The organism is Mycoplasmatota bacterium, from assembly GCA_018394295.1.
Taxonomy (GTDB): Bacteria; Bacillota_I; Bacilli_A; order Haloplasmatales; family Haloplasmataceae; genus JAENYC01.
Genome location: CP074573.1, coordinates 1,326,440 through 1,787,812 on the forward strand (window position 1 = coordinate 1,326,440; position 461,373 = coordinate 1,787,812).

Consider the following 461,373-nt stretch of genomic DNA (forward strand, 5'->3'; position numbering starts at 1 on the left):
ATAAATCCCTCATCTATTTGTATTTGATCAAAATAAGCTTTACCAATTCCTACTTTATTTTTTAATACAATAGTTATGTTTGTGTCATCCTTTTCTACCGAAAACTGTAGTTTGTATTTTTCCCATTTACCACTACCTTGTATTTCATATATTGTTCCTTTTGAACTAGCTCCTTCTACATCAATATATGCACCTACCCCTCCGATACTATCATAATCACTATTGATATACCCGGAAACAGTATAAGTTCCTTGATCTAATACTACAGTTTGTCGAAGTTCTAATCGATCTACATTAAGATTACCTAAACCATTTCTGGATAAGACACTGCAAGATGTATTTGGTACTCCATATACAGATTCTGTACTAAATAATCCACAATTATCTTCTGCCTTAACTGTTCCTACGTTGTTTTCAATAACTGTACTCCAATTATCAAGCCCAAACTCAAAACTGTGATTATTAAGAGGATTAACAATATTTTTTTGAGGTGATGATATTTCTTCTATTTTATTATTTAATTTATAATTTCCATTAATATCTTCGTCAAAAATATCAGAATATTTATAATATTGTGCATTTCCATAACTATCTAATATGTTAATTGTATGACCATATGTATCAAAACTATAATATACTTCATTTCCTTTAAAATCAGTAAATTTTGTTCTTTTGAATAAGTAATCAAAAGACATATAACCTAATGAATCTTTACCATTTTTTTCTTCAACTCTAGTAACATTAAGAGATTTATATTGATAATTTAACTGATTTCCAAAGGAATTATAAACATCGGTTATTTGCGATAACGAATCATATACAAACGTAGCTTTAAAATCAGCGACATTGTATTTATCATAAAGTTGAACATAATCAATTTGATTATTAATATAGTTTATTTTATAATAATTTCCATCAGGTAACAATATCTTATCTATTATCCCTGAATTATATTGAAAATCAACTTTATTACCTAATGTATCCATTACATAATCAATTTGGTCTGATGATCCTATGTAGTAAATATCAATATCATTTCCATTAATATCTAGTAGTTTTGCTAATCTACCATAATTATCAAATTTCTTTATTGTACCATCTTTCATGACAATTTCGTGAGAATAGGCACTAGAGTAATATCCAAAAATTGCATAATCAAAAGAACCATCTTCTGATATACCACAACTATCAGCAATACCTGGACTTATTCCAAAATCTGTACAAGAAGTATCAATGAAATACTTTTTAGTTCCATCTCCATCTATATAACGATAATAAATATTTGAATCTCCATCATCAAATTGGTCTTGTCCGATTCTTTCATTTAAATTAGTACGCCAACCATTTCCATACCCAATATTAGTATTAAAATTATTTGAATTATGAACAAACGATATAGTAAATGGTGTTCTTAATGTTGGATTAGTATACAAAGGTAATGTCCAAGTTAAGTCACCAGTCGCATCATTAACATATCCAGTTCCAGCTTCACCTAATGATTGAGAATGATACGTCCAATAATCTTCTAGTCCTGTATTGTCAACATATCCTACATGAAAAATTGGTTTAATTGATGAATTACTATTTTCACTAGATGCAAAATCAACGTATTGATTTGGATTTTCCAACTCTAATTTTATACCATAATAACCACCATTAGCTTCCCAATATTTTACTACATCGGTAATATCAAAAGTAACCATTTTGTTTGTTGACGTGATAAATTGATAATCCGTTATTGTACTGCTTGAACTTGGAGCATTAGAAGCATTTATCCTTGGTGCATACCAGTTACTTGTAATCCTAGAAGCATTTACTTTACAACCTTCAGTAGGACAACCACTACGACTAGTTACATATAAACTTAAATCTGAATAGGTTAACAATTTCCCACTTAAGGTACTAGGGAGATTAAATTTAATAAAACCTTCCATAATTGTCGAGTATGTATCATCAATTCCTAATTTTATATATGAAGAGCCAGCATAATTTGTAAATTCATCTTTAGGATTATTCATATCAAATCTTGTATACGTATCATATATATTTCCTGAAAAAATCTTATAAGTAGGATCTATTATAACTGGATAGGTAGCGTTTTTTAACCATTCATCACTTGGTTTTATTGTTAGTATATATTCCTTCTTCTTGTTCTTTATAATCGACATATCAATGTCATTTGAATAATTACTATTATTATCAAGCATAAACAATTTTTCTATTAAATAGGTTAATTTTCCATCTTTATAAAATTCAATATTACCCTCTTCAGTTACCAACATCTCTACATCTTTTACATCAATCACAAATGACATTTCAAAATTATCAATATAGTCATTTAAAATAATGTTTTCCTTTAATGTATCACCTTGTATTAAGTATTCAATATCAACATTATTCATTATATTAGAATATTTAACCTTACTGCTGTTATTTAATTTAGTGTAATGATTTTTTTCTTCAACACCTAATTCAACAACTTCTAAATCACTACCTTTTATCCCAAGAATATTAAATTTGAGTTTAACTCCATTATTATTTAAAGTTATTGATTTATTTTCTTTAATTTTTTTTGGAAATTTAATATTAAATGAATTTTTCTTATTTTTTTTATAATTTCCTGTTTCATCATCTTGTAATGAATTATCTATTTCTTTCCATACACCATTTTCTTGATAGTGAACTGCATCCTTATACGCTACAAACTCATAAGTACCATCATCTTTTCTAAACACTTTTCCATTTTTTTTACGTTCACTGTTAACCTCATATAATATTTTTCCACTTCTTGGATTTCTTTCTTTTTCTTTATTAAAATGGTTTAGAAAACCTGTAGAACTTGTAGCTCTGGCAAATACGCCGATATCAATCGTAGAAAATACAATTGCTAATACTAATAGAACACATAAAATTTTTTTTCCTTTTAACATAAATTTTCTTATATGATTACAATTTATATACACCCTACTTAACGGTGTCACAAAAATCCCTCCTATTGTTTTATAACCTATTAACTAACTAACTCTAATTGTATAGATTTTTCGATAATGATAAAATACATTTGAATTAACAAATATAGAAACATTAATCATTGTTTTGAATAAAAGAATTTGATGTTAGATGATTTTTTCAAAAACATACCAACTCCTCCTAATTTTAATTCGAAATATAATAACGCATTTATTATATCACAAGAATTAAGATTTTTGGAAATTATTGTCAAATATTGTAGAATATTGTAGAATCAATTATTAATAAGAGTAAATTATTGACTATTTTTATATCTGCTAGACTTAGTCTGTAGACAAGTATATTTGTGAATTATTAAATAGTCTAAGTGTTTTAATGAAAAAGAAGATAATAACAAACACAAAGCAGTAATTTATTAACCTATAGTTGCTGATATTAATCTAATATTTATTCATATTCTTTTTTTTATTAAATTTTGTTATAATATACGCAAATGAGACCAACTATGAATTGTCAAGCGAAAAATAACAAAATTTTATAAAACATTTGTTTAATTAAAATGAATATGCTAAAAGAACCATAAATATGGCGAAAAAATTCACAAGTTAAATTAAGCTAAATTAAAAGAAGAATTAGTAGTTAATATTTTGTAAATTACTCTAACCAATTTATGACCAACATGATCTAACGCATTATAGTGAGATTTACCTTGAGAAATCTTTAAGTCATAGTAATCTTTAAATATTTTATTATTTTTAGATACATTATAAGCTGCATACACTAATGCCCAACGAAGCATTCTATTACCACGTTTAGACATTCTTGTGGTTGAAGCTTTAAAATTACCAGATTGATAGACTCTAGGATCTAATCCTGCATAAGCTAATACTTTACTTGGAGAAGAAAACAGTGTAATATCTTTAATAGAGGAAAGAATAATCGCTGCTTGAATTATCCCCATACCAGGGATAGTCAGGATTGGTGAATTAAGCGATAAGACAATTGTCTCAATGTTGTTTTTAATTTCCTCTATCTGTTTTGAATAAAGTTCGATTTGTTCAATAGCTTGCTGGATTTGAAAGCCTAAAGAGTCTCTTTGGATGCCTACTGTGGTTAAACAAAGTTCCTTAAGCTCTATGGCCTTATCTTTACTATACCGACCGTGAGAAGCCTTGTGTAGTAATTTAGCTAGAGAATCAATTCGGACTTTATTTATTTTAGTGGGTAATGGATATTGTTTTAGAAGCTTATAAGCAATATTTAAATGAAGATTTCCTTTGAAATACTTATGTAATTCAGGAAATGCTTGTTCAAGATAGGCAACGTATTGAATCTTTGTTCTAGTGCGCATTGTCTTAATATTTTGATAAGACCTACATAAGTCTTTTAATTCTAAGAGCCTATTGTTAAATGGAGTGCAGAAATATACAATGCTATATTTAATAATGATTTAGATAGTTTTCTATGTATCATGATTATGACTTTCATTGATTTAATTTATCATACAAATGACCGAAGTACTAGCATCCAATCTACTCAAATTTCAGCTGGTTGGTATCTTAAGAAGAATAAGGATATAGATGATATATTAAATGATCATTTTAAACCCAAAAATAAATCTTAGTGATTATTAAAAAGGTTACCAACCTGATTAAGCTAGTAACCTAATTATACTGAAGACCACAAAAAAGGTGATTACAATCTTAGTTGATCACCTTTTCTTTTGGAATGTATTAATCCTTTACAGGTTTATTCTTTTTTTATAGTCTATTGTCATAAAATAAAAATAGTAAATTTATTATACTCAATGGTAATGTAACAGCAAAATGAATGATATTCATACATGTCTTTTTTTGACCCTTTATTTGTCTGATTTAATTATACAATTTGGGATGAAATAAAAATAATTTAATCAAAATACTTTTTAAATTTTTTTGTATCAAACCATAATTTTTATTCTATATTAGAATATTCATTTATATCAAACTTTATAGCTAAAAACCACTTCAAAATCAAATTACTTAATTTGTATAGAGATAGTACAATAGCTGTATAAAATGAAATATTAATAATAAATGCTCCATATTCTTGTGGTACTTTAGACAAATCCTTAGCTATAAAGTATGCAATATATCCAACTCCTGCAGAAACAAATGGAACAGCCTTATATTCTCTATTTCTTTTATTATAGGCAATATTTCTCATTATAATGATGAAAATAATGTTGATTCCATTAGATATTTCCAAAAACAAGATGTGTTAAGACTGCTATGTTACTAATATTTCGCAATATATATGAAAGCGAAATAGTAGAAACCCCATTTTAATCTAAACCATTTTCTTATTTTTAATTTGTTATAATCTCACCACTATTGGGATTAACTAAATGAATACTTTTACCAATTACCTTAATCGTAATATCATGACATCCAATATTTTCATCTGCATGAATTGCTTCAATTGTAATATCATAAAATCCATTATCTAATTCTGTAGCGTAAATTGAATATATCTCATCATTTGGGAACAATCCTGAAGCATCAAACACAATATTTTTAATATCATTTATTACAATAATACCATTTTCAATATCTTCCTTATTATAAAAATGCCAATTACCATCTATGCTCCTTATTCTTGATATTCGATTTAAATGAATTTCTAATTTATTATTATAAGAATCAATTATTATTTTTTTAATAATTCTATCCCCTAGATAGATTGTTGTTAAAAAATCTACACAATTCAATATTCTCAATCTCCTTTCAATTTAACGAATAATCCAATGTGCTGCTTCACTAAATCAATCAACAACTGTACCCCAAACATCTATAGATTTACCTTGACCGCGCATGAAAAGACCTGTACCTAGTAAATGACCATGTCCGTTTGGTGTAGGATTATTTGGATGTCCGTATGAATCAAGACGATGATAATTTCAACGATTTGGATATCCAGATGGAGCTGGTAATAAAGGTGGTAGTGCATCTTGTTCATTGAGTTCAATAAGCATTGCCCCTGTAACACCTACAACAATTAAACCTGCCGAAATAACTTGCCCAGCACCAGGGAATAATGCAGTATATGCTGCTGCTTCAAAGCATGCAGAAGCAAATAATGTAGCAGATTACTAAACGTACCATGAGGATCAATATAATTTACTGGATTATTCTGAGTATAAGCGTACATATTCTTCCCTAGAATACTAGGATTTAATCGACCATCAGTATTAATAAATCTACTTATTTCAGGGTTATAATATCTACTATTTAAATAATACCAGCCTGTTTCTTCATCAAATCGATATCCTCTATAACGATATGGATTTATTTTTGCTATATCAAGTTCAGTTTTTTCTATTCCATCTGCATTGTAATTTTTTGTTTGAATGATATTACCTCATGCATTGCAACTATATGTTACCACAACTTTCCCTGTTATATCAATAATTTTAACAACATCATTTTGTATATTTCTTATATAAAAGTATTCTTGTCCTTTATAATTAATACTAATTAGTGTTTCATCAACATCATAGGTGTAATAAATATTATCTGTTGATACAATTGTTCTATTAACAACATTGTTTATCTTTTCTGATAATACCATATCTCCATCTAAATAATATATATATTCATCATAATTTAATTAATCTGTTGCTATTTTTTTATAAGTTCTTATTCCATTATCATTATAACGAATCTTTTGTTAATTCTACTTAACAGTAAAAGAAATTGTTGAATATTTACGTTGTGAGATCATGACTGCTTATAAACTCATCTATGAAGGGAGAATAAAAACAGTAAACATCAGAACTTATAAAAAGCCAAAATACAGAATCTTAAAAGAATGGTTTGAAAACTTTTTGAATGGAACTACATAACCATATAGGAGTTTAAGAAGAAATATAACATACACAACAAAAACACTAGCAGAACATTAGGATTGTAGTACAGCAACCATAAGACAATTAATCAAAGATAAACAACTAAAAGCATTCAAAATAGGTACTAAATGGAGAATACCAGAGCAGGAAGTTAAACGTTATGAAGAAAATGCTGATAATGAATAAACTAAAACTAAATAAAAAAAGAAGAGTTGAAGTGAACTCTTTCGTTGACCAGGATAATAAGCACTAATATAAGAGCTTATTATTTTTTTTGTTAATTGAATTCTAATCACAAGTATGTGTAAATAAAAAAAGGCTTAAGCATTCAGCTTAATCCTCATAATTGATTCAATGTCAGTTTATTGGATATTCTCTACCCACACTACTTGACAAAGAGCCGATCAGTTCCCATGACAGGGTTATTTAATGTGTATGCATACATATTATGTGATAATATAACACCTTTTTTTCCAACAATACCATCAGCATTTATAAACCTACCAATCTCAGGATTGTAATATCTTGATTGTAAATAGTCCAACCTGTCTCCACATCCTTGACTTTTTTGTTGTTTTATCTAGTCATTATAAAATATTATATTTAAAAAAATTAAATTGTGACCACTTTAATAAAGTGGTCACAAACATTATTTAATCTGTTGCTTCTCCATAAGAAAGTATATGGAAGTTTAATGATAAACCCAAATCTACTAATTTTTTAAATATTTTATTATTCATTTGAAAGCCAATTTGACCATAATTAGAACGAAGATAACAATCTATTGTAACATTTTTATTATCAAAACTAATTTCTTTTATATATTCGGAATATGGATTTAATAATTCAAGTAAATTTAATAAATCATTAAAAATATTCTTATAATCGATAATATTAATCTCAAATGACCATATGTCATAAGGTGCTTCATAATTTTTTAGTTTTCCAACCATTTGACCATTTTTTATAATTTTAGTAGGTTCAATATGCAAATTATCCTCAATATCTTTAAAATTCAGTTTTTTATCTTTAATACTAAATACAAAACTACCAGAAATATCCATTTTTATTCTACCTACCTTCCTATTGATTTAAGAAGTTCTTTTGCTAAATCTATTAGTTTTTTATATTTAAAATTTTGGTTTGGCTTCATTCCAAGTTCTGCTTTTACCTCGTGAATATATTCACCAAAAAGATCTCTATCAACTCCAACCTCTTTAGCTGCATCATTAACCATTTTCAAATCCCTCTTACTTGCAAAAAACATTAGTCCTGTCAAAGCTGTTGCTGTTGCAACTTGGGCACCACTTATTGTAACCGTTGATGTAACTACATACATTGATCCTGCACCAGTACTAGCTAGAGCCCAGCCTGTTGGAATAGAAATCTGTGCTCCTAATAAACCAGTAATACTTGGTGCAGCATAATAACCTAAAAATCCTCCTGTTACTCCTCCGCCTACAATTCCTAGTGCAGTCCAGCCTGCTAATTCCCATCCTTCAGCACCATTTTCTTTTGCAACGTTATAAGCAACAGTACCCCCAGCAGCTGCTCCAATGATTGTACCAATGATTATACAGGCTAAGATTATGGAATCACCATTAGGATCCACATACATAACTGGATTGTTTTCTGTATAGGCATACATGTTTTTACCTAAAATACCTTCATTTAATTGACCATCTGCATTGATGAAACGACCTATCTCAGGATTATAATAACGACTATTTAAATAATAATACCCTGTTTCTTCATCAAATCGATATCCTCTATAACGATATGGGTTCTTTTCTGATAGATTAAATCCTAATGATGGGTCATTGTACTTATCTACTATGTTTCCCCATGCATCGTACTTGTATTTTACCACAGTGTTACCTGTTATATCAACCAGTTTTATGATATCTCCTTGTAAATTAGTAATATAGAAATATTCATTTCCATTTAGGTTCATACTTAGTAATGTGCCATCAACATCATATGTATAGTAGATTAGGTCGGTTCCATTATCTTCAACTAGAACCCTATTACCATCTAAAACGTATTTTGTTATTATTTCATTTCCTGAACTAGGTTGTACTTTTTTTTCGGTTCTGATACCTTGGTCATTATACTTGTAATATGCTTGATAATTATGTCCTTTTACATAAGTAAGTTGTCTTCCATCCCAATTAAATGTCTTACTATCATAACCATCGATACTTATATCATACAGGTTAGTAGGATTACCACTCTTATCATATTCAAATATATGTGTTTGAAAATAAGTACCATTTTTAAAGTATTGTATAGAACTTATTTGGTCTTTCCATGCATTATCATAGATATATTTCATATGTTTTTGTGGTACATTTGGTGAATCCTCTGGGCTTCCTACCTTAAAAACAATCTTGAACTCGATATTATATAATTTCTCATCAGTTGCAGTATAACTACTATAATAATATCCTTCTTTTGAAATATTTAAATTTGAGTAAGTCTGTGTAGTAGTCATACCGGTAATATACATCTGATTAGTTACATCATAATAAGTAAAAGATAAAGATGGACTTTCTTCAATACTCAGCTTATAAATATCATTGTAATCATGAACATCATTATAATACATTTTTACAGAATTAAGTCCTGTACTTACTTCATAATAAGAAGGTATAGTTGGTTCTTTATAATCTTGTTGTCCATATAGAAAAGTTTTTGCATCTGTGATATTACCTCTTGTATCATAATGGTAATATTTAGTAAAGGAAGTATCACCACTATTTATCCATATATCTTCTCTTACAAGCTGATTAAAACCATCATATTGATAATCATATTGGTCTATTAATGTACCGGTACCTGTTCTAACCTTAATCGACGTTATATTATGATTTGCATCATAATTATAGAAATGATATTCGTCAGCAGTACCATTTTTTTTATAGATTATTGAATATACTCTGTTAGTCGCATTTCCCATTGAAGAATCTACAAGATAGTCATCATAACCAATTTGTTTTGTAAATGTATTTGCTCCAATCAACAGTTCAATATTATCTAGTCTTCTAAGAGAATCCTCTTGGTAATTAATATTTTTTCTAATATCGGTTCCATTAACTTCATAAGTTGTAAAGTCATGTTCTCCAGTTGTGGAATTATAATGGAAAGATACACCTCTATTTATATTTCCGATTTCATATACATATTTACTCACATTTCCATCATTATCATAGATATATTGGATTTCATTATCATCTTTATCAGTTATTACTTCTAATCGACCAGCTAAATCATATGAATAAAAATAGATGTTATTATTGTAGATATCTTTATATATTGACAATCTTGCACTAGAATCATATTCGTACTCATATCTTACATTACCATTAAATTTAATTTTCTTTATTTGATTTTCATCAGTATATTCAAAACTAATGATGTCTCCATTTCCATACGTTTGACTATTTAGAATATCTGTATAATATGTTTTATTGCTATCCTGAATATACTTTTCAACATAATCATACGATATAACCGTAACATCAGCTATTTTAACAGATGTAATTTGATCAATACTATTGTAAGCAAACTCATATACTAACCCATCTCGTATAATCTTCCATAATCTACCATATATATCATACTCATATTTAACATTTATATTAGCACCTGTGTCTATATCTTGAATACTAGAATCTTCAATATTACCATGTTCATCATAAATAAAAGATTTAGAATTTCCTAACGCATCTGTTATGGATGTAATAAGTGATACAGTAGGATCAGTATACATTGTTGTAATATTACCAAATTCATCTTTTACAGAGTTTATATACTGATGGTCAGTAGTATATGTTGTTGATGTTTTAAACCACTTATCTTGTTCATTGATAGATAGATTTATATCATAACCTACTTTAGTATCTGTTAATTGATTTGTATCAAGGTCATATTCAAAGGTGGTATGTACGTTATTTCTTGATATTTCTTCAATTTGATATGATGTATTTCTTTTAAAATTAGTAGTAACATCATTAGATTTTTTCGTTTCAACATTATCGTTTGAATCATATTTATATGATGTAGTTTCACCATTTTTATCGACAACCCTATCTAAATTACCTGTCTTACCGTATGTATATTCTGTTCCTATCTTATCATGGTATAATTGTAAATTATCAAAATAAGCTGTTCCTTCCCCTTGATATGCACCTTTTATTATAACTTTATTAATTTTTCCTGGTAGTTCAAACTCTCGCATTTGATATTGCCAATCTGTGATTGATGGATCAAAGGTCAAATATTTAGTTACCTTTACTTCCCAACCATCTATTTCACAATCCATTATAACCATGAGACCAAAAAATCTACCGTCAGAAACAGTATCATATGTATCAATTATATCATATGGTTCATTATTTATGAAAAATGCTTTATTTGGAACTGCATTGGCTTTTGCCCATCCTCCAACTATAAAAGTTTCTCTTTCAGTTACAAAGTTAGTTATATCTTGTTCAAATGATTTACGTGTGCTACTATCACCAATTATTGATATAACATGACCTCCAAGAATTTCCTCAAATTCACCTGATTCATAAATATCATCATAATTTGCACCATTTAAAGTCCATCCCCCCTTATAAAAATCTTCAAAAGAATTATTTGACACCATATTATAACGAGAATCTACAAAACCTTCAACAATTTGAACATTATCAAAGTAGGCAGTTGACACACTTTCATTAATGAGTTTTATTGTAATAGTTTTACCTGTACCTAATGTAAATATTAATTCATACTTATCCCAACCATCTGTACTATAAACTTTATTAATTTTTCCCTTTATATCAGGTGAAATAACATCTATATATGCTCCTGGAGCTCCTCCAGAATTTTTTATCCAGGCTTCAACTTTATAATTTCCAGCATCTAAATGAAAGTTTTGTGAAGCGTAAGCAGTTGATGTTCCTTTTTCTATTTTAAGTGATTTGTCACCAACTAAAGCTTCAGCAGAAGTTAATCCTACGTTTCCATCACTACCTTCATAAATATTCCAACCAGTAATTTCATCAACAATTCTCAAGTCATATTCAAAGCCATGATTACTTACTGGATTTTGTTGTTGTTTTAAAACATCTGAATTATATAAAAGATGATGATTGTTGTAATAATTCGGTTCTAAGTTTAATAAATTAAATTCGTTTTGTTCGTCATTTTCAACAAGGGTAAATAATCCTGAATATTTGTAAAATGTTGAATTTCCAAAATCATCTAAAATATTAGTTGTATGTCCATAATTATCAAAAGTATAATAAATTGATTTACCTAAGTAATCAGTATATGTAGTCTTATTATAGTCATAAACAATATCAAATTCACTTAATTGTTTATAATTTTCAGAAACTATAACTTTTTTCACTTGGTTATTTGTGGAGTATTGATATTCAATTTTATTTTTTAAAACTAAATTTTTTGATTCGTTGTATGCATTAATTAACTTATGGTCACTGTCAAAGTAATATTGTAATGTATAATCGTACACCATTGAAGTTGAAGTGTTTGTATCTGTTCCGTATCTATACCCTTGCGAAATGTAGTCTAAATTATTATAACAATCAAAAAAATATTTCTTTTCCTCAACAGGTCTATATGTTCCATCAGATTGTTTAAGTTTTAACTCAATTATAATTTTATGGTTAATTGAATCATAAGTAAAATCAATTCTATTATCAGCTTCATCTTTAACATAATCTATTTTTTTTGATGTTGAATCAATATAATAGACCCTTATATAATGGTTTGTTTTAACATTCCTTATATTTTCTAACCTTCCAGTTGAATCAAAATTATATTCTATATCAGATTTAGTTGTAATTTGGAAATCTAGGTTACTACCATTATAAATATTACGCTCCATTAACATCCTTGAACCATCTTCTGAAATCGCATCACAACTATAAGTAGCACTTGATACCTGTTCACAGTTTTCATTCATATAGAAAACTTTGTCGCCATCTGGTTTTAATAAGTAATATTTATTACTAACTGAATCTTTGAGAACTTGCATACTATAACTTGTTCGCCAACCAGCTCCATATCCTATATCTTCATTTCTTGTATAATTACTATAGAAGAAACTGAGTGATAACGACATAAATTCATTATTCAAACTAAAGTCATTTCTAACAAATGTTAAATTTCCAGTATAATCACTAATATAGCTTGTTCCAATCATTCCCATGTCTTGTGATGTGTATGTCCAGTAATCTTTAAGACCTGACGGTTCTTCATATCCAATAGTAATCGTAGGTCTATTAGTTAATGTACTATCACCCATTTGGTATACTGAATTAAATGAACCTAACACTTCATCATCATCCATTTCATCAGCTATTGTAAAACCAGTTGTCCTATTATCACCAGTTGCTTGCCATTCTTTAACTGGTCTAGTGATATCGAATATGTATTTATTATTTGAATCAACAAAATGATAATCAACAACTTGTGTATCATAACTTGGTTCAAGAGTTTCAATCCAAGAATTCCAAGTCACACTCGAACTCGAAAATGTTTTTAAATTTTTATAAAGATTTATTTGACGACCTTCAGTTGCTGTTTTTTTTGTTAGTGTCAAATGAGAATAAGTGATAACCTTATCCATTATACTAGATGGAATATAAAAATATAATAATCCTTTATATTCATCAGCAGAGGATAGACTTGATACCTTCATCTCTGAAGAACTAGAATAGTTTGTACTAGGGTTAGCTTCTGAAATATATGTATCGTAAATCAACATAGATGTAGTATCGCTTTTTAATGTTGGATCAATTACGACTGGATAACTTGCATTTAACATCCAATTATTATCAGGTGTAATAGTTACTAAATAAGCATTATCACCTGTCTTTTTAATATCATAATTTATGTCAAATGAAATATTTTCATTTATGTCAAACATATATAGTTCATCAAAAGTGAAGATAATATCATTATTTTCATTAACGAATAAAACTTGCTCTTCATCATTTTGAATAATTTTTAGGTTACTTAACTTATATTCAAAACTTATACTGAAATCAGAAATATACTCATTAAGAACAATATTTTCTTTTATATTACTTCCATTTACTAAATATTCTATATCTACGTTATTTTGAATATTTCTATATTTTATAGTCTGATTGATATTAGTTAGTTCCCTTTTATCATTTGATTTAATCTTATTATGTTCATACTGTGCATCAGATCCATCAATACCTAGAACTTTCCAATCAATACTATAGTCATCCATTTTTAATTTGATTTTTTTATTATCATCTAATTTTTTAGGAAATTTCAGTTTAAATTTATTTGCTTTAGTTTCTAGTTCATCTTTATTTTCATTTAATCTATTATCAATATCCTCCCATTTTCCATTTTTAAAATAATGTACAGGTTGATTATAGATTGCAACTTCATATGTACCATCTATTTTTCTAAAATATTTTTCATATTCAGTCCTATTTTCAGTAAGTTCAAAATCAATAGGAACTAAACTATTATCCAAATACTCATTTTCAAATATATCTTCTTTATCTATATCTTGATTATTTGATTCTGTTGGAAATTGAATAACAGTATCATCTGCTTTAGTTATAAAAGCATTCCAATTAACTGATGACAAAACCATTGTTAAACCTAAAACTAAACAAATATATTTTGCAAATTTTTTAAATACAAGATATGAATTTGGACATTCTTCTTTCTTTAATTTTAATCGATTCCTTCTAAACATTATAATACCTTGTATGATATTCTTGCACACAAAAAAGTACAAAGATCATACTTCTCCTTTCATAACATAAGTAATTAAATCCATAGTTATTGTATAGTTTCTAAAATCATATACAACTTAGAATAATTATTTTTTTATTTACATCTCACCCCACCTAATTTCATTCTGAAATATAATAACGCATTGATTATATCACAAAAATTAACATTTTTGGAAAATATTGTCATAAATTGTAAAATTTTGTAGAACCAATTATTAATAAGAATAAAATGTTGACAAATTTAATATCTTCTACACTTAGACTGTAGACAAGTTATTAGTGAATTATTAAATAGTCTACGTGTTTTCTGTATGAAAAGAAGCTAATAGCAAACCCAAAGCAATAATTTATTAACCTTTATTCATATTCTTTTTTTATAAAATTCTGTAATAATATAAGTAAATTTAGACATTAGGGTAAAATTTTGCTAAAGACAATTTAGCAAATTGGAAACATAATATGAGGAATGAGGATGGCTTCCATAATAAAAAAAAGAAGTTAAAGTCGTATCTTATCAAGAGAGGTATAAAATAAATGGAAAACAAAAAACCACTTCTTTCACAGCAAGAGATAATTCGAAGTCAGCTGGCGAGAAGTGGAACATAAACCTAAAGGTTATATGAAAAAAATTGAGTCTAAAAAAATTCTTCAGCAAAAAAATATCCTGTTTTTGAAGTTGAGTAATATTCTCTCAGACTCCAAACATCTGATAATTCCATATCTTTTTTTTCAATTTCATTATAGAAGTGAGAAGAAATAACTTTATTTTGTTTCAATTGAAATTCTTATAAACAATTAAATCTACATAATCCCTTTTTAAATTAGAGATTATTATTTCAATGTTCTCCAACCTTGTACCACTCCTTATCTTATTTGGTCAATAGTTTTTTCGGTTGTATAACTTACTTCCTTCAAAAAAATATTTATATCTACTTGTTCAATATTTTTTACTCATAAATAATTTACAACAGAATCAGTAATCCTATAGTAGCTATTTCCTATTGTGCTACTGTTACAGAAACACCACTAATTGCAACTCCCAAATATCGATACTGCTGTAATAACTAGTATTACCTCTGGAACTAATACTAGCACAGCTACCACAACATATTTAGTTTATTTTTGAATTCTTTTCTAAATCATTTATATAATCGATGAAAGATTTATCAATTATACAGCTTGGATTATATCTAGTAACTCTAGAATATATCTGCCTAAATAAACTATTATAATTTATCCATTCTCTACTAAAATTTAACTTCAACCCTGTATTATTAATTAACACTAATTTTTTTCTCTTATATTCAATTCTTGCTATTTCTTTCCATGTAAAAGAATATCTAGTTTTTTTTATAAAAATAGTCGTTTCAATAAAGATCTGTTCTGAATTTAAATACGTTTTTCTAAGTAATGATATACGTAAAACAATTGGAAAAATACAATAACCTACAATCATCATAATATGAGAGAAAGAAAAGTCATCTTCTATAAAATTAACTACGATATTCATTAAAATAAAAGAAAGTAAATATAAACGTTCTTTTCAATTTAAGTGTTGATGATTATGCAAAAATCCCATATCGATATTCATAATAAGCATCTTTTAAAGATATTGGATAATCAAAATTTAACGTATCCTTATTAGATAAATGATGATTGTATTTTAATAAGTTATACATTATATTTGCATGATCTTTTCGATTAGTTCTATAATGTAATTGTTTTTTATATAGGTAAAATGATAAGTAATCTTGTAAATGTCTTATAGATACACCATGACTATTTTTTATAATCTTAGTAATCCCGGTAGCCAATTGATTAATATCACCTAAACTATTACCTAGATTAGTAGTATAACGTTTTTTATTAGCTATCACAGGAACTTTATCATTCTTAACACCTAAATTATTCGCAAATTGTTGAATACATGGTTTACTGTCAGAAATAATTAAAGTTGTATCCATAAATTTATCGGTATATTTAGTGTATTTTTCCATTGATTCCGATCCAACTCCAGCTATCTCAAGCAACATATTATCATTTTCATCGATTGCAGCGACAATACATACTTTGTGATGAGATATACCTGAATATGCAGATGTATTACCTCTCTTTTTACTATGTCTAGGCATATTTGATGGTTTGGTTCCTTTAAGATTTATCTTTGTATAAATACAATCTAATTCAACTTTACTAGATAAAGTTTCTTTCATCTTTAAGTTTCTGATTGCTTTATAAAGCTTATGTCGCATATAAAAACAAGTTGTGATACTTAAATTATTATAATAAGCAGTTTCTTTTAAAGATAATCCTGATATTTCACAATCAATAAATTTTAACCATATATCTTCAGTACATCTACTTCTATAAAGAAGAGTGTTAGATGTATCACAAAATGATTTATTACACTCGCGACAAATGTATCTTTGAATTCCTTTGTTTGTTTTTCCATTTTTAACAAACTCAACTGAACCACAATGTGGACAATTCAAACAAATATCGCTTTTAGATTCTATAGGGTTATTGAAAGACATAATGAAACTAAAAACATCTTCATAATTCTTTATAGATAGTTTATTTAATTCATTAATTAAATCTATTTTATTTATCATTCTAATTACCTCACTTTATAATTTCATTATAAAGTGACTTATTACATCATAGATGTAACAATAAAAAAATATCAACACTTAAATTGAATTTAGCGAATATAAAATACTTTTAAAAATACTAATAGTTAATTTTGGTTTATATATTCTCATTTTATTCACCTCTTCTATTCAATACCAAGTAAATCATATAGGTATTCTTGTCCTTTACTGACTGCATAAGTGCTGCCAGCAATTATACCTCCTCCCACAGCTGCAAGTAAGAATGATGTGCTTGGTATAGTACCAGCTATACCTATACTGATTACTGATGTTCCATATGTACCTATTACCCTATTTGCATAAGTTCCTGCTAATTGAATGGCTATTTTTCCTCTCTTTGACCGTTTGTATTACAACTTTGTTCATTAAACCATGTATTTCATACATCAAGTCCTACAGTTGTACATTCTACAACAGTAGATACTATGTTTATTTTTTTATTATATCTAAACCAGTAATCCATTTCAAATTTATTATCTTTTTTATTATAATTTTTGTTGCTAACTTTAGTTAAATATTAATTGTTTATTTATTTTTTAAATCCCGAATCTTGATGAGATAATAAAATAAACACCTATTTTGCCAACTAAACCTCTTGTAACTGAATCTGTCTCTTAAAATCTAAGGGCTTCCTAACATTGATATCATCAGTTTATTAATTGTTTGATTTACTCAATGTCAGGAAACCCTTTTATATTTGGAATCTTTAAGCTGTTATTTTAACATTCTTAATATCAAAACCACACTGTCGACGTGTGTTATAGGTGATAAACTACTAATATCCCTAGTATTATTTAATATTATTCATAAAGTCTATAAATTGCTTAACGTATGTATAATTTGTCGAAATTTACGGTTGTATTTATCATTAATACAATATACTGCTTTGTAACATTACTGTTCCGATGTCTAAGTACTTGTGAAACAGTTGTTACCAGTACTCATATCTACACTATAAATCAATCTTTTTTAAAATTTTTAAAATCCTTCGTGCCAATTGTCTCTGTTCTTCCCAAAGTGGATGGTTTTTCAATCCATTTAGTGTCCAAAAATTCTCATCATAAAATGAACCATCAATCGACACATCATAGAAATTTTTATTTATTTCTTTATACAAAGTAATCACAGTATCACTTATTAAACTTTGAGTATACATGAGAATTACACCGCTTTTCAAATCATTCCAAATCCAGTCGCTCGCAATATCATTTGTAATATAGTCATCAAGATTACTTAATTGTTTATATTGCTCTTCATAAGTCAAAGCCAATGTTTTTGCCTGTTCAATATAATAATCAACATCTTCCTTTCGTATTTTGTGATTTTCTTTTCTCTCTTTAAACATTTAAACCTCCTTAATAGGGAAATCTTTTTGCCTTATTAAAAGAACTCGTTACTTTCCAATATGGTGCTCCATTGTAATGTCGTAAAGTTCCTGGATGATATTGTATATAACCATAAGATACATTCATCTTGTTAGTTGCAGTGAACCCTCCATATGGATTAGACTTGCTGCGTTGCATAACACCCACTTTGTATTTGGATGACAACCGGGTAGCCATTTTCACTTTTGTTAGCGATTGCCCTTCTATTGCAGATGGATTCGTTACTATATTATTTAAATACCTTGTTGAGAATGTATCCGCAATTTTTCCTCCAGCAATACCACCACCAATACTTCCGATGAATGAGCCAAGTTCATAACTCCCTCCTAGTCCCTCACTTATATACCCACCAGCAAATGATCCTACCCCTGATCCTATCATACTTGCACCAACGGAAGCAAACGGCGTAAATAATAATGCTGTCCCACCGATTATATCAATTCCTGCTGATATCTGACAAGCTAATTTAGAGTCTACTCCAAGAGCGTCCATTGTATTCGAAACCAGACCAGAGGTTCCTCCTACAATAAAACCAACACCAATCACTTGCATTCCTGGCACAAAACATAGAACAGTTCCACCAACAACGGCAGCTCCTGATAATGCCCAATTCCACCAGGCATAACCACTAGGATCTACTCTCATAACTGGATTATTTCCACAATACGAATACATGTTGTGACCTAATATATCACCAATTTCTCCAATTAACCCATCCGAATTAATAAATCTACCAATCTCAGGATTATAATAACGACTGTTAAGATAGTACCAACCTGTCTCTTCATCATATCGATATCCACGATAACAATATGGATTTAATTTAGCTAGATCAATTCCTGAATTGTCATAAGTATCAATTTTATTTCCCCATGCATCATATGTATATTTTACTACTTGAGTACCATTATTGTCCAGTAATGCAATGATATCTCCTTGTAAATTTCGCATATACCAGTATTCTGTTGTTACATTATTTTTGTTGACAATCATACTGAATAATTTTCCATCTACATCGTATGTATACGTAATTTTATCAGTTGAACTTGACCGTTTTATTTCTTCATAAATAACCTTATCACCATTTAATTGATACGTGTATTCACCATAATGGGTTTTCTTGTAGATCCTAATCCCTTGATCATTATACTTATATGTCGCAAATAATGATACCCTATCAAAAACAGCAGTTAACTCCCTTCCCTTCCAATAATAATAATACTCATTGTTATATACAGGATTTCCTTGACCATCATAACTAGATGAATTATATATATCTGATAATACGGTGTCACTACTATCAACATAGGATACTCGTTTTAATTGATCTTTCCATTCACTATCATAAAAATACTTTATAATTGAAATCGGTGTTCCTGAGATTTCAAGCATTGGATCAGTGTAATTATACTCTCTAACATACTGAATATTCCCATGGTTTTCGTACTCATATGATTTAGTAACTTGTTTAGATGGTGTATGGATATCTTCACGAAGTAGTTGATTAAGTGAATCATATTTATAATTATACTGCAGCGTTTGATTCATTGAATTATCTTTGTCAACATATTGTTTAATATTTCCGACTTCATCATAATTATAAGTCATGGTTCTAAATACTAAATCATTTTTTGACAACTCTATTTTCTTAATTCGAGTTGTTGAATTTCCATGAACAACTGATGAATCGTCATATTCGATATCGATATTAATTTTTTGCCCATCTATTGTAATTTGAATTGTTTCTAATCGATTTAAAGCATCTGTTGAATACTGATAATCTTTAACAACTACTCGCCCATTAACTGTTTTAAAAGTTGTTTGATCATAATTTTGAGTGTTTTCATCATATAAAAATTCAGTTGAGATTGTGACACCAAATAGTGATTGTATATATTCATTAACATACCCTAATGTTTCATCATACCCAAATTGTAACACATTTCCTTGTTCATCGAGCACTTTTTCTAAATTATTACTCTTATTATAATAGTAAATAGAGTTTTGACTACTTAATTGTTCAACCACAATTACTTCTTGTCCTAAACTATTGTAAACATATCGATAGTCTTTCTCTAATCTATTTGAGTAATCTTTCATTCCATCCACTACTTGATCATCATTATAACTATAGACAATTGAACTATTATTTCCAAATACCTTTGAAAGTAATTTACCTGTTTGAATAACATAAGGTTCTCCCATTACCATTTTAGTTACTGTCTCATAATTGTTAGTCATTAAAGTGTTGATTAAATTTTCATTACTATCAAATAACTGGACTTTTATGACATTTCCGAAATCATCATAAGTATAATAGTAAATAAAGTCATTTACATAAATCTTTTCAATTAATCCATTATGATACGTATATCGATTAGAAGTAATAGGTGTATCAGTTGCCGGTTCTGGGCTATCATAGCCTTTAACCGTTTCTAAGTAACCAAAATCATCATAATCATATTTAATAGAGCTATTATAATTCTTAACTTCATCTAGTAAACCATTTACCGCATTGTAATCTATATCAACTTCATTTCCAAATTCATCAATATACTTATCAAGATATTGGTTAAATGAATTTTCATCATAATAATTTGTTTGTTCTATGTATTCACCATGTAAATCCCCAATTTGTGTAACGAGTAATTGACCATTCTCATTATAACCAAATGAAGATTGATATGTCTTATTGGTTTTATCTGTAAATGATTGAGTAGTTAATTTATATAAGTCATCGTATGTATAACGAATTTCTAATCCATCTGATGTTTTGACACCTAATACATTATTCAATTCGACCCTATAATAAGACTCATTTCTAATAGCTTGTCTATAATTCTCATAACCTTGTTCTAAAGTTGATGCATATGTGAGGTAATCTGATAAATAAAAACACTCTCCAGAACCTGTTGCCGCATAACAATAATCAGTCATTTTCCCTTTTGGATCAGTAACACCGATTAAGTTTCCAAATTCACTATAATGATATTTATTCCCAAACTCTTCAATATAAAGCTGGATATTATCAAAATATGCATATCCTGTACCTTGGTACACAAGCCGAATTTTTAAATTCACTATGTCGTCAGTTAAAATGACTGAATCTAGCTTTTGTTGCCAATCATCTACTTCACTATTCATATCTATTTTATAAGTGTTTTCATAACCATATACATCAGTTACGATTAACTGTATTTGTAGTTTTCGGTTATAGTTTTCTTTATCAGGTAACATTTTTGCTTCAGCCCAACCACCAAAAACAATATTTGTTCCTCTAGGTATATAATATTGACCATCTTCAGTACGACCCAAATCTATCATATTATTAAAATGATTTATATCAATTGATTGCCATAAAGATAGTTCACTATTAAGCTGACCAGAAATACGAGCTGCACGATCCCCTAAAATTTCATCAAAGACTGTTGCTCTAGCAGCATAAGGAACATTTGAAAAATAACCTACCCAATTTGAACTGTTGTCTTCAAATGAATCATCTAAGATCATATTATTCTCTTCTTCAATATAATTTCGATTGATATGTATGTTATCAAAATTGGCAGATGAAGTTGAATCTTGATTAGAAACAGTAACCTCATTTTGAAGTGCTATAGTTAATGGTGTGTTATTTTGAGTGACTTCAAATTCAATGAAATAATATTGCCATCCTGGCTGATTATAAATTTTTTTAGGCGAGCTTTCAAGTAGTGTTATATATTGGCTATTATAATTTTCTATCGCTAAATAAGCCCCTGTCGTATTATTTGGGTTTTTAATAAGGCCTGATAAGGTATATATTCCTTTATCCAATACTAAATCTTGTCTTAATTCAATATCGCTATTTACAGTGTTTACAATCATAAAGCTACTATTCCCGAATACACCATCATTTGAGTGAATTGTTGTTCCATTTGCTGAACCGTTATATATATACCATCCATTCGGATGTGATAAAAATGTTAGGTCTTCAAAACTGTAATCTTTCACAGGGTTAAACTTATCCTTTTTTGTATTGGATTCGGATATTAATTTATGATTTTGATTGTACATGAATATATCAAAATCATCGTATTTGTAATCATAAATATTTTGATAAGCAAGAAATTTGGCGTTTCCATTACTATCCGCAACATTCACTGTATGACCATAATTATCAAAGGTATATCTTATACTTTTTCCGTAAACATCAGTAAACGTTGTTGCTTTTGTGGCATAGGTTATATCTACCCATTCACCAAGACTTGAACCATTAAATTGTTGAATTGTTTTGACCTGACCTAAGCTGTTATATTGGTAACTTACACCTGGAGTTGTACTATTTTTAGCTTGTGTTAAACCATAATCATTATCATAATCATAATCATTAATCCCCTCAGATGCTGATCCTATATAATAGTGGATAACCTGATCTAAATAAGGTGTACCACTTCCATATTTAAACTCTATCCATTTCAGAAGTGAATATTTATTATCACTCTTTTTTTTAACGATTTGTAATTCAACTAAAAGGTTATTTGAGTATAAATATTTATTATAATTACCTATAGCATCCGTTACACGATCAATTACATAATTTTGTCCATTATTTATTGTCACATGGGTAATTACTAACTCATTTTCATACTTGTCTAAAGTTTTATTATAACTTGTATAATCCCTAACCTTTTTTAATATGTATTCTCTATCGGTATCTTGTCCACCAGAAATTAATTCAAACTCTTTTATGTTATAATTCTTATCAAATAATTTGACTGTATTATAATATAAGACTTCACCGTTACTATCAGTTTGACTATTACTAAGTCGCATAATCGTACCTGTACCATTTTCGGCTAATCCACAAATCCCATCATTTTCTATTTCACTTTGTTCAATTATATTATAGAAGTAAATTCCTCCTGTTCCTCCTATAAAACATGTACAATCTTTTTTTTCATCAAACACATAATATTGCTTAGTTCCATCTCCATCTAAATGATAATATAAGTTATTTTCTTTATCATAAAAAATACGTTGATCAAAATTTACACTCCAACCATATCCGTACCCTTTATTCACATTTCGATTTACATAATTATAAACATGTTGAAGGCTGTAAGAATTCCGCTCTGTACTAGTTTGATAAAGCGTGTTAATAAACGTTAAATTGCCAGTATAATCGTTTACATATCCTATTCCTGCTTCACCTGCATTTTGAGTATGATAGGTCCAATAATCTTCAATTCCAACTTGTTCATTAAATCCGATTTTAACAACTGGTTTAAGTGGAATACTCGTAACACTTGAAGAATTAAAATAGACATAATTACTAGTTAAATTTTCATTATTGTTACGTAATTCTACAGTTCCTTTTGTTTCCTTATTGCTGACCCAAATTTGCATTAACTTGGTAAAATCCCAAAAGTAAGTAGTCTTATTGTTATATGTATCTAATATATCATCATAAACTTTATCACTATTTGATAAATTCTCATAATCAAAAATACGGTAAAAGCCTTCTAAATTTGGTAAATTCGAACCAGTAATATCAGTATAATTTTCAGAGGAACTTACACCATACAAATTAATTTGACATACAGAACTACAACTCTTACTGTAAACATTCAATTCAAGTAATGCATAATTGATAATCTTTGTATCAAGAAATTGACTTAAATCAAATTCTAAATAACTTCTATAAACTGTGCTTGACCTATTCCCAACTTTTAAAAATGAATTATCATATGGATTACTAGAACCTTTAATGACATATTTATCTCTAATAGATGTTGTTGAAGTATGCGACATTTTAATTGTAGGGTCAATTTTGATTGGGAATTGACGTTCACTACTCCTTATCCATTCATCATTAGGAATAATTTTTATTTCGTACTGATGATTACCTTGTTCTGTAATACTTAACTGTACATCTTCACTGATTTCTCCTTTCGCATCAATCATATATAATGAATCAAAATGAAGAATTTCTTTATTCCCATCAACAAAAATTAAATTTCCAGAATCATTATAGGAAATACTTAATCCTTTAATCTTATAATCAAAGGTTAAGCTAAAGTTTTCTATATATTGATTTAAAATAATATTTTCTTTTACTTCTTCACCTTTTAAGATGTACTCTAAGTTAACATTTTCTAATACATTAGAGTACATAATCGATTGATGAATATTTTCTTGATTGCGAGGATCATCACTCTTTATATTTTGTTTTTGAATATCAATATTGCTAACTAAACTATTTCGTAATGACCATTCTATTTTATACCCTTCAAAATCTAATTTAAACCGTTTATTATCTTTGATTTCTTTAGGTAATTTTATCTTATATGCATTATCTTTATTCTCATACTCACTCGTTACCTTGTTCAATGTGAGTGAATTGTTAATATCAACCCATTCATTATTTTTCAAAAAATGAACCGGTTCATCATAAATGACTTTTTCATATGAATAATCATCTTTCAAAAACACTTTCGAATATTGATCGCGTTTTTCCCTTAACTCATAGACAACATCTCGCTCATAATTTTTAATTTTTTCTTTTTTTTCTTTTTTATATAGATTATTATTTGTCTGTCCAACAACTTCAAAAAAATTTTGTATAGGTAGATTTGATAAGAAAAGTGAGAACGCTAAAATGAAAGTCACTATTATTTTCATTTTCTTTTTTGTTTTTCTACTAACATTCTTAAACAATCTAGCTTTCATAATATTTTTAAACATCATAATACCCTTGCACGATATCCTTGTACACTAAAAATACAAGTTCATACTTTTCCTTTCATAACATTAATAATTGAATACATAGTTATTGTATAGTTTCTAAAATCACAATACTTCTTAGAATAATTTTTTTAATTACATATCAACTCCCCCTAATTTTATTTCATAGTATGATAACGCATTCATTATAACATAAAAATGGATTTATTTGGAAAAATATGTCAAATTATGTAAAATTTTGTAGAATAAGTTATAAATAAAAAATTCAATTGAAGCAGCAAGATTTAGCAGATAAACTTAATGTAACAAAACAAACAATTTCTAATTGGGAGACTGATAACAGAACTCCAGATGCAGATACCTTAGAAAAATTATCTATTATCTTTGATGTAACATTAGACTATTTAGTAAAAGGTATTAAATTTCCATATGGTGATATAACTAAATCCATAAGAGAAAATTTAGGGTACACTTTGGACGAAACTACGGAAAAGATAGGTTTAAAAGATTCTTCTTATATTTATTATTTAGAGAAAGGACGTAGAAAAACAAGCCCAGAATTTATCAAAGAATACGTAGAAAAATTAGGGGGGAATTTTGATGATTATCCTTATGATAAAATAGTAAAAAAACATGATGATTTAAAATCAACAAACCTCATATATGGTTTAGATAAAGGTGTTTCGGTATTATATACTCTTAACAGCAATATGACTCCAGAAATACTCAAAACATTAAAAGCAGTATATAAATCATTAACCGATGACAAAGAAGAGGAATGATTTAATAAATATATGATATATAAGAGTAACTAAAGTTTAGCATAAATAATGTATAATGAACTGTAATTAAACTGTCAAAAAACTGCCAAAGTAAAAATAAATCAAAATTTGATAAATTAAGTGTAACACAATATTTTGATTATAAACTCTAATAAAACTCTAATTTACACTACAAAAATGGGAGGAATAATGAACGAAGTATTAACAGTAAAAGAAATTGTTGAGTATTTACGTTGTGATATCATGACTGTTTATAAACTCATCCATGAAGGGAGAATAAAGACAGTAAATATCGGAACTGAAAAAAAGCCAAAATACAGAATTTTAAAAGAATGGTTTGAAAGTTTTTTGAATGGAACGACTGAATAATTTATAACTAGATAGGAGTTTAAGAATAAATATGACATACACAACAAAAACACTAGCAAAACATTGGGATTGCTGTGTCGACAGTATAAGAAGATTAATCAAAAATAAACAACTAAAAGCGTTTAAAATCGGTACTGACTGGAGAATACCAGAACATGAAGTTAAACGTTATGAAGAAAATATTGTTAATGAATAAACTAAAATTACATAAAAAAAAGAAGAGTTGAAGTGAACTCTTCCGTTAATCAGGATAATAAGCACTAAGAGCTTATTATTTTTTTATTATTAATTTTTTAGTTAAATATTAATTGTTTACACAAATCTTGATGAGATTATAAAATAAACATCTATTTTGCCAACTTAACCTCTTGTAACTGAATCTGTCTCTTAAAAACTAAGGGTTTCCTAACATTGATATCATCAGTTTAATAATTGTATGATTTACTCAATGTCGGGAAACCCTTTTATTTGTATTTTAAGCTGTTGTTTGAACATTCTTATTATCAAAACCAAGCTCTCTATGTGTGTATGTACTATAGTGTTGATAATTTTATGTAGAATTACTTAAATGACGTAAAAGTGTTCTCCTTTATTATAATAAGAACTTACTTGAACGATTAATAATTAATTAATAAAAATTAACAAAACTAATTTTTAAGAAATCATTTATTATATCTTATAAGTATGTATGAATCCCAGCTTCTAGTATTATATATGGGATTGATTGAACCCCAATTATAAACTGATTCAGTCGGTGTACCAGTTATGTCATTTACTATTTTACAATCAATTTCATGAATTTTTTTTAGCATTTCTTTACTTATATCATATAGTGACTTTACATGATTATATATATTTTTTGTAAAACGTATTGAGATATCACTAGTATTATCAGTAGTTATCAAATAACTGATTGTGCAAATCCTACTCATAAATTTTACATTTTGAAGAGTAACAAATGTATTACTTTCATGATGTGGATAAATTCTATATAACATTTCCAAATCTTTTTTTTGTATACCTTTAAATGCTAGCAAAATATTATCATCAGAATAAATAGATCCATTTTTTAAGTCTATCATTATTTAAATTCCCCTATCCTATTACATATTCTACAAGTTTTTCCAGAACCTCTTTTGCATTAGGTATATTATTGTCTTAATCCTCCTGAGCCAAAGGTAGTATTATTTGCGACATAACTTGTTGCTACTTGAACCCTATCTATTACAAGATAAAAGCCCATCGAATCACGCATAGGGTAATCAGGATTTCCTGCAATTTGTAACCCATTATATAATTGTGCATTGGATAAACCCAAGTCTAAAAATTCTGTATTAGTATAATAATTACCTTGGCCTGGCAACATACCACAAACAATATCACCAGCTTCTAAAAAAGTAGATTCCCACGAATCAACATTCATACCTATTGATTGTTGTGATTGAATAGCTTGTTGGACTACATCCATACCACTACTTCCAACTGATAATCCTCCACCAGTTAAATCGCCAGCTGTGATAGAAGCTGCTCCTCCTCCAAAGTATGCTATAGCAGCTTCTGCAACTAATCCTACACCGGCACCGATTAAAGCACCACCAGCAACATATCTCCAATCAACGCTACCAGTTGTATAATAAGCATATACTCCTCCTGCTACTGCTCCAACTACAGCACCTACTATAACTAACCCATGCAAATTCACCACTAGGATCAACCATCATCACCGGATTATTCTGCGTATAAGCATACATATTGTGACCTAGAATATCTCCTGTTTCTCCAATCAACCCGTCCGCATTGATGAAACGACCTATCTCAGGGTTATAATATCTAGATTGTAAATAATACCATCCTGTTTCTTCATCAAATCGATACCCTCTATAACGATATGGGTTCTTTTTAGCTAATTCTAAACTACCTGTATTGTCAGTTGTATGGATAATATTTCCCCATGCATCATATATATATGATACCTTAATACTACCATATGAGTCAACTATATTTACAATATCACCTTGAATATTTCTTACATAGAAGTATTCTTAAAAGTGACTACTAAAACAATTAAAATCAATGGTAATACTAAAACAGCGAAAAATAAAGCAGTTAAAGAAATGGAGAAATTTATCAAAGAATTGAAAGCTCAAAAAACCCTTGGAATAGCAAAGGACGAGAGTAGTATGAAATTCAGTGAATATGCTGATATCGTTTTTAAGATAAGAGATAGGAAAGCTTCATTTCAAACCAAAATAAATAGAAAATATTATTTAGTTGTCGTGAAAAAATATTTTGGAAACATCAAATTAAAAGATATTACCGCAACAAAAATAGAAAACTTCTTTACTGAAATGTCAGAGACTAAATCAGATCAAGTACTATCAAAATATAAATAAATAATTAATATAGTGTTAGATTACGCATTTACTAAAGATTTGATTATTGTAAATCCAATGACAAAAGTTAAATTCAAGATATCTCAAGCAAATCTAAAAGAAGTTAAACCAGTTAATTTAGATGATTTTAAAAAATATGTTGATTACGCTAAACAAAACAAAAAATATTACTTTGGGTTGCTATTGATATATTATACAGGTATGCGTATTGGTGAAATACTTGCTATCAAACATAAAGATTTTGATTATGATTCTAATACTTTCGATATTAACAAGTCACAGATAAGAAATGGTAAAATTGGTGACCCTAAAAAGGGAAAAAGCCGTAAAGGAATAATTCATGAGAATTTAGCAGAATTACATTTTGAAATAAGAACCTGGCAAAACCAACATAAAAAAGTATTTAAAGATGAATATAGAGATAATGATTTAATAATTTGTAATGAAGATGGTTCCCCTATTATAAATGTCAAGATAAGAATGTACATTTTTGATCATTTAATAATGTACATTTTTAATTTTCTTCGATAAAGTAATTTTTAAGTCGATAAGATTTACCTGTAATGTTAACTACATGAGCATGATGAAGAACTCGATCAAGAATGGCGTTAGCTATTATAGGGTCTTTAAAAATATCATCCCAATTAGAAAAGTTAATGTTGGTTGTAATTATCGTACTTCGTTTTTCATATCGTCTATCTATTAGCTGAAAGAACAATTTAGAATCTTCTTTGTCGATAGGTAAATAACCTAGTTCGTCAATAATCAATAATTTGTACTTGGTAAAATGCTTGAGCCTATCGTTTAAGCGATTTTCTAACTTAGCTTTCTTTAACTGGGCTATCAAATTATGACATTTTATAAAGTATGTTGATATACGCTTCTTCGCAGCGGATATACCTATTGATGTAGATAAGTGGGTTTTACCAACACCACTCGTTCCCATAAAAACGATGTTCTCGCATTGATGGATGAATCTATGACTCTCAAAATCTAATATTTGTTCTTTGTTTATATTTTCTTGGAAAGAGAAGTCAAAATCCTTCAATTCTTTGTAATGGGGGAACGCGCCTACTTTAACCATAGCTTTGATCATACTAGCCTCTTTATAATCAATTTCATATGTTGTTAACTTAATAAGCCCATCAACGAAAGATAGATTATTTTTATTAATAAAGTTAATAGTATCGTCTAAATGATTTTTCATTTCTTTTAATTTTAAATATTCTAAATTTGAGATTAATTGCTCGTGTGCTGTTGTCATTATTTATAACGTTCTCCTATCTTGTTAAGATTTTCTTTTGCGAATTTTTGAATATCTTCATCATCAAAAGATAGAGTCATTCTGGCAATCTGTATATAGTGCTCCTCTAAATAATTCAACTTTTTACTACTTAACGAGTGTATTGTCACCAAATTTGTGTTAGAATATGTGTGAATTTGATTATCATATACCTGCAGTTGAAGTGTACGGTTCATATATTTAGGTGGTACTGAATATTGATTACCCTTATAACTAATCATTGATGATGAGTTTACTTTCGCTGTTATGGTTTTAATCAAGTATGGATTTCTTATCGTGTCTCGTGGAGGGGACTGTAAGAAATCTTTTTCATTTTGTAGGCCAAATAGTGGAATCATATCATAAGCTCTATGTAACCTACTGTTTTCTCTGTTGTTTATTTCTTGTACCTTTTTTACTAATTGTTCATAATTTAAATCACCACTATATGCTTTTAATTCATCTAAAATTTTCATAGGGGATTCAACCTTTGCTTTTGTATTTGGTCTGCCTGCGATACAGGGTTTAACTTCAAATCCATAATCATTAGCGAATTGTTGAAATTTATTATTTACTTTTCCTTTTGAATATTCAGTTCTTGGTACATCCATTACTGTTTTCATATTATCAGTTAGTATTTCATGAGGTACACCACCAAATGCTTGAAATGCTTCGTCTATGAAGTTAAACAGTATGTCTTGAGATTTAGTTAATGATAATCTATAAACTCTAAACCTTGAGTAACTCAGTAATAAAACGAATATATTGATTGTGATGACTTCTCCTGTATCAAGTACGAAATTCATTGATTCTTTCCAATCTAGCTGTGCTTGGTGACCTTTATCTGTTTCATAACGTATAACTGAAGGTGCTTTGATAGCACTTTTTTTCTTTTGATCAAAGTACTCTTGAAATTCTGGTGTTTTACTTATATATCGCCTAAATGATGATTCAGCACATTTTAGTCCATAATTATCACTAAGATACTGCCAAAGCACTTTTTTATATTCAAAAACTTTTATTTTATCATTGAGTAAATCCTTAATTAAGTCATAATAATCATCTACTATACTTGATCGTTTTCTATTTTTAGACTTCTCATAACCATTAATATACTTACTTATCGTTCTTCTATCAACATTTAACTCTCTTGCTAATCGACTTTTATTTACCTTTAAGTTTGTTGTTTCCATTAAATTCTTTAGTACCTTTAAATCAGTTAATTTCTGTATTTCTATATTAGTATCTATTTCATAGTTTAGTATCATAAGTTGTCCTCCCATTGATTAACTATGAAATTATACTATATTAACTGTACATTTTAAAGTGATCACTTCTGTACATATCTATCTTATCATTTATACCCTATTAGTTATAATGCATTTAGGATGTATTTTAGACGACTTGATGATAAAACAATAAAAGTTAGACCTCACCAAATACGCCATACATTCGCTACAATGCTACAAGGGATGAATCCAAAAGAAATACAACAACTTCTAGGACATAGCGATTTAGAAACAACATTAAATATCTATACTCACTTCAAACCATACCAGGAAAACACCATAGAAAACCTTGAAAAAGAGTTTAAAAAATATAAAATGTAGTAATCGTGTAGTAATGAATATAAATAAAAAAGTTGGGTATCTCTCCCAACTAATTAATTACCATATATTTAAATAAAAATGGTGCTGGTTGTTAATGTCAATATAAATTTCACCAATTTTGATTATGATAGATTCACCAATTATGGTAATTTACTCATAATCATTTTTTATTAGGTTCAATACTTTCTATTTTATCTTTAGTTCTGTATGATCTACCGACAATATTTATCACATGAGAATGGTGAAGTAATCGATCTAGAATGGCGTTAGCTAATACACTATCTCCAAATATTTCTCCCCATTTAGAGAGTGGTTTGTTTGTTGTTATAATTGTAGACTTTTTTTCATACCGTCTAGCGATTAATTGAAATAATAAATTAGATGATTCTGTATCAAGAGGTAAAAATCCAACTTCATCAATTACTAATACCCTGTATTTGGTGAAAAATTTTAATCTTGTTTCTAATCTGTTTTCTAAATGTGCTCGTTTAAGTTGTAAAATTATATCGTTACAACTTATAAAATAAGTACTTTTTCTTGATTTAGCTGCTTCAATTCCTATTGACGTAGCTAAATGAGTTTTACCAACCCCTGGAGATCCGATTAGAAGAATATTTTCATTATTCTCAATGAATTTTAAATATTTGAAATTTAATATTTCGTCTTTATTTATAGATGGTTGAAACCCAAAATCAAAATCATCTAATGTTTTAAGAAAGGGGAAATTAGCGACTTTAACACATGACGTTATTGCACGTTCTCGTTTAAAATTCATTTCATACTCTGTAAGTTCATATAACGAATCTACTATATTCTTTTCGCCTTTTGCGATAAGATTCAAATAAGAGTCGATATTGGCTCTAAAAAGGTTTAAATTTAGGGTTTCTAAGTTATTTAATAATTTATTATAATTATTTAACATCGCGTACTCCTCATCTTTCTACTATTATCGTGTTATTTGATCTAATAATGCTAGATTTTCTTTTGCGATTTGATCAATATCTAAATTATCATTTTTAATGGTGATACCAAGTGCAGCTTTATAATGGCTCTCATTATAATTAAATTTCTTGTTGGATATATTATGTATTATGATTAAATCAGTGTTATAATAGATATAGAGTTTATCATCAATGGGTATCAATTTAACTCTTTTGTTTATAAACTTACTGGGTACAGAATATCCATTTCCTTTATAATTTACAAGCAGTGTTTGCGGCACTGATTGTATATCTACGTTTTCTACGTAGGATTCTAACAGAATTTTGTTAGGTAAAGGATTTAGATATTCTTTTTCTTTTTCAAATAAGACACTCGGTGGTATATTGGTGGTTTGATTATTCTCTAGATTGACCTTGTTGTTTATCTTGTTCAATATATTGATCAGTTCCTCTTCATCTTCAAATTCACCATCATAAGGACGTAACCAAGCCAAGAATCGGTTAGCGGACTCATCTTTACCTTTTGTTTCTGGAGTCCTTGCCTTACATAATCTTATCGAAATTCCAAAATCCCGTTCAAATTGTTTTATTTTAGAATGTTTCTTTTTAGTTCCATTTGTGATGCTAACGACAGCTGACATATTATCCGTTAAAATATGTTTAGGGATACCCCTAGATGATTTAATGTATCGATTACACAACGGATGAAGTCTTCTGTCGTTTTTGTTTTTGAATAAACGAATTTATGATACCTTGAGAATCCTAGAGTAGAAGTTAATACATTAAACTCAAATACTTCTCCGTACTTACTTATTAGTTTCATACTTTCTTTCCAATCTACTTGTAGTTGGTCTCCTGGCCTGGTTTCATATCTAACATGTGGAGTGGTGCTTTTAGGTATGGTAATATGATTATTTTGAGTATAGTGTCTAAAGGTTGAATATGCCGGTATATTTTCATATTTATCTCTTAAATATTCATGAACTGCTTTCTTTGTTACGCCAGATTTATTCATCAAATGTGATATTTCTTCTTTATATTGATCAAATCCACTTTCGCGTTTTCTTGTAATCAATTTCTTTCCTCCATCTTCATAATATTTTTTAATAGTATGTCGGTCTAATCCATAGATTCTTGCTAATTCACTATAATTTGGTTTCATATCATACGTTCTCAATATATCTAACATTCCTAGTACATTTATTTCAGTCACTTTTTTTACCTCGCTTCAGTTCAACTGAAACTATTATACTAAAAAAGATAACCTAATTGATTATGTTATTACCAAAATTGGTAACTTTCTCATAATCAAGATTGGTTATCTTTATATTATCATTAATACTGGTAACAAGAATCGAACTTGTAACCTCTTCCTTACCATGGAATAAACGCCATATAAACGGGTATAAAGCAATGTATAGCAATGTCTATTTATATATAGATAATTTGGCGATTTTAGTAGTTTTTTAATGTTTTTTTAAGTATGGTTAAATGATATTTTTTAAGCATTTTGTTGTAAAAATGTTGTAAAAAATTAAGGTGGTAAATGCAACTTATATATTAATGTGATATAGAAATGTACAATCAAATTTTTGTAATAATGCAAATATAGCAATATATTCAATAAAACGACGAAAACCACTTTTTCAGTGGCTTTCTTTTTAGGTAAAACGAGTTTCAACTCTTTTTTAGATATCACTATCTAATTATAATATATTCAACAAATTAAATTAGATGACGAAAACCACCTAAAAAGGCGGTTTTCTTTTTTAGATATTACGAGCATTAACGCTCTTTTTTAGATATCAGTAATCTACTACGTACATGATATCATTCATATTATGTGCTGTCAAGAAGTTTTTATTAGTTCCATTCATTAATAATAGCTCTAAAGACTTCTCTCATCTTAGAAGATCTGACCCCACCCATTGGAGAATTTAAATCTACTCGATATATACTTATTGGAGTTATTCTAGTTACATTGACATATCTATCTCTTCTAGGCAAATTAAAAACCATATCTATAGTAATTTCAGATGGTCTAGGATTTGTTAAACTACCAGACGTTAAAGGTGCAACAATTAAAACTTCTCCTAAATTTTTTAAAATAATTGCTGGATGCTTACCACCAAACTCACAACCAACATTAAATCCAAACTCTGCCCAAATAACGTTGCCCCGTAAAAATACTAAATTATGCAATAAATCTAAAGAATCGGATATATCTATAGACTTTGAATTTCGTTTATAATCACCATCAATTAAATTATAATATTTATCAATTTTTATTTGAATTGATGGAGAATTTCTATTATAGGCAAATTCTGTTACTTTGTTTGGAAAAATTTTATCAGGGATAGATAAAGGTTTTTTTTCATCATGATATAGTTGCGAATGTTTTGCAATCCATTCCAAATATAAAATACTTCTTTTAACCTCATTTTGAGTATTTGATTTATCTACAATATTAATGATAGACTTATTAGCGTTAAATTGCTTAGTATACATATAATTATCCCCCTCTATTATACAATAATTTACAATATCAAATTAAAATAAACAAGTTTTTATATACTTCTTTTTTCAAAAGAATTGTTTTCTATTTAATTGTTTTATTAGTTGGCGTATATCCAGTTTTTCATGAAGATAAAACATTTTTCAATAATTTGTTTCTTTCAATTATGAAATCCTTGTCTGTTAATGAAGGAAGAGTTTACATCTAGCGAAAAGCATACTTTTATCATTATAGGCATAACCGATATATAAGGGATAATGCTCTTTCTATTCGATAAATGATTACCAAATCTTTATTTTGTTTTAAATAGTTATCCAGTATTCTAAACAAAGTACACACATTTTATTTCGCCCTATAAATTTCAATTTTAATTAATATAAAGTGACTTTTTCAGTCTAAAAATTATATTTCTTCAAGAACACTATTTTTTATTTCAATAGTTTTATACTCATAATCGAATGAATAAATAGACGCGATTATCATCTGATGATTTGAAAATTCATTATAAATGATATTATACATGTCATCTATATGCTTTTTTTTAACCTCACGACCATTAGGAGAATCTAATAGTAAATAACTATGGAGGAGCATTATGACAAAATATCAAATTAAAAAAAATATAGATGATACAAAAACATTTCAATACAGATACCGTAACATTAACGGTAGACAAAAAACCAAATCTTTCAGAGCAAAAAATACGACAAAAAATGCTGAAAAAGCTGCGCTTAAGGAACTTAAAGATTTTGCTAAGGAAATGGAAGCCAATAAGACACTTGGAATAGCTACAGATGAAAGTTCAACTAAATTTAGTGATTAAGCTGAATTAGTATTCAAAATTCATGACCGGGATGCATCAGAACAAACAAAACAAAATCGACAATACTATCTTAGAGTAATCAATAAACATATCGGAAATAAAAAATTAAAAGACTTATCTGCTACTAAAATAGAAAGCTTTCTAGTAGAAATGTCAGAAGTTAAGTCCAATCAAGTTTTGAGTAAATATAAACAAATAATCAATATCGTTATGGACCATGCTTTTTCAAAAGATCTAATTTCTATTAAAACCGTGATATTTTAGTTTATTGGATTTTGTTACCTATACTATTTGACAAAGAGCCGTAATAGAAACCTATAGCCTCAAAACAAACCACCCGTTTTACGGATGGTTATTATTAATTATTTACTGAAAGAATTATACCTTTTCAAATCTACAGCATCACTAAATTTATTATTAAATTTTTGTAGAATATCATTATTGTTGCTAGAGAAAATAGTTAGTGATGAATCAAAACATACAATCTCAACTGAAGCAAGGGGATGTTGTATTTCTGCATAATTAGTCCAAAAAGTAGTATTTCCATCTGCAAAAGGTACTATATCTAGCTTATTTATGTCAATATTAATAGATTTATTGAATCCAGATAAAACTCCCCATATAAATTGTATATTGTTCGTATTTAAAATATTACTTAATTCCTCCCCACTAATCCATATTATTTCTTTATTTTTAAATTCTTTAGGATAATAATTTAATTCAAAATCTGTTATCAACCAATTATAACCTTCTTCTAAACCTTCAAGTGAGCTAAAAATAGCTTTTACATCTGTATGAATAGGCATTTGCCTTGTCTTTTCTAAAATATACATTTATTTCACCTCGTGTATAAAATCTATGACCATAAGTCAATTTTCCAAGGAACATGATCACCACGTTTTAAAGTACCTCCAGTTGGATTAGGTAAAAAGAAATGATCGTGTGGATATGGATGCCCTCTGCCATGAGTAGTCCAGTCGGTTGTTCTTATCGGTTGCCCATTATATCCCCATTCTCTAGTTTGTATATAACCACCGTTTCTACCATTTCTATACCTTATTTGAGTATGTGGATATTTACAACTAGGAACTGGGCTTCCGCCTGCATTTCTAGGTAATTTTACTGGATTACCATTTGCATCTAATGGATAATAAGTTGCCTTAGGACTAACCCTAGGGTTGTAGAAATACTGTAAACCACCAGCACCAATTCCTACTACAGGATTCCATCCCATATAAAAAGAAAGCATTAAATATAATTCATAAGCAAACATACCTAAAGAGTATACAGTTCCAAAAGCAATAAACCCATTTACTGTTGCTCCTAACCAATCTACTTGTCCTGTTTTATTATGTGAGTCAATAGCTGTATAAGTAAATACCCCTGCGCCAGCAACAATAGCAACAATTAGTATAATAGCCTCAATACAGATTTCACCACTAGGATCAGAATACATTACCGGATTATTCTGACAATAAGCATACATATTATGTCCTAATATATCTCCTACTTCTCCTACTAAACCATCAGCATTAATAAATCTTCCCCACTCAGGGTTGTAATATCTAGATTGTAAATAGTACCATCCTGTTTCGACATCCTTGTAAAACGAACCCAAATAAATAAGTCTTATTTGTAAAAAATATATTACGAAAGATCCAACATATATAATTGGATCTTTCTTGTTATTAAAATTCATATTTTCACAATAAGATGACAATTAGTATTTATTCTTTAGTGACCTAAGATTCAGCAATTAAACATGATTTTAATTGTTCTTACATCTTTGTAGTCTCTTATTTCCTTAATTGTAACTTTAAAAGTTTATCTTTGGTCTACTATAATCTATTTTTTCAGCATCTAAACAAATTGCTTTCTTATTATTATTTAAAAGATAAAAATTATTAAGCCAGTATACAAATGCTTCCGCCCTATATGAGCAATACTTTTTTTCACCATCAATTGTTACCCAATATTTATGGATGATTTTTTTATTAAATAACCACTTAAAAAAAGTTGCTTTTATATTTTCAATTTCTTCCCATACTGATTCTGGTATATCAATGACATCAGCATCTTCAAATAGTTCATCGAAGAAAACATTTATTACCATAGTCGGTCTCCTTTATAATTAATTACTTATCAAATTTTATCGTTATATGGTCCACAGGTCCGATATAGATGTGAGGTATATTGCTAGCGGGTCCTGGCCTATTAGGGTGTACTTCTGGTCCATGTTGTGGAATATTAAGTTTATCTGCCCAATCTATAAGTATTTGAGCTTCAGATTCAGTAACCCCAAGTTTTTTTCCCATTTTAGCTAGTTCAATTAATGATTGCTGGTCTGGAGAAAATCTCTTTGAATCATTTTGTGAGAACATATATCCTGTTGATATTCCTTCTCCATTAAAAACCTCGTGTGTAAATCCTGGTAAAGTTGTAGAGAACCCTCCTGGTGTGGAATCTATAGGTGGAGAAGAATAACCTCCTGGTGCTGAATCTATAGGCGGAGAAGAAAATCCTCCTGGTGTTGTATCAATAGAAGGAAAAGAAAATCCTCCTGGTGTGGAGTTTTCAGATACATAAACGGCTACAATAGCAACAACTGCCACTACTGCTACGACTCCAATTATTGTCCATCCAACTGGTCCTATACTTAAACCATACCCTAAACCTAATGCAAGAGCTCCGCCACTATATCCTGTTGGATCTACCATCATTACAGGATTATTTTCACAATATGCATAGAGATTGTTCCCAAGAATACCACCATTTATTTGACCATCCGCATTGATAAAACGTCCAATCTCAGGATTGTAATATCTAGATTGCAGATAATACCAGCCTGTCTCTTCATCATAGCGATAGCCACGGTAACGATATGGATTTACTTTTGCTATATCAAGTTCAGTTTTTTCTGTTCCATCTGCATTGTATTCTTTAGTAAGAATGATAATACCCCATGCATCATACTTATACTTTACCACAGTATTCCCATATATCAACTAGTTTTATAATATCTCCTTGTAAATTAGTAATATAGAAATATTCAGTTCCATTCAGGTTCATACTTAGTAATGTGCCATCAACATCATATGTATAGTAGATTAGGTTTGTCCCATTATCTTCAACTAGAACTTTATCACCAGCAACAACATATTTTGTTGTTGTTTCATTTCCTGAGCTAGGCTGTATTTTTTTTTCAGTTCTGATACCTTGGTCATTATACTTGTAAAATGCTTGATAATTATGTCCTTTTACATAAGTAAGTTGTCTTCCATCCCAATCAAATGTCTTAGTATCATAACCATCGATACTTATATCATATAGGTTAGTCGGATTACCACTATTGTCATATTCAAATATATGTGTTTGAAAATAAGTACCATTTTTAAAGTATTGTATAGAACTTATTTGGTCTTTCCATGCATTATCATAGAAATATTTCATATTTTCTTGTGGTACATTAGCTGTACCTTTTGGGTTTCCTACCTTAAAAACAATTTTAAATTCGATATTATAAAATAGACCATCAGTTGCAGTATATTTTCTATAATAATATCTTTCTTCTGAAGTATTTAAATTTGAGTAAGTCTGTGTAGTAGTCATAATAATTGGCATCTGATTAGCTGCATCAAAATAAGTAAAAGACAAAGATGGACTTTCTCCAACACTCAGATTATAAATATCATTGTATTCATTACCACCATTATAATTCATTTTTACAGGGTAATATCCTTTACTTGCTTGATAAAATGATGGTATAGTTGGTTCTATATATTCTTCTTGTCCATATAGAAAAGTCTTTGCATCTGTGATATTACCTCTTGTATCATAATGGTAATATTTAGTAAAGGACGTATCACCACTATTAATCCATATATCTTCTCTTACAAGCTGATTAAAACCATCATATTGATAATCATATTGATCTACTAATGTACCAGTTCCTGTTCTAACCTTAATCGACGTTATATTATGATTTGCATCATAATTATAGAAATGATATTCGTCAGCAGCACCATTTTTTTTATAGATTATTGAATATACTCTGTTAGTCGCATTTCCCATTGAAGAATCTACAAGATAGTCATCATAACCAATTTGTTTTGTAAATGTATTTGCTCCAATTAATAATTCAATATTATCTAGTCTTCTAAGAGAATCCTCTTGGTAATTAATATTTTTTCTAATATCGGTTCCATTAACTTCATAAGTTGTAAAGTCATGTTCTCCAGTTGTGGAATTATAATGGAAAGATACACCTCTATTTATATTTCCTATCTTATATTCATAACTGCTCACATTTCCACTATCTTAACTATATTTAATTACATTACCATCTTTATCAGTTATATTTTCTAATTGACCAGCTAAATTATATGAATAAAAATAGATGTTATTATTATAGATGTCTTTATATATTGACAACCTTCCACTAGAATCATAATCGTATTCACTTCTAGTAACTCCATTAAATTTAATTACTTTTACTTGATTCTCGTCATTGTATTCAAAACTGACAATATCACCATTACCATAAGTTTGACTATTAATTAAATCAGTATAGTATTTATTCCAATATATATCACCTTCACCATCGGTTTTTTCCAAATAATCGTATGACATAACTACTGTATTTGCAATCTTCACTTCTTCAACTTGATCTAAATCATTGTAAATAAACTCGTATTCTAACCCATCTCTAACAATTTTCCATAACTTACCATCTGAGTTATACTTGTAATTTGAATCAATACCATCACCACTAACAGCATTACTACTTGTAGAATCAAGTCTTCCATACTCATCATAAACAAATGATTGATAATTTCCTATAGCATCTGTAATGGTTTTTAAAAAACCATTCTGTTGATCAATGTCCATATAGTTTATATTACCAAATTCATCTTTTACTGAATTCAGATACTGATTATCAGTAGTGTATGCTATAGATGTTTTAAACCATTTATCCTGTTCATTGATAGGTTTATCTTTATCATATCCAACATAGGTATACTTTAATTGTTTAGTAACATCATCATACTCAAATGTTGTTGTAACATTATTTTTTGTTATTTCTTTAATTAAGTGTGTATTAGAATCTCTCTCAATATTAGTTTTAACACCATTAGTTGTTACTGATTTTACATGATCACTAGAATCATATTCAATAGTTGTCTCACTAGTATTTTTTATTATTTCTAAATTACCACTTTGTGTGTATGTATAATGATTTCCTACATTATCATGGTATAATTGTAAATTGTCAAAATAAGCTGTTCCTTCTCCTTGATATACACCAATTAATGACACATTGTCTGTGAATTGTGGAACTTCAAAACTACGCATTTGATATTGCCAATCTTCATTAGAGGAATCAAAAGGCAACCATTTGATTACTACGTCATCTAGGTATCTACCTTCTATTTTAACAGTTAAACCAAAAAACCTATTATCAGATTCAAATGGACCATCCCAAATATCTTTATTAGGAACTGAATTAGCTTTAGCCCATCCACCAACCATATAAGTTTCTCCTATGGTCACTAGATTAGTTATATCTTGGGTAAAAGTTTTCCTTGTGTTTCCATCGCCATTTATAACGATAGATTTTTCACCTAAGATTTCTTGTAGAATATCTTTTTCTAGATTTATGTATGCTAGACCTGCTCCTTCTACTGTCCATCCTGTTAATCCGCTTTCAAATGAATTATTTGTAATAACATTATATCTAGTATCAACAAATTCATTAACAATATGAACATTATCAAAATAAACAGTAGAAACACTATCATTTATAAGTTTTATTGTAATAGTTTTACTTGAATGTAATCCAAATAATAATTCATACTTATCCCAACCATCTGTACTATGAACTTTATTAATAGTTCCCTTTATATCAGCTGAAATAACATCTATGTAAGCTCCTGGAGCCCCTCCTGAATTTCTTATCCATGCTTCAACCTTATGAGTACCAGCATTTAAACGAAAACTTTGTGAAGCATAAACAGTTGATGTTACTTTTTCCATCTTAAGTGAGTGGTTACCAAGTAAAGCTTCGCCAGTAAGATTAGTTAATTCAACGTTTCCATCACTACCTTCATAAATAGTCCAACCACTAAATCCATTTTCAAACCCATGATTAACTACTGGATTCTGTTGCTTATTTTTTTATTATATCTAAACCAGTAATCCATTTCAAATTTATTATCTTTTTTTATTATAATTTTTGTTACTAACTTTAGTTAAATAATTTTTAAATTGAATCTTGATGAGATAATTAATTAAACATCTATTCTGTCAACTCAAGCCCTTGTTATTTAATCTCTCTCTCAAAAACTAAGGGTTTCCTAACATTGATATAATCAGTTTAATAATTGTATGATTTACTCAATGTCGAGAAACTCTTTTGAATTTGGACATTTTTAAGTTATAAGTTTCTATTTTTACTATCTTGGCATCAATACCACACTCTCGACCTATGTTTTGATGTAGTGTTGCTAGTTGTACGTGTTAAAATTATTCTGTGCAAAAGTGTCCCTCTTTTTAATGAGTACCGTGAATTCATTGGTAAATAACTTTTACGCAAAATATTTTATGATTTTTTCACTTTATTAATTTGAATATTCATTAATATCGAATTTGCATGCAAAGTATAATTTCATAATGTACTCAGCCAAAATATAGTATACAATGATATATACGATATGAAAAACTATTGTTAAAACTACTGTACTATTTTCCTCTGATATATTTACACAATTTTTTACAATAAGGAAAGCTATTCCATATCCGAATGTATATTCATAAATTTTTGATTTATATACTTTATTTTTTTTATTTCTTGCTATGATTTTCATAATCTTAATACAGCTGATTAAAATAATAAATTGAATTAAAATCGAAATGAAAATAAAAAAATTGGAGTATTGTAAGACTGAATAAATTAATATATTCATTATTAGTAGCAAAAACAAGCTAGATATCGAACATAATAAAATGTTTCTTTTAATATTTACTTTTTGAAAAATTAATGAATAAATATTAAATAAAATATACACTACAAACATGTTTATTATGAATAGTTTAAATAATTGATTATTATTCATTAATTGAATAATTAATGCTAAAATTACAATTACAATATTAATAATTATTAACGAATAAATTAATTTATTATCAATTTTTTTTCCTCTATTAATAAAGTTTTGTGCTCTAAATTTATCAATCATTTAACTTCTCCTCTATGTTTCATACCTTTTAACCAAAGAGTGCTTCTTTAAGACGATCATCTACATCTGTATTCTCAATTATTATGTAAGTAGCTATTGAAACTCCCAATCCTACAGGTCCAAGCCATGCAAATCCAAATAACACGCCGGATATTCCTGCATCTACAACAGTGTATCCAAGTTTTTGTCCATTAGATAATTTAGGGATATTATAATTGTTATGTACAGATATACCAATATCTACAGCTAATAACCCAATTCCTACACCCTTAGCGACTTTACTGGCAGTTTTAAATCCATTAGCATATCTGATTTGTTTATTAGAAAGAGTAAGCAATGCTTCTAACATACTACCTCTACTAAAACTATATACAGAATAATCATCAACACCGTTAACAGAAATTAATAATAAACTTTTTTCTGCATTTGCAATAATATCATCTGCAGTATTTCTAAGAAGTTTATTACCAAATTTAAACAGTTCATCTGAAACACCTACAAAATTTGAAACAGTTACAAGATTATCAACTTGTGTAGCCGATGACACGGAACTACCAATATTATCATCACTATTAAAAAACAAACCAGCTACACTCGTTCCATAAACTTGTGCAATTATTTCTGTATTAGCATTTACAGTGACCGGATTATTAACAGAAAATGTATATTGATTAGCTCCAATAATACTTGATGGTAATATCGTAAATATTTTCATCATAATAAAAACCGATTAATGTCCCATCAACATCATAGTTGTAGATCATCTCATAAACACCATTTGTTTCGTAGATTACCTTATCACCTGAAAGTGTATAATTCGTAGTAACATTATATATTGTCTTGCTTGCTCTAAAGAATCAACTTTATCCTAATAAGGGAACATAGTTGATTCTTCTTTTTAATTATTAATCTGTGAATAAGCGGATGCATCAATGAACTAAATTTAGTAAATTACTAAATCAATAAAATTTCTAAACGCTATTCTGTAATTCCTAATTTATTCATATAGTCAATTGTAGTTTGATCAATTTTAACATTTGGGTTATATGTTTTTATGTATTTGTATATATCTATATGTAACATTTTATAATTTTTCCAACCACTATTAATTGTTAATTTAAATCCACTATTATTAATAAGTATTATTTTACGATTTAAATATTTAACTGATGTTATTTCTTCCCATGTAATGCCTCTACTAAAAAAATTAAAAATTTTAAATTTAAAATTATAATATAATCCGTCTCTATTTAGAGATATTTTCATTAAAAATAACGCTGTAATACTATAAATAATTAAAATCCATACAACAAGTAAAATTAATAAATATTCATTGAAATACTCTATTATTAATATATATGTGATTACAATCATAATTAATATATTTAATAAATTAATTGGTATTAATTTAAATTTATTAGGTTTGTAAATTATCATACATTTATACCTCACCATTTTAGTCCATTTCTTTTATATATTGATTGCTCTAATTCATCTATTTTATTCAATGCAATTATCCCCTGCAGCAGATATTATTAAAGAGGCACCAAAGGTTTCAGGTGCTCTTACTAATCCAGCAGAACAACTGAAGCACCTATAAAAACACTCCAATTTTAGCAAAGACTGCTAAAGTATGAATTCCTGTCTTTTGTAATCTTTGCCCAATAGTAAGAGTACTATTTTGACTAAACCAAATATTCCCATAATCTAAAATCATATTCTCCATTGATGAGACAAAACTTATTTTATTTAGTGCTTTAATTGTCTCCCAAAGATTATACCCTTTTTCATATATTTAAATGGGTGTGCTTTTTTCATTAATTCATCTTTTTCTAATAAAGTACTAAGTGTAGCTCCAAATACAGTATCTGAAATATTAGAGAGGAGTGATTTACTAGAAGGTATAGTAAACGAAAATTCTAGAACAGTTTCAAATACTCTTTTATTTCATCATTTGGTTCTGTTATTGCAAGGGTAGTAGCTATTGCCGCAATACATAATAAAGCTAATAATATGCTGTTTCCTTGAACCGCCAACCTCTTCCTTACCATGGAATAAACGCCATATATGTGAGTATAAAGCAGTGTAATACATTGTTAAGATATATATAAGTTATTTCTTTATTTTAGAAATGATTTATGAGTTTTTCTAGCTATACTTTTATGATGTTTTTTTGTTAATTTGTTGTAAAAGTGTTGTAAAAAATATTACTAATTTGAATATTTTTAGTAAATAAATATTTATTTTTTTTGTACTTATCTTCTTAAAATGTAATCTAATTATTCTTAAGATCGAAGGTGTCTTACCTAAATAATGATTTAATTCATTTATAATAGGGTTTACTTTATCGCACTTTACCTATAAAGTAATAATAATTATTAGTATTTCCCATTAAATTAATAGATAATTAATTTTATATATATTCTTAAACAAATTAAATTTATCGCTTCCACCTCTATGATTTTATAGAGTTTTTGGCTATTCTGTTACTTTTAATTCATAAATTTAGGTAATTGAAAATATACAAGTTCAGGATTGCCCAACAAAATATAAAATACTGACTCAGGAAAAATACCTTTTGATTGAATTACAGCATTTATATACTCTTCCATTTTTTCTTCTTTAGCTATTTCCATCAATCTTTCAATACTATCTTCATATATATGTTTTGGCCTCAATTGGACTCCAGATTTGTTCATCATAAATTTCTCTAGTGGCGATTGTCCTCTATTTCTTTGAGTAGCCCATTTCTTTAGTTTCTTAGAGGATTCGATAATTTCCAGGATAGCATTCGTTCCTACAACATGGCACCAAATTCTATCCAGAGTATCAAGTTCAGTTCTTCCATTCATGGCCTCACTTATATATGTAATTAATCTATTCATTAGCAATATATTTTTTTGAACGTGTATCGGGATAAGAGTTCCCATTACACAAATAGCCCCATTTCTAAAGAACAAATCGGATACGTTTATTGCGCCTAGACCTTTTGGACTAACATGGCATGCACTCAATAATACTACTTCCGGCACATGAAAATCATTATCATTTCCAAACCAAAGCTCATCGCCAACAAGAATTCCAGTTATTTTCCTATCAGTATCATAATGACCATGCGCAGAAACAATTAGTATATCAGCATCTTGATTTTTTTTGATAAATTTCTTTAACCTATGTACTGTATTAGTTTCTTCACGAATAATTTCAATCTTCTCATCAATACTCCAGAATTTCTCTATGGCACTCCATCCTTCATCAGAGTAGCTTCTTATACTATCATCTTTCTTTAGACATTCTGCAATAATTATCTTACATTTATCCAAAATAAGTACATCATTCACTCCTGACAATTCACTTTGATAAATTCTTAATAAGGGAGTCAATCCTTTCCCTGAAATTGGAGTATAGCAGTTTAAAGGGGATGTCGTACCAGGAAGAATTGCTAAACCAAAAGGCAGCTCAGAAAAGTAGGAGATTTGCTTTGAATTTCTTAATAATTCAAGTTCAAAACCACTTAATTGAGAAGCCAAAATATCGCCTATTCTTTCCATTGATTTCCAGATGAATTTATTACTAATATTTTCTTTACAATGTTCTTCTAATTTATATATTATATCGAACAACTCTTTTCCCATATAGCCTAACTCTAGGTATGCTGCGCTCCTAGATATTGCTCTATATAACCCTAAATTTTTTATTGAAAGTAATTCGATTTCATAGTTGTCTTCTAACCCATCGCCTCTATACCTTTTAGTTTGGATGTTAGGTATACCAGGTAGAGTTACAACCAATGGTTTGAAATTTACATTTAAGTTTTTTTTCAATTCAGTTTCATAGAGTCTTTTATTAATTGTTTTGTCTTCAGAAAGTTTCTCTTTAATTGCGGACATTGTTTTTATTCTAATGTTGTAATTATCAAGAGTACCAGAAACATATTCCAAAATATGATCAACATCTTGACTTTGTACCATAAACTTTTCAAAATCATCATTCTGGATTGTGTAGAAAAATGCTGGTAATAAATTCAACTCTTTTCCAGAAAGAAATTTATCTAAATTAGGAATATCTATTCTTTCTGAATGCCCATTTTCAAATAAATCTTGCAAATCTGACCATATTTTCATTGGACTACAAGATCTAAATTCACCGAAAGATTTAATGCCAAGGATAGGTCTAAGCTTAGTATCTAGTTTCACAGCTTCATCATAGCAACCTTCCTCATATAGCACCAGTGCACCCTCATAATCAATAATACTTTCCATATTCGAAATAGTGTCTACTAAATATTTAGGTAAAAAAATAATGCTATGAGACATATTATTTAGTTCTGTTAGCAAGTGAAAAGGGATTTTGAATAAATCTGAAGTATGTCTTGGTAACTGAAAAATCTTTGAAAAAATATCTATGGAATTAAATAGCTCCTTTGGGAGTAAGTGAAATGTATTAGCATTTTTCCTTATCTCCTCCAATGTTCCAATAACAATTGGGTTTATATCCTCTAGTTCATCTTCTGACATATAAATAACAAAATATGTAAGTCTATTTCTCCTTAAAGACGTCTTATCGTTCATTGATATTCTCCAGAAGATTAATCACATTTTCAATTGAGTATTCTAATATTTCATCTTTATTATCATTTTTATGTAAAGTGTTGTACCCATATCCTGATAAAGATTCACCAACTTTGTTAAAAGGAATCCTGGTATCAATAAACATTTTAGGTTCTTTGGTGTAACTTGTTGTTCTTGTTCTATTATCAATTAAAAGGTAGCCTCTATCTTGATTATAAATCACATACCAATCATCTTCTCTTTTCCTCTTCATATACTCAAATTCCTCTACCAATTGTGAATTCATTTTCCCATTTAAAATCATCTTAAACCATTCTTCATAGAAAGGCATAATAAACCTGAACATACCAATTTTATCATTTCGAATTGTTCTTCCTTTATATCGCTGTTCTAACCATATTAACATATTACTCCTCCAGAAAAAACAGTCCCAAAAGGACTGTATAGTTTTCCCCTTAGATTTCCCTAATTATATTATACATTATAAATTACATTATTAAAAATAACAATAACAATGCATATAAGAACAATTATAAAAGAAAAGTCCTTATTTAAGAATAGAGCTCTAAATTAATCCATTCATAATATAGTCGATCAATAAAATTTCTCCGACAAATATTACATGTTAATAGAAATTATTTAACTATATGTTATTTAATTAATATGTCTCTATTGAATTTTCTTGAGTAGTTTTCATTTTAAAGAAATTAATAAAGCTTTTACCCCACTCTGATATACTATGGGTCAACTCTATATCATCTAAACTCATTAATTCCCATTGTTTTTCCATCATTGCATAGCGTGCACTATAGGCTAAACTTTCTAAAGCATTTTGTGTTTCTTCATATAAATTATTCCTTAATAAACCTCTAGAAAATAATCTTTCCTTTGAAATCTCATTTATTTTGTATGATTCGTCATTTGCAAAGTTTATCAATTCATCTATATCAATTTTCATTAAATAGTCTAAATCTTTATAGTATTGTATTATTTTATCCAGAGATAACTCATTTTCTATTGATGTAGAAATACCATTAGCACAATATACAATTTTTTCTTCAATATGATTTTCAATAACATTTTCAAATAAAACAAAATTAAATACTTTTTTGAATTCGTTAGAATTTAAATAAGCAACAATTTGGTCATATTTAAATTCCAAGTTTGTTAATCTAGTTTCTAATTCCTTTAAAAATAGCTCTTGATTTCGTTGTGTCTTTTCTTCTTTATACTGTTTATAAATTGAATAAAAGTCATTTACAATAGGAATTTTAGATATTATTAAGTTATCTGTTATAATTCTCATTAAATCTTTCAAATTTTCTTCTCCTATACCAATAGTTATTTATAGACAGATTTCAAACTCAGTATCCATAAAATATTCATCAGGATTATAAGTAAACTCAATAATCCGCATTGCTTTCAATGCATCTAATGCAGAATCTATAGTTTCATAATCATCTTGATACTCTGAAACTTCTTTGTCATGTTTTATTGCAATTAATATTTCTTCGTATGTGACTATAGGTTCTTTCAATCTTAAACTTTCAAAAAATTTTGATAACCAATTATACATAATTTCTTCACTTTTTGTTTCAAACATCATTTTTATACATCTCTCCTTTATATCTCTCCAATTTTACTCAATAAATTATCCATTATCAAATATCCCCCTTTATTCATTCATCATATTATACCATTTTTAGACTATAAATTAAACTATAAAGGAAATAATCTAAAGAAGACCTTATTTTTTTCAAAGCTATTTCCAATTGTTAATTTTATTTGGGCTTTATAAATCAAAGATTAAGATTAAATGATAATTATTCATTAGTATCATTGGTTTTACCTAGTATTTTAACAAAAAATTTTTGATTTATTTGTATGTAGATTTGGGTTCAAATAGTTTTTTATTTAGCTCAACAGATTTAACAAATTAACTTATAATTTCAATTTTATATTTGATATCCACATTGCTATTCTTCAATAGCTTTGACAACATATCAACAAAAACTTTTATATCCTTTTTTATTTAGTTTTCAGTTTTTATATCAATTATATAATATGATTATTTCATTGTTAAACAATAAGAGCATTAGAAAGAATTCACTCTCTAATGCTTGATTTATTTTCTCTAACAGATATGGTTCTTGATAAAATGATCTCATAGGTCTTGAATCACTCTTCTTAAATCGTTCATAGACATATGCTTTTAATTCCTGATGATTAATTGACAAATTACCTACTTTATATTTGTTACCAAAAAACACATCGAATATTTAATCGATATATATATATGTTTTATTTATATGATTATCAAAGTGTTATTTCCACTTTGTTATTGAATCTTTCAATGTCTGATAAGATATTTTCCATTTTTTAATTCACTGACTTCAATATCATTTAAGACATATTCACTTGCTTCTTCTATAGACAATTCTGAGAATATTGAACATATTTTAATTACATCTAATATTTCAATTTTACCCTGACCTTCATTTAATATTGAATATATTCTTTCAAGACCTTCTTCACTAAATTGATCCTCCCTTGAATATCATTCAAATTCATATTTGAAATCATCATAACCTATCCTTTTAACTATCATAACCTATCCTTTAGCACCTTCCATTAAAGTATTTAAATTTACTCTTTAGTAAGTTTAATTGGCGGGGGAGTGAAACAACCAACGCCCCACCTTCGTTGTTCGAGCTTATCTCAGCTCTATGAATTTATTTATTAGATTTGTTGTTTCTATGCAAATAGTGTTGGAATTAATTCTGCTATTACCTATCAACAAATAACCTATAGAGGGTAAGTTTCCTATCCCCGTATTATTTAATTGACTCAACTTAAATTCGTTGACCACTATCTTACACCTGAACTGGAAGCAACTTCTCGCACCAGAACATCTTTCTTTAATTAATTGTTAGTAGAATTTTATTTTATTAAAATTTTTATCTAATCAAACTCTTTACGAGAATTAATATAAGTTATTTTTTCACCCACTATTTCCGGGATATGTATGGTCCCATTCTTTGTTTCAATTGATGCTTGTTGAATTCTTGCTTTAATACCAACTACAGATCCTTCTTTTAGAAAATCTAATGCAGCACCCTCTACCCCCTCCCATAAACTTATAGTAACTAAATCACTGTCATATTCTAATGTATTGGGGTTTTTGAAACTTCTTTTAATATCGAGTGTAATTTTTATTTTATTAACACCAGATTCTATTGTTTCACTAATAGGATTCCCAACTAATCTTCCAACCAATATACACTGATTTAACATTTATTTTTTCCTCCTTTTATTATAATGCTTATTTGTTCTTTGATGAATATTATCAAATTTATATGTAAAGTTATCGTTATTAAAATCCACTACATTGACACTTTCTGTTACAATGACAACCTTATCTTTACTATATGTTTCTGTTCTTCTTGTCGCATTTGTTAAGTTATTTTGATAACCTTTCTTATATCGTCCTCTATTTGTTGCAGCGACAGGTCTTGCAATACTATTATTAGAGCGATTATTTTTATATTTTTTTGTAGGATAATATTTTTGTTTAGCCAATTGTTCACCTCCTACTTGTACAGAACAAGAAATATTTATAAACTAATCTATCTATTTTATACGATTAATTAAGTATTTTTTCTTCTCTCATACTTGAATATTTAATATCTGACTCATCATATTGATTTCCAATAATGATATGATCAAGTAACTCAATTCCTATTAATTCACCTACCTCATTTAGGCGTTTCGTGATGCTTATATCTTGTGGACTTGGTCGAACATCTCCACTTGGATGATTATGTGCCACGATAATACTAGCTGAAGCAGATAGTAATGCAAAGTTAAATACTTCTCTTGGATGTACAATGGATCTATTTAGCAATCCGATAAACACTGTTTTTACTGCAATGATTCTATTCTTGGTATCTAAACAAATTACAATCAAATGTTCTTGCATTTCCCCTTGCAAGTTAAATACATCATAAATTAATTTAGCAATGTTCTCAGGCTTTGTTACTTGAAAATCATCATCTACTTTATAATTCATGCCATTTTCTTTTACTAATACCATTTTGGTTCTATAATAATTAATACGCATTTAATACCACTCTCCCACTCCATGATAATCAGAAAATAATGTTTCATAATTAAAGTAACTTATCTCCTTACCATTATCTATTAAGTCAGTTAAGTATTCTCTAGCACTTTGAGCAACACCAATTAATGTCTCATAATCTTTTTTCAAATAAACTTCAATATATAAATTAATAATTTTCATTTTATCTTCATCATTAATGTCAGTTAACAAATCTTCTAACTCTCTGTATATGACACTCTTTGATAATAGTTCATGTTCTGATAATTGTTTTATAACAGTTAACATAATTATCACCTACCAAATAACTACATCAGAGTTAGTTTCTAAATTCTTAACCATTTGTAAATTACTTTTCAGTAACTCAATGTCTTTTGTGCTGATACCTAATATTTCGCCATTTTCATCACAGTTCCCCATAATTAATACATTACCATAAAGATATTGATTTCTATCATTTAGTAATAATGTCACCTGTGGATCTGCCTTTAATAATCCTTCATCATCAAAGTAAATTGTTTTACCTTGATAACTTACAATGTCAATTAAATCGACATTTAGATGTTTATATATTTGATGTAATTCTGATACATTAGCATGCTTATTAATCTCAATAATACTAATTTCTAAAGATTTCTTGTTATCTTTTCTTTTGATTAACAATCCTTTTTTCATTTATTTCTCCTTTCATAAACAAAAAAGCCTATCTTTACGATAGACCCATTTAATCTTTACGATTTGTTTATCATACAAGCATTTACTGGGACTAATACATACTCCAAAAATGATATCTTAACAAATTTAAATCGTACTGATATTTAGCAAATATCTTCATATATCATCGACCTCCTATAATTCTATCTGTTATCATATTTATAATATATATTAAAAATAACGGTTATGTCGGGTAATTAAAGCTAAATATATAACATTTTATGGAAATAGTAAGGATATTTCCATTTTTATTAGGTTCTGTTCCTATCAATCATTATAGACTCTATATACACCTTTTTGATATTAGGATTAAAATACAAATTTATTTAAAAATATTAATCATCATAGAACAATAAATTAGATAAATTTTAGGCCATACAGCAAGACCTGGGAGAAGTCCCGAACGCAAGAACTAGTACGAGGTAAAACCAGCTATCCTGAAAGATGGGTAAATAATATTCTGTGTAATATGCTGTTATTCCGAGATGGAATGCCCGTTGAAAGCTAGTACCTGGTAGTAAGCAGGGGGCTACCAGCCATCCCCTGCCCAAACTTTGTTAAATCATATATGATAAATATTAATATTAAAATATTGTAAAGTTTATCTAATGATTATTTTATTGTAGATCAAGTAACTAAAGTTGTTGAATATGAAACTGAAATAGAAAATTAATATATTGACAAAAGTATCTATAAAATTGATTTTATTATATTTCCAATAACCTATAGTCTATATCAGCGATTGCAAAAAAATATAGTTTTTTTAAAATTTAGACGCTAATAGTTGATAATTCATTTAGTGATATAGTTCAAAGAATTCAAAAAATTATTATATTAATTGAGCATTTATTCTTTTAAGATACCATATTTTATTAATATTTCTTCTAATATTTTAATTTTCTGATTAAGATAATCAATTTCACTCTCGAATACCTTTGTACTATTATAATTGATTTCTATTTTCTTGTTTGCATTAATAACAGCATTTAAATCATATTTATATGAAATTGCAGTTTCATCGGATTTCTCTGCATTTCTTGATAAAAACTCAAGCATTAGAAAATTAAGATCAGACTTCATATTTTTTAATTCATGTTATTTTTGCTTCCACAATTCTTCTGATTTCCCTTTGAATAATAATTCATTAGATGAATTTCTATACTATAAAAATCTTCCCTCTTCTAATAAATCAATATTTGCAACGTTTATGTTTGCAGTTTTTATGTTTGCTTCTCTAGTATGGACAAGTCCTCATTTTGCTTTAAACCATAACCAAGATAATTACTTCTTGTTAACCCAGCAGTAGTAACAACACGTCCTATTGTATTTACTGAAATGGTTATACCCTCACCGTTTTCATAAATATTTGTTAAAGGAGTTTTAAAACATTAAAATAATACCCTTTTTTTATTTAATATAACAATTAATTTAAATTATTGTGTAAGTAGCTTATGAATTATATCATAAGCCTTTTTTCTATTATACAGACCAAGTTACCTCAAAAAAATAATGCCCTGTACTAATTGTTGTTAAGATTTTATTAAAATAAAAGCTCACTAACAATTGATTAAAGAAATAGTTAGTGAGGTGAAAATATATGATAAATAGCATTATTAAAAGTGGCGGAGGAAATATTAAGGATGGTAAAATCATCGAATATAATGATGGTTATATGGTTGGTTACTCTACTATTGCGATTGAAAGCAAAGAGAAGATGATAGAACATTTTCCAAAATACGTCCAATTATCAAATCAAAAGAACGTCGGTTTCTGGTACAACAATAACGATGGCCTATGGTATGTGGATTTCAGCGAAAACATTGAAAGTTATATAATTGCATTAATACTAGCTATGACACGTGGAGAAAAAGCTATCTGGGACTGCCATAACTTAGCTGAAATAAAAGTGGCTGAATAATTTCTATCCACAAAAATAAAAGCATTAGCCTTGAATAAGGCTAGTGCTTCTTTTCTTAAATAGGAACTTTAATTAATTCCCGTCTTTTTAAATAACCGAATATTTCATACATATCACACCAATTATATCTTTTTTATTAGAACTAAATAACTTATTTATTTAAACATTGTAATTCACACTGGGCATTTTCCCTTATTGTTGGTAAGATTTTAATAAAATAAAATCTTACTAACAAACCATTAACGATAGATTTACATAAATTAATATCAATTTAGAAAAGGTGATTAGAGTGAGTATGTTAACAGTTGATGATGTTGCTAAAAGATGGAGATGTTGTAGATTAACTGTAATATCTTATATAAAAAAAGGAAAATTAAAAAGTTTTAAAATAGGTCCTCAGTATCGGATACGAGAAAAATGGGTTGAAGAATTTGAGAATAATTTTTATCAACCAGATGATAAAAATTAATCAAATTAGAATTAAAATCAAATATATATTATAAAAATAGTAAGGTTATCAAGGAATCTAGTTAAAATAGGTTCCTTTTTTCTTTACTCTAATATCAATTTACTTTTAAAAAATGTCTTAGGAGGAACATTATGAATATAAAATATCAAGTAAGAGAACTAAAAAATAAAATTAAGGTATTTGAATACAGATATCGTGTAAATGGAAGACAAACGACGAAATCTTTCAGAGCAAAAAGCGCAACAAAAACTGCTGAAAAAGCAGCGATTAAAGAACTAGAAAATTTCGCTAAAGAAATAGAGGCTAAAAAAACATTAGGAGTCGCTAAAGATGAGAGTTCAACTAAATTTTCAGAATATTCTGAATTAGTATTTAAAATACATGACCGAAATTTATCAGAACAAACAAAACAAAATAGACAATATTATCTTAGTGTAATCAATGAATATATTGGTAACGTTAAATTAAAAAATTTAACCGCAACTAGAATTGAAAGCTTTCTAGTAAAAATGTCAGAAACTAAATCCGACCAAGTTCTAAGTAAATACAAACAAATTATTAATATTGTAATGGATCATGCTTTTTCAAAAGATCTAATCCCTATTAATCCTATGATGAAGGTTAGAATTAAAATTAGTCAAAAAAATATTAAAGAAGTACAACCAATTGATATTAAAGAACTTGAGAAATATCTTGAAATCGCAAGAGGAAATAAAAAATACTATTTTACTTTACTCTTAATGCTTTATACCGGAATGCGAGTTGGTGAAGCATTAGCATTACAATTTGATGATTGGGATTTTGAAAGAAATATTATCCATATTACAAAAAACCGGAAAAGAAATGGTAAGATTGGTCCAGTTAAGAAAGACCGTCCAAGAACATTTCCTATTCACGAGAAATTAAAAGAATTATATGATGAAGTTAAAACCTGGCACGATTATAATAAAGAAATACTAGAAGATGATTATGAAGACAACAATTTATTTATCGCACACGAAGATGGTCAGTTTATTCCTTACAGTGCTTTTAGACAATATTTAAGAAGACTAGATAAAACTGGCATAAAAATACGCCCCCACCAATTACGCCATACATTTGCGACATTGTTTGACGATATTAATCTTAAGGATTTACAAGCGATGGGTGGTTGGAAAGATGTTGATACATTGATTAATGTCTACCAGGCACATAAAGGATATAAAACTAAGACTATTAAAACGCTTAATGAAAAGTTTAGTAATATAAAAAATGGTAATGAGAGCAAATCAATTTGATTTACCCTCATTATTTTTTTTAATTTAATATATGTTATATTTTTTATTCTACTTATTTTAGCAATAACATTTGACTACTGGCATAAAAAGGTACATCCGTTTACCAAATATACTTTGAGGAAAACTTGTTAATTCGTTAATATTTTCAACTGGAACTAAAACCGTTAGATCAGAATAAAAGACACATGTATCAGACTATTGAGTTTCTTGTTGCATGAAAAATTATTGCTTTTATGTCTTTAAAGTCAACAAATCGTTCAAAATTCTAGCCAAAATAAAATATCTTTCTATGTAGTGATCTGAATTAATAATACCCGATTCATCTAGTACTAATACTTTTATAATCCCCAGAATCTATTAAAGAAATCAACAAGTCTCTGTAATACGTGCTTTTTCTTTTCACTTCTGTTAATACCTTCTGTATTTCCAAACATTGAAATCGGTGGAAGCACTTTAACTATTGATGTTCCTGTTTCTTTAATTTCTCCATTTCTAAAAGCTTCATTAATAAATGATTTTGTTTCTTCAGAATTTAAATTCTCCTCATTTATTATTTTTTCAAGCTCTTCCTTTTTTTTGTTCTCAATATATTCACACCATTCATCTGTAACAGTAGCATCAACTGTTAATGAAGCAATAAAATTTAGAATTAAGTCTTTTTTGTTTCTTAACGATGGAGATGAATCTATTGCTTTTCTGATTTCAATTTCTTTATCTTCAATGTGTTCTCCATGGAATTTATCAACCAGCATCAATATATAGTCAATATTTACTTCAACCGATTTTACAAGTTCAATTTCAAATTCAATCTCTTCATTGATTTGTTCCGCATCAGCTCCACGATTTCTACGATATTTGTCATATAGACTTAAGTAAATACTTTGGTAATCCTGATAATCGAAATCACTTAATATTTCATTACCCTTGAAATCATCAAAACTGACAAGAATGTTCTTTGTCTTCAATATCTGATTAAACAATGAAATAAATGCTTTTTCAGCTCGCTCTCCCATGATTTCATGTCCAAGTGGATACTGGTCCAGTAATTCTTGTACTAAGTTCTTATAACCTTTGAATCCCTCATATCCTTCATAATATTCTTTAAAGGATTTAAGTAAAACTACTCCACCAGCTTCTTTATCTCCAAAGATGCTAATTGCTTTGTTTACTTGTGGTTCTAAGTTTCTAAAACAGATCACATTTCCAAATGTTTTTATTGAGTTCAAAATTCGGTTTGTTCTTGAGAACGCTTGAATCAGCCCATGCATTCTAAGTTTCTTATCGACCCAAATTGTGTTCAAAGTAGTAGCATCAAAACCAGTTAAGAACATATTAACCACAATTAATAGATCTACTTCTTTATTTTTAACTCGCAAACTCAAATCTTTGTAGTAATTTTGAAATTTATCACTAGAAGTATCATAACTTGTTCCGAACATTTCATTATAATCCTGAATGGCTTCTTCTAAGAAATCTCTTGAACTCTGGTCTAGTTTTTCTGTAGACTCGTTATTCTCATCAAAAATACCATCTAGTGATTCATTAGGACTCCAACTAAATATAGTAGCGATTTTTAATCTACTTGCAGGTACATACTCTTCTTGTTGTCGCTTGAATTCAAGGTAATACTTCTTAGCTGCTTTAATACTCGCTACAGCAAAAATAGCATTAAATCCAGTTGTCTTAAGTGATTGTCTATTCTCCACACTTTTTGTAAGTCTTGATTGATATTTACTTTTAGCGACTTCTTCAACATTTAGTAGTTTGCTGAAACTATATGCTTTTTCATTTCTTTTTGTCTTTTGAGCGAAGTGCTCTAACGTATAAGATACATTTACTGCAATTCGTAGATCATCCAGTAAAGCTTCTTCTCGTTTAATATCATATACCTCTTCATTGTCATCAATGTCTTCTGATGCTTTTACCGTATTTAAATAATCAATTCTGAATGGTAAGACGTTACCATCATGAATTGCATTAACAATTGTGTATGTATGTAATTGATGACCGAATGCTTGTTCGGTTGTTTTAAGCGTTGGAAACTTGTTACTAGTGGATGCATTAATCGCAAATATAGGAGTTCCAGTAAATCCAAAGATATAATACTTTTTAAACGCCTTCACAATATCTCGATGCATATCGCCAAATTGTGATCGATGACACTCATCAAAGATAAAAACTATTTCTTTAAAATAGATATCGTGTGTTGGATTTTTCTTTATGAAAATTGCCAGTTTTTGAATAGTAGTAATGATTATTCTAGCATTTAAATCTTCTAGTTGTTTTTTTAGAACGGATGTACTAGTATTTGAATTTGCTGCACCTTTTTCAAACTTATCATACTCTTTCATTGTTTGGTAATCTAAATCTTTTCTATCAACAACAAATAGTACTTTATTAATGTATTCTATTTCTGAAGCAATACGTGCTGTCTTAAATGAAGTTAATGTTTTACCAGAACCTGTCGTATGCCAAACATAACCACCAGCCTCGATTTTTCCATATTTTTTACTATTGTGTGCAATGTTAATTTGATTAATGATTTTTTCTGTAGCAGCAATTTGATATGGTCTCATAACTAGTAATAAATCATCAACTGTAAATACACAAAATTTGGTAAGGACATTTAATAACGTATGTTTTGATAAGAATGTATCTGTAAAATCATATAGTTCTAGAATATTCTTATTATTTGCATCTGCCCAATAACTAGTAAATTCAAATGAGTGACTTGTTTTTTTCTTAGTTGCAATGGAACCCTGATTTTCTTTTGTCGCTAATTCTCTAGTTGTATTTGAGTAATATTTTGTTTCAGTTCCATTTGAAATAACAAAAATCTGTGCATATTGGTACAATCCACTATCTGCCCAGAAACTCTCATTTTCATATCGTCTTATCTGATTAAACGCTTCTTTAATTGATACACCACGACGTTTTAATTCAATGTGAACTAAAGGTAATCCATTAACCAAAATTGTTACATCATAAATATTTTTTCTTTTACCATCGACTACATATTGATGAATTACCTGAAGTTGATTATTGTGAATCTGCTTTTTATCAAGTAAACGAATGTTAATCGATGAGTCATCATCTCTTTTTAGTGTAAATATATAATCTTCTTGAATCTTTCTAGTCTTGTCAACAATTCCATCATTTGGATTATCGATATACTTACTAAAAATCTCTTCCCATTCGTTTTGAGTAAATGTATAGTTGTTTAGGCGTTCTAGTTGATTACGTAAATTAATAACAAAATCTTGATTATTGTGAATATTAACATAAGAATATCCTTGACTTTTTAGTTGCTTTATCAAATTATTCTCAAGATCTGATTCACTTTGATAAGTCTTTTGGCGTTTGAATTTAGACTTATATTCAGCAACAACAGTAGATTCATTTTGTTGAATTATAACTTTATATTCATCCATTAAAACACCCCCTTTAGAATTTTAATAATTTATTTCGATAATACTCATATTGTTTTCTTCTAGCTTCTATCTCAGCAGGTAAACCTTCTTTTATGTCATTAACCAAAATCTCAAATGCATCTAGTATACTTGCAATTTTGATTTGTATTTCTATTGATGGTATTGGAATAATTAGATTTTTGACAATATTAGCATTTAAATTTTTCACTGTCCCTATGTTGGCCCCTGATGACATTTGCTGTTGTATTAGATTTGAGCTTAATAAATGATACAAAAAGTCAGAGTTTAATTCAGTTTCATAATCAGTAATTGCAAGCCATCCATCGTGTATACATCCATCTATTTGTAAAATGTAAGGTCTACCAAAACTCATTGAATTTGATAAGATGAAATCTCCAGGTTTTACGTAGCGTGATTTTGTCGCTCCATCAAGCGTTATTTTCTCTTTGCTTTCTGTAATATATTTAGTACCAGGTTTAGCATCTCCAATTTTTATCCAATTAACACCATTTTCATCTACGGTTACGTAGTCTTTAATTGGTCTTGGTGATGCTCCTCTAATTATGGTTGCCACATCTCCAAATTTAACAAATCTTGTGTTTTCAGTATCAAATGATAATAATGTAAGATTAGCGACAATTTCATCAATTGATTTTCTTAGTGAATCAATTTTCTTAACAATATTCTTTATTTCTAGATTGAGTAAAACATTATCAATTTCTTCATTGTGATTCTCTGTTTCAATATATGTATTGACCGAAAGATTATAATCTCTTTCTACAATTTCATTTATTACTACGTATCTAGAAAAATGATCTTCATCAGTCTTATATCGCACAGACTCTAAAATTCTACTGATATTCTCTTTTGTTAGTTTGTTCTTAGTACCTAATCTAACAAATTCATCACTTGCATCAATAAAGTGAATCTTGTTTTCAGATTTGTTTTTGCGGAGTATCATAATTGCTGTTGATATGGTGTTACCAAAGAATAAATCGGATGGTAGTTGTATAATTGAATCAATGAAATTATTATCGATTAAATACTTTCTAATCTTTTGTTCAGTTCCACCACGATATAAAATACCTGGGAACTCAACAATCGCTGCTGTACCATTTGAGGATAACCAATTTAATATATGCATAACAAAAGCATAGTCTGCTTTTGACTTTGGTGCTAATACACCTGCAGGAGCAAATCTCTCATCATTAATAAATAATGGATTGTCTTTTCCGTCCCAGTTTGTTGAATATGGAGGATTTGATACAATAGCCTCAAATGGTTTGTCATCCCAATGAACTGGATTTTTCAATGTATCACCATATGCTATATCGAATTTTTCAAAATTGATATCATGTAAAAACATATTAATTCTAGCTAAGTTATAAGTAGTTAAATTGATTTCCTGTCCGAAAAATCCTAACTTAACATTATCTTTTCCTAATATCTTAGCAAATTTTAATAGCAATGATCCTGATCCACATGCTGGATCATATACTTTTTCAACCTTCTCTTTATCCGGTATAACTTTATTCCCATTTTTATCAACTGTTTCATTACCAAAATCAATTAATGTTAGTTTTGTTAGTAACTCACTTACTTCTTGTGGAGTAAAAAACTCTCCTCCCGACTTTCCTGCATTTGCTGCATACATTGTCATCAAGAACTCATATGCATCTCCAAATGCATCAATTGTGTTATCCTCATATTTTCCAAGTCTTAGTTTATCAACTGCAGTTATAAGTTTTCTTAACTTGTCATTTTTCTCAATAACCGTTCGACCCAGTTTATTTGAGTTAACATCGATATCATCAAACAAACCTTTTAGGTTGTCTTCAGATTCAGTTCCTTGTGCGGATTTTTCAATATTCTTAAATATGTTTTCTAAAGTTATATTTAGATCTTCATCGTTTTTTGCTTTTTTAGCCACATTTGAGAAAAGTTCACTAGGCAAAATAAAAAAACCCTTCTCATCTACAACTTGCTTACTTGCAGATTCAGCTACTTCATCTGACAAATTCTCATAATTAAATTCTTTATATCCTGAAGCTTTTTCGTTTTTATTTAGGTATGTAACCAGATTCTCTGAAATGAATCTATAGAATAGCATTCCAAGTACATATTGCTTAAAATCCCATCCATCAACAGAACCTCTAAGGTCGTTGGCAATTTGCCATATCGTTTTATGTAATTGTGCTCTTTCGCGTTCTTTTTGATTTGACATAATATCTCTCCTAATTTTAATAATCACAATATCAGCCTAAAGTGCTAATAACATTTTAGCTACTTTTGTCCTAATTATAACATTTATAGGTTCACTTTTAAATGAAATTTTGTCAAGTTGCATTCACTTTAGAGTCTACTCTTCTGAATACTGCTTAATTATCATAAAAATGAAATCATATATTCTAGCCTTTGAATAATTCTTATTGCTATCTAGTATGTAACCATATCCAAATCAAATATGAAAGAATCGAAATGAAGATAGACTTATACCAAAATGAATATTTAGCCCCTATATTAGAAGATGATATTATTAAGGATTTTAAGTTTGAGGATTTACTTAGCCATCTATCTGATATACAACAAAAATATAGCAACAAGAATTAATGTGAAAATCTATAAGATAATTTACATGCTAAGAACTTGTGAATTTATAATATAAAATACATTGTAAATTTAAAAATTGTTGTAAATTTGTTGTAAAAAACAAAATAAAAAAAGTCGGAACTTTCTCCAACTCTAATTTCTTATCTATATTTAAATAAAAATGGTGCTGGTAGACGGACTTGAACCGTCAACCTCTTCCTTACCATGGAAGTACACTACCTTTGTGTTATACCAGCATCAACATTTCCATTAGTAATAATATCAAATTTCACAGATTTAGTCTAGTAATAAGCATACTTTTTTTATAAAAAATAGTTCTTTTTAAAATTAAATAATTATATCAGAAACATTTAATTCACAAGTTAAACAATGGTCTGTTTCATTAAATCCCATTTTTTGATAGTAATTTCTAGCGATTTTATTATCAACTCCAACATAAAGTCTAACTCTCCATAAATCTAACTGCTTAGCAAGTTTAAAAACTTCTTTCATTAATAATTTGGCAACTCCATGTCTTCTATATTCTGGTATTGTCCATAATTCATCGATATATAACAATCCTTTTCTTGGGTCTGGTTTAGGTATTATAATCGCATTAATATATCCAACAAATTGATTATCCATACAAGCTGCATAAATAAAGAAAGTATCAGAATCTAATACATGATATTGTTCCATAAATTGTTTCATATCATTATTATCATAATAAGTTAAATCTTTGCTTTCTTTTTTTGTTCTCCTATGTTCGATTAATTTAGTAAACTCCGAATAATTTTCTTTTGTGATACGTTTAATTGATATCAACATATAATCCACCTTTTTGTCACTCCATGTCGATTAGATATATTAATTTAATTCGACATTTTTTGTTTTAATTTTTTAACTATTTTATTTTACATAAATCTATTATATAATCTATATAAAGAATATTCATGGAGGTATTTTAATGAACAAAATATTATTAACTGGATTCGAACCTTTTGATGGAGAGAACATTAATCCCTCATGGGAATTAGTCAAATCATTTAATCACCAAATAATTAAAAATTATGAGATCATCACAATTCAAATCCCTACTGTTTTTTATGAATCAAAAGAAGTATTAAAAAAAGCTATTAAAGAATATGAACCAAGCATCATCATCTCATTAGGACAAGCTGGTGGTAGTAATAGTATTCGTTTAGAAAGAATTGCGGTGAATTTAAATGATGCTACAATACCTGATAATAAAGGAAATCAACCAATAGATGAAACAATCATATTAGATGGGCCTAATGCTTATTTTACAAAATTACCTGTTAGAAAATTATTAAATGCATTAAATAAAGAAGATATTCCTACATCATTATCACTATCAGCAGGTGCTTATGTATGTAACCATTTATTTTATCATCTCTTAAATACAATAGATAGTAGACGTTCAATCGGTGGGTTTATACATATCCCTTATATAGATAGTCAGGTAACAAATAAGAAAAATACGTTCTCACTAAGTCTTCAAACACTTCAAAAGGCTTTAACTATTATATTAGAAACGACTATTAATACACTTGATTAGAATTACTTGATAATGACTGTAATAACTGGATAATATTTTTCTCCATCTGTCTATTATGAAGCTTTTCTAGTTCTTCTTTTGCCCAACTAGGAAAGTTTTCACCCTTATAAGCTACATATAAAGAAAATAAAGGAGAAAAGACTTCATCAATATCTTTTTCAATTGGATTATACTCTGTATAATGTTTTAAAAATATTTCTTTAGCATCCCCTTCTAAGGATACAGATACATTTCTTATATCACTATACTTAAATCCTTTTCCTAAAAAATTATAATCATACATAATTACTTCTTCTTCATCTTTAGATACAATAAAATTAGTATAATAAAAATCATTATATGTAAAACAAGTTGAGTATTTTCTAATAATAGCTTTTATTTTATCAAACTCTTTTATAAACTCACTCCAATAAGCATATCCATTAGAGTTTGATTTATGAACAATATCTTGAATCACTTCTTTTGTGATCAAGTCATATTCATTATATAATTGATTTAATAATTCAGGATGTTTATCTAAATATAGTGAACTTTGTTTATGAAATATTTTATACCATTTAATAAGTCCTAAAGCTACTTTAGGATTACTTAAATCTTCTTTTGTTCCCAAACGATGCTGTATACTTACATTAATATCTTCTAATATGATTGATGATTCATTATAATAATATAATTTAATTGTTGGAACGTTGAGTTCATTTAACAATTTGTAATAATATATTTCTCTTCTGAATTCTTCCTTTTCAAAATACTTAATCACATAATTATCATCCCAATAAGAAAAACGGAATAAGTAAATTCCATTTTTTACACGTATTTCAGTCAAACTATTAATTTTAGATAAGTCAAAATCATACTTACTTAATTCTTTTAAAATCACATCTTTTTTATTCATTTATATCACCTAATCCTAATTATAACATGATATCTCAATATTTAACATAAATAATAAATCAATTAAGTATTATCAATCAACAACAATTACTAAAAATATACTTAATAGTTTGATTTGAATAAATTAATGAACTGATGATTATTCCTTAATTAGATTAATTAGTATTAATCATATAATAAAGTTAAAATTTATGATATAATTTATTTATTAAAAGTATTGGAGGGAAAATATGGAAAATTTAGAGAATAGGGAAAACATAAGATTTGTGAAAATTAATGGATATTACACAAGTATAATCGTTCTGGTAATACTTTTCATATTATCAGGAATCATATATGGAGTTAAAATAAAGTGGATGAATGAAGCACTTCCTCTAAACGATTTACCTAAATTGATAAAAAGATTAGATTTGTATTTTATAATTTTATTAGTTGGGATATTTGTACATGAGTTCATAAAATTTGTGATTTATAAAATATATGGTGTAGGTTCTATTAAACTTAAATTCAAACAATTATTGGCCTTTCTTTATAGTCCTAATGAGTTAACTATTCTTCAGGCTAGACTCTTATGGATCATACCATTTTTATTTATTGCTGCTTTAACTATTATTTCCATTATATATTTTAATTTTTCTGTGGTTTTTGGATTTAGTATTCTACTTATAACTATAAGTGATGATTTAGTCATGTATCTGAATTTATTAAAATTCAATCGGAATGATGTGTTTATACAAGAAGAAAATTTTTTAGGATTTAAATGTATTCAAAGGAATGAATAATATATGTAAAATAATTATCAATTATATTTTACTTAATAATATACAAAGCAATCTATATCCTTATATTCTAAAATAAATCAACTAAGTATTAATACTTAGTTGATTTTTAATATGATGTATTATGTAGTTCCACATGATTTTTAATTGTATATAGATTAAAAATATATGATAATTTGATATATAATATAATTAAATCAGGTTACCACTTTTTACTATCTAATAAATCATAATTTAATCACACTTGCTTCTTTTTATAATTATAGAAGGATTAAAATCTATACTTACATCATTTTCAATTAAGTATATTAGAGTATTATAAGCGTCAGATCCTTCAGAGATATCAAGTGTTTTAATATCCAAAATTATTTGATAGTCATGTTCTTTTGATGTGAACGCTCCGTTATCAAACATTGTTCTTAAAATATTCAAATTAGATATACTATTATTTTCAATATTTAAAAATGTAAGATTTATCAAATTTTTTAAGGCATTTAAATCACTTATTTGATTATAATGTAAAGATAATTCTCTTAGATTTGTTAAATTACTCAATGCTGTTATATCATTTATTTGATTACGCACTAAATTTAATTCTGTTAGATTTATTAAACCACTTAGTACTGTTAAATCACTTACTTGATTATAACCTAAATTCAAATTTGTTAGATTTGTTAGTTTGTTCAATGCAGTTATATCACTTATTTGATTTTTATCTAAAGTTAATCCAGTTAAATTAATTAAATTACTTAATGCAGATGTATTTTTAATTCGATTACTTCCTAAATTTAATTCTGATAAACTCGTTAAATTACTTAATGGTGTTATATCATTTATTTGATTATGTTATAAATTTAATTTTATTAAATTTGTTAAATTACTTAATGCTGTTATATTACTTATTTCATTAGCCCAAAAACTTAATTTTGTCAGATCTGTCAAATTACTCAATGGTGTTAAATCTCTTATCTCATCTCCATCTAAAGATAATTCTTTAAGATTAGTTAAATTACTGATTGGTGTTAAATCACTTATTTTATCTCCAACTAAAGATAATTTTGTCAGATTTGTCAAATTACTCAATGGTATTAAATCATTTATTTTATAATTATGTAAAACTAATTCTGCATATTAATTGAATCAACAGATGAATTTACCATGATTTCCCATAATAAATTAATTTCTAAAAAAATGTATGAACGTTTCAAATATATATAGATATATTAAAAGTTTTATTTGATATTATAAATAATAAAAACCAACTAAGTATCATTTCTTAGTTGATTTTAAATTTACTAATTATTTTAAATCATCATTCTTTTTAATCTTATTAACTGTTTCTTTTGTTTTATTGACAATATTTTTACCTGTATCATAGATATTTTGTCCTACTTTTTTTATTGACTCAGCTGTATCTGATGCAAATTCTTCTATTTTATCTCTTGTGTTATTGACAATATTTTCACTTTTAATTTTTATTTTATTACCTATATGACTCTTATCCCTTGCGAATTCTTCCATTTTATCACTTGTATTATTGACAAAATTACGACTTCGTTCTTGTATATTTTGTCCGATATCACGCATGTTTTCACTCGTATCACTTGCAAACTCTTCCATTTTATCTCTTGTATTATTGACAAAATTACTACTATCACTCATGTTTTCACTTGTATCACTTGCGAATTCTTCCATTTTGTCTCTCGTATTATTAACAAAATTTTGACTTCTGTTTTTTATGTTTTGACCTACATTACGCAAATTATTATTTACATCTGAAGCAAATTCTTCTAAACCTTCGTTTTTGTTTTGTCTTTTTATTTCTGTATTATCATAATAATTATGATTATTATTATCCATAGTAATTCCTCCTTTTTTATTTATTTTTTGCATATAATCTATGTCTATTATAAGTAATATTTACCTTTTTATCATGAAATAAACAAAATATAAATAACTTATGCTAAGAATACATTAGAGTAGGAAATCAATGGAAATTAATTTAGAGTCAATCCGTGAAGAGATCATTGGTTCTCATACCTTTTTTTAGTTAAAATCATTATAAACATCATGGGCTTGCTTTTTTTGAGTTTGCGTCAAAATCACACAAGATATGTATAAAATAAAAAAAGGCTTAATCAAAACTGCCTAAACCTTGATATTTAGTATATTAGATATTTTGATATTGAGAGATTTATTCAAGAAGGTTATGTCTTAATCATTAACAAACTTTTACGTAGTTTACTAATATTCATTAGATTTTATATTTTATACAAATCATGAAATGATAAAAAAAACCAGCAATAATCTGTGGTGGTTTGCTGGGTATATGTTATATTATTTTAATATTAAAGGAAATTCACCAATATATTTAAATAATTTATATATTATGATTTCACCTTGTTCAAACATATTTTCAGAATATGTAGATATTAATTTATCTCGTATTAAATAATTTTAGTTATTTCTTCTTCTGTTTAAAATAATCCATACTTATTTAACTTTAATTTAGCCATTTCTGAAAACCTATTCACATCATTATATACACATGAATAATAATCGTCTTCTGGATAACCATAATCAAATCCAATAAAAATAAAATTTCTATTAAAAGCTTCTGGATTTATAGTACAAATTGGAGTTGACTTTTTAGTTTCACAAAACAATAGTTCTATATTAAAATCCGCTTTAATACAAGCATCAATATAAGAATTTAAAAATTTGATATCGCAACATGCACCAACTGCATCTTTGTTATAATAAAACTTCATAAAATACTCGTCTAAATAATTACTCAAAATATTAATATCATTTATACTTAATCCTTTCGTATATTTATCGATTGGCCAAGAGTCACCATCAATACCATGATAATTTTTATACTTTTTTGCATCATCTCCATCAATTCTCTTTATAATAAAACCATTTGGGTTATAGTTAACTGCATTAATCATAGGATTACTCCTTTATAAATATGTCTTATTTCCTATTATAAAATTTGTTGATTAAATTACTTATCTAATATAAAGAATATGTTTTCTTCTTATATGTGTATGATCATATCCTTCAGTCCAATGTCCACCACTACCACCCAAACTAACCTAATTATTTATTTAAGTTAGTAATTTTATGATTTTGAGATATTTTTTTATTACAAGCTGAAAATATAAATAACGGTAGAAACCCACAACAAATTTCATAAATTTTGTATCTTTCGAGACTTATTAAGCGTAACATACTAATTTCATGTGTATTAAGAAATTCATTATATTTTTGAATAGTATATATATTTTGAAGAATAATAAATGATAAATAAAAAATAGCAGATATTATAATGACTGATTTTTTAAATGATGATCTAATCATATAATAAATCGCATAGAAATACATGATTAACAGAACTAGATTAAGAATAATCTCTGTTATAAATAATGTATTGTAATCTTCATTATTTATGGAATAAATGGTAAATATGCTATTTATAACACCTATTATGACCAATAAGACTAAAACAACTTTTTTAAACATAAATATAATTCATCTACTTTCTATATAAATAATCAAAATGTTTATTATTTATCCAATAATTTCGTGTAAATAAGATATATGTGTATGATCATATCCTTCAGTCCAATGCTCACCACTACCTTCTCGAATTCCATGATGTTGAGATACTCCGTACTCCTTACACCACTCATCAATAATGAAAGCTTCTTCTTCAGATAACTCCTTTCCCTTTCTATTATAATTTTGTACAATTTCTTTTCCAAGTTGATCTAAAGCTCCTTTGTTTTCATTGTATGAGTTATTATTAATATCTGGAGTGTTTTCAGCTCTCTCACTTTCCATTTATTTGAAACCCAGGAAGTAAAACTCATTATATATAATCCTGTTTTTGCAAGTGCTGAAAATGAATCAGAAACAATATCATCTTTTAATCTATCAGTGCTAGCACAAAATCCCACAGGTTTAAAATTTTACGACTCATAAAGTAGATAATAAATAATTCCAACTACTAAAACTGCTGAAACTAATATACATAATCCTGTAAACAAATCATCAACTAGAGCTATACTTCTACTTGGATCAATATACAAACAGGATTGTTTCCAGCCCTGTTGTGACCAATATTAGTGGTTTGCTTTATTTAAAGATAAATTACTTAAATATTACAATATAGATTTAGAGATCATCTAAATTACTTTTGATATATTCTTCTATATCTTTCCATGCATCTTCAGTCACAAAATATAACTGTGAAGCTGAGTAAATTCCACCATCTTTGGTTCGAAATTTAACCATCCACTGTAGATGTTCATTTCTTATATTTTCGTCTTTATAGTCATCAACATAATAGACAACTTCACCTAATTTAAATTCTCTTGCATACTTCCAATCAAATTCCATTTCATACTCACACGCTACAAAGTTTGAAATAATAATTATTGGGTAATTTTCTAATGATTCGGTTATTACACTCATAATTTTTCTCCTTATCTACCAAAATTATCCTCTCCATGATTAATCCTTCCAGTGTTGTATGTTGGATATTTTCTTACCCACACTATTTGACTAAAGAGCTAGTTAATGTTAATTTTTATTAAAAATTAATTTCTTATAATGTATATAAAACTTATTTATTATTGATATTTATAATTTCTTTTAATTCAGTATTCCAAAAGTGTTTACAATATCATAAATATTCTTTCCACTGTTATTTTTCTCATGTAATTCAGGGTTAAATCTCATACAAAACAATAAAAAATCTTTAAATATAGAAGTATTATTTTTTTTCCTTGCAGCCATTTGACAAAAATATAATACAAATGATAAAACTAAAAACTCTGTAATAATGACATTTCTAAATATTTCGATATTGTTATCCATATTCCCTTACTTATAAGCCAATAATAATCATATCCTATATATACCAAAATTAATTCTAGATGAAATTGAAGCAACTGAAGCACCACCTAGCCAAAAACAATAATTTAAATAATATCATCTTTTAATCTATCAGTTCTAGCACAAAATCCCCCAGGTTAAATATCTTGCGACTTATAAATATGCATCATATATATATGATATCATAGATTTCAATAATCTCAAATATTGTTTGCTCTTTATATTCACACTCAAATTCTTTTAACCTTTCACTTTTTTCAGATTTAAAATTTTCTTGAATATTTTCCATATCAAAAATAGGTTTAATAATTTCTACTTCTTTTTCACATATAATCCATGTCTATTAGAAGTAATATTTACCTTTTTTATCATGATTTAGATTAAATATTAATAACTTATAATAGGAATTTATTCAAGGAGGAAATAAATGGAATTAAATATAGAATCGATACGTAAAGAGATCATTGGTTCTCATACCTTCTTTAATACACCTTATGGAAAAAGGCTTATAACTTATGCTGATTATACAGCGTCCGGTAGAACGTTAACCTTTATTGAAAATTATTTAATTAAACTACAAGAAGTATATGCAAATACCCATACAACCGATAGTTTTACCGGAAAAACAATGACAGGTATTTTACATAAAGCTGAAAAAAACATAAAAAAATATTTAGGAGCTAATGAAAACAATTATATTATTCCAACTGGAACTGGAGCAACAGGAGCAATTGTAAAATTGAGTGAAATATTAGGGTTATATTTAACTCCAGGTTTGAAAATGAATATTGATTATATGCGTAAAAGAATCATACATAAAGAAAGGTATAACCAAGAAATAATTAAAGATATATTTAAACATATGAGTGAAACAAAACCTATTATCTTTGTTAGTTCATTTGAACATCATTCTAATTATTTAATATGGAAAGAAAGCTTCGCAGAAGTCATTGAAATCAGTTTGACCTCGAGTGGTAAGTTTGACTACCTGGACTTAGAAAATAAATGTGATCTTTATAAAGATAGAATTAAAATCGGTTCTTTTTCAGCTGCTTCTAATATTACTGGAATGAAAAATGATGTTTACCTTTTAGCTAAAATCATGCATAAACATCATGGACTCGCTTTTTTTGATTTTGCTGCTAGTGGACCTTATGTAGAAATTAATATGAATAAAGATGAAAACTGTTATTTTGATGCCATCTTTTTATCACCACATAAATTTGTTGGTGGTCCTGGTTCAGCAGGTATTCTTGTCATAAATAAAAATCTATATAGTATACTCTATCCACCTACTGTTGCTGGTGGAGGAACTGTTAGTTTTGTTAGTCCTTATTGTTATGAATTTACAAAAGATGTTGAAGCAAGAGAAAATGCAGGTACACCAGGCATTTTACAAGTGATTAAAGCAGCACTTGCTTTAGAATTTAAACAAAAAATAGGAATTAAAAAAATAGTTCAAATTGAAGAAAATATGATTAAAAAAGCAATCAATGAATTAAAAAATGAACCTAATATAGAAATATTAGGTTCATTAGATCCAGAAAAAAGAGTTAGTATTTTATCATTTATCATAAATCAAAATGATAAATACTTACATTATAAACTAATCGCAAAATTACTAAATGATTTGTTTGGGATACAATCAAGAGCGGGATGTGCTTGTGCAGGACCTTATGCTCACAGATTATTAGGAATTGATGAAGCTGAATCAACATTAATCAAAGAAATTGTTGATGAAGGAATGGAATCCTTAAAACCAGGTTTTGTACGTGTTAATTTTCATTATTTAATGTCAGATGAAGAAGTAGAATTTGTTATAAATGCGATTAAGTTCATCGCACATTATGGTTATTTATTTTTAACACAGTACAAAATGGAAATAAAATCTGGTAATTGGAGTCATAACTATTTAAATGAATACAACTCTATAGTAGATTCATTTGGACTATATGAAAGTTTTAATATTAGTGAACCACAGAATATTTTAATAAATAAAAAATCAGAATTTAATAAATATTTCGATGAAGCAAATAAGACAGTTGAAAATCTTAAAAGAGAATTTCAACCAAACTATAAACAATTTCAGAATAAAAAATATGAAGATTTTAGATGGTTTAATTTTATTCATCATATAAATGATTAACTTTTTCCTTCAAGTCTGTCTTTTCTCGTATCATAAAATAATATATATAATCAAGTAATTGACCTTTCAATATTAGTCATTTATAATAAAATAATACTTATAAATATAAAAATATTATAAAAACCTATTGACTCTTTCCTTAGGGAATACTATATACTTTATTTTGTTTGATAGGAGGAATAGAATGGAAAAACTAAAGAAAATAGGATATTTGTGTTCAGTTTATAACATCACACCAAAGACAATCAGGTTTTATGAAGAAAAAGGACTTATACAAAGTAAAAGAGATCCACAAAGTGGTTATCGATTATTTAACCTTGAGTCAGAAAATAGGTTGAAGCTAATACTGTTACTACGTGAACTCGATGTAACCATTAAAGAAGTACACCAAATACTTAAATATAATTCAGTTCAAAAGACTGTAGAAGTTCTCAATAACAAACTATCTGAAATTGATTCAAATATAATAAATTATAATAAACTAAAAGACAAAGTTCAATTTATTATAGATGCATCATTATCTTTTCAATCAAATATTTTAACAGAATTTGAGAAAAATAGTTTTTTATCTTCCTATTCAAACAAAAATAATAAAAATAAAGGGAGAGAGAAAATGAATCAAAATCAACTTAACAACTTAACTGCCAACGATGTGAAAATCATTAAGTTAAACAAGTCAACTGTAGCATACGTTAACTCAGGACTTGTAATACAACCTGAGGGAAAAGCAGTTACTGAATTAATGAATTGGATTAGAAAAACAAAGTTATATGAAAATTCAAATATTCGTATATTTGGTTATGACAATCCATCACCACAAACCAATGACTTTGACAATGAAGAATATGGTTATGAGATATGTGTTACCTTGCCTGATGGTTTTGATAATACAGAAGGTATAGCTACAAAAGAATTTGAAGGAGGATTATTTGCTACTGTATCATTCTCTTTTGCATCAGGAACCGATACAATCCCAAAAAGATGGAATCAACTGGTAGAATGGGTAAAAAAAAGTGATTACACATTTAGAGATGCACAATACTTCGAAGAATATCTCTGTAGATTTGATGAAGACGGTAATGATGAATACGATAACTTAGAGTTCTATTTACCTATTATGAAAAAATAAATAATTATTTCTCAAATAATGCAAACAAGTATAACAATTTGAAATTTTTAGGCCAAAGCAGTTTTGCTTTGACTTTTTTCTTTTTATACAAATATGATAAGAATATTTTAAATTATCTTTTAAATTTACTATTTAATAAAATCATTTTAAAATTACCCTAATATGTCTAATAAACAGAACTACCTTGTTTTCCATAATGCCATCGGATGATTCTTTATTCTACAAAGGACATCCGAATGTTCAAAAAGCAGTTCCGGTACGTACTTGTTATTTTCAAATTGTTCTAAAAATTCTCCCTCTGAATTTGTTAATACCATTAAATCTTTAATGAATTGTTTTACAACCTTTTTTACTATATCTAAATCAAATTGATCTTTTCTTCTAATAACAGGTAATAAGTCTGTTTTAATTTTATATTTACTTATAGAATCTATAGCTTTGGTATCAAAAGTCTTATTAATCTTCTTTGCTGAAATTGCTGCATAAAAAACCACACACTTTCTCAACAATACCTCTTCACTTTCATCAAACAAACCAAATTTAATCATATTTCCAACATCATATAAATCTCGAGCAGCAGCTCTGCTTAACAAAGCATTAATCTTACTACCAAATATCTCGATGGCAGCTAAAGATTTCACTTTATATTCACTAGAAAAATGCTGTGTCACGATAGGTCGTTCTTCTACTGGAAGTACATGGGCTCTTAATGAATAGTTGATTTCTATTTTTATATTGTCCTTATTGCCTATCAAGTTTATATACTCATAGACCCAGGAATCTAAACTATGTGGAGTCTTCGTTTTTAAACTTTTTGTATATCCTTGAGAAGTCATATATCTGTCGATAACAGAATTAATGGCTTTTCTGTTTTCTAACATGACATCTTTACTGTCTAATTTTATGTAATCTAAATCTATATCTACAGATAACCGTGGTAGATTAAAAATCGTTAGATTGATAGCTGTTCCCCCTTTTAAAGCGAGGCTATCTTTAAGTAAAGGATTTGTGTTAAAATACTCTAAAATATCTGCTAACCGGGTCACTTTTTCTAAAGTATCTCGTATGAATCCTAATTCTTTTGCTTTTTTTCCCATGTACAGGATGTCATAACTAGACAAGTTCATCACCACCTTGATCCATAAATTCAAATAATCCTTCTGGTAACACTAACTTCCATTCACTATTATAATAACCAGCGTTTGTATATTCCTTTAATAAATATCTAGTGCTATTCCCTATTTTACTTCTACAATATTGAATAAAATCTTCAGACAATTGCACATCGAGCATGTAATTTTCTAAAAGAAAACCTGTTTTCTGGTATAGAGCTTGTATAGTATAACACCCAAGATAAGTTTTTAATTTATCTTCATCTAAATACTGTACTCTTTCAAGACATTTCAAAAGTTCTTCGAAACCACCTATTTTTTGAAAATCCTTTATATTATCTATAACAGTTCGCTCCAAATCTGTTACTCGGATTCCTTCGGTATTCTTAGGCTTAATGACCCCTGAGTTTATTTTTGAAGCCACATACTTATAACTCACACCTTCAAATTCAAAATCTCTAAATCGAGTCTCAGAAGATATATATACTTCATAGTAAACTTGATTTGCTAGACCAAAATATTCAAAGGCAGTATGATGAGAAATGTAAGCGGATGGGGTTATTGCGCATGCTATTTGATATCTTGATGCGATTACCTGATTTGTCGCAGGATTCACACATGAATAAACATTGTTTCTTATCTTTTTAACTAACCCTTTCCTCATTAAACGTCCAAGAAGGGAATACGCAGTTTTCTTATTATTTGTTAATTGTTCAACATTAGCAAGAGAAAATACGCTTAGTTTAGCTAATTCAGTATAACCAGTCAACTTAGTCACCTCGTATAATGTAATTACAGTCATAATTTGCTGTAACTACATTTTTTATATTATAATTATATTTAATAACTAGTAGACTATTTTCTGTCACCTTACAGCTTATAAGACTGTTTTAGTGAGTTTATAGCTACAGCTTTATTTAATATGTTAATTAGTTAGTTACAGCGAATAGACTGTTTATCAATAGCGAGGTTACATTTATAAAGTTTGTAGTGACACGCTACTAGTAATAGCTATTTATATGGGAGGATTTATATATCATGATTTATGTAGGTATTGATGTTGCTTCGAAAAAACATGATTGCTTTATTACTGATCACAACGGAGTAGTTCCCTGTGATGTATTTACGATTACTAATGATATTGAGGGTTTTAAAAAACTCTCTAAAGTTATTAATGACTTTAAAGAGTTAGTTAATGATAATTATGTGCGTATAGGATTAGAGTCTACAGGGCATTATTCTAAGAACATACTGAATTATCTTTTTGACCAACAATTTGATGTTTACTTATTTAATCCACTTTTAACCAGTATGGCTAAGAAAGCTTCATCTGTTCGTAAAACTAAAACAGATAAAACCGATGCAAAAGCCATCTGTAAATTTCTACAAGGAAATTGGAAAGACTTCCAACCCTATACAAGAAAATTATACCATGCCGAAGAACTAAAGTCATTAACACGTCACAGAATTAGATTAACTAAAGAGATTTCTCAAACTAAAATTCAATTATCTAATCTAATTGACTATGCTTTTCCAGAATATAAAACTGTATTTAGTAACTTATATATAAATTGTTCATTAGAATTATTAAAAACCTACTCTATTCCTTCTGTAATCAAAAACACACGTATAGATGCGTTATCTAATCTTCTTAAAAAGCATTCTAAGGGCCATCACTATTTAACCACTGCGAAATTAATTAAACAATTAGCGAAAGAATCTATTGGCGATGATGCTTCATATTATGCTTTTGAAATCCGATTAATTGTTGAGAAAATTCAGTTTTTAAATTCACAACTAGATCAATACGATAACTACATAAAAGAAATAATGGATAAACACTTTTCTATAATTCTTTCTATTCCTGGCGTTGGATATACAACAGGAGCAATATTAATTGCCGGTATTGGCGATATTTCATTATTTTCTAGTGAAGATAAACTAGTTGCTTTTATTGGTGCTGAACCATCTATTTATCAATCTGGTGAATTTGAATCTAGTAATTCGAAAATGTCAAAACGAGGCTCAAAATACATGCGTTATGCAATACATCATGTATCTAATAGAATCATTCATTCAGATGAAAAATTCTCTAAATATTATCAAAAAAAGATTAATGAAGGTAAACACCATTTTGTTGCATTAAGCCATGTAGGAAAGAAAGTTATAAGAACCATATATTCTATATTGAAATATAATACAGCTTATGTAACTAAACATTAACATATTAAATTATCAAAGATCTAAAACTCAAAGTTCCTTGAGTTCTTTTTAGCATACTTATTTATTTAGAAAATATTTTTTAAAATTTTTATTAAAAAACACTTGCATTCTAAATAGTTAGCTCACTTTAATATTTGCTAATAATTCTTCACAAACAAAGAATTATGTACTAATTATAAAGTAATAATCTCTATTAATATTCTTAATTAGTCATTTTATATTTATTTTTCTTTAATATTATCACGTTTTTCTTTAAATGTGAAGTATTTCGTTCAATTTTTAAAGATAATACAGAAAAATATAGTTTACCAAAGATTGCTGAAATATAATTATGAAAATTTAATACATATCCTTATTAGATTCAAATAACTAACATCAATTTTCATTATATAGTCACAAAAAACATTTATATAAATATAAAAAAACCTAGAATAAAAATATTCTAGGAAATATTTAGATTTGTCCTAATTAATTGTCAACAAAGAATATAATAAGGTTTTTATTCTGTAAATAACTAAATCTTAATAGTTGTGTTATTAAGAAATTGCCTTATACTTAATAAAAAATAAATTAAGCACCTTTAAATCTTTTTTAGTTTAAAATTGTTATTTTATTTAATAGGCTTTTAGGCAATGAATTAAAATTATCATATTCAATTAAAACACTGGTTGATGGACCAGCGCTTTTATATAAATCAATTGTATCTGAAGTAAATGATTTATCAAATATTCTTTTCCCTTTTTCATATATTCCCTTTGAACCAATACAAACAACTTTAGAAATATTAGAATTGTTAACTAATTGTTTAAATTCTTTTAAAGTAATCACTTGGTGAGGATTATCAATTAGTTCATTTCCAATAAGAGGATATCCCACAACTGCATAATTATTATATCTTGGTCTTTCCTTATCTAGTTTTTCTCCGATAACAGTGACACTAAATGCAGATTGATTCATAGTAAAATTAGTTTCTGTACTACTAATATATGGGATGTTAATTTCAAGTTCTTCTAGTACTTTATTTATTCCACTTACTAATTTATGATGATTTTCATCACCACAAAAATTAGTAAATACTAAGGCTTTAAGAGTTGTATTTTGACTCATATTTTCCATTACCGCATTTCTAACTGTATAATAGGATAATAATTCACAAGAAACTTTAACTTGATCATCCTTTTTCTCACCAATACTACCTGCGTTGTCTACTGTCACTATTAAGTTGCTTGTATCTTTAAGTTCTAAATAATCTTTCATAATATCTTCACTTCGATTCTGTAATATTCTTTAGTTATATAGTTAGTAATAAGTTTATATACTTACCACAAAGGTAAAAAATCATATATTAAAACACCCAAGAATAAGAGCACTTCTGTAATTTCAATGTAAGCTCCAATAATATCACCAGTGATTCCACCAAACTGTTTTAAAGCAAATTTTCTATAAATGAACAGATATATAAGAGCGATTAAAATCATAAATATTGTTATGTATATCTGGTTTATAATAAACCCAAAAGTAACTACTAGGATAAAGTAAAGGATAAAATACACTTGATATTTTTTATTAAGTTTTCCATACATTGAAGCTAATGAATCTTCTTTTGCGAATTTTGTGTTTAATAGTAAAATTGATTGAAATAATCTTGATATAATTGGAATTAATAATATTACAAGTGTTAGTTTATTTTGAATTATTATTTCATTAATGATTACTAATTTACTACAAAGTAATACAAACAAATAGACAGCAGCAAAAGCACCAATATTTGAATCTTTCATTATAAGTAATTTTTTTGGTATATCTCTTCTACTAAAATGAGCATCACATGTATCCATGAATGCATCTAAATGTAATCCCCCTGTAATAAATATGAAAAATACTACAATTAGCATTGAACCAAATAGAGATGAAAAATTTAAATAATCTATTAACAAAATAACAACATATAAAAATAATGCTATTACAACACCAATTAAAGGGATAAATATAGGCATATACTTGTTGTCTTCTTCATTCCATTCTATAAAAGGAACTCTTATTGTAGTAAAAAAGCCAACTGTCATAATAAATCTCTTGAATAGTTTCTTCATAAGCATCTTCCTTTCCACTTCTACCTCACTAAACATAATCTGTTTCTTTAATCTAGTACTTAATATTTCCTTCTAACAAAACAATAAAATTAATACTCCTCATACGAATCAGAAAAAATATTTTTAATTCTTTCATAAACAAGTATCCCAACAAGGATGTTTAAAGTACTAGCTATTGCAATTGGAATAAACGTCGCTATAACTGCTTCTGTTGGTAATAGTAATAATAAAAATGGAGCAGCAAGGAATGTATTTAATAAAACGCCTACAATAAATCCAATCATCTTACTTTTCTTATAGAGAAATCCAAACATATAACAACTACCAAACATTGACGTTGCGATAATAAAATGAATTAATATTCCAAATGGAAACCCTGAAGAATAAGCGGTTGCCAAATGTCCAATAAAACCAATAATCCCCCCAATAAAAGGCACAAATAGGACAGCTGCTAAATAACCAGGTACAGCGTCAAACGATGCTGTTGCAACACCTAATGGTAGTTTTACTAGTGATAGAGGAACACTTAATGCAATTAGTACCGCAATAATAGTTATTTTTTTTGTGTAATTCATAATCTTCTCCTTTATATTTTTTATATTCTTTTAATCAATCTTATGTATTTGAATAAGATTGATTAATAAACTAAAAGTTCAAATAAACTATTTTTTTCATTGAAAGATCTCGTAACCAATAAATTTACCACCTTCATATTCTAATACATAACCTAAACCGTTTGGTATTTCCCATTCAAAGAAGTTTCTAGATTCATCAATCAGTGTTGACATGATGACTCTTATTACACCACCATGAGTCATAAATAATGAATCACTTTTTAATGTTTTTACATAATCTAAGAAGTTTGTGATAACTCTTTTCTTAAAATCTTGATAATTCTCACCATTTATAGGCGTTATATTAAAATGATCATTAATCCAAGATAAGTAATTTTTATTATGCTTAAGATCTTGATAGGTTAATCCTTCAAAATCTCCAAAATTTATTTCATCTAAAAAGGGTAATAACTCTTTGATATTAACATTTTTACCATATATCACTTCTAGTGTTTGCTTAGTCCTATTTAATGAAGAAGCATATAAATCAATATTTTCAGGATAATTAGTATATTTTTTTACTTCTAATATTTCAGATATCCCCTTTTCTGATATATCAATTTCATTTTTACCAGTGTATCTTTTTTCTTCATTTGCTTTTGTTTTGGCATGTCTAAGTAGGTAAATTTTCATCATTAACTCCTTTAGTTATTTAATAACTATTTTACTAATGCTAATCAATTTAAAATGTTTTTTTTAATGTTTACATCAAGCAATTTAAACAAATAAAAAAAGTCATACCCCAAGGAATATGACTTACATACTAAAGTTACCAAGCAAAAAAAACTTGTTTATTATAAATCTCATTACCCAGGAGAATAATTTGTGTAGTGGTAGGTCTACCGGCTTAACTTCATCCTACTTTGCGCCTTCCCGATTTCTCAGTGACTAAATGCATTTCGTCTGTATCACGGTTGCTGGGACAGCTTGAGCTTCAAACTCAATTCCCTGTTATGTCCTTAGGACACCATTACATATATTCAGTTGATTAAATCTTATCATTACTAATAAAAATAGTCAATAACATGTTACCTTATATTGTACTTTTTTACAATTGTCTTTTACTCTTTCTCAACAAAGAAAAGAGTACATTTATTATCAAAATGTACTCTTTAATATTATTCTCACATAATTATTTACCTAAGATATCTTGAAGGTTATAGAAGTCACCTAAATATTTTTCTATAGATAATTTATATCTATCTTGCATTGATAAACAAGTGTGCGAGCAACAAAAAAAATTCTTCTTAATCATTTGTATTTGCTTGTATAGAATTAATAATTCTTTTTATAATAACCAAATTTTAAATAACTCTAACATTAAATTATTTAATTTAAAACATGAACCTAATATGGAAATATTAGGTTCATAATTCTTAAAAAATTATTTATATGATTTTACTAAAATACTTTCTAATTCTTTAATTAATGGGTAGCGAGGATTAGTTGTTGTACATTGATCCTCAAAAGCATTTGTTGCTACTGCTTTTACCTTAGACATATATAGTTTTTCATCAATACCACATTCACTAATAGTAGCTGGACTGTTAATTGATTTTTTAAGATCATTTACCGCTTTAATTAAACTATCAACACCTTCTTGTGTTCTTTTTGCAGGTAATCCTAAATATTTAGCAATTTGACAGTATTTCTTATCAGCAATAAATTTTTCATATTTAGGGAAAGTAGTAAATTTAGTTGGTTTCTGAGAGTTATACTTAATAACCTCTGGAAGTATTATCGCATTAGCACGACCATGAGGGATATGGAATTCTCCACCAAGTTTATGTGCTAATGAATGGTTTACTCCTAAGAATGCATTTGTAAATGCCATTCCAGCGATCGCTGATGCATTATGCATTTTTTCTCTCGCTTCAGCATCATTTAATCCATTATTATAGGCTCTTGGTAAATACTTGAAGACTAATTCAATTGCTTTTATAGCTAATGCATCTGTATAATCACTTGCTAAGATTGAAACATAAGCTTCAATAGCATGAGTTAATACATCAAGTCCTGTATCAGCTGTAATATCTTTTGGCATCGTCATACAGAACTGAGGGTCAATAATCGCTACATCCGGTGTTAATTCATAATCAGCTAGTGGGTATTTAATATTTCCATTTTCCTTATCTGTAATAACACTAAATGCAGTAACTTCGCTTCCTGTTCCTGAAGTTGTAGGAATTGCTACAAATTTTGCTTTTTTACCTAATTTTGGATAAGGGAATGAACGTTTTCTTATATCTAAGAACTTAAGTTTTAATCCACCAAATGATGTTTCTGGATGTTCAAAGAATAACCACATTCCTTTCGCAGCATCAATCGCTGAACCTCCACCCATCGCTAAAATACAGTCAGGATTGAAACGTTTCATTTCTTCTACACCATTTCTAATGGTTTTAAAACTTGGATCTGGTTCAACATTTGAGAATACTTCGATAGCAACACTTGAATGTCTTTTTCTTAAGTAATATAAAGCTTTTTCAACGTATCCTAGTTTCACCATTACTTCATCTGTAACAATGAATACTCTTGAAATATCACGCATTTTTTCAAGATATTGAATTGAATTGTATTCAAAATAAATTCTTGGTGGTACTTTAAACCATTGCATATTCGTACGTCTTTTAGCGATTCTTTTCTTGTTAATTAAGTTTACACTACTTACATTTGATGTTGTTGAGTTTCTACCATATGATCCACATCCTAATGTTAGTGATGGCATATTAGTGTTATAGATATCTCCAATTGCCCCTTGAGAAGATGGTGAATTTACAATAACTCTACCAACTTTCATTGCTTTACCATAAGCTGTACATAAGTCTTCATCAGTTGAATGAATTACTGCTGAATGTCCTAATCCACCAATTTCTAACATTGTTCTAGCTGCTTTAAATCCTTCATCATGATTATTAACAACATAATAAGCAAGAACTGGTGATAATTTTTCTTTTGAAAGTGGTGCCTCATCACCAAACTTAGTTAATTTTGCGATTAATATTTTTGTATCTTCGTTAACCTTAACGCCAGCACTTTTTGCGATATCATAAGCACTTCTACCTACAACACTAGCGTTTAATCTTTGTTCTGGGAACATAAATTCCGTCACTTTTTGTGTTTCTTCTTTAGTTAAGAAATGACAATTATTACTTTTCATAAATTCTTCAAATTGCTTTGAAATTTCTTTATCAACAATAACTGCTTGTTCGCTCGCACAAATCATTCCATTATCAAATGTTTTTGATAACATTAAATCTGTACATGCTCTTTCAACATTCGCAGTTTTTTCAATATAACATGGTACATTTCCAGGTCCTACACCAAGCGCTGGTTTTCCAGCACTATAAGCACTTCTCACCATTCCAGATCCCCCAGTTGCTAGTATTAAAGATATACCTTTGTGATTCATTAACATATTTGTTGCTTCAATAGATGGTGTATGTACCCATTGAATACAATCTTTTGGAGCTCCTGCTTTTACTGCAGCATCTCTTAATACTTTCGCTGAAGCTACAGAACATTTTTGAGATGAAGGATGGAATGCAAAAATAATTGGGTTTCTTGTCTTAGCACTAATTAATGATTTAAACATTGTTGTAGATGTTGGATTTGTAACTGGAGTAACTCCTGCAACAATCCCGATTGGTTCTGCAACCTCAATATAATCTTCTAATGGATTTTGATCAATTACACCTACAGTTTTTTGTTTCTTTATTGAATGCCATATATATTCAGTAGAAAAGATATTCTTGATGACCTTATCTTCAAAAACGCCTCTTCCAGTTTCCTCAATTGCTAATTTTGCTAAGTCCATATGCTTATCAATTCCTGCAAGCGTCATTTCATGCACGATTGAGTCTACTTCTTCCTGACTTAGCAACATATAGTCTTGAAGTGCTTTCTCAGCATTATTTACTAATTCATCAATCATATTTTCAATGTTCACAGTTTTCTTTTCCATTTAAAATACCTCCTTGAATTTAGTTTGTATTTATTTTCACAAGTAGTTTAACACAATTTTTTATCATCTTCAATTGGTTTGACATATGAAAACGTTTTGAATTTGAAAAAAAATTCACAAACTTTAAATTACTTAAATAGCCTCTATAGACTATGAATGTATGTTTAATACATTTTATTTTTTTACACTTTTTAAAATAAATTCCTTTTCATTAGATATTTTTTCATATGCTGAAATTCTAAACCAATATCTGGATTTTTTATTTAAAATCATTACAAAGAACTACTTTAAACCATCAAAAAAGAGCACATAATAAATTCTTATTAATGTGCTCTTTTAATTTATATAAATACATAATAAGACCAAAAACATATCATTTATGAGTCAAGAAAAAATATTGAAAATAATTATTCTTTAACCTAAAATCCAAAATGTCTTCACCGCTAGTTCACTTAAGATTCATCTACTCCTGGTACAATAGTAATTTCTAATTGCTTTAAATATCTTTTATAGAATTGAATTTGAAATTTAACATTTTCCTTAAACCATTCATCTCCAGATTTTGTTTTTAAATGAAAGGTATCATAAAGATTTTGTAAACGTTCTATACGTTTTAGAATACGATCTTTTTCTTGGTTGACTGGAAAACTTCCATTTCTATAATCCCAAGCCATTTGTTGATAGATTCTATAAGCACTAAAACGATCAATATTATCTGCATTAGTTACAATTTCAGCTTCTATTATATCCTCATATTCATAACCAGCTATCCCATCTACATGTACTGCAATTGAATAACAAATATCATCTATTTCTTTTTTGGTTAAATTTAGTGTCTCTAAAAAGCTTCTAGCTACTTTTGCTGATTGTCTTCCATGATCAATATTTTTTTCACAATCATATTTTCCTACATCATGTAATAAGCATCCAAGGGTAACTACCCTTTTATTAGCGCCTTCTCTTTCTGCAAGCTTTATTCCAACATTAGCTACTCTTAAACTATGTTCATACCTATATTTAATTTCTTCAACTGGTATTGGTTTTGCATCTATCGGTAATCTTTCATTTGCTTCATTTAAATACATGTATAAGAACTTCTCTGTCTTTTTAATTATTTCTTTCATTCTTTCACCACCTATGTTAATTATATCTTTTTTGATAGAACCTATTATAGAAATCTATCTAATCAAAATTTCTACTACTATTGATTAATTATGTTACTCTTTATACGTGTGTTTTCTTCATTTTGTTTATTTTTAATCACCGTACCTATCCTTGTTATTTATTAATTACAATAATAATCCCAAAACTCGAAATTTTTTAGATTTGTTAAGTTATCTAGTGGTGTTTTATCCATTTTGGGATTATCATTCAATGATAAATCAGTGAGATTTGTTAAATTACTCAATGCTGTTTTATCACTTATTGGGTTACAATGTAACCATAAAATTTTTAGATTTGTTAAATTACTCAAGGGTGTTATATCCCTAATCCAATTTCCCCCTAAACTTAGATGACTTAGATTTGTTAAATTACTCAAGGCTGTTATATCCTTTATAAAATTACTCCATAAATTTAAATAAGTTAGATTTGTTAAATTACTCAAGGGGGTTATATTCTTTAAGATTTGTTAAATTACTCAAGGGTGTCAAATCATAGATAATATTTTTCGATAAATCTAATTCTGTTAAATTAGTTAATTTACTTAATGGTTTTATATCTTTTATATTATTATTACTTAAATCTAATTTTGTGAGATTTGTAAAATGTTCAATTCCTGATAAATCTATAATATGCTTATTTTTTAAATCTAAATAAACTATACTTTCATATTCTTCTTAAGTAATTAATCCAGTTGGTTTACCTATAGCACTTCTAATTTCTTTTTCAAGATTTGAATCAGCAAATATCTGTTTAGTACTACCGGTTAATGTTAAAATAACTACAAAAATAACAATCCATTTTATTAAATTTTTCATACCTTCCTCCCATATTTTCTGTTCAAAAATTTTCTATAATACTTTTACAATCAAGTTTTGTTTCCTTAGATGTTTAAATAATATGTAATTAATATTTATTTATAAATGATTTATGTAGACATGGTCATTAGGAATAAGAAGCCTTACTTATCATATCTCTTTGAATAGAATTAAACTTGATATATGTCCCCTATTTTGTTCCTATTTGATTATTTTGATTCTCCAAGACAATATATAATAATTGCTTGTTGTATATATAATAAGTCTTTCTTAAAATTGTGTCCAACAAAAAATTTAGATTCTATAACATCCTTACTTACTTCCTCATTTCTGTAAAAAGGCGGGCATGGATTTAATAATGAATTATTTTTTGTTTGCTTCATTCGCTTAAGTGTTATTTGGTATTTACTGATATAATCATTTGTTTTCAAATCTCTTGATATAGGATCTGTTAGTATAATATCACTTTTAGTTAAAATATTATCAAGGTCAATATGAAACATATAATTTTCATCATTTTCTTTTATTCTATTTTCAAGTGTACATACGTGATGAAATTCAAGATTCATCACTCTTGCGATTTCCATCCATGACCTTGAAATATTTCCATTTTCTCCAACGAAAGTATAAGTTAATTCTTTATAATCCTTTCTTAGTTTGCTTATTGAATACAAATCTGAAAGAATCTCACATGGATGATTAAATGAAGTCATTGCGTTAATAATAGGAATCTGTGAATATTTCGCAAGTTCGAAAAGTTTATTAATATCTTTATACCTAACAATAACACAATCTGACCAATTTTCCATATACTTAATAACATCTTCTAATTTCTCTCTTTTGTCAAGAGTTTCTGGTGGAAATAAGATAACTTGACCACCTAAATCATGAATACCTTTTTCAAAGGAAATTCTAGTTCTTATACTCGATTCAGGGAAAAATAATATAAATGTTTTTCCTTCAAGTATGCTCTGATTTCCTTTTGATTTTAGTTTATCTGCCAAATCAAAAATTTTTAATATCTGTTCTTGGTTTAAATCACTTATCCTTAATAAATCCATAGATGTTATCCCCCTCTCTATTTATTACCTATTAACAATATAATTCAATTATTTAGAAAAATCAACCCAATAGGTTTAACATTAGTAATACTGATTGAATTAATTCCATTGAGTAGACTATCAATCTTATTTTTTAAGATATAACAAAATATTAAGAACTATTAGATTCAGTTAACTTTACACATAATTCCCAAACTTTATCAATATTCTCTATCTTATCAGCATATTTAGGGTAAACACTTTTATCAAAAAATTGTTTGATATCATCTATTATACTATTAGAATAAAGTGATGATTGAACAATTTCTCTTTTATCATTAATCAGTTTACCTGTTATATCTTTGAATTCTTCTGATGTACATATATCCAAATAGATATCTGCCATTTCCTCAGGTAACAAACTAAACATATTTTGCATCTTCGCAATCATTCTCCATATTATTTTTAGCTTTTTTCTAGTCTCTTTTGATGTTTTTGTCGCAGGAATTTGAATCGAATTTACTTTAATATTATCTTTTTTTAATGTATCTGCCATTTTAAAAGTGAGCATTAATAAAGCCATTTTGGAATCTCCATACATTTTATAAACATTATATGGTCTACTATCTTTAAATTCTCCTTGGAGATTATCAAAATCTATTTTTCTTTTCGCTTCAAAAAAGTGTCTAATATTTGTGGTACAAGCTGTAAGAATTCTAGCATCATCTGATTTCTTAAGCTCGTCAATTAACATTTGTGTCATTAGAAAAGGACCTATTATATTCGTCGCAAATGTTAATTCAATTCCATCTGAACTTAGTTGATAGTTTTTTTCACCATAATTAAAATAAGCTGCATTATGTATTAAAATGTCTAATTTCTTATACTTATTTTTAAATGTCTTACAAAAACACTTAATTGATTTAAATGATGAAATATCTAATTCTATTAAATCTATATGACTATTTTTTGTCCTTTCAATAATCTCTTTTTGTACCTTTTTACTTTTTTCAATGTTTCTACATGCCATAATTACAGTAGAACCTGCTTCTGCAAACTTAATTGTTGCGGCCCTACCTATCCCAGAATTTGCCCCAGTAATTATCACTACTTTAGAATTCATCCATTCTCCTCCTCGTTTAATACACTTATAAGATAATAATATTAGGAACTTATAAAGAAAATGAACATATTTGTTACATGTCCACTTCTATTTTAAATCACTTAAATTAATTTAAATATGTATGATTATGCATGTAATTTCCTATATAAGGCATTCAAAATAACAATGATCGCATAATTTAATGAATTATTATCAATTTCATGACTATTTATGATTTTTAGAAATTCATAGAAATCATACTTAACCAGTCTTTCAACATCTAATTCTTTAGCGATGTATTCTGATATAAATAGTATAAAATCTTCATAAGTTTCTTTTTTACTTGAACTAACGATTTTAGACAGTATAGGGATTGCTTCTTCAAACAAAATGCGATGATTTAAACACTCTCGATGGATACTAAGTCTTGTTATTGTTTTAATTTCATCTTCTTTCAATGAATTTAAACAATAAAAGATCTCCTTTTCTGATGGTAAATTATAAAAATAATAATTAATTCCTTTTAATTTATCAAAAGCTTTTAATGCATCCAAATAGCCCATTTCCATATTAATTAATGATCTTTCTTTATTAAAATAAAGAAAACTTCCTAGTCTATTTGAAGGATGGATATAAGTAACATCAACACCACAATAACGTTTTAGCCTTTTAGGTTTCAAACTAACGGCGATGATTTCTTTATATCCTTTTTCAATAGCCATCTTAATAGGGAAATTATCATATATTCCACCATCAATAAATCGTTTATTATCCTCTTTATCTGGTGAAAATCCTGGAACAGATGCACTCCCCATTAAATAATATTTTAATTCTCCATAAGGGATATCTTCTAAAAATAATTTTAATGGTTTTCTTTCTGTGATTGAAAAAGTTACAAACCCAAAATCTATATTAGATTTCCTAATTATATCTTCATCTAAAAAATGATCAATCATTTGTCTAAGTGGAGTAATATCTATCCCTCTATCTTTTATGATTTTCTCCAAAGGTTGTTTAATCATTTTTAAATTTAAAGTTGAAAACCCTTCTTCACGAATCTTGTTAATTTCATCTAAAAGGTTCTCATCAAATTCAAAGACATTTTTCATTTTGATATTTGACCACATATTATAAGCTTCTTCATATTGGTTTTGAGCAAAAAAAGCACCATTAAGCGCACCAACACTTGTCCCAACAACCAAAGATACATCAACTTTCAATTCTCTAAGTGCTTTCCAAACCCCAATTTGATAAGATCCTTTGGCTCCACCACCTGATAATACTAATGCATACATTTTTCATCAGTCCTTTATTAAAAACTACTATATTTAAATATCACATTATTTTTTATTTTTATTTTTTCTATAAATACTTAATATATATTCATAACTCTTTGATGGTGTTTTTGGAAATTTTTTAAAGAATCTAGATATATTTTTAGATGTTTTCAATAATTGATTTAATTGTTGTATTTTATGTTCAAGAGATTTACTGGCTTTTTCTTCGTATTTTTCTTTAAAATAATTTAATTCTTTTCCAATTCCATCTTTTTTCCGTTGAATACTTGTATATATGTGTTCAAAGGCAGTATCCGATTTTTCTGATAATTCATTACTAATAAAATGAAGTTTATCAACAATACTACGAAGTTTAAACATATCTCTAAATGTATTTATATTATCTATCATAAATATAAAATAAAAACCATAAAGGATAAAATATAATACATTAGTAGGTAATAAATCATATACATTTTCAACAAATGGATTGACAAACCGCCAAAGGATATATCCACCAATACCAAATAAAATAGTATAGTCTAAAGCAATACGACCATTTAGATTAAATTTATGTTTACTATAATCCCACCATCTTGTTTTAAATATAATCTCTAAGATATATGATGTACAATACTCCCAAACTGCAGATACTAAGCTGATAAATAATATTTGACAAATAATTGTGATAAAACTATTATCGTTCATATTATCAAATATACCCATACTTAATATAATCGTCACACAAGCAAATCCATAGATAGGAATATATGGTCCCCTTAAAAAGCCTCGATTAATATATTTTTTTTCGTTAAATGATACATATGGTGTTTCCCATATCCACCCTATTAATGCATAAATCATAAATAAAAACAATATTTTTACTAACATTATTATTGTCATAAAGTAGTAAAAACTACCTTATTACTTCCTCCCTTACTACGATTGATATCAAATATACAATTACTATTTTATCATGTTTGGAAATAATTTACTATAATGAATTTTTGTTTATAAACCACAGTACTTTTATACTACAAATACACAACGAAGTCATAATATAAATCATGACTTCGTTTTTTTATAATATAGTTATGTATGATATTAATTTTAATTCTTAAAGAAATCACAATTATTTGTTTAATAAATATCAATTGAAACGCCTTTTCTTTTTAAGTACATAATCATCTTATATGCATCTGATCCTTTGGTGATATCAATTGAATTTTTACCTAATATTAAATGATAATTATTATGATCACTTAGACCAGATGTAAATGAACCATTATCAACCATTGATCTTAATATACTGATATCAGAAATATTATTTTGTGAAAGGTCTAAATATTTAAGATTAACTAAATTGCTTATGGGTGTTATACTACTTATTTGATTATACGATAAATCCAATTCTGTTAGATTTGTTAAATTACTCAAAGGGGTTAAATCACTTATTTGATTATACGATAAATCCAATTCTGTTAGATTTGTTAAATTACTCAAAGGGGTTAGATCCTTTATTTGATTATACGATAAAGTTAAATCTGTTAGATTTGTTAAATTACTCAAAGGGGTTAAATCCTCTATTTCGTTATTCCTTAAAGACAAATATGTAAGATTTGCTAAATTGCTCAAAGGGGTTAAATCACTTATTTGATTATTCGACAAATTTAATACTGTTAGACTAGTTAAATGACTCAAAGGGGTTATATCCTTTATTTCATTTTCCCATAAACTTAACAAGGTTAGATTTGTTAAATTTTTCAACGTTGTTAAATCAATTTTTATATTTTTACTTAAATCTAATTCTTTTAAATTTGTTAAATGACTCAAGGGTGTTAGGTCACTTATTGTATTTTCAGTTAAATCTAAATCTCTAAGGTTTGTTAAATTACTCAATGATGTTATATCAGTTATTTGATTATTCGACAAGTTTAATTCTGTTAGACTTGTTAAATTACTTAAAGTGGGTAAAACATTTATTGTATTATTTTTCAAATTTAAATCTTTTAGATTTGTTAAGTTACTCAAATATGATATATCACTTATTCCTGTTCCACCTAAATCCAATAAAGTTAGATTTGTTAAATTGCTCACTGGTGCTAAATCATTGATTTTATTACCCATCAAATATAACTCTGTTAAATTTGTTAAATGACTCAAGGCTGATATATCAGTCATTCCACTTCCCCATATACTTAATAAAGTTAGGTTTGTTAAATGACTCAAGGGAGTAAAATCACTTATTGTATTTCCCCCTAACCATAATTCTTTGAGATTTGTTAAATTGCTTAAAGGTGTTATATCACTTATTTGATTATATGGGGGACACATACAATTCGCCAAATATAATTTCGTTAGATTGGTTAAATTGCTTAAAGGTGTTATATCACTTATTTGATTTCTACATAAGTCTAATGTTTTTAGATTAGTTAAATTACTCAAAGGGGTTAAATCCTCTATTTCGTTATTCCATAAAGACAAGTATGTAAGATTTGTTAAATTGCTCAATGGAGTTAGATCTCTTATTCCATTTGTACCTAAGGACAATTCTGTTAGATTTGTTAAATTACCTAAGGGTGTTATATCCCGTAAAAAATTACTCTTAAAGTATAATACTTTGAGATTTTTTAATTTACTTAAAGGTGTTACATCTCTTATAAAAGTATAAGATAAATCCAATTCTGTAAGATTTGTTAAATGTTCAATACCTGATAAATCTGTTATATACTTATTTTTTAAATCTAGAGAAGTTATACTATCATAATCTTTTTGAGTGATTTTACCAGTTGGTTTACCTATAGTATCCCTTATAGCTTCTTCAATTAAATCCTCAGTCTTATGGCGACAACTTGTTAATGCTACAATAGCTATCAAATATATAGCTACAATCTGTATTACTTTCTTCATATATTTCTCCCCTTTTAAATTGTTATTTTATTTATAGAACTAATGTTTAATTTAATATTTATTATCAGCCATCATTACTATAAATGTTAGAATAATATGATTTTATTCAAAAAAATAATCAATACCTTTTATCAATAATTTATTTAATTTATCGTAGGTAACTAAATTATTTTTGAATAAAGAGACTTCCTGTTCAATCAGTTGAATTTGCTGTTCAATATATACATTTAATAATTCAATACGATTAATTGTCTTTTTCTCATTTGTTTTTATTTTCATATCAAGCAAAGTATTAATAATTGGTTTAAGTTCTCCCTTAAGAAGATCATCAACTAATGTAGAAAAGAGTATTGGAGGTACAGAATTATACTTTAAAATCCAAAGGGCTGCTAATATAGGTCTTAAAACATAAAAATACTTCTTAAAGACAACTTTTTCTTTGTTTCTAATATATTTTTCATAGTTACTAATACCCATATGTAAGTAATGGTATACCACAGATCGTGTAGAAAAATAATCCTTTGAAAGATCTTTTATATCTTTTAAAAAAGGTGTTGAATAATAAACGATAGGTGAATTAATCCACTCAAAAAGAGTTGGATTTGATGAAAACATTAATTTACATGTCTTATCTAAATCCCAACCGTTAATATCTAATTCCTCATTTAACATATACTCAATTACATCACGATTTTTATTAATTTTTAAATATTCATTTTTAGGTCTAACATAAACAAATCTGACATCATAATCACTATCTTCTGATGCAAATCCCCAAGCTCTACTTCCAGATTCAACTGCGAATATAATTTTAACATTTTCTTCTTTTTCAATATCATTAAGACAGTTTAATATTCTTTTTCTCATTATCTCATTCCTTCAATCCTCATCTAATTATTATAATAGTAAATTAAGACTTAATCTAATTATATCACTTATATACTTAAAATAAATAGTCTTCCTCCAAAAAAACGCCAATGTATTTCAATCAATCTATAAGCACTCTTCTAAATATTTCAAGAAACAAAAATATTTATGATTTTTTCTATCTCTTTATATAGGATTTTTGTTTATATACTTGAATAAATATTAAAGTTTGTTATAATGAATGTTGGAGGTTGATATAATGTATATTTGTAATTATAGACCAATAAAAATACGAAATAACTCTTTATAATTAAAAGAAATTATAAGGAGAGATAAAATGAATATTAAAAATAATATTTTAAAAGAAAAATTAAAAAATGTTTATTTCATAGCTGGAACAAATTGTGGCGGGAAGTCTTCAATGGCAAAATCACTAAGTGAAAAATTTGATATGATTTTTTATTGCGCTGATGATAACTATTGGAATCATAGAAAATATAGCACTATTAAAGACCAACCAAATATGAATCGTAAATTTCTTGGTTGGGATGAATTCTTTAATCGAGAAATAGAAGATAAAACAAATTGGCTACTTGAAAGTGAACTAGAAGAAATGGATTTCATTATTATGGATTTAGTTCAATTAGCACAAAAAGAGGATCAGAAAGTAATCGTAGACGTTCATTGTATGCCAGAAATATTAAAGCAAGTTTCTGAGTATAACCGTGTAATTTTTTTACTTGCGGATCCAGAAGTAGTATTTAATGAGTATTTTGAAAGAGATGATAAATTAGATGTATATAACTGTATTTTACAAAATACTACTGATCCAAAACAATCTATATTACATTCTAGAAAAGTCGCCAGAAGAATTGCCTCTATTGAAACAAAAAAAGCACTAAATAGTGGATTCAAATATTTACTTAGAACTGAATCTACTGATTTCTTAGATCGACAAAAATTAGTTATAGAACATTTTGGATTACAGGAAAATAAGTAGATGTTGTAAAATTATATACATATAATAAAAATTAAAGTTAAAAGCAACCACGATTTTATCATGGTTGCTTTTTTATTTTATCATATTCTATAAATCCCTATATAACTATTAATCTAGTGAAATATTAATTGATACTCCATTATCTTTTAAATATTTAATGGTATTATATGCATCAGTACCTTCAGAAATATCAATTGGATTTCTATCTAAATAAATATTATATGGTATAGGTGTTTCGGTAGTAAATGCCCCGTTATCAAACATAGTACGTAAAATATTAATATCAGATATATTATTATTTGAGATATTCAATACATTAAGATTTATTAAATTGCTTAATGGTGTTATATCACTTATTTGGTTATCAAATAAACTTAAATCCTTTAAATTTGTTAAATTACTTATCGGTGTTATATCACTTATTTCATTATTTATTAACTTTAATATTGATAGATTCGTTAAATGACTCAATATTGTTATATCGCTTATTTGATTACTATTTAAATTTAATTCTGTGAGATTTATTAAATCACCTAAAGGTGATATATTGTTTATTTGATTACTACCTAAATATAACTTTATAAGATTTGTTAAATTACTAATCGGTGTTAAATCAGTAATCTCATTACTTCTTAACTTTAACCTTACAAGATTTGTTAATTTACTTAACCCAGTAAGACTACTTACTTGATTTCCAGTTAATAATAAGTCTGTTAAACTAGTTAAGTAACCAAGTGTTGTCACATCACTGATTTGGTTATACTCCAAATATAATGAAGTTAAATTAGTTAAATTATTCAATCCAGTTATGTCACTAATTTGATTAAAAGTAAGATTTAAATAAGATAAATTGGTTAAATTACTTAACGCTGAAATATTACTAATTTGATTATCAAATAAAGATAATTTTTTTAAGTTCGTTAAATTACAAATTTCTGAAATATCACTAATTTGATTATTACTTAAATTTAATTTCTCTAAGTCTGTTAGATATTCAATTCCTGACATATCTACAATATTCATTGAGTTTGCTTCTAACGCTCTAATATTCATCGCCTCCTCTAAATTAATAGGTCCTTCTAGTATGTCTAAGTTATTTCTTATGGCCACTTTTAGATTTTCATCTAGTATGATATTAAGCAAATTCTGTTTGACATGTGTATATCAATAACACCATAAGTATTTAATCCATGCTTGTTCACTTGAGTTAACTTCATATTGAGTAAGAAAATCCTTATTAAATGTAATTTGGGATTTTCATCACAACTAGATAATGCCATAATAAAAAGAACTTATAAAAGGATTAATTTCGAAATAATTTTCAATCTACCCCCTTTACTATTTAATTTCATCATATCCTATTAATTATATTTTACTTAATTCAAGTGTCTATTTTTCGCTACATTTGTCGAAAAGTCTTATATTCTTACTATTTCACAACCTTTTCCCTAATTAAAACATTATAATTTATAAAAAGATAATAAAAAATGAAAGTAGATAGGAAAAAATTTTTCAAAGATATATTAGTTAAAAGTTCTTTAGTTTTGTTTTCATATGATTCTTATTAAGACACTTTGAATTATAATAGTTTACTGACACAATTTAAGTTTTCTAATCACTTGACAAATAAATAAAAATAATATATCATACATGTGAACAATGTTCACATGGAGGTTATATGAGAAAACTAGAAAACCAAAAACAGATTATTTTAGATACCGCAAAGCAGATTTTACAATCTGGTGAATATCAAAATCTTAGTATCAGAAAAATATCAACAGAATGTAAGATTGGTATAGGAACGGTTTATAACTACTACAAGAATAAAACCGACATCCTAATGGATATAATAAAAGATTTTTGGATGAATTACATCTCATCAGTTACTTGTAAAATTAACAATTGTACTTCATTATTAGATAAAATCGATATTTTTTACTATGAGTTAGTTTCATATAGCTCAAGATTTCGTTATGAACTTGTTTCTAAAGAATTAAATTCTTCTATCCTTGATAAAGGACGTGCACTTCATAACGATGCGCAAAGTATCTTGGTTAAACTAATCAAGACAGAAGTAAATAAAGACTATATTATGAGTGAAGAAGAACAGGATGATCTTTCATCATTTATCGCAAATAATCTAGTTGCCCTAATTATTATTAAAACTTACGACTATTCAGTTTTTAGAAACCATTTATCTAAAATAATAACAATATACAAAAGGAGAGAAAATAAATGAATTATTTTGAAGTGATTTTTGACATTGCTTATTTATTATCAGTTATTTCAATATCAATTTTGATTATCAAAAAAGGATTTAACAAACAGGACAAGGCAATCATAATTTTTGGTTTTATGGGATTATTACTAGGTTTTGGTGACTCATTCCATCTAGTACCAAGAATAATTGGGCATTTAACTACAGGACTTGAGGATTATGCCCTTTACCTTGGAGTTGGGAAACTGATTACAGGTATCACAATGACAATCTTTTATTATCTAATTTATCTTGTTTATACAATTAAAACGAACAAGAGGGATAATAAAATTCATCTAGCAATTATTATCCTAATCTTAATTAGATTTATTTTATTAGCATTACCAGGAAATGAATGGACACAAAATAGTAATAATTTATTCTATGGTATCTTAAGAAATATTCCGTTCGCTATACTAGGAGCCCTAATAATCGTATTATTCTATAAAGTTGGAAGTCAAAAAGAATATTCATTATTTAAGCAATTAGGATTTTGGATTATCGTTTCATTTGCATGCTACATCATTGTTGTTGTAGGTAGTGGAGCTGTTCCTCTACTTGGAGCTTTCATGATGCCAAAAACTGTGGCATACTTTTTAATCGTTTACCTAGGATATAAGAAACTATAATTATTTTTTGTTGATTGTATACCGAAATGAGAAACTCATGATTACACTTTAGTGTGTATTCATGAGTTTTTGTTCATTACATGTATGATTTAAAATTTAATTATAATTATATAGTATTTTCATACCAATAATAATTAATTTTCATAATCAACATAATCATAGATGTGTAGAAAAAGTAATGGATGTAATTCTGGTAAATAAGACTACCTCTTGAGTGCTATTTCTAGATGGTTATAAGTTAATTTTTACATAATATGCACTGAACAAACAATTTCAATGATAAGCGGGATAAGGATAATAAAAAAGATAGATTAATTAAATAAATTTATTATACAATGTGTCCAAGAGAGCTTTATAACATCTTTCATTCTTGTTTTATAAGATTGCCAATAAAAAAAGACAAACGATTGTATCGTCTGTCATGAAGATAATCAATCCAAGTCTTTTAATAAGCTTCTATTGTTACAATTTCTTCAATTATGTTTAATTCATTAACAAAATAGTCATATATCTCATTCAGTTTATCAACTGACAAATTCTTCTGCTTTCTCATTTTTTCAATAGGTTCGATAGCTAGGTGTATTTCATTTTCGGTTAAACTTAAGTATATTTTTTTTACATCTAATTTTTCTTTTAATTGTTTCACAACCTGCACATATTTCAATTCAGTGTTAGAAAGCATTTTTTCTTTTTCAAGATATACTTTTATGTCAGTAATATCTTCAATTTTATTATAACTTCCCCCTTTTTTATGCGGTCTTCCTTTTGATCTTACTTGGAGTAATGATGGATTGTGATTTTCAATAACAAAATAGGTTCCATTAAAATGAACTTGTCTATTTTTACCATTATTTGTAATTAACAATAAATCATAGATATCAAAATGTTTTCCACCTCTTAAAGTACCACTTACATGTCTTTTTACTTCAGGACGACAATATCTAGAAAAAATACCTCCATTTTTATTAAAACTATTCTTAATTTTTTCATACGGTATATATGAATAATAGGATCTATTTTCTAAATTAATTTTAGCATATACTTCCTTATATAAGTAGTTAAATGCTGGTTTCTCACTTACACCAAAATAACTCCAAATAATAGTAATTAATAATCCAATAAAGATTAACCCTCCATAGATAGGATAAAGCCATTTCCAGGGCTCACTCGTTATAAAATCGGGAATAAATAATAGCCCAATCATTATTCCTACATATATAATAAATATTGGTGTCCATATAAGTTTGGATTTAGTGCTTCTAGTTTTTACCATATCAAAATATTTTTTTGATATAAATTCATATTCAGATACATTAAACATCCAATCTCTCCTCATCTTTAAATGTTATCAATATGCATCTATTATATCATAAAAAAAGGTGTTGGTGTAAATTCTATAGTCATTAAAGATAACTATATTTATACTGTAGGTTTGTTTAATACGAGCTATGACCTAAATTAACTTAGTGGAAAAAGGCACTACCTTTGGTGTGGTGTGTTTGCGATTATCAATCGAGATAGGGAGAATAGTACGATTAAGGATTTCTTATAAAATAATGACATACTTACTAAATATGAAAAAACATATATTTTGGTATAAAGACCAAAAATATATGTTTTTTTATATTTATAACTAATATCTCTAGCTAAAACAAAATTTTCATTGCCTTTAATCATTATTTCTTGTTCCACTTTAAAATCTTCAGATAGAAGCAACATATAACTCTTTCTTGTACATCTGAGCTTCAACAGCAAACTAAATCAATGTGGCAAATTTGATAAGACAATTTAAAGAAATGGTTAATTCTTAATAAATTACTTTACTTACTCTACGTGGTCTACCTTTAATGTTTCTAGTTTGTAGGTCTTGATAAACCATTTCCCCTTTATTATTCAATATTTCAACAAAGGTTGAAATATCTTGTACATTGATTATTCCGATATCATCAGGAGTAATACCTTCAATATTACAGAGAGTTCCTACAACATCAGCTGGTCTCATCTTTGTTTTTCTACCCGCATTGATATGTAATTTCAAGATTCCTGCATTAAGAGATGCACCCTTCGCCTCTTTTCGAACAGGTTTTGTATTGATTTTTTTATCAAACTCCTCTTGATATTGTTTTACTGTTTCTTGAAGAGGTCTCATTTTCAATTCAATTAATTTATCCAGATAATCTTCTATTTCTTTCATCCATCTTACTTCATTACGAGACACGAAAGAAATCGCTCTACCTTGCGTATTTTTACGTCCTGTTCTTCCAATCCGATGCACATAACTTTCTTGATCTCTTGGAATATCAAAATTAATTACTAGTGATATATTATCAATGTCTATTCCTCTTGATGCTACATCTGTTGCTACTAGATAACGAAAATACCCTTAAAAAGTAAGCAAAATTCCTACTCTTTTAAGGAACTCTGCTTACTTATTTTTTATGAGAATATGCATGATTCAAATAATATGTTTCTAGTAATATAAAGACTAACAACTATGAAACATTACGTTTATCAAATAACCCATATTTTAGTTTCACTCTGTTTAACTTTTCTAAAATAGGGTTTGTTAGAATTAATAAAAAGACTACATTAGATACAGCATACACCAACATAAAAACAAAACTGGAAGCAACATATACTAAATATCTTGAAAGGTTAAATACGCCATCAATTGAAATTGTTGTCCAAATATCCATTAGTAATGAAAACATTACACCGCCTAGTATACCAATTACTATGAGCAAAATGACATTTGGTTTTTCATTTCTTTTAAAAATTAAACCAGCAATTAAACCGATAAAGCCCCACACAAACATTTGAAAGGGTGTCCAAGGTCCTTGTCCATAATACATGTTAGATACTAAAGCCGAAAATGAACCTGTTAAAAAACCGGCTTCTGAACCAAAGGCAATTGCGGTAATTATTACGATTGCGGTAACTGGTTTAAAACCTGGAATTGGAGCAAATATTAACCTTCCAACAACTGAAATTGTTATCATTACTGCTATAACAATAAGTTCTCTTGATTCATATTTATTTTTTTCAAAACGAATAAAAAACGGTATACAAGAAAAAATGGCTATTCCCATGGAAATTATATTATATTTTCTGTCGTTAAATAATATAACGCCAATAGCTATCATTAAAGGTATTATAATAGCATATATAACTAAACTTATAATAAATTTTTTACTTATCTTTTTTTCTTTATCCATAAATTTCACCATTTTCCCTACATAAACGAATCACCATATCGCAAGTGATAGTATTACTATACAACTGTCTTGAAATTCTTGAAGCTGCTGTTGTATAGTAACTGTTCTTTGAAAAGAAGTCGACTGGTGTTTCTACAGAAACGATTTGCCCATCAAAGAACATTGCACATCTATCAGCATGCTCAGCAGCAAATTCGATGTCGTGCGTTACCATTACAATAGTAATTCCTTCTTGTTTTAGTTGTGCTAATATATCCGCTAAAACTTTTTTCGAATAAGCATCAATACCTTTCGTTGGCTCATCAAGTAGTATAATTTTGGGCTTCATCAGTAGTATTTTCGCAAAAGCAGCTTTTTGTTGCTCACCACCACTTAGATCATATGGATGTCTATTATACAAATGCTCAATTTCAAGTTTTTCTGTTATATCTGCTATCATTTCTTTACTTTCTTTTTTATCATATTCCATGATTTTTGTTACTTCAAGCAAATCTTCATAAACCGTACTTTTAACAAAAAGTGTCTGAGGATTTTGTGGTAAAGAAGCTATATTATTTCTATATAGACTATTTTTATTATACTCCTTTATCTTCTTACCCCAAATTCTTAGTTTACCTCTATATAGTCTTTTAAGTCCATTTAAAATCTTTAAAGTGGTTGTTTTTCCCGCACCATTTCCTCCTAAAATACAGATCATTTCGTTTTTGTATACTTTTAAATTTAATCCAGAAAGTACATCCGGTAAATCTCTTTCATATCTAAAATAACCTTCAGCTATCTCTAACGCAATCTCTCTATTTTCGTAGTTTAGTTTATCTATCTTAAGTGATTTTACCTCAGTATTAAAATGTTTATTTAAGAAGTCCTTACCTTCTCTTACAGTTAACGGACACTCATCATCAATATCAAATTGATTAAAAATTCTGATACTTGATGGCATACCTAAATTCATTTTATGACCATTTATGTTTTTTAATTTCTTACCTACTTCACGAGGAGAATCAATTAATAACACCCGTGCTTTATCCATCAAGATAGCTTTGCTTGCAATCGGAAAAACTTCTTCTAGTCGATGTTCAACTAATAAGATGGTAATTCCTAATTCATTATTTATCTTTTTTAAAGTTGCAATAAATTCAGATGCAGCTATCGGGTCTAATTGACTTGTTGGTTCATCTAAAATAATCACTTTTGGTTGCATAACCATGATGGATGCTAGAATTAGAAGTTGTTTTTGTCCGCCACTTAATTCACTCGTTTTCTTTCTATACCAATCACTAATCCCGAAAAAGCCAGATATTTCAGCGACCTTACGCCTTATTACACTAATAGATTCCCCCATGTTTTCTAGTCCAAAAGCAAGTTCATGCCAAACTTTATCTGTTACAATCTGATTATCAGGGTTTTGCATAACAAAACCAATATCAGTAACTGAGATTCGTTCATCTAGAGCTGAAATATCAGTCCCATTATACAATACTTCACCACTCTTTTCTCCATAAGGCGCTAGTTGCTTCTTAAATAATTTAAGAAGCGTTGTTTTCCCGCAGCCTGATTCACCACATAAGACAACAAATTCACCCTCATTAATTTTAAAGTTAACATTGTCTAGTACTTTTTCCTTAGTGGAATTATATTTAAATGTTAGATCTTTGACTTCAAGTACAGCCATAAAATATTCTCCTTAATCTCTAGTATTGTAGTAAGTATCATAAGTAAAAACAACCCAATATATAACACAATAGCTAAGCAGCTAATATTTATTGTACTCATCGTAGGATAAAGCAAATAATCTCCAAAGTCTGCAAACATTAAGCCATATACAAGTATTGTAAGCATTCCTATTATAATCGCTAAAATACTATCTTTACTTGTCCAAATAAAGATTGAATAGCTAGTTCTCCCTTTTAATCCATAACCCCTTGCTCTCATTGAATCCGCTGTTTCTACTGAGTTCTCTAAGCTCCAAGTGATTAAAATAGACAGCACACGCATTTTACTCCTTATTTTATCTACATAACTTTTAGATGCATAAATACCAAGTGCTTTTTGTGAATCATTAATAGCAATAAATTGTTTTTTAAATTTAGGAATGAAACTTAATACCATAGAAAGTAATAATGACAATTTAGGAGCGATTCTACCAAATAAATAAATAAATTTATCACTAGTCATAACCTCATTGTAGCATTTAAACCAATAAAATATAGACATAATCATCATAGCTGCAAATAAACCATAGAGTATTGCCTCTAAGGTTACTGGATTATCATTTAGAAAAAATAATATCGTTTCTCCTTTATGAACAAATAGTGGATTAGTAAGAGCAATGATAATTAGAATTGGTAAACTATATAATAAACTCTTTACGAGCTCTTTAATACCTATCAACATGCCACAGAAAAGAATACTAGAAACAAAAGATATGGTAATTAATACAGGGTTCATTGTAAACATTGTTATAAAAATTACCCCTAAAAAATAAATAAATAATAGTATAGGATGATAGCCCTCAAAGCATTTCATTTACCCCACCTCCCAATCATTACCTACATCTCGTCCTAAATCACAGGTATAAACCCATTCAATAACATCTCCATCTTTTAATACATATTTACTACTTCCATAGTTGGGAAATTCACCATTTACCAGATACATCCACCCTGATAAAGGTCCACAACTAAATTCATACAAGTGGTTTATACCTTGAATATAATTACTACCAAAATTTGTTGAATAAGTGTGTTCCATATGAATACGATTGTGTCTTGTTGCTCGATCTAAAATATCAAAAACTGTATCGCCAGGTCTTAAAACATATTCAGTTTGAGCAAGAATTACACCATCACTTGGCACATATTTTTCAAATTTTAAACTATCATCTAAATCATCCCAATTGTTTAATATAGTCTCACATTTTATAGACAAAAAAACAGTCTCACTTTCTTCTGTTATATCATCAATATGAGTTAAATAGTAGTCTTCAACTGATTGGATTTTTGTTCCGTTAAATAGCAGAACTAATAGAAAAATAACGACACAAATAGCGACCAGATCTTTCTTCATACTATTCCTCACTCTCTGGCATAAATTTTTCTAACCTTTTTTTCTTTCTATGTCTAATATTTAAAACGATATAGACTGAAAGACTGATAGCTACTATTCCTAAAACACTACCTATATACAGAGCAGTTGTTAAATTATCAACTTGAGTTTTTGATTTTAATAAATCTTCATAATGAGTAATCTTCGTTTTATCATAATTTGATAATGCATTATATCTATTAACTAATTCATTTATCGTTTCCTTATCCTTTAGTCCTATATTGTCAAAAGGATGTAATTTATCTTGAATTTCTTCATTTATTCTATCTATTTCTGCTTGAATAGCTAAAATTTCATTATATGTCATATCTAACTTGATTTTGTAAGTTTCTTTACCTTCAAACGCCTCAGAATGTTCCAAAATATAGCGCAAATTAACAACCTCAACATAGTACTTAGTTGTTAAGTCTTCACTTTTTGGCAAGTTATTAGTAGCTATTTTATTACTCTCAGTAAAATAAAGAATTATATCTTCTTCTCCGCTATTATTTCCACTATAATTTAATTTCTCATTTGGCAATTTTAAGTTATATTTCTTTGTATATTTAGATAAAATCCAATAATTAGATATATAAGATCTATCAAGGGTTGGAACTGAATAATACAACTGTAATGCATCTTCAACCTCACTCTTGGTTGAAGTATCATTTAAGTTATTAATTGAATTAATGGTATTATCAAGTACTTGTCTTTCATCTGTTGTAAACTCTGTTCTCATATCATAAAGAGTGCGCATATTGTTACTAAATCTATAAAGAGAAACTAAAGAATATAATGTTTGCTCACTAGCCATCGTATTAGCTTCATCAGGTTTTGATGATGGATTGTCAGGGTCATAGGTAAAGGAATGTAAAAATCCACCATTATCAAGTCTATATTTCATAATACCATCAATTAAGGTGTTACCATTTTTAATAAATCTTGGATCCGTTTCAGGATTAATACCTAAGCTACAAAGTGCAACTAAGACCTGATCCGTACTTTCAACATTTTGCATTCCCCAACTAGAAAAATCACCATCATCAGTTTGTACACTAGATAGCAAAGCAATGCATTCATCGATTACTTGCTTGACAGATTTTTCCATCGTTATATATTGATTATTATCATCTTTTATTTTACTAGAGGTATAAGAGAAAACGATCTCACTATTGTAGTAGGGTGCTAAGGCTTGCATAGCCATTGCGGTTATATCAGGGTCTGATACCTTACCAGATAGTGCAAATCCACCATCTACAAGTTGTGTCTTTAATATTTCAACGATAAAATCTTGTCTTGTATGATAAGCATCCTCTGGCACCTCATATCTACTGCTGTCTAGCGCTATTAAAGACCAAATCCAACCATTGATTCCCTGTCTACCTGGGGATGCAGTTCCCCCTCTATTGTATGTGCCATCAGCAATCAAATCTATTGGATTCCCATTATATTCACCAATAGCAGTAGGGTTTCCACCCATAGCTGTTACCGCAAGTGAAATTCTATGCCACTCAGTAGCTTTTGCTTTATGCAACTTATATGGTGTTTGATATCTTTCATTTATCTTATCAGTTATAACGGCAAGGTAAGCATTATAATCATCAGAATAATTGTATCTACCTAAACCGATTGGATACCAGTCTCCAGGCGTAGTTCCAGCAAACTGTAAGTAAGTACTATTGATTAGATTTTCTTCGTTTGTAGCACCAACATCTGATTTTTTCCAATTTATAAGATCTTCTATTACTTCTTCTAAATCAAAATCTCTTTCCTTAGCAAATGCCGAATTGGCGGAAGGGAAACCCATTCCGCCAATAAGTACAATTGCAATTAGCAGTAATACTAATCGTTTCATTGTATATCATCCTTGTATGCCTCGTAAAGATTTTGGTAAGCTACATCTAAAGCAGCTTGAGTCGTTCCAATTTCCTGAATAGCTACATAAGCATCCGTGTATGCTTGTTCTTGTGGAAGACCTAAGGTATTAATTTGAGCAAGTAAAGCTGTCAACTCAGCTTTATTAACGTCTTCAAAGAAATTTTCTCCCCAGAAACCACCAACACCAATATCACGACCATAACCAAATAATGTAAATTGAACTCTAATTACATCTCCATCTTGTGGATTATAATCAGCAAAACCAACATTAGGGAATACATCATTTACTGAATACATCCAACCAGACATATAAGTATATTCAAATTCACCTAATGTATTATTATCAGATGGTGTATCAATCGAACCACCCTCTTCTTCTATTTTCTGTCTTAATACTTCTGGTGTATTATCTTGATGTGTAAATCCTTCTATCTGTGACAAATAAAAACCACTGTCTAAACTTCCACTAGATTGATAAGTATAACCATTTTCTACCTCTAAAACATAGGCAAGTAAATAAGAACCATTAAGACCTTCTTCCATTCTATCAATATCTATAGAACCAAAGAAATGCTCACTCATTGCACTTAAATAATTATCATCTAATGTAATAACCATAGGCTCAACAAGATAGCCACAACCGATTGTGTGCGCTTCTACTGCCATCGTAACTGTAGTAGGACCTTTTTCATAATAGACCGTATAAGTAACTGTTTTAGAATAACCATTTGCTGTAGCCGTAATAGTAATAATATTTTCGTATTCAACAAACTCTAAACTATAGCTTGTCTTTTCTACATCATCCCAATTCATCAAGACGTTTTCTCCATTGCAGATTATTACGACATCACTACTGTTAATCTTATTTCCAGCTTTGTCTTTTGCCCAAATATCAAAGGTTAGTTTACTGTTAGTGTAAGTTTTTCCCTCTTCAAGATTTGAGACAATAGTAGGTGCATTTTCTAATTCTTCTTGAGTAAGTTCTGCATCAGTTTTAACAAGATCAATGATGGCCTTAGCATCACTTAAAGCATTAGCTATCTCACTAGAACTTATCGCATTGTCAATCGCTAATTTCCCATCAGCAATTAAATTTGTTATCTCTAGTTGTTGTTCATCTCTATAATCATTAAGAGTTACATAGTTTTCTAATTCAGTCTTAGCATCAGTCTTTAATGTGTCATAATTTACTTGAGTTACTGCTAATACATAACCTGAATCATTTTTATAATATAAAACACCGTCTTTACTTGCGATTATGCTTGTAATACAGTATTGTTGTTGTGCTGAATCAGGTATAAATAAATCATAACCATTCGCTTCAGTTTGTCCTGGTTTATCTGTTATTGCATAAATTCCACCTGGATAACCATTATAAGTAGAATAGATATACAATGTATCATCTTCTCCAAGGTACGCTGTAGAAAGAAGTAATGAGTTTTGTGGATAGGCAGACATATCTGCCGTGTAAATTAACTCTAAGTTTTCTGTATCGATTACTGCTAACTTACCACTTGAAAAGCCTTGTCCTAATCCAATATATACTCTTCCATTATACACTACTGGTGTACTTGTACTCTGCCATCCTGATAATACCTCTACAGATTCTAAATTACTAATTTCTCCTGTTGTACTATCTACTGTTGCAGAATATAAATATGCATTCTTACTTGTAAAGTATATCTTATTATTTTCTTCATCATAGGCGATGCTTGAACGTTGATCACCTGTTATATCAAGTGCACTGATGATTTCTCCAGTGATTTTATTAAAAGCGTATAGCTTAGCTGAATCACTATCATAACTAGATGTTCCATCATCTGTTCCAACTATAACTGCATCTCCGATAACTACTGAACCTGCCCAATAGAAACCACCTGCTTGTGTATGTGTCCAACTTGATAATTTTTCTTCATTAGTAGATGTTGTATCCTCATCTGTGATTGATATACAAACAAAGTTTGCATCTTTTGTTTCACTATTCCAAAAGCCTGTATAAATATATCCATCTGAGTAAGTGATTGGAGATAGAGATTGACCAACTAATGCATCGTGGTAAATCCAAAGTGATTCTAATGTTTTGGCATTAAACGCTTGGATTCTACCATTACTTAGTGGCACAAAAATCATTCCTTCTGCATAAGTCGCTGGTGTATAACCCCAGTTTGTTGCAGCTACCATTGTACCTCTTGCAATTTCATCTCCTGTTTCTAAATTATATTTTATTATTGATGTACCTGCCATTACTATCAAACTATCATCAACAATAATTTGGATACTTGGTGCATCAGTCCAACCTGTTGCTACTTTTTTAGCCCAAAGCAATTCTCCTTCTATTGGAGTTAATGCATCTGTAATTCCCATATTGGCATTACTGTTTCTAAAGTTATACCAATCAGATGTTACCGATGTCGGCTGATTACCAACTGGTGCTACTAATGTAATTTCTATTACACCACCATTTACGTCAATCGTACCAGTCTGTGCTACAAAACCTGTCTTAGTTACTTGATAGGTGTATTCATTCATTCCATCTAATAAATAATACCCATCAACAGCGCTAACCAAAGTATTTTCGCTATCAAATACTCTAATAATTGCTTCATCTTCATTAATTTCAAATTTTGCTCGTGCATCTATATTCAGTTCAATGATACCAGATATAGTATTGTAGTTTTCTGTATCAGTTGGTGTAAATATCCATTCACACTCATTTTCTCCTATTTCCATTGTGTAGGTAGAATTTACCCAGGTAAATGTACCTTCTACACTTGCCTCACCTGCATTTAATTGAGGTAAAGCACTTCCGTATAATAAACCTTCATTACTTGCCGTTGGATTTGTGTTTATATTAGGTGTCGCTTTATCAGCAGATAAAACTAAAGTATCTGTCACTATATTATAATTATCTGTATCGTTTGGTGTAAATGTCCATTCACATTCATTTTCACCTATTTCCATTGTATAGGCAGAATTAACCCAAGCAAAAGTACCTTCTACACTAGCTTCACCCGCAGTTATTTGAGGTAAGCTACTTCCATATACCAATTCTTCACTACTTACTACTGGATTTGAAATAATAGTTGGTATCGCTTTTTCAACGACTAGTGGTACAGATATTTTTACTGTTGAATTATCATTATAAGTAAAAATCGCATTATATTCGCCAATATTTACAGTAGGTACAGTAGAAACTGTTTCCCAAGCCCACCCCTCAGGCAGATTAATGTCAGCTAATGTGATATTTGGGTCATAGGTTATGTTATTTAAGTCAGGTGCACTTATTCCTGGATAAGCTGTTACTTGAATACTCACTTCTACTGTATTATAGTTTATTGTATCTTCTGGAGTGAATATCACAAGATAATCATTTACCCCCTCTAATAAAACTGAGTCAGCATTCTTCCATGTCCAACTATCAGGTATATCAATATCATTTAGTGTTTTAGCATCTACATAATCTGTAATTATGTTTGTAGGTTTTTGATAAGTCGGTGTTGTTTTAGATATTGACAATGATAAATTATAGACCTTTTTTGTTCCATCCTCTTTTGTAAAAATAGCTTTGTAGGTAGTTACATCAACCGTTGGAACGATGGTACTATCTTCCCATTCCCATCCTTCTGGTAATTCAACGCTAGCTAGTGTTCTTGTTGAATCATATTCTAATGAGTTCAAGCTTGGAAGTTCTACATTCTTAAAACAACCTGTCAATGCTAGCATAATTGCGAAAACAATCAAAAATATAAATGGTTTCTTTTTCATTTTGGAATCTCCCCTTTCTTATGTGTTAAAAGCATTAATTTTTTTATGTTATGAATTTGCTTTAACCCAATCTTTAATGAAACCTTGTTTAAGAGTGTTTTTTTTGTTCCAAAGAACAAAAAAACCTCCCGACTAATCTCGGAAGGTAAATGAGCATAACTATTAAGCAATCAAAAATTTTTGACAGCAAAAATAAAAAAGCACACACCATTTCCCACCGAAATGTTTGTTCACAAGTAATAAAGCAGGTCTCCTGACTTATGGCATCAAGTACAGCTTTTTGTCTTCCCAAGATTACTCTCAGTGACTTAAGTAAAAAGCTATTAGCCAAATACAGTAGCGGGGGCTGTCACGGGCTCTCACCGTGTTCCCTTTTAATACATATTTCTATGTAACTTATATCACCTATTCAATTCGAACCAATTGTAGCACATCTAAAATCATTATACAAGTGTTTTTATTATTTATTGTTAGAATATTTTTTTAACTAAAATTCTTTTAATAACTTTAAAAAATGAGGAAAAATTAAGTGATTTTAAATAACTAATACTAATTGTATATCCAATAATACAACATAAAACTTTAATAAACCTTAGATTGACTGTACATTTTTAGTCAATTATTATTCAGGAAATATTATGTGAATAGAATTATTTTCAACAAGACCAATTTCATTCAGAAATTTCAAATGATAATAATCATCTTTGTTTAATAATTTTCTATTAACATAAGTAACATTATTTTCCTTTTCATATGTTTCCTTAATAATAACATAATCTGTACTATCACTTAAAACTAATTCATCTATAATATTGTCCTCTTTTATAATCGTTGACTTAATGTATTCATCAGAATCATTGTATTCCTTGACCTCAACTGTTTTCAATACATCAATTGACTCAAAAGTTATTTCAAGTTTGATTGTTGCAATTTCACCAGATTCATACTCACCTGATTCAGTAATGGTTTGTGTTAAAGAAGTAAGCCTAGATAATTGTAATCCACTTAATTTTTTAACTTTAGTCTTAGATCCATCTTCGGTAGTAAAGATAACTTTGGGATAAACAATAATACCATTAAGTTTTTCCCCATAATATACAGTCCCATTAGAACTATATTCAAGCGTTGTATTCTCTAAAATACCATTTTCATAGTTTACATTATTATGGAAAGTGAATGGTCCTGTAAAGCTTTTCCCGTAATTAGAACATGTAACTTTTTTTGATAATGATTCTCCTTCACAATTATAACTCCACGAAATATACTCACTCATATCAGTTGGATTTGAATAATTATTATCAAAAACAAAATCATACTTTACTTTTACTGGTATATAAAATTCTTTCTCATTATTATCATTGATTATATTATCATTATTCACTTTACTTTCTGTTACTAGTTGGCAACCAGACAACAAAATAGTAATCATTACAATAATAACTAAATTTAGTATTTTTTTCATCAAACATCTCTCCTTCATAATAATACTCTCCCCTAGCTTACGGTTAAGGTGTTTACATATTTTATCTAATGTGTCATGATGTTTCTGCTTTCATTCCATCCAAGGTCCAAATGACCTCATCATACTTAGTCCTTTCCAAGAAACATCACTATATCTCTTTTCTATCTCGTTTAACAAACTTAAAACTTATATATTAATTCAAAAAATTAATTCTAATTGATTTTAATCCCCAATCAAAATAATAGTGTATATCTATCCACTTAGACCATTATTACAACATAAACAAAAATAATTTAAAACAATATTGCACTTAAAGTATTTCATAAGTTATATCATGATAATTTAATAGTTTAAATAAACTTTTTTCAAATGATTTTGTTACACCATAAACTCCACTAGACCCAACAATACTTGTTACACAATGAGTTTCCATATTTGTTATTACCATTGAAAGTGAGGCTATACCATTACATCTAAAAAAGTATTTCGCAACTACAATAAAAATAGTATTTTCATTTATTTTTTCTTTATGGATAATATTGTAGCTATAATAATTTAATACTTCTTCAACAAATGTTTCATAATTTTCATTAACAATTACTTTCATAAGCACCTCTCCATTTCTACTTTTATTATATATATAAATAAGTTTTGGTTATCCTGAATATCAATAAGAAAATATTTTTACTATACATTTAATCATTTGTATATCCTTCAAGCCATTCTATCGATGTATTTAGGACGATTTGCCCACGTAGAGAGTCAACATTAGTGTCACTAAAATACATATAACGAATCTTTTTAACTTCATCATTGTAACAAATTACTGCAAAATGATCTTTGTAATCTGTAAACTCATTATCCTCATTGCTTATGATAAATATTTTATAACCATAAAATTCTTGATTATCATAATACTCGTATTTAGATAATAACTCTTCTTTTTTTTCTTCATATATACTATCACTATAATTTACATCTAAATAAAAAATTATAGAAAATTTTTTTAAAGCGAATTTTTTCTGGTATTATCAATATAATTAAAGCTAATGGACTCATAATTTGATAATGTTTCATAATCAGGGAAAAATAAGGCAGCATTATCACCACTATTATAATTAACATAATTTTTTTCTACAAAATCATTTAAATCATGACGTTCTACTCCATCCCAACCCCACCATTGCCACATCGCAAATATGAAATATCCAACATACAAAAACACAAGAACTAATAATATAATTATTGTTATCCCTAAAACTTTTTTCATTGTTACCCCCTCGCTTTAACTATCTTAAGTTTATATATATAATAACATAAATAAAAAGATTTAATCTACTTATACTTATTCATTTTTGAAGATTATATAAAAAAAGACTTCAACAACATATTTTATTGCTTTACCATCATCATTTGAAAAAAAATCCAAAGAATAGACTAATGTCTAACTTTGGATTTTATTTCATCATATAAATATATATTTTCAATAAACTATAATAATAATTTAGATTTTATATTTCCTCTACATTATTTTTTCTATAGAAAAATATCCCTATTAGCATTCCTACAACTGAAATAGTTACATCAATTACAGCACTCTCCTTCGATAAACCTCCATAAACTATTATAAACGAACCAATAAGTGCGAATGTAGGGAATATGAACCTTTTTACAAATCCTAGATTTTTAAATGTTACCATAACCCATATATAAATAAACATATATGCAAAGTATATTAATACTATTGGTAATTCTGATATATCAATAAATTTTCCATTCCACCATCCTTCAAAACTTCCACACCAAACAAGTAAAAACGTTAAAGCAAAGACTAAGCCATACATCACAGAACCTAAAGGCATGTTGGTACGCTTATTAACTTTCGAAAGAAATTTAGGAAATGGTCCTTGACCACGGACCGCAAGTGAATATGGAGTTCTTATAGAAGCTATAGCTAAACCATTTAAGGTACCTAAACAAGAGATAATCACAAAAATAGTAAGAATAGTACCACCAAATTTACCAAAAAGAATATTAGCAGCAATAGATACAGCACCATGTCCTTCAGCTATTATTGTACTAGTAGGTAATATACTAGCTATACCAATAAAATATATTACATAAACAATAAATACTATTATCGTTCCTAATGCTAAAGCTTTTGGTAAATTCTTTTTAGAATCAATTATTTCATCATTAATTGTAGTTGCAACAATCCATCCTTCATAAGCAAATGCAGTTGCTACTACTGCAGTTGTAAATGATCCTATTGAATTAGAAAATGATTTCCCTGCTTCAACAAAATTTTCAACAACCACACCGTTTATTAGTCCATAGAAAGTTCCGACTATCGCAATCAAAACAAGAGGTATTAATTTTATAACTGTAGTAGAGACTTGAATAAATCCTGCTAATTTTGGACCAATGAAATTTATTATAAATGCTACTGTTATATATACTACAGCAATTAACCAATGTTCTATACTATTAACAATTTCATCAGCTGATCTCGTATTTCCATAAATTAATAGAACAGTGTACATAGAACTTACCCATCCTAAAACGGCAGTAAGTGGGAAATAATAAAGTAACCCTTTAAACCAACCCATCATATATCCAGCTAATTTACCATAAGCTTCTTCTGTATAATCAACAATACCATTAACTTTTTCAATTCTATTTGCAACTTCTGCAAAAACCAGTGCTCCAAAGATCATCGCAAAAGCTCCTACAATCCATGCTAATAAACTTAATAATAGATTGCCACCAGATCTTTCTAGTACATCAGGAGCCTTAAAAAACACACCAGACCCTATTACTATACCAACAACCATAGCAACGGCTGTCCAAAAACCATATTTCTTTTTAAGTGTATCCATTTTCTCATCTCCTTGTAAAAAGTATATTTACTATCATATAATAATGGTTTGTCAACAGCAATAACTTTATTTATGAAAACGTTATAAATTAAATAGAAAAATATGTTAATTTTTAAAGATGAAATGTTTATTTCATAAAAAAATACACTCATTTGTACCTAGAGTATTTTTGGGTGTACTTTTCCCCTTTGCTGAGTGCATTATTTACCATACTTGTATTTGCTGGTGGAGATTCCTATGTACCTGAACATTAAAAAAAACCCCATTTTACAGGACTTTTGATAAAATGTACAATTGTACTACATTTTGAGTTCTAATATGTATCGGCACTACAATTATAAGATATATTCACAGGTCTTACAAATTTTTTAAAAGAGTAAACAAATACGGACCATGATTTAGCTTGTGAAATAATTATTGCTTTTTTCTTATACAATTGCAAGGTGTTTGACTATGAAACTAATTTTTGCTACTCTTTTAGTGAACCTGAAGCCAAAACAAATTTTTTTATGAAATTTATATCTTCATTTTCCAAATTAGATATCCAAATCGACAAACAATCCATGCTAACACCCTCTTTCTTAAAGTTGATTTTAATTTTTTCTTTAATAAAATTATTAAAACCTTTAATATTGTTAAAGTCAAGGGTTAATCTTATCAAAAAAACAGGCTACCGAAGTAACCTGCTAACTCTAATCTATTCATTCTTTATGTTTTAAGCGCATCGGAAATTGAATCATTAGCAATTGATTTATATGCTTTATAAGTCACTACCGAAATTAGTAATAACATCAAAGGTACAGACAATATTGACAACTCTTGAAAATTCCAGAAAAAATGAGTATTTTCTTTCATTAAAGAAAGTGTTACTGTTTTTCCTACAAAATATCCTAAAGGAACTCCAATTACTGTACTTGCTAAAACATAAAAGATATTTTCATACATTATAAACTTAAACAATTGCTTATCTGTAGTTCCAATACATCTATATAATGCAATTGTTTTCTTCCTTGTTATTATTGAAGTAAATAAATTGTTTATTATTACTGTTAAACTTAACAATGATATAACAGTTATAAATGCATAAAACCCAAACATTATTAGATACAATTCTTTTTTTACTTCAACTTTTGTTTCATTCACAGTCGAAACATCGATGTCCTTATACTTACTTTTTAGTGATTCTGCTAATTTATCAATTGATCCATTTGTTTTGACTGTAATAGCAACTATATCACCTTCTTGACTTATTGTTTTTGTGGAAGTTATCGCTACAAACTGTTCTTCCTGATGTTCGTAAAAATTAAACATACTATTAAAACTGTGAAATACATTATCTACATTCATCTGAGTTCCATCCACAATTAGTGGAATTTTATCTTGCTTAAAGACTTTCTTTACACCATCTTTTAAGTAGACTAAATCCCTAATAACAATTTGATTTTTATCTAAATCATATCTTTCTATTGCTTCAGTTTTAAAATAATCATCTATAATAAACATATCAATTACTACGTTTCCGTCAACATCACGTGTAATCACATCTTTTACATTTTTATCTTTAATGTTGTTTTCAATATATTCATTTGGAATTTTAATTTTAGTTCTATTTAAAATACCTATTTTTTCAATAAAATCATTAGATTTCATATCATCTAATAATTCTTCCGAAATACTTCCTGTAACTAACAAATCACCAACATGGAGTCTTTCTGATAAAACATCTGCACTCATACTATTAAAGAAACTAGAAAAACCTATAAATAAAGCTATTGAAATTGAAATTAACACTATTGAAAGTATTGTCCTAAGTTTATTATTCACCAAATTAAGATACGATAAATTAACAATTGGATTTTTAAATAACCTGGTTTTATTTTTAGTAATCTTCTTACTTCCAGCAAAATTAGTTGATTCAACTAATGCAACTTTAGTGCTTTTTCTAAAGGCAATAACCACTGACCATCTAATACTTGCATAAACAACTAGTAAGCTAAATAAGAGTCCTATTAATGCTAACTTCAACACATCATCAAGTAAAAATATCTTTATGTTTAATTGTGCTAAAAATGAATTACCTTTCATTTTGGACTGAATCAAAATAAATAGAGCACAAATTAAAGTACTTAAAACCGTTCCAAATCCAACACCTTTTAAGTAAAAATCACCAATTTCCTTATAGAAAATACTTTTTAACTGTTTCTTTGTTGCTCCAACTGATTTTAATAAACCTATGGTTCTTATTCTTTCATATAATGAGTTACTATAAATACTTGTAATTGATGCAACCGCTAATATTACAACCATTACTCCCACAACAAGAAAACCAATCAATGATTCACCTGTAACAGCTAAATTAGATGTAGTACCTAAAGAATAAACATCATAATCAATTAATTTTGCAATCGCAAACATATTTTCCTCATTAGATCTAGTTAACTCAATTAAAATATTAACTCTATCACTAGTATAAAATTCGCTATTTACATAAATGTTACATCTTTCAATTTCAGGAAATTTAGAATCAGTTATAACACCAGTGATTTCCATTTGTTTTATCCCAGTTTCAGTAATTATTTCAATAGTATCTCCTAAACTGTAATCATATTTTTCTAAAAACTTATTATTAACAATAATTTCGTTTTCAGTTGGAAAACTACCTATCTTCATATCTCTATGAAAGGCATCTAGGTATTCGCTATTTATTGCTTCTACTCTTTCTTTTTCAAAAGAGCCAATAACACTAATTTCACTATAATTTTTAGTCAAATCACTGTTTTTCACTATATCACTATCTGATTTATCAAGGTTAAAAAACTCAATATCAAACTTACCATAATATATATCATCATACTTATAGTGATCACTTAACATTGATATCATAAGAAATAAACCAACAATCATCATCGTAATAGCTAAAGAGATAACGGATACAATTAGTCTACCTCTTACTTTATTATGTTCAGAGTATCTTTTTCCTAATTTCTTTGTGATCATGATGTTACCTCAATTAAAACGCCATCTTTCATTTTAAATAGTCTGTCACTTAACTGGCTAATTTCTTCACTATGTGTAATTAAAATCAAAGTTGCTCCAAATTTCAAAACACATTCTTTTAATAAGTGCATCACTTCATCACTATTTGAACTATCTAAATTCCCTGTTGGTTCATCAGCCAAAATAATCGATGGATTTGATGCAACTGCTCTAGCAATTGCTACACGTTGTTGTTGACCACCTGATAAGGCACTTGGCAAATGATTAACTCTATCTTCTAACCTTAAAGCTTTGATAATTTCATTAATACTTTTTTTATCTACTGTTCTTCCATCCAGTTCAATAGGCAACACAATATTTTCCCAAACATTTAATAACGGTACAAGATTGTATTGTTGGAATACATACCCTATTTTTCTTCTACGAAAAATTGTTTTTTTATTTTCTGATAAATTAGTTATATTTTCACCATCAATAATAATATCTCCCTTTGTTTCTTTGTCTACACAACCAATTAAATTTAGAAGTGTTGATTTTCCTGAACCACTCTCACCTACAACAGTAATGAATTCACCTTTATTAACTGTGAACGATACATTATCTACTGCTTTAACTTGAGTATTGTTCTCACCATAATACTTGCATAAATTATTTACTTTTAAAATTTCCATATAATCACCTCGTATAATATAGATATTAATTAAATTAAAACAAATTATAATTTTTCTATAGTTAATCAACCTTATTTAATACATTGATTTTAGTATGAATGGATTAAAAATGGTTGTTTAGCTAACAATCATTTGAGATAATATTCTCGTATAAGATAGAGGTTATATTAACTCACCTGAGACTTAGATCTCGTAATTGAGACTGATACCTCTACTTTATGAGATATTACGAATGAGCTGGATGATGAATAGTTTTACTATTTCATCGATTATCGAACGAGGATGTAACTTATAAAGTAAAGAGGAATGCTCTATCTATAAAATTTAATGAAATTAGGTGGTACTTATGTATTATGTAGGTACTGATATAGGTAAAAGATATCATGAAGCATCAATTGTTGATCATTTAAGTAATCAAGTTAGTAATAAATCATTAAAGTTCCCTAATTCACATACCGGCGGAAATAAACTTATTGAATTTATAAGATTTCATACCAACGATAGTACTGATGTAATTATTGGTATTGAATCAACAGGTCATTATTGGTTAGCACTTCATTCATTTTTGAAAAATTATAATTATTCAATAAACGTTATAAATCCAATACAAACCGATACATTCCGAAATTTCAATATTCGTAAGACAAAGAATGATTCAATAGATTCAGTTCTTATCGCTCAAACCGTTAGATTTGGTAATTTTAAAGAAACTAAATTAGCTGATGAAAAAATCATTGCCTTAAAGAACTTAACTCGCTTTAGATTTGAATTAGTTGATACTATCTCTGATTATAAACGCAAAGTAATTGCCTTATTAGATCAAGTATTTCCAGAATATGAGAAACTTTTCTCAGACATGTTTGGAGTAACTTCTAAACAATTATTGCTTGATTTAACCACCCCAGAAGAATTTTTGAATATAGATATTAAAACATTAACAGACAAGCTCTATTCACTAAGTAGAGGTAGATTAGGTGTTGATAAAGCCTTAAAGATTAAAGATTTCGCTTCAAATTCATTTGGAATTAAATACGCTGTAGACTCATTTACTTTCCAAATAAGATCTTTGGTGGACCAAATAAATCATATGGAAGAAAAGTTGAAAGAATTAGAAGAATATATATCTTCAATCTATAATGAACTTGATTGTCATCTTCACACTATACCAGGAATAGGACAAATTTTAGGAGCATCTATTCTTAGTGAAATAGGAGATATTAATAGATATAATAGTGCTTCCCAAATTGTAGCTTTTGCTGGCATAGACCCTTCTGTCATTCAGTCTGGACAGTTCACAGGAACCAAGAATAGAATGTCTAAACGAAGTTCTCCATACCTGAGAAGAGCTATTTGGTTGGGAGCTACTATGTCATCATTACATGATCCATTAATGTCTAAATATTACAACCAGAAACGTCAAGAAGGTAAAGCACATGGTACCGCAATTGGAGCATGCACAAGAAAACTTACACATATTATTTATGCAGTACTTAGAGATAACACAGCATATATACCTGTTGAAAACTAATATTTCTTTAAATTAAATATTACATTAATTAGATATAAACATATTATTGAAAATATTTGTGAAAATTTTAACAATAATAAAGTATTACTTTTTTAATTGTATTCTCTTGACATTATATAGCTGGTCTCAACTATAGGTTACAGTATTAATCTTTCAATAAGGTTTCAATAACATTACAGTATTGTCATTTTTCATAAAAAATAACTTCAAATGCAGATCCTTTACCTACTTCTGAACTTACCTTGATTGTTCCACCATGCAATCTCATAATCTGCTTTGCAAGATATAACCCAACACCCACACCTTCTGTTTCGTTATCTATTTTATAGAATCGATTAAAAATTTTAGATAAATGTTCTCTATTTATTCCCTTTCCTTCATCAGTAATAATTATTCGTTTATCAAGTGGTGTTACTTTAGTCGAAATAGTAACTGTAGTATTACATTCCGAATACTTTATTGCATTATCTAAAATATTCGTTAACGTTTCATGCAGCCATTTTTTGTCACCATCCATAGCAAAATCATTTACTATCTCACCATATAATTCAATATCTTTTTCAAGATATTTTGTATAAACTGATTCTATAGACTTCCTAATTAATTCTGAAGCTTTAACTCCAGTAAATTTTAGGTTAATCATACCGCATTCAAGTTTGGAAATATCAAACAAAAAATAACTAAGCCATTGTAGACGACTTAACTCATTCTTCATTAATTGATTAACTTCTTTTCTTTTTGATTCATCATTGTCTAACATTAACTCATTCAGAACTTGAAGAGAACCAATTGGAGTCTTCACTTGGTGAGATATTTCAGTAATTAATTTTACAATATTTTCTTTCTCTAATTTTGATTGTTCATACATAAACAAATTACGCTTATGTAAATTATTGATTTGATTTGAGATACTTCCTATTATTCCTTCTTCATAGATCTCACTTTCATTATTTCCATTAATGTTTTCCTCAACATTTTTAGAAATAATTTCCAGCCGTTTTCCAATATGATTTATCGTTAGATATAGAATTAAAATATTAACTGTAGAAGTCATAATCAAAACTACAAAATGTTGTACGTGGAAGAACAATAATAAAAATAATATGTTAACTGTTATCATTGAAAAGAAACAAATATATATTTTTTTATCTTTTAGCATTTTCATCCCCATTCCTCATGAACACGTATCCAAGACCTCTAATTGTTTTAATTTTGTCATCACCAATTTTTTCTCTTAATCTTCTTATATTAACACTCACGGTATTGTCATTTACATATTTACCATCACTATCCCATATTTCAGCTAAAATTTGCTCTCTTGATACTACTTTACTTGCATTCCTAATTAGATATTTAAGTAACTTATATTCAGTCGATGAAAGAATGATTTCATTGTTATTTACAAAAACTTTCATTGAATCGTTATTTATTGTAAGGTTACCAATGGTTATGATTTTAATTTCATTATTTTTATAAAATATTTTGTTTATTCGAGCTATCAATTCACTTACGTAAAATGGTTTAGTAATATAGTCATATGCACCAATATTCAATCCTGTAACTACATTCATTTCATCGTCTAAAGCACTTAAAAATATTACTGGAACTCCATAAACTTTATATAATTCATGCAATTCAAACCCATTGCCATCTGGAAGCATAATATCAAAAACAGCAAGATCTACTTGTTCTGTAAATAATGATTTAGCCTCTTTTACCGAAGATGCTTTAATCACACTAAATCCATTATTTATTAACGCTTTCTCTATTGCATATCTATATGAGTAATCATCTTCTACTAAAAATATTTTTTTCATTTAATCACCTATCCTTGTCTTGTTAGTTGACCTTACATTAATTTTATTAACTTACTTTACAATACTTATTATACAATACTTTAACCGAATAAAAGTGACAATTTTGTAATATTAATAATGCACCCATAAATGGTGATTTGGGTGCATCACTTTTGCTCTTGGGTGCATTTTCACTTGCTTGGGTGCATAAAAATATTTTTGGGTGCATTTTGAAGTCGTTGGGTGCAAACTTTTTATTTTGGGTGCAACTTTTAACGTTTCCCATTAATTGGGTGCACATTTCGCCTGTGTGGGCTTGTTTTGGAATAAACCTATTGCACCTAAAAAAAAAAGCCCTTTGTTTAAGACTTTCTTGTAAAAAGTTAAATTGTATTAACTTGTATGTACTTTTTTGGTGCGAACGGGGGGACTTGAACCCCCACGGTATATACCACATGCCCCTCAAGCATGCGCGTCTACCAATTCCGCCACGTCCGCAAAATAAAAAAATGGTGGAGATTGACGGGCTCGAACCGCCGACCCTCTGCTTGTAAGGCAGATGCTCTCCCAACTGAGCTAAACCTCCATTCATCTTATACAATTAGTATTATAACTATTTTATTAAAATTGTCAATAGAATTCTATTATTTTACGGTTAAATAGTAATTTATGACTCATGATATAAGTAAGGAATAATTTAGGAGGTATATAGTTGATTACTAAGATATTAATAACCCTTGGTATTATATTTATATTGTTTATTTTACTATGTATTTATTCTTGTTTTATTATGAGTGGTCGAATCAGTGAAGCAGAAAGAAGAGCTGAAATAAATAATAAAAATAGTTAAAAAGCTGCATCAATTGATGCAGCCTCTTTTCTTACTTCTTCTTTTCTTTTTTTGCTGATTTAAATTCATATTGTGAATTAATATTTTTCATTACTTGACGCACTTGTTTTTCAGATGGTGTTCTTCCCATTTGAGCCATCATTGTACGTACAATATCCTCTGTTATAGGCGGATTATCTTTTAAGTATTTCATCATATATTTTCTTGCGATAAAGAAACCTAATAAGATCCCTACAACAATCGTTAATACTATGATTAATACAAATAGCCAAATTTGAAATTGTAACATATTGTATATCCTCCTTTATATCATAACTAATAATACTTTATTTTTAATTAAAAATCAATATTTACATTAAACTTTTAAATTGTTTTACCACATTTGGAACTGTAAATCCAAATTTTTCTAAAACTTCATTTGCTTTTCCTGAAGCACCAAATGTTTCTACTCCTAAAACTTTACCATCTAATCCTACATATTTATGCCAACCAAATGGTGTTGCCATTTCTACTGCTAAACGACGTCTAATTTTTTTAGGAAGTATTTGTTCTTTATATAAATCATCTTGAGCATCGAATAATTCCATCGATACAACACTTACCACTCGAACAAAGATATTCTCTTTTTCAAGTTCTTTTTGTGCTTCAATCGCTAAATTAACTTCAGAACCAGATGCTAATATAATACCATCCATCTTATCTTGATTTGCTTCACTAACGACATAAGCACCTTTTTTAACATCTTCATAAACATTTTCAGACACAGTCTCAACATTTTGTCTTGTTAAAACAAAAGCGACTGGTTTATCTTTTGTATTTAAAGCTAAATGATAGCAAGCAGCTGTTTCATTTCCATCACATGGACGTAATACTAACATGTTAGGAATTGATCGTAACATAGCTAATTGTTCTACTGGTTCATGCGTTGGTCCATCTTCTCCAACAGCGATACTATCATGTGTTAAGATATACATAACAGGTAATTTCATTAACGCTGCCATTCTAATTGCAGGTTTAAAGTAATCACTAAATACAAAGAATGTAGAACAAAATACTTTTAATCCACCATGTAAGGCAATCCCATTACAAATGGTTGCCATCGCAAATTCTCTTACTCCAAAGAAGATATTTCTTCCAGTATAATGACCCGGTGCAAAAGCTTCTTCACCCTTAATAATTGCTTTAGTTGATGCTGTTAAATCCGCTGCTCCACCTACTAAATTAGGAATAACTTTAGCTGCTTCATTTAAACATTCATGACTATAATTACGTGTAGCATTTGAATGACCTAATTCATATTTAGGTAAAACTTCAGTTAAATTAACATCTAACTCATTATTCATACACTTTAAAAATTCTTGATAGTCATTATGATATTGTGCTTCATATAATCTTAAATTCTTTTCCCATTCGTTAAACGCTTCAGTACCACGGTTAACAACAGTTTCATTAAAATGTTCATAAACTTCATTAGGAACTTCAAATGGTTTATAATCCCATTTGTAAACATCCTTTGCAGCTCGTCCACTTTCTTCACCTAGTGGTGAACCATGAACTTTATTTGTTCCTTGATTTTTAGCACCATATCCTATCACAGTTTTGATTTCAATAATAGATGGCTTATCTATATTACTTTTAGCACTTTCTATCGCAAGATTTATGGAACTTAAATCATTCCCATCTTCAACTAAATCATAATGCCAACCCATCGCTTCATATTTAGCTTTAATATCTTCATTAAATGATTGTTCTTTCTTTCCATCTAAAGTAATATTATTTGAATCATATAGTACTACTAATTTGCCTAATTTCATATGACCAGCTAAAGAAACTGCTTCATTGGTGACACCTTCCATTAAATCGCCATCACCACAAATGACATAAGTATAATGATCGACTAATGTGATATCTTTTTTATTAAACTTTTCAGAAAAAAACTTTTCAGCTATTGCCATCCCTATTCCCATAGGGATCCCTTGTCCTAATGGACCACTAGTTGCATCCACTCCTGGTGTATGTCTAAATTCAGGGTGACCTGGAGTTAAACTATCTAATTGACGAAATTGTTTTAAATCATCAATTGTTACATCATATCCACTTAAATGTAACATGGCATATTGTAACATAGACCCATGCCCTGCTGCTAAAACAAAACGATCACGATTAAACCATAATGGATCTTTTGAATATACTTCAAGATGCTTTGTCCAAAGCGTGTAAGCCATTGGTGCTGCGCCTAAGACAATACCTGGGTGTCCACTATTTGCTTTATTAATAGCGTCAATACCTAAAACCCTAATTGAATTAATAGATAAATCACTTATCATCGAAAAACCTCCATTAATAGATTACTTTAAAAATTATATAACACTTTAATCCAATTTTAAACAAAATTTACAAATTTTTTTATATGAATTCTTTATTTTATAATATTTTATGGTAAAATAGAGTCGATAGATTCGAAAAGGAGGAGTACGTAATGCCAAGAAAAATTACTGACAATTGTATCGCTTGCGGTTCTTGTGCTGCAGTTTGTCCTGTTGATTGTATATCAGAAGGAGATATCTACGTAATTGATGAGGACGTTTGTATCGACTGTGGTGCTTGCCAAGACGAGTGTCCTACAGATGCTATTGTTGAAGCATAAATTTTCTATAAATAACTTCTGCTAGTAATTAGTAGAAGTTATTTTTTTTGTTAAACAAACGTTTGCTTTTTGTAATTATTTTTTATATAATAGAAACAAGAGGTGATGATCATGAAAACAATATCTCCAAAACAGCAAGAAATTTTAAATTTTATTGATGAATTCATTACAGATAGAGGATATCCACCGACCGTTCGTGAAATTGGAAAAGCTGTGCATTTATCTTCAAGCGCTTCAGTTCATTCACAACTCAATAAATTAGAAGCCAAAGGTTATATTAAAAAGGATGCAACAACATCTAGAGCGATTAATATTGTTAAAGAAGATAAAAATCAATTTATTTCAATTCCTATGGTAGGTTTAGTCACAGCTGGTAATCCCATTGAAGCAATAGAAAATGTAACTGATTATTTTCCTGTTCCAAGTAATTTAATTAAAGGAAATGAAGTTGTATTTGGTTTAGAAATTTCTGGTAATAGTATGAAAAACGCTGGCATTTTAGACCATGACAAAGTTATTATACGTAAAACTGATGTTGCTAGTAATGGTGAAATTGTCGTTGCTTTAACTAATAATAATGAAGCTACAGTAAAAAGGTTTTATAAAGAAAAAGATCATTTTCGCTTACAACCAGAAAACGATGATTTTGAGCCAATTATTTTAAACGATGTTAAAATAATTGGCAAAGTGATTGGTGTTTTTAGAGACTTGAGCTAATAATAATTAGCTCTTTTTTTATACAAAATCATCTTCATCTAGAAACATCATATTTTGAGTACTTCTACTTAAAAATACTTTCATATCATGTTGTCTTATAATACTTTCAATTAAATTACGAATAAATCGACCATTATACTTTAATAGTGGACTATTTTGTGACCCTAACTTATTTAAGTAATTATTAAATCTTTTATCAAATCCCTTACTATATTCATAACCATTCATTTTTATTGTGTATCTAAATATTTGTTTTAATTCATTCATATCATAGTCTTCGAAAAATAATTTAATTGGAAATCGTGAATTTAATCCTTTATTATTATGCAACATAACTTCAATTTTTTCTTTATAACCTGCTAAAATTACAATAAAATCTTCATGATGGTCTTCGACGAATTTTAAAATAATATCAATTGCTTCATTCCCGAAATCTTTGTAATCCTCATTATATAAACTATAGGCTTCGTCAATAAAAAGTACACCACCTTTTGCTTCTTCTAATATTCCTTTTGTTTTTATCGTCGTTTGTCCAATATATTCACCAATTAAATCACTACGATCAATTTCAACCAAATGTCCTTTACTTAAATACTGGATGTCTTTAAACATTTCAGCCACTTTTCGTGCAATTGTTGTTTTTCCTGTTCCAGGATTTCCATAAAAAATCATATTTAAAGCTTGTTTTTTTACCAGCATATTATGATTCTCTTTAATTTTATTCACTTCGTTTAATGCATATATCGCAAATAATTCTTTAATAATATTATCTAATCCAATGATGCCTTGAAAATATTTTTCCTTAAATTTTTTATATTCATAATGATTTGTGATTTCATAAAGATTCATATTATCACACTCACAATACATTATATGCATAAATATAAAAGTTTCTATAAATAATTAATCCAGATAAAAAACTTACTGTAAAACATATTTCTTTAACAAAAAAAACCTCAATTGAGGTTTTTTAGTTTTTATTCATCAACAGTTAATACAGCCATGAAAGCTTCTTGTGGTATTTCAACACTACCCACTGCTTTCATTCTTTTTTTACCTTCTTTTTGCTTTTCAAGTAACTTTTTCTTTCTTGAAATGTCTCCACCATAACACTTAGCTAAAACATTTTTTCTTAATGATTTAATATTCGTTCTAGCGATGACTTTACCGTTAATGGCTGCTTGAATAGGTACTTCAAATTGTTGTCTAGGGATAATCCCTTTTAATTTACTACAAATGACTCTTCCTCTATCATAGGCAAAATCACGATGAACAATTATACTTAAAGCATCAATAATATCATGATTTAACATGACATCCATTTTAACTAGATTAGATGCTTGATATCCATTTAACTCATAATCTAAAGAGGCATAGCCTTTTGTATTTGATTTTAATTTATCAAAGAAATCATAAACAATTTCAGCTAGGGGAATATCATAATGAATGTTCACACGATTTTCTTCAATATATTTCATATCAATGAAGGTTCCCCGTTTTCTTTGACATAACTCCATAATTGGACCTACATAATCACTAGGACTAATAATTGTTGCTCTTACATATGGTTCTTTAATTTGTTTAACTTTCTGAATTTCAGGCATATGAGCTGGATTCTCTAAAGTTATAAATGAACCATCGGTCATCTCTATTTCATATATAACAGATGGCGCAGTTGCGATTAGGTCTAAATCAAACTCACGTTCTAATCGCTCTTGAATAATGTCCATATGTAGTAATCCTAAAAATCCGGTTCTAAAACCAAAACCTAATGCTTGTGAAGTTTCTGGTTCATAAATAAGTGATGAATCAGATAATTGAAGTTTTTCTAAAGCATCTCTAAGGTCATTGTATCTAGCAGCGTCTACTGGATATAAACCACAATAAACCATAGGATTTAATTTTCTATATCCTGGAAGTGGTTCACTCGCAGGATTAGTCATGCTTGTAATAGTATCTCCAACATGAATATCTTTAATCGATTTTATCGATGCGGTAATAAAACCAACATCTCCAACGGTTAAATAATCTCTTTGATCTTCTTTTGGTGTATAGACCCCTACTTCGTTTATTTCATAGGTAGCCCCTGTTGACATTAATTTAATACGATCACCTTTTTTAATCGTTCCACTAACGACACGAATTGTTGGAATAACACCACGATAAGACTCAAAAAAAGAATCGAAAATGAGTGCTTGTAATGGCGCTTCAGGGTCTCCAACAGGTGCTGGGACATTATTAACGATATTTTCTAGTATTTCTTCAATTCCTGTTCCTAATTTTGCACTTCCCATGACTGCTTCACTAGCATCAAGCCCAATGACATCTTCAATTTCATGTTTAACGCGCTCAGTATCAGCACTTGGTAAATCAATTTTATTTAAAAATGTCAGTATCTCTAAGTCATTATCTAAGGCTAAATAAACATTAGCAAGGGTCTGGGCTTCTATTCCTTGTGAAGCGTCAACAACTAGAACAGCTCCTTCACAAGCTGCTAAAGAGCGGCTGACCTCATAGGTAAAATCGACATGTCCTGGAGTATCAATTAAATGAAAGATGTATTCTTCGCCATCTTTCGCTTTATATTTTAACTCAACAGCATTTAATTTTATAGTAATTCCTCTTTCACGTTCTAAATCCATTGAATCAAGCAATTGGTTCATCATATCTCTACTTTCAACTGTATGCGTTGATTCAAGTATTCTATCAGCTAAAGTGGATTTACCATGATCAATATGCGCTATGATTGAAAAATTACGTATCTTTTTTTGACGCTCTCTTAAATTATGATAGTTAATTTGATTCATAGTATCACTCCATTTCAAAGTCTAAGCAAATTTTACAATATTTACGACATTTTTTCAAATCTATTTGAACAAATAATGAAAAAAAAAGCCATAAAGTTTAGAAAAACTTATGGCTACTACATCCCAAATATAAATCGAAAAACATCATCACTTTTATCTAGAACTAAATCTAGACCCTTTTTAATAACATATTCGCCATCTTTGGCAAGTCCTGTAACTAGATTATGTTTAATTTTTGGAGATGAATTATCATTTATATCTGTATTATCACTAGGGTTAACTGGGGTAAAATCATTATTAGGAGTTGTTATTTCAGTCTCATAAGAATCGAGTGTGTCTTGTAAATTTTTAGATCGATTAGTATCTTGATAAGACACCCCCATTGATAAACCAACAAAAAATATAATCCCAATAATTGTATAGCGTAAGAATTTTTTTTCCATAGGTTCCTCCTATTTAAATAATGGATTGATATTATCAAAAAAACTTTTTAAATTATGAATGTCAACATTAAATATTAACTTAATAATTAGTAAAGCGATAAATTCTATTATATTATTTTCTGAATTCATATCATTTAAAAATAAGACCAATGATTGAAGTAATTTAATATTAATTAATCTTAAGTTAGCATAATTAATTAAATACCAAAATATTGATAGAGTTAATATGAATACGATAAATGTTTTAATATAAAGAATTTTTTTGCTTACAATAAATATCAAATCCCTTCATACTACAATTTCATTATCATTATAGTATGAAAGAGGAACAATTTATGTATAATTTAGTCGTCAATTTATATTTTTATGTAAAGCTAAATTAATACCCCTAGATACAATATGTGTTAAGTCTTTAATATTTGTATCAATCTCTTTTGTAGTTACCATATAATTAAGTCCTTGAGGCGTTAAAACTTCAAAAATTAATTGATGTTTTTCCTCATTGGTCATCATCCCTAACTCGCCAAATAAACTTTTTAATATATCTTCACTTGGAAGCTCAACTTTTGATAAATCCTTTTTACCACTCATATGAGCAGGAACTAAATTACCAGAAGGTCTTTTATGTTTCATCGAATAAGCAATATGTTTAATAATCATATCAATCGTATCATTTGTAATTGTTACAGCATCTACAACAGTCGGTATACCAACTGATATCACTGGAATTCCTAATGTATCTATACTAATTTCTTTTCGTTTATTTCCAACACCACTACCTGGACTAATTCCAGCATCTGATATTTGAATGGTTTTATTGACACGATTCAAAGCACGAGCAGCTAATGCATCAATAACAATCACAAATGCAGGTTTAACATCTTGAATAATCGCATTTACAATTTCCGCTGTTTCGATGCCTGTATTTCCCATAACACCAGGTGCTACTGCACAAACAGGTCGAAAACCATTATCAGAAATCTCTTCAGGATGAAGATCAAATATATGTTTTGTCACAAAAATATTTTCAATAACATTTGGTCCTAAAGAGTCAGGGGTAACATTATCATTCCCTAAACCAACAATTAATCCAAGTGCATCTTCTTTAATTTTATATTTTTGAAAAAATAAATCAATTTGAGTTGCGATTTGTTTTTGAATCTTCAGTAATGTTTCATGATCATTTTCTACAATCGCAGTCGTATCAATCGTAATATAAGTTCCACTCTTTTTCCCATAGATTTCTTCTTGTTCTTTTGTGATTAATACCTCAGAGATTTTCATCTCATCTACCATATATTCTTTTAATCTAAGATCATGGGGCTGCACTTGATCTTTCGTAGATTCTAAACTCTCAATTATCAAATCTGTTCTAATTGTTTTATGTTCCATATCATTCACCTCTAAAATATTCATTAATAATATTGAAAAGATTGCAAAAAATATACTTAATTACAAAATATTATTGAAATTTATTGAGTATTTTGATAAAATTGTATAGTCGTAACAAACTATGGAGGTGAAATGATGCCAATTATTAAATCACAAATTAAACGTACAAAAACAAACGAGAAACGCCGTTTACTTAACATTTCTTTTAAATCTTCTATGCGTTCAGCTTTAAAAGATGTTGAAACTGCAATTTCTAATAAAGATTTAGATCAAGCAAAAGCTGCTTATAGTATTGCTTGCAAAAAACTAGATAAAGCTGTTGCAAAAGGAATTGAACATAAAAATTATGCTTCAAGACAAAAATCTCGTTTAGCTAAACAAATAAATGGAATCGCTTAGTGTAAAACCTACTTCATAAGTAGGTTTTATTTTTTTATATACGATTCAATAAAAAAGTTACAATACCATAAAGTAATGTAACTTTCTCTTTACATATTTAATATTAATAATTCAAATCCTAAATATTTATCTATTCTACCTGTTTTAACCATACTATCATATTCACTTAAAGCATGAATATTTTTTATAATATCTTCTTCTTTGGTTCTTTGGGCGATTTGATACAGTTTTTTTAATTGATAAGGATGAATTTTCAATATATTTTTTAATTGATACTCTGTAAAAAATTTCTTTTGATATTGTTTTATAAGATATAAGTTATGAAAATTTTTCCCTAACACACTTGAAAATACAATCGGTTCTTCATTATTCATTAATAGTTGGTGATATATTTTAACTGATTGTTCAATTTTACGTTCAATAAAAAGATTTGTTAAACTAAAAATATTATTTTCTATTGGCTCACAGACTAATAATCTTATATCTTCTAGAGTAATTTCATTTTTATTTTCTAAATAAAAAGATAATTTATTTAATTCTGAATGTAGTTTTAAAGCATCACACTCTGTACGCATAATTAACTCATTTATCGCATCATGGGAAATTTGAACATTTAACTGTTTCATAGATTGACTTATTAGATTTCTCGCTTCTAATTCAGTTAAATTATCATAATTTAAGACTTCTGCTTTATCTAATAATAACTTATTTATTTTTTTCTTTTTATCTAATTTTATATCACTAGCATTAATTATTAGAATCGTAGATTCATTCGGATGTTCTATATAAGAAATTAAACGTTTAATATTATGCTCTAACTTACTTTTTTCAGAAGATAAAAAAATGGGATGATTCATGATAACTAATTTATGATCACTTAAAAAAGGTAGTGTTTCACAATCATTTAAGATTTCATCAATTGTCGTTTCTTCACAATCATATTTTACTAAACTAAGTTCACTTACCTGACTCTTTCCAATTAATTGTTTTATTTTAGCATCAATTTGAAATTTATTTACGCCCGTTAATAAATACAAATTACTCATGATAAACACCTACTTCTAAAAAATTACATAAAAAATAGTATAATAAATCACATATAACCAATTTAATAATCCATGAAAAATAGCCCAAGCGATATGATGATGTTCACCATAAGATATTACCATTGCTAAACAAGAACCAAACATGGTTCCATGTGAAAAAAATTGTGCACTCTTTTTTCTTCTTGCCAATTTAAATACATCTCCTTCCTAATATACTATCTATTTTAACTTAAATCATATAAAAGGTAAATGAAAAAGGACTTATTTAAATAAAATAAGCCCCTTTTCTGATTTATCTATATAAACATTAAACACGAAGTGTTTAATGACCGGAAAACATTTATTAAACATCTATATTATATGGTTGATACAATAATATCATTCTCTTTTTTTTAAGGTAGTATTTAACAGATATCGTTCCATTCCTATCAGTTCTGTAATATATAATCTTCTGTTCATCTAATAATGTGAGTAATTCATTTGAAGGATGATGATAATTATTTTTACCTACGGAAATCATTGCTTGCTTTATCATATGTGATTTTAAAAATTGTTGACTGGTTTGATACTTAGACCCATGATGACTTACCTTTAAAAAATCAATTGTTTTGCCTTTCAGTGGATATATTAAATCACTTGTAGCATCACCCATAAATAAGTAATTTTCCTCATTAAAAATCAAAAATAATACCAATGAATTATCATTAATAGTATTATTTTTTCTAACAGGATTTAAAATGTGGAATGATAAATTCCCGCACGTTACTTTATTATATGCTTTTAGTTTTAAGATGTTAATTTTTTTGGCTCTTGCATCTTTTTCAATCCTTGTTTGTAGTTCACTCGTATCATAGTAATTAAAGACAATTGTTTTTACTTTAAATTGATTGATTATCAAGTGATAATCATTTGCATGATCAATATCTGTATGGGTGATAAACAAAACATCTAATTGCCTTGTCTGAATCGATTTTAAGTAGTTTACAACATTTTCTCCTGGTTTATAATATAAACTACCACCTGTATCAATTAAAGCACTACAATGATTTATATTACTGTGAACAAAGATACTGTCTCCTTGACCAACATCAATAAATGTTACCTCATCTGTTAGTGACAATTGATAATAAAAAAGGATAACAATTATAAGTAGAGATGAAAATAGATAAGAAAATTGTCTTTTTTCTAACTTCTTCATTAATAAATAAAGCAAGAAATAATAGATGATATAACGAGAAACATTAAAACATCCTATATTTATGTCTAAATATGAGAATGATACAAATAGGTTAAGCATTTTTTCAAATAAATAGAAAAAATCCTGTAAGTAATATGAAAAAGGTTTAAAAATCAAGCAAATAATTGTCATCGGAAAAATAATCAAGGTATAATATAAACTTAATAATGGAGTTATTAGAAAAGATATAAAATTATACGAAAAATTAAAATTTGCGATAATTGGTAGTGAAAACAATTGCGCAATGATATTAACTTTAAATAAACTAATTATAAAATGCTTATAATTCATGAATATAGTATGACTTAAAAATAGAATTAGAGTAATCAAATACGACAAAATAAACCCAATATGATTAATAATAAAAGGGTTAATTATTAAATTAATACTTGCGATTAAACTTAATAAATGAATATTTTCTATTGGTAATTTAAATCGGTGCTTCATTTGTAAGCTAATAATTAGAATGACAGCTCGTAAAACTGATATTGAAAAATTATTTAATATTAAAAAAAAGATTAAACCAATCGAAATAATGATTTCACTTGTCTCTTTTGTTAACTTTAAATATTTAAACAAATATTTTAACATAACATATAAACAACCGATATGAAATCCACTTACAACAAATAAATGAGATATATTTAATGTCTGTGTTTTATCAGTAAAATCATCATCAAAAGCATGTTTATTACCAATAATAAAAGACAATAAATAATCACTAATTGGTAAATCTTGGTAATATATAATAATCTGATTGATCCATTTATAATGAATAGTTTCATTATGGCTAATTATTTTTATGTCATTAACCCTATTTTGATAAGCAATATGGGATGCTTTTAAAAATTTCGCGTAATTAAACTGATTAGGTACAGTATTATTTTTTACTAACTCTAATTCGTTACTCATTTTAACTACATCGCCAATTTTTAATTTTTCTTTTGTATCAGTTAAATAAACTAATATATTATTTTTCTCTGATTTACAAGAAAATTTGATATAATCTGGCTTGTACTCTGGAATAGTAGTTATCATACAAGATATAGTAGGTGTGTGTTTAATCTGATATAAGTTTATTGATTGATAATGATAAATCCAATAATAAATTCCCATAAATATGCTTATAAAAAGTAATAATTTAAATGACTTTTTTAATAAAAAACATAAATAGCCTATTATGAGAAACATAATAAGCACATTGTGATTATTTAAATACAACCCAACTAGTGATAAAGCAATCAAAAGATAAATACTATGATTAACAACATATATAATCTTTGATATTCTCATAAGTCTTATCTCCAATTCCAGTCACTAATTGAATTTCTTCAATTGATTTAAAATAACCATATTTATCTCTGAAATGTATGATTGCTTCTGCTTTCACTTCTCCTATCCCGTTTAATGACATTAGTAAGGCCAAATCCGCTGTATTAATATTTATTTTTCCATCTTCCATACTTTGATTGGGATTACTATTATCAATGGTTGGAATAGAAATTTTCATTTCATCACATAGCAAAATCGCTTGATTTACTGCATTTATATTTGCATCTTCTGTAAATCCACCGGCAAATTGAATCAATTGCCTTAATCTTGTTCCTATTTCTACTTCATAAACATCAGGATGATTAATTTCACCTGATATTTGAACAACTATTTTTTCTTGTTCAACAATACCTGTATCCTTTTTATCAAAAAACATATAAAAAGAAAAACTAATAGTTATTATATTTGTGATAATTAAAAAAATTAACCATTTGCTTTTTTTATCGATTTCATCAAACATAAAAATCCCTCCATCAGTATTTACACCTAATGAAGGGATTTTATTATCTAACTATAGTTATTTTTGACATTCAGAGCAATTTTCACAATTTCCACAATCTTCACAATTATCATCAATTAATTCATCATCAGAAAACTCAACATTATAATTTTGTCTTAGGTTTTCTTGATATTTCTTTTTCAATCCCCTAGCATTTACTTCACGTTGTAAACTAGCGTTATCAGGTTGACCTAATGAATACTCTTCATCATATGCTCGATTAGCACTAGTTTCAGTAGCACCTGTATCTGGGGATGAAAATGCACCAGCAACATTAGCGCCACGCGCTAATGGACTATCTTTCGCTGCGGCATTTGCTTCTTGACCAAATTCATAATCATATCTCGATTCATTTTCTTGACCGAATTCATAGTCGTAATCATCTTGGCCTAACTCATAATTATATTCATGCGTATTGGTTTTATTTGCTCTTCTATCTGCATTCGAACGAGTATTTAATTTGTTGTTTGATTTTGATCTGTTATCTTTCATAGCATCCTCCCTATTAGACAGTTTTGAGCGCTCACTAATAGTTTGTACCTAAAGAGATAACTTATGTTAGTCATTTTTTAGCAACTATAATTATTTTATCACAATTGGTTTCATTTTTTGAATTATCAAAATCATAAAGCATTTTTTCAATTTTAAAACCAACTTTTTCTAATATATTAACATAATCTGGTAAAGGAAAAATTACCTGATGATGAAATTCTTCTAATCGTTTATATAAATCATTCGTTTGTTTAATAAAGAAGATTAATTCATGATAGACAGAACTAAAGTTTTCTTCTCTTTCAACATATGAGTTCCATAAATAAGTATAATCATCCATCGTTTCATTATAACAATAACCATCAAACACTTGATGAACTTTATTAAGAGAATGAACATCAAAGATAAAATAGCCCTCATTTTTAATCGCTTTATAGATTCTTGTGAAGGTTTGAAGGATATCTTCATAGGTAGTTAAATAATTAATTGAATCTAAAAAACTAATGATAATATCATAAGCATTTTCAACCATGATATTTCTCATATCATCTTGATATAAATTCGTATGTAACTTTTTATCACTTAATTTTTGTTGCGTCACAAGTAACATTTCATCACTTAAATCAAGTCCATCAACTAAAAAACCTTCTTCAATTAAACGGGTGAGTACACTTCCTGTTCCACAACCCACATCTAAAATAATTTGATCTTTTTTAGCGTATTCTTTTACTAAATGAATATATTTTTCATAGGGCACATCTTCCATAAGAGAATCATAAAATTGATAAAAATGTTGATACGCCATAAAATCCCCCTATATTGACAAATCTTCTAATTTAATTCTTGGGACATCTCCCCAAATTTTTTCTAAACTATATTTAATTCTTTCATCATTTTGAAACACATGACAGACAATATCAAAACAATCAATTAAAACCCAAAGATTACCATCAGCACCTTCAATATGTTTTACTTGATAATTATTTTTTAGCACTTCTTCTTTAATTTTATGTACAATCGCATTAACTTGTCGATCGCTACGACCTGTACAGATTACCATATAATCAACAAGAGGCGATATATCTCTCATATCTAATATTTGTATGTCTAAAGCTTTTAAGTCGTCACATGCCTTTGTAATTGTTTCTAAAAGTGTCATAAACACTTACACCTACTTTCTTTAAAAAACTTTGGTATGTTGCTTCTGCGAGCGGATGAATATCTGGTTGATTTGATTTCTTTAAGTATTCAATTGTTTTATCACAAACTGCTAAGACACCTAAATCTAATGAGATTTTACTTAAAGATCTACAATATTCAACGCTTGGTTGTTTACGATTTTTTTCGGTATAGTCAGCAATATAAACAATTTTAGCGATATCATTCATCTCAGGATGTCCTGTAACATGATATTTAACCGCATTAATAATATCCATATCATCTATTTTTAATTCTTTTTGAATTAAATAAGCGCCTACTACACCATGATAAACAACCGGATTATAATTCAACATGTTAGGATCTAAATAATCACTAATAATCTTTTTCATCGAATCAAGCGATTCATTTTTTGCATAATCATGTAAAATTGCGCTTATTAGAGTTTTATATTCATTGATATGATACAGTTTTGCTAGTTCTTTTGCTTTTTCATATGTTCCTAAAACATGTTGAAATCTCAATTCATTTTTATTTTTAACAATTTCAAGTGCTTTTTCAATCGTCAGTTGCTTCATACTACGGTAGAACTATCTTACTTTCCTTATTTTCTTTCGTAGTAGGACGATAAAATATCAACTGATTTCCAATAATTTGCACTAAATCACTATCTGTTTTTTGACATAATTCTTCACCTAATGCTTCTTTAGGTTCCATACAATTTTGTAATACTGATACTTTAATCAGTTCATGAGTATCAATTGCATCAATAAATGTATGAATAAAATTATCTGTTAATCCAGATTTACCAATTTGCATAACTGGTTGTAAATTATGCGCTAAACTACGTAAATAACGTTTTTGTTTTCCTTTTAACATCTTAAATCCTTTCTAATGATTGATACATGGCTTCTACATTGGCTTTTTGATTAAACCATATTTCAAAACTTTTCGCTGCTTGATATATTAACATATCTAGTCCATTAATAGTTTTTGCATTTAACTTTTTCGCCATGTCTAAAAACAAACTTTTTGATTGGTAATTTATATCAATAAAACAAGCATTTTCTTTAATCTTTATCATTTCAATTGGCGATTCATATGACTTTACACCCACATTTGTACAGTTAACAACAATATCAAAACGTTCTAATTCTTTTGAAATATCTCTTATATCAATAACTTGATCTGTTATTTCATATGCCCTATTTTTCGTTCTGTTTGTCATAAATAGATGACAATTTGTATTTTCTTTAAAACAATAAAAAACTGCTTTCGCAGCACCACCTGCACCAATTATTAATACATTTTGATTGGGTTTTATGAGTTGATGTTTTATTAACAACATATAAAATCCAGATACATCGGTATTAAAGCCAAAAAATCTATTATTAACAACTTTCACACAATTAACTGCTTTTGTATTTTTAGCTGATTCACTTAATTCCTCACATATTAGCGCCATCTCTTCTTTATAAGGAATCGTTACATTAAAACCAGATAATTTTTTTAATTCCTCAACATCTAAGTTATCTACAGTTAATAACTTATAACTGGCATCTATATTTAAGGTTGAAAAATGATGTTGATGAAGAATAGGTGACATTGAATAGTTTATGTTTTGTCCAACAACAGCATAACTTTTCATATCCACCACCTAAAACAAAGAAGGACGAATATAAACCCCAACATTTTTAGGTGCCCAAACAATTATTTGAATATTCGGTTCATGGATACTAATAAAACCTAATCCTGAAATCACAACATCACATTTTTCACGTGGCGTTTTAAATTGATGTTTAACATAAGCTCCCATTGATTGATATTCAGAAACACTTGGTGGACTTAATAATTCACCAATATGTCTTTCAAATAAAGAATCTGCATTTTCTAACTTTGTTCGGTGTATTTTTATCCCATTATTAAAACAACAAACAAATGAGGTTTTTTTACCTTGAAAAAAATCAAACCTTGCTAAACCATCAAAAAATAACGTTTGTTTACTCTCTAATTGATATACTTTCGGTTTAATCTCTTTTTGAGGTAAAATATGTTTTAAATGTTTTTTATTTAAATAAAATGCATATTGATGGGAATTGATAATTCCTGGTGTATCAATGATATCATTGTCTTTATTTAAAGGAATCTCAATTAAACCAAGGGTTGTACCAGGAAATTGAGAAACAGTAATTAAATCATCTACTTTTTCTGTAAATCGTTTAATAATCGCATTAACTAGAGTCGACTTTCCAACATTAGTACAACCAATGATATAAACATCTCGTCCTTTACGATATTGTTCAATCATTTCTAATAAGTCATCAATACCATGTCCTTTTTGAGCACTGACTAAAGCAACATCAACCACTTTATAGCCATAATCTTTAATAATACGTCGCACCCAATTTTTTATTTTATGATCCTTAATTGATTTAGGTAAAATGTCTCTTTTATTTCCTACTAATAAAACCTCATTACTCCCAATAAAGCGATGAATGCTTGAAATAATACTTCCGGAAATATCAAATAAATCAACGACATTAACAACTAATGCATCACGATTTGCGATATCACTTAAGATTTTCACAAATTCATCATTACTTAAATCTACATCAGCTATTTCCCGATAATGTTTTAAACGAAAACATCTTTGACATAAAAGTTCATCAGTCTCTCGATTTAGAAGATTTTTTTTAATGAATCCAGGGTCTTTTTCATTATCTGTTTGAAGTATACTTCCGCATCCCATACATTTTATTTCATTCATTATTTTTCACCTTTAATCTTAAATTTCTTATATAAGACTTTTTCAATAAATCGATTAACTCGTGTTTTTAATTGTTCATTTTTATAGTTTATCACATCAACTAAAATAGTATAATAACCCATTCGATTTCCACCAACAATATCTGTTAAAACTTGATCACCTATAATCACTACCTCCTGGGTAGAAAATCCTAATGATAATTTTTTGTATCCTCTTTTAAAAGGTTTCATCGCATTAGAATGGTATGGAACATCTAATTTTTTCGCAAATAATTGAACTCTTTTTTCTTTGTTGTTAGAAATTATCATTAATTTCATCCCTAATTTTTCACATTTTTCTTTAAATTCAATTATTTCTTTAGTAGGTAGAAAAATGTCGTATCCAACGAGGGTATTGTCTAAATCTGTAAGAATTAATCGTTTTCCTGAATCATATAATTTTACTAAGTCAATATCATGGATTGTTTTATGATATTCATTTGGTATAAATAATTTCATGTTATCACCTGCTTCTAATTTCAAGAATAATATTTTAAAATAATATCCCATATCAAATTTTAAAGATATTATGTAAATAATATCTCAAATCAAATTATACAATAATTTTTTCTAATTGTCATTTATTAGGGGGAAAAAATGATTGAATTATTAGCAACTTTATTAAAAATACTTCCATTCTTAGGAAGTATCAAATCAAAATCTTTTAAAGATGTCTTATCTACAGAAGAAGAAAAAGACTTGCTAATGCGAAAAGATCAAAATGATATCCAAGCTAGAAATAAATTGATTGAACATAATTTACGTTTAGTAGCGCATATCGTTAAAAAATACGAAAACACATTGGATGAAAAAGATGACCTTCTATCCATAGGGACGATAGGACTCATTAAAGCCATTGATACTTATAATGATGATAAGGGTACAAAACTAGCAACCTATGCTGCTAAATGCATAGAAAATGAAATTTTAATGCAATTAAGAAGCAATAAGAAAAAAAGAAGTGAAATCTCATTAAATGATCCTATCGGTTATGATAAAGAAGGAAACAAAATCACTTTAATCGATGTCTTACAAGATGAAAACCGCTCTATAGAAGATCGAGTTGTTTTTAATGATAGTATCGATAAAGTATTGAGTTTATTACCTGAATTATCAGAGCGAGAATTCGAAATCATCACTCGTCGTTTTGGATTAAATAATCGTAAAGCAGAAACACAAAGACAAATCGCTAAATCACTTAATATATCTAGAAGTTATGTTTCAAGAATAGAAAAACGAACGTTAATGAAACTTTATCGATTATTATCTCAAAGGTCGAGCATCTAAATTGAATGATTTTTAGCCATATTCTTTAATACAGATAGATAAGCTTCTTCTATTTCTATTGGTGCTATTTTCATTAAATCATCACCTAAACTAAGCAACCAATTAATAATTTCAATTTTACCTTCCATTGTACCTTTAAAGGTAATTTTTCCATCTTCATGTTCAGTAATAACTTGATCTTTCGCTAAAGATAGTTCAGAAATAATCACCGCTCTAGGCGGTTTTATTTCTAACTCTAAATGAAATGCTTCATCTTTAAAGATAGATGTACTTCCTGTAAAGTCACACAATTGAAATTGTGGGCTTTTTTTATATTTTTCATCTAAGATGATAATTTCATTCATTCTAACTAATTTATATTGATAAGCTTTCTCATATTTTTCATTATAGGTAATTAAATACCAAAATCCTTTATAAAAAAAGAGTTCATAAGGATGCATCGTATAAGTTTTATAGGTTGCATCAATTTTCTTATAAGAAAATGTAATTTTATTACTATTTTTTATCGCTTTTATTAAAGTTTCAAAGTTTTGATTTTCTTTTTCAATTAAACGATTTTCATTAACAGGATGAATGATACTGTAATCTTCACCCCTACTTTGTTTTTTTATTTCATACTTTTGAATAACTGATGAGAAATTTTTATAATGTCTGTCATTTATATTTGTTAATGTCTTTTGAATAAATTTTAACGAATTAAATTCATCATCATTTAAATTTAATACCGAAAACATTAACGAACGATGCTTGTCTAAACGATAACCACCATTTTTACCAGAAATCGTTTCAATATAAAATCCAGCATATACTAAATCATACCTTAATTCTATTAATTTTCTTTCAGTTACTTCTAAATAGTCAGCTAGTTCTTTTTTCTTATACAGAGCACCATTTGATAAACGAATTAGCATCTTTAATGCTAATGTTGTTTTACTAATAATACCACCGCCTTAAAGTTGTTCAATTAGTTTTAATACATAAGTGGATGAATTTAATGCCGATTGTTCTAAATAAGAACTAAATGATACATGTGATTCTTTTCCTGCAATATCAGATAATGATCGTAAAACAATAAATTGTTTTTGATATAAGTAACAAACTTGAGCAATCGCAGCGGCTTCCATTTCCAAAGCAATCACATTAGAAAAATGATTTTTTACTTTTTCGATTTGCGTTTTTTCATGAACAAATGAATCTCCTGATACAATTAATCCTTTATGATATGACATTTTTTCTTCAGTTAATATTTTTTCAGATAATTTAATTAATTTTTCATCAGATTCAAAATATAAAGGACACTTTGGAACTTGTCCATATTCATACTTAAATGCTGTGACATCTACATCGTGATAACAAACTTTATCTGAAATAACAATATCTAATACATTACAATTTTCTTTAACTCCACCAGCTGTTCCAATATTAATGACAAAATCAATTTCATATTGTTCAAATAAAATGGTTGTACTCATTGCCGCATTAACTTTTCCGATACCAGACTGCATTAAAACGACTTCCTTACCACAAATCATTCCTTCATAAAATTTAACTGAATGGTATTGAGATTCTTTTAAATTGTCTATTTTAGTTTTTAGTATAGTAACTTCATCGTCCATGGCACCAATAATACCTATCATCTCATTTCCTCCTTAAAAATAAAATAGTCACTAAGGTAATAAAGAGATACTACCTTGGTGACAGTTAATCCTTAGCTTCGTTTTATAATATCGATAATACTTACTTGATATGACCCACCAGGTGTTGAAACAGCAACAGTTTCACCAGCTTTATGGCCAATTAAAGCTTGTGCTACTGGTGAATTAACAGATATTTTTCCATTGAATGGGTCTGCTTCTTCACTACCAACGACATGATATTTTTCTTCTTCGCCATCTGGTAACACTTTAAAAATCACTTCTTTACCAATTGTTAAACTATCTGTATTATCTCCTTCAATAATTTTTGCATTTTTAATAATATTTTCAAGTTCAACAATTCGGGCTTCAATTTGAGCTTGTTCATCTCTTGCTGCATCATATTCAGCATTTTCTGATAAATCTCCTTGTGCACGTGCTTCTTGAAGTGCTTGAATATTCTCAGGTCGTTTAACCGTCTTTAAATATTCTAATTCTTTTTCAAACTTCTTAAAACCTTCCTTGGTTATTTCATATTTTGATTTAGTCATTTAATACCTCCAAATTTATATACTTTATATTATAATACATAACGTGTCTTATTTACACATTTTTAGTCGAAATTATGTGTTTAATTTTCGATACAATAATATCGATTGCAACTTTATTATTACCACCTTCAGGAATAATTAAATCAGCATAACGTTTATAAGGTTCAACAAATTGATTATGCATTGGTTTTACAGTATTTAAATACTGACTGACCACTGACTCAATTTTACGATTCCGTTCTTTTGTGTCTCGTAATAAACGTCTAATAAACCGGATATCATCATCGATATCAACATATATCTTGATGTCCATTAAATCACGTAATTTAACATCTTCAAAGATTAAAATTCCTTCTAATATTATGATATTAGTGGGCTCAATCAATTCAGTTAATTTCGCTCTTGTATGAACAGTAAAATCATACGTAGGTTTTTGAATTGATTCTCCTTTTAATAAAATACCTAAATGTTGATATAATAATTCATTATCTAAAGAAAATGGATGATCATAATTAGTTTGAAGTCTTTCTTCAAATGTTAAATGACTTTGATCCTTATAGTAGTCATCATGACGAATAACGGAAACATGTTCTTTTTTGAAATTTTCTGCGATATTTTTAGTAACGGTTGTCTTACCCGATGCAGTACCTCCTGCAATCCCTATAATAATCGACTTCATAAATTTCTCCTTCTATCTATTTATTAATTATTATTTGTTTTTTTTCTTGTTTTACGAATAATATCATAAGGATAAACCTTAAAAGGAATCTTTACTTTTAATATTTGTCGAGGATGACGAGCCACCTCTATTTCATTATTATCTTCATCATATATTTTATCAATCGTAAAGTAATCTTTTCTAAAACCAGGTCCATAGACTTCAACAGCATCACCAACGGTAAAGTAATTCCGTTGTTCTATTACTGCGATTTGTGATTTTTCATCATAATCTAAAACGATTGCGATAAATTCTTGGGTTGGTTTTTCTGTTCTCACATTGTATAATTGTTCATTTTCTGTTGGCTTACCTGCTAAAGCACCAACTGAGGTTTGTCTATTCTCAGCTTTACTCATTTCTTCATAATATTTATCATCTAAAACAAAATGATCAGGATCACTACAATAATCATCGATTAATTTTCGATAAGTTCCAACAACTGTTGCGATGTAATGAATTGATTTCATTCTTCCTTCTATTTTTAAACTATTAACAGAAGCTTCAATTAACTCTGGAATAAATGGAATAGCCATAAGATCTTTTGAACTAAGATTATAATGCCCATCTTCAGCTGAAATTAAATCATCTTCCTGGTTGTAAAGACGATAATTCCATCTACAAGAATGTGCACATCCACCACGATTGGCATCACGGTCTGTCATATGATTACTTAAAGTACAACGACCTGAATAAGAGACGCACATTCCTCCATGGATAAATACTTCTATTTCAGCTTTTGTTTTTTGTGATATCTTTTTAATCTCATGAATTGAGAGTTCTCGTGCTAAAACAACGCGTTTTACACCCTCGTCATACCAAAAGTTAATGGCTTCTGAATTAGTTGTTGATTGTTGTGTGCTCAAATGAATTTCCATATTGGGAACGACTTTTTTAGCTGTTTCAATCACAAATGGATCAGCACAAATAATCGCACTAACACCACATTCATATAATTCTTGTAAATATTCTTCTAAATGGTTTAAATTCTCATTATGAGCGATAATATTGGTTGTAACATATACTTTCGCTTGATGAGCTCTCGCAAACAAAACAGCTTCTTTAATATCTTCAATTGAAAAATTACTTGCTCGTGCTCTTAAACTAAATTCTTTTCCGCCAATAAAGACAGCATCAGCTCCATATAATATCGCAATTTTAAGTTTTTCTAAATTACCTGCTGGTGCTAATAATTCTGGTTTATTGATGATTACACGCTTATCGTTCATTTCGTTCATCACCTTTATATATTGTTTTTTTAAATAAGAATCCATCATTAAATGGTCTAATATTTTCTATTTCCTTTAATTGTTTAATATAATCATCTTTTTGTTTCATATACTTGTCTTTATCAATTGAATAATCTTCAATTGCTTTTTTATACAATTGTGTAATTTGATACAATTCATCATCTGTTTTAAATAAACCATTTATTCGAATTGATTTAAGGTTGTTTTCAATTAATACATCAAGGTAATTAATCGTACATAAATCGAAAGAGCTAAATACATGGGTTCCATTTTGATCTTCAATAATTGGATATTTGTCATCTCTAATTTCTTCAATTAAATATAAGTTTTCATTGTGATGTTTCTCAGGTTGATCAGATTTTAAGAATTTATAATAATTTGTGACTAAATCGCGCATTGAATGAAACATGTTAACTGGACCATGTCCTAAAATATCAATTTCTAATAATTGTTTAGAAGCAATTAATTGAATATCTTCTAGGGTAATTTCTTTTGCGATAGAGACTCGTTTTATGCCCTTACCAGCAAAAAAACGAACACTTTCATAATTGGTAATATAAGTTTCAGGATTATAAATCAGTTTATTTTCTAACTTATATTTTTTAGCGATTTGATAAATCGCTAAATCCCCAAAAATAATCCCATCAATATCTAGTAATGATAATTGTTTTATATATTCATCAAACATGTCTAATTCTTCTTCATGTATCATTTTATTACAAGCAATATATATTTTTTGCTTTCTCTTTTTACATAAATTAATTATTTCTAAGATTTCATTATTAGTAAAATAATGGGCTAATCTTAACCCCTTATCTTTTTCTCCAATAATAAAAGCATCACATATATCACATTTTCTAATAAAATCCATACTAGTAGGATTAACAATTAATTCTAACATCATTTCCTCCTATTATGATATCATCTATAAATTAAGTTACTTGTATTAATATAAACAAAAATTACTAAGTTAACCTATATATTATATACTATTTTATTTATTATTTCAAAAGTATTTTTCTAAACATAATAAAAACGCAAAGTTAATAAACAATGCGTAATTATTATATCCTTTAAAACTTTAATCTTTATTTGGTGAATGATACTTCAATATAATTGATTTTACTTTTTATATTTACAGGTTCTAAATTTTCCCTCAATCCAAAAAGTTGCTTCATTTGTCCGAAATCTTAAAACATAACATTTAGGATCTTGAATGCCTTTTTTAAAGAAACGTTTGTCACAATCACTCTCAAACTGACTTTTTTCATCCATATCTTCAATAATCTCAACATTTCCTATAAGTGTTACGGAGTCTCCACCAAGATGATAGCAAACACTAGCCTTTGAATTATTTTCAAAGTGTGTAGCTTTTCCATGTAAATGAGACCTTTTAGATGTCATAAAATAAATTTCTGAAAAGCCATTAGACCTGATTTTAGATATTGTACATATTCTAGGATAGCCATTCTCATTCACAGAAGCAAGAGTTAAAATATTACATTTATCTAATAATATCCTTGCTTTTTCTTCTAATTTCTTAATTCTTTCTTTTTGAATCTCATAAGCGGTTTTCTCCATACTCTTACCTCCTCTATCAATTATATAACTTAACAAGCAATAAATTAAATCTTACTTAAAAATATTTTTACTAATCATCAAGTTATGCTCTCATTATTTATGCCTTAAAATTATAAACTGGTTTTATTATACTTACGATATCAACTGTATCGTGAATATTATTTACTATGTCATCAATATTTTTATATGACATAGGACATTCATCTAATGTAGATTGAGAAACAGATGTTGTATAAATGCCTTTCATTGTTTTTTCAAAATCAGATACATTAAATAGTTCTTTAGCTTTTCCTCGACTATACAATCTTCCTGCACCATGTGGTGCTGTACAATTCCAATCGTTATTACCTTTACCGATTGCGATAATAGAACCATCACGCAGATTAATAGGTATAACTAATTTTTCATCTTTTTGTGCTGACACAGCACCTTTACGTAAAATCATATTATTTAAATCAATATAATTGTGAATAGTATCAAATTTTTCAACAAACTCCCAGTTCATATGTTCAAGAATTACCTCAGCAATAGTAAGCCTATTATAATGAGCATAAGACTGCGCTATCCCCATATCATGTAAATAGTTCTGCATATCTTCACCTTCTAAATATGCTAAATCTTTTTCTTTTTGAGATAATACTTTCTTAACCTTTAACTGTTTTAAAGTATCATTTATTTCTCGTTCTCTGCCTTGAGATTTTAACTGTTTTATTATGTTTTCTTTTTCATTTTGATAATCATTTAAATTTTCGACTGCTAGATTTTGATAATATTTAGCTATTTGATTTCCAAAATAACGACTACCACTATGTATAAGTAAATAGTTATCACCGAAAGAATCTTGTTCTATAGATATAAAATGATTTCCACCACCAAGTGAGCCAACACTTAACTCAGCACGATTTCGATCAAATGGAGCTATCACACTATCAAAAGCAATGTTATTATAGTTTTCATGTCTATTATTACGAACATTAAAACCAGAAGGTACATTTTTGCGAATGATATCATCAGGTTTTATGAAATCAATGTCCTTATCTTTTAATTTAATACATAAAACACCACACCCAATATCAACGCCTATAAGATTAGGTACTATTTTTTTAGAAATTGTCATAGATAATCCAATTACACAACCTGCACCAGCATGAACATCTGGCATAATACGAATTTTACTTTCTTTAAAAATCTCTAAATTTAATAAATTAATTATTTGCGATATATATTATCTACTATATCAGTAAAAACCTTTGCACTATTATATTTACCATTTAAAATAATCATAATATCCACCCTTCCTTTTCAAAAAAATAATTATAAGTTAAGTTCATTTCACATCAAAATTAGGATATTAATTCAGTATTGTATAATGTTTTACTTATCAATTTAATAATATTCAGAACATTTTTGATTATATCAATAATTCATGAATAATAGCATATTCATTATACTACAAATAATAACACATTTGTAAAAATTTGTAAAAAAATGTAGAATTGGATCCTAAGATAAATAACTTGGTACTAATTTACAGATTGTTATTTGGATTGAATAAACATCAATCTAGATTTATCACCTAATTCTGTTTCTGTTAAAATTATAAAGATTATTAGATGTTATTTAATTTAAGTATTTTGTATTTTTCTTAACAACTAATACAAAAAAAGCGATTAAACTATCTCTAATCGCTTTTTTTGTTATATATATAATATCATTTTAAACACTAATGAATATATCATCTCTAATATAAATACCTTAAGTACCTAATTAATATTCCATCTAAATAGAGGGTTAAATTAACCTGACTAAAGTACGGATGTATTGTATATTCAATATATATCTGTTATCTTTCCAAGTTTGATGCAATTTTGAAAGAGTATGTACAGTTCGAATCCCCTCGCCTTCACTGGGCTGTCATTATGGAGTTTATGTCAATTTCACTACTGTCATTATGGAGTTACATTTATAAGCAATAAAAAAAGTGTTTCTTAATCTAGAAACACTTTTCTGATACTATTTTATAAGTCATCAGGATTGGTGTAAGTTCTTTCTCCATTCACTTCAGTAAATTCAATTACAACTTCTTCTACTTCTGTTGAAGTCGTCAATAATGTCACTCCATTTGTGTTTGACAGAAACATTGTACTAGTAGACATTGTTTCATTACCACCTTCTAATAAACCTGTTGACATATAGACAGATGTTGCTAATTGTGTCCCAATTTAATTTTGATCTAACTCTTGATTTTCTGAACTTCCTCCACAAGCTACTGATCCCAATACAAGCACTACTATGATTACTAAACTACTAATTTTTTTCATTACATTCATTCTTTCTTTAATCTTCTGTTTCTTCTTCGTCGTCCAGTTCATCATCTTCATTATCGTCATCATCAAAGTTGAAACCTTCTTCATCCATTGAGTTTGTGTAGATTTCTCCTGTGGATGCATCTATTTCTAGTTCGTATTCTTCTCCATTGTATTCAAACTCTACTTCGTAATATGCAACGCCGTTATCTACTTCTTGTTCAATTTCTAATTCGGTGATTAATGATGTGTCTAATCCTAATTCAGTTGCGATTACATTTAACACTTCTTGTTCTGTTAATGCGTCTACTGGGAAATCATCATCATCATTATCATTATCTTCGTCTTCATCTAAATCAACGAATACTGTTCCTTCTTTGGCGTCAATTAAGATTTCATATTCTTCTGTGTCTGTTTCAATTTCTACTTCATATACCATTACGCCATCTTCTTGCCCTAGTTCGATTTCAAATTCAACCACTGTTAATTCATCAATTTCTAATTCAGTTAATGCTGCTTGGTAAGCTTCTTTAACTGTGATAATTCCCAGTTCACTAGCTGACCCTATTTTTTCTACGTTATCTAGTGTGATGTTTTTCGCTTCTAATAATAGATTTAGATCATTAATTGATAGTTTAGCCAGTTCTTCAACTGTCATTCTTGGATCTGCTTCAATAATATCTAGGATCAATTCTGCTTTTGCTTCTGAGATTCCTAATAATTCTGCTAATTCTTCTGCGTCTTCTTCAAACTCTAAATCTTGTACGATTACTGATCCATCAATTTGGTTTCCGGTTAATACATCATTTACCACCTGTGATAATTCTGCCATTAATTCATCTTCGCGTACTTCATTATCACTTGAGATTGATAATAATACTGAGTTAGTTAACTCACTAATGTATCCATTTGCGACCATTGATCCGATTAATGCATTGATTGCAACATTGTAATCTACTCCGATTATATCCATATCTCCTACGATTATTTCAGCATCTTTGTTATTTAAAATAACATTGATTACTTTGTCATCTTCATCTAATTCCAATACTAAACTTGGGTTTACATCAATTGCGATTGTAGAAAATGCGTGTGATGTAGTTGTATTCCCTAGCCCAAACATAATAAATACTAATACTAGCACTAAACTCAAAGATGCAAACGAATATGAGAATCGTTTAGTTGAGATTACATTTTTTACTTTACTTAATAAAGATTCTTGATTTCTAGGATTCTTCATTTTTGGACATTGTTCTAAAATCTTGTCAAAAATTTCGGGTTTTCTTTGATTAAATTGCTCATATATCACTTTTTCAAGTTTATTATTATCTTTCATATTCGTTCACCTCCATCTCTCTTCGTAATTTTTCAAGAGATCTTTTATACTTAGATAGCACTGTGGATAACGGCATTCCCATTATTCTTGCTATTTCCTTATGCTTTATGTTCGACATAGCGTGCATTACAACAATTTGTCTTTCGTCTTCACTTAATATATTTAATAATACATCAACGAGTTGCTCCTTATGTAACTCCTCTTCAATATTGTTTCCTGTTCCAATATCATATAAATCATCTAAATCAATATGTGATCTTTTATTTCTATCTCGGATTTTCATTAGTGCATGGTTTCTAGCAATAGTAAATATCCATGCCATAGCTTTTCCTTTTCCTTTATATGTTTTTGCCTTATTGTAAACACTGATGTATGTTTTTTGTACAACATCCTCAGCATCGGTTTGATTTGCCAAGATTGACATAGCTAATCCAAAAACTGCTCCACTTGTTTCATTGTATAACTGCTCAAACGCCAGTGAATCATACTTAGCTATTTTCTTAATTAATTTATCTTCCACTACTAATAATTTTCTATCATACTTGGACATCATAGAACACCTCTTTTCACAGCATCTAAGTTCTAGTACAATTATAACACATTTCAAAGGTGTTACTATATCGTTATTTTAATCTAAGAACTGAAGCTGATATCATAATGATATCGGCATATTGTTCTGTAGAGGATATCTATAAATTATTCTGTTTCTTCTTCTGTTTCTTCTTCTGTTTCTTCTTCGTCGTCTAGTTCATCATCTTCATCATCTTCATCATCAAAGTCGAAGCCTTCTTCATCCATTGAGTTTGTGTAAATTTCTCCTGAAGATGCATCTATTTCTATTTCGTATTCTTCTCCATTGTATTCAAACTCTACTTCGTAATATGCTACGCCATTATCTACTTCTTGTTCAATTTCTAATTCCGTGATTAATAATATGTCTAATCCTAATTCAGTTGCGATTACATTTAACACTTCTTGTTCTGTTAATGCGTCTACTGGGAAATCATCATCATCCTCATCATCATCTTCGTCTTCATCTAAATCAACGAATACTGTTCCTTCTTTGGCGTCAATTAAGATTTCATATTCTTCTGTGTCTGTTTCAATTTCTACTTCATATACCATTACGCCATCTTCTTGCTCTAGTTCGATTTCAAGTTCAACCACTGTTAATTCATCAATTTCTAATTCAGTTAATGCTGCTTGGTAAGCTTCTTCAACTGTGATAATTCCCAGTTCACTAGCTGACCCTATTTTTTCTACGTTATCTAGTGCGATGTTTTTCGCTTCTAATAATAGATTTAGATCATTAATTGATAGTTCAGCCAGTTCTTCAACTGTCATTCTTGGATCTGCTTCAATAATATCTAGGATCAATTCTGCTTTTGCTTCTGAGATTCCTAATAATTCTGCTAGTTCTTCTGCATCTTCTTCAAACTCTAAATCTTGTACGATCACTGATCCATCAATTTGGTTTCCGGTTAATACATCATTTACCGCCTGTGATAATTCTGCCATTAATTCATCTTCACGTACTTCATTATCACTTGAGATTGATAATAATACTGAGTTAGTTAACTCATTAATGTATCCATTTGCGACCATTGATCCGATTAATGCATTGATTGCAATATTGTAATCTACTCTGATTAAATCCATATCTCCTACGATAATTTCAGCATCTTTGTTATTTAAAATAACATCGATTACTTTGTCATCTTCATCTAATTCCAACACTACACTTGGATTTACATCAATTGCGATTGTTGATGCAGCTATTTTTGTTGCTCCTGTACATGCAGTTAGTGTAATGAATACCACTACTGCTAATCCTATACTAATAATTTTTTTCATTTGTTTCATCCTTTCGTTTTTTGATTTTCACTATACTAATGCACAAGAAACTTAAAATATTGCATAAAACTAAAAAAACATTAATATTTTCTCAAGACGAATACTCATGTATTCATGATGAACAAAAAAAAAAGACTCATTTCGAGTCCTTAAGTTCATATGGGCTGTCATTAAAGAGCTATATTGAATAATTGCCTAATGTTTCAATAACTAATTATATAGTTTGTTTTCCGACTAGCAAAAATTTCATTCAAAAAGTTTTTCATGATGAAATATCTAAAATGGCTAAATTATTTTTTACAGTTACACAATTCAACTAATAATTTTTTTATTTGAAAATATTTCTCATTTTTGCTTATATTAGGAAAAAATTCAATTTTTGAAAAACCATACTTATTTAAAAGTTCTTTTATATTTATTATTATTTCATGAATGCAGGAGTTACACTCCATTCTCTCTTATTTATATTATTTCTTTCAAGAACTTCATACATATTTTTGCTTATTACAACATTCTTATTCTGTCTTCTTTTGCTGTCCCCTCCAAACCATTCTTTAGTATAAGTCATATCTTCATTATGATTTTTTTCTCCATTAAAATACATAACTGATTTTATTAGTTGAGTATTATATCTTTTACACTTATCACAATATCCAGATTGAACTAATATAGTAGGTTCAATAAGTTCCATTTCTGTTTCTGGTATTTTTAAATGATAATAACCGTCAATTATATTACCTTTATTTTTATAATATATTGGATCATATGAAACACAATTAATATTCTCTAGTTCGAAAATATTTTTTAACTTTTCAGAAACAATTATTTCTTCCATTCCTAAATAGTGAGTAAAAATATCATACTTTGTTTTTATTATTCTATTTAGAATAATTGATTCATTTTGCATATTAATCATTTTATTACATTTATCACATTTAATTCTATCTGTCTTATAATCAAAATAATTTTCAACACTTCTATATAAATGAAATTTTAATATTTGTGCATTAGTAATATCTTTTTTAGTAAATTTATATTCTCTTTCAACATCGTATTTAATATTATTAGTTTTTAAATATTTTACTAGTTCCGAATTCAAGTTATCGGTTTCTTCGAACCTGTATATAACTTTAAATTTGTTTTCATAATTTTTATTTGATTCCCAGTTACTTAAGTCAATTTCATATTTTTTAGGGACATATACATCTACATAACATTTCATATTTTCACCTGCCTGTATATCTAACAGCTCTCAAAAAATCTCCTATTTCTCCTAGTTGACCGTCCGCATTGATGAAACGACCTATCTCAGGATTATAATAACGACTGTTCAGATAGTACCATCCTGTCTCTTCATCATAGCGATAGCCACGATAACGATATGGGTTTATTTTTGCTATATCAAGTTCAGTTTTTTCTGTTTCATCAGCATTATATTCTTTAGTACTTATAATATTACCCCAAGCGTCATAACTATATTCTACAACAATATTCCCATTTTCATCAACTATTATTGATATATTTCCTTGTAAATCTTTTATGTAGAAATATTCATTTCCATCTTTTTTCACTGTAATGTCATTATCATAATAAAAACTAATTAATGTCCCGTCAACATCATACGTGTATATTATTTCATATTCACCATTAGTTTCATATATAACCTTATCACCCGAAAGTGTGTAATTAGTAGTAACTCCATTTATTGTTTTACTAGTTCATCTTTTCGAGTTACATTACCATGTTGCTACTATTGTCATACCCATGTTGTTTCAAATTTAATGGTGTTTTTAATAGTTGAACACACCCTACCATTGTTGTGTCGTCATTACCAAGTTGATACATTTTTTACATTGTCATATCCAAGTTGATACAACTGTCATACTCATGTTTATACAATTTTGTTGGTGTTTTTAATAGTTCAACACACCCTATCCTTGTTGTGTCGTCATTACCAACTAGATACATTTTTTCGAGTTACATTACCATGTTGCTACTATTGTCATACCCATGTTGATACATTAAAATTAGTTAATTACCCAAGCTGCTACTTATGTCATATTCAAATTGTAACAATATATATTACACCTTACCAAAACAAATTTAATTTGTTCGAGAATAGGAGTGTGTAGAAATTGATTAATCAGTTATTATTTAACGATATCTTTTTATACTTCACAAAAAGTACATTTTTATGATTTTTTATGCAACAGAATCTTATTTTTCAAGTTTATCAATTAATTCTTTTATATATTTATTTATTTTCGGAATTATTTGCTGAATACTACCACTACTAAACCACGCATACTGAGAAAATACAGATCTACTCACCTTAATTTCCATATATGTTTTTATTAACGTATTTCTACCTATATCTTCATAGTTAATTCTATTATGTAACAAATCAGATAAAACTTTAAAACAAATTACTTCTTTACCATCTACTCTCATATCTTCTATTAACTCAGAATAAGCATCTATTTCTTCAATTTCTTCATTATTAAAAACTATTTCTTCTTTACTCATTACTCACCTCAAATTAATTATATAATCAATTACATGACCTGGATTAGCTGAAGAGGAATTTAATGCTCTTTCTCCTTTTATAATTAGAGTGTCAAACCCTTCATTTTTTGCTAAATCAGATACATGATTAATCCATTGGTACCACAATGTTTTTTCAGAATATAATTGTTTTTTGATTATTGTCATAACGCCCCCCCTATTACAAATATAGTAAATACAATTTTCTTAAAGTTATTTTATATTATATAGTAATTTTTTTATATCTACTTAAAATATTTTTAAGTTTTAATCTTTTTATTACAAAACTTTATTCACTTAATAAAGAAACGATTTCTTGATTATTACGCGCTATTGCTATATCTAGTGCTGTTTCTCCATCTTCATTTTTTAATTCTATATTTGCATCATTTTGTAGTAAATATTCTATAGTTTCTTTGCAATTGGTTCTACTAGCAAACATTAATGACGTGTAACCAAAAGAATTTTGAAAATTAATATCAGCTAAATTATGTTCGACTAAATACTCAACGACAAGGACATTATTAGTTGCAGCGGCTTTAAAAATCAAGTTCCCATATTTACCTGAATTATCAACATCAACACCTTTGTCAATTAATCAAACAACGAAGTCATATTGTGCTTTAGCTACATCTTCATTATATGGATTTGTATTTAAGCGTAGTGAAGCATTTACAGGGGTGTACCCCTGTAAATTCATATAAGAAATGTCAGCCCCTTTGTTAATTAAATATTTGGCAACTTCTATTCCATTTGAATTATGTGTTCTTAAAGCTGCTATTAAAGGACTTGTGTTATTCGTTGCATTAACGTTGTTGACATCTGCTCCGTTTTCTACTAATAATTTAACAGCTTCAAAATTTCCTAATTTACAAGCCATATGTAAAGGTGGATAGTTAGTACAATCTAAGCAAACAACATTTGGTTTTGCATCAATATCTCCTCTTTTTTTTAGTAATTTTTCAAATTTATCTATATCGTTTTCTTCGATCGCAGAGATTAAATTCTGTGCATTTAACTGATTAGATGAATATGAAAAGAGTAGATAAAATCCTCCTATTATAATGACGATTAGTATTATTATTGAAATAATTTTTTTCATAAATCATTCTCCTATCTATAAAAGCTTAGTTTTCTTTAAAATAGATTGAGTAATGGAAATTATAAATTATTAAATATCCATTCAACTGATGTAATTAATAATAACTAAAGGATATAACTATTAGAAATCAGTAAAAAGTTTATCATTTTATATAAAAACTGATATATATATATTTGTTTCTTATTTATATAATATCATCTAACGTGTTTCTTGTATAGAAAATAATCTGATATATTTAAGTAATTTAGATATTAATTTAACCTTGGTTTATCATACTTCATTTAACATATTTTCCATAGTTTTTATTAATACCGAAAAAAGCGATTAAACATTTGTCTAATCGCTCATAGTATCAAAAACATCAATTTAACTACTTTTTAATACTAATGGATATGCCATCTCCAATAGAAAAAAATTGAGTATCAAATAAATCATTATTTTTTAACCATTCATTATATTTTTTAATTTTACTAACAAGTTGTTTAGTGTTTCGATTTTTGATATCATCATCAAAAATCATATCATGAAACACTAGATTATCTGTAACAACAATTCCTCCTGTTTTTAAACATTTTGTGTATTTTTCAAAAAACTTCTGATACTGACTTTTGGCTGCATCAATGAATAATAAATCATAATTATTAGATAAATTAGATTCATCAACTAATAAAGCATCTTGAGAAATAAGTTCAATCCGGTTAGTCAAATTAAATTCCTGAATATTCTTTTTTGCTTGTTCAATCATTTCTTCATCTCGTTCAATCGTTGTCACTGAGATAGCTTCATTAATTCTTGCGAAATTGATCGCAGAATATCCAATTGCGGTTCCAATTTCTAAAATCTTTTTCGCTTGACTTACTTTTATAATCATTGAAACAAATTCTAAACCTGATTCTTGAATTATAGGAACATGATGTGACTTAGCATATGTTTCTAATTCATTTAACTTTTCATCATTCGGTTTTTCATTTAAATAATCAAAATATTGTTCTTTATTCATGTTATCACCGTTATTAATTATAATTAATCTTTCCTCAATATACAATAAATTTTATAAAAGAGAATTAAAAAATCTTGGTTATTTCTCCATCCTAAATATTGCCCAAATACAACAATGGATCGATGGTTCATTTTCTATTAACCATTTTTGTATTATCTTCGCTTTATGATAATCTTCAATTAACCCATATTTAGAAACCTCTTTTGAAAAAAATGGATCATATAAACCACAACAATTTGTTAGAACACTTCTTCTAGAACAATCTTCTAGTAAATCATATCCATAAAATTTGAAATGATTTAAACTTACGTGCCCACAATCTTGAGTAGGTTCTTTTATTACTGCTAAAACCTGTTTTCCATCAAAATTATCTATTTTGCTTAATAAATAATCTAAATTATTAAAAATATCAAAATCACAAAAATCACCAGAACGAAAGATATACTTAGCATCTTCATCATTAAAAGTATGAATACAACTTGAGCATAATAGGTAGTCTAAGGAAATTATTTCTTCAATTTGATTCATCCCACTTATTTCTTTGTAATCTTTTTGAGGATAAAATTTCTCAACAACTGCATAACCAATATTCATATGAAACACCTCTAGTCAAACGCACTACTTTTACTTTATTATAACATAAAAGAGTGATAATAAATCACTCTTTTAACGTATTAATCTTCTTCTTCACTACCATCTGATCTAATTTCTGGTGTTGGAACATCGATACCATATTGTCCAAATCCATATTTAAACATGTTTAAATGGTCTACCCAATCATTTGGATCATTTAAGGTAACTGCGATTAAACTAATCCCATTTTCTTTAGCATAACTAGCAAGTGTACGACCTGCAGCTTTAGTAAAACCCGTTTTACCTGCTGTTACATAATCTACTTGATTAACTAATCGATGTTTGTGCGCCCATTTATATGGAATACCTAATGCTGATGTTGTTTCATAAATTTTAGTTCCAGCAATTTTTCTAAATTCAGGATTTTCCATCGCATAGCGCAATAATTTAGCAACATCACTTGCTGTAGATATATTTTCTCTTGGGTCAGGAAGTCCTGATGGATTTGAAAAATTAGTATCATTCATCCCTAATGCTTTTGCTTTATCATTCATTAATCGAACAAAATCATCAACATTCCCAGCTACATACTCAGCAATCGCATAAGCAGCATCATTACCTGAGCGTAATATTAAACCATATAATAAATCTTCAAGGGTTAGTTTATCACCAGGTGTAAGATTTATTGATGATGGGGGTTGATTAGCTGCCTCTTCTGAAATGGTTACCTCATCACTTAAATTAGCATTTTCTAGTGCTAGTATTGCTGTCATGATTTTGGTTAAACTAGCTATTGGTAGTTTCTCATTTGGATTTTGAGTAAACATAAATTCTCCTGTATCAGCATTCATTAAAGCAGCCGCTTTTGCACTAACTGATACTTGTGCATTTGTTTTATTTACTTTAAAAGGAATACAGAAAAGCAAAAACAAAGACATAATAAATATAGTTTTTTTCTTCATAATTCACCACCTATTTTTATATTATATCTTTATTTTTTTGCATTAATAGAACAAATATACAAGAGATGACGTGCTAATATATTCCTAACAAAAATGATTAATAAGAATACAAATATGTCAAAGAAAATATAAAATAATTATAAATTGACTAAAATTACAAAAAAAAACTATTTAAATCATTTCTAAAATGAAAATAGTTTTTTTTGTGATTTTTAATTTTTTTTATTTTCATAAAAGATTACTTCATTTGAAGAAGGTAAATCCTCAACAATTAATTTTTTATTTAGAAAACTTTTTAATGTTTGAAGTCCATTAAGAATAGTATCTATTTCTTCATTACTTATATTACTAAAAGTATCATTGAAAAAGTTTTTTATAATAACCTTGTGCTCATCAACTATTTCTTCGCCTTTACTAGAAAGTTCAATATAAACGATACGTCTATCTTCTTCACTGCGAATTCTTCTTACTATATCCTGTTTTTCAAGTCTATCAATAATTCCTGAAACGGTACTATTAACAAGACTCATCTCTTTGCTAATTTCACTAACTTTTAAACGATTATGATTAAAAAGCAATTTGATAACCATAATCTGTGGTACCGTTAATCCAGTCTCTTTTAATTCATTTTTAATACTACTATTTAATTTAGAGTTTATTTCTCTTATAAGTGAAGCAATTTGATATCCATTTGAAATATTAGACATTTTACCCTTCCTTTCATACCTTTAGTATTATAATCGTATCTTAACACAAAATACCAAGATAAAATACTATTTTTTATTTAAACATCCCTATAATAAATGGTATTAACCATATTGTCCATACAAATAAACTGAGTTTATGAAAACTTACTATTAAATCCTTTTTATTTTTTACTAGTAAGTAATTCCATGAATATCAAATGTGAATTGTTCACTCATAAGTTAAAATAATGTTGTTCCTTTTGTATAAAATAAAAAACCTATCAAAAAAAAATCAAATTATGTTTATTTAATCTTCTAGATATTTTCACCCTAAACGCCAATTCAATAGCATTGATGCTGTTAAAACTTGAATATCCAAAAACATAAACTTATTATTCTTCCTTATATTCAGGTGAATAGTTTTGTACTGTATTTACGATTAACATGACGATAATACATAGTGTTAAAAGTGCAAAAACAGTAATATTTTTATTAATTCCCCATAAAATACCTGTTAAAGAACCACCTAAAAAAGATCCTATAAATTGAACAGTATTAAAAGCACCTGTGACAGCACCTTTCGCATTTTTAGGTGAAAACTTCGTAATAGTTGCGGGGAATAAAGACACTAAGCACATATAACCAATAAAATATAAAATTAATCCAATCGCTATAATGTAAATATTTTCTGTAAAAAGACAAATGATTGAAATAACAATTACAAAGAATGATAATTTTACAATATTTTTTTCATATCCTTTGTCAGCTAATTTAGCAGAAATTCTCATAGCGATTATTCCTAATATCGTTCCTGGTATAAAAAACTTCCACATTTCACTTATACCAACCAATTTATCTACTATTTGTGGAACGATAATAAAAACACTTACCATAGAGAAATAAACAAAAAAACCTCCACACATTAACTTAATCATATCTTTGGTTATCATTTCTGCTTTTAATTTTTCTTTTTTCACAATATTTTTCACTTTATTTTCTTTGACAAAAATAGTGATATATAACCCTGTAATAAATGTGAATATAGCACATATTAAAAATATTTGTGAAACTGTAAGTACCTTATTTAATAGCGTCGCTCCAATAAATCCTGCTGTACCTGCTATACCAAAGGAAATACCTACAATACTCATTGCTTGATTTCGTTTGGATTCTGGTATTACATCACCTATCCAAGAATAAGCAACTGCCATAATCGCACCACTACCTTGAATCGCTCTAGCAAGAATTAAAACATAAATGTTATTAGCAATACTAGCTAATAATAGCCCTACAGAAAGTTGAAGGATACCAAATAGAATGATTGGCTTTCTACCTACTTTATCGCTTAAAACACCATATGGCACTTGAAGTATTGCTTGTAATAATCCATAAATTCCAATCGCAAACCCAACTAATGCTGATGAAGAATTTTGAAGACTATTTCCATAAATAGCAAGTAAAGGCATTGCTAGAATAAGTGAAAATTGTCTTAACCCTAAAGTAGATGCGATTCCAACTATAAAATTTACTTCTGATTTACTATATGTTTTGCTCAATTTTATATCAACCTACCTTATTTTATTTCGTGTGCTAATATTTCGTATACGAATCATTTGTATTATAATCTTTTTCTATGAAAAAAGCAATAAAAAAATTGGTTATAAATTTTTTTCATAAATCGTTTGTATTATCTTCTTCAAGTATTCATTTTTATTCTGTTATTATTATACCTTTTTTACTTACTAAATCTTTATCCTAATATTACCTTAGTTATAACCTGTTACATAATTGTTATCATCAAATAATAACTATAGTGTTAATTGTATTACCATTGTTTGTAACCTTAAACTGTGGTCTTTTTTGCAGAATATATTTTAATAATTTAATAAATAAAAACTTTATAGAAAACAATCTTTATCCCTTAAATGATACATGGTATAATGGGTGTGACAATATTTTACAGTTATTAACAATTTTTTATATTTTATGTAGTAACAGAATGTTTTAGGAAAAGAGAATAAAATTAATTATAAAAATTATCATTTTTTTATTTATAAACCTAAAAAATTAGGCTTTCTACCTTATGCTACTTTAACTCATTGTGAAATATTTCAGTTCAATCTTAACTAATCAATTTACTTAATTTGTAAGGGGAAATAAAATGAAATTAACTGTCGGACAATTTAATGATTCCTATCCACCTGTTATGGATGGGGTTGGAAATACTGTTAAAAACTATGCTTATTGGATAAATAAAAAATATGGAGAAAGTTACGTTATTACTCCTAAATTCCCTCGTTATACTGATAATGAAGATTTTCAAGTGATTCGATATGCTTCAACACATCTACCACGTAGAAAACCTTATCGTCTTGGAATTCCATCTATTGCTTTTGATTCAAAAAGGAAATTAAATCAAATTGATTTTGATATTCTTCATGTACACTGTCCTTTTAGTTCAGGACAACTCGCTCTTAAATTAGCACAAAAAAAGCAAATTCCAATTGTGGCATCCTTTCATTCAAAATTTTATGATGATTTTAAACAAGCTTTAAAAAATGATTTTCTAGCTAAATTAGCTGTTAAGCGTATTGTTTCATTTTATGAAAAAGTTGATTATGTTTGGACAGTTAATGAAAGTACTGCCGAAACATTAAAAAGTTATGGTTTTAATAAAAAAATTGAAATTATGCCAAATGGAACTGATTTTAAAGCCAATATTGATATAAATGAAAACAAAAAATATATGAACGAATTATACCATATTCAAAACAATGAATTAGTATTTCTTTTTGTTGGGCAACATATTTGGCAAAAAAATATTAAATTAATTGTAGAAGCACTTAAGCAATTAAAACAAAGTAATCTTCCATTTAAAATGTTTTTTATTGGTGAGGGTTACGCTAAAAATGATTTAATGTCATTAGTTAATCAATATAGTTTAACCAATCATGTTCAGTTTATGGGAAAAATAACAAATAGAGAATTATTGAAGCGATTCTTTGCAAGAGCTGATTTATTTATTTTTCCATCTGTATATGATAATGCACCGATTGTTGTTAGAGAAGCAGCTGCATTAAATACACCTTCAATTGTCATTGATGGGTCAAATGCACAAGAAGGAATAATAGATGGTGTCAATGGATTTACTTGTTTAGAAAATGTGACGTCATTAGCAAATAAAATTAATTTAATTTCTCAAGATAAAGATAAATTAAAGGAAATTGGCAATAACGCTAAAGAAACAGTTGCTCGTTCATGGGAAAGTATTGTCGATCAAGTAGCAGAAAAATATCAAGATATAATCTATTCTTACCAAATGAATAAATAAAAAGCAAAAAAGGACTTTCGTCCTTTTTTCTTTACTATTTTTCTTCTTTTTCATCACACATGCATTGATGGTTTTCATTATCATGATCATGACCACAACAGCAGTGATCATCTTCTTCATCTTCTTCATCCATATTACTTACATAAGTGTTGAATACCTCTTCAATCATTTCCCATTCAGCATCATCCTCTATTGGGAATAATTCTCCAATAGAATCATCTTCATTTGGGACAAAAGAAGAACATAGCACTTCAACATCTTCATCTTCTTCGTTCGTTTCAACAGGTACATAGTACACATAGGATTTTTCATAGTCTTCTGAATCAAATGTAAATAAAATTTCACATAAAACCTCATTTTCATTCTCATCTACTATAGTTAAATAGTTTTCATCCATTTCTTTCACCTCTTTTTATATACTATTTAAATAGCTTTGCAGTATTACTACTGCTGCCATTTTATCAATAATTTTCTTTCTTTTTTGTCGAGACATGTTAGCATTAATTAATATTTTTTCTGCTTCCATCGTTGTCATTCGTTCATCCCACAAAATAACTTTGATTTGAAGAGCATCCCTTATTTTTTGGGCAAATTCTTCACTAATTTTACCACGAGGGCCAATCGTTCCATTCATATTTTTAGGATAACCTAAAACAATTCTTTCAACTTTTTCTTTTTTGACGAATTCAACTACTCTATCTAGTGCTAACTGATAATTATTATCTGTAAAGACAAAGGTTTCTATACCTTGAGCAGTTAAACCTAAAGCATCACTTAGGGCTATTCCTAATGTTTTACTACCTAAATCTAATCCTAATATTTTCATGTTAAACTTCCTTTTTAATACTACGTCTCATGTTTATTATACCATTTATTGGTTGAAATAAATATCTTTTTATTTATTTTTTAAATATTCAGATACATATTCTAATGCGGTTTGAACATTCTCGACATTTTTAGCGCCTGCTTGAGCAAAATCAGGACGCCCGCCTCCATTACCACCGCATATTTTAGCCATTTCTATTACTAAATTACCTGCATGGATACCTTTAGAAATATAATCTTTTGTGACACCACTCATAAATATAACTTTATCTCCAGTCACATTCGCTAAAACAACAATTACATCTTTTAACTGATCTTTAAAATTATCAATCATATTTCTTAATGCACTAGTTTCAATATTTTTAACTACAGCTGTTAAAACTGTGTACCCATTTACTTCTCTTTTTTGGTTGCCAAGGTCATTTGCTTCAATATTAGCAATCTTTTGATTTAAACTATCTAGTTCTTTTGATAAACTTCTATTTTCATCTACTAAAGAAGTGACTTTTGATACAACCTCTTGTGGTGTTGTTTTAAGAAGACCAGCAATTTCTGAAATTGAATTAATAAAAGATTGAGTATACTCAATTGCTTTTTCACTCGTTAGGGCTTCAATTCTTCTAATACCAGCACCGATTCCAGATTCAGAAACAATCTTGAATAGACCAATTTCTGATGTATTATTTACATGACTTCCACCACATAATTCAATACTAAAAGTTCCTGCACTAACAACACGAACAATGTCTCCATACTTCTCACTAAAAAGAGCCATTGCACCTAATTTTATTGCTTCTTTAATTGGCATTTCTTGACAAGTCACCTTTAGGTTTTCAAATATTCTCTCATTAACGATTCTTTCTACTTCAACTAATTGTTTCTTCGATACAGCTTCAAAATGATTAAAATCAAAGCGTAAACGTTCAGAAGACACATAAGAACCTGATTGAGCAATATTATCACCTAAAACCATTTTTAAGGCTTTATGTAAAAGATGCGTTGCTGTATGATTACGAGTGATTAAATCGCGTGAAAAATGGTTAACTTTTAACATCATTTCATCGCCAACATGAATCTTTCCTGATAAGACAGAACAGAAATGTAAATGTTGTTTATTTGGTGCTTTAACAACATTATTAACAACAATTCGTGCCTCGTTACTAAGAACAAATCCAGTATCAGCAACTTGTCCACCAGAAAGGGCATAGAATGGTGTTTGATCAAAGATTAATTGAACTTCATCCCCTTCATTAGCCTCTGTTAATAATTCGTCTTTGTTAATAATATATAAGATTTTCCCTTTTACTTCTAACTTGTCATAACCTACAAATAATGATTCATCTTTTATATCCATCAATGTTTTATTCTGTATCTGCATTGAATCCATATCTTCTCTTGCTTCACGTGCTCTTTTACGTTGCATTTCTAGTTGCTTTTTAAACTCTTTTGTGTCAACTGTAAAACCAGCTTCTTGTGCATATTCAATGGTTAATTCAATTGGGAATCCATAGGTGTCATATAATTTAAACGCTGTATGTCCGTCAATTTCTTTATTTTTCGCATTTTTTATAAATTCATTTAATATCATCAAGCCATCTTGAAGGGTTTCGTGGAAACGTACTTCTTCTTTTTCTAGTAGGGTTTGAATATATGACATTTTCGCTTTTATTTCTGGATAAAAATCTTCATTGATATTAGCTACAATTGGGACTAATTGTTTCATAAAAGGTTTTTCAATGTCTAATTTACGTGCATATTTAACTGCTCGTCTAATTAAACGTCTAATAACATACCCTCTACCTTCATTTGAAGGTAACGCACCATCTGAGATTGCGAAACAACAAGTACGAATATGGTCAGATATCACTCGGAAACTTTCATCTTTAATACTTGACTCTAAATATTTTTGCTTAGATATTTTTTCAATTTCACGAATTATTGGCATAAATAGATCAGTGTCAAAATTGGTATCCACATCTTGAATGATTGATGTCATCCGTTCTAATCCCATACCTGTATCAATATTTTTACTTGGTAATTCTTTATAATCTTCTCTATTTACTCCTGGGATTGCATTATATTGCGAAAATACAAGATTCCAAATCTCTAAATATCTTTCATTTTCTCCACCTGGAAATAATTCTTCTTTAGGGGTATTATAATTATATTTTTCACCACGGTCATAAAAAATTTCTGTATTAGGACCGGATGGACCTTCACCAATTTCCCAAAAATTATCTTCTAATTTAACAATGTGACTTGGGTCCATTCCTATTTTCACCCATAGATCAAATGCTTCTTGATCATTCGGATAAATGGTTACATATAATTTATCTTTATTAAAAGCGAACCACTCATCACTTGTTAGTAATTCCCAAGCATATGAAATTGCTTCCTCTTTAAAATAATCACCAATCGAAAAATTACCTAACATTTCAAAAAATGTATGATGTCTTGCTGTTTTACCAACATTCTCGATATCATTTGTCCGTATTGATTTTTGTGAACTTGTAATACGAGGATTTTCAGGAACTAAACGTCCATCAAAATATTTTTTTAAGGTTGCTACACCAGAATTAATCCATAATAATGTCGGATCATCAACAGGTACTAATGATTGACTTGGATAAATTTGATGATTTTTTGATTTAAAAAAGTTAAGAAACATACTTCTTACTTGTGAACCAGTTAATTTTTTCATATTTATTCCTCCTTCAATATAAATAAAAAAATCCCTTGCTTTAAAAGCAAGGGACGATTATGTCGCGGTACCACCCTAATTCTGAAAAATAATAAACTTTTCAGCACTTGTAAGTTTTAACGGCCTTACCGGTAGTTATTAACTACACTCTAGAGTAGCTTCAATTATCCTATTCAAAAATTTCTTCCAGCCAAGGAAATTTCTCTCTATTATGACTTTAGATAATTTACTCTTCTCTATCATCGTATTATTTTATTCTTTTATATTATATACGATAATAATTCTATTATCAAGAACTATTAATAAAAAGTCTTTTTTAATTTCTACAACGTCGTAACCGTAAATATATTCTGATATATTTGATAAATAACATTATAATAGCGAGTAATGGAATCGCAAATATCATTCCTAAAATCCCAAAATATTTTCCAAAGATGATAAAAGCAAGTAAAATTAAAAGCGGATGACAATCAATTGATTTACTTTGAACATAAGGAGTTACGATATTTGATTCAACTAACTGTACAACGACAATAATGACTAAGGTTAATATAGCGAGTTTCCATGATTTTGTTAATGCGAAAATAACTGCAGGAACTCCTCCAATATAATTTCCAATAATTGGGATGGCATTAGTATAACCAACGATAAAACCAAATAACATAGGATATTGTAATCCTATAAAAAAGAATCCTATTCCAGAGACAATTGCCATTAAGTTCATGATAAGAATTAAGCCTCTAAAGTATTGACCAACCTCTTCATCTGCTTCTCTTATAAAATGATATATAAACCTCATTTTATGTCTAATCAAAAACTTTTTAAGTTTAATTTTAATATGATTATAATCATATAAAAAATAGAAAATGATGATTGGTGTTAGAACTATAATATTAAAAGATTCTAATAAACTCGACATATGAGCAGTTGAAAAACGAATATTTAAGAGATTATTCATTGTCCAATTCTCAATATCATCCATTCCAAAATGATACTTTTCTGGAATAAAATCAAATCGAATCCAAAAGTCATTAATAAAAGATTCCACTGAACGATATATTTGAGGGATTTGTTCTTCAAGATCACTAATTTGCGAAAATACGATCGGAATCAAACTAGATATTAAATAAGCTGCGATGATAATAAAAGTACAAAAGACTAATAAAACAGATAATAACCGATTAATTCCTTGCTCTTCAATTTTATCAACGATTGTATGTAGTAAAAATGCAAAGAAAAACCCAATAATAAAAGGGCTTAATAAATAAATTAAACTCATTAAATAACGATATAAAATTGGTAATGCCATGTTACTTAAAATGATAATAACATAAATAGAAAATATAAGAAGTAAGACATAAAAAATTTTAAACTCTTTTTTATATTTCATTAAAATCACCCATCTGCTATCACTATTATATGCATATTTTAACGAAAATATATAATATATAAATGGAAACTGCATCAATCTAATGATTGATGCAGTTTAATAATTAGAAGATCTCTCTAATTTTTCTAATTGCTTTCGAATTATTTTTCATCATTTTTCGCATTTCTCTCGACAACATTGGTTGGTGTTCAGTTACTTTTTGATATGCTATTGTACCTATTATTCCTAACATTAGATAAGAAAAAGTTCTCATTAATATCACCTCATATAGAGAGATCTGTGTGCTTAGCACATTTATATTTTTGTCTAATATTAGAAAAAAATAAGGGACAATTTTTTCCATATCAATTTAGAAAATCATAAACAGTCACATTTTTAACCGGATTATATTGAAATTCAAAGCCATCAATTGTGATCGTGCTTGTATTATCTAATGCTAATAACCTATCTTTTAAAGAAGTCTGACGAGCGGTTTCTCTGGTATTAAAAACAGCTAATTTATAAGCTTCAACATCTCCTAACATAATTAAAAACTTTTTGGCACGAGTAATGGCAGTATATATTAATTTTTTTCGTAACATTATACTATAACTTTTCGATAAAACTAAAACTACAATATCAAATTCACTACCTTGTGATTTATGAATTGATATACAATAAGCAAGTGATAATTCACTTAAATCAGTCTCAGAAAAACTGGCTTCATTACCATCAAAATCAACAATTAACCTCGTATCATTCTCACTTTCATCTTCTGTAAAAACATGTTTAATATACCCAATATCGCCATTCATAATATTTTTTTCTGGCTTATTCACTAATTGAATCACTTTATCGCCTAAACGATAGATTTTATTGAAATAGTTTATTTCTTTTTTTTCTTCAGTTTTTTGATTTATGCAATTTTGTAAAAATTGATTAATATTATCAATTCCAATAATTCCTTTATACATTGGTGCTAATACTTGAATATGGTCAATCGAATATTTTTTATCTAATGCATTGGTCATAATATATTTTAAATTCTCTAATATTGATTCATTATTTGAGGAAATAAAATTTCTATCGACTTGTTTTACTAATAAGTCTGAAGTAATTATTTGAGAATTAATATCATGAGCTAATGAGATAATTGTTGACTCCTCTTTTTGCCTATGAATTTTCTCTAATTTAACTGTTGATATCATATTTGAAGTTATAAGATCCTTTAAAACATCTCCAGGACCAACAGAAGGTAATTGATTAATATCCCCTACAAAAACGATTGTAACATCGTTTTTTAAAGCTTTTAGTAAATTAGACAATAACCTAACATCAATCATAGAACTTTCATCTATGACAATTAATTTGCATTCTAGACGGTTATTTTCATCATATGTGAATTCACCTGTCATTTGATAACCTAAAAGACGATGGATCGTTTGGGCATTAATACCTGTTGTTTCATTCATTCGCTTAGCAGCACGACCGGTTGGTGCAACTAAGGCCATGTGAGATGAAATATCTTCTTTTGCAAGTTTATTTAATTTTATATAAGCTTTTAAAAAACCATTTATTATCGTTGTTTTCCCTGTACCTGGACCACCTGTTAATATGGTAATTTTATTTTGAAGTGCTTGTTTAATCGCTAAATGTTGTTTTTTAGAATATTGAATATGAACTTCATCTTGAATTTTAAGTATAGTGTCATTAATTTCTTTATCATTAAAATCATTTTCTATGTCTGAAGATAATAAATCATGAATTTTTTCAACAATTGTCATTTCAGCATGATACAAAATAGGTAAGTAATATTTCTTATTATCTAAAATAATTTGATTCTTGTTAATTAATTGAGAAATATTATCACTAATTTCTTCATCCGTTAAAGATATCCTATTTTCATTTAGGAATAACTTTGCTTTATTTAATAATTGTTCATACGTGATATAAGTAAACCCTTGATTAAAACAATAGACTTCAAATATATATTTTATCGCTGCTTGAATACGATAAGGACTCTTTAAATCAAATTGCAAAGAGATACCTAATGCATCTGCTTTTTTGAATCCAATCCCCTCAATTTCATCAATTAAGCGATATGGATTCTCTTCTAAAAAATGAATAGTATTTTCTTTATACTTATTAAATACTTTTTTAGATAAACGATTTCCAAACCCGTTTTTTAATAAGAAGCGCATAATCTTCTCTGCTTCATAATTAATTAATAACACGTCATAAATAGTATTTATTTTATTTTGATTTAAACCAGAAATACCAGCTAAAACAGATTTATCTTTAATTATTTTATCAATCGCATTTTCTCCTAATGTTGAAACAATCTTTTTGGCAGTTTTTTTACCAATGCCCTTAAATAAATCACTCGATAAAAATAAGATTAAACTATCTTCATCTTTTTTTTCTTCCATCTTATGAAGATGAACAGAAAATTGCATCCCATAATTATTTTGAATAAACTCCCCATGAAAATGATATAATTCATCTTTAAGTAACTTAGGCATATATCCAACAATTGGGATATATCCATCTTTTTCATATTGTTTAATTATTTTAGAATTGATATCAGATTTTTGAACCTGAATTTTGCCAACATGATAATCATTTTCTTCATTATAAAAAATTTCTTTTTTATACCAACCCGTTATGACACTACTCATATTTACGCTCCAATTTTTAGTATTGTCGTTTTTCACCTTCAAAATAGGCACTGTCAATAAATCCTCCACCTAAACAAATTTCACCATCGTAAAAGACAGCTGCTTGTCCAGGGGTCACTGCACGAACTAATTGATCAAATTCAACAAGCAATGTATTTTCATCTTGCCATTTGATTTTAACGTCAACATCTTTTTGACGATAGCGGAATTTAGCACTACATTTCATTTCATTCTTAAATTTATTAGGTGAAATCCAATTAACATCCTTTACAATGCATGAATCAGTATAGAGATAATGGTAATCAAATCCTTGTCCAACATATAAAATATTTTCTTTTAGATTTTTACCTACAACAAACCAAGGATTTCCTTTTCCACCAATCCCTAGTCCTTTACGTTGACCAATCGTATAATACATTAACCCACTATGCTCTCCAATAATTTCACCATCTAATGACATCATTTTTCCAGATTGTGCAGGTAAATAATTCTGTAAGAAACCTTTAAAATTGCGTTCACCAATAAAACAAACACCGGTTGAATCTTTTTTTGTCGCTGTTGCTAAATCTAATTTTTTAGCGATTTCTCGTACCTCTGGTTTATGTAAATGACCAATTGGAAATAGTGATTTCTGTAACTGTTTTTGATTTAATTGACACAAAAAGTAAGTTTGATCTTTATTATCATCAATTCCTCTTAATAATTGTGCTTCACCAAATTCATGTTTAACTTGTGCATAATGCCCCATCGCAATATAATCACAATTAAGTTTTTCTGCATACTCAAAAAATGCTTTAAATTTAATTTCTTTATTACATAAAATATCTGGATTAGGTGTTCGCCCTTTTTTATATTCACTTAAAAAATAAGAAAATACCTTGTCCCAATATTCTTTAACAAAGTTTACTTTGTGTATTTTAATTTCCAACTTATCAGCTACTCTTTTCGCATCTTGAAAATCTACTTCTTGTGGGCAAATTTCATCAAGTGCTGTTGGGTTACCTAATATATCATTATTTAGGGCAGAGTCCCAATTACGCATAAATACTGCTTCTACATCATAACCTTGTTCTAATAATAAATACGCTGCAACTGATGAATCTACTCCACCACTCAATCCTAAAATTACTTTTTTTGTCATAATATCACCTTTAATAGTTTTTATCCTAATTATTATATCATACAAACTATAAAAAATAATCAAAATTGCTTATCAATTAAATTTTAAATTTTCTTAAAAATTTGTTACAATGGATTTAGTAATAGAAAAAAAGGTGATAAAATGCAACCACTTGCTTATAGAATTAGACCTAAAAAAATTGAAGAAGTAGTTGGTCAACAACATTTGATTGGTGAAGGGAAACTAATAAATAACTTGATTGAAAATAATAAAATGTTTTCATTAATATTTTTTGGTCCTCCTGGTGTTGGTAAAACAACGATCGCTAAAGTTTTAGCTGAAGCACTTAATATTCCTTATGCTGAATTTAACGCTGCAACTGATAATAAAGAACGATTAAAGCAGTTAATTAAAACTGCCCAATTATCTACCGATTACATCATAATTATTGATGAAATTCATCGACTAAAAAAGGATATTCAAGATTTATTACTACCATATTTAGAAGATGGTACGACAAATCTCATTGGATTAACCACAAATAATCCCTATTTTAGTGTAAATCCTGCGATACGTTCACGATGTCATTTATTAGAGTTAAAACCATTATCTAATGATGACATTAAATATAAACTAATTGAGATAACAAAAAGTGAAGAAATTATTAAAAACAAAAGTATCCATGATGAAGCAATAAATTCTATCATTGAAATGGCTAATGGAGATTTACGAAGTGCAATCAATTTGTTAGAGTTAACCGTACTATCCTCTAAAGATAAGGAAATTAAAAAAGAACAAGTAAATTTATTACATTCACAAACCTCATTTACAATTGATAAAAATTCTGATGGTCATTATGATACTTTAAGTGCCTTTCAAAAATCAATTCGTGGTAGTGATGTGAATGCAGCACTGCATTATTTAGCTCGTTTAATTGTAGCGAATGATTTAGAAAGCATATGTCGAAGACTAGCAATCATTAGTTTTGAGGATATTGGCTTAGCTAATCCTTTAGCTTCTATACACACGATGTCAGCCATTGAAGCAGCAAGACAAGTAGGGTTACCGGAAGCTAGATTACCCCTATCAAACGCTGTGATTGAGCTTGCTTTATCGCCTAAATCAATGTCTGGTCACGAAGCGATTGATTTAGCAATTGCAGATATAAAAAAAGGAGTAATTGGTGACATACCAGAATTTATAAAGTATCGTCCGATTAATCCACCATTTAAATACAGTGCAAAAGACCCTAATAAGTATAAATATCAATATTTACCTGATAATTTAAAAGATATAGAATATTATAGACCTAAAGAAAATCCTAATACCTATGAATTCAACTTAATACAAAATTATAAATTACTTAAAAGTAAAAAGATTAAAGGATAATCCCTTAATCTTTTTTAAGTTAAATGTCTTTTACGATAACCAATAAATCCTGTTCCAATCAAAGAAAGTCCAATCCCACCTACGATATAAAATATTGAGTAATCATTTTTATCTTCTTGAATTGGTTGTCCTTCAATTACCACAATTAAATTAAAGGTTACTTCTGAAACATTACCGCTAGAATCACTTGCCTCTATAGTTATTATATAAGTCCCTTCTTTACTAGTATCATAAAACCCTTTTACAGTAGCTAAAGATGTAATATCACCATCATAGTTATCTATTACACTCAATCCACTTAATAAATACGTTTCATCTATTTCTTGATTTAAATTAATTGTCAAATCTTGATAACCTGTTATCTGTGGTGCAGTTGTGTCAACAATCGTGACAATAGCGTATGTTTCTTCAATATTTCCGCTTGTATCAGATACAAAATATTTTATTTGATAGGTTCCTAATTCATCAAAATTAATTTGGTCTAAATCTACATCAACTGAACTTGTAATGTCTCCATCATTATTATCAAAAGCTGTTACTTGTGTTAAGAAATATGCTTTTGTTAACTCAGATCTAACTTCAATAATTAAATCTGTTACACCAGTAATAACAGGATTTTCTTCGTCATATACAATAACATTTACTTGTTTTATATCATAATTTCCACTTGAATCATAAACAATATACGTTAATGGATACGTTCCAATTTCATTTAAGTTGACTAAATCATCATATACAATAATTTGATCAGTTAAACATCCATCTGTTACATCTTGACAAGAAATATTTTCTAAATAATCGATGCTTTCCGTATTAAGTGGAACTCTTATATCACCTGTATTTAGAATCTGTGGTTTATCCTCATCTAATACAGTAACATAAATAATTTTTTCTGTATAATTTCCACTTGAATCAGAGACAAAATATAAAACAGGGTATACACCAGGTTTATTAGGATTAATTAAATGGTAATCAACCCTTAGATGATATATAGAAATAACTCCATCATAATTATCTTCTATGGTAATATTTTGAGTAAATATAGATTTTTCTATTGATGTATTCACCAATATCGATAAATTTGAAATATTTTTCAAGACTGGTTTCTTAGTATCAATCACTTGCACTTGAATTGGTACTCTTCTCTCATTATTTGATTCATCTATTGCGATATATTCAATTTCATATACACCAATCTTCCCAATTTTAAGATTATCTAAATTAAGTGTTTGTGTCACCTGCTGTAAACTATTATCTGAAATATTAATTCCATTCCAAAAATCATAATTATCTATATCCGTATTTACTTCTAATATTAGATTTTTATAATTTTTTATAACTGGTTTTGTCGTATCTCGAATATGCACCTGAACAGTTTTAACGGTTTCATTACCTAAATGATCTTGTACTGAATAAATTAAATCATAAGTACCAACTTTTGTATAATCAATATTTGAGGAATCGACTTCAATTGATGCAGTTAAATCATTATCATTAAACACATCTCTAGCAGTGACTCCAATTAAATAATCTACTTCTTCTGAATTAACTTCAATATAAAAATCCTCTAATCCCTTGATAACAGGTATATCTTCGAAAACGTAAACTTTTGCAGTAACAACTGTCTCTAAAGCATAGTATATGAGTGTGTATACCCCCTCTTCGTCATAATTAACAAGATTAACATTAACAGATTCATTAGTTATAAGAACAGGATTACCACAAATATCTGTAACAGTGATTTTTTCAATATAATTTGGGGTAGGTTGTCCTATTTCATAATAAAAATCACTCACGTTTTCAAAGGTTGGATGATTATCAGGAACACATGCATCATCCGCTTTAGCCTTATCAAAATGGACTAAAAACATTAGCAAAATAAAAACAAATATAACCTTTTTCATTTCCTCACCATCTCATCAATTTATTTAACCATATTATATATTTTATTTTTTATGAAATAGTGATTTCACTGAAAATCTTACAATTTTTTTAGTCGAAAATTATTTTGTTTAGCTATTTTATTAAATTATACTTGTATTTAAACAAAGAATTGTCGAATATTATATGAATATCATATAAGGAAAACTATTTAAATTGATATACATTTATTGCTTATTACTACTTGGTATAATTTGTGGTTTATTTTGTGAGTTCTGTGAGGAACTTAAGACATCGAAATCATCAAAACTTATATAGTAAAAATATTTTATAAGACATATCTATTTGATGATGATTGCTATACAATATTCAATTTCTCATAAAAAGAATGTTATTATATGGTCTTATTTTGAAAATACAACATTAAAGATTGTATATAAGTATTGATATATAATATTCATTAATGTATAATAAACTTACACGATACAAAGGATTATTGAGGATCGGAAAGGTTCCCGACACGCTATAATTAATTTATAGTTACCAGGTATGCAAGAGTGCCGACTTGCCAAGAATCCTTTTATAATTAAAAGCACGGTAAATTGAATACCGTGTTTTTTAATTAGTCTAAAATTTTATAATTTAAGTTTATATCACTGTCTCTTAATTTAATGATATAACTAAAAAAAAGAGTTAATAACCTTCAACTCTTTTAATCTTATAAACCTAATACACTTATATAATTTTCAGTAGTTAATTTCTCTTTAATCCAAAATACAATATTTTCATAATAATTAATTAATATTAGGGTATCCACATTAATATCTTTTGTATAATTTTTATTCTTTAATTGATTAATAAAATTATTAATATCATTTAATATGTTCAACCAAGTCTTTTTATCAATTAAATTATTATCATAAATACTAAAATTAATACAATGTTTTCTTATTACATTACTAAGGTATTTAATAGAATCATCACTCATATATAAAGATTCTTTATTCCAATGTTTATCTTTATATTTCCCAGGATAAAATTCTAAGTAATCAGTACTATTTATTTCATTAAGACTATAAATTAATTTGATAATAGTTCCACCTCAATTCTTAGTAATAATTATTATAACTTTATTCCTTTTATTATTTCATCACCAGATTATATTGGTATAAATCCTTCAGAACCAAATAGTATAGAAATAATTAAGCATTATGAAAATGATGTATTAATCGCAATTAAATGGGGTAAAAACAGAAATTTGAAAATTTCATCTATGTATAGTTTGGCTGTAGGTAAAGTATCAAAAAGATTAAAGAGTGGTAGAATAATAAGCATAAAATAATACCATTGAACAGTAAGCGTACAATATAGCACACATTTAATTTATGAAAATAATATGAGATAATCCTCTTAGCTAATATGTTAGGAGGATTTTAAAATGAATTATAATAAGTTAAGATCTGAATGGAAAGAAAGAATTGAAGAATATCAAAAAAGTGGATTATCAAAATCAAAATGGTGTAGGGAAAATGGGTATAAATTACATCAACTTCTATATTGGATTAAAAAGAATAATCAAAATGAAAAACAAGCACAAGAAATTAATTGGGTACCCATTCCTATTAATCATGAAATGGTTGAAATGAATGAAGAAAAATGTATTACGATTAAAATAGGAAAATGCAATATAAAGGTTGAACCAGGGTTCAATGGGAATCATTTAAAAGATGTGGTAAAGGTGTTATCAGAATTATGATTAAACTCAAGGATGTAAAAACAGTTTATTTCGCGACAGGATATACTGATTTAAGAAAATCAATTGATGGACTATCTCTTATTGTAAAAAAACAGTTTGATTTAGATCCATTTTCAAATAACTTATTTGTTTTCTGTAATAAAAGTAGACAAATTTTAAAAATTTTACATTGGGATTATAATGGTTTTTGGATATATAAAAAACGATTAGAAAGTGGTAAATTTAATTGGCCTAAAAGTGAACAGGAGATTACAAGTTCGTCTTTAAAAGAATTTTATTGGTTTTTAGATGGTTATGAAATACGTAATGGAAAGGCCTTTAAAGAGGTAAAACAAAGGGGGATTGTATAGTTTCCTTTTCTTTATATAATTAGACTTTTTTCTAATTTTATGGTAAAATAAAGTATCAAAAAAAGGTGAGAAAAGCAATGAAAAAAGTAGACTTAAATAAACTAACTAAAGAAGAATTAATTGAATATATCTCATCACAAGATTCTAAAATAGTAGAACTTCAAAATAAAGTGAAAAAATATGAAGAGTTCTTTAAATTATATCAACAAAAGCGTTTTGGATCTTCTAGCGAGAAAATTGATCCTAATCAACAAAGTCTAGAATTATTTAATGAAGCTGAAAAGGAATCAAATTTAAATCGCGAAGAACCTAAACTTGAAAAAATTACCTACACCAGAAATAAAAAAGGACGAAAAAAAGTACTGATTATTTAAAAACTCTTCCTGTTGAAGAAATACATTATTATCCTGAAGAAAAAGATTGTCCACAATGTGGTTTTCTACTTCATGAAATGAGTACTGAAGAAAGAACTGAAATTGTAGTTATTCCGCCTAAAGTAAAAATCAAGAAACATATCCGTCATATAGTATCCTGTCGATTATGTGAGAAAAGTGAAATTAGAACGCCTATAATAAAAGCTAATATGCCTTATCCTGCAATACCAGGAAGCTTAGCTTCATCATCTTTAATTGCGTATATAATGGATCAAAAATATACAAATGGGTTACCTCTTTACAGACAAGAGAAACAATTTGAAAGATTGGGAATATTTTTACCGCGACAAAATCTTTCTAACTGGGTAATTAAAGGTGCTGCTTGGTTGGAAATCTTATATAATCGTATGCATAAATTATTACTTCAAAAAGATATCCTACATGCAGATGAGACAACTACCCAAGTATTGAAGGAAAACGGGAGAGAAGCAAAATCAAAGTCCTACATGTGGCTTTATCGAACAGGTTCAGAGGGGAAAGCAATTGTTTTATATAATTATCAGACGACAAGAGCAGGTAAACATCCCGAAGAGTTTCTTGAAGGATTTAAAGGATATCTTCAGGTGGATGCATATACTGGATATCATAATATTCCTAATGTAATACTTGTTGGGTGCTGGGCACATGCGAGGAGAGGATTTGCCGAAATAGTAAAAGCTCTATCGAGTGATGATGTGTCCATTGCGAAAGAGGGATTAACTTTCTGTAATCAGTTATACTCAATTGAGCATAAAATAATGGACTTAACACCTGAAGAAAAGTATGAAATAAGAAATAATGACAGTCGAGAGATTTTGGATGATTTTTTAGTATGGCTTAAAAATCAAGCAGAAGAAATTTTACCTAATTGTAAACTTGGTAAAGCTATTAAATATTGTCTCAATCAATGGGATAATCTTGGAAGATACCTACTTGATGGGAGATTAGAAATTGATAATAATAGAGCTGAAAGATCAATTAAACCTTTCGTGATTGGAAGAAAAAACTGGTTATTCTCTAATACTCCTAAAGGAGCAAAATCAAGTGCCATCATATATAGTGTTATTGAAACCGCGAAGGAGAATAATATAAAACCAATTGAATATCTAACCTATTTATTTGATAGATTACCAAATGTAGATTTGAATGATGAACAAATTCTAGACACATTATTACCTTGGTCAGATGAACTCCCTGAAAATTGTAAATTGAACACATAAAAAAATCCCTCATTTTAGTAAATGAGGATTTTTTATGTGTGTTATATTTGACGGTTCTTTCCAAAGTTATTGGATTTATAGTAAAAATTAATAGTAGACTTTATTTGCCTACTTTACTTAAATCTATCATTTTAATGATTCCAATAATAATACTTTAGACCTCAGTAGATCAAATTTATTTCTGCCATACATAATCCTTTTTATAGATTTTAGTTTATTAACACTTCCTTCTGCTAAACCGTTATTATAACTATACTTTATGGCATTTTCTACGGCATCTTGGTCATTTTGTATACCATTAATGAAACTATCAATTTCCTGAATTTCAGATTCTCTTGCCCGTTTAATCCATTTACTTAAACTGTCTTCTGTATCTTCAAGTAACAAAAGTCTGAATTCTTTTAGTCTTTCAAAGAGTACTTTTATGTCTGGATATTTTTTGAAAAATTCATTCAATTGATTCTCCGTGATCCCTTTTACCTTTTCAAGTGGTTTATATAATAATTTATTGATCAAACGTTTGTCTAAAAATTCTGTAGGTTCTTTTGTAGATGAGGTGTCTTTAGCTAAACGCTTTTCTTTTGAGATAAAAAATCTCAATCCATCTACAGTTCCTGTGTATCCTTTTTCCCTTATATGTTCTGTAATCTTCTTATATGTTATCCCATTAGCACGCATATCAATAACTTCATCTCTAAATGGCATTAGTTTACCATTTCGGCCTGTTCCATATTGTCCGTGCACAGGATTGAATTCACCTTTGAGATAAGTATCAATGCTTGTAGTGCTATATCCTGTTTTCTTTGATATGTCTCTTTTTGTATACCCTTTATTCCATAATTCTAGCACCTTATTTCTTTTCTGTTCCACTTTCGAAATGGCGTTGATGTGCTCTTTTCCACGTACAGTTATTTTCTCTTTAGGTATATCTTCTTCCCTCATTTTTATATATTTAGCAACTGTTGTTGGTGAAACACCTAACTTATTTCCAATCGTATCATAGCTATTTCCTTCCTTTGCATATAAACGCCTGGCTTCAATAATTTTTTCTCTACGGCTTAAACCACAAAGATAATCATAACGTTTCTTTCCATCTTGTGATATGAGTGGTATTTCAATGCGACCTGTAATTATTCGTTTCATATACTTTGATATGGATTTCACTAAATTTTTAACTAAATGAAAACGATCACTTACCTGAGTGGCTTTAGGATGAGCGTCTGCAATAGCCGAGCGATAAGTTGTTGAGCCGTCACGTGAGACGAGTTTAATATTTGGAAACGTAGTAAGCCATTCCGTAACTTTCATACTATCTCTTGATTCTAATAAGTCTATAATACATTTAGTTTCAATATCTACCATAATTGTTCCATATGATTTTCTCTTTTTTATCGCAAAGTCATCTATACAGACATATTTAACTTCACTCTTGTTTATGACTAGAGTTTTTTTTTAGGTAATTACAAATTGAGCTTTTCTTGATTTCAACGGTCGTATCTGAAAGGTATTTTGCCGCCGATATAGAACTTTGTGTCAAAGAAACTCGTATAATTTCATCAATTAATCTTTTCGTTTTCTTGCCTTTTTGATCAATAAAACCAAAGCTTTCTGAGAATGTATACTTCTTACAATTTGGATTTGTACAGAACATATTTTTATTTTTTAGTGCAATAACAACTTTTTTCCCCTGTAATGGCAAGTCCTGAAAGCTTTTATTGTATCTAGAATGTACTTTTGTACTTTCCTCTCCGCATAGAGGACATGGGAGTGACTCCTTATTTGATTTTACATTAATGTATAAAGTATCATCAATTAACTCATGTGATATGTAATCAAGACTTTCGTCAAGCATTTTAATTATTTCGTCCATAAGGTACCTCCACTTTTGATACCTTTATTATAACATATTTTTACATAAAATTCCAATAACTTTGGAAAGAACCTATTTGACGCTTACATTGAACAATTTCTAATAAATATAAAAAAACTTCTCAGAATCTATCAGAGAAGTTTTTTTTCATGTTCTTATTTACGATAATATTATACAAATAATTATACTTTACCACCATTAATATTTAGCATCACTTGGCATTCTCCAATCACTTCGTGGAGATAAAGAGATATCTAATATTTTCGGGCCATCTGGTAATGTAGAACGTTTAAATTGTTGACTAAAAAATCTTTGATAGAAAGTTTTAATATATTTTTGTCTATCATCCTTAGTTAATTGATCTTCAAATGTTTTTTCAAGTAAATAATCTATCCGTTTTTCATCATCACCACAGAAGAGCATACGGTATAAAATAAAATCATTTATTTCATATTTTCCAATAATTGCTTCTGTTTTTTGATCTAAACCAGTTAATTCTGGAGAGATTGGTGTTTCTAATATATCAAGCAATGTTTTATACAACAATTCATTGTCTTTATGCTCATATAAAGCAAAGCATTGAACCATAAATTTTATTAAAGTTTTTGGTAATCCACTATTAATACTATAATTGGACATGTGATCCCCATTATATGTACACCAACCTAGTGCTAACTCTGACATATCACCAGTCCCCAAAACAAATCCATTCAACTGATTCGCTTTGTTAAATAAAAGACTTGTTCTTGTTCTTGCTTGTGTATTTTCATAAGTAATATCAGTGGTCTTTGCATTATGATGCATCATATTAAATTGTTCTAACACAGAGTTTTTAATATCTATTCGTTCACATTCAATATTTAAAGCTTTCGCTAAATTTATCGCATTATTCAAGGTTCTATCCCCAGTACCTAATCCAGGCATTGTAATGGTTTTAATTCCTTTTTTATCTCTATTTAAATATTCAAAGGTTTTATTTAAAACTAAAAACGCTAAGGTAGAATCTAGTCCACCTGATAAACCTAATAGAACCGTTTCAGCATTAATATGGGTGATTCTTTTCGCTAATCCGGCCACTTGTATCGCTAAAATTTTTCTGAATGCACTTTCATGATTAGTAGTTGGTATAAATGGGGTCTTTGAGAATGGTTTTATAAACTGATAATTTGAATCATCGAAATTACAGTTAGTATTAACCGTTGAAAAATTATTTATATAAATTCTTAAAGATTCGCGATTTGTCGCATTTTTTCTTTTCAAATATTTCAAAAAACCTAAATCAATATCCCCTAATAATACTGTACTATCATTATTTAATAATTTTGTTTCAGCTTTAATTTTACCGTTTTCTAAAATCAAACAATGATTTGAAAAAACCGTATCCTGAGAAGATTCATATCGACCAGATGAAGCATATACATAGGCACAATTATTCCTTTTTGAAAAACTTTTAATCATATAACGTCTTACTTCATCTTTATCTAATACTTCATTACTAGCTGACACATTAAAAATAATTTCAGCTCCACTAATTGTTTGATAAGAAGCAGGTGGAATAGGTGCCCACATATCCTCACATACTTCAATACCAAATTTAATATCTTTACTTTTCTCATGGAATAATTGTGATCCAAATGTGGTATCAAAATCTTCAACATAAATGACTTGATTATTTAGTACGGTTCCATGAGCAAAATAACGTGTTTCATAAAATTCATCACGATTTGGTAAATACATTTTCGGAATGATTCCTAGTACATTATTTTCTTGAATTACATAAGCACAATTAAATATATCGTTTTTATAAATATATAAAGCACCAAATATAATGATTCCTTTAAAAGTATTATGTTTTAATAAATGGCGTATCGCTTTATTATTCTCCTCTATTAAATAGCTTTGAAAAAATAAATCTCCACAAGTATAACCTGTTACAGCTAATTCTGGAAAAACAATAAAATGAGGATTGTCATTTTTGATTTTATCTATTTCTTCCAAAAATTGTTCAATGTTATACATTGGCTTTCCTACCTCTAATTTAGGAGCAATCGTAGCCACTTTTACAAAATTATTATTTCTCATACTTTTTCACCTCTTGTGTAAAGTTGATGTTTATAAATATAATCATTTATTTCATTTAAAACCACCGCATCACTAGTTAAATTGCGATATTGTGATGATGATAGGTTCATCTGTTTGAAGTCATTTTCAATGATAAAACTATTTTTGAATTTATTAAGTCCATCATTTCTTTCAAAAATGTCTTTTATATCTAAACCATCACGATTTAGTACAATAAATTTAAAAGAAGATAATAAAGTCTGATAATTTATCCATTTAGTGATCGATAATAAATTATCAGCACCTATCACATAAAATAAGGGTTCATCTTTAAAGATAGATTGAAAATGATTTAACGTTTGTATGGTTCCCTCAAAATTTTCTTTATTCTCATATTCCGATACAACTGTATTATTTAATTTACTTGCTAATATTTGGAGCATTTGGTATCGATAGATAAAAGGTATTAAATTAGCTTTGTTGTAGTTATTACCAACAGGTATAAAAATAAAACGATGTGGCTGGTATTTATTAATTAAATATTTAGAGATTTCAAAATGAGCAATGGTTGGCGGATTAAAGCTACCACCATATAAAATAATCATCTATTCACCATTATATTTTAAAACGCAAACTAATATCTAATGCACTATAAGAATGGGTAAGCGCACCTACAGAAATAATATCAACACCACACTTAGCAACTTCTTCTACTCTATCTAATGTCATATTACCCGAAGCTTCCAATATGGCTTGATGTTGATTGATATTAACAGCTTCTATCATCAAATCTGTGCTCATATTATCTAACATTATTATATCTGCTTTTACTGCCAATGCTTCCTTTAACATCTCTAAATTTTCAACTTCAACTTCAATTTTAGTTGTGTGAGATATTTTCTTTCGTAAACTCGTAACTGCTTCCTTAATTCCACCCTTGGCTTCAATATGATTATCTTTTATCATAACTGCATCTGATAAACTAAAACGATGGTTGTATCCTCCCCCTAATAATACCGCATCTTTTTCAAAAATCCGAAAATTAGGTGTTGTTTTTCTGGTATCAACAATTTTAGCATCTGTCCCTTTTACTCTTTCAACAAATTGACGGGTTAATGTTGCTACACCAGACATTCTTTGCATAATGTTTAGTGCAAGTCTTTCACCCTTTAATATTGATTTTGTCTTTCCTTCAATTTCAAGAATAATGTCACCTTTATTAATATTAGTACCATCTTGAAAATGTTCTATAAATTGAATGGATGGATCAATGTATAAAAAAACTTGTTTCAAATATTTTATTCCAGCGATAACACCTTTTTGTTTAGCGACAAAATAACCTTTTGATACGTTGTTATCAGTAATTAAATAATCTGTTGTCACATCTCCAGAAGGCATATCCTCAATCAGAGCTTGTTTTATCAATTGTTCAACTAATAATTCTTTCATTATTATTAACTCCTTTCTCTAATTAATACGGTAATGACAGCCCACGCTTTCTTTTCTATCTAAAGCAGAGTAGATAATTAATGAAGCAACAGTTGCCATATTATGTACCTCATAATAAGTTTTACATATTATTTGATTTTTTTCTAAATTACTAATAATTTGGGCAATCTTTTCTTTCGCAAATACCAAATTCTTTTCTTTACGAACAATTCCCACATTACGTTCCATAATTTCTTTGATTTGATTTCTAATATCCTGATAATTAAAATAAGATATTTTAATGGTTTTTTCATCTTTCTTCATAATGGTCTTGTTATTTTCTATCTCATTTATATTCTTAGCAATTCTTTCACCGAATACAACACATTCAAGTAATGAATTACTTGCTAGACGATTAGCGCCATGTACACCACTATCACAACATTCACCATTTGCATATAGATTATGAATGGTTGTCCGGCCATTTAAATCAACTGAAATTCCTCCAACTGAAAAATGCTCAACTGGTGCAACAGGTATATAATCTTTTGTCATATCAATCCCATAATCTAGGCATTTTTGGTAAATAGTTGGAAATCTTTTTTTAATGAACTCAGCATCCAAATGGGTTACATCTAAATAAACATGATCACTCCAAGTATCATACATTTCACGATAAATACTTTGAGAAACAACATCACGTGGTGCTAGTTCTAATAAATGATGGTATTTATGCATGAAACGTTTTCCTTCAATATTTCGTATATACCCACCTTCACCACGAACTGCTTCAGAAATTAAAAATCTAGAACCAGTTGTTTTAATAAAGAAAGCCGTAGGATGAAACTGAATAAATTCCATATTGTTAATATTAGCACCAGCTCTATAAGCCATCGCAATTCCATCACCAGTAGCTACTGCAGGATTCGTACTATTTTTATATATTTCACCCAATCCTCCTGTACATAATGCTGTTGATGTTGAATATATATTAAAGTATTTATCATCTACTAACACAGAAACACCTAAACAGGTATTATTGTCTATGATTAAATCAATAGCCATAGTATTCTCTAATACTGTGATATTATCTTTATGAAGAACTAGGCTTATGAGTGCATTGATTATTTCTTTACCAGTAGCATCTCCTCCTGCATGAAGGATTCTTCTTTCTGAGTGTCCACCTTCTCTTGTAAGCAATAGATTACCTTCATCATCTCGATCAAAATTAACACCATAGTGAATTAACTTATTTAAATTATGACTTGATTCATAAACCAAAGTTTCTAATGCATCTCGATTATTCAAATAAGCCCCAGCTAACAATGTATCTTCAATATGTTTTTGATAAGCAATATCATCATTTTGTATTTCCCCAGCTATCCCTCCTTGAGCAAGAGAAGAATTACTAATACGAATTTCATCCTTAGATATTAATAAAACCTTTTTTTCACTTGTCACATTTAACGCTGTATATATTCCTGCTAGTCCACTTCCGATTACAATTAAATCATAATATTCTTGGATATCAATCATTTTATCACCTTATCTATCTGTATATTCAAACATTTTTTCTAATGATTTTAATGCTTTATGTCGAATTGATTCTTCTACTTCTATTTTAGTTTCTTCATTTAATAACGCATAATACACATCTCTTAATGTAGTTAATTTCATATCGTAGCAAGCTAAATTCTCAGTTAATAAATAAAATTTCTTTCCAGGACAACTAAGTTCCATTTGATGAATGATCCCTTTTTCTGTCCCAACGATAAATTCTTGACAGTCACTATTTTTAACATATTCCAGTAACCCTTTTGTACTTCCAACATAATCAGCCATTTTAACAATATCTAACTGACATTCAGGATGAACAATAAATTGAGCATTTGGATGCATTTTTTTCGCTTTTAGGACCTCTTCATTTGTTACATCATTATGAATACAACAGAATCCTTTCCAAACATCCATATCTAACTCAAATTTTTCTTTTAAATAAGTTCCTAAATTCTTATCAGGTACATATAATAATTTCTCACCTTTATAATGTGAAATGACTTTTTCAGAATTACTACTTGTCACACATACATCACTCAATGCCTTAACTTTCGCAGTAGAGTTAACATAACATACCACTTTGACATCAGGGTTTTCTTCCTTATATTTTTTCAAACGTAAATCAGTGACCATCTCAGCCATAGGACAACCTGCTTCTTTAACAGGAAGAAGAACCATTTTATCTGGCGATAAGATTTTAGCTGTCTCAGCCATAAAATGAACACCACAAAAAACTATAATATCAGCATCTGTTTCCGCAGCAATTCGACTTAAGGCTAATGAATCGCCTAAATAATCAGCAATATCTTGAACTTCAGATCTTTGATAATAATGTGCTAATATAACAGCATTTTTCTCTTTTTTTAATCTATTAATTTCACTGACGTAATCAATTTGATTATTCATTCAAATTCCTCCATTTTTTCTTTGTACCATTATGATTATAACACAAAAATAATAAGAAGGTAATACCATTTATAAAAGAAAAAGACACATGATTTTCACATGTGCCTATAAGTTTCTCTTTATATTAACGTTTACCTGTATCATATGGTTCTCCAAGCGCTTTTGGAGCATTAGAATTTCTAGAAAAAACTAGTAAGGCAATAATTGTAGCGATAAATGGAATTATGTTGAAAGCTTCTCTTGGTAATTGAAGTGATTTAATGGTTTCATTAACTTGAGAGAATGTAGCAAGTGTAGACATACCACCAAAGAATAATGTCGCACCTAATACATTAAATGGTCTCCATTTTCCAAATATTAGAGAAGCTAACGCTAAGAATCCTAATCCATTAACTAGTCCATTAAATTCTAATGGATAAGTTAAAACAAAGATAGCCCCACCAATTCCAGCAAGAACTCCGGAAATAAACACCGCTTGATAACGCATTCTAACGACATTAACTCCCATAGAATCAGCAGCGTGAGGATTTTCTCCACATGCTCGTAATCTTAATCCATAAGAAGTTTTAAATATAATGAACCAAGCTAATATTACAATTAGTAACACAAAATAGATTGACAAGTTCACTGAAGTGAAGAATAATTCACCTATAAAAGGAATCTTACTTAGTAAAGGAATACCATTATCATATCTTTTTAGTCCTACTGGTAAAGTAATATTTTGTGTACCAATCAGTCCTTCAGCTAGAAATAGAGTGATAGCTGGAGCAAGAAGATTAATTGCTGTCCCAGAAATAACTTGGTCAGCTTTCAAAGAGACAGATGCATACGCATGAAGTAAAGAAAATAATCCTCCTACTAGAGCGGCTAATAAAATACTGACCCACACCATGTATTGTGGCATTACTCCTAAAACTGAAACCATGGATTTAACAAATATCGCAGAGGTAAAGGTTCCTACTACCATCAATCCTTCTAACCCGATATTAACAACCCCACTTCGTTCAGAGAACAATCCACCAGTTGCAGTAATTAAAATAGGTGCAGTAAAACCTAAGATATAGGGCATTATTTCTTGTATAAAATGATAGAATTCCATTATTTCACCTCTTTTTCTAATTCAATTGATTGATTACGATATCTTTTTGATAGTTTGTGTAAAAAAGAACGAATTAATAATGAAGCTGCAGCAAAATAGATAATTAATGAAACTAATATATCAACAAACTGTTTTGGCATATTGTATAGGGCATTAATATAATCTCCACCATTTCTTAATAAACCAAATAAGCCAGCAGATAATAAAACACCAAAAGGAGTATTCAATCCTAATAAAGATACTGCAATTCCATCAAATCCTAAAGTAGGAAGAACACCGATTTGAATATGGTCTACAAATCCAATATAATAACTAGCACCAGCTAAACCAGCGATACCACCGGAAATAACAAATGATAATAAAATATTTTTATTTACTTTCATCCCTGCATACTTAGCTGCGTTATGATTAAAACCAACGGCTTTTAATTCATATCCAAAAGTTGTTCTTTCTAATATATACCATACTAAAATTGCACAAATAATGGCTAAAAATAATGATAAATTAACAACGGATCCATCAAAAATTTTAGACATCCAATCAACTCTTAATGATGCATTGTATCCAACACGTTTTGATTCAGTATCAAAATTACTTAAAATATTCGTCCGTACTAAGTAATGAACAATCCAGACAGCACAATAATTCATCATGATACACACAACAACTTCATTGATTCGATAAGAAGCTTTTAATATCCCTGGAACTAATGCCCATAGAGCACCACCCAAAATTGCAACTAATATACAAATTGTCATTAATAATGGTTTAGGTAGTGTATGTAACTGTACACCAACAAACACTGCCAAAAATCCACCGAATAACATTTGTCCACTAACACCTATATTGAATAAACCTGTCTTAAATGCAAAAGCAACAGCAAGTCCTGTCAAAATTAAAGTAGTAATTCTTAACAAAGTATCGCCCAAACGAGACAAATCACCTTGAAATAATCCACGGAAAATACTACCTTTTATAATGTCTATATAAACAGATATAGGATTTTCACCCATCATTATAATTAAAATAGCACCAATAAGAAAACCAACGATGACAGAAATAAATGGAGCTGCTGTATTTACATGTCTTTCATCTTTGAAATAATTCGCAATGTAATAAGAAAATTTTTTCTTTTGTTTTACTTTATTCTCCACTTTGTTTACCTCCAGACATTAGTAAACCAATTTGATTTTCATTCGTGTTTTTAGCATCCAGTATATCAACAATCTCACCTTCATACATAACTGCTATACGATCACTAATATTCAGGATTTCATCAAGTTCTAAAGAAACTAATAACACAGCATCATTTTTATCTCTTGCTTGAATTAATTCTTTATGAATAAACTCAACTGCACCTGCATCAAGACCACGTGTAGGTTGGGTTGCAACAAGCAATTTAGGATTACGGGAGATTTCCCTACCAACTATCGCTTTTTGTTGATTTCCTCCAGACATCGACCTTGTTATTGTCTCACTACCTTTTCCACTTCTAACATCAAATCGATCAATTAAATTCAGTGCATTTTTTCTAATCGAACCTCTTTGCAACACACCGTTTTTACTAAATTTATTTGTATAATATTCTTGTAATATAAAGTTATCTTCTAAAGAATACTCAAGAACTAGCCCGTGTTTATGACGATCCTCAGGAATATGTCCAATCCCTAATTCAGTTCTTTTTCTAATAGGAAACCCAGTAATATCTTGACGATTAAAAATAATATGTCCTGCTGTTGGTTTCCTTAGTCCAGTTAATAACTGAACAAATTCACTTTGTCCATTCCCTTCGATACCAGCAATCCCTAATATCTCTCCCTCATGGACGGTGAGATTATCAACATGCAATTTATTTTTATTTTTTTCTTCATCAAATAGGGTTAAATTATTAATTGCTAAAATTGCTTTTCCTTTCTTTTTATCAGCTTTGTCTACCTTAAAGCTAATGTCTCGTCCAACCATCATTTTCGCTAATTCTTGCTCATTTACTTCATTAACATTAACTGTATCTATATATTTTCCTTTACGTAATATTGTACAACGATCTGCTACCTTTTTAATTTCCTTTAATTTATGAGTTATTAAGATAATGGATTTTCCTTCTTTAGAGAAATTTTTCATAATGTCCATCAATTCATCGATTTCTTGTGGTGTTAAAACAGCTGTAGGTTCATCAAATATTAATATTTCTGCATCACGATATAACATTTTTAATATTTCAACACGTTGTTGCATCCCTACTGTAATATCTTCAATTAAAGCATTAGGATCAACTTTCAAATTATATAAATTTGATAATTCTTGTACTTTTTCAGTTGCTTGTTCTAAGTTAATTCTACCAAAAGTTTTTTTAGGTTCATCGCCTAAAACGATATTTTGAGTAACTGAAAAATTGTGGACTAATTTAAAATGTTGATGAACCATACCAATTTTTAAATCATTTGCTACATTAGGATCAGTTATCCTTACTTCTTTCCCTCGTACTTTTATTACTCCATTATCAGGTTGATATAAACCAAATAAAATACTCATTAATGTTGATTTACCTGCTCCATTTTCTCCTAATAAAGCATGTATTTCCCCTTTTTTCAACTTAAGAGTAACATTATCATTTGCTAATATACCAGGAAACTGTTTTGTTATATTTAACATCTCAATGACGTATTCCATTCACATCACTCTTTCTTTATGATATTCATTATATTATTAGATAGAGGTTATAATTAAAAACTGTTTATAAAAGAAAAGGCTGCTAACAAAGTTAGCAGCGCTATATAATTGCTAGTACTCAACACCAGATGGTGTAGTATAATTATTCTCTGATAGGTAAGTTATTAAATCTTCTTTAGTGTCTGGTACTGTAATCTTACCATCTTTTAAATCTTTTGCAGCCTCATCACATTTATCTTGTGTTGCATCAGATAAGTTAGGATTATCGATTGGTAATCCAACAGCATTATCAGTAATATCTAAGTTTAATACTTTTCCACCAAAGTCAGACCATTTATCTGTAGCTAATTTGGCAATACTATCATAAGCTGCTACGTCAACGCGTTTTAATGCTGATGTTAATGTAACAGATTTACTTAAATCACCGTATTTACCTAAATCATATTGGTCAGAGTCAACACCAACAACCCAAACTTTATCTCCAGAATCTGCACGGTTCTTAGCTTCTGTAAATACACCTACACCTACACCACCAGCAGCAGTGAAGATGACGTCAATTCCCTTGTCATACATACCAGCTGCTAAAGATTGTCCTGCAGCAGTATCCTTAAATGTACCTTGGTATACATAGTCAATAACTTCTGCATTTGTATCAAAGTTTTCATTAGCATACGCTACACCAGCAACAAATCCCCAACCAAATTTTTGTACAGCAGGAATTTCCATACCACCAATGAATCCTAATTTGTTAGTCTCAGTTGATAATGCTGCAGCAACACCTGCTAAGAATCCAGCTTGTTGTTCTGCAAAATAAATTGATACTGTATTATCAGATACTTTTTCAACTCTTGTTTCATCAAATGCACCATTATTAGGGATTCCATCAATTAATACAAATTTAACATTTTCATATGTATCTTGAGCTTCTAAAATTGCTGTTTCAAATTTATAACCAGGTGTAATGATAATATCATGTCCAGCATCTACTAAGTTCTTGATAGAACTTAAATAAGTCACTTTTTCTTCACCAGAAGGTTGAACATATTTTTCTTCACCAGGATTTTTTGAAACATAACATTTGATACCATCCCAAGTACCTTGGTTAAATGATTTGTCGGTAATAGTTCCTGAGTCAGTTACCATTCCGATTTTAAGACTTTTAGCGTTTTCTACTTTAGCTAACTCATCGCAATAGGTTTTATTTTCTTTTTCTTTACCACAAGCTGCCATAAGAATCGCTAATGTAAGAACAGAAATTATTGTGAAAAGCTTTTTCATTAATGTTTTCCTCCATCTCATTTTTATTTGGTCGTTTTAATCATACCAAATTATTAAAAAAATGTAAATAAATTTAAGTATTATAACATAAATTCTTTAATATTCGTCTAAATTCGTCAAGTTTACAACTTGAACCCTTGTACTTAAATTATCAGAACGGGAATAGATTATACAATCTCCATTTTTTAATAATTTTGTTGTATCATCTTCTAAGTACTTAAACGATATTTCTTTATTATTAATCATAAAGGAAATGATTCCATCAAACTGTGCCCTTAAATTATTTGTTAAGATTTTTTCATCCATATTATTAGTTGAGAAAATGGTGTAAATAGAAACTTTTCCTCCATAGACTAAAATATAATTTAAATATTTTAAATAATCATTATTATTCATATAAAAGTCAACAAAATCATTTAGTACTAGAAGTATTGGTTTAAAACTTTTTTTATTTTCGTTTAACTTAGTGAGTCTCTGTTCTACTTCTGTATATATTTTTATAAGCATCGGTTTCATACTTTGGAAATCATGTATAAATGGATAAAATAAATGCGGGATGTATTCAAATGAATTTAGTTCAAATTTCGTTGAATCACATAATATTAGTTGAAATTCATCCGGCCTATATTTATAAACGATTACATTAATAATTGTCTTTAACAAATCTATTTTCGAATTAATGTCATTGCCTATCACTAATATATTTGGCATTTTATTAAAATTTATGCAATGTAACTTACCACAGTAATTTCTTCCAATTGGTATCATTTGTTTATCTTCATCTTCTTCTAAAATTTCTCTTAAACTAACTAAATAACGGTACTCATTTGGTACTTCTATGATTAAACTTTGTTTATTTTCATATTTTTCATACATCCGTATATTATCTGTATCTAATCGAACAAATAAATCATTTTTATAATTTAATATTTTTTTACTCTTAATACTATTTTCTACTTCAATAATATAGGTTGATATTGTAGGACCGATATATACCTCATCAATTGTAAGGTTTAGATTAAAAGCTTTTAAAAAATCATTAATTATTTTGGCGTTTTGTAAAGTAATCTCTTTTTGGTTTTCTAATATTTCTTTATTATCATGATACTTCAACATTTTTAAATTGGGTTTGTTATATTTCTTATGTTTAACCTCTATTTTTTCATTTTTAGTTAATGTAATATTATCAAATTTTTGATTACTCGGACTTTTCAACTGTACTTTATCTATGACAACTTCTTTATTTTGAGTTTTATTATATTTGGACACTTCATACATTTTATCAAAAGTATTTTTCACTATTTTTTTACTTTTTTGATACAACTTAATGATTCCAAAATAAATATCATCAATGAAGTCATAAATTGTTTTCTCAAACAAATAAGCAACTCCTGAGATAAGCAATATAATCGCAATTATTTTGGTCCCAATAGAACCTAACAAAACATAACTTGTCCAAAACAAAAATGCACCTAACAATCCTCCTCCAAAAGTAGCGTTACTTGATTGCCTATCAATATAACCTAAAAACAAATTATAGGATTCAGTTACAATATTAGAATGATTTGATTTGATTTGACTCTCTAAGGCATTGTAAATTGGAAAATGACTATAAATCAATAGTCCAGCACTAATAAAAATAAAACCTTTTATTTTTATTGAAGAATAGGTGATAAATTCATGGTAAATAATCATCATCGTTCCATAATAAAACATAAAAATGAGAATGAGCCAATACCAATCACCAAAAATCATTTTAACTAATGTATTAAGTGTTTTTCCTACAGGACCTAATTCAGAAATTAAGATGAGTGAAAATAAAATGAATAAAATCCCCCAAATTTCGAAGTAGACTAAACCTTCTTTATTATTATCATCTACAACTTTTCTCTTTTTATCTTTAGACAATTTATCACCTACTTTCACACCTTACTGTCATTTTATTAAATTTCTTTCTCAAAAAATGACGAATATTATCAGGTGTATCACACAAAGCAAAAAATTACTTCAATGCTAAGTATTAATCAAATAAAAAAGCACTATCAAATAGTGCTTTAACATATAAATTATAACTCATTAACTATTAACATAATGATTGGTTTACGTTTTGTTTCTTTATATAAATAGCGTCCAATTTTTTCTCTCATCTCATTTTTCATTTTAATCATATCAGTATTTCTAGGATTAGATGAGTGTTCATTAACTAGATTAATTAACGTTTGTTGAACATGATTAATTATTTCTTCATTATCTTTCACATAGATAAAACCACGAGAAACAATTTCAGGTCCAGCGATTATTTTTTTCGTCTTTACATCGAGAGTAAGAATGGCGAGTAATATTCCATCTTGAGATAACATCACACGGTCTTTTAACACCACATTACTAATTTCTCCAACACTTAACCCATCGACCATAATTTGATCAACTTCAATGTCATTAGAAATATTGACTAAGTCACCTTGATCAAGTTCAACAACCATCCCATTATCTAATAAGATAATTTTTTCTGAATCATAACCCATTTGTTCGGCGATTTTAGCTTGTGCATATTGATGACGATATTCCCCTATCACTGGAATAATATATTTAGGTTTTAATAAATTAATCATTAATTTGATATCTTCAGCACTTGCATGAGAAGATGGTAAATAATTTTTATTGATTGTAATAACACTAGCACCTGTCCGATAAACGATATCAATTGTCCGAGCAGCCTTAATTTCAGTTCCTGGGATTGGTGGTGAAGCAATTAAGATGGTATCTGTTGCTTCTATATGAATAAGACGGTCTAATTTTCTTGACATTCTAATCATAGCGTCAAAAGGTTCTTGGCGTTCACCAGTTGCTAATACAACTAAATTAGGTAAATTATTATCATTTGCCTCATCAATAAATTTTAAATTCACTAGCATTCCTGGGGTAGGAAACTTTAAATAGCCCATTTTAACCGCGATATCTACAATTCGTTGCATCTTGCGACCAATAATCGCAATTTTACGTTGATGTTCATTCGCAACATTTATAATCTTTTGTATTCTTTGTAAGTCCGAAGAAAAAACAGAAACAATAACTCTTCCAGGAGCTTGTGAAATTGCTTCACTTAATTCATAGACAAATCGAGCTTCTCCAGTCGTATGTCCAACCTTATCAGCTGATAAACTCTCAGATAATAACGCTAAAACACCTTTGCGAGAGATATCAGAAATTTGATCATAGCTTGTCTGATATCTGTTTTCAACATTTTGTTCAAATGTATAATCGGATGTATAAACAATAGCTCCATCAGTTGTATTTAAACAAATTCCTACTGAATCAGGAATACTATGGGTCGTACTAAAAAAAGAAATTTGTACATCATTGAATGTTAAAACATTTGTACTCTTTATTTTCTTTAATTGATAATCATCGATATTTTCCCCATCATCACGCATCGCATCTTCAACTAGAGCCATGGTAAGACGTGTACCATAAACAGGAATATTAATATTTTTTAAAAGATTTGGAACTGCTCCCATATGATCATCATGAGCATGTGTTAAAAATAGACCTACGATTCGATTTTTATTTTCTACCAAATATTTAAAATCAGGGATAACTGCATCAACCCCCAATAAATCTTCACCAGGATACTTTAAACCAGCGTCTAATATGAAAATTTTCGAATTGACTTCAATGACATACATATTTTTTCCATTTTCACCTAGTCCACCTAAGGCAAAAATCTTAATTCTTGAATGTTTTATATTGTTCACAAATTTCATCCGTACTAACGTACGGATTTCACCTTCCTTTCTATATCTATTTATAATCAATTTTTCTTTAAAACTAATTTTTAGTTCCAGTAAAAAAAAAGAACGATATGTCTGTATATAGTATGATTCACCTTTCCGTTACTTATCTTATTATATATCAATTTTTTAAAAAAATAAACAAAAAGGATATAACTTCTTTAATAGTTATATCCTTAATTTGCTTATATCCTAAGAATACTATATAATTCATTTTTAATTTCTTCACTCATATCTACTAATGGTAACCTGACACTTCCTACATTAAAACCTAAATGATTTAACGCTGCTTTTAACGGAACTGGGTTTGGTTTTATAAATAAAGCTTCAAATTTTGGATAATAGATGTTAAAAATAGCTAATGCATCATTATACTGCTTCGTTCTCATTAACTGTATAATATGATGAATGCTTTTACCATAAATATGGCTCGCTACAGAGACAATTCCATCTACATGGTGCTTTAACGCATCATAAAGTAATGTATCATCACCAACATAAGCTTTAAAATCTTTTATTTCTTCTTTAATTTTTTTGATTTTATCAACATTTTTATTTGATTCTTTTATCCCTACGATATTACTTATTTTAGCTAATTTTTTAATTGTTTTATATTCCATATCAACCCCTGTTCTTGAAGGTATATTATAAATAATGATAGGCTTTTTTGTATTTTGAGCAATTGTTTTAAAATGTTGATACATGCCTTCTTGATCTGGTTTATTATAATAAGGGACGACAACTAAATACCCTGATAGTGGTAAATACTCCACTTTTTTTATAAAATCAATGGTCTTTTTCGTTGAATTTGTTCCAATTCCTGCAATTACAGGGATTCTATTATCAACATATTCTAGTGTTTTTTCAAATAAAACAATTTTTTCAATGTCTGTTAATGTAGGAGATTCACCAGTTGTTCCACTTAATAAAATACAACTAGTATTATTTTTTATTAAATGCTCCACTAACTTTTTTAACGTATCTAAATTAATATTATCATCCATATCAAATGGAGTTACCATTGCTGTAATAATCTTCCCAAACACTATCCTCACCCCGTTTCAAATAATTTTTGATGTAACTCACATAACTTCTGATTAACATCTTTTGTTTCTACAAAAATATACTGCTCTGATTTTACCTTATCATATTTGATGATTGTGATTTTACTATATCCTTTAGTTCTTTCATAAGTTTTATTTTGTTCATTCAATTTATTTTTCCATAATTCTTCATCATCTGAATGAATATAATAATTATTATCTATTTCAAATACGTTTTTATCACTAATATTTGCTTCAATGTCGTATTTTATATAATCATTCTGATAAGATAAATTTGTTAATAATACATTTTCATCTTCTACTTCTGTATAACAATTAAAATCATCTATCGCAACAAAACGTAAATTAACTTTATTATACTTGGCTAATAATGCCCCTTTTGCATGTAATACTTTTGAACCATTTTTAGTCATATCTACTAATACATCAAAATTTAATTTAGGAATTTTAATAGCTTCTTTTACAATACGGGGGTCTGCAGTAAAAACCCCTTCAACATCTGAGATTATTTCTACATATAATGCATCTAGGGCAATCCCTAAAGCAATTGCGGTTGTATCACTCCCACCTCTTCCTAAGGTTGTGACCTCACCATTTAATGTTTGACCTTGAAACCCAGGAATAACTAATACATCAAATTTAGATAATTTATTCAATATATCTAAATCATTAATCTTAATAATATCAGCATTAGTAAAATTATTATTTGTTATTATCCCTATTTCTTTAGTAGATAAGGCAATCGCATTGATATCATTTTCAATTAAATAATCAGTGAATACGATACTTGAAATAATCTCTCCAATTGACATTAATCTATCTTGTTCTTTCTTAGAAACATGAAAATTAATTAAATTTTTTAAGGTATCGGTTGCGTAAGGGTCCTTTTTTCTCCCCATAGCCGATACCACACAAATCACTTTATGATTTAATTTTAACTCCTTTTGAATATGAATAATGGATTTTTTAAATTGATCCTTGTTACATATAGAAGTCCCACCAAATTTTTGAACAACTATGTTCATACTATCACCAACCGTATATCTTTTCTTCAAAACATTTTTCTGCAATTTGTAAAGCATTAGCTGCAGCACCTTTTAATAAATTATCAGCGACATTCCAAAAATGTAATATATGATCATCATAATAATCTTTTCTGATTCTTCCTACAAATACCTCACTTTTATCACGACAATGTTGAGCAAGTGGGTAAACTTGATTTTCGATATCATCCATCACAATTATATTTTCTGATTCCCATAAATTATGAAATACTTGTGTTAAATTAACTTTATTTATAAAAGCCACCGTCACACTCTCAGAATGTCCATTAATAATCGGTACACGGACTGCTGTACAACTTATAGAAAAGTTTTTCTTAAGTATTTTTTGAGATTCCTTAATAACCTTTAATTCCTCTTTTGAATATCCACTATCATCAAATAAATCAATTTGTGGGATTACATTATTTAAAATTGAATAGTGTTTTTCTAACCCTTTGACAGGAAGAATTCTTGCTTCTTTCACACCTCTTCTATAATGAATGATTTGGTCTTCTAATTCATTAATAGCCCCTTTACCAGCACCTGATACTGCTTGATAAGTTGAAACATCAACTCTTTTTATCTCATTATCTTTAGATAAAGCATTCAAGATGACAACTAATTGAATGGTTGAACAATTTGGATTGGCAATAATTCGGTCTGTTTTTTTAATCTCATTAAAGTTAACTTCTGGTACAACTAAGGGAATTTCATCAATCATCCTATATACACTTGAATTATCTATGACAACACAGCCTTTATTGACAGCGACTTTAACATATTTTTTCGCAATATCATTTGTTGCCATAAAAAATACCAGATCAAGATTTTCAAATACTTTATCTGATATCGGTCTTACTTTAATTGTTTCTTTACTAAATACAACCTTCTTACCGGTTGATCTTTCTGATGCGATAAGTCTTAATTCATCTATAGGTAAAATTGTTTTATTTAACAACTGTATCAGTTTATCACCAACTACACCAGTTGCACCAACGACTCCGATTTTCATCTTGTATCAACTCGCTTATTTTTAACAATAATAATCGGTTGAATTTGTTTATCCATTAAAGCATAGCGAATTGTATCTTCAGTTTTATTAAAATCAGACACCAAACTATTTGGTTTCTCTTCAGGATTATCTTGACCAAATGGGATAAAATATATATTTTTCATGACTAATAATTTCATTAAATTAGACCCATTCATTCCTAATGCATCATTACTTGATACGCCTATTATTACAGGACGACAGTTTCTTAATGTTGATTTAGCAGCCATGATTACCGCATTATCAGTTAAAGCATTCGCTAATTTACTTAATGAATTGCCTGAACAAGGAGCAATCAACATACAATCAAAGAATTTACTTGGTCCGAATGGTTCTGCATCTTCAATCGTATAGATGACTTTATCATTGACTAATTCCTCTATTTCTTTCACATATTCAGGATGTTGTTTAATCGATGTAGTCCCAAACAATTTAATTGTATATTTTTTTAGTAACATATTTTTTATAATAGGTACTAAATCATTTATTTTACCATATGATCCTGTTATACCTATCGCAATTTTAAGTGCTTTATTACCTTCCATCACGATTCACCCCTAACAATATCATGATAGATGAATTGTCCAATAAGTTCGCCAGTTGTTTTAGGTGCAATTTTACCAGGAATTCCTGGTAATAATAAAGTACTAATTCCTTGATTTTTTGCATATTCATGATCAAGTCCATAAGGTTTACTGGCTACATCAATTATTAAGACATCTTTATTTTGTAATTTTTTAATCATTGTAAAGTCTATTATTTTAAATGGAATCGTATTTATAATAAAATCAAATTGGTCTATCTGCTTGATTATTTCTGAGTGAACAATTACATTAAAATCATTTATTTTGGCATGGATTATATCTTTTTTATGACGACAAGATATTGTGATATCAGCTTTTAATGTTTTCAATACCTTAGCACAAATTTGTCCTAATCTTCCATATCCTATCACTAATACACGACTATTAAAAATCGCTTTTTCATCATTATTTACGATTGAAGAAATAATTCCTTCTGTTGTAATATAATTATTTTTAATTGCTAGATCATCTGTTAAATAAGTTTTTAGTTGTATCTTATTTTCTTCACATTTATTTTTTAACTCATCTGAAATTAATCCAATATAAATTGTTTTATCTCTTAACATTTTAATATAATTATCAGTTAGATGAATATCTGTACCATCAATTAAAAAATCTTTATCAACACCTCTAACTGGTAATATTACATAATCACAATTCTTTTTCTCTATACCATAAAATAAATGAAGTTCATCTGAAATTTCTGAAATATCAATGCGACTTTTCAAGTAATTCTGTATGTACTTCATTCTTTCATCTTTATTTTTCACTATAAGAACTCTAGACATTATAAATCACCTTCTATATTTCTTTCATATTATTTTATGAGATGTTATATCTTATGGTGACATTATAATTTATTAATGATAATTGTATTTTTTTGTCTCTACTAAATCTAAATTAAACGCCTAGATATTAAAAAAGGTGTGTACTTTTTACTCAATTATTAGTTAATATTTCACTATATTTTTGAATATAAACGCTTCTTTAAAGGTGTAAAAAGCTAAAGTACACATCAACAATTAATCCACCAAAGAAATATCTCAAGATAAATATATTATTATACTATTGGTGGGTTAATCCTTTTATGTTTGAAATCATTATGTTTTTATTAAAATCTTTCAATAAAAAAATGATAATACCTTATAAAAAGCATTATCACTATTAATTAATATTTTATTTTTTTCTTATTTTTTTTATTTTTCTTATCTTCTTCTTCTTGTTTTATTTCAGCCATAAGATTTTCATAACAAGTTTCATGAGTATAGTATTCAATTTCTGTCACTGTTACCTTTTTATCAGAATAGTCTTGCCCGCATATGAAACAAAATTTACCCAAAGAAATTTTATAATCTCTTAGAAATTGAGTGATTGAATGTAGTATATACTCAATTTTTTCAATTTTTATCGTACGATTAGGTTCTCTCACTTTAAATACTAACACTGTATTATCAAAAGAAAATTTTTTTAATCCAAAATCTACTTTATGTTGTTTTAAATAATCTAAAACTTGTTCTTTATCTTGGGTTCTAATACCAGTTAAAGGTAAAATAAATAATATATATCTTTTACCTTGATACAAAGTTACAAGGTAATCATTTTCTTTTCCATGAGCAATATTATTCACTCTAACCCAATTTCTTTTTTCAACAAAAGATATAAATAAATTGTTAAGCATACTTTCACTCCTTATAAATAATAACTATATATAATTATATCATGTATTATTTTAGGTATAAAGGATATTTATTCTTTAAGTATAAACTTCTAACAGGATTCTATCCTTTTATTAGATTATTTTATTCTTTAGAAACAAAGGATTGAAAACTATTTTCTAATGGATATATTATTGCAGTCAAAGGTACTAAAGACTTCAAGTTAGTAGAAATTAAATAACCTAGAGGGATGTTTTAAAATATGCTAAGCAGTATATTATTTTAATAAATTATCAATTGTTTATCAATTGATAATTTTTGTCTAGTAAAATGTTTTTCAGCAAATCTCATCTGAATTATAGATGTCGTGAAAAAGTTTTCCAAATTTTTGAATTAGAACTATTAATAAGATTCATGTATAACTACTAATACATAAAGTATAGCTAATATAATCAAATTGATTAATTAGCTTTTTCTATTGTAAAAAAATATTACTTATAAACTCTTGGTTTTTTTGGAACAGAAACTTTTATTGTATATTTCATTATCTGAATTTTACTATTTTATATGTAATTCATCTTATAATTACCTTCTAATAAAAGATCTTTTATAGTAAAAAAAAGAATAGAAAACAAAATTATATTTGAATTAAGATTTTGTTTATTACATAATAAAAAAGTTTACTTATCTTCAGAAATAAACTTAATCTACTTAACTTTTGTTGTTGTATCATTCATATGTTTCGATAATCAAAATGTGTTTGAGATGTTATCATTCTAGTTTTATATGAAAATATTTTTGTGAAAAGGTATACTCTCTCCTTGTTAAAGGAGCGTAAATGGCAAATGAACTTTTACACAATTTATTATTTAATATCAGAACAATATTCAGATATTATCATTATTAATGTTTAAAATGTATGGAATTCTACATTAACAATATCAATTATACTGACTTCATATAATCTAGAAAAGATTCATCTACAATAGATTCTTTACCATGAAGTTTAATTTGCTCATATATATCATAATAAAGAGATTTATAATCTACTATATTATATTGATAATATAATTTCTGCCCATCATTTCCATATAAAATAATCTTCTTATTTATTTTAAATTCTAATTTAATTAGGTCTTCCCATCTTATTACAATTTTCCCAAATATTGAATCATTAGATATTTCTTTATTATTAATCACTATTTTCAAAAAATATTGTGTAATAGATAAAATACTTGCTAATAAAAAGGGAAGAAATGTAAGAACTATGAAATTGTTATTGTCTGAAGGATTTATATTAAATAATGCAGCGATTAAAAATATAATTAATATTGGTAGGATAATTCCACCAATAATAATTTGTATGGTCAAATATATTTTATTCATTTTATATATCTTCATATTCTATCTCCTTTTTACTCAATATCCAATATCTTCGCATAAACACACATATTATAACTAATATATTACTACTTTTACCTATTAAACTATCATCATTCTTCCTATATCAGGATTTAAAGAATTAAATACTGTTTCTCCATCGTAACGATAACCTGGGTAGCAATATGGGTTTATTTAACATAACTCAATATAAACACCATCAACATGTATGATATTCCCCATGCATCATAGCTACATTCTACCATTATTATCAACTTTTTTGTAATATCTCCTTGCATATTATTGAAAAATAGATAAAAAATTCACAAAGCCTTATAAATTTAAGAATTTGTGAAATAAAATTCTATCCTATCATAAAATACTTTATTGAAGGTGAAGAACATCCAAACTTAGATAAGAAATGTAACCCTATTAACTAATATAAGTTAATTTACTTATAGTTTAGAATATATTATTTTAATAATTTCTTATTAATTTTATAGATAATCATAAAAATTAAAATATAAACAAGAAGTATTTGATCAAATATTCGAAAAATAAATAAAAACCTTTCATTAAACAGAAATAAATGAAAGAAAATTGAAATTCTATTTAATACATCAATAAAAGATAGTATACCTATGATAGCTGCTGAATATCCAAGAAATCTCTTCATATTTTCCCACCTCTATTCTAGAATAGATAAAATATTCATGTATTTATTATCATAAAACATTAGCTAACAATATAAATCCATTATTATAGACCTTTTATGGTTTTTTTGTCTACTAATATTGTTACATTTGTTCCAGGGGTTAAACACTTTCCTAGTATATTTAAACTACGTTTATAAGATCGATCTATTAGCCAATAAGAATAAGTTATTTTACCACGATTATAAAAATCATTTTGAATAATAAACCCCTTTATCGGTATTCCAGTTTTAAATAATGTTTTTATATACATTATCCTATACAAAAACATTGAAGCTGATAGTAGCCAAATAATAATAAACATTTTATATAAACCATTTTCTGAATTATTAATAGGTTCATTTTGAATAATTAATAGTTGTACTAAAGCTATTGTTGCAATAATTAACGAAAAAAATGCTATTGATATATAAGTATCAACAAACATCTTCAATAATTTTGGCTTTCTTACCATAATATCACTCCCCATAGTATTGAGTTCTTATATAATATATTAATTCAGTTGATAATAAAAAAAATATTTTAATAAACATCTCCAACTCATTACCTTGTCAAGTATTTCATCAATATTATTGTACTATGGTAATTACATCAGATTCACTACTATCAGTAATTAAATGTACTCCCATATTCTGAGTGACCCCTTGACTTTACATAACTGGTCTTAGGTGCCATACTCCTTGCAGGAATTATCTCAGCAGCTGCATATATAATCTAGCTTTATATTTCACTTAACTCAATATATAATGATATTTCCCGTGCACCATAGCTATATTGTACCACTATTTTCCAATAATCATCAACAATTTTGTAATATCTCCTTGCAAATTACGAATATAAAAGAACACCGTACCAAGATAACTGTAATAGTAAAAATTATCTATGATATTTTAACTCAAATTCTATCCAATACATTTGAATAACCTACTTTTTATATGTTAGTAGTAGTTGGTAACCACATTTAAATGATATCAAAAATGTTTATTAATCTACTAACTCTTTTTTTAAAATCAACAAAAAAAGCATATGGATTCATATGCTTAATCATTTATTATAGCTGCTTTTCTAGATAAATTAATTCGATTCTTCTCATCAATATCTGTTACTTTTACGATGATTTCATCCCCTACACTAACAACATCTTCAACCTTACCAACTCTTTCTTTATCAAGTTGAGAGATATGAACTAACCCTTCAGCTCCAGGGAAAACTTCTACGAAACAACCGAATTTTTCAACACGTGTAACTTTACCAGTATAAATAGCACCAACAACTACTTCACGAACGATATCTTCAATAATTTGAATTGTTTTATTAATATTTTCGTAATCTTGATGCATGATAAAGACACGACCGTCTTGCTCAATATCAATTTTAACGTCTGTTTGTTCAATTATCGCATTAATTTGTTTACCATTTGGTCCAATAACATCTCGAATCTTTTCTGGTTTAATACGCATCATTTTAACTTTAGGTGCATATTTTGATAACTCAGGACGAGCTTCAGAGATTGTACCTGACATATGATTTAAAATTTCCATTCTTCCTGCGCGTGCTTGAACAAGCGCTTCATGTAAAATATCTTTATTAAGTCCTGCAATTTTGATATCCATTTGAATTGCGGTAACACCTTTTTTAGTTCCTGCTACTTTAAAGTCCATGTCACCTAAATGATCTTCTAATCCTTGAATATCAGTTAATACCGTATAATATTCACCTTTTTTTACTAGACCCATGGCAATACCAGCAACTGGTTCTTTAATTGGTACACCTGCAGCCATCATAGCCATAGATGATGCACAAATAGAAGCTTGAGATGTTGAACCATTTGATTCTAATACCTCAGAAACAAGGCGAATTGTATATGGAAAATCATCTTCACTTGGTAAAACTTGTCTTAATGCTCTTTCTCCTAATGCACCATGACCAATTTCACGTCTACCTGGTCCACCATATCTTCCTGTTTCACCAACAGAAAATGGTGGGAAATTATAATGATGCATGAAACGTTTTGTTACTTCTTCTTCTAAACCGTCTAATTTTTGATATTCACTTATTGCACCTAATGTACAAGATGATAAGACTTGTGTTTGTCCACGAGTAAATAATCCTGATCCATGAACACGTGGTAAAACATCAATATGACTTGATAATGGTCTAATCTCATTAACTCTTCTTCCATCAGGTCTGATTTTATCTTCTGTAATTAAGCGTCTTACTTCTTCTTTAACGATATCATGAATTACTTCATTCACTTTTTTAATTACATCTTGATCTGCTTCTTCTTCTTCATAAATCGCAATAATCTTTTCAGAAATAGCATTAATATTTTCTTGACGTTCTTGTTTATCAAATGTTTTAACTGCTTCAATCAAATCTTTTTCTGCTAAACTTCTAACTCTATCGTTAATTTCTTGCGGTACTTCATAAAGCTTGATTTCAATTTTTTCTTTTCCAACTTCTTCAACAATTTCCTTTTGAAATTGAATTAATTTCTGTAACTCTTGATGTCCATAAATAATTGCATCTAACATATCTTCTTCACGAACTTCTTGAGCAGCAGCTTCAACCATATTAACAGCTTCACTTGTTCCAGAAACAGCCAAATCAATATCTGAATTTTCTTTTTGACTTACCGTTGGGTTAATCACAAACTCATTATTAACTCTTCCAACATAAACCCCAGCAATTGGTCCATTAAAAGGTATATCAGATATCATTAAAGCAAGTGATGAACCAAACATTGCTGTCATTTCTGGAGTACAATCATGTTCTACAGACATTATATAATTAATTACTTGAACTTCATTGCGGAAACCATCAGGAAATAACGGGCGGATTGGTCTATCTATTAAACGACCAGATAAAACTGCATGTTCTGTGGGTCTACCTTCACGCTTAATAAAACCACCAGGTACTTTACCTACGGCATATAAACGTTCTTCATACCCCACTTGTAATGGAAAGAAATCTAAATCTTTCGGTTTTTTAGATGCCGTAACAGTTGATAAAACAACTGTCTCACCATAACGTACAAGAACGGCACCATTCGCTTGTTTAGCTAATTCTCCTTGTTCAACGATTAATTTTCTTCCCGCAAATTCCAATTCGAAAATCTTTTTTTCACTCATGTTTTAACTCCTTTAACCAAAACTTTCCTTATTAATAATACCATAAATAAGTTCTTTTTTTTATAGTTTGAGACATTTTTTTAAAAAATATTTCATTTTTTACAAATCAATAAAAAAGCTATATACAAAGTATATAGCTTTTACTATTAGTGACGAAGTCCTAATTTAGAAATAACATTACGATAACTTTCAATATTGTTTTCTTTTAAATAAACTAATAAATGTTTACGTCTACCAACTTTTTTTAATAATCCACGACGTGTATGGTGATCTTTCTTATGTTCTTTTAAATGTTCATTAATACGTTTAATTTCTGTTGTTAAAATCGCAATTTGAACTTCAACAGAACCTGTATCACCTTCATGAATCGCAAATTCTTTAATAATTTGTTCTTTTTCTTGTTTTAATAAAGCCATTTTAAATCCTCCTATATTATTTTGTCGCCTCAATCAAAGCTTACGTCGGAGCGTCGATAAGCTTAGATAAAAGTCTTTATTATTTTACACGAAATCAATACAATAATCAAGCGTTATTAATAAATTTAAATGCTTTTTCTTTATCTTCATTTAATTGAGCAATTAAATTCTCAACACAATCAAACTTCTTTTCATCGCGTATTTTTTTTATCCATGTAATAGTAATCTTTTCATTATAAATATATTTATCAAAATTAAGAATATGAACCTCAACACTTTTATTATTATTTTCTCTAAAAGTAGGATTATGTCCAATATTACAAATTCCATAGTATTCTTGTTGGAATACTTTAACTTTTACTATGTAAACACCATTTTGAGGAATTAAATAATTATTAATCGTTGAAATATTTGCGGTTGGATACCCCATTTCTCTTCCTCGTTTAAATCCATGGATGACAATTCCTTCTGTTGTATATAATCTTCCTAAATAAGGTTTTACTTCATCAACTTGTCCATTTACAATTAACTCTCTTATTCTACTACTACTAATTTTAACTCCATTTATTTTTTGTTCGTCAATCATGGTTATTCCAAAGAGTTTTTTTCCATCTTCAAAAAGTGTATTTATATTACCTTTTCCTTTATAACCATATAAAAAATCAAACCCAGTCACAACATGCTTCGTATCAAGTGCTAAAATAAATTTTTCGACAAACTGTCTTGGAGACAATTTAGCGATGGATAAATCAAATTTAACCACAAATAAATAGTCTACTCCCATTTTATCAAGTAAATTTATTTTCATATGATGAGGGGTTAATAAACTTTCAATTTTTTGCTTTCCTAATAAATATTTTGGATTTGGTTGAAAAGTCATTAATCCACTACGATAATGATTCTCTTTTGCAGTTTCTAATGTTTTTTTAATTAAACTCTGATGAGCTATATGCAAGCCATCAAAGTAACCTAAAGCTAACACTAACCCATTTTTTATCGGTAATATTTTACTATTTGTATTCAAATAAACGACTTTCACACTTTACACTTCCTATTCACCTATCAATACACGGACTGGTCTAATCATATGTGGATCTTTTGCATCCCTTTCATATACAGCTAAAACCTGTTTAAATATATCACAAAACACAATTGTTGTAAATTGTTTTATCTCATATGTTAATTTTTGACCATGAGTAATTTTTTTTCTAAGTATATCATCAACTTCAACCATATGATAACTCTTTAATGCATCATAAATAGAAATCAGTTCATAATTACCACTTTTGATTTCATCAAAAGAATAACATTGATTTAAATGAAAATTACCTGATTTAATACGTATTAAATCACTCATGTGAGAAGGATATCCTAATTTTTTTCCTATATCAACTGCTAAAGTCCTGATATAAGTCCCTTTACTACAATGAATGCGAACATTAAATGAAACCTCTTTTCCTGTAAAATTGTCCTCTTGGGATAATAATTCAATATCATAAACCTCAATCGTTCTTTTTGGACGCTCAACTTCAATATTTTGTCTCGCATATTCATACAATTTTTTACCATTAACTTTAACTGATGAAATCATTGGTGGAATTTGAATTTGCTTTCCCAAAAAAGAATTTAACACATCAAGTAATTGTTCACGAGAAATACTTTTTAAATCATCATTCTTTTCTACTATTTCTCCACTTGAATCTTCACTGGTTGTGCTATAGCCAATTGTAACCTCAGCTATATATTCTTTATTTGATTTATCTAAAAATTGGATGATTTTCGTTGCATCATTAATACATAAAGGTAAAACCCCTGTAACATTAGGATCTAAAGTTCCTAAATGACCTACTTTTTTAGTATGAAAGATTTTCCTTACCTGATTAACACAATCATGACTTGTCATCTTTTTGGGTTTATTTAATAATAATATTCCATTCATAACATCACCTATATTCCATATGCTGCACAATATTCAATAAATGCTTCACTCATTAAAGTTAGTTCTGTATATTTATCTAATAATTCATAATAAAGATTTAGATACTTATCAAGTTCAAATTCATTGATAACAACATTTGGTACAATATTTTCTTCAAAAAACTCTAACGATTGATCAATGCGTTTTAAATCATATGATTTTTCCTCTTCATCAATCTCTTGATTTTTCTCAATCTCTAACTTCAATTCTTCTAAATCAAATACTATTTTGATATATAAAGACATTTTATCTAATAATGTATAATCATTATTTAATTGTCGTAAATAGAGTTTAATTTCCTCTAAATTTTCAAACATATAATTTAATCCATATTCAAATAGCTCTTGAACATCTTTTGAGGGTTCTTCTTCCTCCGCTTTCATTATCAACATCAAATAACTGAGCGATTTAATGATAGGAGTAATAAATTCATTTAATAAAGACTGTTCATTTTCTAAATGAGAAATTAACTGTCCATTTTCATTCACATAATTTTCAAAATCTGAGTATAGTGTATTATCCATTATAACAAGTCACTATAAACTAGTGACTTCCCTCCTTTCTATCTACTGTCAATCTTTAAATTGATAAGTTAATATCATTATATCAATTTTTCCTAAAAATAAAACATATTTATTTAAATTTATCCTACCTTCTTATTTTAAATAGCCATCATTTATATATACAAGGATTTATAGATGAAAAAAGGGATTAAATCCATTTTACAATGAACAAATCCCTTTAGTTTTACTTATTTTTATTAATCCATGTTGTTAGCATTTCTTTTGATTGAAATCCCATTGTTTGAGCAACATTTTCACCATCTTTAAAAAGAATTAGCGTTGGTATACTCATTACTTGGTATTGTTGTGCTACTTGTGGAACATTATCAACATTCACTTTAACAATTTTCACATCAGTCATCTCTGTAGATAATTGATCTAAAACGGGGGCAATCATTTTACATGGGCCACACCAATCAGCGTAAAAATCAACTAAAACAAGACCAGTTGAAATATTATCCTTAAAATTATTAGCATCAGCATAGATAACAGCCATAATCTAATACCTCCTATCGTATTTTACATCCATATTATACGTGTTAAATTGGTTATTTACAACAATTTTGCTTTAAAAAAGGTAAATTAATTAAAAGACACGACCGTAACACCAAGTCCACCTTCACCATCGCCACCAAAACGAAAACTTTTTACATAAGGACATTTTTTTAAATAACTTTGTACACCTTTTCTTAAAGCACCTGTACCATGACCATGAATGATTGAGACTTGATGGTAATTACCAAGCATTGCAGAATCAATAAATTTATCCAACTTAATGAGTGCATCCTCATATCGTAATCCTCTTAAGTCTAATTCTAATAGACACTTTGATTGCTTAACAACGCTAACTTTATTTTGTGAATTTTTAGCTTTTTTATTATTGTTACCTTTTCCCTCAATTAATTCTAAGTTCTTTTCATGAATACGTGAAGATAAAATTCCAATTTGGACTAACCATTCAGTCTCATTAACTTTTTCAAGCAGTTCACCAGTTCTATTCAACGTTAATACCTTCACTAAATTACCTGGTTGTAAACTTTTATAAGTAGTAGAAACCTTTTTATCCTCTTTATAATATTGATTTGTGTTTAATTTACTTTTAATATCAATGACTTCATGTTCTTTGTAGTTCGCTTTTTTTGTTTTTTTAAGCTCCTTTAGTTCATCGATAATTGTCTCCACATCTTGTTGTGCTTTTTTTACGATTAATTGTGCTTCTTGTTGTGCTTTACTCTTAAGTTGGGCTTTATATTGATTAAATTCATTATTTTGTTGTTCAACTTGCTTCTTTTCATTTAATAAATCTGTTTTAATCATTTCATTTTCATTAATCAGCTTATCTAAATACAGCCCTTGATTCTCTAATTGGATAATTAATTTATTAACATCTGTTTTTTCAGTTTCTAATTGTTCAGTCGCTTTTGTGATAATATCATTATTTAATCCCAAACGACGTGATATATCAAGCGCATTACTACGACCTGGTATTCCAATCAGTAATTTATAAGTTGGACGGAGTGTCTCAACATCGAATTCAACAGAAGCATTAATAATATTATCTGAATTATAAGCATATGTTTTTAATTCAGAATAATGAGTTGTAGCGATAATTCTAGAACCTCTTTCATTTAAATAATCTAATATACTTACAGCAAGTGCTGCCCCTTCTTTTGGGTCTGTTCCTGCCCCTAATTCATCAAGTAATACTAAACTATTAATGGTTATATCACTAGTAATATGAATGATGTTTTTCATATGGGATGAAAATGTTGACAAGGACTGTTCTATACTTTGTTCATCACCAATATCAGCAAACACATTATCAAATACAGCCAGTTCTGTTTGATAATTTGCTGGCACTAATAAACCAGCTTGCATCATTAAAGTAAATAACCCTACGGTTTTTAAAGTGACTGTTTTTCCTCCCGTATTAGGTCCTGTTATAATAATTGTTTGATATTCTTCACCTAAAAAAATATCATTTGGAACTACTTCATCTTGATCTATTAAAGGATGACGTCCTTTAAAGATTTTTATAATTCCTTCACTATTAATAATTGGTTTCACCGCATTCATATCACGTGCAAATTTAGCTTTAGCGAAAATAAAATCAAGACTTTTTACAATAGCACTATTTTCAAGCAAGGCTCCATCATTTTCTGCGACAAGTTCAGTTAATCGACGTAATATTTTTTGTATTTCTTCCTTTTCTTCATGAATTAAGGCATTGACTTTATTGTTCATCTCAACAATTGCTTTCGGTTCAATATAGACGGTATTACCACTTTGAGACATATCATGAATGATCCCTTGAAAAGAGTTTTTATATTCAACTTTTACAGGCAGTACATATCGATCATTTCTAATAGTGATGATTGAATCCGTTAAGTATTCTTTTTTGGTACTTAAAATACGATTGATTTTCTCTTTGGTTCTACTTTCCATCACTTTAATTTGTGTTCTAATTTCTTTTAATCGTGGTGTAGCATTATCTACAATATGTCCATGGATATCAATACATAATTCAATTTCTTTTCGTAAAGAATTTAAATTAACTAATTGATTAATATAGTCACCAATCAAATCACAACTAATTTTTTGATTTTCTAGTTTATCTAGATACAATTTCATTTGATAGACACCATAAATAAAATCTGTGATTTGAACTAAATCTGAAATCGCTAAAACGCCACCAATTTTCGCTCTTTTTACAAACGCCCTAATATCTGAAATTCCTCCCAAAGGAATTTCACCCATTCTATATAATAAATGTAGCGCTTCGTCTGTTTCATTTAATAAAGATTGAATTAAATCAATGTCGTTAGAGATTTCAATTTCTTCTATAGCTTCTTGACCTAAACTACAACTCGTATAAGGACCCAATTTTTTTAAAATCTTATCAATTTCCAATGTTTTATAACTTGTATTCATCTTAAAACCTCCAGACATGTTTTATTTTACCAAAAAATTTGCTAAAATAATAGTATTAATTGATGAGGTGAACAAAAAAAATGAAAAGTATATCAATAATAGTTAATGAGAATACATTAAATAAGATAAAAAGTTTTTATGAGGATCATTTAATTCCTAATAATAATAAGAATGCCCTATTTATCGCAAAAATTGATGGTTGTACAATTACTGCATATCATACAAAAAAAGTCCTGTTCCAAGGAAAGAATTCAGAAACTGAAGCAGCAATGTGGGAAGGAATTAAAAATGATAAAAAGAGCGTCTCAACTAATCAAAATCAACATTCATATTATTTAGATTGTATCGGAAGCGATGAAGTAGGGACTGGTGATTATTTTGGTCCCGTTGTTGTTGTAAGTGCATTTTTAGATAAAGATAAATTACCATTAATTAAAACATTAAATATCGATGATTCAAAAAAATTAACCGACAATGACATAATGAAAATAGCGCCTACTCTATTTAAAAATATTCCATATTCCTTGCTGGTTGTCCATAATGAAAAATATAATGAAGTTATGAAACAAAAAGATATGAACTTAAATAAATTAAAAGCAGTTCTTCATAAACAAGCTATCTCAAATCTATTAAATAAAATAAAACAACAACCACCCATTATTATTGACCAATTTTGCTCAATTGAACATTTTAATAAATATATTAACGAAAGAAATTTTACTAAAGGTATTCACTTTCATACCAAAGCAGAAAGCAAATATGCTTCTGTTGCTTGCGCTTCGATGATGGCACGCTATATTTTCCTACAAGAAATGAAAAAGTTGTCAGAATCCCTTAAAACAACGTTAAACAAAGGTGCTTCTAACCAAGTTGACATTCAAGGAAAAGAATTAGTCCAAAAATATGGACCAGATATCTTAAATAAGGTAGCTAAACATCATTTTAAGAACACAGAAAAGATTAAAGCGCTCATCGATTAAAAACTATTATTTAAAAGGGATTTATTACTATATGATATGTAATAAATCCCTTATACAAATATATGTAGTCTATATAATCTTATAAAATTTAATTTTATACTATAAAAAAAACGTTGCCATCTGACAACGTTTATTTTCATTAGAATGATTTTTTTCCTTTAGCCTTAGCCTTCATTTTTTTAGTGACACTTGGTTTTAAGTAATATTGACGTTTGCGGGCCTCAGATAGGGTACCAGCACGTGCAACATCGTTCTTAAAACGACGTAAAGCATCTTCTAATGATTCGTTATTTCTAATTATAGTTTTTGCCATGATTTTTTATTCCCTCCTTCCGCACACAAACAAATACAAAAAAATTATACCTCAAATTCAGTAAATAGTAAATATTTTTTTCAATATTTGTTATATTAATTCACCAAAAGCAAGTGATTGTGTCGTATTTTTTATTAAAACTTTAACTTCTTTCCCAATATTTGACTCATTACCAATGGCTTTAACTTTTACATAATTTGAAGCATGACCTAAAATATATTGTGAATCTTGTTGACATCTTTCTTCAAAAATAACATTCAGTATTTGATTTTGAAATTGGTTCACATATTTTTCTGTTAATTCCTTTGATAAAGCTAATAATTCATTTACTCGCATTGTCTTGACAATTTCTGAAACTTGCAAAGCCATCTTGGCTGCTCTAGTTCCTGAACGTTTAGAATAAGGAAAAACATGTAATTCACTAAAACCAACTTTTTTTATAAAATCATAAGTTTCTTTAAATTCATTTTCGGTTTCTCCAGGAAATCCAACAATTACATCAGTTGTAATCGCAATATCAGGAAAAATTGCTCGGATTTCATTTATTTTATCCATATACTCATTAGTAGTATATTTTCGATTCATTCTTTCTAGAACAGTATCAGACCCGGATTGTATAGGAACATGAAGATGATTCGCTAAAATATGAGAGTTTTTCATCACATTTAACATTTTCTCATCAATTTGTGAAATTTCGATTGAGGAAATTCTGAGTCTCTTTATTCCATGGACTTGTTTTTCAATATCTACGATTAAATCTGCTAAATCATAATTATCAAAATCTATGCCATAACCACCTGTGTGTATACCCGTTAAAATAATCTCTAAATGACCATGATCAACTAAATTTTGTATCTCCATAATGACAGAATCTTTATCTTTTGAACGCATCTTACCTCTTGCAAATGGAATAATACAATACGTACAAAAATTCTGGCAGCCTTCTTGAATTTTAATATTTGCACGTGTTCTTGATTCATAATTTATGACCGCTAGATTTTCAAATTGAACATCATGAAATAGATCTTTGACATAAGTTACAGGTTTCCTGTTTTTAATAAATTTTTCAACCATCTCAACAATATTTTCTCGACCATTCGTACCAATAATGAGGTCTACACCATCAATTTTTGCTACTTCATTCGGTTGTGTTTGCGCATAACAACCTGTTACACAGATAACTGCATCAGGATTTTTTCTAATCGCTCTTCGAATCATTTGACGACTCTTTCTATCTCCTTTATTAGTTACTGTACAAGTATTTATGATATAAACATCAGCGACTTGATTAAAATCAACTCGCTTATAATTAGCATTTTTAAATAATTCACTTATTGCTTCTGTTTCGTAATTATTAACTTTACACCCTAAGGTATAAAAAGCAATTGTTTTCAAAACAATCATCTCCTTAGTTCTAGTTCGTAAGTAATCGCAGACATAACAAATAATGGTGCTGTTTCAGTTCTTAATATCCGATTTCCTAAAGAAATTACTTGAAAATCATTTTCTTTTAATAATGAGATTTCTTTATCTGATAGCCCTCCTTCAGGACCAATAAAAATCAATAATTTCTCATTTTCATTAATATTTTGAAGTCGTTTTGACAGATTAAATTGTTCTTCTTTTGAACTTGCTTCATAAGCAACACATTTATAATGAAAGTTTTTACTAAAAGCAATCATTTCAGTAATCGACATAAATGAATGGACCTTAGGAATCATTAAACGGTGAGATTGTTCAGCAGCACTCTTAGCAATTTTATTAAATCTCTCTATTTTCTTATGTTCTGTTTTTTTATCGACTTTAAATAAGGAACGTTCACTTAAAACAGGTATTAATTCATATCCTCCAAGTTCAGTGACTTTTTGAATGACAGTTTCAAACTTCCCTGATTTAGGCATTCCTTGGGCGATGGTTGTATGAATTTTTAATTCACTTTCTTGCTTTACTTCATATTGTAATTCTACAATAATTGCATCACTATTGATTTCATTAATCGAACCATAGTAAACGACTTTACCGTTTGAAATATAAATTTGATCGTTTATTTTCATCCGCATAACGTGTTTAATATGGTGATAGTTATCACCAATAATTTCAATAAATTTATCCTCTATATTAAACTGAGTAAAATAACGTTGCATAAAATTACCTCTTATTAATTACTTACTAACAATCGCTTGATATTGTAATTTCAAATTAATTATATCACGTACCCTTTAAGATATAAAGATACTTACTTAATTAATTATTATAACCCTGTTTTTATATTCCATTAAAAAATCTATTGTCTTACCCATTAATGGTAAACAATAGATTTTTAGTTTTATTTTGAACGTTTAAATACATTTTTAATTTTATCAAATAATGTATCATTATCTGATTCAATCGTTGATAACTCCTCAAATAATGCTTTTTGCTTAGCAGTTAGATTTCTCGGTGTCACAACTTTTACAATCACATATTGATCCCCTTTAATACCAGATCTAAGGCTTTTAACCCCTTTATGTTTTAATTTAAACTTCGTTTGTGATTGTGTACCTGCTGGAATGGTTAGTTTAACATTCCCATGGATTGTTGGAATTTCTATTTCCTCACCTAGTGCTGCTTGTGAGAAAGTTAATGGTAATTCACAATAGATGTCATTTCCTTCTCGAATAAAGAAATCATCTGCTTTAACATTAAAGTAAATATACAAATCACCGGTTGGTCCACCATTTACGCCTGCATTTCCTTTTCCAGATAAACGGATTTGTTGACCATCATTAATTCCTTCAGGTATTTTAACTTTAATGGTAGACGTTTGACGTTTTTTACCAATTCCACCACATTCAGTACACTTATTTTTAATCATTTTTCCGGAACCATGACAATCAGGACATTCATGCTGTGTTTGAACACGCCCTAAAATCGTTTGTTGGACACTTGAAACAACACCTCGTCCTTTACATCTTGAACAAGTCTTAATATCATTTTTAGATTTAGCACCAGTTCCAGCACATCTTGTACATTCCTCTTCACGTTGTAAATTAATTTCTTTTTCAGCACCAAAACAAGCTTCTTCAAAAGTGATAGTCATTTTTATACGAATATCTTCGCCTTTTCTTGGACCATTTGATCGGCGTGAACTGCCTCCGCCACCGAAACCACCAAAAAATTGTTCGAAAATATCTCCAACATCACCAAAGCCACCAAAACCACCAAAGTCTCCCTGACCAAAACCTTGCCCATCTACACCAGCATGACCAAAACGGTCATAGTTTGCACGGTTGTTCGCATCAGATAAGACTTCATAAGCTTTTTGTACTTCTTTAAACTTCTCTTCAGCGCCTGCTTCTTGATTAACATCAGGATGATACTTTTTTGCTAGTTTACGGTAGGCTCTCTTTATCTCATCATCAGTTGCGCTTTTACCTACTCCTAATATATCATAATAGTCTTTTTGACTCATTCTTTCACCTCCAAATTCATTCTAAAAAGTCAAAGTCATATGGACTTTGACTATTTAAATGTTTAGTTAATTACTTTACGTCCTCGTAATCAGCATCTACAACTTCGCCCTCTTCAGCTTCATTGTTTTCTTCTGGTTGTTGATTTGGTTGAGCATTTTGAGCTGCTTGTTGATATACTTTCGCTGCTAATTCTTGAGCGATTTTTTCTAATTCTTCTTTCTTACTTTTAATAAGATTAAAGTCTTTATCATCAATTGCTTTTTGAAGTTCATTTCCTAATGCTTCAACTTTTGTTTTTTCATCATCAGTAACATTATCACCTAAATCTTTAACTGCTTTATTAGCTGCAAAGATTAAACTTGATGCTTCATTGATAAGTTCAATTTCTTCAGCCTTACGCTTATCTTCTTCAGCATGTTCTTCTGCTTCTTTAACCATACGGTTGATTTCATCATCAGAAAGTCCACTACCTGATTGAATTGTGATTGATTGTTCTTTATTTGTTCCTAAATCTTTTGCTTTAACATGAACAATACCATTAGCGTCGATATTAAATGAAACTTCAATTTGAGGTACGCCACGAGGTGCAGGTGGAATATCTGTTAATTGGAAACGACCTAATGTTTTATTATCGTTAGCCATTTTTCTTTCACCTTGAAGTACGTGGATGTCTACGGCTGGTTGATTATCAGCTGCAGTAGAGAATACTTGAGATTTTGTAGTTGGAATTGTTGTATTTCTTTGAATTAAAACTGTATTAATTCCACCTAATGTTTCAATACCAAGTGATAATGGTGTAACATCAAGTAATAATACATCTTTAACATCACCTGTTAAAACCCCACCTTGAATTGCTGCACCCATTGCTACAACTTCATCAGGATTAACACCTTTTGATGGTTCTTTTCCTAATTCTTTTTTAATCAAATCAACAACTGCAGGAATTCTTGTAGAACCACCTACTAAGATAATTTTATTAATATCATTAGCTGTCATATTCGCATCTTTTAATGCACTACGAACTGGTCCTAATGTTCTTTCAACTAAGTCACTAGTTAATTCATCAAATTTTGATCTTGTTAATGTTGTTTCTAAATGTAAAGGTCCGCTTGCTCCCATTGAAATAAATGGTAATGAGATTTGACTTTGCATTACACCAGATAATTCTTTTTTCGCTTTTTCAGCTGAATCTTTCAAACGTTGTAAAGCCATTTTATCTTTAGATAAATCAACACCATTTTCAAGTTTGAAATTAGCAACTAACCAATCGATAATTTTTTGGTCAAAATCATCTCCACCTAAACGGTTATCTCCATTAGTAGAAATAACTTCAAATGTTCCATCAGCAAGTTCTAAGATAGAAACGTCAAAAGTTCCTCCACCTAAGTCATAAACTAATATAGTTTCTTCTTTATCTGTTTTATCTAATCCATAAGCAAGAGCAGCTGCAGTTGGCTCATTTATAATACGTTTTACATCAAGACCAGCTATTCTACCTGCATCTTTTGTTGCTTGACGTTGAGCGTCATTAAAATAAGCTGGAACCGTAATAACTGCTTCTGTAATATTATGTCCTAAGTAACTTTCAGCGGTTGCTTTTAAATTTTGTAAAACAAAAGCTGATACTTGTTCTGCTGAATATTCTTTACCTTCAATCATCACACGATGTTTTGTTCCCATATGACGTTTTATAGACATAACCGTGTTATCAGGATTAGTTACTGCTTGACGTTTAGCCACTTCACCAACTAATTTTTCTCCATTTTTAAACGCTACTACAGATGGGGTTGTACGCCCACCTTCAGGATTAGGTATAACAATTGCTTCTCCATTTTCCATAACAGATACACATGAATTTGTTGTACCTAAGTCAATACCAATTATTTTTCCCATGAATATTAATCCTCCTTAATTAATTAATGATATTTTCATTTTCATTATCATCGTTTTCTTTTTCAATCTCATTTGATTCTATTTTTTGTTTACTAACCTTTACTTTAACAGGTTTTATCACTCGGTCTTTATAGGTATAACCACTTTGAAGGATTTCAAGGATTGTTTCTTCCTTTGCATCATCAACTTCAACAACTTCTGTTACTTCGTGAACATGAGGATCAAATGAATCATTTACTTTTGTATTAATTTCTTTCAAACCATCACTTTTTAAAGAGTCTAATAATAAATTATATATCATTTCAAATCCCTTTAAAAAGTTATTAAATGATTCATCTTCAGATTTAAATTTTAAAGCTCCTTCGAAATATGACATTGGAACGAGTAATTTTGACACTAAACCGCTAGAAGCATATTTATTATTAATTTCTATTTGTTTATTACGATTTACAATATCAGCTGCTGCTTTTTTAACTGTTTCTAGTTCATTTGTTAAACCAGCTAATTTTTTTTCTAATTCTTCTATTAAAAGATCTTTTTCATTAACTTCTTGGTTGCCATCTTTATTGTCTTCATTTTCTTGGTTTAATTCTACTTTCTCTTCGACAATGACTTTTTCCTCGTTTTTTCCCAAACTACTGCACCTCCTATTTATATAATTTTGAGATATTATTCGCAATATATTCTAATAAAGGAATTACTTTAGAATATTCCATACGTGTTGGTCCGACAACCGCAATCGTTCCAAACTCTTCATCAGAAACTTGATAAGGAACTGTAATTACCGTACAATTTTGCATGGCATCAATGTGATTTTCATGACCAATGTGAACTTTTAATCCTCTTTCATTTGCTTGAATGATTTTTAACATCTGTGTATCTTCTAATGCTAACATTAACTTCTGTAACTTATTTATATCTTGAAATTCTGGCTGATAAAAGATATTATTACGTCCTGATAAATAATATTGATCACTAACTAATGTTGAGAAAGCACTTAAGATAGAATCGATTAACTTTTCATGATAATCCATAAATTGTTTAAAATATGGTTTTAACTCATAATTTAATTTCTCAGGAATATCAGAAACTAAACAATTAACCAATGTTTCATTCATTAAATGAATGACTTTCTCTACTTCTTTAATATTTATTCCATCAGGTATAATTAAATTTTTACTTTCAACATGACCATTATCAGTAATTAAAATTAATACAGCATTATTATCTGTTAAAATGACAAATTCAAATTTTTTCACACGACTGTGATTAGCACTAGGTCCTAACACAATTGAGGTATAATTTGTGATTTCTGATAAAACTCGAACTGCTTCTTTAATTGCTTCATCACGTTCTATATTCTTATTTGTAAACAACTTATGAATCGGTGTAAATTCTAAAGACTTTCGTTCACAATTATTTTGTATAAAGTCAACGTAAAAACGATATCCTTTTTCACTTGGGACACGGCCACTTGAAGAATGTGTTTTTTCAAGATACTCTAATTCTTCTAAGTCAGCCATCTCATTTCTAATGGTGGCAGAAGAAAAAGGTAGGTGTTCCATTTTAGATAATGTTCGTGAACCAATCGGTTCAGCTGTTCTTACGAATTCTTCTATAATCGTTATTAAAATCTTAATTTGTCTATCAGTTAACATCTTATCACCTCTTTAGCACTCAGATTACCAAAGTGCTAATAACATTATAATCATTTCCAGTAGCAGTGTCAACATTTGAGTGCTAAAAATTTACAATTTATTTTATGTTTTTTTATAAAATTAATTCTATAAATTTCAAGCAAAGAAAAATCTGCCAATAAAACATTGACAGATTTTACTATTTATTTAAATATGTCTTTAAAATTTAGTTGTGAGACTATTATAATAATTAATAAAATGTTCATAGTCTTCTTTTTCGGTAATCCAAATAATAATATAATAATCTTTTATATTTTCTCTTCTTAAGGCTTCATAGCGATGATTACCGTCGGTTAATTCAAAACTTTTATTTACATAATTAATAATAAGTGGTGGCATATCCCAACCTTTTTTATATCTTTCTTGTATTGCTTTTACATTTCTTTCAAAGTCTGTTTGATCAATAACATATTTCAAATTTTCTTCAGGTCCACAACATCTTTTAAATAAACTTAGAGGCATCTTTATTGGACCTATATAATATCTCTTACTTAATCTTAATCCTTCAGAAAAGGGAATATTATTCCCTTCATCATGTAAGAATGAATGAATCCAATCCTCAATATGATTATTATTCTTATATTCTAAAGCCTTCTTAAGCGTAGCTATTTCTGACATGTTATCACTCCTTTAAAATATTATTTATTTAAGATATTTTAAAGAAAAGTCTTCACCACTAACCTTTTTAAATAAATCATTAAATTTGTATAATCCACTTGGTTTAATTATTTCATCAATTAAAAATGAACCAAATTGTTTTAAATTAGATGAAGCATCTACTTTATATTTTTCTTCAAATATTTTAAATAAAGCTTCACATAATACATCACCCATTAAATAGTTTTGTAAATAGATTGGATGAGTCGTATAATGGATGCGATATGCCCAAGGAACGTCTTTACCAAATGGTTCTTCCTTAAATAAATCTTGATAATTTTCATGATATTGTTTATAAATATCATCTAAAGATTTAATATCATTTAAGTATAATCGATGTTCAAAAAAGATATTATTTAATGCTTTTAAAGCACTTGCTTTTTCAAATTCAATTAATTCCTCAAATTGATTTTTAACATTGTCTTCTTTAAAGAAATCTTTATAAAAGACTTCTTTACGAATAAAGGATTGAAATAAATTGGCAATTCCTTCACAAACAATATCACTTAGTTCTGAATTAATGATTGGTTCATTCGGATCAATTAAATAGGAATGTACCGCATGACCTGTTTCATGAAGGAGCACATTGTATTCATAAAATTTATTTTTAACATTCGCTAATATTCTGCTATCTTTAGCTGTTTCTATTGGAAAATTATAACCCCACTCAGATTTATTCGCGCGTGGAAAAATGTCATAAGTAATATTAAATTTTGTAATATCTATCCCAAACAACTTAAAAAATTTACTTAGAACCTCATAATACTTGCTTAAATCAACCGTTTGATTCCAAGCAGGTACAATTTTACTCATGATATAACTTTCATCCCAAGGGTACACTGTATCATCTTGAAGGTATTTACGTGCATATTTACTTCTAACTTCTTTCATTTTCGGTAATACATCATGAAGATCTTGTTTCCAATTATCAAATAAGTTTTCAGGTAATTCTGCTTCATCTAATTTATATTTTATAAAATCAGAAAAACCTGCTAGCTTAGCATATTGCTTTCTTAAATTAATTAACTCAATAAAACCACCATCAATCATCGATTGATTAATTTGACCATAAGCAAAGTAAGCTTTTTTTCGTTCATCTCGATTATCACTATGTGATAGTATTTGTTCAATGTCCACAGAGGTCACTGTCTTATTATCTATTGTAAAACGAAATGAATTTAAAATTTTAGATAGTTTATTAACTAAATTTTCAATTTGTAAATTTAACTCATTTAATTCATCTGATAAATGATAGGGCTTAAATAATTTATAAACAATTTCTACCTTTCTTTTATCAAATTCATTTGTTACCGTTTCTTTACACTTTTTAATATGATTAAAGCTTTCTTTATTTTTCAGCAACTCTATTTGTTTTAAATAATTCTCTTCAACTCCAAAATCATAACCTGTTGTATACAGTGTCCACCCTAAACGGTCATACTCAACCTCTAACTTATAAAACTCATTAAATATATTGTTTAATTTTTCCATCATCTCACCTCAGAACCATTATATCATACAATTATCTATTTTATAGCACAAAAATTAAATTAAAAAAAGACCCATTAAAAAGCCTTCTAATTTGAATCAATGATAATCTTACCATTTCTTCATCATTATTATTAGGTTTATAAAATATCTATCGCTTTCTTAAAATAGTTTGTCCAAATCTCTTGTACTGTTTTTAAGAGATTGTTTTTCATTAATGTAAGTATGATAAGATATTTGAAATAATTTATCTTCATCATTTAATAACTCAATGGCTTTATATCCTAGTAATTTACCTGCATGTATTCCAGTGAAGGGAACCCATGGTGCTCTTTCTGTTTTTTCATGTTTTAACGTTCTAAATAATAATTCTTTCCCCCATCTATTTCTCCTCCTTGAACCAAAATAATGATTTTATATAAATCATAAATTCTAAAAAAATGGTAACTAACTTGTTACCATTTTCATGTTATGACTTCATTTAATTTTTAGGATATTTTTTTTCTTTATTTGCTTGATTTAGGAAATGTAAAAATAATAATATCCCACCAATTGTAATAGATATATCGGCAATGTTTAAAATACCAGTACTTAAATTACCAATTCCGAATATTAAAAAATCAGTAACTTTCCCATCATTAAATATACGATCTTGAATATTTCCTATACCACCAGCAATAATTGAAACGATAAGAATGATTGAAATTTTATCTTTCTCATGAAAATAACAATAGAATAATCCATATATACAAAAAATTAATGGAATGATAATAAAAACTAAGTACTTAACAAAATCTGGAAAATTATTCCCTACACTCAAAAAAGCACCTCGGTTTTCAGTAAAAGATAATGAAAAAAACTCTCCAAGAATATTTTTTTCATATCCCTTTAAATGCTGAAGATGTTCAATAGCTAAAATTTTGGTAATCCTATCTAATAAATAATTAATAAAAAATACAATAGATATAAGAAATAATTTATTTTTATGCTTCATTATTTTAATCCTTTCGTGTATAAATCATATTATTACTTAATGATACCATATTAAGATAAGAAAAGAAAATATTTTATTTTTTTAATTCTTACATATATATTGTATCAATGCTTGTTAAAATTGTGATATAAAGGGGGAAGAAATAAAATGAATGAAAACAACCTAATGAGAGAATTTATTTTATTTTTTGCGAATTTACCAGAACATGACTTTCACCATTATTCAGAGTACTTTATTCATAATAGAGTACACTCAGAAATTGCAGATATAATTACTCACTACATACGCTTAGATAAATCATATGATTTTTTAGCAACAAAAGCTTTTTTAAAAGCGATTGAATTAAGAGCGTTATTTAATTAAATAAAACTATATACTCATTCATAGTTTCTATTGTTTGTTTCAATTAAAAATGTTAAAATTAAAGAAAAAACGAGGTATGACTATGAGTGAGTATGATTTAAGTAATATTTTTAGAAAAAAATTTATATCAAAAGGATTAAAATCATTATTAAAACAAGTGAAGAAAAATGATTTAGAAATATCTTTAGCTATCATGTTAGGTGATGAATTTCAAGGAACCAAGGATGAAATCATTGATTTATTTAGTGTACATCATGGTTTAATACTAGATAATGCCTTAAAATCTTTTCAAACTGAATTATTCGACTTCATCTATAAAATCATTGATCATGGTGGAGAAATTGAATTTAAAAATATAGACCCTGGTTATGCGATTCTTTTAAAAATATATTTAATCGCATTTCCAGTAATAAAAGATAACAAAAACAAACTTGTCATGTCAAATGAAGTGATGGATTATTTTCTAAGAATTGATATAAAACATTGGCGTAAAGAAATTCAATTAAATGACTTAGTGATTCATTATGCACGAGGATTATTAAATTATTATGGAGCATATGAAGCGAATATGATATTTAAATATATAAAAGAATATGAATCTATCGACTTAAATATGGAAGAATTTTATGTTTTATTAAATAATGATAGTTTGATTTATGGGTATGACATCAAAGATGAAGTTATCTATTATTATCAAATTAATGAAATTACACATTTCTACGATAATCGAAACAAATATAAAGAATTAGATTATTACCATTTAACAAAGGATCAAATATTAAACCCTGATGAGATAACAGATTTTGATCAAGAAATTATTGATTTTTACGAACATCAACTTGAAATGCCAGAAGCAATGGCACAACATGGATTATATCTATTAAAAGATTCCATTTTATTTGAAGTACCACTTCCAGAAATTAAAGGAATGCTGAAACAATTACATATTAATGGTTATCAACTTAAACAACTTGAAAAATTAGTTGAAAAACTTTCTTTAAATACAAGATTATGGTCCCTGAAAGGACATACCAAAAATGAAATAAGTATCCCTAAGATGATTAGATTTCCCAAGAGATAATAATAAATCAAAGGAAGGAAATATTCTATGATAAATGAAAAAATAATTACCATTTATAACAAAGGTAAAATAAGATTCTATTTCAGAAGATTGATAATAGCGTTGTTTCTATCCATTATTGGGTTAGGTGGTTATGTATCATGGGAATATCTAAAAAGTAGAGTATTGGAAGATAATAGTTTAATGAAACAAATAAATGTATTAGAAATCTTACTTTTTTATTTTATAGTGTTTTCTTTGTGGCAAATTATAGTCGCTTCAAAACAATGGAAAGAAATTAAAAGTCAGTTTAATAAACTTCAAAAAGAAAAAAAAGATAATTAGATTTTATCCAAAGTATTTTGAGTGTAAAAAGGCTATCATAATTAATAAATAAAAAGGTGAATCTTCACCTTTTTTAATTTTATAAACTTTTCATTAAATAATTACCTTTTATTATAATTAAGATTTCTTTTTTGGATTTAGAATAAATGACTTCTTTAGATTCATACTATCTTCTATGTTTACATAACAATTTCCTAATGATAAATTAGAACAATTAATATCATATACATAAATATCTTTAAGGTATTTAATAGGTTTTACTGTTATCTCAGATAATGAATATTTCCCTAAAAGTTCTTTATTCTCATATAAAAAGACGATATTGTTTTCAATAGAAAAGTATTTAATTTTATCCGCTAATTCGTTATACAATACTTCCTCTTTTTTTCCTATTAAAATAAATAATATTATTACAATAGTAATTAGACTTATAATAATTATAAATGCATATTTGTTAAATAAAGAATCTACTAAAAGGTAGAGAATTAAACCTATCACACCTAAAAAAACCCTAATACTATTCACACTATTAATTTCATTCTTGTATTTATTAGCATCGTTTTTACCGATAAAAGGGATTATATTATAAGTTGGATTTTCTTTTAATATAGACTCTTTCCTTTCAGTCAAAAAACTTCAATTATATTCTTACATATTGAGAATACTAACAAAAATCACACCCCCCTTATTTATAATACTTTTTAAAGACACAGGTATTTGTACATGTAAAGGTTTTTTAAGAAATGTTTTATTAGTTATACTTAAACAAAAACTTCAAATACTTCATTCCCATAAAATAAACCCGTGTGTGTTAATTTAATACGATCACTAATTTCTATAAAACCTTTATCAACTAAACATTTAAATTCTCTTTCAAAATATTCTAATATATTCACTTGATATCGTTTATTTATTTCCTCTATTGATAATCCATCAATTAAACGTAATCCTAGTAAAAATGCTTCCTTTAATTCTTCACTTTTATCTATTGTGTCTTGGTGTTTTATTGGTCTTTTTTCTTTTTTAATAAGTTCAATATACTGATTGACATAATTTACATTATAATAACGTACATGATTGACATATCCACTAGCACCCATTCCAAAACCATAATAAGATTTATTTTGCCAATAGACTTGATTATGTCTTGATTCATAGCCTTTTTTTGCGTAGTTACTTATTTCATAATGATGATATTTTGATTTTTTCAATGAATTTAGGATTAGTTCATACATTTGTGCTTCAGTTTCATTATCAATCAATTGTATTTTATTTTCTGAAAGTAATTTATCAAAAACTGTTTTTTCTTCTAAAATCAATGAATAGTACGATATATGCGGAACATCTAATTGTTGAATATGTGCTAAATCTTCTTTGACCTCTTCAATTGTTTGAAAAGGTATCGCAAAAATCAAATCCATACTAATATTTGATAGATTATTCTTTTTTAGTAAATTAACAGCATCATAAACCATATTCTTTAAATGTCCTCTATTTAAAATCCTTAATAAACGTTCATTAAATGTTTGGACACCTAAACTAATTCGATTAACACCCAATTGTTTTAATAAGATTATTTTTTCATTTGTGATATGTTCTGGATTACATTCCATGGTAAATTCAACCTTATTTGACAAATGAAATAGTTTGATTATTTGATTTAATCTTAATAATTGTTTGGAACTTAAGATAGATGGTGTTCCTCCACCTATATAAAGAGTATCAATGATATCATTTACTTGATACATCTTAATTTCTTTTTCTAATGTATCTAAATAATGATCAATTTCAATTGATTTACTGACTCGTTTTGGAAAATCACAATAAGAACAAATTCTTTGACAAAAGGGAATATGTATATATACTGAAGTCATAATCTCACCTATTTTTTCATTATATTATAACTATTTATAAATAAAAGTTACTTTAATATTAAAGCAACTTTTTTACTATCTATTTATTGGTTTGACTTTTTAGAATAATATTTCCTTCTCCACACTAAAAAACCGATTAATAACGTTAAATAACCGATAAGTCCTGCAATCATAAAGTAATTATAATATCCTTTGTGTGGAATGGTATAAGCGATAACAGGAAAACTGAGTAGAATCATCATTGGAATTCCAATAGGAGCCGCAATGGCACTCCCTAAAACCACCACGTTATCCGCTGTATCCGTCTCTAATTCAGGATCAATTCCTCGAAGAAGCGCAAGTCCTGTTGCGGCTACGCCGGTTAACATACCAAATAATGTTATCACATAATGATTTGGATTTTCATTAAAAACATACCGGCCGAATAATGTCACATATATTAACGTTCCTAAAGCCCCTACAACCGTAACTAATAATAAAATTTCCCAATATTCCTTAATTGAACTAATTTTTATCGACATAACAGAAGCCGTAATCATAACATTCAAGGCAAATGAAGATATATTATGCATCATATAATCATCAATTAAAGGTTTCGTCCGGTGACCGCGTGTCTCTAGTTTTCTTAAAAAACCTCTTAATCCTAAGGCAATAAATACTCCAAATAAATAACTAAAACCTAAAACTAAACCACCTAGTGTTTTTCCAATTTCACCAAGAGGTAACATCGTTTGATAAAATAACAATGAAACCAAATAAGTTAATAGAAAAATCAGAGATAGCCAAACAACTTGAACAAGAAAGTTATCGGAAAAATTTACTTCATTTATTGTCTCAAAATCAATGCTTTTTGTTTTGATTCCCTTTAAATCTCTTAGTCGGACAACCTTTAACTTATACTTACGGATATAATAATTTAGTAGTAGGACACCGATAATACCACCAACAATAAACCCAACCGTTGCTAAGGTAATTCCAAATTGTTGAGCATATCCTATCGCCAAAGTTTCATCCCACTTTCCCCCGATTGAACTAGCAAGTCCAGGACCTTGTCCAAAGGCAAGCGGCAATAAAAGTCCAAGACCGATAAAAATATCTGGCTTTATCGTTGTAGCCACTATATATAGGACAAATACCCCAAGTAACCCTTGAAGAATATAGGTAGATACGATAAATAATCCTGAATCAATTGATTGTCTGTTTTGTTTACTATGTCTTTCTGTTAACGTTAAAGAAACAAAACCAATAATCATAAAATAAAATAAAATAGATTCATAAAAATCATTATCATACTGTAACCCTAATCTAATTTCTTGGTCAAATAAATTTACAGATAGAGACCCTAACAATTCAGGACCAAATATTAGTCCTAAAAAACCAGCTAAAAGAGCCGTTGGTATAACAATTGATTTAAATATCCCTAGTTTTTCTTTAATGATCTTCGCAAAAAACATAAATACAAAGATATAAACAAGCATTAAAACGGGTTGCCAATCTTCACGCATTTTATTTCCCCCTCAAATATTTAATAATTTCGTATATATACACAATGGATGCATTATTATGTAAAAATGGTTCAATCACAAATTCATGTCTATTTCGATTCTCATAAAAAATAATTGTATTTTTAAAAGTTAAACTCGGTTCTGATACGTCTTTAAAATTAATGATTTTTCGGTTATCTTCATAATCAATAATCATTTTTTCTGGATGAATAAAGAAATTCACTAGATGTTTTTCTTTTATACCATCAGCATTTTTTGATTTATATTTAACATCAAATAATTCAACAGGTTCTATTACATTTTCTTCTAAATATTCTTTTAAATATTGTTTTTGAAAATGATGCCAATCGACTAAATTATCATATTGAAAATCACCTTCAATAAGGCCATATTCATTTACTTTTCCTTTTGCATGACAGGCCTTACATTTAAATTCATCTCCCAATGATGAAAAGGTATGAATATTATGACAATTTGGACATACATAAATTATTCGTTCAATATACTCTGCGTTATCTCTTCCCTCTAATGGAACCATATGCTCTTTTTGATAGTCATAATCATTATGATATAGGTTTTCTTTTAATACTTGATATATTTGATCATCAGTCATTTTTTTTACATCTTCTTCTGACAACATTTCATAAATGCTTACATTAAGAACCCCTTTACGATAATATTTTCCCCAACGAGGACTTGAAACATAAGCACCTTCTAATTTTTGACAATACACTTTAATCCCTAATAACTTGATTAGTTTAGATGTTGATTGAATTAAACTATCTGTTTCACCATGCCAAGTGCGACCACCTTCTGGGTATAAGCCAACAGCGTTCCCTTGCTTTACTTCTTTAATGAGTCTCTTAATTGTACGGATATCAGAATTTCTTTTCGCAATCGGAATAACATTTCCTAACTTCATAAAAATAGTCTTTAGCTTATTATCATAGTTAGCATCAGCTGCAACCCACCGAACAAGTGGTTTCAAATAAACTAAAGCTATAATTGGATCATAGACTGTCACATGATTACCAGTAATGAAGAAAGGTCCTTTGTCATCTTTTGCTTCATTTTTAATTAAATTTAAGTTAAGTAAATGATTTATATACCATTTCACTGGATATCTCAAGACTTGAAATAAATAATAAGCTATACCCTTATTAATATTCTGTTTCACAGTACATCATCTCCTCCCTAGAAGTCATTTATTCCCCAGAAAATAATAAAATAAAACCTTGAATGAAATCGCTTTTTATCTATTATACCATATATACTATTTCATTGACCACTCTTTAACTTCTTGTTCAATGTTATCCATTAATTGATCCTTTTGATGTATATCAACCATAAACCAGTGTGTGTCTAATTTATTTCTAAAATAAGTTAATTGTCTCTTTGCATAATGTCTTGTATTTTTTTTAATTTCTTCTATAACTTCATCAAGTGATTTTTCACCTTTAAAATAGTCATAAAATTCCTTATATCCAATCGCATTAACATGATAACCTCTTTCATAAAGTTGTTTGACTTCATCTATAAGGTTAGCTTGTATCATTAAATCAACGCGTTGATTGATTCTTTCATAAAGTATTTTTCTATCCATATCTAAACCGATGATATAGGCATTATATAAACTTTTATTTGATTGTGTATCTATAAGTTCACTTTTCGTTTGCTTATTATTTTCATAAATTTCTATAGCACGCAATACTCTTCTTCTGTTATTGACATGAATCTTATCAGCTTGTTCTTGATCTATTTTACTCAGTAATAAATGCAGTTCTTCATTAGAAAGTGATTCATACTTTTGTTTAAACAACTCACTTCTTCCCTCTTTTTCAAAACGAAAATCATACAATACAGCTTGAATATATAAGCCTGTCCCACCAACAATAATAGGTAGTTTTCCTCTATTTATAATCTCATCTATTTTTTGACGGACAACTTCTTGAAATTCAGCCACTGAGAAGTCTTCATTAAGTTCTTTAAAACTTAATAGATGATGAGCAATTCCATTCATCTCATCGGGTGTAATTTTAGCACTTCCAATATCTAATTCTTTATATACTTGAACAGAGTCACCATTAATAATTTCTCCATTAAATTTTTTAGCGAGTTTAATACTTAAAGCTGTTTTTCCAACAGCTGTAGGTCCAATAACAACTAAAACTTTTTTCATAATATCACCTTTACATGGTACGTTTAAATAAATGTTCAATTTCATTAAATGATAAATTGATAAGGACAGGTCTTCCATGGGGACAGGTATAAGGATTATCACATTTTTCTAAATCTCGAATGAGTTTCTCAATTTCTAACTCATTAATATAATGATTCGCTTTTATAGAGCGTTTACAACTTAAAGTAATTGCCAATTCCTTAAATAATTGATCATTAGATAATTTTTTATGATGAATTAAAAAATCAAAAATCGTTTTAATAATCTCACTTTCATTTCCTTTATTTAAATAATTAGGAATCTTATGAACAATAAAACTAGACAATCCAAACTTTTCAATCATTATATTCATATCAGTTAATAAATTTAAGTTCTCTTCAATAATTAACGCTTCATTTAAAGAAAAGTCAAATGTTAGAGGAACTAACAACTCATAATATTCATGAATTGGCTGACTAAAATGTTTTAAATACATTTCATAATTAACTCTTTCTTGTGCTGCATGTTGATCTATCATATATAATCCAATTTCATTTTGAGCTAATAAATAAGTGCCTGCTAATTGACCAATATAATATAGTTTTGGTAATTTATTTTTTCCGTTTATTACACCTGGTACTTCTTTTTGATAAGGGAATGTTTGATTCAACTTCAAATCCTTTTCAGGTTTCAATTCTTTTGGTTTTTGATATTCACTCTTTATTTCTGAATGATTAAAATAATCATCTGCATTTACTTTCTCTTGTTCTTTTAAATCAAACTGTTGTTGCTCTTCTTTCACCCCATCAGAAATCTCTTTACGAAAAGTGACTTTAGGAATATACATCAGTTCCTTTAATTTCTTTTGAATTATATCTGTAATGACCGTCTTAATGTGTTCTTGATTCGATAATCGGACTTCAAGTTTAGAAGGATGTACATTCACATCAACTAATAGAGGATCTATTGTTATATCTAAAACAACGATAGGATATCGTTTGATTGGTAAATATGACTCATATCCCGCCAAGACTGCTTTTATGATTTCATTATTTTTTATCATTCGTTTATTAATTATAACAGTAATATAGTTTCGAGTGGTTCTATTAACCTCTGGTTCTGAAAAATACAATTTCATATCCAAATAGTTATCTTTATAGGTTTCAGTCTTTATTTTTTTAGCTACTTCAATCCCATAGATAGAAGACAACACTTGAATAATATTATTATTCCCATAAGTCTCAAGTAAGACACGTTGATTGTTCATTAATTTAAAAGAAATCTGCGGATTTGAGATGGCAATTTTATTAATAAAATCAATGGTATAGCTTAACTCTGTGTTTTCGCTTTTTAAGTATTTCAAACGAGCAGGAGTATTAAAAAATAATTGATTAACACTAATCTCCGTACCCTTTCTGAAGGCTGCTAATCCTTCCTCAATTAACTTTCCACCTCTAAAATGAACTTTAGTCCCACTATCAACGCCATTTGATGTCATTAAGGTAATATCACTCACAGAAGCAATAGAAGGTAAAGCTTCGCCTCTAAACCCTAGTGTCATAATCCGAAACAAATCTTGTTCTTTTGTTAATTTACTAGTAGCATGGCGACTAAACGCTAAAAGCGCATCTTCTTTATCCATTCCCAAACCATTATCGATGACTTTAATCGATTTAATTCCAGACTCTTCAAGAATAATATCTATTTTTGTTGAATTAGCATCTATCGCATTTTCGACTAATTCTTTCACAACAGAACTAGGTCGCTCAACGACTTCTCCAGCAGCAATTTTATTCGCTAAATGACTATTCATCACTTGTATTTTACCCATATTGCCACCTACTTCCCTTTAATTTTAGTTTGAAGTTTATATAAAAGGTTCAATGCGTCCATTGGTGTTAAATCAAAAAAGTTTGTTTCTTCGACGATTCTTAATACTTCTTGTTCCTCTTCATTTAATGTTTGATTTTTTTCTTTATTAAAATCAAAATCAAATAAATTATAGTCAGCATCAATGACGACTTCTTTTTTATTTTGTTCAAGTTTTTTTAATATTTTTTCAGCCCGATTAATTAAACTACTTGGTAAATCTGCTAATTTAGCCACTTGTATACCATAACTTTTATCACTTAAACCTAACTCAACTTTATGTAAAAAAGTTAAGGTCTGATTATTTTCTTCAGCACGCACATGTACATTTGTCAAATTTTTTAAGTTGTTTTCAAGGGCGGTTAACTCATGATAATGGGTTGAAAACAATGTTTTTGCCTTTATCTTTTCATGAATATATTCTGTAATACCTTGAGCTAGAGCCATTCCATCAAATGTTGCTGTCCCACGCCCTATCTCATCAAATAATATTAAACTATCACTAGTTGCGTTATGTAGCGCATTATTAGCTTCTATCATCTCTATCATAAAGGTAGATTGTCCACTAATTAAATCATCTGTTGCACCAATTCTAGTAAAAATTTTATCAAATACTTTCATTTTACAAGAATCACAAGGAACAAAACATCCTACTTGCGCTAAAATCGTAATGAGTGCCATTTGACGCATATAGGTTGATTTACCTGACATATTTGGTCCTGTAATTAACAAAATATTCGTTTTATCATCCATTAGAATATCATTTTCAACATAGACAGTATCCGTTAATAATTTTTCAACGACAGGATGACGTCCATTTTTAATTTCTACGATATGTTCAGATACTAATGTTGGTCTTACAAAACGATTTTCTTGACTAATCATCGCAAAAGAAATTAAAGCATCAATTTCCGCAATTGCTTTAGCTAATCGTTGGAGTGACGCGCTATATGCTTTTATTTGATTTCTAATATTTATAAATAATTCATATTCTAGTTTAATCGATTTTTCTTCAGCGTTTAATATCATTGATTCTAATTCTTTTAACTCTTGCGTTATAAATCGTTCAGCATTAGCTAACGTTTGTTTTCTCTCGTAACCACTATCCGTTGGTAATAAGGAAAGATTGGATTTTGTAATTTCAATATAGTAACCAAAAACTTTATTGTACCCAACTTTTAATGATTTAATGCCCGTCCGTTCTTTTTCACGTTTTACTAGTTCTGCGATATACTGTTTCCCATTTCTTGAGGCATCACGATAGTGGTCTAATTCTTCATTAAAATGATCTTTAATTACACCTCCATCTTTAATTGTATAGGGTGCATCTTCATGGATACTATTATCTAATAATTCATATAAATCATCAAATGTTTCGAATTGGCTGTTTATATTAATTTGATAGGTTTTATTTAAATAGTCAATTTTCGCTTTTATAAAAGGCATCTCTTTTAATGAGCGTTTTAATTGAAGTAAATCTTTAGCGTTTGCATTATCATATGCAATTCTTCCAACTAAACGTTCTAAATCATAAACGTTCTTTAAGGAATTTTTTAATTCTTCTGTCATAATAAACTCTTCTTGAAAACTAGAAACAACGTCATAACGATGATTAATATCAGTCATGTTCACTAATGGCTTGTCTAACCATTGTTTAATCATCCGAGAACCCATTGCCGTTTCTGCTTTATCAATAAGCCATAACAAAGAACCTTTTTTACTTCCTGTACGAATTGTTTCAAAAATTTCTAAATTTCTTTTTGAATATACATCAATCATTAAGTATTGATTGCTGTTTAATACTTTGGCTACTTGCAGATGTGATAAACTTCTTTTTTGTGTATTTAGTAAATAATGAAGCAAACGATTAATGGTCATTTTTAAACGGGAATCAGTAATATTTACATGTGTATATAAATAATCAGGATGAGCACTTACTTCATCTTCATATGATATCGTTACATGATTTGTATTTACGATGGGGTGTAGTATTTGTGAATTAAACGCATGACTAACAACCACTTCTTTTGTTTCAATTGAAAGTAGTTCGTTGATTAATAACTTATCATCTTTATCTAAAATAACACAAAATAATTCACCAGTAGATAAGTCAGCATATGAAATCACATAATTTGTCACAAAATCACTAACACTTGCGATATAATTATTGACTTTTTCATCTAGAAAATCATGGTCCATAACAGTCCCTGGTGTAATCATACGGACAACATCACGTTTAACGATTCCCTTTGACTCTTTTGGATCCTCTACTTGTTCAACAATAGCTACTTTATATCCATTATTAATCAGTTTTTCAATATATCCATAAGCAGCATGATAAGGAACTCCACACATTGGAACACGTTCTTTTACGCCTGCATCTCTTCCTGTTAAAGCAATTTCTAAAACTCTTGAAGCTAATAGTGCATCATCAAAAAATAACTCGTAAAAATCTCCTAAACGAAAAAAAACGAGTGTATCTTGATATTGTTCTTTAATAGTTAAATATTGTTGCATCATTGGGGTATAAGCTTTTTTATCTATTTTTGATGTCATAATTCCACCCTTATTTTTTGGTTTTCTTTTAATTTTATCATAATTTAACATCCTTTTACAGTGTTATGAAGAAAAATCAAATATCAAAAAATATAATAGACCCTTAACTATCATCTTTAGCTAAGGGTCTTTAAAACTAAAATATTTTTTCTCTTAAAAACTGTTGATTAATTTGACCATCGATCTCATTCATATCATCGTCATCATCGTTATCATAATTAGGGATTTGGTCTAAAACTGAAACTCTCATCTTGGTCTCGCCAATAACTTCAGCAGCAACCTCCAATAATACCTCTATTTCAATTATATTATCAACTATCTTTACATCTGAACAAACAGGTGGTTGTATCATTCTAACAATCACATCTGTATTTTTTTCAAGATAGTCATTAATTTTACGTTTTGTTTTTACTTCTTGTTGATAATTTACCATTTCTTTGGTAACTTCAGTTTGTGAGTTATTATTATATGAATACCAAATATTCACTTCAAATATTCCTTGTATCAAAACACCTTCAGTTGTTTTTTCAGCTTGGAAGTTGTGATTTAGTACCCAACAACCCAGAACACTTTCAACAGGATTAGTGGTTTTTACCTTTTCAACAAAACGAATTGCCTTTTTCCCTTTTTCAACAATTGCTTTTGTAACAATTTCTCTTATTTCGTTCATAATTTCCCTCCTCTATAGTTAATTTATTCAATAGAGTATGACATGTTACTAATATATTATAAAAGAAAAAGATGTACAATATGACTGTACATCACTTCAAACTTAATTCAAATTCAATAATTTTTGTGATTTCTTGTAATAATTCATTTATTTCTTTTTGTAAGGTAATATACTCATTATATATTGGGATTTCTAACAACTCATTATATAATGAATTATATCGTTTATTCACTTCTTCAGGAATTTGATTATGATGTGATTCATAAATAACCATTTTCTTTTGAAACTTCTTAAAATCTTCAATTTTATTTATTATATATTTATTCTGATGCATTTCTTTTTCTATCTGTTTATACCGTTTTACTTCCTCTTGGTCGCTAATTAAATTAATTAATTCATTAATCTTAGCTTCTACCTCATTCATTAACCTGTTCTCCTAATAAATGCCATGTCTTAACTTCAGTAATTTTAACCTGAACTAATTCTCCAATTGATTCTTTAGGGCCTTTAAAATTAACTAGTTTATTCGCTCTTGTATAACCAGCTAAAATCGTTTCATCATTTTTACTTGTTCCTTCACATAATACTTCAACAATTTTACCTTCATATTTTTTATGTGCAGAAGCAAATTGATGATTTATAATATCATTTAATCGTTGTAATCTTTCTTTTTTCTCTTCTAAAGAAACATTATCTTCCATTCTAGCTGCTGGTGTTCCTTCTCTTGGTGAATATATAAAGGTATAAGCTCCTTCAAAATTTACTTGTTCAACTAAACTTAAAGTATCTTTGAATTGCTCTTCTGTTTCCCTAGGAAAACCAACAATAATATCCGTTGTTAAGGCAACATCAGGAATGGCTTCTTTTAATTGATTTACAAGTTCTAAATATCTCTCACGAGTATATTTTCGATTCATCCGTTTTAATACTTCTGTATTCCCTGATTGTACTGGTAAATGAACATGTTCACATAAATTACCACGTTTAGTAAGAGTAGCAACTGTTTTATCATCAAAATCTCTCGGATGACTGGTTGTAAAACGAACGCGAGGAATATTTATTTTTTGTATATCAGCTAATAAATCTCCAAAACCATATTCACGATTTTTTAAATCTTTACCATAGGCATTTACATTTTGTCCAAGCAAGGTTACTTCTTTGAAACCTTCCTCAGCTAATTTTTTAATCTCTTCTAATATATCTTCTGGATTTCTTGAACGCTCTTTGCCACGTGTATAAGGTACAATACAATAAGTACAAAACTCATCACAACCATACATAATATTTACCCATGCTTTTATATTACCCTCTCGAACCATAGGCATATGTTCAACAATGTCCCCTTCTTGACTCCATACCTCAATAACACGTTCTTTATTCATATAAGCATCTCGCAAATATTCAGGTAAACGATGAATATTATGGGTTCCAAAAATTAAATCCACATGTTGATAGGTTTTCAAAAGTTTATTGACGACTTTTTCTTCTTGTGACATACAACCACATACCCCTAAAATTAAATCAGGATTTTTCTGTTTAAATGCTTTTAGTCGACCAATTTGTCCAAATACTTTGTTTTCTGCATTTTCTCGTATAGCACATGTATTTAAAATAATGACATCCGCCTCTTCTTCTTTATCAGTAGCTTGATATCCTAATTTCGTCAATATTCCTGCAATCACTTCAGAATCATGAACATTCATTTGACAACCATATGTATCTATCATGAACAATTTATCTTTTCCTATATTCTCCATTTTATCAGGCATATCAAAATTAATGGTATTTACATCCTCTTTACCTCTTTTTCTTGCCTGTTTCAAATTTGGTTTATGAAAGTATTTTGAGTAATCTTTTTCAGACATAAGTATCACCTTTTCTATCAAAGTAACTGTTTTAATTTATATATTTATGTGAAAATATATAAATGTATTAAACATTTTTATATAAATGTATTAAACATTATAATTATACAGAAATCAAAACCATTATGCAAATAAAACAACCAAAAGTTTTTACAATTCCTAAAAATAGTAGTAAAATAATATTGTTATATTAGTATTTATAAAAAGAGGTTTTCATATGATACAATTCAAAGACATTAATTTACAATTTAATAATAAACAAGTCTTTAATGATTTTAATCTAACAATTAATGAGAAAGATAAAATTCTATTGAGCGCACCTAGTGGGAGTGGTAAAACCTCATTAGTTAAAATGTTACTTGGGATTATTCGTTACGAAGGAGATATCCTATTAAAAAATCAACTTTTAACACCATCAACAAGAAATTTTTTCAGAAAGAATATTTCTTATGTCAGTCAAGATGTTGACCTTCAAAATTTGAAAACAAATGATTTGATTAATGAAATATTATCCTATAAAGTTAATAAACATATTTCTTATAATCAAAAACTTATTCTTCAATTATTTCATCAATTTAATTTAAATAATGAACACTTAGAAAAACAAGTTCATGATTTATCCGGTGGTGAGAGAGCTAGAGTAGGATTTATTATTGCATTATTATTAGATCGAGATATCTTAATATTAGATGAAATAACTGCCGGTTTAGATGAAAAACTTAAAAGAAAAATCATTGATTATACTTGTCATTTAGATAAAACAATTATTATTATTTCCCATGATTCTCTTTGGAAAGAAGCAGAAAAAATAAGGTTGGTGGAATGGAACAATGAATGATTTTATTGAAAATATCACTTATTATAGCGTAGCAACTTTACTAATTTTCTTTATTATTATTATTATCATCAATTTAAGATTAAAACTTAATTTTTCTAAGAAAATGATCATCTCTATTATTAGAATGTTCATCCAATTATCCTTAGTAGGATTATTTTTAGAATATATCTTTTATTTAGATAAACCTTATATAAATGCCCTATACTTATTACTGATGATCTGTGTGGCTAGTTTTACTACGGTAAGAAATACAAAAACAACATTTAAGAAATTCTTTATTCCTATTATAATTGGTCTCCTTATTACTATTTTCCCTTTATTACTCTTTTTTAATTACTTTGTGGCTAAACTTGATAATTTATTTTTAGCTCAAGTTTTCATTCCTATTTCAGGAATGCTGTTAGGTAATTCAATGAATGGTTCTATTTTAGCGATAGATACTTTTTATAAATCAATTAAAAACAATGAGAAAGAATACTTTACTTCACTTTCTTTAGCAGCTAATCGCTTTGAAGCAATCATGCCCTATTTTCGAAATGCTGTCACAACAAGCACAAAACAGGTTATTGCAACCATGGAGACCATTGGGATTGTTGCTTTACCAGGAATGATGACAGGACAAATATTAAGTGGCTCCTCACCTATGACAGCTATTTTATATCAAATTGGAATTATGATGGCTATCTTTGTGGCAAGATACACAACCTCAATAGTAGTTATTTTATTGTCAATGAAAAATGCTTTTGATGAATATGATGTTTTACATCTATAAAAAAAAACAAAAAACCTATTAAGTGGATAGATATTTTAGTCCACTTGATAGGTTTTTTTATCTATATAAAATTTTAGTGATTAGACACAAAAGCTTTTTTTCTTTTAAAAATATTAAATTTGTTTGATGTTTTTTGACTCGATTGAAATATTTTTTTCATATTACGATTTGCTAATATGGTTAAAAATGCAGCTCGATATACATAATCTAAACTCATCGCTATCCATGCGGCAGCTAAACCTAATTCTGTATAATTAAGTAAGAAATGAGCGATGGTAATTCGAACTAACCAAACACTTGATGAAGTAACAAAAAAGATTTGTTTTGACTTTCCAATGGTCCTCATTAAACCAGAGTAAACATAATATCTTGCAAAAAAGACTTGAGCTAATGCTTCTATTCTTAATACACTACTTGATAATCTAATAACATCAGCATCATTTGTAAATAATCTAATAAAGACAAAAGGTATTAATAAGAAAAACAATCCCATCGTTCCCATAAAAATGATTGCTAAACGATCGGTTTTTTTAATACATTCTTTAGCCATCATATAATTTTTAGCACCTAAAAATTGACCCACCAATGTAACAATAACAACATTAAAAGCATTACCAGGTGTAAAAGACAAGGACTCAGCAGCGTTAGCGACTGCATGAGCTGAAATAGCAGTTGGTCCAAGGGTTGTTACCATTGATAAAAATTTCAGCATTCCTGCACGGAAAATCATCATTTCAAGTGCTGTAGGTATTCCAACAGAAAAAATACCTGAAAGAATTGGTTTTGTAAATATAAAATCGGATATTTTTAGTTTGAATTTAGCTATTTTAATAAAATAGAGAATTAATAATACTAAAGAAATACTACGACTAGTTAACGTTGCAATCGCTGCTCCCCTAATTGCTAAACCAAATAGATTGATATTAAGACCCATTACAGAAATATGATCATAGATAAAGATGGTATTAAAAATAATATTCAAAATAATATTTAAACCACTTAAATACATTGGAATTTTGGTTTTTCCCATTCCACGTAAAAGCCCAACAAACATTTGTCTAAACATTAATATTGGAATGGAGAAAGTCATAATACTCATATAGGCTTTTGCATTGGTTAATACCATAGCCTCACATGAATCTTTTGCACCCATTAATTTCAAAAAGTTAGTAGAAAAAAAATAGAATATTATTAAGAATACGAGCGAAAAAATAATTCCAATAGAAATTGTTTGACCAATGGTCTTATTTCTATTTTTATTATCTTCTGCGCCAATATATTTTGTTACTAAAACCGTTCCACCTAAACTAAAAGCATTGGCTAAAACCAAACAAGTATATATAAGGCTATTAGATACTTCCGTTGAAGCTAAATAAAATTTATCAAGTCTTCCTAACATGGAGACATCTACATATCCAATCATTGTTTCTAAAAACATTTCAATAATGATAGGAATAATTAGTACGATTATTGTTTTGTTTAAATTCTTTGTATAATATATTTTATCTTCCATATTAACCTTCTCTTTTCAAACTTTTACAAGGCTATTATACACCTTAATAAAATAAATGCAATACAAAAACGAAAATAAATTCCTAAATAAATTTATAATATAGAAAATATATTCCTTTTTAATTTTTACTTTTATAATTATATAGTTATATCGTGATATTATTAATATAGTCCATATAAATTAAAAATAAAAAAAAGGGCTACCAATGATGGTATCCCAGCTTAAATTCTTAATAATTATTTGATTTTACTTCAAAATAAGATTTCGGTCTTAAACATGTAGGACACATTCCTGGTGCTTTTGTTCCAACATGGATATGTCCACATTCTCTACATACCCAAACAACTTTTTCTTCTTTAGCAAATACTTGATCTTCTTCTAAGTTTTTAACTAATTTACGATATCTATCTTCATGTTCCTTTTCAACTTTAGCGATTAATTTAAATTGACTTGCAATTTTAGGAAATCCTTCTTGAAGAGCTATTTCAGCAAATGCTGGATATAATTCCACAAATTCTTCATGTTCTCCTTCAGCTGCTGCTTTTAAATTTTCTAATGTAGTACCGATTTTTCCAGCAGGATACATTGCAGTAATTTCAACACCATCACCTTCTAAAAATGCAAAAAAGATTTGGGCATGATGTTTTTCATTATAAGCTGTTTCTTCAAAAATAGCAGCAATTTGCTCATACCCTTCTTCACGAGCAACTTCAGCAAATAGATGATATCTATTTCTAGCTTGAGATTCACCAGCAAATGACTTCAAAATATTTTTTTCTGTTTCTGTTCCCTTTAAACTTTTACCTTGACGGTAACTACTAAACTTTTCAATTAATTCTTTTTTCATATTACGCCTCCTTTAGTGTTACTATTATTATAGCAATTATTAATAAATAAAGGAAATAAAATGCAATATTATTATTTAAATTTGCAAGTTAAAAGAGACGCATCATTTTAAAAATAATTGTCTCTTTTTTATCCTAATAAATTATTATGGAAGTTAGTTATCCATTATTTGAATTATTCGCTCTTGTTGCTTGTGCTTCAGCAATTAAACGTTTAGTCATTTCTCCACCTACAGATCCATTTTGACGTGCAGAAGTTTGTGAACCAAGCGTTACACCAAATTCACTGGCTATTTCATATTTAAACTGGTTTAAAACCTGTTTTGCTCCTGGCACTACTAATTTATTACTTCTATTTTTATTTTCCATCATCTCACCTCCTATTTCTTATATCTTGTGTATAATTACTCTAAAAAATACAATAATAACAATAGAAAATAATAGTAAAAGAAAGAGCTATAGTATATACTATAACTCTAACATTTTCTAATTCATCATAGATAAACTAAACTTATCTAGATTGATTAGGCATACCTGAACTCATTTGTTGTTGAGCTGTTGCAACTAAACGTTTTGTAATTTCTCCACCTACAGATCCATTTAAACGTGATGCTGTGTCAGGACCAAGATTCACACCAAATTCATTAGCGATTTCATATTTCATTTGGTCTAATGCTTGTTGAGCACCAGGAACTAATAATTTATTTGAAGTTCTTGCCATACTGTTCACCTCCTGTCACATTTAGGTTGTGATAATCTCTTTAAATTCATACTAGTATACAAATGACAAATTCTAGTATTAGTAATTTGTCAAATATCATTATAAAAATAACTATTGACACTTATTGTATTTAAAGATTTTTTATAATTATTTATTTTGAATGTTTGTAGCTGATCCCATTTGTTGTTGAGCGGAAGCAACTAGACGTTTTGTAATTTCTCCACCTACAGAACCGTTTAAACGAGATGCTGTATCAGGACCAAGATTCACACCAAATTCATTAGCTATTTCATATTTCATTTGGTCTAATGCTTGCTTACAACCAGGAACTAATAATTTACTTCTTGGCATATCATTCACCTCCTCTATTTCTATTTTTTGAACATCACGTTAAAAACATACTGAAAACATAATTACAATTATTAGAAGTAAAAAGAGTTATAGTAAAAACTATAACTCTTTTATATATATTTTGTGATAATTTCAAATTATCTAATAATATAATTAAAATTATCTATTTTGATTTGTGTTTGTGTAACTAGAACTTAATTGTTGTTGAGCCATAGCGACAAAACGTTTAACCATTTCCCCACCTACAGAACCATTTAATCTTGACGTTGTATCAGGACCAAGATTTACACCAAATTCATTAGCTATTTCATATTTCATTTGTTCAATAGCTTTTTGAGCTCCAGGAACTAATAGTTTATTTGAACTTCTTGGCATATCATTCACCTCCTCATTAATAGGATGTGTATGAGAATGCTTTTAGATACATGGTAATAAATTTTGAAATTTCCGTATTATAGATTAAAATAATTCATTTAATTCGTCAGATGAAACTAATTGAATTGGTTCTCCTGCTTTTACTGTTATCACTTTAATATTATCAATACATTCACTGATTAATTGTTCATAATTAAATTTATTTTCAAATTCTATACATTTATCTAATTCAGGTTTAGTTACAGGATTTTTCGGTACAAATATCGTACAACAATCTTCATACGGACGAATAGAAATGTCATAAGTATCGATTTTTCTAGCAATACTAATAATTTCTAATTTATCCATTGTGGCACATGGTCTAATAATTGGCATAGAACTTACCTGATTAATTGCATACATACTTTGCATGGTTTGTGAAGCAACTTGACCAACATTTTCACCATTAACAATAATTAATGCTTGATTCTTTAATGCGATTTTTTCCGCAATACGATACATCATTCTTCTCATTATTGTAATGGCATAACTATGTGGACAATTTTCATAAATTGCCTTTTGTAATTTGGTAAAAGGAACATCATAAACTTTGATTTTACTATTATTATCATAATGAGCTAACTTTTCAGTTAAATCAAGAACTTTTTGTTTAGAACGAAGAGATGTGTATGGTGGTGAAGAAAAATGAACAGCATCAATCGCTACACCACGTTTTTGTATTAGATATCCAGCAATAGGACTATCAATCCCACCTGATAACATTAATAATCCTTTTCCATCTTTTCCTACAGGAAGTCCACCTAATCCAGGAATTTCTTTCGTACTAATATAAGTACCATCATCTCTAATTTCAATACGAAGTGTTACTTGAGGATTTTTTACATCAACAACTAAATAAGATGATTCTTTTAGGACATGTGATGCTATCGTTTTTGATACCTCAAGTGATGTCATAGGGAATAATTTATCAGCTCTTTTTGTTTCAACTTTAAAGGTTGTTGTTTCTTTAATCTCTTCTTTAATTACTTTTAATGCTAAATCTTTTATGGATTCTAAATCAGATTCACATTTTGCTGTTAAGCAGTAAGCATGTAAACCAAAAACTTTATTTAACGCATTAATGACATCATTATGATTTTCCCCATTTAAAATAATATAAAATCTCTCATAATTACTAATATATTTCAGATTTGGAAAATTTTTACATTTTTCTTTAATTATATAATTCGTATGCTTAATAAAACTGTATTTATTCTTTCCTTTTAAAGTTAATTCACCATACTTAATTAATATTCTATCATAAAGCATAATTCTACCTCTTTATTTTAATTCTTCAATTACTTCTTTTAATACTTCTTCAAAAGTATCTATCTCATGATAAGTTGTTAAATGAGATAAACTGATTCTAATCTCATTACGAGTTAATTCATCATCTAGACCAATCGCTTTTAAAACTCTACTTGGCTCATTTACTTTTGATGAACAAGCTGATTTTGTTGAAAAATAGATCTCATGTTTCTCAAAAGCATGTACAAATGTTTCTCCTTTTATTCCTTTTAAAGAGCAATTAATTATAAAAGGAGAACAATGCTCTCTTGGAGAGTTGATAATAATATTTGGATACATACTTAAAATATTTCTCATACGTTGATTTAATTTTACAACATATTCATAATTGTTATCAATATCTTCTATGATTAAACGCATGGCTTTCGCTAATGCAACCGCACTTGGAGCATCAACTGTGCCAGCACGTAAATGAAACTCTTGTGTCCCACCAATTTGTTGAGGTGTTAGATTAATCCCTTTTCGTATAAACAATGCTCCGCTTCCTTTTAATCCATAAATTTTATGAGCAGATAACGAAGCTAAATCTATATTCATTTCATTTAAATAAACTGGTAATTTACCTAAAGCTTGTACAATATCAACATGAAAAGTAATTTTATGATATTTTTTTAATAAATCTCCGACTTCTTTAATCGGCATAATCGTACCAATTTCATTATTAACATACATCATTGAAACTAATATTGTATCTTTTCGTATCGTATTTTTTAATTCTTCTAAATTAATTCTTCCATTAGAATCAACTTGTAGAACCGAAACATCAAATCCTTCCTCTTTTAGGGTCTCAATCGTATGAAAAACAGAAGGATGTTCAACAACAGTTGTAATGATATGTTTACCGCGATAAGCATTTTTATATGCAATTCCTTTTATTGCTAAATTACTTGCCTCAGTGGCACACCCTGTAAAAACAACTTCATAATTTTTAGCATCTATTAGCTGACGCATTTGTTCACGTGCCAAAGCCAAAATATTATCTGATAAGACACCAAACTTATGTAATGAACTCGGATTCCCCCAAAAGTTTTTATTCGTTTTAATGAAGGACTCTAATACTTCCTCTCTTACTGGAGTAGTTGAAGTATAATCGAAATAAATCATTTTTTCACCTCTTCAAAAAAGTTCCCTAGCATTTGCTAGGGGTTACATTTATTAAAATATTTCACTGAATTTAATTTGATACTTTTCTAAAACAATTTTTTTATCATTTGGATCAATATTTTCTAATATTTGCATTACTTTTTCATAAGCTTTCATATAACTTTTCTTATAAAATAAATTCTCAGCAATTAATAAATCTTTTTGATATTCTTTATTAGTAAAATATCTATTAGCATAAAGTAAAACAAACTCAGTTAAAAGTGTTTTATAGATGATACCATTAATATCTTGTGTTGTTTTTTCAACTTTATTTACTAATACTTTTAATGTTTCATTTAACCTAACAATATCAATTGGGAATGAACTTAATAAGATATACAATTGTGAAAGTTCCATATTTAAATTTTTAATAATATTTAAATATTTTTTATGATAATCAAAATTAGCATATTTTATATACTTTTTTGTTCCATTTATTTTTTCAGTCATCTGTGAAATTTGTTCTCGAGCAGTTTGTTCGTCTTTATATATTTCATCAATAATAAGTAAATTATGGTCAAGTTCTTTTGATATTTTCGCAATATCAATTGTTGTTATCTCTAATTCCTCTTTTATTTCATCATAAGATATATCATAGACATCAAATTGTTTAGCTAAACTAGATAATCGAATTTTTTTACTATCTATATTAATTAACATTTGTTCGATCGAATTAATATCTTTATCAGTAATATTGTATGAACCTTCGACAATTTTAAAAATTGAAATAAAATTTTTCGCTGTACTTTCAACTTTCATAATATTTTCTTGTTGTATTTTTAAATTGTTAATAATCGTATTTTTCTTTTCAAGTTCATCTTCTAATCGATTAATACTATTATTTAAATAAATATCAATTTCTTTTAACTGGCTTTCAAAATCATCAATTTTAAATGAATTAACTTCAGTAATTATTTCTTGAATCCGTTCAAAATGATGTTCATATTTATTAGAAAAGTCAATCTTTAGTAGTTGAAATTCTTCATCGGTAAAATTATCCGATAGTTTCTTAAGATTTTCAAATTTTGGTAATAATGATGTATTAATTTTATCAAGTATTCTCGGGGAGTTATTTACATAATTTTCTAAAATTTTAATTTCTTTAAAAATATTGGAAGCTACTTTATCAGCTTCAACAAATTGTGAATCTTCAATACATTTATGACATTCATCAAATTTTACTCCAATATCATGAAAATATTTTTCAATTTTATCTTTATTACTTATATAATAATCTTTATTCTTATAGTAGGTTGCTTTTATTTCAGTTACCATATCAAGATATTTATTGATATATTTACGATTATCACTGGCCATATCAATATATTCAATAATCTCACCCTTAAAATGGTCTGCTTTTTCTTCTAAATCTTGAACCTCTTGATTAAATGCTTCTTTTAAACTTAGAAAATATTGATAATTATTTTGATTTATGGCATCTTCTAAAACATCTAACATACCATATTGTGCATCTACTTCCCGAACTAGGTTTTCTATATCTTTTTTCCATCTTAAAACAAGCATTCCTAGTTTTTGATCACTTTTTAAATTATCATATGATGAGTAATTTTTAATGACCTCATGTTGTTTTAATTTTTGAATTCTGGCTCTTAAAACCTCTAATGTCTTACGATATTTTTTCTTTTTAACATTAAATATAACCAATATTATGATTAACATAATAAATAATACAACAAAAGAGGCAATAATAATGACTAATATCAAATTGTCTCCCTTATCAATAAATTCTTTAAAACGATCGAGCATTCCCTATCACCTCATCAATCTTCAATTAATATATATTTTAGCATATTTTTAATTATTTTTCATTTGCTTTTTGACATTTTTTGTTATAATAATTAATATTGCGGTGATAATATGTTCGTAAATAACTATATACAGATGATTTTTCATCTTCTAGCCAATTATTATTAAATAATTACTAAAATAATTAAAATTTCAGAATGTCATATTAAGATAACACTGCTTTAGAAAAATATGTTAAGATATTAGTCAATTATTTATAAAAAGATTGACAATGTTTCATAACTAGTATATACTATTTAAGTGCAAATAAAAGGCAGCAGTTTGGCCATTTAAAGTCATTAGATGATACCTTTTAAGGGTTTATACGTAACTCTATGGCTGCTAGAGTGAGCATAATCAATATTATCTAAGCTTTAGATAAGGTTAAGCATCTTCTTTTATGTGCCAAGAAATTAAAGGAGGATTACTTATGTCACGTTATACAGGTCCAAGTTGGAAAAAAGCACGTCGCTTAGGATTTTCTATTCTAGAAACAGGTAAAGAATTACAAAGACGTCCGGTTGCTCCAGGGCAACATGGAGGAAAACGTCGTCGTAAACCTTCAGAATATGGACTTCAATTACAAGAAAAACAAAAATTACGTTTTATGTATGGATTAAACGAACGTCAATTCAGAAACTTATTTGATAAGGCTAACAAAATGCAAGGTATTCATGGTGAGAACTTTATGTTTTTACTAGAGTCTCGTTTAGATAATCTTGTTTATCGTTTAGGTTTAGCAAGAACACGTCGTCAAGCTCGTCAGCTTGTAGGGCATGGACATATTATTGTAGATGGAAAACCAGTAAATATTCCATCATACTTAGTAAAACCTGGACAAGTTATTTCATTAAAAGAAAAATCACGTGGTTTAACAATCGTTAAAGACGCTTTAGAAGCAACTATTTCTAGACCAGCATATTTAACTTTTGATGAAAATACTTTATCTGGAACTTATTCACGTCTTCCAATGAGAGATGAAATTCATCCAGAAATTACTGAAAGTTTAATTGTCGAGTATTATAGCCGAGTATAATACTCAAAAACCTTCTACCATGGTAGAAGGTTTTTTTTGTTTTTACAGAACATATTTTTGATACTTCTCAAAATCTTTGAGCGAACATTCTAATGCTAAAATTGTCCCTTTTTCATTATATGATGTAGAACGAATGAGTGCACATTGATGGAAATAATTTACTAAATTCATATTCTCATAAGGAATCATCATCTTACAAGTTAAAAAATCTGTAAATAATTTCTTATCAATCAACTTAACAAGTTCAACAATCCCTATTTGATTTTTGGCTGAAAGATATATTTCATCATTTTCAATTTTAGGAATATCCATTTCAACTAAATCAGTTTTATTATAAACTGTAATGATTGGAATATCTTTTACTCCGATTTCTTTTAGTGTTTCAATGACAATTTCCATTTGATGTTGATAGTTTGGATGACTATAATCAACCACATGAATTAATAAATCAGAATATAATACTTCTTCAAGCGTTGAACGAAATGCATTAATTAATTGATGAGGTAATTTATCAATAAATCCAACCGTATCTGTTAGTAAGAATGATTTTGAATTATTTAATTTAATATGCCTAACTGAAGTGTCAAGTGTTGCAAATAACATATCTTTTTCAAATACATTTTTTAGACTTGATTTAAACAATTCCATAGAGACATTTAATATAGTTGACTTACCAGCATTGGTATATCCTACTAAAGATACAACTTTCATATGATTTTTTTGTCTTAAGCTTCTCTGGGTTTTGCGTTCTGAAACAATAACCTCTAAATCCTTTTTTAAGGATTGAATTTGGTTTTTAATTTTACGTCTATCATTTTCTAATTTCGTTTCACCTGATCCTCTATTAATAACACCGCCACCTCTTTGTCTACTAAGACTAGCAGATGTATTAACTAATCTTGGTAATAAATATTGTAATCGTGCAATTTCAACTTGAATTCTACTTTCCTTAGAAGTTGCACGTTTATTAAAAATATCTATAATAAGATTTGCTCGGTCTAAGACAATACATTCTAAAGCTGATTCTAAATTTCTAACTTGAGATGGTGATAATTCATCATTAAATATAACCTTATTCACTTCTTTTTCATCCATGATCTGTTTTACCTCATCTAACTTCCCTTTTCCAATATAATAAGAAGTATTAATTCGATTTAAATTTTGAGTCAACACAGAAACGACATCCAATTGAAATCCAGTGGCTAGATTTTTTAATTCTTCCATTGAATGTTCAAAATTAATATTTTTTTGACAATTCACACCAACTAATATTACTTTCTCTTTCATTTTTATATCCTCCTTTTAATAAAAAAAACACAAGATTCACCTTGTGTTAAGTACGCGAAAAAGGACATGGATATGGCATGACAAATAGATAACAAAAAAAGGACTATTCATCCTCTCAAATTTATAAGTATAACAAAATAAGGTTTCCTTATAAGAGACCAATCACGATTACTCTTCACAGGGTGAAGTCTATTCAATTATTTTATAATCGATACTAATCGAATTCGTCTCTTTACAAACATGACGACACCTTACCTTTCATTCTTTCTACACTATTATATTACCATATATGAAAAAAATTGACAATATTTTATAATAAAATTAATTATTATTTAAATATTTTCGTATTATCATTCCTTGTGAATTCAACATCTTAAACTTTTGATAAAATGCTTGCAGAGGTTTATCGCAAGTTAAATCAATATTATTAATATGATTTAATGAATTTAACATTAATTCCATTAAATGAGACCCTATCTTTTGATTTTGATAATCAGGTAATACCTCAAGCATTGGAATAAAAGCAAATTGAACTTTATCACTTAAAGCATTAATAAAACCAACGACCTGATTTTTTGTATGATCAATCGCAACAACAATATACTGACTATTTTGTAAAATTTGGAAATGTTCTTCTTTCGATAATGGTTTTTTCCACCCCACAAAAAAACCTTCTAACATCTCTTGATTAATTGATTTTAAATCGGTTTGATAACTTATCATAACTATCCTCCACTTTAACTATATCACTATTATCATTATATATAATCATTGTTGGGAAGTAAATATTAAAAACACATTCAATTAAATTGAATGTGCTTATCTAAATATTTTATTCGAACTTTGCCATAAAGTAATTTTTCTTACCGCGTCTTAACACAATGTATTTATTTTCAATCGCATTTTCTTTTTTAATCACAAAATTAATGTCATTCACTTTTTCTCCATTAATAGAAACAGAATTATTAGAAACAAACTCACGTGCTTCACGTTTACTACGTGCAGCTTTTATTTCAATTAATAAATCAATAATTCCTTTTTCGCTACTTAAAACCATAGATGGTAGACCTTTAAATCCAGCCTCGATTTCTTCACCTGTTAAGTTTTTAATATCACCACTAAATAAACTACTAGTTATTTTTAAGGCTTGTTGAAAAGCCATTTCACCATGAACTAATGTCACGACTTCTTTAGCTAATTGTTTTTGTGCTTCTCTTAAATGCGGTTCTGTTTTCACTTTTTCTTCTAATTGATTAATTTCTTCATGTGATAAGAAAGTAAAGTATTTTAAGAATTTGATTACATCATCATCACTTGTATTTAAGAAAAATTGGTACATCTCATAAGGTGTTGTTAATTTTGCATCCAACCATATTGCTCCACCTGCTGTTTTACCGAATTTCGTTCCATCAGCTTTAGTGACTAACGGAATTGTTAAACCTATGGCTTTAACATCTGAACCATTTGATTTTCTAATTAATTCTAAACCTGAGGTTATATTTCCCCATTGATCACTTCCTCCGATTTGAAGTTTACATCCTTTATTGTTAAATAAATATTCAAAATCCATTGCTTGAAGGATGGTGTAAGTAAATTCTGTGAAAGAAATACCTGTATCTAATCTTTTTGCGATGGTGTCTTTAGCTAACATGTAATTAATTCCAAAATGTTTACCATAATCACGTAAGAAATCGATGATTGATAAATTTTTCGTCCAATTATAATTGTTCACTAATTCTGCACCATTTTTATTTTCATCAAAATTTAAAAACTGAGCTAATTGATTTTTTATTGACTGTGACCAATTTTGAACAGTTTCTAAGGTATTTAGTGAACGCTCAGTTGTTCTTCCACTAGGGTCCCCGATTAAGCCAGTAGCACCACCTACAAGTGGTAATGGTTTGTGCTTAGCTAGTTGGAATCTTTTTAAAACTAAAATAGGTAGTAATGAACCGACATGTAAACTATCAGCAGTAGGGTCAAATCCGCAATATAAAGTTACCATTTCCGATTCTAGTAATTCATCTAAGGCTTCTAAATCTGTACAATCATTTATTAAACCACGCCAAGTTAAATCTTTTAATAATTCATTTTTCATTTTTTTCTCTCCTTTTTTATAATTTTAAAGACATTTTACGATTTAATGTCTTCATATTTAAATTTTCATAAAAACTTATAGCATCTTGATTAAATTCCCAAACATTCAGTTCAAGTGAGGTCACCTTATTTTCTTTCGCGATACGGAGACATTCTGAAAACAATTGTTTACCATAACCTCTTCTTTGATATTTAAAGCTAATCACAAAATCATCTATATAGGCATATTTTCTTTCTACAATAATATCATAATTTTGTGTGTCTTTTATTACCATAATCGCAAAACCAATGATATCATTATCATTTTCAATTAATAAAAAATAAGTATTCACATCATCTAGTAAGAGATAATAGTAGTTTTGTGGCATTGGGTTTTCTACATCTTTAAAGTATTCTCCTAAGTGACATACATGCAACTGATGTACTTCTTTAAAGAGATTGAGCAGTTTGTCATAATCAGATACAACTGCTAAACGAATTCGCTCATTCATATTTTGCCTCCTAACAAAAAAAGCATCCTTAATATCTAAGGACGCAATTTACGTGGTACCACCCTAGTTCACTTTCGTGCACTTGTATTAATAACGGTTTTATCCGTCTACTTAAGTAGAAGCTCATGGGTGTACTTCATTATCAATGGGATTCTTAGTTTACACCAACCACTAAGTCTCTTTAAATATCACATTGAAACTACTTAAACCAGTCATCGCAAATATTTAATTGTTATAAGATATGAACAAATTTTATATTTGTGTTAATTATTTGATTAATTCAACTAATTGACCATTTTTAACGCCTGCAGCGTTTCCTTCATCGATATCAACATGCATTTCTAATGCAAAATCATCACGCACTCTTACTAATACATTATCAAAGAGAAGTGATCTCTCACCATCTACTTTAATTTGAACACGGTCTTTATCTTTTACGCCAAATTCTTTAGCATCATCTGTGTGCATATGGATATGACGGCTTGCAACAATAACACCTTCTGTTATTTCAACTTCACCTTTTGGTCCAATGATTTTAGCACCAGGTGTACCTACGATATCACCAGAATCTCTAACAGGTGGATAAATTCCTAATGCAAAACTATCTGTTTTTGAAATTTCAATTTGAGTATTTTTTCTAACCGGTCCTAAAACTCTAACACCCTTGAAAGACCCTTTAGGTCCAACAATTTCAACTTTTTCATTTGAAGCAAATTGCCCAGGTTGAGAAAGATCTTTAAATTTTGTTAATTCGTATCCTTCACCAAATAAGTTATTTAAATCTGAGCTACTTAAATGAATATGACGATTACTCATGGCAATTGGTAATTCTTTTTTCATTCTAATTCCTCCTATAAATAAAAAAGGTCCTTATAATCTAAGGACGCATCTTTTGCGTGTTACCACCCTAGTTCACTTTCGTGCACTCATTCAGTTAACGGTATTATCCGTCTACAGTTATCCTGTAGATGCTCATGGGTGTAATATCATTAATTTATTGTCTTAGTTTCCACCAAACACTAAGTCTCTATAAGCCTAAATTAATAACTAAGCCAATCAACGCATATATGTTTCATTAATAATATAATACAATTGTAAAAAAATATCAATACTATTTGGTAGAATTTCTCCAAATAATATTATGCGGTAAAACAACATTAACATTATCAATTGGTTCATCATTCATTAATTTGGTTAATAAACGCATTGATACTGCACCAATATCATAAATTGGGTTATCGATAGATGTTAAAGTAGGTCTCGACATTTTTGAATATTTTGTGTTTTGGAATCCCATTATTTCTAATTCATCTGGAATTTGAATTCCTAAATCACAAGCTGCATTAATCATTGATGCGGCAATTGAATCACGGACAACAATTGCTGCTTCAGGTTTATTATCTTTTAAATAATTAAGGAAAAATGGATAATTCACAACAACTCTTCCTGAAGTACGGATAATTTTAGGTTCTAGTTTTGCATCATCCATTGCTTTTTTATATCCACGTTCTTTTAGTGTATTAACCGAATAGGCACTTCTTGTTGACACAAATAGAATATCTTTCTTGCCTTGTTCTATAAAAGATTGAGTCGCATCATAAAATGCCTCTTCAAAATCAATTGATACCGATGGAATAAGATTTCCTTCTTCTTTAACATTACATAAAACAACTGGTACCGTTGAGTCACTAATTTGTTTAATATTTCTTTCTTGTAATTCATCATTCAAATATATAATTCCATCGACTTGTGCTGCATACACTTCTTGCCAGATATCATCTTCAACTTCTATTTCACTATTTGTTACTTTTAGTAAAACAGTATAATCATACTTACGTGCAATATCTATGACACCATTTATCATTTCAGCAACAGATGCACGAGATACATCAGGTACAATTAAGGCAACTGTCGTCGATTTACGGCTTGCAAGTCCTCGCGCGATAGCGTTTGGGCGATATCCTAATCGATTAATAGCCTCTAGTACTCTTTCTCTTGTAGCTGGTTTCACTTTTTCAGGATAATTTAAAACACGTGAAACAGTCGCTAGAGAAACATCAGCTTCACTCGCTACATCATATATTGTTATTTTAGAATTTTTTATATCAATCATTTGATTCTCCACCTTTACGAAATCCTTTTCTAAATATTATAATAAAAAATGTAAATATTTACAATAGGAAATCCATTATTTATGAAAATTCTTACATTTTCTATGAAAATATTTTCATTTTCTTTTAATTATTTTAGTTTCTTTGAAAATTATATTATTTTCTTTGAAAATTCTTTCATTTTCTTTAAAAATTATTTTAGTTTCTTATTAAATTATAAAACTGAGTAAATTCATTAAAATTCATTTGTTGATTTGCATCTGATAAGGCTAATTTAGGATTAGGATGGATTTCTGCCATTATCCCATCACTTAAGGAAGCAAGAGCAGCTTTCGCTAAATAAGCCATAATATCTTTTCTTCCTGCAGCATGTGATACATCAACAATTACAGGTAAATGGGTTTCTTGTTTTAATATCGGAACTGCCGAAATATCTAAAGTATTACGAGTAGCTTTCTCAAAAGTTCTTATTCCACGTTCACATAAAATAACATTTGAGTTTCCTTCTGAAATGATATATTCTGCTGATAATTTAAATTCCTCAATAGTCGCTGAAAACCCACGTTTTAAAATTATTGGTTTATCAATCTTTCCCACTTCTTTTAATAAACTAAAGTTATGCATATTACGAGAACCGATTTGAACGATATCTATATAATCCTGAGCCATCTGTAATTGTTCTTTGTCCATGATTTCAACAACAGAAATAAGATGATGTTTTTTTGCGATTTTATGCATAATCTTTAAACCTTCAAGTCCTAACCCTTGAAAATCATAGGGAGATGTTCTTGGTTTAAATGCACCACCTCTTAAAAATTTGAATCCTTTTTCTGATAAAAATGCTGCGGTTGCCTCTAACTGATCTTCACTTTCTATAGAACATGGACCAAAAATAAATGTTTTCTCATTTCCGCCAATAGTTACATCATTTATTTTAATTAAGGTGTCTTCTGATTTCATCTTTCTTGAAATCTTTAATTCTGATTTCTTATCATCTTGTTGAAGAGTTGCTGTAGCTTTAAAGATTTCTTTAAATAAGCTAATAATGGTATCGTCTGAAAAGGGTCCATTATTTCGTTTTACGATTGACTCTAGAATATGCAATTCTCTAATGGGGTCATATATAGGATACCCATGAATCTGTTTATTTTTACCGATTTCTAATGCAATTTTTGCTCTTTTATTTAGAAGGGTTAATAATTCTTGATTAATTTGATCAATTTCAGATCTTAATTCACTTATTTTATGCTTCTTATTCTTTTCTTTATCCATCATCATCCGTCCTTTATAATACGTAAAAAACAGTAAATGAAATATTTACTGTTTTTCTATAATTTCAGTTGTAGGTTCTTGTTTAAAAGACAAATAACCTTTCACCTTATCATATAAATTTTTAATTTCTTCGAAAATACGGTTTAATATTTCATCTTTACTTGAAGTAGTTATGTAAGTTTTTAATTCTTCGATTTTATTGAAAATACCGTCTCTCACTTCTTCAGCATTAATGCCTTTGGCTTTTTCTGCAAGTTCATCTAGTTTTTCCATAGCTACCTTTCTCATATCTTCACCCGTTTTCGGAGTTAAGAAAGCAACAGCTAATCCACCAACTACAGCGCCTTTTATAAAATCTTTTAACACAGAATTCAACTCCTCATCAAAATTTAATACATTAAATATTTTTGGTAATTCTTTAACAGAATCTATTTTATTAAGCAAAAATAAGGATGATACCATTCCTTTTGGATACTTTTCAATAAAATTTAATATCTCATCGAATTTATTATTTACTGTCTCTAAATTTTGTCCAGTTTTATTCAGTTCATTGAAAAACTGTTCAGCACTAGTTAATTTATCAGTAAATAGTAAAACCATTCGATCTAGTTCTTGAAAAGAAGTTTCCGCAACTCTAATGGTAATATCAGCTTGCTTTAATGTGCTACGATAATTCTCTAGAAATCTAATTCCGAAATAGGTAATCGCCAAAACACAAGCAATTAAAATTATTCCTAGGGTTATATAAATAATATCTAACAACATCTTCACCTACTTTAACTTTAACCAGTTTACATTATCATTATACATTATATTGTCTTGTTTTTTAAGATGATTTACTAAAAATTATTATTATTTTTTATTGAATCTAAATAAATCATGCAATATTTATCAATATCACCTGCTCCCATGAATATTATAACACTTTTTTCATGAGATTTTAAAGTTTCTATATAACTAATATCATTTATCACTTCACAGTCATTAACTATTTTAGCTAAATCATTAACTGAGATGGTTTTATTAGTTTCTCGGGCTGATGAAAATATTTCTCTTAAATAAACTTTATCCACTAAAGATAAAGCTTCAGCAAAATCTTTTAAAAACGTAATCGTTCTTGTGTATGTATGTGGCTGAAAGTAGATAACCTTCTTTTTAAATGGGTATTTAGCATTAACCGCTTCAATAGTTGCTTTTATTTCTTTTGGATGATGTGCATAATCGCTAATAATGACTTGATTATCGACCGTATGTTCTTCAAATCTTCTCTTACTTCTTTCAAAATTCGCTATACATTCTTTTATATCTTCCATATTCTGGTTTAATAAAGTAGACGTAACAATTGATGCGAGTGAATTATAAATCGAGTGAATACCAAATAATGGGATTTTAATCTTACCAATAAATTTATTTTTTATATATAAGTCATAATAAGTATAATGATGATCATTACTGATGTTTTCTGCATAATAGTCATTGGTTGATTTTAATCCATAGGATGTTTTATTCTTATTATCTGGGATTATTTCTTTTAATAATTCATCATCACCATTGTAAACGACCATATCAGATTGAATAATAAATTGTTTAAAAGCACTTTGAACATCTAATATATCTTTATAATAATCCGGGTGATCATAATCTATATTGGTGACAACAGCTATATCAGGAAAATAATGTAAAAAATGGCGTAAATATTCACAGGCTTCAAAAACAAATAATTCACTTTCATGGTTACCTCCCCCCTGCCCATCACCAATCAAATAATTTATTTTCTCATTTTTCGATAGTATTTGTCGGATTAAATTAGTTGTAGTCGTTTTTCCATGGGAACCACTTACTGCGATAGAATAAAACTTTTTACTCAACTTACCTAAAAATTCATAATATGTGTATATTTCACATCCAAGTTCTTTTGCTTTTTGATGTTCTACATTATCAATAAAGGCATTACCAACAATTACAATTAACTCCTTATTAATATTCTCTTCATTAAATGGATATATGTTAATTTTTCTCAATTCTAAGTTTTTACTCGTAAAAAATTCTTCTTTGACATCAGAACCTTGTACAAAATGGCCATAATCACTAAGTAAACACGCGAGTGAACTCATCCCTGCCCCTTTAATGCCAATAAAATGATATTTTAACATAATTAACCTCCTTATCATTTCAATATTATATATAACCAAATCATGCTTTGGTTGATAATAGGTATTTGAAATTATATATTTATATTAGATTATGTTACAAGTTCGATAAAAATGAATAAATGTGAGAGGATAAACAAAAAAGCCCAAAAATGGGCTTTTATCATATTAAGTATGAACAAGATTTAATTATAAATCATATTTTCATAATCATCTAAAGACATTAAAACATCTCTTGGTTTACTACCATTTTGTTGAGGACCAACAATACGATACTTCTCCATCATATCAATCATTCTAGCAGCACGATTATATCCTACTTTAAATTTTCTTTGGATTTTAGAAGCACTAGCTTCTCCCAAATCAATCACATATCGAACAGCATCATCAAATAATTCATCGTCATAATCAAATGAGTATTCACTTTCTTTTTTTACTAAATCTTCAGAGGTAAACAGATAATGAGGTGAGAATTGATCTTTTACATAACTAGTTACCTTTTCAATTTCATCATCACTGATAAATGACCCTTGAAGTCGTTTTAATTGTGGTTTTCCATTATCTGAAAGCAACATATCTCCTTTTCCTAACAATTTTTCTGCACCAGCCTCATCTAAAATGATCCGTGAATCAATTGCTGATGCTACTTTAAAAGAGATTCTAGTAGGAATATTCGTTTTAATTGTACCCGTAATAACATTTGTTGATGGACGTTGTGTCGCTACAATTAAATGAATACCAGCAGCACGTGCTAATTGCGAAATTCTTTGAATATACTCTTCAACCTCAGCTGCAGCGATTACCATTAAATCAGCTAACTCATCAATAATTACAACAATATAGGGTAATTTAGGTAAATCTTCACTACTTCTATTCCGTTTTATATTATAACTTTTAATATCGCGAGCCCCAACACTTTCAATTGCTTCATATCGTCTATCCATCTCTTCTGTTAACCATCTTAAAGTTGCAGTTGCAATTTTAGGATCATTTATAACCGGAGTTAAAAGGTGGGGAATATCACGATATAAACTAAATTCAACTTTTTTAGGATCAATTAATACTAGTTTTACTTCATCAGGTAATGCATTATATAAGATACTGATAATAATTGAATTAATACAAACACTTTTCCCAGAACCAGTAGACCCTGCGATTAAGCTATGGGTCATATTACTAATATCTGAAAAAATAGCTTCACCTGCAATATCAAGTCCTAAAGCAATTTTTAATGGTGATTTAAACGATTTATAAGAAGCACTTTCAATAATTTCTCTAAAAGTAACGATTCTATTTTCTTGATTTGGAACTTCGATACCTACGGTACTCTTACCTGATATCGGTGCTTCAATCCTTATATCACTTGCAGCTAATCTTAACTTTATATCATCTTGTAAAGAAGTAATTCTACTTACTTTAATCCCTGGATTAGGTTCTACTTCATAACGTGTCACAGATGGACCTTGTGTATAATTCACTGTTTTAGCACCTACTCCAAAGCTTTCTAGTGTCCCATCTAATATTTGTATCTGATTTTCAATCCACTCAGTATCATCAGAAATAAAAGCTGTTTTTTCATGAAGTAAATCAATGGGTGGAAAATGATATTGTGCTAAATCTTGATATTTTGGTGTATCGTTTTCTTTTTTAGTTAAATTCTTATGTAACTCTTGGTCTAATTCTTCTTTTAAATTAATAAAATTAACTTTATTTTTTGAGATAGAATCTTTTTCTACTATATTAGGCTTACTATTGATTACATCATCCTGAAAATTTACTTTATCCTGAAAACTTACGTCATCTTTATAGTTAAAATCATCCTGATAACTAACATTATCTTGATTATTAAAATTTTCCTTGTAATAACCATCATCATTGTATGAATAATCATCATCTGCGAATAATTTTTTTAATTCTTCTTTTAGTCCTTGACGTTTTTCTTGATGTTCATAGATATTTATATTTGAATACATATTTTGATCGTTATTTTTCATTTTTTCAAAATCATTAAAAAAAGAAACATTGCTAGTATCATCATATGAGGTCATTATGTTATTTGTATCATCAATTTCTATATCTTCCTCATAAATAATATTAATTGAATTATTCATTTTCTGCTCATTTTCATCAAAATGAACTTCTTGATTAATTGGTTTTGCTTGATTGATCTCAGATGGAATATCTTGTTTCTTATTAGAGGAATCCGATAAGTTGTTATTTATAAAGTTTTCACGTTTCTTTATGTGATTATTTAATAAATTAAACTCGTAATACTCATGTCCAAATTTATTTTTTAATTCTTCTTCTTTTAATTTTTTCTCTTGACGTAAAAAATCATATTGTTTTCCAATCTTCCCTCTACTAGTTGTTACAGGGAAGGTTGAACGATCTTCTACTCTACCACGCATTGGAGATAAAAAATAACTTGAAGTATTATCCTGATCTCTTTTTTCTTTTTTAGATCGATTTTTGACAACACTAAAAAAAACATCACTATCATCTTTCAAATCTTCATCTGAGATAAGTGGTTTTATAAATTTATCGCGTTTTCGCTTATTTAAATTTGGATTATTTTTTTTCTTCTCATAAAATTTTTCATTCATAAAATCACCCATAAAGTATAGTAGGTCCATATTACTACCATTCTATCATATTATAAAAAAATATTCACTAAAAAATGGTAAATTCAAGATAATAAAATTAAGTAAAAGTTAAAATTCATTTAATTCCGTTATTTAACTCATATAAAACAATTAAAAGTTTCAAATTATAGTTTAATTTATAAAGAAATGTCTGATTCTAGTTTATTGACTGATTTAAAACAGATACAAATATAAATTTTTCTTTATATCTTTTAATAAATACAAAAAAAAGAATCAATTTTTCTAATAAGAAAGATTGATTCTAATAACTTTACTTCACTGTTTCTAAAAAATCTATAATCTCTTGCTTTGTTTTTCTAAATTTACTAACAAATGAGCCCAGTAATTCATCTTCATTAAAAACTAAGAAACTAGGTATACCGTAAATATTGTTTTCAATACATAAATCGATAAATTCATCACGGTCAACATAGACAAATTCCATGTTTGAATATATTGTTTCTAATTCATTTAAAAAGGGTTCAATAACTCGACAGTCAGGACACCATTTTGCAGAAAATAGAAAAACAGTGTGCTTTTTTTTAAGTTCTTTGAATTGTTCAATTGATTGTAATTTTATCATTTTTTCACCTATTATTGTTTATATTAATATTATTTTTGCCTGAGACCATTTGACCATATAATAGTAATCCAATGTGTTCAAATATTTCAGTTCGTTTCACAAAATTATTCGTGAAAATACCCACAGCTCCTTCATCATGTTTTACATTCCGTTTATTTGCATATTGATCCATGATATCACCTAGTTCTTTACCTTTATAAATATCTTTCGAAACTTCGTTAGGTAATAAAAATCGTGACCCACCTGCAAGATAAACCTGGCTTTTTTCATCTACTAAAACACCATAATTAACCACTAACATTCCAAAAGAGGTTTGTTGAACACCACCTTCTAATCCAATTCCAATATCTCCAAAACGTTTTGCTCCTAATGCACGATTTAGTGCCCCTCTAATAGTTTCCTCATCGCTAATAGGTTGGTCTGAGACTTTACTTTTAACCGCAATACCAACAACTTCATAATTAGCGAATATATTTTTTATCGCATTAACTTTAACTTTATTTGATGACCCAACAACAATTTTTAGATTAGACATTTTCGATAATCGTGTTATAGGTGGTTTGATCTAGGGATTTCACTAATTTAGTCAACATTTCTTTTGCGGCAGCATAGTCATCCATATGAATCATAGAGGTATGAGAATGGATATATCGCGCACAAATTCCAACTAATATTGATGGTACCCCTTCACCAGAAACATGAACTTTTCCAGCATCTGTACCACCAGGTGATACAAAATATTGATAAGGTATATGATGTGTTTCAGCCATATCTAACATGAATTCACGCATACCACGATGGGTTATATATGATCTATCATGAATTCTTAATAAAACACCTTTTCCAAGTTGACCAAATTGTGTTTTGTCACCAGTTATGTCATTTGCTGGAGATGCATCTAAAGCGAAAAATATATCTGGTTTAATCATATTTGCAGCTGTCTGAGCACCTCGAGTACCAACTTCCTCTTGAACGGTTGCACCACAAAATAGGGTGTTTGGTAATTTTTCATCCTTTAATTCTTTTAATAATTCAATTGCGAGACCACATCCATAACGATCATCCCATGCTTTTGCGATAATTTTTTTCTTATCTGCCGTAAGAGTAAAGTCCATATGTGGTGTTGCAAACACACCTGGTTCAATTCCTAATTCTTTGGCATGGTCGCTACTATCTGCACCAATATCAATCAACATTTTTTTTACATCTGGTTTATCTCCTCCACCTAGATGTGGGGGTGTTGAAGCAATAATTCCATAAATAGGACCTTTTTTCGAATGAACCACTAATTTTTGAGACTGTAACACGTATGGTGACCAACCACCTAGTGTTTGAAATTTAAGCATCCCATTTTTAGTTATCTTTGTAACCATGAATCCTACTTCATCCATATGGCCAGCAACCATAATTCTAGGTCCGTTAGTTATACCTTTTTTAATACCAAAAATACTCCCTAACTTATCTTGAATAATTTCATCAGAGTATTTTTGTAATTGTTCTTTCATAAATTTTCTTACATCATGCTCATAACCTGATGTTCCATGTAAACAAGTTAATGTTTTAAATAACTCGATAGTTTCCTTATTCATTATGTCACCTCATAATTTAATTTATTATATTGTACTACATTATTATCCATAGTTAAAGATTAAATTAGTAATCCTTTTTTATTTTATACGATTTATCCTAAATTAAAGAACTTCTCAACCTTTTTAAAATTAGTCTCTAACGATTGATCTTCATCAACAATAATAAAATTACGATAATTTTTTCTAGCTTCTTTTATTATTACTTTAGCGAATTCAATATCGCGTTTCATCCAATTCCCAAAGGCTTTATCAGGACTCTTACATTGGTTCAAAATCCAATGTCTCCACTCTCTTTTTCGATAATGATTAATTTGAAATGAGGGCGTTGGGACCATGAATATACTTTTATTTTTCTTTATATTCATTTTTTCAATAAATTCAGGTAAAATCGCAGCTCCTTCTACAATAATGGGTTTCTCACAATCTAATTTTTCAAGATCTTCTATGATCAAATTTAACTCTTCTTTATAATACAGCAATTCTTCATTTACTTGTGTATTAATATCTCTTGAAAAAATATCATCCCAACTAAGTTTAGATAATTTCGACATCATAGAGTAACCTCTTTTAGCTCCTTCTTTCATATGTTGCTCATAATAATCATCAACCTTATAATAGTAAAAACCATATTTTTCAGCTAATTTTTCACTAATTGTACTTTTCCCACAACAAGGTGACCCACCGATAAAATACATGTTATTTAAATCCATAGTCTTCTCCTAATATATCAATAGTTATTTATATGAAACCAAATATTACCTTATCTGTCAAGTCTTTATAAAAGAAAAGACCTAATATTTAAGGTCTTTAATGTAATCGAATTCTTTTCCATTTTCTTAAATAAGAATAGGGATTAAAACTCCATTCTTTTCTACCATCATATTTATAAAAGCCAAAATGTAAATGAGGGGGAAATTTCCCGCTTGTTCCTTCTTTACCATATCCAGTAGAACCCACATAGCCAATTACTTGACCAGGTTCCACAAAGTCACCTTCATTGATGTTCTTAGCATATCCTCGTAAATGAGCATAGAACTCATAAGTATTATAAATATCCCGTATTCCTATTCGATATCCTCCATATTTATTCCAACCTTTTATTTCTATTATTCCATAAGCAGTTGAAACAACTGGGGTACCGTAATGCGCAAATATATCAACTCCTTCATGCGCCCTTAGCCCTCCATAAGACCTTGTCCCTCCATAATTATTGACCATACTTGCTTCATAACCTCTCGGAATTGGATGAACTCTCTTTGATAAGTCAATTGTTTGGTAGTGCTGAAATAATTGAGCAATTTCAAATATAATCTTTACACCTTTTTCACTCTTATAATAATTTATTAGAGATTCTTTAATTTTATCCTCTGTAACACCATATAAGTTAATATAATTAACCATCGCAGTTAATCTGTCATATGTATTTAAACGATTTGCAACTCCATCATTATCTCCATCAACACCCATGCCATTAAATAATTCAATTCGATAAAGATTTGAGTCCTCTTTAATGGGATTATTGATCCCACTCCAAACTTTTGGTTCAAAACAGATTGAAATAACTTCATCTTCTTTAGGACAATATGACCGATAGTTTTTTGTATTTCTTTCATATTGGTCAATCGCTGCTATCATATACCAAGGGATATCAGTGATTAAGGCATACTCTTTATATATATATATTCTTTGATTCATTTGATTATCTTCTGCTTTTGTTTGACTTGATAGTCCAACAATCAATAAAAAAAGCATTGTAAAAAAGATTAATTTTACTTTCATGTTCTCCTCCGTTTAGGAATTTTATTCTACATTATTATTATGGAATATAAATTTTATAATAAACAAACTGGTATATAAAACATATTTTGGATAATATTTCAATAAAAAAAGAGCCTAAGCTCTTTTAGATTGTTCTATGATAGATAAAACAGAAGCTACTGATTTATCTAATAATAATTTTTCATTATTGGTTAAATCCAACTCAATAACTTTCATTACACCATTCCCTCCAATTATTACTGGAACTCCTAAATAAATATCATCATATCCATATTCTCCCTCTAGATATGCTATCGCAGGAATAATACGTCTTCGATCTTTAATAATTGCTTCTGTCATTTCTAAAAGGGCAGCACTAGGTGCATAATACGCACTACCATTTCCTAATAAATTAACGATTTCTCCGCCACCTTTTCTTGTTCTTTCAACAATTTCATTTAATTTTTGTTTTTCAATTAAATTTTCTAGTGGTATTCCACCAGCATAAGAATACCGAATAAGTGGTACCATATTATCTCCATGTCCACCTAAAACAACACCTGATACATCTTTAACAGAAATATTTAATTCATCAGCGACAAAACTTCTAAAACGAGCGGTATCTAAAACACCAGATTGTCCTAAAATACGGTTTTTAGGGAAACCTGATGTTTTAAAAACCGTATAAGTCATTACATCAACTGGATTTGAGAGCACTATAATTATACAGTTTGGCGAATATTTTATAATTTGTTTCGTCACACTTTTCATGATATGTGAATTTATCGATACTAATTCATCACGGCTCATCCCCGGCTTCCGTGGAATTCCAGCTGTAATTATGACAATATCTGAATCTAAAGTATCTTCATAATTTGAAGTACCCTTTACTTTTGTATCAAAACCTAATACTGGAGCAGCTTCACACATATCTAAAGCTTTTCCTTTAGTAGATTTTACTTTATCAGGTATGTCAACTAAAACAACATCCGCTAACTCTTTTTGTGCAATCATAAAAGCAGTCGTAGCACCAGTAAAACCAGCTCCAACAATAGAGACTTTTTTTCTTTTATTCATACCCTACTCCTTTATTTTCAATAAGCTATTTTTTACATTATAACTAATAATTCCATCTTTTTCTAGCGACTTCATAAAATATATTTAAAAGCCATAGATTTTTCATCTATGGCATAATTTTATAATGAGTGTAAGGTAGCATTATTAAAACGATGAGGAATATTATGTTCTAAAATAATTTCATTTAAATCCTTAGCGTTTTCGAATTCAAATTGATTCACATTTGAAAAAGCACCTGATTTAATTAACTTGTCAGCTAATATATATTTAACCAACTCGTTATCACTAGAAACTACTTTGTTTTCATCATGTCTTTGAACAATCTTGTTTTCTTCTTCAATATACTTTAATCCACAGTTTTTTAAATAATGATTAATATCTAAATTATCACTTAAATTAATCGCTGTTACATTTAACACATAACCATCTTCTATATTACTAATATGATATACTTCATAGATATCATCATTTATTTTTTTAACAAATCGATCATTAGCTGAATAATAAACCTTTGAATCCTTATTATATTCACGTACTTTCATGTCTCTCTCCTTTTCTTATATTATTTAATCTTATTTTTTGTATTTACTAATATACTATGCAAATCCACCTAAATTTTAATAAAAAATATAAAATTAATATATTCATTATTTTAGTAAACATCTCATCAAAAATTAAATAATTATTATTTACAATACTTTTCTATATTTTACTTATTAAAAAAATAATATAATTAAAAAATAATTGAAAATATTGACATATATATACAAAAAAATTAATATTATTGTAATAAACTATAGTAAATATGCAATTATAAAGGAGGATGTATCTTGAAAAAATTATTTCAAAAAGAATTAGCTATTTTTACTTCTTTTAAATCAATTCGATTACATGATTTAAATTTAGGTGGAGCATTATTAGCCCTCATTATAACTGTAGTAAATCTATTAACTAATAATATTAAGTGGACGCCTATTATTGGTGGTATTTTTAACACAACTTTAATTTTGATTTTATTAATTATCATTATTGTAAAATTAAAAAATGAAATTAATAAACGAGACCTACAAGCATTTATATGTATTCAAACCAGTTTATTATTACTTAATATTTTATTAGAGTCTTTCTTCCCATTATCTATCCATTTTTTGAAAGTATTTATTAGTTTATATGTAATATTTAATATATTTGTTTTTATACTTTATAGTGTATCAGAACCTGTACAAGAAGAAGAAATTACTGCTTAAAGTAAAAATCCTTTAGATAAAAAATCTAAAGGGTTTTTTATTTTTTAAAACCATATGTCCAATCTTAACCTATCAATATGCTAAGGGTAGATGAATAACAAGTTTGAATAAAAGCGCAAGACAATTATTCTTGCGCTTTAATTATTTTAAAGGTTATGCAATTAATTCAAAATATAACATATAATTGCCATAATCACTACCATAATCCGATACTTTAAGATAATAAAGACCTGGATTTAAAGTAATTTCGATAAAGAAATCCATTCCATAATTTGTATCATCACTCATATGAATTTCATTCCCTGAACTATCATATAAATACCCAATTGTATCTAAATTAGATACAGTGTATAAAGCAATCGTAGTTGTTTCTGTTATTGTGAAATTAAAATAATCAATATCACCAGATGGAGAAATCATCCCATTATATACGGAAGTAGTAAGATTTTCTGTTGATGTATCAAATGTATCGCCATGATCATCAGGAATTATATCACAGAAAATATGGTCTGAACAATCTGCTCAACACGCTAGTGAATTAGTTAAAAGAGCAGTATTAGCAGAAAATATACTTTTACATAAAAAACCTTTAGTGCTTCATTCTGACAATGGAAGTCCGATGAAAGGAGCCACTCTTTTAGAGACCCTTTATCAACTAGGTATTACTCCATCAAATAGTAGACCTAGAGTAAGTAATGATAATCCTTATGCGGAGTCTATATTTAAAACATTCAAATATTGTCCAGGTTACCCAGATAAGGGCTTTGAGACTATTAAACAAGCAAGAACTTGGACATTACAGTTTATAAACTGGTATAACTATGAACATCTTCATAGTGGGATAAAATATTTAACTCCACACCAAAGGCATTCCGGTTTATCTAATAAAATATTAAAAAAGCGAATTAAAGTCTATGAACAAGCACAACTTAAACACCCAGAAAGATGGTCGAGAAACATAAGAAATTGGAGTGTGGAAAACATTGTTTGGTTAAACCCAGAAAAATCATCAATTTTGAAAAAAGAAGAAACAAAATCTTCTTAAAAAAATTAAAAATATGCGACAACTACCTTGACATTAAGCGCTATATAAATTATATATTTTCTAATAACTGTAATATGTCGAAAAATGAGTTTAACTATCAATATATAATTAGTTTTTATTAAATATATTTAGATAAATCCGTTTTTAATCATTTCATCTTCTGATTATTTTGTCAGAGAGTAACTATATAATTTGATAATAAAAAAAGAGAAGAACTTATGAACTTATACCTGTCAAGTAGACAGAAACAAAAAAGTTAATATATTAATATTTTATGCTGCTAGTAGATGGCTTCTGTATTGCGCAGGGGCCATCTTTTTTAATGTCCATTGATAACGCTTATGATTATAATAATTCATATAATCATTTAATATAAACCTCAATGATTTAATATCAGTAGCATCATAATACTCACACTCGTCTTTGAAATGTCCAAAAAATGTCTCCATTTTTGCGTTATCTAGACAATTACCTTTACGTGACATAGATTGAATAATATTTAATTCCTTTAGTTTATTTACATACATTGAATTAGTATAATGTAAACCCTGGTCTGAATGGATTAAGGTATTTTTTAGATTTTCTTCTCCATATCTTTCAACAAGTTGATTAATTACATCTAACGATAAATCTAGACTTAGATTTTGAGATACTTTCCAAGCTACAATTTCACGTGTACAAAGATCCTTAATTACAGATAAATAATATCGATAACCATTAAAAATTAAGTATGTGATATCAGTCGCGAATACTGTACCAGGTTCATCAACATCAAAATTTCTATCTAATACATTTTCAAATGTATGATGATTTTTATATGAGTCTTTTAAATGTTTATAGGGATTTTTAATCCTTACTGTAGAACGTATACCATTCTTTTTCATTAAACGATAAACTTTTTTAGGGTTCATTACTACACCTAAATCATTTCTTAGATGCATTGTAATTCTTTGATATCCAAATTCTTTATTTTTTACCCACAAATCACTTATTAATTTAAAATCTGATTTGTCTTGTAACTCTCTTTGTCTTCTCTTGTTAGCAGATTTAATCCATTTATAATAACCAGATCTTGATACATTAAAATATTTACATAATGTTTGTATTGGTACATTAATTTTAGTTTTTAAATCATCGATAAATTGAAATACTAATTGAGTTGGAACATATTTATTTTCTTTTATTTTCACCTTCCTTCCTTGCCATAATTGCTTTTTTAATGCTTCAATCTCCTGCCTTTGCGCTTCTATTATTTTCTCCTGTATTAATACTTTTTCATCAGCTGTTATTGCTTCTTTCTTTGGTCTTCCTGATTTACCATTTATATTACGACCTCTTGATTCATTAAAAAATGATTCTTTTCCCTTTTCTTCATATTGTTTAGTCCAGTTTGTTATGTAAGTATTACTTTTAGGTTCTTTATAGGGTAATCCATGACTTTCAAATATTTCTCTTATAGATACTCCCTTTTTCTTTAACTCAACTGCTTTAATTTTAAATTCAGGTGCATATTGGATTGTCTTACCAACTTTCCTAACATAGGGATTCTTTTCTAATTCATCTCTATGTTTTTTTATATAATCTTTAATTCTTAATTTCTTCTTCATTAGTACATCTCCCTTAGTTATCTAAATTTATTATAAAATAAAATACCTACATAGCCAACACCTTTTTATTTAGTGTCTACTATATAGGTATAATATCACTTAATCTTCTCTAAATGTATTTATTTACTTAATTATTTATGGTTTTTTCTTTTACAACATAAACATAATGTTTCCATATATTGGCGAATTGATCTAATTTATATAAACGATTTACCTTGTCATCAGATCTTGCTGCTGGGTCATTAACAATAACATAGTCAATACCGTCAACTTCTTTAAACCCTCGGACAACAAGTAAGTGACCACCAGGATAAGTCATAACACTTTCCCCATCACTTTTTAATGGTAACCCGTCTAACTGTGATGAATCTTTAACCGTAACGGATACAGCAACTGGATTTCCTTTCGCAATTAGGAGCTTTAACTCATCAATACTTGAAAGTCTTGACACATACCCTTCTAAATCTAAAGCACCAGCTACAGCTACATTATAACTCCAATTTCCATAGATATTAGCGCCAATATCTTTTGCTTTTGCAGCGGTTTCACTTGGCGTATAATCAATACCATAATAATTTAGTAACATCGTTAAAGATGTTGGACTACAAATAATATTTCCAATAGTTGGTACAATCATTTGTGAATGAACAGGTACTTCAATATCTGTTTTCCAATTCAATTCTGTTAAATCAATTGTTTCAATCACATCATTCGTAAATTTCATTGTTGCAGCAACTAATTTCAATTGAGGGCTCTCATCTTCTGCTTTCTTTCTTGTTAAACTAATTTGATATTTAAAAGCATCAGCACCTAAACTATTTTTAAGTTTAATAGTATCAATTGACATTCTTGCAATATCATCTTGTTGATTTGATATACTTCCATTATATTTACCAAATCCCCATCTACCATAAGTAAACCATTGTGACCATTCATTATTTTGTCTCACTTGAATTTTCAATTCAATATTTGATTTACCTGGAGTTATTGCATTCCAAGAACCTACTAATTCATCAAATGTTTTAGTATTAATAATAGGAGAAGTATAAGTTCCTGTTAAACTTCCTTCTTTTAATATTAAACTCCCTGAATCGTAATATAGGTCTCCCAATATACCTTGAACTAGATTTTCTGTTACGTGAACAATGGTATGTTCTTCATAAGTGAGATATTCAACGTTTTCACCTAGATAAGGCTCTGGCTCCGTAGTGACCATTTTTTCTGTAGTTGTCTCAGCAATTTTTTCTGTAGTATTCTCTTTCGATTGTTCTTCTTTTTTACATGCATTCAAACTCATGACTATCATCACTCCAATTATAAAAACTAGTAATTTTTTCATAATGCCTCCAATTAAACTAATAAATTATAATGATTATTTATTCAATTCTACAACATATTTAAAATAAAAAAATATACTGATCTTTATTAATCCCCTATTCTTTTATCTCAATTCAATATTATCACAAAATATTTCTCATGTAAAATAACTTATGGAATTTATTTCCATTATTTCTATTCTTTTAGCGAATTTATTTTCATATACTCATCTTCACTTTAATATATTTATTTTGCTTCTCTTTTTAAAGTGGTTCTCTGAATTACTTTATCAAATAAAATTAGTAGTTGAGGTAATATCAACAATGATAATACACCACTGATAATTGTTCCTCGACTAATTAACAATCCGAGTTCCTTAATTAAATCCATTTCCATTATAAGAGCTAATGATAATCCAGCTACTACTAAAGCCATCATAGATATAATTATAGATTGTGATGAATTCTTAAAAGCTATCTTAGCTGCTTTTTTTGGATTATGAAGTTTTCGTTCTTCTTCATAATTTTCTGTAATGATAATCGCATAATCAATTGTTGCACCTAATTGTATTGAACTAATTAGAATATAACCTAAGAAAGAAAGTGTAACCCCTTGATAATGAGGAATAGCCATATTAATCCATATCGCAGTTTGTATTACTAATAATAATAAGATTGGAATCGTAATTGATTTAAAGGTGAATAAAATGATTAACCCAACAGCAACAATTGAAATGATGATAACTGCTAAATAATCTCTCTCAACATTATTTTTTACATCATATATTACTGATGATTCTCCTACTAAATATGATTCATCAAAGAATTGATTAGCACCTTCTCTAATATTTTCAATTGCTTCGAAGGTTGTTTTTGATTCTTTCTCTAAATCCATGGTAATCATAATGAGTGAATAGTTTTCACTTATAAATTGTTGCTTTACAGATTCTGGTATAAAATCATCTGGTGTATTAGGTCCAATAAATGTATTTACAAATAAATTTAAATTAGAAACAGATTTAACATTTTCTAATTGTGTAATTGTACCTATTAGTTCCATTTCATTTTCTTTTTGTCCTTTCGGGACAATTAACACAAACTGGTTATTTTCACCAAATTTTTCAACTATTTCATTCTCAATCTCAGTATATTCTACTTGGTTATCTGAATATGTAAATTCATTTTGCGACTGACCATAATAACCAATGACAGTTAATGTTATTAGCAGGAATAACATAATGATTGAAACTTTTCCATTAATTATTTTACTTAACCAATTAATTGAAGGTAGCCAAGGTCTATGTTTCGTTTTATCAACCCACTTTATACTTATCTTCATTAATGCTGGTAATAAGATATTAACAGAAATTAAACTAAACAATACCCCTTTTGCTAAAACAAAACCAAGTTCCGCTCCTATTTGATAACTCATCACACCAAGTGCTAGAAAACCTGCAATGGTTGTTGTAGCACCAGCTAATATGGTTCTAAATGATGTTTTAGTCGCAACATTGATTGCTTCTTCAATTGTATCAAATTTTTCTCTTGCAGCTTTAAGATTTTTCATAAATATTAATGAGTAATCGATAGATACTGCTAATTGTATAACTGCTGCAGCAATATAAGAAATATCAGATATTTCACCAAATACAATATTTGTACCTAGGTTTAATACTATCGCAACCCCTAGCGTGATTAACATTAAAATTGATGAGAAAAATGACTCCGTAAATAAAATGATAATAATAATCATTAGAATAATTGCGATAATTGTTGCTGTGTTCCCCACTTCCATGACACTTCTTGAAGTAAATCCAACCCCAGCCCCATCATCTTCTAATAAATCATTGATTGAGTTAATCGCTTCTTTTGATAAATCACTATCAACATCTTCTATAAATGTTATATCTAATAATGCATCTATCCCATTTAAATAATTTCTTGCTATTTCAACTGGAATATATTCAATTGGTGTTTGTGTTAAATCAACGATATCATCAAGCCATATTACCTTTCCAATCCCATTTATTTGCGCAATTTGATTTTTTATAACTAATATTTCATCTATTTGTTTATTTTTAACAAGTACTTTCGCGTTTCTATTTAGTTTTACACTTGAAAATTCAGTTTCTAAAATCACAATACCTTTTTTCGTTTCAGACTGTTCTGATAAATAATCTGCTTTATTATCATTAATTCCAACTTTCGGAATCAATAATAAAGCACCAATAAATAAGAGTAAAAAAATAGTGAGTACAATCTTTGATCTTTTTGTAATTAATTGAGAAAAGACTTTCACAATAATTCACCTCTATCCTTTTTTTCTTGTCACACTACATTATATATATTATAATTAGGAAAAAGACTAGTCAACTAACCAAAACTTTTTTGAAACAGAGGTGATTTATTTGTTCCGAAATAAAGAAGATTTAAGAATTCATAACACCAAAGAATTTGTCTATGAAGCATTAAATTTATTATTGAAGAAATACAATTATCATCATATTTCAATCAGTATGATTATTAAAAAATCAGGTGTGGGGAGAACCACGTTTTACAGACATTTTTATTCCAAAGATGATATTTTGAAAACCAAACTTAAAAGCCAAACATTAGATTTATTAGAACTTCTAAATAAAACCTATGATTTAACCCTATACAATAAAGATATTTCTGGGAAAATCAATTTCTTCTTTCAATACTGGGATAGAAATCCAGAAATCATTCAGTTAATTATTGATTTAGATAAAACACAATTACTTTATTCGACATGGACATCCTTACTTATCGATATGTTTTCTATTATTGATATGGGTCTATCTTCAAATATATCTAAACCATATACTGCTCATTTCGCAATTGGTGGACTTACCTCATTATTAATTCAATGGTTTAAAAATAACAGAAAAGATAGTATTTATTTTATCGCAAAACATTTTAATATCCCCAACTAACTCATAATTTAGTTGACATCTTAATAGGTTTTAGATATAATATTATGCATACAAAATATGCAAAAATCATTGATTGAAAATAGTAGAAAACAAAAATTGTTACAGAGAGTCGATGTTGGTGTGAAGTTGACACAAGTATTGTTTTTGAATGGGTTCATGAGATGCAAGGTGAATTAATAGTAGCCTTAAGCCGGCGTTTCCCACGTTATAGGGGAGTACACATTGGGTGGTATAACGGCACTTCGTCCTAGTGATGAAGTGTCTTTTTTTTATTTCTTAAATCATAAGAAGGGAATTGATAAACATGTATAACCTACCCCAAACAATAATAATACGAGGTTATCTTTGGCAAAATTAATTATTTGCTAATCATTCAGGCTGGTTTTCCTTGAATAGTCTTAAAAACATAATCAACATCCATAAATAAAAATATTCAAGGAGGAACATATCATGATAATTAAGAATTTACAATTTGGTGAATTTGGAGGACAATTTGTGTCCCAACCAGTAAAAAATGCCCTAAATAATTTAGAAATTGCTTTTAACAAAGCATTAAAAGATGAATCATTTATAAAAGAATATAATTATTATCTAAAAGAGTATGTCGGACGTGAAAATCCTTTATACTATGCGAAAAATATGACAGAGGAGTTAGGCGGCGCAAAAGTATATCTAAAAAGAGAAGATTTAAATCATACTGGTGCTCATAAAATAAACAATGTCATTGGACAAATCTTATTAGCAAAAAGAATGGGAAAAACAAAAATTGTTGCTGAGACTGGTGCTGGCCAACATGGTGTAGCTACTGCAACTGCTGCAGCTATGTTTGGGATGGAATGTCTTGTTTTCCAAGGAGCTGAAGATGTTGAGAGACAAAAACTCAATTTAATGAGAATGAAACTACTAGGTGCTAAAGTTAAGTCTGTCACATCTGGTACAAGAACACTTAAAGATGCTGTAGATGAAGCAATTTCTTTTTGGATTAATAATTTAGATGATTATTTTTATGTATTAGGTTCTGTTGTGGGACCTCATCCTTATCCAACGATTGTCAGAGAATTTCAAAAAGTGATTGGACAAGAAGTAAAAAGACAGATATTAGAAAAAGAACATCGATTACCTGATTACTTAATCGCTTGTGTGGGTGGTGGAAGTAATTCCATGGGTTTATTTGCTGAGTTTCTAGATGACAAAGCAATAAAATTATATGGAGTTGAAGCAGCAGGTCATGGACTAAATACTAAAATGCATGCAGCTACTTTAGCTAAAGGTAAAGTAGGAATTGTACATGGAATGAAAACAATTGTAATTCAAAATGAAACTGGTGAAGTAGAACCAGTTTACTCAATTTCAGCAGGACTGGATTACCCCAGTGTAGGACCAGAACACGCTCACTTATTTCAAACAAAACGTGTAGAGTATGTTAGTATTACGGATAAAGAAGCCGTTAATGCATTTACTTATTTAAGTAAAAAAGAAGGTATAATCCCTGCAATAGAGAGTTCACATGCCATTGCCTTTGCGATGAAACTTGTTCCAAAATTATCGAAGGACAAGATTGTTGTAATTAATTTATCAGGTCGTGGTGATAAGGACGTAAGTACAATCGCTAATTATTTAAACTATTAAAGATGTTTATACTAATAAATAAAACAAAAAGAACTGATTATAATGATCAGTTCTTTTTCTATATCTTATTAATTTTTAAATAATTTTTTACTTAAATCTTCAATACGCTTTTTTCTATCCTCAGTTTTCTTATCATTTATAGTGATAGTTATATCAATTATATCCCCTTCTTTTACTTCAGATGGAAGTAACACTTTAGGAATATTGAATGTTTCTTTTTCAAATTCAATTACCGCATAATTCTTTTCAAAACGGTCTACAATACAATATTTTTTTTCTTCAGCCATAAATATCTCCTTAATTTGACTCATTTGGCGTTGGGTTATCAGTAGGTGAATCACTCCAAGGACCACCGTTAGTTATACGATACCATGATGAATCAATTTCTGTATTACTATAGGTAAAACTATCAATTAAAACGCCATCTGAATTTAATAATCTAACATCATCACTTTCCTCATTATTAAACATTCTAGAAAATTCAATTATATAAAATTTATTGGCTTCTATTATAGTTCCTTCAGGAATGGTATATGGTTTACTACCAGCATCTTCAATATCATCTAATATATACCCACTAATATCAATATTAGATGATGTTGTATTATATAATTCAATCCATTCTTTTGTGTAGACTGTTTTAGGGGCAGGTAGTACTTCATTAATTACTACAGTTATTTCATTAATTTCTTCAGTTGTTGTTGTTACATCATTATCCTCAGTAGTTGTCTCAACAGGATTAGGTTGGTAGGTGGAATTTTTTGTACCAACTTCGATTTTAGTACCATTTGATTTTACTATGATTGTTCCCGCTTCATCTGTTCGATAAACTTGAACATTATTATTCATTAATCGATCGATAATTTCTTGATTAGGATGTCCATATTTATTGCCTTCTCCAACAGAAATTATCCCAATTGTTGGTGAAATCGCATTTAAAAAAGCTTCACTAGTAGAAGTAATTGAACCATGATGTCCTAATTTTAAAACATCTGCGTGTAAATCAGCACCACCATCAAGAATTTCTTCTTCAACCTCTGTTTCAGCATCGCCTGTAAATATATAAGCAGTATCTCCATAAGTTAATTTAATAACTGGGGAATAATCATTTGTTTCAGAATAACTTTCACTAATTGGAGATAACATCACTGCTTCTAAAAGTTTATCATTAATTTGTTCACCAAATAATGTTACTCCTTTTTTAGCCCTTGTTATCGTTAAATTTTTGGCATCAATCGCTGTTAATACATCTTCAAAAGTTTTAGTAGTTGCTGATTTATTTGGTAAATAAACATCTTCAATATTAAAATGATTAATCACATCATCTAGTCCTCCAATATGGTCTTCATGTGGATGAGTACCAATAACATGATTAAGGGTTACAACACCTCTATCTTCTAAATAATCAACAACTAAATCTCCATCTGAATTATTACCAGCATCAATTAACACATGCTCATCATTTGGTAATTTAATATATATACTATCTGCTTGTCCTACATCAATAAAATGTATTTCTAAATCCATAGGATCACTATTTTGTCCTGTTGTTGTATTTTCACTAGTTGTTTGTTCTGTTTTACTTGTCATAGCTTCATTACAACCAAATAATACTACAACCACAACAAAACTAAAAACAACACGTAATTTTCTAATAATTCTCATATTTCCTCCAAAAACTTAATTTATTATATAATATCATATTCTCTTCAATTATTAAACTTTAATACGATATAAAAAGCAAAGTATATTACACACTTTGCCTATCTAAATCACTATTTATTTTTTATATCGATTCCCACCTAATGAAATAATTATAATAAAAAAACAGAGAATTCCAGTAAAGACAATGACACTTACAATCTCATCTTTTTGTTTAATCATTAAACAAATAATTGAATTAATCACAATAAGGAGCCCCATGATGATATAATTAATCCCTATCCATTTAGCTAAACCTTTTTTATCCTTTATTGTTTCCTCAATATATCCGGGAACAATTTCTAATATTTTATAACGCCAAATTAATCCGCCTACAATAACAAGAAAAGAACCGATAACGATTAATAGAATATTCATAATTATCACCTAGCCTTTATAATGGAATAGTATGTAGTATTTTTATATTAGAATCTTTCTTTTTTTAAAATAGATTTTTCTTAGGATATATTTATAGTCTATTGAATACAATTATAATGAAAAAAATATCTTTTAAACCATATTTCCATAATTTATATAATATATTTATGTTATAATATAATTATTCAATTTATCAAATGATTTAAGTATAATAGTGTTTCTAGTCTGTTTTTTTGCTAATTTTATTAAAAATTAGTCTGTATTAGTTTTACACTAATTTTATTATAACTGCTTTATAATAAAATTAAAATACTAATATTTAAATTTCTAAATAGGGGTGGTTTATTTGATAAGTAAATGGTTTGTTTTAATTGTTTTTATTCTAATCTCATTTCTTCATCTAACGTTTGAAATAAAAAATTATAAACAAGGTAGACAAATTACAAAACCTTTGTTAATGCCTTTACTGCTTCTTTATTATTTATTTAGTGTATCAAACCCTAATTACTATATTATTATCGCATTAGTATGTGGATTTTTAGGAGATGTGTTTTTATTATGGGCTTCTAAACAATCTTTTTTATTAATTGGCCTTTTAGCATTTTTAACTGGACATATCTTCTACATTCTGGTATTTCTAAATAGTACTCAATATTTAAATACTGTCCCCTACCATTTTTATATTTTTCTGATACCTTATCTATTATTAGGTATATATATATTAAAACAATTGTTTCCTGTAATTAAATTAATGAAAATACCAACAACAATATATATGAGTATCATAATTATAATGAGTTTTACTAGTCTAACTCGAATGTTTAGTGTGCCTTTCTTATCTTTCCTACTAACCTTTATTGGTTCTTTATGCTTTTTACTATCAGATACGATTCTTGCATTCGATTTATTTAAACAACATAAAAAATATAATGATGTATATGTAATGAGCACCTATATTTTAGCTCAATTTTTAATTATATTGGGTTTAATAATTTAAATTATTACATCGATTAATTCTTTAAATTAAAAAAGATTGTGAGAGCCTAAAAGGCATAGACTACACAATCTTTTTTAGTTTATTTTTTTATAATTATAAATCTAATGTATCTAATAATTCTTTAATCCTTTTTAATTCATCAATTGTTAATGTAATTCCCTTCCCCATTCTATTATGTTCTGGATTCCATTCTCTTAAATCATATTTAGGTTCTTTATCATTCCAACTTACTAAATTAAGTTCTTTTGTCCAACCCTTACTACTTTCAGAAAGTACTCCTATAGATTTTTTAATTTCAAATTTAATATCAGCCATAATAAGTCCTCCCTATATTAAATAATTTTTTTCTCAATTAAATTATACTCCTATTATAAGCATTTTTAATAGAAAATTGTTGAAAGAATTAATAATTTATCATTTTATTTTTTGTCATCATGATTTATTTTATTAAAATCTGTTATTTCTTTTTCAACCATTTTGATATACTCCTCTTCAAATGGTTCCCATAATTCAACACGGTTTCCAAGAATATCTTCAATTTGAGCGAATTTTCCATATTCAAATACACTTATTTCCTGAATAATTTTAACCCCTTTAGCTTTTAGTGTTTCCATATAATGATCGAGATTATCAACTGTAAAATTTAAGAAAGAATTCCCATGTTCTTTATTATCAAAGGTGATTAGTGTTAGTTTGTTAGGTGCTAGAAAGTTAATTCCATATTCAGTAATATTCAAACCTAAGACATCATTATACCATTTTAATAATTTTTTGGTATCACCACTAATATTTAAAAAGACACCGCCTATTCCTGTTATTTTTGACATCAAATCAACTCCAATCTCAATTATATATAATAATACTTCAATTTCGTAAAAACTATTTATATCTATTAAATATACCTATAGTTTCATTATATACGAAAGGTTCATATTCTACAATATAAAGAATCTGAAGTTAATTAATAATTCAATAATTATTAACAAATAAAATTCTATTATTTCCATCTTCTTTTAAAATTAAATAATTCTTGTATATATCCAATAATCGATGAAAATGAATTTAAACTTTGGAAGCTGAGAATGAATATAATATATTCCCAAAAATATAACTTCAAATGTATATTTAAGGGTTTTAGTACTTCTCTTTTTTCTATATGATACATCATGAAGTGACTGAATACTGTAATTGGTATAACTAACAATGTTAAAAATCCAACAATATAAAATTTACCCATAAAAGCTAAAATAACACCTGGTAGGAAAAATAATAGATAACTAATATCGATATAGGGTATCACTAAATCAATAGATGTTAAATACTTAGAATAAATGTTTCCTTGTTTTAAGGGAAATACATGTTTTAATCCTTCAATCATACCTCTAGCCCATCTAACTCGTTGAATGATAAATGCTTTGAGTGTTTTTGGTACACATGTATAAGAAATCGCTCTAGGTTCAAACAACACGCAAAATCCTTTCTCTAATAATAACCATGTTAATACAATGTCTTCTCCTATACAATCATTCCATCCATCTATTTTTTTTATCTCTTTTGTTTTATATATACTAAATGCACCTTGAGCAACAAGTGTGGAATGAAATAAACCTTGCATTCTTTTTACACTATTGATACTCAGTAAATAATCATACTTTTGGATACGCGTTATAATACTATCAGTATCATTAAAGACTAGTACAGACCCAGCAATTGCGACAACATTATTTAATAAATTACTTATTAACATTCGTTCAACAATAAAACTAATCGCATTTTTGTGTAGATAGGTGTCTGCATCAAGTGTTATAAAATGTTTCGTTCTAACATGCTTCAACCCTTCATTTAAAGCATGGTTTTTTCCTTTTTTAGACTCATGAATTAATTTTATTGGTAAATTAAATTTGCGTATTGCCTCATAAACTTTTTGATTTGTTCGATCGGTACTATTGTTGTCAATGACGATTACAGTAATTTTTCCGTTATAGATTTGATTATTAATCGATTCTAATACTTTATAGATAGTTTTTTCTTCATTATGAACAGGTATTAAAATTGTTACAACAAAATTAGGAAAATGATTTAATAATATTTCCTGATAATTACTTAAATACCGATTCTTATCAATTAAAATTAGTGAATACAATAAGTTCATACAGATGTAACCTGGTATATAAGCAATTCCACTAACAATTATAATACTTAAAGTTAAACCAAAAATTTTCGATAAATCTCTAAGCCAGTTAATTGATATTAAAATTGAAAACAATAACCATATAATAGAAAGCATGATCATTATAAAAAATTTACTTCTTGTATTCATGTTACTCACCTTCATATCTTAATATAAGATATGAAAAAAAGTTAATATTTATATTGAATTAAAAGGAAATTAAAAAACTTTACCCAAAATATTGGAGTGTAATCTGATAATTTATTTAACTAAGGTTATAATACATATAATTGAATTCAACCGTTAACAATTTTTTTGTGTACAATTAGCTGTATCTATTACCATAATTTCATAAGTTTTTTTTCATCTATACTTTTTGGTAATTTTTTCAAGTAATCGATTACATATTTTAAGCAAATAATGTATAGTTAGTTAGTAAACTAATTATTGGAGGAGAATAGATGGGAAAATCACTAAAATTATCAGGAATCGTAATTGTTTTTAATACTACTAGGATCTGGTTTTGTTGTAGGTGAAACTCTCACTGGTTTAAAAAGAGATATAGCCTCAAATGAAAATTATGATGAAGATGCTTTACTTGAAAAAGTAAGTAAACTAATTGATGATTTAGAATCTGATGAAGGTACTAATGATTCTGAATTACAAGCTGAAATTACTGAATTAGAAACAGCTTTAAATGCTTTAAAAAGCCAAGACAATTCTCAATTGCAAGCTAAAATTACTGAATTAGAAACAGCTTTAAATGCTTTAGAAAGTCAAGATAATTCTGAATTGCAAGCTAAAATTACTGAATTAACAAACAGAATAAATGCACTTGAAAACTCAAGTACAAGTAATTTTACTATTATGGTAGATGGATCAGGAAACTATTTAAGATTTGAAGAAGTGGCTCGTTTACTTGTTAATGTAAGTACTAATGATTTAGGATGTTTTGATCAAGGAGATATTTGGATGAGTTCTTTATCCTCAGGTTTATCTAACGAAGAAATATTAGTTAGAATGACCTTAATGTTCAAAGAATTATCTAATTATAATCAATACTTTATGAACAGTGCAAACATCAATTTGGGTATAGTTACAATATTGGGGATACAAACTATTCATTAAATATCAGTATTCCAACCCCAGTACTAGTATATACCGATTTTACATTAGATAATATCTCAAATGGAACGTTTGGAATCTCTAATAATTCATCAACAACAGATAATCAAACAGGAAATTGGACAGATATGTCTTTTAACACAGATTTACTGAATGAAATATATAATCAACATATTACAAATAATACATTCGGTAATAATGTATTAACTCCATTAAATAATTAATAGTTTAATAATTAAATATAAAATGCACCTATTCTAAGTTCATAGTAACCTATGATAAAGTTTAGGTGCATTTTCTAAATAATCTATTGTAATGTTATTAACTAATTTAGATATTCTCTAAAAAATCTTTTAATCAAATGTTTATTATTATGTTTCATCGCATTTAATACATCTGATTCTTTAGCTAACTTTTTGGTTATTACACGACTAAAAATTCTATAAAATAACTTTGTTAATGGATTTACTTTTGGTTTTGTCCATTCAAAATAACTATCAATATCATCTCTTTGAAAATGAAGAATATCATTAAGTACATCTGAATCTTTATAATATCCACAATGAAAATTTTGTTCAGCAAAAGAATATTTAGGAAAATGATCGATATTTATCCCTAATTCACCGAATACTCTTTTTAAGAAATTATAATATATAATTTGACATTTTTTACCTCCAGCAAAATTATATATATTTCCATTAAGTTCTTCTTCTTTTTCAATTGCTTTTACAACTCCGTATCCAACATCTCTAGTTGTCACAATTTCAATTCTCGTCCTTAAAGGCATATGAAAAAATATTGGGTCTATTTTTTTATTATCTTGTCCAGGACGTGGTCCCATAACACCTGATAATCTAAATATTGAATATCTTAGTCCAGATTCACTTACTATCTTTTCAGCTTTTATTTTTGTTTCAGCGTAGTAATCTCCAACACTAGGAATAAGGGGATCATTAATGTGAATATCTTCTCCTTCTAAACGATCACCATATACTGATACAGATGAAGAATATAAAAGAAATGCATTTGGAGAATATTCTTTAAGTGCTAATACCAAGTTTTTAGTCCCATTAACATTAACTTCATAGGCAAGTTTTTGATTATAATCAGCAAGAGGTGGAATAACTGCTGCAAAATGAAGCACAAAATCAACCTCTTTTACAGCTTCAATTAATGTCTGTTTATCTCTTATATCACCATATATAATCTTAATATATTTTTTAAAGGGTTCTAATGTTTTTACTGATAGGTCAGTCTTTTTATCAAATATGATGGTTTCGTAAAGGTTTTTTCTCTCACATAATTCTCTTAATGCTTGGACTCCAATTGATCCAGTAGCGCCAGTTAGTAGTATTCTCTTCAAGAAATCACCTCCAAAATCATTTTTAATTACTAATCTTATATTTATTATATATAATTTTTGGATAAATATATATCGATATTTACGTTATGAAATAAACACTAGGTATATGTTTCATAAAAATATAAAAAATCCACATAATTAATGAATAAACAGGATATTTCTAAATATTAAAAAATGAAATCATAAACCATTCAAATATAACATATTTATTTACTTATAATAAGATAATTCATATGTTATAATTATTAATGTGATTATAGAAAAGGAGATTAAATGATGGAAGCAAATGATTACCAAACCCTTTTTGATAAGGGTGAATACACTATTAAAAAATCTAGAACAATTTACAAATATAAACCTTATATTGACGATACAATATTCGAGTTTTCAGGAATCAACTATAAGAAATATTTAACCAATTATAACGAAATTGTTTTCATTTCAAATGAAAGAGATGAAAATCAATATTATACAATTCTTAGAATTGGCGAAGAAATCATCACCAATACTGATAATACTAACAGTATTTCATATAAAAATAATGCACGCTATTCATATGAGTACATGAATAAAAATAAGAATTATATAGCGACATATTTAAAAGTTATAGCATGGGGATATTTAGCGTTATCAATTTTTGCTGGGTTAATACTAACTGTTCTATTATCATCACCCTTAGCTATAATTGCGGTATTTTTATCTAGTTTAATTTTCCATGCTTTCTTTTTAGGATTAGCTGAGATTATAATACTTCTTGATAAGAAAAATAAATAATTTTATAAGTACTTAATCTACTATATAAAAAACTATGGTAATCGTTTTTTGATTATCATAGTTTTTTGATTTATTATTGTTAGCGTATCAAGGATTCATCGACTTCTTTTTTCATAAAAACATCATACCTAACTATTGATTATTATTAAATAATGTTATAATAATTAAAAAAGCTGTTATTAAGGAGGGAAGATAGGATGAGTGCAAATATTAAATCAAATTCGTTTTATATCACTTTATTCATTACGATTATTGTCTTCTTCTTAAAACAGATTTTTAGTTTATGTAAAATTGAATTTTATTTTATTAGTTATACACCTGTTACTGGCATTGTTGGACTAATTTTAATATCTCTTCTTATTCCCTTTATATTAACTATATTTTATTTTCTACCTTCATTATGTATTATTAAGATTACTTCAACAGTTCATCTTTCTGTTCTGTATGTACCTTTTAATAACTCAGTACCTACTGATTTTATTAAAAAAGTTATTTATAAAAAAAATAATACCTACCGATTACTTAAGGTGTTTCGCTGTTGATTCATAGTAAATTTTTATCAAAAATTTACTATGAAAGGAAAGAGAATGAATAAACCAAAAAAATTTATTTTAATTATACTATTTATCACAATCATACTATTCATAACATCTATTGTAATGATGAATTTACCAAGATTCAATAAAACTAATATGGTAATAAAACATGCTACTATTTATTTATTTTTATCTTTTGTTACACTATTAAGTATCATGTGTCTATTTTATATTTTAAAAAATAAATTTCATATAACAAACAAAGGACTTATTCTATTAAAGGGATTCACACTCCTAACTTTTATTATGTTATTATTTATAATTGGTGAGGCTCAAATAAAATTTATTGACAAGCATGAAACACCACCTGTAATTGCATGTTCATTTTATGATGAATATGATAACCTAATTTACACTTCTCAATATGTAAATAGTTGTCCTAAGCTAGAAAATATTGAAAAATCAAAGAATAGTCTTCAATTTAATGTTTATGAAGAACTCCATAATTTCACAAACGAACAATGGTCCAATGGTATATTTCAAGAAAGTAAAGAGTTTAGTGCTTATTTAAAAACAGAAATTGAAATCAACTATAATTCCATTGGTCAGATTTTACACGTATTAATATTAAGTAGTAGTAATATTGAATATAAAGGTAGTGTAGGTTTGGAATATGAGTACTTTAGTATTAAAAAAGAAATCAATAATACTTATGAAGAAAACTCCTTCACAAGTGTACAAGATAATTATATTATAGATATAGATTTAGATATGATTGAGGATGTTTCAAATATAAATCATTATAATTTCACTAACAACTCTTTATCTAGGGTTACATTAACATCTAAAATTACCGGGTCAGATGGTGAGAAAACTCTATTTGAAGTGATAAGAACTAAAGAGAACAATGGAAAATCTACAACTGAACCTATTGTTAAAGGTTATTTTCTAAATAGTAACGATAATATAGAATTTGAGTATTCTGAAGTTTCAACTTTAACCTATAACAGCCCTTATGATAGAATTAATCTAAAACTCAATACTTCAAAGAAAAGTGTCATTAACTATTCAGGTGATAATTTAAATCAGTACTATAAAATGGAATATAAAAATGTTAATAAATTTCATAATATCGTGTTTAATGAAGAACGAATCGGTTATCCTGCTATCGATGAAAAAATGGGCTTTGAACTTTACAAAAATGATAATAACACTTTAACTATTGAAGGAAAGTTCCCATTATTTTTTATTCAAAAAACAAATTATGGTTCTAAATTAATAGTAACTGCGACGAAACTTGATGGATACGCTGGTGAAGAATACAAAGAAATCGTTCAAGGATTTACAAGGTATAGGTACTTTACACCTTTTGGTCCTAAAATAGAATATATGTTTGATTATGGATTTAATCTAGCACTTCGCAAAGGATCCACAGATGAGATTATTTTTCAGGATAATCCGCTAATTTCTATTTATTATGATTAAAAAAAATAAATGCAGCTTTTTCTAAAAAAAGCTGCATTTTTAATTATTTAGATATATTATAAATGTTATTTTATTTAAATAAAAAACAAGGATCAATTTTAAACTATATATACTAATATTAATATTACAACATAAACACTTATCGAAAGCATAATTAATTTATTGAAAACCTTTTTCTCTTTATTAGTATTCCTAGTAGGATATTCCCAAGTATTTGAATCCATTTCCTTTTTAATTCTTTTTCCATATACTAGTAGTTCAAGAATCAAATAACCTATTAAAAAAATAAAAATAGGTAATATAAATGGAATAATAAATAATGATTCATGATACACAATTGATAATGTAATTGCAGTACAAATGAACCTATGATATAAATCAAACCGATAGGCCATAAATATAACAACCTTCTGAAGCTATCATCAGCATATACTGATAATTGATAGAACTTAAATAATTTAGGATCATTAGCAATATCATTTTTATTATTTTCAAGCAGTTTTTCACGTAATATCTTTACGAACTCTCCAATGTTTTTTAACGGAATTGTTACTGTCACTTTTTCATTATAAGTTGAAAGAATTGAAAAAAAATCACCTAATTTAGATACACTAGTTGTATTTATATACTTGATGTCTTCGAATTGAATAAATATATCTTTTTTATAATTACAAAATTCTATACCTTTACCATTTATTGAAAGCTTCGTTGTAGTAAATTTTTTATAAAATTATGTCATAACAATAGAATAAACAAATATGAATCCCATAAAAATTGACAGTATCCAAGCTTCATTGATTAAAGATAAAATAAATATAATAGCACTTACTCCAGCATAATAAGGTAATAGTTTCGCTATAAAAAATATGTGTTTTCTGTAAGTATATTCCATAGCCTACCTGTTTCCTACTTATTTAAACTTTTTACGACAGAATTTACAATATCACTTATTTTATCATTATTTTTGGATTCAAATGATTTTAGTATTTCTAAAGGAACTGCAAAAATCATAGTGTTTGATTTATCTGATGACAAATCACTTAAGGTTGACAATGTTCTTAAATGCATTGCACCTGGTTGTTTTGATATTATTTGTGCTGCCATCGCTAATTTTTCTGCTGCTTCTACTTCTCCTTGAGATTTAACGATAATTGCATTTTTCTCACGTTCAGCTTCAGCAACACGCGCAATTACTCGTTCCATATCTTCTGGAATTTTAATATCTTTAATCTCTATTTTTTCAACTTTAATTCCCCATGGATCGGTTTCTTTATCAACAATATCTTTAATTTCTTTTGAAATAACTTTTAAGTTTGATAATAAATCATCTAACTTAACGCCACCTATAGAGTTTCTTAAAGTTGTTTGAGCAAGTTGTGCAACAGCAAAGTAACAATCTTTAACTTCAAGTACTGCCTTTTTTGCATCAAAAACACGGTAATACACAACTGCATTAATCGTAATGGTTACATTATCTTTTGTTATACACTTTTGCTGTGGTACATCCTGAGTAATCGTTCTTAAATCAATTTTTTTGTACTCATGGATAATAGGGATCACTAACCGAATACCCGGTTCTAGTTGTTTTACAAACTTCCCAAATCTAAACTTAACACCACTTTCATATTCCTTAACAATTATAAACATAATTTTCCCTCCTTTTATTAAATTATATCATAACTATCTAAATTATTCATCTTTAAATCAAGATAGAATTTACTTATAAGAGTAACTATTATAATTTAATTTTTTACTATATTAAATCTTATGATATATCTATTAAATTTATTAATCAAAAAAATTAGTTAATTTTTTTTGTTGATTAATAAATAACTTACTGTTATAATGTGTGTATCATAAAAATTGATAGAGGTTGCGATGCAAATTAGTAAAATGTGGAGCAGGCATGCTTTGAAGCATTTGAAAGGTATACATCGCCGAACATTATGTATAGGCATATATATAATGTGGGAATACAAGGAATACTTGTATTACTCTCTACGTTAAGTATTGGCGCTATCAATTGCATCTTTTTTCTTTTTATATTTGTTATAAATAGATGCAATTTAGCAGGTGCTATATTGCATCTTTTTTTATGTAAAAAAATACTAGGAGGAAGAAAATGCGTAAATTATTATTAACACTATTTTTAGGAATTTTTACTTTTACATTAGCAGCATGTTCAAAAAAAGAATATACGAAAACATTCACAGTAGGTATGGAATGTGCTTACGCTCCCTATAATTGGACATCCCCTACCAAAACTGATACTGCAGTTATTATTGATGGAACAAAGGCATATTGTGATGGTTATGATGTAAAAGTATCTCAAAAAATTGCTGATGACTTAAACAAAGAATTGGTTATAAAAGCGATTAAATGGGATGGTTTAATTCCTGCTTTATCCACAAATCAAATTGATGCAATCATTGCAGGTATGAGTCCAACTGAAAAAAGAAAACAAACGATTGCATTCTCTGATATATATTTTCGACCTGAAGAAGTTGTGGTAATAAAAAATAATAGTAAATATGTAAATGCTACATCAATTTTAGATTTCTCCGGTGCTAAAATAACATCACAACTTGGTACTCTACACGAAAATTTAATTTCACAAATGACCGGTGCGATTAAACAAACATCATTACCAGATTATTCAACATTAGTTACAGCAGTGAAAAATGGAGCTGCTGATGGTTTTATTTGTGAATTACCAGTAGCCACACAAATGGCAAATAATAATTCAGATTTAAAAATTATTAGATTCGATAAGAATAATGGATTTGTCGTTGATGATTCTGAAGTTTCTACAGCTATTGGATTAAGAAAATCTGATACAGATTTATTAAAGAGAATAAATGAGTCATTAGCTAAAATATCTAATGAAGATAGAAATACATGGATGAATGAATTTATTAATAAATCAAGTTCATAATATTACATATTAGGAGGACATTATGTTTTTTCTTACATCAACAGAAATTATTCCTGATAGTTTTATTGGTGGGTTACTATATATATTACGAAATTACTTTCCAATGTATCTAGATGGAATGAAATATACATTGTTAATTGCACTAACAAGTACGATTTTAGGTTTAATAATAGCTGTATTTATTGTACCTATTAAAATACAACAAATTACAGGTCGTGATACGTTAATCCAGAAAATACTTAAAAAAACTGGTGTAATATTAGCCACAATTTATGTTGAAGTATTACGGGGAACGCCAATGATTGTACAATCTGTCATCATATTTTATGGATTAGCAGGACTTGGATATAATCTAAATATAATTATTTGTGGAATCTTAATTGTCTCAATCAATACTTCAGCATATATTATTGAAGTATTACGAGGTAGTATTAGCTCTATTGATAAAGGACAACTTGAAGCAGCTAGAAGTTTAGGGATGACTAGAAGCAAGGCTATGATTCATATAATCATTCCTCAAGCAATAAAGAACAGCATTCCTGCTATTGGTAATGAATTTGTCGTTAATATAAAGGATACTGCGGTTTTAATGGTAATCTCTGTGACTGAACTATACTTTATTACAACGAAAGTGAATTCAATTTACTATCGACAGTTAGAAGGTTTTGTAATATCAGCAGGTTTGTATTTATTAATGACATTTACAACAACAAGAATTCTTTATTTAGTAAGTGGTTACATAAGTGGTTCAAAAACAAAATTATCATACCCTACGAGTCAGACATTATAAGAAGGTGATTTACATGGATAAAATCATTGAAATTAAAAATTTGAAAAAAAGTTTTGGAAAAAAAGAAATACTAAAAGGTATCAATTTAGATATTTATAAAGGACAAGTTGTTTGTATAATCGGACCTTCTGGAAGTGGAAAATCTACTCTTCTAAGATGTATTAATTTATTAGAAGAACCTGATAATGGTAATATCATCTTTGAAGGTAGTGATTTAACATCTTTGAATATAGATTTAAATAAAATAAGAACTAAAATAGGGATGGTATTTCAAAACTTTAACTTGTTTAATAATAAGAATGTCTTAGATAATTGTACAATAGGACAAGTAGAAGTTCTAAAAAGAAATAAAAATGAAGCAGAGCAAATAGCTCTTCAATTATTAAAGAAAGTAGGTATGAAAGATTTTACCGATAGTAATATAAGTGGTTTATCTGGTGGACAAAAGCAACGTGTTGCGATATCAAGAGCACTTGCTATGACACCAGACATAATGTTATTTGATGAACCAACCAGTGCTTTAGATCCTGAAATGGTTGGTGACGTTTTAAATGTTATGCGAGATTTAGCAAATAGTGGTATGACTATGGTTGTTGTAACACATGAAATGGGATTTGCTAGAGAAGTTAGTGATGCTGTTGTCTTTATGGATGAAGGACATATTATAGAATCTAATCGTCCTGAAGTAATATTTTCAAATCCATCAAATGAAAGAACTAAGGAATTTCTAAAAAGAGTTATTGAAAAAAGATAAACTTATGTTTAACTTTTTACAGTAGTTATTAAACACTTGATAATAACACATAATTAATGATAAAAATATATAAAGCTATCTGCTGTTCAATAACTACAGATAGCTTTTTTTCATTCGTTCAATGTCTAGAACCTTTTTCTTATTTTCTCTATTTTACTATTTATCCTTCTCTGCTTCAATTTTTTCTGCTAATTCATTTAAATAAATCCATCTCTCCATCTTTTGATCAAGTTGCTTTTGCAAATCTTCTTTTTCAGCTAAAAGCGGTTGAAGGAGTGTGTAATTTACATAAGCCTTATTAATTTTCTCTTCAATAACTTCTATCTTTTCTTCTAATTCAGCAACAACCGTATCTATTTCTTCAAACTCCTTTTGTTCCTTAAAAGAGAACTTTAAAGGTCTCTCTTTCTTTTTATCTACAAATTTCTTGTTTTTGTCCACTGACATATTAACTTCTATTTTATCCTCAAATTTCTCCTTAAATTCCGAGTAATTTCCTGTAAACTGCCTAACATTTCCATAAGCTTCAAAGAGAAATATTTTTTCAGCCATTCTATCTAAAAAATATCTATCGTGTGAAACTGAAATGACTGCTCCCGGAAAACCATCTAGATAGTCTTCTAATATAGTAAGCGTTTCTATGTCTAAGTTATTTGTCGGTTCATCTAAAAGTAAAACATTTGGTGCTTCCATAAGCACGCGTAAAAGATATAATCTTCTTCTTTCTCCACCTGAAAGTTTAGCAATTGGTGTCCACTGCATGGTTCCTGAAAATAAAAATTTCTCCATCATTTGTGAGGCTGTAATTTTATACCCTTCCGCATTTTCAATATATTCTGCAGCTTCTTTTATATATTCAATAGCTCTCATGCTCTCATTCAAATGATGAGTTTCCTGTGAGTAATAGCCTATTTTAACTGTTTGCCCTCTAACGACAGTACCACTGTCTTGCTTGACTATCCCAGCAATTATATTCATTAGAGTTGACTTTCCACTTCCATTAGGTCCAATAATACCAACCCTATCATCTCTTAAAACTAGGTAACAAAAATCATCTAAAACTTTTTTTTCTCCAAATGTTTTATTAACATGCTCAAGCTCAACTACTTTCTTACCAAGCCTGCTACTTCCCACTGAAATTTCAAGTTTTTCACTAGAATCAACGACTAGCTTCTCACTTAAGGCTTTGAAACGGTCAATTCTTGCTTTTTGTTTTGTGCTTCTAGCTTGTGCACCGCTTCTTATCCAAGCTAGTTCTTTTTTATATAAACTTCGTCTCTTCTTTTCACTAGCAGCTTCTTGCTCTTCTCTTTCAGCTTTTTTCTCAAGAAAAGTACTATAGTTACCATCATAAAGATAAAGGTTTCCTCTGTCTAACTCAATTATTTTATTTACTATTCTGTCTAATAAATATCTATCATGGGTTATCATGAGAACAGAGCCTGTTCTCTTGTTAAGGTATTGCTCAAGCCAGTCGATAGTCTCATTATCAAGATGGTTAGTAGGCTCATCAAGTATCAGTAAATCAGAAGGATTTATAAGTGCTTCAGCTAAAGCAACTCTCTTTCTCTGTCCACCAGACAAGGTGCCTACCTTAGCGTTAAAATCAGTAATTCCTAGCTTTGTTAAAATACTTTTGACATCACTTTCTATGCTCCAAGCATTCAGATTATCCATACGATTGGTTAATTTTATAATTTCTTCACTGTTATCTGGATTTTCAAGTGCCCCTTCATACTCTCTGATAAGTTTCATGACAGATGAATCACCTTTAAAAACATGTTCTAATACTGTACCTTCCATATCAAAATGTGGATTTTGAGAAAGGTACTCTATTTTTACAGAATTACCTGTTATAACTCTGCCTTGATCAGATGCTTCAAGCCCAGCAAGTATTTTTAAAAAGGTTGACTTACCTGTGCCATTTACTCCTATAAGTCCAATTTTGTCCCCTTCATTAATACTTAAACTTATATTATTTAAAAGCTGTTTTTCACTGTAACTTTTTGATATATTTTCTACATTTAAAAGGTTCATAAGTACTCCTTGTTTTGAAAGTCTTTTGTTTATTTCTTTATAACATAATAAACGAAAAAGAGCAATTAATTTATTAGTGTATTAATTTATATTATTTATAAATATATTGTTTAAAAATTATCAAATAAATTTTGGATAATGCAGGTCAATCAAAGGAGATTTTTTTTAATTGAAGGATTTCTACTAAAATACGTAAGCATAACTAATACAATTAATCCCAAAATTAAATGAGTAAAAAAAGAATAGAAATAATGTTTCCGTTAGTATATAATATATCTAAAGGATTTTTTGTATAGGTGAAAGTAAATCTAAAAGTTGATTAAAAATTGTTTAGATATTTCACCGATAATTATTACACAAGATAAAAATAAAAATCTTAACAAAATTCAAGTTGCATTAATTAATTGAGGTGAGAAGATGAAAAAATTTATTTGGGTCCTAATACTATTGACTATACTAACAGGTTGTCATAGTAAAACTTATACTATAAACTTTGAGGCAGATAATGGTGTAGAAATTAACTCTATTCAGGTTAAAGGGAAAAAGATAGCTGATTTACCTATACCAAATAAAGATGGGTATTCATTTGAAGGGTGGTATACGTCTAAAAACCCTTATACAAATGAATTCACATTAAAAACATCTGTCAATAGTGATATAACACTTTACGCGAAATGGCAGATAAAAGAGTATACAATTAACTTCAATACAAATGGTGGTAGTGAACTCCCATCAATTAAACAACTACACGGAACTAATTTGTCTATGATAGAGCCCACTAAAAGAGCACATACATTTTTAGGATGGTACCAAGATGAAGAATTAACAGTACCATATGATTTCACATCAACCGTTAATAAAGACCTAACGCTTTATGCAAAGTGGAAAATTAGATATGAAGACGTGACTGCAAGTCACATTGTCACCATGGAAATGGAAGATGGTAGCATTATAAAAATTGAACTTTATGAAGAAATCGCTCCTATTACAGTCGCTAACTTTGTTAAACTTGTTGAGGACGGTTTTTACGATGGCTTAACATTCCATCGTGTAATTAAAGGTTTTATGATTCAAGGAGGAGACCCGTTAGGAAATGGGATGGGCGGCCCTGGCTATAGCATTAAAGGAGAATTTTCAGCAAATGGTGTTGAAAATCCATTAAAGCACGAACGTGGAGTCATCTCGATGGCAAGAAGCAGAGATTATGATTCAGCAGGCTCTCAATTCTTTATCATGCATCAAGATGCAACTTATCTAGATGGTCAATATGCAGCATTTGGCCGTGTGGTTGAAGGTCTAGATGTTGTTGATCAAATCGCAAATGTTATTACAATTAAGGATAGACCATATGAAGAACAACGGTTGAGTACAGTAACAGTAATAATCGTTAACAATTAACCAAAAGGCCTGAAAATCAGGCCTTTTTATATACAAAAGAAAACAACTAAATACAACGACTCATACAATTTAATAGTACAAAATCCTCTTTCTTATATGCTTACAACGAACCAGCAAATTTGATCTATTTAGCATAACAAATCCGCTTAAACTTCTCTCTCTATTATCTTTAATGGGTAAACTACGATTTGTTACCATCAAGATTTATGATATAATGGTTTTATAATGATAAATATTGAATTTTTTAGAAAAAAGATATGAACTTACTTGTAAACTTAATGGATAGAATATTAGGAGGACAATATGGAATATAAGTTTGAACCAATGAGATTAGATTATGCTAATGAGATAGCTAGTTGGAGATATATAGGATTTATGAAAGAGATTTTTATGAAACCTTATTTTGATAACTACAACACTGAATCAAAAGAGATGAAAGGACCTGGAAATTGTGATGGTTATGCAGTAGTTGATAAAGACAACCTTATTGGGTTATTTGAATATTATTTTAAAGCGGGCTTCATGGAAATTGGTTTAGCACTTAATCCAAAATTTGTTGGTAACGGAATGAGTAAGGACTTTATTTTAAAAGGTATTGCATTTGGTATTAAACAATATAATTATCAAAAAGAAGCTATACTGTTATCCGTTGATAAAGAAAATAAATCCGCTTATAAAGCTTATCTTAAAGTAGGATTCGTTGAGTATAACAGAACTGAAGATGAAATTGAGATGAAATACTTTTTAAGTAATTAATTTCTGTTTAACAGAAGACGATGTGATTAAATAGCCTATTCTTGACTAGTGCGAGAATAGGCTTTTATTTTGTGATGATTATAGCTTCTTATAATTAATATTTAACCATTTACTAAACATAATTGTTTTCAAGATATTAGATTGATATGTAATGTTTGTATTATTTTTAAGATGATAATTTTTTATCAAACTTTTTGTATAGTAACCAAATCCATAAAATACTAGTTATTGTGGCATATAAGAAGGATAGATAATTTGGACTTATCATTAGTTTAGCAATCCAAAATGAGGGTAAAAATGAGAATAAGTATTGAGTACCATTATCTATAAAGTAAGGTATTACAAGTCCTATCATAACTAAGCCGGATAACTTAGCAACTGCCATCCCCTCAATCTTGTTTTTAGAGAACGAGAACACAATTAATGACAGTGACATACTCATAAAACTTGTTAAAAAACAAATAATAATTACCATCACTATCGACCATGAAGTAAGTGAGAAAATCAACAATATAAAAATTGAAGCAACAAATGATAAAAGCGTTGGAATCACTAACCTTGATATCAGATACCCTTTTTTTCTTATAGGTGTGACAGTTAAATGATTGATGATGTTGTTATCATATTCATCAAGCATTGTCATGGCAGCAGCAAAACAAAACATATAGGGTGTCATAGTTACTAGAAACAAGTCTATAAGTCCATAGTAGTCACTTATAACTGACGCTTGCCCTAGATAGTTAACCAATTGTTTTTCAATTTCAGGAATACCAAATCGAAAGAAAAACCCTGCTAAAACAGGTGATATTAATATCATAATGAGCATACCATCTCTTGATATTTGGCTTAAGAATATACGAAATGATTTAATAATCGCTCTCATATTCTACCACCACTTCCTTGCTTAAACTTCTTAACTAAAACTTTTTGTGCGATTAAGAATACAATGGTTAACCAAATCAACAATATTACCAAGGATAAAAAGATATAATTGCCTGCAGATAATAATTCTATGATTGCAATCCCTGGGTGAAATATAAACAATGGATTGTTTAAACCAAGACAATATGCAGCACCTGGGATAATGATTAATATCATAGCTGGAATGATTGATATGAAAAATTGATTCAAGGTACTCGTTTTAAATGCTAGAATTAGCCCAAGTGTTGAAAATAACATAGAACCAATCAATAATCCTAAAATAAACCAAAAGTAATTTGTAATAGCTTGTACTGATAAGCCTATAAATAAACCAACTAGTACAGATATTAATGCAATTGATAAGAGTTTTGCAATTAGATAATCCGATGGTTTTATTGGAGCAATATAGAGAGAATTGATTGTTTTTTCAGAAATCTCTAGATGGATGATCGCTCCCATGAACATCAAACCAAGTGCTGATGGATCTGAGAAAATTAATAGAATTGCCATCGTGTTTGTCCAAGACCCTGGTAGTACTTTAATCAATATTACATACATTAATGCAAACACTAAATAAACGAAATAAAATCCATATTTGAATTGAAAACGAATATCTCCCATTAATAATTTAAGTATTTTCATACTAGTGTTCTTCCTGTTATTTCAATAAATATATCATTTAGATTAGGTTCACTACTATGAATGGATGTGATTATATTCTCTTCAAGTGCTCGTTTCAATTCATTATCACTATTCGTTTTGTTTAATAAAACACTAGACTTTATTTCCTTTTTGTCCTTTAAGTAAGTGTATTCAATTTTAACTGCTCCTCTGAGCATAATCAAATTCCTTGGAGTATCTAACGCTCGAATATCCCCATCAACAATGAACGCTACTCTATCACATAATTCAGTAGCATCGTACATATTATGTGTTGTTAATATAATTGTTTTTCCCTTTTCTTTTTCCTTAAGAATAATGTCTTTCATAATTTTAGCGTTTGTTGGATCTAACCCACTGGTTGGTTCATCTAAAAAAAGAATTTTAGGGTCATGAATTAAAGCTTTAATAAAATTCAATCTGGATTTCATTCCTTTAGAGAAATCCATTACTTTCTTATCTGCATCAAATTGTAAACCAACACTTTTCAATAATTCATCAATGTTTCTTTCCTTATTATATAATGATCCAAAAAACTGTAAATTTTCCTTTGCACTTAATTTTTCATATAAACTAGGAAATTCAAAATCAACCCCAATGTCTTCATAAAAACTCGCAGTTGTATTTTTTACTTCTGTACCATTTACAGTAACGCTCCCTTTATAATTTGTTAGAACACCAGTAAGTATTTTCTGAAGTGTACTTTTACCTGCTCCTGATGGTCCTAGGAAACCAAAAATCTCACCCCTATTAACGTCAAAACTAATGTCTTTCATATAAGGCTTATTAGTATAACTAAACTCTAAATTATCGACTTTAATCATTATTTTCCTCCTTCATCATCTGAATGATAATCCCTCGTATAGAAAGTTTTAAAGCATCATCAAATGATTCTTCACCTATTTCTTTTTTATGTAATATTGACACTAAGACAAGTCGCAGTGCTGCACTATGAACTTTTACTTGCTTTGAATCTAAGTTTGGCATCATAGAAAATAGTTTCTCCATACTTAAATCATCCCTACTATTATGATCTTCTAGCATACTTTCAGGAACCTTTCGCATTACCAATTCAAAGTCACCACTAGTAATAAATGAAAATAGAAATGAATCTTCTAACTGTTTATATAAATCAAAAAGAACATTAGTAATCACATCAGCATTTAAATTGTCTTTTAGATTCGATATCTTTTCAAGAAAATTATTTTGTATTGAATCATGTCTTAATCTAAATAGTTCAAAGAACAATATCTCTTTTGAATCAAAAAATAGATAAAATGTTCCTTTTGAAATATTTGCTCCTTTTACCAGTTCATCTACAGTTGTTTTTTTGACACCATAGTGACGTAAAGAATCTTCTGCCACTTCAATCAATTTCTTTCTAATTATTTCTTTTTCATGATTAGTAAACGCTTTGGGCATACTTTTCACTCCATTTGACTAAATTTGTTTTTATAGTCATAAGTATATATTCTTTTATACTCTTTGTCAATAGTATTTTAGTTATAACTAGTAAACTTTCGTTATCTATATGTTAACAACTAACAGATACAGATAACTTATCCTAAAAGCAAAAACAAGAGACTTAGTTCATCTCTTGTTTCAAACTATATTAAAATTAAGCGAATATTTTCTTAACATGTGACAGATATACAATTACAAGTAACGTACAAATCTCTCCTATAATAATTGAAATCCAAATTCCTCTATTTCCAATGATTAAAGGAAGAACTATTAAAAATATTATTGGAAATACTATTCCTCTACTTATAGATATTATATTTGCTATTTTTGGTTTTTCAATTGATTGATTATAAGTTAGATTAACTATATTTATTGATGCAATAATAAATGAAAATGTATATATAATCATCGCGCTATAAGTAAACTTTATAAGCGTTTCATCATTATTAAAAATACTGATGATTGTCTCACCAAAAACAAATAATAATACATATATTGTGACTGAAACAAAAAAGTTCGTCTTAACACCCATTTTGAATATTTGCTTTACCTTTTCATAGTCTCTTTTTCCATAATTATAGCTTAACAAAGGTTGAATTCCTTGAGAAATACCAATAAATAATGCGATAAGTACAACACTAATATAACTAATGATACTAAAACCTGCTAATCCAAGTTCACCAATTCTTCTAATTAACACCAGATTGAAAGCAAAAATACTAACTGCTGGTGATATCTGATTAATAAATTCTGGTGTCCCAACCCTCAGGATTTTAATAAGATCATGCTTCTTTAACTTAGGCATATACAACTTAAGTTTTCCTTTTCTTTTTATAAAATGAGTTAAAAGAAGTGCTACACTAGATAATTGACCTAATCCTGAAGCTACTGCAGCTCCAGCTATTCCAAAATGAAAAATAAAAATAAAAGTGTAATCCAGTACTATATTAGTTATTGCACCTACTATTAGAGAAATCATAGCTAAATTAGGATTACCATCATTTCTAACAAATACACTTAGTGCTAAACTTCCAGAAAATCCTAAACCAAAAAGTAAATAGAAAAATATATAATCAGCCGTACCTTTTAGTAACCCATCACTAGCTCCTAACATTTTAGCTATATATTCTGGAAAAAGAACACTAAATAATGCTAATATACCTATTACAGAGAAGATTAAAAATAAGCTTTCTAAGAAAATATTATTTGCTTCCTCATACTTATTTTCTCCAAACTTTATGGACATTAATGCTGCTCCGCCCATAGTAATCATCATCGTTATAGCGATTAATAGAGTTGTAAAAGGAACAGCTACATTTATTGATGCTAAAGCACTTGCTCCTACACCTCTACCAACAAATATTCCATCTACAACAACATAAAGTGCTGAAACCATCATACCTATTACAGATGGCATTGCATATTTCATAAATTCTTTCCAAATTGATTTCATTCTATATCACCCAAAAGGTATTATATAGTCTATACCATGTATAGAGTCAATAGTTTTATATTAAAATTTGTAGTTCATATAAATCAGTATTTTCACACGGTTCTATTGTGTTAAACAACTGAATTTCTAACCCAACTCCTTTATATTTTATATTATTTTCTTTAATATATTTACTTAATTTGTCTACTGCTTGTTCTCTTTCTTTACTCAAATAGGAAATACATATAAACTTACCCTCTTTTATTTGTTTAATATCTAAATTATTATTTCCAATGTCATCAATGCAAAGCGTTGAATAAACACTCTTATAACAGAATTTACCTTTATTAATAAACAAATCTAAATTGATGAAACACCCTACTTCTCCCTGAAGCATAATCTCATTCTCTTCCATTATCTTATCTAACTTTCTTATCTTTATTTCAACATCACTATATTCATCTTTTTTATTCAATTCAATATCTATAATAAATCTTTTTTCTAATTCCCTGAAATATATTTCATTAGTTTCTTTTAGTTCTACAGCATATTTAATTTGATCTTTTATATGCCCAATAGCATTATTCATCTTATTTAACCGATTTATTTCTTTTTCTATTACTGATTGTTGTTTATTAAGAAAAGATAATAATGTAACAACATTTTTATCTTGTAATACATTACTAATTTCTTTAAGAGTAGCCCCAATATGTTTTGAATACTTTATTAAATCTAAATAGATAAATTGATGTAATGAATAATATCGATACTTACTTTCAGGATCAACATAAGCTGGTTTTAAAAGTCCAATCTTATCATAATGTCTTAAAGCTTGAATAGATACATTATTAATCTTTGCTGTTTCTCCTATAGAAAAATATTTTTTCATGAATTCCTCCTTCAATAACTTAGTTATTCAAACTAATTTAAGTTATTCTTCTTTACTATTATAATCTAAAAAAATTCTACTTCATAGATTTCATATTATTAATATCAACTAATATCAAAAACGATTATAAACAACTTTATAGATGTTACGTCTTAATATTATTATTATCATTTAACGTCTTTAAATAAATAATCTATAATTTTCTTAAACTAATTATACTTTGTTTTATAGAAACAATAAAAAAAACGAGGTGAAACCACGTTTTTAGTATATATAAAATATGAAAATTATAGAGTAATTTTTTCTTAAAAGAATCTTTGCTTGATTTCTTTAAAAACTAATTCTTTATCAAGACGCATTTTAGTAATACTATTTAATACAATTAATAAAATCCATTCAGTAATAATATAACAATCTTTTTCAGAATAATTATTATATTTTTTATCCTGTTTTATAATTTTAAAAAGTGTATCGCGTAAGGGTAAGAATATTGTGGAATAAGATACGCTTTCCTTATAATTAAAAGCAGTGCTATCAAACAGCTTTTTACCAATTCCATAACGAGACCTTATTTCGTCTTCAATCAAAATGTAAAAATCCGTAAATAATTCAAATGGAGGCTTATTATGAAATGGTAAATCCTTTAACAGGTTATGAGTTTTATTCCAACTAAAATAGAATACTTCTTCTAACAAACTTCTATTTGAAGGAAAATAATTATATAGTGTTCCAACTGAGACTTCAGCCTTACCAGCAATTTTACGCATGGATAAAGCCTCAAGTCCTTCTTTTCTAAGTATTTCTTCTGCAAAAACAACAATTTCTTCTTTTGAAATAGTTTTTTTTCTCATTTTTTACCCCTAATTTTCTAAATTCATTTCTTTATCAAGCTTATTTAATTTCATAAATCTTGCGAATAAAAATACTGAAAGTAATAATGTTAAAATATCAGCTACAGCCTGTGATACAAGTACTCCTTTGTAACCAAAAGTATATGTTAAAATATATAATAATGGAATAAATATTAATCCTTGTCGTGCAATACTTAAAATGAGCGATTCTAAACCTCGACCAATTGCTAAAAAGAAAATAGTTATTGTATTTGCAAAGCCGAAGAAAATAATTCCTGTCGCCATATATCTTAAGCCTATTATACCATATTTTTTCACTTCAGGGGCTGCTTTAAAAACATCCATAATTTGCGGGGTAAATATAAAAGTAATTAAAAAAGATATAAACACTACATACGCTGTTAATTTCATTGTATACTTTAATGACTTGATAATCCTTTCTTTATTTTGAGCACCAAAATTGTACCCAGCAACTGGTTGCAATCCTTGACCAATCCCAAAAATAATATTTGTCGTTAACATTGTAAACCGGAAAGCAATACCAATTGCAGCTAGTAATTCATCACCGCCAAATTCTGTAGCTTTTTGATTAAGTAAAACTATTGAACAACTAAATAAAATTTGTTTAACAAATGTAGGTCCACCAATCACCAGTACTTCTTTATATAAATTAATTGTAGGTTTAATTGAAGAAAGTTTCATTTTGACTACTGTACGTTTTCTTAAATAAAAGCTTAGTAACAAGCCTGTTGATACACAATAAGATAGCATCGTCGCAATAGCTGCCCCACTTATTCCCATATCAAATACAAAAATAAAAATAGGGTCTAAAATAATATTAAGTATTGCTCCAGTAGCAAGTCCAACCATTGAATAGCTTCCACTACCTTCTGATCTAAGTAGATTATTAAGAACCATATTTACAATTAAAAACAATCCACTTATTACAATAAAGAAACCATAATCTTTAGCCATATCCATAACTTCACTTGTTGCACCAAAGAACAAAAGGACATCTTCTAAAAATAATAAATTTATAACAACAAATATTATTCCAGCGATTATTCCACTAAATAATAACGTACTTGTTACTTCTTGTGCTTTTTCTATCTGTTTTTCACCAAGAAGTCTTGATAAATAACTTCCTCCACCAATTCCAAATCCAAGTCCTAGTGCAGTTGCAACTAAGACAATAGGTAATACTACCTGTGTAGCACCAGTTGCTTCGGTACCAATCCATGCAACAAACATAGTATCTACAACATTATATATTGCATTAACAAGTAACCCAATAATTGCTGGCATTGCTAACTTGTTAACGGCTTTTGATACAGGCGCTTTAGCCAATAAATTAATTCTTTTATCATTCATTATAACTGCTCCTTAAATAAACACTGTTCACATTATAACTGAACAGCGTTCATTTTGTCAATAAAAAGAATAAACACTTAATCTAATAAAGTTACAGACAGTATCATAAGAAGTCTACATTATATTTAATATACCCAATTTTGACAGTTGATTTCATATATTTAACACTTTACGTTATTTATAAGATTATAACTAATTTAGGAAGATAACATTTTAAGTAATATATCGTCCACTCTAAAAAATTTATCTTAATCTACCTAAAACTTAACATTAGATAGATTAAATAAAATAATTTTTTTTATTTGATTTAATCTGTACAGTTTTTCTCTGTAAATCCTCATGCTGATTTGTTCGTAATAATACATGTAGATGAACATGAAAATACATTAGGTGAGGTACATCATTAACACCCAAGTTATTAAGCAGAAAGCATTAAAAAACTGCAAAAAAATATCATGAATTGATTCAAGTAGTGTAGTTACCTACGACAGAGTATAACAAGTAATATTGAATTTAGAAAAACAGATGGAAATTGGTATATTTAAATACAAATGATGCCTTAAAAATTAAAAAAATGATTGAATCTTTTGGGCTAGACCCAACTATCAATCAGGAAAACTTATTTACTATCATGGTAATTAATACTCTATTTAATTATTTGAATATTTTATAGCAACTAAAAAATTCAAAATGAAAACATGCCATTTCAATTAACATTAAAATGGCATGTTTTTGTTACATTAACAAATAAATTTTATTAGCAGAAGATAGAATGTTGAAATCTATTTTACACGTGTATTGTTCTATATAGTTTCTATTTCCTTTATTCTATTACGGTTACAACCCTTGTTATTGTTGATTCATTTCCACTTGAATCAATTGCTGAATAAATAATTGTATACGTTCCTACTACTGCAGTATCAACTGTACCTATAGTTGTGTAAGTAATTATTTCTAATGAATTGTCAGTTACAGTAATCCCTGCATCTGTCCAAGTACTATTTACTTTAATTGTATCTACTCCAAGATTAAGTTCTAAAACAGGGGCTGTTTGATCTGTTACCATTACATATCTAATATCAGTATATGCTAATTCATTATAAGTTATTGAATATTCAATTTCATATAACCCTAATACACTAGTATTTACAAATCCACTGACTTTTGCGTTATACAAATCATCATCAATATATAGATTCGCACCAGCATCGATCCATTCTGTATTAATTTCAACTGTATCTACGCCTTTTAGTACAACAAAATTTATTTCTTCTGGTTCGTCATTTTTACACCCAGTTAGAGTGATAGTAAATATTGTTAATAATACTAAAATATATTTTCTCATAATATATCACTCTCCTCTTCTTTTCTATAGTACAGTGTTAGCTTCGTGCCCACTTCATATACAAATATATATCTCATATATGTATAATTTACACCATCAACCTCAATACCATATGTAATTGTATAAATACCAGCTGTATTTATATCTACATTTCTATCTATTACATCACAACTTTGTTTAATTCCATCAACATAAACAATGCAATCTCCATCGTCATATTCATTACCAAGTGGTATAGTTGTTGATGCTGATTCTAGTTCAAAGGAAACTGTTGGTTTTTTTTCTAATACATTAACATATCTTTTTATAATTGATACATTTCCAAATGAATCAGTAACACGATATGTCAATTCATAAACACCTGCGGTTGATGAATTAACTGTACCTTCTATGATTGTAGTAGTGTCACTATAATCATTTATAACAATTCCATAATCAGTGTATTCTTCATTTACATGAATCGTATCTCTACCTGGATTTAATGTAATAATTGGTGCTGTGGTATCATCAACTGTCACATTAAATGTTTGGGTTGTTTCATTAAATGATTCATCTACTACTTTTACTGTTACTGTATATGTTCCTGGTGTATCGTAATCGACATTGTCAGTAACCTCAACCTTAGTTAAAGTTCCATCTACATTGTCAGATTCATTTTCTATTAATGTAGTCCAATCGATATCTGAAACACCTACTTCTATTGTTTGGTCAACTATTATATCAAACGTAGGGGCTGTAGTATCTTCGACTGTCACATTAAATGTTTGAGCTGTTTCATTGTTTGATTCATCTACTACTTTAACTGTTACTGTATAAGTTCCTGGTGTATTATAATCGACATTGTCAGTTACTTCAATAAGTGTTAAAGTTCCATCTGAGTTATCTGATTCATTAGTTATCAATGTAGTCCAATCTATATCTGAAACGCCTGCTTCTATTATTTGATCCGTTATCGAATCGAATGTTGGAGCTGTGATATCTTCAACTGTCACATTAAATGTTTGGGATGTTTCATTGTTTGATTCATCTATTACTTTTACTGTTACTGTATAGATGCCTGGTGTATCATAATCAACATTATCAGTTACTTCAACTTTTGTTAAAGTTCCATCTGAGTTGTCAGATGCATTTGTAATGAATATAGTCCAATCTATATTTAAAACGCCTGCTTCTATTATTTGATCTTCTATTGTGTCAAATGTTGGGGCTGTTGTATCTTCAACCGTCACATTAAATGATTGAGTTGTTTCATTTAATGATTCATCTACTACTTTTACTGTTGCTGTATATGTTCCTGGTGTATCATAATCAACATTATCAGTTACCTCAACATTAATTAAGATTCCGTCTGAGTTATCTAAAGTATTTTGGATTAATGTCGTCCAATCGATATCTGAAACACCTGTTTCTACTATTTGATCAGCTATCGGGTCAAATGTTGGAGCTGTTGTATCTTCAACCGTCACTTTAAATGATTGAGTTGTTTCATTTAATGATTCATCTACTACTTTTACTGTAACAGTATAAGTTCCTGGTGTATCATAATCGACATTGTCAGTAACTTCAACTTTTGTTAAAGTTCCATCTGAATTATCAGATGCATTTTCTATCAATGTAGTCCAATCGATATCTGAAACACCTGCTTCAATTATTTGGTCAGCTATTAAATCGAATGTTGGAGCTGTTGTATCTTCAACAGTCACATTAAATGATTGAGATGTTTCATTTAATGATTCATCTACTAATTTAACTGTTACTGTATAGATGCCTGGTGTATCGTAATCGACATTGTCAGTTACTTCAACATTAGTTAAGATTCCGTCTGAGTTATCTAAAGTATTTTGGATTAATGTCGTCCAATCGATATCTGAAACGCCTGCTTCTATTGTTTGGTCTAATATTTCATCAAATGTTGGGGCTGTTGTATCTTCGACTGTCACATTAAATGTTTGTGTTGTTTCATTTAATGATTCATCTACTACTTTTATCGTTACTGTATACATGCCTGGCTTATCGTAATCGACATTGTCAGTTACTTCAACCTTAGTTAAAGTTCCGTCTGAGTTATCAGATTCATTTGTTATGAGTGTAGTCCAGTCTATATCTGAAATACCTGCTTCTATTATTTGATCAGCTATCGGGTCCAATGTTGGAGCTGTTGTATCTTCCACTGTCACATTAAAGGTTTGAGCTGTTTCATTAAATGATTCATCTACTACTTTTACTGTTACTGTATAGGTTCCTGGTGTATCGTAATCAACATTATCAGTTACCTCAACCTTAGTTAAAGTTCCGTCTGAGTTATCTAAAGTATTTTGGATTAATGTCGTCCAATCGATATCTGAAATGCCTGCTTCTATGGTTTGATCTAATATTGTATCAAATGTTGGCTCTGTCGTATCTTCAACCGTCACATTAAATGTTTGTGTTGTTTCATTGTTGGATTCATCTACTACTTTTACTGTCACTGTATATGTTCCTGGTGTATCATAATCAACATTATCAGTTACCTCAACCTTAGTTAAAGTTCCGTCTGAGTTATCTAAAGTATTTTGGATTAATGTCGTCCAATCGATATCTGAAACACCTGCTTCTATTGTTTGATCTTCAATTAAATCAAATATTGGAGATATTGTATCTTCAACTGTCACATTAAATGTTTGGGATGTTTCATTATTTGATTTATCTACTACTTTTACAGTCACTGTATAGGTTCCTGGTGTATCATAATCGACATTATCAAATACTTCAACCTTAGTTAAAGTTCTGTCTGAGTTATCTAAAGGATTTTGGATTAATGTCGTCCAATCTATATCAGAAACACCTGCCTCTATTGTTTGATTTTCAATTAAATCAAACGTAGGGTTTGTTGTATCTACAACTGTTACATTAAATGTTTGTGTTGTTTCATTGTTTGATTCATCTAATACTATTACAGTCACTGTATAGGTTCCTAGGGTATCGTAATCAACATTATCAATTACTTCAACCTTAGATAAAATTCCATCTGAATTGTCAGATTCATTTGTTATAAATGTAGTCCAATCTATATCTGAAACGCCTGCTTCTATTGTTTGATCTTCAATTAAATCAAACGTAGGGTTTGTTGTATCTACAACTGTCACATTAAATGTTTGGGATGTTTCATTATATGATTCATCTACTACTTTTACAGTCACTGTATAGATTCCTGGTGTATCATAATCGACATTGTCAATTACCTCAACCTTAGTTAAAATTCCGTCTGAGTTATCTAAAGTATTTTGGATTAATGTCGTCCAGTCAATATCTGAAACACCTGCTTCTATTGTTTGATTTTCAATTAAATCAAACGTAGGGTTTGTTGTATCTACAACTGTCACATTAAATGTTTGGGATGTTTCATTATTTGATTCATCTACTACTTTTACTGTTACTGTATAGATTCCTGGGGTATCGTAATCGACATTGTCAGTTACTTCAACCTTAGTTAAAGTTCCGTCTGAGTTATCTAAAGCATTTTGGATTAATGTCGTCCAATCTATATCTGAAACACCTGCTTCTATTGTTTGATTTTCAATTAAATCAAACGTAGGGTTTGTTGTATCTACAACTGTCACATTAAATGTTTGGGATGTTTCATTATTTGATTCATCTACTACTTTTACTGTTACTGTATAGATTCCTGGGGTATCATAATCAACATTATCAGTTACCTCAACCTTAGTTAAAGTTCCATCTGAGTTATCTAAAGTATTTTGGATTAATGTCGTCCAGTCTATATCTGAAACACCTGCTTCTATGGTTTGATTTTCAATTAAATCAAACATAGGGTTTGTTGTATCTACAACTGTCACATTAAATGTTTGGGATGTTTCATTGTTGGATTCATCTACTACTTTTACTGTTACTGTATAGATTCCTGGGGTATCATAATCAACATTATCAGTTACCTCAACCTTAGTTAAAGTTCCATCTGAGTTATCTAAAGTATTTTGGATTAATGTCGTCCAGTCTATATCTGAAACACCTGCTTCTATGGTTTGATTTTCAATTAAATCAAACATAGGGTTTGTTGTATCTACAACTGTCACATTAAATGTTTGGGATGTTTCATTATTTGATTCATCTACTACTTTTACAGTCACTGTATAGATTCCTGGGGTATCGTAATCGACATTGTCAATTACCTCAACCTTAGTTAAAATTCCGTCTGAGTTATCTAAAGTATTTTGGATTAATGTCGTCCAGTCAATATCTGAAACACCTGCTTCTATTGTTTGATCTAATATTGTATCAAATGTTGGCTCTGTCGTATCTTCAACCGTCACATTAAATGTTTGAGTTGTTTCATTGTTTGATTCATCCAATACTATTACAGTCACTGTATAGGTTCCTGGTGTATCGTAATCGACATTATCAATTACTTCAACCTTAGTTAAAGTACCATCTGAGTTATCTAAAGTATTTTGGATTAATGTCGTCCAATCGATATCTGAAACACCTGCTTCTATGATTTGATCTTCAATTAAATCAAAGGTAGGGTTTGTTGTATCTTCAACTGTCACATTAAATGTTTGGGTTGTTTCATTGTTTGATTCATCCAATACTATTACAGTCACTGTATAGGTTCCTGGTGTATCGTAATCAACATTATCAGTTACCTCAACCTTAGTTAAAGTTCCATCTGAATTGTCAGATTCATTTGTTATAAATGTAGTCCAATCTATATCTGAAACGCCTGCTTCTATGATTTGATCTAATATTGTATCAAATGTTGGTGCTGTCGTATCTTCAACCGTCACATTAAATGTTTGAGTTGTTTCATTGTTTGATTCATCCAATACTATTACAGTCACTGTATAGGTTCCTGGTGTATCGTAATCGACATTGTCAGTTACTTCAACCTTAGTTAAAGTTCCGTCTGAATTGTCAGATTCATTTGTTATAAAAGAAGTCCAATCTATATCTGAAACGCCTGCTTCTATGATTTGATCTAATATTGTATCAAATGTTGGTGCTGTCGTATCTTCAACCGTCACATTAAATGTTTGAGTTGTTTCATTGTTTGATTCATCCAATACTATTACAGTCACTGTATAGGTTCCTGGTGTATCGTAATCAACATTATCAGTTACCTCAACCTTAGTTAAAGTTCCGTCTGAGTTATCTAAAGTATTTTGGATTAATGTCGTCCAATCGATATCTGAAATGCCTGCTTCTATGATTTGATCTAATATTGTATCAAATGTTGGTGCTGTCGTATCTTCAACTGTCACAATAAATGTTTGAGTTGTTTCATTGTTTGATTCATCCAATACTATTACAGTCACTGTATAGGTTCCTGGTGTATCATAATCGACATTATCAAATACTTCAACCTTAGTTAAAGTTCCGTCTGAGTTATCTAAAGTATTTTGGATTAATGTCGTCCAATCGATATCTGAAACACCTGCTTCTATTGTTTGGTCTAATATTTCATCAAATGTTGGGTTTGTTGTATCTTCAACCGTCACATTAAATGTTTGGGTTGTTTCATTGTTTGATTCATCCAATACTATTACAGTCACTGTATAGGTTCCTGGTGTATCGTAATCAACATTATCAGTTACCTCAACCTTAGTTAAAGTTCCATCTGAATTGTCAGATTCATTTGTTATAAATGTAGTCCAGTCTATATCTGAAACACCTGCTTCTATGGTTTGATCTTCAATTAAATCAAACATAGGGTTTGTTGTATCTTCCACTGTCACATTAAATGTTTGTGATGTTTCATTGTTTGATTCATCTACTACTATTACTGTTACGGAATATATTCCGAGCGAATCATATTCGACATTGTCAGTTACTTCAATAAGTGTTAATATGCCATCTGAATTGTCAGATGCATTCTCTATTAATGTAAGCCAGTTAATATCTGAAACACCTGCTTCTATTATTTGGTCTGCTATTGTATCAAATGTTGGGTCTGTTGTATCTTCCACTGTCACAATAAATGTTTGAATTGTGTCATTTAATGATTCATCTACTACTTTTACTGTTACTGTATAGGTTCCTGGTGTATCATAATCTACATTGTCAGTTACTTCAACCTTAGTTAAAGTTCCATCTGAGTTATCAGATTCATTTGTTATAAATGTAGTCCAGTCTATATCTGAAACACCAGCTTCTATTATTTGATCTTCTATTATATCAAACGTAGGGTCTGTTGTGTCTTCCACTGTCACATTAAATATTTGAGATGTTTCATTGTTTGATTCATCTACTACTTTTACTGTTACTGTATATGTTCCTGGTGTATCATAATCGACATTGTCAGTTACTTCAAAGATAAATAATTGTCCATCACTGTTATCTGATATATTAATTATTAAAAATCTCCAATCAATGTCATCATATTCATCTTCTATTATTGTTTGAACCGCTATCGGATCAAATGTTGGAGCTGTTGTATCTACAACTATCACATTAAATGTTTGGGATGTCTCATTGTTTGATTCATCCAATACTTTTACAGTCACTGTATAGGTTCCTGGGGTATCGTAATCAACATTATCAGTTACTTCAACTTTTGTTAATGTACTATCTGAATTGTCGGATTCATTCGTAATAAATGTAGTCCAATCGATATCTAATACACCTGCTTCTATTGTTTGGTCTGCTATTGTATCAAATATTGGATCTGTTATATCTTCAACTGTAACATTGAATGTTTGGGTAAAGTAATTATAACTCTCATCAAATAAAGCTATAGATACATCATAAATTCCAGGATTATTATAATCAACATTATCTGCTACTTCAAAGATGAATAATTGTCCATTACTATTATCTGATGCATTTTCAACTAAAAATCTCCAATCAATGTCATCATATTCATCTTCTATAATTATTTGATCCGCTATCAAATCAAATGTTGGAGGTGTTGTATCTTCGACTGTCACATTAAATGTTTGAGTTGTTTCATTATTTGATTCATCTACTACTTTTACTGTTACTGTATAAGTTCCTGGTGTATCATAATTGACATTGTCAGTTATTTCATAAATGAACAATTGTCCATCACTATTTTCTAATATATTTTCTATTAACAATCTCCAATCAATATCATCATATTCATCTTCTATAATTGTTTGATCAGCTATCAGGTCAAATGTTGGAGCTGTTGTATCTTCAACTGTCACATTAAATGTTTGAATTGTTTCATTATTTGATTCATCTACTACTTTTACAGTAACTGTATAGGTTCCGAGCGAATCATAATCAACATTGTCAGTTACTTCAACTTTTGTTAGAGTTCCATTTGAATTATCTGATTCATTAGTTATTAATGTAGTCCAATCTATATCTGAAACGCCTGCTTCTATTATTTGATCAGCTATTGGATTAAATGTTGGAGCTGTTGTATCTTCAACTGTCACATTAAATATTTGAGAAATTTCATTAAATGATTCATCTACTACTTTTACAATAACTGTATAAGTTCCTGGGGTATTATAATCGACATTGTCAGTTACTTCAATAAGTGTTAATATACCATCTGAATTATCAGATGCATTTTCTATTAATGTAGTCCAATCGATATCAGTATTTATATCCTCTATAATTGTCTGATCCTCTATTGAGTCAAATATTGGAGCTGTTGTATCTTGGACTGTCACATTAAATGTTTGAGAAATTTCATTAAATGATTCATCTACTACTTTTACTGTTACTGTATAGATGCCTGGTGTATCGTAATCTACATTGTCAGTTACTTCAATAAGGGTTAATATACCATCTGAATTGTCATATGCATTTTCTATTGATGTAGTCCAATTGATATCTGAAATGCCTGCTTCTATTGTTTGATCATCTATTATATCAAATATTGGTGATATTGTATCTTTAACTGTCACATTAAATGTTTGGGATGTCTCATTGTTTGATTCATCCAATACTTTTACAGTCACTGTATAGGTTCCTGGTGTGTCATAATCAACATTATCAATTACTTCAACCTTAGTTAAAATTCCATCTGAATTGTCAGATTCATTAGTTATCAATGTAGTCCAATCGATATCTGAAATACCTGCTTCTATTATTTGATCATCTATTATATCAAATATTGGTGATATTGTATCTTCAACGGTCACATTAAATGTTTGTGTTGTTTCATTGTTTGATTCATCTACTACTTTTACTGTGACGGTATAGATTCCTGGTGTATCATAATCTACATTATCAGTTACTTCAACTTTTGTTAAAGTACCATCTGAATTATCGTATTCATTCGTTATGAATGTAGACCAATCTATATCTAAAACTCCTGCTTCTACTATTTGGTCCGCTATTGGATTAAATGTTGGAGCTGTTGTATCTTCAACTATCACATTAAATGTTTGAGATGTTTCATTATTTGATTCGTCTACTACTTTTACAGTCACAGTATAGGTTCCTGGGGTATCATAATCAACATTATCAGTTACTTCAATAAGTGTTAATATGCTATCTGAATTGTCAGATGCATTCGTAATGAATGTAGTCCAATCTATATCTGAAACGCCTGCTTCTATTGTTTGGTCCACTATTGTGTCGAATGTAGGGGCTGTTGTATCTTCAACTGTCACATTAAATGTTTGAGATGTTTCATTGTTTGATTCATCCACTACTTTTACTGTGCCGGTATAGATTCCTGGGGTATCATAATCGACATTGTCAGTTACTTCAACTTTTGTTACAGTTCCATTTGAATTATCAGATGCATTTTCTATTAATGTAGTCCAATCGATATCTGAAAGGCCTGCTTCTATTGTCTGATCCGCTATCGGATCAAATGTTGGAACTGTTATATCTTCAACTGTCACATTAAATGTTTGTAATGTTTCATTTAATGATTCATCTACTACTTTTACTGTGACGGTATAGATTCCTGGAGTATCATAATCGACATTGTCAGTTACTTCAACTTTTGTTAAAGTTCCATCTGTGTTATCTGATTCATTAGTTATCAATGTAGTCCAATCGATATCAGTATTCATATCCTCTATAATTATCTGATCTTGTATAATATCAAATGTTGGAGCTGTTATATCTTCTACGGTTACATTAAATGTTTGTGAAAAGTAATTATAACTCTCATCAAATAAAGTTATAGATACATCATAAATTCCAGGATTATTATAATTAACATTATCTACTGCTTCAATGATGAATAATTGTCCATCACTATTATCAGATGTATTTTCAACTAAAAATCTCCAATCAATGTCATCATATACATCTTCTATAATTGTTTGATCCGCTATCAAATCAAATATTGGAGAGGTTGTATCTTCAACTGCCACATTAAATGTTTGTGTTGTTTCATTGTTGGATTCATCTACTACTTTTACTATAACGGTATATATGCCTAGTGTATCGTAATCGATATTGTCAATTACCTCAGCCTTAGTTAAAATTCCATCTGAATTATCAGATTCATTACTTATTAATGTAGTCCAATCAATATCTGAAACACCTGCTTCTATTGTTTGATCAGCTATTGGATCAAATATTGGAGCTGTTGTATCTTCAACTGTCACATTAAATGTTTGTGTTGTTTCATTGTTTGATTCATCTACTACTTTAACTGTGACGGTATATATACCTAGTGTATCATAATCGACATTGTCAGTAACCTCAATGAGTGTTAATATGCCATCTGAATTGTCAGATGCATTTTCTATTAATGTAGTCCAGTCAATATCTGAAATGCCTGCTTCTATTGTTTGATCAGCTATCAGGTCAAATGTTGGAGAGGTTGTATCTTCCACTGTCACATTAAAGGTTTGAGCTGTTTCATTGTTGGATTCATCTACTACTTTAACTGTGACGGTATAGGTTCCTGGTGTATCGTAATCAACATTATCAGTTACCTCAACTTTTGTTAATATACCATCTGAATTATCTGATTCATTCGTAATGAATGTAGTCCAATCTATATCTAAAACGCCTGCTTCTATTATTTGATTCGCTATCAGATCAAATGTTGGAGAGGTTGTATCTTCAACTGTCACATTAAATGTTTGGGATGTTTCATTGTTTGATTCATCTACTACTTTTACTGTAACAGTATAGGTTCCTGGTGTATTATAATCGACATTGTCAGTTACTTCAATAAATGTTAATATACCATCTGAATTGTCAGATGCACTTTCTATTAATGTAGTCCAATCGATATCAGCATTTACATCCTCTATAATTGTCTGGTCCTCTATTAAATCAAATGTTGGAGAGGTTGTATCATTAACTGTCACATTAAATGTTTGGGATGTTTCATTGTTTGATTCATCTACTACTTTAACTGTGACGGAATAAGTTCCTGGTGTATCATAGTCAACATTGTCAATTACCTCAACCTTAGTTAAAATTCCATCTGAATTATCAGATTCATTTGTTATAAAAGTAGTCCAATCGATATCTAAAACGCCTGCTTCTATTGTTTGATTTTCAATTAAATCAAACATAGGGTTTATTGTATCTACAACTGTCACATTAAATGTTTGGGATGTTTCATTATTTGATTCATCTACTACTTTTACTGTCACTGTGTAGGTTCCTGGTGTATCGTAATCGACATTGTCAGTTACTTCAATAAGTGTTAATATACCATCTGAATTATCAGATTCATTTGTTATAAAAGTAGTCCAATCGATATCTGATACGCCTGCTTCTATTGTTTGATTCACTATCGTATCAAATGTAGGAGCTGTTGTATCTTCAACTGTTACATTAAATGTTTGTGATGTTTCATTTAATGATTTATCTACTAATTTAACTGTCACAGTATATATGCCTAGTGTATCATAAACAACATTGTCAGTTACCTCAACCTTAGTTAAAGTTCCATCTGAATTGTCAGATGCATTTTCTATTAATGTAGTCCAATCGATATCTGAAACACCTGCTTCTATTGTTTGGTCAACTATCAAATCAAATGTAGGAGCTGTTGTATCTTCCACTGTTACATTAAATGTTTGAGTTGTTTCATTATTTGATTCATCTACTACCTTTACTGTTACTGTATAGGTTCCGAGTCTATCATAATCAACATTGTCAATAACTTCAATAAATGTTAATATGCCATCTGAATTGTCAGATGCATTTTCTATTAATGTAGTCCAATCGATATCTGAAACACCTGATTCTATTATTTGATCATCTATTACATCAAAAGTTGGGGCTGTTATATCTTCAACTGTCACATAAAATGTTTGTGATGTTTCATTGTTGGACTCATCTACTACTTTTACAGTCACTGTATAGGTTCCTGGTGTATCATAAACAACATTGTCAGTTACTTCAACTTTTGTTATTATGCCATCTGTGTTATCAGATTCATTAGTTATCAATGTAGTCCAATCGATATCAGTATTCATATCCTCTATAATTGTCTGGTCCTCTATTGAATCAAATGTTGGAGCTGTTGTATCTATAACTGTCACATTAAATGTTTGAGTTGTTTCATTGTTGGACTCATCTACTACTTTAACTGTGACAGTATATATGCCTAGTGTATCATAATCAACATTGTCAGTTACTTCAATGAGTGTTAATGTGCCATCTGAGTTATCTGATTCTGTTATTAGTGTAGTCCAATCGATATCTGAAACACCTGCTTCTATTGTTTGATCTTCAATTAAATCAAAAGTTGGAGCTGTTGTATCTTCAACTGTCACATTAAATGTTTGTGATGTTTCATTATTTGATTTATCTACTAATTTTACTGTTACTGTATAGATGCCAGGTGTATCGTAATCAACATTGTCAGTTACTTCTACCTTAGTTAAAGTTCCATCTGTGTTATCAGATGTATTACTTATTAATGTAGTCCAATCGATATCTGAAACGCCTGCTTCTATTGTTTGATCCGCTATCAAATCAAAAGTTGGAGCTGTTGTATCTTCAACTGTCACATTAAATGTTTGTGATGTTTCATTGTTTGATTCATCTACTAATTTTACTTGGACAGTATATATGCCTAGTGTATCATAATCAACATTGTCAATTACCTCAACCTTAGTTAAAATTCCATCTGAGTTATCAGATTCATTAGTTATCAATGTAGTCCAATCGATATCTGAAATACCTGCTTCTATTATTTGATCAACTATTGGATCAAATATTGGAGATGTTGTATCTTCAACTGTCACATTAAATGTTTGAGATGTCTCATTGTTTGATTCATCTACTAATTTAACTATGACGGTATAGGTTCCTAGTGTATCATAATCGACATTGTCAATTACCTCAACCTTAGTTAAAATTCCATCTGAATTATCAGATTCATTAGTTATATAAGTAGCCCAATCGATACCTGAAACGCCTGCTTCTATTGTATGATCTTCAATTGTGTCAAATGTTGGGGCTGTTGTATCTTCAACTGTCACATTAAATGTTTGTGTTGTTTCATTGTTTGATTCATCTACTACTTTAACTGTTACTGTATAGGTTCCTGGTGTATCATAATCTAAATTGTCAATTTCCTCAACCTTAGTTAAAAATCCATCTGAATTATCAGATTCATTAGTTATATAAGTAGCCCAATCGATATCTAAAACGTCTGCTTCTATTATTTGATCCGCTATCGGATTAAATGTTGGAGCTGTTGTATCTTCAACTGTCACATTAAATGTTTTTGATGTTTCATTGTTTGATTCGTCTACTACTTTAACTGTTACTGTATAGGTTCCTAGTGTATCGTAATCAACATTGTCAATTACCTCAACCTTAGTTAAAATTCCATCTGAATTATCAGATTCATTTGTTATTAATGTAGTCCAATCGATATCTGAAACGCCTGCTTCTATGGTTTGATCTGCTATTATGTCAAATGTTGGGGCTGTTGTATCTTCAACTGTCACACTAAATGTTTGGGATGTTTCATTTAAAGATTCATCTATTACTTTAACTGTGACGGTATAGATTCCAAGTGTATCGTAATCAACATTGTCAGTTACTTCAACCTTAGTTAAAGTTCCATCTGAATTATCAGATGCATTTGTTATGAATGTAATCCAGTCTATATCTGAAACTCCTGCTTCTATGGTTTGATCTTCAATTAAATCAAATGTTGGAGCTATTGTATCTTCAACTGTCACATTAAATGTTTGGGATGTTTCATTAAATGATTCATCTACTACTTTAACTATAACTGTGTAGGTTCCTGGTGTATCGTAATCAACATTGTCAATTACCTCAACCTTAGTTAAAATTCCATCTGAGTTATCAGACTCATTTGTTATATAAGTAGCCCAATCGATATCTGAAACACCTGCTTCTATGGTTTGATCTGCTATTATGTCAAATGTTGGGGCTGTTGTATCTTCAACTGTCACACTAAATGTTTGGGATGTTTCATTTAAAGATTCATCTATTACTTTAACTGTGACGGTATAGATTCCGAGTGTATCGTAATCAACATTGCCAGTTACTTCAACCTTAGTTAAAGTTCCATCTGAATTATCAGATGCATTTGTTATATAATTAGCCCAATCGATGTCTGAAATGCTTGCTTCAATTGTCTGATCAGCTATTGGATCAAATGTTGGGGCTGTTGTATCTTCAACAGTCACATTAAATGTTTGGGATGTTTCATTAAATGATTCATCTACTACTTTTACTGTGACGGTATAGGTTCCGAGTGTATCGTAATCAACATTGTCAGTTACTTCAACCTTAGTTAAAATTCCATCTGAATTATCAGATTCATTAGTTATATAAGTAGCCCAATCGATATCTGAAACACCTGCTTCTATTGTTTGATCATCAATTATATCAAATGTTGGGGCTGTTGAATCATTAACTGTCACATTAAATGTTTGTGCTGTTTCGTTATTTGATTCATCTACTACTTTTACTGTTACAGTATAGGTTCCTGGTGTATCATAATCAACATTGTCAGTTACTTCTACCTTAGTTAAAGTTCCATCTGAGTTATCAGATGCATTTTTTATTAATACAGTCCAATTGATATCTGAAAAACCTGCTTCTATATTTTTATTCCCGATTGTGTCAAAAGTTGGAGCAGTTGTATCTACTACTGTTACACTAAATGTTTGTGATGTCTCATTGTTTGATTCATCTACTACTTTTACAGTAACTGTATAGGTTTCTGGTGTATCATAATCGACATTGTCAGTTACTTCAACTATTGTTAAAGTTCCATCTGAATTATCTGATTCATTTGTTATATAAGTAGCCCAATCGATTTCTGAAACACCTGCTTCTATTATTTGGTCAGCTATTGTATCAAATGTTGGGGCTGTTGTATCTTCAACTGTCACATTAAATGTTTTAGTTGTTTCATTAAATGATTCATCTACTACTTTTACTGTGACAGTATAGGTTCCGAGTGTATCATAATCAACATTGTCAATTACCTCAACCTTAGTTAACATTCCATCTGAGTTATCAGATTCATTTACTATATAAGTAGCCCAATTTATATCTGAAATACCTGCTTCTATTATTTGGTCAGCTATTAAATCAAATGTTGGGACTGTTATATCCTCAACTGTAACATTAAATGTTTGTGATGTTTCATTGTTTGATTCATCCACTACTTTTACTTTAACAGTATAAGTTCCTGGGGTATTATAATCTACATTGTCAGTTACTTCAACTTTTGTTAAAGTTCCATCTGAATTGTCAGATGCATTAGTTATCAATGTAGTCCAATCTATATCAGTATACATATCCTCTATAATTATCTGATCTTGTATAGTATCAAATGTAGGGGCCGTTATATCTTCTACTGTTACATAAAATGTTTGTGAAAAGCAATTATAACTCTCATCAAATAAAGCTATAGATACATCATAAATTCCAGGATTATTATAATTTACATTATCTACAACTTCTATAATCAATAATTGTCCATCACTATTATCTGAAGCATTTTCAACTAAAAATCTCCAATCAATGTCATCATATTTATCTTCTATAATTGTTTGATCTGCTATCAAATCAAATGTTGGAGCTGTTATATCTTCAACTGTCACATTAAATGTTTGTGATGTTTCATTATTTGATTCATCTACTACTTTTACAGTAACTGTATAGGTTCCTGGGGTATCATAATCGACATTGTCAGTTACTTCAAAAATGAACAATTGTCCATCACTATTTTCTAATATATTTTCAATTAAAAATTCCCAATCAATGTCAATATTTTCATCTTCTATAATTGTTTGATCTGCTATCGGATCGAATGTTGGGGCTGTTGTATCTTCAACTGTCACATTAAACGTTTGTGTTGTTTCATTTAATGATTCATCTACTACTTTCACAGTAATGGTATAGGTTCCTGGGGTATCGTAATCGACATTGTCAGTTACTTCAACCTTAGTTAAAGTTCCATCTGAATTGTCAAATTCATTTGTTATATAAGTAGCCCAATCAATATCTGAAACACCTGCTTCTATTATTTGATCCGCTATCGAATCGAATGTTGGAGCTGTGGTATCTTCAACAGTCACATTAAATGTTTGTGATGTTTCATTGCTTGATTCATCTGCTACTTTAACTGTCACTATATAGGTTCCTGAGGTATCATAATCGACATTGTCAGTTACTTCAATAAGGGTTAATATGTCATCTGAATTGTCAGATGCATTTTCTATTAATGTAGTCCAATCTATATCTATAATGCCTGCTTCTATTATTTGATCTACTATCGGATCAAATGTTGGGGCTGTTGTATCTTCAACTGTCACATTAAATGTTTGTGTTGTTTCATTATTTGATTCATCTACTACTTTTACTGTTACTGTATAGATACCTGGTGTATCATAATCGACATTGTCAGTTACTTCAACCTTAGTTAAAGTTCCATCTGAATTGTCAGATGCATTTTCTATTAATGTAGTCCAATCGATATCAGTATTCATATCCTCTATAATTATCTGATCTAGTATAGTATCAAATGTTGGGGCTATTGTATCTTTAACTATTACATTAAATGTTTGGGATGTTTCATTGTTTGATTCATCTACTACTTTTACTGTTACTGTATAAGTTCCTGGTGTATCGTAATCAACAATATCAATTACTTCAACCTTAGTTAAAGTTCCATTTGAATTGTCAGATTCATTTTCTATTAATGTAGTCCAGTCTATATCTGAAGCGCCTGCTTCTATTATTTGATCTTCTATCGGATCAAATGTTGGGGCTGTTATATCTTCAACTGTCACATTAAATGTTTGTGTTGTTTCATTATTTGATTCATCTACTACTTTAACTGTTACTGCATAGATGCCTGGTGTATCATAATCGACATAATCAGTTACTTCAACCTTAGTTAAAGTTCCATCTGAATTGTCAGATGCATTAGTTATCAATGTAGTCCAATCTATATCAGTATACATATCCTCTATAATTATCTGATCTTGTATAGTATCAAATGTTGGAGCTGTTGTATCTTCAACTGTCACATTAAATGTTTGTGTTGTTTCATTGTTTGATTCATCTACTAATTTTACAGTCACTGGATATATTCCTGGTGTATCATAATCGACATTGTCAGTTACTTCAATAAGTGTTAATATACCATCTGAATTGTCAGATGCATTTGTTATATAAATAGTCCAATCGATATCTGAAACACCTGATTCTATTATTTGATCTTCTATTATATCAAACGTAGGGTTTGTTGTATCTTCAACCGTCACATTAAATGTTTGGGATGTTTCATTATTTGATTCATCTGAAACTTTTACTGTCACAGTATAGGTTCCTGGGGTATCATAATCAACATTGTCAGTTACTTCAATTAGTGTTAAAGTTCCATCTGAATTGTCGGATTCATTTGTTATAAATGTAGTCCAGTCTATATCTGAAACACCTGCTTCTATTATTTGATTCGCTATCGAATCAAATGTTGGAGCTGTTATATCTTCAACAGTCACATTAAATGTTTGGGATGTTTCATTGTTTGATTCATCTACTACTTTTACTGTTACTGTATATATGCCTGGTGTAACGTAATCAACATTGTCAATTACCTCAACCTTAGTTAAAGTTCCATCTGAATTGTCAGATTCATTAGTTATCAATGTAGTCCAATCTATATCAGTATACATATCCTCTATAATTATCTGATCTTGTATAGTATCAAATGTTGGGGTTGTTGTATCTTCAACTGTCACATTAAATGTTTGTGTTGTTTCTTTGTTTGATTCATCTACTACTTTTACTGTTACTGTATATATGCCTGGTGTATCATAATCAACATTGTCAATTACCTCAACCTTAGTTAAAGTTCCATCTGAATTGTCAGATGCATTTTCTATTAATGTAGTCCAATCTATATCTGAAACGCCTGCTTCTATTATTTGATCAGCTATCGGATCAAATGTTGGAGCTGTTGTATCTTCAACTGTCACATAAAAGGGTTGAGATGTTTCATTGTTTGATTCATCTACTACTTTAACTGTTACTGTATAGATGCCTGGTGTATCATAATCGACATTGTCAGATACTTCAATAAGTGTTAATATGTCATCTGAATTGTCAGATGCGTTTTCTATTAATGTAGTCCATTCGATATCTGAAACACCTGCTTCTGTTGTTTGATTTTCTATTGTATCAAATGTTGGAGCTGTTGTATCTTCAACTGTCACATTAAATGTTTGAGTTGTTTCATTGTTGGATTCATCTACTACTTTTACTGTTACTGTATAGATGCCTGGTGTATCATAATCGACATTGTCAATTACCTCAACCTTAGTTAAAGAACCATCTGAATTATCGGATTCATTCGTAATGAATGTAGTCCAATCTATATCAGTATTCATATCCTCTATAATTATCTGATCTTGTATAGTATCAAATGTTGGAGATGTCGTATCATCAACTGTCACACTAAATGTTTGAGTTGTTTCATTTAATGATTCATCTACTACTTTTACTGTAACAGTATAAGTTCCTGGTGTATCGTAATTGACATTGTCAGTTACTTCAATAAGTGTTAAAGTTCCATCTGAATTGTCAGATGCATTTTCTATTATTGTAGTCCAATCTATATCTGAACCGCCTGCTTCTATTGTCTGATTCGCTATTGGATCAAATGTAGGAACTGTTGTATCTTCAACTGTCACATTAAAAGTTTGAGATGTTTCATTGTTAGATTCATCTACTACTTTTACTATGACGGTATATATACCTGTTGTATCATAATCAACATTGTCAATTACCTCAACCTTAGTTAAAGTTCCATCTGAATTGTCGGAATCATTCGTAATGAATGTAGTCCAATCTATATCTAAAACACCTGCTTCTATTGTTTGATTAACTATTGTGTCAAATGTTGGTGCTATTGTATCTTCAACTGTCACATTAAATGTTTGAGTTGTTTCATTGTTGGATTCGTCTACTACTTTTACTGTTACTGTATAAGTTCCTGGTGTATCATAATCAACATTGTCAGTAACTTCAAGTTTTGTTAAAGTTCCATTTAATCCTGTTCCATCTAAGTTATCTGATTCATATGTTATGAATGTAGTCCAATCGATATCTGAAACGCCTGCTTCTATTGTTTGATCAGCTATTGGGTCAAATGTTGGTGCTACTACATCTTCAAATACATCTTTCGATGCAATTACAAATCTATCTTCTACAATGAATGTAAATATAAACTTATTCCATCCAGCACTATAAACATAATCACTATAGTCAACAGATGAATAATAATCTTGATTGTTATATGTTACGAATTGATTGGTTAAATTTGTAGATTCTAAATGAACCTCTGAATCAAAATTATAAAAATTCATTTCTTCAAAACTACCACCACTTGTTGCAACATCATCTCCAAAAACGACAATTGTTCTATTTCGAGTGGTTGTATTATTAGAATTATCAGTTGCTGTATAGGTTATATTATACTCACCTGGAGTATCCCAATCAACTGATCCTACAATTGTAACAGTTAAAACATCACCATTATCATCATTAGATGAAGCAGCAATTAAATCATCATTTCCTAATGATTGTTCAATATATAATTCGTATGGATATTCATACTCTATTGATGGCGGAAAAGTATCATCAACTAATGTTGTGGTAGCGGTATTATCGCCAGTAACTAAAAGCTGTTCTCCATTAGTGAATATAAAAGTATTAACAGTAAATGTTACTTCATCTCCTATATTCCACGCATTTGGAATATAAACATCAATTCTTCCATGACTAGTTTCAAATTTAGTAGTATCATATAAAAGATTATTTATTATCAATCCTGACAATTCAGGACCAACATTATATTCAGGAAAAATAGATAATTTTATATTGTTAAAAGTCCCATTTATTTCATTCTCAATATATGTTAATTTTATTTCGTCAACTTGAGCGAGAGTATTGTTAATTTGTGTTGGAGTATATCTAGATATTGTTGTCCCATCTCCTAATTGGCCATAATAATTCCTTCCCCATGTGAAGATTCTTCCTTCAGAGGTAATTGTTGAGGTATGAGTACCACCTAAAATGACTTCGGTGATTGTTTCTTCTAATCCTAAATTAAAATTACTTGTGATTTCTGTTGGAATACTTTTATTAGTTGTTGTTCCATCTCCTAATTGGCCAGTATGATTAGCTCCCCATGTGTAGATTCTTCCTTCTGAGGTGATTACTGAAGAATGATAATGTCCTAAAATGACTTCAGTGATTGTTTCTTCAAATCCTAAAATAAAATTACTTGTAATTTCTATTGGAATATTTTTATCAATACTTGTTCCATCTCCTAATTGGCCATAATAATTCATTCCCCATGTGAAGATTCTACCTTCTGAGGTGATTGCTGAGGAATGAGAATATCCTAAACTGACTTCGGTGATTGTTTCTCCTACTCCTATTGTGATTTCTGTTGGAATACTTTTATTAGTTGTTGTTCCATCTCCTAACTGTCCATAATTATTATTTCCCCATGTGAAGATTCTTCCTTCTGAGGTGATTGCTGATGAATGAGTACAACCTAAAATGACTTCGGTGATTGTTTCTCCTTCTCCTAAATTGAAATGACTTGTGATTTCTGTTGGAGTATATCTAGCAGTTGTTGTTCCATCTCCTAACTGACCATAATAATTATTTCCCCATGTGAAGATTCTTCCTTCTGAGGTGATTGCTGATGAATGATATTTTCCTAAACTGACTTTGGTAATTGTTTCTCCATCTCCTAAATAAAAATGACTTGTGATTTCTGTTGGAGTATATCTAGCAGTTGTTGTTCCATCTCCTAGTTGACTGGTATTATTACATCCCCATGTGAAGATTCTTCCTTCTGATGTGATTACTGAGGTATTAGAATAGCCTAAACTGACTTCGGTGATTGTTTCTCCTTCTCCTAAATTGAAATTACCTGTGATTTCTGTTGGAGTATTTCTAGCAGTTGTTGTTCCATCTCCTAGTTGGCCATAATCATTAAATCCCCATGTAAAGATTCTTCCTTCTGAGGTGATTGCTAAGGAATGATAAGTTCCTAAACTTAATTTTTGAATTGTTTCACTTATCGGTAAGTATATTTTTTCAACAACAACATCATTAAAATTACTTGTGATTTCTGTCGGAGTACTTTTATTAGTTGTTGTTCCATCTCCTAGTTGGCTATCATTATTACGTCCCCATGTGAAAATTTTTCCTTCTGAAGTGATTGCTGAGGAATGATGACATCCTAAACTTAATTCTTGAATTGTTTCTCCAACTCCTAAATTAAATTTACTTGTAATTTCTGTTGGAGTATTTCTAGATGTCGTTGTTCCGTCTCCTAACTGGCCATAACCATTATATCCCCATGTATAGATTCTTCCTTCTGAGGTGATTGCTGAGGAATTATTTCCTAAACTTACTTTCGTGATTGTTTCTCCATCTCCTAGATTGTTGAAATTACTTGTGATTTCTGTTGGATTACTTTTATTAGTTGTTGTTCCATCTCCTAGTTGGCTATCATTATTACGTCCCCATGTGAACATTCTTCCTTCTGATGTGATTGCTGAGGAATGATAATATCCTAAACTGACTTTGGTGATTGTCTCTCCAACTTCTAGATTGAAATTACTTGTAATTTCTGTTGGAGTATATCTATCATCTGTTGTTCCATCTCCTAGTTGACCATATTCATTATTTCCCCATGTGAAGATTTTTCCTTCTGATGTGATTGCTGAAGAATGAAAACATCCTAAACTTACTTCGGTGATTGTTTCTCCTACTCCTATTGTTATTTCTGTTGGAGTATATCTATTAGCTGTTGTTCCATCTCCTAGTTGGCCAAAATTATTCCATCCCCATGTGTAGAGTTTTCCTTCTGAAGTAATTGCTGAGGAATGATTACTTCCTAAACTGACTTCTTTGATTGTTTCTCCTACTCCTATTGTGATTTCTGTCGGAGTATTTCTAGATATAGTTGTTCCATCTCCTAATTGACCATTGGAATTAGCTCCCCATGTGAAGATTCTTCCTTCTGAGGTAATTGCTGAGGAATGATAATCTCCTAAACTGACTTTGGTAATTGTTTCTCCTACTACTAAATTGAAATTACTTGTGATTTCTGTTGGAATACTTTTATCAGTATTTGTTCCATCTCCTAACTGGCCATTGGAATTAGCTCCCCATGTGAAGATTCTTCCTTCTGAAGTGATTGCTGAGGAATGATTAGATCCTACATTTATCTGAACAAAATCTAAATCCTCATAGTATTCAAAGGAATCTTCTCCCTTTTGTACCATTTCTGCAGATACCTCTTTAGTAAGAAATAGATTAGTTACTAAAAATATCCCGAATAGTATTAAAAATGCAATCTTTTTCATCTATATCTCTCTCCTTTCAAATTTATCATTTTTCATATTTTTTCATAAAACTTAAATAGTTCTCTTAAAATAATTTATAATATTATGCGTTTAAATAGAACGTATCTTCATACTCTATTTGAAATAAAAAATCAACGCTTATAGTTCAAAACGCAAAAATACTAAATATCATAATAAGTCTAAGTATTATTAAAAAAATAAAATACAATGTTTTTAAAAACTCACTTCATAAAAATATATTACTGCTGTGTTAAGTCTAGAATCATCAGCAATAAATTAATCAATAAAATAAAAGAAAAAAGAGAAGATTCAATTATCTTCTCTGTTTCTTTTATTTTATAATATTCTTGTTATTGTTGATTGTTTACATTTAAATCAATTGCTGTATAAATTATTGAATGATTACAACTAAAGAAGTATCTACTACTCCTGTAAATATTTCAATCAATCCCCGTCTAAATACAATTACTCCTTAAGCTGAGCTTCTACATAGTTAAAAACCTATTTCCCGCTATTACCGTAGTTTGTTAGGACCCTTGCTGATGGATCATCAACTTGACATCCTGTCCAAGTTTTGTTAGGCATCCAATAATTTGATACTAGATGTGAGTGACCTTTATAATACTTTTCAAATATTTCTCTATAAAGTAAAGATTCCTTTGTAAAGGGTCTTGCATGATCGTATTGTTTTACTTTTTCTTCAAATTCAGTATCAGTATATACTCTTTCCGCATAATCTTTTAAATGATCTACTAAACTATGGCCAACAGCATCACTAAATGCTGCTTTATCTCTGTAGAGAATTTCATCAGGTAAGTAATCACCTTCAAACGCTTTTCTTAGAAGGTATTTACCCATCTGCTTTTTATTCATTTTGTGTTCAGGATTAATACTTAATATATAATTTACAAATTCAATATCACCAAAAGGAACTCTTGCTTCTAGTGAGTTAGAAGCTAAGCATCTATCTGCACGTAAAACGTCATACATATATAACTCTCTAACTCGTTTAATTGATTCTTTTTGGAACTCATCTGCATTTGGAGCGAAATCTGTATATTTATATCCAAATAATTCATCACTGACTTCTCCAGTGAGTAAAACTTTAATATCTGTATTTTTATTAATGTATTTTGAAATTAAATACATTCCTATACTTGCTCTAATTGTCGTAATATCATAAGTTTCAAGTGCATATATTACTTCTTCAAGTGAATCAATTATATCTTTTTGAGATATCCTAACCTCTGTATGATCTGTCCCAAGGTAGTCAGCAACAATTTTGGCATACTTTAAATCAATTGGATCTGTATCCATACCAATACTAAATGTCTTAATCGGTTTTGACATTACTGATTGAGCAATGCTACAAACTAAACTAGAATCCAATCCTCCACTAAGTAAGAAACCTACTGGTGCATCTGAGTCAAGGCGTTTTAGAACCCCTTTAGTTAATAACTTGTTAATACTTTTTAGCGTTTCATCTTTAGAAGATGAATGAAAATCAATAATATCTGTTACATCTGAAAATTGAATGAATTCACCTTTATAATAGTAATGACCTGGTGGAAAAGGATAAACCTTTGTGACAAGATTAATAATAGCCTTCGCTTCACTTGAAAAAATAATTTCTTGTGATTCAAGAGAGTAACCATAAAACATTGGTCTAATACCAATAGGATCTCTAGCGGCAATAAACTCTTTTTCATCTTTATCATAAATAACAGTCACAAACTCTGCATCTAACATTTTAAATGCTTCTAAACCCTTTTCTTTATATAAAGGTAAGATAATTTCGCAATCACTTGTGCTTAAGAAATCATATTTTATTCTCAATGACTCTTTCAATTGTCTAAAGTTATATATTTCTCCATTAGTAACAGAAAAACTTCCATCTATTTCAAAGGGTTGCATCCCTGAATCTGATATATCCATAATTGATAACCTATGAAAGGCAAATAATCCATTGTCTATCTCCAGTATCTCTGTTTTATCTGGACCTCTTTTTTTAATTTTCTGTACTCCTTGTAAAAATTCTTTATTTGATAATTTTTTAGATGTTGATACTACGAAACCACACATGTTCTTCTCTCCTTTGTGTAATAAAAAAAACAGTTATCTCCCATATTCAGGGACGAATAACTGTTAAATCCGCGGTACCACCCAATTTGTCAAATGTGTTTTGACCTCTTTATACTATCTATCAATAGCTGTAATTTGATAACGGGTTACATCCGACTTAATCTACTAAGAAAACTGTTCAATAAGTAACTCATGGGTGTTTTTCAAATAATAACACTCTCTAGGCTTTCACCATACCCTAGTTCGCTATACAGTAATTATTTATTTTACTTCTCCCAATCAAAGTAATTATTAGTATAGTACTGTATCATTTTGTTGATGTCAAGTTAAATTGAAATGAAAACGTTAATCAAAATAATATAAGTCAATTCAAATTTTATCCAAAAATGTGCGGTTTTAATATATATATACTAAATTTACATCTACAGAAGAAGTCATTTTTCACAATCAAAAATCTTGTTAACAGGATTCCATTTTATAATTGTTATCCATGTTTTTAACAAACTAGATAAAAATATTAAATATTTTAATTACTTACCTTAGTAAATTTGTCAAACAGTACACCAACTCCCATACCCACTAGTGCTGGTATTATCCATCCTAAGCCATCACTATATAGTGGTAGTTTATTAAATAAGTTAGTTAGAAAATCTAATTTAAGTCCAACTTTTGTTAAGCCCTCATAACTACTTACTACAGAGGTAAATAGGATTGTTAAACTATACACTTTTTTACTATTATGAAGATATTTATCTAGTAAAGATAATAAAATTAACATAATCGCAATAGGATAGATTGCGATTAATAATGGCTCTGAAACTTTTAGTATTTTTGTTAGCCCCATATTCGCAAGAATAAAACTTAGGAATGTAATGATTCTTATCCAGCTCTTATAAGAAACTTTATCACTTAATTGTGAGAAATATTGACTACAAGAAGTAACTAATCCGGTACTAGTTGATAGACAAGCTAATGTAAATGTTAAGGCTAAGATAATAACACCTACATCACCAAAAATATATTTAGTAATATTCGTTAGTGTCTGTGCACCATTTTCTACATCAGTAAATAAATTACTACTTAATGCACCTAAATGAGCAAGCATTGAGTAGATTAAGATAAGTAAAAAACCTGCAATTAACCCTGCTTTAACTGATGTTGAAATGACTTGTTTTTCATCAGTTATTCCTTTTGATTTAATAACTAAAGCCACAACAATCCCAAAGTTAAGCGCTGCGATTGTATCCATCGTTAAATACCCATCTAAGAAACCTTTAATAAATGGTGATGACATATAATCTTCAGTTGCAGAACCATACCCTACAACAGGTTTAAATACAGCTCCAAAAAACATAACAAACAGCAATAGTAATAGTGATGGTGTTAATACCTTGCCCAATCTATCAACTAATTTACTTGGTGATAAAGAAAGCCAGTAGACTACTAAGAAGAAAATAAATGTAAATAAAAATAAAGCTAATTCCGAAGATACACTTTCTCCTAAATACGGTGCAACTACCATTTCAAATGGCATACTTCCTGCCCGTGGAATTCCTAAGAATGGGCCAATTGATAAATATATTAAAATTGTAAAAACTAATGCAAATTTTTTATTTACTCTACTTGCAAGTTTTTCTAGTCCTCCTGATTTTGCTACTGCAACTACTCCTAATACTGGGAATCCAACTGCTGTAATACTAAAAGCACCCATTGCAATCCATGTATTTCCTCCTGCTAATTGTCCTAAAAATGGAGGAAATATTAAATTTCCTGCTCCAAAAAATAGTGAAAATAAAAATATACCGATAAGTAATGTATCCTTTCTTGATAACTTTTTCATATTGAATCCTCCTCTTTATTGTTTTTTTAATCAAGTCTTGTCAGTAATTCCTCATATTCTCTCTTTTCATAAAAAAAACCCGTCCCTTGAAAAACAAGGGACGGGTTAAAACCGCGTTACCACCCTAATTCCATAAGCTTGTCAAAAAAAAACAAGTTATAGCACTTAGTACGTATCAATCAATACGCTATTCTTTTTAACGGTGAAAGACGCCGTCAATACTTACTTATTTCAGTATTGCTTCTCAGAGATGATTTTCGATAAACTTCTGAACATTGGCTTTCAGCATAACGCCAACTCTCTGTAGATCATAATTTTACTTACTCTTTCTCTTCATAGAATTTATTTTTTTTATTGAATATATATTACATTTTTAATATTATATTGTCAACACTTTTTATAAACTTTTTTTTCTTGTATTTCTGTATAGATTTCTAATTTTTATTTATTTATTCTAATATATATAATATTTATCATATTTTTTTCTTTTTCAATTTGATAAAAATTATTTGTACATATTATTTATATTTTATTAAAAAACAATAATTTTGACCATTTTCAATCAAAATTCTTATTACTTTTAATAGACTAAGAAACAATGATAAACATAACTTCAATTTTAATTTTTTATTTTGATGATGATTTATGGTAAAATCTTTGTTAATGAGTATATTTGTAAAAAATATCAAGTCTTTAAAAATATATATTGATATAATACTAGTGTACATGTACAAAAAAGGAGACGGTAATATGAATTATTATGAGAGAGTAGATAATGCGATTAATTATATTGAAAATAATTTACATGATGAAATAATTATTGATGATGTAGCTAAAATGGCGTTTATGTCTGTAACGAACTTATATCGGATGTTTTTTGCCTTAACAGGATATTCAGTAAAAGAATATATCAGAAATCGTCGATTTTATAAAGCTAGTATTGATATAATTAATGGTTCAAATGTTTTAGATGTAGCGATAAAATATGGGTTTGAAAGTCATGAAGCTTTTACAAGATCATTTAAAAAGGTTACAGGAAAAACTCCTAGCTCTCTTAAAAAGGTTAAAAGACCATTTTTATTTGAAAGGATGAATATAATGGACAAATATTTTGAGATACAAGATAAAGAGTTATTAGATAAATATCCAGATATAAAAGTATTAAAAGAACTTCCTAAAATGCGTGTTGCTAGTTATTGTTATTATGGGAAAGAACCAGAAACAAATGCCTGGAATGTTATGAGTGAATGGCTACAAAGAAGTGGTCTGAGTATAGAAAAAGATAAACTTCGTTTCTTTGGTTTTAATAACCCAAGTCCTGGTCCAAATGATACAGAATATGGTTATGAAGTATGGACAATAATAAGTGATGATGTCGTTATTAATGATGATAAGATTAAAGTCAAAGAATTCCCAGGTGGATTATATGCAGTAACTAGTGTTAAAGGAGGAGAAGAGAATATTTTTCCTACTTGGCAACGGTTATCTAAATGGTTAAATGATAGTAAGTATACCTATGGAGGACATCAATGGCTTGAAGAACATCTAGGATTTAATGATGAATTTGAACATTTAGGTGGCTTAGATCTATATATACCTATTGAATTAAGAAAAGAATTTAATAATAAAGAATTAGTTGAGATTAAACCAATGAAATTAGCTTGTTATAAAGAAGTAGGAAAAGATGCTGTAAATAAAGCAAGAAAATTTTTTATAAAATGGCTAAATGATAATAATATAGTTAGAGATAATTTAAGTGTGATTGCTTGGTATAACCATGAAAGAGAAGGACTTGAGGATTATTTTTGTCAAATTGGTATATTTGTAGAGGAAGATTTTAAAATAAATGATGAAAGAGTTCAAATTATTGATTTTAAAGGGGGACAATATTTAGTAACTAAAAGTAAATTTAAACGTTTAGGGTATGAATGGAATGTATTTATAAAATGGATGCAAAATAACAAAAAATACAATTTTGGATTACATCAATTTTTTGAACAATATATAATTAATAATGGAAAATTAGAAATGGAATCAGATGTATTATTATATATGCCTATAACTAAAAACCACTAGCTTTGCTAGTGGTTTCTTATATTTATCATCATATCTATTCTATTTTCTAAAAAATTATAAAAGTTCAGGTGTTAAAATAGTTTCAAGAGGTTTGTGTATTACTAATTTAGCATAATTATCATATGGTGTAATTCCTTTACTTATTATTACTAAATTAGAACCTCTAAAATAATGGATTAAAGAAGCTGCAGGATTTACAAGAAGTGAAGTTCCAACAACTATTAACAAGTCAGCTTTTTCAATTTCTATTAAAGAATTATCTAATACACTACTTGAGAGTGCTTCTTCATAAAGTACTACATCAGGTTTAATAATACCACCACAATCACAAGTTGGAATTCCTTTGGCTTGTAATATTTTGGAAAGTGAATAACTTTTCTGACATTTAGTACAATAATTTCTGTGAATACTTCCATGTAACTCAATAACTTTTTTACTTCCTGCTAATTGATGTAACCCATCAATATTTTGTGTTATGATTGCTTTTACCTTTCCCATAGACTCTAACTCAGCTAAAGTTTTATGAGCAATATTTGGTAAAGCATCTAAACAAATCATTTTATTACGATAAAAAGTATAAAATTTATCGGGATACTCTTTAAAAAATGAATAAGATAATATTGTTTCTGGACTTATATCTGTCATGTCATTATCTTTATTATTATATAACCCATTTGAACTTCTAAAATCAGGAATCCCAGAAGGTACAGATATACCTGCACCTGTCATTACAACTATATCATTAGCCTTATTAATTAAATCTTTTAATTTTTTTATTTGATCCATAAATAATCACTTCTTTTTATCTTTATTAACTATCTAATATTAAACCATACATTAATTATTATTACACCTAAACTGTGATATGTCAATTAATTCTTGGTCCATGCTAGAAAAAGGACTTAGAAAATATAAAGAATAATTCTAATACAGTACAATTTAAAATCAATCATATAATATCAATGAATATACAATAACTTTATGTTATTGATATATTAGTTTCTTAAATTGATTGTCTTCAGTCAATTGTTTTAATTCAGGAACTCTTTTCCAATAGTTTGGATTATTTTCTAAAAGTCTTTTTTGTTCTAATATTTTATTTGCTACTACTGTTTTGTCTTTTGTTACTTCCCATAATGAACCTAAATACAATCCACAACTATAGGGATTAAGTTGTGATTTTAAATCAATAGAAATTTCAAAGTAAGTTATAGCAAGTTTATATCTTTTTAAATGGTAAAGTATACAGGCAAAATTATGATTTATACATCTAAAAGCTTTGTATGGTTCTCGATTTTGATTAACTTCTTCATATGAACGAAAATAATACTTTACTTTTGGTTTATTTTTATACTTAGTACATAAATCATTGAAATTAATTCTCCAATCATCAATCAAATGAACCATTTTATTGATAAGTTCATCAACTAAATATAAATCTTTTAATTCGTAAGCTACCATCATCTTCCGATTAAAAAATTCACCTTTTTCAAAATAGTAATTTATGTCACCATGATCTTCATTTACTATTTTTTCTAAATTATCTAGTTCTTGCAAGCATTGTTCATATTGTTTATTACGATAATAAGCTAATGTTAACGAACGAGATGTTTCAAATCTTATATGCCTATTTTCAGGACTATCAATGGAATATTTTCTAATATAGTCGATGATACTGATTAATTTATCTTCATCTTTAATTAAAAATATATCAAGCATCATTGAAGCATTAGATGTAATCCAATACCATTTTTCTTTTGGTAAATTAGAAATAATCCACTCAAAAAGACTAACTAAATCTTCTTTTACATCATTTGTAGCTTTTCTTTTTAACATAAATAGGTTATACCGTGCCCATGCCTCATCTTCTACATCTAATTCTTTTGTTAAGTATTGATTAAAGATATTAATCATTTCTTCATGTTGACCAATTCTAAATAATACTTCAACAGCAAAGTTAACACTATCTTTATTATAATTATTCGACTTAACTTCCTCTATAACTTTTTCTTTATATTGGGATAATTTCATTTTTAAATTAAACGTAGATGGATTATGACGAAACTGTTCAAAAATCACTTCAATTTCATTTAAAAGTTTCAAATCCTTCCCTTCTTTCTTTATATTATGTTTAGGAACAATTCCAAAGAGTTTTTCATTTTTTCTATACTCAACAGGTGTAACACCAAAAAGTTGTTTAAAAGCTCGTGTAAATGACTCATTTGAATTATATTGATATTTTATTGCGATATCAATTACCTTCATATCCTTATAAATTAAATCGATAGCTGCTTCAGATAATCGTCTTTTTCTTATGTATTCTTTTAATGTGTAATCCATCAAATCTTTAAAAATACGATGAATATGTGGTAAAGAAAAATAAGCAAAATTGGCTATATCTTCTAAGGATATATCCTCTGTTAAATGTTCTTCAATATAATCAATCATTTCATTAAATCGTTTAATCTCCATAGAATTCCTCCTCTTACTGTGGCCACAACCCTATTATATGTTATCAAAATAAATAGTACTTGATATTTTGTATCATAATCATTATATAACAATTAGTTACCTTTCAAAAACAAAAAAGCCCTAAAGGCTTTTAAATATTTAATCAATTCGTAACCAATTAATGTCTAACAAAGTAAGGACCAAAACTATTAAGTGTTTGTAATATTAAATTATGATTAGTTATTTTTGTTTTAATGCTTCTATTGGTTTTAATAATGAAGCACGAATGACTGGAATGATTGTCGCAATGAAAATAGAAAGAATACTTAGCAAGATCATTTTTAAGGCGATATCAAAATTAAATTGTACGATCTTATATTGAAAAACTCTACCCCTTACATAATATGGATGAATATTAATTAGCCTATTGCCAGCATATTGACCAAATTAAATAAAGATTTTATTGTTGCTTCCCCTCTGAATCTCTTACCCATTTAGCGAACAACTGAAGTCTAACTTCTGCTTCATTTTCAAAATCCCACTCATTTATGGTCTCCTTCTCAGTAAACCAACCTTTAAAAATATACCCCTCCCTTGAGGGATCAGTTGGTTTATCGATTTTATCTCCTTTTTCAGGTTGACTTGTCCAAAATAAATCCTGATTAGGTGAGTTATCGTAGTTGTAATAGAACGATACTGTTGAACGTTTTAATAAATCTCTATAATCATCCCACTCAGTCCCACTGTAATATTCATCATAAACTTCAAATGGGACATAAACAGTAATAATTCTACCGGGTTCGCGAGGAATAGCATAGCCTCCTACTTCCATAACACTAAGTGAATTAATGACTATCTTCTCTAACTTAGATGAATCCCGGAAAGCTTCTGGTAGGATAATTGTATCTTCTCCACTTAAAATAGCTATTTTCATTTGATCAGTATCAATACCTTTGTCCTTATCTGGTCCAAAACTAAATCCACCTATACCAACATAACTATACCCTTCAATATAAGCTGGAAATTCAACTACCTCTAATTGAAGACCTTCTTCTGTTAATCCAACAATTTCGACGTCTCCTTCAGTACCTTTAAAGCATTCAAAAATGTCATAAGTAAACAAATACTCCGGATCTCTTTCACAACTAGACATCATAAAAACTATGAAAACTAACATAAATAATTTTATAGTTTTAACATGTATCACCCCTTAACAATATTTATTTTTTCTAAGATTATATAGCATATTTCCAACTATATCAGTGTTATATTATGTATTTTGTCGTATTATGACGATAAAAAATATTTACCAATACGATTTAGCTGTGTTTATAAATACTTAATATATAGTAAAACTCACCTGTAACAAAAAAGAAATAAACTAATTATGGTTTATTTCTTCAAAGCAATCTCCATATATTAAGAATTAATTAATAAATTTTTTTAGATATATTGAAATCATTTCTTTTTTGCACGTAAAGCTTCATTTAGGTGTACTACATGATGTCTTGTCACTGGCATAAGCAAAATACCAGATACATTTTTTCTTCCCCAAAAGTCTATTAACCAGTTTGATGCTTCAACATTTAAAACAGCACCTTCATCTATGATACGCTGTAATTTTTCTTTTTCAAATTTTCTTTTCATATCATTTGATTTAATATTTTGGACTATCTGTCTTGTTTTTGTTCCTACCATTACTCTATAATTTTTTAATTCTTGACTATTAATTTCTTTACTAAATTCTAATATTTCTTCCTTTGTCATCGCATTTCCCGTATCAATAATATTAGAATTTATCTTTTCCTTCCAATTACCGATATTAAATATTTGTTCATCCTCAGCAACTAATAAATTCATTGTTATATCTTCTATTCTAGTTGAATGCCATAAGCTATACGCTATAGTTCTACCTTTTTCATTAATTGAAGTTCTAAATGTATTATCATCTAAATCTTCCCATAATTCATCTTCAAGTGTTTTTTCTTTGATTCCAGACATTAGAGATGAATGAACTCTTGCATGTAAACTTAAACATAGACTTTTACTTTCGTCTATTTTATCTTTTTTTTTAATAATATCCCTTAATTGTTTTAAATCCTGATTCCATAATTTTAAATCCATTTATCTATTACCTCCTAAAAAAACCTGAGTAACTGAAGAACCTATTGATTACATTATTTACACAAATATTATCTCTACTATAAATGGAAAATTATTTTTAGTTATATAATAACCATTTAACAGCTTCTAACAGATTATCTGCGATATAATCTGGATCAACATCTTTCCATGTGTCTCGATATTGCTCAAGTGAGCTTTCTCCCATCCTGTCTTCACTAATATTTTTATAGCTCCAACTTTGTCAGCTGCAACCATATCTGAACCAACATCACCTATAACAGCACATTTTGTTAGATCAAGATTATTCTCTTTCGCTGCTTGTAATAACATCCCAGGTTTTGGTTTTCGACATTCACAGTCACCATCATGAGGGTGAGGACAAACATAGGCTTTATCAAAACCATTAGAATTAAATTCATTAATAAAATCTTCAATCGTTACCTCTCCTCTTGAAATTCTATGTTGATTTGTAAAACCATATATTTTTATTCCTTGATATTTCAGCAGTTCAATCGCTTCTTCAGAAGAAGGATAAAGAGTAAAATTGATAGGATGAATAAAGTGACCATTACCACCAAGAGTTCCATCTCTATCAATAAAAACAGCTTCTATCTTTTTCATATAACCTCCATAATTTTAAAATCTATGATTTTATTATAATATATAGGTTCTCTATTTACAATATTACATATATATATTAATAATTTTAATTTTCTTTGTCATAACACCTAGTGTCAAGCAGCGTATACATAACTATATCCATTTCTTTAAAGAAGAATATAATTTACAATTTATAAATCTATTATGATATTATAATTCTTTAATTAGTTTCACTTTTAATGGACGTTTTGTTAAAAATTCAGCATTTTCATACATTGAACTCATTGGGTGATTATATGTATCAATATCAACCTCAATAGGTTCATCTATTATATATAAAAAACCTTTCTCTACACCATTGTGAAATATTTTTCCATCTGTTTCAGATAACCTAGTAGGTTTATGCGAAAATGCCTCAGCTAACTCTTTCCATTGTGTAATCGTACTTCCTTCACGTAATAAATTAAATTTTTTATTAGAACCATGATACCATAATTTTTTTGAATCAATTTCAATTATCATGCTTTCCTCCTAAATTTAAATATTTATATAATATGTTCCTAAGTTAAAATAGACGTCTATAAATGTAGCATATTAGATTTTATATTTTATTTATTTCATTCTTAAATATATTATATATTAATTATTTATTAGTCAATTCTTCTTTATATAATGAAGCTTGTTTCATAAACATTTCGTAATATTTACCAGTTTTATTTATTAATTCTTGGTGAGAACCAGATTCAATAATTTTTCCTTGTTCAACTAAATATATTCTAGTTGCATCAATGACCGTTGATAAACGATGGGAAATAAGAATAACTGTTTTATCTTTTGAACTATCAATTAATGTTTTATTGATTTCATATTCTGCAATTGGATCTAATGCACTGGAGGGTTCATCTAGTATTAAAATAGGTGCACTTGATGCAAACACCCTAGCTAATGCTAGTTTTTGTTGTTCTCCACCAGATAAAACCAAACCTTCATCATCAAATTCTTTAGTTAATCTTGTATTTAATTGATTAGGTAATTTCTCTATTTTTTCCTTTAATCCTGCTTTTTCTAAAGACTTCCAAACTAAAGTTATATCTTCTTCATTTTTAACTTTTCTCATTAAAATATTTTCTGCAACTGTGATTGAATATATTTGAAAGTTTTGAAAGATGGTCGCAAACATCTTTCTTAAACTGCCTTCATTTAAATCTTTATAATGATGTTCGTTTATGTAGATATTACCTTCATTCGGTAAATAAAACTTTAATAATAATTTAATTAAGGTTGTTTTACCTGCACCATTATGGCCGACAATTGCTATTTTTTCACCTGTTTTTACCTCTAAATTAATATCATGTAATGCAAAGTTTTCATCACTATTATATTTAAAATAAACATTTTCTAACTTTAATGAAGCTTTGTCATCATTAATTACATAACCTTTTCTCGTCTCCATATTTGGTTTATAATCCATAAACCAAATATAATCATCAATGTATAAACTATTATCTTTGATCTTATTCACAAAATACAGTAGCCAATCTACGTTATTGGTAAATTTAGTAACAGCACTAATTAATGAAGAAAAGTTTCCAATAGATATAGACCCTTTGAGAACTCTAAATCCTAAATAAGCATAATTAATAATATTTCTAATGATATGGTAAGATAAACTATTAATTGCATTTAAAACTCCTACTTTATTATAAACTGTACGATATTTTCTCTTTTCAACATCTGCACTTTCTTTGTATTTATTCATTAATACATTATTTATGTTTGTAGTTTTAACCTCATTTACATACTGTTCAAGATAAAATACACGGTTTACATAAGCATAACGACGTCTTTGTTTCTCAGTATCCTTACTATATTTATACATTATTTTATTTATTTTACCAACTACGTAAAACGATATTACACATTGTATTAAAACAAATATAATTAAATAAATATCTCCTAAAATAATGATACTACCAAGTGCTAATACATTCACAATTGATTCAATAAAATACATGAAATCATCAAATACATTAACCCCTTTAATATCCCCTTCTTTAAGAGCACGAGTAAATTGATCGAAAAATTTTGGGTCATCATAACATGAAACATCAACTAGTTTTGCCTTTTCAAACATCACTCGTTGCATCTTCATAGTATATACATACCTACATCTATGTCTTAAATATCTTTGATAAAACGTTTGAAACAACAAACTAAAAAAAACAATAATTGTATAGATAATTATGGGTTTTAATGCTTCATCAAAGGTTTGATTTTTAAAGATTAAATCAACGATGTCTTGAATAAACAATAATTGACTAACATTTAAAGCCACACCTGCGATGATCGATAATATTGAATAAAAAACCATCATGGGGACATACTTGAATACATATTTTATCATCAAAAAGTTATTTCTTAACACTTTACGCATCTTTATTCCCCCCATCATCTAAATAGTTCTTTGCTTGTACTTCAAACATATATTTATATTTTCCATTTTCTATTTTCATTAGTTCTTTGTGAGAACCTTCTTCAACTAACTGGCCGCCTTCAAATAAGTAAATTTTATCTGCTTTTATGGTCGTGGAAAGACGATGTGAAATAAAGATAAGCATTTTATTTTTGCCTAACTTAAACATATTTTCATGAATTTCATGTTCAGCAAGTGGGTCTAATGCACTTGATGGTTCATCTAAGACAATTAAATCATAATTTTGTGCATACACCCTTGATAGTGCTAACTTTTGTCTTTGACCACCAGAAAATATAGTACCCTCCTTTTCAAACTCTTTGGTTACCTCTGTATAAATACCATTTGGTAATAAATCTACATGTCGTTTTAGACCACTAAACTCTAAAGCTTCATGAACTAGTCTTTCATCTTCTTCTGATTCTACAGGTCGTAATAGGATGTTTTCTGCAATACTCACTGCATATATTTGAAAGTTTTGAAATACAGCTCCAATTTTTTCTCTGATGCTTTTAGGATTAATTTTTGTATAAGCATGATCATTATAAGTGATTTCACCTTTAGTTGGATCATACAATCTCAATAATAACTTTACGAGTGTTGTTTTCCCGGCACCATTGTGGCCTACAATTGCGATTTTTTCACCCTTTTTAATTTCTAAATCAATATTGGATAATGCATTTTTATTTGTATCATAAGAAAAATCAACATTATTAATGGTGATGGTATTCAATGGTTCAGCAATAACATCTCCATGCTCTTCAATGCTTCCTTTAATATCCATCACATCAAAATAGTATTTCGTGTATTTAGCTGAATATTGTATACCTGATAATGAATTAATAAATCTAGAAATAAAATTAGATAAAGATAAAGAAGCATAAACTAATCCTGCAAAAATAGCTTTATCAGTATTACCATGAATAGTTTGATAAACTAAAAATATTACCGCAACAATAAAGATTGAATTGATTAAAAAATCACAGAAAAAATTGTACTTAACTCTTCTTCTAAAGTAGTTATCACAATTTTTGGTGATTCTATTTCCTACTGTATCATTAATTTCAAGTAATATCTCATCCACATCAGTACTTTTTATATCCTCAATATGATCTTTTAAATAAAACGTTCTTCTTACATATGCACGTTCCCTAAAATTAGGTTGTTGTGTTTCATTTGATTCATAGATTAGTTCCACCACAATTGATTGAACTATAAAATAAATAATTGCTACTAGAAAAGCATAAATTGAAATAAAATAATGAACTTGAAATAGAACTGACAATAGATAAATACTACTGACAATACTGCCAATAAAGTTTACAACTGAATAATAAGACCTATTTAAAAAATCATAAGATTGATCAACTGCTAAGGTATATTTGTTTAAAAATTTATTATCTTCATGATTTTTGTAATCGATTGTATTTAACTTTTTAAACAAACTGATATTAACTTTTGTTTTCACTACGATTGAATATTTACTACTGAGGTATTGTTCAATAACATCACCCAACGCAAACAATATATAAATAATTCCTACAATTATAATAATTTTAAGAATTTCATGAAATCCTTTGCCTTCGGTGATTAATTTCACGATCTCATTTATTAAATAAATTGGAATAACAGTTATAACTAATTGACGTAAAACTGTATAAAAGCTATCAAATAAGTAAAATTTAGATAACCTAACGAATAAAGCAAAGGCTTTACAACTACTTTTTAATGTGCGCATAATTTCCCCCTATAACTAATATTAATATTCTAATAATTACTTAACCCAACTTTTTTAAATCATAACATCTTGTTTAATCTTCATATAATTAATGAATTTTTTAACAATTGTGTTAAAGTATTTGACCTTAGTATGATTACTTATATTTTTATTTGAATTATCTATTTCGTGTTAAAAAAGGGTAAAGTAATAGCTCTAATAAAATTGCTTTTTCCACTATTATTCACACCTATAAAAATTGCTAAATTATTTAGCATACATAAATACATCTGCATTATTTTTTCATGTCCATACCATTCAACTGTTGTTCTATCCACTACTAAATCAATAACATTCCCAGTATAAACCCTTTTGTTTTCTACATCTTCTCATACCTTCGACAATTGAGTATATTAAAAATGCAAATATATTAATATTGATATAACTATCTCCACCGATTCTATGTTCACTATCTTATTTTTCATTAATTTTGTGTATATTCTTGTCTAAAATTGGCTATTTTTGTCAAATAAATAAGCCTTTGATTCTATTATAAATCAAAAAAGCTTTCATTTCCATAGTTATAATTAAATTATTTACATAATTCGCATGTGAATTTCATGTGTCATCATGTCCAACTTGATACAATATTGTTAGTTAGATACCCATGTTGATACAATTTTTACTACATTTCTATAGCTCAACATCCCTCATCTTTGTTGTCTTGTCATTACTAAGTTTATTACTATTTTCACTGTGATACTTACTTTGCAACCTCAGATGCAATTAAAAAATAATTTACTCTTTCATCAACAGATAGATTACCCAAAATACGTTTATCCCATTTTGTCGAATCAAAATTATCAGCGCCATAAATAAATGTATATAAATTTAATTTTCTAAGGTTAGCAAATGCTTGAACCGCACTGATTTCCATTTCAACAGCTATGCAACCTTGTCTTTTTCTTTCTTCATATATTTCTTCTGTTTCCCTATAAAAAGCATCGGTAGTCCATATATATCCTTTAACGTAATCAACACCAATACTTTCTAATATATCAGACACGACATGTTCACACTTAATGTCAATAAAATCACTTGCAGGTTGATAATGATAACTTGTACCTTCATCGCGATAAGTTTTAGTAGGTACAATGATTTTTCCTGCTGTGATATTCTTATCTAAAACTCCACAACTACCATACATTACAATATTCTTTATATCTAAAGCGTAAGTAATTTCTTCTAAAATACCTACGGCTGTTGGGGCTCCAATCGGTGATAAATAAAAAAGAATATTAGGATTTTTTATGAGTTTAAATATTGAATACTTACCATGAGAACTACCAAATTTACGTTCTGGTATTTCTTCAATTAAATTATCGTCTAAAAGACCTTTAAATACTTTACTTTGGAAAGTCACAACTAAAGTTTTAAAGGATTGATGGTATTTTTCACAAAGATCACATACTTTAAATTTTTCTTTTGAATTTTTGAATGTGTTCTCAATTGCCAATTAAATCAACTCTCTTTCAAGTTCCTTATTTGTGCAATTTTCAAATAGTGTCTAAAGACTTAGAAGTTGTTCCAAATTGTTTAGTTTTCTTCATTAAACAAAGGTCTTATGCATACTTTATATGTACTTAACATTTTTGCTCAATGTTGTTTTTGTCTTAGGAATGAATGATATTATTAATTTAATTTAATCTTTACCAGCTTTACCATATTAAACATATCAGATATTTGCATAGTCAATAAAGTTTTCTTACTGCATTTGCGTAAACCATGCATCTATCCCCTCATGTTATAAACAATTATTTAATAGCGTCTTCAATAAGCCTGTTTAGTTCATTAACCAGTTCTTCTTTTACACTTCCAAACTCACTTTGATACTCTTTTGTTATACCACTTATAGTATATCTTACAAATAAATTCCTATAAAACCCTTGAATCGTAAAATCTTTAACATCCTTTAAACAAATTGAGTCTACTTTCCATTCATTTCTTCTTAAATATAAAACCGTACCCTTAACCCATAACGAATTACTAGCCTCAAAGACAATATAAGTCATAAACAAACAACCCAATAATGCAAATAAAAAAATAGCACCAATGTACAAGTTTGCTGAGTTGTTTCCTGATATAAAGGACATAACAAATAGGACTGTAATAATCAAACCAATTATGTCGCAGATTATTAGCAGCAACAAATAGTTATTTGGATCTTTTGTTTTATGTAAAATTCTTCTCTTCAAAATTATCACCTCACACCACATATTATATAATATAAAATTAAAAAAGCCAATTTCTCTTGAATTGATCCCTTATATAAAGTTAAGTTCAATCAGTGTGCAACTATTAACTTTTCTCCTTAAAAGTCTGATTCACTAATGAATTACGGCTTATTTAAAGCAAAAAGCAGCACTAGTTTGCTGCTTTTTATATTATTTCTCTTGATATTGTATCTGATAGAGCTTGTAATAGTGACTGCGATTGGCTAATAGCTCTTGATGGCTTCCCTGCTCGATTATACGACCTTTATCGAGTACAATTATACAATTTGCGTGTTGAATTGTAGATAACCTGTGAGCTATTGTAATAATGGTTTTTCCTTGTGTAAGTTCTGTAATAGCAGATTGTATAGGTTCTGCAAAAATATTATTTAAAATAAAATCCTCTAGTTTTATCATATACCAGAGGATTAATTTTTACAATACTATATATAAATAATTTTACATTATTGGTAATGTTTGGTATGCTGGGACGTGCATTACTACATCCGCAAATTTCAACATGTTCTACTGAAACAAGACCTTTATTAATTACAACACCCGATCAAACTATAATTGAACCAGAACTTATTAATTTTCAGTTTAAATGTTTTCAAGACATTTTACTTTTTTTAAAATTACATTTAATATGTCCATTATTTTTCTATTATTTCCTATACATTTATTCCTTAATTTGAATTCATTAAACATTTGTATTTTAATCAAACAATATTTTTTAATATATATCTGGAAAAATTATATATCGTTGTGTGTCTCACAAAAAGTCAAGCAGTGACATGTATAATATATCCGCTACAATTAAAAAGAAAGATATATATAATAATCTTAATAACATTAAAAAAAAATATTAAACTTATGGTATTAAAATAAATTAAAAGGTTTTATTAACTATCTATCTATTTAGCAAAATAAAAACTACCACTTATAAAGTGGTAGAAAGTTTTATTATTCATCTTTTTTTATTATTTCTTCATTGAAAAGTTTTTTTGCCTTTATTACCTCTTCAACTAGACCTGATGTTGATGTTGCAGATTTTTGAATTTCAACTAAAGCTCGGATAATTGATTGTTGTGCATCTATCATACCATTTTCGATTGAGATATTTAATGATTCAGTTAATCCTGTAATTACATTAGAATTTATTGTGAAAGTATCAACTTTAGGATTTATACGATCAAGCATATCTCTTAAAAGATCAATTAACTTACGATTTGTTTCTTCTCTAGCAACTATTGATTGCAACTTGTCATCAGACATATTTGCTACAAATTTATATAAATCTTTACCTTGTTCTGTAATTTCATCAATTTTCTTAATAATATATGTTATATCTAATTTTTGTTCATTATTATTCATTTTATTTTCCTCCAAAATATAGTTTTTTGGTGGACACACAAGGCATATTTTATTCTCACCAATGAAGCGTGCCCGACCACTTTTCACAAGACCTTTTGCCCTTTTGGGATAGGTCGCTTCATATTCATTACCTTGCTCATCTATGACATTTACGTTTTTTATAATGGGTATCTCCCCCTCTGTCTAAAATTGCAATAATATCAATTACTGTTTTTTGTTATGAGTGTCACTCCTAATTGATAATTTAATTAAAGCATCATATATATATTCAAGCAATATTTTTTAAGTTGTATTTGGAAAAATTATATATCGTTGTATGTCTCACAAACGGTCAAGCTGTTCATTACTATATCCACTACAATTACAAAAGTAGGAATTTACAAACAATAAACACTATATAAGCATCTTGCTAAGTTTATTGAACAATATGCTTTTAATTCCTCTTTTAAAGAATTAGCAGAATGGATGGAAAAAAATAACGAACCTGAAGAAGCAAAATGGGCTTATGGAGAAGCTAAAATTTAGGATAATATAATCGAGTAGGAAGAAATAAATAGTTTTCTATTCATTTCAGACCTCTCACACCACCGTACGTACCGTTCGGTATACGGCGGTTCAATATGTTATCTAACAGATAAATAATATTCGGTCATTGATATTAGACCACGATGTTCTAATCTTTTATTTGTAATCGTAGTTGTTAAGATAAAGCTATGTGCGATTCGCGCATAGCTTTTTCTACTGTTTGCGTATTCCCAAGCCTTTTGACGACTTGCACCTAGTTTCTTTAGGGATTTAAATCGTTTCCCAATCCTTTTCCATGCTTTCCAAATACACATTCTTACACGAAATCTTATTTGTTCATCTAATTTCATCAATAACCATTTCATATCGGCTACTTTATAATAATTAACCCAACCTGTTATAAGTTGTTTTATTTTGAGTAACCGATAATCTAAACTGATACTCCATCTTCTAGATGTTAATTTCTTAATCTTTTCTTTTATTCTTTTAATTGATTTTGGATGTACTTTGATTCTAACTTGTCTGTGCCTGGGATTGTAGTAAAAGCCAAAGCCTAAAAATTTGATTCCTTTATTATAGTAATCTACTTTGCTTTTACTCTGATTAACTTTGAGTTTTAACTTCTTTTCAATAAAGTTAGTTATACTCTCCATTACTCTTTGTCCTGCACGTATACTTTTTACATATATATTACAGTCATCGGCATATCGTACAAATCTTAATCCTCTTTTAGTTAACTCTTTATCTAGTTCATTAAGCATGATATTTGATAATAATGGACTTAATGGTCCTCCTTGTGGTGTTCCTTCCTCACTATCTATTACGACTCCATTTATCATGATACCACTAACTAGATATTTCCTTATCAAACTCATTAAATCACTATCTTTAATTGTTAAAGATAATATTTGCATGAGTTTATCATGGTTAACCTTATCAAAGAATTTCTCTAAATCCGTATCAACTATTACTTTGTAACCATCATTTAAATACATTAAACTTCTCTCAATTGCCATATGACAACCTCGATTTGGTCTAAATCCAAAACTAGAGTCACTAAATTGTTTCTCAAATATTGGTGATAGCACTTGATTAATGGCTTGTTGAATGATTCTATCTATAACCGTTGGTATTCCTAGTAGTCTTACCCCACCATCAGGTTTTGGTATTTCTACTCTCCTAACGGGGTTAGGTTTATACTTTCTATTTCTTATGGCTCTTTTAATTTCATCACCATGTTTCATAAAATGTAATCTTCCTTGTTCAACATTCATCCCATCAATTCCAGCAGCACCTTTATTCTTCACTACTCTAGCGATGGCTTCATTTAAATTGCAGTTACTTAAGATTAATTCTAGAAGATTTTCCATTAGTAATTGCTCCTTTCATTGTTAAGACCATACTGTTTGTCCTAAAGGCTCCTAGGTTCCTTACGATACCATCGAAGTTAGGCAGGTAATCCTGATTTTCTACTGTTCATATAGTCTTATAATTTACATTTACAATTAAACATACTGTTTCGCCCTTCGGTTTGGACCCTACTATGGCTCTGCTGACTTCTCACGATAAATCTTTTTCAACCACGCTCGTGACGTGTCCATGAGATCTCCCAGGGTAAATCTATTCACTTTCATTTCATATACTCGCCACATTTACGTGTATTATTGCTTTGATGACTACGGACTTTGTTTTGTTAAGCAAACTCATCCATAATACCCGCCTGATGTGATTTGTGTTCCTCGAGCCAAAATTTTGCCTCCTACTTCCTTCAGACCCTACTTCGCAATAGGCGCCCTTGTACTTGGCTAACACTTTAGTCATCTTCCCGTGTAGTGGACTTTCACCACCTAGTTAATAGACATGCCTGGCACACTTAATAAAGGAGATAATGAAGTTCATTATCTCCTTTTATTTATATATATTTAATAAATTTCTATTATTAATGTCCGTCACATCAATAGTCAAGCAGAATCGTATATAACTATATCCGCTAATATTAACAAGAAAATCATTAACTTGAATTAACATTATATTAATTTATCAGAAATCAAATTATATATTATATTCGAAGGTACTTTGATCATTTCCAAAGATAAAATCAGCAAAAGGCTCTAGTCTTTTTAAATTTCTAAAACCTAACTTTTCATGAAGACTTATTGATGGAATATTCTCTTTTTCAATATAGGCATAAACATGCTTACCTTTATTTTCTAAAGCCATATTTATTCCTATCTTAATGATATTTGTTGCGATACTTTGTTTTCGATACATTTCATCAATAATTAAATCACCAAGGTACCATTGCATTCTATCTTTAGGATTCTGCATAAAAAAACAGTATCCTACAATATCTTTCATATCATTGTATGCTACAATTTCAAACCACATTGTTCCATGAATTTCTCCAAAATTATTTTTCTTCATCCAATCAACTGTACGTATAATTTTTTCATCAGGTGTATTCCACCGAAGTTTTGCTACCTTTGCAAATGTTTCATCACATTTCTCATGCAAAGATATATATGTTTTATAATCAATATTTTTATTCATATAAATACCCACCCCTCTAATAAACTATTCTTATATTAATTATATAGTATTATTTTGAAAATGTAAGGGAGAGAATAATTATAAATAATAATTCGGTTTTATTTTTCGTTATGAACCAAGTTTCACACATATTTTTATTTATAATCTAAAAAACATCAATATTAATTATTTTTTATACAGACAATTTCGACGGTGAGAGTAGAACCCGCGTCTAGTTATAAGAAAAGACTAGGTTAATTAACTGTATTTAGATATTTCAGAAAAATATTTCCTATGAGATGTAACACTACCATTTTATAATTTATTCATTATTTTTTTTAACCATCCCACTCTATTATTATAAGGAGGATATTTGAAAGTCAAATCAAACCAAAATCTCTTGTGCAAGATGCTTTTTTCATGACTAAAAGTATCAAACGATGCTTTTCCATGATAATTACCAACGCCACTTGTTCCTACACCTCCAAAAGGTAGATAAGGGGATGTAAGATGCATGACTGTGTCATTTACACATCCTCCACCAAATAAGATATTCTGATGTATATTTTCAACCATTTTCTTATTATTAGTAAACAAATATAACGCAAGTGGATTTGGAAACTTACTTGTTATATTATAAATATCTTCTTCTGTTTCAAAATCAAATACCGGTAAAATAGGACCGAATATCTCCTCTTGCATTATATTAGAATCCATTTTAGGACTATCAATCAATGTTGGCGAGATATAGCGTTCTTCACGATTTGATATACAACCATAAATAACAGATTGTTTTTCTAAGAGTGATGATAGCCTATCAAAATGTTTCTCGTTAATGATTCTTGGATAATCTGGACTTAAAATAATGTTGTCACCATAGAAACTTTGAATAGTTAATTTAATAGCGTTAATTAGATCATCCTTTATATCTTTGTGAACTATTAAATAATCAGGAGCTACACAAGTTTGTCCAGCATTTAAGAATTTACCCCAGACAATCCGTTTTGCAGCTTTATCTATGTTAACTTTTTTATCGACGATTAATGGACTTTTACCACCAAGTTCTAATGTAACAGGAATAAGATGTTTAGATGCTTTTTCCATGATGATTTTTCCAACTGCTACACTTCCTGTGAAGAAAATATAGTCGAATTGGAGTGCTAATAAAGCCTCACTTACTTCTATTCCACCATTAATAACTGTAATATATTTTTTTTCAAAATTATTATTAATCATTTTCTCTAAAACTAGTGCTGTATTTTTTGATATTTCTGAGGGTTTTAAGACCGCACAATTTCCAGCAGCGATTGCACCAATTAGTGGTGAAAGTGCTAATTGAAAAGGATAGTTCCAAGGTGCAATAATAAGCGCAGATCCATAAGGTGACTTCTTTATATAACTTTTAGCTTTAAAATTCATTAAATTTGTTTTAACTTTTCTGTTTTTAGACCACTTTTTTAAATGTTTAATTGTGTAATTGATTTCTTGTATGACTACACCTATTTCAGTTTCATATGCCTCAAACTTTGACTTTCTCAAATCTGAATATAGTGCATCAATTATTTCAGATTCATACTCTTGTATTAGTTTCTTTAACTTCTTCAAGTTTTCTATTCTAAACTCAAGTGATTTTGTTATATGTGTATTAAAAAACTCTTTTTGCTGTATAACAATTTCTTTCATATTATCGTTAAGATTCATCTTAAATGAATCTTTCTCCCTCCTATATAAATTATTTACTGTACTTGTGATTCACCTTTTACTAAGCTATATATTTTTGAAAAATCATTTTTACTAAAGATTTTAGGCACTGGATAAAAAGGATTGCTTTCATGGTAGGCACGTTTTACCATAAGCGGAATATCGTTTGTTTTAATCTCAGGTATTATTGTTGGAATCCCCATACGAACATTCATATCTTTAATCCAATTGATGAATTTTTCAGCAAGGACCTTATCCGTATCAGATTCATCACCAAGATTCACAATTTTCGCTAGGTCTCCTAAAGATTTATGCACACTTTTACCATAATACTCTAAAACGATTGGTAAAATAATAGCGTTAGCTAAACCGTGTGGGACATTGTAAAATCCACCTAGAGTGTGAGCTATCGCGTGAACATTTCCTACATAAGCTCTTGTAAATGATAACCCTGCATAGTAAGAAGCTTTTAACATGCTTGTTCTTGCTTCTATATTCGAACCATTTTCATAAACTTCATAGATGTTGTTAAAAATTAGTTTAACAGCAGTTTCACTCCACTTAAGTGTATCTTTTGTATTACTTTTTCCAATGTAGGCTTCAACGGCATGCGTTAGTGCATCCATTCCTGTTGTTGCAGTGATCTGTTTTGGTAATCCTACAGTTAATTTAGGATCAAGAACAGCATAATGTGGAATTAAAACCGGGTCATTGATTGAATATTTTTCATGTGTTTCTGGATTAGTAATGACAGCAGCAATTGTACACTCACTACCTGTACCAGCTGTTGTTGGAACAGCAATGAATAGGGGTATGGTTTTCCTAATTTTTAAGACACCTTTCATTTCCGAAATAGACTGCTTGGGTTTTACAACACGTGCAGCAACTATTTTTGCACAGTCAATAGGTGACCCACCACCAAAAGCTATCACACTTTCACAATCATGTTTGTAGTACATTTTTAAAGCATCTTCAATATTTTGAATTGTTGGATTCGGTACGGTTTTATCATAGATAGTATAGTTGATTTTATTTTGTTCTAGTCCATTTAGTAAATCATTCATCAAGCCCAACTTGACTATATTATTATCTGTAACGACTAATACATTTTTAATCCCCTTATTTTCTAGTAATTTAGGAAGGCAAAGTATACTATTTTCACCTTCAATAAGTTCTGGTTCTCTCCATGGTAATAATGGAGATACAACCTTTAAAACCTTTTGGGAAGTTCTATAATATATTTTTAACATGATTAACCCCCTTAGTCGTTCAACCGACCGATAATTGATATAAAATTAAACCTAAACACAATATATTAATCTATATTTAGGATCATTTCTGATAACTCATGAATTGGCAGTTTGTCTTGTCCTAATAATTTTTGAATCGTTAGTCCATCAATAACAAGCATAATTAGATATGATACTAATTTTTTGTTTTTTGATTTGACATATACCTTATTTAATCCCTCTTCGATAATATTACGCCAAGCATTATATCGTTCATTAAATCGTTGCTTAAGGGATTCATTTTCCGTGATAGCATCCGCTAAAAGGTAAAGGTGAAGTTTCCCACGTGGTTGGGCATCAATCAGTTTATTAAAAACTATTTCTAAGATCAGCTCTTTTGATACCTGATCGTTAATCTTATCTATCCAGTTTAATAGTCTTTCAGACATCTGATTTAAATGATTATCTGCTATGTCATATATTATATCTGCTTTAGCTGAATAGTAATAATATAACGTCCCCTTACTAATTCCCAAATCCTTAGCAATATCTTTTAAACTTGTTTCTTTAATACCTTTTTCAGTCATTATTTTATAAGCCGAAGTTAAAATTTCTGACTTTATATCTTTTCCTTCTGTTTTTTTCATTGTCTTAGCCATAATACCACCTCGTATTGTCGGTCGGATGTCCGACCTAATATCATTATATAGTTTTTATTACTTAATGTCAATGGAAAAAATATGGATTATTGAATATATATAGTTATAGATTCGACATTTTCCTTAATTTCAACTTGTATTCGTATTACTTTAGTTAGTTTAAATCTCCTCTTTATAAGGTTCAAAAATTTGAACTCCTTTTTTAAGTACATTACAGAAAAATAAACAAATTTTATATTATCTTTGTTTGCTTGAAAATATATAATATATATTCCAAAAATCAAAAAATAAGTCAAGTCTTGATTCTAAAATAATTATTAAGTATTGTTAATCTAGGAAAAAACTGGTATTATTAGTCATATATATAATTTTATTTAAACAAAGGAAAGGAGAGTTATCAGTGGAGATAGTGTATATGACAATAGCGGGTGCTGTTATAGGTGGTATCATAGGTTATTTATCTATTAAAAAACAGAACAAAAACCAAAAATAGGAACAAAATAATACTACACAGTACCTAAAAGGTGATTCCTAAATTGAATAGAAATCATCTTTTTTTACTCCCATTGAAAGCGATCATAATAATAATGATACTAATCCTCAATCCCACTTACTTATTTCTCTTAAGTGTCAAATATTTTCAGCTTCATCTCTAAAATGTTCAAAGATTTATTTTATAGGAGCTTGAACATCTTTTTTAACTATTACATCCTCTAAATAATAATCAGTAAAGTTTTGATCATAACAGCAGGATTAGAAACGGAATCAACTGCAGATATAAAATTATTAAATTAAAAATTGGCAAGTCAATATATGTATAATATTTTCAATAATTAAGTTTTCAAATACAGAAAGAAAAGTAAGTAAATAGAACCAATGTCCTAGTACAATTAAAGACTAGATTCTTTACAAAATCTAGTCTTAAAAATTACTTCTTAAACTGTGCTTCCATTCTATATATTCTTTGTCCTAAATTATGAAATCTTTGTTCATATTCTGTCATCACATTTCCTTCAAAATCTGACTGATGAAGGTCTAAACTAATATAGTTAAACACCATACCAAAATGAGACATACTAGTAATAGAATATTCAAATAATCTTTGATTATCTGTTTTAAAATGAATTTCTTTATTTGGTTTTAGTATATCTTTAAATATTTCTAAGAATGTTTTATAGGTTAATCGTCTTTTTTCATGTCTCTTTTTTGGCCATGGATCAGAAAAATTCAAATAGATACGATCAACTTCATTTGTTTCAAATACTTCATTTAATGCTGAAGCATCAAAACAAACTAATATTACATTAGGAAGAGGTTCTTCTTTTAATTTTTCTACAGCTCTTACCATGACACTTTGAACCACTTCAATCCCGATATAATTAATATCAGGATTATTTTTTGCCATTCCAATAATGAATTGACCTTTTCCCATACCTACTTCTATATGAATTGGATTTTCATTTTTAAAAAAACGATTCCATTTTCCTTTATATTCTTGTGGCTCTAATTTTACATAATCAGGATTATTTTTTAATATTTCTTCCGCATTAGCGATTTTTCTTAAACGCATTTACCTTCACCTTTATCTTGTTAAATTATAAATTGCCTCTGCATAAATTGCGACTGCTTTATATAAATCTTCTAAATCAGCATACTCATTTGGTTGATGAATAAGTGCTTCTTTATTTGGAAACTCTGGACCAAACGCAACTGCATTTTTAAAATTTCGTGCATAAGTGCCTCCACCAATTGTAAGAAGCGGTGACTTATCATCATTTGTATATTTAATATAAGCTTGATGTAATGTCTTAACCAAATCACTTTCAGGGTCTACATAGTGTGGTTTAGAGTCTCTATCAGTACTATATTCAAAATTAAAATCTGCTGCTTTTTGTTTTAATACTTTAGTCATATTTTCAACATCTGTATGGATAGGATAACGGAAATTTAACTCTAATGAGAATTTATTATTTTCGTACAAACAAACACCAACATTACATGTTAAATCACCCATTATATCATTTGTATAATCAACACCTGATTTTTTCATTCTTGAATCAAATGTTAGATATTTACAAGCAAACTTAACAAATTCATTATCAATTTGTTCATTTAAAAAAGTTAATAATATGAAACCTGCATTTAATCCATCGTTAGGTTCCATCGCATGCGCACTTTTACCATAAGCAATTAATTGAACTTTTCCATCATCTAAATCTTTGACTTCACCTTTAAATTCTAGTTCATTCAAAAATGTTTCATATACATCTTTATATTTAGCATCTACAACAGCAACTGCTTTTTCAGGAACGACATTTGTTCTATCTCCAAACTGAAGTTGATATAAACCATTCCCATCACATTTCCCAGTAAATATTCCATCTAATATTCCTTTTTCACCATAAATTAATGGGAATGATGCATCCGGTGCAAACCCTAAGTCAGGCATTTTTTCTTTTTTTAAATAATGATTTAAGCCTCTCCATCCTGATTCTTCATCTAAACCAAGAATAATTCTAATTTTTTTATTAAATTTAACACCCATATCAAGTAACATTTTAACTGCATAATAAGCAACAATTGTTGGTCCCTTATCATCTAAAGCACCACGAGCATAAATCTTTCCATCTTCAATGGTTGCGCTAAATGGATCAAACTTCCATCCATCACCGGTTGGTACCACATCTAAATGACATAGAATACCTAAGATTTCTTCCCCTTCACCTACTTCAATATGACCTGCATAATTATCTACATTTTTTACTGTGTAATGATCACGTTTTCCTAATTCCATCATAAATTCTAAACATTCATGAATCCCATCTCCAAAGGGATGTTCATTATCTGGATTAAATTCTGTTAACACACTAGGAATTTTTAGTAAACCTTGTAAATCCTTAATAAAATCATCATGATACTTTTTAAAGCTTTCATAAAAATTTTCCATTTTAATTCCTCCAATAAATTTATTATCTTAATCATTATCAATTTTGTTTGAAAATTATTTAATGGCTCTCAACTAGTTAGGTACTTACTGTACCTATTTCTAGTCTACCACAACGAGATACATCATAAACACAGATAATTCTATATTTACTTAACCTGTAGAATATCCCCCATTTTATTCCATATTCAATTAACTATTATAACATAAAAAACCAAATCTAAGAAGTTTAATAGGCACATTATTATGATTAAAACATACAATACTATTGAAATATTAGTTAAAGGAGTGAAATCATGTATCCACAACAACCATATGTAGAACCAAGCATGTATGGAAGACCACCACAAATAGAAGGAATGTATCCACAACAACAAGGAGCGTTTCCTGGTATGGGTCCATCTCCTCAACAAGGAGCATTTCCTGGCATGGGTCCATCTCCTCAACAAGGACCGTTTCCTGGCATGGGTCCATCTCCTCAACAAGGACCTTTTTATCCACAACAATTACCATATCCTCAACCAAGCGCACCTAAACCACCAAAAGCTCCTGGAACAATTATTGGTGATACTAGTTACAATATAAATGCTCGGTTAGACCGAATAGAACGTGAGATTATCGAAATGAATCGCCGTTTAAATAATTTAACACGCCGTGTGCGTCGTATTGAAAATTTCTTGAACATTAGAGAAGATTAGGTAACCTCCTTTTAGCCTTACAAATATTTGTAAGGCTTTTTTATGTAGAAAAGAGGGTTGTAACCCTCTTCATATAAACTTATTCATTAATTTTAAGTGCTTCCTGTAAAGCAATTTTATTCAGTTTTCTTTTCGCAATAAATAAGGAAACATAATAAGTAACTACAATGATAATAAGACCATATAGTGTTTGGATTAAAGATAGATTAAATGGGAAAGCAAAATTTAATTCACTTCCAATCGTTGACATAAGCTTTCTTAAAGACATCAAAGTAATTGGAATTGATAGTAAATAAGCAATTATTATAATTGGTAAATATATATTTAATACCATACTACTTATCTCTTTATCTTCATACCCCATTACTTTTAAGAAAGAAATTGTCTTAAAATTATCTTCAATATTAAATACGGCTATTAATACTAAAACAATAATCGCTAATAGGACCGCTACAAAGACCATCACATAAACCAGTGACTTCACCATCCCTGTCATTTGTTCAATTGATTGAATCATTTCTTCTTTATCAAATAGACTTTTGACATGTTCGGTTTGTTTCTCATTTGTCCAAACACCATTATACCAACTTGAATCTAAACAATAATAATTATTTAAGGTTTTAATTGGTATAAACACATATGGGGTAATATAGTTTTCCATGATTCCCACAACTTTTACTTGTTTAAGAGAATCTTTTCCATCTTGTGTTGTGACTAAGATACTCATATAGTCACCCACATCAACCTCATGTATCACAGATAGCATTGATGAAATAACGACATTTTGCTCGTTCTCATATAATGTTGGTAATAAATTTTTATTCTTATCATCTACTAATTGATAACGGTTTAAAGTTGAATCCACTCCAATTAAAGTTACTTCAATTTCACTATTATTAGCGTTTATTTTTGATGGTATCATCATAAACCGATCATCTAGTTCATTTTTTTCTGCCTGAGTAGGTTGATCATATATTACTTGATATTTATAATCTGATGAAGAGGATACATCACCTATAATTTTCTTAAAAGATTGACTAAATGATAATGCGAATATCATATAAATACTAGCAATTAGCACACCAATAAAAGTGATGAATAACTTCCCAAAACCTCTTAATGCGATATTATATTTAAATCTTGTCTTAAAAGAAAATTTCTTTAAGATAGGATGCATCCATTTCACTAAAAAGTTTACTTTATGATTAACTTTAGTTCTCATTAAATCAAGTGGTGATTTTTTCACAAGAAAATATATCACAAAAGCACTAAACAAATTCAGTAATAAAATCGGTAGAATAATGGAATTGATAAAAATATTTATATTAAAATGCAATTCATTTACTGGCATTTGATAATAAATACCAAAAAATGAAATGATTGGTATCGCTAAATAATAACCAATAATATATCCAAATATCGAACCAATAATACCAGCTGTAATTGGATAAATCATATATGCCATTAATATTTTAAATCGACTATACCCTAATGATTTAATAACACCTATTTGGCGTCTTTCCATATTAATGCTTTTATTTACTACTATTCCAATTACAACTACTGCTAATACTAAAATCACACTACTTAATGCGGTAATTAATACCTTATTGGCATCAAGTTCTCCGTAGATTGCACCTGTTCTTAAAGCTGTTTTAGCATCAACTAAATTAACCATATAGAAATCATCAATTTTTTTTACATCCTCTTTAGTATAAGAACCTTTTAAAAATTCACCAGCATAATAGGTTACTTTAGGCGCTGAAAAATCCTCAAAAAAAGTATCATTCAATACCCCTAATGCTTGATTCTTAGCATCATAGACAAAATTTTCACTCGATAGTTGAGGATAAATATAATCGACAAAATAAACAAATCCAACGATTTGGTATAAATCTCCTTCAATCTCAATGTTATAATTTAATGATAAATGATTTGCTTTAGCAAAAGCAATCCCTAAAGCAATTTCTTGATCATTTTGAGGAAGACGGCCTTTTTCAATATACGTTTGATTTATTTCTTTACTGTTTTTAAATACTCTAATTGTAATTGTTTTATTCAATTGATTAGAATCAAAATTAATTTGTTTATATTCTCTTCTCTCAATATTTATTTCATACTTATTTTCTAAGTAATTAATTCTTTCTTCAATAATCTTTTTTTGTTCATTTTCTGGCAATTGATAAATATATTGAACATCATAATTATTTTCACTTATTTCAGTAGTAGATAAATAGGAGTTCATTTCAAAAGAAAAATCTTCTTGATTATAATCTACTACATAATTATCGACTGTTTCTTCCACTACAAATAATGTATATCCTAAAGATACATATAAACATCCGGCTAAGACGACCATTAAAATAATCCCAATAATACGAAATGGTTTATTTTTTATTCCTTTTAAAACATTTTTAATTAACATATTAACTCCAACTTATATCTAATGCTTTCTTCTTATTATCGTTAATCTCTAAATCATAAATTTCGCCAGATTTCATATGAATTACCTTATCAGCAATCTCTTTAATTGCGATATTATGGGTTACAATAACTATTGTTGTTTTCAAATCTTTATTTAATTGTTGTAAAACATCTAATACTTGTTTTCCAGTTTCTTCATCTAGTGCACCCGTTGGTTCATCACAAAATAATATCGATGGATTCTTTGCAAGTGCTCTAGCGATTGAAACCCGTTGTTGTTGCCCCCCTGATAATTGATAAGGATATTTATCTATTTGGTCTGTCATCCCAATTTTTTCTAACAATTCATCTATTGATAATGGATTTTCACTTAAATTTCTTCCAACTTCGATGTTTTCATAAACATTCAAATTAGATAATAAATTATAAGATTGAAAAATAAACCCTAATTTTCTTCTTCGGAAATTAGTTAATGTTTTATCTTTCATATCTGTAATCATTTCCCCGTCAACTTCAATTTCTCCACTTGTTACACTATCTAATCCACTAATAACATTTAATAAAGTTGATTTTCCACTTCCAGATGGTCCTAATATTACCACAAACTCACCATCTTGGATTTCTAAACTGACATCACGTAAAGCATGGGTTTCTACAACACCTGTTTGGTAAACTTTCTTAACATTTTTAACCTTAATCATCTTATATCCTCCTTGTCCTTGAACTTGACTATTTTTAATTATATGATTAAACATAAAATTAGTCAAATTATATGTTATGATATAGATTTATTACGTATAGATAAAATAAATGCATATCAATACTATTGATATGCATTAGATCTATTCAGGAATAATTGTGGATTCGATTGTTTCCTTTGTCATTTGTTGAAGATCTTCCGCTATTTCTTTTACACCGACACCTTCTGAGATATGTTTTACATAGGGTTTTAATATCTTAATCACAATCGTACCTTTTTTCAATTTACCAATGACTTCATGAGCTGTATATATCTTATCAGTTCCGATGACTACGACCGGAACGATAGGAACTTTTGCCTTCGTAGCTAATCTTAAACCACCGGTTTGAAACTTAGCAACTGGCTCATCAGTTACCATTTTAGTTATTTCTCCTTCAGGAAACAAAATGAAAGAATGACCTTTTTTCATATTGTCAATTCCTCGATTAATTGCTTTGATACCTTCACGAGGATTTTTTCTATCAACAAAGATACATCCAAAAGATTTAAACCATGGTGCTAAAACAGGAATCTTTTCAAACCATAAATCACCAGCAATAACAGCACCTAATTGTTTTACTACTGCATAACTAACAAAATAAGGATCAATCATACTAGGATGATTTGAGGTATATAAAACAGCTCCATCAGGAACATTCTCTCTTCCTTCTACAATAACCTTAGAACCTGCTCTTTTTACAATTATATTACATAATCTTCCGATATATTTAAATCTCTCTTCAATACTATATTTTTCTGGATTTTTATATCGTTTTCTAATAGGAATTAAATGAAATAAAACATAAAAAAATGCATTTAAATAGACCCATAATATTCGAAACATTTTAATGCCTCCCTAAACCCGAATATTCAATATTATTATTATAACAAAATACACAAAAAAATTCATCCATTATTATGAAAAAAATTATAGAACTGTTTAAAAAAAAGAGGTGAAAATTCGAGGCTGCTGAAAAAGTCTCATCAAATTATGAATTGGGAAGAGTATATTAATTATTCTTCCTTTTTTCATATAAATACAACGAAAAGAAAGTGAAAAATGATATAATGAAGGTAGAAAATAATTTGAAATTGGTGATAGTATGCTACCTAATAAAGAACTTGTCTTAAGTCCATACAGTAAGTTGTATGATATTGTGGTTCCAAAGAATCATATATTAAGAAAATTTAAAGAATTAGTGGATTTTGAATTTGTTTATGAAGAATTAAAAGATAAATATACAAAGGATAATGGAGCGACAGCGAAATGTCCTATTTTTATGTTTAAATTATTATTATTAAAAGTAATGTATCCAATGTCTGACCGAGATTTAGTTGAGCAAGCACAATTAAATATGGCATATAAGTATTTTTTAGAAATAGCTCCAGAAGAAACAGATATTATCCATCCAACAAGTTTAACAAAGTTTAGAAAGTTACGATTAAAAGATGGAGAATTATTAGATAAACTAATTTCAAAAACAGTAGAGCTAGCACTAAACTTAGGATTAATAAAATCAAAACAAATAATAGTAGACTCAACACATACAAATAGTATGTTTAATTATAAATCACCACTTGAAATCTTAGAAGAGAAATCAAAAAATTTACGAAAAGTAGTATATAAGACTGATGAAAGTTATAAAGATAAGATGCCTGAAAAGCCAATATCAAAGAATATAGACGATCATATAAAATACTGTAATGAATTAGTTGAATTAATTAGAAATGATGAAAATTTACTAATCAGAGAAAATATTAGATTAAAAACAAACTTATTAGAAGAAATAGTAAATGATAATATTGAAGAAATAAATTCAATGGTAGAAAAGGATGCAAAAGTAGGACATAAATCAGCTGATACATCATTCTTTGGATATAAAACACATATCGCGATGGTGCCAGAACGAATTATCACAGCGGCAGTTGTGACAAGTGGAGATAAACACGATGGAAAGCAAGCAAGAGAATTATATGTGAAATCAAAAGAAAATGGAATTGAAGTTGATGCTTTTATAGGGGATGGAGCGTATTCAGAAAAAGAACTAATAGAATATGCGAAAAAAAATGAATTTAAATTAGTTTCAAAATTGAGTAAAACAGTATCTAAAGGAAATAAAAGAAAATGTGAGGATTTTGAATATAATAAAGATGCGAAAAGATATGTATGTAAAGCAGGTCATATGGGAGTTAGAGTTGCACTACATGGTAAAAAGAAACATGAGATAGAAGGAACTCCATTGCGAGAAACGCATTATTTTGATGTAGAAAAATGTAAAACGTGTCCATTTAAAGAAGAATGTGGATATAAAGAAGGACAAGATAGTAGATCTTATACAGTTACATTAAAGAAGGATAATGTTCATGCAGAACATGAAAAATTTCAAGAAAGTAAAGAATTCAAAGAATTAGCAAAAGAAAGGTATAAGATAGAAGCTAAAAATTCTGAATTGAAAAATAGTCATGGATATAAAAGATGTCAATCCCATGGCCTTTTAGGTATGCAGATACAATCAGCAATGACAATATTCGCAGTAAACTTGAAAAGAATTGTAACACTAATGGGATAGAATATATCTCATTCTTTAATAGAAACAATAAAAAAGTTAGAAAATGAAGTTAAATCATTTCTAACTTTTTTTATTTAATATTAGTTATCTGAAAATAGACTAGATTTTCAGCACCCTCGAAAATTCCATCAATTTTAATGAAATCATCCCTCTTTCTAAATTAATTATTCACTTATAACAGATTGGCAACGTTCGCATAATTCATTTTCATTGATATGACTAACCACTTGCCAACATCTTGCACAAGTATGTCCTTCTGCATTTTCAACAAGTACTGCCATCTGTTCAAACTTTAAGGCATTTTCAGGTGCTTTATCATATTCACTCATTTCAAATTGAGATACAATAAAGATTTGTTGGAGGTTTGCATCTAAACTATCTAAGAAAGTTTTTACTTCTTGATTTGGATATAAGGTTAACTTCGCATTAAATGATTTTCCAATAATCTTTTGATTTCTTGCCTCTTCTAATGCTTTTAAAACATCATCACGTAAAGCTAAGAAATGTTCATATTTAACTTTTATTGTTTCGCTATCTGCATAATTTGATACCTCTGGCATATCAGCTAAATGAACGAATTCTTCTTGATGTAACTGTTCATATACTTCATCAGCTGTATGTGGAATAATCGGTGCTAATAAACGAGCTAAACGACTACAATTTTCATATAATACTGTTTGAATCGCTCTTCTATCCGCTGAATTTGCTTTTTCAATGTATAAAACATCTTTTGTAAAATCTAGATAGAAAGATGATAAGAATTGTGTAATATAATTATTCACTAAACGATAAACATCATCAAAAGCAAATGTATCATAAGCAGCCTTCACTTCACTAGTTAATTCATCTAACTTAACTAATACGAAACGATCAATTTCTTTCATATCTTGATAGTTAATTGAATCTTCACTAACATTAAAATCAGAGATATTTCCTAATAAGAAACGGAATGTATTTCTAATCTTACGATATGATTCACTCACTTGTTTCATTAAATTATTAGAAATACGTACATCAGATTGGTAATCAACTGATGAAACCCACAAACGTAAAATATCCGTACCTGATTGATTGATAACTTTCAATGGATCAATTACATTTCCTAAAGACTTACTCATTTTACGACCTTCTCCATCTAACACAAAACCATGTGTCACAACGTTTTTATAAGGTGCTTTATTAGTCATTGCAACGCCAGTTGATAAAGATGAATTAAACCAACCACGGTATTGGTCTGAACCTTCTAAATAAAGGTCAGCAGGATAAGGCAATCCTCTTTCTATTAAAACTGAATGATGGCTGCTTCCTGAATCAAACCAAACATCCATGATATCTGTTTCTTTACGGAATTTATTATTTGGACTTCCTTTATGGGTAAAACCTTTTGGTAATAGGTCTTTTGCTTCCCAATCAAACCAAACATTAGATCCATGTTCTTTAAATAATTTAGAGATATGTAAGATGACTTCTTCATTTAAGATTTCTTCACCATTTTCAGCATAAAACACTGGAATTGGGATTCCCCAAAGACGTTGACGAGAAATACACCAATCTTTACGGTCTTTAATCATATTACCTAAACGAGTATCACCCCATTTAGGATACCAATTAACTTCATTAATCTCTTTTAACATCCTATCTTTTAACGCTTCAATTGATGCAAACCATTGTGGGGTTACTCGGAAAATAATAGGTTTTTTGGTACGCCAATCATGTGGGTACGAGTGCGTTATAAATGTTAATTTTAATAAGGCTCCTTTTTCCTCTAACATTTGTGTAACTTCTTTATTAGCCTTATCAACATGTAATCCTTCAAAATAAATCGTATCTTTTGTTAATTTACCTTTTTCATCAGCAATACATAATGGTTCAAGATTATAAACTTTCCCAATATTAAAATCATCTTCCCCATGACCAGGAGCTGTATGTACGCATCCTGTCGCTTCCGCAGTAACATGTTCCCCTAGTACAACTAAAGAGGTTCTATCATATAAAGGATGTTTACAGGTAATATATTCTAATTTTTCACCTTTTAGAGTTTTTAAAACTTCTACCTCTTGCCAATTAAGTTCTTCTGTTAATTTAGAAACAAGTTCACTAGCAACAACATATTTTGCTTTTTCTGTTTTAACAACTGAATAATCTAATTCTGGATGCACTGAAATGGCTAGATTTCCAGGAATAGTCCATGGTGTTGTTGTCCAAATAACGAACTTTTCATCTCCATCTAAGACATCTTTACTATCAACTACATCAAACGCTACAAAAATTGATGGTGATTTTTTGTCGTGATACTCAATCTCTGCTTCAGCTAGAGCTGATTCACTAGACCATGACCAATAAACTGGTCGAACACCCTTATAAATTAGTCCACGAGACACCATTTTCGCAAACACTTGTAGTTGCATCGCTTCATATTCTTTTTGATAAGTAATATATGGATTTTCCCAATCACCAATAACACCTAAGCGTTTAAATTGTTCTTTTTGATTGGCAACTTGTTTTTCAGCATATTCATGACATTTTTGTCGATACTCAGTAGGCGCTAATTTTTTTCTGTCTACCCCTTTTTTAGCAAGGGCTGTTTCAATTGGTAGTCCATGTGTATCCCAGCCTGGGATATAAGGTGATTTAAACCCATTCATATTTTTATATCGAATCACGAAATCTTTTAATATTTTATTTAAAGCATGACCAATATGAATATTACCATTAGCATAAGGTGGACCATCATGAAGTAAATAGTAAGGTTTATTTTCATTTTTCTTCATAATCTGTTTATATAAATTCATTTCTTCCCATTTTTTCTGAATTTGAGGTTCTTTTCTCGGTAAATTTCCTCTCATTTCAAATGTTGTTTTAGGCATCAATAAAGTATTTTTATAATCTTTATTCATAAAATTTCCTCCTTTTAATTAAAAATAAAAAATCGCCCTCGTAAAGGACGATTATAACCGTGGTACCACCTTATTTTGTATATATGAATATACCTTATCACCTTAACGCGGTAAACGTCATACTTACTTATCATGTTCAGTATGCAGCTCGTGGGTGATTTTCTTTTTTAGGCTTATATAAGGCTTTCACCATCCCTTACTCGCTTTAATAAGTTTCTAAAAAATATGTCCCAGTCATCACTATTTTTCACACTTATTTTTTATTACATTAATCTATTATATCATAAACATAGTTTGTGTCAATAATGGTTTATTTATTGTTTTTATATTGATTGATAATATCTAAAAATTTCGATTTACCCTGTGGTAATTTTTCTTCTTCATCTTCTACTATTTCATCGATTTGTTCTTCTATGATAATATCTTCAATGTCAGTTGGTTCAACTTCTTTTAATTCAATTGTTTTATTATCAATCGTAATATGTTCATCTTTTAATATATTATTAATACCAACTATATCTTCTTCACTAGGATTTTCTTTAACCATTTGAACTATCTCTTGGTATTTAGGATCATTTGACAGTTTTTCAATATTTTCATCACATAATTTTTGTAATTTTTCATCCACTTCAAAGAATTGAAGTAAATCACGAAATTCCTCATTATCAGAGCGGATAATATAATAATTAGTGTCAGAAAAACGGAATAACGTTTTTCTGAAGATCGATAAAATATGTTTTCGATATAGTTTTGCTTCATCATCTTTTAATTTAATCTCTTCAATCACTTGTTGCATTTTCTCAATAAAAGATTGAATAATTTTATTTTGACTATCATCTGCTTTATCAATAATTAATTGGGAATTTTTATTTGCTTCTAAAATAATATTCTCGGCTTCTTCCCGTGCATTATCTGTGATTTTTTGGGCTTCTTCATTAGCTTTAGCGATTATCTCATCAATTTTTAACTTGTAGTCTTCTGGTGATTCACTCAGTGGGTTTTTCTTCAAATGATCCATTTCCGCAAATAAAGTTTTATTTTCTGCTTCTAAATTAGATCTTTTTTCATTAATATCTACTAAAAAATCCAAGAGTTTAATCACAACTATTTTCATTTCTTCGGTATTATAACTTTCGATATTCGCTAATATTTGTTCACGTAAAGCTTTAAAATCCATAATGATCCCTCCGATATGTTCTATGAAGTAGGTATTTTTATTTCAAGCACAAATTTATCCGATTTCGTTTTTCTTAACATCTTAGAAATGGTAAATCGTCCATGTTTTCTTACAGATACGACATCATTAATTTCACATTTTACCGCTGGGTTAGATGTAATTCGATAATTTTTATAAACATAACTTGATAATACCATCTGTTTTGCATTATCTCTAGATAAATTATAAACGTGGCTGATTAAATTATCAATACGCATTGATGAAATAATGATCTCTTTGGTCAAAAACTTTTGGGTTATATCTAACTTATTAACATGTCTTTCTAGGGTGATAGGAACTTTATTTATCGTATTAAATTCTAATAAAATAACTGGCTCTATATCAGATGATATAAAAAAATAACATTCCTCTTCACTAAAAACAATATCTCCAAATAAAGCACGATCAATTTGTAGGCTCATTAAGGTCCCTAATACATTTTGATGATTTATTTTTAAATAACGTTTATTATATTCTATTTTAAAACAAGTAATATTAAAATTAGATTTAAAGGTAACGGTATCTGGATATAGAAAACAACGTTTTCTTTCTGCGTTTTCATATCCCCCTTCAAATAAAACCTTTATTCGATGAAACTTAGTAGTATCAGTAATAATTTCTTGTTCTCTTAAAGATAAAAATTTCGTTAAAATAATTCTACCATTTTTTTCAACTTTTTCAATCTGTTCAATGATTTGAGCGTAAAACTCTTTTTCTTCAGCTAATAAATTTAACATTCAAAATCTCACATTCCATAAATAACTCTCATTAATTGATATAATACTTCTAAAAATACAACCGCTAATATCGGTGCAAAACTAATGCCTGAAACAGTCGCAAAACGAAATACATTCAGTAAAGGTTCACATAATCTAGCAAGAATTTGATAAATTTTAGAACCTCTAGCTTCAGGAAAATAACCCACCAAAACATAAGCTAAAATAATATAAGTATAAATTCGAATTAAATATCCGAATGCCTCAATATATATATACACAATTAAACATCTCCTAGTATTTTATTTGTTCGTCCAAAATCGAAAAACTTTTTTAGATATTTTTTCGACATCTCCTTCTAATACATAGATAGCCCCTAAGACAAAATCTGTAATACGTTTACAGGTATCAATATCAACATCATTCATATTAATGGTAATAATATTACCTAATTCAATTTGTTCAACGACTTCACAAGCATCACCAAAGGTTTTTGGATAAAGAGTAATTTCTTGCTTTTGTTTCATTTCTATATTCGGTTTAATATATGTTTCTTCTTGAAAAACATTTTCTTCTTCGGCAAATTCTTCATATAAATTCTCATCAACGGATTCTTCTTCAAATCCTAAAAATTTTTTAAACATTTTTTTGAACACAGCCATTATAATTCCTCCGTTTACTTAAATAACCTAGACCCTATTCTAACAAATGTTGCACCTTCTTCAATTGCGATATGAAAGTCATTACTCATTCCCATCGATAACTGATTACATGGTGCATATATCAAATTTAAATCTTGAATTTCTGATTGTAATGTTTTTAATTTCTTAAATGTTTCTCGAATGATGGTTTCATCCTGTGTATTTTCTGCCATTGTCATTAAACCAATTACTCTTATTTTATCATATTTTTCGATTAATTGAACAAATGATTTTACTTCATTTACATTTAATCCATGTTTACTATCTTCTTCTGAACAATTGACTTCAATAAAACAGTTCAAAACATCATCACGGTATTTATTAATTTCTTTCGCTAAACTTTCACGATCTAATGAGTGTAGATAATCTATTTTATTAATTACCTTTTTTACTTTATTTGTTTGTAAACTACCTATAAAATGCCAAATAATGGATTTATTATGTAATAATTGTTCTTTCTCTAAAAAGGCATTTACTCGGTTTTCACCAAAATCGCTTACCCCTTCTTCAAGTAAAGAATCAATTTCATCAACACCTACATATTTCGTCGCTGCACATATTTTAACATCATAACTAAGTAGATATTTGTTTTTTATTGTTGCTATCTCCTCTTTAACCATTTTAACATTTTCTTTTATGTTCACAAGTATCCCATCCTACTAAAATAATTCATCTATATTATATTATATTATATCATATTATACAAATTTTACTAATAATTATCGTAAATTTTTAACTGGATAATTCACAATAATAACATTTTCACCGATTTTAACGATTTGATCCCAAGGAATACGAATACATTCGCGTTTCGCAAAAAAATTCCCTAATCCTAATCTCTCTTGAATAAAAATGGCGAATATTTGCCCACTATTGGGTTCTATTTCTAAATCGGTAATAAATCCAATAATAACACCATCAACTACATTAATCACTTCTTTTATTTCCATCTCAGAAAATAACATATTATAACCTCCCTTTAAAACTATTATATGCAGAAATTGTAAATAAAAAAACGAGCATAAGATGTTTTATATAAAACACCTAATGCTCGAAATAATTTATTTGTTTACTGAACTAATGTAAGTAATCATGCATCTGCTTTAAAGCATTCTTTTCTAATCGTGATACTTGTGCTTGAGAAATACCAATCTCTTCAGCGATTTCCATTTGTGTCTTCCCCATAAAGTATCGTTCATAAATAATTCTCTTTTCTCGATTTTCTAACATTTTTATACCAGTTTCTATCATTAAGTTTTTACTCCATGTTTCATAATCATCAGAATCATCTTGAATCTGATCAATTAAATGAATCGTATCACCACCATCACTATAGATAGGTGTGTAAATTGATATCGGATCTTGTATAGCTTCAAGAGATATAATTACATCAATTGGGTCAATCCCAAGAATCTTAGCCACTTCTTCTTCGGTAGGCTCTTTATGATTTTCTAATGTATAACGTTCTCTCACTTGTAAAACTTTATAAGCTATATCCTTTAATGATCTAGAAACTCTTATTGAACTATTATCACGTAAATATCTTCTAATCTCTCCGATAATCATCGGAACGGCATAAGTAGAAAATTTTACTTCGTGTTTTAAATCAAAATTATCAATCGCTTTAATTAAACCTAAACAACCTACTTGAAATAAATCATCCATGTTTTCTCCACGTTGATTAAATCGTTTCAAAACACTCAAAACTAATCTTAAATTACCAAAGATTAGTTTATCTCGTGCGGCTTTATTTCCAGCTTGGTATTTCTTAAACAATTCCACCATTTCACTATTCTTTAAGACATTAATCTTACTAGTATCCAAGCCGTTTATGTCCACCTTATACTTGCTCATATTTAAAGCCTCCTTCTCAGATAAAGTTTGGCTTTTTTTTGAGCGTTGTATGCATAAATTTTTAAGAATTAAGAACTTTAATTGATACCTTTTTTGATTTGTTGTTTCATTTTGTCGATTATTTTCTTTTCTAATCGAGAAATGTATGACTGTGAAATCCCCATTAATTCAGCAACCTCTTTTTGAGTTAACTCTTCTTGTCCAAATAATCCAAATCGTAAGACGATAATTTCCCTCTCACGTTTATTTAATTTGTTTACTGCTTGATATAAAATCTTTTTCTCTTCATCACTTTCTAAATCTTTCATGATAATATTATTATCTGTACCTAATATGTCTGATAATAATAATTCATTTCCATCCCAATCAATATTAAGTGGTTCATCAAATGAGACTTCTGTGCGCATTCTACCATTTTTACGTAAAAACATAAGTATTTCATTTTCAATACATCTTGAAGCATAGGTTGCTAACTTAATATTTTTATCTTTATTATACGTCATAACACTTTTAATTAGTCCAATCGACCCAATGCTAATTAAATCCTCAATATAAATTCCAGAGTTTTCAAATTTTTTAGCGATATAAACAACTAATCTCAAATTATGCTCAATTAACTTATCTCTAGCTCTCATATCACCATCATTAAATGCTAGAACATATTTTAATTCTGCTTCTGGTGATAAAGGTTCTGGTAATACTTCACTACTGTTGACAAAGAATAAAAAATAATCTTTAAATATTTTTTCTATCCATTTAAAAATCTTTTTTAGCACACACTCACCCCCATTCTATGTTAATATTTTAGAATTTAATATTGCCTGAAAAGATTGATCCTTATTTTTGATATTTTGTCCAATTGCTAGGTAAACCTCTTTTTCAAAATATTGATCGTCAATTACTACTCCAAAATTTTCAGGTTTAAACGCTAATGTAATATAACTGTCTTTAACAGTATTCATTAAAATATATGTAAATTTCACTTTGTTTTTCAGTAAATAGATTTCATCAATGTCTGTATTAATTATATTCTTATCAATAAATATAACAGGTATATTATCACCATGACTTACCGTCTTATTACCTGTATCAATTAATCCTTTTACTTCATAGTCTTTATTTAAAAAACGAAAGCGAATATCTAAAATATTAAACTTATAAAAAGCATGATTCTCTTCTATTACTTTATATATATATGTCAAAATATTCGCAATTAGAAATGAAATAATTAATAAATACCATGTTGTAGGCTGTTTTAAATCAATATTAATCGCATTACTAGTAAATCGAAAGTCATAGGAAGTAATTATACCTGCCATGACATAATTCACAAAATAAAATAATAATATATTCTTTATATATTTTCTTAATGAAACAAACGAAAAAGCGATTAATATAATGATAAAACTATATAGTAAACGAAGTATAATAAAGATTAACTGAATTTGAATAAAAAATAAACTTAAACTTGATAAGGCAAACAAAGTAGCTAAAAAAATTCGTATGAATTTTATTTTTTCATTCGCAATGATTCCAGTATAAGTAATCAAACTATAATCAAGTAAAAAGTTAGATAAAATAATTAAGTCAATATAGATGGTCACAACTATCGCCCCCGAACTCTATTATTAATTCTAACAAGTTACTAGTGGGAATTTAGAAAAAAATTGTCAGAAATACATTTTTTATTCAACTTCTTTTTTTTCGCAATAAAAGGTATGTAACTTTTTAATATTGAAAAAATAAAGAAATATTAAAAATATAATAAAAATAGGTAAGATAACATAAGCCTGAACGTAAATAATAAAATCGAATAGACCATGAAAGATAATCGGAACTACAAGGGATAATACAAAGTAATATTGACACTTACGTTTTACTGTACAGAATTTAGCGAGCGATAAATAATAACCCATCGTAATCGCAAATAACATATGTCCAGGAACAGATATTACAGCACGTGAAAAACCAACTCGATAGCTTTGATAACCGAATACAACGTATAAGATGTTCTCAAGCGTCGCAAAACCTAATGCGGTAATTACCGCATAGACAATCCCATCAAATTTTTCATTAAAATTTTTATTTTTATAAGCTAATGACAAAACTACAAACCGTTTAAAAAACTCCTCTGTAAATCCAGCAACAATTAATGCTTTATATAATTCTGATAATACTTTCGTAAAAACATTAAAAGACATCAATACTTTCTCAAATAAAATAACTGGTATTGAAATAAGCATTCCATAAAAAAAAAGTTTTAATAATAATGTCTTAGGTTCTTTATCATGTTTATCTAAGTAATAAATAAAAATAGATAATGCGATTCCTGGAGTGATTGCAAGCATAAATAGATCAATAAACTGTTTCATGAAAATCCTCCTTCAATTCATTTTTATTGTTTGTAGATTAACCAAAAATATAAATAACTTTATTGATGAAAACTAATAAATATGGAATAAATAATCATAATCTTAATTTAATTTCGTTCTTTTCAATTTAAGTGTTGATGATTATGCAAAAATCCCATATCGATATTCATAATAAGCATCTTTTAAAGATATTGGATAATCAAAATTTAACGTATCCTTATTAGATAAATGATGATTGTATTTTAATAAGTTATACATTATATTTGCATGATCTTTTCGATTAGTTCTATAATGTAATTGTTTTTTATATAGGTAAAATGATAAGTAATCTTGTAAATGTCTTATAGATACACCATGACTATTTTTTATAATCTTAGTAATCCCGGTAGCCAATTGATTAATATCACCTAAACTATTACCTAGATTAGTAGTATAACGTTTTTTATTAGCTATCACAGGAACTTTATCATTCTTAACACCTAAATTATTCGCAAATTGTTGAATACATGGTTTACTGTCAGAAATAATTAAAGTTGTATCCATAAATTTATCGGTATATTTAGTGTATTTTTCCATTGATTCCGATCCAACTCCAGCTATCTCAAGCAACATATTATCATTTTCATCGATTGCAGCGACAATACATACTTTGTGATGAGATATACCTGAATATGCAGATGTATTACCTCTCTTTTTACTATGTCTAGGCATATTTGATGGTTTGGTTCCTTTAAGATTTATCTTTGTATAAATACAATCTAATTCAACTTTACTAGATAAAGTTTCTTTCATCTTTAAGTTTCTGATTGCTTTATAAAGCTTATGTCGCATATAAAAACAAGTTGTGACACTTAAATTATTATAATAAGCAGTTTCTTTTAAAGATAATCCTGATATTTCACAATCAATAAATTTTAACCATATATCTTCAGTACATCTACTTCTATAAAGAAGAGTGTTAGATGTATCACAAAATGATTTATTACACTCGCGACAAATGTATCTTTGAATTCCTTTGTTTGTTTTTCCATTTTTAACAAACTCAACTGAACCACAATGTGGACAATTCAAACAAATATCGCTTTTAGATTCTATAGGGTTATTGAAAGACATAATGAAACTAAAAACATCTTCATAATTCTTTATAGATAGTTTATTTAATTCATTAATTAAATCTATTTTATTTATCATTCTAATTACCTCACTTTATAATTTCATTATAAAGTGACTTATTACATCATAGATGTAACAATAAAAAAATATCAACACTTAAATTGAATTTAGCGTTTAATTTTAATAATTTAATAATTAAATTATCACTTACTTTATTATCAATTTCGTTTACTAATTAAAAAACAACATGATTTACTAAGAATTCAATAAATCATGTTGTTTTATCTTTTTACTTAATACAATCTTGAACTGCTATACCATCTACCTCTATAACCTCACATGAATCACTCTCAATCCATTCTATTGAACCAGTCTTATCGCAAGTTGCAATCTTGAATTTTTCTCCTTTAGAAGTTGAAGGAAATGATCCCCATCCTTTTTGACCATAAGCTTTAAATACACCATAACCCGTTCCTATTAAAACCCTAACTTCTCCTGTCGTCTTAATTTTAACTAAAATCATATATTCACCCTTCCTCCTTATATAATCTCCACCTATTTTATTTACTTAAGTATAACAAGTTTAAGTTAATAAAAAAAGTTCAATTCAAAAATACTTTTTGATGATCATAGATAAATTTCTTATCATAACTTCATTAAATATATTGATGTTGGGTTTTAACCTGAGATAAAAGTTACTAATATAAATTAATCACTCTACAAAATCCAGTTTTTCTACATTTTGCAAGCTAAATCACATTTAATATATTCTTAAGTTAGACAATATATTTTCTTTTTTGCGATATTAACACTACTAATATCTCGATATAAATATCGAGAGGATTAGCCACACAAATGGCTAACCTTCTTTTTGCATATATGAAATAATTTTAACCGGCTCAATAATGAATTTATAGTCTCTATAGTTTATAAAATCTCTAATCTCCTTTAAAATAGGAGTATAATTGGAATTATAATAACCATAATTATCCGATTCATCTTTAAATCCAGGTCCGTAATTCTCAACAAAGTAAGTTTCCACTTGTTTAATTACTCCCCAGTCATTTATTACATGTCTCTGAACTAGTTTTCCATCAAAAAACTCATCAATATAAATTACCTTATTATCTTTTCTAAAATATTCAAACTCACTTTTGTGAGTTCCTTGAAATGAACTTATATTAATCGACTCTATATAACCTTCATGATAATTGAATTCAAGCATTCCATAACTATTTATTGAGTTATCTTTATCACCATAGATAGAGGTGGGATATAGTATGTCTTTAAAATATATTAGTTCATCAAAATTAGTGTATCCTAAATAATATCCGAAATATTCATGATTTGAATCTGTTATTAATGAATATGATTCACATAATCTATCGTAAAATTCATCCCTCGAACCGTCAACAAAATGGTACATTTGACTAATATCATCTAATATGTCATCTCTAGTAATACCCTTATACCTAAAATCTTTTCCACTGAGATTCAATTGGAATTGGATATAGTTCTCCTGAAAATTAACATCACTTATATTTTCCTCTTCCATAAGGAAATTTTGACCTCTAAGTAAATATTTTTCAATTCTATCATCAAAAAATTCATATCTAAAACCAAAAGATTCTGATGCGACAATAAAGTCACCATATTGAGAATAAGTTGTTCTAAGAATCTCATATGAGTTTTCTGTATAAGAATAATCATATACTCTTTTTACATCATTACTCAATGGAATGGAAAGGTACTTATCATTATAATCATTCCAAAAATAAATCGAATCTGAATAATCAGTGGTAGTAATATTAAAAGTAGATTTAACTAATCGCTCATTTTGATATTCTCTTACCAAAATCCACCCATCTAGAAATTCTGATCTTGTTTTATATTTCAAAGTCATTTCAATTAGTTGATTTGATTCATTAAATTTTTTATCTATTAGTTCAACGTTACATGTATCAAAAGAGAACTCCTTCTCAATAGGATAGCCATACATGTCAATGTATTCACAATGAGAAGGTTTTGGAACGACATAACATTCAATGAATACAGTAAAATATGCACCAAATAAAATCATTGATAATACTGAAGTTATATAAAATATATACTTTAACTTAGATTTAATTAATTCACTTCTCTTTTCATAATGTTTAAGTGTTTTGTATAGAAGTACGAGCAATGTAATCGCAAATAAAATATACACTATATTCACAAGTATAATGCTTTTATTCCAGTATGATTTTGGATTACTTATAAAAAAAAGTACAATAAATAATGAAATTGCAAGGGCTATATAAAACCATGTCCTTTTTAAAATTTTTTTAATCATTTCTCTCTCCTTTAAATTTATTATTTAAAAGCAGAAGAACTCAACAACGAAATACCATATTATTTAAATATTTTTTATTTGATGAATATAATAATTCAATATTTTTATATTTAATTACAACTTTCCTATAAGAAACTGTAATGTTAAACTTTTTCAAAGCATATATACAAATTTCAACAATAATTACTAATTTAACTAGAAAAAAAAGTGTCAATAGATAAGCTAATAAAAACACAATTAAGAAAGAAGGAAACATCATGAAATTGTAATTACTTTCATGATAATATTGGAAACCCATAATTGTATTAATTTTGTTCAAAAAAAAGCTGATTATGGCAAAAAATTGAAAAACCATAAATAATTTTATCTAGTTTATTTGTCTTCACAATATAATCCCCCATAATTTTCTTGACTATTATAAGTATATCACATTTTTCTCCAATTTTTAACACATGATAGAAGTAACAAATTAACTTATATTTAAAGAACGTAAGTAAACCTTTACTCATTCTATCTACTTTAACCTTTACAATGAGGACTATCTCAGATTCACTGACAATATTCCAGTCAACACCTGTTCCAGACCGTAAATTCACATTACACAGTCTAAAAAAAGAAGGAAATGATTTTATATTCATTTCCTTAATTATTTCTTATTTACAGGGTATTTAATCGCATTCTTTTTCATTTTATCTAATATTATCTTCTCAACATCAAAGTTATGTTCATCAGCGAAACGAAAACAATAGATTAAAACATCAGCTAATTCATCTTTAATATTTTGCATATTTTTTTGATATGCCTCTTCATTTGAAATCCATTGAAAATTTTCTAATAACTCCGAAGCTTCCAATACAATTGATAATGCCAAATCTTTGCCATTGTGATATTGAAACCAATCACGTTCTTCTGTAAAATCATGTATTTTTTTAATTAGTTCTTCAAGTTTATTCATCTTAATCACCTACCATATTAATTATGTACATTATATCATATTGCTTATACCAAATACTAACAAAAAACTAAAAAGAGACTATTTGATAGTCTCTTTTCTTCAGAATATATTTAGCGAGCTTCGACTATTAATTTTATTGCTGTTCTCTCTTCGCCATCAATCATTATGTCAGCAAATGCTGGAATACATATTAGATCTTTCCCCGTTGGCGCCACATACCCACGTGCGATAGCAATTGCTTTGACAGCTTGATTAAGTGCACCAGCACCAATAGATTGGATTTCAACCACTCCGCGTTCTCGGAAACAGTTCGCTAATGCTCCAGCTACAGAATTTGGATTAGATTTTGATGAAACTTTTAATACTTCCATAGTGAATAACCTCCTATATTTTTTATTACATTGAAAGTATATTCAATGTCATATATTATTATGACATATATCTAATTATTTCTAATTTAATTAGCATATTCATAATGTAATTTTATTATACATTAAAATATGTTCGAATTTTGTCGAATAATTAAAAATAAGTGTATAAAAATATTTTTTATACACTTAATTTCTTTTCTATGTAATTAATTCTTTCAATTTTTTGTGCTTTTCCTGTCTTTTCATTAATCGATAGTAAAACAGCATTAAATTGAACATCACCATCTTCAACAGGAATAAATCGAGTAGGTAATCCATTAATAAAACGATTAATAACCCCCTCTTTACTAACACCGATAACCCCATTTAAAGGTCCTGTCATACCAACATCTGTTATATAAGCTGTTTGCTTCTCCAAAACTCTATTATCTGCAGTTGTTACATGTGTATGAGTTCCGATAACAGCAGATGCTCTTCCATCAGCATAATAACCTAAAGCAATTTTTTCACTTGTTGCTTCCGCATGAAAATCGACTATAATATTAGGGGTTATATTTTTAACTTTTTCATATATTTCATCAAAAGTTCGAAATGGGCAATTCATTGGAGTCATGAAAGTTCTACCACCTAGATTAATAACAGCGATTTTATAATTATTATAATTATAAATATTATAACCTTTTCCAGGTACAGAACTATCCATATTCGCTGGTCTAATTAAATTTTTAGTATTATCAATAAAATTAAAAATATCCCGATTATCAAAGGTATGATTTCCCATGGTCACTACTTGAATTCCTTGTTCAAGAAACTCTTTATACATTGATTCTGTTATTCCTCTACCATGAGCTGCATTCTCACCATTGGCAATAATGAAATTAATCGAATATTGATTTTTAATTTTCGGCAAATACTTTTTAACTGTTGAACGTCCTAGTGATCCATAGATATCACCAATAAACAGAATATTCATCTTACCATCTACTTTCTATTTTATAAAAAATAAAGTGGGAATTAACCCCACTTTATAACTACTTAGCAACTTCAATTGCTCTTGTTTCACGAATGACTGTTACTTTTATAGTTCCTGGATAATTAAGTTGATCCTCAATTTTCTTCTTAACATCTCGAGCTAAACGATGAATCTCTAAATCGTTAATATTATCAGGTTTTACTAGTACACGAACTTCACGTCCAGCCTGAATTGCATAAGATTTATCGACACCTTCAAACGAATTTGAAATTTCTTCTAACTTTTCTAAACGATTTACATAATTTTCTAATGATTCACTTCTTGCACCAGGTCGTGCGGCAGATAAAGCATCAGCTGCAGCAACAAGAGATGCAATAACTGATTTTGGTTCTACATCACCATGGTGAGAAGCAATTGCATCTAAAACAACAGGATTTTCTCGATATTTTTGCGCAATTTTGTGACCAATTTCAACATGGCTTCCTTCTACTTCATGATCCACAGCTTTTCCGATATCATGAAGTAATCCTGCACGTTTTGCTAAAACTTCATCTTCTCCAATTTCTGCTGCTAACTTACCTGCAATAAATGCTGTTTCTATTGAATGTCTTAATACATTTTGCCCATAACTTGTACGATAATTTAAGCGACCTAACAATTTTACTAAATCTGGATGCAATCTTCCAATGGTTGTCTCAAATACTGCTTCTTCACCAAGATCTCTAATGCGACCTTCCACATCACGTCTTGATTTTTCGACAACTTCTTCTATTCTCGCTGGATGGATACGTCCATCTTGAACTAATGTTTCAAGTGCTAATTTTGCAACCTCACGTCTTATTGGATCAAAGCATGACAAAACGACCGCTTCTGGTGTATCATCAATAATTAAATCTACACCTGTTAATGTTTCGATTGTTCTGATATTTCTACCTTCTCTACCAATAATACGTCCTTTCATATCATCATCAGGTAAACTTACAACGGATACAGTTTTTTCACTTGCCATGTCAGAAGCATATTTTTGAATAGCGAGTGAGATATATCCTTTGGCCTTTTTATCGGCCTCAAACTTAGCTTTTTCTTCTTCATCTTTAATATATTGAGCAATTTCCATAGAAATTTCTTCTTGAACTTTTTGCATTAAAATATCTTTGGCTTGTTCTTTTGTATAACCAGAGATTTCTTGTAATAATTTATCTTGTTCAAGCAACTTCTCAATAATTTTTTCTTCTTTTTGTTTTAATTCACTACTTTTGTTTTCAAGTTTTTCTTCTTTGTAAGACAATTGTTCTTCTCTTCTTGTAATCGACTTTTGTCGATTATCTAAACTCTCTTCTCGGTTAGTTACTCTTTTCTCAAGTTCTAAAACAATTGCCTTTCTTTCTTTTAATTCACGTTCAGTTTCTATTTTAATCTTGTGTTGTTCTTCCTTAATTTCAATTAAGGTTTGACGTTTTCTGCTTTCTGCTTCTTTTGTTGCTTCATCAATAATTTGTTGGGCTTTTTCTTTCGAACGAGCTATTTTATTTTCGTAAAAATAACTTCTAATAAAATATCCAATTAACGTTCCAACTAATGCTGCTAACAAAATAGAGATGATTAAAACTCCTTGATCTTTCAAATGGTACACCTCCATATTTTTTGAAAGGTACGCACAGTTGGACAAAATGTATTCTACATACAATTATATCTTACATTTTTTTTACATCAAGTCAAGATAAAATAACGATTGGCTTAAAAACAACCAAACATTTTCCAAAAAATTTGTAATTATCAAGATTACATACCTTTATTATGAGATATTAAACTTTATTTTAGCCACTATTTTAAAAATTATCTGAATTATAAAAATCCTAAACATTAAATAAAAAATCTTTAATTATTATCATTTGATAATAAATTTATAAAAAAATACCTATAGAATCTACTCTATAGGTATCATAATAAACTATGTCTTAAGAATCTGCTTTTTCATTGTCATTTGTTGCAGAATCTGTGTTAATATTTAAAGTTTCGCGAATTAAATGTTCAATTTCTTGACAAATGAGAGGATTATCTCTTAGAAATTGCTTAGAATTTTCCCTACCTTGACCAATTTTATCATTATTATAAGAATACCAAGCACCACTTTTTCCAACAATGTCAAATTCAACACCTAAATCAAGTATTTCACCTTCTTTAGATATTCCCTCTCCATACATAATATCAATTGCAGCTGTCTTAAATGGTGGAGCTACTTTATTTTTAACAACTTTTATTCTTGCATGATTACCAACAATATCTGTTCCTAATTTTAATTGTTCTCCTCGACGTACTTCTAGACGAATCGTAGAATAAAACTTCAAGGCTCTACCACCTGGCGTTGTTTCAGGATTTCCAAACATAACGCCAACTTTCTCTCGAATCTGATTAATAAATATTATGATAGCTTTAGATTTACTAATAGCTCCTGCTAATTTTCGCATAGCTTGTGACATTAAGCGTGCTTGAAGCCCAACATGGGTATCCCCCATTTCACCTTCAATTTCCGCCTCTGGCACTAGTGCTGCCACTGAATCGACAACAATAATATCAATCGCATTACTTCTTACTAATGCTTCCGCTATTTCTAGTCCTTGTTCCCCTGTGTCAGGTTGAGATAATAATAAATTTTCAATATCAACACCTAATTTTCTTGCATAAGTTGGATCTAATGCATGTTCAGCATCAATAAATGCAGCGTTTCCACCGATTTTTTGTGCTTCAGCGATCGCATGTAATGCAAAAGTTGTTTTACCTGAACTTTCAGGACCATATATCTCAATGATTCTTCCACGTGGAAATCCACCAATACCTAATGCTGCATCTAAAGCAATTGAACCAGAAGAAATAGCTTCTATAGCGTTATTGGCATCAGCACCTAATTTCATGATAGCACCTTTTCCGAATTGCTTTTCAATTTGTTTTAATGCACTATCTAGCGCTGCTTGGCGATTATTATTTCCCATATATTTTTCCTCCTAAACTTAAGGTCATTTATTTATACGTTATATTCTTTATGTTTACATCTTCTATTTTACATTATTTTAGATACTAAAGCAATCATTTTTAAAACATTTGTTCGTTTTTTTGTTTATTTTGTTAGAAAAATGATTTTTTTATTTTTTTGTAAATAATCATAACCAGATATTAAAGTTAGGAGTGTTGCAATCGTCATTAATATATCAATTATTATATTTAAAACCCCATATTGTGTAAACATCATATATTGGTGAATTCCATCAGGTTTTAAATCAAATAAAAATAGAGCGATGATTAACACAATTTGAGAAACAGTTTTTAATTTTCCTAACGGACTAGCAGCGATAACTTTCCCTTCTGAAATTGCTAGTAAACGAATACCCGTCACCATAAATTCTCTTGAAATAATTAATATAGGAATAAACGCTGGCATGAGTCGTAGTTCAATCGCTATTAAAAGCGCTGCAGTAACAAGTAATTTATCTGCTAAGGGGTCCATAAACTTTCCAAAGGTCGTAACAAGATTTTCCTTTCTAGCGATTTGTCCATCTAATCTATCGGTATAGGCAGCAATCGCAAAAATAATAATCCCAATGATATTTGCTAAGGTAATCTCATGATTTAATACAGAAATAGTTTGATTTAAAACTGGGATATAAAATACAATAACAAATAAAGGAATCATAAAGATTCTAAATAAAGTTAATTTATTAGGCAAATTCATAAAAATCACTTCCTTAATTATTTTCATTTAAATTATAACACAAATACAGCATTTTCAACATGATAACTTTATTTTTTTCCCTATTATAAAAAATACCCTCCATTAGGAGAGTATTTAATGTTAAGAAAAAGCATATATAGTATTCATGTAAGCCATGTTCTGTACCTTTGTACTATAACGGATGCCTCCTCGTACTCCGGCGGTAATCATTTATCTACAGAAATCTGTCTCTTGTTTAAGTTCATTTTCTCAACAAAAGTTCCCCTACCAAATTTGGGTTTCTCGCTCGTGGGGTTTACCATCGTTCCACACTAAAAATTTCTTTTTAGTTTCGTCACTGTGGCACTTTTATAGGTAATTCTACCATGCTTTGTAAAAAAGTTTAGGTAGTTTCCCAGCCGTAAGCAAAGTAAATTGCTTCCCTAACTTATTGTTTCATTAGGCACGATCACTACAAGCATCGCAGCTTGTGCGAGCATGGACTTTCCTCATTAAAGTAAAACTTCAATGCGATTACCCGAATACTACAATATTATATTATACTATTTTTTAAAATTTAGTCAACAATTGTTAACTAGCAAATGTATCCATTATTCAATAAATTATATGAGAGATATAAGCAAAATGAAATAATTTAACGCGGTTAGACAAATACTATAACGGAAATATCGCAGACTTTTTAATTAAAAAACAGAAAATTTCTAATAAAATTAACGCTTTTTCCATAAAAATTTGATAATATTAAATAGGTGGTGATTTATATGAGTATTAATTATCCAACAAAAAAACGTATATCAACTAATCAAAATATTGACTATTCACACAGAGGAATGAGACTTGAAAATGAACTGAATTCTTCAAATAAATACTACAAAGCACATAATATTGCTTTAATACACAAGAAACCAACCCCTGTTCAAATTGTAAAAGTTGATTATCCAAGGCGACAAAAAGCTGTTATTAGAGAAGCCTACTTCCAGGCACCTTCAACTACAGATTATAATGGTATCTATCGCCAAAAATATATCGATTTTGAAGCAAAAGAAATTTCAAGTAAAACTGCATTCCCCCTACAAAATATTCACAGTCATCAAATTGAACACATCAAACAAGTGATTAATTTAGGTGGCATCGCATTTATTATTGTTAAATTTACGTCTTTGCAAAAAGTCTTTTTATTAGACGGAACCTTAATGGTTGATGCTTATGAAAATTTTATAAATGATGGGCGTAAATCATTGAGTATTAAATTTTTTATGGAAAAAGGTCATGAAATGACAGAAAAGTGTATTTTCACAATCGACTATTTAAAAACAGTCGATAAAGTGTATTTTTCACATGAATAAAAAATACTTCTTCTCTGTTTTAAAAACAATTGCGATATTAATTGTTTTAGGAATGATTTCTGTTTTAGGCTATACCTATTTAAAAGTAAATAAAATCATTGAAGCATTACCTAGCCTTGACATCAATCAAATATATGTTGAGGAATCAACAAAAGTTTATGATCAAAATCATAGACTTATTGTAGAATTAGGTGTAAAAAAAAGAGATGTCATTAGCTATGAGGAAATCTCTGAAAATATGGTACATGCTTTAACCTCAATTGAAGATGAACGATTTTTTTCTCATCAAGGAATTGATTATAAACGTGTATTAGCTGCTTTAGTTGAAAATATAAAATCCTATCGTTATAAAGAAGGGGCTAGTACGATTACTCAGCAATTAGTTAAATTATCCTTTCTATCAAATGAAAAAACATTAGATCGAAAGATAAAAGAAATGTTTATAAGTGTAGAACTAGAAAATAGGCTTTCAAAAGAAAAAATAATTGAAGCTTACTTAAATCGTGTTTTATTTGGTGGTAGGATATACGGTGTTGAAAAAGCAAGTAAATATTATTTTAATAAACAAGCAAAAGATTTAAACTATGAAGAAGCTGCTTTACTTGCTGGTATGGTTCAAAGTCCGAATCGTTACAATCCATATATCAATCCTGATATAACAAAAAACAGACAAATTATTGTACTTTATGCGTTATTTAATAATCATTATATTTCAAAAGATGAATTAGATAAAGCAATTAAAAAACCAATTACAGATTTAGTTGTTGAACAAACGAGTCATCCTGAAGATGAAAAGTACTATGAGTATATTGATCAAGTTATATTTGAACTAAAAAATAAATATCATCTAGACCCATTTAATGATAGCTTAAAAATTTTCACCTATTTAGACCCATCTATTCAAAACAAGATTTATGAAATTGAAAACGATGAATCTTTACACCCTAATGAAAAAACACAAACGGGTATTGTCATATTAGAAACTGCAACAGGTATCATTCGTGGGATTGGTGGTGGAAGGAACTATCGTGGTTCATTGTCTTTTAATTATGCTACTGATGCCAGAAGACAACCTGGTTCAACAATAAAACCAATTTTGGATTATGGACCAGCAATTGAGTATTTACATTATTCTCCTGCTCACCCCTATTTAGATGAAAAAATATATTATAATACAATTGGTAGCCGTTTTGTTGCAGTAGAAAATTATGATAAAAAATATAAAGGTTATTTAACGATGCGAGAAGCAATCATTGATTCCCGCAATGTAACTGCAATTAAAGCCTTTCGTGAAGTAGGAAGTAAAAAGGCTTATGAATTTGCTAATAAATTAGGCATCTCAACAGATGAGACTATTACTGAAGCACATGCTCTAGGTGGCTATCAGTATGGATTTACTGTTTTACAAATGGCTGCAGCCTATGCCCCGTTTGGTAATGGTGGTACATACAATGAACCTACAACAATTGACTACATTATAAAAGATAATGAAACGATTAAATATCAACGGACAAGTCATGTTGCTATGAGAGAAGACACAGCTTATTTAATGACTCATATCTTACATGATAATATGATGACAGGTACCGCGACAAAAGCAAATGTTAGTGATTTGAATATCGCTGGAAAAACAGGACAAACAAATTATAATGAAGAAACAAGAAAAAACTATGATTTTCCAAGTAATAGTGTTAGAGATTCCTGGTTTATTGGTTATACCACAAAATATACAACTGCTGTTTGGCTTGGTTATGATAAGATTGAAGAATCAACTTATCTAACACCTACTGAAGCAAAACTATCTCTAGAAATGTTTAAACGGCTAATGGATAAAGTTCATATCAATCGTAACGATAGTAAAGCATTTGTAAGACCTGATAACATTATTGAAGTCGAGATAGAATCACACACTTATCCACTAAGTCTACCAAATGAATATACGCCAAATATGTATAAAATAAAAGATTTATTTATTAAAGGAACGGAACCAACTATAAAATCTCATCAATTTAAACCATTAGAAATGCCAAAGAATTTTATTGTTTATTATGATGATCAAGCCTCGAAATTAGTCTTTAAATGGAAAAAATATGGAACCGATTATTCACGGGATGATTTTAAATTGATGGAAAAGATACATTCAATTGAAAATTATTATGATTATCATAAAAATAAAACACAAAGAGAGTTTTATAAAGCCAATGACAATTTTCATCCTTCTTTTCTATCCTTAGAGAAAATACAAAATATTTATAATGATTATTGTCAAAGTGAAGATAAAATAACTGCTCTGTGTCCAATATATAATAAACAATCCTTAAACAATTATATATCTTTATTAGAAGCATTAAAAAAATATGAAATTAGTCTCATATTAAGAGATAAGGATATAAACATATTAAGTGAAGGTGAAATTAGTATTCTACGTGGATATAGAGTTTGGAATGGCTATCGTAATGGCTTATATAGTAATTTAGGTTCTATTGAATATCAAATAATTGGACATATTGGTTTTCAAAAGGAAGTGTTATATCAAGGACCCTATGAAGAAGAAATTAGTCTATTGATGTCCTTAGATAATTTCTTACATTATGACTCCTTTTCAATCCAAGCTGATTATTCAATATATAAAAACAGACTAAAAAGTGATAGTAATATAAGCATAAATCCATTGTTTAGTATTAATTCTATCTTTTAAAAAAATATCACCAATAATTGGTGATATTTTTTAGATTCAACGAATATATTTATCATTATCATATTTCTTTCTTTTACGATAAATAATTATAAATGAAATTAAAGCACTAATACCAGTAATTCCACAAATAGCAATTACTTTCGCAAAAGCTATAAATATTGATGGCATGTTATTAAAAACATTACTAATTAATAATATACTTCCAAAATTTTGATCACTATCTTTTTGCGATTCTATAAGATAATAACCTGATTGGTTAATTTTAATTTTTAGAATACCCTGATTATTATTATATTCAAACTTTGTATTTGGTTTAATCTTCTCTACAGTGATTATTTGATTCGTTACCTTTTCTTTAACGACAAATTCAAATGTATATTGTTCAGAAAAAGAACTAATGGTTACAAGATTATCTTGTAAACTCACGTGAGCAACTTGTGGAGTATCAATAAACACGATATAATCTCCTTCATATAAGTAAACTGTTTTTGAGTTATCGATGGTTAGATAATGATTATCAACAGATATTTTTTTTATATCAAAATAAATACTCACTATTAAAACCATTATTCCCACTATAATAAAAAGAATAGGTAATAGATAATTTGGTTTTTTCATAACAACTTTCCCCCTCAATTTTTATTCAAACCATATTTTTAAACTTATTACCAAAAGGCAATATTATTAACAAGAAATAAAGAGATAATTAAATAGATAATGAGTCCAAAATGAATTAATCTCAATATTTTACTAACTAATAGAATCTCTTTGTAGTAAGAAGTAAAAATTCCTACTCGATTAATCACATTTCTCCCATATCGTTGAATTCTTTTAACAATTATTTTCGAATTGAACAATTCATTTATTTGATATTTTTCCTCAACTTTAACACACTTTGTGAGTTTATATAAATGTTTTCTAATTTTTTTTATGTTTGGTTTAAACTTTTTCAACATACGATCTCTTTCTTTTATTAAAAAACCTTTCGCTGATAATCCAAATTTTAAAACCTTGTCGAAATAAACTTTAACAATAATTAAGTACATTGATATCACGATAGACAAATAAACAATTATTGAAGCGATATTGTAATAACGGGTATAAATTAACAAGCGATTGATTTTAGTAAAAGCTGGTCCAACATATGGAATAACTTGCAGAAAAGAATATTGCCTCAATAAAATTAAAAATAACAAAGCACATGCCATATAAGCGTTAATTCGTCTATTTTTAATCTTTTCTACTCTTTTCACTGGTATAAATGATGCTTGTTCTAATATCCGTTTAAGCTTACTATCAATATCTTTATAATAATCATACTCCCATTTTTTAATAATCTCATTGACTAATTGTTTTCTCTGCTTCACTTTGATATATGGATTTCTGACAATATAAAGAACTGGTTGTGTGTCTTCAAAATAATCTTGGTAAGTAATCCTAATATCTTCAATATAAACGACTTCTTTTGGATTAGTACCCACATACAAAAAGGGATTAATATTATATTGTATATGATGATAGGAATTTAGTAAATTTACAAACTCTTTTTGTTTATTTTTTAAAATCCGATATTCTTGACTTCTTTTCTTGTCTAAAGAATACTCTTTAAACTTTTTACGAATACGAAAAATATCTAATATATGAAATTTCATCACTATCAACTCAATTCAGATTGTATTTTTTGATTTATATTTTTTAATAATATATAATTTTCACCAGTTAAAATTGATTTCATTTCTTTTGATTCAACCATTTGATTAATTAAATCTTCTTCACACAAATCACTTTCAATTAAAAATTCAATATATGATTGATCATTATGATTAATAAGTAGTGCTTTAATGATCTCATTAATTTCTGGTTTGGTTCTCTTAAATAAATCATCATTTACTGTAAACTTCTCTAAGCTCTTTATCATTTTATCGTAAGTGATTTTTTCAATTTGCTGGTCAGGTTTAATATCAATTAAAAACAATGCTACATAGACTTGACCTGCTTCATAATAGATTTGGTCATCCTCATGACTAAAATAATTGATAAAATCTAAACTATCTAAACTAAATAGATACATTAGTGAATCCTCTTCCATTTCACTATCTACGACTTGATTAAATTTCTTCTCTTTCATAATCGCAAAAGCTAACTTATATTTAAATGAAACATCATCTAATATTTGATCATATAAGTTAATTTTAGGTTTATAGGTCTTAATATATTCTTGTTGAAAATCAGAAAATCGCTCGATTTGTTTAATAATATCTTCTTTTTCAAAATCTTTAGCATCCATTTGATTAATTGATTTAGTCAATTGATCTTTATGAAGCGAAAAATCATCTAATATTAATGCCAAGTTCTGATCATTTAAAAGATCAAAATCACTTTGAATTTCTATTTGGTAACTTTCCATAAACCAATTTTTTAAAATTAAATATAGTTGTGTTTTTAATTTCATTTTTGATAAAATCTCAACGGTTAATTGATCATGAGTATCAGCAGCAATTTGCGGATAATTCTCAATGAAACTAGAAATAATTTGATCATTAGAGGTCATATCTAAAATATTTTTCTCATATACCCAAATAAAAACCTGTTCATAATCTTCAACTGTATGATTTAACTTCCTATTTACTTCATTTAATTTTTGATTAGAGAAATTCATCTTACGGAACTCAACACGATGATTTACATAATAATACAAAAACTCTGATTGGGTATACTCACCTTCGATTAAATCGTTATTTTTTAAATGCTCATAAATGGAATAGGCATCGTGTTCATTAGTAACAACAAAATCTTCCACATCATTTACAAGTAAAGTATATTTTTCTAAACTTTTCACATCCATAATTTTTAATGCTGCGCTGACTTCATTAAATTTGTCAACGGTTGGTTTTGATTTGTCAATCAATAGTCCTAATCGAGAAAAATTAGGTGGGTGGTCTAAAACAAAACTTGTTAATGGATCAGAATAATTCGTAAAATTTAAAGCATAAAAGGGGATGATAAAAACAGAAATTATGATATACATCCGAATAACTGAAAAAATGCCTCCTAAAATTGAATTAAAACGACCAAATATATATTCAATTCGTTCATCTAAAACAAATTTTCCTAAACGCCATAAAAATATGGCAAGAAATGTGTAAACAATGATATAGACACCAATTTGGGATGAAAGTGCGGCAATGGTATTTCTATAGGCGATATCTGGCAAAATCGCATAGACAAATTGAATTGTTTTTTGATTAGAAAATAATAAATTAGTGATAGCATCACCATAAAAATACAAAACAAAAAAAGGGATGACTACCTTTAATACCCGAAGCAATTCAATACCTCCACCTCGAATATAACCCGTAATAAAAATCGTTATAAAAATCGCAATTAATATAAGATCAAAATCGACATGTATTTCCATTATATCCCTCTTTTCTTATTTTAAATTATAGCATAACCCTTTCATTCAATCAATTTCTATAAATTGTAAATTTTATTAAAAAGCGTTATAATAAATCTCAAGGAGATGATTTAATGTTTTTTGATATGCATTCTGATATTTTATATGATATTGTACAAAAGAAATTAATGAAGAAAAGAAACATTCTAAAAGATAATCATTTACATCAATTAGAAAAAGGGAATATATTAGGTGGTATTTGGACCTATTATACTGATATTCACCACCCCTTATGCGATTTTAATCAAGCGATTGATGCGATTATGGAAGAATTAGAAGAAGCAAGGGATATGGTTCATATCGTAAAAGAAAAAGATGATTTTAGCACAAATAAAATCAATGTTGTCTTAGGATTTGAAAGTTTACAACCTATAAAAGATGTTAACCATCTTAAATCACTATATGATTTAGGTTTTCGTCATGCTATGTTAACATGGAATGAACAAAATCATTATGCAACAGGTGCAAATGGTGATCCAACAAGAGGTTTAACAGAACTAGGAAAAGAAATCATTCATTTTATGAATCAAAACAACATGATAATTGATGTAAGTCATGCGAATAAACAAACTTTTAATGATATCATTAATTCTTCAACCCGTCCAGTAATCGCTTCACATTCAAATGTTAACCGATTATGTTCACATAAAAGAAATTTAGATGACATGCAGATTCGTAAATTAACTGAAAAAGGTGGCGTTATTGGTATCACTGCAGTTAAAAATTTTGTCAATCCATATGAACCAACTATTAATGAAATGATAAACCATATTGATTATTTAAAAAAGATGAATTTGATAAAACATATTGGATTAGGTTTTGATTTTATGGATTATTTAAATGGTTCTAACTTAACAGACCTTCCAAATGCATCTTATACTAATCGATTAATTAAAGCACTTCAAGATAGAAACTATACCCATTCTGAGATTGAAGATATTACACATAATAACATTATAAATATCATTAATGAGTTATTCTAATCATTAAATTAATAATAAGAATTAAAAAAAGATTGTCTACTGACGAGACTGCTGAAAAAGTCTCTATATGTAGTCTTAATAAAAGGAAGATTAAACGAGGGTGCTGAAAATCTAGTCTATTTTCAGATAACTAATATTAAATAAAAAAAGTTAGAAATGATTTAACTTCATTTTCTAACTTTTTTATTGTTTCTATTAAAGAATGAGATATATTCTATCCCATTAGTGTTACAATTCTTTTCAAGTTTACTGCGAATATTGTCATTGCTGATTGTATCTGCATACCTAAAAGGCCATGGGATTGACATCTTTTATATCCATGACTATTTTTCAATTCAGAATTTTTAGCTTCTATCTTATACCTTTCTTTTGCTAATTCTTTGAATTCTTTACTTTCTTGAAATTTTTCATGTTCTGCATGAACATTATCCTTCTTTAATGTAACTGTATAAGATCTACTATCTTGTCCTTCTTTATATCCACATTCTTCTTTAAATGGACACGTTTTACATTTTTCTACATCAAAATAATGCGTTTCTCGCAATGGAGTTCCTTCTATCTCATGTTTCTTTTTACCATGTAGTGCAACTCTAACTCCCATATGACCTGCTTTACATACATATCTTTTCGCATCTTTATTATATTCAAAATCCTCACATTTTCTTTTATTTCCTTTAGATACTGTTTTACTCAATTTTGAAACTAATTTAAATTCATTTTTTTCGCATATTCTATTAGTTCTTTTTCTGAATACGCTCCATCCCCTATAAAAGCATCAACTTCAATTCCATTTTCTTTTGATTTCACATATAATTCTCTTGCTTGCTTTCCATCGTGTTTATCTCCACTTGTCACAACTGCCGCTGTGATAATTCGTTCTGGCACCATCGCGATATGTGTTTTATATCCAAAGAATGATGTATCAGCTGATTTATGTCCTACTTTTGCATCCTTTTCTACCATTGAATTTATTTCTTCAATATTATCATTTACTATTTCTTCTAATAAGTTTGTTTTTAATCTAATATTTTCTCTGATTAGTAAATTTTCATCATTTCTAATTAATTCAACTAATTCATTACAGTATTTTATATGATCGTCTATATTCTTTGATATTGGCTTTTCAGGCATCTTATCTTTATAACTTTCATCAGTCTTATATACTACTTTTCGTAAATTTTTTGATTTCTCTTCTAAGATTTCAAGTGGTGATTTATAATTAAACATACTATTTGTATGTGTTGAGTCTACTATTATTTGTTTTGATTTTATTAATCCTAAGTTTAGTGCTAGTTCTACTGTTTTTGAAATTAGTTTATCTAATAATTCTCCATCTTTTAATCGTAACTTTCTAAACTTTGTTAAACTTGTTGGATGGATAATATCTGTTTCTTCTGGAGCTATTTCTAAAAAATACTTATATGCCATATTTAATTGTGCTTGTTCAACTAAATCTCGGTCAGACATTGGATACATTACTTTTAATAATAATAATTTAAACATAAAAATAGGACATTTCGCTGTCGCTCCATTATCCTTTGTATATTTATCTTTTAATTCTTCATAAACAAATTCAAAATCCACTAATTCTTTAAATTTTCTTAATATATGATTCTTTGGAACCACAATATCATACAACTTACTGTATGGACTTAAGACAAGTTCTTTATTAGGTAGCATACTATCACCAATTTCAAATTATTTTCTACCTTCATTATATCATTTTTCACTTTCTTTTCGTTGTATTTATATGAAAAAAGGAAGAGTAATTAATATTCTCTTCCCAATTCACAATTTGATGAGACTTTTTCAGCAGTCTCCTACTGACAACCTTTTTTTATAATTTATCCTACAATGACTCTTTCTTCAGGATATCTAATTAATTTCTTTTTATTACCTTGACGATAAGCGAGAGCTAGGAAAACTGTTAATGGACCAACACGTCCAAAAAACATTGTTAATGCGATAATGACTCTCCCAATATTTGTTAAATTAGGTGTAATACCTAATGATAACCCAACAGTACCAAATGCAGAGATTGATTCAAATAGAATATCTTTAAAACTTACACCCACTTCAGTAATAGATAAGAGTAGGGTAACAGTTGCGATTAATCCTAAAGCAAGTAATATAATTGAAATTGCTTTTTTAATAATATCTAAGGGAACTTTCTTACCATATAATTCAGTATCTTCTTTTCCTTTTATGACAGAGAAAATCATTGCAATAGCAACACCAATTGTTGTTGTTTTTGCTCCACCAGCAGTTGAACCAGGTGACCCTCCAATAAACATTAAAATCATAATTAAGAAAACACTACCCGTTGTTAATGTCGTAAAATCTAGTGTATTAAAACCTGCTGTTCTTGGGGTAATTCCTTGAAAAAGAGATGGTAATATTTTATCAATAAAACTCATATTCCCTAAAGATGCTTTATTAGAATATTCTAGTAAAAGAATACCTAGTGCACCAATAATAATAAGTAAAGCAGTCATTCGTAAAACAAGTTTAGCATGTAGAGAGAATTTTTTAAATCTTCTTTTTTGAAAAATCTCCATAATGACAGTAAATCCAAGTCCTCCAGTTATGATTAATACCATGACAACTAGATTAATCAGTGGATCATGAACATATGAGGTTAAACTTTGAAATTTTCCATATTGACCAAATAGGTCAAATCCAGCATTACAGAACGCTGATACCGAATGAAAAATACTAAAGCCTATTCCTTTAGCAGGTCCATATTTAGGAATAAATCGAGTTGATAAAATAATCGCCCCAATTCCTTCGAGAGTAAATGTCATGATAAGGATATTTCTTGCTATACGAACAATTCCAGACAATTTAAATTGATTTAGAGCTTCTTGCATAACTAATCGTTCACGAAAAGATATCTTTTTTCTTATCACAAAAGCAAATAATGTCCCAAATGTCATAAATCCTAGTCCACCAATTTGAATTAATAATCCAATGATAATTTGACCAAAAATAGTCCAATGTGACCCAGTATCAACAACAACCAAACCAGTTACACAAACCGCTGATGTTGAAGTAAAAAAAGCATCAATAACGGTTTGAAAGAAACTTTGATTTACTTCAGTATTCTGTATCGATATTGGTAAACTTAATAGAACCGTTCCAATTAAGATAACTAAAGCAAAACCAACTACCATTATCTGTGTTGGATGTAATTTTATTTTAATTAATTTTTCATGTTTATTCATTGTTGTTCCACCCTTACTATTACAACTAGTACTACTTTTTTCCTTTTCATCATATATCACAATATTTCAAATGTCAATCATTAAAAACAACCTACTCTATATTATCTATGAAAAAATTATAAACTATTCAAGTATTATTAACTATATTAATATATTGATTGACTATAGATTAAGTTCCTTTAAAAATACCTTGACACTTATTTATCCATTTTATTTTATATTCTTCCTCTGATTCGATAATTCGATGTTTTAAATTGTTTTAATTCCAAGTTTTCTTGCTTCATCAGCAAGTATTTGATAAAGTTTATTATTGTTATCTTCAAGTTCATTAACTACCTCAATTTCTTCAACACCTATATTATATAAGTAAAAAAGACGATGATGGCCATCTACTGAAAATATTAAATTATCATATTTTATTACATATATATCACCATATGAATCATGCGCTTCAAAAGATTTTATGACTTTATTTAATTTAGTTTGTGATAAAAAATGTTGCTGTGGAATAATATCCTTTATTTTTATGTTAAACCTATCACATTTCATCTTAGCCCTCCATATATGATGATATTTTATAGAGGATTTCTACTTGTTTTCGCTATCATCAGATTTAAAAACTGCTTCTGCTTCATTTTTATCTATTACAAAACCAACTTTTTCATATAAATGAATCGCACTATGATTTTCTCTACTCACCCATAAAAAGCACTTTTTACATCCTTCATTTTTCGCTTGTAATAATGCTTTTTTTAGTAATTGTTGACCCAATTTCATTCCTTGGTATTCTTTAGCTATACCGATATTTCTAATAAAACACTGATTGGTTTTAATGTCATGAATAATAATAAAACCAATAAGTTTACCTTTATCTTTAATCGTTAAAATCAGATGATTGTTATCTTCTACCCACTCATTAAATTCAGTAATAGATGCATTAAATAAATCAAATATTTCTTTATCTAAAACCATTAACTCATCTATTTCATTGGATTTTAAACAGTATGTTTCAAAATCGTTATTAACATCATTTTTAAAGTGATTAAAATCTAAAAGATAACCTACATGCATATTTTTATAATAATAACCCCAGGAAGTAATCCTATCAATTTCTTTTAATAGTTCATCATAATTTTTCCCGTATCGAAATAGAAAATGATTATAATCTTTTTTAATTACATCTAATCCTTTTCTTAAATCCTCAATTTCATTTACTGCCCAAAATACTTCTTTATTACCATTATCTTCTCCAACCACAAATATTCCATCATCTGTCTCATAATATTTAACAATCTCTCCTAAATCTCCAAAGAAGAATTGTTCTTTAAACTCCATTGCTCTTTTTCTAATACTATTTATCTCCATTTTAACCTCTCTCTATTTTATTTTAATAATTCTTTTTTCTTATTAATTAAATCTTTAAATTCTTGATCAAGTTGAAAATACATTTGATCTGTTTCTTTATATTTACTAAGTTCACCTAAAATATAAGTAATTCTATTTTGAATAATCATTAATTCATAGGCTTTTTGATCTTTTGTTACTTTCTTTTCTCTATCCTTATAAGCTTTATATCCACATTCAATTCTTATTATCTTTTCATCCTCAAATATTAATAATTTATCTGTTATTTTTTCTAACAAGTAACGATCATGTGATGCAATTAACATTGTTCCTGTATAAGCATCAAGTGTTTCTTCTAACCTTTCACGACTGTGTAAATCAAGGTGATTTGTCGGTTCATCTAAAATTAATACATTATTTTCTTGTAAAATAAGAAAAACTAATTTAATTCTTGTTCGTTCTCCTAAACTTAAGGAACTAATTTTCTGGCGAATCATTTTTGAGGTAATTCCACTTGAAGCTAGCATTGTCCTAATCTTAGTTTGATATGTTTTATCCTTATGTTTAATAATCTCTTCAACACTTTTACTATCATCTAAGTCTAAGACATCTTGGCTTAAATAAGCGATTTTAGCACTATCTGATACCCAAAGTTCACCTTTATCAGCTTGAACTTGACGAAGAATCATTTTTATTAACGTTGTTTTCCCACATCCATTAATTCCAATCAAACCTACCTTTTCTCCTCTTTTGATATAAAAATCACTATCTTTAAATAATGTTTTATCAAAAAATGATTTACTTAAGTTTTTTGCGGTCAATAACCCTTTACCTGCTTTTGATTCAGATACAAATTCAAACAACACTTTACTCTCTTCTTTAGGTTTTTCTATCCCCTCTTCTTTCAACTTTTCTAATCGTTTAATCGCAGATTTAATTTGAATATCTTTCTTTTTAACTTTCATTCTCCAATATTCTTTAAATCCTTCCTTTTTTGTTGAGTCACGATGACCAATATGTGACCATTTTTTTAAACGATTAATTTCCTCATCAATATGTCTTTCTCTTTTCTTATGTTCCTTATATTGATGAAGTTGATTGAGATAATTGTCCTCTTTTGTTTTTCGATATTGTGAGTAATTACCATGGTATGTCCTCACAACTCCATCTTCTAATTCAACAATTTCATCGGTAACTTGATCTAAAAAGAAACGGTCATGTGAAATAATCAGTAAAGCTTTAGAACATTTTTTAATTTCTTCAATAAGCCAATCTATCCCCATATAATCAAGATGATTAGTTGGTTCATCCAAAATTAATAAATCACTATTTTCATTAAAAACTTCAGCAAGGGATATTTTTGTTTTTTCTCCTCCACTTAAATTATTTATTCTTTCATACGACCATTGATTCAATTTCTTTAACCCTAATAAGCTACTTGTCTCAAATACTTGACCTAAATCTTTATTTTTATCTAACAACATTTGACTGAAATTATTATCATTAAACTCTGTAGATTGTTTTAAATAGCCTACTTTGATTTTTTGACTATAACACTCAATAGAACCACTATCATATGTTTCAATTCCCGATATGATTTTAGCAAGTGTTGTTTTACCTGCTCCATTTAATCCTACAAGTCCTAATATAGAATCTTTTTTTATATCAAAATTAACATCTTTTAATACTTCATTTAATCCATAATCTTTTTTTATATTTCTAATTCTCATTAATAGCATTAAATTCCTCCTTATATCCATTTTTCTAACGTAATATAATCATATTTGAACCTCCTTAAATAAAAAAAAACTCCTCACAAAATGAGAAGTTATTTATCGATTATTTTATAGTATTGCCTATAAAACACAATTTGAAAAACTTCTAATTATTTGCGAATAAGATTTTTCTATTAAATTCGTTAACTTAATTTTAATTACAGAGATCATATTCACACATCCTTTCTAGAAGTTTCCTTTATAATTATATTAGTTTATTCAATATATGTCAATTTTATAATCATTTTTTATTGTAATTATTCACTTATTTTAGCGACAACTCTTAATAATGAAGCATCTGCCTTAATTTTTAATGGAAAAGAGAAGACTTCAAATTTTTTAACATTGATTAATTTATTTAAATTACATAAGTTCTCAATTAATAATATATGATGTTTAAAAAGTTCTTGATGCATTAAAAATGGTGGTTTATCTGGAGACGGTGTATCAACTCCTATTAACTTTACTTTTTTTTCAATCAAAAAATGTATAAGTCGTTCAGATAAAATAGGATAGTCCTCATAATAATTTTTCATACCATAATATTCACTATGTCCTGTATAAATTAAAACAATATCATTTTCTTGTACTAATGAATCATATTCTTCTTTATACGAAACAATCTTTTCTTGATAAGCATTTATTAACACACCATTTCCATAAAACTGATTTAAAGGATATTCATCAATGGTTAATTTGTCTTCACTCATATGCATCGGTGTATCAATATGTGTTCCAATGTGTAATCCAGATGATAAAATAAAATTATTATAGTAATCTTTTTTGTAAAATTTATTTTGTTTCAATATTACTGGTTCATCTCCAGGATAAACAGCCATATCATGTTTAATGGTATGTGACAAATCAATTAATTTACCCATTTTCATTCCACCTCGTATCTCATTTATATCATTATATCGTATTTTCCTCTATATCAAAATACTGATTATAAACAAAAAATATAGCGCATGTTAAACATGCGCTTATGATTAATATTTAACGACTTCTTTTACTCCATCTTTACCAATAATATTATAAGTTTCATGATATTCAACTAAATCAATCTCACAATTAGGTCCTATTGTAATTTTATTTCCTCTAACAGCTTTGGATACCACATTTTCTAAATAGATATCGTCTCCTTCAATGGTTTCAATTTCTACTTTTTTGCTTGTATTATGTCCCCCGCTATTATTTGATACAATCACAATATTTTTGAAAAAACTAAACGGCTTTTTTTTCTGTGGTTTTACCAAAATATGTGTCCCAACCATTTCCTTTATTGTTGAACCATGGTTCGTAGTAATTTCAATCTTTTCACCATTTAATTGTTCTGTACATTCTACAAGACCATTAATATATATTTCATCAGCTTCTAAATTACTTACAGTCGCTTCACCATAGACTTTTACTTCTTTACATCTGAAGACATTTTTATTAAATTCAACTGCACCATAAATCTTCAAATAATTAACTTTTACATCATTATTAAATTCACAAGCACCTTTAATATTTAGATTCTCGACTTCAACATATTCAAAAAATTCACAAGCACCATATAATTTTAGGTCTTCAATTTTACATTTTCCTTTATATTCAACAGCACCATAAACCTTCATACTTTGAGCAGTTAAATCACCTAATACATTGGCAGAACCAAATACTCTTACCTTATCATAGGATCCCCCATTAATTGTCGAATCCGCGAAAACCGTTAAATTATTACTCACTGTATCCCTCCTAAACCATCACAAGTAGTTTAATATTATCAATTAAATTTTTCAGATTCACTTTTAGAATCTCATCTAAATTATATTCTATATTATTGGTTTCTTTAACTAAAATTGATGTTAATTTATCATCTTTAGTCATAATGTATATTTCTTTGTAGTCATTGATAATCTCTTTTGAATGTTTACAAATGAATTGATAAAATTCTTTTATTTCATTTCGGTTATTAACAACATGATATATATTATCCATAAGTTTTAGAATAACGATATCATTAAACGAGATAGTTTCATCTGTATATAGATTTAATACTTCATGATTAAAGAATAAATTATTATTTTTCAACTCTTCAACTAAAATATCTTTTGATTTTTGTTTACTATTTATAATTTCACTTAACTCTTCTAATGACACATCATCTTTTAATTCTAAAATTTTATCAATTCTATCTAAAATCAGATCTTTAGGAAAATAGGTTTCTTGTCCAGTAAAACTCGCTCTTTTAATAAACCATTCTTCCGGAATAAGTCCTTTTCGTTTCCAGCGATACAATTGTCCATATGAAATACCAGTTAAAATCAATAAATCCTTTTTTGAAATCTCTTCCATAAAATCACCTCTATACTGCTTTTTGCGATTTTTTTACTGTAGCATTTGGATCGATGTCTAAACTTGTAATGTAGGTTATATTATCTACTTTACATCCTACTCCAATTTTTACTTTATCACCAGATATTGTATGACATTTCACATTTTCAATATTTATCTCATCGGCTGAAATTGTATTTGCTTTTAAATGATGTCGCTTTCTTCTAGTTGTAACTTCAACACTACTGCCCTCAATGTTTGTTACTGAACCATTTCCACATAATTCCATAATAAAGGTATCACAGTTAATATTTTCTTTAACATTAAATCCTCCAGAGATATCAATTTTCTCTCCACTAATTGATCTTGCTTTAATCAATCCATCGATATCCATTGATTTCACATTAATATCTCCACCAACTTTTATCATTCCTTCAACATCAATAGATTCAACGTTAACATCACCAGCTATTCTTACCATTCCCTCACAAGTTAAATCACTTGCTTTTATATCTCCACTGACTCTAAACATCCCCTCAACTTTTACTTCATCACACTCTAAATTTCCTGAACTTTTCGACATTCCACTTACACGAACAATCCTTTTTTCTTCACTCAATTAAATCACCTCTCTTATTATTATATGCAAAATCCATTTTGCGTAACAATGTTTTGTTACAAATATTATAACATTTTTTCAAATAAATACAATAGTTTTAATCATTTTTTTTAAAATTAATCATTTTTATTAATCGATCAGTACCAATAGAAGTATTTTCAAATACTTCTTTAGCGTTCATATAATAAGTTGAGGGTTGAATTAATGATGGACTAAAATGGGTTAAAACGAGTTCTTTTACACAACCTTTTTTAGCTAGTTGTGCTGCTTCTCTAAAAGTCATATGATGATGATTGATTGCTTTTTTGAAATCTGTATCATTACCATATGTCCCTTCACAAATAAACAAATCACTTTTGGATATAAAAGGAGGAATGGTATCTAATGGTCGAGTATCTGTTACATAACTAATTTTGATTCCTGACCTTTCTTCACCTAATACCATATCTTTTGTGTATATATTACCATTATCAACTACTTTCTCTCCTTTTTGAAGGATATTCCAAAATTTTTTAGGTATATCATTTTTCTGAGCTTTTTTAACATCAAATTTAGGACTTCTATTTATGTAAAAAGAATATCCTAAGCAAGGGATAGAGTGTAATAGTGGTAGGGTCGAAATGGTTATATTACTAAATTCATAACGTCGTGGATTTTCATAAAATATTAGTTCATAAGGTAAGTGGGGTAAAAAGGATTTTAAGTCATTAAATAATGTATTTAACCCAGTTGGACCTAGGATTACAAGTGGTTCTGTTCTTCCACTCTTACCAATTGTCGCTAATAATCCAGGTAACCCATAGATATGATCACCATGAAAATGACTTAAACATATTACATCAATTGATTTAAATCCCCATCCTAATAGTTGCATTGATACTTGTGTACCTTCTCCACAGTCAATTAAGCACTTTCGACCATTATATTGTATTAGAGTTGATGACATATAGCGCAAAGGAATAGGCATGCACCCACCACACCCAAGTAATGCAATACTAATCATAAAATCACCATCTTTTCGCTTAACTATCATTAATATGAACAATTACAGCGAAAATACTCATTAAAATGTTCTGTGCTTTTAGCACTTAATAATTATTAAGCAATTCCAATATTATTATGTGAAAATTGACTATTATATAAATCAGCATATAATCCATTTTTCTCTAACAAACTGGTATGATTACCTTTTTCAATAATCTTACCATGTTTCATGACTAATATTAAATCAGCATTCTTAATCGTTGATAAGCGATGAGCAATTACAAAGTTTGTACGTCCTTTCATCAATAATGTCATCGCATTTTGAATTTGAATCTCTGTTCTGGTATCAACACTACTTGTTGCTTCATCTAAGATTAATATCGCTGGATTAGCTAATAGTGCCCTTGCGATAGTTAACAATTGTTTTTGACCTTGTGAAATATTTGTTGCTTCTTCATTAAGAATCGTATCATAACCCTCTGGTAATGTTCTGATAAAATGATCTGCTTCAGCTGCTTTAGCAGCAGCAATTACCTCTTCATCAGTTGAATCCAATCGACCATAGGCAATATTATCACGAATACTTCCTTTAAACATCCAGGTATCCTGAAGCACCATTCCAAATACAGCACGTAAATCTTCTCGTTTCATATCTTGAATATTAATACCATCTATCGTGATAGAACCATCATTAATGTCATAGAATCTCATTAATAAATTGACAATTGTTGTCTTACCAGCTCCTGTAGGTCCTACAATTGCAACCGTCTGACCTGGATTAACATGAATATTCATATCATCAATTAATGGGCTATCTTGTTTATAACTAAAATCAACATGGTTAAATTGAATAAATCCTTTTGGATATTGAATTAATTTACCAATAATTTTTTCTTTGATATCTTCTGTTAATTTAACAAGATTGAAGTCATCTTTATGCATCCCTTTATCAACTAAAACATAGCCTTGGTCTGTTTTAAGTGCTTTGCTATCTTCATAACAAGTAAATTCTTGAGTAGGAAGAACAAATCCTTTATCAGTTAAGATAATTTCTGGATGAATTGTTTCTGGTTCTAATTCTTCTGCATCTAATAATTCAAATACCCGCTCTGCAGCTGCCATGGTTAATTGTAGGGTATTTGAGATACTAGCTGTTTGACGGATAGGCTGAGAAAATTGTCTTGTATAAGAGATAAAAGAAGAAATATATCCAACTTTTAATGAACCATCAATTACTAATTTAACACCCACTATACTTACAAAAACATAACCAATATTATTCACAAATGTCATAATAGGCATAATAATCCCAGATATAAACTGTGCTTTCCAACCTGATTTATATAATTTATCATTTATTTCATTAAATGTATTAATAGATTCTTGTTCACGGCCATAAGCTTTAACAATTCTATGCCCTGTATACATTTCTTCAACATGACCACTTAACTTTCCTAAAGCTACTTGTTGTCCTTTAAAATACTTTTGTGAAGCTTTTAAAATTGGAATTGAAATAATAATACTAAGGGGTAATGTTGCTAAAACGATTAAGGTTAATTGCCAACTAAGTGTTAACATCATCCAAACAATACCAATTAATAAAACTACTGAGGTAATTATTTGCGTAATACTTTGTGATAATGTCGTCGAAATCATATCAATATCATTCGTAATGCGACTTAAAATATCTCCATGTGTTTTTGAGTCAAAATATTTAAGTGGTAATTTGGATAATTTATGATTGACATCTTTTCTTAATTTAAATACTGTTTTTTGAGATACAGTTGCCATTAAATATTGTTGAATATAGGCAAAAACAGCACTAAATACATATAAACCAATTAATACTAGAATTATATTCCAAAATAAATAATGATAATCAATTTTATAATTAAAATTAAAATTTTTACCTATTAATAAATTCTCTGTTATTTTATTAAATCCATCTCCCATAATTTTCGGACCTCTTATACTAAAGATGGTACTAAAAATCGCTGTAATTAAGATAATTAATAATCGCCATTTAAATGGACTTAAATATTTACATAAACGTACAAATGTACCTTTAAAATCTTTTGCTTTTTCAACTGGTCTAGCAAATGCAGGACCTTCATGTTTTGAATTTGGTTTTTGCTGTTTTCCGCTCATGATAACTCCTCCTCTGAAAGCTGTGAAGATACAATTTCCTTATATGTTTCACAATTTTTCATTAGCTCTTTGTGAGTTCCTTCCCCCACAATTCTACCTTCATCTAAAACAAGAATTTTATCAGCATCCATTATTGTGCTGACTCTTTGTGCAACAATAATGACTGTTGAATTTTTTGTTTCTTGTTTTAATGCTGCCCGTAATTTTGCATCCGTTTTAAAATCTAAAGCTGAAAAACTATCATCAAAGATATATATTTCTGGTTTTCTTACTAAAGCACGTGCGATTGACAAGCGTTGTTTTTGACCACCAGAAATATTTGTTCCGCCTTGAGCAATCATTGAATCTAAACCATCTTTCATTTCAGAAACAAATTCAGTAGCTTGAGCAATCTTCAGCGCTTGTTCAATCTCTTCTACAGTAGCATCTTTTTTACCATAACGGATGTTTTCAGCGATTGTGCCAGAAAACAAGACAGCTGTTTGTGGTACATAACCAATCTTTTCTCTTAATTCTGCTTGACTTAAGTCTTTCACATTGACTCCATCAACTAATATTTCTCCTGATTGAGCATCATAAAATCTTGGAATTAAATTAATAATCGTTGATTTACCACTCCCAGTACCACCAATAATCGCGGTAACTTCACCAGGTTTAGAATTAAAAGAAATATTTTTAATGGCCGGTTCTTCAGCCCCATGAAAACTAAACTCAACATTTTTATATTCAACATAACCTTTTTTGGTATTCATATCTTCATCTTGAGTTATATTATTTAAATCGTTTATACTTGGTTCAGTTTCTAGTACCTCATTTATTCTTTGTGCAGAAGCTTGAGCCCTTGGTATCATAATAAACATCATTGTAACCATTAATAAAGAGAACATAACTTGAAATGCATATTGAATAAATTCCATAATATTCCCAAAATTAAATCCAATCTCTGTACCATTTATAATCATCTCTTGAATTGAAACATCAAATCTTTTCGTACCAAACCATAAAATACCAACGCTCATTAAGTTCATCACTAACATAATGATCGGCATTAATAAAGCCAATAATTTATTAACTCTAATAGCTGTGTCCGTATAATCAATATTTGCTTCCTCAAAACGATTAGCCTCATAATTTGTACGATTAAACGCTCTAATGACTCTAACACCAGTAAGCCCTTCACGAGAGACTAAATTAATTTTATCTAATTTTTTTTGCATTACTTTAAATAAAGGCACAGCTTTAGTCCCTATTATGAGTATTGCACAAGCCATAACTGGTACAACCACTAGAAAAATCGCTGATAATTTTAAATCAGTCGTGACAGCATAATAAATGCCACCTATAGAAGTGACTAAAGCTAGAACTACCATTCTTAATATCATAAAAGTCACTTGTTGAATTTGCATAATATCATTTGTACTTCTTGTAACTAAAGTAGCAGTACCAAATTTATCAAATTCATTCAGTGAAAAACTTTCAATTTTCTTGAATATTTTGTTTCTAAGAATTTTACCTAATCCAATGGATGCTTTAGCTGCAAAAAAACTTCCCAAAACAGTAAAGACAGCACTAATCCCTGTCACAACTAACATTTCTAATCCTTCACTCATGACAAAATCTACATCTTGTGTCATAACCCCTTGATTAACCATGTTCCCCATAATTTTAGGTAATCTTAATTGTAATAAGGCTTGAATCCCTGTAAAAATTACCACAAGAATTATATAAAAAATAAACGGCTTTAAATTTTTATATACTTTTAACATTATTTATCACTCCAATCAGTTATCATTATTTTTATTAGTTTCTTTAAGATTATCTAGCATCTGCATCATTAATCTCCTGAATAAAAGTTTTTCTTCTACTGTAAAATTATCAAAACATTCATTTTCTAAAACCTGTCTCGTTTTATTAACTCGTAGATATGCTTGTTTACCATCATCAGTTAAGAACACACGAGATACTCTTTGATCAACTTTATCTTGCTTTCTTTCCACCAATCCAGCTTTCTCCATTCTTTTTATCATTACCGTCATTGTAGCTGGAGAGATCATTAATTTTTCTGCTAATTCTTTTTGACTTAAACCATCACAATGGCTTAAAACAATTAAAAGAGGTGGTTGCCCAGGATAAATTCCATCTTTTTCAAAAAGCATATGAGACCGATGATAATGAAGTCTAATAATTCTTAAAAAGATATGATATAAAGAATCTTCTATATTTTTCATGTTTTCCCTCCATTTTTAGTTAGTTGACTAACTAAAATCTAGTTTAACACCCTGTTTTAAATTTGTCAATAAATATTTAAATAATTTTGTTTTAATTGATATATATAATAAATTGAGGTTTTTTGATAACGTTTTATTATTTAGTCTACTAAATAATGAACTATAATAATCAGTTATTATAGCTATTTTGGTAAATGAATAAAAACCTTTCAAAATATTCAAATTAAGAATTTTTTTAATCCGTTATATTATTTAATGAATTGAAAATAATAAAAATAAAACATCAAAAAGGAGCACATAGATGAAAAAGCAAGATAAAGGATTAACTGTATTTAGTTTAACGATGATGGCATTAGGTACTGTAATAGGCGGTTCTTTTTTTCTTGGCTCTGGTATTTCTATCTATAATTCTGGTCCTGGAGTTATCCTTGCATATATTTTAGGAGGCCTTCTAGTCGCTTTTATTCTATTTGCTTTATCAGAAATGACTGTTGCTGACCCTAATTCAGGTTCATTTCGAGCGTTTGCTGAACATGCTTTTGGTAAAGGAATGGGATTTACCATTGGATGGGTATATTGGACAGGATTAGTATTAGCGATGAGTAGTGAAGCAGTTGCGGTTTCTACTTTTATCAGGTTGTGGTTTCCCAATCTATCGATTCCCCTTTTAGGAACCATTGTTATTGTTTTTATCACATTAATCAACCTACTTGGAACTAATAAATTAAGTTTATTAGAAAATGGTTTAGCTTCGATAAAATTACTCACAATTGTTGGTTTTATTGTGATAGCAACCTATTTAATATTTGGTCTAGGAAAAGATGTTAGCCCTGTAGGTTTAGGTGCTTTAAAAAATGAAGCCCTATTCCCCTATGGTTTTAAAGGAATTGCAGGTAGTATGTTAATCATTATCTTTACTTATGCTGGTTTTGAAATTATTGGTCTAGCAGCATCAGAAACACCAAATCCACACCATGTCATTCCAAAAACGATTGTTTTTACCGTCATCACACTTGTTGGTTTATATACCATTTCAACACTAACTTTACTTCCTTTAATTAGTACTAATAAATTATCAACTGAAGAAAGTCCCTTTGTATTAGCTTTAAATAATCACAATATTTTCTGGGCAGGTAAAGTTATGAATTTAATCATGGTAACTGCTATTTTTTCAACTATGTTAGCAGCAACTTTTGGTTTAGCCAGAATGTTACGTTCTTTAGCAGATGAAGGATATGCCTTTAAATTTTTAAAAGATCAAGGGGATATACCTTATCGAGGCATTATATTTTCAGGATTAGCCATGCTATTTGCATTTAGTATGTCTTTTGTACTACCATCTAAAATCTATGTATTCTTAGTAAGTTCAGGTGGTTTTGCCTTTTTATTTACCTATTTAATCATTGTCTCAAGTCATTTAAAATTCCGAAAAAAAAATGGTTGTCCACCAAAAGGAAAGTGCCAACTTCCCTTATATCCTTATTCTTCATGGATTAGTATAATTATGCTAATTATTATCATCATCAGTATGCCATTTGTAAAAGGACAAGCATTAGGTTTAATTGCTGGTATAGGTTTATTATTATTTTATTTTATAATTTATTTAATCCTCAGAAAAAAATTAAATTAAAAGAAAAATCGCTTCACAATGAAACGATTTATAATAATATTAAAGGAGTCCGAATGTGAATAAATATGTTCTATTAATTATTACTTTTATTATGATATATACATCATACACTTATCTTAATTCTAAAATTAATTTAGAGAATAACCAAATCATTAAGGATTCTTTTGAAGAAGAACAAATAAATAAATTATCTTTAGAAACAGATATTATAAAAGATACAATTTATTTTGAAAAGGATTTTTTGAAAGGTTTTTATAATGAAAAACAGTTTGCGTTTGAAGTAAATTATCTGAAGATAAAAGACATTCTAAAAATAGAAAAGGATTGATTGTTGTAACAAATAATTTTGATTTTTTGTCGGATGACATCAATAATATCAATTTCATTTTTATTCCATTAGGTATTAATATTTTAGAACTTAGTGATTTTAAAAATGGGCAATTTATATTACGTGTTCGATCAAAAGATCGAATCAATATTGTTGCCTCTGGTGATAAAAATTACTTTCAGTTTGTAAAGGGACTTAGTTCAATGGTGATTGAAAGGGACAGTAATAGCAAATATTTTTATTTCCCTCTCTATACTATTTCTAAAAATGAATTATTAAATTCTAATTCTAGTTATATTGCCTACAATATGAAGGTAGAAGATATAAAAATAATTAATAATTTAAATGATATAAACTTAAAAGAAAAGTATTTTTGGAAAGCGCAAGAAATAACATCTATTTATAATATAAGAAGTATTTTTAGCAAATAAATTAAACTAAATAGCACCTTATTGTGCTTGTTACTTTTGAATAAGGTAATTTTCAGGTTTTCAATAATTTTGACTCCTATATTTTCTAGTTACCCTCGAACAGTACTCTAGCGACTGTTTTTTTTTGTTTGAGGGAAAAAGAAAGGAAACCGTTCATGTTTAAACAGTTTCCATTTTTTCGGTTCCGAAAATAACAATTTTATAATATTCTATCTTTTTTGACCGTTGAAAGAAATGCATCTACAACAGCAGGGTCGAATAATATCCCTTTAAAACTAGTAATTTCATCAATCGCCCTTTTAGCGGAAAGTGCTTTACGATATGGACGATCGGTTGTCATTGCATCAAATGTATCAGCTACAGCGATTATTTTTGCTTCAATACATATTTCATCACCTTTTAGGCCTTTCGGATAACCTGAACCATCTATTCTTTCATGATGTTGCATCACGATATCACTTACATCTATGTACTTAATATTTTTTACGTATTTAGCACTATTCTCAGGATGATGCTTGATGTTTTCATATTCTTCGGTCGTTAATTTAGCAGGTTTTTTTAGAATTTTGTCATCAACATATATTTTACCCAAGTCATGAAATAATGCTGCTATTGCTAAGGCTGCTATTCTATCACGAATAAGTCGCATTTCCAAGGCAATTTTAACCGCAATTTTTTGTACTCGTTCACTATGACCTCGTGTATATTTATCTTTATGTTCAATTTCTTGATTAATTCGATGTAACTCTGTTAATGACTCTCCTAAATAATGAAATACAGGTTGTGATGAAAGATACAACCACTTAACTTTTGTTAATGTTTTAAAAACACAAGGATGTGTAATATTTTTCGTATAAAAATAATCTCCTGGATTTAATGTGATTAATTCATTTTTGTCTTCGGATAAATATTCAATTTGTCCTTCTAAAACATAGAAAAATTCCATTAATGCTGACCCATCCTCAGTTGGAAAGACATCAAAAGTGATATTGGCATTTAATTCTTGATGCATAATTTCTACCCCATCACCAGAAGCTAGTAGTTTAAGTTCTGAACCTGACATGGTAACTTTGTCTAGCGCATTATCTTTATGATTAATTGATAATCCATTTTTGTTCATAAAATCACCCTCACACTGTTAGATATACTATTTCCCTCTCTATACCATTTTCTTACAACACAAATTAATTATACTAAAAATAAAAGTAAATCACAAGGAAATTAACTTTAAAATGCAAATAAAAAATGACTAAAAAGTCATTTAATAAAACCACTTATTAATCATTTCTCTCAGATTATTACCAATAATGGATTCTTAAAGGATCAATTTCTATAACCCTATTTCCTATCGTAACTTTTTGATATTCACATATCACAATAAACCCATCTTTTTCTAATTTTTCAATTGTTTTATCAGCAATTCTAGTTGTTTTGTTTTGTAACTTAATAATAATTTTATCAAGCTTTTCATCATATTTACTATTATCTGATAATTTAGCTTCTTTAGCGATAGCTTTTTCTATTTCAGCTTCAATTTTTTCATTGGCTTTGTCTACAACTTTCACAGCATCTTCGTATGTCGTTACCTTTGCCTCAGCAGATACTTGAGACATAAAAGCAAAGCCTAATACTAAGAATAATAAAGTTAGTACTTTTTTCATAATTAGTCCTCCCTTATGTTATTTCTAATGCTATTTTATTATAACAAATATGATTCCTATTTACAATATTTGACAAAAATAAAACAATCATTATTTTTTATATAAATAAAAAACTAATTATCACTAATAATATTAATGAAATTAATAATATTAATGATATTATATATAAAGGAGTTTTTATATGAATCAAATGTATGAATTAGATATTCAAGTGACTTATAGTTTAAGCATTCATTATATTCAAAATGAATCAATTGCTAATGTCTTTGTTAACACAAAAGAAAAGAATTTGTTAACAAAAAGTGCAGATTTAATGACCTTTAAAGGTTTGCTCAATATAATAGCTTTTTTTACACAATCAGACCATTATGCGATAAATGAAGATGGAGTCATTTTATATTCAGATATCATGGAAATAAGTCCTGATTTATATCTTCAATTAGAAGATAGTACAGAATATTACTATGAAATAGAAGATGATACCATAAATGATTTTGATAACAGATATCAAGTTACTCTATATGTTAAAAACCCCAATTATGAAAATGATAACGAAATCGCATCCTATGGATTAAATCAAAGTCTAACTCATTTATTTCTAGAGATTGAAGATTATAAAACAAATGATTTATATAGAAATAAAATAAAAACTGATGATCTTTTCCAAAGAATATAAATTCATTCATATATTCTATTCAAAATGATGTACATAAAAAATAGCTAACTGAGTTCTATCTCGTAAATTTAATTTTTCTAAAATAAGCGTCAAATAATTACGTACTGTACCTTCACTCAAAAATAATTTTTGACTAATTTCTTTATTTGAAAAACCTTGACCGACAAGTTTTACAACATCAAATTCTCGCTCGGTCAATTGATAATCTTTTGGTGAAGCGTACTTTTTTGAAGATATTAGTTCAGGAATCATATTAGCGATATCTTTTTCAAAAACAACACTCCCTTTACCAACTGCCCTTACACTTTTAATAATACTATCTGCTTTTTGACTTTTTAAGATATATCCCTCAGCACCATAATTCAATGCAGCCTTAATATACTCATTGTCTTTAAATGTGGTTAAAAGGATGACTTTTATCTGAGGGAAGTCTTTTTTTATTGTCGATGTTGCACTCACTCCATCTACATTTGGCATTCTTATATCCATTAATACTAAATCTGGATTTTGTTCATTACACAAATCATAGGCTTCTTTTCCATTATGACCAGTCCCTACTACTTCAAAATCATCTTCTAATTCAAATATTAATTTTAGTCCATCACATATTAAGTGGTCGTCATCAATTATCACAATCCTCATCTTTAATCCCACCTTTATTAAATATATTTATTTTTCGAGTTGGAATAACGGTAATTATTGAAAACCCATTTTGTCCATCGATATTAATCATACCATTAACGCTATTAATTCTTTCTTTAATACCACTTAAACCGAGTCCCTCATCAATCTTTAAACACCCTTTCCCATTATCATGATAATAAAAACGCACAAAGGTTTTGGTTACTTCAATTTTAATTTCAATTTGCGTTGCTCCAGAGTGTTTAGCACCATTAGTAAGTACTTCTTTTAAATTAGTGACCATCACCTCAATAATTACAGGGGATAAAGTACTAATATCACCATCTATATGGAAATTAATTGGACAATAAACAAACTTTTGAATGATATCTTTAAATATATTATCATTTAATTCAATACATGGTTTGATATTATAAACGGTTTCTCGAATTATTTTTAAACTGTCCCCTAATTTGTTTATACATAAATTAATAATAGAATTAGATTTTTCCTGATTTTTATAAAAAAGTTTATCTGCAGCTTGTAATTGAAATAAAACCCCTGCGATATCATGTCCAATGTTATCATGAATATTTCTTGCGATACGATTTCTTTCTTTAATTTCTGTCAGACGTTCAATTTCTTTATTATTCTGTAAAAGTTGTCGTTTAGCATGTTCTAATTCATATCTTATACGCCTCTCATTATCAATTAGATTTAGATAAAATTGTTTCTTATCTAAATTTTCTATTAAATTAAATGACAATAACCCAACTAATAAGTAAAAGAAGAGTAACTCAAATTGAATATTTTGATAATTTAAATAAATAATAAAACTACTTAAAACAATCAATAACTTGTACTGTTTTTGATAAATAATATCTATCAAAACAATCGCTAATAATTTACTTAATAATAATGGGTAATAAAAAACAAGAACTATAATAAAGATATAATTGATAAATAAAAATAAAGTTCTGTTTAAAAATCGTTCTTTAATAATGATTAAAATGAGTAAAGTAAGCATGATGACAACAAAAGTTGACATAAATTCTTTATTTTTATCCAGCATAACACCAATCAAGGTATAAATCATGACTAAACTATATAGAATGCGTTTCAATATATCACCTACTTTTCTCATATATTACATTATAGCATGTTTATTTCAAGGGATAAAGATTGTTTATAATTTAAGGATACGTATAAAATAAAAAAGAATCTAATCATAAAATATACCCTATAGTGTGGACACTTTGAAAAAGAAAGTGTTCCCTCTATAGGGTATTTTTGTATGTTATAATAATTTTAGTGTGTATTAAGGAGAAGAGGATATGAGCATTAATGTATTTAATGAAACAGAAATTGAACTAATAAAAAATAATCCAAATGTTAAGCGTGTGTCAAGTAAATCTATTACTTATACCCTTGAATTCAAGATTGACTTTATGCATGAATATAGAGGCGGAAAATTACCACGTCAAATATTTATTGAACATGGTTTTGATGTTGATATTATAGGGATGAAACGAATAGAACAATGTGCAACTAGATGGAAGAGACTTTATAATGACGGAGGCGTTGTTTCACTTGATGATTCCCGTAAAGATAATCGAGGAAGATATAAGCATGAAATTCAAACCGAAGAACAAGAGATTGAGAAATTAAAGGCTAAAATTGCTTTAATAGAAATGGAAAATGATATGTTAAAAAAGCTCGACGAAAGCGAAAGGAGGAATGGGAAAGAAATAAGAAAAAGTGATAAATTTGAGATGATCAAAAAAGTCATCCATAAATCTAGAAGACCAGGAATACAAGATTATTTATGTAGTGTGGCAGAAGTATCAAGAAGTGGTTACTATAACTACCATTCAGAAAAATCAAAGAAGAATAGAATGAAAAAGGAACAAAATGATAAGAAAAGATTTAAACTCATCAAGGAAGTATTTGAGGTTGGAAAGAAAAAGTATGGTGCTAAACAAATTAAGATGCATTTAAAGGAAAACATGAATTTGAAGTCCATTAGAAGAATTATGAGTAAATATGGTCTAGTATGTAAAATACGTAGAAAGGATCCTTATAAGCAGATGTTAAAAGCAGATCAAAACCATAGAGTACACAAGAATCATTTAAATAGAAACTTTGATCAGCAGTCTCCATATAAGGTGTTACTGACTGATATTACGTATATAAGGTATAATAATAGATTCGCATATTTATCTACCATATTAGATGGTAGTACGAAAGAATTAGTTGCTTATAAGGTATCAAATAATCTTAAAATTGACTTTGTATTGGATACAGTTAAAGAATTAGACAATATAAACTTACCCGAAAATGCCATTATACATTCGGACCAAGGAAGTCATTATACAAGTCCTAAATTCTCAAAAGAAGTGAGGTCAAGAAACTTACTTCAATCAATGTCTCGTAGAGGTAACTGTTGGGATAATGCACCTATAGAATCGTTCTTTGGCCATATGAAAGACTATATAGACTTTTCAGAATGTAAAACATTAAAAGATGTAGAACTAAAAATAGATGATTATATGTACTATTACAATCACCAAAGATATCAGTGGAAACTAAATAAGCTGACTCCTATTGAATTCAGGAATCAGCTTAAAGCAGCATAATATAATATATTCTTTTTTTCAAAGTGTCCACACTATAGGGTATATTTTATCATAAGATTCTTTTTATTGTTATTATCTTTAACTTTTCGCAAAATCAGTTCTTTTAAAGATTCCTCCAACAAAGAACAAAATACCAAATAAAATTAAGATTCCGATATTATCCAAAATATCTATAAAATTCTCTTGATCGACAATCAGTTCATTTGCTCCCTTCATGACCCAAGTGGTTGGAAGGAATTGGCTCACATTTTGTAACCAATCAGGCATCATATAATTTGGCCAATAACATCCACCTAACATTGAAAGCGGTGAAGCTAATATCCCTACAATTAAATAAGCTTGAATTGGACTTTTAACAATTGATACAATTAATAATCCCATTGTGATACTCACAATAGAAAACGTAAATACCAATATAAACAAATTAATAAAATTTGGTCCATATTGAAATCGAAAGATAAATTTAAAGATAAATAATAAACAGAACACTTGTAAAAAACCAATTACCATAAAACTTAATAAACTTTCAAATAAATATTTTCTTAAACTAATAGGAGAATTAAAAATCCGTTGTAAAGTGCCATTATTTCTATCCTCAATAATTAAACCACAAGTTATTACAGACAGAAAAATTAAAAAGTAAATTGTAAACCCGATACTAAATATTGCTTGATCCATTCCTGCAGTATCATCAAATGCTTTACTAACTTTTAATTGGCCTGATTCATAATCTTCTAGCACTTGATAAAAAGCAACTTTTGTATTCGTGCTATTTTTTATTTTATCCAAATTATTAATATATGATTGAATATAAGTTTTAACATTCATCACATACTCATTCTCTTCAAAATAATATTCTTTCACTTGTAGTAAATCGTTCTTAAAGAAGTCTTCCTCAAATCCTTTGTTAAAATGAATCGCGTAATCTATATTATAATCTAAAGTATTTACTAACAGTTCATTAGATTTCATCATTTTAACATGATAGAACTTATTTTTCTTTAAATCACTTACAATATACTTTGTTAATTCGCTATTATCTTCATCACAGATTCCCACTGTTACCGTATTAAATGCACCTAATACAAACACTGAGATAAACATTATAGGGACAATGATTAAGATTGCTAGTCTTGTTTTATTTTTTAATATTCTTTTTAAATTAAATTTAAATATTTTCATATTTTCTTCTCCCTTCAAAGAAAATAATCAATCCATATATGATTATAATCATAATAAATAAACCGATAAACCCCGATAAAATCATTTCTTTAGGATAATCATAGATGGTTCCAAAAATAATATTTTTCGCATAATGATTAGGTGCAAAAACAGAAATTGCTTTCACAGTTGTTTTGGGACTAAAGGCACCAACAGAAGCTGGGAAAAGAATTACAAATATCGCTAGTATTCCAAAAGAACTAATATAATTCTTCGTAAGGGTCCCTAATAGTACCCCTATACCAATCGCTATAATAACAAATAGGAAAATTGCAGAAGCAATTAATAATGGATTTCCATTCCAGTTTGCTTGATAAACAAATTTAGAAAATAAAATCGTGATGATTGCTGCGATAAAAGAATACATTATACTACCGATTAATCGACCGATAATTAATTGACATTTTTTTACTGGTAAACTCTTCACTCTGACTAATAAACCGTCCTTATAATCTCTTATAATAATTGAAACACCAACAACACCACATAACAATAATATTTGAAGTAATGTTTGAACAGCATAATAATCCATTGAAGTTGGGTAAACATTATCTGAATTAAGTTTTCCACGTTCAATTTTAACTGGTACATGATTTTCAATTGGTATATGACCACTCTTAATAATTGATGTATTTAAATTATACGTATTGACATAATTATTAACAATGGTTTCAACAAACCACGTATCTTTTCTTCCTGATATTTCTATCATCGTCTCTTTATTTTGACTGATATTTCCTGAAAAGTTATAATCAATAAACACCAAGCAATTGATTTCATCATGTTCAATGGCCTTTAAAGCTTCATCTTTTGTTTCATACCTTTTGATTACCATTAAATCTTTAATTTCATCTCTGTTTAAAAATGTATCAAAACTTTCACTTAAATTGCCATTATCTATATTTACATATCCCATTATAGGTTTTGGAATGTATTCTAAGGTTAAGAAAGAATCTAAACTTTTTCCTAATATAAATATTAATACAATTGGTGAAATAACTAAAATAAGTAACATTTTGACATCTCGAATATTTTTTACAATTTCATAATAAGCAACTGATAGGATTTTTTTCATTCTATCACCCCTAATCCCTTAATGTTTTACCAGTTAATGTTAAAAATAAATCTTCTAAATTAGCTTTTTCCATATTTATATTAAGAATATGACAATCTACTTGATTTAACACATTAAATATTTGAGTAATATTTTGAACACCAAATTGTGAAACAACCGTTAATACCTGATGTTTAATACTACAATCTTTTACACCATAGATTTTTTTAATCTCATCAACAATTGTATAGTTTACTTTATCAAGGGTTATATTAATGATTTGCTCATTTATAATAAAAGCTTCTAGCTCCCTGATGGTCCCATTTGCGATGACTTTCCCTTTATCAATTATCACAACACGACTACATATTTCTTCTACTTCTTCCATGTAATGTGATGTATAGATAATAGTTGATCCTTCCTCATTTAGTTTTTTAATTGCTTGTAAAATATGATTTCTAGATTGAGGATCAACCCCAACTGTCGGTTCATCAAATAATATTAATTTAGGTCTATGAACAATTGAACAAGCAATATTTAATCTTCGTTTCATTCCCCCTGAGAAATGCTTAGGATAATCATTCCTTCTTTCATATAGATTAGTAAATTCTAAGGCCTCTTTAACTTTTTCTTTTAATTCATTTCCTGATAATCCATATAATCTTCCAAAAAAAGTTACATTTTCAATAGCGGTTAAATCATAATAGATTGCTAAATCTTGTGGTACGACCCCAATTTCTTGCTTAATATCTAAAGCATATTTTTTAATGTCTTTACCAAAAACATTTATTTCTCCACTCTCTATTGTTATATTTCCTAATAAAGCATTTAAAAAAGTTGTTTTACCTGCTCCATTTGGGCCAAGTAAACCTACAATTTCACCCTTATTTAATTCTAAACTTAAATTATCATTCGCTAATAAATCCCCATACCGTTTTACAACATTTTTTACATGAACTATCATATTATCACCTCTTTTTTTATTTACACCATTAGTATAATATCTAAATGCCGAAAAAACTAGTGACATTCTTCCATTATTTGACATGACAAATGTCATAAAAAACACAAAAAGTGATAAATTTTTATTTATCACTATAAATTTTTATTTATCACTTTTATTTTTGAAATAAATTCATCTATACCATAAATCGTTTGATATAATCAGTATAATTCCACTTTTTCACAAAACTTTCAACAGAATCATAACCCATTTTATATAAATAATTGATATCCTCTTCCGATAATTTAAAATCAGTTGATTTTATTTGATGATCATTATTAATGATAATTGTTCTTACTAAGTCTTTGTCCCGAACAAATCTCATTTCATCTTTATTGATACAAGCATTAATAATATCTGATGTAATAGCACATAAATATTTCTTACCAAGAGATGTTTTACTATATTCATCCTTTATTTTCAAACCAAATGTAGGTCGTATTGGTTTTGAATCAACATCAAATATCCAAATGGGATAAGAACTTAATAACCCTCCATCTACAACATAACTTGTAATTTTACCACTTTTTATTTTTACTGGAGTATAAAAAAATGGTATTGCACAACTCATTCTTACCGCTTTTGCAATAGGGAAATCTTGTGGTTTAATGCCATACAAAATTGCATCATCAGGTAATATTAACATCTTCCGTTTCGTGATGTCAGCTGCGATTATTTTTAATGGACTTTCATTATTTTCCATAATATCACCAAATGTATTAATCCCTTTTTTTATTAATAAGTCTTTTATCCAAGTTTCAATACATAGGCTATTATAGATTCCATTATTAAAAAACAATGATAGACCTTTTCCAAAAAAACAAACTTTTTCTAATTTAGTTTTTTCTAAAAATTGATTGAAGTCTGTATTATTTAATATATCATGAATCTCTTGAACATTATAACCAGCAATTATTAAAGTAGAAATGATAGAACCAGCACTCGTACCAGCACAACGAATAACCTTATATCCATTTTCTGACAATGCTTTATAGGCACCAACAAAACTAATCCCTAAAACTCCTCCTCCTTCAAAAACTAGATCAACGTTCATATTCCACCCTTTATTAATATATGAAGAAGTTTACATTTGTTTAAATAAATTGTTAAGTTAAAAAACACTTCCCTTTAAAAGAAAGTGTTTTTCTCTAATAATCTTTTATTTTACATTTAGCATGTTTAATTTCATATTTAAGCCAGAAGAAGCCAATAACAACAATGAATAAAGAAATTAATTTATACGGGAATCCTGCTAATGGTAAAACCATAACTGAAAAAGTAATTCCAATAGAACCAAAAAAAGCAATCACACAAGGTGTACATCCATAAGTTAATATTCCAAAAATAACACTTAGCCCTGTGAAAGCTGTCCCTTTACCCTCTTTACCTGATTGTTTAAAATAAACGGTACTAATAGAAATCATTAATGCGCTTATAAAGGACATTACCATATTCACAATCATATTTAATATAACAAGATATATTCCATAATTTTTGACCATTAAGTAATAACCACCATTAAAATAATCTAATAAAATATACATCCCTGTAAAGAAGATGAAAGAACCAATTATAAGATATAACATTCCTTTTCTTCTAAGTTCATTTACTACAAATGTCCACATGATTTATTCCCTCTCTATTTTTAATTGTGTCTATTGTAATATAAAAATAAGATAATTGCATTAATTTTGCATCATTTCTTGCTTATCTTTTTCTATTTGAATTAATTTTTTTATATATTTTTCTTTACTTAATTTTAGTAATTCAATCACATTGTCAATTTTTTGATACCCACGATTAATATATTCAACTGTATTCAATATTCTTGCTTTGTCTTTAATATCATCATATAACTCATTTTCATAGTAATCAACAAATTGAATAATATCGCGAATATCTATTGTAAAATCCATATAAAAATTGATTACTTTTAATTCTCTTGTAAATTTATTAGCTAAATAGTGTAACTTTTTAACACGTTCTTCAGTTCTTTTAAATACAGGAGAATTGGTAAGACTTAAAAACAAACCTCTACCAAAAATATCAAAACTATCCCAGTCCTTTGTTTTATTTAATAAATCAACTAAATATTTTAAAGCACCATTTAAATGATTCCCTGCATTAATCGCTTCATTAATATCACGAACACGATTTTTATATTTTATTGACTCTGTATTTAATTGGTCTTTTTTCTCAATAGTCTCTTTTTCACTCTCTAGTAATAATTCTTCTTTCTCCTTAATTAATTCTTCATATTCTTTTTTATAAATATCTATTTTTTCTAATTTACTATTTAGTTCAATTCTTTCACTATAAATGAAATCATATAAAGCTACATAAATCTTATAATCATGTTCTATTTTTGATATCAATTTACCTTTTGAAGTAAATAAGTTATACCAGATATGAATAATCGATTGTTTATCTAGTTCTTTTATATTTACATCCATGCTTTCTAATTTGTATCTAAGGTCTCTGAGTTTATCTTTTAAATAGAAATAAAATTCATCTAAATTTTCTAATTTCTTAGTTAATGAATACTGACGATAAACTTGATCTTGTAATTCGTATATACGCTTTTCTAACTCCATATTCACGCCTCCTTTCAAACACCCTTTCCTAATATTATATGAATCATTTGTCTGAATGATAACGTACTATTAATAAAACTAAGGTATCGTAAAGTCGAAATGAATAAGAGTTTTTTATATTATGTATTTTTTGTAAATTCATATAAAGCAATCCCAGTAGCGATAGATAGATTTAAAGAATCAATCGTCGAATGATGTGGAATGATTACACTGGTTCCAATAGATAGAAATGAATCATCTAAACCACTTGATTCATTACCAAAGGTTAATGCAAAGGGTTTATTTTTATTTGGATTAACCTCATATATTTTTAATTTCGCATTTAACATAAATGGATATATATCGTGATTATGAAAGACTTTATAATAATCTTCAAAATGATTGAAATAAGAAAAAGATAAATTAAATAATGCCCCCATCGAAGCTCTAACCGTTTTAGGATCAAAAATATCAACAGAAGGTTTAATAATCGCTAAATTTTTTACCCCAAATCCTAAACAAGTTCTTATTATTGTTCCTAGATTTCCTGAGTTACTAGGATTAACTAATACCACATGGTTTTCGGTTTTATCTAATTTTTCTTCATATTTATTAAAAATGCCCACCGCGAAACAATTATCTTTCGGTGATAAGATATTTATCATTTTATCATTTATTTCATAGGGGACATTATTCATTTTGCATAAATCAATTATTTTTTTAACGCCATCAGAATCTTGCGCTTTTGAATGAATAAGTACTGTAATAATCTGATGCGGTTTATAAGTTAATAATTCAATTGTTAAAAAAATACCTAATGTATAAGAATAGTCTAAATCTTTTTTATAAGTTCGAAATTTATTAGCCACAATTATCACTCCATTAATTAAAATATATGTAAATAATTATATCACTATATAGGATAACCAACAAGTTAAATTAAAAACTCTTTATGAAAATAAAATAGAACCAATAAAGTAGATATCCTCATTTTATTGGTTCTTTGGAATTAAGTTATTGATAACAAAATTAAGTACAGTATTGCTTGTTATTGTTGATTAGGTAAATTATCTTTTAAAATATTAATGATTCTTCAATGGCATTTACTGGACAAGTTAGAATACAACTTCCACAATCATCACATCTCTCAGGAATTATTTCATAAGGACTGCCTTTTCGAATTGCTTTAAAGCTACATACCTTCTTACATTTCCCACATTCGATACATCTATCTGTTATTCTTGGTCCCGCTAGATTGTAGGGTGTTCCACCATATGAAAATCTAGTTCTTAGCAATTTATGATCACGGTACTGTCCTTCAAAATCCACATCGAAAATTTCACCCTTACCTTTATAAATAACAAAGTTACCTTCTTTCATTGCTGGATATTTATCCATATCATTCACAGCGGTTAACAAATCTTTATTCGTCTCAGCCTTTTTTCTAATTACTTCTTCTGGTACACTACGTACTTCTCCAATCAACCTAAATACATAACTTGGTGGAAAAATTGGAGTTCCATCTTCCTTATGTCCTAAAATTTTTGTATCTGTACTCCCACAAATAGTAACCTTCCCTGTTTCAATTAGTTGTCTACAAAAGGGTTTATTCTTCATGGTTCTAAAATAAATCCCTTCATCGTCATAACCATTAAAATGTGCTACTCTAGAATGAACTTCATCACCAGATATCGTCGAAAATACTAGTACCCCTATTTTTTCTGCGTACTCATACACTTCTTTTATTTTCATATATATTCAACCAACCTTTCTTTATTTAACTAATTATTCCAAGTGCTAAGAATCCTATACTAGCTAAGGCTGCAGAAATTAAAGCATATGGTATTTGCGTTTTAACGTGCTCCATCACAGTTACTTCAGCAATCATAGATGATAAAATAGTAGAGTCTGATATTGGAGAACAGTGATCTCCAAATACCCCTCCTGAGATTATGGCACCAATTGCTAAGGGAATGCTTGCCCCAAGAGTTGCAGCAAGTGGTATTCCAATAGGAATCAATATCGCCACTGTTCCACCACTAGTTCCTGTGGCAAATGACATCAGTGCTCCTACACCAAAAATCATTAGTGGAATAAAAGCAGGATTAACTTCACTGCTTATGCTCGCTATAAATGTACCTGTCCCTAATTTACTTACTAAATTGCTGAAAGCAAACGCTAGAGTTAAAATCATTGTTACTTCTAAATAATTTCCCATCCCTTTAAATACCCATTTTAAATACGTTTCTGCTTTTGTAATACCTTGAACAATATAATAGATTCCTGTACCTATTAAAGTAATAATAGCTCCTAAGTAAATTCCCGCAGATCCATCACCTTTTAATAGATTCCCTTCACCAGTAATGTACATTATACAAAACATACTACCCACTAATAAAATTAACGGAATTATCATATTTTTAGCTTTTGGGATAATTTCTCCTTCAAATTTATGATTTGACGAATTAGCATCGGATTGCTTTTTAACTAAACTCACTGTTGACCATTTACCTTCAGCCTTTTTATTGTTACCTATGATAATGACAACACCTACTATTAGTATTGAAAATATTCCATAAAGTTGAAATGGGATTGATGAAATAACCACATCCATCGGATCACCATGTATCACACCAAGTGAAACTTGACCGCCAACCATAGCCATTAAAAATGCACCTGCAGCATTAAATGGTATTAGCCAGGCTATGGGTGCAGAAGTAGAATCTGTTATATAAGCAAGCTTTTTTCTCGATACGTTAAAACGATCAAATAAATGTCTTGACGAAACGCCTGAAATCACAATAGAGCTTGTACCATCAATAAATAATAAAATTCCTAGAATGTATGCTAAAAGTTGAGCACTCATTTTGTTTTTTACCACTTTTCTTTTTACAGTCAAATACTCTACCATACCATGTACCCCACCTGAGACTTCAATCACATAAACAAAGGCACCTATCATTAAGCAAAATAGGATAGATTTTACTGCCCAATCGTCTTGAAACACCATGTAAATACTATTTAGTCCTGTAAAAATTGTTCCTGACTTGATATCTATAATAATACCAGATGTAATAATCCCTGATAAAAGTGCAATAAATACATTTCTTGTTAAAAAAGCTAAAATAATGGCTAAAACAACAGGAATAATTGATAACCAACTTATTTCCATAATAATCACCTCATTATTTCTTAGTATATGTAATACTGTAGTTAAAACATACTCCTATTATAAAGACTAAATGAATCTAAAAGAATGTAATTATTCCATTTAAAACTGTAAAAACGATACCTTTCTTTAGGTATCGTTTAATTATTAAAATGATGCAATTTAAATTCCTTTGGAGAAATTCCTTCATAACGTTTAAAAAATTTTGTCAAGTTTGAAGGCTCATCAAATCCCATCAAATCAGAGATTTCATTAATTGTGAATGTTCCCAGTCCTAAATATCGTTTAATTTCTAACATAATCCTATCAATAATAAACTGCTTAGCAGACAAATCTACAGCGATTCTAGTGACTTGATTAATTGTTTTTTGAGAGACAAACATGATTTTTGCATACTCTTGAACTGTTTTCTTTTCCTTAAAATGAAACTCTACCAGATTTTTAAACTGAATAAATCGTTTATAATTATTAGATATTTCTCTTTGATTATGTAATTTATTAACCCTACTGATTGTTAACATAAAACTTCTAAAGTGAGATTTTAATAATTGCATTTTTGCTAAACTGTCATCACTATGATACTCTTTGTACAACAAATCAATAATAATACGATTAGATGAATTTTTGGAAATATCAATATCTATTACTGGATTATATAAAGGGATATTGAAATGGTCTAAAAAGTTATGAATATTAGTTTCTGAGTTCGTATACAAATAGTCTTCAGTGAATAAAACAATATATCCAGTTGCATTTATATCTGATAAAAAACGGTGCACTTGATTCTTTGCAATTAGTATCATATTTCCAGCACTAAAATCATAGACTTTAAAATCAATTTCATGTTTACCACTACCTGATATTATATACAATATCATATAGAAGTTTAATCGATGTATTTTTGAAAGAAGTTTAGCTGGACGTGTTTTTAGAAACTCTTGTAAGTCCACAATTTCAAAATCAATGAAATCCTGTTCTGTTTTTTTAAAATTAATTCTTTTTATGGTATCCATTAATAACACTCCAAAAGGTAAATCATTTCTTAATATACTTATTATAACATAGGTTAATTATACTTACATGTTATTTTCCATCTATTACTCTTAATCATTCACTCTATTTTTCATCTGAGTTTTTAATCCTAATTTCACTATGATAATGTATCTAATGTATTCTTAAAAATTAAATACACTGATAAAATAACTAAATTCATCTTTAACTAGTATCTATATTATTACACTATCACATTCTTCATTTTAGAAACGATCACCTTTTAAAATAACTCCTATATTTATTAGTATGAAAATAACTAAATATGGTAAATACTATTAACGAGGTGAAAAATATGTATAAAAAATTAAGTTTATTTATAGTATCTAGTTTAACATTAATTTGTTTTTATAAACAACCTGCAATAGCTAATATATTAAAGAAAGAGCCAAAAATTTATAATACTGATATTCCAAAGTTAACGGACGAACAAAAAGAACTCTTAAAAGAAAAAAAAGATACTTTAAAGAAAAAATATCTAGAAAATTGGAAAGACAAATCCCCAACTGAAAAACAAAAAGCTTTACAACAATATAAACAAGAATTAGATCAATTTTGCATGGAACACTTTGGCTTATCTTATCGTGATTTAAAGACAAAATATCATCAGTACTTCAAACGCTATTTGACATAATAAAAAGGTATCTTGTGATACCTTTTTATTATGTACTAACTTTTATCATTTTTTAATTGTTTTAATCTATTAGATCCGATAACTGAATACTTAATAAACGCTAAAATCGCAAATGAGATGGCAACCATAAAAACATATTTACTATAGTTATAGTCTAAGACTAAGGATAAAACGGCTAAATAAAAAGTGAGTGTTGATACTTTTCCAAAAAAGTTAGCTGGAATAACAATCTTTTCTTTTTTAGTATAAAGAAATATTCCCCCAAAAATCATTGTAAATTCTTTAATTCCATAAACAATAACGATCCAAATTGGAATATAACCCTCAATTGTTAAACAAGTCAATACAGTTAACTGCATCAATTTATCTGCTAGCGGGTCCATAACTTGCCCCCATTTGGTGACAAGATTGTATTTCCTTGCTATATACCCATCTAATACATCAGTAGTACCTGCTAAAATAAAGATAAAAACTGCCCAAACTAAATGATTTTCTAAAGTTGAAAAAAAGACAAGGATAAAAATTGGAATTAAAAACAAACGTATAACTGTTAATAGATTTGGAACATTCATAATATCACCACTTCTCCCACATTACTAATATTCAAAAACTGTATCAATTATTATATATAGGCTATATTTTTAAAATTTTTATTGCTAATTCGTTATTAACTATTGTAGATTCTTTAAAATTTTATAATTTTTTTCAAATTTAGTCAAGTAAATGTCCTAACTACTGTCGTTTAATGGAAAATGAGGTAAAATAATCATCCTTCCTCAATCGAGTAGGAAGAAATAAATAGTTTTCTATTCATTTCAGACCTCTCACACCACCGTACGTACCGTTCGGTATACGGCGGTTCAATATGTTATCTAACAGATAAATAATATTCGGTCATTGATATTAGACCACGACGTTCTAATCTTTTATTTGTAATCGTAGTTGTTAAGATAAAGCTATGTGCGATTCGCGCATAGCTTTTTCTACTGTTTGCGTATTCCCAAGCCTTTTGACGACTTGCGCCTAGTTTCCTTAGGGATTTAAATCGTTTCCCAATCTTTTTCCATGCTTTCCAAATACACATTCTTACACGAAATCTTATTTGTTCATCTAATTTCATCAATAACCATTTCATATCGGCTACTTTATATTAATTAACCCAACCTGTTATAAGTTGTTTTATTTTGAGTAACCGATAATCTAAACTGATACTCCATCTTCTAGATGTTAATTTCTTAATCTTTTCTTTTATTCTTTTAATTGATTTTGGATGTACTTTGATTCTAACTTGTCTGTGCCTGGGATTGTAGTAAAAGCCAAAGCCTAAAAATTTGATTCCTTTATTACAGTAATCTACTTTGCTTTTACTCTGATTAACTTTGAGTTTTAACTTCTTTTCAATAAAGTTAGTTATACTCTCCATTACTCTTTGTCCTGCACGTATACTTTTTACATATATATTACAGTCATCGGCATATCGTACAAATCTTAATCCTCTTTTAGTTAACTCTTTATCTAGTTCATTAAGCATGATATTTGATAATAATGGACTTAATGGTCCTCCTTGTGGTGTTCCTTCCTCACTATCTATTACGACTCCATTTATCATGATACCACTAACTAGATATTTCCTTATCAAACTCATTAAATCACTATCTTTAATTGTTAAAGATAATATTTGCATGAGTTTATCATGGTTAACCTTATCAAAGAATTTCTCTAAATCCGTATCAACTATTACTTTGTAACCATCATTTAAATACATTAAACTTCTCTCAATTGCCATATGACAACCTCGATTTGGTCTAAATCCAAAACTAGAGTCACTAAATTGTTTCTCAAATATTGGTGATAGCACTTGATTAATGGCTTGTTGAATGATTCTATCTATAACCGTTGGTATTCCTAGTAGTCTTACCCCACCATCAGGTTTTGGTATTTCTACTCTCCTAACGGGGTTAGGTTTATACTTTCTATTTCTTATGGCTCTTTTAATTTCATCACCATGTTTCATAAAATGTAATCTTCCTTGTTCAACATTCATCCCATCAATTCCAGCAGCACCTTTATTCTTCACTACTCTAGCGATGGCTTCATTTAAATTGTAGTTACTTAAGATTAATTCTAGAAGATTTTCCATTAGTAATTGCTCCTTTCATTGTTAAGACCATACTGCTTGTCCTAAAGGCTCCTAGGTTCCTTACGATACCATCGAAGTTAGGCAGGTAATCCTGATTTTCTACTGTTCATATAGTCTTATAATTTACATTTACAATTAAACATACTGTTTCGCCCTTCGGTTTGGACCCTACTATGGCTCTGCTGACTTCTCACGATAAATCTTTTTCAACCACGCTCGTGACGTGTCCATGAGATCTCCCAGGGTAAGTCTATTCACTTTCATTTCATATACTCGCCACATTTACGTGTATTATTGCTTTGATGACTACGGACTTTGTTTTGTTAAGCAAACTCATCCATAATACCCGCCTGATGTGATTCGTGTTCCTCGAGCCAAAATTTTGCCTCCTACTTCCTTCAGACCCTACTTCGCAATAGGCGCCCTTGTACTTGGCTAACACTTTAGTCATCTTCCCGTGTAGTGGACTTTCACCACCTAGTTAATAGACATGCCTGGCACACTTAGATAAAAACCTAGATAGAAACCTATCTAGGTCTTAAACTTAAATTATATGTAAATCTAACCCTACTCTTTCGATTATTGTAATTGCTTTATCTAACTGATCTTTTGTATGATTAGCAGTTATCATACATCTAATACGTCCTGTTCCTCTTGGAACAGTTGGGAATACAATACCTGAAACAAAGACACCATTTTCTAATAAGGTAGCTGAAAATTCCATAGTTTTCTTTTCATCACCTATAATAATTGGGGTAATAGGTGTTTCGCTTTTCCCAATATTAAACCCTAATTTGGATAGTTTTTCTTTAAAATAACGTGCATTATCCCAAAGTTTATCCGTGTATTCACTTGATTCCATAAGCATTTTCACAGATTCTTTAATCCCACCAACTGCTGCAGGTGGAAGTGAAGTAGAGAATAAGATAGGACGACCACGATGGAGCAACCATTCTTTCATAATTTTGCTTCCAGCGACATATCCACCAACGACACCTATTGCTTTAGATAATGTACCAATCGAAAAATCAACTTTTCCATGTAAACCAAAATGATCGACAGTTCCACGTCCATTTTCTCCTAAAACACCAGAACCATGTGCATCATCAACATATGTTAAACACTGATACTTTTCTGCAAGTTCAACGATTTCAGGTAGTTTTGCGATATCTCCATCCATTGAGAAAACACCATCAGTTATAATTAAAACATTCTTGTAAGAATCTCTTTTCTCTTTTAAGACTCTTTCTAAATCCTCCATATCACTATGTTTAAATACTGCTCTATCTGCTTTAGATAGACGAACACCATCTATAATTGAAGCATGATTTAATTCATCTGATATAATTAAATCTCCTTTAGCTGTAATTGCTTGAATAGCACCTGCATTACAAGCAAATCCAGATTGAAAAACAACGACTGCTTCTTCCCGTTTAAATTCAGCTAAAATCTCTTCTAATTCTTCATGTATATCCATATTTCCTACGATGGTACGAACAGCTCCAGCACCTGCGCCATATTTCTTAACAGCTTCAATTGCAGCTTCTTTTACTCGTTTGTGATTAGCTAGACCTAAGTAATTATTAGATGATAAGTTAATGACTTCCTTACCATTTAACTCAATAACGGCATCGCAAGGACCCGCATTCACCGGTAATTTGCGATAAACACCTGTGTCTTTTAACTCTTGAATTTTTTCCTTTAGAAATGTTAATTCATGTACATTACTCAATTATCTCTCTCTCCTTTTTCATAAAATTTATGGTATTAATGCAATTTTACCACTATTTCCACTTTTCATGATTTCCATCGCTTTTTCTACTTCTTCAAGTTTAAAGGTATGGGTCACAATTTTATCTAAATCTAAATGTTTAATTAATCCTTTTACTTGATGCCAAGTATCATACATAATACGTCCTGTTACACCATATATTGTAATCCCTCTAAAGACAATATCATTTGAAATATCAATTTCAATCGGTTTACTTGGAATTCCTAACATACTTATCTTCCCACCAAGTTTGACATATTTAAAGGCTTGCTCAATGGCCGTTTTATTCCCTGAAAATTCACCAACCACGTCAACGCCTAATCCCTCTGTTTCTTCTAATACACGTTTAATGACGTCCTCTTCTAATGGATTAATGACAACATCAGCACCAAGTTCTTTCGCAAGATTCTGTCTATATTTATTAATCTCAATTGCGATAATTTTTCCAGCACCTACTGCCTTGGCTACATTGACAGCCATTAGTCCTATCGGACCACATCCTACGATAGCAACACTTTTCCCAATTATGTCAAAATGAAGCATGGTATGTACTGCGTTTCCCAAAGGTTCTTGTATCGATAAAAAGCGCGGGTCCACATCCTTATCATTAATTAACAAATTCTTAGCAGGAATCTTTACATATTCTGCGAAGCTTCCATCTGTGTCTACGCCTATTATTTTTGTATTTTGACATATATGTCCTTTACCAGAACGGCAAAATTCACATTCATCACAAACAATATGCGTTTCAGCAGACACAATATCTCCCACTTTAACACGATTGACTCGACTTCCTACTTTGATAACCTCACCTGCAAACTCATGTCCCATTGTAATCGGTGGTTTAATCCGCTTTTGACTCCACTCATCCCAACTATAAATATGATAATCTGTTCCACAAATTGCTGTGGCTAATACTTTAATAAGTACTTCATCATCGTTTAATTGTTGAGGAATTTCTTTAGTTGTCACCTTAATCCCTTGTCCAGGTTCTGCTTTAATCGCAACAACCATTTCATCTATATTAGCTCTCAATTTTTTGCCCCCTTTTAAAAATGTAAGCATTATCATTTTTATTATAACATATATCCTATTATTTGGTATAAAAAGTGATAAATATTTTTATTTTCATCACCTTCATTAAATATACCAAATATCATTGATTTTTTTAGTTGTTGTTTTATAATACAAAGTGAGGCGATTGTATGGAATATCTCTATTTAAATGGTTTTTTATTACTTTTACCAATTTTATTTATTCGTTATGGAATTTTAGGAATAATTAGTAAAGAAGCGTTAACACGTGCCCATTTTGAACCGAATATAAAAAGAAAATATATCCAACGACTCTACAACCTATCCATGAATTTAATGTTTATAACATTATTCTTTTATAAAATAAGATATACACATTTAATCAATCATATTGGCTTTGTAATTTTTATACTCGGTTTCATATTTTATCTTATCTCAACGATTAATTTTTCAAACCCTCATAATAAAATTAATACAAATGGGTTATACAAAATTTCTCGCAACCCAATGTATGTTGGTTTTTTCATTTATTTTTTAGGTGTTTCCTTAATTCTTGAATCAATCATTTCTTTCATCCTTCTACTCATCTACCAATTTTCATGTCATACTATCATTAAATCAGAGGAAAACTGGTGTATAAAAACTTTTGGAGAAAAATATCTTGAATATATGAAGAAAGTGAGACGCTATTTATAATCAGAAAACAAAAAAATAGTGATATTCGTATAATATCACTATTTTTTATACTCTTTATTCGTTTAATCCTCTGATTGCTTCTAATAATGCTTCTGTTAGTGTTGGATGGGCATGTATTATTTCGGATGCAACTTTCACTGATATTTTTTGTTCAACTAAAACAACTGCTTCTTGGATTAATGAGGATGCTTGTGGCCCAATGATATGGACACCGACTAAACAGTTATTTGCAGCTATTACTTTCACAAAACCATCTGTTTCACCCATCGATAAAGCTTTCCCATTGGCTCTAAACATAAACTTATTAGTTTTAACTGTTTCATATTGGGCTTTAGCTTCTTCTTCAGTTAAACCAACTGTTGCGATTTCTGGAAATGTGAAAACACAAGCAGGAACAATCTTAAAATTAGTATTATTTTCTTTATTAAAGATATGGTCTAGTGCTTTATAACTTTGATAAGTTGCAACATGTGCTAACATATTCCCACCAGTAACATCTCCAACCGCATAAATATGTGGAATAGATGTTTGCAGATATTCATTAACCACAATGCCCTTTTTATCGTACAACACATTAATTTCATCTAAATTTAATCGGTCATAAAAGGCTTGTCGGCCTGTTGCCATCAAAACATATTCTGTTTCCTCAGAAAATGGTTTACCTTTCTTTGTTTGACCTGATACCTTTAATCCCTCATCAGTTTCTTCAATTTTCTCCACAAGTGCATCTAATGTAATGTTAATACCTAATTTCTTAAGATAGACTTTTAATCTCGAAGAAATATCTTTATCAATCATTGGTGTTAATCGATCAAAATATTCATAGATTGCAACTTCTGACCCTAATTCATTAAAGATGGTTGCCATTTCAACACCTATGACACCACCACCGATAATGACTAATTTTTTCGGAACCTCATTAATATCAAGCATTTCTTTACTCGTCACCACATGACTTAACTGATATCCCTCTATTGGGATGATTTTTTCAGTTGAACCTGTAGCGATAATAAAATGGTCAGCTATTATCTCTATTTCTTTATCTTCACAATAAACTTGAATCGTATATTCATCTTTAAATGTAGCAACCCCTTTAATAACTTCAACATTTGCCTTTTTCAACATTATATTAATATTATTTTTTAATTGTTTTACTACATTATCTTTTCTAGTTTGTACTGTGTTAAAATCAAATGAATATTTTATATCCTGAAAACCAAATTCATCAGAATGTTTTAACGTATGCATCACTTCTGCATTCTTATATAATGCCTTAGTTGGGATACAACCATGATTAAGACAAGTACCACCAATTTCATCTTTTTCAATTAATGCAACATTTAATCCTAATGAAGCTGCTTTTAAAGCAACCTCATAGCCCCCTGGTCCTGCACCAATGATGACTAAATCTTTATTCATTGGCTTTATTTCCTTGGTATCTTAAAATAGGATTTCTCGCGGCTGTGACTTCATCTAACCGACGAACAGGGGTATTATATGGGGCATGTTTTAAGTATTCTGGATCTTCTTTTGCTAATTTAGCGATTTTTTTCATAATTTGAACAAATTCATTAAGCGTTTCAATACTTTCGGTTTCTGTTGGTTCAATCATAATCGCCTGTTCAACAATAAGTGGGAAATAGATGGTTGGTGCATGATAACCAAATTCTAATAATGCTTTGGCAATATCTAATGTGGTAACACCAGTTGATTTATCCTTTAATCCACTTAAAACAAACTCATGTTTACAAATCTCATCAATTGGTAATAAATAATCGTCTTTCAACATGTTTTGAAGATAATTCGCATTTAAAACTGCCATCTGACAAGCATGTCTTAGCCCTGCTGTTCCCATTGACAAAATATAACTATAGGCTTTTACCATTACCCCAAAATTACCATAGAAATTACCGACTTTTCCAACAGAATTCTCTAAATCATAATTTAAAGAATATTGATTATTTTGATAAACAATTTCTGGTTTTGGTAAAAACTCAACTAATTTTTCAACAACACCTACTGGTCCACACCCAGGACCTCCTCCACCGTGTGGAGTTGAAAAGGTTTTATGTATATTCACATGAATAATGTCAAATCCCATATCACCAGGTCTAGCAACACCCATAATTCCATTAAGATTAGCACCATCATAGTACAATAATCCACCTGCACCATGGACAAGTTCTGTGATTTTCTTAATATCTTTTTCAAAAATACCTAGTGTATTAGGATTGGTTAACATAATCCCTGCTATTTCATCATTTAGCGCTTCTTCTAAAGCTTTTAGATTAACAGTTCCATCTTCATTGGATTTAATTTCAACAATTTCAAATCCTGCAAATGATGCACTTGCTGGGTTAGTCCCATGTGCTGAATCTGGTACTATGATTTTAGTTCGCTTAAAGTCATTATTTTTTTCATGATAGGCTTTAATAATCATTATTCCAGCTAACTCACCATGAGCACCTGCAAATGGAGCTAATGAAACTTTTTCCATACCAGTTATATCAGCTAAACTTTCTCCTAGATTATACATCAATTTTAGAGCACCTTGTGTTGTTTCTTCAGATTGATATGGATGTAGCGAGTTGAAAAGTGGTACCATATCTTCATTAATTTTAGGGTTATATTTCATTGTACAAGATCCTAATGGATAAAATCCTGTATCAACACCATAATTTTTATTTGAAATATTAACATAATGACGCATGATATCATTTTCACTTACTTCAGGTAAATCTGTTTCGGTTTGACGTAAAAATTCTTGTGGGATAGTTTGTTTAATATCAATAGGGTCTACATCAAGTGGAGGAAGTGAATAACCTTTACGATTCTTCTTTGATAATTCAAATATTAATTTATCATAATTTTTCATTATTTTAACCCTCCTAACACTTGAACTAATTGATCAATTTCTGCTTTTGTACGTTTTTCTGTCACACAGAATACAATATGATTATTATATTGACTATCGAATTCACCTAAATGAATCCCAGCAATCATATTTTCTTTTAATAAAGCTTCTTTAATAATTTTATAATCAATTGTTGATTTAACCAGAAATTCATTAAAGAATGGTGTATCAAATACTTTTTCAAATGTTTTTAATGATGTAATTTGTTCATAAGCATAATGAGCTTTTTGTACATTTTGTTCGCAAACATCAACCAAACCTTGTTTACCCATCACTGACATATAAACCGTTGCTGCTAAGGCATTCAACGATTGATTTGAACAAATATTAGAACTTGCTCTTTGACGTCTGATATGTTGTTCGCGTGCTTGTAAGGTTAAAACAAATGCACGTTTACCATCTTCGTCAGTTGTTTGCCCTACAATACGTCCTGGTATATTTCGTATATATTTTTTTGTCGTACAAATATATCCAATATAAGGTCCTCCATAACATAAAGCAATTCCTAAAGGTTGTGCTTCACCACAAACAATATCAGCACCTATTTCACCAGGTGTTTTTAATAGTCCTAAACTTAATGGATTGACATACATAATTAGTAAACTTTTATTATCATGGATTTTCTCTACATAATTTGAGGGATTTTCTATTAAGCCATAAAAATTGGGATTACTTACAACAACACATGCAATTTCTTTATTTAATTTATTCTCTAAATCTTTTTCATCTAATAAACCAGCTTCGTTTTCTAACATAATTATTTCATAACCATTAAAATGACCATAAGTCTTAATAGTCTCAATTGTATATGGATGTAATGCTTTAGAAACTAAAACTTTCTTTCTTCTTGTTTTACTTACTGCCATCATAATAGATTCAGCACAACTAGTTGCCCCATCATACATTGATGCATTACATACTTCCATATTGGTTAAGTCAGTCATCATCGTTTGAAACTCAAAGATATACTGTAATGTCCCCTGTGAAACTTCAGGTTGATAAGGTGTGTACGCTGTATAAAATTCGGAACGACTTGTAATGTGTTTAATTATCGAAGGAATATAGTGATCATAACTCCCTGCTCCGATAAAACAAACTAAATCTTTATTATTCATATTACTTAAGTCATTTAATTTATTTTCTACTTCAATTTCGCTTAAACCAGCGCTAAGATGATAATCTTTATTTATTTTAACTTCTTCTGGAACCTCTTTAAATAGACCATCGATACTTGACACTTTAACTTTTTCAAGCATTTCTTTAATATCACTATCTGTATGTGGAATATATTTATGGTTCATGTTTATCACCTTCATCCTTTATTTTTCTTCACAAAAACGAGTGTACTCTTCACTATTCATTAATTCTTCAAGTTCACTTTCATCCTTTAATTCTATTACCGCAATATGATTTTCAAATGGGTTTGAATTTAATAATTGTGGTTCATCTTCTAAATTCTCATTAACTTCGATAACAGTTCCTGATATAGGAGTAAACATGTCAGAAGCAGCTTTAACTGATTCAATAACACCTATAACCTCATCTTTATTAAAATCTGCATCAACTTCAGGTAATTCTACAAATACGATATCTCCTAAAGCATGTGCTGCAAACTCAGTTATCCCGATATATGCTTTCCCATCTACAACTTTTATCCATTCATGTTCTTTTGAATAATATAATCCTTCAATAACTTTCATTTTCTTAACCTCCACCTATTTTTTATATTTTTTATTCATAAATTTTTTAGAAGTCACTTTAGCTTCATAAAATTTATTTCTAATTTTAATAAATAATTTCTCTTCTAAATTTGCATGATTAATATCAACTAGCGCAAATGCAATTGAATAATCACGTTCTGGTAATAAATAACCAGTTGTTATAACACCAATTTCCTTTTCATTTAAATCACAAACAGGATACCCATGTCGACAAATACCTTTTTTCAACAATTGAATCCCTACTAATTTACGTTTTAATCCTTCTTCTTTTTGTTTTACTAAAGTATCTTTCCCAATAAAATCAGTATCTAATTTCACAAAGAAACCAAGTCCTGCCTCTAAAGGGGTAATATCTTGACTGATTTCATTACCATACAATGGTAAACCAGCTTCAAAGCGAAGTGTATCTCTTGCACCCAAACCAATTGGAGACACTTCTTCAAAATTGATTAATGTTTTCCATATAGTTACAATATCTGCTTTATCTGCATAAATTTCAAATCCATCTTCTCCAGTGTAGCCTGTTCTTGAAACAATGCAATCAATTCCTTGTACTTGTATTTCTTCAAAATAAAAGAATTTAATATCATCCAAATTAAATTCAGTTAATTTTTGTAGAAGTTTTTGGGCATTTGGTCCTTGAAGAGCTACTTGTCCATATGATGCTGACATATTTTCAATTAGAATGTTATCATTTTTTTTCTGACTTAACATCCAAGCAAAATCCTTATCAATGTTTGATGCATTGACTACTAACAAATATTTTTCATTACTAAACTTATAGACTAGTAAATCGTCTACGATTGTCCCTTTTTCATAACACATCATCGTGTAAACCACTTGATTCTGTTTTAATTTAGTAATGTCAGCAGTTACCAATCTTTGAACATAACTTTCTGCTTCTACTCCAGAAATGAAGACCTCTCCCATATGAGATACATCAAATAATCCCACGTTTGTTCTAACGGCAATATGTTCTTGTTTAATTCCACTATATTCAATTGGCATTTCCCAACCAGCAAAATCAACTATTTTACCACTTAGTTTAACATGTTCTTCATATAATGGCGTTCTTTTTAATTGACTCATTTTATTCCCCCTCAATAAAAGATTTTTACAATTAAATAATACTACAAATTCTCCCATTTAACAATTTAAAAATAGGTAAAATTATGATAAAATGAAAAAAAAGGAGGTAAAAATGTATGCGCTTACTAAAAAGTCACTCAACGAATGCTTTTTTCAATTTAACCAGTGAAAAATATTTCCTTGATAACTACAAAGAACCCATATTTTTACTTTACATTCATACACCAAGTATTATCGTTGGAAAGAATCAAAATACTTTGGAAGAAATTAATTATGAATATGTCAAAACACACAAAATTCGTGTAGCCAGACGTCTATCTGGTGGTGGTGCTGTTTTTCATGATAAAAACAATTTAAACTTTTCTTTTATCACAAAAAAAGATGAGGGGAATATAGAAGAACAATTTATAAAATTTACGAAGCCAATTATAGAATTTTTGAAATGTTTAGGAGCGAATGCAACTTTTTCTGGAAGAAATGATATCTTAATCGATGGAAAAAAATGTTCAGGTAACGCTCAAGCGTATCAAAAAGACATCATGCTTCATCATGGTACACTTTTATTTGATTCTGATATGAGTTTACTTACTGAATCACTAAAACCAAATAAATTTAAAATGAAAAGTAAAGGAATTGATTCAGTAAGAAGTCGTGTCACTAATATTAAGCTCCATCTTAATAAGGATTTAACAATTGAACAGTTTCGTGATGAATTAATCTCTTTTATGAAACAAAATTTTACTGATTATTATGAATTAGATTTTACAAAAGATGAAATTGAAGCAATTGAAAAAATGAGTCAAGAGAAATATGGAACTTGGGACTATGTATTTGGTAAGTCTCCAAAATTTCAATTCAAAAATATCAATAAATTTAAAGGTGGCATTGTAGAATGTCAATTTGATGTATCAAAAGGAATCATTCAAAATATGCATATCTATGGCGACTTCTTTGGATTAAAAGATATTAATGAATTAACCAATCAATTAAATGGTACTAAATATGAAGAATCAGCTATAAAAGAAAAACTAATAGACTTAAATGACTATATTAATAATATCACTGTTGAAGAATTTATCAGTTTATTGTTTTAAATAGACATTTTAAAAAGAACTCAAAATGCCGAGTTCTTTTCATCTATTAGTATTTATAAGATCCTACTTATCAAAATGAAGTAAAAAAACTAATCTAGTCAAGTTAATTGACAAATGTTATAATTAATTTAATTAAATAAAGCGAGGGGATATTATGGATATTTATAAACCAAAATTAAGTCATCTTTTTAGTATTATTCTAATGGATATATTAGGTTCTATAATTTTTTGTGTTGTTATAGGATTTAATTATTTAATTTTATTGATACTATTAATTGTGATTTCTTTATCTTTAATACCAGTATTCTTAATTGTTTATACTCAAAAATTATATATTGATTCAGAAGGAATTCGTATTAAAGGAAAGTTTATTAAAACACATTATGGTTTTAAATGGCAAGAAATCAAACGAGTAGATTATTATACAAACAAAATGGTGTTTTTAACTAATTTTGAAGGCAAAAAAATAAAGTTCACAAATATATGGAAAAATCATAAACAATTAGTGTTACGAGTATATAATGAAATAACTAATAGAAATAGTGAATGTGTTTTTAGTGAATCATTTCTTAATCTAATTGAAAATAAAAAATAAAACTTTATAAAAGCAATAATAGAAAAATATCTATTATTGCTTTTATTATTTTACCTTCATATGGTAAATTGATTATAAATATGTTATTTATATAATGAATTTCAATTAATCTAATATCTATATTTAAATAAAAATAGGGCAGCCACTTTAGCTGCCTTACTTTTTTGATAAATAATCTTTATTTTAGATTTCATCCATTAATGCTTTTACATCTTTATAATCAACTCGATAATCATACACTTTCGATAAATATGAAAATGCTCGCTTTTTATGTCCTTTTAAGAATAAGGCTTTCCCTAAAGCATATTTGTATTCTAATTGATCTTCATCCATCTCTTCTTTATTTACTGGCAATTCTTTATACCAACTGATTGCTTTATCATAATCATTAAGTCCTAAGTAACAATCTCCTAGCACTTTATATTTAGAAAATCTAATGTCATCATCTTCAGAATAGATTTTTTCAATTGCAGCTATTCCTTCTTGATATTTACCTAATTCAGTAGATGCGCATCCTTCAATAAAATACATTACTTCAAGTGGACTATTTTCTTCTTTATAGGCTTCAACATAATATAATGCTTCTTCATATTTTTCTAGTCTAAAGGCAGTAAACATCATCATAATTAATGCTTTATCACTTTTTGGTTTTATTGCCAAACACTTTTTTAACAATTTATAGGCTTTATTTAAACGATTCTTTTGAAATAATGTAATAGAATGATTCAAACTATATACATAAGAATGAAGTTTTGATTTTAATAAATAAAGCAAAAGCAAACAAATATTAAACGCAATTAAAATATAACTTAGAAAAGATCTTTGAATGACTCCAAAAATTCCTAAACCTAAAAGGGTTATTAATAATAAATACAAAAGATAATTTCGTTCACGACTTCCTAAATATAGTAATAATGCCTGTTCATCTTCTGTTGGAATTCTTTCAAAATCTGTTTCAGGATTAATTATTCTTTCTTCTTTCTCAATCTCTTCAAGTTTATCTTTTTCTAATTTATTCAAGTTTTTATCAATTTTTTTTCTATCTGATTTTTTAGTTTTTTTCTTTTTAGTAAACCATTTCGTATAATGTATTCCATTTCCCCCTAAAGTAAATCTAACTCCGGAATTATTTTTACTTACACGAAATCCTTTAACTCCAGTACTAATTCCAATTCCACCATTTTTACTAAAGTTAATTCTTGTATTCTTCCCAATTCGAAAACTTTTTCGAAAACTAATTCCCATATTTACTCACCTCTATTCTATTATAAATTTATTATACAATATTATCATTTAATGTCAACAAATGGATAATAGGACATCGTGATTCTACTGAATATTAACCTATTAAACAGGTAATATTACCCTTTCTAGGTATAGACTTAATACCCTTCATAACAAGATAAACTTAAAATGTTTGTTTACCTACTTTCATTATCTATATTGACTAATAAATACTTTGAATATATAATATTTCTATATTCAAATATTTTTAATATCAAAGTATATAAGGGAGGATTACATGAAAAAAATAGGAATTGTCACCTGTAGCACCAGTGGTTTAGATTACATAAAGGGTTATGAAGACATAAAAAAAGCACGAACTACCATTATTATAAATAATAAAGAGTATTTAGATGGCTTAGAAATTCATCCAAAACAGTTTTATGATCAATTAAATTCATTAACAGAGGTACCTAAAACTGCTCAACCTTCTATGGGGCACCTGTTAGATTTATATCAGCAATTGAAAGATGATGGTTGTACAGATATTATTTATATTTCCATTTCGGAACATTTAAGTGGTACTTATCAAAGTGTTTGCTTATCAAAAGATTTTGTTGAAGATATTAATATCCATCCTTTTAATAGTCAAACAGCATCATTTCTAACTGGATTTATGGCCATGGAAGCACATCGCCTTGCAAAAGAAGGTAAATCTGTGGAAGAAATATTAGATTATCTTGCCTTTTTAAGAGATCATGACAGAATATATTTAATGGTGGATGACTTAAAATATTTAGTACGAAATGGACGTCTATCAAATGCGGCAGGATTTATTGCCTCAGCACTTAGAATTAAACCCTTACTAGAAATCGGTGATGACGGTAAAATAGTTGCCAAAGAAAAAATCCGTACAACAAAAAAAGCATTAGACCGTGTCATTGATAGCTTTTTAGAAGATACCAATAATGGAAAAGATGCTAAATTTATATTTTTATTTAATACAGATGCTTTAAAAAATTTAGAATATACGAAAAATAGATTAAGTAAAGCAGGAATAGATACCTCACAATTAATCGATGCAGCAGTATCACCAGCAATTGGTTGTCATGTTGGTAAAGGTGTAATAGGAATAGGATATGTAAAGAATTAATACATTACTTTTTATCATCAAGTTTTTTATATCCATATTCTTTTAACCAAGTTTCATTATCAGTAAATAGATAAATAAAAGCATCACAAATACTAAAAAACATAATTATTTGATAACGTGAAAAGATTAAATAAACGAAACCTAAAGCAGGTTTTCCTAAATAAAATTTATGCATACCGTATCTACCTAAAAAAAGTGCTAGTAAAATCGCAATCACTTTATTTTTTCCAATCACAAATTCATCTTTTTTAGCTTTTTTGCTTTTTTTACTATTATTTTTTGTTTTCTCATCATTTGTTTCTTCTTTTTTCTTTGGTTCAGATGAAATGTTTATTATATTGTTGTAAAAATTAAATGCATTTTTATCGATTATATCAGACACCATAATCACCTAAAAATCATATTTTCCCCTATAATTTAATATACAATTAAAATATCAATATTATGACAAACTAACATTTAATATGTATCATATTACAAAATAAAAAAGTGATTTTACCTTTATGAGTAAAATCACTTTTTCACTTACTTAGTTGATTTAATCATTAATTCACACATTTTATTAGAAAACTCAATTGGGTCATCTAATTTAAAACCTTCAACTAATAATGCTTGTGAATATAATAAAGTTGCATAATCATTAATATCTTCTTTATCTTTTTCATAAACAGTTTCAAGTGCTTTAAACAATTGATGATTTGGGTTTATTTCTAATACTCTTTGTGCTTTAACACCATTATTTCCTCCTGGCATCACAGCTAGGACTTTTTCCATTTCAAATGAAATATCATCTTTACTAACTAAACAAACAGCACTATCTTTTAATCTTGATGATAATTTAACTTCGCTTACTTTATCTGTTAAACAGTCTTTAATATGACTTAATAAATCCTTATATGTTTTTTCTTTTTCTTCTAAGGCTTCTTTCTCTTCATTACTTTCAAGATTTAAATCACCTTGTGATATATTTTTAAACTTTTTGTTATCATATTCCATCAAAATTTTAATCGCGAATTCATCAATGTCATCTGTGAAATATAACACTTCATAATCTTTTTCTTTTAATAATTCCATTTGTGGTAATTTATCTAATTGATCAATACTTTGACCGGATGCATAATAAATGAATTCTTGCTCTTCTTTCATTCTTTCAACGTATTCTTTTAAAGTGGTATATTCTTTATCTTTAGAAGAATTAAAGATAATTAAGTCTTTTAATAAATCTTTTTTAGCACCAAATTGGTCATATACACCATATTTTATATTAACACCATAAGTTTTATAAAACTCAATGTATTGTTCACGGTCATTTTTAAGCATTCTTTCTAATTCATTTTTAATCTTTTTCTCTAAATTTGAAGCAATCTTTGATAACTGTTTATCATGTTGCAACATTTCCCTTGATATATTCAATGATAAATCAGGTGAATCAACTAAACCTTTGATAAAACGTAAATAATCAGGAATTAATTCTTTACACTTATCCATGATGAATACACCTTTTGAATATAACTGTAGTCCTTTTTCATATTTTTCAGAATACAAATCATAAGGTGCTTTTTTAGGTATAAAGATTAAAGCATTATAATTTAAAGCACCTTCAACATTCATATGAATAGATTTAATAGGTACTTCATAATCATGAAATTGATACTTATAAAATTCATTTAAATCTTCTTCAGAAATTTCTGATTTACTTTTTTTCCAAAGAGGAATCATTGAATTTAAATTTTCCATTTCAGTCATATTTTCAAACTCATCTTTATTGTCTTCTTTAGGAACTTGTTTAGTGACTTCCATAACAATTGGATATCTGACATAATCTGAATATTTTTTAACTAATTCCTTAATTTTAAATTCTTCTAGATATACATCATAAGATTCATCTTCTTCATTATTATCACGTAAAAAAAGTGTGATTTCAGTTCCATGATCTTCTTTCGCTGATTTTTCGATTTCATAAGTATCTTCACCAGTAGATTCCCAGCTTAAACCAGATTCTGAATAAGGCGACTTAGTCTTAACCGCTACCTTAGAAGCAACCATAAAAGCTGAATAAAAACCAACACCAAATTGCCCTATCATATCTAAGTTAATATTCTCAGCGTTAGTTTGTAATTTCTCTAAAAAAGATTTTGAACCAGATTTCGCAATAGTTCCTAAGTTTTCAACTAATTCTTCTTCTGTCATTCCAATTCCATTATCTTTAATGGTAATCGTTTTGTCTTCTTTTGAAACTTCAATTTCGATTTTATACTCTTCATTTGATTTTAATGTATCATCTTGCAATGATAAGAAATTATATTTATCGATAGCATCGCTAGCATTTGATATAAGTTCTCTTAAAAAGATTTCTTTGTGAGTATAAATCGAATTAATCATTAAATTAAGTAGTTGTTTAGACTCCGTTTTAAATTCTCTAACATTACTCATTTATATAACCTCCTTATTATTACAAAAATTATAATAAATAATAATAACCAATTTGTCAAGTCTGAAGTATTTTAGAAAATTAAAAAATATTTTTTATTTTATCCTAAAACTGTTAAAAATATAATTGGGGTGATCAATGAATATGATTGGATTAATCTGTTCTTATATTCTACTTCTATTCCTGTTTATAATCGCTACCCTTTTACCTAAATTTCATATTTCAAAGGAAATGACACGACAGATCATCCATATTTGTATTGCTAATTGGTGGATAATTGCGATGATTTTTTTTAAAGATGTCTATATCGCATTAATTCCTCCTATTTCCTTTGTGATTTTGAACTTTTTATCTTACCGTTATCACCTAGTTTCAGGAATAGAACGAGACGATAAAAAGGAGTTAGGGACTCTCTATTATCCAATTTCTTTAGTTGTACTTGTCCTCTTTACTTTTGGGTACATAAATAAACCCTACATAGGTGCTATTGGTGTAATGATTATGGGATATGGTGATGGGATTGCTACAATTATAGGCTATAAGTTTGGAAAGAAAAAACTCTTTAAAAATAAAACTTACCTTGGAAGTATGACAATGTTTATTATTTCCTTTTTAACTACTTTTATCCTTTTATGGATATTTAATCCACTTCATCTATTCATCTATAGTTTCATTATTGCCATAACAGCAACTATCGCAGAAGGATTATCCTGTAAAGGTTTAGATAATCTAACGGTTCCCCTTTTTACGACATTCATTTATTATTTATTAATTACTATATAAAAAGAAAAAAAACGCATCATTGCGTTTTTAGTTTTTCAACGATTAAAAGAAATCTTCACTTATAATATTAAAAACAATTTCCTAAAGTCATTAATAAATTATATAATCCACTATGTCTTAGTTCATCAGTAATAATTTCAGTTAACATATTAATATGAACTCGATTTTCCATCGCAAATAGGATTTGACGATATTTTTGAACGGCAGATAATTCACCCATTAATGCTTGTTTTAATCCCTCACAATATGATTTGGGTTTATCGAATGGTTCGTCTAATCCATGAGGTAAGACTTGACCTGTTAATTGATAGTAAATCGTTCTAAACATTTTATTGTGTCTAATTTCATCATCACGAATACTAGAAACAATTTGATTTGCTTCTTCTGTAGGAGCAACACTTACTAGATAATTATAAAATAATTCATCCTTTCTTTCTCCACCTAAAGTATTTCGAATCAATTCCAATCCTTTTTGATAATTTTTGGGATGCGTATAAGATGATAAATCTGTCATCATGTCATTTATCCCATCAAGATAATCATTATTCGGATTATAATACATACAAAACCTCCATAACATTTTATTCTATGGTTAGGTTATTAGAATACATTAAGTTCTTCACATATTTGTATGTATAATTCTACACCTCGATATAATATTTTATCATCAAAATTAAAATGACAACTATGTAATGGGTAAGTATAACCTAATTCCTCATTTCTTGAGCCTAGCATTAAAAAATAACCAGGTACTGTTTGTAAATAATATGAAAAATCTTCTGATATCATGATTGGTTTTAATTTAATAATTTCCTCTTCTTTTAAGATTTTTTTCATTAATAAATAAAAATGATGATCATTAACTAATGGGGGATATAAATCTCTAAACACCATTTCCACTTGAATATTAAACATATTTTCGATTCCTTTATTAATTACTTCCATACGTTTTTTAATTAGATCATAAATTTCTCCATTAAATGCACGTACCGTACCATTTAAGTGAATCTTACTAGCGATAACATTTCTTGCTTCTCCACCTCGAATTTTTCCAATTGTTACTACACCACTTTCGATTGGATTTACATTACGGCTAATAATACTTTGATAGGTTTGAATTAATTGAGAGGCTACATAAATCCCATCAACCCCATTTTGTGGCATTGCACCATGACAACTAATCGCATGAATGGTAATATCAAATTCACCAGCCTGCCCCATTAACACACCATCCGTTAATCCTATTTTACCTTCTGGGATTTCTGGATAAACATGTAATCCAAATATTTTTTCAACATGATATTTTTGTAAATAGCCATCTTGGATAATGATTTTAGCCCCTCCTGGGCCTTCTTCAGCAGGTTGAAAGATAAGCACTATATCTTTTTTAAGTTGCAAATTAGAGATATAAGAGGCAAATCCAAGCAAAATACTCATATGTCCATCATGACCACAAGCATGCATTCTTCCTTCATGTGTAGATATAAAATCAACATTTGTTTTTTCATGAACCGCTAAGGCATCCATATCCGCCCTAAATGCAATCGCTTGATTTTCTTTTCCTCTTTTTAATGCGATAAGTCCTGTTTCAGCCACTTCTTCAACTTCAAAACTTAATTTTAATAATTCACTTTTTATAAAAGCTTGGGTTTTAATTTCTTGAAATCCTAATTCAGGAATTTGATGTAAATAATGTCTAAATCTTTTAATTTCATTTTTCAACGTTTGATTTAACATTTTTCTTCTCCTACCTACAATCTATTATGAATCTTGTAAGTTTAGTTTACGTAATAAATAGTTTGGATGGTCTTATAATACAAATATCGTAAACAAAATGAGAATTAATCCAAATAAACTTACAAATCCATCAATTATATATAATTGTTTTTCTTTTTTAAGTAAATTAGTTAACCATGAGTAAAACTTTTCATAATTAAATAATAACACAATTATTTTAATTAAAGTACATGAAAATAATAAACTGATCACAATTGATAGAGAAATCTGAGTGACTAATTCGATTATCCAGGTCACAATTAATAGAACTAGTCCTAAAATTGAGATGATATTAATCCAATAAGGTTTTTCTTCAGGATACATTTTTTGAATCCATTTTTTTTCATCAAAAGGTAGTATATGAAGATAGAATGGTTTTAAAAATGCCATAATACCAAACAATATTCCTAAACATTTAAAATATAACATACAATCACCAAAATATTATATTTAAATTAAATTAGCTTATACCTTAATTTAAATAAAAAAATTTGTATGAACAATAATCTTATACTTAAAGATGGTAAAGAAAAAACCATTTATAAACCTTTTCCTTCTTTATAAGTTACTTTATTATAAGTTATTTCATAATACATTTCAATATATAATTAAATTTAGTTTTCGTATATTGTATTTTTAATCAGCTGATTTTGAATAACATCAGCTACTTTTTCAAATTTATAATTTTAAAGATTATCATGTTTCTTCTTTCAGTTAATCCTAATACGAAATCACTTTTACTATTTAACACCTTTTTTATGAGATTATTAAGTCAAGAACTAACTTAGTAAACACAGTTTAGAACTTTTTTTATATAAAGTTTGACACATATAATCCTCAAAATTAATTATCGTAAATTATGTATTGGTTAGGAAAACATATTATTAAGTAATTATAGAAATTAATAGAATTATTTTATAACTTGATAATTGTTTGTCAATTATTTATTGCATCAAGTATTGCGTGACTTTTATAATTTAACCTATATAATTAGAGTAAGAGGTGATAAGATGAAGAATATTAACGAAAATATAAAAAAATATCGATTAGAGAAGGGAATAACTCAACAAGAAATTGCTGATAAACTTTTTGTGACAAGGCAATGTATTTCACGATGGGAGCAAGGAAAAAGTGTTCCTGATATTGAAAGCCTTGAGAAATTAGCTAGTATTCTAGAAATTACAGTTAGTGAAATAATTGATGATGAATCAATTAAAACATTAACTATTAATGAAGCTATTATAAACCGAAAATTTAAAAAATTTATTTGGACTTCTTTAATTATTAGTGCATTGGCTGTCTTATTAACTATTATTGGATATATTGTTATTAATGAACAATATAACGCGAATAAAATTGGAAATATAAAAAATACCTTAGGTATTATTACAGAAATGGATACTATTACCGAACATGACCTTGAACATCAAATAATCAAGTTTGAAAATGAAGAAAATATTTACATATTAAATATAAGTTATTTTGGTGAAGTTAAATTTTTTGATAACAAAGTAAAATCCATTAGTTATCACGATTTAAAAGTTGGAGATACAATAGAATTAGAATACCGAAATGAGTTAAAATCAGAAAATGTCACTAAAATAAATGTAATTGATTCTAAAGTGGAAAAAAGTTTAATAGGTGTAATTCTTGTCGCTAATGGAGAAACATATGAGTCGATTGAAGATATTCAAAGAAATAATGATTCTGGTTTGCACTTTTATTTATTTGAAAAAGAAAATAATAGTAATCATACTATAACAAATATGGGGCTGGGAGAAACTAAATCTAATATTACATATAATGGAAATCATTTTCATTATGATTTTGAACTTAACATTTATTTTGATAGAGCAAAAATCATAAATGATGTGGTTATAGGTTTAGTATATTCTACTGGAATAGAGTATGTAGAAACAATAGATATAGCTTATTTAAACTCTCAAAATCGAATATATAACGGTGAAATGGATTATGAATCTCAAAACATCTATTCAGTACATAGTGCTGATGTAACCTATGAAGTGAATTTTATTGAAACAAATACATTTAGTTCAATTGAAGTTTACGAATATGATATAAACCATAATCTAATTAAAACAACATCACTTAATTTTGATGATTATTTTAATTTTAATGCAGATGAAAATGCTATCTATTCCTATATTAAGGTAACAAGTGAAAATGATGATTACTACTATAGAGAGGTTTATCACCTTATGGTTGGTGAAAAATTAGATATACCGAAAAGTGATGAATATGGATTAGTGATAAATACAACATTTTTCTATCATTCTTATTCACCTAAAAATTGAAAACATTATACACATATAGTAAAACTAAAAGGTAAGCTAAAACCCAATCAAATATGTTATAAGGGTTACAGTTTACCTTAATTATTTATTCAACATATACTGGTGATTTTTTATTTTTCAAATTTTCAGGAAAACATAAAATAATCAAGAATCACTGCTTCTTTAAATGTTGTAAATAGGATAAACGATCTTTAAATTTCTTTTCTAAGCCCTGTTCAGTAGGTTCATAATAACGTTGGTTTTTTAAATTATTCGGTAGGCATTGCATATTGGTTATTTTATTTTCAAAATCATGCGCGTAAGTATAATTTTTTCCATAACCTAAACTATCCATCAGTTTTGTTGGTGCATTTCTTAATTGGTATGGCACACCTTCAGATAATGTATTTAAAGCATCTTTTTTTGCTTTATCATAAGCCAAATATAACGCATTTGATTTAGGTGCTAGAGATAAATAAACCACTGCTTGGGTTAAATTAACGTTACACTCTGGCATTCCATTAAAATGGGAGGCTTGATAAGCTGATACTGTGATATCTAATGCACGAGGATCTGCTAACCCAATATCTTCAGATGCAAATCGAATTAACCTCCTAGCAATATACAAGGGATTTTCTCCACCTTCAAGCATTCGTGCTAGCCAATAAACAGCAGCATCAGGGTCACTATTTCGCATTGATTTATGCAAAGCAGAAATCAAATTATAATGTTCTTCTCCACTTTTATCATATAATAATATTTTATTCTGCATACATTCTTCAACGGTTTCTTTTTTGATATAAATGATTCCTTCATCTTCTGAACTACTCATTACTGTCATGTCTAAAATTTTTAATGCACTTCGTGCATCTCCGTTACTAAACGCAGCAATACTTGATAATAACTCATCATCGATTTTAATTTTTTTATTAGAAAAAGCCCGTGAATCTTTTAATATATGCTTCAATAATCTTGTTATATCTTTTTCATTTAATGGATTTAATACAAAAACATGGCAACGTGATAGTAAAGCTGAGTTTACTTCAAATGATGGATTTTCTGTGGTTGCACCAATTAAACTGATATTTCCTTTTTCTACATGTGGTAGAAAAGCATCTTGTTGTGCTTTATTAAACCGATGGATTTCATCAATAAATAAAACAGTTTTAATTCCTAATAATCGATTTTGTTCAGCTTTTAACATGACTTCTTTAATTTCTTTAATCCCACTTGAAACAGCACTAAAATTGATAAAATTCGCTTTCGTCATATTCGCAATAATCATCGCTAAAGTGGTTTTACCAACACCAGGAGGTCCCCATAATATCATAGATGTTACTTGATCAGACTCAATTATTTTTCTTAATACTTTACCTTCGCTAATTAAATGATCTTGACCAAAAATTTCACTTAAATTTCGTGGTCTAACACGATCAGGGAGTGGTGTTTGGTCATGATTATAAAACAATGATGTTTTTTGATACATTCTATTCACTTCCAATCTACAAAGAACATTTGTTCGTATTTTTATTATACCACCTTAATTTATAAATAACAATTTCTTATATAAAAAAAAGCCATATGTATGACTTCTTTCTTTGAAAAAATTATTTGTTGTCTAAATTAAGATTCACCATCTCTTTCAAATGATATCTCTTTAAGTAAATTTCTAATGACATAACTTGTTGCGATTAAACCAGCAACAGGAGGTACAAAACTATTTGAAGCAGGTGGAAACTGTGATTTTCTAGTTATTTTCGAAACATCTCCATCATATTCATCATATCGTGAGGTAATTGGTTTTTCCTTAGAATAAACAACAGGTACCTTCCCTTTAATCCCTTCTTTTCTTAGTTTTGTTCGAATGACTTTAGCGATTGGATCATAGGATGTATTCTTGATATCTGAGATTTCAAATTGAGAAGGATCTAATTTATTCGCTGTTCCCATGACAGATATAAAAGGAATATTACGTTCTAAACATTCTTTAATAAGTAAAATTTTAAATGTAATTGTATCACTTGCATCAATAAAAAAATCAATTTCTTCATTAAAAATTTCATCATATGTATCAAAATTAAAGAATTTCTCATGTTTAACTACATGACATTTTGGATTAATTGATTGAATCCTATCAACCATTAAAGCTACTTTTGATTGTCCTACTGTTTCTAAAGTTGCATGAAGTTGCCGGTTAATATTGGTAATATCAACTTTATCTTTATCAATGAGAATAATCTTACCCACCCCACTACGAGCAATCGATTCACAGGAATAACTCCCAACTCCCCCTAATCCTAAGATAGCAACGCTTTTATGATATAATATGTTCTGTCCTTCTTTACCGTAAGATAATAAATTTCTACTAAATTGATACATAAAATCACTCCATAAATAAAAAGAGTCAGTGATACCCAACTCTATTTTTTATTTTTAATACCAAAATATGGTTTAACAATTATTGAAATAATATAAAATACCACAAAACCTAAGCTCAAAGGAATTACAATATCAATAGCAGATTCGATAAATTGAGAAATTAGTGCAACAACAAGAAAAATATCTACTAATAATATTATTTCAAACCACAAATAATGTTCATTATAGCCTTCTTCACTCTTATTTTCATCTACTTTTTCATTATTTTTTTTCGCTTTTTTGTAAATCAAATTCACAATAATTTCATATATAACAACAGTAATAACCGTAAATGTTTTAATCCCTATCTTAATAATTTGAAAATCATAACTAATAAAATAATCAACAAATGCGATGAGGCAAACAAATGTAAAAGCAACTAACTGATGCATTATAAAATTAATTTGATACTTTGATAATTTCTTCTTCATATAAGGTTCCTCCTAATAATTGTTAAACCTCATATCCCTCTACTTCATTCTTTTCCTTTACTTCACGATAATACAGAATACAAACTTTAATAAGTCCTGTAATCGGTACTGCAAATATAACACCTAAAACTCCAAATATACTACCAAATCCTAAAATAGCTGCTAAAATTAATAGCGGATGAATATCTAATTGTTTACTCATTATAACGGGTTGTAAAATATTTCCTTCAACAAATTGAAAACCAAAATTTAATAATAAGATAGAGTACCACGGAGTATTTCCTGTTAATAATGCATAAGTTACTGGAACAATCGCAGCAATTGTAGCACCTATATAAGGAATAATATTGGTTACTCCAACAATTAAACCAAATAAAATTGCATTGTCTAAGCCTATTAATGTATACCCTAGGGTTGAAATGACTGCAATAGCAACCATAATAATAATTTGTCCTCTGATATATAGACCTAATGTATCATTCGCACGTTTTGTAAGTGTAATAAAATGTTCTTTATATTTTACTGGAACAATTTTATAAAATCCTTCACCAATTTGATTATGATCTTTTAACATATAGAATAAAATAATTGGTGATAAAACTAAAGTGAACATGAAGCTAATAAGACTTGGAACAGAAGACCCAGCATTAACTACAGCATTTGTTAAGTAGTCTTTAATCCCTGTTTGTATCTGATTATAAATATTTAATAATTCTGGACTATCTTCTAAATGTAGATTTTCGATAGTTTCATTTAATTCATCAAATATGGCAGGTATTTTCTGCAAGAATAAGTCTTTTATCTGTTCGATAACAAGTGGAATAACTTGCCATAATATTATTCCAATTAATCCAAATATTAATGCATATAATAGGGCTACAATTAACCACCTTGGTCTAATCCCTTTATCTTCTGCATAAACAACGAGTGGATAAATTAAAAAATTGATAAAAAAAGCAATTAAAAATGGTGTTAATACAGCTTTTAATGCTCCCATTACACTTGTTATAAATCCGTTAAATTGACTAAAGATATATAAACAACCTAAAATTAAAGCAATAATAACTAATATTTTTATTATTCTATTTAGTTTTTGATCAGAAAGTTTCACTAACAATCACTTCCTTGGTTAATAATTCAAATATAATTATATCATAAAAAAGATAGTCTCACTAAGAAAAATATTGAAAAAATTACAAGTTTTTTCTTGTTTACTTCTATTCAATCGAGTGATATAATGAAGGTAAAGTTAAGGGAAACCGAATTAACTCGATGGGTTATTTTTAATCCGAACAGATTTTATATGGATGTTGGGTATACTTATTCGGTGTTGAATGCCTATTTAAAATAGGAATCCTAAAGAATAAGTCGAAACTTCCACTTGCACCTATTTGCGAGTTTTTTCTAGCCTACGACTAATTGGGTTTCAAATTTATAATAATTTTAATTTGGTCTTAAAATATACGGCCGAATTAACCCGTAAGGTTACTATATAATCCGAACAGATTTTATATGGAGGTTGGGTATACTTAATTCTGTGTTGAAAGCTTACTTTAAGTAAGAATCCTGAAGGATTGGTCGAAACTTCCACCTGCAACTATTTGCGGGTTAACCTGTAACCTACGATTAATTGGGTTCTTAAATAACTATTTAATGTCTCGTCTAATAGTTTATCAAGTTATTGTATTTTTATTTATAAAATATATATACTTAACTTTTAGTTTAAAACCTAATTTATTTCTACCTTAAAATGATATGATTCATTGATTTTTGTTAGATTATTCTGTAAAAAAAGGTAAAAATTGAGGATTTACATTAATACAATAGAATGCTATAATAAAACCATAATGAGAGTCGAACTATTTCGAAGATTTATGATATTAATCCGAACACTTTTAATAAGGAAGTTGGGTATACTTAATTCTGTGTTGAAAGCTTACTTTAAGTAAGAATCCTAAAGAATTGGTCTAAACTTCCACCTATACATATTGCGGGTTAATTTGGAAAGTCTACGTTTAGTTGGACCTTTTTTTTATAATAACTTATATTTATCACAACAAAAAAATTGATATCCATCATTAATAAAAAAATAATGCATCCAAATAAAGATGCATTATTTTTTTATTTTATTTAATTTTTATATTTAGTTCATCCAATTGTATATTATCAACTACAGATGGTGCATCAGTCATTAAGCATGATACTGAAAGTGTTTTAGGGAATGCGATTACATCGCGAATATTTTCTGTGTGAACAAGCAACATAATAATTCTATCTAACCCTAAAGCAATTCCGCCATGTGGTGGAGTTCCATATTTAAAAGCATCTAACAAGAATCCGAATTGTTCATATGCTTTTTCTTTCGTAAATCCTAATGTTTCAAACATTTGATTTTGGAGTTCTCTTTGATGAATCCGTATTGACCCTCCACCAATTTCAAATCCATTTAAAACTATATCATAAGCTTGTGCTAAACATTTTCTTGGATTTGTTTTTAAGAATTGAACAGAATCTTCTTTAGGTGCTGTGAATGGATGATGCGCAGCATAATAACGTTTATCATCTTCATCATATTCAAATAATGGCCAATCAACCACCCATAAGAAATTATATTCATTTTTATCAATTAAGTTCATTTCTTTTGCGATTAATTTTCTTAAAGCACCTAAGGCTTCACAACTTACATCAAAAGAATCAGCTACAAATAAAATTAAGTCATTGTCTTCAATCGCTAATTTCTCAATTAATCCTTGTTTTTCTTCATCACTTAAAAATTTATTGATAGGTCCTGTAAATTCATTATTATATTTTAAGAAAGCAAGTCCTTTAGCCTGATATCTCTTTACAAATTCAGTTAAACGATCAATCTCTTTACGAGAATACTTACTTGCTCCATTTTTAACATTAATCGCTCGTATGAATCCATTATTTTTGATTGTTGATGAAAAGACAGAGAAACTTGTATTTTTAAAGACATCATTTAACTCAACAAGCTCCATTTGAAAACGTCTGTCTGGTTTATCACTACCATAACGTGTCATTGCATCATGGTAAGTGATTCTATCAAATGGAATTTTAATATCAATCCCTTTTATTTCTTTCATTAGTTTAACAAACAATTCTTCAATTATCGTTTGAATTTCAACATCTGTTAAAAATGAAGCTTCAATATCCACTTGTGTAAATTCAGGTTGTCTATCGGCACGTAAATCCTCATCTCTAAAACATCTTGCGATTTGATAATAACGTTCAAGACCAGAAACCATACAAAGTTGCTTAAAGATTTGTGGGGATTGTGGAAGTGCATAAAATTCGCCTTCATGAATACGTGAAGGAACTAAATAATCACGAGCACCTTCAGGTGTTGATTTTGTTAATATTGGTGTCTCTATTTCCAAAAAGTCTAACTCACTTAAGAAATTTCGCATGACTTTCATCACATTTGATCTAACAATTAAATTGTTCTGCATTTTAGGTCTTCGCAAATCAAGATAACGATACTTCAAACGTGTGTCCTCTAAAGCATCCGTTTCATCATGAATGATCATAGGTGTTGTTTCAGCGGTTGATATCACTTCTAGAAATTCAACTTGAACTTCAATCTCACCTGTTGGTAAATTAGGATTTTTACTTTCACGTTCAACCACTTTACCTTTTACATATAACACATATTCATTACGAATTTTTTCTGCTGTTTCATAAATAGATGAAGCAACTTCTTGTGGATTAACCACAATTTGCGTAATCCCATAACGGTCCCTTAAATCAATAAAAATCAATCCACCTAAATTACGAGTTTTAGCTACCCAACCTTTTAATTCTACTATTTGATTCACATGATTTAATCGCAATTCTTGATTATTATGCGTTCTATTCATGATACTCCTCCATTCTCTTTTCAATTTCTTTCAACACATCATCTAATTTAACTTCTTCTTGAATTTGTGTTTTCATATCTTTAATACTAATTCTGTTATCATTTAATTCTTCTTCACCAATAATAACAGTTAGTTTCGCTTTTAATTTATCAGCTTGTTTAAATTGTGCTTTTACTTTTCGGTGAAAATAGTCTTTTTCAGCTTTTATATGCTTACTTCTTAACATCTCTTGTAGTGTAAAGGCATAAGAATCAGTAGCATCTGACGTCGTAACAATAAAAACATCTACCTCATCATGGGATGCTATGTCAATATTTTCAGCTTCTAATGCCAGGATTAAACGGTCCATTCCAAAAGCAAAACCAACACCAGGAATATCTGGTCCACCAATTTCTTCAACTAATCCATTATAGCGTCCACCGCCACCAAGTGCTGTTTGTGCGCCAAAACCTTTAGCACTTGAGATAACTTCATAGACAGTATGATTATAATAATCTAATCCTCTGACTAAATTACTATCTAGTTCATAATCAATATTTAAGCGTTTTAAATCACTTAATACATGATCAAAGAATGTTTTTGAACTTTCATTTAAATAATCCATCATTTTAGGGGCTGAAGTCATTTTAGGATGGTTTTTATCCACTTTACAATCTAAAACACGAAGCGGATTTTGTTCAAGTCTTTTTTGACAATCAGCACATAATTCATGTACAACCGGTTTAAAATGGTTAATTAGTGCCTGACGATAATTCATTCTGGTTTCTTTATCACCTAGTGTATTAATTAATACCTTCACTTCTTTTAACCCTAATTTTCTAAAGATGTTAACGGATAAAGCAATCACTTCAGCATCAACCGATGGGTTAGAACTTCCTAAGGCTTCAACTCCGAATTGATAGAACTGACGGGTTCGTCCTTTTTGCATCCTTTCATAGCGAAACATTGGTCCCATATAATACAACTTCGTCAGTTGATTCGCTTCAGCAAACAATTTATGCTGCACATAACTTCTAACAACACCCGCTGTTCCTTCTGGGCGTAACGTAAGTGAACGTTTCCCTTTATCTAAGAAAGTGTACATTTCTTTTGTTACAATGTCTGTACTTTCACCAACACCACGCACATATAATTCTGTACTTTCAAACATTGGGGTTCTAATTTCTTTATAATTGTATAATTCACATGTCTTATGAATTATTGACTCCAAATAGTGCCATTTATGCATATCACTAGTTAAAATATCATAAGTTCCTTTAGCGGATTGAATCGCCATAAAATCATCTCCTTTTTATAAATAAATAAAAAAGTCCTTAGAAATTTTCTAAGGACGCTATATTTGCGCGGTGCCACCCTAGTTGCTTAATTAAAGCCAACTCTAAAAAGTTATATCTCCAAAGTGTCTTCACTAAAGATTTTGTAGGAGTTTGCAGCCTAAGACTCCTTTCTCTATAAACAAAATGGTTCTAGTTACTCTTCTTTTTCATCGATACTCATATTATATGTAATTATGGTTTATTATAACCAAATTTTTGTCTTGATGCAATACTTTATTAAAAAATAATAAATTTATCTCTATCTTATTTATTATCTTCAAGATTTTTAAACGCAACTGAAAGCATCAATTTAATCCGATTAATTTGATTAACTTCACTAGCACCAGGGTCATAATCGATTGCGACAATATTTGCTTTTTTATAGGTTGCTTTTAGGTCTTTTATCATTGCTTTACCTGTAATGTGATTAGGTAAGCAAGCAAAAGGTTGCATACAAATAATATTATTAACATCACTTTCAATTAATTCAATCATCTCACCAGTTAAAAACCACCCCTCACCGGTTTGATTACATAAAGATACAAAACGCTCGGCTAAACTAGCGATTTCATGAATACATTTTGGTGCAGTGAAACGTGTACTTTTTGTTAATGCATCAACCATTGGTTTTCTTATCTTATTAATTAGGTAAATAGATCCTTTTGTGCTATATTTGGAAAATGGCTTATATAATAACGAGTTCGCTTTCACTTCTACATTTTTAAAGGAATACATGAAGAAGTCTAGTAAATCAGGCATTACTGCTTCTCCGCCTTCTTTTTCAATAAAATCTACAATATTATTATTAGCATCAGGATGAAACTTAACTAATATTTCCCCTACTAAACCAATTTTAGGTTTTTTAACATCTATAATTGGAAGTTGATCAAAATCATTAACTATATCACATACTATCTTTTTAAACTTTTTAATTGATCCCTTTTTGATTAATTCTAGACAACAATCTTGCCAGTAATAATAGAGTTTCTCTGTTTCTCCTTTGACTTTTTCATAAGGTCTTATACGATATAATAATCGCATTAATAAATCTCCATATAAAACAGCTAAGAGCAATTTCTTAATTAATCGTAAACTTAAGGTGAAACCAGGGTTTGATTCAAGTTTCGATGCATTTAATGAGATGACAGGAATTTGACTAAAACCAGCATCGACTAATGCTTTTCTAATGAACGCAATATAATTTGTAGCTCGACAACCCCCACCTGTTTGAGAGATGATAATAGAGGTGTTATCTAAATCATAACGACCACTTTTAAGTGCCGCAATCAGTTGACCAACCACGATAATTGATGGATAGCAAGCATCGTTATTGACATACTTTAATCCTTCTTCTTTAGCTTCTTCATCAGCAGTTTTTAAAATTTCTAATTGATAACCTTCTGATAAAAAAACTTCTTCAAGTAGATTAAAGTGAATTGGTGACATTTGTGGTGCGATAATCGTGTGTTTCTTCTTCATTTCTTTTGTAAATATCTTTTTAGGTTCAATTTTATTAATAAGTTGAGGTTTCAATCCATTTTTGTCACGTTCAGTCATCGCTGCTTTTAGTGAACGAATTCTAATTCGTGCTGATCCTAAATTACTCACTTCATCTATTTTTAATAAGGTATATATATTATTATGATTTTCTAGTATTTCTTTTACTTGATCACTTGTAACCGCGTCAAGTCCACAACCAAAAGAAGTCAGTTGCACTAGTTCTAAATCTTTTTCTTGTGCTACAAAACTTGCAGCAGCATAAAGTCTCGAATGATACACCCATTGATCAACAATCCGTAATGGTCTTTCAACATGTCCTAAATGAGCAATTGAATCCTCTGTAAAAACAGCCATTTGATAAGAAGCAATTAATTTATCAATTCCATGATTTACTTCTTTATCAATATGATAAGGTCTACCAGCTAAAACAATCCCTTTCATATTATGTTCTTTGATATATTTTAGAGTTTCTTCGCCTTTTCCTCTTATATCCGCTTTAAAACTTGCATCTTCTTTAAATGCTTTATTTAACGCTTCTCTAATTTCATTTTTAGGTATTTCTTTAAATACTCTGACTAATTTTTTATAGGTTGCACTTGGGCTATGGAAGGAGATAAAAGGATGTAAGAATTTAGTACCTTTAATCAAATCAACATTATGGTCAATAACTTCTGAATAGGAAATCACAACTGGACAATTAAATTGATTATTCGCTTCATTTTGTTCTTTCTTCTCATAGAAAACGCCAGGATAGAAAATCATATCGACCTTTTGTTCAATTAAACTCATGATATGTCCATGAACTAATTTTGCTGGATAACAAACCGATTCAGAAGGAATCGTCTCCATTCCTTTTTCATATATTTGACGAGAACTATTTGGTGATAATTCTACCCGATAACCTAAAGCAGTAAAAAAAGTAAACCAGAACGGATAATTTTCATACATATTTAAAACACGAGGGATCCCTACGGTTCCTCTTTTAGCATTTTCTTTATTAAGTGGTTGATATTCAAACATTTTTTGATATTTATATTGATATAGATTAGGTATAACATTTTCTGTTAATTTAATTCCTGCTCCTTTTTCGCATTTATTACCAGTAACTAGTTTATTGTGATTAGAAAAATAATTAATCGTTAATTGACATTGATTCGTACACTGTCTACATCTAGTAACTTTTTGTGTAAAAGAAAATGATCTTAATTCCTCATATGAAATTAAGGAAGATTTCTTGTTCTTATAGCTTTTTTTCGCGATTAATGCACATCCAAAGGCCCCCATCAAACCTGAGATTTTAGGTCTGTATACATTACGTCCTGATATTAACTCAAACGCTCTTAAAACCGCATGATTATAGAATGTCCCACCTTGAACAATAATCTTTTCTCCTAAATCTTCTGGTTTTCTAATCTTAATAACTTTATATAGGGCATTTTTAATAACTGAATAAGATAAGCCACTCGCAATATCACCAACCGTAGCGCCTTCTTTTTGTGCTTGTTTAACTTTTGAGTTCATAAAAACGGTACATCTAGATCCTAAATCAACTGGTTTTTTGGCAGTCATTGCTTCTTGAACAAATTGGGAAATTGGAATATTCAATGTTTGTGCAAAGTTTTGAATAAATGAACCACAACCAGCTGAACAAGCTTCGTTCAACACAACAGAATTTATAACCCCATTTTTAATTGTCAAACATTTCATATCTTGTCCACCGATATCAAGAATAAAGTCAACACCCGATACAAAATGGTCAGCAGCAACATAATGAGCGACTGTTTCTATTTCACCTAAATCAACATTAAAGCCATTTTTAATTAAACTCTCTCCATACCCAGTCACACAAGAATTACATATTTTAACGCCTTTAGGTAACATTTCATACAATGTAATTAACCCTTGTCTTATTACTTCTAATGGATTGGCTTCATTATTTCGATATAATTCATACAATAATTCACCATTTTCACCGATTAAAACCATCTTTGAAGTCGTAGAACCACAATCTATTCCTAAATAAGTAGACCCTTGATAAGTGGTTAAATCACGTTTAATCACCTGATTATCTTCATGTCGTTTTAGAAATTGATCTATTTCCTCTTGGTTATTAAATAATGGTTGTAATCTTTTGACATCTTGAATATTAAATTCATCAATGGTATCTAATTTATCAATTAATGTTTTAAAACTGATTTCTTCTCCTTTTATTGAAGCTAAGCTTGCTCCTAATGCGACAAACAATTGGGCATTTTGAGGAAATATCGCTTCCTCAGTTTTTAAATTAAGCGTTTCTACAAATCTTTTACGTAATTCACTTAAGAAATATAAGGGACCTCCTAAAAAGGCTACCTTACCACAAATTCTTCTTCCACAGGCTAACCCACTAATTGTTTGATTAACCACTGCTTGAAAAATAGAAACAGCAATATCAGACTTATTAACTCCCTCATTAATCAAGGGTTGGATATCGGATTTCGCAAACACACCACATCTAGCCGCAATTGGATAAATTGTTTGGTAATTTTTCGCTAACTCATTTAATCCAAAAGCATCAGTATCAAGTAAACTTGCCATCTGATCAATAAAAGCACCTGTCCCACCAGCACAAGTTCCATTCATCCTTTGATCAACACCATTATTAAAATAAGTTATTTTAGCATCTTCACCACCTAGTTCAACAACAACATCACAACGATCTAATGTTTCTTCAACTGCTTTTGTACAAGCAATAACTTCTTGTACAAAATCAACATTAAACCATTTTGAAACCATTAATCCACCAGAACCTGTTACATTGATGGTTATTTGATATTCTTTATAGTCAGGCAATAAAGACAATAACATATTTCTAATCGTTTTTTTCAAATCAGAAAAATGTCTTTGATACTGACTATGAATTATTTCTAATTTCTCATTTAATATAACGAATTTGACAGTAGTCGATCCTACGTCTAATCCTAAATGTATTAATTTTTTCATCTTTTATATCACCTATTTATTTAATCTCACTTCTATAAGTGTACAAGTTTGATGAAAATTGTCAAGACTAACTAATTAAAAAAGTCTCAATAAAGTGAAACCTTACATATTATCTACAATTTAAAGAAAAGGACCTTCATTTTAATTTCCATTTTAGCGTCAAACAAACTACTATTTATTTTTTAAGATAATAATAAAAAACAAACGACTTAGTTTCTTTAGTCGTTTGTTAACAGTTTGAAACTAGCCATTTGGCTAGTTTATTTTATTCTCCTTCTAGATCAACATTTTTAAAGCTAATAACTGTATCCCCAAGTAACTTAAGAATGACCTCGTCACCAGATTCAGTAATTGACAAATAAGCACTAACTTTATATCTAGCTGTATATAATCCTTCATCTAAAAATATTTCATATTGTGATTCGCCATTAACAACTGACATGCTAATCCGCTTAACTATTCCTCTCACTTCAATTAAGTCATCTTCTGAAGGATCAATAACATTTTCAATGTTTAGTTTTTCTCCATAGTCTGAGTACGCTTTATCAATTGTATCACCAATTCCTACCTTAGAAAAATCTGATACATTAACAAACGCGTATTGTTTAATTAATCCTTTATTATCTTTTAATGTGATAAAGAAAGTCGCATTATTGTAAACGTTCATTGGGATTGGGAAAGTTGCTTTATATCCAAAATTTTGAACAATTCCTTCTGCAGATTCCATTGCAGCCGTTTCTGTTGCACCACTCATCGAGTAGCGTGTAACTTGTTTTGTTCGTGTATTAATGAAAACAAATCCAACTGTTGCCTCATCTGCGCTCGCACTTGTTAATCCTGTATAGTAATACACATGACCATTATTAAATACCCTTCTTGATCCTTCTGTTGTTTGTAGAACATTCTTTTGACCTATAAATGAGTTTAGGAATCCATCTCCATATGCTCCCCATTTATTCAATTGTTTCAATACAAAATCTTTAGGATAGATTGTATCCACCCAAGCTGGAGCATCTTGTGGTTTATAAAATGTAATGGCACCATCTTTTGGATTAACAACATAAACACCCATCACTTGCTTTCCGCCTGATAGTCCAATTGTTGGTTTTAACGCTGTAATTACCCAATATGGATTCATTTCATCATCAAGTTCTAATGCAAAATCAATTAACTCATATTGTTTTGCATGATCACCTTTATAATAAACATGACGGTGTAAATCAGTTCCAAAGTAAGCACTTGGCATATATTTTAAATTTAACCCAGTAACAATTTCTACATCTCCTGTAAATTTATCAACAATCACATAACCTGGAGTACCAGCTTTATTGTTATTCCATTTAAAGAAACCATTGTATTCAAGTGGAGCAACTGCAACTAAATTACCAGCTACATTTAAATCATGGAATTCACCAACATGAAACTCACTTCCAAGACTACCATGTTTTCCAAATTCTTTATCTCCTAATTTTGCAGCTAAATTAGTGTCGACGATTGGTAAATTATCTGACGTATTTACCGCATCAAAATCATTTGTAAATTGAATAGGTTCATGAATTTCACCAATTAGTTTATGATATGCATTTGCGTTAAACATAGGTGTTCCAAACAGTGAAATTACTAAATAAATTACAATTAATGAAATAAAAGTTATAATCCCTGTTATGAATACAATGACTTTTTTTGAATATTTTCCTCTTTGATGGAATTTCTCATTATACTGATCATTTTTAGTAAACAATGACAAGATTGCAAATCCAAAAAATAATGATATAGCAGTTAAAAACCAAGTTCCAAAATATCTTAAACTTATTTTAACTAAAAATAAATAATTTAAAGTAAAAAAGATAATTACTGCTATGACTAAGACGATAACGCATTGCACTAAAGACATTTGTGTAGATTTATTCTTTTTTATTATACTTTCTCTATTTTTTTTACTCATGTTCTCCTCCTATTTATTATAATTAATTATACCATATATATATCTTACTTTTCATTAAATTATATGGTTTTTTACAAATGCATATTAAATATTAATCTTTATAAAATTAATACACATCAATATATAATTTATTTTCTTGTTGTCCTATTGGCTAAATACTTCTAAGCAGAATTCTCCATTAAAATATTCTTTTCTTACTAGTTTTTTATTTAATACAAAGCTTAATAATCCTTCTTTTCTAATCTTTTAGACTAAATTAAATTACACTCATTCTATATCCAGCTTGTATGTTAAGTATTATTTAATGAAAAAAAAGATGAATAAAACTATTCACCTACATTTTTGTTTTTGTTAATATTTTATTTATTATAAACGTGATTAAGTATAATACTATTAAGATTGGTGGTACGAAAAACATCTCTCCGTCAGTCATATGATAATCATGATTAAAAACAAAGCGTACACATAATACTGTAGTAAAGTATGTTACCCATACAGCCCATAAAACATACATAACTTGTGAAATTCGTTTTAATTTAGCAAGTCTAAACACGATTGCGACTAATAATAATATAATGTTTAAATATATCATTGACCCAAACCCTAAATCCTCTAAAAATATATTAGTACCATACATTCCAACACTATAGAATAAATCGCCATGGTTAGTTAGTAAGTACAGATATACAGTTATAGATAATAGGTCTACAATTATGATACTAAGAGGTAATAAACTTTTGAAAGTAATCTTCTTTTTCTTGAATGGATCTCTTAAATCATATCCTAAAATAATCACATAAATATATATAAATAATGACGGTATTAATAGTCCACTATTAAAAATGTATATTAATGTAGTAGATATTAGAACTAAAGATAATATTATAGATAGGATATTGATATACCGTTGTGGTATTTTTGTAGTATATTTCAGAAAGATTAAAATAGGTAATAATAAAGTAAAGAAATAAAGAACTTGATCTTGTATTTTAAAATAATTCCATCCATGACTGTGGTATAAAAACGGAAGTGGTAAAGCAACTGCAAATAACAGTGAAATCACAATGATTTTTTCTGGTTTTAGTAATTTATAATTGATTACTGGGTTTTTGATTGGTACTATTATTAAGACTGAACTTAGTAGTAAGAATAAAATATATAAGATGAGAAATATTATTCCAAGTTGTGCATTTATAAACATTGGTGATGAAAGAATTGGCAATGTAAATGTAATTAGTGATATTCCTGCCACCATACTTATGATTACATTTGATGTTTTCTTTTTATCGATTACATTAGTAACAGATAGAAATACTGGTAAAAATAAGAGTAGAGTAATTACCCACCAACTAGATAGTTTTAGTGCGATTGGTATTATCGGGAATATTTCTGGATTATAAAACCATCCATATTCAAGGTAACTTGAATCTACAATAATAAAATTAATAAATGGAATAGCAATCGCAAGCCCTAAAATCAATAAATATAGTCCCAAAACAATTATATTTTCTATACTAATTTTGTCATATTTTTCTTCCTGTTTGATTTCGCATTGAATGATTTCATCGACTGATACTTTGTATAATTTACTTAATGATAATAACATATCTAAATTAGGTATACTTGTTCCAAGCTCCCATTTTGATACTGTTTGAGGAGTAATGACTAAAATATCTGCAAGATCCTTTTGTGTTAGCTTATGTTTTATTCGTAATTCCTTTAAAAATAATCTGATTTGTTTGTTGTCCTTTTTTTTCGCCCCTTTCAACAGTTTCCATTATACTATAATGCAAAAGGGTGTCAATAACTATATTGTTGCATAACTCAACGATTCATTGAGTTGGCTTAATATAAACCTAAAATAATATGATTAGTAAGTTATTGTTATTAAAGAAAAGAAGCTTAGTTAACCTTTTTATCATTAGTTACTATTAATAGAATTTGTATAACTAAAGACCCTAAGTGAATTAATCTTAATTAGGGTCTTTAATAATAATCATCTGATGTACCATTATATTTACATACCATTTAAATTATTTATAAGCAAGTTATTAACGCTGTTACTTATAACTTAACTGCTTTTGTCGCAATTGAAGTATTTATATATTTATCTAAAGGACTCCAACCACCATTATTATCCTCATAAAAACCTGCAATCATGAATCCTGCTAAGATTTGTCCCTGAATCTGATCTTCCAATGTATGACCGAACGCTATAGCTTCTCCTTGTTCCAATACAAGTTCCTTCAACTCTGATTCTGTAATACTCGTTAAGTCCGAATAAGGTACACTGTGTCTTACAACCAAATTTCCTTCATTAAAAGCTTTTAAATCAAAGATATATTCAAGAGGATTTGCAAAACCCGCAATCATGGTACCTCCCTTTTTAAGAACCCTATTGGCTTCTTTCCAGACTGGTAACACAGAATCTACATAACAGTTCGACCATGGGTGAATAATGAAGTCAAATGAGTCATCTTCAAATATGGATAAATCCCTCATATCACCTTGTAGGGTTCTAATTTTTAAATTATCTCTTTCAGCGACTAATTTATCCTGCTCTAATTGCTTTTGGCTATTATCAAAAACCGTCACTTCTGCTCCTGTTGCAGCAATAATTGGTCCTTGTTGCCCTCCTCCAGATGCAAGACATAGAATTTTCTTTCCAGCCATTGTCTTTGGAAACCAATCTCTTGGTACCGCCTTAACAGGAGTCAGTTTTATTTCCCATTCTCCTTTTCTTGCTTTATCTACTTCTTCTGAACTCACAGGTTTTGTCCAGCAATCCTTTTCATCTACTTTCTTGTCCCAAATATCTTTGTTTGTATCTATGTAATTCATTTTATTTTACTCCTTTATGTTATTAGTATCTATATTCATTATTAATATATCTATTTGTGATATATGATGCATATGATAGTTTATAATTATCACATATTGAATATAAAAATAAATCCCTGTCAATCTCTTCAAATCACCCATTTCAAATCATCATTATATTCTATAAATTCCATGAACTGCACAGGAAGGATGAGTATGAAATCAAGTAACAACCAAATATTCCATAATATGTAGATATATGTTATAATTATTAAAAATTGTACCTGAAGTAAAGTAATAATGATTAGATTACTAGTGGGGGGATAGATATGGCTGCATGGAACCCATGGAGAGGATGCCATAAAAAGAGTGAAGGATGTAAAAACTGTTACATACATAGGGCAAACTCTAGAAAAGGGATTAATACAGACATCATATATAAAACAGAAGAATTTTATAAACCTATTGAAAAAAATAATAAGGGAAACTACAAAATAAAAAGTGGACAAACAGTGTTTTTATGTTTCAATAGTGACTTCTTGATTGAGGAAGCAGATGAATGGCGAAAAGAAGTATGGAATATGATAAGAATACGTAATGATTTAAATTTTATGTTTATCACAAAGCGTATCGAACGTTTCATGATAGGATTACCAGATGATTTTGATTACGGATATGATAATATAACAGTTAGTATATCTGTAGAGAATCAACAAAGAGCTGATGAAAGAATTCCTATTTTGAAAGAATTACCAATCAAACATAAATTAATCATTATTCAACCTATGCTTGAAAAAATAGATATATCAGATTATTTAGATAATTCTATTGATGGTGTAGTCGTAGGTGGAGAGTCTGGAAGCAAAGTTAGACCTTTAAACTATGAATGGGTTCTAAATATAAGAGAACAGTGTATTAAAAAGAATGTTAATTTTACTTTCAGGCAACTTGGTTCTACATTCATTAAAGATGGGATCACCTTTAAAGTTAAGAAACAACATTTATGTTCTCAGGCTAGAAAGGCAAATATAAATTTTAGTAAATGAGTCTTGTTTACAAAACGATATTTATCAATTATAAGTTCTTTTATACATTGATGAATCAATTGTTTCACTTTAACAAATTAGATTATGACTAATAATTATATGGAAATTAAACTACTAAAGACCCTAATTCTTAATTAGGGTCTTTAGTTATATTTTTATAAAAACCTAAATTATAATCTGATGTACCATTAATTTTAGCTACAATTATATAATACATACCTTTATTAATATGAGAAAAGTAGCTTGTAGGACAACTCATAATATCTCCATTAAGATTGTTACAATAAACGGACACATTATAACCACTAAGAAAAAATCGATATTCTCCATCCTCTAAAACGTTGATAAGATAAACATCTCTATCACCTTGATAATCAATTTTTCCTGAAATTTCGTTCCCAATACCTATTTCTATAGTTCTATATTCTATTAATGGTAAATATAAACTATTCGGAGCTTCATCATTCAAATTTAATTCCTCAATTTTGAAAAAAAGTTCTTCAAATTTTGATTGTTTAAAATAATCATAATTTACCTCTATGATATATTCACCTTCACTAACAGTAAAAAATGCCTTTTTCCCCATAACACCTGGTACATTATTAAAATCTAAACCAATTATATTCCCATTAGTATCTTCGAGCTTAATAGTTAACCATCTATTGATGTATATACTATATGTACTAGTTTCATTAACATTTAGTTTAAAGTAATCAATATCCTCTTGATATGTAATTGTTGTATAAGTATTTGAACCGATATTAGCAATACCCATATTTTCTTCAGTATTGTCATCAGGATTTAACATTAAATTGATTTCTACAATTTCAGGATTTCTTCCTTCAAAACTAAAGAAATGTCTACCACTACTTAAAAACATTGGCTTCCCTGATTGTAATCTTACATATTCACCACTATTTGTTATATAAAAATAATCACTATATGGTATTTCATAAAATATTGAATACCAATCTTCATCGACTATATCAATATAATAAATATCCTTATCATACGTTAAATCAAATTCAATATTAGTTATACCTAAGTTTAATTCTCCATAATTACTTTCTCCTTCGACTATTTCATTTGAATAATCTATGTATGAGCTATTTTTATTTACATACAAAGTAATCTCTTTTTCAAAATATTTTCCCATTATCTTAACAGTATATGTACCTGGTGAAAAATAATAAGATAGTTTAGACATTTTACTACCCATTCTATCTGTAATTTCTTCTCCATTTTCATTATAGATTTTAAAATAACTATAACTTAATTCTAATTCAATAAGTGTACTTTTATCAATCGTAAATACAAATGACTCCTCATCTCCAATATAATCAAAAGTAGTTTTAAA

At 28.5% G+C, this 461,373-nt stretch carries 396 protein-coding genes, 3 tRNA genes, 4 other RNA genes, 9 pseudogenes, 2 riboswitches and 6 other annotated features (2 of these 420 only partly in view); of the genes and pseudogenes, 75 read left to right on the top strand and 337 right to left on the bottom strand.

The window, feature by feature from the left end; translation table 11 throughout:
- The 6 genes from KHQ81_06130 to KHQ81_06155 all read right to left on the bottom strand — a co-directional run.
- Positions 1-2,981: the 5' portion of a hypothetical protein gene (locus KHQ81_06130; protein QVK19273.1), read on the bottom strand. 2,758 nt of this gene lie to the left of the window's left edge; 2,981 of the gene's 5,739 nt are visible here — the first part of the coding sequence; its start codon is at positions 2,979-2,981; its stop codon lies off the left edge, out of view.
- Between the two features lie 599 nt (positions 2,982-3,580).
- Entirely contained in the window at positions 3,581-4,321 is a 741-nt protein-coding gene (locus KHQ81_06135; GenBank protein ID QVK19572.1) for an IS110 family transposase, read from the bottom strand.
- A gap of 602 nt (positions 4,322-4,923) precedes the next feature.
- A complete protein-coding gene (locus KHQ81_06140; protein ID QVK19274.1) occupies positions 4,924-5,223 on the bottom strand; it encodes a hypothetical protein in 300 nt (99 codons plus the stop codon).
- Positions 5,224-5,317: 94 nt separating this feature from the next.
- On the bottom strand, positions 5,318-5,719 hold the full coding sequence (locus KHQ81_06145) for a hypothetical protein (GenBank protein ID QVK19275.1): 402 nt from the start codon (positions 5,717-5,719) through the stop codon (positions 5,318-5,320).
- Positions 5,720-6,006: 287 nt separating this feature from the next.
- Positions 6,007-6,363 carry an RHS repeat-associated core domain-containing protein gene (locus KHQ81_06150; GenBank protein QVK19573.1) on the bottom strand — a complete coding sequence of 119 codons (357 nt, stop codon included), beginning with the start codon at positions 6,361-6,363 and terminating at the stop codon, positions 6,007-6,009.
- Between the two features lie 6 nt (positions 6,364-6,369).
- Positions 6,370-6,579 carry a hypothetical protein gene (locus tag KHQ81_06155; protein QVK19276.1) on the bottom strand — a complete coding sequence of 70 codons (210 nt, stop codon included), beginning with the start codon at positions 6,577-6,579 and terminating at the stop codon, positions 6,370-6,372.
- Positions 6,580-6,730: 151 nt separating this feature from the next.
- Here KHQ81_06155 and KHQ81_06160 point away from each other — a divergent pair, with 151 nt between their 5' ends.
- Together KHQ81_06160 and KHQ81_06165 are read left to right on the top strand one after the other, a co-directional pair.
- Positions 6,731-6,853: a hypothetical protein gene (locus tag KHQ81_06160; GenBank protein QVK19574.1), complete on the top strand. Its 123-nt coding sequence runs from the start codon at positions 6,731-6,733 to the stop codon at positions 6,851-6,853.
- A 78-nt stretch (positions 6,854-6,931) separates the two neighbouring features.
- On the top strand, positions 6,932-7,042 hold the full coding sequence (locus tag KHQ81_06165; GenBank protein QVK19575.1) for a helix-turn-helix domain-containing protein: 111 nt from the start codon (positions 6,932-6,934) through the stop codon (positions 7,040-7,042).
- Between the two features lie 199 nt (positions 7,043-7,241).
- On the opposite strand, the gene KHQ81_06170 is transcribed toward KHQ81_06165, so the two are convergent.
- From KHQ81_06170 to KHQ81_06200, 7 genes are all read right to left on the bottom strand, one after another.
- A complete protein-coding gene (locus KHQ81_06170; GenBank protein QVK19576.1) occupies positions 7,242-7,436 on the bottom strand; it encodes a hypothetical protein in 195 nt (64 codons plus the stop codon).
- Between the two features lie 73 nt (positions 7,437-7,509).
- Entirely contained in the window at positions 7,510-7,920 is a 411-nt protein-coding gene (locus tag KHQ81_06175; protein QVK19277.1) for a DUF4279 domain-containing protein, read from the bottom strand.
- 11 nt (positions 7,921-7,931) lie between these two features.
- Positions 7,932-14,612, bottom strand: a complete 6,681-nt coding sequence (locus KHQ81_06180; protein ID QVK19278.1) for a DNRLRE domain-containing protein — start codon at positions 14,610-14,612, stop codon at positions 7,932-7,934.
- A 1,151-nt stretch (positions 14,613-15,763) separates the two neighbouring features.
- The gene (locus tag KHQ81_06185) at positions 15,764-16,162 is read right to left on the bottom strand and encodes a hypothetical protein (protein ID QVK19279.1); all 399 of its coding nucleotides are present in this window, start codon (positions 16,160-16,162) and stop codon (positions 15,764-15,766) included.
- A gap of 52 nt (positions 16,163-16,214) precedes the next feature.
- Entirely contained in the window at positions 16,215-17,264 is a 1,050-nt protein-coding gene (locus KHQ81_06190) for an IS1595 family transposase (GenBank protein QVK19280.1), read from the bottom strand.
- A 991-nt stretch (positions 17,265-18,255) separates the two neighbouring features.
- Positions 18,256-18,648, bottom strand: coding sequence for a hypothetical protein (locus KHQ81_06195; protein QVK19281.1), 393 nt, complete (start codon positions 18,646-18,648; stop codon positions 18,256-18,258).
- Positions 18,649-18,658: 10 nt separating this feature from the next.
- A complete protein-coding gene (locus KHQ81_06200; protein QVK19282.1) occupies positions 18,659-25,411 on the bottom strand; it encodes a DNRLRE domain-containing protein in 6,753 nt (2,250 codons plus the stop codon).
- A gap of 263 nt (positions 25,412-25,674) precedes the next feature.
- On the opposite strand from KHQ81_06200, the pseudogene KHQ81_06205 reads away from it, so the two are divergent.
- The 3 genes and pseudogenes from KHQ81_06205 (at position 25,675) to KHQ81_06215 (ending at position 26,758) form a co-directional block, all read left to right on the top strand.
- A pseudogene (locus tag KHQ81_06205) lies at positions 25,675-25,818 on the top strand (helix-turn-helix transcriptional regulator).
- A 564-nt stretch (positions 25,819-26,382) separates the two neighbouring features.
- On the top strand, positions 26,383-26,562 hold the full coding sequence (locus KHQ81_06210; GenBank protein QVK19283.1) for a helix-turn-helix domain-containing protein: 180 nt from the start codon (positions 26,383-26,385) through the stop codon (positions 26,560-26,562).
- A gap of 31 nt (positions 26,563-26,593) precedes the next feature.
- Positions 26,594-26,758 (top strand): helix-turn-helix domain-containing protein, encoded by a 165-nt coding sequence (locus KHQ81_06215; protein ID QVK19284.1) that lies wholly within the window; start codon positions 26,594-26,596, stop codon positions 26,756-26,758.
- A gap of 466 nt (positions 26,759-27,224) precedes the next feature.
- Here the strand turns inward: KHQ81_06215 and KHQ81_06220 are convergent, their stop codons facing one another.
- The 3 genes from KHQ81_06220 to KHQ81_06230 all read right to left on the bottom strand — a co-directional run bounded on the left by KHQ81_06220 (position 27,225) and on the right by KHQ81_06230 (position 28,583).
- Positions 27,225-27,644 (bottom strand): hypothetical protein, encoded by a 420-nt coding sequence (locus KHQ81_06220; protein ID QVK19285.1) that lies wholly within the window; start codon positions 27,642-27,644, stop codon positions 27,225-27,227.
- A gap of 68 nt (positions 27,645-27,712) precedes the next feature.
- Positions 27,713-28,258, bottom strand: a complete 546-nt coding sequence (locus KHQ81_06225; GenBank protein QVK19286.1) for a hypothetical protein — start codon at positions 28,256-28,258, stop codon at positions 27,713-27,715.
- Positions 28,182-28,583 carry an RHS repeat-associated core domain-containing protein gene (locus KHQ81_06230; protein ID QVK19577.1) on the bottom strand — a complete coding sequence of 134 codons (402 nt, stop codon included), beginning with the start codon at positions 28,581-28,583 and terminating at the stop codon, positions 28,182-28,184. The genes KHQ81_06225 and KHQ81_06230 overlap by 77 nt, the downstream gene beginning before the upstream one ends.
- A 27-nt stretch (positions 28,584-28,610) precedes the next feature.
- On the opposite strand from KHQ81_06230, the gene KHQ81_06235 reads away from it, so the two are divergent.
- Positions 28,611-28,955 (top strand): hypothetical protein, encoded by a 345-nt coding sequence (locus KHQ81_06235; protein ID QVK19287.1) that lies wholly within the window; start codon positions 28,611-28,613, stop codon positions 28,953-28,955.
- 12 nt (positions 28,956-28,967) lie between these two features.
- On the top strand, positions 28,968-29,486 hold the full coding sequence (locus tag KHQ81_06240; GenBank protein QVK19288.1) for a tyrosine-type recombinase/integrase: 519 nt from the start codon (positions 28,968-28,970) through the stop codon (positions 29,484-29,486).
- Here the strand turns inward: KHQ81_06240 and istB (KHQ81_06245) are convergent.
- Positions 29,470-30,219 (bottom strand): IS21-like element helper ATPase IstB, encoded by a 750-nt coding sequence (gene istB / locus KHQ81_06245; GenBank protein ID QVK19289.1) that lies wholly within the window; start codon positions 30,217-30,219, stop codon positions 29,470-29,472. The two genes, KHQ81_06240 and istB (KHQ81_06245), sit on opposite strands and share 17 nt — an antisense overlap.
- Positions 30,219-31,505 carry an IS21 family transposase gene (gene istA, locus KHQ81_06250; GenBank protein QVK19290.1) on the bottom strand — a complete coding sequence of 429 codons (1,287 nt, stop codon included), beginning with the start codon at positions 31,503-31,505 and terminating at the stop codon, positions 30,219-30,221. The genes istB (KHQ81_06245) and istA overlap by 1 nt, the downstream gene beginning before the upstream one ends.
- Positions 31,506-31,625: 120 nt before the next feature.
- Here istA and KHQ81_06255 point away from each other — a divergent pair, with 120 nt between their 5' ends.
- Entirely contained in the window at positions 31,626-31,847 is a 222-nt protein-coding gene (locus KHQ81_06255) for a tyrosine-type recombinase/integrase (GenBank protein ID QVK19291.1), read from the top strand.
- Between the two features lie 160 nt (positions 31,848-32,007).
- Here the strand turns inward: KHQ81_06255 and istB (KHQ81_06260) are convergent, their stop codons facing one another.
- From istB (KHQ81_06260) to KHQ81_06275, 4 genes are all read right to left on the bottom strand, one after another.
- Complete coding sequence (istB, locus tag KHQ81_06260; protein ID QVK19292.1) at positions 32,008-32,769, bottom strand: IS21-like element helper ATPase IstB; 762 nt, start codon at positions 32,767-32,769, stop codon at positions 32,008-32,010.
- A gap of 24 nt (positions 32,770-32,793) precedes the next feature.
- Positions 32,794-33,429 carry a hypothetical protein gene (locus KHQ81_06265; protein QVK19293.1) on the bottom strand — a complete coding sequence of 212 codons (636 nt, stop codon included), beginning with the start codon at positions 33,427-33,429 and terminating at the stop codon, positions 32,794-32,796.
- 8 nt (positions 33,430-33,437) lie between these two features.
- Positions 33,438-34,001 carry a transposase gene (locus tag KHQ81_06270; protein ID QVK19294.1) on the bottom strand — a complete coding sequence of 188 codons (564 nt, stop codon included), beginning with the start codon at positions 33,999-34,001 and terminating at the stop codon, positions 33,438-33,440.
- 650 nt (positions 34,002-34,651) lie between these two features.
- Positions 34,652-35,296, bottom strand: coding sequence for a type II toxin-antitoxin system PemK/MazF family toxin (locus KHQ81_06275; GenBank protein ID QVK19295.1), 645 nt, complete (start codon positions 35,294-35,296; stop codon positions 34,652-34,654).
- Between the two features lie 602 nt (positions 35,297-35,898).
- On the opposite strand from KHQ81_06275, the gene KHQ81_06280 reads away from it, so the two are divergent.
- Positions 35,899-36,126 carry a hypothetical protein gene (locus KHQ81_06280; protein ID QVK19296.1) on the top strand — a complete coding sequence of 76 codons (228 nt, stop codon included), beginning with the start codon at positions 35,899-35,901 and terminating at the stop codon, positions 36,124-36,126.
- A gap of 362 nt (positions 36,127-36,488) precedes the next feature.
- Here the strand turns inward: KHQ81_06280 and KHQ81_06285 are convergent, their stop codons facing one another.
- The 19 genes and pseudogenes from KHQ81_06285 to KHQ81_06375 form a co-directional block, all read right to left on the bottom strand.
- A complete protein-coding gene (locus KHQ81_06285) occupies positions 36,489-36,932 on the bottom strand; it encodes a hypothetical protein (GenBank protein QVK19578.1) in 444 nt (147 codons plus the stop codon).
- A gap of 629 nt (positions 36,933-37,561) precedes the next feature.
- Positions 37,562-37,825, bottom strand: a pseudogene (locus KHQ81_06290) (RHS repeat-associated core domain-containing protein).
- A gap of 117 nt (positions 37,826-37,942) precedes the next feature.
- A complete protein-coding gene (locus KHQ81_06295; GenBank protein ID QVK19297.1) occupies positions 37,943-38,239 on the bottom strand; it encodes a hypothetical protein in 297 nt (98 codons plus the stop codon).
- A 22-nt stretch (positions 38,240-38,261) separates the two neighbouring features.
- Positions 38,262-39,195: pseudogene (locus tag KHQ81_06300) on the bottom strand (RHS repeat-associated core domain-containing protein).
- A gap of 1,248 nt (positions 39,196-40,443) precedes the next feature.
- Positions 40,444-42,159: a carbohydrate binding domain-containing protein gene (locus KHQ81_06305; GenBank protein ID QVK19298.1), complete on the bottom strand. Its 1,716-nt coding sequence runs from the start codon at positions 42,157-42,159 to the stop codon at positions 40,444-40,446.
- 584 nt (positions 42,160-42,743) lie between these two features.
- A complete protein-coding gene (locus KHQ81_06310; protein ID QVK19299.1) occupies positions 42,744-43,361 on the bottom strand; it encodes a hypothetical protein in 618 nt (205 codons plus the stop codon).
- 28 nt (positions 43,362-43,389) lie between these two features.
- On the bottom strand, positions 43,390-44,079 hold the full coding sequence (locus KHQ81_06315) for a hypothetical protein (GenBank protein QVK19300.1): 690 nt from the start codon (positions 44,077-44,079) through the stop codon (positions 43,390-43,392).
- 260 nt (positions 44,080-44,339) lie between these two features.
- The gene (locus KHQ81_06320; GenBank protein ID QVK19301.1) at positions 44,340-44,798 is read right to left on the bottom strand and encodes a hypothetical protein; all 459 of its coding nucleotides are present in this window, start codon (positions 44,796-44,798) and stop codon (positions 44,340-44,342) included.
- 1,055 nt (positions 44,799-45,853) lie between these two features.
- Complete coding sequence (locus KHQ81_06325) at positions 45,854-47,932, bottom strand: hypothetical protein (GenBank protein QVK19302.1); 2,079 nt, start codon at positions 47,930-47,932, stop codon at positions 45,854-45,856.
- Complete coding sequence (locus KHQ81_06330) at positions 47,922-48,338, bottom strand: hypothetical protein (protein QVK19303.1); 417 nt, start codon at positions 48,336-48,338, stop codon at positions 47,922-47,924. The genes KHQ81_06325 and KHQ81_06330 overlap by 11 nt, the downstream gene beginning before the upstream one ends.
- A 252-nt stretch (positions 48,339-48,590) precedes the next feature.
- Complete coding sequence (locus KHQ81_06335) at positions 48,591-49,250, bottom strand: hypothetical protein (protein ID QVK19304.1); 660 nt, start codon at positions 49,248-49,250, stop codon at positions 48,591-48,593.
- A gap of 27 nt (positions 49,251-49,277) precedes the next feature.
- The gene (locus tag KHQ81_06340) at positions 49,278-49,538 is read right to left on the bottom strand and encodes a hypothetical protein (GenBank protein QVK19305.1); all 261 of its coding nucleotides are present in this window, start codon (positions 49,536-49,538) and stop codon (positions 49,278-49,280) included.
- A gap of 445 nt (positions 49,539-49,983) precedes the next feature.
- Positions 49,984-50,169 carry a hypothetical protein gene (locus tag KHQ81_06345; GenBank protein QVK19306.1) on the bottom strand — a complete coding sequence of 62 codons (186 nt, stop codon included), beginning with the start codon at positions 50,167-50,169 and terminating at the stop codon, positions 49,984-49,986.
- A 724-nt stretch (positions 50,170-50,893) separates the two neighbouring features.
- Positions 50,894-51,226, bottom strand: a complete 333-nt coding sequence (locus KHQ81_06350; protein QVK19307.1) for a single-stranded DNA-binding protein — start codon at positions 51,224-51,226, stop codon at positions 50,894-50,896.
- Complete coding sequence (locus KHQ81_06355) at positions 51,227-51,511, bottom strand: hypothetical protein (GenBank protein ID QVK19308.1); 285 nt, start codon at positions 51,509-51,511, stop codon at positions 51,227-51,229.
- A 64-nt stretch (positions 51,512-51,575) separates the two neighbouring features.
- A complete protein-coding gene (locus tag KHQ81_06360; GenBank protein QVK19309.1) occupies positions 51,576-52,052 on the bottom strand; it encodes a hypothetical protein in 477 nt (158 codons plus the stop codon).
- On the bottom strand, positions 52,053-52,337 hold the full coding sequence (locus KHQ81_06365) for a hypothetical protein (protein QVK19310.1): 285 nt from the start codon (positions 52,335-52,337) through the stop codon (positions 52,053-52,055).
- Between the two features lie 9 nt (positions 52,338-52,346).
- On the bottom strand, positions 52,347-52,724 hold the full coding sequence (locus tag KHQ81_06370; GenBank protein ID QVK19311.1) for a hypothetical protein: 378 nt from the start codon (positions 52,722-52,724) through the stop codon (positions 52,347-52,349).
- 885 nt (positions 52,725-53,609) lie between these two features.
- Positions 53,610-53,843 (bottom strand): hypothetical protein, encoded by a 234-nt coding sequence (locus KHQ81_06375; protein ID QVK19312.1) that lies wholly within the window; start codon positions 53,841-53,843, stop codon positions 53,610-53,612.
- A 517-nt stretch (positions 53,844-54,360) separates the two neighbouring features.
- Here KHQ81_06375 and KHQ81_06380 point away from each other — a divergent pair.
- The 3 genes from KHQ81_06380 to KHQ81_06390 all read left to right on the top strand — a co-directional run bounded on the left by KHQ81_06380 (position 54,361) and on the right by KHQ81_06390 (position 56,427).
- The gene (locus KHQ81_06380) at positions 54,361-54,681 is read left to right on the top strand and encodes a hypothetical protein (protein QVK19313.1); all 321 of its coding nucleotides are present in this window, start codon (positions 54,361-54,363) and stop codon (positions 54,679-54,681) included.
- Positions 54,682-54,970: 289 nt separating this feature from the next.
- A complete protein-coding gene (locus tag KHQ81_06385; protein QVK19314.1) occupies positions 54,971-55,150 on the top strand; it encodes a helix-turn-helix domain-containing protein in 180 nt (59 codons plus the stop codon).
- A gap of 131 nt (positions 55,151-55,281) precedes the next feature.
- Positions 55,282-56,427: a site-specific integrase gene (locus KHQ81_06390; GenBank protein QVK19315.1), complete on the top strand. Its 1,146-nt coding sequence runs from the start codon at positions 55,282-55,284 to the stop codon at positions 56,425-56,427.
- A gap of 338 nt (positions 56,428-56,765) precedes the next feature.
- Here the strand turns inward: KHQ81_06390 and KHQ81_06395 are convergent, their stop codons facing one another.
- From KHQ81_06395 to KHQ81_06410, 4 genes are all read right to left on the bottom strand, one after another.
- Positions 56,766-59,858: a type I restriction endonuclease subunit R gene (locus KHQ81_06395; protein QVK19316.1), complete on the bottom strand. Its 3,093-nt coding sequence runs from the start codon at positions 59,856-59,858 to the stop codon at positions 56,766-56,768.
- A gap of 13 nt (positions 59,859-59,871) precedes the next feature.
- A complete protein-coding gene (locus KHQ81_06400; GenBank protein ID QVK19317.1) occupies positions 59,872-62,082 on the bottom strand; it encodes a type I restriction-modification system subunit M in 2,211 nt (736 codons plus the stop codon).
- A 547-nt stretch (positions 62,083-62,629) separates the two neighbouring features.
- Positions 62,630-62,704 (bottom strand) — tRNA-Thr (locus KHQ81_06405).
- 91 nt (positions 62,705-62,795) lie between these two features.
- Positions 62,796-63,275, bottom strand: coding sequence for a GNAT family N-acetyltransferase (locus KHQ81_06410; protein ID QVK19318.1), 480 nt, complete (start codon positions 63,273-63,275; stop codon positions 62,796-62,798).
- 139 nt (positions 63,276-63,414) lie between these two features.
- On the opposite strand from KHQ81_06410, the gene pcp reads away from it, so the two are divergent.
- The gene (gene pcp, locus KHQ81_06415) at positions 63,415-64,026 is read left to right on the top strand and encodes a pyroglutamyl-peptidase I (GenBank protein QVK19319.1); all 612 of its coding nucleotides are present in this window, start codon (positions 63,415-63,417) and stop codon (positions 64,024-64,026) included.
- Here the strand turns inward: pcp and KHQ81_06420 are convergent.
- Entirely contained in the window at positions 64,010-64,921 is a 912-nt protein-coding gene (locus tag KHQ81_06420; GenBank protein ID QVK19320.1) for a hypothetical protein, read from the bottom strand. The genes pcp and KHQ81_06420 overlap by 17 nt on opposite strands.
- Positions 64,922-65,150: 229 nt before the next feature.
- Between KHQ81_06420 and KHQ81_06425 the strand changes: the two genes are divergently transcribed.
- Positions 65,151-65,702: a DUF3267 domain-containing protein gene (locus KHQ81_06425; protein ID QVK19321.1), complete on the top strand. Its 552-nt coding sequence runs from the start codon at positions 65,151-65,153 to the stop codon at positions 65,700-65,702.
- A 231-nt stretch (positions 65,703-65,933) separates the two neighbouring features.
- Here the strand turns inward: KHQ81_06425 and KHQ81_06430 are convergent, their stop codons facing one another.
- From KHQ81_06430 to KHQ81_06460, 7 genes are all read right to left on the bottom strand, one after another.
- Positions 65,934-66,386, bottom strand: a complete 453-nt coding sequence (locus KHQ81_06430; GenBank protein QVK19322.1) for a leucine-rich repeat domain-containing protein — start codon at positions 66,384-66,386, stop codon at positions 65,934-65,936.
- A 159-nt stretch (positions 66,387-66,545) separates the two neighbouring features.
- The gene (locus tag KHQ81_06435) at positions 66,546-66,782 is read right to left on the bottom strand and encodes a leucine-rich repeat domain-containing protein (protein QVK19323.1); all 237 of its coding nucleotides are present in this window, start codon (positions 66,780-66,782) and stop codon (positions 66,546-66,548) included.
- A gap of 216 nt (positions 66,783-66,998) precedes the next feature.
- Complete coding sequence (locus KHQ81_06440) at positions 66,999-67,559, bottom strand: hypothetical protein (protein ID QVK19324.1); 561 nt, start codon at positions 67,557-67,559, stop codon at positions 66,999-67,001.
- A 617-nt stretch (positions 67,560-68,176) separates the two neighbouring features.
- Positions 68,177-68,653 (bottom strand): hypothetical protein, encoded by a 477-nt coding sequence (locus KHQ81_06445; GenBank protein ID QVK19325.1) that lies wholly within the window; start codon positions 68,651-68,653, stop codon positions 68,177-68,179.
- A 622-nt stretch (positions 68,654-69,275) separates the two neighbouring features.
- On the bottom strand, positions 69,276-69,548 hold the full coding sequence (locus tag KHQ81_06450; protein QVK19326.1) for a hypothetical protein: 273 nt from the start codon (positions 69,546-69,548) through the stop codon (positions 69,276-69,278).
- A 333-nt stretch (positions 69,549-69,881) separates the two neighbouring features.
- Positions 69,882-70,181, bottom strand: coding sequence for a hypothetical protein (locus KHQ81_06455; protein ID QVK19327.1), 300 nt, complete (start codon positions 70,179-70,181; stop codon positions 69,882-69,884).
- Positions 70,182-70,361: 180 nt separating this feature from the next.
- On the bottom strand, positions 70,362-70,586 hold the full coding sequence (locus KHQ81_06460; protein ID QVK19328.1) for a hypothetical protein: 225 nt from the start codon (positions 70,584-70,586) through the stop codon (positions 70,362-70,364).
- A 445-nt stretch (positions 70,587-71,031) separates the two neighbouring features.
- Here KHQ81_06460 and KHQ81_06465 point away from each other — a divergent pair, with 445 nt between their 5' ends.
- Both KHQ81_06465 and KHQ81_06470 read left to right on the top strand, forming a co-directional pair.
- Positions 71,032-72,750: an aminotransferase class V-fold PLP-dependent enzyme gene (locus KHQ81_06465; GenBank protein ID QVK19329.1), complete on the top strand. Its 1,719-nt coding sequence runs from the start codon at positions 71,032-71,034 to the stop codon at positions 72,748-72,750.
- 184 nt (positions 72,751-72,934) lie between these two features.
- A complete protein-coding gene (locus KHQ81_06470; protein ID QVK19330.1) occupies positions 72,935-73,879 on the top strand; it encodes a GyrI-like domain-containing protein in 945 nt (314 codons plus the stop codon).
- A gap of 179 nt (positions 73,880-74,058) precedes the next feature.
- On the opposite strand, the gene KHQ81_06475 is transcribed toward KHQ81_06470, so the two are convergent.
- Positions 74,059-75,006: a nucleotidyl transferase AbiEii/AbiGii toxin family protein gene (locus KHQ81_06475; GenBank protein ID QVK19579.1), complete on the bottom strand. Its 948-nt coding sequence runs from the start codon at positions 75,004-75,006 to the stop codon at positions 74,059-74,061.
- Positions 74,993-75,793, bottom strand: coding sequence for a hypothetical protein (locus tag KHQ81_06480; protein QVK19331.1), 801 nt, complete (start codon positions 75,791-75,793; stop codon positions 74,993-74,995). Before KHQ81_06480 ends, KHQ81_06475 begins: the two co-directional genes overlap by 14 nt.
- A gap of 236 nt (positions 75,794-76,029) precedes the next feature.
- Here KHQ81_06480 and KHQ81_06485 point away from each other — a divergent pair, with 236 nt between their 5' ends.
- Positions 76,030-77,214 (top strand): IS110 family transposase, encoded by a 1,185-nt coding sequence (locus KHQ81_06485; protein ID QVK19332.1) that lies wholly within the window; start codon positions 76,030-76,032, stop codon positions 77,212-77,214.
- Positions 77,215-77,805: 591 nt separating this feature from the next.
- Here KHQ81_06485 and KHQ81_06490 read toward each other — a convergent pair.
- From KHQ81_06490 to KHQ81_06555, 14 genes and pseudogenes are all read right to left on the bottom strand, one after another.
- On the bottom strand, positions 77,806-78,471 hold the full coding sequence (locus KHQ81_06490) for an ATP-binding protein (GenBank protein QVK19333.1): 666 nt from the start codon (positions 78,469-78,471) through the stop codon (positions 77,806-77,808).
- Between the two features lie 62 nt (positions 78,472-78,533).
- Positions 78,534-79,307, bottom strand: a complete 774-nt coding sequence (gene cobS / locus KHQ81_06495) for an adenosylcobinamide-GDP ribazoletransferase (GenBank protein QVK19334.1) — start codon at positions 79,305-79,307, stop codon at positions 78,534-78,536.
- Between the two features lie 89 nt (positions 79,308-79,396).
- Positions 79,397-79,882, bottom strand: a complete 486-nt coding sequence (locus KHQ81_06500) for an ECF transporter S component (protein ID QVK19335.1) — start codon at positions 79,880-79,882, stop codon at positions 79,397-79,399.
- Between the two features lie 96 nt (positions 79,883-79,978).
- Positions 79,979-80,554 carry a histidine phosphatase family protein gene (locus KHQ81_06505; protein ID QVK19336.1) on the bottom strand — a complete coding sequence of 192 codons (576 nt, stop codon included), beginning with the start codon at positions 80,552-80,554 and terminating at the stop codon, positions 79,979-79,981.
- Positions 80,555-80,735: 181 nt separating this feature from the next.
- Positions 80,736-80,908, bottom strand: a riboswitch (cobalamin riboswitch).
- Between the two features lie 397 nt (positions 80,909-81,305).
- The gene (adhE, locus tag KHQ81_06510; protein ID QVK19337.1) at positions 81,306-83,885 is read right to left on the bottom strand and encodes a bifunctional acetaldehyde-CoA/alcohol dehydrogenase; all 2,580 of its coding nucleotides are present in this window, start codon (positions 83,883-83,885) and stop codon (positions 81,306-81,308) included.
- A 452-nt stretch (positions 83,886-84,337) separates the two neighbouring features.
- Positions 84,338-85,009 carry an HD domain-containing protein gene (locus KHQ81_06515; protein QVK19338.1) on the bottom strand — a complete coding sequence of 224 codons (672 nt, stop codon included), beginning with the start codon at positions 85,007-85,009 and terminating at the stop codon, positions 84,338-84,340.
- 161 nt (positions 85,010-85,170) lie between these two features.
- A pseudogene (locus KHQ81_06520) lies at positions 85,171-85,708 on the bottom strand (leucine-rich repeat domain-containing protein).
- A 15-nt stretch (positions 85,709-85,723) separates the two neighbouring features.
- Complete coding sequence (locus tag KHQ81_06525; GenBank protein ID QVK19339.1) at positions 85,724-85,864, bottom strand: hypothetical protein; 141 nt, start codon at positions 85,862-85,864, stop codon at positions 85,724-85,726.
- Positions 85,865-86,073: 209 nt separating this feature from the next.
- Positions 86,074-86,925 carry an ornithine carbamoyltransferase gene (locus KHQ81_06530; GenBank protein ID QVK19340.1) on the bottom strand — a complete coding sequence of 284 codons (852 nt, stop codon included), beginning with the start codon at positions 86,923-86,925 and terminating at the stop codon, positions 86,074-86,076.
- A gap of 151 nt (positions 86,926-87,076) precedes the next feature.
- A complete protein-coding gene (locus KHQ81_06535; protein ID QVK19341.1) occupies positions 87,077-88,027 on the bottom strand; it encodes an SDR family NAD(P)-dependent oxidoreductase in 951 nt (316 codons plus the stop codon).
- A gap of 125 nt (positions 88,028-88,152) precedes the next feature.
- Positions 88,153-89,301 carry a patatin-like phospholipase family protein gene (locus KHQ81_06540; GenBank protein QVK19342.1) on the bottom strand — a complete coding sequence of 383 codons (1,149 nt, stop codon included), beginning with the start codon at positions 89,299-89,301 and terminating at the stop codon, positions 88,153-88,155.
- Positions 89,302-89,346: 45 nt separating this feature from the next.
- A complete protein-coding gene (locus tag KHQ81_06545; protein QVK19343.1) occupies positions 89,347-90,186 on the bottom strand; it encodes a putative ABC transporter permease in 840 nt (279 codons plus the stop codon).
- 237 nt (positions 90,187-90,423) lie between these two features.
- Entirely contained in the window at positions 90,424-92,193 is a 1,770-nt protein-coding gene (locus tag KHQ81_06550) for a leucine-rich repeat domain-containing protein (protein QVK19344.1), read from the bottom strand.
- Positions 92,194-92,295: 102 nt separating this feature from the next.
- Entirely contained in the window at positions 92,296-93,060 is a 765-nt protein-coding gene (locus tag KHQ81_06555) for a nucleotidyltransferase domain-containing protein (protein ID QVK19345.1), read from the bottom strand.
- 337 nt (positions 93,061-93,397) lie between these two features.
- Here KHQ81_06555 and KHQ81_06560 point away from each other — a divergent pair, with 337 nt between their 5' ends.
- Positions 93,398-94,060 carry a hypothetical protein gene (locus KHQ81_06560; GenBank protein ID QVK19346.1) on the top strand — a complete coding sequence of 221 codons (663 nt, stop codon included), beginning with the start codon at positions 93,398-93,400 and terminating at the stop codon, positions 94,058-94,060.
- A gap of 108 nt (positions 94,061-94,168) precedes the next feature.
- Here the strand turns inward: KHQ81_06560 and KHQ81_06565 are convergent, their stop codons facing one another.
- Positions 94,169-95,113 carry a leucine-rich repeat domain-containing protein gene (locus KHQ81_06565; protein ID QVK19347.1) on the bottom strand — a complete coding sequence of 315 codons (945 nt, stop codon included), beginning with the start codon at positions 95,111-95,113 and terminating at the stop codon, positions 94,169-94,171.
- Between the two features lie 625 nt (positions 95,114-95,738).
- Here KHQ81_06565 and KHQ81_06570 point away from each other — a divergent pair.
- Together KHQ81_06570 and KHQ81_06575 are read left to right on the top strand one after the other, a co-directional pair.
- Positions 95,739-96,299 carry a TetR/AcrR family transcriptional regulator gene (locus tag KHQ81_06570; GenBank protein QVK19348.1) on the top strand — a complete coding sequence of 187 codons (561 nt, stop codon included), beginning with the start codon at positions 95,739-95,741 and terminating at the stop codon, positions 96,297-96,299.
- Positions 96,296-96,946 (top strand): hypothetical protein, encoded by a 651-nt coding sequence (locus tag KHQ81_06575; GenBank protein ID QVK19349.1) that lies wholly within the window; start codon positions 96,296-96,298, stop codon positions 96,944-96,946. The genes KHQ81_06570 and KHQ81_06575 overlap by 4 nt, the downstream gene beginning before the upstream one ends.
- A gap of 445 nt (positions 96,947-97,391) precedes the next feature.
- Here the strand turns inward: KHQ81_06575 and KHQ81_06580 are convergent, their stop codons facing one another.
- From KHQ81_06580 to KHQ81_06645, 14 genes are all read right to left on the bottom strand, one after another.
- The gene (locus KHQ81_06580) at positions 97,392-98,267 is read right to left on the bottom strand and encodes a hypothetical protein (protein ID QVK19350.1); all 876 of its coding nucleotides are present in this window, start codon (positions 98,265-98,267) and stop codon (positions 97,392-97,394) included.
- 486 nt (positions 98,268-98,753) lie between these two features.
- Positions 98,754-99,284: a DbpA RNA binding domain-containing protein gene (locus KHQ81_06585; protein QVK19580.1), complete on the bottom strand. Its 531-nt coding sequence runs from the start codon at positions 99,282-99,284 to the stop codon at positions 98,754-98,756.
- Between the two features lie 154 nt (positions 99,285-99,438).
- Positions 99,439-100,089, bottom strand: a complete 651-nt coding sequence (locus tag KHQ81_06590; protein ID QVK19581.1) for an ECF transporter S component — start codon at positions 100,087-100,089, stop codon at positions 99,439-99,441.
- A 64-nt stretch (positions 100,090-100,153) separates the two neighbouring features.
- Positions 100,154-101,833 carry an energy-coupling factor ABC transporter ATP-binding protein gene (locus KHQ81_06595; protein ID QVK19351.1) on the bottom strand — a complete coding sequence of 560 codons (1,680 nt, stop codon included), beginning with the start codon at positions 101,831-101,833 and terminating at the stop codon, positions 100,154-100,156.
- Positions 101,806-102,687 (bottom strand): energy-coupling factor transporter transmembrane protein EcfT, encoded by an 882-nt coding sequence (locus tag KHQ81_06600; GenBank protein QVK19352.1) that lies wholly within the window; start codon positions 102,685-102,687, stop codon positions 101,806-101,808. Before KHQ81_06600 ends, KHQ81_06595 begins: the two co-directional genes overlap by 28 nt.
- Positions 102,688-103,227 (bottom strand): DUF4430 domain-containing protein, encoded by a 540-nt coding sequence (locus tag KHQ81_06605; protein QVK19353.1) that lies wholly within the window; start codon positions 103,225-103,227, stop codon positions 102,688-102,690.
- A 1-nt stretch (position 103,228) separates the two neighbouring features.
- Positions 103,229-105,100: a terpene cyclase/mutase family protein gene (locus KHQ81_06610; protein QVK19354.1), complete on the bottom strand. Its 1,872-nt coding sequence runs from the start codon at positions 105,098-105,100 to the stop codon at positions 103,229-103,231.
- Positions 105,097-108,888 carry a PQQ-binding-like beta-propeller repeat protein gene (locus tag KHQ81_06615; protein ID QVK19355.1) on the bottom strand — a complete coding sequence of 1,264 codons (3,792 nt, stop codon included), beginning with the start codon at positions 108,886-108,888 and terminating at the stop codon, positions 105,097-105,099. The genes KHQ81_06610 and KHQ81_06615 overlap by 4 nt, the downstream gene beginning before the upstream one ends.
- A gap of 225 nt (positions 108,889-109,113) precedes the next feature.
- Positions 109,114-109,303: riboswitch (cobalamin riboswitch) on the bottom strand.
- A gap of 207 nt (positions 109,304-109,510) precedes the next feature.
- Positions 109,511-110,350: a hypothetical protein gene (locus KHQ81_06620; protein ID QVK19356.1), complete on the bottom strand. Its 840-nt coding sequence runs from the start codon at positions 110,348-110,350 to the stop codon at positions 109,511-109,513.
- Between the two features lie 310 nt (positions 110,351-110,660).
- Positions 110,661-110,957 (bottom strand): hypothetical protein, encoded by a 297-nt coding sequence (locus tag KHQ81_06625; GenBank protein ID QVK19357.1) that lies wholly within the window; start codon positions 110,955-110,957, stop codon positions 110,661-110,663.
- Positions 110,958-111,356: 399 nt separating this feature from the next.
- Entirely contained in the window at positions 111,357-111,620 is a 264-nt protein-coding gene (locus KHQ81_06630; GenBank protein QVK19358.1) for a hypothetical protein, read from the bottom strand.
- 241 nt (positions 111,621-111,861) lie between these two features.
- Complete coding sequence (locus tag KHQ81_06635) at positions 111,862-113,229, bottom strand: amino acid permease (protein ID QVK19359.1); 1,368 nt, start codon at positions 113,227-113,229, stop codon at positions 111,862-111,864.
- Between the two features lie 708 nt (positions 113,230-113,937).
- Complete coding sequence (locus KHQ81_06640) at positions 113,938-116,226, bottom strand: ABC transporter permease (GenBank protein ID QVK19360.1); 2,289 nt, start codon at positions 116,224-116,226, stop codon at positions 113,938-113,940.
- Positions 116,223-116,897, bottom strand: a complete 675-nt coding sequence (locus KHQ81_06645) for an ABC transporter ATP-binding protein (GenBank protein QVK19361.1) — start codon at positions 116,895-116,897, stop codon at positions 116,223-116,225. The genes KHQ81_06640 and KHQ81_06645 overlap by 4 nt, the downstream gene beginning before the upstream one ends.
- A 346-nt stretch (positions 116,898-117,243) precedes the next feature.
- On the opposite strand from KHQ81_06645, the gene KHQ81_06650 reads away from it, so the two are divergent.
- Positions 117,244-118,425 carry an IS110 family transposase gene (locus KHQ81_06650; GenBank protein ID QVK19362.1) on the top strand — a complete coding sequence of 394 codons (1,182 nt, stop codon included), beginning with the start codon at positions 117,244-117,246 and terminating at the stop codon, positions 118,423-118,425.
- A gap of 184 nt (positions 118,426-118,609) precedes the next feature.
- On the opposite strand, the gene KHQ81_06655 is transcribed toward KHQ81_06650, so the two are convergent.
- From KHQ81_06655 to KHQ81_06670, 4 genes are all read right to left on the bottom strand, one after another.
- Complete coding sequence (locus KHQ81_06655; protein ID QVK19363.1) at positions 118,610-119,590, bottom strand: HAMP domain-containing histidine kinase; 981 nt, start codon at positions 119,588-119,590, stop codon at positions 118,610-118,612.
- Positions 119,571-120,242: a response regulator transcription factor gene (locus tag KHQ81_06660; protein QVK19364.1), complete on the bottom strand. Its 672-nt coding sequence runs from the start codon at positions 120,240-120,242 to the stop codon at positions 119,571-119,573. The genes KHQ81_06655 and KHQ81_06660 overlap by 20 nt, the downstream gene beginning before the upstream one ends.
- A gap of 392 nt (positions 120,243-120,634) precedes the next feature.
- A tRNA-Leu gene (locus KHQ81_06665) sits at positions 120,635-120,719 on the bottom strand.
- Positions 120,720-120,731: 12 nt separating this feature from the next.
- A tRNA-Val gene (locus tag KHQ81_06670) sits at positions 120,732-120,807 on the bottom strand.
- A gap of 126 nt (positions 120,808-120,933) precedes the next feature.
- Here KHQ81_06670 and KHQ81_06675 point away from each other — a divergent pair.
- Positions 120,934-121,071 (top strand): hypothetical protein, encoded by a 138-nt coding sequence (locus KHQ81_06675; GenBank protein ID QVK19365.1) that lies wholly within the window; start codon positions 120,934-120,936, stop codon positions 121,069-121,071.
- Between the two features lie 31 nt (positions 121,072-121,102).
- Here the strand turns inward: KHQ81_06675 and KHQ81_06680 are convergent, their stop codons facing one another.
- On the bottom strand, positions 121,103-121,360 hold the full coding sequence (locus tag KHQ81_06680) for a YneF family protein (GenBank protein QVK19366.1): 258 nt from the start codon (positions 121,358-121,360) through the stop codon (positions 121,103-121,105).
- A gap of 61 nt (positions 121,361-121,421) precedes the next feature.
- On the bottom strand, positions 121,422-123,398 hold the full coding sequence (gene tkt / locus KHQ81_06685; protein QVK19367.1) for a transketolase: 1,977 nt from the start codon (positions 123,396-123,398) through the stop codon (positions 121,422-121,424).
- Between the two features lie 152 nt (positions 123,399-123,550).
- Here tkt and KHQ81_06690 point away from each other — a divergent pair, with 152 nt between their 5' ends.
- Entirely contained in the window at positions 123,551-123,718 is a 168-nt protein-coding gene (locus tag KHQ81_06690) for a 4Fe-4S binding protein (protein QVK19368.1), read from the top strand.
- Positions 123,719-123,829: 111 nt separating this feature from the next.
- Complete coding sequence (gene lexA, locus KHQ81_06695; GenBank protein QVK19369.1) at positions 123,830-124,435, top strand: transcriptional repressor LexA; 606 nt, start codon at positions 123,830-123,832, stop codon at positions 124,433-124,435.
- An 18-nt stretch (positions 124,436-124,453) separates the two neighbouring features.
- Here the strand turns inward: lexA and KHQ81_06700 are convergent, their stop codons facing one another.
- The 4 genes from KHQ81_06700 to gpr form a co-directional block, all read right to left on the bottom strand.
- Positions 124,454-125,284 carry an AAA family ATPase gene (locus KHQ81_06700; protein ID QVK19370.1) on the bottom strand — a complete coding sequence of 277 codons (831 nt, stop codon included), beginning with the start codon at positions 125,282-125,284 and terminating at the stop codon, positions 124,454-124,456.
- Positions 125,285-125,412: 128 nt separating this feature from the next.
- Positions 125,413-127,242: a translation elongation factor 4 gene (gene lepA / locus KHQ81_06705; GenBank protein ID QVK19371.1), complete on the bottom strand. Its 1,830-nt coding sequence runs from the start codon at positions 127,240-127,242 to the stop codon at positions 125,413-125,415.
- A 116-nt stretch (positions 127,243-127,358) separates the two neighbouring features.
- Positions 127,359-127,685 (bottom strand): hypothetical protein, encoded by a 327-nt coding sequence (locus KHQ81_06710; protein QVK19372.1) that lies wholly within the window; start codon positions 127,683-127,685, stop codon positions 127,359-127,361.
- A gap of 351 nt (positions 127,686-128,036) precedes the next feature.
- The gene (gene gpr, locus KHQ81_06715) at positions 128,037-129,101 is read right to left on the bottom strand and encodes a GPR endopeptidase (GenBank protein ID QVK19373.1); all 1,065 of its coding nucleotides are present in this window, start codon (positions 129,099-129,101) and stop codon (positions 128,037-128,039) included.
- 111 nt (positions 129,102-129,212) lie between these two features.
- Between gpr and rpsT the strand changes: the two genes are divergently transcribed.
- Positions 129,213-129,476: a 30S ribosomal protein S20 gene (gene rpsT, locus KHQ81_06720; GenBank protein ID QVK19582.1), complete on the top strand. Its 264-nt coding sequence runs from the start codon at positions 129,213-129,215 to the stop codon at positions 129,474-129,476.
- An 89-nt stretch (positions 129,477-129,565) separates the two neighbouring features.
- Here the strand turns inward: rpsT and holA are convergent, their stop codons facing one another.
- From holA to KHQ81_06780, 12 genes are all read right to left on the bottom strand, one after another.
- Complete coding sequence (holA, locus tag KHQ81_06725) at positions 129,566-130,522, bottom strand: DNA polymerase III subunit delta (protein ID QVK19374.1); 957 nt, start codon at positions 130,520-130,522, stop codon at positions 129,566-129,568.
- Positions 130,523-130,537: 15 nt separating this feature from the next.
- Complete coding sequence (locus KHQ81_06730) at positions 130,538-130,711, bottom strand: hypothetical protein (GenBank protein QVK19666.1); 174 nt, start codon at positions 130,709-130,711, stop codon at positions 130,538-130,540.
- A 154-nt stretch (positions 130,712-130,865) separates the two neighbouring features.
- On the bottom strand, positions 130,866-133,052 hold the full coding sequence (locus KHQ81_06735; GenBank protein QVK19375.1) for a DNA internalization-related competence protein ComEC/Rec2: 2,187 nt from the start codon (positions 133,050-133,052) through the stop codon (positions 130,866-130,868).
- Positions 133,021-133,551 (bottom strand): ComEA family DNA-binding protein, encoded by a 531-nt coding sequence (locus KHQ81_06740; GenBank protein ID QVK19376.1) that lies wholly within the window; start codon positions 133,549-133,551, stop codon positions 133,021-133,023. The genes KHQ81_06735 and KHQ81_06740 overlap by 32 nt, the downstream gene beginning before the upstream one ends.
- A 57-nt stretch (positions 133,552-133,608) precedes the next feature.
- Positions 133,609-134,082, bottom strand: a complete 474-nt coding sequence (locus tag KHQ81_06745) for a hypothetical protein (GenBank protein QVK19377.1) — start codon at positions 134,080-134,082, stop codon at positions 133,609-133,611.
- Positions 134,083-134,152: 70 nt separating this feature from the next.
- The gene (locus KHQ81_06750) at positions 134,153-134,887 is read right to left on the bottom strand and encodes a class I SAM-dependent methyltransferase (protein ID QVK19378.1); all 735 of its coding nucleotides are present in this window, start codon (positions 134,885-134,887) and stop codon (positions 134,153-134,155) included.
- A gap of 9 nt (positions 134,888-134,896) precedes the next feature.
- On the bottom strand, positions 134,897-135,241 hold the full coding sequence (gene rsfS / locus KHQ81_06755; GenBank protein ID QVK19379.1) for a ribosome silencing factor: 345 nt from the start codon (positions 135,239-135,241) through the stop codon (positions 134,897-134,899).
- Positions 135,207-135,818 (bottom strand): bis(5'-nucleosyl)-tetraphosphatase (symmetrical) YqeK, encoded by a 612-nt coding sequence (gene yqeK, locus KHQ81_06760; GenBank protein ID QVK19380.1) that lies wholly within the window; start codon positions 135,816-135,818, stop codon positions 135,207-135,209. The genes rsfS and yqeK overlap by 35 nt, the downstream gene beginning before the upstream one ends.
- Before the next feature lies 1 nt (position 135,819).
- Positions 135,820-136,119 carry a ribosome assembly RNA-binding protein YhbY gene (gene yhbY / locus KHQ81_06765; GenBank protein ID QVK19381.1) on the bottom strand — a complete coding sequence of 100 codons (300 nt, stop codon included), beginning with the start codon at positions 136,117-136,119 and terminating at the stop codon, positions 135,820-135,822.
- Between the two features lies 1 nt (position 136,120).
- Entirely contained in the window at positions 136,121-136,888 is a 768-nt protein-coding gene (aroE, locus tag KHQ81_06770; protein ID QVK19382.1) for a shikimate dehydrogenase, read from the bottom strand.
- A 9-nt stretch (positions 136,889-136,897) separates the two neighbouring features.
- On the bottom strand, positions 136,898-138,010 hold the full coding sequence (yqeH, locus tag KHQ81_06775; protein QVK19583.1) for a ribosome biogenesis GTPase YqeH: 1,113 nt from the start codon (positions 138,008-138,010) through the stop codon (positions 136,898-136,900).
- The gene (locus KHQ81_06780) at positions 138,007-138,504 is read right to left on the bottom strand and encodes a YqeG family HAD IIIA-type phosphatase (protein QVK19383.1); all 498 of its coding nucleotides are present in this window, start codon (positions 138,502-138,504) and stop codon (positions 138,007-138,009) included. Before KHQ81_06780 ends, yqeH begins: the two co-directional genes overlap by 4 nt.
- A 138-nt stretch (positions 138,505-138,642) precedes the next feature.
- On the opposite strand from KHQ81_06780, the gene sigK reads away from it, so the two are divergent.
- Positions 138,643-139,332 (top strand): RNA polymerase sporulation sigma factor SigK, encoded by a 690-nt coding sequence (gene sigK, locus KHQ81_06785; GenBank protein QVK19384.1) that lies wholly within the window; start codon positions 138,643-138,645, stop codon positions 139,330-139,332.
- Here the strand turns inward: sigK and KHQ81_06790 are convergent.
- The 23 genes and pseudogenes from KHQ81_06790 to KHQ81_06900 form a co-directional block, all read right to left on the bottom strand.
- Positions 139,329-140,243, bottom strand: coding sequence for a WYL domain-containing protein (locus KHQ81_06790; protein QVK19385.1), 915 nt, complete (start codon positions 140,241-140,243; stop codon positions 139,329-139,331). The genes sigK and KHQ81_06790 overlap by 4 nt on opposite strands.
- A 39-nt stretch (positions 140,244-140,282) precedes the next feature.
- Entirely contained in the window at positions 140,283-140,969 is a 687-nt protein-coding gene (gene mtnN, locus KHQ81_06795) for a 5'-methylthioadenosine/S-adenosylhomocysteine nucleosidase (GenBank protein ID QVK19386.1), read from the bottom strand.
- A 71-nt stretch (positions 140,970-141,040) separates the two neighbouring features.
- A complete protein-coding gene (greA, locus tag KHQ81_06800) occupies positions 141,041-141,517 on the bottom strand; it encodes a transcription elongation factor GreA (GenBank protein QVK19387.1) in 477 nt (158 codons plus the stop codon).
- Positions 141,518-141,569: 52 nt separating this feature from the next.
- Positions 141,570-142,196, bottom strand: coding sequence for a uridine kinase (gene udk / locus KHQ81_06805; protein ID QVK19388.1), 627 nt, complete (start codon positions 142,194-142,196; stop codon positions 141,570-141,572).
- A gap of 23 nt (positions 142,197-142,219) precedes the next feature.
- Positions 142,220-143,470 carry a U32 family peptidase gene (locus KHQ81_06810; protein ID QVK19389.1) on the bottom strand — a complete coding sequence of 417 codons (1,251 nt, stop codon included), beginning with the start codon at positions 143,468-143,470 and terminating at the stop codon, positions 142,220-142,222.
- Entirely contained in the window at positions 143,451-144,383 is a 933-nt protein-coding gene (locus KHQ81_06815) for a U32 family peptidase (protein ID QVK19390.1), read from the bottom strand. Before KHQ81_06815 ends, KHQ81_06810 begins: the two co-directional genes overlap by 20 nt.
- A 221-nt stretch (positions 144,384-144,604) precedes the next feature.
- Entirely contained in the window at positions 144,605-145,063 is a 459-nt protein-coding gene (locus KHQ81_06820; GenBank protein ID QVK19391.1) for a pyridoxamine 5'-phosphate oxidase family protein, read from the bottom strand.
- A 97-nt stretch (positions 145,064-145,160) separates the two neighbouring features.
- Positions 145,161-146,347, bottom strand: a pseudogene (locus tag KHQ81_06825) (RtcB family protein).
- A 734-nt stretch (positions 146,348-147,081) separates the two neighbouring features.
- Positions 147,082-147,219, bottom strand: coding sequence for a hypothetical protein (locus KHQ81_06830; protein QVK19392.1), 138 nt, complete (start codon positions 147,217-147,219; stop codon positions 147,082-147,084).
- Between the two features lie 181 nt (positions 147,220-147,400).
- The gene (locus KHQ81_06835) at positions 147,401-148,705 is read right to left on the bottom strand and encodes a PepSY domain-containing protein (protein ID QVK19393.1); all 1,305 of its coding nucleotides are present in this window, start codon (positions 148,703-148,705) and stop codon (positions 147,401-147,403) included.
- Positions 148,695-149,258: an RNA polymerase sigma factor gene (locus tag KHQ81_06840; GenBank protein QVK19394.1), complete on the bottom strand. Its 564-nt coding sequence runs from the start codon at positions 149,256-149,258 to the stop codon at positions 148,695-148,697. Before KHQ81_06840 ends, KHQ81_06835 begins: the two co-directional genes overlap by 11 nt.
- Positions 149,259-149,401: 143 nt before the next feature.
- On the bottom strand, positions 149,402-150,559 hold the full coding sequence (locus KHQ81_06845; GenBank protein ID QVK19395.1) for a PepSY domain-containing protein: 1,158 nt from the start codon (positions 150,557-150,559) through the stop codon (positions 149,402-149,404).
- A 421-nt stretch (positions 150,560-150,980) separates the two neighbouring features.
- Positions 150,981-151,781: a hypothetical protein gene (locus KHQ81_06850; GenBank protein ID QVK19396.1), complete on the bottom strand. Its 801-nt coding sequence runs from the start codon at positions 151,779-151,781 to the stop codon at positions 150,981-150,983.
- A gap of 4 nt (positions 151,782-151,785) precedes the next feature.
- Positions 151,786-152,130 carry a hypothetical protein gene (locus KHQ81_06855; protein ID QVK19397.1) on the bottom strand — a complete coding sequence of 115 codons (345 nt, stop codon included), beginning with the start codon at positions 152,128-152,130 and terminating at the stop codon, positions 151,786-151,788.
- A 646-nt stretch (positions 152,131-152,776) separates the two neighbouring features.
- Positions 152,777-153,085, bottom strand: coding sequence for a hypothetical protein (locus KHQ81_06860; protein QVK19398.1), 309 nt, complete (start codon positions 153,083-153,085; stop codon positions 152,777-152,779).
- Between the two features lie 3 nt (positions 153,086-153,088).
- Positions 153,089-153,271, bottom strand: coding sequence for a hypothetical protein (locus tag KHQ81_06865; protein QVK19399.1), 183 nt, complete (start codon positions 153,269-153,271; stop codon positions 153,089-153,091).
- A 121-nt stretch (positions 153,272-153,392) separates the two neighbouring features.
- Complete coding sequence (locus tag KHQ81_06870; protein ID QVK19400.1) at positions 153,393-153,653, bottom strand: ankyrin repeat domain-containing protein; 261 nt, start codon at positions 153,651-153,653, stop codon at positions 153,393-153,395.
- Between the two features lie 48 nt (positions 153,654-153,701).
- The gene (locus KHQ81_06875; protein QVK19401.1) at positions 153,702-154,205 is read right to left on the bottom strand and encodes an ankyrin repeat domain-containing protein; all 504 of its coding nucleotides are present in this window, start codon (positions 154,203-154,205) and stop codon (positions 153,702-153,704) included.
- A gap of 370 nt (positions 154,206-154,575) precedes the next feature.
- A complete protein-coding gene (locus KHQ81_06880) occupies positions 154,576-155,205 on the bottom strand; it encodes an O-methyltransferase (GenBank protein ID QVK19402.1) in 630 nt (209 codons plus the stop codon).
- Between the two features lie 78 nt (positions 155,206-155,283).
- Complete coding sequence (locus KHQ81_06885; GenBank protein ID QVK19403.1) at positions 155,284-155,799, bottom strand: hypothetical protein; 516 nt, start codon at positions 155,797-155,799, stop codon at positions 155,284-155,286.
- 80 nt (positions 155,800-155,879) lie between these two features.
- Positions 155,880-156,740 carry a D-alanyl-D-alanine carboxypeptidase gene (locus KHQ81_06890; protein ID QVK19404.1) on the bottom strand — a complete coding sequence of 287 codons (861 nt, stop codon included), beginning with the start codon at positions 156,738-156,740 and terminating at the stop codon, positions 155,880-155,882.
- A 212-nt stretch (positions 156,741-156,952) separates the two neighbouring features.
- Positions 156,953-157,447 (bottom strand): MarR family transcriptional regulator, encoded by a 495-nt coding sequence (locus KHQ81_06895; GenBank protein QVK19405.1) that lies wholly within the window; start codon positions 157,445-157,447, stop codon positions 156,953-156,955.
- 371 nt (positions 157,448-157,818) lie between these two features.
- Positions 157,819-158,982, bottom strand: coding sequence for an MFS transporter (locus KHQ81_06900; GenBank protein QVK19406.1), 1,164 nt, complete (start codon positions 158,980-158,982; stop codon positions 157,819-157,821).
- 605 nt (positions 158,983-159,587) lie between these two features.
- On the opposite strand from KHQ81_06900, the gene KHQ81_06905 reads away from it, so the two are divergent.
- Entirely contained in the window at positions 159,588-160,757 is a 1,170-nt protein-coding gene (locus KHQ81_06905) for a glycosyltransferase (protein QVK19407.1), read from the top strand.
- 34 nt (positions 160,758-160,791) lie between these two features.
- Here KHQ81_06905 and KHQ81_06910 read toward each other — a convergent pair whose 3' ends face one another.
- From KHQ81_06910 to mnmA, 7 genes are all read right to left on the bottom strand, one after another.
- Positions 160,792-161,154, bottom strand: a complete 363-nt coding sequence (locus KHQ81_06910; GenBank protein ID QVK19408.1) for a DUF1292 domain-containing protein — start codon at positions 161,152-161,154, stop codon at positions 160,792-160,794.
- A 15-nt stretch (positions 161,155-161,169) separates the two neighbouring features.
- On the bottom strand, positions 161,170-161,583 hold the full coding sequence (gene ruvX / locus KHQ81_06915; GenBank protein QVK19409.1) for a Holliday junction resolvase RuvX: 414 nt from the start codon (positions 161,581-161,583) through the stop codon (positions 161,170-161,172).
- 69 nt (positions 161,584-161,652) lie between these two features.
- Positions 161,653-164,283: an alanine--tRNA ligase gene (gene alaS / locus KHQ81_06920; GenBank protein ID QVK19410.1), complete on the bottom strand. Its 2,631-nt coding sequence runs from the start codon at positions 164,281-164,283 to the stop codon at positions 161,653-161,655.
- Between the two features lie 46 nt (positions 164,284-164,329).
- Positions 164,330-164,535: a binding site (T-box leader), on the bottom strand.
- Positions 164,536-164,599: 64 nt separating this feature from the next.
- A complete protein-coding gene (locus KHQ81_06925) occupies positions 164,600-165,673 on the bottom strand; it encodes an AI-2E family transporter (GenBank protein QVK19411.1) in 1,074 nt (357 codons plus the stop codon).
- Between the two features lie 103 nt (positions 165,674-165,776).
- The gene (locus tag KHQ81_06930) at positions 165,777-165,926 is read right to left on the bottom strand and encodes a hypothetical protein (protein QVK19412.1); all 150 of its coding nucleotides are present in this window, start codon (positions 165,924-165,926) and stop codon (positions 165,777-165,779) included.
- A 91-nt stretch (positions 165,927-166,017) separates the two neighbouring features.
- Entirely contained in the window at positions 166,018-168,330 is a 2,313-nt protein-coding gene (locus tag KHQ81_06935; protein QVK19413.1) for an ATP-dependent RecD-like DNA helicase, read from the bottom strand.
- Positions 168,331-168,346: 16 nt separating this feature from the next.
- Positions 168,347-169,471: a tRNA 2-thiouridine(34) synthase MnmA gene (gene mnmA / locus KHQ81_06940; protein QVK19414.1), complete on the bottom strand. Its 1,125-nt coding sequence runs from the start codon at positions 169,469-169,471 to the stop codon at positions 168,347-168,349.
- A gap of 141 nt (positions 169,472-169,612) precedes the next feature.
- Between mnmA and KHQ81_06945 the strand changes: the two genes are divergently transcribed.
- Positions 169,613-170,839, top strand: a complete 1,227-nt coding sequence (locus KHQ81_06945) for a replication-associated recombination protein A (protein QVK19415.1) — start codon at positions 169,613-169,615, stop codon at positions 170,837-170,839.
- Between the two features lie 14 nt (positions 170,840-170,853).
- On the opposite strand, the gene KHQ81_06950 is transcribed toward KHQ81_06945, so the two are convergent.
- Positions 170,854-172,743 carry a DUF5011 domain-containing protein gene (locus KHQ81_06950; GenBank protein QVK19416.1) on the bottom strand — a complete coding sequence of 630 codons (1,890 nt, stop codon included), beginning with the start codon at positions 172,741-172,743 and terminating at the stop codon, positions 170,854-170,856.
- A gap of 695 nt (positions 172,744-173,438) precedes the next feature.
- The gene (locus KHQ81_06955; GenBank protein ID QVK19417.1) at positions 173,439-173,708 is read right to left on the bottom strand and encodes a hypothetical protein; all 270 of its coding nucleotides are present in this window, start codon (positions 173,706-173,708) and stop codon (positions 173,439-173,441) included.
- A 117-nt stretch (positions 173,709-173,825) separates the two neighbouring features.
- Between KHQ81_06955 and KHQ81_06960 the strand changes: the two genes are divergently transcribed.
- The 4 genes and pseudogenes from KHQ81_06960 (at position 173,826) to KHQ81_06975 (ending at position 176,459) form a co-directional block, all read left to right on the top strand.
- Positions 173,826-174,062 carry a hypothetical protein gene (locus tag KHQ81_06960; GenBank protein QVK19584.1) on the top strand — a complete coding sequence of 79 codons (237 nt, stop codon included), beginning with the start codon at positions 173,826-173,828 and terminating at the stop codon, positions 174,060-174,062.
- Between the two features lie 96 nt (positions 174,063-174,158).
- Positions 174,159-174,476, top strand: coding sequence for an IS66 family insertion sequence element accessory protein TnpB (locus tag KHQ81_06965; protein QVK19418.1), 318 nt, complete (start codon positions 174,159-174,161; stop codon positions 174,474-174,476).
- Positions 174,473-174,826 carry an IS66 family insertion sequence element accessory protein TnpB gene (gene tnpB, locus KHQ81_06970; GenBank protein QVK19419.1) on the top strand — a complete coding sequence of 118 codons (354 nt, stop codon included), beginning with the start codon at positions 174,473-174,475 and terminating at the stop codon, positions 174,824-174,826. The genes KHQ81_06965 and tnpB overlap by 4 nt, the downstream gene beginning before the upstream one ends.
- Positions 174,827-174,903: 77 nt before the next feature.
- A pseudogene (locus KHQ81_06975) lies at positions 174,904-176,459 on the top strand (IS66 family transposase).
- 126 nt (positions 176,460-176,585) lie between these two features.
- Here KHQ81_06975 and KHQ81_06980 read toward each other — a convergent pair.
- From KHQ81_06980 to KHQ81_07120, 29 genes are all read right to left on the bottom strand, one after another.
- On the bottom strand, positions 176,586-177,896 hold the full coding sequence (locus KHQ81_06980; GenBank protein QVK19585.1) for an ISL3 family transposase: 1,311 nt from the start codon (positions 177,894-177,896) through the stop codon (positions 176,586-176,588).
- Positions 177,883-178,329, bottom strand: coding sequence for a transposase family protein (locus KHQ81_06985; GenBank protein ID QVK19420.1), 447 nt, complete (start codon positions 178,327-178,329; stop codon positions 177,883-177,885). Before KHQ81_06985 ends, KHQ81_06980 begins: the two co-directional genes overlap by 14 nt.
- A 198-nt stretch (positions 178,330-178,527) precedes the next feature.
- A complete protein-coding gene (locus tag KHQ81_06990) occupies positions 178,528-180,411 on the bottom strand; it encodes an NAD(+) synthase (GenBank protein QVK19421.1) in 1,884 nt (627 codons plus the stop codon).
- Positions 180,408-180,995: a nicotinate (nicotinamide) nucleotide adenylyltransferase gene (gene nadD, locus KHQ81_06995; GenBank protein QVK19422.1), complete on the bottom strand. Its 588-nt coding sequence runs from the start codon at positions 180,993-180,995 to the stop codon at positions 180,408-180,410. The genes KHQ81_06990 and nadD overlap by 4 nt, the downstream gene beginning before the upstream one ends.
- Before the next feature lie 10 nt (positions 180,996-181,005).
- Positions 181,006-181,839: a carboxylating nicotinate-nucleotide diphosphorylase gene (nadC, locus tag KHQ81_07000; protein QVK19423.1), complete on the bottom strand. Its 834-nt coding sequence runs from the start codon at positions 181,837-181,839 to the stop codon at positions 181,006-181,008.
- 18 nt (positions 181,840-181,857) lie between these two features.
- Positions 181,858-183,354: an L-aspartate oxidase gene (gene nadB / locus KHQ81_07005; protein QVK19424.1), complete on the bottom strand. Its 1,497-nt coding sequence runs from the start codon at positions 183,352-183,354 to the stop codon at positions 181,858-181,860.
- Between the two features lie 9 nt (positions 183,355-183,363).
- Positions 183,364-184,281 (bottom strand): quinolinate synthase NadA, encoded by a 918-nt coding sequence (gene nadA, locus KHQ81_07010; GenBank protein ID QVK19425.1) that lies wholly within the window; start codon positions 184,279-184,281, stop codon positions 183,364-183,366.
- 124 nt (positions 184,282-184,405) lie between these two features.
- A complete protein-coding gene (locus tag KHQ81_07015; GenBank protein ID QVK19426.1) occupies positions 184,406-185,380 on the bottom strand; it encodes an ABC transporter permease in 975 nt (324 codons plus the stop codon).
- On the bottom strand, positions 185,380-186,396 hold the full coding sequence (locus KHQ81_07020) for an ABC transporter permease (protein QVK19586.1): 1,017 nt from the start codon (positions 186,394-186,396) through the stop codon (positions 185,380-185,382). Before KHQ81_07020 ends, KHQ81_07015 begins: the two co-directional genes overlap by 1 nt.
- Before the next feature lie 127 nt (positions 186,397-186,523).
- Positions 186,524-188,050: an ABC transporter ATP-binding protein gene (locus tag KHQ81_07025; GenBank protein ID QVK19427.1), complete on the bottom strand. Its 1,527-nt coding sequence runs from the start codon at positions 188,048-188,050 to the stop codon at positions 186,524-186,526.
- A gap of 111 nt (positions 188,051-188,161) precedes the next feature.
- Complete coding sequence (locus KHQ81_07030; protein QVK19428.1) at positions 188,162-189,328, bottom strand: BMP family ABC transporter substrate-binding protein; 1,167 nt, start codon at positions 189,326-189,328, stop codon at positions 188,162-188,164.
- A gap of 96 nt (positions 189,329-189,424) precedes the next feature.
- Positions 189,425-191,236: a DNA translocase FtsK gene (locus tag KHQ81_07035; GenBank protein ID QVK19429.1), complete on the bottom strand. Its 1,812-nt coding sequence runs from the start codon at positions 191,234-191,236 to the stop codon at positions 189,425-189,427.
- Between the two features lie 158 nt (positions 191,237-191,394).
- Positions 191,395-193,092 (bottom strand): ribonuclease J, encoded by a 1,698-nt coding sequence (locus tag KHQ81_07040; GenBank protein ID QVK19430.1) that lies wholly within the window; start codon positions 193,090-193,092, stop codon positions 191,395-191,397.
- Positions 193,093-193,304: 212 nt separating this feature from the next.
- A complete protein-coding gene (gene dapA / locus KHQ81_07045) occupies positions 193,305-194,168 on the bottom strand; it encodes a 4-hydroxy-tetrahydrodipicolinate synthase (GenBank protein QVK19587.1) in 864 nt (287 codons plus the stop codon).
- A gap of 2 nt (positions 194,169-194,170) precedes the next feature.
- The gene (locus KHQ81_07050; GenBank protein ID QVK19431.1) at positions 194,171-195,265 is read right to left on the bottom strand and encodes an aspartate kinase; all 1,095 of its coding nucleotides are present in this window, start codon (positions 195,263-195,265) and stop codon (positions 194,171-194,173) included.
- The gene (locus KHQ81_07055) at positions 195,213-196,238 is read right to left on the bottom strand and encodes an aspartate-semialdehyde dehydrogenase (protein QVK19432.1); all 1,026 of its coding nucleotides are present in this window, start codon (positions 196,236-196,238) and stop codon (positions 195,213-195,215) included. Before KHQ81_07055 ends, KHQ81_07050 begins: the two co-directional genes overlap by 53 nt.
- Complete coding sequence (locus KHQ81_07060; GenBank protein ID QVK19433.1) at positions 196,235-196,822, bottom strand: dipicolinate synthase subunit B; 588 nt, start codon at positions 196,820-196,822, stop codon at positions 196,235-196,237. Before KHQ81_07060 ends, KHQ81_07055 begins: the two co-directional genes overlap by 4 nt.
- Positions 196,822-197,649: a hypothetical protein gene (locus KHQ81_07065; GenBank protein ID QVK19434.1), complete on the bottom strand. Its 828-nt coding sequence runs from the start codon at positions 197,647-197,649 to the stop codon at positions 196,822-196,824. Before KHQ81_07065 ends, KHQ81_07060 begins: the two co-directional genes overlap by 1 nt.
- Positions 197,650-198,029: 380 nt before the next feature.
- Entirely contained in the window at positions 198,030-198,539 is a 510-nt protein-coding gene (locus KHQ81_07070; GenBank protein ID QVK19435.1) for a hypothetical protein, read from the bottom strand.
- Positions 198,540-199,461: 922 nt separating this feature from the next.
- A complete protein-coding gene (locus KHQ81_07075) occupies positions 199,462-199,917 on the bottom strand; it encodes a hypothetical protein (GenBank protein QVK19436.1) in 456 nt (151 codons plus the stop codon).
- 451 nt (positions 199,918-200,368) lie between these two features.
- The gene (locus KHQ81_07080) at positions 200,369-200,572 is read right to left on the bottom strand and encodes a hypothetical protein (protein QVK19437.1); all 204 of its coding nucleotides are present in this window, start codon (positions 200,570-200,572) and stop codon (positions 200,369-200,371) included.
- Between the two features lie 83 nt (positions 200,573-200,655).
- Complete coding sequence (locus KHQ81_07085) at positions 200,656-201,063, bottom strand: hypothetical protein (GenBank protein QVK19438.1); 408 nt, start codon at positions 201,061-201,063, stop codon at positions 200,656-200,658.
- A 586-nt stretch (positions 201,064-201,649) separates the two neighbouring features.
- Entirely contained in the window at positions 201,650-203,740 is a 2,091-nt protein-coding gene (gene pnp / locus KHQ81_07090; protein QVK19439.1) for a polyribonucleotide nucleotidyltransferase, read from the bottom strand.
- A 146-nt stretch (positions 203,741-203,886) separates the two neighbouring features.
- Entirely contained in the window at positions 203,887-204,156 is a 270-nt protein-coding gene (gene rpsO / locus KHQ81_07095; GenBank protein ID QVK19440.1) for a 30S ribosomal protein S15, read from the bottom strand.
- 106 nt (positions 204,157-204,262) lie between these two features.
- Positions 204,263-205,195, bottom strand: coding sequence for a bifunctional riboflavin kinase/FAD synthetase (locus KHQ81_07100; protein QVK19441.1), 933 nt, complete (start codon positions 205,193-205,195; stop codon positions 204,263-204,265).
- Positions 205,196-205,207: 12 nt separating this feature from the next.
- Positions 205,208-206,095 carry a tRNA pseudouridine(55) synthase TruB gene (gene truB, locus KHQ81_07105; protein ID QVK19442.1) on the bottom strand — a complete coding sequence of 296 codons (888 nt, stop codon included), beginning with the start codon at positions 206,093-206,095 and terminating at the stop codon, positions 205,208-205,210.
- Between the two features lie 8 nt (positions 206,096-206,103).
- Complete coding sequence (locus KHQ81_07110; protein QVK19443.1) at positions 206,104-206,658, bottom strand: hypothetical protein; 555 nt, start codon at positions 206,656-206,658, stop codon at positions 206,104-206,106.
- Between the two features lie 223 nt (positions 206,659-206,881).
- Positions 206,882-207,193 carry a thioredoxin gene (gene trxA / locus KHQ81_07115; GenBank protein QVK19444.1) on the bottom strand — a complete coding sequence of 104 codons (312 nt, stop codon included), beginning with the start codon at positions 207,191-207,193 and terminating at the stop codon, positions 206,882-206,884.
- A gap of 86 nt (positions 207,194-207,279) precedes the next feature.
- Positions 207,280-209,628 carry an endonuclease MutS2 gene (locus tag KHQ81_07120; protein ID QVK19445.1) on the bottom strand — a complete coding sequence of 783 codons (2,349 nt, stop codon included), beginning with the start codon at positions 209,626-209,628 and terminating at the stop codon, positions 207,280-207,282.
- A gap of 80 nt (positions 209,629-209,708) precedes the next feature.
- On the opposite strand from KHQ81_07120, the gene rnhC reads away from it, so the two are divergent.
- On the top strand, positions 209,709-210,608 hold the full coding sequence (rnhC, locus tag KHQ81_07125; GenBank protein ID QVK19446.1) for a ribonuclease HIII: 900 nt from the start codon (positions 209,709-209,711) through the stop codon (positions 210,606-210,608).
- A gap of 139 nt (positions 210,609-210,747) precedes the next feature.
- Here the strand turns inward: rnhC and rpsU are convergent, their stop codons facing one another.
- The 10 genes from rpsU to lspA all read right to left on the bottom strand — a co-directional run bounded on the left by rpsU (position 210,748) and on the right by lspA (position 221,102).
- The gene (gene rpsU, locus KHQ81_07130) at positions 210,748-210,921 is read right to left on the bottom strand and encodes a 30S ribosomal protein S21 (GenBank protein QVK19447.1); all 174 of its coding nucleotides are present in this window, start codon (positions 210,919-210,921) and stop codon (positions 210,748-210,750) included.
- Between the two features lie 90 nt (positions 210,922-211,011).
- A complete protein-coding gene (gene mtaB / locus KHQ81_07135) occupies positions 211,012-212,316 on the bottom strand; it encodes a tRNA (N(6)-L-threonylcarbamoyladenosine(37)-C(2))-methylthiotransferase MtaB (protein ID QVK19448.1) in 1,305 nt (434 codons plus the stop codon).
- Between the two features lie 5 nt (positions 212,317-212,321).
- Positions 212,322-213,065 (bottom strand): 16S rRNA (uracil(1498)-N(3))-methyltransferase, encoded by a 744-nt coding sequence (locus KHQ81_07140; protein QVK19449.1) that lies wholly within the window; start codon positions 213,063-213,065, stop codon positions 212,322-212,324.
- Between the two features lie 182 nt (positions 213,066-213,247).
- Positions 213,248-214,372 (bottom strand): molecular chaperone DnaJ, encoded by a 1,125-nt coding sequence (gene dnaJ / locus KHQ81_07145; GenBank protein QVK19450.1) that lies wholly within the window; start codon positions 214,370-214,372, stop codon positions 213,248-213,250.
- Positions 214,373-214,442: 70 nt separating this feature from the next.
- Positions 214,443-216,266: a molecular chaperone DnaK gene (dnaK, locus tag KHQ81_07150; GenBank protein ID QVK19451.1), complete on the bottom strand. Its 1,824-nt coding sequence runs from the start codon at positions 216,264-216,266 to the stop codon at positions 214,443-214,445.
- 19 nt (positions 216,267-216,285) lie between these two features.
- A complete protein-coding gene (gene grpE / locus KHQ81_07155) occupies positions 216,286-216,900 on the bottom strand; it encodes a nucleotide exchange factor GrpE (protein QVK19452.1) in 615 nt (204 codons plus the stop codon).
- A gap of 13 nt (positions 216,901-216,913) precedes the next feature.
- Positions 216,914-217,924: a heat-inducible transcription repressor HrcA gene (hrcA, locus tag KHQ81_07160; protein ID QVK19453.1), complete on the bottom strand. Its 1,011-nt coding sequence runs from the start codon at positions 217,922-217,924 to the stop codon at positions 216,914-216,916.
- Positions 217,925-218,122: 198 nt separating this feature from the next.
- Entirely contained in the window at positions 218,123-218,581 is a 459-nt protein-coding gene (locus tag KHQ81_07165; GenBank protein ID QVK19454.1) for a ParB N-terminal domain-containing protein, read from the bottom strand.
- A 24-nt stretch (positions 218,582-218,605) separates the two neighbouring features.
- A complete protein-coding gene (locus tag KHQ81_07170; protein ID QVK19455.1) occupies positions 218,606-220,111 on the bottom strand; it encodes a M2 family metallopeptidase in 1,506 nt (501 codons plus the stop codon).
- A 478-nt stretch (positions 220,112-220,589) separates the two neighbouring features.
- Positions 220,590-221,102 (bottom strand): signal peptidase II, encoded by a 513-nt coding sequence (gene lspA / locus KHQ81_07175; protein ID QVK19456.1) that lies wholly within the window; start codon positions 221,100-221,102, stop codon positions 220,590-220,592.
- A gap of 147 nt (positions 221,103-221,249) precedes the next feature.
- Between lspA and KHQ81_07180 the strand changes: the two genes are divergently transcribed.
- From KHQ81_07180 to KHQ81_07190, 3 genes are all read left to right on the top strand, one after another.
- Positions 221,250-221,465 carry a hypothetical protein gene (locus KHQ81_07180; protein ID QVK19457.1) on the top strand — a complete coding sequence of 72 codons (216 nt, stop codon included), beginning with the start codon at positions 221,250-221,252 and terminating at the stop codon, positions 221,463-221,465.
- An 82-nt stretch (positions 221,466-221,547) separates the two neighbouring features.
- Positions 221,548-222,546 carry a hypothetical protein gene (locus KHQ81_07185; protein QVK19458.1) on the top strand — a complete coding sequence of 333 codons (999 nt, stop codon included), beginning with the start codon at positions 221,548-221,550 and terminating at the stop codon, positions 222,544-222,546.
- A gap of 27 nt (positions 222,547-222,573) precedes the next feature.
- A complete protein-coding gene (locus tag KHQ81_07190) occupies positions 222,574-222,870 on the top strand; it encodes a hypothetical protein (protein ID QVK19459.1) in 297 nt (98 codons plus the stop codon).
- A gap of 117 nt (positions 222,871-222,987) precedes the next feature.
- Here KHQ81_07190 and KHQ81_07195 read toward each other — a convergent pair whose 3' ends face one another.
- The 10 genes from KHQ81_07195 to miaB all read right to left on the bottom strand — a co-directional run bounded on the left by KHQ81_07195 (position 222,988) and on the right by miaB (position 235,367).
- Entirely contained in the window at positions 222,988-223,500 is a 513-nt protein-coding gene (locus KHQ81_07195) for a hypothetical protein (GenBank protein QVK19460.1), read from the bottom strand.
- 131 nt (positions 223,501-223,631) lie between these two features.
- The gene (locus tag KHQ81_07200) at positions 223,632-224,744 is read right to left on the bottom strand and encodes an oxygen-independent coproporphyrinogen III oxidase (protein QVK19461.1); all 1,113 of its coding nucleotides are present in this window, start codon (positions 224,742-224,744) and stop codon (positions 223,632-223,634) included.
- 83 nt (positions 224,745-224,827) lie between these two features.
- Positions 224,828-226,249: a hypothetical protein gene (locus tag KHQ81_07205; GenBank protein ID QVK19462.1), complete on the bottom strand. Its 1,422-nt coding sequence runs from the start codon at positions 226,247-226,249 to the stop codon at positions 224,828-224,830.
- Between the two features lies 1 nt (position 226,250).
- Entirely contained in the window at positions 226,251-227,426 is a 1,176-nt protein-coding gene (locus KHQ81_07210; protein ID QVK19463.1) for a 1-acyl-sn-glycerol-3-phosphate acyltransferase, read from the bottom strand.
- Between the two features lie 96 nt (positions 227,427-227,522).
- The gene (miaA, locus tag KHQ81_07215; protein QVK19464.1) at positions 227,523-228,428 is read right to left on the bottom strand and encodes a tRNA (adenosine(37)-N6)-dimethylallyltransferase MiaA; all 906 of its coding nucleotides are present in this window, start codon (positions 228,426-228,428) and stop codon (positions 227,523-227,525) included.
- 10 nt (positions 228,429-228,438) lie between these two features.
- On the bottom strand, positions 228,439-230,238 hold the full coding sequence (mutL, locus tag KHQ81_07220) for a DNA mismatch repair endonuclease MutL (GenBank protein ID QVK19465.1): 1,800 nt from the start codon (positions 230,236-230,238) through the stop codon (positions 228,439-228,441).
- 8 nt (positions 230,239-230,246) lie between these two features.
- Positions 230,247-232,832 carry a DNA mismatch repair protein MutS gene (gene mutS, locus KHQ81_07225; GenBank protein QVK19466.1) on the bottom strand — a complete coding sequence of 862 codons (2,586 nt, stop codon included), beginning with the start codon at positions 232,830-232,832 and terminating at the stop codon, positions 230,247-230,249.
- A gap of 136 nt (positions 232,833-232,968) precedes the next feature.
- Positions 232,969-233,502 carry an outer spore coat protein CotE gene (cotE, locus tag KHQ81_07230; GenBank protein ID QVK19467.1) on the bottom strand — a complete coding sequence of 178 codons (534 nt, stop codon included), beginning with the start codon at positions 233,500-233,502 and terminating at the stop codon, positions 232,969-232,971.
- A 91-nt stretch (positions 233,503-233,593) separates the two neighbouring features.
- The gene (locus KHQ81_07235; protein ID QVK19468.1) at positions 233,594-233,926 is read right to left on the bottom strand and encodes a YlbF family regulator; all 333 of its coding nucleotides are present in this window, start codon (positions 233,924-233,926) and stop codon (positions 233,594-233,596) included.
- Complete coding sequence (miaB, locus tag KHQ81_07240; GenBank protein ID QVK19469.1) at positions 233,919-235,367, bottom strand: tRNA (N6-isopentenyl adenosine(37)-C2)-methylthiotransferase MiaB; 1,449 nt, start codon at positions 235,365-235,367, stop codon at positions 233,919-233,921. Before miaB ends, KHQ81_07235 begins: the two co-directional genes overlap by 8 nt.
- Before the next feature lie 217 nt (positions 235,368-235,584).
- On the opposite strand from miaB, the gene KHQ81_07245 reads away from it, so the two are divergent.
- The gene (locus KHQ81_07245; protein ID QVK19470.1) at positions 235,585-236,205 is read left to right on the top strand and encodes an ATP-binding cassette domain-containing protein; all 621 of its coding nucleotides are present in this window, start codon (positions 235,585-235,587) and stop codon (positions 236,203-236,205) included.
- Positions 236,198-236,977: an ABC transporter permease gene (locus tag KHQ81_07250; protein QVK19471.1), complete on the top strand. Its 780-nt coding sequence runs from the start codon at positions 236,198-236,200 to the stop codon at positions 236,975-236,977. The genes KHQ81_07245 and KHQ81_07250 overlap by 8 nt, the downstream gene beginning before the upstream one ends.
- Before the next feature lie 73 nt (positions 236,978-237,050).
- On the opposite strand, the gene KHQ81_07255 is transcribed toward KHQ81_07250, so the two are convergent.
- From KHQ81_07255 to KHQ81_07295, 9 genes are all read right to left on the bottom strand, one after another.
- Positions 237,051-238,490, bottom strand: coding sequence for an MATE family efflux transporter (locus KHQ81_07255; protein QVK19472.1), 1,440 nt, complete (start codon positions 238,488-238,490; stop codon positions 237,051-237,053).
- Positions 238,491-238,719: 229 nt separating this feature from the next.
- On the bottom strand, positions 238,720-239,337 hold the full coding sequence (locus KHQ81_07260) for a rubrerythrin family protein (GenBank protein QVK19473.1): 618 nt from the start codon (positions 239,335-239,337) through the stop codon (positions 238,720-238,722).
- A 157-nt stretch (positions 239,338-239,494) separates the two neighbouring features.
- Positions 239,495-239,704, bottom strand: a complete 210-nt coding sequence (locus KHQ81_07265) for an alpha/beta-type small acid-soluble spore protein (protein ID QVK19474.1) — start codon at positions 239,702-239,704, stop codon at positions 239,495-239,497.
- Positions 239,705-239,846: 142 nt separating this feature from the next.
- Complete coding sequence (locus KHQ81_07270) at positions 239,847-240,056, bottom strand: alpha/beta-type small acid-soluble spore protein (GenBank protein QVK19475.1); 210 nt, start codon at positions 240,054-240,056, stop codon at positions 239,847-239,849.
- Between the two features lie 147 nt (positions 240,057-240,203).
- Complete coding sequence (locus tag KHQ81_07275; protein ID QVK19476.1) at positions 240,204-240,407, bottom strand: alpha/beta-type small acid-soluble spore protein; 204 nt, start codon at positions 240,405-240,407, stop codon at positions 240,204-240,206.
- Between the two features lie 159 nt (positions 240,408-240,566).
- Positions 240,567-240,782 carry an alpha/beta-type small acid-soluble spore protein gene (locus KHQ81_07280; protein QVK19477.1) on the bottom strand — a complete coding sequence of 72 codons (216 nt, stop codon included), beginning with the start codon at positions 240,780-240,782 and terminating at the stop codon, positions 240,567-240,569.
- Positions 240,783-240,866: 84 nt separating this feature from the next.
- Positions 240,867-242,090, bottom strand: coding sequence for a tRNA 4-thiouridine(8) synthase ThiI (gene thiI / locus KHQ81_07285; GenBank protein QVK19478.1), 1,224 nt, complete (start codon positions 242,088-242,090; stop codon positions 240,867-240,869).
- Between the two features lie 12 nt (positions 242,091-242,102).
- Complete coding sequence (locus tag KHQ81_07290) at positions 242,103-243,233, bottom strand: cysteine desulfurase (GenBank protein ID QVK19479.1); 1,131 nt, start codon at positions 243,231-243,233, stop codon at positions 242,103-242,105.
- Between the two features lie 51 nt (positions 243,234-243,284).
- Positions 243,285-245,039 carry a hypothetical protein gene (locus KHQ81_07295; protein QVK19480.1) on the bottom strand — a complete coding sequence of 585 codons (1,755 nt, stop codon included), beginning with the start codon at positions 245,037-245,039 and terminating at the stop codon, positions 243,285-243,287.
- A 469-nt stretch (positions 245,040-245,508) separates the two neighbouring features.
- Here KHQ81_07295 and rpsD point away from each other — a divergent pair, with 469 nt between their 5' ends.
- A complete protein-coding gene (gene rpsD, locus KHQ81_07300; GenBank protein QVK19481.1) occupies positions 245,509-246,114 on the top strand; it encodes a 30S ribosomal protein S4 in 606 nt (201 codons plus the stop codon).
- A 42-nt stretch (positions 246,115-246,156) separates the two neighbouring features.
- Here the strand turns inward: rpsD and hflX are convergent, their stop codons facing one another.
- The 17 genes from hflX to KHQ81_07385 form a co-directional block, all read right to left on the bottom strand.
- A complete protein-coding gene (hflX, locus tag KHQ81_07305; GenBank protein QVK19482.1) occupies positions 246,157-247,401 on the bottom strand; it encodes a GTPase HflX in 1,245 nt (414 codons plus the stop codon).
- 321 nt (positions 247,402-247,722) lie between these two features.
- Positions 247,723-248,124 (bottom strand): GNAT family N-acetyltransferase, encoded by a 402-nt coding sequence (locus KHQ81_07310; protein ID QVK19483.1) that lies wholly within the window; start codon positions 248,122-248,124, stop codon positions 247,723-247,725.
- Positions 248,125-248,233: 109 nt separating this feature from the next.
- Positions 248,234-249,499, bottom strand: coding sequence for a tyrosine--tRNA ligase (locus KHQ81_07315; GenBank protein QVK19484.1), 1,266 nt, complete (start codon positions 249,497-249,499; stop codon positions 248,234-248,236).
- Between the two features lie 16 nt (positions 249,500-249,515).
- Positions 249,516-249,989: a GNAT family N-acetyltransferase gene (locus KHQ81_07320; protein ID QVK19485.1), complete on the bottom strand. Its 474-nt coding sequence runs from the start codon at positions 249,987-249,989 to the stop codon at positions 249,516-249,518.
- Positions 249,990-250,023: 34 nt separating this feature from the next.
- Positions 250,024-250,214, bottom strand: a binding site (T-box leader).
- Positions 250,215-250,256: 42 nt separating this feature from the next.
- Positions 250,257-250,829: a phosphate propanoyltransferase gene (locus KHQ81_07325; GenBank protein ID QVK19486.1), complete on the bottom strand. Its 573-nt coding sequence runs from the start codon at positions 250,827-250,829 to the stop codon at positions 250,257-250,259.
- A 36-nt stretch (positions 250,830-250,865) separates the two neighbouring features.
- Positions 250,866-251,058: a binding site (T-box leader), on the bottom strand.
- Positions 251,059-251,100: 42 nt separating this feature from the next.
- A complete protein-coding gene (locus KHQ81_07330; GenBank protein QVK19487.1) occupies positions 251,101-252,102 on the bottom strand; it encodes a LacI family DNA-binding transcriptional regulator in 1,002 nt (333 codons plus the stop codon).
- 196 nt (positions 252,103-252,298) lie between these two features.
- Positions 252,299-253,375 carry a bifunctional 3-deoxy-7-phosphoheptulonate synthase/chorismate mutase gene (locus tag KHQ81_07335; protein ID QVK19488.1) on the bottom strand — a complete coding sequence of 359 codons (1,077 nt, stop codon included), beginning with the start codon at positions 253,373-253,375 and terminating at the stop codon, positions 252,299-252,301.
- A 42-nt stretch (positions 253,376-253,417) separates the two neighbouring features.
- Positions 253,418-254,134 carry a YtxH domain-containing protein gene (locus KHQ81_07340; GenBank protein QVK19489.1) on the bottom strand — a complete coding sequence of 239 codons (717 nt, stop codon included), beginning with the start codon at positions 254,132-254,134 and terminating at the stop codon, positions 253,418-253,420.
- 77 nt (positions 254,135-254,211) lie between these two features.
- Positions 254,212-255,525 (bottom strand): UDP-N-acetylmuramate--L-alanine ligase, encoded by a 1,314-nt coding sequence (gene murC, locus KHQ81_07345; protein QVK19490.1) that lies wholly within the window; start codon positions 255,523-255,525, stop codon positions 254,212-254,214.
- A gap of 182 nt (positions 255,526-255,707) precedes the next feature.
- On the bottom strand, positions 255,708-258,125 hold the full coding sequence (locus tag KHQ81_07350; GenBank protein ID QVK19491.1) for a DNA translocase FtsK: 2,418 nt from the start codon (positions 258,123-258,125) through the stop codon (positions 255,708-255,710).
- Between the two features lie 310 nt (positions 258,126-258,435).
- The gene (locus tag KHQ81_07355; protein ID QVK19492.1) at positions 258,436-258,747 is read right to left on the bottom strand and encodes a thioredoxin family protein; all 312 of its coding nucleotides are present in this window, start codon (positions 258,745-258,747) and stop codon (positions 258,436-258,438) included.
- 4 nt (positions 258,748-258,751) lie between these two features.
- A complete protein-coding gene (locus KHQ81_07360; GenBank protein QVK19493.1) occupies positions 258,752-259,282 on the bottom strand; it encodes a DUF84 family protein in 531 nt (176 codons plus the stop codon).
- Positions 259,275-260,336: a M42 family metallopeptidase gene (locus tag KHQ81_07365; protein QVK19494.1), complete on the bottom strand. Its 1,062-nt coding sequence runs from the start codon at positions 260,334-260,336 to the stop codon at positions 259,275-259,277. Before KHQ81_07365 ends, KHQ81_07360 begins: the two co-directional genes overlap by 8 nt.
- Positions 260,337-260,428: 92 nt before the next feature.
- A complete protein-coding gene (locus KHQ81_07370) occupies positions 260,429-261,046 on the bottom strand; it encodes a hypothetical protein (GenBank protein QVK19495.1) in 618 nt (205 codons plus the stop codon).
- Between the two features lie 97 nt (positions 261,047-261,143).
- Positions 261,144-262,115, bottom strand: a complete 972-nt coding sequence (locus tag KHQ81_07375; GenBank protein ID QVK19496.1) for a M23 family metallopeptidase — start codon at positions 262,113-262,115, stop codon at positions 261,144-261,146.
- Positions 262,116-262,229: 114 nt separating this feature from the next.
- A complete protein-coding gene (mdh, locus tag KHQ81_07380; protein ID QVK19497.1) occupies positions 262,230-263,171 on the bottom strand; it encodes a malate dehydrogenase in 942 nt (313 codons plus the stop codon).
- Between the two features lie 119 nt (positions 263,172-263,290).
- Positions 263,291-263,713 carry a hypothetical protein gene (locus KHQ81_07385; protein ID QVK19498.1) on the bottom strand — a complete coding sequence of 141 codons (423 nt, stop codon included), beginning with the start codon at positions 263,711-263,713 and terminating at the stop codon, positions 263,291-263,293.
- Positions 263,714-264,001: 288 nt separating this feature from the next.
- Here KHQ81_07385 and KHQ81_07390 point away from each other — a divergent pair, with 288 nt between their 5' ends.
- Positions 264,002-264,418 (top strand): hypothetical protein, encoded by a 417-nt coding sequence (locus tag KHQ81_07390; protein ID QVK19499.1) that lies wholly within the window; start codon positions 264,002-264,004, stop codon positions 264,416-264,418.
- Positions 264,419-264,571: 153 nt separating this feature from the next.
- Here KHQ81_07390 and KHQ81_07395 read toward each other — a convergent pair whose 3' ends face one another.
- A complete protein-coding gene (locus tag KHQ81_07395; protein ID QVK19500.1) occupies positions 264,572-264,838 on the bottom strand; it encodes a DVUA0089 family protein in 267 nt (88 codons plus the stop codon).
- Positions 264,839-264,905: 67 nt separating this feature from the next.
- Here KHQ81_07395 and KHQ81_07400 point away from each other — a divergent pair, with 67 nt between their 5' ends.
- On the top strand, positions 264,906-265,463 hold the full coding sequence (locus KHQ81_07400) for a transposase family protein (protein QVK19588.1): 558 nt from the start codon (positions 264,906-264,908) through the stop codon (positions 265,461-265,463).
- Between the two features lie 272 nt (positions 265,464-265,735).
- On the opposite strand, the gene KHQ81_07405 is transcribed toward KHQ81_07400, so the two are convergent.
- From KHQ81_07405 to KHQ81_07415, 3 genes are all read right to left on the bottom strand, one after another.
- Positions 265,736-267,070, bottom strand: coding sequence for an IS3 family transposase (locus KHQ81_07405; GenBank protein ID QVK19501.1), 1,335 nt, complete (start codon positions 267,068-267,070; stop codon positions 265,736-265,738).
- 127 nt (positions 267,071-267,197) lie between these two features.
- Entirely contained in the window at positions 267,198-268,409 is a 1,212-nt protein-coding gene (locus tag KHQ81_07410) for a C39 family peptidase (GenBank protein ID QVK19502.1), read from the bottom strand.
- A gap of 224 nt (positions 268,410-268,633) precedes the next feature.
- Positions 268,634-270,685 carry an MMPL family transporter gene (locus KHQ81_07415; GenBank protein ID QVK19503.1) on the bottom strand — a complete coding sequence of 684 codons (2,052 nt, stop codon included), beginning with the start codon at positions 270,683-270,685 and terminating at the stop codon, positions 268,634-268,636.
- A 109-nt stretch (positions 270,686-270,794) separates the two neighbouring features.
- Between KHQ81_07415 and KHQ81_07420 the strand changes: the two genes are divergently transcribed.
- Positions 270,795-271,340 (top strand): TetR/AcrR family transcriptional regulator, encoded by a 546-nt coding sequence (locus KHQ81_07420; protein QVK19504.1) that lies wholly within the window; start codon positions 270,795-270,797, stop codon positions 271,338-271,340.
- A gap of 450 nt (positions 271,341-271,790) precedes the next feature.
- Positions 271,791-272,969, top strand: a complete 1,179-nt coding sequence (trpB, locus tag KHQ81_07425; GenBank protein QVK16747.1) for a tryptophan synthase subunit beta — start codon at positions 271,791-271,793, stop codon at positions 272,967-272,969.
- A 68-nt stretch (positions 272,970-273,037) separates the two neighbouring features.
- On the opposite strand, the gene KHQ81_07430 is transcribed toward trpB, so the two are convergent.
- From KHQ81_07430 to KHQ81_07440, 3 genes are all read right to left on the bottom strand, one after another.
- Positions 273,038-273,256: a DUF3006 domain-containing protein gene (locus KHQ81_07430; GenBank protein ID QVK16748.1), complete on the bottom strand. Its 219-nt coding sequence runs from the start codon at positions 273,254-273,256 to the stop codon at positions 273,038-273,040.
- Between the two features lie 10 nt (positions 273,257-273,266).
- Complete coding sequence (locus KHQ81_07435) at positions 273,267-274,634, bottom strand: lamin tail domain-containing protein (protein ID QVK16749.1); 1,368 nt, start codon at positions 274,632-274,634, stop codon at positions 273,267-273,269.
- Positions 274,635-274,748: 114 nt separating this feature from the next.
- The gene (locus tag KHQ81_07440; GenBank protein QVK16750.1) at positions 274,749-275,048 is read right to left on the bottom strand and encodes a DUF3784 domain-containing protein; all 300 of its coding nucleotides are present in this window, start codon (positions 275,046-275,048) and stop codon (positions 274,749-274,751) included.
- 346 nt (positions 275,049-275,394) lie between these two features.
- On the opposite strand from KHQ81_07440, the gene KHQ81_07445 reads away from it, so the two are divergent.
- The gene (locus KHQ81_07445; protein ID QVK16751.1) at positions 275,395-276,045 is read left to right on the top strand and encodes a lysoplasmalogenase; all 651 of its coding nucleotides are present in this window, start codon (positions 275,395-275,397) and stop codon (positions 276,043-276,045) included.
- A 93-nt stretch (positions 276,046-276,138) separates the two neighbouring features.
- Here the strand turns inward: KHQ81_07445 and KHQ81_07450 are convergent, their stop codons facing one another.
- The 3 genes from KHQ81_07450 to KHQ81_07460 form a co-directional block, all read right to left on the bottom strand.
- Complete coding sequence (locus KHQ81_07450) at positions 276,139-276,360, bottom strand: hypothetical protein (GenBank protein QVK16752.1); 222 nt, start codon at positions 276,358-276,360, stop codon at positions 276,139-276,141.
- Positions 276,361-276,464: 104 nt separating this feature from the next.
- A complete protein-coding gene (locus tag KHQ81_07455; GenBank protein QVK16753.1) occupies positions 276,465-276,872 on the bottom strand; it encodes a VOC family protein in 408 nt (135 codons plus the stop codon).
- A gap of 170 nt (positions 276,873-277,042) precedes the next feature.
- Positions 277,043-278,365, bottom strand: a complete 1,323-nt coding sequence (locus tag KHQ81_07460; protein ID QVK16754.1) for a glycosyltransferase family 2 protein — start codon at positions 278,363-278,365, stop codon at positions 277,043-277,045.
- A 345-nt stretch (positions 278,366-278,710) separates the two neighbouring features.
- Between KHQ81_07460 and KHQ81_07465 the strand changes: the two genes are divergently transcribed.
- On the top strand, positions 278,711-279,343 hold the full coding sequence (locus KHQ81_07465; GenBank protein QVK16755.1) for a hypothetical protein: 633 nt from the start codon (positions 278,711-278,713) through the stop codon (positions 279,341-279,343).
- A gap of 322 nt (positions 279,344-279,665) precedes the next feature.
- Here the strand turns inward: KHQ81_07465 and KHQ81_07470 are convergent, their stop codons facing one another.
- On the bottom strand, positions 279,666-280,703 hold the full coding sequence (locus KHQ81_07470; protein QVK16756.1) for an NAD(P)-dependent oxidoreductase: 1,038 nt from the start codon (positions 280,701-280,703) through the stop codon (positions 279,666-279,668).
- Between the two features lie 273 nt (positions 280,704-280,976).
- Here KHQ81_07470 and KHQ81_07475 point away from each other — a divergent pair, with 273 nt between their 5' ends.
- From KHQ81_07475 to KHQ81_07485, 3 genes are all read left to right on the top strand, one after another.
- Positions 280,977-281,477 (top strand): hypothetical protein, encoded by a 501-nt coding sequence (locus KHQ81_07475; GenBank protein ID QVK16757.1) that lies wholly within the window; start codon positions 280,977-280,979, stop codon positions 281,475-281,477.
- A 197-nt stretch (positions 281,478-281,674) separates the two neighbouring features.
- Positions 281,675-282,019, top strand: coding sequence for a hypothetical protein (locus KHQ81_07480; protein QVK16758.1), 345 nt, complete (start codon positions 281,675-281,677; stop codon positions 282,017-282,019).
- Positions 282,020-282,064: 45 nt separating this feature from the next.
- On the top strand, positions 282,065-283,498 hold the full coding sequence (locus tag KHQ81_07485) for a hypothetical protein (GenBank protein QVK16759.1): 1,434 nt from the start codon (positions 282,065-282,067) through the stop codon (positions 283,496-283,498).
- Between the two features lie 98 nt (positions 283,499-283,596).
- Here the strand turns inward: KHQ81_07485 and KHQ81_07490 are convergent, their stop codons facing one another.
- Both KHQ81_07490 and KHQ81_07495 read right to left on the bottom strand, forming a co-directional pair.
- Complete coding sequence (locus KHQ81_07490) at positions 283,597-283,893, bottom strand: hypothetical protein (protein ID QVK16760.1); 297 nt, start codon at positions 283,891-283,893, stop codon at positions 283,597-283,599.
- Positions 283,894-284,404: 511 nt separating this feature from the next.
- Complete coding sequence (locus KHQ81_07495) at positions 284,405-285,145, bottom strand: slipin family protein (GenBank protein ID QVK16761.1); 741 nt, start codon at positions 285,143-285,145, stop codon at positions 284,405-284,407.
- A 475-nt stretch (positions 285,146-285,620) separates the two neighbouring features.
- Here KHQ81_07495 and KHQ81_07500 point away from each other — a divergent pair, with 475 nt between their 5' ends.
- Genes KHQ81_07500 through KHQ81_07510 form a run of 3 tightly spaced genes read left to right on the top strand, consistent with a single transcriptional unit; the run spans position 285,621 to position 287,977 of the window.
- Positions 285,621-286,433, top strand: a complete 813-nt coding sequence (locus tag KHQ81_07500) for a transporter substrate-binding domain-containing protein (GenBank protein QVK16762.1) — start codon at positions 285,621-285,623, stop codon at positions 286,431-286,433.
- Between the two features lie 22 nt (positions 286,434-286,455).
- Complete coding sequence (locus tag KHQ81_07505) at positions 286,456-287,223, top strand: amino acid ABC transporter permease (protein ID QVK16763.1); 768 nt, start codon at positions 286,456-286,458, stop codon at positions 287,221-287,223.
- 22 nt (positions 287,224-287,245) lie between these two features.
- On the top strand, positions 287,246-287,977 hold the full coding sequence (locus KHQ81_07510; GenBank protein QVK19589.1) for an amino acid ABC transporter ATP-binding protein: 732 nt from the start codon (positions 287,246-287,248) through the stop codon (positions 287,975-287,977).
- A gap of 156 nt (positions 287,978-288,133) precedes the next feature.
- Here the strand turns inward: KHQ81_07510 and KHQ81_07515 are convergent, their stop codons facing one another.
- Positions 288,134-290,014: an ABC-F family ATP-binding cassette domain-containing protein gene (locus KHQ81_07515; GenBank protein QVK16764.1), complete on the bottom strand. Its 1,881-nt coding sequence runs from the start codon at positions 290,012-290,014 to the stop codon at positions 288,134-288,136.
- Between the two features lie 417 nt (positions 290,015-290,431).
- Here KHQ81_07515 and KHQ81_07520 point away from each other — a divergent pair, with 417 nt between their 5' ends.
- Both KHQ81_07520 and KHQ81_07525 read left to right on the top strand, forming a co-directional pair.
- Positions 290,432-291,412 carry a peptidylprolyl isomerase gene (locus tag KHQ81_07520; GenBank protein ID QVK16765.1) on the top strand — a complete coding sequence of 327 codons (981 nt, stop codon included), beginning with the start codon at positions 290,432-290,434 and terminating at the stop codon, positions 291,410-291,412.
- A gap of 303 nt (positions 291,413-291,715) precedes the next feature.
- Entirely contained in the window at positions 291,716-292,168 is a 453-nt protein-coding gene (locus KHQ81_07525) for a GNAT family N-acetyltransferase (GenBank protein QVK16766.1), read from the top strand.
- Between the two features lie 166 nt (positions 292,169-292,334).
- On the opposite strand, the gene KHQ81_07530 is transcribed toward KHQ81_07525, so the two are convergent.
- The 12 genes from KHQ81_07530 to brnQ form a co-directional block, all read right to left on the bottom strand.
- The gene (locus tag KHQ81_07530) at positions 292,335-293,051 is read right to left on the bottom strand and encodes an ABC transporter permease (protein ID QVK16767.1); all 717 of its coding nucleotides are present in this window, start codon (positions 293,049-293,051) and stop codon (positions 292,335-292,337) included.
- Positions 293,048-293,731 (bottom strand): hypothetical protein, encoded by a 684-nt coding sequence (locus tag KHQ81_07535; GenBank protein QVK16768.1) that lies wholly within the window; start codon positions 293,729-293,731, stop codon positions 293,048-293,050. The genes KHQ81_07530 and KHQ81_07535 overlap by 4 nt, the downstream gene beginning before the upstream one ends.
- Positions 293,728-294,573 carry an ABC transporter ATP-binding protein gene (locus KHQ81_07540; GenBank protein ID QVK16769.1) on the bottom strand — a complete coding sequence of 282 codons (846 nt, stop codon included), beginning with the start codon at positions 294,571-294,573 and terminating at the stop codon, positions 293,728-293,730. Before KHQ81_07540 ends, KHQ81_07535 begins: the two co-directional genes overlap by 4 nt.
- A complete protein-coding gene (locus KHQ81_07545; GenBank protein ID QVK16770.1) occupies positions 294,566-295,171 on the bottom strand; it encodes a TetR/AcrR family transcriptional regulator in 606 nt (201 codons plus the stop codon). The genes KHQ81_07540 and KHQ81_07545 overlap by 8 nt, the downstream gene beginning before the upstream one ends.
- Before the next feature lie 196 nt (positions 295,172-295,367).
- The gene (locus KHQ81_07550) at positions 295,368-296,666 is read right to left on the bottom strand and encodes an MATE family efflux transporter (GenBank protein ID QVK16771.1); all 1,299 of its coding nucleotides are present in this window, start codon (positions 296,664-296,666) and stop codon (positions 295,368-295,370) included.
- Positions 296,667-296,721: 55 nt separating this feature from the next.
- Positions 296,722-297,534 carry a MerR family transcriptional regulator gene (locus KHQ81_07555; protein QVK16772.1) on the bottom strand — a complete coding sequence of 271 codons (813 nt, stop codon included), beginning with the start codon at positions 297,532-297,534 and terminating at the stop codon, positions 296,722-296,724.
- 305 nt (positions 297,535-297,839) lie between these two features.
- The gene (locus KHQ81_07560) at positions 297,840-298,385 is read right to left on the bottom strand and encodes a TetR/AcrR family transcriptional regulator (GenBank protein ID QVK16773.1); all 546 of its coding nucleotides are present in this window, start codon (positions 298,383-298,385) and stop codon (positions 297,840-297,842) included.
- A gap of 9 nt (positions 298,386-298,394) precedes the next feature.
- Entirely contained in the window at positions 298,395-299,756 is a 1,362-nt protein-coding gene (locus KHQ81_07565; protein QVK16774.1) for an MATE family efflux transporter, read from the bottom strand.
- A gap of 823 nt (positions 299,757-300,579) precedes the next feature.
- Positions 300,580-301,101: a DUF5011 domain-containing protein gene (locus KHQ81_07570; protein ID QVK16775.1), complete on the bottom strand. Its 522-nt coding sequence runs from the start codon at positions 301,099-301,101 to the stop codon at positions 300,580-300,582.
- Positions 301,098-322,898, bottom strand: coding sequence for a DUF5011 domain-containing protein (locus KHQ81_07575; protein QVK16776.1), 21,801 nt, complete (start codon positions 322,896-322,898; stop codon positions 301,098-301,100). Before KHQ81_07575 ends, KHQ81_07570 begins: the two co-directional genes overlap by 4 nt.
- Positions 322,899-323,399: 501 nt before the next feature.
- Complete coding sequence (gene asnB, locus KHQ81_07580; GenBank protein ID QVK16777.1) at positions 323,400-324,980, bottom strand: asparagine synthase B; 1,581 nt, start codon at positions 324,978-324,980, stop codon at positions 323,400-323,402.
- A 45-nt stretch (positions 324,981-325,025) separates the two neighbouring features.
- Positions 325,026-325,272, bottom strand: a binding site (T-box leader).
- 234 nt (positions 325,273-325,506) lie between these two features.
- The gene (brnQ, locus tag KHQ81_07585) at positions 325,507-326,820 is read right to left on the bottom strand and encodes a branched-chain amino acid transport system II carrier protein (GenBank protein QVK16778.1); all 1,314 of its coding nucleotides are present in this window, start codon (positions 326,818-326,820) and stop codon (positions 325,507-325,509) included.
- A gap of 93 nt (positions 326,821-326,913) precedes the next feature.
- Positions 326,914-327,166: a binding site (T-box leader), on the bottom strand.
- Positions 327,167-327,570: 404 nt separating this feature from the next.
- On the opposite strand from brnQ, the gene KHQ81_07590 reads away from it, so the two are divergent.
- Positions 327,571-328,896, top strand: a complete 1,326-nt coding sequence (locus KHQ81_07590; protein ID QVK16779.1) for an AraC family transcriptional regulator — start codon at positions 327,571-327,573, stop codon at positions 328,894-328,896.
- Positions 328,897-328,950: 54 nt separating this feature from the next.
- Here the strand turns inward: KHQ81_07590 and KHQ81_07595 are convergent, their stop codons facing one another.
- The 18 genes and pseudogenes from KHQ81_07595 to pepV all read right to left on the bottom strand — a co-directional run bounded on the left by KHQ81_07595 (position 328,951) and on the right by pepV (position 351,498).
- Positions 328,951-329,682 (bottom strand): NAD-dependent protein deacylase, encoded by a 732-nt coding sequence (locus KHQ81_07595; protein QVK16780.1) that lies wholly within the window; start codon positions 329,680-329,682, stop codon positions 328,951-328,953.
- Positions 329,683-329,880: 198 nt separating this feature from the next.
- A complete protein-coding gene (locus KHQ81_07600) occupies positions 329,881-331,368 on the bottom strand; it encodes a helix-turn-helix transcriptional regulator (protein QVK16781.1) in 1,488 nt (495 codons plus the stop codon).
- A 439-nt stretch (positions 331,369-331,807) separates the two neighbouring features.
- On the bottom strand, positions 331,808-332,470 hold the full coding sequence (locus tag KHQ81_07605) for an InlB B-repeat-containing protein (GenBank protein QVK16782.1): 663 nt from the start codon (positions 332,468-332,470) through the stop codon (positions 331,808-331,810).
- A 335-nt stretch (positions 332,471-332,805) separates the two neighbouring features.
- Positions 332,806-333,471, bottom strand: coding sequence for a DinB family protein (locus KHQ81_07610; protein QVK16783.1), 666 nt, complete (start codon positions 333,469-333,471; stop codon positions 332,806-332,808).
- Positions 333,472-333,568: 97 nt separating this feature from the next.
- Positions 333,569-334,092: pseudogene (locus KHQ81_07615) on the bottom strand (HAD-IIIA family hydrolase).
- Positions 334,093-334,281: 189 nt separating this feature from the next.
- Positions 334,282-334,593 (bottom strand): hypothetical protein, encoded by a 312-nt coding sequence (locus tag KHQ81_07620; GenBank protein ID QVK16784.1) that lies wholly within the window; start codon positions 334,591-334,593, stop codon positions 334,282-334,284.
- 121 nt (positions 334,594-334,714) lie between these two features.
- The gene (locus KHQ81_07625) at positions 334,715-336,505 is read right to left on the bottom strand and encodes an ABC transporter ATP-binding protein (protein QVK16785.1); all 1,791 of its coding nucleotides are present in this window, start codon (positions 336,503-336,505) and stop codon (positions 334,715-334,717) included.
- On the bottom strand, positions 336,498-338,282 hold the full coding sequence (locus KHQ81_07630; protein QVK16786.1) for an ABC transporter ATP-binding protein: 1,785 nt from the start codon (positions 338,280-338,282) through the stop codon (positions 336,498-336,500). Before KHQ81_07630 ends, KHQ81_07625 begins: the two co-directional genes overlap by 8 nt.
- A 742-nt stretch (positions 338,283-339,024) precedes the next feature.
- Positions 339,025-339,777, bottom strand: coding sequence for a nucleoside phosphorylase (locus tag KHQ81_07635; GenBank protein ID QVK16787.1), 753 nt, complete (start codon positions 339,775-339,777; stop codon positions 339,025-339,027).
- 298 nt (positions 339,778-340,075) lie between these two features.
- Positions 340,076-340,516: a hypothetical protein gene (locus KHQ81_07640; GenBank protein ID QVK16788.1), complete on the bottom strand. Its 441-nt coding sequence runs from the start codon at positions 340,514-340,516 to the stop codon at positions 340,076-340,078.
- A gap of 981 nt (positions 340,517-341,497) precedes the next feature.
- Entirely contained in the window at positions 341,498-341,908 is a 411-nt protein-coding gene (locus tag KHQ81_07645; GenBank protein ID QVK16789.1) for a hypothetical protein, read from the bottom strand.
- Positions 341,909-342,531: 623 nt separating this feature from the next.
- A complete protein-coding gene (ltrA, locus tag KHQ81_07650; GenBank protein QVK16790.1) occupies positions 342,532-343,803 on the bottom strand; it encodes a group II intron reverse transcriptase/maturase in 1,272 nt (423 codons plus the stop codon).
- A gap of 682 nt (positions 343,804-344,485) precedes the next feature.
- Positions 344,486-344,983, bottom strand: coding sequence for a GNAT family N-acetyltransferase (locus KHQ81_07655; GenBank protein QVK16791.1), 498 nt, complete (start codon positions 344,981-344,983; stop codon positions 344,486-344,488).
- A 294-nt stretch (positions 344,984-345,277) separates the two neighbouring features.
- Complete coding sequence (locus KHQ81_07660; protein ID QVK19590.1) at positions 345,278-346,645, bottom strand: aldehyde dehydrogenase; 1,368 nt, start codon at positions 346,643-346,645, stop codon at positions 345,278-345,280.
- Between the two features lie 53 nt (positions 346,646-346,698).
- A complete protein-coding gene (locus KHQ81_07665; protein QVK16792.1) occupies positions 346,699-347,913 on the bottom strand; it encodes an iron-containing alcohol dehydrogenase in 1,215 nt (404 codons plus the stop codon).
- Positions 347,914-347,978: 65 nt separating this feature from the next.
- Positions 347,979-348,551 carry a TetR/AcrR family transcriptional regulator gene (locus KHQ81_07670; GenBank protein ID QVK16793.1) on the bottom strand — a complete coding sequence of 191 codons (573 nt, stop codon included), beginning with the start codon at positions 348,549-348,551 and terminating at the stop codon, positions 347,979-347,981.
- A 928-nt stretch (positions 348,552-349,479) separates the two neighbouring features.
- Positions 349,480-350,121, bottom strand: a complete 642-nt coding sequence (gene trmB, locus KHQ81_07675; protein QVK16794.1) for a tRNA (guanosine(46)-N7)-methyltransferase TrmB — start codon at positions 350,119-350,121, stop codon at positions 349,480-349,482.
- A gap of 12 nt (positions 350,122-350,133) precedes the next feature.
- Positions 350,134-351,498: a dipeptidase PepV gene (pepV, locus tag KHQ81_07680; protein ID QVK16795.1), complete on the bottom strand. Its 1,365-nt coding sequence runs from the start codon at positions 351,496-351,498 to the stop codon at positions 350,134-350,136.
- 293 nt (positions 351,499-351,791) lie between these two features.
- On the opposite strand from pepV, the gene KHQ81_07685 reads away from it, so the two are divergent.
- Positions 351,792-352,193, top strand: a complete 402-nt coding sequence (locus KHQ81_07685; protein ID QVK16796.1) for a hypothetical protein — start codon at positions 351,792-351,794, stop codon at positions 352,191-352,193.
- 79 nt (positions 352,194-352,272) lie between these two features.
- Here KHQ81_07685 and KHQ81_07690 read toward each other — a convergent pair whose 3' ends face one another.
- From KHQ81_07690 to KHQ81_07700, 3 genes are all read right to left on the bottom strand, one after another.
- Positions 352,273-354,618, bottom strand: coding sequence for an FtsX-like permease family protein (locus tag KHQ81_07690; GenBank protein ID QVK16797.1), 2,346 nt, complete (start codon positions 354,616-354,618; stop codon positions 352,273-352,275).
- 1 nt (position 354,619) lies between these two features.
- A complete protein-coding gene (locus tag KHQ81_07695) occupies positions 354,620-355,318 on the bottom strand; it encodes an ABC transporter ATP-binding protein (protein QVK16798.1) in 699 nt (232 codons plus the stop codon).
- A 141-nt stretch (positions 355,319-355,459) separates the two neighbouring features.
- Entirely contained in the window at positions 355,460-356,200 is a 741-nt protein-coding gene (locus tag KHQ81_07700; GenBank protein ID QVK16799.1) for a 1-acyl-sn-glycerol-3-phosphate acyltransferase, read from the bottom strand.
- Positions 356,201-356,459: 259 nt separating this feature from the next.
- Here KHQ81_07700 and KHQ81_07705 point away from each other — a divergent pair, with 259 nt between their 5' ends.
- Positions 356,460-357,926, top strand: coding sequence for an IS1182 family transposase (locus KHQ81_07705; GenBank protein ID QVK16800.1), 1,467 nt, complete (start codon positions 356,460-356,462; stop codon positions 357,924-357,926).
- A gap of 164 nt (positions 357,927-358,090) precedes the next feature.
- Here the strand turns inward: KHQ81_07705 and ileS are convergent, their stop codons facing one another.
- The 21 genes from ileS to rnpB all read right to left on the bottom strand — a co-directional run bounded on the left by ileS (position 358,091) and on the right by rnpB (position 377,678).
- Positions 358,091-360,823, bottom strand: a complete 2,733-nt coding sequence (gene ileS / locus KHQ81_07710; protein ID QVK16801.1) for an isoleucine--tRNA ligase — start codon at positions 360,821-360,823, stop codon at positions 358,091-358,093.
- A gap of 40 nt (positions 360,824-360,863) precedes the next feature.
- Positions 360,864-361,070, bottom strand: a binding site (T-box leader).
- A gap of 63 nt (positions 361,071-361,133) precedes the next feature.
- Positions 361,134-362,000, bottom strand: a complete 867-nt coding sequence (locus KHQ81_07715) for a hypothetical protein (GenBank protein QVK16802.1) — start codon at positions 361,998-362,000, stop codon at positions 361,134-361,136.
- Between the two features lie 20 nt (positions 362,001-362,020).
- Positions 362,021-362,776, bottom strand: a complete 756-nt coding sequence (locus tag KHQ81_07720; GenBank protein ID QVK16803.1) for a hypothetical protein — start codon at positions 362,774-362,776, stop codon at positions 362,021-362,023.
- 8 nt (positions 362,777-362,784) lie between these two features.
- Positions 362,785-363,036, bottom strand: coding sequence for a YggT family protein (locus KHQ81_07725; GenBank protein QVK16804.1), 252 nt, complete (start codon positions 363,034-363,036; stop codon positions 362,785-362,787).
- Positions 363,037-363,057: 21 nt separating this feature from the next.
- Positions 363,058-363,417: a cell division protein SepF gene (sepF, locus tag KHQ81_07730; GenBank protein QVK16805.1), complete on the bottom strand. Its 360-nt coding sequence runs from the start codon at positions 363,415-363,417 to the stop codon at positions 363,058-363,060.
- Between the two features lie 14 nt (positions 363,418-363,431).
- On the bottom strand, positions 363,432-364,100 hold the full coding sequence (locus KHQ81_07735) for a YggS family pyridoxal phosphate-dependent enzyme (GenBank protein ID QVK16806.1): 669 nt from the start codon (positions 364,098-364,100) through the stop codon (positions 363,432-363,434).
- A 75-nt stretch (positions 364,101-364,175) separates the two neighbouring features.
- Positions 364,176-364,421, bottom strand: a complete 246-nt coding sequence (locus tag KHQ81_07740; protein QVK16807.1) for a YlmC/YmxH family sporulation protein — start codon at positions 364,419-364,421, stop codon at positions 364,176-364,178.
- A gap of 112 nt (positions 364,422-364,533) precedes the next feature.
- Positions 364,534-365,310 (bottom strand): RNA polymerase sporulation sigma factor SigG, encoded by a 777-nt coding sequence (gene sigG, locus KHQ81_07745; GenBank protein QVK16808.1) that lies wholly within the window; start codon positions 365,308-365,310, stop codon positions 364,534-364,536.
- Positions 365,311-365,387: 77 nt separating this feature from the next.
- Positions 365,388-366,086: an RNA polymerase sporulation sigma factor SigE gene (gene sigE / locus KHQ81_07750; protein ID QVK16809.1), complete on the bottom strand. Its 699-nt coding sequence runs from the start codon at positions 366,084-366,086 to the stop codon at positions 365,388-365,390.
- Between the two features lie 15 nt (positions 366,087-366,101).
- A complete protein-coding gene (locus KHQ81_07755; protein ID QVK16810.1) occupies positions 366,102-366,914 on the bottom strand; it encodes a sigma-E processing peptidase SpoIIGA in 813 nt (270 codons plus the stop codon).
- An 81-nt stretch (positions 366,915-366,995) separates the two neighbouring features.
- Entirely contained in the window at positions 366,996-367,682 is a 687-nt protein-coding gene (locus KHQ81_07760; protein ID QVK16811.1) for a PrsW family intramembrane metalloprotease, read from the bottom strand.
- Between the two features lie 141 nt (positions 367,683-367,823).
- Positions 367,824-368,873, bottom strand: coding sequence for an IS1595 family transposase (locus KHQ81_07765; protein QVK16812.1), 1,050 nt, complete (start codon positions 368,871-368,873; stop codon positions 367,824-367,826).
- 211 nt (positions 368,874-369,084) lie between these two features.
- Positions 369,085-369,318 carry a hypothetical protein gene (locus tag KHQ81_07770; protein ID QVK16813.1) on the bottom strand — a complete coding sequence of 78 codons (234 nt, stop codon included), beginning with the start codon at positions 369,316-369,318 and terminating at the stop codon, positions 369,085-369,087.
- Between the two features lie 336 nt (positions 369,319-369,654).
- Positions 369,655-371,127, bottom strand: coding sequence for a hypothetical protein (locus tag KHQ81_07775; protein QVK16814.1), 1,473 nt, complete (start codon positions 371,125-371,127; stop codon positions 369,655-369,657).
- A gap of 646 nt (positions 371,128-371,773) precedes the next feature.
- A complete protein-coding gene (locus tag KHQ81_07780; protein ID QVK16815.1) occupies positions 371,774-372,082 on the bottom strand; it encodes a nucleotide pyrophosphohydrolase in 309 nt (102 codons plus the stop codon).
- Between the two features lie 110 nt (positions 372,083-372,192).
- Positions 372,193-372,453 carry a stage V sporulation protein S gene (locus KHQ81_07785; protein ID QVK16816.1) on the bottom strand — a complete coding sequence of 87 codons (261 nt, stop codon included), beginning with the start codon at positions 372,451-372,453 and terminating at the stop codon, positions 372,193-372,195.
- Positions 372,454-372,631: 178 nt separating this feature from the next.
- On the bottom strand, positions 372,632-373,426 hold the full coding sequence (locus KHQ81_07790; protein ID QVK16817.1) for a TIGR00282 family metallophosphoesterase: 795 nt from the start codon (positions 373,424-373,426) through the stop codon (positions 372,632-372,634).
- 58 nt (positions 373,427-373,484) lie between these two features.
- Entirely contained in the window at positions 373,485-375,065 is a 1,581-nt protein-coding gene (gene rny, locus KHQ81_07795) for a ribonuclease Y (GenBank protein ID QVK19591.1), read from the bottom strand.
- A gap of 319 nt (positions 375,066-375,384) precedes the next feature.
- Positions 375,385-376,416: a recombinase RecA gene (gene recA / locus KHQ81_07800; protein ID QVK16818.1), complete on the bottom strand. Its 1,032-nt coding sequence runs from the start codon at positions 376,414-376,416 to the stop codon at positions 375,385-375,387.
- A 125-nt stretch (positions 376,417-376,541) separates the two neighbouring features.
- Positions 376,542-377,153: a CDP-diacylglycerol--glycerol-3-phosphate 3-phosphatidyltransferase gene (gene pgsA, locus KHQ81_07805; GenBank protein QVK16819.1), complete on the bottom strand. Its 612-nt coding sequence runs from the start codon at positions 377,151-377,153 to the stop codon at positions 376,542-376,544.
- A 143-nt stretch (positions 377,154-377,296) separates the two neighbouring features.
- Positions 377,297-377,678, bottom strand: an RNA gene (gene rnpB, locus KHQ81_07810) — RNase P RNA component class B.
- 236 nt (positions 377,679-377,914) lie between these two features.
- Here rnpB and recU point away from each other — a divergent pair.
- Positions 377,915-378,499, top strand: coding sequence for a Holliday junction resolvase RecU (gene recU, locus KHQ81_07815; protein ID QVK16820.1), 585 nt, complete (start codon positions 377,915-377,917; stop codon positions 378,497-378,499).
- Positions 378,492-381,197, top strand: coding sequence for a PBP1A family penicillin-binding protein (locus KHQ81_07820; GenBank protein QVK16821.1), 2,706 nt, complete (start codon positions 378,492-378,494; stop codon positions 381,195-381,197). The genes recU and KHQ81_07820 overlap by 8 nt, the downstream gene beginning before the upstream one ends.
- Positions 381,198-381,233: 36 nt before the next feature.
- Here the strand turns inward: KHQ81_07820 and KHQ81_07825 are convergent, their stop codons facing one another.
- From KHQ81_07825 to KHQ81_07835, 3 genes are read right to left on the bottom strand one after another with little or no spacing between them, the layout of a single operon-like run.
- On the bottom strand, positions 381,234-381,815 hold the full coding sequence (locus tag KHQ81_07825) for a hypothetical protein (protein QVK16822.1): 582 nt from the start codon (positions 381,813-381,815) through the stop codon (positions 381,234-381,236).
- A gap of 47 nt (positions 381,816-381,862) precedes the next feature.
- On the bottom strand, positions 381,863-382,849 hold the full coding sequence (locus KHQ81_07830) for a hypothetical protein (protein ID QVK16823.1): 987 nt from the start codon (positions 382,847-382,849) through the stop codon (positions 381,863-381,865).
- 5 nt (positions 382,850-382,854) lie between these two features.
- Positions 382,855-384,615 (bottom strand): CvpA family protein, encoded by a 1,761-nt coding sequence (locus KHQ81_07835; GenBank protein QVK16824.1) that lies wholly within the window; start codon positions 384,613-384,615, stop codon positions 382,855-382,857.
- A gap of 113 nt (positions 384,616-384,728) precedes the next feature.
- On the opposite strand from KHQ81_07835, the gene KHQ81_07840 reads away from it, so the two are divergent.
- The gene (locus KHQ81_07840) at positions 384,729-385,637 is read left to right on the top strand and encodes a membrane dipeptidase (GenBank protein ID QVK16825.1); all 909 of its coding nucleotides are present in this window, start codon (positions 384,729-384,731) and stop codon (positions 385,635-385,637) included.
- Between the two features lie 214 nt (positions 385,638-385,851).
- On the opposite strand, the pseudogene KHQ81_07845 reads toward KHQ81_07840, so the two are convergent.
- The 13 genes and pseudogenes from KHQ81_07845 to KHQ81_07905 all read right to left on the bottom strand — a co-directional run bounded on the left by KHQ81_07845 (position 385,852) and on the right by KHQ81_07905 (position 400,278).
- Positions 385,852-387,317 (bottom strand): annotated as a pseudogene (locus KHQ81_07845) (IS1182 family transposase).
- 164 nt (positions 387,318-387,481) lie between these two features.
- On the bottom strand, positions 387,482-388,861 hold the full coding sequence (locus KHQ81_07850; GenBank protein ID QVK16826.1) for a TrkH family potassium uptake protein: 1,380 nt from the start codon (positions 388,859-388,861) through the stop codon (positions 387,482-387,484).
- Positions 388,862-389,110: 249 nt separating this feature from the next.
- Positions 389,111-389,410 (bottom strand): ParB/RepB/Spo0J family partition protein, encoded by a 300-nt coding sequence (locus tag KHQ81_07855; GenBank protein QVK16827.1) that lies wholly within the window; start codon positions 389,408-389,410, stop codon positions 389,111-389,113.
- Positions 389,411-389,449: 39 nt separating this feature from the next.
- Positions 389,450-390,226, bottom strand: coding sequence for a GNAT family N-acetyltransferase (locus KHQ81_07860; protein QVK16828.1), 777 nt, complete (start codon positions 390,224-390,226; stop codon positions 389,450-389,452).
- Positions 390,227-390,243: 17 nt separating this feature from the next.
- Complete coding sequence (locus tag KHQ81_07865) at positions 390,244-391,944, bottom strand: ABC-F family ATP-binding cassette domain-containing protein (GenBank protein ID QVK16829.1); 1,701 nt, start codon at positions 391,942-391,944, stop codon at positions 390,244-390,246.
- A gap of 293 nt (positions 391,945-392,237) precedes the next feature.
- The gene (locus KHQ81_07870; protein ID QVK16830.1) at positions 392,238-392,861 is read right to left on the bottom strand and encodes a cyclase family protein; all 624 of its coding nucleotides are present in this window, start codon (positions 392,859-392,861) and stop codon (positions 392,238-392,240) included.
- Between the two features lie 108 nt (positions 392,862-392,969).
- Positions 392,970-393,710 (bottom strand): hypothetical protein, encoded by a 741-nt coding sequence (locus KHQ81_07875; GenBank protein ID QVK16831.1) that lies wholly within the window; start codon positions 393,708-393,710, stop codon positions 392,970-392,972.
- Between the two features lie 10 nt (positions 393,711-393,720).
- Positions 393,721-394,320 carry a DUF4004 family protein gene (locus KHQ81_07880; protein QVK16832.1) on the bottom strand — a complete coding sequence of 200 codons (600 nt, stop codon included), beginning with the start codon at positions 394,318-394,320 and terminating at the stop codon, positions 393,721-393,723.
- 10 nt (positions 394,321-394,330) lie between these two features.
- Positions 394,331-394,918 carry a polymer-forming cytoskeletal protein gene (locus KHQ81_07885; GenBank protein ID QVK16833.1) on the bottom strand — a complete coding sequence of 196 codons (588 nt, stop codon included), beginning with the start codon at positions 394,916-394,918 and terminating at the stop codon, positions 394,331-394,333.
- Positions 394,919-395,015: 97 nt separating this feature from the next.
- Complete coding sequence (locus KHQ81_07890; protein ID QVK16834.1) at positions 395,016-395,921, bottom strand: ribonuclease Z; 906 nt, start codon at positions 395,919-395,921, stop codon at positions 395,016-395,018.
- A 95-nt stretch (positions 395,922-396,016) separates the two neighbouring features.
- Positions 396,017-398,050 (bottom strand): ABC transporter ATP-binding protein, encoded by a 2,034-nt coding sequence (locus KHQ81_07895; protein ID QVK16835.1) that lies wholly within the window; start codon positions 398,048-398,050, stop codon positions 396,017-396,019.
- The gene (locus tag KHQ81_07900; protein ID QVK16836.1) at positions 398,047-399,816 is read right to left on the bottom strand and encodes an ABC transporter ATP-binding protein; all 1,770 of its coding nucleotides are present in this window, start codon (positions 399,814-399,816) and stop codon (positions 398,047-398,049) included. The genes KHQ81_07895 and KHQ81_07900 overlap by 4 nt, the downstream gene beginning before the upstream one ends.
- A 15-nt stretch (positions 399,817-399,831) precedes the next feature.
- Positions 399,832-400,278 carry a MarR family transcriptional regulator gene (locus KHQ81_07905; protein ID QVK16837.1) on the bottom strand — a complete coding sequence of 149 codons (447 nt, stop codon included), beginning with the start codon at positions 400,276-400,278 and terminating at the stop codon, positions 399,832-399,834.
- A gap of 301 nt (positions 400,279-400,579) precedes the next feature.
- On the opposite strand from KHQ81_07905, the gene KHQ81_07910 reads away from it, so the two are divergent.
- From KHQ81_07910 to KHQ81_07920, 3 genes are read left to right on the top strand one after another with little or no spacing between them, the layout of a single operon-like run.
- Positions 400,580-401,908, top strand: a complete 1,329-nt coding sequence (locus KHQ81_07910; GenBank protein QVK16838.1) for an amino acid permease — start codon at positions 400,580-400,582, stop codon at positions 401,906-401,908.
- Positions 401,909-401,963: 55 nt separating this feature from the next.
- A complete protein-coding gene (locus tag KHQ81_07915; GenBank protein ID QVK16839.1) occupies positions 401,964-402,236 on the top strand; it encodes a hypothetical protein in 273 nt (90 codons plus the stop codon).
- Positions 402,233-402,667, top strand: coding sequence for a hypothetical protein (locus tag KHQ81_07920; GenBank protein QVK16840.1), 435 nt, complete (start codon positions 402,233-402,235; stop codon positions 402,665-402,667). Before KHQ81_07915 ends, KHQ81_07920 begins: the two co-directional genes overlap by 4 nt.
- 199 nt (positions 402,668-402,866) lie before the next feature.
- Here KHQ81_07920 and KHQ81_07925 read toward each other — a convergent pair whose 3' ends face one another.
- Positions 402,867-403,787: an HD domain-containing protein gene (locus tag KHQ81_07925; protein ID QVK16841.1), complete on the bottom strand. Its 921-nt coding sequence runs from the start codon at positions 403,785-403,787 to the stop codon at positions 402,867-402,869.
- 178 nt (positions 403,788-403,965) lie between these two features.
- Positions 403,966-404,328: a hypothetical protein gene (locus KHQ81_07930; GenBank protein ID QVK16842.1), complete on the bottom strand. Its 363-nt coding sequence runs from the start codon at positions 404,326-404,328 to the stop codon at positions 403,966-403,968.
- Between the two features lie 181 nt (positions 404,329-404,509).
- Between KHQ81_07930 and KHQ81_07935 the strand changes: the two genes are divergently transcribed.
- Entirely contained in the window at positions 404,510-405,004 is a 495-nt protein-coding gene (locus KHQ81_07935; GenBank protein QVK16843.1) for a hypothetical protein, read from the top strand.
- Positions 405,005-405,019: 15 nt separating this feature from the next.
- Here KHQ81_07935 and KHQ81_07940 read toward each other — a convergent pair whose 3' ends face one another.
- The gene (locus KHQ81_07940; GenBank protein ID QVK16844.1) at positions 405,020-405,646 is read right to left on the bottom strand and encodes a response regulator transcription factor; all 627 of its coding nucleotides are present in this window, start codon (positions 405,644-405,646) and stop codon (positions 405,020-405,022) included.
- Positions 405,627-406,748 (bottom strand): hypothetical protein, encoded by a 1,122-nt coding sequence (locus KHQ81_07945; GenBank protein QVK16845.1) that lies wholly within the window; start codon positions 406,746-406,748, stop codon positions 405,627-405,629. The genes KHQ81_07940 and KHQ81_07945 overlap by 20 nt, the downstream gene beginning before the upstream one ends.
- 211 nt (positions 406,749-406,959) lie before the next feature.
- Between KHQ81_07945 and KHQ81_07950 the strand changes: the two genes are divergently transcribed.
- Positions 406,960-408,261 carry an IS3 family transposase gene (locus KHQ81_07950; GenBank protein QVK16846.1) on the top strand — a complete coding sequence of 434 codons (1,302 nt, stop codon included), beginning with the start codon at positions 406,960-406,962 and terminating at the stop codon, positions 408,259-408,261.
- 78 nt (positions 408,262-408,339) lie between these two features.
- Here KHQ81_07950 and KHQ81_07955 read toward each other — a convergent pair whose 3' ends face one another.
- The 10 genes from KHQ81_07955 to KHQ81_08000 form a co-directional block, all read right to left on the bottom strand.
- Positions 408,340-409,443 carry an ABC transporter permease gene (locus tag KHQ81_07955; protein QVK16847.1) on the bottom strand — a complete coding sequence of 368 codons (1,104 nt, stop codon included), beginning with the start codon at positions 409,441-409,443 and terminating at the stop codon, positions 408,340-408,342.
- Entirely contained in the window at positions 409,430-410,557 is a 1,128-nt protein-coding gene (locus tag KHQ81_07960; protein ID QVK16848.1) for an ABC transporter permease, read from the bottom strand. The genes KHQ81_07955 and KHQ81_07960 overlap by 14 nt, the downstream gene beginning before the upstream one ends.
- A gap of 10 nt (positions 410,558-410,567) precedes the next feature.
- Positions 410,568-411,500, bottom strand: a complete 933-nt coding sequence (locus KHQ81_07965; protein QVK16849.1) for an ABC transporter ATP-binding protein — start codon at positions 411,498-411,500, stop codon at positions 410,568-410,570.
- A 175-nt stretch (positions 411,501-411,675) separates the two neighbouring features.
- Positions 411,676-412,593, bottom strand: a complete 918-nt coding sequence (locus KHQ81_07970) for a patatin-like phospholipase family protein (GenBank protein QVK16850.1) — start codon at positions 412,591-412,593, stop codon at positions 411,676-411,678.
- 94 nt (positions 412,594-412,687) lie between these two features.
- Positions 412,688-413,164, bottom strand: coding sequence for a hypothetical protein (locus tag KHQ81_07975; protein QVK16851.1), 477 nt, complete (start codon positions 413,162-413,164; stop codon positions 412,688-412,690).
- A gap of 60 nt (positions 413,165-413,224) precedes the next feature.
- Positions 413,225-414,133: a hypothetical protein gene (locus tag KHQ81_07980; protein ID QVK16852.1), complete on the bottom strand. Its 909-nt coding sequence runs from the start codon at positions 414,131-414,133 to the stop codon at positions 413,225-413,227.
- A 119-nt stretch (positions 414,134-414,252) separates the two neighbouring features.
- On the bottom strand, positions 414,253-414,981 hold the full coding sequence (locus KHQ81_07985) for a TrmH family RNA methyltransferase (protein ID QVK16853.1): 729 nt from the start codon (positions 414,979-414,981) through the stop codon (positions 414,253-414,255).
- A gap of 205 nt (positions 414,982-415,186) precedes the next feature.
- Positions 415,187-415,492: a 4Fe-4S binding protein gene (locus KHQ81_07990; GenBank protein QVK19592.1), complete on the bottom strand. Its 306-nt coding sequence runs from the start codon at positions 415,490-415,492 to the stop codon at positions 415,187-415,189.
- Positions 415,493-415,889: 397 nt separating this feature from the next.
- Positions 415,890-417,284 (bottom strand): sodium:proton antiporter, encoded by a 1,395-nt coding sequence (locus KHQ81_07995; protein QVK16854.1) that lies wholly within the window; start codon positions 417,282-417,284, stop codon positions 415,890-415,892.
- A gap of 137 nt (positions 417,285-417,421) precedes the next feature.
- Positions 417,422-418,294: a helix-turn-helix domain-containing protein gene (locus KHQ81_08000; GenBank protein ID QVK16855.1), complete on the bottom strand. Its 873-nt coding sequence runs from the start codon at positions 418,292-418,294 to the stop codon at positions 417,422-417,424.
- 332 nt (positions 418,295-418,626) lie between these two features.
- Here KHQ81_08000 and KHQ81_08005 point away from each other — a divergent pair, with 332 nt between their 5' ends.
- Entirely contained in the window at positions 418,627-418,965 is a 339-nt protein-coding gene (locus KHQ81_08005; GenBank protein QVK16856.1) for a hypothetical protein, read from the top strand.
- A 35-nt stretch (positions 418,966-419,000) separates the two neighbouring features.
- Here the strand turns inward: KHQ81_08005 and pgsA (KHQ81_08010) are convergent, their stop codons facing one another.
- From pgsA (KHQ81_08010) to tdh, 4 genes and pseudogenes are all read right to left on the bottom strand, one after another.
- A complete protein-coding gene (pgsA, locus tag KHQ81_08010) occupies positions 419,001-419,537 on the bottom strand; it encodes a CDP-diacylglycerol--glycerol-3-phosphate 3-phosphatidyltransferase (GenBank protein QVK16857.1) in 537 nt (178 codons plus the stop codon).
- Positions 419,538-419,833: 296 nt separating this feature from the next.
- Positions 419,834-421,105: pseudogene (gene ltrA, locus KHQ81_08015) on the bottom strand (group II intron reverse transcriptase/maturase).
- A gap of 544 nt (positions 421,106-421,649) precedes the next feature.
- Positions 421,650-422,837: a glycine C-acetyltransferase gene (locus KHQ81_08020; GenBank protein ID QVK16858.1), complete on the bottom strand. Its 1,188-nt coding sequence runs from the start codon at positions 422,835-422,837 to the stop codon at positions 421,650-421,652.
- Positions 422,838-422,864: 27 nt separating this feature from the next.
- The gene (gene tdh, locus KHQ81_08025) at positions 422,865-423,890 is read right to left on the bottom strand and encodes an L-threonine 3-dehydrogenase (GenBank protein QVK19593.1); all 1,026 of its coding nucleotides are present in this window, start codon (positions 423,888-423,890) and stop codon (positions 422,865-422,867) included.
- Positions 423,891-424,081: 191 nt separating this feature from the next.
- Between tdh and KHQ81_08030 the strand changes: the two genes are divergently transcribed.
- Positions 424,082-424,606, top strand: a complete 525-nt coding sequence (locus KHQ81_08030) for an isoprenylcysteine carboxylmethyltransferase family protein (GenBank protein QVK16859.1) — start codon at positions 424,082-424,084, stop codon at positions 424,604-424,606.
- 54 nt (positions 424,607-424,660) lie between these two features.
- Here KHQ81_08030 and lpdA read toward each other — a convergent pair whose 3' ends face one another.
- Genes lpdA through gcvT form a run of 5 tightly spaced genes read right to left on the bottom strand, consistent with a single transcriptional unit; the run spans position 424,661 to position 430,345 of the window.
- On the bottom strand, positions 424,661-426,025 hold the full coding sequence (lpdA, locus tag KHQ81_08035; protein QVK16860.1) for a dihydrolipoyl dehydrogenase: 1,365 nt from the start codon (positions 426,023-426,025) through the stop codon (positions 424,661-424,663).
- The gene (gene gcvPB / locus KHQ81_08040; GenBank protein ID QVK16861.1) at positions 426,018-427,481 is read right to left on the bottom strand and encodes an aminomethyl-transferring glycine dehydrogenase subunit GcvPB; all 1,464 of its coding nucleotides are present in this window, start codon (positions 427,479-427,481) and stop codon (positions 426,018-426,020) included. The genes lpdA and gcvPB overlap by 8 nt, the downstream gene beginning before the upstream one ends.
- Complete coding sequence (gene gcvPA / locus KHQ81_08045) at positions 427,481-428,821, bottom strand: aminomethyl-transferring glycine dehydrogenase subunit GcvPA (protein QVK16862.1); 1,341 nt, start codon at positions 428,819-428,821, stop codon at positions 427,481-427,483. Before gcvPA ends, gcvPB begins: the two co-directional genes overlap by 1 nt.
- An 18-nt stretch (positions 428,822-428,839) precedes the next feature.
- Positions 428,840-429,220, bottom strand: a complete 381-nt coding sequence (gcvH, locus tag KHQ81_08050; GenBank protein QVK16863.1) for a glycine cleavage system protein GcvH — start codon at positions 429,218-429,220, stop codon at positions 428,840-428,842.
- Between the two features lie 15 nt (positions 429,221-429,235).
- A complete protein-coding gene (gene gcvT / locus KHQ81_08055; protein ID QVK19594.1) occupies positions 429,236-430,345 on the bottom strand; it encodes a glycine cleavage system aminomethyltransferase GcvT in 1,110 nt (369 codons plus the stop codon).
- A gap of 101 nt (positions 430,346-430,446) precedes the next feature.
- On the opposite strand from gcvT, the gene KHQ81_08060 reads away from it, so the two are divergent.
- Together KHQ81_08060 and KHQ81_08065 are read left to right on the top strand one after the other, a co-directional pair.
- Positions 430,447-431,424 (top strand): lipoate--protein ligase, encoded by a 978-nt coding sequence (locus tag KHQ81_08060; protein ID QVK16864.1) that lies wholly within the window; start codon positions 430,447-430,449, stop codon positions 431,422-431,424.
- 154 nt (positions 431,425-431,578) lie between these two features.
- The gene (locus KHQ81_08065) at positions 431,579-432,019 is read left to right on the top strand and encodes a hypothetical protein (protein QVK16865.1); all 441 of its coding nucleotides are present in this window, start codon (positions 431,579-431,581) and stop codon (positions 432,017-432,019) included.
- 183 nt (positions 432,020-432,202) lie between these two features.
- Here KHQ81_08065 and KHQ81_08070 read toward each other — a convergent pair whose 3' ends face one another.
- Positions 432,203-433,264: a DUF4236 domain-containing protein gene (locus KHQ81_08070; GenBank protein ID QVK16866.1), complete on the bottom strand. Its 1,062-nt coding sequence runs from the start codon at positions 433,262-433,264 to the stop codon at positions 432,203-432,205.
- A gap of 277 nt (positions 433,265-433,541) precedes the next feature.
- Here KHQ81_08070 and KHQ81_08075 point away from each other — a divergent pair, with 277 nt between their 5' ends.
- The gene (locus KHQ81_08075; protein QVK16867.1) at positions 433,542-434,396 is read left to right on the top strand and encodes a DegV family protein; all 855 of its coding nucleotides are present in this window, start codon (positions 433,542-433,544) and stop codon (positions 434,394-434,396) included.
- Positions 434,397-434,400: 4 nt separating this feature from the next.
- On the opposite strand, the gene KHQ81_08080 is transcribed toward KHQ81_08075, so the two are convergent.
- Entirely contained in the window at positions 434,401-434,733 is a 333-nt protein-coding gene (locus KHQ81_08080) for a TM2 domain-containing protein (GenBank protein QVK19595.1), read from the bottom strand.
- 188 nt (positions 434,734-434,921) lie between these two features.
- Positions 434,922-436,829, bottom strand: coding sequence for a molecular chaperone HtpG (htpG, locus tag KHQ81_08085; protein QVK16868.1), 1,908 nt, complete (start codon positions 436,827-436,829; stop codon positions 434,922-434,924).
- A gap of 280 nt (positions 436,830-437,109) precedes the next feature.
- Between htpG and KHQ81_08090 the strand changes: the two genes are divergently transcribed.
- Entirely contained in the window at positions 437,110-437,610 is a 501-nt protein-coding gene (locus KHQ81_08090) for a hypothetical protein (protein QVK16869.1), read from the top strand.
- Between the two features lie 67 nt (positions 437,611-437,677).
- Here the strand turns inward: KHQ81_08090 and KHQ81_08095 are convergent, their stop codons facing one another.
- From KHQ81_08095 to KHQ81_08105, 3 genes are all read right to left on the bottom strand, one after another.
- Positions 437,678-438,190, bottom strand: coding sequence for a ferritin-like domain-containing protein (locus KHQ81_08095; GenBank protein QVK16870.1), 513 nt, complete (start codon positions 438,188-438,190; stop codon positions 437,678-437,680).
- Positions 438,191-438,210: 20 nt separating this feature from the next.
- Positions 438,211-439,347, bottom strand: a complete 1,137-nt coding sequence (locus KHQ81_08100; protein QVK16871.1) for an amidohydrolase — start codon at positions 439,345-439,347, stop codon at positions 438,211-438,213.
- A gap of 72 nt (positions 439,348-439,419) precedes the next feature.
- Positions 439,420-439,815: a hypothetical protein gene (locus KHQ81_08105; GenBank protein ID QVK16872.1), complete on the bottom strand. Its 396-nt coding sequence runs from the start codon at positions 439,813-439,815 to the stop codon at positions 439,420-439,422.
- A gap of 581 nt (positions 439,816-440,396) precedes the next feature.
- Between KHQ81_08105 and KHQ81_08110 the strand changes: the two genes are divergently transcribed.
- Positions 440,397-441,701 carry a helix-turn-helix transcriptional regulator gene (locus KHQ81_08110; GenBank protein ID QVK16873.1) on the top strand — a complete coding sequence of 435 codons (1,305 nt, stop codon included), beginning with the start codon at positions 440,397-440,399 and terminating at the stop codon, positions 441,699-441,701.
- A gap of 151 nt (positions 441,702-441,852) precedes the next feature.
- On the opposite strand, the gene KHQ81_08115 is transcribed toward KHQ81_08110, so the two are convergent.
- From KHQ81_08115 to KHQ81_08130, 4 genes are all read right to left on the bottom strand, one after another.
- Positions 441,853-443,166 carry a replication-associated recombination protein A gene (locus KHQ81_08115; GenBank protein QVK16874.1) on the bottom strand — a complete coding sequence of 438 codons (1,314 nt, stop codon included), beginning with the start codon at positions 443,164-443,166 and terminating at the stop codon, positions 441,853-441,855.
- A 137-nt stretch (positions 443,167-443,303) separates the two neighbouring features.
- Complete coding sequence (locus KHQ81_08120) at positions 443,304-444,059, bottom strand: tRNA threonylcarbamoyladenosine dehydratase (GenBank protein QVK16875.1); 756 nt, start codon at positions 444,057-444,059, stop codon at positions 443,304-443,306.
- Positions 444,060-444,100: 41 nt separating this feature from the next.
- Positions 444,101-444,529: a hypothetical protein gene (locus KHQ81_08125; GenBank protein QVK16876.1), complete on the bottom strand. Its 429-nt coding sequence runs from the start codon at positions 444,527-444,529 to the stop codon at positions 444,101-444,103.
- A 22-nt stretch (positions 444,530-444,551) separates the two neighbouring features.
- Complete coding sequence (locus tag KHQ81_08130; protein QVK16877.1) at positions 444,552-445,640, bottom strand: AI-2E family transporter; 1,089 nt, start codon at positions 445,638-445,640, stop codon at positions 444,552-444,554.
- 143 nt (positions 445,641-445,783) lie between these two features.
- Here KHQ81_08130 and ssrS (KHQ81_08135) point away from each other — a divergent pair.
- From ssrS (KHQ81_08135) to ssrS (KHQ81_08145), 3 genes are all read left to right on the top strand, one after another.
- Positions 445,784-445,959: non-coding RNA, 6S RNA (gene ssrS / locus KHQ81_08135), on the top strand.
- A 32-nt stretch (positions 445,960-445,991) separates the two neighbouring features.
- Positions 445,992-446,170, top strand: a non-coding RNA gene (gene ssrS / locus KHQ81_08140) — 6S RNA.
- A gap of 208 nt (positions 446,171-446,378) precedes the next feature.
- A non-coding RNA gene (gene ssrS / locus KHQ81_08145) (6S RNA) lies at positions 446,379-446,559 on the top strand.
- A 96-nt stretch (positions 446,560-446,655) separates the two neighbouring features.
- Here ssrS (KHQ81_08145) and aspS read toward each other — a convergent pair.
- The 6 genes from aspS to KHQ81_08175 all read right to left on the bottom strand — a co-directional run bounded on the left by aspS (position 446,656) and on the right by KHQ81_08175 (position 458,991).
- Positions 446,656-448,410, bottom strand: coding sequence for an aspartate--tRNA ligase (aspS, locus tag KHQ81_08150; protein ID QVK19596.1), 1,755 nt, complete (start codon positions 448,408-448,410; stop codon positions 446,656-446,658).
- Positions 448,400-449,683: a histidine--tRNA ligase gene (gene hisS, locus KHQ81_08155; GenBank protein ID QVK16878.1), complete on the bottom strand. Its 1,284-nt coding sequence runs from the start codon at positions 449,681-449,683 to the stop codon at positions 448,400-448,402. The genes aspS and hisS overlap by 11 nt, the downstream gene beginning before the upstream one ends.
- Positions 449,684-449,987: 304 nt before the next feature.
- On the bottom strand, positions 449,988-454,205 hold the full coding sequence (locus KHQ81_08160; GenBank protein ID QVK16879.1) for a 2-hydroxyacyl-CoA dehydratase: 4,218 nt from the start codon (positions 454,203-454,205) through the stop codon (positions 449,988-449,990).
- A gap of 265 nt (positions 454,206-454,470) precedes the next feature.
- The gene (locus KHQ81_08165) at positions 454,471-456,150 is read right to left on the bottom strand and encodes a cell shape-determining protein (GenBank protein QVK16880.1); all 1,680 of its coding nucleotides are present in this window, start codon (positions 456,148-456,150) and stop codon (positions 454,471-454,473) included.
- 334 nt (positions 456,151-456,484) lie between these two features.
- Positions 456,485-457,918, bottom strand: coding sequence for a helix-turn-helix transcriptional regulator (locus KHQ81_08170; protein ID QVK16881.1), 1,434 nt, complete (start codon positions 457,916-457,918; stop codon positions 456,485-456,487).
- A gap of 296 nt (positions 457,919-458,214) precedes the next feature.
- The gene (locus KHQ81_08175; protein ID QVK16882.1) at positions 458,215-458,991 is read right to left on the bottom strand and encodes a class I SAM-dependent methyltransferase; all 777 of its coding nucleotides are present in this window, start codon (positions 458,989-458,991) and stop codon (positions 458,215-458,217) included.
- A 308-nt stretch (positions 458,992-459,299) separates the two neighbouring features.
- Here KHQ81_08175 and KHQ81_08180 point away from each other — a divergent pair, with 308 nt between their 5' ends.
- Positions 459,300-460,016 carry a DUF5131 family protein gene (locus KHQ81_08180; protein QVK16883.1) on the top strand — a complete coding sequence of 239 codons (717 nt, stop codon included), beginning with the start codon at positions 459,300-459,302 and terminating at the stop codon, positions 460,014-460,016.
- A gap of 130 nt (positions 460,017-460,146) precedes the next feature.
- Here KHQ81_08180 and KHQ81_08185 read toward each other — a convergent pair whose 3' ends face one another.
- Positions 460,147-461,373, bottom strand: the end of a protein-coding gene (locus tag KHQ81_08185) for a hypothetical protein (protein ID QVK16884.1). The gene runs 1,794 nt beyond the window's last position; the window shows 1,227 of its 3,021 coding nt (coding positions 1,795-3,021); the start codon falls outside the window, past its right edge; the stop codon is at positions 460,147-460,149.

Coding starts and splice junctions, on each gene's coding strand:
- KHQ81_07525 (QVK16766.1), top strand. CDS start 291,716: ATGGAATATAAGTTTGAACCAATGAGATTAGATTATGCTAATGAGATA.
- KHQ81_06650 (QVK19362.1), top strand. CDS start 117,244: ATGTATTATGTAGGTACTGATATAGGTAAAAGATATCATGAAGCATCA.
- KHQ81_06210 (QVK19283.1), top strand. CDS start 26,383: ATGAACGAAGTATTAACAGTAAAAGAAATTGTTGAGTATTTACGTTGT.
- truB (QVK19442.1), bottom strand. CDS start 206,095: ATGAATGGAATATTATTATTAAATAAACCCAAAAAGATGACAAGTCAT.
- KHQ81_07070 (QVK19435.1), bottom strand. CDS start 198,539: ATGCTTAACAATTTATTTATATCTTTTGTTGAAAAAAGAAATTGGGTT.
- KHQ81_07965 (QVK16849.1), bottom strand. CDS start 411,500: ATGATAGTTCATGTAAAAAATGTTGTAAAACGGTATGGGGATTTATTA.
- KHQ81_07440 (QVK16750.1), bottom strand. CDS start 275,048: ATGAATATTCTATTAATCGTTATCGGTTCTTTTCTTGTTATTGTAGGC.
- KHQ81_08095 (QVK16870.1), bottom strand. CDS start 438,190: ATGTTATGGAGGTTTTGTATGTATTATAATCCGAATAATGATTATCTT.
- KHQ81_06305 (QVK19298.1), bottom strand. CDS start 42,159: ATGGAAAAAGTAACATCAACTGTTTATGCTTCACAAAGTTTTCGTTTA.
- pepV (QVK16795.1), bottom strand. CDS start 351,498: ATGGAAAATTTTTATGAAAGCTTTAAAAAGTATCATGATGATTTTATT.
- KHQ81_07570 (QVK16775.1), bottom strand. CDS start 301,101: ATGAGAAAATATATTTTAGTATTATTAACAATATTTACTATCACTCTA.
- KHQ81_06465 (QVK19329.1), top strand. CDS start 71,032: ATGGAATTAAATATAGAATCGATACGTAAAGAGATCATTGGTTCTCAT.
- KHQ81_07600 (QVK16781.1), bottom strand. CDS start 331,368: ATGGAGATTAAACGATTTAATGAAATGATTGATTATATTGAAGAACAT.
- KHQ81_06180 (QVK19278.1), bottom strand. CDS start 14,612: ATGTTTAGAAGGAATCGATTAAAATTAAAGAAAGAAGAATGTCCAAAT.
- KHQ81_06550 (QVK19344.1), bottom strand. CDS start 92,193: ATGAAGAAAGTAATACAGATTGTAGCTATATATTTGATAGCTATTGTA.
- KHQ81_06590 (QVK19581.1), bottom strand. CDS start 100,089: ATGATAGCTATTGGCGTTATATTATTTAACGACAGAAAATATAATATA.
- KHQ81_06490 (QVK19333.1), bottom strand. CDS start 78,471: ATGAAAGATTATTTAGAACTTAAAGATACAAGCAACTTAATAGTGACA.
- KHQ81_08165 (QVK16880.1), bottom strand. CDS start 456,150: ATGAGTAAAAAAAATAGAGAAAGTATAATAAAAAAGAATAAATCTACA.
- rpsO (QVK19440.1), bottom strand. CDS start 204,156: ATGGCTTTATTAAAACAAGAAAAAGAACAAATTATTAAAGAATTTGCG.
- KHQ81_07530 (QVK16767.1), bottom strand. CDS start 293,051: ATGAGAGCGATTATTAAATCATTTCGTATATTCTTAAGCCAAATATCA.
- KHQ81_07020 (QVK19586.1), bottom strand. CDS start 186,396: ATGATGGGTGAAAATCCTATATCTGTTTATATAGACATTATAAAAGGT.
- KHQ81_06615 (QVK19355.1), bottom strand. CDS start 108,888: ATGAAAAAGAAACCATTTATATTTTTGATTGTTTTCGCAATTATGCTA.
- KHQ81_06220 (QVK19285.1), bottom strand. CDS start 27,644: ATGATAGACTTAAAAAATGGATCTATTTATTCTGATGATAATATTTTG.
- KHQ81_06285 (QVK19578.1), bottom strand. CDS start 36,932: ATGCCTATTCATACAGATGTAAAAGCTATTTTTAGCTCACTTGAAGGT.
- KHQ81_07325 (QVK19486.1), bottom strand. CDS start 250,829: ATGAAAAAAGAATTACCAATTGCCATGAGTAATCGTCATATTCATTTA.
- KHQ81_07855 (QVK16827.1), bottom strand. CDS start 389,410: ATGAAATGTGATAGGTTTAACATAAAAATAAAGGATATTATTCCACAG.
- gcvH (QVK16863.1), bottom strand. CDS start 429,220: ATGAAAGTTATTGAAGGATTATATTATTCAAAAGAACATGAATGGATA.
- gpr (QVK19373.1), bottom strand. CDS start 129,101: ATGAATATTTTAGAGGTGAATGATATGGAACATAAAACAATTAGAACA.
- KHQ81_08060 (QVK16864.1), top strand. CDS start 430,447: ATGCGCTTACTAAAAAGTCACTCAACGAATGCTTTTTTCAATTTAACC.
- KHQ81_07630 (QVK16786.1), bottom strand. CDS start 338,282: ATGCGCACATTAAAAAGTAGTTGTAAAGCCTTTGCTTTATTCGTTAGG.
- KHQ81_07940 (QVK16844.1), bottom strand. CDS start 405,646: ATGAGGATTGTGATAATTGATGACGACCACTTAATATGTGATGGACTA.
- trpB (QVK16747.1), top strand. CDS start 271,791: ATGATAATTAAGAATTTACAATTTGGTGAATTTGGAGGACAATTTGTG.
- KHQ81_07860 (QVK16828.1), bottom strand. CDS start 390,226: ATGGAGATAAATAGTATTAGAAAAAGAGCAATGGAGTTTAAAGAACAA.
- KHQ81_07620 (QVK16784.1), bottom strand. CDS start 334,593: ATGATAATTGAAATTGATTCAAAAAAATTATGGTATCATGGTTCTAAT.
- KHQ81_07765 (QVK16812.1), bottom strand. CDS start 368,873: ATGATAAATAAAATAGATTTAATTAATGAATTAAATAAACTATCTATA.
- lepA (QVK19371.1), bottom strand. CDS start 127,242: ATGAATCAAATTAACTATCATAATTTAAGAGAGCGTCAAAAAAAGATA.
- KHQ81_08000 (QVK16855.1), bottom strand. CDS start 418,294: ATGGATACCATAAAAAGAATTAATTTTAAAAAAACAGAACAGGATTTC.
- KHQ81_07320 (QVK19485.1), bottom strand. CDS start 249,989: ATGAATGAGCGAATTCGTTTAGCAGTTGTATCTGATTATGACAAACTG.
- yhbY (QVK19381.1), bottom strand. CDS start 136,119: ATGTTAAAAGGAAAACAAAAACGTTATTTACGTAGTTTAGCGCATAAT.
- KHQ81_06605 (QVK19353.1), bottom strand. CDS start 103,227: ATGAAGAAAGATCTGGTCGCTATTTGTGTCGTTATTTTTCTATTAGTT.
- lspA (QVK19456.1), bottom strand. CDS start 221,102: ATGAAGCATAAAAATAAATTATTTCTTATATCTATTGTATTTTTTATT.
- KHQ81_06370 (QVK19311.1), bottom strand. CDS start 52,724: ATGAAAAAAGGATTGTTAATCAAAAGAAAAGATAACAAGAAATCTTTA.
- KHQ81_07590 (QVK16779.1), top strand. CDS start 327,571: ATGAATTATTATGAGAGAGTAGATAATGCGATTAATTATATTGAAAAT.
- KHQ81_06985 (QVK19420.1), bottom strand. CDS start 178,329: ATGGACGAAATAATTAAAATGCTTGACGAAAGTCTTGATTACATATCA.
- sigG (QVK16808.1), bottom strand. CDS start 365,310: ATGAGCAAGTATAAGGTGGACATAAACGGCTTGGATACTAGTAAGATT.
- KHQ81_07820 (QVK16821.1), top strand. CDS start 378,492: ATGAATAAAAAATACTTCTTCTCTGTTTTAAAAACAATTGCGATATTA.
- KHQ81_06815 (QVK19390.1), bottom strand. CDS start 144,383: ATGTTAGAATTAATTGTTAATCCTACTAGTATGGATTTTATTAGAAAA.
- KHQ81_07950 (QVK16846.1), top strand. CDS start 406,960: ATGAGCATTAATGTATTTAATGAAACAGAAATTGAACTAATAAAAAAT.
- nadD (QVK19422.1), bottom strand. CDS start 180,995: ATGATTATTTTATATGGTGGTAGCTTTAATCCGCCAACCATTGCTCAT.
- dnaJ (QVK19450.1), bottom strand. CDS start 214,372: ATGAGTCAAAAAGACTATTATGATATATTAGGAGTAGGTAAAAGCGCA.
- KHQ81_06440 (QVK19324.1), bottom strand. CDS start 67,559: ATGGATAATAATAATCATAATTATTATGATAATACAGAAATAAAAAGA.
- KHQ81_07265 (QVK19474.1), bottom strand. CDS start 239,704: ATGGAAAATAAAAATAGAAGTAATAAATTAGTAGTGCCAGGAGCAAAA.
- KHQ81_06950 (QVK19416.1), bottom strand. CDS start 172,743: ATGAAAAAGGTTATATTTGTTTTTATTTTGCTAATGTTTTTAGTCCAT.
- KHQ81_07625 (QVK16785.1), bottom strand. CDS start 336,505: ATGCGTAAAGTGTTAAGAAATAACTTTTTGATGATAAAATATGTATTC.
- KHQ81_06425 (QVK19321.1), top strand. CDS start 65,151: ATGGAAAATTTAGAGAATAGGGAAAACATAAGATTTGTGAAAATTAAT.
- KHQ81_07720 (QVK16803.1), bottom strand. CDS start 362,776: ATGTTAAATTTATTAGCTGAAGAAAAAGAGTTTTACGCTCAAATCATT.
- KHQ81_07295 (QVK19480.1), bottom strand. CDS start 245,039: ATGCTCGATCGTTTTAAAGAATTTATTGATAAGGGAGACAATTTGATA.
- rnhC (QVK19446.1), top strand. CDS start 209,709: ATGAAAAGTATATCAATAATAGTTAATGAGAATACATTAAATAAGATA.
- tkt (QVK19367.1), bottom strand. CDS start 123,398: ATGATAAGTGATTTATCTATTAATTCAATTAGGGTTTTAGGTATTGAC.
- KHQ81_06470 (QVK19330.1), top strand. CDS start 72,935: ATGGAAAAACTAAAGAAAATAGGATATTTGTGTTCAGTTTATAACATC.
- KHQ81_06390 (QVK19315.1), top strand. CDS start 55,282: ATGAATATAAAATATCAAGTAAGAGAACTAAAAAATAAAATTAAGGTA.
- KHQ81_06200 (QVK19282.1), bottom strand. CDS start 25,411: ATGTTTAAAAATATTATGAAAGCTAGATTGTTTAAGAATGTTAGTAGA.
- KHQ81_06365 (QVK19310.1), bottom strand. CDS start 52,337: ATGTTAACTGTTATAAAACAATTATCAGAACATGAACTATTATCAAAG.
- KHQ81_06215 (QVK19284.1), top strand. CDS start 26,594: ATGACATACACAACAAAAACACTAGCAAAACATTGGGATTGCTGTGTC.
- KHQ81_06630 (QVK19358.1), bottom strand. CDS start 111,620: ATGAAAAAAGTTTTAGGGATAACAATAATTATATTATTAGTTCTTGTG.
- KHQ81_06640 (QVK19360.1), bottom strand. CDS start 116,226: ATGATCACAAAGAAATTAGGAAAAAGATACTCTGAACATAATAAAGTA.
- KHQ81_06565 (QVK19347.1), bottom strand. CDS start 95,113: ATGAATATTAGAGCGTTAGAAGCAAACTCAATGAATATTGTAGATATG.
- KHQ81_08070 (QVK16866.1), bottom strand. CDS start 433,264: ATGGGAATTAGTTTTCGAAAAAGTTTTCGAATTGGGAAGAATACAAGA.
- KHQ81_06350 (QVK19307.1), bottom strand. CDS start 51,226: ATGTTAAATCAGTGTATATTGGTTGGAAGATTAGTTGGGAATCCTATT.
- KHQ81_07370 (QVK19495.1), bottom strand. CDS start 261,046: ATGGATTTAAATAACATGTATTTTATCGGTGGGTCACCTTGTTGTGGG.
- KHQ81_06885 (QVK19403.1), bottom strand. CDS start 155,799: ATGAATATTGGTTATGCAGTTGTTGAGAAATTTTATCCTCAAAAAGAT.
- KHQ81_07250 (QVK19471.1), top strand. CDS start 236,198: ATGAATGATTTTATTGAAAATATCACTTATTATAGCGTAGCAACTTTA.
- KHQ81_07280 (QVK19477.1), bottom strand. CDS start 240,782: ATGCCAAGAAGTTCAAATAAACTATTAGTTCCTGGAGCTCAAAAAGCT.
- KHQ81_07255 (QVK19472.1), bottom strand. CDS start 238,490: ATGGAAGATAAAATATATTATACAAAGAATTTAAACAAAACAATAATC.
- KHQ81_06635 (QVK19359.1), bottom strand. CDS start 113,229: ATGGATACACTTAAAAAGAAATATGGTTTTTGGACAGCCGTTGCTATG.
- tnpB (QVK19419.1), top strand. CDS start 174,473: ATGATTAAACTCAAGGATGTAAAAACAGTTTATTTCGCGACAGGATAT.
- KHQ81_07385 (QVK19498.1), bottom strand. CDS start 263,713: ATGAAAGTACGTGAATATAATAAGGATTCAAAGGTTTATTATTCAGCT.
- KHQ81_06780 (QVK19383.1), bottom strand. CDS start 138,504: ATGAAATTATTTATACCAAATGAATATCATAAAACAATCCATGATATT.
- KHQ81_06660 (QVK19364.1), bottom strand. CDS start 120,242: ATGAAAAAAATATTTTTAGTAGAAGATGATTACTCATATAGATATGCA.
- mnmA (QVK19414.1), bottom strand. CDS start 169,471: ATGACAAAAAAAGTAATTTTAGGATTGAGTGGTGGAGTAGATTCATCA.
- KHQ81_06560 (QVK19346.1), top strand. CDS start 93,398: ATGAATATTAAAAATAATATTTTAAAAGAAAAATTAAAAAATGTTTAT.
- KHQ81_07705 (QVK16800.1), top strand. CDS start 356,460: ATGCTACCTAATAAAGAACTTGTCTTAAGTCCATACAGTAAGTTGTAT.
- cobS (QVK19334.1), bottom strand. CDS start 79,307: ATGAAGAAACTATTCAAGAGATTTATTATGACAGTTGGCTTTTTTACT.
- KHQ81_08175 (QVK16882.1), bottom strand. CDS start 458,991: ATGAATTACATAGATACAAACAAAGATATTTGGGACAAGAAAGTAGAT.
- KHQ81_08125 (QVK16876.1), bottom strand. CDS start 444,529: ATGAAGAAGAAATTATCAAAGTATCAAATTAATTTTATAATGCATCAG.
- KHQ81_07865 (QVK16829.1), bottom strand. CDS start 391,944: ATGCTATTAATGAGAATTAGAAATATAAAAAAAGATTATGGATTAAAT.
- KHQ81_06190 (QVK19280.1), bottom strand. CDS start 17,264: ATGATAAATAAAATAGATTTAATTAATGAATTAAATAAACTATCTATA.
- KHQ81_06475 (QVK19579.1), bottom strand. CDS start 75,006: ATGAACTTGTCTAGTTATGACATCCTGTACATGGGAAAAAAAGCAAAA.
- murC (QVK19490.1), bottom strand. CDS start 255,525: ATGTTAAAATATCATTTTATTGGCATTAAAGGGGCAGGGATGAGTTCA.
- KHQ81_07275 (QVK19476.1), bottom strand. CDS start 240,407: ATGCCAAGAAGTAAATTATTAGTTCCTGGTTGTAAGCAAGCATTAGAC.
- KHQ81_06740 (QVK19376.1), bottom strand. CDS start 133,551: ATGTTTGATGAAATCGATAAAAAAAGCAAATGGTTAATTTTTTTAATT.
- hisS (QVK16878.1), bottom strand. CDS start 449,683: ATGGCGATTCAATCCGCTAAAGGAACTTATGATATTTTAACTAGTGAT.
- brnQ (QVK16778.1), bottom strand. CDS start 326,820: ATGAAAAAGTTATCAAGAAAGGATACATTACTTATCGGTATATTTTTA.
- trxA (QVK19444.1), bottom strand. CDS start 207,193: ATGGCTGTTATCTATGCTGATGCTAATAATTTTAAGGATAATATTTCA.
- KHQ81_06945 (QVK19415.1), top strand. CDS start 169,613: ATGCAACCACTTGCTTATAGAATTAGACCTAAAAAAATTGAAGAAGTA.
- KHQ81_07165 (QVK19454.1), bottom strand. CDS start 218,581: ATGTCAGAAATAGCTACGCTTAAGAAGGCTTTAGAATATAAGAATAAT.
- KHQ81_07595 (QVK16780.1), bottom strand. CDS start 329,682: ATGGATCAAATAAAAAAATTAAAAGATTTAATTAATAAGGCTAATGAT.
- KHQ81_06925 (QVK19411.1), bottom strand. CDS start 165,673: ATGAAATATAAAAAAGAGTTTAAAATTTTTTATGTCTTACTTCTTATA.
- rpsT (QVK19582.1), top strand. CDS start 129,213: ATGCCAATTATTAAATCACAAATTAAACGTACAAAAACAAACGAGAAA.
- KHQ81_06860 (QVK19398.1), bottom strand. CDS start 153,085: ATGAGTAAAGAAGAAATAGTTTTTAATAATGAAGAAATTGAAGAAATA.
- KHQ81_08005 (QVK16856.1), top strand. CDS start 418,627: ATGTATAAAAAATTAAGTTTATTTATAGTATCTAGTTTAACATTAATT.
- KHQ81_06340 (QVK19305.1), bottom strand. CDS start 49,538: ATGATGTTTGAAACAAAAAGTGAAGAAATTATGTATAATTGGTTATCA.
- KHQ81_07485 (QVK16759.1), top strand. CDS start 282,065: ATGAATAAACCAAAAAAATTTATTTTAATTATACTATTTATCACAATC.
- KHQ81_07995 (QVK16854.1), bottom strand. CDS start 417,284: ATGGAAATAAGTTGGTTATCAATTATTCCTGTTGTTTTAGCCATTATT.
- KHQ81_07205 (QVK19462.1), bottom strand. CDS start 226,249: ATGCGTGAAGATTGGCAACCCGTTTTAATGCTTGTTTATATCTTTGTA.
- KHQ81_06930 (QVK19412.1), bottom strand. CDS start 165,926: ATGAGAACTTTTTCTTATCTAATGTTAGGAATAATAGGTACAATAGCA.
- KHQ81_07975 (QVK16851.1), bottom strand. CDS start 413,164: ATGTGGACATTTGTAGTAAATGAACTTAGAAGAAAAGGAATGTTATAT.
- KHQ81_07480 (QVK16758.1), top strand. CDS start 281,675: ATGAGTGCAAATATTAAATCAAATTCGTTTTATATCACTTTATTCATT.
- KHQ81_07190 (QVK19459.1), top strand. CDS start 222,574: ATGATAAATGAAAAAATAATTACCATTTATAACAAAGGTAAAATAAGA.
- KHQ81_06545 (QVK19343.1), bottom strand. CDS start 90,186: ATGACAATAATAATGTTAGTAAAAATATTGTTTTTATTTATGATTTAT.
- KHQ81_06480 (QVK19331.1), bottom strand. CDS start 75,793: ATGACTGTAATTACATTATACGAGGTGACTAAGTTGACTGGTTATACT.
- KHQ81_06895 (QVK19405.1), bottom strand. CDS start 157,447: ATGTCTAATATTTCAAATGGATATCAAATTGCTTCACTTATAAGAGAA.
- KHQ81_06865 (QVK19399.1), bottom strand. CDS start 153,271: ATGACAATAATCAAAAAACAATTATATTCTGAAAAAACATTGTGGTAC.
- KHQ81_07075 (QVK19436.1), bottom strand. CDS start 199,917: ATGAAGATATATAAAATGAATAAAATATATTTGACCATACAAATTATT.
- KHQ81_07270 (QVK19475.1), bottom strand. CDS start 240,056: ATGGCAAGAACTTCAAATAAATTATTAGTTCCTGGTGCTCAACAAGCA.
- KHQ81_07890 (QVK16834.1), bottom strand. CDS start 395,921: ATGATTAGTATTGCATTACTTGGGTGTGGTGGGTGCATGCCTATTCCT.
- KHQ81_06845 (QVK19395.1), bottom strand. CDS start 150,559: ATGAAAAAAATTATTAGTATAGGATTAGCAGTAGTGGTATTCATTACA.
- KHQ81_07740 (QVK16807.1), bottom strand. CDS start 364,421: ATGTTATTTTCTGAGATGGAAATAAAAGAAGTGATTAATGTAGTTGAT.
- KHQ81_06450 (QVK19326.1), bottom strand. CDS start 69,548: ATGGAAAGTGAGAGAGCTGAAAACACTCCAGATATTAATAATAACTCA.
- cotE (QVK19467.1), bottom strand. CDS start 233,502: ATGAACGAAATAAGAGAAATTGTTACAAAAGCAATTGTTGAAAAAGGG.
- recU (QVK16820.1), top strand. CDS start 377,915: ATGAGTATTAATTATCCAACAAAAAAACGTATATCAACTAATCAAAAT.
- KHQ81_08065 (QVK16865.1), top strand. CDS start 431,579: ATGGATATTTATAAACCAAAATTAAGTCATCTTTTTAGTATTATTCTA.
- KHQ81_07515 (QVK16764.1), bottom strand. CDS start 290,014: ATGAACCTTTTAAATGTAGAAAATATATCAAAAAGTTACAGTGAAAAA.
- KHQ81_07700 (QVK16799.1), bottom strand. CDS start 356,200: ATGTTTCGAATATTATGGGTCTATTTAAATGCATTTTTTTATGTTTTA.
- KHQ81_07955 (QVK16847.1), bottom strand. CDS start 409,443: ATGAAAATATTTAAATTTAATTTAAAAAGAATATTAAAAAATAAAACA.
- KHQ81_06610 (QVK19354.1), bottom strand. CDS start 105,100: ATGAAACGATTAGTATTACTGCTAATTGCAATTGTACTTATTGGCGGA.
- KHQ81_07870 (QVK16830.1), bottom strand. CDS start 392,861: ATGGGTAAATTAATTGATTTGTCACATACCATTAAACATGATATGGCT.
- KHQ81_07990 (QVK19592.1), bottom strand. CDS start 415,492: ATGAAAGAAGGTAACTTTGTTATTTATAAAGGTAAGGGTGAAATTTTC.
- KHQ81_06195 (QVK19281.1), bottom strand. CDS start 18,648: ATGTTTAAAGAGAGAAAAGAAAATCACAAAATACGAAAGGAAGATGTT.
- rpsD (QVK19481.1), top strand. CDS start 245,509: ATGTCACGTTATACAGGTCCAAGTTGGAAAAAAGCACGTCGCTTAGGA.
- KHQ81_07435 (QVK16749.1), bottom strand. CDS start 274,634: ATGAGAATTATTAGAAAATTACGTGTTGTTTTTAGTTTTGTTGTGGTT.
- pgsA (QVK16819.1), bottom strand. CDS start 377,153: ATGAATTTGCCTAATAAATTAACTTTATTTAGAATCTTTATGATTCCT.
- KHQ81_06700 (QVK19370.1), bottom strand. CDS start 125,284: ATGAATCTTTATGAAATCACAAATCATTATGAATATAAAAAATTTAAG.
- rny (QVK19591.1), bottom strand. CDS start 375,065: ATGGAGGTGTACCATTTGAAAGATCAAGGAGTTTTAATCATCTCTATT.
- KHQ81_07540 (QVK16769.1), bottom strand. CDS start 294,573: ATGATTAAAGTCGATAATTTAGAGTTTAGTTATACTAATAAGCCTTAT.
- KHQ81_06835 (QVK19393.1), bottom strand. CDS start 148,705: ATGAAAGATAATAATAAACTTGAAAAAGTGATATATGAGCAATTTAAT.
- lpdA (QVK16860.1), bottom strand. CDS start 426,025: ATGAATAAAGATTTAGTCATCATTGGTGCAGGACCAGGGGGCTATGAG.
- KHQ81_07475 (QVK16757.1), top strand. CDS start 280,977: ATGATGGAAGCAAATGATTACCAAACCCTTTTTGATAAGGGTGAATAC.
- KHQ81_07880 (QVK16832.1), bottom strand. CDS start 394,320: ATGGAAGAGATTTCAAAAAAGGATTTATTGATTTTAACTGGTATTTCA.
- KHQ81_07060 (QVK19433.1), bottom strand. CDS start 196,822: ATGGAAGGTAATAAAGCACTTAAAATTGCGATAGGTATAACAGGATCA.
- thiI (QVK19478.1), bottom strand. CDS start 242,090: ATGCTTTATGATAGAATATTAATTAAGTATGGTGAATTAACTTTAAAA.
- KHQ81_06175 (QVK19277.1), bottom strand. CDS start 7,920: ATGGATATTTCTGGTAGTTTTGTATTTAGTATTAAAGATAAAAAACTG.
- KHQ81_06460 (QVK19328.1), bottom strand. CDS start 70,586: ATGGATAACAATATCGAAATATTTAGAAATGTCATTATTACAGAGTTT.
- KHQ81_06655 (QVK19363.1), bottom strand. CDS start 119,590: ATGAAAATGCTAAAAGATAAAAAAATATATATTTGTTTCTTTTCAATG.
- KHQ81_06330 (QVK19303.1), bottom strand. CDS start 48,338: ATGTTAATATGGTTAGAACAGCGATATAAAGGAAGAACAATTCGAAAT.
- KHQ81_06965 (QVK19418.1), top strand. CDS start 174,159: ATGAATTATAATAAGTTAAGATCTGAATGGAAAGAAAGAATTGAAGAA.
- recA (QVK16818.1), bottom strand. CDS start 376,416: ATGGGAAATAATAATCGCCAAGCAGCGCTAGATAGTGCATTAAAACAA.
- trmB (QVK16794.1), bottom strand. CDS start 350,121: ATGCGTTTAAGAAAAATCGCTAATGCGGAAGAAATATTAAAAAATAAT.
- yqeK (QVK19380.1), bottom strand. CDS start 135,818: ATGAAGCAACTGACGATTGAAAAAGCACTTGAAATTGTTAAAAATAAA.
- KHQ81_07490 (QVK16760.1), bottom strand. CDS start 283,893: ATGGCCTATCGGTTTGATTTATATCATAGGTTCATTTGTACTGCAATT.
- KHQ81_07565 (QVK16774.1), bottom strand. CDS start 299,756: ATGAATGATAAAAGAATTAATTTATTGGCTAAAGCGCCTGTATCAAAA.
- KHQ81_07180 (QVK19457.1), top strand. CDS start 221,250: ATGAATGAAAACAACCTAATGAGAGAATTTATTTTATTTTTTGCGAAT.
- KHQ81_06255 (QVK19291.1), top strand. CDS start 31,626: ATGTATTTTAGACGACTTGATGATAAAACAATAAAAGTTAGACCTCAC.
- KHQ81_07695 (QVK16798.1), bottom strand. CDS start 355,318: ATGATTAAGGTTAAAAATGTTAAGAAAGTTTACCAAACAGGTGTTGTA.
- KHQ81_07500 (QVK16762.1), top strand. CDS start 285,621: ATGCGTAAATTATTATTAACACTATTTTTAGGAATTTTTACTTTTACA.
- KHQ81_06265 (QVK19293.1), bottom strand. CDS start 33,429: ATGTCAGCTGTCGTTAGCATCACAAATGGAACTAAAAAGAAACATTCT.
- mdh (QVK19497.1), bottom strand. CDS start 263,171: ATGAATAAAAGAAAAAAAGTCTCTATTGTTGGAGCTGGTTTTACTGGT.
- KHQ81_07495 (QVK16761.1), bottom strand. CDS start 285,145: ATGTTTATAATTGTTAAGGAATATGAAAGTGGTGTTAAGTTTAGATTT.
- KHQ81_07030 (QVK19428.1), bottom strand. CDS start 189,328: ATGAAAAAGCTTTTCACAATAATTTCTGTTCTTACATTAGCGATTCTT.
- KHQ81_06955 (QVK19417.1), bottom strand. CDS start 173,708: ATGAGTGATGATTCTATTAAATACCTTAGTAATGTAATAAGAAAACAT.
- KHQ81_07830 (QVK16823.1), bottom strand. CDS start 382,849: ATGAAATTTCATATATTAGATATTTTTCGTATTCGTAAAAAGTTTAAA.
- KHQ81_07935 (QVK16843.1), top strand. CDS start 404,510: ATGAATCAAATGTATGAATTAGATATTCAAGTGACTTATAGTTTAAGC.
- lexA (QVK19369.1), top strand. CDS start 123,830: ATGAAAACAATATCTCCAAAACAGCAAGAAATTTTAAATTTTATTGAT.
- KHQ81_06905 (QVK19407.1), top strand. CDS start 159,588: ATGAAATTAACTGTCGGACAATTTAATGATTCCTATCCACCTGTTATG.
- KHQ81_06160 (QVK19574.1), top strand. CDS start 6,731: ATGACTGCTTATAAACTCATCTATGAAGGGAGAATAAAAACAGTAAAC.
- KHQ81_07715 (QVK16802.1), bottom strand. CDS start 362,000: ATGGATTTTAAAGCTTTACGTGAACAAATATTAGCGAATATCGAAAGT.
- KHQ81_06400 (QVK19317.1), bottom strand. CDS start 62,082: ATGTCAAATCAAAAAGAACGCGAAAGAGCACAATTACATAAAACGATA.
- dnaK (QVK19451.1), bottom strand. CDS start 216,266: ATGGGAAAAATAATTGGTATTGACTTAGGTACAACAAATTCATGTGTA.
- KHQ81_06580 (QVK19350.1), bottom strand. CDS start 98,267: ATGTTTAATGTATCTGAATATGAATTTATATCAAAAAAATATTTTGAT.
- KHQ81_08160 (QVK16879.1), bottom strand. CDS start 454,205: ATGAAAAAATTAATACATTTAGGATTAGACGTAGGATCGACTACTGTC.
- KHQ81_07410 (QVK19502.1), bottom strand. CDS start 268,409: ATGAAAAAATTACTAGTTTTTATAATTGGAGTGATGATAGTCATGAGT.
- KHQ81_07055 (QVK19432.1), bottom strand. CDS start 196,238: ATGAAAATCGGAGTCGTTGGTGCAACTGGTGTAGTTGGTGATAAACTG.
- KHQ81_06875 (QVK19401.1), bottom strand. CDS start 154,205: ATGAAAAAAATTATTTCAATAATAATACTAATCGTCATTATAATAGGA.
- tdh (QVK19593.1), bottom strand. CDS start 423,890: ATGGTTGTTGCGATTAAAGCAGAACCTGGACAAGGGATTAAGGTGACA.
- KHQ81_07690 (QVK16797.1), bottom strand. CDS start 354,618: ATGTTAATTAAAAATGTTTTAAAAGGAATAAAAAATAAACCATTTCGT.
- KHQ81_07655 (QVK16791.1), bottom strand. CDS start 344,983: ATGAATAAAAATATTGATTATAAAACATATATATCTTTGCATGAGAAA.
- pcp (QVK19319.1), top strand. CDS start 63,415: ATGAACAAAATATTATTAACTGGATTCGAACCTTTTGATGGAGAGAAC.
- sepF (QVK16805.1), bottom strand. CDS start 363,417: ATGGCTGTGTTCAAAAAAATGTTTAAAAAATTTTTAGGATTTGAAGAA.
- KHQ81_06185 (QVK19279.1), bottom strand. CDS start 16,162: ATGAATATCGTAGTTAATTTTATAGAAGATGACTTTTCTTTCTCTCAT.
- KHQ81_07365 (QVK19494.1), bottom strand. CDS start 260,336: ATGAATAAGGAAACTATCGAGTTATTTAAAACATTAACTTGTTTACAT.
- KHQ81_06280 (QVK19296.1), top strand. CDS start 35,899: ATGACAAAATATCAAATTAAAAAAAATATAGATGATACAAAAACATTT.
- KHQ81_07970 (QVK16850.1), bottom strand. CDS start 412,593: ATGAACGTTGATCTAGTTTTTGAAGGAGGAGGAGTTTTAGGGATTAGT.
- hflX (QVK19482.1), bottom strand. CDS start 247,401: ATGAAAGAGAAAGTAATATTAGTTGGTGTGAATTGTCAAAAAAATATT.
- ruvX (QVK19409.1), bottom strand. CDS start 161,583: ATGAAAATATTAGGATTAGATTTAGGTAGTAAAACATTAGGAATAGCC.
- KHQ81_07350 (QVK19491.1), bottom strand. CDS start 258,125: ATGAATGAAAAATTTTATGAGAAGAAAAAAAATAATCCAAATTTAAAT.
- hrcA (QVK19453.1), bottom strand. CDS start 217,924: ATGTTAACTGATAGACAAATTAAGATTTTAATAACGATTATAGAAGAA.
- KHQ81_06810 (QVK19389.1), bottom strand. CDS start 143,470: ATGAACGAAATGAACGATAAGCGTGTAATCATCAATAAACCAGAATTA.
- nadA (QVK19425.1), bottom strand. CDS start 184,281: ATGAATAATCAAATTGATTACGTCAGTGAAATTAATAGATTAAAAAAA.
- KHQ81_06600 (QVK19352.1), bottom strand. CDS start 102,687: ATGAAATGCTTTGAGGGCTATCATCCTATACTATTATTTATTTATTTT.
- KHQ81_07825 (QVK16822.1), bottom strand. CDS start 381,815: ATGAAAAAACCAAATTATCTATTACCTATTCTTTTTATTATAGTGGGA.
- KHQ81_08105 (QVK16872.1), bottom strand. CDS start 439,815: ATGTTATATTTTAAATGTTTAGGAATATTGTTTGGTATTATGGCATTT.
- KHQ81_06990 (QVK19421.1), bottom strand. CDS start 180,411: ATGAGAAATAATAATTTTGTAAAAGTGGCTACGATTGCTCCTAAATTA.
- KHQ81_06595 (QVK19351.1), bottom strand. CDS start 101,833: ATGGCTGTACTTGAAGTCAAAGATCTAACATTTAAATATAATTCCACT.
- KHQ81_08030 (QVK16859.1), top strand. CDS start 424,082: ATGGAATATCTCTATTTAAATGGTTTTTTATTACTTTTACCAATTTTA.
- KHQ81_06325 (QVK19302.1), bottom strand. CDS start 47,932: ATGAACGATAAGACGTCTTTAAGGAGAAATAGACTTACATATTTTGTT.
- htpG (QVK16868.1), bottom strand. CDS start 436,829: ATGAGTAATGTTAGAGAATTTAAAACGGAGTCTAAACAACTACTTAAT.
- KHQ81_06360 (QVK19309.1), bottom strand. CDS start 52,052: ATGCGTATTAATTATTATAGAACCAAAATGGTATTAGTAAAAGAAAAT.
- KHQ81_06535 (QVK19341.1), bottom strand. CDS start 88,027: ATGAATTCTAAAGTAGTGATAATTACTGGGGCAAATTCTGGGATAGGT.
- KHQ81_06750 (QVK19378.1), bottom strand. CDS start 134,887: ATGGCGTATCAACATTTTTATCAATTTTATGATTCTCTTATGGAAGAT.
- KHQ81_07980 (QVK16852.1), bottom strand. CDS start 414,133: ATGGAGTTAGAAAAGCGTATATACGAATTACAAGATCAAGTTTATCGT.
- KHQ81_07645 (QVK16789.1), bottom strand. CDS start 341,908: ATGAATAATAATGAACAAAAATTAGATATAACATATATTATTAAGAAA.
- KHQ81_07610 (QVK16783.1), bottom strand. CDS start 333,471: ATGGATTTAAAATTATGGAATCAGGATTTAAAACAATTAAGGGATATT.
- KHQ81_06850 (QVK19396.1), bottom strand. CDS start 151,781: ATGAAATGTTATGTAGATGTATATGTCCCTAAAAAATATGAAATTGAC.
- KHQ81_07455 (QVK16753.1), bottom strand. CDS start 276,872: ATGTCAAAAATAACAGGAATAGGCGGTGTCTTTTTAAATATTAGTGGT.
- gcvPB (QVK16861.1), bottom strand. CDS start 427,481: ATGAAAAATTATGATAAATTAATATTTGAATTATCAAAGAAGAATCGT.
- KHQ81_07900 (QVK16836.1), bottom strand. CDS start 399,816: ATGTTAAAAGTATATAAAAATTTAAAGCCGTTTATTTTTTATATAATT.
- KHQ81_07780 (QVK16815.1), bottom strand. CDS start 372,082: ATGAATAAACTTGAAGAACTAATTAAAAAAATACATGATTTTACAGAA.
- KHQ81_06420 (QVK19320.1), bottom strand. CDS start 64,921: ATGAATAAAAAAGATGTGATTTTAAAAGAATTAAGTAAGTATGATTTT.
- KHQ81_08090 (QVK16869.1), top strand. CDS start 437,110: ATGATTTTTTTTAAAGATGTCTATATCGCATTAATTCCTCCTATTTCC.
- KHQ81_06830 (QVK19392.1), bottom strand. CDS start 147,219: ATGTCTACTAGTACAATGTTTCTGTCAAACACAAATGGAGTGACATTA.
- KHQ81_07840 (QVK16825.1), top strand. CDS start 384,729: ATGTTTTTTGATATGCATTCTGATATTTTATATGATATTGTACAAAAG.
- KHQ81_06645 (QVK19361.1), bottom strand. CDS start 116,897: ATGGAAATTTTAAAAGTAAATAATTTATGCAAGTATTATGGTGAGAAC.
- KHQ81_06555 (QVK19345.1), bottom strand. CDS start 93,060: ATGAGAAAAAGAATATTAAACTGTCTTAATGATATTGAAAAAGAAGAA.
- KHQ81_07535 (QVK16768.1), bottom strand. CDS start 293,731: ATGAAAATACTTAAATTATTAATGGGAGATATTCGTTTTCAATTCAAA.
- KHQ81_07290 (QVK19479.1), bottom strand. CDS start 243,233: ATGATTTATTTCGATTATACTTCAACTACTCCAGTAAGAGAGGAAGTA.
- KHQ81_06155 (QVK19276.1), bottom strand. CDS start 6,579: ATGGTATTATCAGAAAAGATAAACAATGTTGTTAATAGAACAATTGTA.
- mutS (QVK19466.1), bottom strand. CDS start 232,832: ATGACATCAAAAATAGATAAAAAAGCTTATACCCCAATGATGCAACAA.
- KHQ81_06745 (QVK19377.1), bottom strand. CDS start 134,082: ATGAAAGATAACAGATCAAAATCAAACAACAAATTAAATACTCGTTCG.
- KHQ81_07375 (QVK19496.1), bottom strand. CDS start 262,115: ATGAAAGTAAAATTAATCTTTTTTACAATGCTTTTTTTATTGATTGTT.
- gcvPA (QVK16862.1), bottom strand. CDS start 428,821: ATGAACCATAAATATATTCCACATACAGATAGTGATATTAAAGAAATG.
- KHQ81_07395 (QVK19500.1), bottom strand. CDS start 264,838: ATGATTTCTCCATCTGGTGATATTGATTATTTTAATTTCACAATAACA.
- KHQ81_07670 (QVK16793.1), bottom strand. CDS start 348,551: ATGGCTAAGACAATGAAAAAAACAGAAGGAAAAGATATAAAGTCAGAA.
- KHQ81_07185 (QVK19458.1), top strand. CDS start 221,548: ATGAGTGAGTATGATTTAAGTAATATTTTTAGAAAAAAATTTATATCA.
- KHQ81_07065 (QVK19434.1), bottom strand. CDS start 197,649: ATGTCTAGAGTTCTTATAGTGAAAAATAAAGATGAAAGAATGAAGTAC.
- KHQ81_07460 (QVK16754.1), bottom strand. CDS start 278,365: ATGAATACAAGAAGTAAATTTTTTATAATGATCATGCTTTCTATTATA.
- KHQ81_06625 (QVK19357.1), bottom strand. CDS start 110,957: ATGAAAGTAATTGTTAATGAAAATTATGAAACATTTGTTGAAGAAGTA.
- KHQ81_07050 (QVK19431.1), bottom strand. CDS start 195,265: ATGCTTTACAAATTGCAGAAAAATGTTTTGAAGAAAAGATATACGGTT.
- KHQ81_06840 (QVK19394.1), bottom strand. CDS start 149,258: ATGATGTCCAAGTATGATAGAAAATTATTAGTAGTGGAAGATAAATTA.
- KHQ81_06710 (QVK19372.1), bottom strand. CDS start 127,685: ATGGAAAAAAAATTCTTACGCTATACAATTATTGGGATTATATTTTTT.
- aroE (QVK19382.1), bottom strand. CDS start 136,888: ATGAAAAGTTATGCTGTTGTTGGACAAAACATAAACTATTCAATGTCA.
- KHQ81_07785 (QVK16816.1), bottom strand. CDS start 372,453: ATGGAAGTATTAAAAGTTTCATCAAAATCTAATCCAAATTCTGTAGCT.
- KHQ81_06275 (QVK19295.1), bottom strand. CDS start 35,296: ATGTATACTAAGCAATTTAACGCTAATAAGTCTATCATTAATATTGTA.
- KHQ81_07315 (QVK19484.1), bottom strand. CDS start 249,499: ATGAAAAATGAATTATTAAAAGATTTAACTTGGCGTGGTTTAATAAAT.
- KHQ81_06505 (QVK19336.1), bottom strand. CDS start 80,554: ATGAAAATTTACCTACTTAGACATGCCAAAACAAAAGCAAATGAAGAA.
- KHQ81_06530 (QVK19340.1), bottom strand. CDS start 86,925: ATGGATTTATTAAGGATAAGTGATTTAAACCAAGAACAGATATTAAAA.
- nadB (QVK19424.1), bottom strand. CDS start 183,354: ATGATTGATATCCAAGAATATTATGATTTAATTGTAATCGGAAGTGGA.
- pgsA (QVK16857.1), bottom strand. CDS start 419,537: ATGAATGTTCCAAATCTATTAACAGTTATACGTTTGTTTTTAATTCCA.
- istB (QVK19292.1), bottom strand. CDS start 32,769: ATGTTAAATAATTATAATAAATTATTAAATAACTTAGAAACCCTAAAT.
- rpsU (QVK19447.1), bottom strand. CDS start 210,921: ATGGCAAAAACTATAATTAGAAATAACGAATCATTAGAAGATGCTTTA.
- miaB (QVK19469.1), bottom strand. CDS start 235,367: ATGTCTGAAAAAGATTACTCAAAATACTTTCATAAACCAAATTTGAAA.
- KHQ81_06500 (QVK19335.1), bottom strand. CDS start 79,882: ATGAATTACACAAAAAAAATAACTATTATTGCGGTACTAATTGCATTA.
- nadC (QVK19423.1), bottom strand. CDS start 181,839: ATGAAAGAATTATTAGTTGAACAATTGATAAAACAAGCTCTGATTGAG.
- KHQ81_07895 (QVK16835.1), bottom strand. CDS start 398,050: ATGAGCGGAAAACAGCAAAAACCAAATTCAAAACATGAAGGTCCTGCA.
- KHQ81_06410 (QVK19318.1), bottom strand. CDS start 63,275: ATGTTGATATCAATTAAACGTATCACAAAAGAAAATTATTCGGAGTTT.
- KHQ81_07505 (QVK16763.1), top strand. CDS start 286,456: ATGTTTTTTCTTACATCAACAGAAATTATTCCTGATAGTTTTATTGGT.
- KHQ81_06540 (QVK19342.1), bottom strand. CDS start 89,301: ATGTATGCATTAGTATTATCAGGTGGTGGAGCCAAAGGATCTTATCAA.
- KHQ81_07905 (QVK16837.1), bottom strand. CDS start 400,278: ATGAAAAATATAGAAGATTCTTTATATCATATCTTTTTAAGAATTATT.
- KHQ81_06735 (QVK19375.1), bottom strand. CDS start 133,052: ATGAGAATATCAAAGATTATATATGTTGTTAATCATAGTATTTATCTT.
- KHQ81_06680 (QVK19366.1), bottom strand. CDS start 121,360: ATGTTACAATTTCAAATTTGGCTATTTGTATTAATCATAGTATTAACG.
- KHQ81_06310 (QVK19299.1), bottom strand. CDS start 43,361: ATGATTGATAAATTTAGAGCACAAAACTTTATTAATAGAGGAAAAAAA.
- KHQ81_07520 (QVK16765.1), top strand. CDS start 290,432: ATGAAAAAATTTATTTGGGTCCTAATACTATTGACTATACTAACAGGT.
- KHQ81_07925 (QVK16841.1), bottom strand. CDS start 403,787: ATGAACAAAAATGGATTATCAATTAATCATAAAGATAATGCGCTAGAC.
- KHQ81_06445 (QVK19325.1), bottom strand. CDS start 68,653: ATGATTAATGCAGTTAACTATAACCCAAATGGTTTTATTATAAAGAGA.
- KHQ81_06790 (QVK19385.1), bottom strand. CDS start 140,243: ATGCTAATTCGTTTATCAAATGGTGCTCTGTATAAGAAAAAAGAACTA.
- adhE (QVK19337.1), bottom strand. CDS start 83,885: ATGGAAAAGAAAACTGTGAACATTGAAAATATGATTGATGAATTAGTA.
- KHQ81_06880 (QVK19402.1), bottom strand. CDS start 155,205: ATGAATAAAGAACAATATTTTGATTATTTAAATGAAAAACCGAATGAT.
- istB (QVK19289.1), bottom strand. CDS start 30,219: ATGACAACAGCACACGAGCAATTAATCTCAAATTTAGAATATTTAAAA.
- KHQ81_07355 (QVK19492.1), bottom strand. CDS start 258,747: ATGATAAAATTACAATCAATTGAACAATTCAAAGAACTTAAAAAAAAG.
- KHQ81_06690 (QVK19368.1), top strand. CDS start 123,551: ATGCCAAGAAAAATTACTGACAATTGTATCGCTTGCGGTTCTTGTGCT.
- KHQ81_07405 (QVK19501.1), bottom strand. CDS start 267,070: ATGAAGAAGAAATTAAGAATTAAAGATTATATAAAAAAACATAGAGAT.
- KHQ81_07560 (QVK16773.1), bottom strand. CDS start 298,385: ATGAGAAAAAAAACTATTTCAAAAGAAGAAATTGTTGTTTTTGCAGAA.
- KHQ81_06395 (QVK19316.1), bottom strand. CDS start 59,858: ATGGATGAATATAAAGTTATAATTCAACAAAATGAATCTACTGTTGTT.
- KHQ81_08110 (QVK16873.1), top strand. CDS start 440,397: ATGAAGAATATTAACGAAAATATAAAAAAATATCGATTAGAGAAGGGA.
- KHQ81_07330 (QVK19487.1), bottom strand. CDS start 252,102: ATGATTGATATAAAAAATTCTAAAATAACAATATATGATGTAGCGAGT.
- KHQ81_07775 (QVK16814.1), bottom strand. CDS start 371,127: ATGATTAAAAAAATTTTAAAAAGGACATGGTTTTATATAGCCCTTGCA.
- KHQ81_07025 (QVK19427.1), bottom strand. CDS start 188,050: ATGGAATACGTCATTGAGATGTTAAATATAACAAAACAGTTTCCTGGT.
- KHQ81_06820 (QVK19391.1), bottom strand. CDS start 145,063: ATGGAGAAAACCGCTTATGAGATTCAAAAAGAAAGAATTAAGAAATTA.
- KHQ81_06525 (QVK19339.1), bottom strand. CDS start 85,864: ATGAAAAATTTAATAAAATGGATTGTTATTTTTGTAGTTATTTTAACA.
- KHQ81_07575 (QVK16776.1), bottom strand. CDS start 322,898: ATGAAAAAGATTGCATTTTTAATACTATTCGGGATATTTTTAGTAACT.
- mtnN (QVK19386.1), bottom strand. CDS start 140,969: ATGATAGGTATTATTGGTGCCATGGACGATGAAGTTACTATACTAAAA.
- KHQ81_07170 (QVK19455.1), bottom strand. CDS start 220,111: ATGGAAAAATTAAACAATATATTTAATGAGTTTTATAAGTTAGAGGTT.
- KHQ81_07850 (QVK16826.1), bottom strand. CDS start 388,861: ATGAATAAACATGAAAAATTAATTAAAATAAAATTACATCCAACACAG.
- greA (QVK19387.1), bottom strand. CDS start 141,517: ATGACTAAATCAAAATATGAAATAACCAAGGAAGGTTTTAAGAAGTTT.
- KHQ81_06295 (QVK19297.1), bottom strand. CDS start 38,239: ATGGTAATAAATGTTTTCTTCGATGAACTATTTGAAGATGCTGATGTC.
- KHQ81_06380 (QVK19313.1), top strand. CDS start 54,361: ATGATAAATAGCATTATTAAAAGTGGCGGAGGAAATATTAAGGATGGT.
- KHQ81_08120 (QVK16875.1), bottom strand. CDS start 444,059: ATGTATCAATTTAGTAGAAATTTATTATCTTACGGTAAAGAAGGACAG.
- KHQ81_06575 (QVK19349.1), top strand. CDS start 96,296: ATGAATTATTTTGAAGTGATTTTTGACATTGCTTATTTATTATCAGTT.
- KHQ81_06515 (QVK19338.1), bottom strand. CDS start 85,009: ATGAAAGAAATAATTAAAAAGACAGAGAAGTTCTTATACATGTATTTA.
- KHQ81_06315 (QVK19300.1), bottom strand. CDS start 44,079: ATGATGAAAATATTTACGATATTACCATCAAGTATTATTGGAGCTAAT.
- KHQ81_07770 (QVK16813.1), bottom strand. CDS start 369,318: ATGATTTTAGTTAAAATTAAGACGACAGGAGAAGTTAGGGTTTTAATA.
- KHQ81_07260 (QVK19473.1), bottom strand. CDS start 239,337: ATGAAAAAAGAATTAATTGAAAAGTTTAGTAGTTACCGTCAAGGTAAA.
- KHQ81_06455 (QVK19327.1), bottom strand. CDS start 70,181: ATGAGTGTAATAACCGAATCATTAGAAAATTACCCAATAATTATTATT.
- KHQ81_07760 (QVK16811.1), bottom strand. CDS start 367,682: ATGAAACAGTTTATTGATCTATTTATGCTTGCAATCACTCCAGGAATC.
- KHQ81_07085 (QVK19438.1), bottom strand. CDS start 201,063: ATGGTAAGAAAGCCAAAATTATTGAAGATGTTTGTTGATACTTATATA.
- mutL (QVK19465.1), bottom strand. CDS start 230,238: ATGGGTAAAATACAAGTGATGAATAGTCATTTAGCGAATAAAATTGCT.
- KHQ81_07550 (QVK16771.1), bottom strand. CDS start 296,666: ATGAAATCAATTTGGAAAGAATTTATGAAATATGCAATGCCATCTGTA.
- KHQ81_07660 (QVK19590.1), bottom strand. CDS start 346,645: ATGAAAGAAATTGTTATACAGCAAAAAGAGTTTTTTAATACACATATA.
- KHQ81_06485 (QVK19332.1), top strand. CDS start 76,030: ATGATTTATGTAGGTATTGATGTTGCTTCGAAAAAACATGATTGCTTT.
- KHQ81_06935 (QVK19413.1), bottom strand. CDS start 168,330: ATGAGTAGTGTCATAACGGGTTGGTATAAAAAAGAAATTTTTTATAAT.
- KHQ81_07200 (QVK19461.1), bottom strand. CDS start 224,744: ATGACTTCAGTATATATACATATTCCCTTTTGTCAAAGAATTTGTTCT.
- KHQ81_07360 (QVK19493.1), bottom strand. CDS start 259,282: ATGTCTAATCTAAAAATTGTTGTTGGGTCATCAAATAAAGTTAAAGTT.
- KHQ81_08115 (QVK16874.1), bottom strand. CDS start 443,166: ATGTATCAAAAAACATCATTGTTTTATAATCATGACCAAACACCACTC.
- udk (QVK19388.1), bottom strand. CDS start 142,196: ATGAAGTCGATTATTATAGGGATTGCAGGAGGTACTGCATCGGGTAAG.
- KHQ81_06375 (QVK19312.1), bottom strand. CDS start 53,843: ATGAAGTCTGATCTTAATTTTCTAATGCTTGAGTTTTTATCAAGAAAT.
- KHQ81_07310 (QVK19483.1), bottom strand. CDS start 248,124: ATGATAAGTTATCAAACCGATTTAAAATCAATTAATCAAGAGATGTTA.
- KHQ81_07835 (QVK16824.1), bottom strand. CDS start 384,615: ATGGAAATACATGTCGATTTTGATCTTATATTAATTGCGATTTTTATA.
- miaA (QVK19464.1), bottom strand. CDS start 228,428: ATGAAAAAAGTTTTAGTTGTTATTGGACCTACAGCTGTTGGAAAAACA.
- KHQ81_06570 (QVK19348.1), top strand. CDS start 95,739: ATGAGAAAACTAGAAAACCAAAAACAGATTATTTTAGATACCGCAAAG.
- KHQ81_07685 (QVK16796.1), top strand. CDS start 351,792: ATGTATCCACAACAACCATATGTAGAACCAAGCATGTATGGAAGACCA.
- KHQ81_07140 (QVK19449.1), bottom strand. CDS start 213,065: ATGCAACGTTATTTTACTCAGTTTAATATAGAGGATAAATTTATTGAA.
- KHQ81_07335 (QVK19488.1), bottom strand. CDS start 253,375: ATGATGGATAAAGAAAAGAATAAGAAGCATAAAATAAGTGAATTAAGA.
- KHQ81_06135 (QVK19572.1), bottom strand. CDS start 4,321: ATGCGCACTAGAACAAAGATTCAATACGTTGCCTATCTTGAACAAGCA.
- KHQ81_07120 (QVK19445.1), bottom strand. CDS start 209,628: ATGAATACAAGTTATAAAACATTGGAAATTGATAAGATTTTAAAAAAA.
- ltrA (QVK16790.1), bottom strand. CDS start 343,803: ATGGAAAATCTTCTAGAATTAATCTTAAGTAACTGCAATTTAAATGAA.
- KHQ81_06910 (QVK19408.1), bottom strand. CDS start 161,154: ATGGATGAAAACTATTTAACTATAGTAGATGAGAATGAAAATGAGGTT.
- KHQ81_07790 (QVK16817.1), bottom strand. CDS start 373,426: ATGAATATTCTGTTTATTGGTGATATCTATGGATCACTAGGACGTTCA.
- KHQ81_07080 (QVK19437.1), bottom strand. CDS start 200,572: ATGAAGAGATTTCTTGGATATTCAGCAGCTATCATAGGTATACTATCT.
- KHQ81_07235 (QVK19468.1), bottom strand. CDS start 233,926: ATGAATGAGGTAGAAGCTAAGATTAATGAATTAATTAATTTAATTAGC.
- KHQ81_07960 (QVK16848.1), bottom strand. CDS start 410,557: ATGAAAAAAATCCTATCAGTTGCTTATTATGAAATTGTAAAAAATATT.
- istA (QVK19290.1), bottom strand. CDS start 31,505: ATGATACTAAACTATGAAATAGATACTAATATAGAAATACAGAAATTA.
- KHQ81_08100 (QVK16871.1), bottom strand. CDS start 439,347: ATGTTAAATCAAACGTTGAAAAATGAAATTAAAAGATTTAGACATTAT.
- KHQ81_07930 (QVK16842.1), bottom strand. CDS start 404,328: ATGAAAAAAGTACTAACTTTATTATTCTTAGTATTAGGCTTTGCTTTT.
- KHQ81_06890 (QVK19404.1), bottom strand. CDS start 156,740: ATGAAGAAAAAAACTATATTTATTATGTCTTTGTTTTTGCTTTTCTGT.
- KHQ81_06320 (QVK19301.1), bottom strand. CDS start 44,798: ATGATAATTTACAAACCTAATAAATTTAAATTAATACCAATTAATTTA.
- KHQ81_08180 (QVK16883.1), top strand. CDS start 459,300: ATGGCTGCATGGAACCCATGGAGAGGATGCCATAAAAAGAGTGAAGGA.
- KHQ81_06620 (QVK19356.1), bottom strand. CDS start 110,350: ATGAAAAAAATACTAAATTTAGTTATTATTGTAATGATTACTATTTTG.
- KHQ81_07665 (QVK16792.1), bottom strand. CDS start 347,913: ATGTTAAAAATATATTATAGAACTTCCCAAAAGGTTTTAAAGGTTGTA.
- rsfS (QVK19379.1), bottom strand. CDS start 135,241: ATGACACTTTTAGAAACAATTACAAAGGCATGTGACGACTTAAAAGCT.
- KHQ81_07040 (QVK19430.1), bottom strand. CDS start 193,092: ATGAAATTTGTGAACAATATAAAACATTCAAGAATTAAGATTTTTGCC.
- KHQ81_07910 (QVK16838.1), top strand. CDS start 400,580: ATGAAAAAGCAAGATAAAGGATTAACTGTATTTAGTTTAACGATGATG.
- alaS (QVK19410.1), bottom strand. CDS start 164,283: ATGAAAAAATTAACTGGTTCACAAGTAAGAAGTATGTTTCTTAACTTT.
- KHQ81_07450 (QVK16752.1), bottom strand. CDS start 276,360: ATGGCTGATATTAAATTTGAAATTAAAAAATCTATAGGAGTACTTTCT.
- KHQ81_07245 (QVK19470.1), top strand. CDS start 235,585: ATGATACAATTCAAAGACATTAATTTACAATTTAATAATAAACAAGTC.
- KHQ81_07430 (QVK16748.1), bottom strand. CDS start 273,256: ATGGCTGAAGAAAAAAAATATTGTATTGTAGACCGTTTTGAAAAGAAT.
- KHQ81_07110 (QVK19443.1), bottom strand. CDS start 206,658: ATGGATAATACACTATACTCAGATTTTGAAAATTATGTGAATGAAAAT.
- asnB (QVK16777.1), bottom strand. CDS start 324,980: ATGTGTGGTTTCGTAGTATCAACATCTAAAAAATTATCAAATAAAGAA.
- KHQ81_07015 (QVK19426.1), bottom strand. CDS start 185,380: ATGGAATTCTATCATTTTATACAAGAAATAATGCCCTATATCTTAGGT.
- holA (QVK19374.1), bottom strand. CDS start 130,522: ATGAGTAATTTGTATTTATTAACGGGCGTAAATAAATTTCAAATTGAT.
- ileS (QVK16801.1), bottom strand. CDS start 360,823: ATGAATAAAGATTATAAAAATACTTTATTGATGCCTAAAACAACATTT.
- pnp (QVK19439.1), bottom strand. CDS start 203,740: ATGAGTGAAAAAAAGATTTTCGAATTGGAATTTGCGGGAAGAAAATTA.
- KHQ81_07545 (QVK16770.1), bottom strand. CDS start 295,171: ATGCCCAAAGCGTTTACTAATCATGAAAAAGAAATAATTAGAAAGAAA.
- sigK (QVK19384.1), top strand. CDS start 138,643: ATGATTGAATTATTAGCAACTTTATTAAAAATACTTCCATTCTTAGGA.
- KHQ81_08075 (QVK16867.1), top strand. CDS start 433,542: ATGAAAAAAATAGGAATTGTCACCTGTAGCACCAGTGGTTTAGATTAC.
- KHQ81_07555 (QVK16772.1), bottom strand. CDS start 297,534: ATGAAAAAATATTTTTCTATAGGAGAAACAGCAAAGATTAATAATGTA.